Source organism: Enterobacteriaceae bacterium Kacie_13 (genome assembly GCA_013457415.1).
In the GTDB taxonomy this organism is placed as follows: domain Bacteria; phylum Pseudomonadota; class Gammaproteobacteria; order Enterobacterales; family Enterobacteriaceae; genus Rahnella.
Genome location: CP045665.1, coordinates 3574611 through 4035983, shown reverse-complemented (window position 1 = coordinate 4035983; position 461373 = coordinate 3574611). Strand labels below are relative to the sequence as shown.

413 protein-coding genes, 15 tRNA genes, 6 rRNA genes, 10 pseudogenes, 1 riboswitch and 1 other annotated feature (2 of these 446 running past the window's edge) are annotated in these 461373 nt (G+C 52.5%); of the genes and pseudogenes, 286 read left to right on the top strand and 158 right to left on the bottom strand.

Annotated elements, in window-relative coordinates:
* The 6 genes from malM to GE278_18450 all read left to right on the top strand — a co-directional run.
* Window positions 1–60, top strand: the final stretch of a protein-coding gene (gene malM / locus GE278_18475) for a maltose operon protein MalM (GenBank protein QLK62621.1). The gene continues 843 nt to the left of window position 1, outside the view; 60 of the gene's 903 nt are visible here — the last part of the coding sequence; its start codon lies beyond the left edge, outside the window; it ends in the stop codon at window positions 58–60.
* A gap of 118 nt (window positions 61–178) precedes the next feature.
* Complete coding sequence (locus GE278_18470) at window positions 179–1018, top strand: helix-turn-helix domain-containing protein (protein QLK62620.1); 840 nt, start codon at window positions 179–181, stop codon at window positions 1016–1018.
* Between the two features lie 51 nt (window positions 1019–1069).
* Window positions 1070–1510, top strand: a complete 441-nt coding sequence (locus tag GE278_18465; GenBank protein ID QLK62619.1) for a DUF2000 family protein — start codon at window positions 1070–1072, stop codon at window positions 1508–1510.
* A gap of 67 nt (window positions 1511–1577) precedes the next feature.
* Complete coding sequence (locus GE278_18460; GenBank protein ID QLK62618.1) at window positions 1578–2276, top strand: phosphatase PAP2 family protein; 699 nt, start codon at window positions 1578–1580, stop codon at window positions 2274–2276.
* Window positions 2277–2441: 165 nt separating this feature from the next.
* Complete coding sequence (locus tag GE278_18455; GenBank protein QLK62617.1) at window positions 2442–2927, top strand: methylated-DNA--[protein]-cysteine S-methyltransferase; 486 nt, start codon at window positions 2442–2444, stop codon at window positions 2925–2927.
* 136 nt (window positions 2928–3063) lie between these two features.
* A complete protein-coding gene (locus GE278_18450) occupies window positions 3064–4407 on the top strand; it encodes an NADP-specific glutamate dehydrogenase (GenBank protein QLK62616.1) in 1344 nt (447 codons plus the stop codon).
* 284 nt (window positions 4408–4691) lie between these two features.
* Here the strand turns inward: GE278_18450 and GE278_18445 are convergent, their stop codons facing one another.
* Together GE278_18445 and GE278_18440 are read right to left on the bottom strand one after the other, a co-directional pair.
* Window positions 4692–5642: a hypothetical protein gene (locus tag GE278_18445; GenBank protein QLK62615.1), complete on the bottom strand. Its 951-nt coding sequence runs from the start codon at window positions 5640–5642 to the stop codon at window positions 4692–4694.
* 62 nt (window positions 5643–5704) lie between these two features.
* Window positions 5705–6106 (bottom strand): annotated as a pseudogene (locus tag GE278_18440) (tyrosine-type recombinase/integrase).
* A gap of 132 nt (window positions 6107–6238) precedes the next feature.
* On the opposite strand from GE278_18440, the gene hcp (GE278_18435) reads away from it, so the two are divergent.
* The 3 genes from hcp (GE278_18435) to GE278_18425 are packed head-to-tail and all read left to right on the top strand — an operon-like array spanning window position 6239 to window position 7602.
* On the top strand, window positions 6239–6730 hold the full coding sequence (gene hcp, locus GE278_18435) for a type VI secretion system tube protein Hcp (protein QLK62614.1): 492 nt from the start codon (window positions 6239–6241) through the stop codon (window positions 6728–6730).
* 12 nt (window positions 6731–6742) lie between these two features.
* Window positions 6743–7099: a DUF2778 domain-containing protein gene (locus GE278_18430; protein ID QLK62613.1), complete on the top strand. Its 357-nt coding sequence runs from the start codon at window positions 6743–6745 to the stop codon at window positions 7097–7099.
* A complete protein-coding gene (locus GE278_18425) occupies window positions 7096–7602 on the top strand; it encodes a hypothetical protein (protein ID QLK62612.1) in 507 nt (168 codons plus the stop codon). The genes GE278_18430 and GE278_18425 overlap by 4 nt, the downstream gene beginning before the upstream one ends.
* Before the next feature lie 97 nt (window positions 7603–7699).
* Here GE278_18425 and GE278_18420 read toward each other — a convergent pair whose 3' ends face one another.
* Both GE278_18420 and GE278_18415 read right to left on the bottom strand, forming a co-directional pair.
* Window positions 7700–7909 carry a hypothetical protein gene (locus GE278_18420; GenBank protein ID QLK63341.1) on the bottom strand — a complete coding sequence of 70 codons (210 nt, stop codon included), beginning with the start codon at window positions 7907–7909 and terminating at the stop codon, window positions 7700–7702.
* 73 nt (window positions 7910–7982) lie between these two features.
* A tRNA-Ile gene (locus GE278_18415) sits at window positions 7983–8059 on the bottom strand.
* Between the two features lie 142 nt (window positions 8060–8201).
* On the opposite strand from GE278_18415, the gene GE278_18410 reads away from it, so the two are divergent.
* A complete protein-coding gene (locus GE278_18410) occupies window positions 8202–8699 on the top strand; it encodes a G/U mismatch-specific DNA glycosylase (protein QLK62611.1) in 498 nt (165 codons plus the stop codon).
* Window positions 8700–8789: 90 nt separating this feature from the next.
* Here GE278_18410 and rpoD read toward each other — a convergent pair whose 3' ends face one another.
* From rpoD to rpsU, 3 genes are all read right to left on the bottom strand, one after another.
* Window positions 8790–10628: an RNA polymerase sigma factor RpoD gene (gene rpoD, locus GE278_18405; protein ID QLK62610.1), complete on the bottom strand. Its 1839-nt coding sequence runs from the start codon at window positions 10626–10628 to the stop codon at window positions 8790–8792.
* A 193-nt stretch (window positions 10629–10821) separates the two neighbouring features.
* Entirely contained in the window at window positions 10822–12570 is a 1749-nt protein-coding gene (gene dnaG / locus GE278_18400; GenBank protein QLK62609.1) for a DNA primase, read from the bottom strand.
* Window positions 12571–12705: 135 nt separating this feature from the next.
* Window positions 12706–12921 (bottom strand): 30S ribosomal protein S21, encoded by a 216-nt coding sequence (gene rpsU, locus GE278_18395; protein QLK62608.1) that lies wholly within the window; start codon window positions 12919–12921, stop codon window positions 12706–12708.
* 330 nt (window positions 12922–13251) lie between these two features.
* On the opposite strand from rpsU, the gene tsaD reads away from it, so the two are divergent.
* Window positions 13252–14265 carry a tRNA (adenosine(37)-N6)-threonylcarbamoyltransferase complex transferase subunit TsaD gene (tsaD, locus tag GE278_18390; protein ID QLK62607.1) on the top strand — a complete coding sequence of 338 codons (1014 nt, stop codon included), beginning with the start codon at window positions 13252–13254 and terminating at the stop codon, window positions 14263–14265.
* 94 nt (window positions 14266–14359) lie between these two features.
* Here the strand turns inward: tsaD and plsY are convergent, their stop codons facing one another.
* Complete coding sequence (gene plsY, locus GE278_18385) at window positions 14360–14989, bottom strand: glycerol-3-phosphate 1-O-acyltransferase PlsY (GenBank protein ID QLK62606.1); 630 nt, start codon at window positions 14987–14989, stop codon at window positions 14360–14362.
* A 107-nt stretch (window positions 14990–15096) separates the two neighbouring features.
* Here plsY and folB point away from each other — a divergent pair, with 107 nt between their 5' ends.
* Window positions 15097–15453, top strand: a complete 357-nt coding sequence (gene folB / locus GE278_18380) for a bifunctional dihydroneopterin aldolase/7,8-dihydroneopterin epimerase (GenBank protein QLK62605.1) — start codon at window positions 15097–15099, stop codon at window positions 15451–15453.
* Window positions 15454–15640: 187 nt separating this feature from the next.
* Window positions 15641–16465 carry an undecaprenyl-diphosphate phosphatase gene (locus GE278_18375; protein QLK63340.1) on the top strand — a complete coding sequence of 275 codons (825 nt, stop codon included), beginning with the start codon at window positions 15641–15643 and terminating at the stop codon, window positions 16463–16465.
* A 72-nt stretch (window positions 16466–16537) separates the two neighbouring features.
* On the opposite strand, the gene GE278_18370 is transcribed toward GE278_18375, so the two are convergent.
* Window positions 16538–17773 (bottom strand): multifunctional CCA addition/repair protein, encoded by a 1236-nt coding sequence (locus tag GE278_18370; GenBank protein ID QLK62604.1) that lies wholly within the window; start codon window positions 17771–17773, stop codon window positions 16538–16540.
* A gap of 178 nt (window positions 17774–17951) precedes the next feature.
* Window positions 17952–18572, bottom strand: a complete 621-nt coding sequence (locus GE278_18365; protein ID QLK62603.1) for an SH3 domain-containing protein — start codon at window positions 18570–18572, stop codon at window positions 17952–17954.
* A gap of 264 nt (window positions 18573–18836) precedes the next feature.
* Between GE278_18365 and GE278_18360 the strand changes: the two genes are divergently transcribed.
* The 4 genes from GE278_18360 to yjeH all read left to right on the top strand — a co-directional run bounded on the left by GE278_18360 (window position 18837) and on the right by yjeH (window position 25889).
* A complete protein-coding gene (locus tag GE278_18360) occupies window positions 18837–20144 on the top strand; it encodes a CYTH domain-containing protein (GenBank protein ID QLK62602.1) in 1308 nt (435 codons plus the stop codon).
* A 57-nt stretch (window positions 20145–20201) separates the two neighbouring features.
* Window positions 20202–23039 carry a bifunctional [glutamate--ammonia ligase]-adenylyl-L-tyrosine phosphorylase/[glutamate--ammonia-ligase] adenylyltransferase gene (gene glnE / locus GE278_18355; GenBank protein QLK62601.1) on the top strand — a complete coding sequence of 946 codons (2838 nt, stop codon included), beginning with the start codon at window positions 20202–20204 and terminating at the stop codon, window positions 23037–23039.
* A 75-nt stretch (window positions 23040–23114) separates the two neighbouring features.
* Complete coding sequence (gene hldE / locus GE278_18350) at window positions 23115–24542, top strand: bifunctional D-glycero-beta-D-manno-heptose-7-phosphate kinase/D-glycero-beta-D-manno-heptose 1-phosphate adenylyltransferase HldE (protein QLK62600.1); 1428 nt, start codon at window positions 23115–23117, stop codon at window positions 24540–24542.
* A 96-nt stretch (window positions 24543–24638) separates the two neighbouring features.
* Window positions 24639–25889, top strand: coding sequence for an L-methionine/branched-chain amino acid transporter (gene yjeH / locus GE278_18345; protein ID QLK62599.1), 1251 nt, complete (start codon window positions 24639–24641; stop codon window positions 25887–25889).
* Between the two features lie 69 nt (window positions 25890–25958).
* Here the strand turns inward: yjeH and GE278_18340 are convergent, their stop codons facing one another.
* A complete protein-coding gene (locus tag GE278_18340) occupies window positions 25959–26231 on the bottom strand; it encodes an accessory factor UbiK family protein (protein ID QLK62598.1) in 273 nt (90 codons plus the stop codon).
* Window positions 26232–26363: 132 nt separating this feature from the next.
* A riboswitch (FMN riboswitch) is annotated at window positions 26364–26539 on the top strand.
* 133 nt (window positions 26540–26672) lie between these two features.
* Between GE278_18340 and ribB the strand changes: the two genes are divergently transcribed.
* Window positions 26673–27326: a 3,4-dihydroxy-2-butanone-4-phosphate synthase gene (gene ribB, locus GE278_18335; GenBank protein ID QLK62597.1), complete on the top strand. Its 654-nt coding sequence runs from the start codon at window positions 26673–26675 to the stop codon at window positions 27324–27326.
* 14 nt (window positions 27327–27340) lie between these two features.
* Here ribB and GE278_18330 read toward each other — a convergent pair.
* A pseudogene (locus GE278_18330) lies at window positions 27341–27574 on the bottom strand (ABC transporter ATP-binding protein).
* Window position 27575: 1 nt separating this feature from the next.
* Here GE278_18330 and ygiD point away from each other — a divergent pair.
* Window positions 27576–28364, top strand: a complete 789-nt coding sequence (gene ygiD, locus GE278_18325; protein ID QLK63339.1) for a 4,5-DOPA dioxygenase extradiol — start codon at window positions 27576–27578, stop codon at window positions 28362–28364.
* Window positions 28365–28415: 51 nt separating this feature from the next.
* On the opposite strand, the gene GE278_18320 is transcribed toward ygiD, so the two are convergent.
* The 3 genes from GE278_18320 to tolC all read right to left on the bottom strand — a co-directional run bounded on the left by GE278_18320 (window position 28416) and on the right by tolC (window position 31942).
* Window positions 28416–29576, bottom strand: a complete 1161-nt coding sequence (locus GE278_18320) for a hypothetical protein (protein QLK62596.1) — start codon at window positions 29574–29576, stop codon at window positions 28416–28418.
* Window positions 29577–29583: 7 nt separating this feature from the next.
* Window positions 29584–30252, bottom strand: a complete 669-nt coding sequence (locus GE278_18315) for a DUF1190 family protein (GenBank protein ID QLK62595.1) — start codon at window positions 30250–30252, stop codon at window positions 29584–29586.
* 196 nt (window positions 30253–30448) lie between these two features.
* Window positions 30449–31942 (bottom strand): outer membrane channel protein TolC, encoded by a 1494-nt coding sequence (tolC, locus tag GE278_18310; GenBank protein QLK62594.1) that lies wholly within the window; start codon window positions 31940–31942, stop codon window positions 30449–30451.
* A 233-nt stretch (window positions 31943–32175) separates the two neighbouring features.
* On the opposite strand from tolC, the gene GE278_18305 reads away from it, so the two are divergent.
* The 5 genes from GE278_18305 to parE all read left to right on the top strand — a co-directional run bounded on the left by GE278_18305 (window position 32176) and on the right by parE (window position 36682).
* Window positions 32176–32811, top strand: coding sequence for an ADP-ribose diphosphatase (locus GE278_18305; protein QLK62593.1), 636 nt, complete (start codon window positions 32176–32178; stop codon window positions 32809–32811).
* Complete coding sequence (locus GE278_18300) at window positions 32808–33233, top strand: DUF1249 family protein (protein ID QLK62592.1); 426 nt, start codon at window positions 32808–32810, stop codon at window positions 33231–33233. The genes GE278_18305 and GE278_18300 overlap by 4 nt, the downstream gene beginning before the upstream one ends.
* Before the next feature lie 27 nt (window positions 33234–33260).
* Window positions 33261–34091, top strand: coding sequence for a 3',5'-cyclic-AMP phosphodiesterase (gene cpdA, locus GE278_18295; protein ID QLK62591.1), 831 nt, complete (start codon window positions 33261–33263; stop codon window positions 34089–34091).
* Window positions 34088–34669: an esterase YqiA gene (yqiA, locus tag GE278_18290; protein ID QLK62590.1), complete on the top strand. Its 582-nt coding sequence runs from the start codon at window positions 34088–34090 to the stop codon at window positions 34667–34669. The genes cpdA and yqiA overlap by 4 nt, the downstream gene beginning before the upstream one ends.
* Window positions 34670–34786: 117 nt before the next feature.
* Entirely contained in the window at window positions 34787–36682 is a 1896-nt protein-coding gene (parE, locus tag GE278_18285) for a DNA topoisomerase IV subunit B (protein QLK62589.1), read from the top strand.
* 83 nt (window positions 36683–36765) lie between these two features.
* Here parE and GE278_18280 read toward each other — a convergent pair whose 3' ends face one another.
* A complete protein-coding gene (locus GE278_18280) occupies window positions 36766–37071 on the bottom strand; it encodes an antibiotic biosynthesis monooxygenase (GenBank protein QLK62588.1) in 306 nt (101 codons plus the stop codon).
* Between the two features lie 31 nt (window positions 37072–37102).
* On the bottom strand, window positions 37103–37690 hold the full coding sequence (locus GE278_18275; GenBank protein QLK62587.1) for an NADPH quinone reductase MdaB: 588 nt from the start codon (window positions 37688–37690) through the stop codon (window positions 37103–37105).
* 324 nt (window positions 37691–38014) lie between these two features.
* On the opposite strand from GE278_18275, the gene parC reads away from it, so the two are divergent.
* The 3 genes from parC (at window position 38015) to ftsP (ending at window position 42734) form a co-directional block, all read left to right on the top strand.
* Entirely contained in the window at window positions 38015–40288 is a 2274-nt protein-coding gene (gene parC / locus GE278_18270) for a DNA topoisomerase IV subunit A (GenBank protein QLK62586.1), read from the top strand.
* Window positions 40289–40505: 217 nt separating this feature from the next.
* Window positions 40506–41243, top strand: coding sequence for a 1-acylglycerol-3-phosphate O-acyltransferase (locus GE278_18265; protein QLK62585.1), 738 nt, complete (start codon window positions 40506–40508; stop codon window positions 41241–41243).
* 75 nt (window positions 41244–41318) lie between these two features.
* The gene (gene ftsP, locus GE278_18260) at window positions 41319–42734 is read left to right on the top strand and encodes a cell division protein FtsP (protein ID QLK62584.1); all 1416 of its coding nucleotides are present in this window, start codon (window positions 41319–41321) and stop codon (window positions 42732–42734) included.
* Window positions 42735–42799: 65 nt separating this feature from the next.
* Here the strand turns inward: ftsP and dkgA are convergent, their stop codons facing one another.
* Window positions 42800–43624, bottom strand: coding sequence for a 2,5-didehydrogluconate reductase DkgA (dkgA, locus tag GE278_18255; GenBank protein QLK62583.1), 825 nt, complete (start codon window positions 43622–43624; stop codon window positions 42800–42802).
* A gap of 288 nt (window positions 43625–43912) precedes the next feature.
* Between dkgA and GE278_18250 the strand changes: the two genes are divergently transcribed.
* The gene (locus GE278_18250) at window positions 43913–44854 is read left to right on the top strand and encodes a helix-turn-helix domain-containing protein (protein QLK63338.1); all 942 of its coding nucleotides are present in this window, start codon (window positions 43913–43915) and stop codon (window positions 44852–44854) included.
* Window positions 44855–44881: 27 nt separating this feature from the next.
* Here the strand turns inward: GE278_18250 and GE278_18245 are convergent, their stop codons facing one another.
* From GE278_18245 to GE278_18225, 5 genes are all read right to left on the bottom strand, one after another.
* Window positions 44882–45541: a DedA family protein gene (locus GE278_18245; GenBank protein QLK62582.1), complete on the bottom strand. Its 660-nt coding sequence runs from the start codon at window positions 45539–45541 to the stop codon at window positions 44882–44884.
* A 228-nt stretch (window positions 45542–45769) separates the two neighbouring features.
* Window positions 45770–46963, bottom strand: a complete 1194-nt coding sequence (metC, locus tag GE278_18240) for a cystathionine beta-lyase (GenBank protein ID QLK62581.1) — start codon at window positions 46961–46963, stop codon at window positions 45770–45772.
* Between the two features lie 180 nt (window positions 46964–47143).
* Complete coding sequence (locus GE278_18235; protein ID QLK62580.1) at window positions 47144–48436, bottom strand: TRAP transporter large permease subunit; 1293 nt, start codon at window positions 48434–48436, stop codon at window positions 47144–47146.
* Window positions 48437–48449: 13 nt separating this feature from the next.
* Window positions 48450–48962, bottom strand: coding sequence for a TRAP transporter small permease subunit (locus GE278_18230; GenBank protein QLK62579.1), 513 nt, complete (start codon window positions 48960–48962; stop codon window positions 48450–48452).
* A gap of 61 nt (window positions 48963–49023) precedes the next feature.
* Window positions 49024–50001, bottom strand: coding sequence for a DctP family TRAP transporter solute-binding subunit (locus tag GE278_18225; protein QLK62578.1), 978 nt, complete (start codon window positions 49999–50001; stop codon window positions 49024–49026).
* Window positions 50002–50497: 496 nt separating this feature from the next.
* On the opposite strand from GE278_18225, the gene exbB reads away from it, so the two are divergent.
* A complete protein-coding gene (gene exbB / locus GE278_18220; protein QLK62577.1) occupies window positions 50498–51418 on the top strand; it encodes a tol-pal system-associated acyl-CoA thioesterase in 921 nt (306 codons plus the stop codon).
* Window positions 51419–51427: 9 nt separating this feature from the next.
* A complete protein-coding gene (exbD, locus tag GE278_18215; GenBank protein QLK62576.1) occupies window positions 51428–51862 on the top strand; it encodes a TonB system transport protein ExbD in 435 nt (144 codons plus the stop codon).
* A gap of 69 nt (window positions 51863–51931) precedes the next feature.
* On the opposite strand, the gene garD is transcribed toward exbD, so the two are convergent.
* On the bottom strand, window positions 51932–53503 hold the full coding sequence (gene garD, locus GE278_18210; GenBank protein QLK62575.1) for a galactarate dehydratase: 1572 nt from the start codon (window positions 53501–53503) through the stop codon (window positions 51932–51934).
* A gap of 537 nt (window positions 53504–54040) precedes the next feature.
* On the opposite strand from garD, the gene GE278_18205 reads away from it, so the two are divergent.
* The 5 genes from GE278_18205 (at window position 54041) to GE278_18185 (ending at window position 59839) form a co-directional block, all read left to right on the top strand.
* Complete coding sequence (locus GE278_18205) at window positions 54041–55387, top strand: MFS transporter (GenBank protein ID QLK62574.1); 1347 nt, start codon at window positions 54041–54043, stop codon at window positions 55385–55387.
* A 54-nt stretch (window positions 55388–55441) separates the two neighbouring features.
* Window positions 55442–56212 carry a 2-dehydro-3-deoxyglucarate aldolase gene (garL, locus tag GE278_18200; protein ID QLK62573.1) on the top strand — a complete coding sequence of 257 codons (771 nt, stop codon included), beginning with the start codon at window positions 55442–55444 and terminating at the stop codon, window positions 56210–56212.
* 32 nt (window positions 56213–56244) lie between these two features.
* Window positions 56245–57129, top strand: a complete 885-nt coding sequence (locus GE278_18195) for a 2-hydroxy-3-oxopropionate reductase (GenBank protein ID QLK62572.1) — start codon at window positions 56245–56247, stop codon at window positions 57127–57129.
* A gap of 122 nt (window positions 57130–57251) precedes the next feature.
* Window positions 57252–58391, top strand: a complete 1140-nt coding sequence (locus tag GE278_18190) for a glycerate kinase (GenBank protein QLK62571.1) — start codon at window positions 57252–57254, stop codon at window positions 58389–58391.
* Window positions 58392–58531: 140 nt separating this feature from the next.
* Complete coding sequence (locus GE278_18185) at window positions 58532–59839, top strand: amino acid deaminase (protein ID QLK62570.1); 1308 nt, start codon at window positions 58532–58534, stop codon at window positions 59837–59839.
* A 52-nt stretch (window positions 59840–59891) separates the two neighbouring features.
* Here the strand turns inward: GE278_18185 and barA are convergent, their stop codons facing one another.
* The gene (gene barA / locus GE278_18180) at window positions 59892–62642 is read right to left on the bottom strand and encodes a two-component sensor histidine kinase BarA (protein ID QLK62569.1); all 2751 of its coding nucleotides are present in this window, start codon (window positions 62640–62642) and stop codon (window positions 59892–59894) included.
* Window positions 62643–62705: 63 nt separating this feature from the next.
* Here barA and rlmD point away from each other — a divergent pair, with 63 nt between their 5' ends.
* The 5 genes from rlmD (at window position 62706) to GE278_18155 (ending at window position 70584) form a co-directional block, all read left to right on the top strand.
* Complete coding sequence (gene rlmD, locus GE278_18175) at window positions 62706–64070, top strand: 23S rRNA (uracil(1939)-C(5))-methyltransferase RlmD (protein QLK62568.1); 1365 nt, start codon at window positions 62706–62708, stop codon at window positions 64068–64070.
* A 9-nt stretch (window positions 64071–64079) separates the two neighbouring features.
* Entirely contained in the window at window positions 64080–66323 is a 2244-nt protein-coding gene (gene relA, locus GE278_18170; GenBank protein QLK62567.1) for a GTP diphosphokinase, read from the top strand.
* Between the two features lie 81 nt (window positions 66324–66404).
* Window positions 66405–67211, top strand: a complete 807-nt coding sequence (mazG, locus tag GE278_18165; protein QLK62566.1) for a nucleoside triphosphate pyrophosphohydrolase — start codon at window positions 66405–66407, stop codon at window positions 67209–67211.
* A gap of 349 nt (window positions 67212–67560) precedes the next feature.
* On the top strand, window positions 67561–69198 hold the full coding sequence (pyrG, locus tag GE278_18160) for a CTP synthase (glutamine hydrolyzing) (protein QLK62565.1): 1638 nt from the start codon (window positions 67561–67563) through the stop codon (window positions 69196–69198).
* An 81-nt stretch (window positions 69199–69279) separates the two neighbouring features.
* Window positions 69280–70584 (top strand): phosphopyruvate hydratase, encoded by a 1305-nt coding sequence (locus GE278_18155; GenBank protein ID QLK62564.1) that lies wholly within the window; start codon window positions 69280–69282, stop codon window positions 70582–70584.
* 87 nt (window positions 70585–70671) lie between these two features.
* On the opposite strand, the gene GE278_18150 is transcribed toward GE278_18155, so the two are convergent.
* A complete protein-coding gene (locus GE278_18150) occupies window positions 70672–71511 on the bottom strand; it encodes an SIS domain-containing protein (protein QLK62563.1) in 840 nt (279 codons plus the stop codon).
* A 165-nt stretch (window positions 71512–71676) separates the two neighbouring features.
* Between GE278_18150 and GE278_18145 the strand changes: the two genes are divergently transcribed.
* The 3 genes from GE278_18145 to queE all read left to right on the top strand — a co-directional run bounded on the left by GE278_18145 (window position 71677) and on the right by queE (window position 74697).
* On the top strand, window positions 71677–73230 hold the full coding sequence (locus tag GE278_18145; protein QLK62562.1) for a PTS glucose transporter subunit IIB: 1554 nt from the start codon (window positions 71677–71679) through the stop codon (window positions 73228–73230).
* Complete coding sequence (locus tag GE278_18140) at window positions 73227–73925, top strand: putative N-acetylmannosamine-6-phosphate 2-epimerase (protein QLK62561.1); 699 nt, start codon at window positions 73227–73229, stop codon at window positions 73923–73925. Before GE278_18145 ends, GE278_18140 begins: the two co-directional genes overlap by 4 nt.
* Window positions 73926–74025: 100 nt before the next feature.
* Entirely contained in the window at window positions 74026–74697 is a 672-nt protein-coding gene (gene queE / locus GE278_18135; protein ID QLK63337.1) for a 7-carboxy-7-deazaguanine synthase QueE, read from the top strand.
* 30 nt (window positions 74698–74727) lie between these two features.
* On the opposite strand, the gene queD is transcribed toward queE, so the two are convergent.
* The gene (gene queD, locus GE278_18130; protein QLK62560.1) at window positions 74728–75087 is read right to left on the bottom strand and encodes a 6-carboxytetrahydropterin synthase QueD; all 360 of its coding nucleotides are present in this window, start codon (window positions 75085–75087) and stop codon (window positions 74728–74730) included.
* A 168-nt stretch (window positions 75088–75255) separates the two neighbouring features.
* Between queD and GE278_18125 the strand changes: the two genes are divergently transcribed.
* The 4 genes from GE278_18125 to GE278_18110 all read left to right on the top strand — a co-directional run bounded on the left by GE278_18125 (window position 75256) and on the right by GE278_18110 (window position 80910).
* Window positions 75256–76245: a hypothetical protein gene (locus tag GE278_18125; protein QLK62559.1), complete on the top strand. Its 990-nt coding sequence runs from the start codon at window positions 75256–75258 to the stop codon at window positions 76243–76245.
* Window positions 76246–76587: 342 nt separating this feature from the next.
* Window positions 76588–78390 carry an NADPH-dependent assimilatory sulfite reductase flavoprotein subunit gene (gene cysJ / locus GE278_18120; GenBank protein ID QLK62558.1) on the top strand — a complete coding sequence of 601 codons (1803 nt, stop codon included), beginning with the start codon at window positions 76588–76590 and terminating at the stop codon, window positions 78388–78390.
* Window positions 78391–78417: 27 nt separating this feature from the next.
* Entirely contained in the window at window positions 78418–80154 is a 1737-nt protein-coding gene (gene cysI / locus GE278_18115; protein QLK62557.1) for an assimilatory sulfite reductase (NADPH) hemoprotein subunit, read from the top strand.
* 24 nt (window positions 80155–80178) lie between these two features.
* A complete protein-coding gene (locus tag GE278_18110; protein QLK62556.1) occupies window positions 80179–80910 on the top strand; it encodes a phosphoadenylyl-sulfate reductase in 732 nt (243 codons plus the stop codon).
* 69 nt (window positions 80911–80979) lie between these two features.
* On the opposite strand, the gene GE278_18105 is transcribed toward GE278_18110, so the two are convergent.
* The gene (locus GE278_18105) at window positions 80980–82017 is read right to left on the bottom strand and encodes an aminopeptidase (protein ID QLK62555.1); all 1038 of its coding nucleotides are present in this window, start codon (window positions 82015–82017) and stop codon (window positions 80980–80982) included.
* A gap of 327 nt (window positions 82018–82344) precedes the next feature.
* On the opposite strand from GE278_18105, the gene cobA reads away from it, so the two are divergent.
* The 13 genes from cobA (at window position 82345) to rpoS (ending at window position 93662) form a co-directional block, all read left to right on the top strand.
* A complete protein-coding gene (gene cobA / locus GE278_18100) occupies window positions 82345–83769 on the top strand; it encodes a uroporphyrinogen-III C-methyltransferase (GenBank protein QLK62554.1) in 1425 nt (474 codons plus the stop codon).
* 10 nt (window positions 83770–83779) lie between these two features.
* Window positions 83780–84688, top strand: a complete 909-nt coding sequence (gene cysD / locus GE278_18095) for a sulfate adenylyltransferase subunit CysD (GenBank protein QLK62553.1) — start codon at window positions 83780–83782, stop codon at window positions 84686–84688.
* 13 nt (window positions 84689–84701) lie between these two features.
* Window positions 84702–86129, top strand: a complete 1428-nt coding sequence (cysN, locus tag GE278_18090; GenBank protein ID QLK62552.1) for a sulfate adenylyltransferase subunit CysN — start codon at window positions 84702–84704, stop codon at window positions 86127–86129.
* Window position 86130: 1 nt separating this feature from the next.
* Window positions 86131–86772, top strand: a complete 642-nt coding sequence (gene cysC / locus GE278_18085) for an adenylyl-sulfate kinase (protein ID QLK62551.1) — start codon at window positions 86131–86133, stop codon at window positions 86770–86772.
* Between the two features lie 59 nt (window positions 86773–86831).
* A complete protein-coding gene (locus GE278_18080; protein QLK62550.1) occupies window positions 86832–87212 on the top strand; it encodes a DUF3561 family protein in 381 nt (126 codons plus the stop codon).
* A gap of 215 nt (window positions 87213–87427) precedes the next feature.
* On the top strand, window positions 87428–87748 hold the full coding sequence (gene ftsB, locus GE278_18075) for a cell division protein FtsB (GenBank protein QLK62549.1): 321 nt from the start codon (window positions 87428–87430) through the stop codon (window positions 87746–87748).
* 2 nt (window positions 87749–87750) lie between these two features.
* Window positions 87751–88470: a 2-C-methyl-D-erythritol 4-phosphate cytidylyltransferase gene (ispD, locus tag GE278_18070; GenBank protein QLK62548.1), complete on the top strand. Its 720-nt coding sequence runs from the start codon at window positions 87751–87753 to the stop codon at window positions 88468–88470.
* Window positions 88470–88943: a 2-C-methyl-D-erythritol 2,4-cyclodiphosphate synthase gene (gene ispF, locus GE278_18065; protein ID QLK62547.1), complete on the top strand. Its 474-nt coding sequence runs from the start codon at window positions 88470–88472 to the stop codon at window positions 88941–88943. The genes ispD and ispF overlap by 1 nt, the downstream gene beginning before the upstream one ends.
* A gap of 19 nt (window positions 88944–88962) precedes the next feature.
* On the top strand, window positions 88963–90012 hold the full coding sequence (gene truD, locus GE278_18060) for a tRNA pseudouridine(13) synthase TruD (protein QLK63336.1): 1050 nt from the start codon (window positions 88963–88965) through the stop codon (window positions 90010–90012).
* Entirely contained in the window at window positions 89993–90757 is a 765-nt protein-coding gene (gene surE / locus GE278_18055) for a 5'/3'-nucleotidase SurE (GenBank protein QLK62546.1), read from the top strand. The genes truD and surE overlap by 20 nt, the downstream gene beginning before the upstream one ends.
* Window positions 90747–91373, top strand: a complete 627-nt coding sequence (locus GE278_18050; GenBank protein QLK62545.1) for a protein-L-isoaspartate(D-aspartate) O-methyltransferase — start codon at window positions 90747–90749, stop codon at window positions 91371–91373. The genes surE and GE278_18050 overlap by 11 nt, the downstream gene beginning before the upstream one ends.
* A 231-nt stretch (window positions 91374–91604) precedes the next feature.
* A complete protein-coding gene (gene nlpD, locus GE278_18045) occupies window positions 91605–92624 on the top strand; it encodes a murein hydrolase activator NlpD (GenBank protein QLK62544.1) in 1020 nt (339 codons plus the stop codon).
* A gap of 51 nt (window positions 92625–92675) precedes the next feature.
* Entirely contained in the window at window positions 92676–93662 is a 987-nt protein-coding gene (gene rpoS / locus GE278_18040) for an RNA polymerase sigma factor RpoS (GenBank protein ID QLK62543.1), read from the top strand.
* 148 nt (window positions 93663–93810) lie between these two features.
* Here rpoS and mutS read toward each other — a convergent pair whose 3' ends face one another.
* Complete coding sequence (gene mutS, locus GE278_18035) at window positions 93811–96357, bottom strand: DNA mismatch repair protein MutS (protein QLK63335.1); 2547 nt, start codon at window positions 96355–96357, stop codon at window positions 93811–93813.
* Window positions 96358–96638: 281 nt separating this feature from the next.
* On the opposite strand from mutS, the gene mltB reads away from it, so the two are divergent.
* The 4 genes from mltB (at window position 96639) to recX (ending at window position 100375) form a co-directional block, all read left to right on the top strand.
* Window positions 96639–97742 (top strand): lytic murein transglycosylase B, encoded by a 1104-nt coding sequence (mltB, locus tag GE278_18030; GenBank protein QLK62542.1) that lies wholly within the window; start codon window positions 96639–96641, stop codon window positions 97740–97742.
* Between the two features lie 158 nt (window positions 97743–97900).
* Window positions 97901–98395, top strand: coding sequence for a nicotinamide-nucleotide amidase (gene pncC / locus GE278_18025; GenBank protein QLK62541.1), 495 nt, complete (start codon window positions 97901–97903; stop codon window positions 98393–98395).
* A 107-nt stretch (window positions 98396–98502) separates the two neighbouring features.
* On the top strand, window positions 98503–99567 hold the full coding sequence (gene recA, locus GE278_18020) for a recombinase RecA (GenBank protein QLK62540.1): 1065 nt from the start codon (window positions 98503–98505) through the stop codon (window positions 99565–99567).
* 115 nt (window positions 99568–99682) lie between these two features.
* The gene (gene recX / locus GE278_18015; protein ID QLK62539.1) at window positions 99683–100375 is read left to right on the top strand and encodes a recombination regulator RecX; all 693 of its coding nucleotides are present in this window, start codon (window positions 99683–99685) and stop codon (window positions 100373–100375) included.
* Here recX and GE278_18010 read toward each other — a convergent pair.
* A complete protein-coding gene (locus GE278_18010) occupies window positions 100295–100576 on the bottom strand; it encodes a hypothetical protein (GenBank protein ID QLK62538.1) in 282 nt (93 codons plus the stop codon). The genes recX and GE278_18010 overlap by 81 nt on opposite strands.
* On the opposite strand from GE278_18010, the gene alaS reads away from it, so the two are divergent.
* The 10 genes from alaS (at window position 100514) to luxS (ending at window position 108060) form a co-directional block, all read left to right on the top strand.
* Window positions 100514–103141 carry an alanine--tRNA ligase gene (alaS, locus tag GE278_18005; protein ID QLK62537.1) on the top strand — a complete coding sequence of 876 codons (2628 nt, stop codon included), beginning with the start codon at window positions 100514–100516 and terminating at the stop codon, window positions 103139–103141. The genes GE278_18010 and alaS overlap by 63 nt on opposite strands.
* Before the next feature lie 255 nt (window positions 103142–103396).
* Complete coding sequence (gene csrA, locus GE278_18000; GenBank protein ID QLK62536.1) at window positions 103397–103582, top strand: carbon storage regulator CsrA; 186 nt, start codon at window positions 103397–103399, stop codon at window positions 103580–103582.
* Window positions 103583–103908: 326 nt separating this feature from the next.
* A tRNA-Ser gene (locus GE278_17995) sits at window positions 103909–104001 on the top strand.
* 8 nt (window positions 104002–104009) lie between these two features.
* A tRNA-Arg gene (locus GE278_17990) sits at window positions 104010–104086 on the top strand.
* A 110-nt stretch (window positions 104087–104196) separates the two neighbouring features.
* Window positions 104197–104273: transfer RNA gene (locus tag GE278_17985), tRNA-Arg, on the top strand.
* Between the two features lie 46 nt (window positions 104274–104319).
* A tRNA-Arg gene (locus tag GE278_17980) sits at window positions 104320–104396 on the top strand.
* A gap of 342 nt (window positions 104397–104738) precedes the next feature.
* Entirely contained in the window at window positions 104739–105305 is a 567-nt protein-coding gene (gene yqaB, locus GE278_17975; protein ID QLK62535.1) for a fructose-1-phosphate/6-phosphogluconate phosphatase, read from the top strand.
* Window positions 105302–105730, top strand: coding sequence for a DedA family protein (locus tag GE278_17970; GenBank protein ID QLK62534.1), 429 nt, complete (start codon window positions 105302–105304; stop codon window positions 105728–105730). Before yqaB ends, GE278_17970 begins: the two co-directional genes overlap by 4 nt.
* 85 nt (window positions 105731–105815) lie before the next feature.
* Window positions 105816–107387, top strand: a complete 1572-nt coding sequence (gshA, locus tag GE278_17965; GenBank protein ID QLK62533.1) for a glutamate--cysteine ligase — start codon at window positions 105816–105818, stop codon at window positions 107385–107387.
* Between the two features lie 157 nt (window positions 107388–107544).
* Window positions 107545–108060 carry an S-ribosylhomocysteine lyase gene (gene luxS / locus GE278_17960; protein QLK62532.1) on the top strand — a complete coding sequence of 172 codons (516 nt, stop codon included), beginning with the start codon at window positions 107545–107547 and terminating at the stop codon, window positions 108058–108060.
* 65 nt (window positions 108061–108125) lie between these two features.
* Here the strand turns inward: luxS and GE278_17955 are convergent, their stop codons facing one another.
* Window positions 108126–109415, bottom strand: a complete 1290-nt coding sequence (locus GE278_17955; protein ID QLK62531.1) for a DUF21 domain-containing protein — start codon at window positions 109413–109415, stop codon at window positions 108126–108128.
* 13 nt (window positions 109416–109428) lie between these two features.
* Window positions 109429–110223: an inner membrane protein YpjD gene (locus GE278_17950; protein ID QLK62530.1), complete on the bottom strand. Its 795-nt coding sequence runs from the start codon at window positions 110221–110223 to the stop codon at window positions 109429–109431.
* Window positions 110224–110387: 164 nt separating this feature from the next.
* Between GE278_17950 and GE278_17945 the strand changes: the two genes are divergently transcribed.
* The 5 genes from GE278_17945 to rplS all read left to right on the top strand — a co-directional run bounded on the left by GE278_17945 (window position 110388) and on the right by rplS (window position 113990).
* The gene (locus GE278_17945) at window positions 110388–111749 is read left to right on the top strand and encodes a signal recognition particle protein (protein QLK62529.1); all 1362 of its coding nucleotides are present in this window, start codon (window positions 110388–110390) and stop codon (window positions 111747–111749) included.
* A gap of 189 nt (window positions 111750–111938) precedes the next feature.
* Window positions 111939–112187: a 30S ribosomal protein S16 gene (gene rpsP / locus GE278_17940; GenBank protein ID QLK63334.1), complete on the top strand. Its 249-nt coding sequence runs from the start codon at window positions 111939–111941 to the stop codon at window positions 112185–112187.
* Between the two features lie 18 nt (window positions 112188–112205).
* On the top strand, window positions 112206–112754 hold the full coding sequence (rimM, locus tag GE278_17935; protein ID QLK62528.1) for a ribosome maturation factor RimM: 549 nt from the start codon (window positions 112206–112208) through the stop codon (window positions 112752–112754).
* A gap of 67 nt (window positions 112755–112821) precedes the next feature.
* Entirely contained in the window at window positions 112822–113565 is a 744-nt protein-coding gene (gene trmD / locus GE278_17930) for a tRNA (guanosine(37)-N1)-methyltransferase TrmD (protein QLK62527.1), read from the top strand.
* A gap of 77 nt (window positions 113566–113642) precedes the next feature.
* Window positions 113643–113990 (top strand): 50S ribosomal protein L19, encoded by a 348-nt coding sequence (gene rplS / locus GE278_17925; GenBank protein QLK62526.1) that lies wholly within the window; start codon window positions 113643–113645, stop codon window positions 113988–113990.
* A gap of 92 nt (window positions 113991–114082) precedes the next feature.
* Here rplS and GE278_17920 read toward each other — a convergent pair whose 3' ends face one another.
* The 11 genes and pseudogenes from GE278_17920 to GE278_17870 form a co-directional block, all read right to left on the bottom strand.
* Window positions 114083–114262, bottom strand: coding sequence for a late control protein B (locus tag GE278_17920; GenBank protein ID QLK62525.1), 180 nt, complete (start codon window positions 114260–114262; stop codon window positions 114083–114085).
* A gap of 65 nt (window positions 114263–114327) precedes the next feature.
* Window positions 114328–114486: pseudogene (locus tag GE278_17915) on the bottom strand (phage tail protein).
* 114 nt (window positions 114487–114600) lie between these two features.
* Window positions 114601–114801, bottom strand: coding sequence for a hypothetical protein (locus GE278_17910; protein ID QLK62524.1), 201 nt, complete (start codon window positions 114799–114801; stop codon window positions 114601–114603).
* On the bottom strand, window positions 114764–115054 hold the full coding sequence (locus GE278_17905; protein QLK62523.1) for a hypothetical protein: 291 nt from the start codon (window positions 115052–115054) through the stop codon (window positions 114764–114766). The genes GE278_17910 and GE278_17905 overlap by 38 nt, the downstream gene beginning before the upstream one ends.
* Window positions 115055–115182: 128 nt before the next feature.
* Window positions 115183–115269 (bottom strand): annotated as a pseudogene (locus GE278_17900) (lysozyme).
* Window positions 115253–115471, bottom strand: coding sequence for a hypothetical protein (locus tag GE278_17895; protein QLK62522.1), 219 nt, complete (start codon window positions 115469–115471; stop codon window positions 115253–115255). Before GE278_17895 ends, GE278_17900 begins: the two are co-directional and overlap by 17 nt.
* The gene (locus GE278_17890; GenBank protein QLK62521.1) at window positions 115462–115665 is read right to left on the bottom strand and encodes a phage tail protein; all 204 of its coding nucleotides are present in this window, start codon (window positions 115663–115665) and stop codon (window positions 115462–115464) included. The genes GE278_17895 and GE278_17890 overlap by 10 nt, the downstream gene beginning before the upstream one ends.
* Before the next feature lie 207 nt (window positions 115666–115872).
* Window positions 115873–116067, bottom strand: a complete 195-nt coding sequence (locus tag GE278_17885) for a hypothetical protein (GenBank protein QLK62520.1) — start codon at window positions 116065–116067, stop codon at window positions 115873–115875.
* Between the two features lie 252 nt (window positions 116068–116319).
* Window positions 116320–116577, bottom strand: a pseudogene (locus tag GE278_17880) (hypothetical protein).
* 307 nt (window positions 116578–116884) lie between these two features.
* Window positions 116885–117106 carry a conjugal transfer protein TraR gene (locus tag GE278_17875; GenBank protein QLK62519.1) on the bottom strand — a complete coding sequence of 74 codons (222 nt, stop codon included), beginning with the start codon at window positions 117104–117106 and terminating at the stop codon, window positions 116885–116887.
* Window positions 117090–117380 (bottom strand): hypothetical protein, encoded by a 291-nt coding sequence (locus tag GE278_17870; GenBank protein ID QLK62518.1) that lies wholly within the window; start codon window positions 117378–117380, stop codon window positions 117090–117092. Before GE278_17870 ends, GE278_17875 begins: the two co-directional genes overlap by 17 nt.
* A gap of 169 nt (window positions 117381–117549) precedes the next feature.
* Here GE278_17870 and GE278_17865 point away from each other — a divergent pair, with 169 nt between their 5' ends.
* The 3 genes from GE278_17865 to tyrA all read left to right on the top strand — a co-directional run bounded on the left by GE278_17865 (window position 117550) and on the right by tyrA (window position 120642).
* Complete coding sequence (locus tag GE278_17865) at window positions 117550–118140, top strand: CI repressor (GenBank protein ID QLK62517.1); 591 nt, start codon at window positions 117550–117552, stop codon at window positions 118138–118140.
* 297 nt (window positions 118141–118437) lie between these two features.
* Window positions 118438–119514 (top strand): 3-deoxy-7-phosphoheptulonate synthase, encoded by a 1077-nt coding sequence (locus GE278_17860; protein ID QLK62516.1) that lies wholly within the window; start codon window positions 118438–118440, stop codon window positions 119512–119514.
* A gap of 6 nt (window positions 119515–119520) precedes the next feature.
* Entirely contained in the window at window positions 119521–120642 is a 1122-nt protein-coding gene (tyrA, locus tag GE278_17855; protein QLK62515.1) for a bifunctional chorismate mutase/prephenate dehydrogenase, read from the top strand.
* 63 nt (window positions 120643–120705) lie between these two features.
* Here tyrA and pheA read toward each other — a convergent pair whose 3' ends face one another.
* The 3 genes from pheA to bamD all read right to left on the bottom strand — a co-directional run bounded on the left by pheA (window position 120706) and on the right by bamD (window position 123576).
* Window positions 120706–121860 (bottom strand): bifunctional chorismate mutase/prephenate dehydratase, encoded by a 1155-nt coding sequence (pheA, locus tag GE278_17850; GenBank protein ID QLK62514.1) that lies wholly within the window; start codon window positions 121858–121860, stop codon window positions 120706–120708.
* A 54-nt stretch (window positions 121861–121914) separates the two neighbouring features.
* Window positions 121915–122039: a sequence feature (Phe leader region), on the bottom strand.
* 134 nt (window positions 122040–122173) lie between these two features.
* Complete coding sequence (gene raiA / locus GE278_17845) at window positions 122174–122518, bottom strand: ribosome-associated translation inhibitor RaiA (GenBank protein QLK62513.1); 345 nt, start codon at window positions 122516–122518, stop codon at window positions 122174–122176.
* A gap of 323 nt (window positions 122519–122841) precedes the next feature.
* Window positions 122842–123576 carry an outer membrane protein assembly factor BamD gene (bamD, locus tag GE278_17840; protein QLK62512.1) on the bottom strand — a complete coding sequence of 245 codons (735 nt, stop codon included), beginning with the start codon at window positions 123574–123576 and terminating at the stop codon, window positions 122842–122844.
* A gap of 25 nt (window positions 123577–123601) precedes the next feature.
* Here bamD and GE278_17835 point away from each other — a divergent pair.
* From GE278_17835 to rrf (GE278_17795), 9 genes and pseudogenes are all read left to right on the top strand, one after another.
* Window positions 123602–123795 (top strand): annotated as a pseudogene (locus tag GE278_17835) (hypothetical protein).
* Window positions 123707–124684, top strand: coding sequence for a 23S rRNA pseudouridine(1911/1915/1917) synthase RluD (gene rluD / locus GE278_17830; protein ID QLK62511.1), 978 nt, complete (start codon window positions 123707–123709; stop codon window positions 124682–124684). Before GE278_17835 ends, rluD begins: the two are co-directional and overlap by 89 nt.
* Complete coding sequence (gene pgeF / locus GE278_17825; GenBank protein QLK62510.1) at window positions 124684–125421, top strand: polyphenol oxidase; 738 nt, start codon at window positions 124684–124686, stop codon at window positions 125419–125421. The genes rluD and pgeF overlap by 1 nt, the downstream gene beginning before the upstream one ends.
* 130 nt (window positions 125422–125551) lie before the next feature.
* A complete protein-coding gene (gene clpB / locus GE278_17820) occupies window positions 125552–128125 on the top strand; it encodes an ATP-dependent chaperone ClpB (GenBank protein ID QLK62509.1) in 2574 nt (857 codons plus the stop codon).
* A 485-nt stretch (window positions 128126–128610) separates the two neighbouring features.
* Window positions 128611–130162: ribosomal RNA gene (locus tag GE278_17815) — 16S ribosomal RNA — on the top strand.
* A gap of 64 nt (window positions 130163–130226) precedes the next feature.
* Window positions 130227–130303: transfer RNA gene (locus GE278_17810), tRNA-Ile, on the top strand.
* A 138-nt stretch (window positions 130304–130441) separates the two neighbouring features.
* Window positions 130442–130517, top strand: a tRNA-Ala gene (locus tag GE278_17805).
* Between the two features lie 205 nt (window positions 130518–130722).
* Window positions 130723–133658, top strand: a 23S ribosomal RNA gene (locus tag GE278_17800).
* Window positions 133659–133775: 117 nt separating this feature from the next.
* Window positions 133776–133891, top strand: a 5S ribosomal RNA gene (gene rrf / locus GE278_17795).
* Together the 16S, 23S and 5S rRNA genes with 2 tRNA genes alongside form the textbook arrangement of a ribosomal RNA operon.
* A gap of 137 nt (window positions 133892–134028) precedes the next feature.
* Here the strand turns inward: rrf (GE278_17795) and GE278_17790 are convergent.
* The 5 genes from GE278_17790 to trxC all read right to left on the bottom strand — a co-directional run bounded on the left by GE278_17790 (window position 134029) and on the right by trxC (window position 139891).
* Window positions 134029–134376 (bottom strand): YfiM family lipoprotein, encoded by a 348-nt coding sequence (locus GE278_17790; GenBank protein QLK62508.1) that lies wholly within the window; start codon window positions 134374–134376, stop codon window positions 134029–134031.
* Between the two features lie 60 nt (window positions 134377–134436).
* Window positions 134437–135792, bottom strand: a complete 1356-nt coding sequence (gene pssA / locus GE278_17785; protein QLK63333.1) for a CDP-diacylglycerol--serine O-phosphatidyltransferase — start codon at window positions 135790–135792, stop codon at window positions 134437–134439.
* An 84-nt stretch (window positions 135793–135876) separates the two neighbouring features.
* Entirely contained in the window at window positions 135877–138597 is a 2721-nt protein-coding gene (locus tag GE278_17780; protein QLK62507.1) for a GNAT family N-acetyltransferase, read from the bottom strand.
* 31 nt (window positions 138598–138628) lie between these two features.
* Window positions 138629–139333 carry a DTW domain-containing protein gene (locus GE278_17775; GenBank protein QLK62506.1) on the bottom strand — a complete coding sequence of 235 codons (705 nt, stop codon included), beginning with the start codon at window positions 139331–139333 and terminating at the stop codon, window positions 138629–138631.
* A gap of 138 nt (window positions 139334–139471) precedes the next feature.
* A complete protein-coding gene (trxC, locus tag GE278_17770) occupies window positions 139472–139891 on the bottom strand; it encodes a thioredoxin TrxC (protein ID QLK62505.1) in 420 nt (139 codons plus the stop codon).
* Window positions 139892–140120: 229 nt separating this feature from the next.
* Here trxC and GE278_17765 point away from each other — a divergent pair, with 229 nt between their 5' ends.
* Complete coding sequence (locus tag GE278_17765) at window positions 140121–141212, top strand: tRNA/rRNA methyltransferase (GenBank protein QLK62504.1); 1092 nt, start codon at window positions 140121–140123, stop codon at window positions 141210–141212.
* Between the two features lie 80 nt (window positions 141213–141292).
* Here GE278_17765 and emrB read toward each other — a convergent pair whose 3' ends face one another.
* From emrB to GE278_17700, 13 genes are all read right to left on the bottom strand, one after another.
* Window positions 141293–142828, bottom strand: a complete 1536-nt coding sequence (emrB, locus tag GE278_17760) for a multidrug efflux MFS transporter permease subunit EmrB (GenBank protein ID QLK62503.1) — start codon at window positions 142826–142828, stop codon at window positions 141293–141295.
* A gap of 17 nt (window positions 142829–142845) precedes the next feature.
* Entirely contained in the window at window positions 142846–144024 is a 1179-nt protein-coding gene (gene emrA, locus GE278_17755; GenBank protein ID QLK62502.1) for a multidrug efflux MFS transporter periplasmic adaptor subunit EmrA, read from the bottom strand.
* Window positions 144025–144054: 30 nt separating this feature from the next.
* Window positions 144055–145509 carry an efflux transporter outer membrane subunit gene (locus GE278_17750; GenBank protein ID QLK62501.1) on the bottom strand — a complete coding sequence of 485 codons (1455 nt, stop codon included), beginning with the start codon at window positions 145507–145509 and terminating at the stop codon, window positions 144055–144057.
* Between the two features lie 23 nt (window positions 145510–145532).
* The gene (mprA, locus tag GE278_17745; GenBank protein QLK62500.1) at window positions 145533–146054 is read right to left on the bottom strand and encodes a transcriptional repressor MprA; all 522 of its coding nucleotides are present in this window, start codon (window positions 146052–146054) and stop codon (window positions 145533–145535) included.
* Between the two features lie 175 nt (window positions 146055–146229).
* On the bottom strand, window positions 146230–146571 hold the full coding sequence (ygaH, locus tag GE278_17740) for an L-valine transporter subunit YgaH (GenBank protein QLK62499.1): 342 nt from the start codon (window positions 146569–146571) through the stop codon (window positions 146230–146232).
* Window positions 146561–147322 carry a branched-chain amino acid ABC transporter permease gene (locus tag GE278_17735; GenBank protein ID QLK63332.1) on the bottom strand — a complete coding sequence of 254 codons (762 nt, stop codon included), beginning with the start codon at window positions 147320–147322 and terminating at the stop codon, window positions 146561–146563. The genes ygaH and GE278_17735 overlap by 11 nt, the downstream gene beginning before the upstream one ends.
* A 179-nt stretch (window positions 147323–147501) precedes the next feature.
* A complete protein-coding gene (locus tag GE278_17730) occupies window positions 147502–148686 on the bottom strand; it encodes an MFS transporter (GenBank protein QLK62498.1) in 1185 nt (394 codons plus the stop codon).
* A gap of 196 nt (window positions 148687–148882) precedes the next feature.
* Window positions 148883–149878, bottom strand: coding sequence for a glycine betaine/L-proline ABC transporter substrate-binding protein ProX (gene proX / locus GE278_17725; protein QLK62497.1), 996 nt, complete (start codon window positions 149876–149878; stop codon window positions 148883–148885).
* Between the two features lie 24 nt (window positions 149879–149902).
* Entirely contained in the window at window positions 149903–150901 is a 999-nt protein-coding gene (gene proX / locus GE278_17720; protein ID QLK62496.1) for a glycine betaine/L-proline ABC transporter substrate-binding protein ProX, read from the bottom strand.
* A gap of 107 nt (window positions 150902–151008) precedes the next feature.
* The gene (gene proW / locus GE278_17715; GenBank protein QLK62495.1) at window positions 151009–152199 is read right to left on the bottom strand and encodes a glycine betaine/L-proline ABC transporter permease ProW; all 1191 of its coding nucleotides are present in this window, start codon (window positions 152197–152199) and stop codon (window positions 151009–151011) included.
* Complete coding sequence (gene proV / locus GE278_17710) at window positions 152196–153392, bottom strand: glycine betaine/L-proline ABC transporter ATP-binding protein ProV (protein QLK62494.1); 1197 nt, start codon at window positions 153390–153392, stop codon at window positions 152196–152198. The genes proW and proV overlap by 4 nt, the downstream gene beginning before the upstream one ends.
* A gap of 589 nt (window positions 153393–153981) precedes the next feature.
* The gene (locus GE278_17705; protein ID QLK62493.1) at window positions 153982–154695 is read right to left on the bottom strand and encodes a response regulator; all 714 of its coding nucleotides are present in this window, start codon (window positions 154693–154695) and stop codon (window positions 153982–153984) included.
* Window positions 154688–156355 (bottom strand): GHKL domain-containing protein, encoded by a 1668-nt coding sequence (locus GE278_17700; protein QLK62492.1) that lies wholly within the window; start codon window positions 156353–156355, stop codon window positions 154688–154690. Before GE278_17700 ends, GE278_17705 begins: the two co-directional genes overlap by 8 nt.
* A 319-nt stretch (window positions 156356–156674) precedes the next feature.
* On the opposite strand from GE278_17700, the gene GE278_17695 reads away from it, so the two are divergent.
* Window positions 156675–158030, top strand: a complete 1356-nt coding sequence (locus GE278_17695) for a malate permease (protein QLK62491.1) — start codon at window positions 156675–156677, stop codon at window positions 158028–158030.
* A gap of 193 nt (window positions 158031–158223) precedes the next feature.
* Window positions 158224–158784: a glycoside hydrolase gene (locus tag GE278_17690; GenBank protein ID QLK62490.1), complete on the top strand. Its 561-nt coding sequence runs from the start codon at window positions 158224–158226 to the stop codon at window positions 158782–158784.
* A 61-nt stretch (window positions 158785–158845) separates the two neighbouring features.
* Here the strand turns inward: GE278_17690 and mgrA are convergent, their stop codons facing one another.
* The 6 genes from mgrA to GE278_17660 all read right to left on the bottom strand — a co-directional run bounded on the left by mgrA (window position 158846) and on the right by GE278_17660 (window position 164571).
* Window positions 158846–159886 (bottom strand): L-glyceraldehyde 3-phosphate reductase, encoded by a 1041-nt coding sequence (gene mgrA / locus GE278_17685; protein ID QLK62489.1) that lies wholly within the window; start codon window positions 159884–159886, stop codon window positions 158846–158848.
* 193 nt (window positions 159887–160079) lie between these two features.
* On the bottom strand, window positions 160080–161063 hold the full coding sequence (gene nrdF, locus GE278_17680) for a class 1b ribonucleoside-diphosphate reductase subunit beta (GenBank protein QLK62488.1): 984 nt from the start codon (window positions 161061–161063) through the stop codon (window positions 160080–160082).
* 9 nt (window positions 161064–161072) lie between these two features.
* Window positions 161073–163235, bottom strand: a complete 2163-nt coding sequence (nrdE, locus tag GE278_17675) for a class 1b ribonucleoside-diphosphate reductase subunit alpha (GenBank protein ID QLK62487.1) — start codon at window positions 163233–163235, stop codon at window positions 161073–161075.
* On the bottom strand, window positions 163217–163621 hold the full coding sequence (gene nrdI, locus GE278_17670) for a class Ib ribonucleoside-diphosphate reductase assembly flavoprotein NrdI (protein ID QLK62486.1): 405 nt from the start codon (window positions 163619–163621) through the stop codon (window positions 163217–163219). Before nrdI ends, nrdE begins: the two co-directional genes overlap by 19 nt.
* 10 nt (window positions 163622–163631) lie before the next feature.
* Window positions 163632–163871, bottom strand: coding sequence for a glutaredoxin-like protein NrdH (gene nrdH / locus GE278_17665; protein ID QLK62485.1), 240 nt, complete (start codon window positions 163869–163871; stop codon window positions 163632–163634).
* A gap of 268 nt (window positions 163872–164139) precedes the next feature.
* Window positions 164140–164571, bottom strand: a complete 432-nt coding sequence (locus tag GE278_17660; GenBank protein ID QLK62484.1) for a carboxymuconolactone decarboxylase family protein — start codon at window positions 164569–164571, stop codon at window positions 164140–164142.
* A gap of 111 nt (window positions 164572–164682) precedes the next feature.
* Here GE278_17660 and GE278_17655 point away from each other — a divergent pair, with 111 nt between their 5' ends.
* Complete coding sequence (locus GE278_17655; GenBank protein ID QLK63331.1) at window positions 164683–166137, top strand: aminotransferase class I/II-fold pyridoxal phosphate-dependent enzyme; 1455 nt, start codon at window positions 164683–164685, stop codon at window positions 166135–166137.
* Between the two features lie 117 nt (window positions 166138–166254).
* On the opposite strand, the gene GE278_17650 is transcribed toward GE278_17655, so the two are convergent.
* Window positions 166255–166563 carry a DUF883 family protein gene (locus tag GE278_17650; GenBank protein QLK62483.1) on the bottom strand — a complete coding sequence of 103 codons (309 nt, stop codon included), beginning with the start codon at window positions 166561–166563 and terminating at the stop codon, window positions 166255–166257.
* Window positions 166564–166865: 302 nt separating this feature from the next.
* Between GE278_17650 and GE278_17645 the strand changes: the two genes are divergently transcribed.
* Both GE278_17645 and GE278_17640 read left to right on the top strand, forming a co-directional pair.
* Window positions 166866–168062 carry an MFS transporter gene (locus GE278_17645; GenBank protein QLK62482.1) on the top strand — a complete coding sequence of 399 codons (1197 nt, stop codon included), beginning with the start codon at window positions 166866–166868 and terminating at the stop codon, window positions 168060–168062.
* Between the two features lie 114 nt (window positions 168063–168176).
* On the top strand, window positions 168177–168512 hold the full coding sequence (locus GE278_17640) for a DUF2002 family protein (GenBank protein QLK62481.1): 336 nt from the start codon (window positions 168177–168179) through the stop codon (window positions 168510–168512).
* A gap of 84 nt (window positions 168513–168596) precedes the next feature.
* Here GE278_17640 and GE278_17635 read toward each other — a convergent pair.
* The 3 genes from GE278_17635 to pfkB form a co-directional block, all read right to left on the bottom strand.
* Window positions 168597–169954, bottom strand: a protein-coding gene (locus tag GE278_17635) for an IS3 family transposase (protein QLK62480.1) whose coding sequence is annotated in 2 segments (ribosomal slippage) — window positions 168597–169501 and window positions 169501–169954 — 1359 coding nt in all. Because the reading frame shifts where the segments join, the coding sequence is not laid out codon by codon here.
* Between the two features lie 71 nt (window positions 169955–170025).
* Window positions 170026–170466: a DUF1198 family protein gene (locus GE278_17630; GenBank protein ID QLK62479.1), complete on the bottom strand. Its 441-nt coding sequence runs from the start codon at window positions 170464–170466 to the stop codon at window positions 170026–170028.
* 159 nt (window positions 170467–170625) lie between these two features.
* Entirely contained in the window at window positions 170626–171570 is a 945-nt protein-coding gene (pfkB, locus tag GE278_17625) for a 6-phosphofructokinase II (GenBank protein ID QLK62478.1), read from the bottom strand.
* 196 nt (window positions 171571–171766) lie between these two features.
* On the opposite strand from pfkB, the gene GE278_17620 reads away from it, so the two are divergent.
* The gene (locus tag GE278_17620) at window positions 171767–172297 is read left to right on the top strand and encodes a CYTH domain-containing protein (protein QLK62477.1); all 531 of its coding nucleotides are present in this window, start codon (window positions 171767–171769) and stop codon (window positions 172295–172297) included.
* Window positions 172298–172369: 72 nt separating this feature from the next.
* Here the strand turns inward: GE278_17620 and ygfZ are convergent, their stop codons facing one another.
* Window positions 172370–173362: a tRNA-modifying protein YgfZ gene (gene ygfZ / locus GE278_17615; protein QLK62476.1), complete on the bottom strand. Its 993-nt coding sequence runs from the start codon at window positions 173360–173362 to the stop codon at window positions 172370–172372.
* A 266-nt stretch (window positions 173363–173628) separates the two neighbouring features.
* Here ygfZ and sdhE point away from each other — a divergent pair, with 266 nt between their 5' ends.
* Both sdhE and GE278_17605 read left to right on the top strand, forming a co-directional pair.
* Window positions 173629–173895, top strand: a complete 267-nt coding sequence (sdhE, locus tag GE278_17610; GenBank protein QLK63330.1) for an FAD assembly factor SdhE — start codon at window positions 173629–173631, stop codon at window positions 173893–173895.
* The gene (locus GE278_17605) at window positions 173876–174328 is read left to right on the top strand and encodes a hypothetical protein (GenBank protein QLK62475.1); all 453 of its coding nucleotides are present in this window, start codon (window positions 173876–173878) and stop codon (window positions 174326–174328) included. The genes sdhE and GE278_17605 overlap by 20 nt, the downstream gene beginning before the upstream one ends.
* A gap of 24 nt (window positions 174329–174352) precedes the next feature.
* Here GE278_17605 and fldB read toward each other — a convergent pair whose 3' ends face one another.
* Window positions 174353–174871 carry a flavodoxin FldB gene (gene fldB, locus GE278_17600; protein ID QLK62474.1) on the bottom strand — a complete coding sequence of 173 codons (519 nt, stop codon included), beginning with the start codon at window positions 174869–174871 and terminating at the stop codon, window positions 174353–174355.
* Between the two features lie 218 nt (window positions 174872–175089).
* Between fldB and xerD the strand changes: the two genes are divergently transcribed.
* The 20 genes from xerD to GE278_17500 all read left to right on the top strand — a co-directional run bounded on the left by xerD (window position 175090) and on the right by GE278_17500 (window position 198869).
* Complete coding sequence (gene xerD / locus GE278_17595; GenBank protein QLK63329.1) at window positions 175090–175965, top strand: site-specific tyrosine recombinase XerD; 876 nt, start codon at window positions 175090–175092, stop codon at window positions 175963–175965.
* 22 nt (window positions 175966–175987) lie between these two features.
* The gene (gene dsbC, locus GE278_17590) at window positions 175988–176707 is read left to right on the top strand and encodes a bifunctional protein-disulfide isomerase/oxidoreductase DsbC (protein QLK63328.1); all 720 of its coding nucleotides are present in this window, start codon (window positions 175988–175990) and stop codon (window positions 176705–176707) included.
* Between the two features lie 6 nt (window positions 176708–176713).
* Complete coding sequence (recJ, locus tag GE278_17585) at window positions 176714–178447, top strand: single-stranded-DNA-specific exonuclease RecJ (GenBank protein ID QLK62473.1); 1734 nt, start codon at window positions 176714–176716, stop codon at window positions 178445–178447.
* A gap of 131 nt (window positions 178448–178578) precedes the next feature.
* Window positions 178579–179677, top strand: a protein-coding gene (gene prfB / locus GE278_17580) for a peptide chain release factor 2 (protein QLK62472.1) whose coding sequence is annotated in 2 segments (ribosomal slippage) — window positions 178579–178653 and window positions 178655–179677 — 1098 coding nt in all. Because the reading frame shifts where the segments join, the coding sequence is not laid out codon by codon here.
* Between the two features lie 9 nt (window positions 179678–179686).
* Window positions 179687–181222, top strand: a complete 1536-nt coding sequence (gene lysS / locus GE278_17575) for a lysine--tRNA ligase (GenBank protein QLK62471.1) — start codon at window positions 179687–179689, stop codon at window positions 181220–181222.
* Window positions 181223–181387: 165 nt separating this feature from the next.
* Window positions 181388–184495: a chitinase gene (locus tag GE278_17570; GenBank protein QLK62470.1), complete on the top strand. Its 3108-nt coding sequence runs from the start codon at window positions 181388–181390 to the stop codon at window positions 184493–184495.
* Window positions 184496–184598: 103 nt separating this feature from the next.
* Window positions 184599–184672, top strand: a tRNA-Gly gene (locus tag GE278_17565).
* Between the two features lie 109 nt (window positions 184673–184781).
* Complete coding sequence (locus GE278_17560; GenBank protein ID QLK62469.1) at window positions 184782–186341, top strand: tyrosine-type recombinase/integrase; 1560 nt, start codon at window positions 184782–184784, stop codon at window positions 186339–186341.
* A 26-nt stretch (window positions 186342–186367) separates the two neighbouring features.
* Window positions 186368–186688, top strand: coding sequence for a hypothetical protein (locus GE278_17555; protein ID QLK62468.1), 321 nt, complete (start codon window positions 186368–186370; stop codon window positions 186686–186688).
* Window positions 186689–187387: 699 nt separating this feature from the next.
* Window positions 187388–187699, top strand: coding sequence for a hypothetical protein (locus GE278_17550; protein ID QLK62467.1), 312 nt, complete (start codon window positions 187388–187390; stop codon window positions 187697–187699).
* 242 nt (window positions 187700–187941) lie between these two features.
* Window positions 187942–188508: a recombinase family protein gene (locus tag GE278_17545; GenBank protein ID QLK62466.1), complete on the top strand. Its 567-nt coding sequence runs from the start codon at window positions 187942–187944 to the stop codon at window positions 188506–188508.
* Between the two features lie 490 nt (window positions 188509–188998).
* A complete protein-coding gene (locus GE278_17540) occupies window positions 188999–189718 on the top strand; it encodes a hypothetical protein (GenBank protein ID QLK62465.1) in 720 nt (239 codons plus the stop codon).
* A gap of 430 nt (window positions 189719–190148) precedes the next feature.
* Window positions 190149–190772, top strand: coding sequence for a response regulator (locus GE278_17535; GenBank protein QLK62464.1), 624 nt, complete (start codon window positions 190149–190151; stop codon window positions 190770–190772).
* A gap of 1 nt (window position 190773) precedes the next feature.
* Window positions 190774–194370, top strand: a complete 3597-nt coding sequence (locus GE278_17530) for a transporter substrate-binding domain-containing protein (GenBank protein QLK62463.1) — start codon at window positions 190774–190776, stop codon at window positions 194368–194370.
* Between the two features lie 94 nt (window positions 194371–194464).
* Window positions 194465–194824, top strand: coding sequence for a hypothetical protein (locus GE278_17525; GenBank protein ID QLK62462.1), 360 nt, complete (start codon window positions 194465–194467; stop codon window positions 194822–194824).
* A 226-nt stretch (window positions 194825–195050) separates the two neighbouring features.
* Complete coding sequence (locus tag GE278_17520) at window positions 195051–195749, top strand: hypothetical protein (protein ID QLK62461.1); 699 nt, start codon at window positions 195051–195053, stop codon at window positions 195747–195749.
* Between the two features lie 3 nt (window positions 195750–195752).
* Window positions 195753–196715: a glycosylase gene (locus GE278_17515; GenBank protein ID QLK62460.1), complete on the top strand. Its 963-nt coding sequence runs from the start codon at window positions 195753–195755 to the stop codon at window positions 196713–196715.
* On the top strand, window positions 196712–197680 hold the full coding sequence (locus tag GE278_17510) for a hypothetical protein (GenBank protein QLK62459.1): 969 nt from the start codon (window positions 196712–196714) through the stop codon (window positions 197678–197680). Before GE278_17515 ends, GE278_17510 begins: the two co-directional genes overlap by 4 nt.
* A complete protein-coding gene (locus GE278_17505) occupies window positions 197677–198114 on the top strand; it encodes a GNAT family N-acetyltransferase (protein ID QLK62458.1) in 438 nt (145 codons plus the stop codon). Before GE278_17510 ends, GE278_17505 begins: the two co-directional genes overlap by 4 nt.
* Before the next feature lie 11 nt (window positions 198115–198125).
* Entirely contained in the window at window positions 198126–198869 is a 744-nt protein-coding gene (locus tag GE278_17500) for a methyltransferase domain-containing protein (protein QLK62457.1), read from the top strand.
* Window positions 198870–198972: 103 nt separating this feature from the next.
* Here GE278_17500 and GE278_17495 read toward each other — a convergent pair whose 3' ends face one another.
* From GE278_17495 to flgA, 6 genes are all read right to left on the bottom strand, one after another.
* Window positions 198973–201114, bottom strand: a complete 2142-nt coding sequence (locus GE278_17495) for a hypothetical protein (protein QLK62456.1) — start codon at window positions 201112–201114, stop codon at window positions 198973–198975.
* Window positions 201111–204083, bottom strand: coding sequence for a virulence factor SrfB (locus GE278_17490; protein QLK62455.1), 2973 nt, complete (start codon window positions 204081–204083; stop codon window positions 201111–201113). Before GE278_17490 ends, GE278_17495 begins: the two co-directional genes overlap by 4 nt.
* A 3-nt stretch (window positions 204084–204086) precedes the next feature.
* Window positions 204087–205454 (bottom strand): ssrAB-activated protein, encoded by a 1368-nt coding sequence (locus GE278_17485; protein ID QLK62454.1) that lies wholly within the window; start codon window positions 205452–205454, stop codon window positions 204087–204089.
* Window positions 205455–205707: 253 nt separating this feature from the next.
* Window positions 205708–206157, bottom strand: a complete 450-nt coding sequence (locus GE278_17480; protein ID QLK62453.1) for a hypothetical protein — start codon at window positions 206155–206157, stop codon at window positions 205708–205710.
* Between the two features lie 17 nt (window positions 206158–206174).
* Window positions 206175–206474: a flagellar biosynthesis anti-sigma factor FlgM gene (gene flgM / locus GE278_17475; protein ID QLK62452.1), complete on the bottom strand. Its 300-nt coding sequence runs from the start codon at window positions 206472–206474 to the stop codon at window positions 206175–206177.
* A 72-nt stretch (window positions 206475–206546) separates the two neighbouring features.
* Window positions 206547–207236, bottom strand: coding sequence for a flagellar basal body P-ring formation protein FlgA (gene flgA, locus GE278_17470; protein QLK62451.1), 690 nt, complete (start codon window positions 207234–207236; stop codon window positions 206547–206549).
* A 300-nt stretch (window positions 207237–207536) separates the two neighbouring features.
* Between flgA and flgB the strand changes: the two genes are divergently transcribed.
* The 20 genes from flgB (at window position 207537) to GE278_17370 (ending at window position 227897) form a co-directional block, all read left to right on the top strand.
* Window positions 207537–207950, top strand: a complete 414-nt coding sequence (gene flgB, locus GE278_17465; GenBank protein ID QLK62450.1) for a flagellar basal body rod protein FlgB — start codon at window positions 207537–207539, stop codon at window positions 207948–207950.
* An 8-nt stretch (window positions 207951–207958) separates the two neighbouring features.
* Window positions 207959–208363 (top strand): flagellar basal body rod protein FlgC, encoded by a 405-nt coding sequence (gene flgC / locus GE278_17460; GenBank protein ID QLK62449.1) that lies wholly within the window; start codon window positions 207959–207961, stop codon window positions 208361–208363.
* A gap of 12 nt (window positions 208364–208375) precedes the next feature.
* On the top strand, window positions 208376–209047 hold the full coding sequence (locus GE278_17455; GenBank protein ID QLK62448.1) for a flagellar biosynthesis protein FlgD: 672 nt from the start codon (window positions 208376–208378) through the stop codon (window positions 209045–209047).
* Between the two features lie 43 nt (window positions 209048–209090).
* Entirely contained in the window at window positions 209091–210323 is a 1233-nt protein-coding gene (locus tag GE278_17450) for a flagellar hook-basal body complex protein (GenBank protein ID QLK62447.1), read from the top strand.
* A gap of 8 nt (window positions 210324–210331) precedes the next feature.
* Window positions 210332–211087 carry a flagellar hook-basal body complex protein gene (locus tag GE278_17445; GenBank protein ID QLK62446.1) on the top strand — a complete coding sequence of 252 codons (756 nt, stop codon included), beginning with the start codon at window positions 210332–210334 and terminating at the stop codon, window positions 211085–211087.
* A 23-nt stretch (window positions 211088–211110) separates the two neighbouring features.
* Window positions 211111–211893 (top strand): flagellar basal-body rod protein FlgG, encoded by a 783-nt coding sequence (gene flgG / locus GE278_17440; protein ID QLK62445.1) that lies wholly within the window; start codon window positions 211111–211113, stop codon window positions 211891–211893.
* A 109-nt stretch (window positions 211894–212002) separates the two neighbouring features.
* Window positions 212003–212746, top strand: coding sequence for a flagellar basal body L-ring protein FlgH (gene flgH, locus GE278_17435; protein QLK62444.1), 744 nt, complete (start codon window positions 212003–212005; stop codon window positions 212744–212746).
* 24 nt (window positions 212747–212770) lie between these two features.
* Window positions 212771–213889: a flagellar basal body P-ring protein FlgI gene (gene flgI / locus GE278_17430; protein QLK62443.1), complete on the top strand. Its 1119-nt coding sequence runs from the start codon at window positions 212771–212773 to the stop codon at window positions 213887–213889.
* Entirely contained in the window at window positions 213889–214848 is a 960-nt protein-coding gene (gene flgJ / locus GE278_17425) for a flagellar assembly peptidoglycan hydrolase FlgJ (GenBank protein ID QLK62442.1), read from the top strand. The genes flgI and flgJ overlap by 1 nt, the downstream gene beginning before the upstream one ends.
* Before the next feature lie 122 nt (window positions 214849–214970).
* Entirely contained in the window at window positions 214971–216611 is a 1641-nt protein-coding gene (flgK, locus tag GE278_17420; protein ID QLK62441.1) for a flagellar hook-associated protein FlgK, read from the top strand.
* Window positions 216612–216659: 48 nt separating this feature from the next.
* Window positions 216660–217577, top strand: a complete 918-nt coding sequence (flgL, locus tag GE278_17415; protein ID QLK62440.1) for a flagellar hook-associated protein 3 — start codon at window positions 216660–216662, stop codon at window positions 217575–217577.
* Window positions 217578–217660: 83 nt separating this feature from the next.
* Window positions 217661–219325: a methyl-accepting chemotaxis protein gene (locus GE278_17410; GenBank protein QLK62439.1), complete on the top strand. Its 1665-nt coding sequence runs from the start codon at window positions 217661–217663 to the stop codon at window positions 219323–219325.
* A gap of 193 nt (window positions 219326–219518) precedes the next feature.
* On the top strand, window positions 219519–220241 hold the full coding sequence (locus tag GE278_17405) for a FliA/WhiG family RNA polymerase sigma factor (GenBank protein ID QLK62438.1): 723 nt from the start codon (window positions 219519–219521) through the stop codon (window positions 220239–220241).
* Window positions 220242–220719: 478 nt separating this feature from the next.
* Window positions 220720–221067, top strand: a complete 348-nt coding sequence (gene flhD / locus GE278_17400) for a flagellar transcriptional regulator FlhD (GenBank protein QLK62437.1) — start codon at window positions 220720–220722, stop codon at window positions 221065–221067.
* Between the two features lie 22 nt (window positions 221068–221089).
* Window positions 221090–221653 carry a flagellar transcriptional regulator FlhC gene (gene flhC / locus GE278_17395; protein ID QLK62436.1) on the top strand — a complete coding sequence of 188 codons (564 nt, stop codon included), beginning with the start codon at window positions 221090–221092 and terminating at the stop codon, window positions 221651–221653.
* 126 nt (window positions 221654–221779) lie between these two features.
* Window positions 221780–222664, top strand: a complete 885-nt coding sequence (gene motA, locus GE278_17390; GenBank protein ID QLK62435.1) for a flagellar motor stator protein MotA — start codon at window positions 221780–221782, stop codon at window positions 222662–222664.
* Window positions 222661–223635 carry a flagellar motor protein MotB gene (motB, locus tag GE278_17385; GenBank protein ID QLK62434.1) on the top strand — a complete coding sequence of 325 codons (975 nt, stop codon included), beginning with the start codon at window positions 222661–222663 and terminating at the stop codon, window positions 223633–223635. Before motA ends, motB begins: the two co-directional genes overlap by 4 nt.
* A gap of 1 nt (window position 223636) precedes the next feature.
* The gene (gene cheA, locus GE278_17380; protein ID QLK62433.1) at window positions 223637–225643 is read left to right on the top strand and encodes a chemotaxis protein CheA; all 2007 of its coding nucleotides are present in this window, start codon (window positions 223637–223639) and stop codon (window positions 225641–225643) included.
* A 9-nt stretch (window positions 225644–225652) separates the two neighbouring features.
* Entirely contained in the window at window positions 225653–226159 is a 507-nt protein-coding gene (cheW, locus tag GE278_17375) for a chemotaxis protein CheW (protein ID QLK62432.1), read from the top strand.
* 202 nt (window positions 226160–226361) lie between these two features.
* Window positions 226362–227897: a HAMP domain-containing protein gene (locus GE278_17370; protein ID QLK62431.1), complete on the top strand. Its 1536-nt coding sequence runs from the start codon at window positions 226362–226364 to the stop codon at window positions 227895–227897.
* A gap of 60 nt (window positions 227898–227957) precedes the next feature.
* Here the strand turns inward: GE278_17370 and GE278_17365 are convergent, their stop codons facing one another.
* The 3 genes from GE278_17365 to GE278_17355 all read right to left on the bottom strand — a co-directional run bounded on the left by GE278_17365 (window position 227958) and on the right by GE278_17355 (window position 231337).
* On the bottom strand, window positions 227958–228683 hold the full coding sequence (locus tag GE278_17365; GenBank protein ID QLK62430.1) for an acetyltransferase: 726 nt from the start codon (window positions 228681–228683) through the stop codon (window positions 227958–227960).
* Window positions 228684–228800: 117 nt separating this feature from the next.
* Entirely contained in the window at window positions 228801–229913 is a 1113-nt protein-coding gene (locus GE278_17360; protein QLK62429.1) for a FliC/FljB family flagellin, read from the bottom strand.
* 305 nt (window positions 229914–230218) lie between these two features.
* Window positions 230219–231337, bottom strand: coding sequence for a FliC/FljB family flagellin (locus GE278_17355; GenBank protein ID QLK62428.1), 1119 nt, complete (start codon window positions 231335–231337; stop codon window positions 230219–230221).
* Window positions 231338–231784: 447 nt separating this feature from the next.
* On the opposite strand from GE278_17355, the gene fliD reads away from it, so the two are divergent.
* The 3 genes from fliD to GE278_17340 all read left to right on the top strand — a co-directional run bounded on the left by fliD (window position 231785) and on the right by GE278_17340 (window position 234067).
* The gene (gene fliD, locus GE278_17350; protein QLK62427.1) at window positions 231785–233254 is read left to right on the top strand and encodes a flagellar filament capping protein FliD; all 1470 of its coding nucleotides are present in this window, start codon (window positions 231785–231787) and stop codon (window positions 233252–233254) included.
* Window positions 233255–233328: 74 nt separating this feature from the next.
* The gene (fliS, locus tag GE278_17345) at window positions 233329–233736 is read left to right on the top strand and encodes a flagellar export chaperone FliS (protein QLK62426.1); all 408 of its coding nucleotides are present in this window, start codon (window positions 233329–233331) and stop codon (window positions 233734–233736) included.
* A gap of 55 nt (window positions 233737–233791) precedes the next feature.
* Window positions 233792–234067, top strand: coding sequence for a flagellar protein FliT (locus tag GE278_17340; protein QLK63327.1), 276 nt, complete (start codon window positions 233792–233794; stop codon window positions 234065–234067).
* Between the two features lie 132 nt (window positions 234068–234199).
* Here the strand turns inward: GE278_17340 and GE278_17335 are convergent, their stop codons facing one another.
* The 8 genes from GE278_17335 to fliE form a co-directional block, all read right to left on the bottom strand.
* Window positions 234200–234598, bottom strand: coding sequence for a flagellar protein FlhE (locus GE278_17335; protein ID QLK62425.1), 399 nt, complete (start codon window positions 234596–234598; stop codon window positions 234200–234202).
* Window positions 234595–236703 (bottom strand): flagellar biosynthesis protein FlhA, encoded by a 2109-nt coding sequence (gene flhA / locus GE278_17330; protein QLK63326.1) that lies wholly within the window; start codon window positions 236701–236703, stop codon window positions 234595–234597. Before flhA ends, GE278_17335 begins: the two co-directional genes overlap by 4 nt.
* Window positions 236703–237848, bottom strand: coding sequence for a flagellar type III secretion system protein FlhB (gene flhB / locus GE278_17325; protein ID QLK62424.1), 1146 nt, complete (start codon window positions 237846–237848; stop codon window positions 236703–236705). Before flhB ends, flhA begins: the two co-directional genes overlap by 1 nt.
* Before the next feature lie 5 nt (window positions 237849–237853).
* A complete protein-coding gene (cheZ, locus tag GE278_17320; GenBank protein ID QLK62423.1) occupies window positions 237854–238498 on the bottom strand; it encodes a protein phosphatase CheZ in 645 nt (214 codons plus the stop codon).
* 6 nt (window positions 238499–238504) lie between these two features.
* Entirely contained in the window at window positions 238505–238894 is a 390-nt protein-coding gene (cheY, locus tag GE278_17315) for a chemotaxis protein CheY (protein ID QLK62422.1), read from the bottom strand.
* Window positions 238895–239011: 117 nt separating this feature from the next.
* Window positions 239012–240058, bottom strand: coding sequence for a chemotaxis-specific protein-glutamate methyltransferase CheB (gene cheB, locus GE278_17310; GenBank protein ID QLK62421.1), 1047 nt, complete (start codon window positions 240056–240058; stop codon window positions 239012–239014).
* Window positions 240058–240873 (bottom strand): chemotaxis protein-glutamate O-methyltransferase, encoded by an 816-nt coding sequence (locus GE278_17305; protein ID QLK62420.1) that lies wholly within the window; start codon window positions 240871–240873, stop codon window positions 240058–240060. The genes cheB and GE278_17305 overlap by 1 nt, the downstream gene beginning before the upstream one ends.
* A 235-nt stretch (window positions 240874–241108) precedes the next feature.
* Entirely contained in the window at window positions 241109–241444 is a 336-nt protein-coding gene (gene fliE / locus GE278_17300; GenBank protein ID QLK63325.1) for a flagellar hook-basal body complex protein FliE, read from the bottom strand.
* A gap of 279 nt (window positions 241445–241723) precedes the next feature.
* On the opposite strand from fliE, the gene fliF reads away from it, so the two are divergent.
* The 16 genes from fliF to GE278_17220 all read left to right on the top strand — a co-directional run bounded on the left by fliF (window position 241724) and on the right by GE278_17220 (window position 259027).
* Window positions 241724–243442, top strand: a complete 1719-nt coding sequence (gene fliF / locus GE278_17295) for a flagellar basal body M-ring protein FliF (protein ID QLK62419.1) — start codon at window positions 241724–241726, stop codon at window positions 243440–243442.
* Entirely contained in the window at window positions 243442–244428 is a 987-nt protein-coding gene (gene fliG / locus GE278_17290; GenBank protein QLK62418.1) for a flagellar motor switch protein FliG, read from the top strand. Before fliF ends, fliG begins: the two co-directional genes overlap by 1 nt.
* A complete protein-coding gene (fliH, locus tag GE278_17285; GenBank protein QLK62417.1) occupies window positions 244415–245128 on the top strand; it encodes a flagellar assembly protein FliH in 714 nt (237 codons plus the stop codon). Before fliG ends, fliH begins: the two co-directional genes overlap by 14 nt.
* On the top strand, window positions 245125–246501 hold the full coding sequence (fliI, locus tag GE278_17280; GenBank protein QLK62416.1) for a flagellum-specific ATP synthase FliI: 1377 nt from the start codon (window positions 245125–245127) through the stop codon (window positions 246499–246501). The genes fliH and fliI overlap by 4 nt, the downstream gene beginning before the upstream one ends.
* Before the next feature lie 15 nt (window positions 246502–246516).
* Window positions 246517–246966 (top strand): flagella biosynthesis chaperone FliJ, encoded by a 450-nt coding sequence (gene fliJ, locus GE278_17275; GenBank protein ID QLK62415.1) that lies wholly within the window; start codon window positions 246517–246519, stop codon window positions 246964–246966.
* Complete coding sequence (locus GE278_17270; GenBank protein ID QLK62414.1) at window positions 246963–248201, top strand: hypothetical protein; 1239 nt, start codon at window positions 246963–246965, stop codon at window positions 248199–248201. Before fliJ ends, GE278_17270 begins: the two co-directional genes overlap by 4 nt.
* 149 nt (window positions 248202–248350) lie before the next feature.
* A complete protein-coding gene (fliL, locus tag GE278_17265; protein QLK62413.1) occupies window positions 248351–248851 on the top strand; it encodes a flagellar basal body-associated protein FliL in 501 nt (166 codons plus the stop codon).
* Window positions 248852–248856: 5 nt separating this feature from the next.
* The gene (gene fliM / locus GE278_17260; GenBank protein ID QLK62412.1) at window positions 248857–249855 is read left to right on the top strand and encodes a flagellar motor switch protein FliM; all 999 of its coding nucleotides are present in this window, start codon (window positions 248857–248859) and stop codon (window positions 249853–249855) included.
* Window positions 249856–249862: 7 nt separating this feature from the next.
* Window positions 249863–250252, top strand: a complete 390-nt coding sequence (gene fliN / locus GE278_17255; GenBank protein ID QLK62411.1) for a flagellar motor switch protein FliN — start codon at window positions 249863–249865, stop codon at window positions 250250–250252.
* The gene (gene fliO / locus GE278_17250) at window positions 250252–250662 is read left to right on the top strand and encodes a flagellar biosynthetic protein FliO (GenBank protein ID QLK62410.1); all 411 of its coding nucleotides are present in this window, start codon (window positions 250252–250254) and stop codon (window positions 250660–250662) included. The genes fliN and fliO overlap by 1 nt, the downstream gene beginning before the upstream one ends.
* Complete coding sequence (gene fliP, locus GE278_17245) at window positions 250659–251432, top strand: flagellar type III secretion system pore protein FliP (GenBank protein QLK62409.1); 774 nt, start codon at window positions 250659–250661, stop codon at window positions 251430–251432. Before fliO ends, fliP begins: the two co-directional genes overlap by 4 nt.
* Window positions 251433–251460: 28 nt before the next feature.
* The gene (gene fliQ, locus GE278_17240) at window positions 251461–251730 is read left to right on the top strand and encodes a flagellar biosynthesis protein FliQ (protein QLK62408.1); all 270 of its coding nucleotides are present in this window, start codon (window positions 251461–251463) and stop codon (window positions 251728–251730) included.
* A 2-nt stretch (window positions 251731–251732) separates the two neighbouring features.
* Window positions 251733–252512, top strand: coding sequence for a flagellar type III secretion system protein FliR (fliR, locus tag GE278_17235; GenBank protein QLK62407.1), 780 nt, complete (start codon window positions 251733–251735; stop codon window positions 252510–252512).
* A gap of 18 nt (window positions 252513–252530) precedes the next feature.
* The gene (locus GE278_17230; GenBank protein QLK62406.1) at window positions 252531–254225 is read left to right on the top strand and encodes a methyl-accepting chemotaxis protein; all 1695 of its coding nucleotides are present in this window, start codon (window positions 252531–252533) and stop codon (window positions 254223–254225) included.
* Window positions 254226–254467: 242 nt separating this feature from the next.
* Window positions 254468–257815, top strand: a complete 3348-nt coding sequence (locus tag GE278_17225; GenBank protein QLK62405.1) for a methyltransferase domain-containing protein — start codon at window positions 254468–254470, stop codon at window positions 257813–257815.
* Window positions 257816–257884: 69 nt separating this feature from the next.
* Entirely contained in the window at window positions 257885–259027 is a 1143-nt protein-coding gene (locus GE278_17220) for an aminotransferase class I/II-fold pyridoxal phosphate-dependent enzyme (GenBank protein ID QLK62404.1), read from the top strand.
* Window positions 259028–259109: 82 nt separating this feature from the next.
* Here the strand turns inward: GE278_17220 and argG are convergent, their stop codons facing one another.
* Complete coding sequence (gene argG, locus GE278_17215; GenBank protein QLK62403.1) at window positions 259110–260471, bottom strand: argininosuccinate synthase; 1362 nt, start codon at window positions 260469–260471, stop codon at window positions 259110–259112.
* A gap of 119 nt (window positions 260472–260590) precedes the next feature.
* Between argG and GE278_17210 the strand changes: the two genes are divergently transcribed.
* Window positions 260591–260881, top strand: coding sequence for a DUF2000 family protein (locus tag GE278_17210; protein QLK62402.1), 291 nt, complete (start codon window positions 260591–260593; stop codon window positions 260879–260881).
* 50 nt (window positions 260882–260931) lie between these two features.
* On the opposite strand, the gene GE278_17205 is transcribed toward GE278_17210, so the two are convergent.
* The 3 genes from GE278_17205 to GE278_17195 all read right to left on the bottom strand — a co-directional run bounded on the left by GE278_17205 (window position 260932) and on the right by GE278_17195 (window position 263658).
* Window positions 260932–262116 carry a sugar transporter gene (locus tag GE278_17205; protein ID QLK62401.1) on the bottom strand — a complete coding sequence of 395 codons (1185 nt, stop codon included), beginning with the start codon at window positions 262114–262116 and terminating at the stop codon, window positions 260932–260934.
* A 184-nt stretch (window positions 262117–262300) separates the two neighbouring features.
* A complete protein-coding gene (locus GE278_17200; GenBank protein QLK62400.1) occupies window positions 262301–262843 on the bottom strand; it encodes a D-alanyl-D-alanine carboxypeptidase family protein in 543 nt (180 codons plus the stop codon).
* Entirely contained in the window at window positions 262840–263658 is an 819-nt protein-coding gene (locus GE278_17195) for a gamma-glutamyl-gamma-aminobutyrate hydrolase family protein (protein QLK62399.1), read from the bottom strand. Before GE278_17195 ends, GE278_17200 begins: the two co-directional genes overlap by 4 nt.
* 471 nt (window positions 263659–264129) lie before the next feature.
* On the opposite strand from GE278_17195, the gene GE278_17190 reads away from it, so the two are divergent.
* The 4 genes from GE278_17190 to GE278_17175 are packed head-to-tail and all read left to right on the top strand — an operon-like array spanning window position 264130 to window position 273188.
* Window positions 264130–265419, top strand: a complete 1290-nt coding sequence (locus tag GE278_17190) for an MdtA/MuxA family multidrug efflux RND transporter periplasmic adaptor subunit (protein ID QLK62398.1) — start codon at window positions 264130–264132, stop codon at window positions 265417–265419.
* Window positions 265416–268625, top strand: a complete 3210-nt coding sequence (locus GE278_17185; protein QLK62397.1) for an MMPL family transporter — start codon at window positions 265416–265418, stop codon at window positions 268623–268625. The genes GE278_17190 and GE278_17185 overlap by 4 nt, the downstream gene beginning before the upstream one ends.
* Window positions 268622–271747 (top strand): MMPL family transporter, encoded by a 3126-nt coding sequence (locus tag GE278_17180; GenBank protein QLK62396.1) that lies wholly within the window; start codon window positions 268622–268624, stop codon window positions 271745–271747. Before GE278_17185 ends, GE278_17180 begins: the two co-directional genes overlap by 4 nt.
* Window positions 271740–273188: an efflux transporter outer membrane subunit gene (locus GE278_17175; protein ID QLK62395.1), complete on the top strand. Its 1449-nt coding sequence runs from the start codon at window positions 271740–271742 to the stop codon at window positions 273186–273188. The genes GE278_17180 and GE278_17175 overlap by 8 nt, the downstream gene beginning before the upstream one ends.
* Window positions 273189–273227: 39 nt before the next feature.
* Here GE278_17175 and GE278_17170 read toward each other — a convergent pair whose 3' ends face one another.
* Window positions 273228–274394, bottom strand: coding sequence for a c-type cytochrome (locus GE278_17170; GenBank protein ID QLK63324.1), 1167 nt, complete (start codon window positions 274392–274394; stop codon window positions 273228–273230).
* Window positions 274395–274402: 8 nt separating this feature from the next.
* A complete protein-coding gene (locus tag GE278_17165; protein ID QLK62394.1) occupies window positions 274403–276313 on the bottom strand; it encodes an FAD-dependent oxidoreductase in 1911 nt (636 codons plus the stop codon).
* Window positions 276314–276573: 260 nt separating this feature from the next.
* Here GE278_17165 and hcp (GE278_17160) point away from each other — a divergent pair, with 260 nt between their 5' ends.
* The 5 genes from hcp (GE278_17160) (at window position 276574) to GE278_17140 (ending at window position 279043) form a co-directional block, all read left to right on the top strand.
* The gene (gene hcp / locus GE278_17160) at window positions 276574–277059 is read left to right on the top strand and encodes a type VI secretion system tube protein Hcp (protein QLK62393.1); all 486 of its coding nucleotides are present in this window, start codon (window positions 276574–276576) and stop codon (window positions 277057–277059) included.
* 2 nt (window positions 277060–277061) lie between these two features.
* Entirely contained in the window at window positions 277062–277478 is a 417-nt protein-coding gene (locus GE278_17155; protein QLK62392.1) for a hypothetical protein, read from the top strand.
* On the top strand, window positions 277456–277857 hold the full coding sequence (locus GE278_17150; GenBank protein ID QLK62391.1) for a hypothetical protein: 402 nt from the start codon (window positions 277456–277458) through the stop codon (window positions 277855–277857). The genes GE278_17155 and GE278_17150 overlap by 23 nt, the downstream gene beginning before the upstream one ends.
* A 252-nt stretch (window positions 277858–278109) precedes the next feature.
* Complete coding sequence (locus GE278_17145) at window positions 278110–278478, top strand: DUF559 domain-containing protein (protein QLK62390.1); 369 nt, start codon at window positions 278110–278112, stop codon at window positions 278476–278478.
* A 310-nt stretch (window positions 278479–278788) separates the two neighbouring features.
* The gene (locus GE278_17140) at window positions 278789–279043 is read left to right on the top strand and encodes a transcriptional regulator (protein QLK62389.1); all 255 of its coding nucleotides are present in this window, start codon (window positions 278789–278791) and stop codon (window positions 279041–279043) included.
* A gap of 77 nt (window positions 279044–279120) precedes the next feature.
* Here the strand turns inward: GE278_17140 and GE278_17135 are convergent, their stop codons facing one another.
* Genes GE278_17135 through GE278_17125 form a run of 3 tightly spaced genes read right to left on the bottom strand, consistent with a single transcriptional unit; the run spans window position 279121 to window position 284809 of the window.
* The gene (locus tag GE278_17135) at window positions 279121–280524 is read right to left on the bottom strand and encodes an efflux transporter outer membrane subunit (protein QLK62388.1); all 1404 of its coding nucleotides are present in this window, start codon (window positions 280522–280524) and stop codon (window positions 279121–279123) included.
* Window positions 280517–283666: an efflux RND transporter permease subunit gene (locus GE278_17130; protein ID QLK62387.1), complete on the bottom strand. Its 3150-nt coding sequence runs from the start codon at window positions 283664–283666 to the stop codon at window positions 280517–280519. Before GE278_17130 ends, GE278_17135 begins: the two co-directional genes overlap by 8 nt.
* Before the next feature lie 9 nt (window positions 283667–283675).
* Window positions 283676–284809 carry an efflux RND transporter periplasmic adaptor subunit gene (locus tag GE278_17125; protein ID QLK62386.1) on the bottom strand — a complete coding sequence of 378 codons (1134 nt, stop codon included), beginning with the start codon at window positions 284807–284809 and terminating at the stop codon, window positions 283676–283678.
* A 654-nt stretch (window positions 284810–285463) separates the two neighbouring features.
* Here GE278_17125 and GE278_17120 point away from each other — a divergent pair.
* A complete protein-coding gene (locus tag GE278_17120) occupies window positions 285464–286966 on the top strand; it encodes a PTS N-acetylglucosamine transporter subunit IICB (GenBank protein ID QLK62385.1) in 1503 nt (500 codons plus the stop codon).
* A 173-nt stretch (window positions 286967–287139) separates the two neighbouring features.
* Window positions 287140–288156 (top strand): Mal regulon transcriptional regulator MalI, encoded by a 1017-nt coding sequence (gene malI / locus GE278_17115; GenBank protein ID QLK62384.1) that lies wholly within the window; start codon window positions 287140–287142, stop codon window positions 288154–288156.
* A gap of 66 nt (window positions 288157–288222) precedes the next feature.
* Here the strand turns inward: malI and GE278_17110 are convergent, their stop codons facing one another.
* From GE278_17110 to GE278_17100, 3 genes are all read right to left on the bottom strand, one after another.
* Window positions 288223–289107: a hypothetical protein gene (locus GE278_17110; GenBank protein QLK62383.1), complete on the bottom strand. Its 885-nt coding sequence runs from the start codon at window positions 289105–289107 to the stop codon at window positions 288223–288225.
* Between the two features lie 190 nt (window positions 289108–289297).
* The gene (locus tag GE278_17105) at window positions 289298–289684 is read right to left on the bottom strand and encodes a M15 family peptidase (GenBank protein QLK62382.1); all 387 of its coding nucleotides are present in this window, start codon (window positions 289682–289684) and stop codon (window positions 289298–289300) included.
* A 1-nt stretch (window position 289685) separates the two neighbouring features.
* Window positions 289686–289982, bottom strand: coding sequence for a holin (locus GE278_17100; GenBank protein ID QLK62381.1), 297 nt, complete (start codon window positions 289980–289982; stop codon window positions 289686–289688).
* A gap of 580 nt (window positions 289983–290562) precedes the next feature.
* Between GE278_17100 and GE278_17095 the strand changes: the two genes are divergently transcribed.
* Window positions 290563–292164 (top strand): PTS maltose transporter subunit IICB, encoded by a 1602-nt coding sequence (locus tag GE278_17095; protein ID QLK62380.1) that lies wholly within the window; start codon window positions 290563–290565, stop codon window positions 292162–292164.
* On the opposite strand, the gene GE278_17090 is transcribed toward GE278_17095, so the two are convergent.
* Together GE278_17090 and GE278_17085 are read right to left on the bottom strand one after the other, a co-directional pair.
* Window positions 292161–292901 carry a UTRA domain-containing protein gene (locus GE278_17090; GenBank protein ID QLK62379.1) on the bottom strand — a complete coding sequence of 247 codons (741 nt, stop codon included), beginning with the start codon at window positions 292899–292901 and terminating at the stop codon, window positions 292161–292163. The two genes, GE278_17095 and GE278_17090, sit on opposite strands and share 4 nt — an antisense overlap.
* 174 nt (window positions 292902–293075) lie before the next feature.
* On the bottom strand, window positions 293076–294830 hold the full coding sequence (locus GE278_17085) for an ATP-binding cassette domain-containing protein (GenBank protein QLK62378.1): 1755 nt from the start codon (window positions 294828–294830) through the stop codon (window positions 293076–293078).
* A 130-nt stretch (window positions 294831–294960) separates the two neighbouring features.
* On the opposite strand from GE278_17085, the gene GE278_17080 reads away from it, so the two are divergent.
* The gene (locus GE278_17080; GenBank protein QLK62377.1) at window positions 294961–295677 is read left to right on the top strand and encodes a tetratricopeptide repeat protein; all 717 of its coding nucleotides are present in this window, start codon (window positions 294961–294963) and stop codon (window positions 295675–295677) included.
* A 72-nt stretch (window positions 295678–295749) separates the two neighbouring features.
* Here the strand turns inward: GE278_17080 and GE278_17075 are convergent, their stop codons facing one another.
* Complete coding sequence (locus tag GE278_17075) at window positions 295750–296625, bottom strand: MBL fold metallo-hydrolase (GenBank protein ID QLK62376.1); 876 nt, start codon at window positions 296623–296625, stop codon at window positions 295750–295752.
* A 116-nt stretch (window positions 296626–296741) separates the two neighbouring features.
* Here GE278_17075 and GE278_17070 point away from each other — a divergent pair, with 116 nt between their 5' ends.
* Together GE278_17070 and GE278_17065 are read left to right on the top strand one after the other, a co-directional pair.
* Complete coding sequence (locus GE278_17070) at window positions 296742–297668, top strand: LysR family transcriptional regulator (GenBank protein QLK62375.1); 927 nt, start codon at window positions 296742–296744, stop codon at window positions 297666–297668.
* A gap of 326 nt (window positions 297669–297994) precedes the next feature.
* A complete protein-coding gene (locus GE278_17065) occupies window positions 297995–299158 on the top strand; it encodes an MFS transporter (protein ID QLK62374.1) in 1164 nt (387 codons plus the stop codon).
* A gap of 54 nt (window positions 299159–299212) precedes the next feature.
* On the opposite strand, the gene GE278_17060 is transcribed toward GE278_17065, so the two are convergent.
* Entirely contained in the window at window positions 299213–300142 is a 930-nt protein-coding gene (locus GE278_17060; protein ID QLK62373.1) for a LysR family transcriptional regulator, read from the bottom strand.
* A gap of 132 nt (window positions 300143–300274) precedes the next feature.
* On the opposite strand from GE278_17060, the gene lysA reads away from it, so the two are divergent.
* Window positions 300275–301534: a diaminopimelate decarboxylase gene (gene lysA / locus GE278_17055; GenBank protein QLK62372.1), complete on the top strand. Its 1260-nt coding sequence runs from the start codon at window positions 300275–300277 to the stop codon at window positions 301532–301534.
* 137 nt (window positions 301535–301671) lie between these two features.
* Here the strand turns inward: lysA and GE278_17050 are convergent, their stop codons facing one another.
* Window positions 301672–301992, bottom strand: coding sequence for a PTS N,N'-diacetylchitobiose transporter subunit IIA (locus GE278_17050; protein ID QLK62371.1), 321 nt, complete (start codon window positions 301990–301992; stop codon window positions 301672–301674).
* 286 nt (window positions 301993–302278) lie between these two features.
* Between GE278_17050 and GE278_17045 the strand changes: the two genes are divergently transcribed.
* The 5 genes and pseudogenes from GE278_17045 (at window position 302279) to GE278_17025 (ending at window position 306745) form a co-directional block, all read left to right on the top strand.
* Window positions 302279–303616: a PTS sugar transporter subunit IIC gene (locus GE278_17045; protein QLK62370.1), complete on the top strand. Its 1338-nt coding sequence runs from the start codon at window positions 302279–302281 to the stop codon at window positions 303614–303616.
* Between the two features lie 35 nt (window positions 303617–303651).
* Window positions 303652–305088, top strand: a pseudogene (locus GE278_17040) (family 1 glycosylhydrolase).
* Between the two features lie 14 nt (window positions 305089–305102).
* Window positions 305103–305420 (top strand): PTS sugar transporter subunit IIB, encoded by a 318-nt coding sequence (locus tag GE278_17035; protein QLK62369.1) that lies wholly within the window; start codon window positions 305103–305105, stop codon window positions 305418–305420.
* 93 nt (window positions 305421–305513) lie between these two features.
* Window positions 305514–306287, top strand: a complete 774-nt coding sequence (locus GE278_17030; protein ID QLK62368.1) for an FCD domain-containing protein — start codon at window positions 305514–305516, stop codon at window positions 306285–306287.
* Between the two features lie 5 nt (window positions 306288–306292).
* The gene (locus GE278_17025; protein QLK62367.1) at window positions 306293–306745 is read left to right on the top strand and encodes a GNAT family N-acetyltransferase; all 453 of its coding nucleotides are present in this window, start codon (window positions 306293–306295) and stop codon (window positions 306743–306745) included.
* Here GE278_17025 and galR read toward each other — a convergent pair.
* Window positions 306738–307745 (bottom strand): HTH-type transcriptional regulator GalR, encoded by a 1008-nt coding sequence (gene galR, locus GE278_17020; GenBank protein QLK62366.1) that lies wholly within the window; start codon window positions 307743–307745, stop codon window positions 306738–306740. The genes GE278_17025 and galR overlap by 8 nt on opposite strands.
* Window positions 307746–307996: 251 nt before the next feature.
* Between galR and GE278_17015 the strand changes: the two genes are divergently transcribed.
* From GE278_17015 to lplT, 3 genes are all read left to right on the top strand, one after another.
* On the top strand, window positions 307997–310267 hold the full coding sequence (locus tag GE278_17015; GenBank protein QLK62365.1) for a molybdopterin-dependent oxidoreductase: 2271 nt from the start codon (window positions 307997–307999) through the stop codon (window positions 310265–310267).
* A gap of 325 nt (window positions 310268–310592) precedes the next feature.
* Window positions 310593–312758 (top strand): bifunctional acyl-ACP--phospholipid O-acyltransferase/long-chain-fatty-acid--ACP ligase, encoded by a 2166-nt coding sequence (locus tag GE278_17010; protein QLK62364.1) that lies wholly within the window; start codon window positions 310593–310595, stop codon window positions 312756–312758.
* Window positions 312755–313963 carry a lysophospholipid transporter LplT gene (gene lplT, locus GE278_17005; protein QLK62363.1) on the top strand — a complete coding sequence of 403 codons (1209 nt, stop codon included), beginning with the start codon at window positions 312755–312757 and terminating at the stop codon, window positions 313961–313963. Before GE278_17010 ends, lplT begins: the two co-directional genes overlap by 4 nt.
* Before the next feature lie 105 nt (window positions 313964–314068).
* Here lplT and GE278_17000 read toward each other — a convergent pair whose 3' ends face one another.
* From GE278_17000 to mutH, 3 genes are all read right to left on the bottom strand, one after another.
* Window positions 314069–315109, bottom strand: coding sequence for an NADP(H)-dependent aldo-keto reductase (locus tag GE278_17000; GenBank protein QLK62362.1), 1041 nt, complete (start codon window positions 315107–315109; stop codon window positions 314069–314071).
* A 175-nt stretch (window positions 315110–315284) separates the two neighbouring features.
* On the bottom strand, window positions 315285–315503 hold the full coding sequence (locus GE278_16995) for a YgdI/YgdR family lipoprotein (protein ID QLK63323.1): 219 nt from the start codon (window positions 315501–315503) through the stop codon (window positions 315285–315287).
* 136 nt (window positions 315504–315639) lie between these two features.
* Window positions 315640–316326 (bottom strand): DNA mismatch repair endonuclease MutH, encoded by a 687-nt coding sequence (gene mutH, locus GE278_16990; protein ID QLK62361.1) that lies wholly within the window; start codon window positions 316324–316326, stop codon window positions 315640–315642.
* Between the two features lie 488 nt (window positions 316327–316814).
* Here mutH and GE278_16985 point away from each other — a divergent pair.
* The 10 genes and pseudogenes from GE278_16985 (at window position 316815) to GE278_16940 (ending at window position 326978) form a co-directional block, all read left to right on the top strand.
* Window positions 316815–316999, top strand: a pseudogene (locus GE278_16985) (hypothetical protein).
* Between the two features lie 23 nt (window positions 317000–317022).
* On the top strand, window positions 317023–317550 hold the full coding sequence (gene rppH, locus GE278_16980) for an RNA pyrophosphohydrolase (GenBank protein ID QLK62360.1): 528 nt from the start codon (window positions 317023–317025) through the stop codon (window positions 317548–317550).
* An 11-nt stretch (window positions 317551–317561) separates the two neighbouring features.
* Window positions 317562–319808 (top strand): phosphoenolpyruvate--protein phosphotransferase, encoded by a 2247-nt coding sequence (gene ptsP, locus GE278_16975; GenBank protein QLK62359.1) that lies wholly within the window; start codon window positions 317562–317564, stop codon window positions 319806–319808.
* Between the two features lie 181 nt (window positions 319809–319989).
* Window positions 319990–320859, top strand: coding sequence for a prolipoprotein diacylglyceryl transferase (locus GE278_16970; GenBank protein ID QLK62358.1), 870 nt, complete (start codon window positions 319990–319992; stop codon window positions 320857–320859).
* Window positions 320860–320865: 6 nt separating this feature from the next.
* Window positions 320866–321660, top strand: a complete 795-nt coding sequence (gene thyA / locus GE278_16965; GenBank protein ID QLK62357.1) for a thymidylate synthase — start codon at window positions 320866–320868, stop codon at window positions 321658–321660.
* Window positions 321661–321932: 272 nt separating this feature from the next.
* Window positions 321933–322394, top strand: a complete 462-nt coding sequence (locus GE278_16960; GenBank protein QLK62356.1) for a prepilin peptidase-dependent protein — start codon at window positions 321933–321935, stop codon at window positions 322392–322394.
* Entirely contained in the window at window positions 322385–322972 is a 588-nt protein-coding gene (locus GE278_16955) for a prepilin peptidase-dependent protein (protein QLK62355.1), read from the top strand. The genes GE278_16960 and GE278_16955 overlap by 10 nt, the downstream gene beginning before the upstream one ends.
* Window positions 322973–323028: 56 nt before the next feature.
* Window positions 323029–323466, top strand: a complete 438-nt coding sequence (locus tag GE278_16950) for a DUF2509 family protein (GenBank protein QLK62354.1) — start codon at window positions 323029–323031, stop codon at window positions 323464–323466.
* Window positions 323459–323851: a prepilin-type N-terminal cleavage/methylation domain-containing protein gene (locus GE278_16945; GenBank protein QLK62353.1), complete on the top strand. Its 393-nt coding sequence runs from the start codon at window positions 323459–323461 to the stop codon at window positions 323849–323851. Before GE278_16950 ends, GE278_16945 begins: the two co-directional genes overlap by 8 nt.
* A 241-nt stretch (window positions 323852–324092) precedes the next feature.
* Entirely contained in the window at window positions 324093–326978 is a 2886-nt protein-coding gene (locus GE278_16940) for a pitrilysin (GenBank protein QLK62352.1), read from the top strand.
* A 75-nt stretch (window positions 326979–327053) separates the two neighbouring features.
* Here the strand turns inward: GE278_16940 and GE278_16935 are convergent, their stop codons facing one another.
* The gene (locus GE278_16935; GenBank protein ID QLK62351.1) at window positions 327054–328379 is read right to left on the bottom strand and encodes an amino-acid N-acetyltransferase; all 1326 of its coding nucleotides are present in this window, start codon (window positions 328377–328379) and stop codon (window positions 327054–327056) included.
* 229 nt (window positions 328380–328608) lie between these two features.
* On the opposite strand from GE278_16935, the gene GE278_16930 reads away from it, so the two are divergent.
* Complete coding sequence (locus tag GE278_16930; protein ID QLK62350.1) at window positions 328609–329859, top strand: AMIN domain-containing protein; 1251 nt, start codon at window positions 328609–328611, stop codon at window positions 329857–329859.
* 108 nt (window positions 329860–329967) lie between these two features.
* Here the strand turns inward: GE278_16930 and GE278_16925 are convergent.
* The 3 genes from GE278_16925 to GE278_16915 form a co-directional block, all read right to left on the bottom strand.
* Window positions 329968–330044: transfer RNA gene (locus GE278_16925), tRNA-Met, on the bottom strand.
* A gap of 71 nt (window positions 330045–330115) precedes the next feature.
* Window positions 330116–330192 (bottom strand) — tRNA-Met (locus GE278_16920).
* A gap of 71 nt (window positions 330193–330263) precedes the next feature.
* Window positions 330264–330340 (bottom strand) — tRNA-Met (locus GE278_16915).
* Between the two features lie 222 nt (window positions 330341–330562).
* On the opposite strand from GE278_16915, the gene mltA reads away from it, so the two are divergent.
* Window positions 330563–331675 (top strand): murein transglycosylase A, encoded by a 1113-nt coding sequence (gene mltA / locus GE278_16910; protein QLK62349.1) that lies wholly within the window; start codon window positions 330563–330565, stop codon window positions 331673–331675.
* 30 nt (window positions 331676–331705) lie between these two features.
* A complete protein-coding gene (gene tcdA / locus GE278_16905; protein QLK62348.1) occupies window positions 331706–332521 on the top strand; it encodes a tRNA cyclic N6-threonylcarbamoyladenosine(37) synthase TcdA in 816 nt (271 codons plus the stop codon).
* On the opposite strand, the gene csdE is transcribed toward tcdA, so the two are convergent.
* Both csdE and csdA read right to left on the bottom strand, forming a co-directional pair.
* Complete coding sequence (gene csdE / locus GE278_16900; protein QLK62347.1) at window positions 332509–332943, bottom strand: cysteine desulfurase sulfur acceptor subunit CsdE; 435 nt, start codon at window positions 332941–332943, stop codon at window positions 332509–332511. The two genes, tcdA and csdE, sit on opposite strands and share 13 nt — an antisense overlap.
* A gap of 33 nt (window positions 332944–332976) precedes the next feature.
* Window positions 332977–334182, bottom strand: coding sequence for a cysteine desulfurase CsdA (gene csdA, locus GE278_16895; GenBank protein QLK62346.1), 1206 nt, complete (start codon window positions 334180–334182; stop codon window positions 332977–332979).
* Between the two features lie 189 nt (window positions 334183–334371).
* Between csdA and GE278_16890 the strand changes: the two genes are divergently transcribed.
* The 4 genes from GE278_16890 to rlmM all read left to right on the top strand — a co-directional run bounded on the left by GE278_16890 (window position 334372) and on the right by rlmM (window position 337553).
* Complete coding sequence (locus GE278_16890; GenBank protein QLK62345.1) at window positions 334372–334593, top strand: YgdI/YgdR family lipoprotein; 222 nt, start codon at window positions 334372–334374, stop codon at window positions 334591–334593.
* 450 nt (window positions 334594–335043) lie between these two features.
* Window positions 335044–335964, top strand: a complete 921-nt coding sequence (gcvA, locus tag GE278_16885) for a transcriptional regulator GcvA (protein QLK62344.1) — start codon at window positions 335044–335046, stop codon at window positions 335962–335964.
* A gap of 94 nt (window positions 335965–336058) precedes the next feature.
* A complete protein-coding gene (locus tag GE278_16880) occupies window positions 336059–336454 on the top strand; it encodes a DUF423 domain-containing protein (protein QLK62343.1) in 396 nt (131 codons plus the stop codon).
* The gene (gene rlmM / locus GE278_16875) at window positions 336447–337553 is read left to right on the top strand and encodes a 23S rRNA (cytidine(2498)-2'-O)-methyltransferase RlmM (GenBank protein QLK62342.1); all 1107 of its coding nucleotides are present in this window, start codon (window positions 336447–336449) and stop codon (window positions 337551–337553) included. Before GE278_16880 ends, rlmM begins: the two co-directional genes overlap by 8 nt.
* 93 nt (window positions 337554–337646) lie before the next feature.
* Here the strand turns inward: rlmM and xni are convergent, their stop codons facing one another.
* From xni to queF, 3 genes are all read right to left on the bottom strand, one after another.
* Window positions 337647–338399 carry a flap endonuclease Xni gene (xni, locus tag GE278_16870; protein QLK62341.1) on the bottom strand — a complete coding sequence of 251 codons (753 nt, stop codon included), beginning with the start codon at window positions 338397–338399 and terminating at the stop codon, window positions 337647–337649.
* 84 nt (window positions 338400–338483) lie between these two features.
* Window positions 338484–339848: a DUF3412 domain-containing protein gene (locus GE278_16865; protein ID QLK62340.1), complete on the bottom strand. Its 1365-nt coding sequence runs from the start codon at window positions 339846–339848 to the stop codon at window positions 338484–338486.
* Between the two features lie 242 nt (window positions 339849–340090).
* Window positions 340091–340936: an NADPH-dependent 7-cyano-7-deazaguanine reductase QueF gene (gene queF / locus GE278_16860; protein ID QLK62339.1), complete on the bottom strand. Its 846-nt coding sequence runs from the start codon at window positions 340934–340936 to the stop codon at window positions 340091–340093.
* Window positions 340937–341015: 79 nt separating this feature from the next.
* Here queF and GE278_16855 point away from each other — a divergent pair, with 79 nt between their 5' ends.
* On the top strand, window positions 341016–341567 hold the full coding sequence (locus tag GE278_16855; protein QLK62338.1) for a SecY-interacting protein: 552 nt from the start codon (window positions 341016–341018) through the stop codon (window positions 341565–341567).
* A gap of 659 nt (window positions 341568–342226) precedes the next feature.
* Here GE278_16855 and GE278_16850 read toward each other — a convergent pair.
* Window positions 342227–343465 (bottom strand): MFS transporter, encoded by a 1239-nt coding sequence (locus GE278_16850; GenBank protein ID QLK62337.1) that lies wholly within the window; start codon window positions 343463–343465, stop codon window positions 342227–342229.
* Window positions 343466–343655: 190 nt separating this feature from the next.
* Here GE278_16850 and GE278_16845 point away from each other — a divergent pair, with 190 nt between their 5' ends.
* Genes GE278_16845 through GE278_16835 form a run of 3 tightly spaced genes read left to right on the top strand, consistent with a single transcriptional unit; the run spans window position 343656 to window position 345254 of the window.
* Complete coding sequence (locus tag GE278_16845; protein QLK62336.1) at window positions 343656–343970, top strand: hypothetical protein; 315 nt, start codon at window positions 343656–343658, stop codon at window positions 343968–343970.
* A gap of 1 nt (window position 343971) precedes the next feature.
* The gene (truC, locus tag GE278_16840) at window positions 343972–344751 is read left to right on the top strand and encodes a tRNA pseudouridine(65) synthase TruC (GenBank protein QLK62335.1); all 780 of its coding nucleotides are present in this window, start codon (window positions 343972–343974) and stop codon (window positions 344749–344751) included.
* 53 nt (window positions 344752–344804) lie between these two features.
* On the top strand, window positions 344805–345254 hold the full coding sequence (locus tag GE278_16835; protein QLK62334.1) for a flavodoxin: 450 nt from the start codon (window positions 344805–344807) through the stop codon (window positions 345252–345254).
* Between the two features lie 93 nt (window positions 345255–345347).
* Here GE278_16835 and GE278_16830 read toward each other — a convergent pair whose 3' ends face one another.
* The 4 genes from GE278_16830 to map all read right to left on the bottom strand — a co-directional run bounded on the left by GE278_16830 (window position 345348) and on the right by map (window position 350346).
* Window positions 345348–345737: a DUF3461 family protein gene (locus GE278_16830; GenBank protein QLK62333.1), complete on the bottom strand. Its 390-nt coding sequence runs from the start codon at window positions 345735–345737 to the stop codon at window positions 345348–345350.
* Between the two features lie 159 nt (window positions 345738–345896).
* Window positions 345897–346721: a 2,3,4,5-tetrahydropyridine-2,6-dicarboxylate N-succinyltransferase gene (gene dapD / locus GE278_16825; protein QLK62332.1), complete on the bottom strand. Its 825-nt coding sequence runs from the start codon at window positions 346719–346721 to the stop codon at window positions 345897–345899.
* A gap of 47 nt (window positions 346722–346768) precedes the next feature.
* Window positions 346769–349459 (bottom strand): bifunctional uridylyltransferase/uridylyl-removing protein GlnD, encoded by a 2691-nt coding sequence (gene glnD / locus GE278_16820; GenBank protein ID QLK62331.1) that lies wholly within the window; start codon window positions 349457–349459, stop codon window positions 346769–346771.
* Between the two features lie 95 nt (window positions 349460–349554).
* The gene (gene map, locus GE278_16815) at window positions 349555–350346 is read right to left on the bottom strand and encodes a type I methionyl aminopeptidase (GenBank protein QLK62330.1); all 792 of its coding nucleotides are present in this window, start codon (window positions 350344–350346) and stop codon (window positions 349555–349557) included.
* A gap of 366 nt (window positions 350347–350712) precedes the next feature.
* Between map and rpsB the strand changes: the two genes are divergently transcribed.
* The 21 genes from rpsB to GE278_16710 all read left to right on the top strand — a co-directional run bounded on the left by rpsB (window position 350713) and on the right by GE278_16710 (window position 374970).
* Window positions 350713–351438, top strand: coding sequence for a 30S ribosomal protein S2 (gene rpsB / locus GE278_16810; protein QLK62329.1), 726 nt, complete (start codon window positions 350713–350715; stop codon window positions 351436–351438).
* A gap of 147 nt (window positions 351439–351585) precedes the next feature.
* Window positions 351586–352437 carry an elongation factor Ts gene (tsf, locus tag GE278_16805; protein QLK62328.1) on the top strand — a complete coding sequence of 284 codons (852 nt, stop codon included), beginning with the start codon at window positions 351586–351588 and terminating at the stop codon, window positions 352435–352437.
* A 169-nt stretch (window positions 352438–352606) separates the two neighbouring features.
* Window positions 352607–353338, top strand: a complete 732-nt coding sequence (pyrH, locus tag GE278_16800) for a UMP kinase (protein ID QLK62327.1) — start codon at window positions 352607–352609, stop codon at window positions 353336–353338.
* Between the two features lie 108 nt (window positions 353339–353446).
* Window positions 353447–354004, top strand: coding sequence for a ribosome recycling factor (locus GE278_16795; protein QLK62326.1), 558 nt, complete (start codon window positions 353447–353449; stop codon window positions 354002–354004).
* A gap of 161 nt (window positions 354005–354165) precedes the next feature.
* Entirely contained in the window at window positions 354166–355362 is a 1197-nt protein-coding gene (gene ispC, locus GE278_16790) for a 1-deoxy-D-xylulose-5-phosphate reductoisomerase (GenBank protein QLK62325.1), read from the top strand.
* 246 nt (window positions 355363–355608) lie between these two features.
* Entirely contained in the window at window positions 355609–356367 is a 759-nt protein-coding gene (ispU, locus tag GE278_16785; GenBank protein QLK62324.1) for a (2E,6E)-farnesyl-diphosphate-specific ditrans,polycis-undecaprenyl-diphosphate synthase, read from the top strand.
* Window positions 356368–356376: 9 nt separating this feature from the next.
* Window positions 356377–357225: a phosphatidate cytidylyltransferase gene (gene cdsA, locus GE278_16780; GenBank protein ID QLK62323.1), complete on the top strand. Its 849-nt coding sequence runs from the start codon at window positions 356377–356379 to the stop codon at window positions 357223–357225.
* Between the two features lie 42 nt (window positions 357226–357267).
* Window positions 357268–358623 carry a sigma E protease regulator RseP gene (gene rseP, locus GE278_16775; protein QLK62322.1) on the top strand — a complete coding sequence of 452 codons (1356 nt, stop codon included), beginning with the start codon at window positions 357268–357270 and terminating at the stop codon, window positions 358621–358623.
* A 36-nt stretch (window positions 358624–358659) separates the two neighbouring features.
* Window positions 358660–361080 (top strand): outer membrane protein assembly factor BamA, encoded by a 2421-nt coding sequence (gene bamA, locus GE278_16770; protein ID QLK62321.1) that lies wholly within the window; start codon window positions 358660–358662, stop codon window positions 361078–361080.
* Between the two features lie 154 nt (window positions 361081–361234).
* On the top strand, window positions 361235–361732 hold the full coding sequence (gene skp / locus GE278_16765) for a molecular chaperone Skp (GenBank protein ID QLK62320.1): 498 nt from the start codon (window positions 361235–361237) through the stop codon (window positions 361730–361732).
* Between the two features lie 2 nt (window positions 361733–361734).
* A complete protein-coding gene (lpxD, locus tag GE278_16760; protein ID QLK62319.1) occupies window positions 361735–362757 on the top strand; it encodes a UDP-3-O-(3-hydroxymyristoyl)glucosamine N-acyltransferase in 1023 nt (340 codons plus the stop codon).
* 146 nt (window positions 362758–362903) lie between these two features.
* Window positions 362904–363359, top strand: a complete 456-nt coding sequence (fabZ, locus tag GE278_16755; protein ID QLK63322.1) for a 3-hydroxyacyl-ACP dehydratase FabZ — start codon at window positions 362904–362906, stop codon at window positions 363357–363359.
* A 3-nt stretch (window positions 363360–363362) separates the two neighbouring features.
* A complete protein-coding gene (lpxA, locus tag GE278_16750) occupies window positions 363363–364151 on the top strand; it encodes an acyl-ACP--UDP-N-acetylglucosamine O-acyltransferase (protein QLK62318.1) in 789 nt (262 codons plus the stop codon).
* 18 nt (window positions 364152–364169) lie between these two features.
* Window positions 364170–365318 carry a lipid-A-disaccharide synthase gene (lpxB, locus tag GE278_16745; GenBank protein QLK62317.1) on the top strand — a complete coding sequence of 383 codons (1149 nt, stop codon included), beginning with the start codon at window positions 364170–364172 and terminating at the stop codon, window positions 365316–365318.
* Window positions 365315–365911, top strand: a complete 597-nt coding sequence (rnhB, locus tag GE278_16740; protein QLK62316.1) for a ribonuclease HII — start codon at window positions 365315–365317, stop codon at window positions 365909–365911. The genes lpxB and rnhB overlap by 4 nt, the downstream gene beginning before the upstream one ends.
* A 73-nt stretch (window positions 365912–365984) precedes the next feature.
* Window positions 365985–369467, top strand: coding sequence for a DNA polymerase III subunit alpha (gene dnaE, locus GE278_16735; GenBank protein QLK62315.1), 3483 nt, complete (start codon window positions 365985–365987; stop codon window positions 369465–369467).
* A 12-nt stretch (window positions 369468–369479) separates the two neighbouring features.
* Window positions 369480–370439 (top strand): acetyl-CoA carboxylase carboxyl transferase subunit alpha, encoded by a 960-nt coding sequence (gene accA, locus GE278_16730; GenBank protein ID QLK62314.1) that lies wholly within the window; start codon window positions 369480–369482, stop codon window positions 370437–370439.
* Between the two features lie 187 nt (window positions 370440–370626).
* Entirely contained in the window at window positions 370627–372774 is a 2148-nt protein-coding gene (gene ldcC, locus GE278_16725; GenBank protein QLK62313.1) for a lysine decarboxylase LdcC, read from the top strand.
* A gap of 87 nt (window positions 372775–372861) precedes the next feature.
* Entirely contained in the window at window positions 372862–373254 is a 393-nt protein-coding gene (locus GE278_16720; protein QLK62312.1) for a VOC family protein, read from the top strand.
* Between the two features lie 4 nt (window positions 373255–373258).
* Window positions 373259–374605: a tRNA lysidine(34) synthetase TilS gene (gene tilS / locus GE278_16715; GenBank protein ID QLK62311.1), complete on the top strand. Its 1347-nt coding sequence runs from the start codon at window positions 373259–373261 to the stop codon at window positions 374603–374605.
* A gap of 47 nt (window positions 374606–374652) precedes the next feature.
* Window positions 374653–374970: a c-type cytochrome gene (locus tag GE278_16710; GenBank protein ID QLK62310.1), complete on the top strand. Its 318-nt coding sequence runs from the start codon at window positions 374653–374655 to the stop codon at window positions 374968–374970.
* Between the two features lie 65 nt (window positions 374971–375035).
* Here GE278_16710 and rof read toward each other — a convergent pair whose 3' ends face one another.
* Both rof and GE278_16700 read right to left on the bottom strand, forming a co-directional pair.
* Window positions 375036–375296 (bottom strand): Rho-binding antiterminator, encoded by a 261-nt coding sequence (gene rof, locus GE278_16705; protein QLK62309.1) that lies wholly within the window; start codon window positions 375294–375296, stop codon window positions 375036–375038.
* Window positions 375283–375483, bottom strand: a complete 201-nt coding sequence (locus tag GE278_16700) for a hypothetical protein (GenBank protein QLK62308.1) — start codon at window positions 375481–375483, stop codon at window positions 375283–375285. The genes rof and GE278_16700 overlap by 14 nt, the downstream gene beginning before the upstream one ends.
* Before the next feature lie 216 nt (window positions 375484–375699).
* Between GE278_16700 and GE278_16695 the strand changes: the two genes are divergently transcribed.
* From GE278_16695 to nlpE, 3 genes are all read left to right on the top strand, one after another.
* Window positions 375700–376260 (top strand): hypothetical protein, encoded by a 561-nt coding sequence (locus tag GE278_16695; GenBank protein ID QLK62307.1) that lies wholly within the window; start codon window positions 375700–375702, stop codon window positions 376258–376260.
* Between the two features lie 5 nt (window positions 376261–376265).
* On the top strand, window positions 376266–376676 hold the full coding sequence (locus tag GE278_16690; protein QLK62306.1) for an aminoacyl-tRNA hydrolase: 411 nt from the start codon (window positions 376266–376268) through the stop codon (window positions 376674–376676).
* Window positions 376677–376740: 64 nt separating this feature from the next.
* The gene (gene nlpE, locus GE278_16685; GenBank protein QLK62305.1) at window positions 376741–377418 is read left to right on the top strand and encodes an envelope stress response activation lipoprotein NlpE; all 678 of its coding nucleotides are present in this window, start codon (window positions 376741–376743) and stop codon (window positions 377416–377418) included.
* A gap of 80 nt (window positions 377419–377498) precedes the next feature.
* On the opposite strand, the gene proS is transcribed toward nlpE, so the two are convergent.
* The 6 genes from proS to metN all read right to left on the bottom strand — a co-directional run bounded on the left by proS (window position 377499) and on the right by metN (window position 383170).
* Entirely contained in the window at window positions 377499–379217 is a 1719-nt protein-coding gene (proS, locus tag GE278_16680) for a proline--tRNA ligase (protein ID QLK62304.1), read from the bottom strand.
* A gap of 118 nt (window positions 379218–379335) precedes the next feature.
* Window positions 379336–380043 carry a tRNA (N6-threonylcarbamoyladenosine(37)-N6)-methyltransferase TrmO gene (tsaA, locus tag GE278_16675; protein QLK62303.1) on the bottom strand — a complete coding sequence of 236 codons (708 nt, stop codon included), beginning with the start codon at window positions 380041–380043 and terminating at the stop codon, window positions 379336–379338.
* Entirely contained in the window at window positions 380040–380447 is a 408-nt protein-coding gene (gene rcsF, locus GE278_16670; GenBank protein QLK62302.1) for an Rcs stress response system protein RcsF, read from the bottom strand. Before rcsF ends, tsaA begins: the two co-directional genes overlap by 4 nt.
* A gap of 166 nt (window positions 380448–380613) precedes the next feature.
* The gene (locus GE278_16665; GenBank protein ID QLK62301.1) at window positions 380614–381429 is read right to left on the bottom strand and encodes a MetQ/NlpA family lipoprotein; all 816 of its coding nucleotides are present in this window, start codon (window positions 381427–381429) and stop codon (window positions 380614–380616) included.
* 63 nt (window positions 381430–381492) lie between these two features.
* Entirely contained in the window at window positions 381493–382146 is a 654-nt protein-coding gene (metI, locus tag GE278_16660) for a methionine ABC transporter permease MetI (GenBank protein ID QLK62300.1), read from the bottom strand.
* Entirely contained in the window at window positions 382139–383170 is a 1032-nt protein-coding gene (gene metN, locus GE278_16655) for a methionine ABC transporter ATP-binding protein MetN (protein ID QLK62299.1), read from the bottom strand. Before metN ends, metI begins: the two co-directional genes overlap by 8 nt.
* A gap of 179 nt (window positions 383171–383349) precedes the next feature.
* On the opposite strand from metN, the gene gmhB reads away from it, so the two are divergent.
* From gmhB to GE278_16540, 23 genes are all read left to right on the top strand, one after another.
* On the top strand, window positions 383350–383916 hold the full coding sequence (gene gmhB / locus GE278_16650; protein QLK62298.1) for a D-glycero-beta-D-manno-heptose 1,7-bisphosphate 7-phosphatase: 567 nt from the start codon (window positions 383350–383352) through the stop codon (window positions 383914–383916).
* 410 nt (window positions 383917–384326) lie between these two features.
* Window positions 384327–385878, top strand: a 16S ribosomal RNA gene (locus GE278_16645).
* A gap of 135 nt (window positions 385879–386013) precedes the next feature.
* A tRNA-Glu gene (locus tag GE278_16640) sits at window positions 386014–386089 on the top strand.
* Window positions 386090–386304: 215 nt separating this feature from the next.
* Window positions 386305–389240 (top strand): 23S ribosomal RNA (locus tag GE278_16635).
* A gap of 117 nt (window positions 389241–389357) precedes the next feature.
* A 5S ribosomal RNA gene (gene rrf / locus GE278_16630) occupies window positions 389358–389473 on the top strand.
* Between the two features lie 87 nt (window positions 389474–389560).
* Window positions 389561–389637 (top strand) — tRNA-Asp (locus tag GE278_16625).
* Between the two features lie 435 nt (window positions 389638–390072).
* Window positions 390073–390798, top strand: a complete 726-nt coding sequence (locus GE278_16620; GenBank protein ID QLK62297.1) for a beta-ketoacyl synthase — start codon at window positions 390073–390075, stop codon at window positions 390796–390798.
* Between the two features lie 47 nt (window positions 390799–390845).
* Window positions 390846–391610: a 1-acyl-sn-glycerol-3-phosphate acyltransferase gene (locus GE278_16615; protein QLK63321.1), complete on the top strand. Its 765-nt coding sequence runs from the start codon at window positions 390846–390848 to the stop codon at window positions 391608–391610.
* A gap of 3 nt (window positions 391611–391613) precedes the next feature.
* Entirely contained in the window at window positions 391614–391871 is a 258-nt protein-coding gene (locus GE278_16610) for an acyl carrier protein (GenBank protein QLK62296.1), read from the top strand.
* Between the two features lie 10 nt (window positions 391872–391881).
* On the top strand, window positions 391882–392136 hold the full coding sequence (locus tag GE278_16605; protein ID QLK62295.1) for an acyl carrier protein: 255 nt from the start codon (window positions 391882–391884) through the stop codon (window positions 392134–392136).
* Window positions 392137–392171: 35 nt separating this feature from the next.
* A complete protein-coding gene (locus GE278_16600; protein QLK63320.1) occupies window positions 392172–392720 on the top strand; it encodes a DNA gyrase subunit B in 549 nt (182 codons plus the stop codon).
* On the top strand, window positions 392717–394054 hold the full coding sequence (locus GE278_16595) for an AMP-binding protein (protein ID QLK63319.1): 1338 nt from the start codon (window positions 392717–392719) through the stop codon (window positions 394052–394054). Before GE278_16600 ends, GE278_16595 begins: the two co-directional genes overlap by 4 nt.
* Window positions 394051–394395, top strand: a complete 345-nt coding sequence (locus tag GE278_16590; protein QLK62294.1) for a hydroxymyristoyl-ACP dehydratase — start codon at window positions 394051–394053, stop codon at window positions 394393–394395. The genes GE278_16595 and GE278_16590 overlap by 4 nt, the downstream gene beginning before the upstream one ends.
* Window positions 394386–396107 carry a glycosyltransferase gene (locus GE278_16585; GenBank protein QLK62293.1) on the top strand — a complete coding sequence of 574 codons (1722 nt, stop codon included), beginning with the start codon at window positions 394386–394388 and terminating at the stop codon, window positions 396105–396107. The genes GE278_16590 and GE278_16585 overlap by 10 nt, the downstream gene beginning before the upstream one ends.
* Before the next feature lies 1 nt (window position 396108).
* Window positions 396109–396552: an acyl-CoA thioesterase gene (locus GE278_16580; protein QLK62292.1), complete on the top strand. Its 444-nt coding sequence runs from the start codon at window positions 396109–396111 to the stop codon at window positions 396550–396552.
* Window positions 396549–397154 carry an outer membrane lipoprotein carrier protein LolA gene (locus tag GE278_16575; protein ID QLK62291.1) on the top strand — a complete coding sequence of 202 codons (606 nt, stop codon included), beginning with the start codon at window positions 396549–396551 and terminating at the stop codon, window positions 397152–397154. Before GE278_16580 ends, GE278_16575 begins: the two co-directional genes overlap by 4 nt.
* Complete coding sequence (locus GE278_16570; protein QLK62290.1) at window positions 397144–399450, top strand: MMPL family transporter; 2307 nt, start codon at window positions 397144–397146, stop codon at window positions 399448–399450. The genes GE278_16575 and GE278_16570 overlap by 11 nt, the downstream gene beginning before the upstream one ends.
* A complete protein-coding gene (locus GE278_16565) occupies window positions 399447–400022 on the top strand; it encodes a DUF3261 domain-containing protein (GenBank protein QLK62289.1) in 576 nt (191 codons plus the stop codon). The genes GE278_16570 and GE278_16565 overlap by 4 nt, the downstream gene beginning before the upstream one ends.
* 1 nt (window position 400023) lies before the next feature.
* Window positions 400024–401196, top strand: coding sequence for a beta-ketoacyl-ACP synthase (locus GE278_16560; GenBank protein ID QLK62288.1), 1173 nt, complete (start codon window positions 400024–400026; stop codon window positions 401194–401196).
* Window positions 401193–401672 carry a 3-hydroxy-fatty acyl-ACP dehydratase gene (locus tag GE278_16555; protein ID QLK62287.1) on the top strand — a complete coding sequence of 160 codons (480 nt, stop codon included), beginning with the start codon at window positions 401193–401195 and terminating at the stop codon, window positions 401670–401672. Before GE278_16560 ends, GE278_16555 begins: the two co-directional genes overlap by 4 nt.
* Window positions 401669–402400: a 3-oxoacyl-ACP reductase FabG gene (gene fabG / locus GE278_16550; GenBank protein ID QLK62286.1), complete on the top strand. Its 732-nt coding sequence runs from the start codon at window positions 401669–401671 to the stop codon at window positions 402398–402400. The genes GE278_16555 and fabG overlap by 4 nt, the downstream gene beginning before the upstream one ends.
* Window positions 402397–403626, top strand: coding sequence for a beta-ketoacyl-ACP synthase (locus GE278_16545; GenBank protein QLK62285.1), 1230 nt, complete (start codon window positions 402397–402399; stop codon window positions 403624–403626). The genes fabG and GE278_16545 overlap by 4 nt, the downstream gene beginning before the upstream one ends.
* A gap of 3 nt (window positions 403627–403629) precedes the next feature.
* Entirely contained in the window at window positions 403630–404319 is a 690-nt protein-coding gene (locus tag GE278_16540; GenBank protein ID QLK62284.1) for a 4'-phosphopantetheinyl transferase superfamily protein, read from the top strand.
* Window positions 404320–404392: 73 nt separating this feature from the next.
* Here GE278_16540 and GE278_16535 read toward each other — a convergent pair whose 3' ends face one another.
* The gene (locus tag GE278_16535; protein QLK62283.1) at window positions 404393–405289 is read right to left on the bottom strand and encodes a LysR family transcriptional regulator; all 897 of its coding nucleotides are present in this window, start codon (window positions 405287–405289) and stop codon (window positions 404393–404395) included.
* A 107-nt stretch (window positions 405290–405396) separates the two neighbouring features.
* Here GE278_16535 and GE278_16530 point away from each other — a divergent pair, with 107 nt between their 5' ends.
* Window positions 405397–406572 carry an MFS transporter gene (locus GE278_16530; protein QLK62282.1) on the top strand — a complete coding sequence of 392 codons (1176 nt, stop codon included), beginning with the start codon at window positions 405397–405399 and terminating at the stop codon, window positions 406570–406572.
* Between the two features lie 189 nt (window positions 406573–406761).
* On the top strand, window positions 406762–407553 hold the full coding sequence (locus GE278_16525; protein ID QLK62281.1) for an endonuclease/exonuclease/phosphatase family protein: 792 nt from the start codon (window positions 406762–406764) through the stop codon (window positions 407551–407553).
* An 83-nt stretch (window positions 407554–407636) separates the two neighbouring features.
* Here GE278_16525 and mltD read toward each other — a convergent pair whose 3' ends face one another.
* Together mltD and gloB are read right to left on the bottom strand one after the other, a co-directional pair.
* Entirely contained in the window at window positions 407637–409025 is a 1389-nt protein-coding gene (gene mltD, locus GE278_16520) for a murein transglycosylase D (GenBank protein ID QLK62280.1), read from the bottom strand.
* Window positions 409026–409094: 69 nt separating this feature from the next.
* Window positions 409095–409850, bottom strand: coding sequence for a hydroxyacylglutathione hydrolase (gene gloB, locus GE278_16515; GenBank protein ID QLK62279.1), 756 nt, complete (start codon window positions 409848–409850; stop codon window positions 409095–409097).
* A 43-nt stretch (window positions 409851–409893) separates the two neighbouring features.
* Between gloB and GE278_16510 the strand changes: the two genes are divergently transcribed.
* The gene (locus GE278_16510; GenBank protein QLK62278.1) at window positions 409894–410619 is read left to right on the top strand and encodes a methyltransferase domain-containing protein; all 726 of its coding nucleotides are present in this window, start codon (window positions 409894–409896) and stop codon (window positions 410617–410619) included.
* A 71-nt stretch (window positions 410620–410690) separates the two neighbouring features.
* Here the strand turns inward: GE278_16510 and rnhA are convergent, their stop codons facing one another.
* Entirely contained in the window at window positions 410691–411158 is a 468-nt protein-coding gene (gene rnhA, locus GE278_16505) for a ribonuclease HI (protein QLK62277.1), read from the bottom strand.
* A 69-nt stretch (window positions 411159–411227) separates the two neighbouring features.
* On the opposite strand from rnhA, the gene dnaQ reads away from it, so the two are divergent.
* Together dnaQ and GE278_16495 are read left to right on the top strand one after the other, a co-directional pair.
* Window positions 411228–411959: a DNA polymerase III subunit epsilon gene (dnaQ, locus tag GE278_16500; protein ID QLK62276.1), complete on the top strand. Its 732-nt coding sequence runs from the start codon at window positions 411228–411230 to the stop codon at window positions 411957–411959.
* Window positions 411960–412098: 139 nt separating this feature from the next.
* Window positions 412099–412175 (top strand) — tRNA-Asp (locus tag GE278_16495).
* 83 nt (window positions 412176–412258) lie between these two features.
* Here the strand turns inward: GE278_16495 and GE278_16490 are convergent.
* Complete coding sequence (locus GE278_16490; GenBank protein QLK62275.1) at window positions 412259–413761, bottom strand: NCS1 family nucleobase:cation symporter-1; 1503 nt, start codon at window positions 413759–413761, stop codon at window positions 412259–412261.
* 175 nt (window positions 413762–413936) lie between these two features.
* Between GE278_16490 and GE278_16485 the strand changes: the two genes are divergently transcribed.
* Genes GE278_16485 through puuE form a run of 3 tightly spaced genes read left to right on the top strand, consistent with a single transcriptional unit; the run spans window position 413937 to window position 416360 of the window.
* Complete coding sequence (locus GE278_16485) at window positions 413937–414671, top strand: FCD domain-containing protein (protein ID QLK62274.1); 735 nt, start codon at window positions 413937–413939, stop codon at window positions 414669–414671.
* Window positions 414671–415429 (top strand): Asp/Glu racemase, encoded by a 759-nt coding sequence (locus GE278_16480; protein ID QLK62273.1) that lies wholly within the window; start codon window positions 414671–414673, stop codon window positions 415427–415429. Before GE278_16485 ends, GE278_16480 begins: the two co-directional genes overlap by 1 nt.
* On the top strand, window positions 415422–416360 hold the full coding sequence (gene puuE, locus GE278_16475) for an allantoinase PuuE (protein QLK62272.1): 939 nt from the start codon (window positions 415422–415424) through the stop codon (window positions 416358–416360). The genes GE278_16480 and puuE overlap by 8 nt, the downstream gene beginning before the upstream one ends.
* A 609-nt stretch (window positions 416361–416969) precedes the next feature.
* Here puuE and hpxZ read toward each other — a convergent pair.
* The 4 genes from hpxZ to GE278_16455 are packed head-to-tail and all read right to left on the bottom strand — an operon-like array spanning window position 416970 to window position 420579.
* A complete protein-coding gene (hpxZ, locus tag GE278_16470) occupies window positions 416970–417353 on the bottom strand; it encodes an oxalurate catabolism protein HpxZ (protein ID QLK62271.1) in 384 nt (127 codons plus the stop codon).
* 34 nt (window positions 417354–417387) lie between these two features.
* The gene (locus GE278_16465; GenBank protein ID QLK62270.1) at window positions 417388–418785 is read right to left on the bottom strand and encodes an AtzE family amidohydrolase; all 1398 of its coding nucleotides are present in this window, start codon (window positions 418783–418785) and stop codon (window positions 417388–417390) included.
* Window positions 418782–418976 (bottom strand): oxalurate catabolism protein HpxX, encoded by a 195-nt coding sequence (gene hpxX / locus GE278_16460; GenBank protein QLK62269.1) that lies wholly within the window; start codon window positions 418974–418976, stop codon window positions 418782–418784. Before hpxX ends, GE278_16465 begins: the two co-directional genes overlap by 4 nt.
* Before the next feature lie 16 nt (window positions 418977–418992).
* The gene (locus tag GE278_16455; GenBank protein ID QLK62268.1) at window positions 418993–420579 is read right to left on the bottom strand and encodes a gamma-glutamyltransferase; all 1587 of its coding nucleotides are present in this window, start codon (window positions 420577–420579) and stop codon (window positions 418993–418995) included.
* A gap of 208 nt (window positions 420580–420787) precedes the next feature.
* On the opposite strand from GE278_16455, the gene GE278_16450 reads away from it, so the two are divergent.
* The 9 genes from GE278_16450 (at window position 420788) to uraH (ending at window position 428131) form a co-directional block, all read left to right on the top strand.
* A complete protein-coding gene (locus GE278_16450; GenBank protein ID QLK62267.1) occupies window positions 420788–421627 on the top strand; it encodes an SIS domain-containing protein in 840 nt (279 codons plus the stop codon).
* A gap of 258 nt (window positions 421628–421885) precedes the next feature.
* The gene (locus GE278_16445; protein QLK62266.1) at window positions 421886–422677 is read left to right on the top strand and encodes a transporter substrate-binding domain-containing protein; all 792 of its coding nucleotides are present in this window, start codon (window positions 421886–421888) and stop codon (window positions 422675–422677) included.
* A gap of 24 nt (window positions 422678–422701) precedes the next feature.
* Window positions 422702–423367: an ABC transporter permease subunit gene (locus GE278_16440; protein QLK62265.1), complete on the top strand. Its 666-nt coding sequence runs from the start codon at window positions 422702–422704 to the stop codon at window positions 423365–423367.
* Window positions 423368–423369: 2 nt separating this feature from the next.
* Window positions 423370–424020 carry an ABC transporter permease subunit gene (locus GE278_16435; GenBank protein QLK63318.1) on the top strand — a complete coding sequence of 217 codons (651 nt, stop codon included), beginning with the start codon at window positions 423370–423372 and terminating at the stop codon, window positions 424018–424020.
* Window positions 424020–424769: an ATP-binding cassette domain-containing protein gene (locus tag GE278_16430; protein QLK62264.1), complete on the top strand. Its 750-nt coding sequence runs from the start codon at window positions 424020–424022 to the stop codon at window positions 424767–424769. Before GE278_16435 ends, GE278_16430 begins: the two co-directional genes overlap by 1 nt.
* Window positions 424770–424793: 24 nt before the next feature.
* Complete coding sequence (locus GE278_16425; protein QLK62263.1) at window positions 424794–426032, top strand: aminotransferase class V-fold PLP-dependent enzyme; 1239 nt, start codon at window positions 424794–424796, stop codon at window positions 426030–426032.
* Window positions 426032–427306 carry an allantoate amidohydrolase gene (gene hpxK / locus GE278_16420; GenBank protein QLK62262.1) on the top strand — a complete coding sequence of 425 codons (1275 nt, stop codon included), beginning with the start codon at window positions 426032–426034 and terminating at the stop codon, window positions 427304–427306. Before GE278_16425 ends, hpxK begins: the two co-directional genes overlap by 1 nt.
* Window positions 427303–427803: a 2-oxo-4-hydroxy-4-carboxy-5-ureidoimidazoline decarboxylase gene (uraD, locus tag GE278_16415; GenBank protein QLK62261.1), complete on the top strand. Its 501-nt coding sequence runs from the start codon at window positions 427303–427305 to the stop codon at window positions 427801–427803. Before hpxK ends, uraD begins: the two co-directional genes overlap by 4 nt.
* Window positions 427796–428131 (top strand): hydroxyisourate hydrolase, encoded by a 336-nt coding sequence (uraH, locus tag GE278_16410; GenBank protein ID QLK62260.1) that lies wholly within the window; start codon window positions 427796–427798, stop codon window positions 428129–428131. The genes uraD and uraH overlap by 8 nt, the downstream gene beginning before the upstream one ends.
* Window position 428132: 1 nt before the next feature.
* Here uraH and GE278_16405 read toward each other — a convergent pair whose 3' ends face one another.
* Together GE278_16405 and GE278_16400 are read right to left on the bottom strand one after the other, a co-directional pair.
* Complete coding sequence (locus tag GE278_16405) at window positions 428133–429413, bottom strand: hypothetical protein (GenBank protein QLK62259.1); 1281 nt, start codon at window positions 429411–429413, stop codon at window positions 428133–428135.
* A gap of 103 nt (window positions 429414–429516) precedes the next feature.
* Window positions 429517–430785 carry a glutamine amidotransferase gene (locus GE278_16400; GenBank protein ID QLK62258.1) on the bottom strand — a complete coding sequence of 423 codons (1269 nt, stop codon included), beginning with the start codon at window positions 430783–430785 and terminating at the stop codon, window positions 429517–429519.
* A gap of 214 nt (window positions 430786–430999) precedes the next feature.
* Here GE278_16400 and GE278_16395 point away from each other — a divergent pair, with 214 nt between their 5' ends.
* On the top strand, window positions 431000–431506 hold the full coding sequence (locus GE278_16395; GenBank protein QLK62257.1) for a DUF1993 family protein: 507 nt from the start codon (window positions 431000–431002) through the stop codon (window positions 431504–431506).
* A 471-nt stretch (window positions 431507–431977) separates the two neighbouring features.
* On the opposite strand, the pseudogene GE278_16390 reads toward GE278_16395, so the two are convergent.
* The 3 genes and pseudogenes from GE278_16390 to GE278_16380 form a co-directional block, all read right to left on the bottom strand.
* A pseudogene (locus GE278_16390) lies at window positions 431978–432591 on the bottom strand (hypothetical protein).
* A gap of 1 nt (window position 432592) precedes the next feature.
* Window positions 432593–433366, bottom strand: a complete 774-nt coding sequence (locus GE278_16385; GenBank protein ID QLK62256.1) for an amidohydrolase — start codon at window positions 433364–433366, stop codon at window positions 432593–432595.
* Entirely contained in the window at window positions 433354–434514 is a 1161-nt protein-coding gene (locus GE278_16380) for an aminotransferase class I/II-fold pyridoxal phosphate-dependent enzyme (protein ID QLK62255.1), read from the bottom strand. The genes GE278_16385 and GE278_16380 overlap by 13 nt, the downstream gene beginning before the upstream one ends.
* A 187-nt stretch (window positions 434515–434701) precedes the next feature.
* Between GE278_16380 and GE278_16375 the strand changes: the two genes are divergently transcribed.
* The 3 genes from GE278_16375 to GE278_16365 are packed head-to-tail and all read left to right on the top strand — an operon-like array spanning window position 434702 to window position 436556.
* On the top strand, window positions 434702–435316 hold the full coding sequence (locus GE278_16375) for a methylthioribulose 1-phosphate dehydratase (protein ID QLK62254.1): 615 nt from the start codon (window positions 434702–434704) through the stop codon (window positions 435314–435316).
* Complete coding sequence (gene mtnC / locus GE278_16370) at window positions 435313–435999, top strand: acireductone synthase (GenBank protein ID QLK62253.1); 687 nt, start codon at window positions 435313–435315, stop codon at window positions 435997–435999. The genes GE278_16375 and mtnC overlap by 4 nt, the downstream gene beginning before the upstream one ends.
* An 11-nt stretch (window positions 436000–436010) precedes the next feature.
* Window positions 436011–436556 carry an acireductone dioxygenase gene (locus tag GE278_16365; GenBank protein ID QLK62252.1) on the top strand — a complete coding sequence of 182 codons (546 nt, stop codon included), beginning with the start codon at window positions 436011–436013 and terminating at the stop codon, window positions 436554–436556.
* A 75-nt stretch (window positions 436557–436631) separates the two neighbouring features.
* Here GE278_16365 and mtnA read toward each other — a convergent pair whose 3' ends face one another.
* On the bottom strand, window positions 436632–437660 hold the full coding sequence (gene mtnA / locus GE278_16360) for an S-methyl-5-thioribose-1-phosphate isomerase (GenBank protein QLK62251.1): 1029 nt from the start codon (window positions 437658–437660) through the stop codon (window positions 436632–436634).
* A 117-nt stretch (window positions 437661–437777) separates the two neighbouring features.
* On the opposite strand from mtnA, the gene GE278_16355 reads away from it, so the two are divergent.
* From GE278_16355 to GE278_16345, 3 genes are all read left to right on the top strand, one after another.
* The gene (locus tag GE278_16355) at window positions 437778–438977 is read left to right on the top strand and encodes an S-methyl-5-thioribose kinase (protein QLK62250.1); all 1200 of its coding nucleotides are present in this window, start codon (window positions 437778–437780) and stop codon (window positions 438975–438977) included.
* A 95-nt stretch (window positions 438978–439072) separates the two neighbouring features.
* Window positions 439073–439543 (top strand): DUF1456 family protein, encoded by a 471-nt coding sequence (locus GE278_16350; GenBank protein ID QLK62249.1) that lies wholly within the window; start codon window positions 439073–439075, stop codon window positions 439541–439543.
* Between the two features lie 294 nt (window positions 439544–439837).
* The gene (locus GE278_16345) at window positions 439838–441241 is read left to right on the top strand and encodes a porin (GenBank protein QLK62248.1); all 1404 of its coding nucleotides are present in this window, start codon (window positions 439838–439840) and stop codon (window positions 441239–441241) included.
* Between the two features lie 90 nt (window positions 441242–441331).
* Here the strand turns inward: GE278_16345 and GE278_16340 are convergent, their stop codons facing one another.
* Window positions 441332–443800: an acyl-CoA dehydrogenase gene (locus GE278_16340; GenBank protein QLK62247.1), complete on the bottom strand. Its 2469-nt coding sequence runs from the start codon at window positions 443798–443800 to the stop codon at window positions 441332–441334.
* A gap of 269 nt (window positions 443801–444069) precedes the next feature.
* On the opposite strand from GE278_16340, the gene lpcA reads away from it, so the two are divergent.
* Window positions 444070–444651, top strand: coding sequence for a D-sedoheptulose 7-phosphate isomerase (gene lpcA, locus GE278_16335; GenBank protein QLK62246.1), 582 nt, complete (start codon window positions 444070–444072; stop codon window positions 444649–444651).
* Window positions 444652–444677: 26 nt separating this feature from the next.
* Window positions 444678–445445: a class II glutamine amidotransferase gene (locus tag GE278_16330; GenBank protein ID QLK62245.1), complete on the top strand. Its 768-nt coding sequence runs from the start codon at window positions 444678–444680 to the stop codon at window positions 445443–445445.
* Here the strand turns inward: GE278_16330 and GE278_16325 are convergent.
* The gene (locus tag GE278_16325; GenBank protein ID QLK62244.1) at window positions 445416–446141 is read right to left on the bottom strand and encodes a L,D-transpeptidase family protein; all 726 of its coding nucleotides are present in this window, start codon (window positions 446139–446141) and stop codon (window positions 445416–445418) included. The genes GE278_16330 and GE278_16325 overlap by 30 nt on opposite strands.
* 283 nt (window positions 446142–446424) lie before the next feature.
* On the opposite strand from GE278_16325, the gene dinB reads away from it, so the two are divergent.
* On the top strand, window positions 446425–447483 hold the full coding sequence (gene dinB, locus GE278_16320) for a DNA polymerase IV (protein ID QLK62243.1): 1059 nt from the start codon (window positions 446425–446427) through the stop codon (window positions 447481–447483).
* A 129-nt stretch (window positions 447484–447612) separates the two neighbouring features.
* Here dinB and pepD read toward each other — a convergent pair whose 3' ends face one another.
* Complete coding sequence (pepD, locus tag GE278_16315) at window positions 447613–449073, bottom strand: beta-Ala-His dipeptidase (protein ID QLK62242.1); 1461 nt, start codon at window positions 449071–449073, stop codon at window positions 447613–447615.
* A 293-nt stretch (window positions 449074–449366) separates the two neighbouring features.
* On the opposite strand from pepD, the gene GE278_16310 reads away from it, so the two are divergent.
* From GE278_16310 to GE278_16280, 7 genes and pseudogenes are all read left to right on the top strand, one after another.
* The gene (locus tag GE278_16310) at window positions 449367–449825 is read left to right on the top strand and encodes a xanthine phosphoribosyltransferase (GenBank protein ID QLK62241.1); all 459 of its coding nucleotides are present in this window, start codon (window positions 449367–449369) and stop codon (window positions 449823–449825) included.
* A gap of 177 nt (window positions 449826–450002) precedes the next feature.
* On the top strand, window positions 450003–451253 hold the full coding sequence (gene frsA, locus GE278_16305) for an esterase FrsA (GenBank protein QLK62240.1): 1251 nt from the start codon (window positions 450003–450005) through the stop codon (window positions 451251–451253).
* 63 nt (window positions 451254–451316) lie between these two features.
* A complete protein-coding gene (locus GE278_16300) occupies window positions 451317–451718 on the top strand; it encodes a sigma factor-binding protein Crl (GenBank protein QLK62239.1) in 402 nt (133 codons plus the stop codon).
* Between the two features lie 151 nt (window positions 451719–451869).
* A complete protein-coding gene (gene proB / locus GE278_16295; GenBank protein QLK62238.1) occupies window positions 451870–452973 on the top strand; it encodes a glutamate 5-kinase in 1104 nt (367 codons plus the stop codon).
* 9 nt (window positions 452974–452982) lie between these two features.
* Complete coding sequence (gene proA / locus GE278_16290) at window positions 452983–454236, top strand: glutamate-5-semialdehyde dehydrogenase (protein ID QLK62237.1); 1254 nt, start codon at window positions 452983–452985, stop codon at window positions 454234–454236.
* Window positions 454237–454395: 159 nt separating this feature from the next.
* A tRNA-Thr gene (locus GE278_16285) sits at window positions 454396–454471 on the top strand.
* Between the two features lie 122 nt (window positions 454472–454593).
* Window positions 454594–454956 (top strand): annotated as a pseudogene (locus tag GE278_16280) (integrase).
* A 202-nt stretch (window positions 454957–455158) separates the two neighbouring features.
* On the opposite strand, the gene tssG reads toward GE278_16280, so the two are convergent.
* The 4 genes in view from tssG to GE278_16260 are tightly spaced (each overlapping or abutting the next) and all read right to left on the bottom strand, a layout consistent with a single transcriptional unit that may run on beyond the window.
* The gene (gene tssG, locus GE278_16275; GenBank protein QLK62236.1) at window positions 455159–456232 is read right to left on the bottom strand and encodes a type VI secretion system baseplate subunit TssG; all 1074 of its coding nucleotides are present in this window, start codon (window positions 456230–456232) and stop codon (window positions 455159–455161) included.
* Window positions 456196–457971 carry a type VI secretion system baseplate subunit TssF gene (tssF, locus tag GE278_16270; protein ID QLK62235.1) on the bottom strand — a complete coding sequence of 592 codons (1776 nt, stop codon included), beginning with the start codon at window positions 457969–457971 and terminating at the stop codon, window positions 456196–456198. The genes tssG and tssF overlap by 37 nt, the downstream gene beginning before the upstream one ends.
* Window positions 457971–458501: a type VI secretion system lipoprotein TssJ gene (tssJ, locus tag GE278_16265; protein QLK62234.1), complete on the bottom strand. Its 531-nt coding sequence runs from the start codon at window positions 458499–458501 to the stop codon at window positions 457971–457973. Before tssJ ends, tssF begins: the two co-directional genes overlap by 1 nt.
* On the bottom strand, window positions 458488–461373 hold the 3' portion of the coding sequence (locus tag GE278_16260; GenBank protein QLK62233.1) for a type VI secretion protein VasK. 483 nt of this gene lie beyond the right edge of the window; 2886 of the gene's 3369 nt are visible here — the last part of the coding sequence; the start codon falls outside the window, past its right edge — the gene reads right to left on this strand; it ends in the stop codon at window positions 458488–458490. Before GE278_16260 ends, tssJ begins: the two co-directional genes overlap by 14 nt.

Below are 461373 nucleotides of genomic sequence, written 5' to 3'. Positions count from 1 at the left end.
GCAGAGCGTCTGGGTTCAAAAACAGCCCGTAAAACCTTTATCGAAAGCGTTAAGCGGTAAGCGCCTTTTACGCCTTTCCTGTCAGGGGAGGGCGTAAATACGTGCCGTGACAGTCATGCGCTTTCCTTGTTAATCTGGTGTTAATTATTGCGCAGGTTAATAAGGAAAGCCTACGGCGATGGCATCGGCAAACTGGGTGAATTTCTCGAAAGATACAGACAGCGGGATCGAGACGATCCACGCGCATTTCGAAGGTCATGCCTATGATCCTCATTGGCACGATAGCTATCTGGTTGGCGTCACGCAGCAGGGATTACAGCAGTTCAGCTGTCGTCGCCAGAAACACCAAAGCCTGCCGGGCAAAGTGTTTATGCTCGAGCCGGGTGAAATCCACGACGGTGATGCCATTTCACCCGGCGGTTTTACCTATCACATGTTGTACCTCGATCCGCAATGGCTCAGCCGCGAGTTGACCGCGCGGCGCGACTCCCTCTCTTCTGCAGGTGACCCGAGTTTCGAAAATACCCTGGCGCAGGATCCTCAGCTGGCGCTGGCTACCTCGCAGGCGTTTCAGGCGCTGCACGGCAAAGAGTTGCGTATCGTGCGCCAGACCGCGCTCGACGGATTGCTCGGCGCGCTGGGGGGACATCTCACGTGGCAGCCGCCCGTGTTGCGGCCTTCTGCAACCTGGTCGCGTGTTGCGTATCAGGCGCGGGAATATCTGCACGCGCATCTGCATGAAGATATCGGCCTCGACCAGCTGGCCGCCGCCACCGGCGAAAGCCGTTTTGTGGTCAGCCGCGCTTTCAAAGCCGAGTTCGGTTTGCCGCCACACGCCTATCTTATCCAGCTTAAACTGACCCGCGCGCGCGACGGGCTTGCTGCCGGGCGCACGCCAGCCGCTGTTGCGGCAGATTTAGGTTTCGCCGATCAAAGCCATCTCGGGCGCTGGTTCCGCCGGGCCTATCAGCTGACCCCCGCCCATTACCGGCGTCTGTGCACAAATCTTCCAGATTGAGCACACGCGACAGGCTAAGCTCGGGTTTCAACTCAACCGGAGCACATAATAATGAATACGCCTGCCACCCTTCTTTCATCGCCCCCTGAACGCTGCGTGATTGTCATCAACCAGCAACTCTCCACCGGACATGCCGCCAATGCCGCCGCCGTACTCGCGCTGACGCTCGGGCAACGCCATCCGGTGCTGGTCGGCGCACCGTTGATTGACGCCGATAAATGCGAGCATCCGGGGCTTATTCCGATTGGTATCAGTGTGCTGGTTGCCAACAGCGAACAACTCACGCAACTACATCAGCATTTATTGAATGACGATGATATGGACGGCATTATTTTTCCTGTCGAAGGGCAACAGACCACCGATTACGCTGCGTTTCGTGAGGCGGTTTCTGTGGTACCGACGGGAGATTTGCAGCTGCTGGGCATCGCGCTTGCGGGCAATAAAAAAGTTGTCAGAAAACTCACTGGTAAACTCGATCTGCTCGGCGCATAGCTGTCATTGAACCGTCACATTTCCTGTCTATTCTCCTAATATTCAATCTCATATCAGGAATTTCATCGTGCGTAAGTCCGTCATCGCTTTGCTATTTTTCACTTTGGGTTCGACCTTCGCCGTTCAGGCTGCCGACGAAGCTAAACCTTTTATCACCAGCCAGGAACTTGATCTGACCAAATACCTGCCGGCACCTCCGGCAGATGATTCAGCGCAGACAAAAGCCGAGTTGAAAGAGCTGCTGGAGATCCAGGCGACCCGTACGCCGGAGCAGGAAAAAGCTGCCGTGGCTGATGCTGAAGAGAATGTCTGGCGTTTTGCCGACGTCATGGGGCCGGACTTTACCGCAGCAAAGCTGCCGAAAACCGCCGCACTGTTTGACCGTATTATTGCGACCGAAGACGTGGTGGACGATCACGCCAAGAAAGCGTTCAACCGTCCGCGCCCGTATATGCTCGATGAGCAGATCCATCCGCTGCTGAAAAAATCCAAATCCGGTTCGTGGCCTTCCGGACATTCCACCGTCGGTTATCTGATGGCGACCGTGCTGGGCGATTTGGTGCCGGAAAAACGGAACGCCTTGTTCGCCCGAGCGTCCGTGTATGCCGAAAACCGTCTGGTGGCAGGTTTCCATTACCGTTCAGATACCGTGATGAGCCGCACCGGCGCAGCGCTGATCGCCCAGAAAATGGCAGAGCAGCCGGATTTCCAGACTGAATTCGACGCTGCAAAAACCGAACTGCGTGCGCAGCTTGGCCTGAAGTAATCTCCTCTTAAAATCTACTCCTGAAGCGTTACATTCATGAATGTAACGCTTTCATTTACCAAAGGTTTTCTGGAAGACATCCCGCAGTTCCCTGATTTGCCCCTTGGTACGCTTGCGTCATTTCCGGTAAAGTGTCGTTCGCTATATACGCAGAGGGCAGAGCAGATGGAATACAGATTCAAGCGAATAGATTCACCGGTCGGATTACTCACGCTGGCGGCCAAAGGCGACAAGCTGACGGCGATTTTGTGGGAGTGCGAAATCGATGGCCGGGTGAAACTGGGCGAAATGATGGAAGACCCGACGTTTCCCATTTTGCTGAAAACCGAACAACAGCTGAATGAATATTTTGCGGGCAAGCGCACGCGCTTTGAGCTGGATCTTGATTTCACCGGCACCGAGTTTCAGAAAGAAGTCTGGGCTGCTTTGCTCGAAATTCCCTTTGGTGAAACGCGCAGCTACAGCGAAATTGCCCGTCGTATCGGACGCCCCAAAGCGGTCCGCGCCGTCGGTGCTGCCAATGGCCGTAATCCAATTTCTATTGTTGCGCCGTGCCATCGGGTGATCGGTACTTCCGGCAAGCTCACCGGCTTTGCAGGCGGGTTGGCGAATAAAGAGTTATTGCTTCGCCTTGAGGGGCGTAAATTTTAAGCCATTGTGCAGGTTGCAGGGACGAAAAATTCCTTGATGTTCGTTTGTAAGTCGATGCATAGTCAAAAAATAAGCAGTAAATAATTAAGTCGTCAAAAGCAAAAACAACATCACTTAGAAACGGAGTTTTTAGTCAATGGATCAGATTCAATCCCTCGAACAGTTCTTATCCTCAGCTCAGCAGCGTGATCCGCATCAGGTCGAATTCTCTCAGGCCGTACGTGAAGTCATGACAACATTATGGCCGTTCCTCGAACAAAATCCGCAGTACCGTCGTTCTGCTTTACTTGAGCGTCTGGTTGAGCCAGAGCGAGTTATTCAGTTCCGTATCGCGTGGGTAGATGATAAAAATCAGGTGCAGGTGAACCGTGGCTGGCGCGTGCAGTTCAGCTCGGCCATCGGCCCTTACAAAGGTGGCATGCGTTTTCACCCATCGGTCAATCTTTCGATCCTCAAATTCCTCGGTTTCGAGCAGACTTTTAAAAATGCGCTGACCACGTTGCCGATGGGCGGCGGGAAAGGCGGCAGTGACTTCAATCCGAAAGGCAAAAGCGAAGGCGAGATCATGCGCTTCTGCCAGGCGCTGATGCTTGAACTGTATCGTCATCTCGGGCCGGACACTGACGTTCCTGCTGGCGATATCGGTGTCGGCGGGCGTGAAGTCGGTTACATGGCGGGCATGATGAAAAAGCTTTCCAACAACACCGCCAGCGTGTTCACCGGTAAAGGATTGTCGTTTGGCGGCAGCCTGATCCGCCCCGAGGCTACCGGATACGGCCTGATCTATTTCACCGAGTCGATGCTCAAACGTCACGGTTTGGATTTCGAAGGCATGCGCGTCGCAGTTTCCGGCTCAGGTAACGTCGCCCAATACGCGATCGAAAAAGCCATGTCGCTTGGCGCGCGTGTGATTACCGCCTCTGACTCCAACGGTACCGTGGTCGATGAAGCCGGTTTTACCCCTGAAAAATTGGCGCTGCTGACGGAAATCAAAGCCAGCCGCGATGGACGCGTAGCAGATTACGCGCAAAAAATGGGGCTTCAGTATCTGGAAGGCCAGCAGCCATGGGGCGTACCGGTGGATATCGCGCTGCCTTGTGCGACGCAAAATGAGCTGGATGCCGACGCTGCTCGTTTGCTTATCGCGAATGGCGTGAAAGCCGTGGCCGAAGGCGCGAATATGCCGACGACCATTGAAGCAACGGATCTGTTTATCGACGCTGGTGTGCTGTTTGCGCCAGGTAAAGCAGCGAATGCCGGGGGAGTGGCAACATCCGGCCTGGAGATGGCGCAGAACGCAGCACGTCTGAGCTGGAAAGCCGATGAAGTCGATGCACGCTTACGCCACATCATGTTGGACATCCATCAGTCCTGCGTGGAATACGGCGGAGAAAGTCAGCAGACGCAATATGTGCGTGGCGCAAACATCGCTGGCTTCGTAAAAGTTGCCGATGCGATGCTGGCGCAGGGCGTGTTGTAAATCTGGAGCGACACTTTAGCGCCATTATCCTCAACTAATAAAAAAGCCACTTCGCGAGAAGTGGCTTAATTATTTGAATCTAAAGCTAAAATTTGGTGGATCTTGCTGGACTTGAACCAGCGACCAAGCGATTATGAGTATCAACTGAATGCTATATAAAACAGTAATTTACCTTTTAATACAGTGACATGGCAAGACATGAATTGCCATGGAATGCCCGTCTACTCCATTTGGATCGCCACTTTATCGCCATTTTATGAAGTGAATTATGTCCTGCAAAAGTATCATTCCTCGGATAATTTATTTAGCTTGCTAATGTGCAAAATTTCGCCAAGTAACAAGTAACAATTAAGGAAAAGTGACTTTGCTTCTTCAGCCGTAACATCTGAGTGTACACCTGCGGAGACTCTAGAATATAAATTTGCAAGATTTTGCCTAAGTTTATCTTTTCGGCTTTTGCTTTCTATTCTCTGATGTATGAAAACATTCAGTCTATTAAGGTGTTTTGCAGCGTCCAGTGATAAACTATTACCGCCAATTTGATAATTTCCATCGCTAGGGGGGAATATTGAATCGGCAAAGCTGTCTATTATTCTTCTAACAGTTGTTAAAGCTTGGCTGATCGATTCGTCTTCTCCTTCAGATAACCTATTTACCACAGATGGAATTTGTTGAAGAACATCATTGCAGTGATTAGATATTAGATCATCAACTTCTTTTTTATATGAATCAAATATGGATGTTGCTAAATAGTCTAGTTCCTTTTCATAATAGATATGGGAAATGAAACCATGTAATATACCTAGTGCTTTAGATTTTATTCCCGTTCGCGTTGATATAACTGTGGCAATACTCGATGTCTTATTATAATAATCTCTTAAAATAACTCCCCCATGATTGATCCCACTAATATTGGGAATGCTTAAGGATTGCAATTTAAGCTTATGAGCGTCGATAATTGATTCTTGCTGTGCTAGTGGTGCCCAATATCCCTCAAGTTTTTCCTTGTCAGTCCATCGGCCTGTTCGACCCATATATTTTAGTGAAATAGGGTCTTGACTGGTGTAACCGGTCATTTCAAAGCCTATCCATTTTTGAAATTCTTCACTTCCACACAATCTAGCTAACCTAGCTGCCTTGAGAAATAATACTCCAGTATCAATTCTAGAAAGCTCAATGTCATCTAACAATTCTTTGGCCAATTCTAGTTCATGTTCAGATCTTATAAGTGCCATCAGAAATTCCTTTTTATGGATTTATGCTAAGATAATGGGTTTAACCTTAAAGCCTCTTCTAACTACTCAGGCGCGAAATGAGCATAACGCATAGTCATTTTGATATCAGTGTGACCAAGAACTCTTTGCAAAACCAATATATTCCCACCATTCATCATAAAGTGAGATGCGAAAGTGTGGCGCAGGACGTGAGTTAGCTGACCAGCGGGCAATTCAATATCTGTACGTTCCAGAGCGGAACGGAAAGCACCGTAGCAATTTTTGAATAGTCTCCCTTTCTTTACTTCCGGCAAAGAGCCATGAAGGCTTTCACTGATTGGAATGGTTTTATTTTTTCGGCCTTTGGTTTTTGTGTAAGTGACTTTGTATTTCGTGACCTGGCTTTTACTCAATTCCTCGGCCTCTGACCAGCGTGCGCCGGTTGATAGGCATAATTTAACGATGCTAACAGGGTCAGTATTGTTTCTCTACCACACTCTACCACCCGAATGTCTTGCCTGCAAAATAGACAATCCCTGCCTTGCAGTAAAGTCCATATTGTTAAAGTGGTTTTTTGAGTGTATGTTTTCCATACAAAACATAAGGAGGTGTTAACAATGGCGATACCAGCATATTTATGGTTAAAGGATGACGGCGGAGCAGACATTAAAGGTTCTGTTGATGTCCGGGGACGTGAGGGGAGCATTGAGATAGTAGGTTTTACGCATGACGTTTCAATCCCCAATGACAACAATACTGGGAAGCCGACTGGCACCCGGATTCATGCACCGTTTACTTTCGATAAGGAAATTGATTCATCGACCCCCTATATCTACAAAGCTTTATGCACCGGGCAGACGCTCAAATCTGCTGAAATAAAATACTATCGTATCAATGATGCTGGGCAGGAAGTGGAATATTTTAATACCCTTTTAGAAAACGTAAAAATTATTGGGATTATTCCAATGATGCACGATATTAAATCTGCGTATGGCGAAAAAAGAAACCACTTGGAATACGTTGAATTGCGATATGAAAAAATCACGTGGAAATATTTGGATGGAAACATTCAACATTCTGATAGCTGGAACGAACGCGCTACTGCATAAGGATATGTGAAAATGGTTTGGACATATAAACAAAGTACCGGTGAAATGTTCCACGATGGTGTGCTTGTTGGACAAGGTTATTCCGGCGTTTTGACCAACAAAAACAATCCTGACCGCCAACATGTTAGAGGTATGGGACCTCTACCGCGTGGGACTTACCGAATTGGATCCACGACAGCGTCTAAAGGCCCAATGACCATAGAACTTCACCAAACATCTGGCGATTCTTTTGGCAGGAGCCTATTTCGAATTCATGGTGAAAGAACGCACGGGCCATCAGGTTTCGCATCTGAGGGCTGTATTATCCTGCCACCATCAGTGCGTCACCAAATCCGAGGGTCTTCTGAATCTCTTGAGGTCGTCAGATGAAGATTTGTACTGCACTTTTATTGTTTCCTGTGATGGCTTTTGCTGCGGCTACTCCGCAAAAATTACGCAGTGAAATCCAAAAATATGGCGAAGCTGAATTCTCTGAAAAAATATCATCCGATGATTGGAAAACCGCACTTGATAATATTTCCAGCGGTCAAAATGAGTGGATATCTTTAGCACCGGATTTAGCGCCGGTGATCAATCAGCAACAGGCAGAACAGCTCTCCGAAGCACTTTATTATGCTATTGCCCCAAATGCTAAAGAGGCATTGAACACTCTCGCCATACTCGATAAGCACAAATATAAGCATCAGCAAGGAAGCGTTCTATCCTGTGTTTCACCGTTAAATCAGCCTCAGGAAGAAATGATGCGTATTTATAATGAAACACGTCTGGCATTGCTTGATGTTCCTGGAGTTGAATCCGCAACCTGTCTATGGTCACTGGAAGGCTGGATGGAACAGGTTAAACAGGAAGATGCCTCGAAAACCAATAAGTAGTTATGGCAGAAGAACTTGCCTTACATCGTATCCTTTACCGAGGGATGATTAAGATTATGCTTGGATGACCCGGGTTAAGTTTTTTTGCAGCCTAGGGCTATCTGGTTGCGTTCTGCGTATTGGCGGCCATCTCGCCTTCCAGCACGTAACCGTCGATATTCTTTGCGATGTATTTGGCGATGTAGCAAGCCGCGCCGCCACGGTTCAGGTGTTTACCGTCAAAGAGTTTTTTTTGCATTTTCGCTAAAAAGGAAAGGAGGAACCGGTTAAGAGAATCGCCACTCGTGAAAATGCATCGCCATTTCATCGCCACGGAAAATAGAAACAAAAAAGCCACTTCGCGAGAAGTGGCTTAATTATTTGAATCTAAAGCTAAAATTTGGTGGCCCTTGCTGGACTTGAACCAGCGACCAAGCGATTATGAGTCGCGTGCTCTAACCAACTGAGCTAAAGGGCCGAGGTGCGGGATTATACGGTAAACTCTACTGACAGGTCTATATGTGTTCGGTTTGTATGCGCGTTTTGTGCACAGTTGCAGGGTATTGTGATCGCTACACTTTTTAATAATAGCTTCCGTAAATACGTCTCAGGGCAAGATTATGATTACCGATATCATTGATGAGGATCTGACCGTGGTGTTTTGTGGTATCAATCCCGGTTTATCGACGGCGCATCACGGCTATCATTTTGCCAATGCCAATAACCGTTTCTGGAAAGTGATCCATCAGGCGGGCTTTACTGAACGCCTGCAGAAACCCGAAGAAGAGCAGCATTTGCTGGATACGGGCTGTGGCATCACTATGCTGGTGGAACGTCCTACGGTGGAAGCAACTGAACTGGTACGCGATGAATTGCGCGAAGGTGGGGCGGCGCTGACGGAGAAGATCGAGCGCTATCAGCCGCGGGCGCTGGCAGTGCTGGGCAAACAGGCGTTCAGTAAAGCGTTTGGTATCAGCAAAGTGAACTGGGGGCGCCAGGCGCTGACAATCGGCAGGACTGAGGTTTGGGTATTGCCCAATCCGAGTGGATTGAATCGGGCGAAACTCGAAGAGCTGGTAGCAGCTTATCGCGAATTATATGACGCGCTAATTACCTGATTACCTGAAAATACGAATTCGCAGAATAAAAAAAACCCGCCATTTCCAGAGAAAGGCGGGACTTTTTAAGAGCCGGAAACTTCAGGACGACTAGTCGTCGAGGAAGCTGCGCAGCACTTCGGAGCGGCTTGGGTGGCGCAGTTTACGCAACGCTTTGGCTTCGATCTGACGGATACGTTCACGGGTGACGTCGAACTGTTTGCCCACTTCTTCCAGAGTGTGGTCAGTGTTCATGTCGATACCGAAACGCATACGCAGAACTTTCGCTTCACGTGCGGTCAGGCCAGCCAGAACATCATGCGTTGCAGAACGCAGGCTTTCAGAGGTCGCAGAATCCAGTGGCAGCTCGAGGGTTGTATCCTCGATAAAATCACCCAGATGCGAATCTTCATCGTCGCCGATTGGCGTTTCCATGGAGATAGGCTCTTTAGCAATTTTCAACACTTTACGGATTTTGTCTTCCGGCATCAGCATGCGTTCAGCCAGCTCTTCCGGCGTTGGCTCACGGCCCATCTCTTGCAGCATCTGGCGTGAAATACGGTTGAGCTTGTTGATGGTCTCAATCATATGCACCGGAATACGGATGGTACGTGCCTGGTCGGCGATGGAGCGGGTGATAGCCTGACGGATCCACCAGGTCGCATAAGTAGAGAACTTATAACCACGGCGATATTCAAACTTATCAACGGCTTTCATCAGGCCGATGTTACCTTCCTGAATCAGATCAAGGAACTGCAAGCCACGGTTGGTGTATTTCTTAGCGATAGAAATAACCAGACGCAAGTTTGCTTCAACCATCTCTTTCTTCGCGCGACGGGCTTTCGCTTCGCCGATCGACATGCGACGGTTGATGTCTTTTACCTGCTCGATAGTCAGGCCAGTTTCTTCTTCGATCTGACGCAGTTTCATCAGGCCGCGCTGTACGTCTTCAGTGACTTCTTTTAGCTTTTCAGACCATGGTTTACCCATTGCCAGAGCGGCATCAAACCAGGTACTGCTGGTTTCGTTACCGGCGAACAGATTGACGAAGTTTTTCTTCGGCATTTTGCACTGTTCAACGCACACTTTCATGATCAGACGTTCCTGAGTACGGACGCGATCCATCATGGAGCGCATACTGTTAACCAGGAAATCGAACTGTTTTGGTACCAGACGGAATTGCTTAAACACATCGGACAGCTTCAGAATTTCTTCTGCGGCGCTTTTGTGGCTACGGCCATTTTTCTTGATAACGGCACGGGTGGCTTCATGTTGCTCACGCAGATCGGTGAACTTCTGACGCGCCAGTTCCGGGTCGATGCTGTTGTCGTCTTCAGCATCGTCGTCGTCTTCTTCATCGTCGTCGGTATCGTTTTGCTCTTCAGTGGTCAGTTCAGAACCCACGTGAGTCGCAGTCGGTGCGATTTCTTCTTCGGCATTCGGGTCAACAAAACCGGTGATCAGATCAGACAGACGTGCTTCGCCTGCTTCCACACGGTCATATTGCTCTAACAAATAGGTGATAGCTTCAGGGTATTCAGCAACGGAGCACTGGACCTGATTGATACCGTCTTCGATACGTTTGGCGATATCGATTTCGCCTTCACGGGTCAGGAGTTCAACGGTACCCATTTCGCGCATATACATACGCACAGGGTCGGTGGTACGGCCAATTTCAGATTCAACGCTGGAAAGCACCTGAGCCGCTGCTTCTGCAGCATCTTCATCAGTGTCAGGGCGGTTTTCGGCCAGCATCAAATCATCGGCGTCCGGTGCTTCTTCAAGAACCTGGATGCCCATGTCGTTAATCATCTGGATGATGTCTTCGATCTGGTCGGAGTCGACGATATCTTCCGGCAGATGGTCATTGACCTCAGCAAAGGTCAGATAGCCTTGCTCCTTACCACGGGTGACAAGTAGCTTAAGCTGTGACTGCGGGTTTTGCTCCATAAGACGGTATCCACACTTCAGAGTATTTGGGTTCGTGTCGGTCGGGTGATATCGCCAACAATAACGTTAGGGGCGTTTATTGTGCCGCGGCCCACCAGGGCGGCTCTGCGCAGGGCCATGCCCCGCTATATATCGGCACTTAAGCCGTGTTCCTGAGATAACGCTTCAAGCGCTATCTATATGTTCTTATTTTTTAGTTCTTTCTCGCTAACACCTGATTCAGGGAACTGACTTCTGTGCGTTCCTCCGGGCTCAGGCCGTGCGTCCTGGCTTTGGCAATTAAGGTTTCAAGCCGTTGCTCTAAGATTGAGTCATACAGGCTGGCGAGCGTGGCACGAAATTCCTCTTCGACCATGTCCTCTACGATCATGTGGTTCCATGTCGCCAGAGTTTCAAGCTGTTGGTAGAACTTATTGTCGCGATAAAGTTCAAGTAACTGGCCGGTAGTCAGCCCCGGCTGGGCTAAGCAAGTGGTCACTAACTCACTGAACAAATCCAGTCCCGGTTGCTTCGCTTGCTCCAAACCTTGTAGCGAGGGTATAAGTGTAGCCAGTTGTGGGTTTTGTACCAGTAACCCTATAAGTATACGCATGGTTGTGCGTTTTAGCTGGGGTGCCTGGTAGGTATTGCCATTCTCTGCATGTTTGGGCATCAGCTTTTCGAGCTGGCTGTCATCCAAAATACCGAGCTTGTTCCCTAACTGCTGACGCAAATACATCCGCAACGTCTCACCCGGGACCTGACGAATCAGCGGCAATGCCAGCATGCTGAGTTTGGTTCGCCCGTCGGGGCTGCTCAAATCCACCTGCGGCATCAGCGAATCAAACAGGAAAGTGGAAAGCGGCATTGCCTGCTCCATTCTCTGTTCGAAGGCTTCTTTGCCTTCCTGTCGTACCAGCGTGTCCGGATCTTCGCCGTCGGGTAAAAACATAAACCGAAGCTGGCGGCCATCATTGAGATAAGGCAGAGCCGTCTCCAGCGCACGCCATGCCGCCTCACGTCCCGCGCGGTCGCCGTCATAACAACAAACGACGTTATCTGTGCTGCGGAACATCAACTGAATATGGTCGGCCGTCGTGGAGGTTCCCAGTGACGCGACGGCATAATCGATGCCGAACTGCGCCAGTGCCACGACGTCCATATACCCTTCAACCACCAGCAAGCGCGTCGGGTTAGGGTGTTTCAACTGTGCTTCATAAAGGCCATACAGCTGGCGGCCTTTATGGAAAATTTCAGTTTCCGGTGAGTTGAGATATTTCGGGGTGCCGTCACCCAAAACTCTGCCACCAAATGCAATAACGCGGCCACGCTTGTCGCGGATCGGGAACATAACCCGTTCGCGGAAGCGATCATAGCTGCGTCCGTTGTCATTGGTGACCAACATACCGGCGTCAATCAGTGATGCTTTGTCATCAGCATTTTTACCAAAACGCTTCAGGGCGTTGTCCCAACCCGGCGGGGCGAAACCGATGGCAAAATGTTGGATGACGTCGGCACTTAAACCACGCTGGGCAAGATAATCCCGTGCGGGGGCACCTGCGGGTTGTTTAAGTGACTGTTGATAGAACTCGCTGAGCGGGGCCATCAACTGGTAGAGGCTTTGACGCTGATGACGCTCCATCTGGGTCGGACCGGTGCCTGCTTCGTACGGCACTTCCAAACCCTGCATTGTCGCGAGTTCCTCAATGCTTTCGACAAACTCAAGCCTGTCATAGTTCATCAGGAAATCGACGGCATTGCCGTGGGCACCACAGCCAAAACAGTGATAAAACTGCTTATCGCCATTTACGGTAAATGAGGGTGTTTTCTCATGGTGGAAAGGGCAGCACGCGTGATAATTTTTACCTTGTTTCTTGAGCTTTACCCGAGCGTCGATCAAATCGACGATATCGATACGAGCCAGCAAGTCATTGATAAATACGCGCGGAATTCTCCCAGCCATAAGCCCCTTACTCACTAGCCTATAAACGAGAACAAGCCGCGCATCCCTTTCGGAAAGCACGGCCTTCGTATGCTACTACGCAGTCTGCGCGTTCTTAATATTGCAAATCACGCGATTTGGGGTTGCCCCCGAAGATTAATACAGACGAGTGCGACGTGCGTTTTCGCGAGCCAGTTTCTTGGCGTGGCGTTTTACTGCAGATGCTTTAGCGCGTTTACGTTCTGTAGTCGGTTTTTCATAGAACTCACGACGACGAACTTCGGCTAATACACCTGCTTTTTCGCAGGAACGTTTGAAGCGACGCAGAGCTACGTCGAACGGCTCGTTTTCACGTACTTTAATTACAGGCATGTGCCTCTCACCTCGATAAAATCGGTTTGTTTGCTGATGTTGTACCAGCACATTTCAAAATGGTGCGGAATTTTACTCCAATTCGCGTTGCCTTGTAAAGCATAACGGCAAATTGAAACGGGTGCTCTATGCAACCCTTCTGCAACATCGTGCGCTCGCTTTTGCGTCGGGCGGCGATTATATACCAATCAACCTAAATTGCTCGACATTAATTGGTCGTGACGATGATTAGTAAAGTGGCAGGAATTCCATCGCCGGTGCAGCGCCTGCGCGCGCTTGTGTGCTAAACTGCGCGCCGCGAGTGAGCGCCAAACAATGACGGAAAGAGTGATGCGAGTACTGGGTATTGAAACGTCCTGCGATGAAACCGGAATTGCAGTTTATGACAGCGAAGCTGGTCTATTAGCTAACCAACTGTATAGTCAGGTAAAACTGCATGCAGATTATGGCGGTGTGGTGCCAGAACTGGCCTCGCGCGACCACGTACGTAAAACAATACCCCTGATTCAGGCCGCGCTGAAAGAAGCCGGGCTGACCGCGCAGGATATTGACGGGGTGGCTTATACCGCGGGTCCCGGTCTGGTCGGCGCGTTGCTGGTCGGTGCCACTATCGGTCGCTCTCTGGCGTTTGCCTGGGATGTTCCGGCGGTGCCGGTTCACCATATGGAAGGGCATCTGCTGGCACCCATGCTGGAAGATAATCCGCCAGATTTCCCGTTTGTTGCGTTGCTGGTTTCCGGCGGTCATACACAATTAATCAGCGTCACTGGCATCGGTGAATACACTCTGCTCGGCGAATCCATCGATGACGCCGCCGGCGAAGCTTTCGATAAAACCGCCAAATTATTAGGTCTGGATTATCCGGGCGGCCCGTTGCTATCGAAAATGGCATCGCAGGGCACCGCCGGGCGTTTTACGTTCCCGCGTCCGATGACCGATCGTCCTGGGTTGGATTTCAGTTTTTCCGGTCTGAAAACCTTTGCAGCGAACACCATTCGTGGCAATGACAGCGACGCGCAAACTCACGCGGACATCGCGCGTGCGTTTGAAGATGCAGTCGTGGATACGCTGGCCATTAAATGCAAACGTGCGCTGGACCAAACCGGCTTTAAACGGCTGGTGATGGCTGGCGGAGTCAGCGCCAACCGCACATTGCGCGCGAAATTAGCCGAAATGATGACGAAGCGTGGCGGCGAAGTTTTCTACGCCCGCCCTGAATTCTGCACCGATAATGGCGCGATGATTGCGTATGCGGGCATGGTGCGGCTGAAAACGGGTGCGACGGCGGATTTAGGCGTTACCGTGCGACCAAGATGGCCTCTGGCTGAGCTGCCGCCTGTCTGACCTTACGCCTGGCCCCGTTCAGTCAGACTCGTCATGTAAAGCGTATAAAAAAACGACCTTCAATGAGGTCGTTTTTTTTGTCTGAAATCTGGCGCTACCCGGCTTTATCTTCTTTCTCTGCCTTACGTTTTTTTTTCAGCTTATCCCAGATTTTCCCTTCCTGGCCTCGCCACAGACGCTGGATATTGTCATGGTGACGCAACAAGATAAGGCAGGAAAGCATAGCTACCGGGAAGGTGAATTCGGGTTTGAACCACCAGACGTAAAACGGGGCGATGAGCGCGCTGACGATCGCACCCAGCGAAGAGTAGCCGCTTAGAAGTACCGTCAGCAGCCATGTGCCGGTCATCAGACCGGTTAAGTCCCAGCCGATAGGTGCGATAGCACCGAATGCCGTCGCCACGCCCTTGCCGCCTTTAAAGCGGAAGAAGACCGGATAGATATGGCCAAGGCAGGCCGCGATGGCAGTGAGGCCAAGATACATCGGCGGAATGTTGAGACGATAGGCCAGCCAGACCGGCAGCATCCCTTTGAGCACGTCAAAGATCAGAACTGCGGCCGCCGCCAGACGTCCACCCAGGCGCAACACGTTCGTCGCGCCGGGATTGCAGGAACCCGCCGTGCGCGGATCAGGCAAACGGGCTACCCGGCAGACCAGAATCGCACTGGAAATCGAGCCGCAAAGGTAGGCGAAAATAATCATTCCAAGCGCGGTAGCACTCATAAAGCCGTTCCGTCTAATAAGGGTCGTTTTAATCGCAACATACATGGATAATACGCATTTTCTGCTGGAAGTGGTATCCGGCTTGGCCAAAAACAGAGAATCGCGTGATGGATATCGTATTTATTGAGCAACTAAATGTAATCACTACTATTGGTGCCTACGATTGGGAACAGACCATTAAACAGAAACTGGTGTTCGATATCGAACTGGCGTGGGATAACCGCAAGTCGGCTTCCAGCGATGATGTGAATGACTGTTTAAGCTATGCCGATGTCAGTGATGCCGTCATTGAGCACGTCTCCACGCAGAATTTTGCGCTGGTTGAGCGGGTGGCGGAAGAAGTCGCAACGCTGCTTATGACGCGGTTTAACTCGCCATGGGTGCGGATCAAGCTCAGCAAGCCCGGCGCCGTGGCGCAGGCTGCGAACGTTGGGGTGATCATTGAGCGCGGCCAACGTTTTTAATTTCGCTAATGGATAGAATTCAGAATCAGCTTGTCTATTGATTGTCATAAAGAAGCATTACAAGTAGAAGCCGGGTCGCCGGTTTCGCTTGATTGAAGCGGCTCAGCATGATGTCGCTTTTTTATTGTCTGTTTTGCAGCATATTTTGCCCGCATGCGGGCCACTATTAGGATTGGGTAAACTAATGATCGCTGAAAGTCATTCTTTGCTGGTTGCCGTAATTATGGGAGTGGTGGAAGGGCTGACCGAGTTTTTACCGGTTTCCTCTACCGGGCATATGATCATCGTGGGTAACCTTTTAGGGTTCACCGGGGATAAAGCCAAATCGTTCGAAGTGATCATCCAGCTGGGTTCCATTCTGGCGGTTGTTGTGATGTTCTGGCGTCGTTTGTTCGGCATGATTGGCCTGCATTTTGGCAAACCACCGGTTCATGAAGGCACGGGAACCCGCCGTCTGAACTTACTGCATATTATTTTGGGTATGATCCCTGCGACGGTGTTGGGTTTGCTGCTGCATTCGCAAATCAAATCACTATTCGAGCCGAAAAACGTGATGTATGCGCTGGTGGTCGGAGGCTTTTTACTGATCGCCGCCGAGTTGCTAAAACCGAAAAAACCGCGTGCAGAAGGTCTGGATGATATGACCTATACGCAGGCCTTCCTGATTGGTATGTTCCAGTGTCTGGCGTTATGGCCGGGATTCTCCCGTTCCGGGGCGACGATCGGTGGCGGGATGTTGCTGGGTGTCAGCCGTTTTGCTGCGTCTGAATTCTCTTTCCTGCTGGCCGTGCCGATGATGCTGGGTGCCACGGCGCTGGATCTTTATAAAAGCTACAGCTTTCTGAGCATGGCTGATTTGCCGATGTTCGCGACCGGATTTATCACCGCGTTCATCGTCGCATTGTTTGCTATCAAAACCTTCCTGGCCGTGATTAAGCGTATCTCGTTTATTCCGTTCGCGATTTACCGCTTCTTCGTTGCGCTGGCAGTCTATTTCGTCTTTATTGCCTGATTTTCAGCAGTTTAAAACTAAAAAAAGCCCCGACGGGAAACCGTGCGGGGCTTTTTTTAGAATACGTCCTGATCAGAGATCGGGTTCCTGCGTTTTCTTCCATTCGGCCAAAACCTGCGTGCGGCGTTTTTTCAGCTCGTCGCGGATTTCTATCCCCTTAAAACCGTCATCCAGCACTTCTTTGTTGGAAATGCTGCTGGCGATAGTAAAGGCTTCACGCAGGAAATCTCCCTGCGGATAGGGATTATCTTCAAACGTCGTGCGTCCGCGCGCATCGGCTTCGCTGGTCATGATCATTTGCTCAAGGCGCTGAGGTTTGCGCCAGACATCAATGGTATCGAACAGCTTGAGCAGGGTTTCCGGGCGCAATTTATTCACTGTGTGGATAAGGTCATGGAATTCTGCCACCAGTTTCGCCAGGTCACGAATATGCGTCGGGACTTTCAACCGCTGGCAGATATTTTCCACCAGTTTGACGCCGGCCGGGCCGTGACCGTGATGGTGTGGCCAATACTGCGGCGGCGTCAGGCCTTTGCCTAAATCGTGGCACAGTGCCGAGAAACGCACGTCAACGTCCGGAGAGAGCAGGCTGGCGATTTTCAGCGTCATCAGCGTGTGAATGCCGGTATCGATTTCCGGATGCCATTTTTCTGGCGCGGGGACGCCAAACAGCGCATCAACTTCCGGGAACAACACTTTCAGCGCGCCACAGTCGCGCAGCACCTGGAAGTACACCTGCGGATCCTGAGTCAGCAACGCTTTCTCAGTTTCCTTCCACACGCGTTCTGGCGTCAGCGCTTCCAGCTCTCCGCTTTTTGCCATCTGCTGCATGAGTGTCTGCGTTTCTGCTACAACGGTGAATCCGAGATGCGCAAAGCGCGCAGCGAAACGCGCAACGCGCAGGACGCGCAGCGGATCTTCACCAAAGGCATCAGAAACGTGGCGCAGCTGGCGTTGTTCGATATCGCGCTGACCGTGATAAGGATCGATTAACTGGCCATCTGCACTTTTGGCGATCGCGTTGATGGTCAGATCGCGACGCATAAGATCTTGCTCTAAGGTCACATCCGGCGCGGCGTAACAGGTAAAACCGTTGTAGCCGGAGCCTGATTTACGTTCCGTTCTCGCCAGCGCATATTCATCGCGGCTGACCGGATGCAGGAAGACTGGAAAATCTTTACCGACCTGCTGATAGCCGTTTTCCAGCATATATTCAGGCGTTGCGCCTACGACCACCCAATCGTATTCAGACACAGGCAAGTTTAATAAACTGTCTCGGACTGCGCCGCCGACCAGGTAAATCTCCACGCGATAACTCCTGAAGTAAGGCTCGTAAAGCGCACCGTGGCGCCCAAAGCAGGGATGGATTCTGCCTTCATCATAGCAAAGTTGCGCTACGGATTTCCCGATTGATGCAAACACAAAAAGGCACCGGGGTGCCTTAATGTTCAAATCCGAAAAGAGAATGTTTGACGGCGTTAACCGGTCAGCTCATCCAGCGGTCTTTTTTCTTACGACGTGGTATGAGGTGCGGAAGTAACAGACCGAGAACCAGACCCACACCCGCAACACCGCCACCGTACATAAACCACTGTAAAATAATGGTGCGCTGTTTGTCGTCAAGCTGGACGTTTACCGCGTTCACTTTCTTCTCCGCGATAATCTTCTGATTTTTCAGCTCCTGATTTTCTTTCTTCAGGGCGTTGATGATGCTGTCGCTGGAGGCGACTTTGCTTTGCATTTCCGCAGTGCGCTGGTTCCAGCTGGAATCAATGTTTGTCAGCTTATCGGTCAGCGTTTTAACTTGCTTCTCAAGATCGGGAACGCGAGTACGAATGCTCGGTAAATTGCTTAACTGGTCGAGAGGGATCCAGGCGGTTTTCCCTTTCGAGTCAATAATTTCACCGTATTTAGTGCTGTCGTTGACGCTACGCAGGGTAACTTCATCACCGGCATTGAGCGTGCCAACAATGCGATACTGATTACCCGGACCGCTGTGGATGTAGGTGATCAAATCGTCGGAAATGTAGCGCTTCTCATCGGCATGAGCGCCCCAAGTGAAGCTTAAGCCAAGCAAAGCGAAACCAATCAGGCGTAATTTATGCATTATTTCATCGTTTCTTTGTGAATTTAGGGAACGTGAAGTGTGGATCCGTTTTATCAGGAAACGTCTTCCAGCGACCGCGATGTCAGGCGCTCGCGTTAATTTGGTGACCGATAGTAAGGGCAACAGTGTGACGACGCAATGCATAAACCGGAATGAGAACTATCTTACAATCCCGCAACGTGCGGCTTGCGCGCTGTGCTTATGGTAGAATTCCGGCGACGCGTTAATCCCTTTTGGCAGCAAAGAATCGGTGTGAAGACCCTTATGACCGTAGAAATAGAACTAAAATTTATCGCCACCCCGGCCGCGATTGCCGAATTACCGGCACAACTCGCTCGATTTAACAGCGAGCACACCGCGCCTTCGAAACTGACCAACATCTATTTTGAGACTGCGGAAAACTATTTACGTTCGCACGACATCGGTCTGCGTATCCGCGGTTTTGACGATCAGTACGAAATGACCATTAAAACCGGCGGCAAAGTGGTGGGTGGTTTGCACCAGCGTCCGGAATATAACGTTGAGTTGAAAAAGCCAGTGCTTAAGCTCAGCGCGTTCCCGAAAGATATCTGGCCGGAAGGATGCAAAGTTGCGGCACTGCAAAAAGCCTTAGCGCCGTTATTTCGTACCGATTTCACCCGTGAAAAGTGGGTGATCACTTACGGCGAAAGCGAGATCGAACTTGGGCTGGATCAGGGCGAAGTGGTTGCCGGTGAGCTGTCTGAACCGCTGGCTGAAATCGAACTGGAACTGAAAAAAGGCAACACCGCAGATTTGCTGGCGCTGGCCGCTGAAATCGGCGAGCACGGTGGTTTGCGTCAGGGCGGATTCAGCAAAGCTGCCCGTGGTTACCATCTGGCGAAAGGTAACCCGCTGCGTGAAATCAAACCGTTACCTGTCTATAAAGCGCAACCAAAAGCCACGGTTGAACACGCGATGACAGGGATGTTCGAACTGGCGCTCGATCACTGGCAGTATCATGAAGAGCTCTGGGTACGCGGCGACAAACTGGCGCGTCCGGTGGTGTTACAGGCGGTGGAAACCGTACGTCAGATTCTGGTGCTGTTTGGCGGGCTGGTACCGCGCAAAGCCTCCTCAGAGTTGCGTACGCTGCTGACCGATCTGGTGCCGGTGCTGGAACAGAAATCTGCCGATGCACAGGATGTCTGCTTCAGCGCGACCTATTTGAAAAGTAAGTTAGCGCTCACGTCATGGCTGACCACGTCGGGCTGGACACCGTTCATCGATGACAAATCGGCGAAAAAGCTGGAAGGTTCCTTCAAGCGTTTTTCAGACATCATGCTTGGTCGTACCGCTGCCGACCTGAAAGAAGCCTTTGCGCAGCCGCTCACCGAAGAAGGTTACCGCGACCAGTTGGCACGCCTGAAGCGTCAGATCATCACCTTCCATTTACTGTCAGGTGCGTATCCTGAGCGTGACGTCGCCGACTATCTGGCGGGCTGGACGGAGCTGCAACAGGCGATAATCCAGAAGCAACTGGCGCTGGAGGATTCAGCACGTTCCCATGCGGTGATGATGGATGCGTTCTGGTTAAACGGCCAACCACGTTAATTGACTGATAAGCCTGGGCTCATTGCCCGGGCTTTTTTTTGCAAGGAATTTGATTTCATGTTGCCACTTTCTCCTGTTTTGCAAAGCCACGCCCAAAGTTTGCTTGAGCAATGGCGTGAACATCCTGAACCACTGCCACTTCCCGACGAGGCTCAGCTGGCGGTGCTGGCGAGCAGTCAGTTTGTAACAGACAGCCTGCTGGCATTTCCGCAGTGGTGGCATGAAATCGTAGAAAATCCTCCTCAGGCGCAGGAATGGCAATTTTACCGCCAGTGGCTGGATGCTGCGCTGGAAAGCGTGACTGATGAGAACGGGCTAATGAAGGCGCTGCGCCTGTTTCGGCGCCGGGCACTGACCCGCATTGCGTGGTCACAATCGGCGCAAACCAGCGAAGCCAAGGATACGTTACAGCAACTGAGCGAACTGGCGGAATTGCTGATCGTCAGCGCCCGCGACTGGTTGTATGACGCCTGCTGTCGTGAATTCGGCACGCCGGTGAATGAAGCCGGGGAACCGCAACACATGCTGATCCTCGGGATGGGCAAACTCGGCGGCGGCGAACTGAATTTCTCCTCTGATATCGACCTGATTTTTGCGTATCCGGAAAACGGCCAGACCCGTGGTGGCCGCCGTGAACTGGAGAATTCACAGTTTTTCCTGCGTCTCGGGCAGCGGCTGATCAAAGCGCTGGATCAGCCGACGCTGGACGGCTTTGTGTACCGCGTCGATATGCGGCTGCGGCCTTTCGGCGACAGCGGCCCGTTGGTAATGAGTTTCCCGGCGCTGGAAGATTATTATCAGGAGCAGGGGCGCGACTGGGAACGCTACGCGATGGTGAAAGCGCGGCTGATGGGCGGGGCAGAAGACATCAGCAGTCAGGAATTGCGCAAGATGCTGAAGCCTTTTGTATTCCGCCGTTACATCGATTTCAGCGTGATCCAGTCCCTGCGCAATATGAAAGGGATGATCGCCCGTGAGGTCCGCCGCCGGGGACTTAAAGACAACATCAAGCTGGGGGCGGGGGGGATCCGCGAAATTGAATTTATCGTGCAGGTTTTCCAGCTGATCCGCGGCGGGCGCGAGCCTGCGCTGCAACAACGCGCGTTGTTGCCGACCTTGCAGGCGCTGGAAAAACTCGGGCTGCTGCCTGTCGAACAAGTGATGCAACTGCGCGCCAGCTATCTGTTCCTGCGTCGTCTCGAAAATCTGCTGCAGGCCATCGGTGACGAGCAAACACAAACTCTGCCTGCGGACGAACTGAATCAGGCGCGTCTGGCGTGGGGCATGAATTTCAATGACTGGCCGCAGCTGCTCGACGCAGTGAATGCTCACATGCAAGCCGTGCGCGCCGTGTTTAACGATCTGATCGGTGATGACACGCCGGACACCGAGGACGATCAACAGCAGTCATCATTCAGCAGTTTGTGGAGTGATTCACTGGAGCAGTCCGAGTTAGCGCCGTGGGTGCCGCAGCTGGACGAAAATGCGCAGCACCACATCCTGCAGCAGATCGCCGAGTTCCGCCGTGACGTCGATAAACGCACTATCGGTCCGCGTGGTCGCGATCAGCTAGATTTGCTGATGCCCCGCTTACTGGCACAGGTCTGCACTTATAAAAATGCCGATGTGACTTTGCAGCGCCTGATGCAGCTGTTGCTCAACATCGTCACGCGCACAACTTACATTGAGCTGTTGGTTGAATATCCGGGCGCGCTTAAACAGCTTATCCGCCTGTGCGCCGCCTCGCCGATGGTCGCGTCGCAGCTGGCGCGCCATCCGCTATTGCTCGATGAACTGCTCGATTCACGCACGCTTTACCATCCGATTGAACCGGGCGCGTACCGCGATGAACTGCGCCAGTATCTGATGCGCGTCCCGACGGAAGATGAAGAACAGCAGCTGGAAGCCGTTCGTCAGTTCAAACAGGCGCAACACCTGCGCATTGCCGCCGGGGATATTTCCGGTGCACTACCGGTGATGAAAGTCAGCGATCATTTAACCTATCTGGCCGAAGCGATTCTGGACGTAGTGGTTCAGCAGGCCTGGGATCAGATGGTGCTACGCTACGGCCAGCCGACGCATCTGGCGCAGCGCGAAGGGCGCGGATTTGCCGTAGTAGGTTACGGCAAACTGGGCGGCTGGGAACTGGGTTACAGCTCCGATTTGGACTTGGTCTTCCTGCTCGACTGTGCACCGGAGGTGATGACCGACGGCGAGCGCAGCATCGATGGTCGACAATTTTATCTGCGACTGGCGCAGCGCATTATGCATTTATTCAGCACCCGCACGGCATCCGGCATTCTTTATGAGGTCGATCCGCGCCTGCGACCTTCCGGCGCGTCCGGTATGCTGGTCAGTACTATCGAAGCTTTCGCTGACTATCAGGCCAATGAAGCCTGGACCTGGGAGCATCAGGCGCTGGTGCGCGCGCGCGTCGTTTATGGCGATCCGCAACTGGCGCAGCAGTTTAATGCCACGCGCCACGACATTCTCTGCCGCGAACGCGAAGGCGAAGAGCTGCGCAAAGAAGTCCGCGAGATGCGCGAAAAAATGTATGCACACCTCGGTAGCAAAAAGTCTGGTGAGTTTGATCTGAAAGCCGATCCGGGCGGCATCACCGATATTGAATTCATTGCACAATATCTGGTCCTGCGGTTTGCACATGAGAAGCCTAAACTGACGCGTTGGTCGGATAATGTGCGAATTTTCGAACTGATGGCGCAAAACGACATCATGCCCGAGGAAGAAGCGCGGGATCTGACCCACGCTTACGTCACGCTGCGCGATGAGATCCATCATCTTGCATTGCAGGAACACAGCGGCAAAGTCGCCGCAGGCAGTTTTGCCACAGAACGTGAGCAAATCCGCGCCAGCTGGGCGAAATGGCTCGGCTGAGGGTTTTTATTCGGGGTGTGATATTATCCGCCGCACTATTTTTATGTCTGGTTTTACCTGTTTTGGAGTCTTGGGATGAAAGTGACTTTGCCTGATTTTCGCCGTGCCGGTGTGCTGGTGGTCGGTGATGTAATGTTAGACCGCTACTGGTATGGCCCGACCAACCGAATTTCGCCGGAAGCACCGGTACCGGTCGTGAAGGTCAATACCATCGAAGAACGTCCTGGCGGCGCGGCTAACGTGGCGATGAATATTTCGTCCCTCGGTGCTTCTTCCCGTCTGATCGGCCTGACCGGCGTGGACGATGCAGCGCGCGCATTGAGCGAGCGTCTGGCTGAAGTGAAGGTTCACTGCGATTTCGTGGCGTTGCCGACGCATCCGACCATCACTAAATTGCGTATTTTGTCGCGCAACCAGCAGCTGATCCGCCTCGACTTCGAAGAAGGTTTTGAAGGCGTCGATCTGCAACCGATGCTGACCAAAATCGAGCAGGCCCTGCCGGAAAGTGGTGCGCTGGTGCTGTCAGATTACGCCAAGGGCGCGCTGACCGAAGTGCAGAAAATGATCCAGCTGGCCCGTAAAGCGGGCGTTCCCGTTCTTGTCGATCCAAAAGGCTCAGACTTTGAGCGTTATCGCGGTGCGACATTGCTGACGCCTAACTTGTCAGAATTTGAAGCCGTAGTCGGGCGATGTAAGAATGAAGAAGAACTGGTCGCGCGCGGTATGCAGCTTATTGCTGATTTTGAACTGTCGGCGCTGCTGGTGACCCGTTCAGAACACGGTATGACGCTGTTGCAGCCGGGTAAAGAACCGCTGCATCTGCCGACGCAGGCGCAGGAAGTCTATGACGTGACCGGTGCCGGTGACACGGTCATTGGTACACTGGCGGCTGCGCTGGCGGCAGGGAATACGCTGGAAGAATCCTGCTTCCTGGCCAATGCCGCCGCAGGTGTGGTGGTCGGTAAGCTCGGCACCTCCACCGTGTCTCCGGTCGAACTGGAAAACGCCATCGGTGGCCGTTCGGACGTCGGTTTTGGCGTAATGACGGAAGAGCAGTTAAAAGCGGCTGTGGCAATGGCGCGTCAGCGCGGCGAAAAAGTGGTGATGACCAACGGCATCTTCGACATTCTGCACGCCGGACATGTTTCTTATCTGGCGAACGCCCGTAAACTCGGCGATCGTCTGATTGTTGCAGTAAACAGCGATGCGTCCACCAAACGTCTGAAAGGCGAAACTCGCCCGGTCAATGCGCTGCAAAACCGCATGATCGTATTGGGCGCATTAGGCGCTGTAGACTGGGTAGTGTCATTTGAAGAAGATACCCCGCAGCGCCTGATCGCCGGGATCTTGCCGGATCTGCTGGTCAAAGGCGGCGACTACAAACCAGAGCAAATCGCCGGTTGTGATGAAGTATGGGCTAACGGCGGTGAAGTGCGCGTGCTGAACTTTGAAGACGGGTTATCTACCACTAAGATCATCAACCAAATCAAAGCGCAGGACTGATCTGCTCCTCCACGCATTGACCGAAGGGCTTATCTGATAAGCCCTTTTTCTTTATCGCAATATAAATTCAGAACCCAAAACGGAAGTGACTCAGTTGTGAGCGGATTAAAACAGGAATTAAGTCTGGCGCAGGGCGTCGGTTTGCTTTCCACCTCATTACTCGGTACCGGTGTGTTCGCGGTGCCTGCGCTGGCAGCGCAGTTGGCGCAGAACGACAGCCTGTGGGCATGGCCGGTGCTTATCTTGCTGGTGTTTCCGATTGCCATCGGCTTTGCCGCACTCGGGCGACATTTCCCCAGTGCGGGCGGGGCTGCGCATTTTGTGGGCAAAGCCTTCGGACCGCATATGGCGCGCGTTACCGGCTGGTTGTTTTTATCGGTGATCCCGGTCGGTTTGCCTGCCGCGTTGCATATTGCCGCGGGTTTCTGGCAGGCGGCATTTGGCTGGAGCAGCGAAAATTTGCTGCTGGTTCAGCTTGGTACGCTTTTCGTGATCTGGTTCCTTGGCACCCGCAGCGCGGGGTCGAGCGCCAATATTCAGACACTGATTGCGGCGCTGGTGATTGCTCTGGTTATCGCCATCTGGTGGAAAGGTCAAATTACGCTGTCGGAAATTCCGTTGCCCGCCGTTCGAGATATCTCGCCATCAAACCTGTTTGATGCGCTGGCCGTGATGTTCTGGTGCTTTGTCGGACTGGAAGCCTTCGCGCATCTGGCGACAGAATTTCGCAACCCGGAACGAGATTTTCCGCGTGCCTTACTTATCGGTATGCTGGTGGCGGGCGCTGTTTACTGGGGTTGTACCGTGGCGGTGTTGAAATTCCATGCGTGGGGCGATGGGCAGGAAGCGGGGGCGTCATTGCCGGGCATCGTGGTGCAGCTTTTCGGACAAAAAGCGCTATGGGTGGCGTGCATTATTGGCTATCTGGCGTGCTTTGCCAGCGTGAATATTTACACCCAAAGCTTCGCAAGGCTTGTGTGGTCGCAGGCGCAACTTAAGCCGCAGAGCAAACTGGCGCAGCTCTCGGCGCAACACGTTCCGGTAGCCGCATTAAATCTGGTGGTCGGCTGCTGCGTACTGTTCACGCTGCTGATTTACTGGCTGCATCTGCCGCTTGGCGCGCTCATCACTTACGCCAACGGTATCTTCATTCTGATCTATCTGCTGTGCATGCTCGCCGGGGCAAGGATCCTCAAAGGTCGTTCAACGTGGATGGCGAGGTTTGGCGCGGTATTATGCTGCGGATTACTGGCGATGGTGGGCTGGAAAGCGGCGTATGCGCTGATTGTGTTCGCCGGGCTTTGGCTGCTTTTACCGCGTGCTAAAACAGTGCTTCATGCGCGATAAACTGTCTGAGGGCGAGATATAAAAAAGGCCTGCTGAGCAGGCCTTTATGGTTTCTGACCAGGGAGAAAATCAGACCGGCTCTTGTGGTTTTTCGGCTTCGCTCAGTTTACCTTCCAGTGCGGCCAGACGTTGTTCCAGCACGGCCAGCTTTTCGCGGGTGCGCAGTAAAACCTGGGTCTGCACGTCAAACTCTTCGCGATTGACTAAATCCATGCGGCTGAACTGTGCCTGCAATACCTGACGGATTTTCTTCTCGGCATCTTCACCAAATTCGCGGATCCCTTTCGGCATAGACTCGTGAACCTGGCGGGCAATTTGTTCAATTTTTTTCGGGTCAATCATGTTATTTCCTTTTCTCGAAGGAGGTGCTTTTGCTTAGTGTAATCGCTGATGACGTTTCTATAAACCTTCCGGGGCACTAATTGGCCAAACCGCAGGATTGCTCTGGTCATTTATTGGCGTTATAGTTGATTTGCTTATTCTCAGGGCGGGGTGAAAGTCCCCACCGGCGGTAAACCACAGAATATCGGAAGGATCATAATCCCTTCCACGTGGAAGCCCGCGAGCGCTCAGTCCTTCGGGATTAGAGGTCAGCAGATCCGGTGTAATTCCGGGGCCGACGGTTAAAGTCCGGATGGGAGAGAGTAACGATTCAAGCCGGGCAAAATTTGTCCGCTGCGTTATTTTTTATAACTGTAGCACGCCATCAGGCCGCTGCAGCTAGCCTCCTCAAGACGCCCTGATTCTGGTAATCCACATACAGAACATGAGGTTATTTTTACCATGAATCAGACCCTACTTTCCGAATTCGGTACACCTGCTGAACGTGTTGAGCGTGCTATTGACGCCATTCGTAACGGCGTGGGTGTGATGGTGCTGGATGACGAAGATCGTGAAAACGAAGGCGATTTAATCTTTGCCGCCGAAAACATGACAGTTGCACAAATGGCGCTGACCATTCGCCACGGCAGCGGCATCGTGTGTCTCACCATGAACGAAGACAGCCGTAAAAAGCTCGATCTGCCCATGATGGTGGAGAACAACTCCAGCCAGTTCCAGACGCCTTTCACCGTGACCATTGAAGCGGCTGAAGGCGTCACCACCGGCGTGTCTGCCGCTGACCGCATCACCACCATCCGCACCGCTATCAAAGACGGCGCGAAACCTTCTGACCTGAGCCGTCCTGGGCATATCTTCCCGCTGCGCGCACAAGCGGGCGGCGTGCTGACCCGTGGTGGTCATACCGAAGCGTCCATCGATCTGGTGACGCTGGCCGGTCTTAAACCCTTCGGTGTGTTGTGTGAACTGACCAATGACGACGGCAGCATGGCACATGCGCCAGAGGCCATCATCTTTGCGAAACAACACAATATGCCAGTGGTGACCATTGCTGATCTGGTGGAATATCGCCAGGCGCAGACCCGTCAGGCAAGCTGACTGACAGGTTGTACTCAACAGAAAAGGTCGCTTATGCGGCCTTTTTGCTTTTTATTGCTGATTTTTGTCTGAACGTTTCTGATTAAGAAAATCAGTGTTCACCACCTTCGTTTTTTTCCTTCAAATTTATTGAATATCTCCTTCATGGTTATCCGGCTGTAACCGTCGATGAAAAAGAGTACCGTATTTTCATTACGCGGCAGCCTGCATGTAGCGCCGCTCACTTTCATTTGCGGTAAGGAATTCATGATGACCACTCAACGTATGCCCGCACTTTTCCTGGGACACGGCAGCCCGATGAACGTGCTGGAAGACAATATTTACACCCGTGCCTGGCATACGCTGGGCGAAGCATTACCGCGGCCAAAAGCCATTCTGGCAGTGTCAGCCCACTGGTTTACCCGTGGCACGGCGGTGACGGCGATGGAAAACCCGCGCACCATTCATGACTTCGGCGGTTTTCCGCAGGCGTTGTTCGACAAACGCTATCCGGCACCGGGTTCGCCCGCGCTGGCAAAACGCGTACAGGAGTTGCTCAGCCCGGTGAATGTGCTGGCGGATACCAGCGAGTGGGGGTTTGACCACGGAACCTGGGGAGTGCTGATCAAAATGTATCCCGACGCCGATATACCGGTTGTCCAGCTGAGCATTGACGGTACACAGCCGCCGGAGTATCACTTTGAACTCGGCAGAAAACTGGCCGCCCTGCGTGACGAAGGCGTGATGATTGTCGCCAGTGGCAACGTGGTCCATAACCTGCGGATGGTGAAATGGGATGGCAACGGCGAACCTTATCCCTGGGCGATTGCTTTCGAAAAGTATGTGAAAGATAACCTGAGCTGGAAGGGTGACGTGAAGGAGCATCCTCTGGTGAACTTTATGGATCACGAAGGCGGCGCGTTATCGAATCCGTCACCGGATCACTATCTTCCGCTCTTGTACGTGCTGGGTGCGTGGGATGGCGTTGAGCCAGTGACTCAGCCGACCGACGGGCTGGTGATGGGATCGCTATCGATGCTTTCAGTACAGGTGGGTTAAATCGGAAAATAAAAAGGATAATGATTTTTTCATTATCCTTTCTTACGAGCTTTAGCCGACGATCGTGTGCGGATAAAAACGTGAAAGATCCTGCGTGATCAGCGCTTTGTCTTCGCGGATGCCGATGCCGCAAGGTTGATCGTTTACCAGCCAGCTGCCGATCAATACATAGCTGCCGTCAAAGACGGGAAGCGGATGGAACTGCTGCACAATCATGCCTTCTGCGCCGTACGGGCCTTCCACGCTCGCCACTTCCTGACCTTTCTCGATAACCTTTATGTTTGCGCCCTCGCGGGAGAACAAAGGTTTTACCACGTAATGCTCAAGTTCCGGGTGTGCATCATCTGCGAAGTACGCCGGTAACAGATTAGGATGGTTCGGGAACATTTCCCACAGTAAAGGCAATAAAGCTTTATTTGAAAGAATGGCTTTCCACGCCGGTTCCAGCCAGCGTACACCGGCATCTTCCAGCTTGGTGGCGAAGATTTCGCGGAACATAAACTCCCACGGATACAACTTGAACAGGTTAGAAATTACCTGATCCTGAGGATCGGTAAACTGGCCGCGCTCGCCCAGACCGATCTCTTCGATATACAGAAACTCGCTGGCCAGCTCAGCTTCCAGTGCGCAGTCCTGCAAATATTGCACCGTACCGCGATCTTCTTCGGTGTCCTGACAACAGGCGATGTGCAACAGCGAAAAGCCGTGCTGGTTTTTTAGTTCGGCAAAACGCTCGATGAGCTTTTCCTGCAAACTGTTGTACTGATCAGCATCCTGCGGCAGGTTACCGGCCGCAATTTGGTCTTCCAGCCACAGCCATTGGAAGAATGCCGCTTCGTACAATGACGTCGGCGTATCGGCATTATTTTCCAACAGCTTGGGCGGATTTACACCGTCGTAGGCGAGGTCCAGGCGCGAATACAAAGAAGGCTGCTGCGTGCGCCAGGAACTGCGCACGAATTCCCAGACATGTTTAGGGATCTGGAATTTGGCCATCAGTGCATCGTCGCCCACCACGCGTTCAACCACTTTTAAACACATCTGATGGATGTCGGCGGTAGCGTCTTCGATCTCTTCGATTTGTGCCAGCGTGAACTGATAATACGCATCTTCACACCAGTAGGGCTCTCCATACATGGTGTGAAAATTGAAGCCAAACTCCGTGGCTTTTTCGCGCCAGTCCGGGCGCTCGGTAATCGGTAAACGTTTCATGTGTATCTTAGCCACCCATGCTGCGACCAGCGCTGCGCGGAGCGGCAGTGGAACTGCGCTGCATAGACGTCTGTTTCGCTACGCTTTCGCCAAAGCCGCCACGGGTGATGGTTTTGGTAACAGCCGGTTTCGGCGCCATTGCCGTTTTCGGTACGTTCATGGTACGGCCACCCGCAGTTGCTGGACCGTAGTTTTTACCTGTCGCATCGACGAATTTGCCGTTCGCCGGGCTGGCCGGATTTTTAGAGCTGAAAAGTGGCTGCTGCGCGTAACCGCCGCCGCTCATCATACGGCCCATCATGTAACCTGCCATCAGCGGCATCCACATGCTGCCGCTGCTCTGGCCTTCGGCGGAAGCCACACCGGACTGCGCTGGCGTCTGGGTACACTGCCCTTCGCCGAATTCGGCAATACAGTCTTCGCGTGAGGCGTATTTCGGCGCGGTTTTTTCGGCATCTTTCTTCGCTGCATCATAGGCTGCGACGCATTGCGCACTGCCGGACGGATTCGCTTTAGAGCAGTCGTCCGCATTCTGATACAAAGACACCGTTTCATCGGTTTTCTCACAGCCTGACAGCATGAATACAGCGCCGACAGCCAGTGCGACAGGTGTGATGCGAGCGCTACGCCATGTTTTACGGAAGGTAGCGAGGTTGACGTGTTGTGTCCGTTTCATCGTTCTGATCCCATATACAGGGCTTTATCGCCCTTTCCCAGTAGGGCTTAAGGATAGGGGAAACAAGGTGATTGTTAAAGCAGCGCACGCCAATTGTTACCAGACTTTACAGAGGGACGTGACGGAGGCAAAAAAAAGCAGCCTTTTCAGGCTGCCTCAGGGATTTATGCTCAACAAAAAATGCGACTTTTCAGGATCAGTTCTGGAAAGGATTGCCGCTTTTTTTGGTGGTATTGGTGGTAGTCGTTGCGCTTGCTCTTTCAGTGCGTGGCGCAGTTGCCTGCGTGCCGTTACTGTTATAGCCGTCAGCCGCTGCATCCTGGTTTGGTGTTTCAGGCGCAACCTGATCAGGTGCCGTCGGAACCGGTTTGCCCAGTGCACCATTCAGTGCCAACAGATCACTTTCATTCAGTGTACCCAGCGCTGATTTAATGTTCAGCTGGTTAATCAGGTAGGTATAACGCGCGCTGGAAAGTTGTTGTTTGGCGTTGTACAGCGTGGTGGTCGCATCCAGCACATCAACGATAGTACGGGTACCAACCTGGTAACCGGCTTCCATCGCATCCAACGAACTTTGCGCAGAGACAACGGCTTGTTTATACGCGTTGATACTGCTGATGGACGCAGAAATGTTGTTGAAGGAAGAACGTACGGTTTGAACCACGCTACGATGCGCGCTTTCAAGCTGCTCGCTGGCACCTACGAAGTTATACTGAGCCTGTTTGACCTGGGAAGTGACAGAGCCGCCGCTGTACAGTGGCAGGGAGAAACTCAGGCCAATTTTGTTCTGACCTGCATCGGCATCCTGATAGCTGGATGCGCCGCCGGTTTTATCACCGTTGTACTTGGTGTTGCTGATGCCGGTAGAGGCAGTCAGATCCACGGTCGGCATATGGCCGGTTTCAGCATAACGGATTTGTTCACGCGCTAAATCTTGTGACAGACGCGCAGACAGTAAGCTCAGGTTACGGCTTTCTGCTTCTTTCAACAGCGTGGCGACCGGTTGCGGACGCGTGGTGTTGAAGTTGTCGACGTTCAGGGAAGACAGCTGCGGATAATACGTACCGGTCACCTGACGCAGGGATTCCAGTGCGTTATCCAGGTTATTACGCGCAGTTACTTCATTCGCCAGCACGGTATCGTATTGTGAGCGAGCGTTCTGTACGTCAGTGATGGCCACCAGGCCCACGTTAAAACGCTGCGTGGTTTGATCTAACTGACGGTAAATAGCCTGTTTCTGCGCTTCGGTATAGGAGAGTGAATCGATTGCACTCAATACATTAAAATAAGCTGTTGCAGAATTAAGGATCAAAGACTGTTGATCCGTCTGATAAGACACGTCCTGAATACCTGCGGTTTTTTCCTGCAGTGTCAGGGCGCGCCATTTTGACATATCAAAAAGGGTCTGCGTTAATTGCAGGCTGGCGCTGCCAACATTGCTGTTTACGCCATTTGCATCGCGGTAGCCATTGGTATAACCATAATCCGCACCCAATCCAAGTTGCGGTAATAAAGGACTGCGGCTTTCGTTAATTTTTTCGAATGCGGCATCCCGGTCAGCAGCTGATTTGCGCAGGTCCGGGTTACTCGTCCTGGCTTGCTGATAGACCTGCATCAGGTTTTCGGCCTGGCTTATCGTACTAAAGCCGCCCAGGCTGAGTCCGATGAGAAGGGGGAGCAGTTTCTTCATTTGCATTCCTTGTTGTGCAGCAATGTTGTTATGTATGGTGACGCAGTCAAATACTCTAATAGACGCGGATTCTAGCAGAGTCAGGCTAAAGGGGCGGTTGGCTTAACGTGCCTTCCCAACTGAATGAGCCTAAATCTATCACAAACAACCTTGATTATTATTAACGCATTTTCATCAAATTGACCTCAAAAGGCGATAATTTACCTTTATGAGGTATTAAAGGAGAACGCTCCATGTCTTCATTCAACGATTCACCGGTAAGTTTCGGCAAAGATGATGTAGAAATTATTGCACGTGAGTCACGATATAAAGGTTTTTTTTCTATTATTGCATATCGGTTTCGCCATCGTTTGTTTAATGGGGAAATGAGTGGTGAGGTGGTGCGTGAGGTTTTTGAACGCGGGCATGCCGCCGTGTTATTACCTTATGATCCTATGCGCGATGAGGTGGTGTTGATCGAACAGATCCGCATCCCATGTATTGATTCCAGTGATACCCCATGGCTTCTGGAGATGGTCGCCGGTATCATTGAAGAGGGCGAAACGGTAGAAGAAGTCGCCCGCCGCGAAGCGCTGGAAGAGGCGAACATTGTGGTGAAACGTTGCAAACCGGTGCTCAATTATCTCGCCAGCCCCGGCGGAACCAGCGAACGTCTCTCCATTATGGTCGGTGAAGTCGACGCTACCACGGCAGAAGGAATTCACGGTCTGGAAGCAGAGAATGAAGACATCCGGGTACACGTTGTGAGCCGCGAGCAGGCTTACCGCTGGGTGGAAGAAGGAGCGATAGACAATGCGGCGTCAGTGATTGCTCTGCAATGGCTGCAACTGCACTATGAATCCCTGAGAAAAGAGTGGGCCAACGAATGATTAAGCGCTATACCCCTGATTTCCCTGAAATGATGAGATTGTGCGAAACTAATTTCGCGCAATTGCGCCGTTTAATGCCGCGCACAGATGAGCCTGGCGAAACAGTGACATATCAGGTGAGTAGCGCCACGTATCGCCTGACGATCCTCGAATCGACGCGCTATACGTCCCTGGTAGAAATAAAACAGACTGCGCCTGCGGTCAGTTACTGGAGTTTGCCGTCGTTGACGGTCAGGCTCTATCATGATGCGATGGTGGCGGAAGTGTGTGCAAGTCAGCAGATCTTTCGCTTTAAAGCACGCTATGATTATCCTAATAAAAAGTTGCATCAGCGTGATGAAAAGCATCAAATTAACCAGTTCCTTGCGGACTGGCTGCGTTATTGCCTTGCGCACGGAGCGATGGCAATTCCGGTTTGTTAGACAGACTTCAACAACAAAGGAAACGATTTGGAAAGCCTGTTTAAACTGCCTTTGGTAAATGGGGCCAAAGTCAGAGTTCTACAGATTACAGATACCCATCTTTTTGCCGGTGAAGATGAAACGTTGTTGGGCGTGAATACGTTTAACAGCTTTCGCGCCGTGCTGGACGCTATCAAGGCGCAGCAGCGCGAAGTCGACATCATCGCAGCGACAGGGGATTTGGCTCAGGATCAGTCGGTGGCGGCATACCATCAGTTTTGCCGTGGCATCAGCGAACTGCCCTCTCCTTGTGTCTGGCTTCCCGGAAATCATGATTTCCAGCCAGCGATGTTTGAAACCCTGCACGACGCCGGGATCAACCCGTCGAAGCACGTACTGCTTGGCGAGCACTGGCAAATCATTCTTCTCGATACGCAAGTATTTGGCGTGCCGCACGGTGAGCTGAGTGAGTATCAGTTGGAGTGGATGGAGCGCTGCCTGAAGGCCTATCCGGATCGCTACACTTTGCTGATGTTGCATCATCATCCGCTGCCGTCGGGTTGTACCTGGCTCGATCAGCACAGTCTGCGTAATGCGCACATGCTGGCGAACACGCTCGTTAACTACCCCAAAGTGAATACGCTGCTGTGTGGCCACATTCATCAGGAACTGGATCTCGACTGGTATGGCCGTCGCCTTTACGCCACGCCGTCAACCTGTGTTCAGTTCAAACCGCACTGCACCAATTTCACCATTGATACCGTTGCGCCGGGTTGGCGTTATCTGGATTTATATCCTGATGGCCGCGTGGAAACGCAGGTATTCCGTCTCGAATCCACTGAGTTTCACCCGGATACGGAATCGGACGGCTACGAATGAACACCCTATTGTACCTGCACGGATTCAACAGTTCCCCGAACTCGGCCAAAGCAACATTACTGAAAACCTGGCTGGCGGAACATCATCCGCGTATTGATATGGTGATCCCACAGTTACCGCCGTATCCGTCCGAGGCTGCTGAGCTGCTTGAAACGCTGGTTATCCAAAATGCCGGTAAGAAACTGGGCATTGTCGGCTCCTCGTTGGGCGGGTATTACGCGACGTGGTTATCACAGTGTTTTGCCGTACCGGCGGTGGTCGTGAACCCGGCGGTCAAGCCTTATGAGCTGCTTATCGACTTTCTCGGGCAAAACGAGAACCCCTACACCGGCCAGCAATATGTGTTAGAGTCACGCCACGTTTACGATCTGAAAGTGATGCAGATCGAACCGCTGGAGTCACCGGATTTACTCTGGTTATTACAGCAAACGGGCGATGAAATTCTCGATTACCGTCAGGCTGTGGCATATTACACCACCTGTCGTCAGACGGTTGAACCCGAGGGAAATCATGCATTTGTCGGCTTTGAACGCTATTTTTCGCCGATTGTCGATTTCCTCGAACTGGCCGCAGACTAACATCGCAGGGTGACGTTTTTCCCCGGATGTAGAGCGTCTGCGTGCTGCCAGTGCTTTTCCTCCCGCCCACATACTGTATCGTTAGCCCACAAACCTATGAGCCACGAATAATCAACGATGAGCCAATCTACTTATAACGCGGATTCCATAGAGGTCCTCAGCGGACTTGAACCGGTGCGCCGCCGTCCGGGCATGTACACCGATACCACCCGGCCAAACCACCTCGGCCAGGAAGTGATTGATAACAGCGTGGATGAGGCATTAGCCGGCCACGCCAAACGTATCGAAGTCATTCTGCACGAAGACCAGTCTCTCGAAGTCATCGATGATGGCCGTGGTATGCCGGTGGATATCCACGCAGAAGAGGGCGTGCCCGCTGTCGAACTGATTTTCTGCCGTCTGCACGCGGGGGGTAAATTCTCCAACAAAAACTACCAGTTCTCCGGCGGCCTGCACGGCGTGGGGATTTCGGTGGTAAACGCCTTATCCAAACGCGTCGAAGTGGCGGTAAAACGCGGCGGCGAAGTGTATGAGATGGCGTTTGAAAACGGCGATAAAGTTGAAGATCTGCACGTTACCGGCACCTGCGGCAAACGCAACACCGGCACCAGCGTTCATTTCTGGCCAGACGTCAGTTTCTTCGATAGCCCGCGTTTTTCGGTCAGCCGCCTCAGCCATTTGCTGAAAGCCAAAGCCGTACTGTGTCCGGGCGCTGAAATCATTTTTAAAGACAAGGTAAACAACACTGAACAGCGCTGGTGTTATGAAGACGGGCTGACCGACTACCTGATGGAGGCGGTCAACGGCCTCATCACCTTGCCGGAAAAAGCTTTTGTCGGTGCGTTTGCCGGTGATATCGAAGCGGTAGACTGGGCGCTGCTGTGGCTGCCGGAAGGCGGTGAACTGCTGACAGAAAGCTATGTCAACCTGATCCCAACCATGCAGGGCGGTACGCACGTCAACGGTCTGCGTCAGGGATTGCTGGATGCAATGCGCGAGTTCTGCGAATTCCGCAACATTCTGCCGCGCGGCGTGAAACTTTCAGCGGAAGATATCTGGGAGCGCTGCGCTTATGTGCTCTCGGTGAAAATGCAGGATCCGCAATTTGCCGGTCAGACCAAAGAGCGTCTCTCTTCCCGTCAGTGCGCGGCGTTCGTCTCCGGCGTGGTGAAAGATGCTTTCAGCCTGTGGCTGAACCAGAACGTCCATGCGGCAGAACAGCTGGCTGAGCTCTGCATTTCCAGCGCTCAGCGCCGTTTGCGCGCCGCCAAAAAAGTGGTGCGTAAGAAGCTGACCAGCGGCCCTGCGCTGCCGGGGAAACTGGCGGACTGTACGTCGCAAGACTTGAACATGACTGAACTTTTCCTGGTGGAAGGGGATTCCGCAGGCGGCTCTGCCAAACAGGCGCGCGATCGTGAATATCAGGCGATCATGCCACTTAAAGGTAAGATCCTGAACACGTGGGAAGTCTCTTCAGACGAAGTATTGGCGTCGCAGGAAGTGCACGACATTTCCGTGGCGATCGGTATCGATCCAGACAGCGAAGACCTGACGCAGCTGCGTTATGGCAAAGTCTGTATTCTTGCGGATGCGGACTCCGACGGCTTACACATCGCCACGCTGCTGTGCGCGCTGTTTGTCCGCCACTTCCGATCCCTGGTGCGCGGTGGCCACGTTTATGTTGCGATGCCGCCTCTTTACCGTATCGATCTGGGCAAAGAAGTGTTCTATGCGCTGGACGAGCAGGAAAAAGATGGCGTACTGGATCAGCTGAAACGCAAGAAAGGTAAGCCGAACGTTCAGCGCTTTAAAGGGCTGGGTGAGATGAACCCATTGCAGCTGCGCGAAACCACGCTTGATCCGAATACCCGTCGTCTGGTTCAGCTGACCATCGATGAGAACGATATCGACCAGACGCTGAGCATGATGGATATGCTGCTGGCGAAGAAACGGTCTGAAGATCGCCGTAACTGGTTACAGGAAAAGGGCGATACCGCCGAACTGGACGTCTGATCCCCCTCAGGCTGTGCCATAAAAAAATGCCGGACGCGTTACAGCGCCGGCATTTTTGTTTTAAACGAAGTCAGATTTTAGGATCAGGCTTTTTCGATAATATGGATCACCACATCCAGCACGTCGGCTTTGATGTTTTCACGGTGCTTGTCCATGTGCGGTGCCTGCTGATGCGCTTCGAGATGCGCCAGACTTTCCCAATCCTCCAGCATGAAAATGGAATCAGGAACGGTTTTACGCCATGGGATCTGGCCGTTGAAATCAATGTAAGGCTCATAGCGGTGGCAGCCTTTCTCTTCGAGAACGCTTGGCAGCAGCGCGGTAATTTTTTCCATGACCGCATCGCGGCGGCCCGCTTTTACTTTGATTTCGGCGATAACAGTGATCATAACTACCTCATTACACGAATGACTTTTTACCTTAGGCCTGACCGAACACATTTTCAAGGTGCGCGCGGTAACGGGCGAAATCACCTTCGATGTCAGGTTGTTTAATCACGTCGTTACACATGAAGGTCGGCAGCGTATCCAGACCGATGAACTGGTTGGCTTTATGCTGTGCCAGATATACACCGTCAACGCCCACGCCGTGGAAGAATTGTTCTTTATCGTCGAACGCTTCCAGCGGCGCATTCCAGGTCACGGAGAGCATGTAGCATTTGCCTTGCAGAAGGCCGCCAGAACCGTATTTTTTCGCGCCGTCTGAACGGGTGCGGCCATCGCTGGCGTACAGCTTACCGTGGCCTTCGGTGAAGATTTCGTCGATGTATTTTTTCAGCGTCCACGGCATGCCCATCCACCAGCCCGGTTGCTGATAAATGATGGCATCGGCCCACAGATAGCTGTCGATTTCGGTCTGAATGTCGTAACCGTCTTCAAGTACGGTCACGCGTACGTCATGCCCGGCGTCACGCAGGAAGCTGGATGCGACGTCAGTCAGGCTGTTGTTCAGTGCGCCTTTGGAGTGGGCAAAGGTTTTGCCGGCGTTAATAATCAGGATGTTGCTCATGGGGTTTTCCTTAAAATGAATTCTGGCTGTCAGGCTGTTGTCACGTAGTGTACTGAACTCTGCGTTGCGAAAAAATGTGATATTGCGCACAAGACTATTGACTCAGATGCAATAATCGCCCGAGTAGCTCGACGAATTCGCCAGCGTGACCGGCTAAAACTGGTTAAAAACAACGCATAAACACAGCAACTGTGACAGGAATACGGCAGATGATGTACTATCGCGGACATCATTGCCTCGCGGCTGGTGCCTTTGCGCGCCTGCGGGTGCAAGCTTCCTTAATTTCCAAAACGATAACGCCACGGGTCTGAGGATTAAACATCAATGAGCGAAATGACTCATGACGGAACAGAGCGTTTAGCACTGCATACGTTTACTGAGAACGCCTATCTCAACTATTCCATGTACGTCATCATGGACCGCGCGCTGCCGTTTATCGGTGACGGCCTGAAGCCGGTACAACGCCGTATTATTTATGCGATGTCCGAACTCGGCCTGAGTAATAACGCCAAATTCAAGAAATCCGCGCGTACTGTCGGTGACGTGCTGGGTAAATACCATCCGCACGGCGACAGCGCCTGCTACGAAGCCATGGTGTTGATGGCGCAGCCCTTTTCTTACCGTTATCCGCTGGTTGACGGACAGGGGAACTGGGGGGCACCGGATGACCCGAAATCCTTCGCCGCGATGCGTTACACCGAATCGCGTCTGTCGAAATATGCGGAAGTCCTGCTGCGCGAGCTCGGTCAGGGTACTGTGGATTATGTCCCGAACTTTGACGGCACCATGCAGGAGCCGAAAATGCTGCCTGCGCGCCTGCCCAACATCCTGCTGAACGGCACCACCGGCATCGCTGTGGGTATGGCGACGGATATTCCGCCGCACAACATCCGTGAAGTGGCCGCCGCTGCGGTCGCACTGCTGGAAAAACCGGGCAGCTCGCTCGACGATCTGCTGGAGTTCGTGCAGGGTCCTGATTTCCCGACCGAAGCCGAAATCATCACACCGCGCAGCGAAATCCGCAAAATGTACGAGTCGGGCAAAGGCTCGGTGCGCATGCGTGCGGTCTGGCATAAAGAAGATGGCAGTGCGGTGATCACCGCGTTGCCGCATCAGGTTTCCGGTGCGAAAGTGCTCGAGCAAATCGCCAGCCAGATGCGTGCCAAGAAACTGCCGATGGTCGAAGATCTTCGTGACGAATCCGATCACGAAAACCCGACCCGTCTGGTAGTGGTACCGCGATCCAACCGTATCGATCTCGATCAGGTGATGAATCATCTGTTCGTGACCACCGATCTGGAACGCAGCTACCGCATCAATATGAACATGATCGGGCTGGATCACCGCCCGCAGGTCAAAGGGCTGGTGGAAATCCTCACTGAATGGCTGGCCTACCGTCGCGATACCGTGCGCCGCCGCCTGAATTACCGTCTCGATAAAGTCCTGAAGCGTCTGCATATTCTTGAAGGCTTACTGATTGCCTTCCTGAACATTGATGAAGTGATCCACATCATCCGTACTGAAGATGAGCCTAAGCCGGTGCTGATGCAGCGTTTTGAGCTTTCCGATACGCAGGCCGAAGCCATCCTTGAGTTGAAATTACGCCATTTGGCTAAACTCGAAGAAACTAAAATTCGCGGTGAGCAGGATGAACTGGCGAAAGAGCGCGATCAGTTGCAGGCACTGCTGGGCTCTGAACGCAAACTCAGTACGCTTATCCGCAAAGAAATTCAGGCTGATGCCGAATCATTTGGTGACGACCGCCGCTCACCAATCATTGAGCGCGAAGAAGCTAAAGCCATGAGCGAGCACGACTTTGTGCCGTCCGAGCCGGTAACTATCGTGCTTTCTGAATCTGGCTGGGTGCGCAGCGCCAAAGGCCACGACATTGATGCCTCCGGTTTAAGCTATAAAGCCGGTGACAGCTTCCGTGCCGCCGCCAAAGGTAAGAGCAATCAGCCCGTCGTGTTTATCGACTCCACCGGACGCAGCTACGCGCTGGATCCGATGACATTGCCGTCCGCGCGCGGACAGGGAGAGCCGCTGACCGGCAAGCTGACGCCACCGCCGGGCGCGACCATTGAACATGTGATCATGGCACCGGACGATCAAAAACTGCTGATGGCCTCCGATGCCGGTTACGGTTTCGTGTGTACTTTCAACGATTTAGTGGCGCGCAACCGTGCCGGTAAAGCGATGATTACTCTGCCGGAAAATGCCAAAGCGTTTGCGCCAATAGAGCTCAACGGTGCGGACGACATGTTGCTGTCAGTGACCGCCGCTGGCCGCATGCTGCTGTTCCCGGTGGCGGATTTACCGCAACTGTCGAAAGGCAAGGGTAACAAAATTGTATCAATCCCTTCGGCGCAGGCCGCCTCCGGTGAAGATAAACTCGCCTGGTTGCTGGTGCTGCCGCCGCAGACGTCGATAACTCTGCACGTTGGTAAGCGCAAACTGTTGTTGCGTCCTGAAGATTTGCAGAAATTCCGTGCGGAACGCGGGCGCAAGGGAACCCTTCTGCCACGCGGCCTGCAACGGATCGATCGCGTTGAAGTGGATGCGCCTGCCCGCATTAAAGGCGGCGACAGCGAAGAATAACGCGCTGGCTCATCGGCACGGACAGGGCACATTTGTGCCCTGTCTACGTTGTGACGTTCAGCTATTGTTTGAGACTGCTGTGTAGTGCAAAGATTTTACATTTGTATAAACAAAACCGTTGTATAGCGTTGAATCAGGCTTGAGAATAGTTCGGCGCACAGGGATCCAAACTGCACAGGTTTCTTACCGGCTTCGGCTGTAGTTTTAAGAGGATGTTATGCTATTTATTTTACGACTGATAATCGTGGTGATTTACTCGATTCTGGTAAGTTTTTTTGGCTGTATCTATTGTCTGTTCAGCCCGCGTAATCCGAAACATGTGGCGACATTCGGAAAGTTATTTGGAAATCTGGCGCCGGTGTTTGGCCTGACCGTTGAAAAGCGTATTCCCGCAGAGGCGCCGAACAACGGTAAATGCATTTATATCGCCAACCATCAGAACAATTACGATATGGTGACCGCATCATCGGTTGTCATGCCAGGTACCGTTACCGTCGGCAAAAAAAGCCTGGTCTGGATCCCGTTTTTTGGTCAGCTTTACTGGCTCACTGGTAACCTCCTGATTGACCGCAATAACCGCGCGAAAGCCCACGGAACGATTTCGCAGGTTGTAAACCAGATTAAGAAAAAGAACCTGTCGATCTGGATGTTCCCGGAAGGAACGCGCAGCCGCGGCCGCGGTCTGATGCCCTTCAAAACCGGTGCTTTCCATGCGGCAATTTCCGCCGGTGTGCCGATCGTGCCGATTTGCGTGTCGAACACGAATGGCAAAGTGAAGCTCAACCGCTGGTCCAACGGCCACGTCATTGTTGAAATGTTGCCGCCTGTTGATACCACTGGCTACACGAAAGACCGTTTGCGCGAATTATCTGAACACTGTCACAAGCTGATGGCGGATAAAATTGCCGAGCTGGATGCCGAAGTAGCACTGCGCGAAGCTGCCGAAAAAAAATAAAAGTCATCACATACCACATTAAAACCCGCTGCCATTGATGGCGACGGGGCCTACTTTTGTTTTCATGGAGAAGATATGTCACTCAGTCGTCGCTCGTTCCTGCAAGCCTCCGGCGTGGCTCTTGCCGCAGGTGCTCTGCCATTGAAAGCAGAAGCGAGTGGTTCGCAACCGGCCTTGCCTGTTCCGCCGCTGCTAGAATCGCGTCGCGGACAACCCCTGTTCCTTACGTTGCAATCTGCCCACTGGTCGTTCCTGGGCGGTGCTAAAGCGCCTGTCTGGGGCATCAACGGCATGTATCTCGGGCCGACGGTGAAAGTGCACAGCGGGGATGACGTGAAGCTGATTTACAGCAACCGTCTGGCTGAACCTGTGTCGATGACTATCAGCGGTCTGCTGGAGCCGGGCACGCTGACCGGCGGTGGCGCACGCATGATGTCACCGGGCGTTGACTGGTCGCCGGTCTTGCCTATCCGCCAGCCAGCGGCGACGTGCTGGTATCATGCCAATACGCCGAACCGCATGGCACCGCACGTCTATAACGGGCTGGCGGGAATGTGGATTGTCGAGGATGAAATCAGTAAAAACCTGCCGTTGCCGAATCATTACGGTGTCGATGACTTCCCGCTGATCATTCAGGACAAACGTCTGGACGGTTTTGGTGTGCCGCAATATGACACGCCAGCCTCGGGCGGCTTCTTCGGCGATACTATGCTGGTGAATGGCGTGCAAAGTCCTTTCGTCGAAGTCTCACGCGGCTGGGTGCGTTTGCGTTTGCTGAATGCGTCCAATGCCCGTCGTTACGAATTGAGCATGAGTGACGGTCGCCCGTTCCACGTGGTGGCCTCCGATCTCGGCTTCCTGCCTGCGCCGATGACCGTGCAGCGCTTATCCCTCGCACCCGGTGAGCGCCGCGAAGTGCTGGTGGATATGTCGCAGGGTGAAGAAGTGTCGATTACCGCCGGTGAAGCGGCGGGCGTAATGGAGCGTTTGCGCGGATTGTTTGAGCCATCGAGTATCCTGGTATCCACGCTGGTGCTGACACTCAAACCGACCGGCCTGCTGCCGCTGGTGACGGACAATTTGCCGATGCGTTTACTGGCCGATCAAATTCTCTCCGGAAATGTGATCCGTACCCGCGACCTGCGCCTTGGCGACAGCCAGCCGGGCGTGAACGGCGCAATATGGGACATCAACCGCATTGACCTCACCGCCCAGCAGGGAACGTGGGAGCGCTGGACAATACACGCGGACATGCCGCAGTCGTTCCATGCCGAGGGCGTATCCTTCCTGGTGAAAAGCGTCAACGGTGCCGCGCCACTGGTAGAGGATGCCGGATTTAAAGATACGGTCTGGGTTGATGGCGACGTTGAACTACTGGTGTACTTTAACCAGCCGTCGTACGAGCATTTCCCGTTTGTATATCGTAGCGGTGCGCTGGAACTGGCTGATCGCGGTTCAGCAGGCAATATGCTGGTTCAGCCATCGATGTGACGATTTCAATGCCCAAAAAACAAAACCCGCCGTGGCGGGTTTTTTAGTTTTAGAACACAGCAGGATCACAGGCCTTTTTCAGGATCAGGCCCCAGACGGTGCTCTTTATCCAGTTTGGTCACTTCCGCCAGCTCTTCCTTCTCCAGTTTAAAATCAAACACGTCGAAGTTTTCACGGATGCGTTTCGGTGTCACGGATTTAGGGATCACGATCAGCCCGTTATCCAGATGCCAGCGGATGACAATCTGCGCGGGGGTCTTATCGTATTTATCCGCCAGTTTCTGAATCAGCGGCTGATCGAAGACGCCTTCGCCGCCCTGCGCCAGCGGGCTCCAGGACTCAGTGGCGATATTGTGCGTGGCGTTCCAGGAATGCAGCTGGCGCTGTTGCATCAGCGGGTGCAGCTCGATCTGGTTCACCACCGGGAAAATCCCGGTCTCATCTTTCAGTTTTTGCAAATGGGCGAGTGGGAAATTACACACACCGACACTTTTCGCCAGACCCTGTTCTTTCAGCTTCAGCAGCGCTTTCCAGGCTTCAACATAGTTGCCCTGTTGCGGCTGCGGCCAATGGATCAGGTAAAGATCGACGTAATCGGTTTGCAGTTTTTTGAGGCTGGTTTCCAGTGCTTGTGGCGCGTTGAGCTGATCGTCATTCCACAGTTTGGTGGTGATGAACAACTCTTCACGAGGAACGAGGTTAGCGGCAATAGCTTCGCCGACGCCTTCCTCATTCTTGTAAATAGCGGCGGTATCGATATGACGATAACCGGTTTCGATGGCGGTTTTGACCGCCGCAGTAGCATCCTGATTACTGGCCTTCCATACGCCAAGTCCTAACTGAGGCATCAGGTTGCCATCGTGAAGTTTTATGATGGGTTGCGTTGCCATGAGTTTCTCCTTAATGGGCAGAGTGCCCGCTGAAATGCGCGGGCACAGAGAGGGATTGGGCTTTAGCCTGAGACTAAGTCTAGTTAACGAAACGGCATCTTGCTGAGCAAGCTACTGATTTTATTTTCAACTGACTGACCACAGAACGGGTTTTACTGTACGTCCAAACTGCAGCCGGGAAGATGCTCAATCCTGCCTAAGGCTTGCCTGTTTCTGCTTGTCTCTGTAGAAACGATGGCGGATATGGCACTATTGATGTCGGTTTATCGGAAACAGGAAGCAGGTAAAATGGAAAATGTGGACAGCTTATGTGCCCGCATGTCAGCACGCGTCGCACAGCTGAGTGGTGACAAAATACTCAGTAAATCGGCGGTGCCGCAGGTCACGTTGATGTACACCACGCAGTACCATGCGCGCCAGCCGGTGCTCTATAATCCCGGCGTAGTGATCCTGTTTCAGGGGAGTAAAGTCGGCTATCTTGGCAAAAAAACGTTCTCCTACGATCCGCACAACTACCTGATGCTGACAGTGCCGCTGCCGTTCGAATGCGAAACCTTCGGCAGCCCTGAACAGCCGATGGCCGGTATTCAGATCAGTATCGATAACCTGATGTTGCAGGATTTACTGATGGATATGGGCGATGAGGCGATGGCGCATCAGCGCGAGTCTTCCACCGGTATCAATTCCGGCATTTTGGATGACGACATTCTGTGCGCGACCGAACGTCTGCTGGATGTAATGGATAAACCGCTGCATGCCCGCGTTCTGGGGCCGAAGATCATCCGCGAGATCCTGTTCTTTATCCTGACCAGCGAAAACGGCGGAGCGTTGCAGGCGCTGGTCAACCGCCATACGCACTTCAGCCAGATAACCAAATCCTTGCGCCGCATTGAAGCCCAGTACGCCGATAATCTCAGCGTCGAAATTCTGGCGAGTGAAGTGAACATGAGCGTCTCGGCGTTTCATCACAACTTCAAAGCCGTGACCAGCACGTCGCCGTTGCAATACCTGAAAACATATCGGCTGCACAAAGCGCGCATGATGATGATTTACGATGGATTAAAGGCCAGTTCGGCAGCATTGCAGGTGGGTTACGAAAGCGCTTCGCAGTTCAGCCGCGAATTTAAGCGTTACTTTGGCGTGACTCCGAGCGACGAAATTGCTCGCCTGAGGGAAGGGCATTTTGGCGCAGTGGCTGTCGCCGACGCGTCATTTAAAGCGGTATTTTAGCAGGGCATACTAGCGAACAGACTGGCCTCAGGCGTGGGCTTTGCGATTTTTCCACAACACCACGAGACCGCCCGCGAGGCCAATCACCAGCAGCAATACCGGTAAAATCATCAGACCGGCCATGACCTGATCTTCATGACGTTTCACCAGAGGAATGTGGCTCATGGCAAACCCCAACGTAATCACCACACCCACCCACAGGATGGCGCTCAGCCAGTTAAAGAACTGAAAGCGTGCGTTATTCAGACCGGAGATCCCGGCCATGGTCGGCAGCAACGTACGCACGAACGCCAGAAAACGGCCTGCCAGCAGCGCCATCAAACCGTGTTCAGTGAACATCCGGTGGGCACGCTGATGATAATGCGCCGGTAGCTGCAACAGCCAGCCTTTCACCACTCGGGTATGACCGAGCCATCGCCCCTGAATGTAACTCAGCCAGCAGCCAAGACTGGCAGCGATCACCAGAATAATCAGCGTCGGGAAAAAGCTCATTACACCTTTGGCGATAAGCGCACCGGTCAGCAGCAGCAGGCTGTCGCCGGGCAGGAAAGAGGCGGGGAGTAATCCGTTTTCCAGGAACAGCGTGGTGAACAGGACAGCGTAAATAACCCAAAGCAAATTGGGGTCGGCGAGCATAGTAAAATCATGCCGCCAGAGTGCATGAAAAATGTCGCAAATAACTGCCATATTCTGTCCTGTTGCTGTTCGTGTGCTGTGCGTGACAACTTTTGTCTGTTGTAAGTGTACCGTAATTCGCGCTATGAGATGTTGATCTGGGAACGCTCTGTTTAAAATGTAACCTCCGGGATTTATTCCCCAGAGCTATGGATAGAGCTTACAGAGTATTCTCATTATACGAATGAAAATCTGACAGATACCTTAACGATCTGAGCAGTCTGTCGCAATCCCCGTGTCTCAGACCGTAGCAATCCGTTCAAACGCCGCGGTCAGATCGGCTATCAAATCATCACAATGCTCCAGGCCGATGTGCAGACGGACCAGCGTGCCGGTGAAATCGACGGTTTCTGCCGGGCGGATCGCCTGAATTTCTTCCGGCTGATTGGCCAGAACCAGCGATTCAAAACCGCCCCAGGAATACGCCATACTGAAATGCTCGAAGTGATCAAGATAATCAGAAAGCTGTTGCTTGCTCAGGCGCTGTTTCAGCACGAATGAGAACAGGCCGCAACTGCCGGTGAAATCACGTTTCCAGAATTCATGGCCTTTGCTGCCCGGCAAAGCAGGATGATTCACCACCGCCACTTCAGGACGCGTTGCCAGCCACTGCGCGATATGCAGGCTGCTTTCCGCGTGCTGCTTCAGGCGGATGCCCATGGTGCGTAAACCACGGCTGGCGACGTAGGCCGTATCGGCGTCAACCATCTGCCCCATCAGATAGGAGTGCTCGCGCAGCTGCTCCCAGCAACGAGCGTTGGAAACGGCGGTGCCTATCATTGCATCTGAATGCCCGACGATATATTTAGTACCCGCCTGAATCGAAATATCGATATCAAACTCCAGCGCCTTAAACAGAATGCCCGCCGCCCAGGTGTTATCGATCATGACGATGACGTCCGGGGACACCGCACGGACCGCTTTTACCATCGCCGGAATATCCGGGACTTCCATGGTGATTGAACCCGGGGATTCGAGGAACACCACTTGGGTATTGGGTTGCATCAGCGCGCCCAGCCCGGCGCCAATGTCTGATGGGAAATAGGTGGTAGAAACACCCAATTTCTTCAGCACTTTTTCGCAGAAATCCTGCGTCGGCTCGTAAGAAGAACCGGCCACCAGAATGTGGTCACCGGTGCTGACAAACGACAGCACCGCATTGCTGACCGCCGCCGCACCGCACGGGTAAAGTGCACAGCCCGCACCACCTTCCAGTTCAACCATCGCTTCCTGCAACGAAAAATGCGTCAGGGTGCCGCGGCGGCCATAGAACAGTTCGCCGTTGGCGCGGTTAGCGGTGGCGTGTTTTTTATCTGCCACTGTTTCAAATACCAGCGATGATGCGCGCTGGATCACCGCATTTACTGAACCCTGTGTGAATTTCTTGTCCCGTCCGGCGCTGACCAGCGCGGTTTCAATTTTCTTAGACGACATAATCCGTATTTCACCCTGATTGATTTTGGAGATCGGCGCGCTGTCGCGTCCGCTGACATGTCTTTAACTTAACATGAGCAATTTCAGGGATCTGTCTTTTGCAGGGTGAATGAAAAAATTTCAAACAAAAAAAGCCCGTTCGCAGAACGGGCAGAGGAGAAACAAGGCACAAAGGAAAAATTAACCCGTATACACCCCGAACAGTTTGGGCAGGAACAGTGAGATTGACGGGATGTAGGTCACCAGCATCAGCACCATAAACAGCACGCAATAGAACGGCAACATAGCTTTGACGACTTTCTCGATGCTCTGTTTACTCACCGCACTGGCGACAAACAGCACCGAACCGACCGGCGGCGTGATAAGCCCGATCCCCAGATTGACCAGCATGATCATCCCAAAATGCACCGGATCGATACCGAGCGATAGCACCACTGGAAGCAGGACCGGCGTCAGGATCAGGATGATCGGCGCCATATCCATTAGCGTGCCGATCAGCAACAGCATGATGTTGATCCACATGAGGATCACGTACTTGTTGTCGGAGATCGAGGTAAAGAACTCGGTGATCCGCATCGGGAGCTGCATGTAGGTCATCACGGCGCCAAAGCTGGCGGCGAAGCCAATCAGGATCATCACGATGCTGACCGTTTTGACCGTGCGGTACATCAGTTTTGGTAGCTCACTCCACTTGTAATCGCGGTAGATAAACATGGTGACGAAGAATGACCACAGGCAGGCGATGGCGGCGGATTCCGTTGCGGTGAAAATCCCGCTGAGGATCCCACCCATGATGATGACCACCGTCATCAGGCCCCAAAGCGTGTCGATGAAAATTTTCAGCGCCTGACGAAACGGCACGCGCTCGCCTTTCGGATAACCACGTTGATGCGCAAACACGACACACATCACCATCAGTGTCAGGCTAAGCAGTAAACCGGGCAGAATTCCGGCGATGAACAATGCGGCGATCGAGACTGTCCCTCCGGTCGCCAGCGAGTAAATTACCGAGTTATGGCTCGGCGGCGTGAGGATGGCCTGCACCGAGCCGCTGGCGGTGACTGCGGCGGCGAAATCACGCGGATACCCTTTTTTCTCCATTTCGGGGATCATCACCGAACCGATCGACGCAGTATCCGCCACCGACGACCCGGAGATCGCGCCGAAAAACGTCGAGGCGACAATATTCACCAGCGACAGTCCGCCGCGAATAAATCCAACAAAGATGTAGGCAAAGCTGACCAGCCTGCGGGCGATACCCCCTTCGGCCATGATCGCCCCCGCCAGAATAAAGAATGGGATTGCCAGCAGTGAAAACTTGTTTACGCCGTTGGTGAGCTGGATCATCAGCGCCTCAAACGGCAGGTCGATCCACCAGGCACCGGCCAGCGCGCTGAGCCCGACGGCGTACGCCACCGGCACGCCAATCGCCAGCATCACCCCCAGCGTTAATAGTAAAATAAGTGCGTCCATAAACGTCTCCGGGTCAGGCGTCGGAATTGCCCAGCATCACCACCGGGCGCTGATGCTGCGGTCCGGCGATGATCTGCTCAATGATGAATAAGATCGTCAGGGCGGATCCTACAGGCAGCGGCAGATAGGTTTCTCCGGCGGTCAGCAGCGGGAACTCCGCTACCGGCTGTGTCCACAGCTCGCTGCACAGATGCAGGCTGTACCAGAAAATGAAAATGCTGATGGCCAGCATCATCAAATCAGACAGCAGCGCCGAGAACTTTTTTAGCGCCGGAGGCAGACGGTCGGTGACCATCGCCACCACGATGTGAGAACCGGCGCGGTAACTGACGGCAGCACCGATAAAGGTGAACGTCACCATGCACATGATGGCGACCGGTTCAGGCCACGACAGTGCACTGTTCATGACGTAACGGGCGAAGATCCCGACGGGGATCACTGCCACCATCAGCAGTAACGCAATCCCGGCGAACCACATCGCAGCGCGGTAAAGGATGTCCATCAGGGTGTGATATCCGGAAATCATAAGGCTTCCTCCGATGAGTATCGGAAAAGGGCAGCGGGCGCTGCCCGTACAGAGACAGTGTTTACTGAACGTCAGCGATTTGCTGCATCAGTTCTTTATGGTCTTTGCCGAACTCATCGCGCACGGTTTGTGTAGCCTGTACGTAAGTTGCAGGATCGATTTCGTAAAATTTCACGCCACCTGCTTTCATCGTGGCGAGCGCTTTTTCGTTATAGGCTTTCCACAGCTCGCGTTGCTCGTCCTGTGCTTCTTTCGACAGTTTGAGGATCAGCTGCTGGTCTTCGGGTTTCAGCTTGTCCCACTTGGCTTTCGAGTACAGGAAAAGCTCAGGGATAATGAAGTGGCGGCTGTAGGTATAGTTCTTCACTACCGGCAGGTAATTGTGCGCGACGAACGTCGGTGGATTGTTTTCGGTACCGTCAATCACGCCGGTTTGCATTCCACTGAATACTTCACTGACACCCATCGCCACCGGATTCGCGCCCATGGCTTTCAGCGTAGCCAGCGCAATCGGACTGCCCTGAACACGGATTTTCATCCCTTTCAGATCTTCCGGTTTAACTACCGCCTCTTTGGTAATCAGGTTTCGCGTACCGCCGTCCATCCAGCCGAGAAATACCAGACGCGAGTTCGGATTGTTAGTGATCTTGTCGCCGATCTCCTTGCCAATCTGACCGTCGAGTACTTTGTGCATGTGGTCTTCATCACGGAATATATACGGCAGGGTGAAGACATTGATTTCCGGCAGGATTGAGGCGACCGGCGTCATCGATACGCGAATGATGTCCAGCGCGCCGAGCTGTGCCTGTTCAATTTCCTGCTTTTCATCGCCCAGCACGCCGCCGGGGAAGGTTTTGATTTCAAGACGTCCGTCGGTTTGCTTGTGCAGCTTTTCGCCCATGTGCTGGACGGCAACGACGTTCGGATAGCCTTGCGGATGCACATCTGCGGCTTTCAACGTCTGCGCTGACGCGGCGGAGGTAAATAACAGGGTCGCGGAACTCAGGCAAAGGCTGAGAAGTGCTTTTTGCAATTTCATCAGTTTGTCTCCAGGGGTATTCGGTAAGGAAAAAGTGACAGCGAAAATGAACCGGCCGGCGCACGGTGCGCTGTCGGAACTGTATGAAAGTATTAAAAATAATGATGTTAATGAAACGGATACAGGACATGCCGGTGTGTGGTCTTTGCCCGTGCTAAGCACATTACCTTATTTATAACTGCCGGGTATTTGAGCGTTATCACAAACTTGCAACAAATGTAAAATACTGTTACTTAATATTTAAAACGTTGTTTTGTCTTTGGTGATTACTGGCAGGCGATTGATTTAGCGTGGGATTATCGACAAAAGTGTAATGCAGATTAAACTGCCGATGTATTGACCAAAGAGTCAAAACCTTGTCATCCGTCAAGGACACCGATGGCATCAGGCGCGACAATGTAAATAATAATGAGAACGACTATCAATTAGGTCTTTTTGTTTGATATAATTCGGCGTTATTTAACCCATATACACTGATTCTGGCTGGAGGCGACGCGTGAAAACGGCTCGCAATAAGATGAAAAAAACGACCTCTGTATTGATGTCGTTAATGTTGATCGCTGGTTTAAGCGGCAACGCAATGGCAGCCCCTGCGACGCCGGCGGCAAATGCCGTCACTTCTGAAACCACGCAACCTGCACCTGCTGACACCACGCCAGCGCCCGTTATGCAATCTGCGCCGACTGAAACTCCCGTCATTCCAACCGATTTGTCCGTATTAGGTATGTACCATCATGCTGATGTGGTGGTGAAAACTGTCATGATCGGCCTGTTGCTGGCGTCTGTGGTCACCTGGGCATTATTGTTCAGCAAAGGCTCTGAAGTATTCACCGCTAAACGTCGCATGCGCCGCGAATTTGACGCGCTGTCTTCCGTCCGCACGCTGGACGAAGCCGCTGAGCAGGCTGAAAGCTTCGCCACCAGCAGTATCAGCGCGCAGATGATTCGCGATGCGCAGAATGAACTCGAGCTGTCTGCCGGTTCCACCGACAATAACGGCATCAAAGAACGTACCGGCTTCCGCCTTGAGCGCCGGGTCGGTGCTGCCGGGCGTCACATGGGCCGCGGCAATGGTATTCTCGCCACTATCGGTGCGATTTCACCGTTCGTCGGCTTGTTCGGCACTGTCTGGGGCATCATGAACAGTTTCATCGGTATCGCCCAAACCCAGACGACTAACCTGGCCGTCGTGGCACCGGGTATCGCAGAAGCGCTGCTTGCGACCGCTGTCGGTCTGGTGGCGGCAATTCCAGCTGTGGTTATCTACAACATTTTCGCTCGTACCATCACGTCTTACCGCCACCAGGTGGGCGATGTGGCGGCGCAGATTATCCTGTTACAGGGCCGCGATTTGGATCTGGCTGCCAGCGAAGGCGATGCGCCGCGCGGTCAGACAGGTCAGTTACGCGTAGGATAAGAACAGATTATGGCTATTCGGTTAAACGACGATATCGACGAAAGCGGTGAAATGCATGACATCAACGTCACGCCTTTTATCGACGTCATGCTGGTACTGCTGATCATCTTCATGGTCGCTGCGCCGCTGGCCACCGTAGATGTGCGGGTAGATTTACCGGCTTCGACGGCTAAAGCGCAACCGCGTCCGGAGAAACCGATCTTCCTTACGGTGAAATCCGATAAGCAACTGTTTCTTGGCGACAGCCCGGTCAACAGCGACAACCTGACAGCAATGCTCGATCAGCGTACTCAGGGCAACAAACAGAGTACGATTTTCTTCCGTGCAGATAAGACGGTGGATTATGAAACGCTGATGAATGTGATGGATAACCTGCGTAAAGCCGGTTACCTGAAAGTCGGGTTGGTCGGTGCAGAACAGACGGGCGCAGCAGCGGCTCAGTAAGTTATGCTTCAGATCCGAAGCATAAAAAAGGCCAGCATTGCTGGCCTTTTGCATTGGTGATGTGGCAGATCAGGTCACCGGTGCCGGGTTAAACACCGCCAGTGCATTGTGAATGCCCCAGGTGTCTGACCAGGTTTTCTTGCGGCCGCTGGCGATATCCAGGATAAAGTGGAACAGCTCCCAGCCGACGTCTTCAATCGTCGCATCACCCGTTGCGATGGTACCGGCGTTGATGTCCATCAGGTCATGCCAGCGGTTGGCCAGCGTGGTGCGGGTCGCCATTTTGATTACCGGTACGGCCAGCAGGCCGTAAGGCGTACCGCGCCCGGTGGTGAAGACCTGAACGGTGATCCCGGAGGCCAGTTGCTGCGTGCCGCAGATAAAATCACTGGCGGGCGTGGCGGCGAAAATCAGCCCTTTTTTGGTCGGACGCTGGCCCGGTGACAACACTTCTGAAATCGCGCTGGTGCCGGATTTTGCAATCGAGCCAAGCGCTTTTTCCACTACGTTCGCCAGTCCGCCTTTCTTGTTGCCCGGAGACGGGTTGGCGCTGCGGTCGGTTTGCCCGAGCGACAGATAATTATCATACCAGGCCATCTCTTCCAGCAGGCGTTTGCCGACGCTGACGTCCGCTGCGCGCGGGGTGAGCAGGTGGATCGCGTCGCGCACTTCGGTCACTTCGGAGAACATCACTGTGCCACCGCAGCGAACCAGCAGATCCGAGGCGAAGCCGACCGCCGGGTTGGCGGTCACGCCGGAGAAAGCATCGCTGCCGCCACACTGCATACCGACCACCAGATCTGACGCCGGACAAGTTTCACGCTGACGCCGATTCAGGCGCCCGAGATGGAACTGCGCCACGGTGAGGATATCGTCGACCATTGACTGGAAACCGACGTGCTGTTCATCCTGCAAACGGACGATGTGAGTATCGTCGAGCGAAATGGCCTGCACGTCTGGCGTGCCCTCCAGCAGACGCTCTGGCTGTAGTTTCTCGCAGCCCAAACCGACCACCATCACCTCACCGCCAAAGTTCGGGTTGAGCGCCAGATTGTGGATGGTGCGTATTGGCACGACCGCTGCCGGTGCGTTGATAGCCACTCCGCAGCCGTACAAATGGTTCAGCGCCACCACGCCATCGACGTTGGGGAATTGCGGCAGTAAATCTCTTTCGATGATTTTCACCACATAATCGACAACGCCCGCGACACAGTGAACGCTGGTGGTAATGCCGAGCAGGTTTTTGGTGCCCACGCTGCCGTCTTCGTTGCGGTAGCCTTCAAACGTGTAACCTTCAAGCTTTGGTAAGGCCGGGGGAACGCGGGTTGCCAGCGGCAGGCTGGCGAGTTCTGGCGCAACGGGCAGTTCGACCAGAGATTCGTCAATCCAGCTGCCTTGCGGAATTTCCCGCACGGCATAGCCGATCACTTCGCCATAACGAATAATATCACCGCCTTTAGCAATCGGTTCCAAAGCCACTTTATGGCCTTGCGGAATATGCTCAATTAATTCCAGACCATTTGAAAATCGGGTGCCGCCTTTTAAGCCGTTATCATTCACAATAATGGCAACGTTATCGCTTTCATGAACTTTAATGAAAAGTGCGTCTGTTGCATGTTCTTTATCTTTATTACGTGACATAACTGTCTCCGCGTTTATTAAACATCCCGAAAAAAGAACCTTCGGTTAATTCTCTGAAGTTGTTGCGTACAAATGCTAACGTTTTGTCTTTCCGGCATTACAGGGTATTCCCCATTATAAAGCAGCTGTACTGGAACCTCATTGTGCAACTGACCAGCTTTTTACCCGCGGAACGTCATTCTGTGTGGCAGGTGACAGAATAGATGTGACGGATATCACTCTTTATTTCTCAGGCTTTCAGAACCCGCGGGAACTGTGATTATCCTCCCATCACGATGTGTGGATGCAAAAGAATAGTCGTTATCACACGGCTTATTCTTGGGCGAATGCACAGTGTTATTTCCGCCCTCGTTTTTTATACTGTGTTGGCCCTCTGAAGGTCGTGTTGAAAGCAATACAGGTAAATTTCAGGCATGAATAAATTACGATGAAATGCCTGTCTCATATAAAGGAAGCCAGCAGGTGATGCCTAAAAGGTTATTTCGATAACCGTAATATCCCTGCAAATTATTCCATACTAGTAAAATGAGGGTCACCATGAGCGTTCATTCCCAGTCCCGAGTACTGGCGCAAAGTAAGACACGAACCCATATTCGCTATTATATTTTGCTGATTATTTTTCTTATCACGGCGGTGAATTACGCCGACCGTGCAACACTTTCTATCGCCGGTACCGAGGTGGCGCGTGAGCTGGGTCTGGATGCCGCCGATATGGGGCAAATCTTCGCCGCGTTCGGTTGGGCTTATCTCATTATGCAACTGCCCGGCGGCTGGCTGCTGGACCGTTTCGGTTCCAAAAAAGTCTACTCCTACAGCCTGTTTTTCTGGTCACTGTTTACGCTGCTGCAGGGTTTTGTCGGCTGGTTCCCGCTGGCATACGGCGCGCTGACACTGTTCATCCTGCGTTTTATGCTGGGTTTCTCCGAAGCCCCTTCCTTCCCGGCGAACGCCCGCATCGTGGCTGCCTGGTTCCCGACCAAAGAGCGTGGCACCGCCTCGGCGATTTTTAACTCCGCACAATATTTCTCGCTCGCGCTGTTCTCCCCGCTGCTCGGCTGGCTGACCTACGCCTGGGGCTGGGAACATGTCTTCATCGTGATGGGGGTGCTCGGTTTTGTCCTGACGCTGGTGTGGATTAAGTTCATCCACAACCCGCCTGAGCATCCGGGGATTTCTAAAAGCGAGCTGGAATTTCTTAAAGACGGCGGCGCTGTCGTCGATATCGACCATAAGAAAACCGACGGCACGCAAGGTGGCCCGAAATGGAGTTACGTCCGACAAATGCTGAGCAACCGCATGATGCTGGGTATCTTCTTTGGCCAGTACTTCATTAACAGTATTACGTGGTTCTTCCTGACCTGGTTCCCGATTTATCTGGTTCAGGAAAAGGGAATGTCTATTCTTAAAGTCGGGATGATAGCAGCGATCCCCGCGCTGTGTGGCTTTGCCGGTGGGGTGCTGGGCGGCGTCTTCTCTGACTATCTGCTCAAACGCGGTTTCTCGCTGACCGTGGCGCGCAAAATTCCGATTGTCCTGGGCATGCTCTTAGCCACCAGCATCATTTTGTGTAACTACACCGACAATAACGCGCTGGTTGTGACCCTGATGGCGCTGGCGTTCTTTGGCAAAGGTTTCGGGGCGCTGGGCTGGCCGGTGATTGCCGATACTGCACCGAAAGAAGTCATTGGCCTGTGCGGCGGCATCTTTAACGTCTTCGGCAACGTAGCCTCAATCGTTACGCCGCTGGTCATCGGTTATATCGTCAAAGGTCTGCATTCATTCAACATGGCACTGATTTTCGTCGGCTGTTCTGCGCTGATGGCGATGCTGTGTTACCTGCTGGTCGTCGGTGAGATCAAACGTCTCGAACTTAAGAAAAGCTAATTTGCGATGGCGGGCTGAAGTCAATTCCGCGCCCGCCCTATAACGAGGTCATCTATGAGTAATCAAATGATTCCAAACCGGTTCCGTCAGGATTTATTGCAAGGCAAAACGTTGATCGGCTGCTGGGCCGCCTTGTGCAACCCGATTGCCACGGAAGTATTGGGGGTCGCAGGTTTTGACTGGTTGTTGCTCGACGGCGAACACGCACCGAATGACATCAGCACCTTTGTGCCGCAGTTGATGGCGCTGAAAGGCAGCAAAAGCGCGCCGGTGGTGCGCCCGCCTTTCAATGAACCGGTGGTGATCAAACGTCTGCTGGATATTGGTTTTTACAACTTCCTCATTCCGTTTGTGGAAACGCAGGAGCAGGCCGAACGTGCCGTAGCTTCCACACGTTATCCGCCCGCGGGGATCCGCGGCGTGTCCGTTTCCCATCGCAGCAATATGTTTGGCACCGTGCCGGATTACTTCACCAGCATCAACGACAACATCACGGTGATGGTGCAAATCGAGAGCCAGCAAGGCGTCGATAACCTTGATGCGATTGCCGCTACCGACGGCATCGACGGCATTTTTGTCGGCCCAAGCGATCTGGCCGCAGGTATGGGACATCTCGGCAACGCCGGACACCCGCAAGTGCAGGCGGCAATCCGCCACATCTTCGACCGCGCAAAAGCGCACGGCAAATCCAGCGGCATTCTTGCACCGGTAGAAGCCGATGCGCGCCGCTATATGGAATGGGGTGCGACTTTTGTGGCCGTCGGCAGTGATTTAGGCATTTATCGCGCAGGAACGCAGGCGCTGTGTGATCGCTTCACCAGATGATCTCAATACATCAATACTCTGAGGATATTCGAATGAAAATTGGCTTTATTGGTTTAGGCATCATGGGCAAGCCTATGAGCAAAAACCTGCTCAAAGCAGGTTATGAGCTGGTGGTCATGGACCGCAATCTCGACACTGTAAATGAAATCGTTGCGCTGGGTGCCGCTGCTGCCGCCACGCCGAAAGCGGTCGCTGAACTGTCTGACGTGATCATCACCATGCTGCCTAATTCACCGCAGGTGAAAGAAGTTGCGCTGGGCGAAAACGGCCTGATTGAAGGTGCACGTCCGGGCACTATTCTTATCGACATGAGTTCTATCGCACCGTTGGCCAGCCGTGAAATCAGCGAAGCGCTGGCGGCGAAGCAGATAGCGATGCTCGATGCACCGGTCTCCGGCGGCGAACCGAAAGCCATCGATGGCACGATGTCAGTAATGGTCGGCGGCGACAAAGCCGTGTTCGATAAATGCTATGAAATCATGAAGTCGATGGCCGGTTCCGTGGTACATACCGGCGATATCGGTGCGGGCAATGTCACCAAGCTGGCGAATCAGGTGATTGTGGCGCTGAACATTGCGGCGATGTCCGAAGCGCTGGTGCTGGCGACCAAAGCAGGCGTGGATCCTAACCTTGTTTTCCAGGCTATCCGTGGCGGATTAGCAGGAAGTACCGTGCTGGAAGCTAAAGCGCCCATGGTGATGGATCGCAATTTCAAACCGGGATTCCGTATTGATTTGCATATCAAAGATTTAGCCAATGCACTCGACACTTCCCACGGCGTGGGTGCACAACTGCCTCTGACCTCGCTGGTCATGGAAATGATGCAGGCATTGAAAGCGGATGGTCACGGGCAATCTGACCACAGCGCCATTGCACGCTATTATGAAAACTTAGCGAAGGTTGAAGTTACCCGTTAGTCAAAGACGTTTGCGCGGCCCGATGAGCAGTAAATCGCGCCGCGCAGCCCTTTTGGCAGGATGCAAAACTGACAGGACGCTTTTTCACAACGGCGCGTGCAGTTTATGAAGGTAATGACTTTATGAAAATAGTGATCGCACCGGATTCATACAAAGAAAGTTTGTCTGCATTGGATGTGGCAAAGGCCATCGAAAGCGGATTTCGTGAGATTTTCCCTGACGCGGAGTACATCAAACTGCCGGTCGCCGACGGCGGTGAAGGCACGGTGGAAGCTATGGTGGCCGCCACCGGTGGCCGGGTGGTGAAAGTAAAGGTCACCGGGCCACTGGGCACACCGCTTGACGCCTTCTTCGGGCTTTCCGGCGACGAGAAAATCGCGTTCATCGAAATGGCCGCCGCCAGCGGGCTAGAAAGTGTGCCGGCAGCGCAGCGTAATCCTCTAAAAACAACCTCTTACGGTACGGGCGAGCTTATCTACTCCGCGCTCGACCACGGCGTAAAACACTGCATCATCGGTATCGGCGGCAGTGCTACCAATGACGGCGGGGCTGGTATGATGCAGGCGCTGGGCGCGAAGCTGCTGAATCAGGAAGGGCAGTCCATCGGCCAGGGCGGCGGTGAACTGGAGAAGCTGCACCACATTGATATCAGCGGGCTGGATCCGCGAGTCAAAACCTGCCGCTTCGAAGTAGCCTGCGACGTGACTAATCCGCTGACCGGCAAAAACGGCGCTTCCGCCATTTTTGGCCCGCAGAAAGGCGCGACGCCGGAAATGATCGAGCAACTGGACGGCTATTTGCATCATTACGCGACAGTGATTAAGCAGGATCTGGGCATCGACGTTGAGCATGTTCCAGGCGCTGGCGCGGCGGGGGGTATGGGCGCGGCATTGTACGGATTTTGCGGCGCGGAGCTGCGTCAGGGCATTGAGATCGTCACTGATGCGCTCGGGCTGGATGCGCTGGTCAAAGACGCGACGCTGGTGATCACCGGCGAAGGGCGCATCGACAGCCAGAGCATCAACGGCAAAGTACCTATCGGCGTGGCGCGTGTCGCCAAGCGCTACAACAAACCGGTGATCGGCATTGCGGGCAGTCTGACCAAAGATGTTGATGTCGTTTACGCCCACGGGCTGGATGCAGTTTTCAGCGTGCTCTACAGCGTGTGTACGCTGGACGACGCACTGAAAAATGCCGCAGATAATCTGCGTAAATCAGCACGGAATATTGCCGCGACCATTAAGTTATCGCAAAAGCTCTGAGAAAGTATTAACGGAAAGTACCCGCAACAATACGTCATTAAAAAACCGGTGTTCAGGCCCAGCCAGCACCGGTTTTTGTATTTTATTCCCGACGATTTTACGTTAGTTTTTTAGAATCAAATCGCAACGGGAACCTCGCCATGTCAGAGATTGATTTTTCGCAGCAGCCAGTCAATACACAAACCAAAGGATTAGGGCCAATCAGCGCAGATGCGCGCATGGGCGATATTCGCCTGCAGGGCTGGAATATCCTGCGCGAGGATGTCAGCCTGCCAGTGGCGGTGCTGCTTAAAGAACGAATCGAACACAATCTTGCGTGGATGCGCGAATTTATTCAGCGCTATCAGCTGAAACTCGCGCCGCACGGCAAAACCACCATGAGCCCTGAGCTGTACCGGATGCAGCTGGAATTCGGCGCGTGGGGTATCACGCTGGCGACCGCGCCGCAGGTCAACGTGGCGTTTCGGCACGGCGTGCGAAAAGTGATCATGGCGAACCAGTTGATCGGCAAAGGCAGCATGGCGATCATTGCGGAATTATTGCGTGAGGATCCTGAGTTTGAATTTTCCTGCATTGTGGATTCGGCTGATAACGTCGATGCGCTCGGCCATTATTTTGCCAGCCAGCAACTGACTCTTCGCATTATGTTCGAATACGGAATTCAGGGCGGTCGCACCGGTATTCGCACCGGCGAGCAGGAAGCGGAGGTGCTGGCGGCTGTGAAGCGCTGGCCGCAGTCCCTGGCGCTGGTGGGGGTTGAGCTTTATGAGGGTGTCAGTAATGACGAAGCGACGATCCGCGCCTTCCTGCGTCACGTTGTCGCGCGAACCGAAGCGCTGGCGATGGCGGGTGAATTCGCCGAGTCGCGGGTGATGCTGACCGGCGCAGGGTCTGCGTGGTTTGATGTGGTAGCGGAAGAGCTGACGCGTGAGGACCCGCATCTCGACAACGAGAAACGTTACCAACTGGAGGTTATTCTGCGATCCGGTTGTTACGTCACGCATGACGTCGGCGCGTATCAGGCCGCTCTGGAGCGGATGCAAACCAGCAATCCGGTGGCGCGTGAAATGAACAGCAGTTTACAGCCTGCGTTGCAGGTCTGGGCGGCGGTGCAGTCCTTGCCAGAACCGGGCAGGGCGATCATCGCTTTTGGCAAGCGTGATGCCGGTTACGATGCCGGATACCCAAAAGCCGCAGGTCATTTCCGCCCCCGTAACGCTACGCAGGCTGGCTACACCACCGTCGTCCCCGCTCCCGATGACTGGAAAGTTTATGCAATGATGGATCAGCATGCGTTTATGTCGATCCCTGAAAATGCGGATCTGAAAGTCGGCGACATGCTGGTGTTCGATATCTGCCATCCGTGTCTGACATTCGATAAATGGCGTCAGCTGCTGCTGGTCAACGAACAATGGGATGTAACCGGAACCGTGAAGACCTGGTTTTAGCTGGGATGTTTAACGCATAAAAACGCCCGGATTTAGCCGGGCGTTAAATTTTTTACCTCGGCAAGTAGGCCACCGCTGCCCGCTTCACATTCTCTATCTCATCAAGCAGTTCCAACCATTCTGGCTCCAGCGTTTCCACACTCACGCCCTGACGCAACTGCTGTTCGATGTAATAACAAAGCTGTTTCAGGCGCGGGACGCCGCTGTAGCTGCAACTACCGTGCAGTTTATGGATAAGCGCCAGAATGTCGTTATCGGTTTCACCGCGCGCAACGGCATCGACGCGTTCGGCGACTTGTGGCAGGAATTCCACCAGCATTTGCAACAAATCCTGCGCCAGCGCGACTTTGTTGGCGGACTGACTCAGTGCCAGCTGCCAGTCGAGCGTGCTGTTTGGGGCGAGGTCTTCCTGCGTTTGCAGCGGGGAATCTAACTGATTCTGATGAGAGTAATGGCGCGACAGCACATTTTTCAGCATGCCTTCGTCGATAGGTTTTGCCAGATAATCGTCCATGCCCAGTTTGAGCAACTGCTCACGTTCGCCGCTCAGCGAGTGGGCAGTGACCGCCACGACCGGCGTACTGGCGTGGCGCGCCATCTGATGAATGATTTCGCTGGCGCGGATGCCGTCGATATCCGGCATCTGAATATCCATCAAAATGATGTCGAGATCGGTGTGGCGGGCGACATCAATTGCTTCTTCACCGCTGTGGCAAAGCACGGTGGTTTCCACCAGTTCCTCGAGTAGTGCGCCAATCAGTTTGAGGTTCGCCGGATTATCATCCACCGCCATCGCGGTCAGCGGCAGGCGTGAGGTTTTCGTTTCATCTGAACCGAGGATCCGCACCACCGGCTGCTGCTCTTTCAACAGCAGCGGCAGCAGGCGGATACTGGACATCGGTTTGATGAGGCACGCCTGCACGCCGCGCCGTTTTAGATCTTCAGCATCTACCTGGAACTGGCTTGGCAGCGCCAGCAGCAGATGTCGGGTCATGCCCAAAACCCGTTTTAATCTGTCGTCATAATCGGCCAGCGTCTGATCTTGCTTGACCGGAATACTGCACAGCATCATGTCGTAATAGTTTTCCGGCAATGCCGCCAGCGATGTGCGGTGTGTCACTTCCAGCGGCGTTGCCTGCAAAATCTCCATGGTGGCTTTCGCCGCCGCAGGGTTGGCTTCGATGTAGGCGAGACTTTTGCCTTCAAGCGAATTCATGGAGACCGGGGTCACGTGGCGATTTTCATTGAGCTCAAGCGTAACGTGGAACCAGAAAGTTGAACCGCGATTGATCTGGCTGTAGAAGCTGATATCGCCGCCCATTTCTTTCACCAGCCGCTGAGTGATCACCAGTCCCAAACCCGTGCCGCCATGACGGCGAGAAATACTGGCATCGGCCTGGCGGAAAGCCTGGAACAGCTGCGACTGCTGCCGTTCGGAAATACCGATGCCTGTGTCGTGGATCTGCACTTCCAGTTCAACCTGCAAATTGTTCTGCGAACGCAGTTCCACATTGATATCAATGTTGCCGGTTTCGGTGAACTTAATCGCATTTCCCAGCAGGTTGGTGACGACTTGCTGCATACGCATCGGATCGCCGAGGACGTTTTCAGGCACGTTATTATGAACATTGAGCGTCAGCTCCAGCCCTTTGTCGTGCGCGGTGTGTGCCAGCAGAATGACCACTTCATCGAGCATTTCATGCAGCGAAAAAGGAATATGCTCGAGCACCAGTTTGCCCGCTTCCAGCTTCGAGAAATCCAGAACGTCATTAATGATGGTCAGCAGATTATTTGCCGAACGCTCAATGGTTTGCAGGTAATCTGCCTGCGTCGGGGAGAGCGGCGTTTTCAGTGTCTGACGGGTAAAACCAATGACGCCATTGAGCGGCGTACGCAGTTCGTGCGACATATTGGCGAGGAATTCGGATTTGATACGCGCCGCTTCCTGCGCGCGCTTTTTCGCCAGATCCAGCTCGACGTTCTGGATCTCCATCTGTTCCAGCGTCTCGCGCAAATCTGACGTAGCCTGGTCGATATTCTGCTGCACTTCTTCGTGGTACGCCGTCAGGGACATAGCCATCGAATTGATACCGTTTTTCAACATGCTGAGCTCGCCGGGCATATTACCTTCGACGCGGCTGTCGAGTTGCCCGCGACGAATGCGGTCAACGGTGTTCACCATGTTGCGGATAGGCCCTGTGACGTCGCGCATCAGCCGATAGGCAAACAGAGTGGCGATGCCCAGACACAGCAGTAACAACATGGTAGAAACGAACGCTTCCTGATACTGCGCCAGTCGCACCGAGCTGATATCCAGCTCAATAGCGATATAGCCGAGATTATGTTCGGGAGAGGTTCTGAAAGAGGCGTCATCGGCCTCAGTATGATTCTCTGCCTGAACCGGCGTGCGCAAAACCAGAGAGTCGCCGATGCGCACCTGTGTCAGTTCACGGGGAATGTCTTTGACGCTTTTGACCTGCAAAGGCGTGTTTTCGCGCAGGGAGTTTGAACTGGCGAAGAGTTTATTGTCGCCATCAAACACGCTGATGCTGCGGACAATGTCGGAATGATTGCGGTGCAGGCGGCTGATGAGACGTATCACCGGTTCACGTTCCCGGAACGTCATCCCGTATTCGCTCGCGACGGCCAGTGGCTCGATAATGCTGGCTCCGGCGTCGATCAGCTGATTCTGCAACTCGTTATATCGGTGCACCACAAAGAAGGTGCTGAGCAGCAAACCGATCATTAATGTCGGTGCCAGAATCAGGATCATCATCCGTGCGCGAAGGCTATATTTGGTCATGAGGTTCCAATGTGGGAGAATTACCTAAAGTAAGCTTAATAAACCAGCGTGCAATCGACAATAATGGCTCAATTCTACTCTCCGAACCGCCGTGTGACGACCCGGCAAACGATAACTGTGACCGCCACCGACCTGGATGCTTTCGGGCAGGGCGTCGCGCGTCATAACGGCAAAGCCGTGTTTGTCAGTGGCTTACTGCCCGGCGAGCAGGCTGAAGTGATTTTAACAGAAGATAAAAGTAAGTACGCCAAAGGGCGGCTGAAACATTTGCTGACCACCAGCGCCGATCGCGTTCAACCGGCCTGTCCTCATTATTCTACCTGTGGCGGTTGCCAGCAGCAGCACGCCAGTGAGGCATTGCAACAGCGCAGTAAATCGGCCTCCCTGCTGCGACTGATTTCCCGTGAAACCGGCATTCAGGCTGATGAACAGCCGGTGATTGCCGGTCCGCAATACGGTTATCGCCGTCGTGCGCGTCTTGGGTTGCAAATTGCCGGGGCGAAATCGGGGCGTAAACCCGGTAACGGGCCGCTGGTGATGGGGTTTCGTCAGGAAGGTTCGAACGATCTGGTTGCAATTACCCGCTGCCCGGTGCTGCGGCCTGAACTTGAGCAACTGCTGGTGCCGGTGCAGGAATGTCTGGCCTCCCTGACGGCGGAAAAACGCCTCGGGCATCTGGAAATGGTGCTGGCCGACAACGGCGCGCTGCTGGTATTGCGCCATCTGGATCCGCTGAGTGAGGCCGATCGCGCTCGCCTGACGGCGTTTGCGCAGAAGCATCAGTTAACGATTTTTCTGGCACCCGACAGCGACACGCTGGAGCGATTGTGCGGCAATGTCCCTGCGTATCAGATTGATGGCCTGACGCTGAATTTTGGTCCGCGTGATTTTATTCAGGTCAACGACGCCGTTAATCAGCAAATGGTGGCGCAGGCGCTGGAATGGCTGGCGCTGACGCCGGAAGACCGCGTGCTGGATTTATTCTGCGGAATGGGAAATTTCACCCTTCCACTGGCAAAAAGAGCTAAGCAGGTTGTCGGAGTTGAAGGTGTTGCTACACTGGTGGCGAATGGGCAAGATAATGCCCGAATAAATGGACTCGAAAATGCGTCATTCTTCCATGAAAATCTGGAGGAAGACGTCAGTCAGCAACCCTGGGCAGCGCAAGGCTTCAATAAAGTTTTGCTCGATCCTGCGCGGGGTGGTGCGGCGGGCGTGATGACGCACATTGTTAAGCTTGCCCCGCAGCGCGTGGTGTATGTGTCCTGCAATCCCACGACATTGGCTCGGGACAGTAAAATTTTGTTGGAGGCGGGTTATCGGTTGGCTCAGGTTCGTATGCTGGATATGTTTCCGCACACCGGGCACCTTGAATCGATGGCTCTGTTTATCAACCCATCTGACACCAGGGTTGTGTCAGACACGTAGGGAGAGGGTATGGTTGCGGTAAGAAGTGCACATCTGAACACGGCTGGCGAGTTTGCGCTCGACGACTGGATTAACAGTTTAGGGCTGTCCAGCCAACAGTCATGTGACCGTTTAGCCGAAACCTGGCGCTACTGCGAGCAACAAACGCAGGGCCATCAGGACGCGTCGCTTTTACTGTGGCGCGGTCTTGAGATGGTTGAAATCCTCTCGACCCTCAGTATGGATAACGACAGTATGCGCGCCGCGCTGCTGTTCCCGCTGGTCGATGACGGCATCATCGATGAAGACACGCTGACTGAGCAGTTTGGTAAAGGCATTACCGATCTGGTGCACGGCGTGCGCGATATGGATGCCATCCGCCAGCTGAAAGCCACACACAATGATTCCATGGCGCCAGAGCAGGTCGACAACGTCCGCCGGATGTTGCTGGCGATGGTGGAAGATTTCCGCTGCGTGGTGCTCAAACTCGCCGAACGTATCGCGCATCTGCGTGAAGTGAAGGACGCGCCGGAAGAAGAGCGCGTTCTGGCGGCGAAGGAATGTACCAATATTTATGCGCCGCTGGCCAACCGCCTTGGTATCGGTCAGCTCAAATGGGAGCTGGAAGATTTCTGCTTCCGCTATCTGCATCCTGATGAATACAAACGCATTGCCAAACTGTTGCATGAGCGTCGAATCGACCGTGAACAGTATATCGATGATTTTGTTTCTACCGTCAAAAATGCGATGGGCGAAGAGGGCATTAAGGTCGATGTCTATGGCCGCCCGAAACATATCTACAGCATCTGGCGCAAGATGCAGAAAAAATCCCTCTCCTTCGACGAACTTTTTGACGTGCGCGCCGTGCGTATCGTGGTCGAGCGTTTGCAGGATTGCTATGCGGCGTTAGGGATTGTACACACCCATTTCCGCCATCTGCCGGATGAGTTCGACGATTACGTTGCCAACCCGAAACCGAACGGCTATCAGTCAATCCACACCGTGGTGCTTGGACCGCGCGGTAAAACGCTGGAAGTGCAGATCCGTACCCGTCAGATGCACGAAGACGCAGAGCTTGGTGTCGCGGCGCACTGGAAATACAAAGAAGGCACCGCCGTAGTCGGTGGCCGCAGCGGTGGTTACGAAGGTCGCATCGCGTGGCTGCGTAAACTTATTGCGTGGCAGGAAGAAATGGCTGATTCGGGCGAAATGCTCGACGAAGTGCGCAGCCAGGTCTTCGACGATCGCGTTTACGTGTTTACGCCAAAAGGCGACGTTATCGACTTGCCTACCGGTTCGACGCCGCTTGACTTCGCTTACCACATCCATAGCGATGTCGGTCACCGTTGTATCGGCGCGAAAATCGGCGGGCGCATCGTGCCATTTACCTATCAGCTGCAAATGGGCGATCAGATCGAAATCATCACCCAGAAGCATGCGAACCCAAGCCGAGACTGGCTGAATCCGAGCCTCGGCTACGTCACCACCAGCCGCGGGCGCTCGAAAATCCAGAACTGGTTCCGTAAACAGGATCGCGACAAAAATATTATCGCGGGCAAGCAAATTCTCGACGACGAACTCGATCGTATGGATATCAGTATCAAGGATGCCGAGAAACTGCTGCTGCCGCGCTACAACGTCAATTCACTCGACGAAGTGCTGGCCGCGATCGGCAACGGCGACATCCGTATCAACCAGATGGTCAACTTCCTGCAATCACAGCTTAAAAAGCCGAGTGCGGAAGAGCTGGATAAAGAAGCGATGCGTCAGCTGACGCAGAAAACCACGCCGGCCCCGCAACGCAATGGCAGTAAAGACAATGGCCGCGTGGTGGTTGAAGGCGTGGGCAATCTGATGCATCACATCGCGCGCTGCTGCCAGCCGATACCGGGCGATGAAATCGTCGGTTACATCACGCAGGGCAGGGGGATTTCTATCCACCGGGCCGATTGCGATCAGCTGGAAGATTTGCGTCTGAATGCGCCTGAGCGCGTGGTCGATGCCGTCTGGGGCGAAAGCTACTCCAGCGGGTATTCGCTGGTGGTACGCGTGGTGGCGAACGACCGCAGTGGCCTGCTGCGCGATATCACCACCATTCTCGCCAACGAGAAGGTCAACGTACTCGGTGTTGCCAGCCGCAGTGATACCAAGCAACAACTGGCGACTATCGATATGGACATCGAAATCTATAACCCGCAGGTGCTGGGGCGCGTGATCGCCAAGCTGAACCAACTGCCGGATGTCATTGACGCCAAACGCCTGCACGGCAACTGAATCAAAATCATCTAAAGGCCCGCCCGTCGGGCCTTTCTTATTTTTGCTTTGGCATACACATTAATAAAACGGAATGCCCTCATGACCGAATCACCTCTTCAACGTTTGCTCACCATCATGAAAACCCTGCGCGACCCGAACGCCGGTTGTCCGTGGGATAAAGAACAAACCTTCGAGACTATCGCGCCGTACACGCTGGAAGAAACCTATGAAGTGCTGGATGCCATTGCGCGTAAAGATTACGACGACGTGCGCGATGAGCTGGGCGATCTGCTCTTTCAGGTGGTGTTTTACGCGCAAATGGGCAGCGAGCAGGGGCTGTTTGGCTTTGACGATATCTGCAATGCTATCTCCGATAAGCTTGAACGCCGCCATCCGCAGATTTTCGGCGATGAAGTGGCGTGGTCAAAAGACGCCAGCAGCAAAGATGTGCTGGTGAAATGGGAAGCACGTAAGGCGCTGGAACGGGCGGACAAATCGCTGCACTCGGCGCTCGATGACATTCCCTCCGCACTGCCTGCACTCATGAAAGCGCATAAAATTCAGAAGCGTTGCTCAAACGTCGGTTTCGACTGGACAACGCTCGGGCCGGTGCTCGATAAAGTCTATGAAGAGATCGATGAAGTGATGTTTGAAGCGCGTCAGGCGGTGATTGACCAGGAAAAACTCGGTGAGGAAATTGGCGATCTGTTGTTCGCCACAGTTAATCTTTCCCGCCATCTGGGCCACAAAGCCGAAGATGCATTGCAGGCTGCGAACCGTAAGTTCGAGCGCCGTTTTCGTCATGTTGAAAGTATCATTCGTGAGCAGGGGTTGAGTATGGAAGACGCCACCCTGGATCAGATGGAAGCCGCGTGGCAGCAGGTAAAGAAGAGCGAGAAGCCGTAAAACCGGTGCTCTGAATTTGATCGGCGACAAGATCTGCGTTTGCTGAAACGGTTAAGCTCAGTATCACTCAGTCGCTAAAAGGCTGATCTGAGTGTGTTAAAGTCCAAGAAATTGATATCTAAGATGTTTTAGTAGGTCATGCGAACAGTTGCGCCAATTTTATTCGCTAACTGATTGTTTTTGAAAGAATGAGAGAGAATGTCTGGAAAGGTTAACTTTTCTGAACTGACGCTGAGGAAAACGATGATGGGCAGCAAAACGTTTATTTGTGGCGCACACAAGGTTCCGGTATACTGTTTTCCCGTCTTGGTTACTCCATCATCTTTAAACCTAACCTCTCAGGTTCAGCATGACAACTAATTATATTTTTGTGACCGGCGGGGTCGTATCCTCTCTGGGTAAAGGCATTGCCGCAGCCTCTCTGGCGGCTATTCTCGAAGCCCGTGGCCTTAACGTGACCATGATGAAACTGGACCCGTATATCAACGTGGATCCAGGCACCATGAGCCCGACCCAACACGGTGAAGTCTTCGTAACCGAAGATGGTGCTGAAACGGATCTGGACCTCGGTCACTACGAGCGCTTCATTCGCACCAAAATGACCCGTCGTAACAACTTCACTACTGGCCGTATTTACTCCGACGTGCTGCGCAAAGAGCGCCGCGGCGACTATCTCGGCGCGACCATTCAGGTTATCCCGCACATCACCAATAACATCAAAGAACGCATTATCGAAGGCGGCGAAGGCCACGATGTTGTGCTGGTGGAAATTGGCGGTACCGTGGGTGATATCGAATCCCTGCCGTTCCTGGAAGCGATTCGCCAGATGGCCGTAGACGTGGGCCGTGAGCACACGTTGTACATGCATCTGACGCTGGTGCCTTACATGGCGGCTGCCGGTGAAGTGAAAACCAAACCGACTCAGCACTCTGTGAAAGAGTTGCTGTCTATCGGTATTCAGCCAGACGTGCTGATCTGCCGTTCCGATCGCGCAGTGCCTGCCAATGAACGAGCCAAAATCGCGCTGTTCTGTAACGTGCCAGAAAAAGCGGTTATTTCTCTTAAAGATGTTGATTCCATTTATAAAATCCCGGCCCTCTTGAAATCTCAGGGACTGGACGACTATATTTGTAAGCGCTTTAACCTGAATGCCCCGGAAGCGAATCTTTCCGAGTGGGAACAGGTAGTCTACGAAGAAGCCAATCCGGGTGGTGAAGTCACCATCGGTATGGTCGGTAAGTACATTGAGCTGCCAGATGCCTATAAATCTGTGATTGAAGCGCTCAAACACGGCGGCCTGAAAAATCGTCTGACCGTGAACATTAAACTTATCGACTCTCAGGATGTCGAAACCCGTGGTGTAGAAGTGCTCAAAGGTCTGGACGCGATCCTTATCCCTGGTGGCTTCGGTTACCGTGGTGTGGAAGGCAAAGTCGCGACCGCCCGTTATGCACGTGAAAACAACATTCCTTATCTGGGCATTTGTCTGGGTATGCAGGTGGCACTGATGGAGTTCGCCCGCAATGTGGTGGGTATGGAAAATGCCAACTCCACTGAATTTGTGCCAGACTGTAAATTCCCTGTGGTGGCGTTGATCACCGAATGGCGAGATGAAGACGGTAACGTTGAAGTACGTACCGAAGACAGTGATTTAGGCGGTACCATGCGCGTTGGTGGACAGCAATGTCACCTGAGCGACGGTAGCCTGGTTCGCGAGATGTACGGCGAACCGACAATAGTTGAACGCCATCGTCACCGTTACGAAGTGAACAATATGCTGCTGAAACAAATCGAAGCCGCAGGTTTACGCGTAGCCGGTCGCTCTGGCGATAAGCAACTGGTGGAAATCATCGAGCTGCCGAATCATCCATGGTTTGTGGCTTGCCAGTTCCATCCAGAATTTACGTCTACGCCGCGTGATGGTCACCCGTTGTTTGCAGGCTTCGTGAAGGCTGCCGGTGAGTATCAGAAGCGTCAGGCAAAATAAAATACCGGGGAAGTGGTTCGCAGCCGCGTGCTGAGGATCACTTGTCTGAAGCTTTAGTTAACTTGTACTGAGGAAATCTTAATGTCTAAAATCGTTAAAGTTATCGGCCGTGAAATCATCGACTCCCGTGGTAACCCGACTGTAGAAGCTGAAGTTCATCTGGAAGGCGGTTTCGTTGGTTTGGCAGCTGCGCCATCAGGTGCATCTACAGGTTCCCGCGAAGCGCTGGAACTGCGTGACGGTGACAAATCTCGTTTCCTGGGCAAAGGCGTTCTGAAAGCCGTTGCTGCTGTTAACGGTCCTATCGCTCAGGCTGTAACCGGTAAAGACGCGAAAGACCAGGCCAACATCGACAAGATCATGATCGATCTTGATGGTACCGAAAACAAATCTAACTTCGGCGCTAACGCGATTCTGGCTGTTTCCCTGGCTGCTGCTAAAGCGGCTGCTGCTTCTAAAGGTCTGCCACTGTACGCTCACATCGCAGAACTGAACGGCACCCCAGGCAAATACTCTATGCCACTGCCTATGATGAACATCATCAACGGCGGCGAACACGCTGACAACAACGTTGATATTCAAGAGTTCATGATTCAGCCGGTTGGCGCGAAAACTCTGAAAGAAGCCATCCGTATGGGTTCTGAAGTGTTCCACACTCTGGCTAAAGTTCTGAAATCTAAAGGCATGGGTACTGCTGTTGGTGACGAAGGTGGCTACGCGCCAAACCTGGGTTCTAACGCAGAAGCTCTGTCTGTTATCGCTGAAGCGGTAAAAGCAGCAGGTTACGAGCTGGGTAAAGACATTACTCTGGCGATGGACTGTGCAGCATCAGAATTCTACAAAGACGGTAAATACGTTCTGGCCGGCGAAGGCAACAAAGCTTTCACTTCTGAAGAGTTCACTCACTTCCTGGAAGACCTGACCAAACAATACCCAATCGTTTCTATCGAAGACGGTCTGGACGAATCTGACTGGGATGGTTTCGCATACCAGACTAAAGTTCTGGGCGACAAAATCCAGCTGGTTGGTGACGATCTGTTCGTAACCAACACCAAGATCCTGAAAGAAGGTATCGACAAAGGCATCGTTAACTCCATCCTGATCAAATTCAACCAGATCGGTTCACTGACCGAAACTCTGGCTGCGATCAAAATGGCGAAAGACGCTGGCTACACTGCCGTTATCTCTCACCGTTCTGGCGAAACTGAAGATGCTACCATTGCCGATCTGGCAGTTGGTACCGCTGCAGGCCAGATCAAAACGGGTTCTATGAGCCGTTCTGACCGTGTTGCTAAATACAACCAGCTGATTCGTATCGAAGAAGCGCTGGCTGCACAAGGTACACCTGCACCGTTCAACGGTCTGAAAGAAGTTAAAGGTCAGTAATTACTGCCCCGTAACAATTTCGTGAAAACCCGCTCCGGCGGGTTTTTTTATGTCTGAAATTCAGGAGGGGTCAGGGATTGTGCGGGTTTACAGCAACAGTGAAAGCGTGGCGCTCGCACTGTGTTCGCTGGCCTGCAGGTAATCATCGGAGAGCGTTAAGAGCTGATTGATCAGTAATTCCACCAGTAACATGCCGCCAACCTTTGAGGTCAGTAATCCCGCCGTCAGCGGCCCTTCTGGTTTGGCCGCTACCAATAAAATATCAGCCAGCGACGAGAGCGGGCTGCGCAGTGTATTGCTGATGCCGATGACCGTGGTGCCCTGACGTTTTGCCAGGTCTGCGGCATGCAGTACATCTTTGGTGGAACCTGAGCTGGAAATCACTACCACAATATCCCGCCTGTCCAGACTCACTGCATTCATGGCCGCCCGGTGCATATCGGCGAAACATTGCGATGCTTTGCCCAGACGCAATAGCTTATAGCCCAGGTAATCGGCCACAATGGCGCTGGCGGCCACACCATAAACCTGCACAGAACGCGCATGGTGAATGTGTAATGCTGCGTCTGCCAGCACCTGCCGGTCGAGCAGTTTTCCGGTATCACGCAGGGCGGTAATGCTCTCTTCGATCAACGTCTGGACGTCATCATTTCCTTCACTGGACTGCTGGGCCGGGTTCTGACGCGTCTCAAGCGCGAGGCCCATTTTGAACTCGGTAAATCCCTTGCACCCCAGTTGACGGCATAGCCGCGTGACGCTGGCTTCGCTGGTGTCACTTTCACGCGCCAGTTCAGTAATGGTCAGGTAAAGCACGCGCTGCGGTTGTTCCAGCACAAAACTGCCCAGCTTATGCAGCGTCGGGCTGTAATTCTCCAGCCCCTGACGCATTCGCAGTAATAGCGTGCCTGTTTCCTTGGTCTGACTCACTCGGCTCTCCTCAGAATTATTAACCTCCCTAGTTTGGCTGATGTGACGCAGTTAACGCCAGAAGAATTCCGTATGGATAACGTCGCTTATTTGGTGGTAATTATTATTTTATTTATATAGTGTGGTGAAAATAATTATCACAACAACACAACGCGGAGTCATCTTATGTCGATATTCAATGGTTCAGGGGGCGGGGCGTGGTTTGAAAGAGCCCAAAAGTTCGGTAAGTCTTTCATGTTGCCTATCGCGATTTTGCCCGCAGCCGGGTTGCTTTTGGGGATCGGCGGGGCGCTTTCCAACCCAAACACCTTAGCGGCGTATCCATTTCTGAATATCCCGGCCTTGCAGGCGATTTTCACCGTCATGGCCAGTGCCGGCTCGATCGTCTTCGCTAATCTGGCGGTGCTGTTTGCCGTTGGTGTCGCAGTGGGACTGGCACGCAGTGATAAAGGAACCGCAGGATTATCCGCATTGCTGGGTTATCTGGTGATGAATGCGACCATCAACGCCATTTTGATCCTCAAAGGTCAGCTCGCCACGACCAATCTCAGTGCCGCAGGGCAGGGAATGGCACTCGGCATCCAGACGCTGGAAACCGGCGTGTTTGGTGGCGTGGTCATCGGGCTGGTGACGTGGTGGCTGCATAATCGGTATAACAAAATCGAGTTGCCACAATTTCTCGGCTTTTTCGGTGGTTCACGTTTTGTGCCGATTATTTCTTCCGTTGCGGCCATAGTCGTCGGGGCGGTGATGTTCTTCATCTGGCCACATTTCCAAAAAGTGATTTTTGGAATGGGCGGGCTGGTGGATGCGACCGGATACCTCGGCACCTTCATTTACGGCTTTGTGCTGCGCATGCTCGGCCCGTTCGGTCTGCATCATATTTTCTATCTGCCTTTCTGGACTACCGCACTCGGTGGCAGTGAAGTGGTGAATGGACATCTGGTGGAAGGCACGCAGCGGATCTTCTTCGCACAGCTGGCCGACCCGAATACGAAGCAGTTTTATATCGGCACCTCACGGTTTATGTCGGGGCGCTTCATTACCATGATGTTTGGTCTGGTGGGCGCGTGTCTGGCGATGTATCACACGGCGCGGCCTGAGAATAAAAAGCGCGTCGCAGGGCTTCTGCTCTCGGCGGCACTGACCTCCTTCCTGACCGGGATCACCGAACCGATTGAGTTCTCGTTCCTGTTTGTCGCGCCGATGCTATATGTCCTGCACGCCGTTTTCGACGGTCTGGCTTTCATGATCGCCCATATTTTGCAGATCACTATCGGGCAGACTTTCTCCGGCGGTTTTATTGATTTCATCCTGTTCGGCGTTTTACAGGGCGAAAGCAAAACTCACTGGATGTACGTTCCGCTGGTCGGCGTACCGTGGTTCGCACTCTATTACTTTTCTTTCCGCTATCTGATCAGGCGCTTCAACCTGAAAACGCCGGGGCGTGATGAGGGTGAAATTCAGCAGGAAAACGTCGTGACCGATCGCGCAGGAATGATCATCGACGCGCTGGGCGGTGCCGCCAATATCGCGGAGCTGGATTGCTGCGCCACGCGTCTGAGGATCAGCGTCCGTCAGGCGGCTAATGTGGATGAAAGCAAGCTGAAGTCCAGCGGAGCAAGGGCCGTCCTTATCCGCGGGAACGGAATTCAGGTCATTTACGGGCCGCACGTCACGATCATTAAAAATGAAATTGAGGAGATGTTGGGAGTATGAATCAGTCAATGTTAATGACAATCAAGGGGAAACTGGTGGTGTCCTGTCAGGCGCTGGATGACGAGCCACTGCACAGCGATTTTATTATGAGTCGCATGGCTCTCGCCGCGATGCAGGGTGGGGCGGCAGGCATCCGTGCCAACAGCGTCGCGGATGTGAAAGCCATTCGCGCCACCGTGCCTTTACCGGTTATCGGGATCATCAAGCGTGATTATCCCGCAAGCGACGTGTACATCACGGCAACTCTGAAGGAAGTGCGCGAACTGATGGCCGTGGCGCCGGATATGATTGCGCTCGATGCCACTGCCCATCAGCGCCCCGGCGAGTTACAGCTCACCGAGCTGGTACAACGCATTCGTGAAGAGTTCCCGGCTTTGTTGCTAATGGCAGACATCGCGACCTTAGAGGAAGCGCAGAACGCGCAGACGTTAGGGTTTGATTGTATCGGCACGACGCTGCACGGCTATACTGAGGAAACGCAGGGCTGCAAACTCTGGCATGACGACTTCGCCTTCCTGCGACAGGTGCTGGCGCACTGCGATACGCCAGTCATTGCCGAGGGAAACGTGGACACACCTGAAATGGCGGCGCGATGTTTAACGCTTGGGGCGCATTCTGTCGTGGTCGGTGGTGCCATCACCCGACCGCAGCAGATCACGCAACGTTTTACCGATGCCATTCACTCTGCGGGCTGACAGACATTTTTGCAGACATTTCCGCTGCGCCCCGTGTTTGGCGCAGCGCCTGTGATCTGCGATAATGCGCGCTGACTTTTTAGAGATGACTGAGAAAACGATGCAGTACCCGATTAATGAGATGTTCGAAACCCTGCAAGGGGAAGGTTATTTTACCGGCGTGCCGGCGATTTTTGTGCGCCTGCAAGGCTGTCCGGTGGGTTGCAGCTGGTGCGACACCAAACACACCTGGGATAAAATTGCCGATCGGGAAGTCGATATGCAGCGCATTCTGGTCAAAACCGAAGAAAGTGATGCCTGGGGTAACGCGACCTCCGAGCAGTTACTGGAAATCATCGTGCAGCATGGGTACACCGCGCGTCATATCGTCATCACCGGTGGTGAACCGTGTATTTACGATCTGATGCCGCTGACCATGCTGCTGGAAAAAAACGGGTTCAGTTGCCAGATAGAAACCAGCGGAACACACGAAGTGCGCTGCTCGGTAAATACCTGGGTGACCGTGTCGCCAAAAGTGAATATGCGCGGTGGCTATGACATTCTGCCGCAGGCGCTGAAACGTGCTGATGAAGTGAAACATCCGGTGGCGCGTCAGCGTGATATCGACGCACTGGATGTTTTGCTGGAAACACTGACTGACAGTAAAGCGCGTATTATCGCCCTGCAACCTATCAGTCAAAAAGAAGAAGCCACCAAACTTTGCATTGCGACCTGCATTGCAAGGAACTGGCGGCTATCAATGCAGACACACAAATACCTGAACATCGCTTAAAACAGCGCGAATGATTTTGGGTATCCTGAACTAGCCTTTATATACGCAACCCGCTGTGCAGGTTTCTTTCACACGCACGGCGGAAAGCAAAGGTAACTTCGGCTTCATCTCATTCCAAATCCACTCGGCCAGAACTTCGCTGGTCGGGTTTTCTAACCCGGGAATATCGTTCAAATTATAATGATCGAGACGATCCAGTGTCGGATTGAACGCTGCTTTCAGATCGGCGAAATCCATCACCCAGCCGGTATGCGGATCCACTTCACCGGTAATTTCGATACGCACGGTGAAAGAGTGGCCGTGCAACCGTCCGCATTTATGGCCAGCGGGCACATGCGGTAAATGATGGGCGGCTTCGAACTGAAAATCTTTAAATAATGTGGTGGTCATGGGGCGCTCTCGTTGCTCGAAAAAACGCGGCATAGTACCGGAATACCGGCCTGCGTGCCATGACTTCACTGCGCTTTTCTTCACCAAATCCTGACTTTTACTGCCTTTACACTGCCTGCATTGCTGGCATACAGTGGGCAGGAAGAAACTAACCTGTTGAGATAGTGAATGATTACTGTGCTGCGTTGCGCCGTATTGACGCTGATTTTCTCAGCTGGCGCGTATGCTGAAACCGCACCGACGGTTCAGACTCCCGCGCCCGCCGTAGCGAAAACGGCGCATTCTGAGGCGAAAGTGCCGGTGGCCGCAAAGTTGCCCGTGACCTTCCCGCCGGGTGCCGGTGTGATACATATTCCGATCGCGCAGAGCAAGAAGACGCTGGACGTTTTCACCTATCAGCCTGCCGATGCTGATGACACTACGCCAGTGGTAATGGTCATGACTGGCGTCGACCGCAATGCCTCGACGTACCGTAACGACTGGATGACCGTCGCCGATCAGTATCATTTACGTGTTCTGGTGCCACATTTCAGCGAACAAGATTTTCCCGGCGCCGCGGGTTATAACCTCGGCAATCTGATGGATACTAAAACTCACCATCGCCAGCCGAAATCCCAGTGGGCGTTCACCCTTGTCGACAGCATTTTTACCACGCTGCAAAAGCAGGGCGTGACCACTCAGAAGCAATATTATTTGTTTGGGAACAGTGCTGGCTGCCAGTTCGTCCACCGTATGCTGACGCTGTTGCCGCAACCGAATGTCAAAGCAGCGGTATGCGCAGCGGCAGGATGGTGGACTTTGCCTGATACCGATCAACGCTGGCCCTACGGCCTGCGGGAAGCGCCGGTGGCGGTCAGCCAGCAGCAGCTGAATGATTACTTTGCCAAGCCGGTGCTGATTGCAGTCGGTGCCGAAGACGATGACCCCGAAAACCATTTACTGCGAAAATCCAAACAGGCGATGGCGCAGGGAACTAACCGGCTGGATCGTGCCGAAAACTATTTCGCCACGTCGCAGCAGCGCGCCGAGCAGAACAACACACCGTTCAACTGGCACTTTATCGATCTTTCGGACGTCGGCCATAGTGGCAGCAAGATGTCGGTGTTTGCCGCCGGACAATTTGCCTGGTTTGAGCAACACAACGCGTTCCATCTCTGACGCTTGATAATGAGAAAATTTCATCACCCCGCTGCGGCGGGGTTTTTCTTTATCTATCCGGCACTTTGCGTTCTACCCGAAAACGGCAGGGCAAATTTTTTAGCGATTTCAGTGCGATAAAAAACTTTGCTTACCAGTATTTCCGGTAAATGTTACCTCTAAATCCTCTTAGTTCTTTTGGTTATTTATTATTTCCATCACTTCTTTAATTGTTATCATCGGCCTCGTTAACCTTACAAACCATAAAGGTCTTTCCTGCGCGCTCGTTTAACCGCAAAGGGCGCAAAATGCGTAAAAGGCCGGATTGATGACTGGCTTCTGCATAAGGGAATTCGTACCGCGATGACGACTCAGGCTCCTCCAATTTCACTGCTCCCGCTAACCCCCGAGCAAATGGCCCGCCTTCAATCGGCGATTGGTGATTATTCACCGACTCAGATGGCCTGGCTTTCAGGGTATTTCTGGGGGATGGTTAATCAGCAACCCGGCGCTGTTGCTGCTCCGGTAGCCGCACCGGCTGCGGCGTCCATTACGCTGATTTCCGCCTCCCAAACCGGCAACGCCCGCCGCGTAGCTGAGCAGCTGCGTGATGATCTCATCGCCGCGAAACTGAACGTCAATCTGGTTAACGCCGGAGACTACAAATTCAAACAAATTGGTCAGGAAAAGCTGCTGCTGATCGTGGCTTCGACGCAGGGCGAGGGTGAGCAGGCGGAAGAAGCTGTCGCGCTGCACAAATTCCTGCAATCCAAGAAGGCCCCACAGATGAAAGACACCGCGTTTGCGGTGTTTGCGCTCGGCGATACCTCTTACGAATTCTTCTGTCAGGCCGGTAAGGACTTTGATACCCGCCTTGGCGAGTTGGGTGCACAACGCCTGTCAGACCGTGTGGATGCGGACGTTGAATACAAAGACGTGGCGCAAGAGTGGCGCAAACGTATTGTCGAGGTGCTGAAACAGCGCGTGCCGGCCGATACCTCCGGGCAAGCAGTACCGACGCTGGCGGGCAGTGTGAATCAGGTCGACAGCAGCCCGTATACCAAAGAGTTGCCGCTGACTGCAACGCTTGCGGTAAACCAGAAAATTACTGGCCGCGATTCTGATAAAGACGTGCGTCATCTGGAAATTGATCTTGGCGACTCCGGCCTGCGTTATCAGCCGGGCGATGCGCTGGGCGTCTGGTTTGAAAACGACCCGCAGCTGGTGCAGGAAGTGGTCGAACTGTTGTGGCTCAAAGGTGATGAAACCGTTGAGGTGAATGGCAAGTCGCTGTCGCTTTCCGAGGCATTGCAGCATCACATCGAACTGACACAAAATACCACGCCAATTATTGAAAAATACGCCGGGCTATGCCGGGACGAACATCTCACCGGGCTGCTGGCGGATAAAACCGCGCTCCAGCAGTACGCGCAGACCGTACCGTTCGTTGACATGGTGCGCCGTGCGCCGACCGAACTGGATGCTCAGCAACTGGTGGATTTACTGCGTCCGCTGACGCCGCGCCTCTACTCCATTGCCTCTTCGCAGGCCGAAACAGAATCTGAAGTTCACATCACCGTTGGCGTGGTGCGTTACGACATTGATGGCCGCCCGCGCACTGGCGGAGCATCCGGATATCTGGCGGATCGTCTGGAAGAAGACGGCGAAGTGAAAGTCTTCATTGAGCACAACGATAACTTCCGCCTGCCAGCTAACCCGGAAGCGCCGGTCATTATGATTGGTCCCGGCACCGGCATTGCGCCGTTCCGCGCCTTTATTCAGCAGCGTGATAACGACGGCGCAACCGGTAAAAACTGGCTGTTCTTTGGTAATCCGCACTTTACCGACGATTTCCTCTATCAGGTGGAATGGCAGCGCTACGTGAAAGACGGCCTGCTGACGAATATCGATCTGGCGTGGTCACGCGATCAGGCTGAAAAAGTTTACGTGCAGGACAAACTGCGTGAGAAAGGCGCGGAAGTCTGGCAATGGTTGCAGGAAGGTGCGCATGTGTATGTTTGCGGCGACGCCAACCGTATGGCGAAAGACGTAGAGCAGGCGTTACTGGAAATCATCGCCGAAAATGGTGTGATGGATCTGGAAACGGCCGACGAATATTTAAGTGAATTACGTCTGGATCGCCGCTATCAGCGTGACGTTTATTAACGAATTTGAGCAATGAGCGAAAACCTTATGAGCAATAAATTGTGGAGCGAACAGAATCCCGGCCCTGGCCCTTTGATCGTCGATGCCCCGCTGGCCGACGCTGAGCGTCTGAAAAAGGAGAGCAATTTCCTGCGCGGGACGATTGCCGAAGATTTAAAAGATGGCCTGACCGGCGGGTTCAACGGTGACAACTTCCTGTTGATCCGTTTCCACGGTATGTATCAGCAGGATGACCGTGACATTCGCGCCGAACGCGCCGAGCAAAAGCTCGAACCGCGCCACGCCATGATGCTGCGCTGCCGCTTGCCGGGCGGTGTGATGACGCCCGCCCAATGGCTGGGTATCGACAAATTTGCTGATGACAGCACGATCTACGGCAGTATCCGAATTACCAACCGTCAGACATTCCAGTTCCACGGCATTCTGAAACCGAACGTTAAACCGGTGCATCAGTTGCTCAATAAACTGGGGCTGGACGCGCTGGCAACCGCCAATGACGTGAACCGTAATGTCTTGTGTACGTCGAATCCCGTAGAGTCTGAGCTGCATCGTGAGGCCTACGAATGGGCGAAAAAACTCTCCGAGCATCTGCTGCCGCGCACCCGTGCCTACGCCGAGGTGTGGCTGGATCAGGAAAAAGTCGAAACTACCGACGAAGAACCGATTCTGGGCGCCACCTATCTGCCGCGTAAATTCAAAACTACTGTAGTTATCCCACCGCAAAACGACGTGGATCTTCACGCTAACGATCTGAACTTTGTCGCTATCGCTGATAACGGCAAGTTGATCGGCTTCAATGTGCTGGTCGGCGGTGGTTTGTCTATCGCGCACGGTGACAAAGCCACTTATGCCCGCACCGCGAGCGAACTGGGTTTTATTCCGCTGGAAAATACCCTGGCTGTGGCCGAAGCCGTAGTTACCACGCAGCGCGACTGGGGCAACCGTACCAACCGTAAAAATGCCAAAACCAAATATACGCTTGAGCGCGTCGGTGTGCCGGTCTTTAAAGCCGAAGTCGAAAAGCGTGCGGGCATCCAGTTTGCGGAAGTTCGCCCTTATGAATTCACCGGCCGCGGCGACCGCATCGGCTGGGTTAAAGGCATCGACAATCAATGGCACCTGACACTGTTTATCGAAAATGGCCGTATTTTGGATTATCCGGGTAAGCCGCTGAAAACCGGTCTGGCAGAAATTGCTAAGATCCATAAAGGGGATTTCAGGCTTACTGCGAATCAGAATTTGATTGTCGCAGGCGTCGCGGAGAAAGATAAAGACGCGATCGAAACGCTGGCGCGTAATCACGGTTTGATCGACGACGGGATCACCGAGCAGCGTAAAAACTCGATGGCCTGTGTGTCCTATCCGACCTGTCCGCTGGCGATGGCCGAAGCTGAACGTTTCCTGCCGGAGTTTGTGACCAAAGTTGAAGGTATTATGCACAGCCATGGCGTAGGCGATGAGCATATCGTTCTGCGCGTGACCGGTTGCCCGAACGGTTGCGGACGGGCGCTGCTGGCGGAAATCGGTTTAGTCGGCAAAGCGATGAATCGCTATAACCTGCATCTTGGCGGCAACCGTGCCGGAACGCGTATTCCTCGCATGTACCGAGAGAATATTTCAGATACAGAAATCCTCGGCATTATCGACGAACTGGTCGGCCGCTGGGCAAAAGAGCGCGAAACGAATGAAGGCTTCGGCGACTTCGTGATCCGCGCAGGCATCATCAGGCCGGTGCTTGATCCGGCACGTGATTTTTACGATTAAGAGCGACGAGTTATCGGAGACGCTATGAGTTTACTCAGTCTGGCTGAATTGAATGAGTTACCGAAATCCGGGCAGTCTATGGCGCTGGCGGAAATTAACGCCAGCCTCGAAAAGCTGTCGGCACAGGAGCGGGTGCAGTGGGCGCTGGAAAATATGCCTGGCGAATTCGCACTGTCCTCCAGTTTCGGCATTCAGGCGGCGGTCTGTCTGCACCTGGTCACTCAGCAGAAATCCGATATTCCGGTGATCCTCACCGACACCGGTTATCTCTTTCCAGAAACCTATCAGTTTATTGATACGTTAACCGAACAGCTGAATCTCAACCTGCAGGTGTTTCGCGCCCGGCAGTCGCCCGCATGGCAGGAAGCGCGTTACGGCAAACTGTGGGAGCAGGGCGTTGAAGGGATCGAACAGTACAATCAGATCAACAAAGTTGAGCCGATGAACCGTGCTCTCCAACAACTCGGCGTGCAGACCTGGTTCGCCGGTCTGCGCCGTGAGCAATCCGGCAGCCGCGCACATTTACCGGTGCTGGCGGTACAACGCGGCGTGTTTAAGATCCTGCCGATCATCGACTGGGATAACCGTCAGATCTTCCAGTATCTCAAAGACAACGGCCTGAGCTACCACCCGCTCTGGGATCAGGGCTATCTTTCCGTCGGCGATACGCACACCACTAAAAAGTGGGAAGAAGGAATGAAAGAAGAGGACACGCGCTTCTTTGGGTTGAAGCGCGAATGCGGCTTACATGAGTGATGGTTCGCACAATCTTCGATAAGACAACGGACGCTTAAAAGCGTCCGTTGTCTTTTGTGCCTGCTTACTTCAGACGTGTTTGGCAGGTTTCGCCAGCCCTTTCAGCAGCGGGAACAGCACTTTCACACTGTCCCTGGCGCGTTTATCAATTCGCCCCGGCAGTACGCTGTCGAGATATTGCAGATTATCGAACTGGCTCTGATAACGCGCGGTGCCCAGCGGGAAGTGGCTGCTGATCGCTCGTTGTTGCATACCGTCCTTCTTGCCCAGCGCATAATTGGTGGCTGTGACATTTAGCAACGGCAGATGTGCGCCGTCCAGTGCCTGCAAACCGTCGCAGCAATGTGCGCCAGCATGGCTTTCCGCCGGAATACCAAGACTGTGTGCAATATTAATGGCGCGCACGCGGGTCAGTTTGGCGACCGCCGCTGAAGTATTCACGCCGCTGTTGAAATACAGTTTATCCCCGGTGATGAGAGAATCGAGATTGATCACCAGTAGCGTATTTTTCTTCTCTTCGGCACTCATACGCTTAATGAAATCTTCAGCTCCTTTCGCGCCGGTTTCTTCCGCACTTAGTGCGACAAAACGCAGGCTGTAATGCGTCGGGATCGCCTGCATTCGCTCGGCAAGTTCCATCATTACGCCAATGCCGGAGGCATTATCGTCCACGCCCTGTAACGTCAGACCACCGAGATTATGGTTAGTGTCGGCATCGCTTTGCGGAACGTACGTATCAAAATGTGCCATCACAATGATTTGCTGCGGCACTTCACCGGCGCGGGCGGCGATGACTGAGGTGGCGTGAATATTGTGCCAGTCTTTTTTGCCGTCGTTGCTGGTATACAGGTAACGGGTATCGAAACCGCGCAGATTGCTCTGATAGCCGAATTTATTGAATTGCTGATTAAGGTACTCGGCGGCGATCAATTCCGCCGGACTGCCTGCCATCCGCCCCGGAAAATAGGTGGCGATATGGCGAATTTGTTGACTGGCGATTTCGCCCATCGGAGGAAGCGGCGAAGTGGCCGCCAGCGCATGAGTTATCCCGGCGCAGCCCAGGCTAAAAGCCAGCAGCGTCCGCTTCATGCGTAAAAAAGAAAACATAGCCAAAAATCCTTGTCAGTAGGTCAGGGTGACCGGAAGGCAATCAAAGCAGCAGGCCGCGCAGGGCGGTCTTACAGGGCTGATAGTATGCGATTGTGTGAGCCAATAGACAATTTCCCAAATCTGAAATCGCTCTTTTTGTCGCGGGCTGATAAACGCGGCAAGGTCATGAAAAATATTCAGGCAGTTAACATTCCCCTGAGGCTGAGTCCCGACTGGCGCTCTATATTCCATTTAGTAACTATTCATTCCTTTTCGTCATTTCAGATCAATTATTGCCTGCACGTATAGTCGGGATATTCATTCTGGTTATCAGTTAAGGCTTTTGTGGACTATCTACCAATATTTGCCGACCTCAAACAACGCCCGGTGCTGGTTGTCGGTGGTGGCGAAGTCGCTGCTCGCAAAATAGATCTTCTCCTGCGAGCGGGCGCGCAAGTTCGGATAGTCGCGCAGGCACTTTCCCCCGAGCTGGAGCAACGCAAACAGGCCGCTGAAGTCAGCTGGCTGGCGCAGGCTTTTCTGCCGGAACAGCTCGATGATGTGTTTCTGGTGATTGCGGCCACCGACGACGCGGCGCTGAATGCGGAAGTGTTCGAGCAGGCCAATCAGCGCTTCATTATGGCTAACGTGGTCGACGATCAGCCGAAATGTTCCTTTATTTTCCCTTCGATAGTCGATCGTTCGCCGATTGTGGTGGCGATCTCCTCCAGCGGCAAAGCCCCGGTGCTGGCGCGTATGCTGCGTGAGAAGCTGGAAACCTTGCTGCCTACAAGTCTCGGACAGATGGCCGATATCGCCGGACGCTGGCGTGAGAGTGTTAAAACGCAGTTCACCTCGATGCGTGCCCGCCGCCGTTTCTGGGAACAGGCTTTTGCCGGACGCTTCGCCAGCCTCGCTTCTGCGGGAAAGCTCGCAGAAGCAGAAAAGGCACTGCAACAGCAGTTAGAAAACGCGGAAGACATCTCGCATAGCGGCAATGTCACGCTGGTCGGCGCAGGGCCGGGTGATGCAGGATTACTCACCTTACGTGGACTGCAGGTTATGCAGCAGGCCGACGTGGTGCTTTATGACTATCTGGTCAGCGACGAGGTTTTAGATCTGGTGCGTCGTGACGCCGATAAGATTTGCGTCGGCAAACGTGCGGGCAGTCATTCCGTCGCGCAGGAAGAAACCAACCGCCTGCTGGTCGAACTGGCCTTGCAGGGGAAAAAGGTCGTGCGGCTGAAAGGCGGCGATCCGTTTATTTTCGGTCGTGGCGGCGAAGAGTTACAGGCCGTGCAGGCGGCGGGCATTCCTTTTCAGGTTGTCCCCGGCGTCACTGCGGCGGCAGGTGCTACCGCTTATGCCGGTATTCCCCTGACTCACCGCGATCACGCGCAGAGCGTAGTGTTCGTGACCGGCCATTGTAAGCCGGAAGATAACGGCATCCAGTGGGAAACGCTGGCGAAAGGCAAGCAGACACTAGCGATTTACATGGGCACTCTTAAAGCAGCTGAAATCAGCCAGCAACTGATTGCTCATGGTCGTGCAGCGCACACACCCGTTGCCGTGATTGGCCGGGGAACGCGTGCGGATCAGCAGGTGCTGACCGGTACGCTCGATAATCTTGAACATCTGGCTCAACAGGCGCCGACGCCGGCGTTGCTGGTGATTGGTGAGGTGGTAACACTTCACCAGCAACTGGCGTGGTTTGGGCATCATCCTGAGACTGACGGTACACAACGCCCGTCGGTTGTGAATTTGGCTTAAAGGATCTGTTATGGACGAAAAACGACTGACTCATTTGCGGCAACTGGAGGCGGAGAGTATCCATATCATCCGTGAAGTGGCTGCTGAATTCGCCAACCCGGTGATGATGTACTCCATCGGGAAAGATTCCTCTGTCATGCTGCATCTGGCACGCAAAGCTTTCTTCCCAGGCACGCTGCCTTTCCCGCTGCTGCACGTGGATACCGGCTGGAAATTCCGTGAAATGTATGAGTTCCGCGACCGTACGGCGAAGAACTATGGTTTCGAACTGATTGTGCATAAAAACCCGGAAGGCGTGGCGATGGGTATTAATCCGTTCGTCCACGGCAGCGCCAAACACACCGATATCATGAAAACCGAAGGTCTGAAACAGGCGCTGAGTAAACACGGTTTTGATGCAGCCTTTGGCGGCGCACGCCGTGACGAAGAGAAATCCCGCGCTAAAGAACGTATTTATTCGTTCCGCGACCGTTTCCACCGCTGGGATCCGAAAAACCAGCGCCCGGAACTGTGGCACAACTACAACGGCCAGATAAACAAAGGTGAAAGTATCCGCGTATTCCCGCTCTCCAACTGGACTGAGCTGGATATCTGGCAGTACATCTATCTGGAAAATATCGAAATCGTTCCGCTGTATCTGGCTGCGCCGCGTCCGGTGCTGGAACGCGACGGCATGCTGCTGATGGTCGATGACGACCGCATTGATTTGCAGCCTGGTGAAGTTATTGAGAAGAAAATGGTGCGTTTCCGCACCTTGGGCTGCTGGCCGCTGACCGGTGCCGTTGAATCCGAAGCGCAGTCGCTACCGGAGATCATCGAAGAGATGCTGGTCTCGACCACCAGTGAACGACAAGGGCGCGCGATCGATCGTGATCAGGCCGGTTCGATGGAAATGAAAAAGCGTCAAGGGTACTTCTGAGGAGCCGCAGCTAATGAATAACGCAATTGCACAACAAATCGCGGAGCAGGGCGGCGTCGAAGCTTACCTGCACGCCCAGCAACACAAAAGCTTGCTGCGCTTCCTGACCTGCGGCAGCGTCGATGACGGTAAAAGTACGCTGATTGGCCGCCTGTTGCACGATACGCGTCAGATCTACGAAGATCAGCTGTCTTCACTGCATAACGACAGCAAGCGTCATGGCACGCAGGGCGAGAAAATTGATCTGGCGTTGCTGGTGGATGGCTTACAGGCTGAGCGCGAGCAGGGCATCACTATCGACGTGGCTTACCGCTATTTCTCTACCGAGAAGCGTAAGTTCATCATCGCCGATACGCCGGGGCACGAGCAGTATACCCGCAATATGGCGACCGGCGCCTCGACCTGCGATCTGGCGATCCTGCTGATCGACGCACGTAAAGGCGTGCTGGATCAGACCCGCCGTCACAGCTTCATCGCCACGCTGCTCGGGATCCGCCATCTGGTGGTTGCCGTGAATAAAATGGACCTGGTGGAATACAGCGAAACCGTGTTCGAACAGTTCAAACAAGATTATCTGGATTTCGCGCAGCAGCTGCCGACCGATCTGGACATTAAGTTTGTGCCGCTTTCCGCACTGGAAGGTGACAACGTTGCCACACCAAGCGAGAAAATGAACTGGTACACCGGTCCGACCTTGCTCGACGTGCTGGAAACCGTCAACATCATCAATATTCGCGAACAGCAGCCGATGCGTTTCCCGGTGCAGTACGTGAACCGTCCTAACCTCGATTTCCGCGGCTATGCCGGTACGCTGGCGTCAGGTTCAATACGCGTCGGCCAGAAAGTGAAAGTGCTGCCTTCAGGCGTCGAATCCACTGTCGCACGCATTGTGACCTTCGATGGTGATTTGCAGGAAGCCTGGGCGGGCGAAGCTATTACACTGGTTCTGACAGATGAGCGCGATATCAGCCGGGGCGATACGCTGGTGGATGCGAATGAAACTGTGAAACCGGTGCAGAATGCCAAAGTCGACGTGGTGTGGATGGCGGAGCAACCGCTGAGTGTGGGCCAGAGCTACGACATTAAAGTTGGAGGCAAGAAAGCCCGTGCCCGCGTAGAGAACATCGAGTATCAGGTGGAGATCAATTCCCTGACACAGCGCGTGGTTGAGAACTTGCCTCTTAACGGCATCGGTCTGGTCGAACTGACCTTTGACGAACCGCTGGTGCTGGATAACTACCAGAGCAACGCGGTTACCGGTGGCATGATCTTTATTGATCGTCTTACTAACGTTACTGTCGGTGCCGGTCTGGTGCGCGAAGCACTGGAGCAGGTTTATGAAGAATCTGACCAATACAGCGCCTTTGAGCTGGAGCTGAACAGCCTGGTTCGCCGTCACTTCCCGCATTGGGGCGCACGCGATCTGCTCGGTGGTAAATAAGATGACGTCTCAGGATCCGCAGTTGTTGAAAAATGACTTTTTATTGAAAGATGAGAACGTCGTCTGGCATCCGCATGCCATCACGCGTGCGGACCGTGAGAAAAAGCACGGTCATCGCGGTGCGGTGCTGTGGTTTACCGGGCTTTCCGGCTCGGGAAAATCCACCGTCGCCGGTGCGCTGGAGCAGGCGCTTTACGCTCTGGGGGTCAGCACGTATTTGCTCGACGGTGATAACGTCCGCCACGGGCTTTGCCGCGATCTGGGTTTTACCGATGATGATCGTCGTGAAAACATACGCCGCGTCGGCGAAGTCGCCAAACTGATGGTGGATGCCGGGCAGGTGGTGCTGACCGCCTTTATCTCACCGCACCGGGCCGAGCGTGACATGGTGCGAGAGTTGCTGGAAGACGGGCAGTTTATTGAAGTGTTCGTGGACACGCCGCTGGCGGTTTGCGAAGCGCGCGATCCGAAAGGTTTGTACAAAAAAGCGCGCGCCGGTGAACTGAAAAACTTTACCGGTATCGACTCTGAATATCAGCCGCCAGAGACGCCGGATGTGCATCTTGAGGGGGAACAATTGGTAACACATTTGGTTCCCCAATTATTAGATGAGATGCGCCGGCGCGGTATTATCAATCCCTGAATGTTGCCGGCCAAACGCCTTCAGAGCGTGCCGGTTTACACTGAACACAGGGATCATCTATGCAGGCTTTACTCAGCAGACTGGTCAGCCGGATCCGTCTTGATCGCATAAGGGCGGAACCCGCCCCGATGCAACGGTTAACGCACAACACAGACAGCGTAGAAAACGACGATCCGTCCTACTCCATGCTGGGTGGATCTATAGGTTTCGCCTGTTACTGGCTGGCGCTGGCGATCCCTTTTTGGGTGTACGGCTCTAATACCCTGTTTTTTCTCCTCTATACCTGGCCCTTCTTCCTGGCACTGATGCCGGTGTCGGTGCTTATCGGTATTGCCTTTAGCATGCTTTTTCGTGGGGGATGGTTCAAAACCCCGGTCGCCACAGGCGTTTGCGTCATCGGCATGTTTTGGACCGTTTTCTCATTTCTCTCCGGCTGGTGAGGGAAGCAAAGGGCTGTATCGGATCCTGCACGGATCCTTTTTTATCTCTTTTGACTGGCGATTTTTCCGGCAATTCTTTTCCACGATGTAACCCATTGTGTCATTCTCACCCATAATTGCGTGCGTAAGTCTGAATCTCAACGGCAATTATCCTGCCACAGTGGAGTCAGAAGGAAAGTTGTGGGATGATTGCCCGGCTTTTTTAGGGGGCGGGGATGGGCAAACTAACACTGCTGTTACTGATTTTACTTGGCTGGTTACAGTATTCGCTGTGGCTGGGCAAGAATGGTATTCATGATTACGTACGTGTGAACGATGACGTTGAAGTGCAGCAGGTCAACAACGGCAAACTGAAATCACGTAACGACCAATTATTCGCTGAAATCGACGATTTAAACGGCGGTCAGGAAGCGATCGAAGAACGCGCACGCAACGAGCTGGGTATGATCAAACCCGGTGAGACTTTCTATCGTCTGGTGCCAGACAATAAACGTGCTCCGGGCAGTAATCTTTCGCAAAATAATCCGAACCCATAGCCATGAGCCACACCGCAGTTTCCCTTCCAAAGGTCATTGCCGTTTTACCCGCTGCCGGAATTGGCAGCCGTATGCAGGCAGAATGTCCTAAGCAGTATCTTTCTATCGGCGGTAAAACGTTGATAGAACATTCGATCCGCGCTTTATTGCACAACGACCAGGTCACTAAGGTGATCGTGGCTCTGAGCCCGCATGACACGCAGTTCGCGTCATTACCAATAGCTCAGGATCCCCGCATTCAGGTGGTGACCGGCGGCGGCGAGCGCGCAGAGTCTGTGATGGCGGGTCTTGAAGCTGCCGGAGAACGCGGCTGGGTACTGGTACATGATGCCGCGCGCCCTTGTCTGCATCCTGATGATCTGAAAAATTTACTGGCAATTTCAACGAGCAGTAAGACCGGCGGGATCCTCGCCGCACCGGTTCGCGACACGATGAAACGCGGTGAAACCGGTGTGCAGGCTATCGCGCACACGGTCGACCGACAGGATCTCTGGCACGCGCTGACGCCCCAATTTTTCCCTCTCGAATTACTGAAAATCTGCCTGCGCCGTGCGCTTAGTGATGGCACTGTGGTCACTGATGAAGCTTCTGCAATGGAATATTGTGGCTATCATCCGGTGCTGGTCCCTGCGCGGGCCGATAATATTAAAGTCACCAGGCCAGAAGATCTGGCACTGGCTGAATTCTATTTAACCCGCATATCCCACGAGGAGAACGCATAATGCGTATCGGTCACGGTTTTGACGTACATAAGTTTGGCGGCGAAGGCCCGCTGGTGATCGGCGGTGTGCGTATTCCTTATTCGCAAGGTTTGCTGGCACACTCAGACGGTGATGTCGCGCTGCATGCGGCAACGGATGCCCTGCTTGGTGCTGCGGCGCTGGGTGATATCGGTAAACTCTTCCCAGACACCGACCCGGCTTACAAAGGTGCTGACAGCCGTGAATTGCTGCGCGAAGCGTACCGCCGCATCCGTGCGAAAGGCTATAAGCTGGGCAATCTGGATATCACTATCATCGCGCAGGCTCCGAAAATGGCGCCGCACATTCCGCAGATGCGCGTGTTTCTGGCCGAAGATTTGCAGTGCCATATGGACGACGTCAACGTCAAAGCCACCACCACTGAACAGCTGGGTTTCACCGGCCGTGGCGAAGGTATTGCCTGCGAAGCCGTAGCCCTGCTGATTAAGGAATGATGTTGTGGAAGATTACCGCATGATAGACATGTCCCGTCTCACCTGGTTGCTGGGCGAGCCTGTGGCGACCGGCCAGTTGAAAGCCAATCCGGAAGACTTTATCGTCGAAGAAGACTTGGGCTTTGAGCCGGACGGCGAGGGTGAACATCTGTTAGTGCGGATCCGCAAAAACGGCTGCAACACGCAATTTGTCGCTGAGCAGCTGGCGCGTTTCGCCAAAGTGCATCCGCGCGATGTCAGCTACGCCGGTCTGAAAGACAGACATGCGGTTACCGAACAATGGTTTTGCCTGCACTTGCCGGGCAAAGCCGATCCGGATTTAAGTCAGTTTGATCTCGAAGGCTGCGAAGTGATTCGTGCCTCACGCCATCGCAAAAAAATGCGCATCGGCACACTGAAAGGCAATGCGTTTACACTGGTGCTTCGCCAGATTAGCGATCTTGATAACGTTGAATCGCGTCTGACGAAAATCGCAGAACAGGGGGTGCCGAATTATTTCGGTACCCAGCGCTTTGGCCGCGGCGGCAATAATCTGGTGCAGGCCAAACGCTGGGCAACCAACGAAGCTCGTCCGAAAGAGCGAGCCAAGCGCAGCTTCTATTTGTCAGCCAGCCGCAGCGCGATGTTCAACATCGTCGCCAGCCAGCGTCTGGCTGATAATACAGAGCGTCAGGCGATGCTCGGTGATGCGTTACAGCTCAGCGGGCGCGGCAGCTGGTTTGTCGCGAAAGCGGAAGAGTTTGACTCCCTGCTGCCGCGTGTAGAAAGCGGCGAGTTACTGGTGACGGCGCCCTTGCCGGGGGATGGCCCGTTAGGGACACTGGAAGACGCCGAAGCATTCGAGCTGGCTTGTCTGAGCTCTCAGGCTGATCTACTGTCATTACTGAAACGCGAAAGAGTCGAACCCGCGCGTCGCGCCATCATGTTGCAACCTTTGCAGATGCATTGGCAGCGCTGGGATGATGTGACACTGGAACTCAAATTCTGGCTACCGGCAGGCAGCTATGCCACGAGTGTTGTGCGCGAGCTGATGCATCTGGATGAAATCAATGCGGATATTACTGAGTAACGACGACGGCGTACTGGCTCCCGGCATTCAGGCGCTGGCGTCCGCGCTACGTGAGTTCGCCGAGGTGACGCTGGTTGCCCCGGACCGCAACCGCAGCGGCGCATCCAATGCGCTAACGCTGGATGGCCCGTTACGTATTCAGTCCTATCCCAATGGTGATACCGCTGTCATTAACGGCACGCCCACCGATTGTGTCTATCTCGGCGTCAATATCCTGATGCGCCCGCGTCCGGACATCGTGGTTTCCGGCATTAACGCCGGACCAAATCTGGGTGATGATGTGATTTACTCCGGTACGGTCGCCGCCGCAATGGAAGGCCGCCATCTCGGTTTTCCTGCGCTGGCGGTTTCGCTAGATGGACATCAGCATTACGACACCGCTGCTATCATTACCTGCCGCCTTCTCAGGGCGCTGGCGCGCGAACCATTGCGTACTGGCAAAATCCTGAATGTTAATGTCCCGGATCTGCCTTTGTCTGAAATTAAAGGCATCCGCGTCACGCGTTGTGGTAGCCGTCATCCGGCTGAACAGGTATTTTGTCAGCAGGATCCCCGTGGGCAGGATTTGTACTGGATCGGCCCGCCGGGCGATAAGTTTGATGTCGCACCTGATACCGACTTTGCCGCCGTCGCGCAAGGTTATGTATCAGTGACGCCTCTTCAGGTGGATTTAACTGCCTATGCGGCTCAGGATGTCGTGGTCTCATGGTTAGAAAAGGCCGGGGTGAGCGCGAATGGTGAATAAGCCGATGTATAACCTGCTGGAACAGCTCCGCCAGCAGGGCATTCATGATGAAAACCTGCTGCATGCCATTGAGGCCGTGCCGCGTGAGCGTTTCGTCGATGAAGCATTTCAGCATAAAGCTTACGAAAACACGGCGCTGCCAATTGGCTCCGGGCAGACCATTTCCCAGCCTTATACTGTGGCGAGAATGACCGAACTACTGCGGCTTAAGCCTTCATCACGCGTACTGGAGATCGGCACCGGTTCCGGCTATCAGACGGCGATTCTGGCGCATCTGGTAGAGCACGTGTTTTCGGTCGAACGGATCAAAGGGTTGCAGTGGCAGGCAAAAAGACGCCTCAAGCAACTCGATTTGCACAATGTTTCCACGCGTCATGGCGACGGCTGGCTGGGCTGGCCTTCGCGCGGGCCGTTTGACGCTATTATCGTCACCGCTGCCCCCCCCGAAATTCCCCAAGACTTGCTGCAACAGCTCGATGACGGCGGTGTCATGATCCTGCCCGTCGGTGAAGAGAATCAGATCCTGCAACGCATCACCCGGCGTGGGGATGAGTTCGCTGCTGAGACGATTGAAGCCGTCCGCTTTGTTCCGCTGGTGAAAGGCGAACTGGCCTGATCCTGACATCCTGCAGGACTAACCCCTTAAAATTTAAATACAACTGTTATATGGTGCTGTACTGGCTATGTTGATAGCATCCACTACAGTTTTTTATGGCACAGTGCATTCGGGGATTGGCCTGAGTGGACATGTTGTCTGCCCGCACGGTATGACATGATATGAAAAGCGCCAGCTGGCGCGGTGTGCGTGGTAAAAGCGTTATTCTGAGATTGCCGTAACGGGGGAAATATGAGCACGGGAAGCCCAATAAAAACACTAAGCCGCATTGCGGTCTGTACGTTTATCAGTGCCTGGATGGCGGGATGTACGAACAATTCAACCACATCGGCACCCATTAGCAGCGTAAATGGCGGCGGTAGCGGTAGTCAGGCACGTCAGAATACTCCGAATTCCTCGCAGCTAAATGCGCCTGCGATCGGCTCCGGTGGGCACATTGTGTACAACCGTAGCTACAATTCTATCCCTAAAGGTAGCTATAGCGGCAGCACCTATCAGGTTAAGCGTGGCGACACCCTGTTTTACATCGCCTGGATCACCGGAAACGACTTCCGAGACCTTGCTGCGCGTAACAATATCGCCGCACCATACAATCTGGAAGTCGGTCAAAATATCCAGATTAATAACGTCTCTTCGGCGGCCAGCACCGGCGGATCTTTAGCCGTTACGGACGCGACGAATGGCGGTGTTCCTAAAGTTCCGACGGGGGGAATGCTCACAGGTTCTGTGGTTGCATCTCAACCAACTACCACGTATTCTGATTCTTCTGGTAAACAGAATGTAGGTAAGATGTTGCCTTCATCAGGTGCAGTGACTACCACCACACCTGTTGCCGTAGCCAGTACTCCCGTTACTACTCCGACAAATAATGGCGGTCCGGTTTCCACATGGAAATGGCCGACTGACGGGAAAATTATCGATAATTTCTCAGCTTCTGAAGGGGGAAATAAGGGGATCGATATCGCTGGTTCGCGCGGACAGTCTGTCGTCGCCACCGCCTCAGGGCGTGTAGTGTACGCAGGCAATGCTCTTCGCGGTTACGGTAATCTAATCATCATCAAACACAATGATGATTACCTGAGCGCCTATGCACATAACGATACAATGCTGGTCCGGGAACAACAAGAAGTGCAGGCGGGACAAAAAATAGCGACTATGGGTAGCACCGGAACCAGTTCAGTAAGATTGCATTTTGAAATTCGTTACAAGGGGAAATCCGTAAATCCGCTGCGTTATCTTCCGCAGCGATAACACGGGCAGAGTCTTGAATTCTGCCCTCGGGACCACGGGTAGGAGCAGCTTATGAGTCAGAATACGCTGAAAGTTAACGAGTTACATGATGATGTAGATTTCGATGAGAACAGCGCTGAAGCCTTTGACGAGAAAGCCACAGTCGAAGAGACTGCTGATAACGACGCTGAAGAAGAGTTGTTGTCGCAGACTGTAAGCCAACGAGTGCTGGACGCAACTCAACTGTACCTCGGTGAGATCGGTTATTCCCCTCTGCTTACAGCAGAAGAGGAAGTTTATTTTGCAAGACGTGCGTTGCGTGGGGATGTTCCTTCACGGCGCCGTATGATTGAAAGTAACCTGCGTTTGGTGGTTAAAATTGCCCGCCGCTACAGTAATCGCGGACTGGCACTGCTGGATTTGATCGAGGAAGGTAACCTGGGTCTGATTCGTGCGGTTGAAAAATTTGACCCTGAGCGTGGATTCCGTTTTTCTACCTATGCCACATGGTGGATACGTCAGACCATCGAACGGGCGATCATGAATCAAACCCGTACCATTCGTCTGCCGATTCACATCGTGAAAGAGCTTAACGTTTACCTGCGTACTGCACGTGAACTTGCGCATAAACTGGACCATGAGCCGAGCGCTGAAGAGATTGCTGAGCAACTCGACAAGCCGGTCCACGATGTCAGCCGTATGTTGCGCCTGAATGAGCGTATTACCTCTGTTGATACCCCGTTGGGCGGTGACTCAGAGAAAGCGCTGTTAGACATTTTGGCGGATGAAAAAGACAACGGTCCTGAAGACACCACGCAAGACGACGATATGAAACAGAGTATCGTGAAGTGGTTATTCGAGTTGAATGCAAAACAACGTGAAGTATTGGCGCGCCGTTTCGGCCTGTTGGGTTACGAAGCTGCAACGCTGGAAGATGTGGGCCGTGAGATTGGCCTGACACGTGAACGTGTTCGTCAGATTCAGGTAGAAGGTTTGCGTCGCCTGCGTGAGATCTTGCAGGGACAGGGACTGAGCATCGAAGCTCTGTTCCGTGAGTAATGTGCTCTGCGAGTCATTCGCTTTTTAGGCAATAAATACAGCATCTAATTTGGCATCAAAAAAAACGGTGGGCTAATCCCCACCGTTTTTTATTTCTGTCATTTCAATGTCTGTTATTTCAATAAGCAACATTCACGGTATGCGGCTTTTACACCAACTCTTTCAAACGATAAATCCATTCCAGCGCCTGTCGTGGCGATAACGAATCGACGTCAAGAGCTTCCAACGCTTCAACCGCCGGTGAGACATCTTCTGTCAGCAGCGTCAGCTGCGGGCCATCAACCTTGCTGGCTGCGGCGTTGTTCGACAGCGTTTCCAGTTCTTTCAGTTTCTGGCGCGCGCGTTTAATCACATCACGCGGTACACCAGCAAGTGCGGCCACGGCCAGACCGTAGCTCTTGCTGGCGGCTCCGTCTTGCACGCTGTGCATGAAGGCAATGGTGTCACCGTGCTCGATCGCATCCAGATGAACGTTAACCGTGCCTTCCATTTTTTCCGGCAGCGTGGTCAGCTCAAAGTAATGGGTGGCGAACAGGGTCATCGCTTTGATACGGCTGGCCAGATTCTCGGCGCAGGCCCACGCCAGCGACAAGCCGTCATAGGTCGAGGTGCCGCGGCCGATTTCATCCATCAGCACCAGACTGTTTTCGGTAGCGTTATGCAGAATGTTAGCGGTTTCGGTCATTTCCACCATGAAGGTCGAGCGGCCTGAAGCCAGATCGTCAGCCGCACCGACGCGGGTAAAGATGCGATCAACCGGCCCAATGGTTGCCGCTTCCGCAGGCACATAGCTGCCGATGTGCGCCATTAGAACGATCAGAGCCGCCTGGCGCATGTAAGTACTCTTACCGCCCATATTCGGGCCGGTAATGATCAGCATACGTCGCGCCGGAGACATGTTCAGCGGGTTAGAGATAAACGGCTCGCTAAGCACCTGTTCGACAACAGGATGGCGGCCACCGGTAATGTTGATCCCCGGTTTTTCACTCATGTTCGGGCAGGCATAATTGAGCGTATAAGCACGTTCCGCAAGATTGCTCAGTACGTCGAGCTCAGCCAGCGCACTGGCGCTTTGTTGCAAAGCGGAAAGATGTGGCATCAGCAAGTCGAACAGTGCTTCGTAAAGCGCTTTTTCCAGCGACAGCGCTTTACCCTTAGAGGTGAGGACTTTGTCTTCGTACTCTTTCAGTTCAGGAATGATGTAACGCTCGGCGTTTTTCAGCGTCTGGCGGCGGACATAGTGAATAGGTACCAGATGGCTCTGACCCCGACTGACCTGAATGTAATAACCATGAACGCCGTTGAACCCTACTTTCAGCGTATCAAGCCCCAGCTTTTCACGTTCGCGGATTTCTAAGCGATCGAGATAGTCGGTCGCGCCATCGGCCAGCGCACGCCATTCATCGAGCTCTGCATTATAGCCCGGCGCAATCACGCCGCCGTCGCGAACCAGCACTGGCGGACTTTCAATTACTGCGCGTTCCAATAGTTCCACCAGCTCGGTGAAGTCGCCAGTCTGTTCAACGAGTGTCTGAACATGCTCAGCGCCGGTATCATTTAAAATCTCACGGATTTCCGGCAACTGCTGGAGCGCATGGCGCATACGGGCCAGATCGCGCGGACGTGCACTGCGCAGTGCCAGACGCGCCAGAATACGTTCGAGGTCGCCGACCTGACGCAGTACCGGCTGTAAATCCGCGGTGATATCCTGCAATGCGCCAATGGTCTGCTGGCGATTTGACAGCATCTTGATATCGCGACTTGGCATGTGGATCCAGCGTTTGAGCATACGGCTGCCCATCGGCGTGACCGCCTGATCGAGCACCGCTGCCAGCGTATTCTCGACACCGCCGGCCAGATTTTGCGTCAGCTCCAGATTACGGCGCGTGGCTGCATCCATAATGATGCCGTCCTGCTGGCGTTCCATGGTGACGCCACGGATATGGGGCAGAGCGGTGCGCTGAGTGTCTTTTACGTATTGCAGCAGGCATCCGGCCGCACGCAGCGCCTGAGCGGCCTGTTCGACGCCGAAACCGCTTAAATCTCGGGTGCCGAATTGCAGATTCAGCTGCTGCTTCGCCGTTTCCAGCTCAAACTCCCACATCGGGCGACGACGCAGACCACGACGTGAAGCAATCAGCGTCATCGCCTCAAAGCTTTCCGGATACAGCAACTCTGCCGGATTGGTGCGCTGCAATTCTGCGGCCATCGTTTCCAGATCGTCAGGCTGGGCGACACGGAAACGGCCAGAGCTGATGTCCAGCGTCGCATAACCGAAACCGCGTCCGTCCTGCCAGATGGCAGCCAGCAGATTATCATGGCGTTCGCTCAGCAGGGCTTCATCACTGACCGTGCCTGGGGTGACGATGCGCACCACCTTGCGATCGACCGGTCCTTTGCTGAGTGCTGGATCGCCAATCTGCTCTGCAATGGCAACGGATTCGCCCATCTGTACCAGCTTCGCCAGATAGCCTTCTACAGCGTGATAAGGCACGCCCGCCATCGGGATCGGCTCACCGGCAGAGGAACCGCGTTTGGTCAGCGAGATATCCATCAGCTGCGACGCGCGTTTCGCATCGTCATAAAACAGTTCGTAGAAGTCGCCCATACGGTAAAACAGCAGAACTTCCGGGTTCTCTGCTTTAAGACGCAGGTATTGCTGCATCATGGGCGTGTGGGCTTCCAGTCCGCTCATATTGTTTTTCTTTTGATTGATTTCATTCAATTTTTATTCATCCTGTTGGCTCATAGCGCCTGATGCAACGACTTTACAACGGATCCTAACGTGAGTAGAGGTAAAAAACCACGTTGCTTGCAGAAGATGCGTAATGTCACGCAAATCGCTGAGAACAGGCACCGCAGCCACGTTGTCAGGCACCGCAGCCACGTTGTAAAGACGATGATTTTCAGTTTTTTCGGCTCTGATAATGCACTAACATACCGTCACCTCTTTTATTGCATGGTTACGGATATCCGATGCGCCTCCTGGCTGTCATTCTTCCCCTGGTTTTAACACTTTCTGCTTGTAGCAGTAATAAGCCTCCGGCTCAGCCTGATGGCCCACGCAACCCTTTCTCTGATGGAAGAAATGCCAGCACCAATGCGGCACCCAGCGGCGGTTTTTTGTTGCAGGCTGAACATACCGGTGCAGTCCAGAACGGCGACTTTGCCTACGATCCGGCGATGAATCAGTTTGTCGATAAAATGGTTCGCGAACATGGATTTGACCGTCAGCAACTGCACGATGTGTTGGCGCAAACAAAACGTTTAGGTTTTGTGCTCAGGTTGATGGACCAACAGGCGCCGTCAGGTGGGCCGTCGACTGTACCTAACGGGGCATGGAACCGTTATCGCAGTAAATTCATTACGCCGGACAATGTCCAGAATGGTGTGGTGTTTTGGAACCAATATCAGGATGCGCTGCAACGTGCTGAGCAGGTTTACGGTGTGCCGCCAGAAATTATTGTCGGTATTATCGGCGTGGAAACTCGCTGGGGCCGCGTAATGGGTAAAACCCGCATTATCGATGCGCTGGCGACCCTATCCTTTGCGTATCCGCGCCGGGCTGAATATTTCTCCGGCGAGCTGGAAACGTTCCTGTTGATGTCGCGTCGTGAAGGTGACGATCCGCTGAGTCTGCGCGGTTCCTTTGCCGGTGCGATGGGTTACGGCCAGTTCATGCCGTCGTCTTACCGTGATTATGCTGTGGACTTTAACGGTGACGGACACGCTAACCTTTGGGATCCGATTGATGCTATCGGCAGTGTGGCCAATTACTTCAAAGCACATGGCTGGACCAAAGGCGCGCCAATAGCTATACCGGCAACCGGTCAAGCGCCGTTGCTTGAGAATGGCTTCAAAACCAAGTACCCGCTCTTTACGCTGAAAGCGGCAGGGCTTAGCCCGCTGGGTTCACTGGGGAATTATCAGGAAGCCAGCCTGCTGCGCCTCGATATGGGCACGAATTACCAGTATTGGTACGGACTGCCGAACTTCTACACTATCACCCGTTACAACCATAGCGTGCATTACGCGATGGCGGTATGGCAACTGGGGCAGGCAGTGAAAGCTGCACGATGAACCGGTCGTGATTTTTTTGAGGGTCGCCTGGTGCGGCCCTTATTTTTGATTTTTACCTTAATTCTGAAGGCATCGCGCAAATAACTGCGTTGGGACTCACAGATTGTAAGAGAAATGCTAACATCGGGAGAGTTTCAGCTGAACCGTCAGGAGGGAAGATGACCGAACAACGTTTACATGAATTGAGTGTGGAAATCGGTTCAGAGCTAAAAGCGCAAGGGCTGTGGATCACTTGTGCGGAATCCTGTACTGGTGGATTAATTGCTAAAGCCATCACTGATATCGCTGGTAGTTCAGCGTGGTTTGACCGTGGATTTGTAACGTACAGTAATGCCGCCAAGCACGAACTGCTTGGGGTTTCCGATGCGACACTTGAGCAATACGGCGCGGTAAGCGAACAGGTTGTTCGCGAAATGGCGCAGGGCGTGTTGCATGCTGCCGGAGCTGATATCGGCTTGTCTGTCAGTGGCATTGCCGGTCCTGACGGCGGTTCGACAGAAAAACCGGTCGGCACCGTATGGTTTGGTTTCGCCGGGGGAGACGGGCGGATCGTGACCGCGAAACAGCAGTTTTCCGGCGATCGCGAAGCCGTGCGTTTGCAAGCTGCTGTTTTTGCGCTACAAACTGCATTGTTTGAGTTTCTGCAAAATTAGGCTTGATACTGTATGAGCATACAGTATAATTACTGCCAATTACCTGTACATAAATTATATTCAGTGATGCAGGCGGGATGTTCCCCTGTATCAGACGAGGAGTAAAAATGGCTATTGATGAGAACAAGCAAAAAGCGTTAGCTGCAGCACTGGGCCAGATTGAAAAGCAATTCGGTAAAGGCTCCATCATGCGTCTGGGTGAAGATCGCTCTATGGACGTGGAAACGATCTCTACCGGCTCTTTGTCTCTGGATATCGCGTTAGGCGCCGGTGGTTTACCGATGGGCCGTATCGTTGAGATTTATGGCCCGGAATCTTCCGGTAAAACTACGCTGACCCTTCAGGTTATTGCTGCCGCACAGCGTGAAGGCAAAACCTGTGCGTTCATCGATGCGGAACATGCACTTGATCCTATCTACGCGAAGAAATTGGGCGTAGATATCGACAACCTGCTGTGTTCTCAGCCGGATACCGGTGAACAGGCTCTGGAAATCTGTGACGCGCTGACCCGTTCAGGCGCGGTCGATGTTATCATCGTCGACTCCGTTGCTGCACTGACGCCAAAAGCAGAAATCGAAGGCGAAATCGGTGACTCTCACATGGGCCTTGCGGCACGTATGATGAGCCAGGCTATGCGTAAGCTTGCCGGTAACCTGAAAAATGCTAATACCTTGCTGATCTTCATCAACCAGATCCGTATGAAAATCGGTGTGATGTTCGGTAACCCGGAAACCACCACTGGTGGTAACGCTCTGAAATTCTACGCCTCTGTGCGTCTGGATATCCGCCGCATCGGCGCTATCAAAGAAGGCGACGTGGTGATCGGTAGCGAAACGCGCGTGAAAGTTGTGAAGAACAAAATCGCCGCGCCTTTCAAACAGGCTGAATTCCAGATCTTATACGGTGAAGGCATCAACATTAACGGTGAGCTGATCGATTTGGGCGTTAAGCACAAACTGGTCGAAAAAGCTGGTGCATGGTACAGCTACAACGGCGAGAAGATTGGTCAGGGTAAATCTAACTCCTGCAACTATCTGAAAGAAAATCCTAAAATCGCTGCTGAACTGGATAAAAAACTGCGTGATATGTTGTTGAGTGGCACGGGTGAACTGGCCGCTGCGACCACAGCAGAACTTGCAGACGACGATATGGAAACCAGCGAAGAGTTTTAATTTCGCCGGTATCTGAAAGCAAGGGTTCTTGCCCTTCACTTTCAAAACACAATGTTGTCGAAAAAATGCCAGCCTGGTTTCCAGGCTGGCATTTTTCGCATAAGGGGAGTCATTCATGTCCAATGAAAAAACGCCCAATGGAAACACCATTGACCTGCAAAAGTTGCTCGAACAGGTAGAGCAGGAAAGCAAAGCATCCTCGCTGTTTGCACCTCAGGAAAAAGACGCGGATGCGGCGAAGATTAACTCTCTGATGAACCGGGCGATGCGTTTACTTTCACAGCGCGATCACGGGGAAATGGAACTGCGGAAGAAGTTGCGCACACCACCAGTGCCTTTCGTTAAGCCCGCGAACAAAAAAAGTAGCTGGTCATCTCGCAAGCGACCGGCGCAGAATGAGTTCGCGGATGAAGATATTGTCAGAGCCAAACCCGAGCCGCGTCCGGTGCCGGAAGAGATCCCCGAAGAACATGTTCAGGCGGTGATCGACTATTGCTATCAGCATCACTGGCTGGACGATGCTAAATTTGCCGACCGCTATATTTCAGGGCGCAGCAACAAGGGCTATGGCGCGCAGCGCATCCGTTCAGAATTAATGCAAAAAGGTGTCGATAAAGAAATCATTACGACGGCACTGGAAAATACCGAGGTCGACTGGTGTATTCTGGCGCGCGAACTGGCAGTCAGAAAATTTGGTGAGGATTTGCCTACTGACTGGAAAGAAAAATCAAAAGTTCTGCGTTATTTGCTCTATCGCGGCTTCTTTCAGGAAGAAATACAGTCTATTTATCGCGATTTTGACGATTGACCGCATACGGTATTTTACTTCCCCGCGCAGAAATTTTATCTTATCCGCACTTTTTCGTTCGTGAGCTGTACAGATCGCTGCTCTATGCAGCGTTATCCGGCTCAAGAGCCGTTCTTCCAGCATGATTCCGGGATATTTATGAGCAAGAGCACCGCTGAGATCCGTCAAGCGTTTCTCGATTTCTTCCAGAGCAAGGGACACAACGTTGTTTCAAGCAGTTCGCTTGTTCCGACAAACGATCCGACACTGTTGTTTACCAATGCCGGGATGAACCAATTCAAAGACGTTTTCCTTGGTTTGGATAAACGCGATTACAGCCGTGCCACTACGTCTCAGCGTTGCGTACGCGCGGGTGGCAAGCACAACGATCTCGAAAACGTCGGTTACACCGCACGTCACCACACCTTCTTCGAAATGCTGGGTAACTTCAGCTTCGGCGATTACTTCAAGCATGATGCAATCAACTACGCCTGGGAATTACTGACCGGGGAAAACTGGTTCAATTTGCCGAAAGAAAAGCTGTGGGTCACTGTCTATGAGACTGATGACGAAGCGTTTGAAATCTGGGAAAAAGAAGTCGGCGTTCCAAAAGAACGCATTATCCGCATCGGCGATAATAAAGGCGGCGCGTTCGCTTCTGACAACTTCTGGCAGATGGGTGACACAGGTCCTTGCGGCCCTTGCACCGAAATTTTCTTTGATCATGGCGACCACATCTGGGGCGGCCCTCCGGGTTCTGCAGAAGAAGATGGTGACCGCTATATCGAGATTTGGAACATCGTGTTCATGCAGTTCAACCGTCAGTCTGACGGCACCATGCTGCCACTGCCGAAACCTTCCGTAGATACCGGGATGGGGCTTGAGCGCATCACCGCTGTTATGCAGCATGTAAACTCAAACTACGACATTGACCTGTTCCAGAAATTGATTACCGCTGTGGCTGAAGTCACCGGCGCGACCGATCTGACCAGCAAATCTCTGCGCGTTATTGCCGACCATATCCGTTCTTGCGCATTCCTGATTGCTGACGGCGTGATCCCATCGAATGAAAACCGTGGCTATGTGCTGCGTCGTATCATTCGTCGCGCGATCCGTCACGGCAACATGCTGGGCGCGAAAGACACCTTCTTCTACAAACTGGTTGCTCCGTTGATTGACGTGATGGGCCCGGCGGCAGAAGAACTGAAGCAGCAGCAGGCGATGGTTGAGCAACTGCTGAGAACCGAAGAAGAGCAGTTTGCCCGTACTCTGGAACGTGGTCTGGCCTTGCTGGATGACGAACTGTCTTCGCTGAAAGGCGACACGCTGGATGGCGAAATTGCTTTCCGCTTGTATGACACCTTTGGTTTCCCGCTGGACCTGACTGCTGACGTTTGCCGTGAGCGCAATCTGAAAGTTGACGAAGTCGGTTTCGAAAAAGCGATGGAAGTTCAGCGTCGCCGTGCCCGTGAGTCCAGCGGTTTCAGCGCAGACTACAACAGCATGGTTCGCGTGGACGGCGTCACTCAGTTCTCCGGCTATGAACATACGCAACGCCATTCCAAAGTGATCGCGCTTTTCATCGACGGCCAGTCAGTCAAGGAAATTCAGGCGGGCGATAACGCTATCGTGATCCTGGATGACACGCCATTCTATGGAGAATCCGGTGGACAGGTGGGCGATAAAGGCATCCTGAAAACAGCAGCTGGCATCTTTAATGTGTCCGATACCCAGAAGTACGGTAAAGCTATTGGTCATCAGGGTTCTCTGAACGCGGGTAAACTTAGCGTTGGCGACAGTGTGGAAGCCGAAGTGGATGTTGCACGCCGTGACCGTATTCGTCTTAACCACTCTGCGACTCACTTGCTGCACGCGGCCTTACGCCAGGTGCTAGGCAAACACGTTGCGCAGAAAGGTTCTCTGGTTAATGACAATTACCTGCGTTTCGACTTCTCACATTTTGAGGCGATGAAACCTGAAGAGATTCGTCAGGTCGAAGATCTGGTGAATGCGCAAATTCGTCGTAATCTGCCGATTCAGACCACCATCATGGATCTGGATGAAGCAAAAGAAAAAGGTGCAATGGCGCTGTTCGGTGAAAAATACGAAGACAGCGTACGTGTGCTTAGCATGGGCGATTTCTCCACCGAACTCTGTGGTGGTACGCACGCCAGCCGTACCGGTGATATCGGTCTGTTCCGCATTCAGAGCGAATCAGGCACCGCCGCAGGTATCCGTCGTATTGAAGGGATCACCGGTGAAAACGCGATTAATGCGCTGCATCAGCAAAGCGATTTACTGCAAGATGTTGCGCATATGGTGAAAGGCGATGTGAACAGCATCACTGATAAAATCCGTTCCCTGATTGAACGTTCACGCGTGTTGGAAAAAGAGCTTCAGCAAGTGAAAGGCCAGCAAGCTGCGCAGGAAAGTGCGTCCTTGTCGGGTCAGACTAAAGAAGTGAAAGGCGTTAAGTTGTTAGTTCGTCAGCTGGATAACGTAGAGCCTAAAATTTTGCGTACGATGGTTGATGATCTGAAAAACCAGTTAGGGTCAGTGATCATTGTACTGGCGACCATCGCGGACGATAAAGTCAGCCTGATTGCTGGTGTGACAAAAGATCTGACCGACCGTGTCAAAGCAGGGGAGCTAATTGCTTCTGTTGCCCAGCAGGTGGGCGGCAAAGGCGGTGGTCGTCCTGACATGGCACAGGCCGGGGGAAGCGATGTTCAGGCTTTACCGGCGGCTCTGGCTACCGTAGAGGCCTGGGTTGAATCCAAGCTGTAAGAAGAAATAAATCGCAAACCTGGAAAGCGCTATAATGTATTGTGCAATATGGCGTTTTCAGTCTTAATGGTGGGGTAGGCTTCGCGGCAGGGTCGCGACAACGATGATTTCAGCTAAACTAAAAGTACTCATGGCTGAAGTTGCAGGCCGCTTACATTTAATGTAGGGGTCATGGCTTACGTTTTACCCGCTTATGATCGATAATGGCCGGGAAACTGAGAGACCCGACTCTTTTAATTATTCAAGGAGCAAAGAATGCTGATTCTAACTCGCCGAGTTGGTGAAACCCTCATGATTGGCGATGAGGTTACTGTTACCGTATTAGGTGTTAAAGGTAATCAGGTACGTATTGGTGTAAACGCGCCAAAAGAGGTTTCCGTCCACCGTGAAGAGATCTATCAGCGTATTCAGGCTGAAAAATCTCAACAGACGAGTTACTGATTTACGAGGCGTCTCGCTGACGGCGAGGCGCTGAACCTCTTTTCTGCGCGTTACCGATTTTCCTGTCTGTAATTCTCTGTCTTTTTTCTGCTTTCTTCTGTTTTAAGCCCCTCGTTGTGATCCCCCTTTGCTCAAAAAAGAACGTGAGTTTTCTACGTTTTTCCCGCTTTATTGCCTTCAAACTGCGCAGGTTGCGCGTGAAATGTCCAATCGAGTGATTGTTAGGAAAAAAGGGTTTGACTTATAAGGGCCAGAAAGTAATATGTGCGCCACGCAGTGCCGATGAGCTTGAACAAAGTTAATCAGCACACTCGCAAGAGGCGTATGGTGAGGTGGCCGAGAGGCTGAAGGCGCTCCCCTGCTAAGGGAGTATGCGGTCAAAAGCTGCATCCGGGGTTCGAATCCCCGCCTCACCGCCATTTAAAATGCACCCATAGCTCAGCTGGATAGAGTACTCGGCTACGAACCGAGCGGTCGGAAGTTCGAATCTTCCTGGGTGCACCATACTTTCCAAAGCGTATGTTGATTTGCAATCAAATGAGCGTGATGGGCAAAGGTTAACGCCGATGTAGTACGGTAAAATGGTCAGGTAAATCTGCAGCAAGAATCAAAATGCACCCATAGCTCAGCTGGATAGAGTACTCGGCTACGAACCGAGCGGTCGGAAGTTCGAATCTTCCTGGGTGCACCATTCTTCCTCTTAGTATTTTCCGAAATAAAATCAGCAAGACCCCAATGCACCCATAGCTCAGCTGGATAGAGTACTCGGCTACGAACCGAGCGGTCGGAAGTTCGAATCTTCCTGGGTGCACCATTTTTCGCATATGTTGCAGCAACTACAGTCATATAAAAGTTTTGCGGCATGCAGGTACAACTAAGGAAGATAACGTTGCTTTAGCAACGGCCCGAAGGGCAAGGCTATGCCGAGTAATCTTCCTTGGTGCTCCATATTTTTAAGTATCGAAGTTATTCGGTATTAGAGAAACCCGCTTCGGCGGGTTTTTTGCTTTCTGCATTTCATCTGTGCGTTTCCCACTTCATTTTCCTGATTTTTCTAACGTGTTCGGATGTGCTCTGCGAACGGACAAAATGCGACTTTCGCCAGACTTTGCGATAAAGTAGTTTTCCAGTTTTTTTCGTGAGCATGGAGCATTCGATGTACGATCAATACGAAGGGCTAATATTTGATATGGATGGCACCATATTGGATACCGAGCCGACTCACCGTAAGGCATGGCATCAGGTATTAACCAAATACAGCATGCATTTTGATGTCGAATCCATGGTTGCTCTGAATGGTTCTCCGACCTGGCGCATTGCCAAGTTCGTGATTGACAGTAATAACATCGAAATGGATCCGCATATTCTTGCCGCTGAGAAAACCGCAGCGGTGCAGGAGATGTTATTGGACACGGTGCGACCGCTGCCGTTGATTGATGTCGTCAAGGCATATCACGGTCGCCGTCCGATGGCGGTAGGCACGGGCAGTGAACACTGGATGGCGGATGCTTTGCTGCGTCATTTAGGCTTGCGCGATTGTTTTGATGCGATCGTAGGCGCTAATGATGTGCAGAACCATAAACCCGCACCCGATACCTTTTTGCGTTGCGCTGAGCTCATCGGTGTACCTCCTGAAAAATGCGTCGTCTTTGAAGATGCAGATTTTGGTATTGAGGCGGCGAGACGCGCCAATATGGCTTTTGTGGACGTGCGTACGCTGTGAGTAGCGCCGTGGCGCTGGCTTCCTTATTTAGCAGCAGCTTTTTAAGTGCCACGTTGTTACCCGGCAACTCAGAAGTTTTATTAGTGGCTTTATTGTCAGCTGGCAGTGTAATGCCAGCGGCACTGGTTTTGTCCGCTTCTGTTGGCAATACCTTAGGTGGCATAACCAACGTCATCATCGGACGCTTCCTGCCGCAGCTAAAGCCTCAGCGTGGGTTACACGTTGCAGAAGGCTGGCTGAAGCGCTTCGGACCGGCCGCTTTATTGTTGAGCTGGCTACCGGTGATTGGCGATGTGTTATGCGTTTTAGCAGGTTGGCTGCGAATGCCTTGGGGTCCTGTAATCTTTTTCATGTTTATTGGAAAAGCAGTGCGTTACGTTCTTCTGACTGTGGTAACGCTACAGGGGCTTTCATGGTTCGGTTAGATTGGCATCAGTCATCAATTATGGTCACATCTATGCAGACTCACTATGCTTGCAAATCAATGATTTCACAGAGCGGGAGGTCAATTTGATCCCGGATGTATCACAGGCGCTTTCCTGGCTGGAAGCCCATCCTCAGGCACTTAAAGGTATTCGTCGCGGTATCGAGCGTGAAACGCTGCGTGTTAATCCCGATGGTTCATTGGCGACAACGGGACATCCGGAATCCCTGGGTGCAGCGTTGACGCATCGCTGGATTACCACCGATTTTGCTGAGGCTTTATTAGAATTTATTACGCCTGTCGATGACAATATCGAACACCTGATGGCGTTTTTGCGTGACATCCATCGTCACGTGGCGCGCGAGCTTGGTGAAGAGCGTATGTGGCCGTTCAGCATGCCGTGCTTTATCGAATCCGGACAGGATATCGAGTTGGCGCAGTACGGTTCGTCGAACGTCGGGCGTATGAAAACGCTGTATCGCGAAGGCCTGAAGAACCGTTACGGCGCGCTGATGCAGGTTATTTCCGGCATCCATTACAATTTCTCACTGCCATTGTCATTCTGGCAGGAGCGTCTGGGCGTTACAGATGCGGAAAGCGGCAAAGAAGCGATTTCAGCGGGGTACTTCAAACTTATCCGCAACTATTACCGTTTCGGCTGGGTAATCCCTTATCTGTTTGGTGCGTCGCCTGCGATCTGTTCGTCATTCCTGAAAGGACGTAAAACGGATCTGCCTTTCGAATATACTGAAGGCGGGATGTGCTATCTCCCGTATGCAACGTCGCTGCGTCTGAGTGATTTAGGCTACACCAATAAATCGCAGAGCAATCTGGACATTACCTTTAACGATCTTGAAACTTACGTGAAAGGCGTTAAAAGGGCCATTCGTACGCCATCGGCAGAATATGCAGAGATGGGAGTGAAGAAAGATGGCAAATATCTGCAACTGAACACAAATGTGTTACAGATAGAGAACGAGCTTTATGCGCCCATCCGACCTAAGCGCGTGACGAAATCAGGTGAAACGCCTTCTGAGGCGCTGCTGCGTGGTGGCATTGAATACATTGAGGTGCGATCGCTGGACGTCAATCCATTCTCCCCTGTGGGAGTTGATGCGACGCAGGCGCGTTTCCTCGATCTGTTTTTGGTATGGTGTGCCTTAGCTGACGCGCCGGAGATGAACAGCGATGAGCTACGTTGTACCCGTCAGAACTGGAACCGCGTGATCCTCGAAGGGCGTAAGCCGGGTCAGACGATCGGCATCGGTTGTTATGACGAACGCAAACCGTTGGATCAGGTAGGCAAAGATTTGTTCGCTGATTTGAACCGTGTTGCGCAGGTGATGGACAGTCAGAATGGTGATCACCTGTATCAGGACGTGTGCAAGGAACTTGTCGCGGCGTTTGATGATCCGGAACTGACTTACTCCGCGCGCATCCTGAAAGCACTGAAACAGCAGGGCGTGGGTAATTTAGGACTGGAACTGGCCGAGAAATATCGTCAGCTGCTGGCCAGCGAACCGCTGGAAGTATTGGATGAAAGTGCATTGCTGGCAGAACAAGATGGTTCATGGCAGCGTCAGCGCGACATGGAAGCCGGTGACACGCTAAGCTTAGAAGACTATCTGGCTGCTCACGCAGGCGGTACCGAAGAGTAGAAAAGAAAAAGGCCACAATTAATGTGGCCAAATAAACATCTCTGTTTACAGGGATGATGATAACAAATGCGCGTCTTTCACTAATTAAGACCCGCATGCTGGGAAAAGGTTTCCTGAGTTCGTAAAAAAATTTAATTTATTTAGGAGAGGTGACGATATGCCACTGTTGGATAGCTTTACCGTAGACCATACCCGTATGGCAGCACCTGCTGTTCGCGTCGCAAAAACCATGAAAACCCCACATGGGGACACCATCACTGTGTTCGATCTGCGCTTCTGCCGCCCGAATATTGAAGTGATGCCAGAGCGTGGGATTCATACGCTGGAGCACCTGTTCGCAGGCTTTATGCGTAATCACCTGAACGGAAACGGCGTCGAGATCATCGATATTTCTCCGATGGGTTGCCGTACCGGGTTCTATATGAGCCTGATCGGCGTGCCGGAAGAGCAGTTGGTTGCGGATTCCTGGAAAGCGGCGATGGCCGATGTTCTGAAAGTGAAAGAACAGCGTCAGATCCCTGAGCTTAATGAATATCAGTGCGGTACATTCGAGATGCATTCTCTGAAAGAAGCGCAGGAAATCGCGCAGCACATTCTCGATCACGATGTTGTCGTGAACCGTAACGACGATCTGGCTCTGCCAAAAGAAAAACTGTCTGAACTGCACATCTAGTTCATCGGGCAGAACCAAAAAAAGACGCGAATTTCGCGTCTTTTTTATGTCTGTAACTCAGGCCGTTAGCGCTGATTTACGGTGCTTTGTAAGGGTTGCAGAGGGCGTACCTGAACCTGTTTGATCATGTTCTCCTGCACATCCAGAATTTCGACTTCATAATTCTTAACCCGCAAGTTTGTGCCGATGGTGGGGATCTCTTCCAACACTTCCAGTAGCATGCCATTCATGGTCCTGGGCCCGTCAGCAGGCAGATTCCAGTTAAAGGCTTTATTCAACTCACGAACGTTTGCACTGCCTTCAATTACGACGGAACCATCGCTTTGCGGCGTCACCTCTTCAGCCAGCGTCGGTGACATCGACGTGGTAAAATCACCCACAATCTCCTCGAGAATATCCTCGACGGTCACCAGCCCCTGAATATCACCGTATTCGTCGACCACAATCCCAACTTTTTTCTTATTGCGCTGGAACTTCACCAGCTGAATATTTAGCGGCGTACCTTCCGGAATGTAGTAAATCTCATCGGCAGCGCGCAGCAGGTTTTCTTTGGTAAACTCTTTCTTCTCGGTCATCAGACGATACGCTTCACGCAGGCGGAGCATGCCGATGGCGTCATCGAGTGAGTCACGGTAAAGCACAATACGACCATGCGGTGAATGCGTTAGCTGGCGGATTATCGATTTCCAGTCGTCGTTGATATCGATACCGACGATTTCATTGCGTGGCACCATGATGTCATCGACCGTCACTTTCTCCAGATCAAGCACTGAAAGCAGCATGTCCTGGTTCCGGCGTGAAATTTGCGAGCGCGATTCGTTCACGATGGTCCGCAACTCTTCCTTGCTCATTGCATCGCTGAGGCTGGTGGTAGTTTTGATACCGCACATTCTCATCAGCAGACGCGAGAGACTGTTAAGGATCCATACTAAGGGCATCATGATGGTTTGCAGCGGACGCAACAAAATACTGCTCGGGAAAGCGATACGTTCTGGATTCAATGCCGCGAAAGTTTTCGGCAGCACTTCGGCAAACAGAAGAACTACGAAAGTCAGCACGCCGGTGGCAATCGCCACACCTGCATCGCCGTACAGGCGAATACCCACAATTGTTGCCAGAGCGGAAGCAAGGATGTTGACCAAATTGTTGCCGATAAGTACCAGGCTAATCAGCTGGTCAGGGCGTTTTAACAGCTTTTCGACGCGACGTGCGCCGCGGTTACCCTGTTTGGCCAGGTGACGTAACCGGTAACGGTTGAGTGTCATCATACCGGTTTCGGAGGCTGAGAAATAAGCCGAAACCACCACCATGATGATCAATATGATGATCAGGGTTGTTGTCGAGACGTGCTCCAACGGGAATTCCTTATTATTGATGAACCATGATTTGCTGGATCAGGCGACTGCCAAAATAGGCGAGAGTCAGGAGAATGGCGCCAGCCATGCTGAACCATACCACGCGGCGGCCACGCCAGCCTTCGTGATAATGGCCCCACAGCAGGACGATATATACGAACCATGCGAGTATCGATAAGACGGCTTTGTCGATATTCTCCGGGCTGAACAGATTATTCAGATACAGCAAACCGGTGCACAGCGTCAGCGTCAATAAGATGACACCAATCTGGGTGATATGAAAAAGTTTGCGCTCAATGCTCATCAGTGGCGGCATATCGGCGGTAAACGTGAGGCGTTTGTTTTTGAGCTGATAATCGAGCCACGCGAGCTGCAGTGCGTAGAGTGCGGCGATCATCAGTGTCGCATAAGAGAACAGCGCCAGGCCGATGTGAACCAGCAAGCCTTTACTTTCCTCGAGATGCGTAATGAACTCGCCTGGCAGAAAGGTCACAAAGGCCAAATTGATCAGCGAAAAACTATAGACGATCGGCAGAACAAACCAGCCACGATTACGCGAGGCCACAATGGTCATTACCGTGCCAATGATTAAACTCACGACTGAGCCGATATTTACCAGACTCAGGTTCTGGCCGGTGCTGACGTCGAAGATGCGCTGCTGCAATGCAACGGCGTGACACACCAGCGCCACGACCACGGAAATCAATGCCAGTCGCCGATATGCGCTGTTCTTCCGAATGATGCTCGGAATGATCAGTGCAAGGCTGAACAAATAGGCCAACATGGCGACGAGAGCAAAAACTGACATAGCGTTTCAGTAGCATCGGAAAGTGAATGAGAACCGCAGTATAACGTTACCCGCGTCACGCTCCAACCTATCTGAGACGTCAAAGCAGAGATCGTCAACGCTTCGTGTTATAATCCCGCAATTACGTCGCAAAAGCGGCCTGTCATTACGTTGAGCAAGAGACGATGTTTGAGAATTTAAGCGATCGATTGTCGCGCACACTGCGCAATATCAGCGGCCGCGGGCGGCTGACCGAAGAAAATATCAAAGAGACGTTACGTGAAGTTCGTATGGCGTTACTGGAAGCGGACGTTGCGCTGCCGGTCGTCCGTGACTTCATTAACCGGGTGAAAGAGAGCGCCGTTGGCGTTGAGGTCAATAAGAGCCTTACACCGGGTCAGGAATTCGTCAAAATTGTCCAGAAAGAACTGGAAAACGCGATGGGCGAGGCGAACACCGAGCTCAATTTAGCGGCACAGCCACCGGCCGTCGTGCTGATGGCGGGTTTACAAGGTGCGGGTAAAACCACCAGCGTCGGTAAACTGGCTAAATTCCTGAAAGAAAAGAAAAAGAAAAAAGTTCTGGTGGTGTCTGCCGACGTTTATCGCCCTGCGGCGATCAAACAGCTGGAGACGCTGGCGCAGCAAGTTGAAGTAGATTTCTTCCCGTCTGATGCACAGGAAAAACCGGTCGATATCGTTCGCCGCGCCCTTCAGCAAGCCAAACTGAAATTTTATGACGTTCTGATCGTCGATACCGCCGGTCGTTTACACGTCGACGAAGCGATGATGGACGAGATCAAACAGGTTCACGCCGCGATTAACCCGGTAGAAACACTGTTTGTTGTCGATGCCATGACCGGCCAGGATGCCGCCAATACGGCGAAAGCGTTTAACGAAGCGCTGCCGCTGACGGGGGTTATCCTGACGAAAGTCGATGGTGACGCCCGTGGTGGTGCCGCACTCTCGATTCGCCATATCACTGGCAAACCGATCAAATTCCTCGGGATGGGTGAAAAAACCGATGCGCTGGAGCCGTTCCACCCGGATCGTATCGCTTCGCGTATTTTGGGCATGGGCGACGTTCTCTCTCTCATCGAAGATATTGAGAGTAAAGTCGACCGCGCGCAGGCCGAGAAACTGGCCAGCAAGCTCAAAAAAGGCGACGGCTTTGACCTGACCGACTTCCTCGATCAGCTCAAGCAAATGCGCAACATGGGCGGTATGGCAAACATGATGAGCAAATTGCCGGGCGTCGGGCAACTGCCGGACAACGTCAAATCTCAGATGGACGATAAAGTGCTGGTGCGTATGGAAGCGATCATCAATTCGATGACGACGAAAGAGCGCGCGAAACCAGAAATTATTAAAGGGTCCCGTAAGCGTCGTATCGCTATGGGTTCCGGCATGCAGGTGCAGGATGTTAACCGCTTACTTAAGCAGTTCGACGATATGCAGCGCATGATGAAGAAAATGAAGAATGGCGGCATGGCGAAAATGATGCGTGGCATGAAAGGTATGATGCCACCGGGTTTCCCAGGCCGCTAATCGACAATACTGGCTGATTATCAGCCACATAAATGGCCCCAAGCGTACTCAGGCAAATAGCGACGGAGGCAATCTACGCTTTCGATTGCTTTTTGCGCCAAAATGAGTAAAATTTTGGGGCTTTTTATATTGCAACCAGACCCCGTTCCCCGATGGGGTCTGGTTGTTTTATTAACTAAAGAGGATGTTATGGTAACAATTCGTTTAGCACGTGGCGGCGCAAAAAAGCGTCCGTTTTATCAAGTAGTAGTGACCGACAGCCGCAACGCTCGTGATGGTCGTTTCATCGAACGCGTAGGTTTCTTCAACCCATTGGCTTCTGGCCAGGCTGAAGCACTGCGTCTGGACCTGGATCGTATTACCCATTGGGTAGATCTGGGTGCAACCGTTTCTGATCGCGTTTCTTCGCTGATCAAAGACGCTAAGAAAGCAGCTTAATCTGTCGCGGTGGTGGCAATGAGCAAGCAATCCAATCCAGTGGTACCCGCTGAGCCGTTAGTACTCGGCAAAATGGGTTCAACATACGGCATTCGCGGTTGGCTCAGAGTGTTTTCATCCACCGAAGACGCTGAAAGCATCTTCGAATACCAGCCCTGGTTTATCCAGCGTGCCGGTAAGTGGCAGGTTATCGAGCTGGAAGGCTGGAAACGCCACACTCAGGATCTGATTATCAAAGTCAAAGGCGTTGATGATCGGGATGCAGCGAATCTGCTGACCAATTGTGAAATTGTCGTCGATTCAAAGCAGCTACCAACACTGGAAGACGGTGACTATTACTGGAAAGACCTTTTTGGTTGCCAGGTAGTGACAACTTCCGGTTACGAGCTGGGCAAAATCATCGATATGATGGAAACCGGTTCTAACGATGTGATGGTAGTCAAAGCCAACCTGAAAGATGCCTTCGGACTCAAGGAGCGGTTGATTCCGTTCCTCGATGGGCAGGTTATCAAGAAAGTCGATCTCGCTACTCGCACTGTCGAAGTAGATTGGGATCCTGGTTTTTGACCTCCGTAACGTTTACTGATGTAAACAACGGCGGGTTGAGCGGCAAAGCATTGGTAAGGGGTAGGCTATGTGGATCGGTATAATTAGCCTGTTTCCTGAGATGTTCCGCGCAATCACCGATTACGGGGTAACTGGCCGGGCAGTTAAGAATGGCCTGTTGAGCGTAAATTGCTGGAGTCCTCGCGACTTCGCATACGATCGACATCGTACCGTGGACGAGCGCCCTTACGGCGGTGGTCCCGGCATGCTGATGATGGTGCAACCTTTACGGGAAGCGATTCATGCAGCAAAAGCAGCGGCAGGCGAAGGTGTGAAAGTGATTTATCTTTCACCTCAGGGGCGCAAACTGGATCAAACCGGTGTTTGCGAACTGGCTGCCCATCAGAAAATTATTCTGGTGTGTGGCCGTTATGAAGGGATTGATGAGCGCGTAATCAAAACCGAAATTGATGAAGAATGGTCAATTGGTGATTATGTTCTCAGCGGTGGTGAGTTGCCGGCAATGACCTTGATTGATTCAGTTTCCCGCTTTATACCGGGGGTTCTGGGTCGTCAGGCTTCAGCAGAAGAAGATTCTTTCGCTGACGGATTGCTCGATTGCCCCCACTATACCCGTCCTGAAGTGTTGGAAGGCATGGAAGTACCGCCAGTTTTACTGTCGGGAAACCATGCTGATATACGTCGCTGGCGTCTGAAACAGTCGCTGGGTCGAACCTGGCTTAGAAGACCTGAACTTCTGGAAAACCTAGCTCTGACTGACGAGCAAGAGGTGTTACTGAGAGAGTTCCAAAAGGAACATCGACTCAGTTAACAAAACTATGAGGGACCGCTTGAGCACTTTGCTAAGCCTTCCCGATATATCAGTTTACCTAGGGTAAGAGACATATTATGAGCAATATCATTAAACAGATCGAACAAGAGCAGATGAAGCAAGACGTACCTGCATTCCGTCCGGGTGATTCCGTGGAAGTTAAGGTATGGGTCGTTGAAGGTTCTAAAAAGCGTCTGCAGGCATTCGAGGGCGTGGTTATCGCTATTCGTAACCGCGGTCTGCACTCTGCATTCACTGTTCGCAAAATTTCTAACGGCGAAGGTGTTGAGCGTGTATTCCAGACTCACTCCCCAGTAATCGACAGCATTGCTGTTAAACGTCGTGGTGCCGTTCGTAAAGCTAAACTGTACTACCTGCGTGAGCGTACTGGTAAGTCTGCTCGTATCAAAGAGCGTCTTAACTAAGGTATCGCTAACGCGACATCGACTAGTTAATAGAGAACAAGGGGTTAGCCAATGGCTAACCCCTTTTTTGTTTTTGAATGACCACAAAATGACTATGCGGCTGATTTTTCGCTACCGGGTTTTGAAATCACACGGGCGACGGATTCATGCGTGGCGAAGGTACAGCTGCACTCGATGTTCTGGCACTGATGATACCGTTCCTTTGTTGACTCACTCAGATAACGGCTTGAACGTGTATGGGCGACCTTTCCACAAAGCGGGCAATGCATCATAAAAACCTCCGGCATGACAGATAAGCGGTGAGGTCATTATGAAACCTATAACTCGCAAAAGCAAGTTATAGTTGTGATATTGATGAATGATACGTGATATCAACAATATAAATCTTCAAATTCAACTTTGTCGTAAATCCCTTTTCATTTAGGTTATGTTCAACCGAGACGATGAACCATCGCTGATCGTTGATCACATCTTTGAAACCCTGCACAATTACGGGTGGTATAAATTTTTAAAGGCAGTGCGTTCTCAGAAGACTCAGCACCTGCCGACCTCGTTGCTGCTGGATATTGCTTTTGCGAGGTGGAGTTTGCCGACGGTATTCTTTTCAGGGCTACACTGTTCGTGGCCGCCGAGTTGCATCATCGTCCGTGACGGTCAGCGTCAGCGGATAGCGATATTCGAGGGACAAAGAAGCCACCGCAGTGGCCACCACGTATCCCTGCCCGGTGATAAGTGCCAGTTTTTCAGGGGCAGATTGAAACAGAGGGATCTGCTCAGTCAGCCGTTGTTGCAGTTGAGTCGGTTTTTGCATGTTGTGCCTCCTGACACGTTTTGATGGCTTCTACCTGCAGTTCGCAGTTAAGCAGTGCAGATTCGAGTTGGAGAATATCGGCGCTCAGATCTCCGTTAGTTGCCGGTTGCGCGGACGGTACCGGGCACGGGCTGACTGCCGGACAGCCAAAGTAAATAATCGAGAGTGGTGTTGAAGGCGGGACGCTGGCGCAGCCGGCTAACGTCAGCAGGCAGAGCAGTGTCAGCCCACTGACGTGATTGTGGATCGTCATGAAGTTCTCCCTGCCGTTGATGTTCGCGGGCTTGCATCGCCCGTTGAGCGGTGCTCAGATTTTCACGTAACACCAGCTCTGCCCGTTCCCGCTGGCGCATCTGCTGGTTGAGTGTGGCGATCAGCGTTTGAAACCTGTAATGACAAATAACCTGGCAGCGCGGCCATCAGCCCCAGGACCACGGCGGCACTGCACCGCTTAAGAGTTGAGGTTTTCGGTGTCTTTGTTCAGGCCGTTACGCGCCAGCAGCTGGTAGCTTTTACGCCGGTAGTACCAGTTAATTAAAAAAGTGCCGATGCCGACGGCCGAGCCGACCAGAAAGGAAATGTCCTGCGACGTCATACCCGCCAGCCAGGTCAGTGACGTGGCGATGAAGTACGCGCAGGCTGAGCTGATGCGTTCTGTATTTAGTCCCATAATTTTAAGGTTTCCTGAACCGGATGTTCGGCGATATCGGGCATTTCAACCGCAGTGCCGTGGGGAAGCAGTGGGCCAAAATCCGCAATGCCTTTGTTGGCCGCGAAGACTTTTTCGACCACGACTGCGGTTCGGCCGTAATAGCGCCAGCAAAGGGAATCGAGGGTGTCGCCTTGTTGTGCATAAAATTTCATTGGGGTTCTCCGCAAATGAATGAAATCGTCACGAGGTGATTTCAGTCTGCGCAAGAGGGAGGAAAGCGGCAATCAGGGAGGGTTGTGAAACTATTGGCACAACAGGAAAGGGGAAAACAGGGGAAATGGCGGGGCGCTTAGTCCGGCCTTAGCTGGGAAGAGTAAGCGCCGGGTACGTTGACTAACACCGCCGGTCATATCTGGCGATCAGTGGGCGTCGTCAGGGCTGCCGTTGTAATAGAGCGCATCATGATGTTCCTCGGTCAGCGCCTGGCTGGCCAGCTCTGAAATCAGAGACATTACGACAAGAAATTCTTGTGGATTACATTGCGCCGTCTGCGAAATGTCCGCGATCAGCTGTATCCTGGACAACGTTAGCTGTTGTTTAGTCAGGTTTTCCATTTTCTCCCCTCGCCAGATACTGTGTTTATATACAGTATTCTTTAATTGATCTAATACGTCAACACTCCGGGCATTTTAAAATTCATAATTCATTGAATTGATAGATTAATTTTTATTAGTCTGGTTTTTGAATGATTCCCATGTCCCGACGACGGATTGGGTTTCGACAGTTATTGCCAGAACTCCAAGGCGGGTAAAAGGCAGCGTTTTTCAGCGATTTTTCCTGAGGCGGCAGCCGGTGACGGACGATGCACCGAGATGCGGAGCATATATCCCGACGTCCTTTTGCCGGGGCTCATTGTAGGCATTGACCTCTTCACTCAACTGACGTGCGACCCGAACCGTTTGCTCTTTGCGCCTGACATGAATGCAGCCCTGCGCCTGTATGTATCCGGCTGCACCTCTGCGGTTGAGTGGCTTGCAATTGAAGCGTGACTCAGCGGCGCCGGGTTCGTTCGCATCTTCTTCCAGCGCGTATTTGCGCATAATGTCGATGACTTTCTCTTGTTGCGGCGGCGCGCGCAGGCAGCGCGGACGGCGGGCGATTATGGAAAGCGCAGACTTCTGGCGCTGACAGAAATCGCGGGTCAGTGGCTTTTCACGACGATTTTCTATCACCGGTAGCGGAGCATTCCACCACCAGCCTCTGCAAAAGGTTTGCCGGTTGTGCGTTGAAAAGCTGGCGGTGGAGAAGGGGCTATCCTTCCTCTGATATTATCTGGCATGGGTATGATCCATAATTTAAACAATAGAATGCCGTTCCCGGAATAAATGAATTCAGGAGGTGACGCTATTCTATAAAGGGGAAGTGAGTGAATTAAATTGACCGATAATTCCTGCTTTTTATTTCATTAATTTCCTGACATTCAATACATCGCTTAACACCTGGAATAATCTTCCGCCTTGGTTCAGGAATTGCCATTTCGCAGTCTTCACAAAAGTATGCTGATGCACTGCGCGGGGCGTGGGTCGCCCTGGTAATCTGTTCTTCCAGCATCCTTAGCTGGTATTCTTGTGACTCATCAATCCAGTCTGCCATCGGTAAAGTTTCCTTGTAGTGATGATGAAAAATGGCGCAGCGATAATAACGCCTGAATGATTTTTAATTGTTCATCAGACGTCAGCTTAGAATAAGTCAGATAAATATGACGGCGTTTCAGACCGGCGTGAAAACATAATGTGGTTTTCCATTTATCCGGAGCATGATTATAAATGTCCTCAACCTTATTTCTCTTTTCAGAGAAGTAGATTTCTTTCAGATGTGCGATATGGCGTAAACCCACCTGACGCTGCTGCTTTGTTCCTAAAAACATCGCATCTCCTCATTTCCTGACCTCAGGTTCTTCATGAGATTTTTTACTGATCCTCCCCCTGCGCCGTAAATTTGGTATCATGACGAGGTACGGTACATTACATAAACAATCCAAACTTGCATTTGCGAGTTGTCGAATTGGTATTTACAAGCTCAGGGGTTTTCGCCAGATGCAATTAGATGAACTAGAAGGAGGAAAGGCCGTTCTGACGCGCATGCTTCAGGCGTACGGCTTCAGCATGCAGAAGGAACTGGGTGATCTGTATGGTTTGTCTTCTGGAACGATAAGTACTTGGGTAAGAAGGGATTACTTTCCCGGTGATGTGGTCGTCGCCTGTGCGCTGGATACGGGTGTTTCACTGCGATGGCTGGCAACCGGCAAAGGTTCGATGCAGGATACGGCCTCTTCGGTTGCTCCGGCGTCTGATGGGATCCGTCAGCTTAAAAAGTTGAGATTACGTGGCGGAACGTTAGAAGATGAGGGCGCCTGGGTGGTGGATCCTTCCCTGTTAGACGGATCGCTAGCTGAACCGGCCTATGTAGTGAAAGGTAACCATTCATGGATTATCGATTTGGGCAGTACCTATCCGGGAAATGGCCGCTGGTTGCTGGATATCGACGGCGATGTCGACGTTTATGATGTGGCGCGCATTCCCGGTAACCGTCTGAAAGTGACGCGACGGGACAGTCATTTCGAATGCAGTGTGGATGACGTCTCTGCGCTCGGTCAGGTCTTTATGACACTGGATCGCAACCTGTAATTTTTTCCCTCAGCAGCTTCACGTCGCTGAGGGATGTCTCTTCATTCTCTTTAATATCCTTCTTTCTCTCTTCATTTTCATTTCCTCCCGCGAAGACACCTGCTCTGTAACCCTGGCGGTACACTCTGCTCATCCTCAGGGAACTTAATGTAAACTTAAATTTCCACTTACCCGTGAGTTAAGGTGAATTGGTAATGTTAAGTTTACAAGTAAGGCTTGATAACTTTACGCGCTGTGGTAATGTTGTCCGCAGATGCCCCCGTGGCTGCCCATTTTCCTGAAAAGCGAATCACTATCATGCAAAAAGACGCCCTCAATAATGTCCACATCAGTGCCGAACAAATTCTTATCACGCCGGAAGAGCTTAAAAATCGTTTTCCGCTGAGCGTGAGTGATGAAACCAGCATTGCCGAAGCACGTAAAACCATCGCCGATATCGTGCATGGCCGTGATCCGCGTCTGCTGGTGGTGTGCGGTCCTTGTTCAATCCACGATCTGGATGCGGCGCTGGAATACGCGCGTCATCTGAAAACGCTGGCTGCTGAACTGAGCGATCGTTTGTACATTGTGATGCGCGTTTACTTCGAAAAACCACGTACCACCGTGGGCTGGAAAGGGCTGATTAACGATCCACACATGGACGGCACATTTGATGTGGAAGCCGGTTTGCACATTGCACGTAACCTGCTGCTGCAACTGGTCGGCATGGGTCTGCCGCTGGCTACTGAAGCACTGGATCCGAATAGCCCGCAATACTTAGGCGATCTGTTCAGCTGGTCAGCCATTGGTGCGCGCACTACTGAATCACAGACTCACCGCGAAATGGCGTCCGGCTTATCCATGCCGGTCGGTTTCAAAAATGGCACCGATGGCAGTCTGGGTACAGCGATCAACGCCATGCGTGCTGCGGAGATGGCGCACCGGTTTGTTGGGATCAACCAGGCTGGGCAGGTTTGTCTGTTGCAGACTCAGGGCAACCCGGATGGTCACGTGATTCTGCGCGGCGGCAAGACGCCAAACTACAGCGCACAAGACGTTCAGCTGTGCGAAAAACAGATGAGCGATGCGGGACTCCATCCTTCCTTGATGATAGATTGCAGTCACGGCAACTCAAACAAAGACTACCGTCGCCAGACCATTGTGGCCCAGTCGGTGATTGACCAGATTAAAGCCGGGAACCGCTCCATCACGGGCCTGATGCTGGAAAGTCATCTGCACGAAGGTAGCCAGTCTTCTGAGCAACCGCGTTCAGAAATGAAATACGGTGTGTCGGTAACCGACGCCTGCATTAACTGGGAAACCACGGAAACCCTGCTGCGTACCATGCATCAGGAGCTGGGCGACGCGCTGTCGGCAAGAATCGCAGGAGAGTAAGTTTTTATGGTGGCAGAACTTAACGCGTTGCGCGATCAGATCGACGACGTAGATAAAGCGTTGTTGGATCTCTTATCACGGCGTCTGGCGCTGGTGGCAGAAGTCGGGGAAGTCAAAAGCCGTTATGGTTTGCCGATTTATGTGCCTGAACGTGAAGCGGCGATGCTGGCTTCACGTCGTCAGGAAGCGCAGAACCTCGGTGTCCCGCCGGATTTGATAGAAGACGTATTGCGCCGAGTGATGCGTGAGTCCTACTCAAGCGAAAATGACAAAGGCTTTAAAACATTGCATCCTGCGTTGCGTCCGGTGGTGATCATCGGCGGTCGCGGCCAGATGGGGCGCTTGTTTACCCGTTTGCTGGAACTCTCAGGCTATCAGGTCAACGTCCTGGAACAGGAAGACTGGCCGCAGGCTGAAACTTTACTGGCCAACGCCGGTATGGTGATTGTCAGTGTACCTATCCACCTGACAGAAGAAGTGATTGCAAGACTGCCGAAATTGCCAGACGACTGTATTCTGGTGGATCTGGCGTCAGTGAAGAATCGTCCACTTCAGGCGATGCTCGCGGTGCATGAAGGGCCAGTTCTGGGTCTGCATCCGATGTTCGGCCCTGATGTCAGCAGCCTGGCAAAACAGGTCGTGGTGTATTGCGACGGTCGCGAACCGCAGGCATACCAGTGGTTACTGGAACAGCTGCAGGTCTGGGGGGCGCGGTTGCATAAAATCAGCGCCGTTGAGCACGATCAAAATATGGCGTTTATTCAGGCACTGCGCCACTTTGCAACTTTTGCTTACGGCCTGCATCTGTGTGAAGAAAACGTTCAGATTGAGCAGCTTCTGGCACTGTCGTCACCGATTTATCGTCTGGAGCTGGCGATGGTCGGACGGTTGTTTGCACAAGACCCGCAACTTTACGCAGACATTATTATGTCTTCGGAAAGCAATCTGGCGCTGATCAAACGTTATTACCAGCGTTTTGGTGATGCTCTGACGCTGCTGGAGAAGGGCGACAAACAGGCATTTATCGATAAATTCAGGAAAGTGGAAAACTGGTTTGGCGATTATGCGCCACGCTTCCTGAAGGAAAGTGGTGCGTTGCTCAGACAGGCGAACGACAATCGTAAGTAAGTCGTTCATACATTAAAGAATAGAAGGGCGTTGCACCGTGCAGCGCCCTTTTTGTTTGGAAAATTACAAATCGACGGAAACGACGTTTTCGCTTGGATAACAGCCCAGAACTTTTAGCGAGCGGGTGATCGGAGCCAGATCCTTCAGCGCCTTTTTCATCTCTTCCGAACGCAGGTTGGCCTGCACATCGATATAAAACATTTCTTCCCACGGATTGCCGTTGATCGGGCGAGATTCCAGCTTGGTCATGATGATGCCTTGTTCACGCAATACCAGCAGCGCATTCACCAGCGCACCGGCCTGTTGTCCGGTCGCCATGATTAAGGTGGTTTTGGCCGGTACCTGATCCGTAACGTCAATCGCCTTACGTGCCAGTACGATGAATCGGGTGATGTTTTCCTGCTGATTGGCCAGATTGTGTTCCAGCACCTGCAAGTGATAGAGCGCACCGCCGGCCTCACTGCCGAGGGCGGCAACGTGCGGGGAATTGGCGGCTGCTACTTTTTCCATCGCGGCAGCGGTACTTTCGCAGTATTCAATTTTCCAGTGCGGGAAACGATTGATGAACTGACTGCATTGCTGGAACGGTTGCGGATGGCTGTACACTGTCTGGATTTGCGAGAGGTCGGTGTCAGTTCCCACCAGCACGCAGTGATTGATTGGGTTCGTCAGCTCGCCGACGATAGACAGGCTGGTGTGTTGCAGCAAATCGTATACGTCATTGATCGAACCGGAACTGGTATTTTCAATCGGCAGAACGGCGTAATCAGCTTGTCCTGTTTCTACCTGAGAGAAAATGTCCTGAAATTTCTGGCAACCACATTCGATGAATTGTTCGAAATGGCGCGCGGCGAACTGGCGTGCGGCAAGATGGGAGTAGGAGCCTTTAGGACCGAGGAAGGCAATGCGGGCAGAGTCAGAATTGGTTTTGTTGAGATGTTGCTGCAGCAGTGCCTGCTGCGTTAAGACGGAATCTTCAATGATCAGCTGATAAACGCGGGTAATGTAATGTCCGTCCAGCCCCTGCTTTTTCCCTTCGACTATCAGCGAGTTAATCAGTTCTTTTTCACGTTCTTTATCGCGGATTGGCCGGTGAGTGTGCATCTTGGATTGCGCGACTTCTGTTGCCAGCGTGCGGCGCTCTGCCAGTAATGCCAGCAGTTTCAGATCCAGCGCACTGATTCGTTCGCGCAGCGCCAGCAATGAGTTCTCGGTCATGTTAGTACCCTTTTTGATGTTCTTTCTTTCAGTAAAATCGTGTGAAACACAGGCATAAAAAAAGCCCCCTTTTCAGGAGGCTTTGTTGTTCGTCTTCGCATTCATTCTTTCGCGACGAAACGCCTCCCAATCAGGGGAAGGTAAAAAAGAATGCGAAGAAAAACAGACGGGTAATCATAGAGTCGTGATGTCCTTAAACGTGAACGGAGTCTTAAAGTAACCGCAGGGTTTTCCCTGTGTCAATAAGATTTGCTTTGGGCACAAAAAACGCGCTCACTGGAGCGCGTTATTAACGGTCATTTCGACAACCCGGTTATTCCTCTTCTTCCTCCACCGGTTCCAGGTTCAGTTCCTTAACGCCGGACTCTGCACGGCGGGCTTCACCTTTGTGTTGCGCTTTATTGAGCTGACGTTCAAGTTTCGCGGTCATCTCGTTAATAGCGGCATACATATCATCATGGGTGGCACTGGCAATCAGCTGTCCGTTTGGCGTGCTGATCGTCGCATCGGCGACAAATCCCTGTGGTTCTTTCGACAGAACAATGTGCGGGTTAATTAACTGAGTTTGCCATTTTTCCAGTTTTTTCAGACGGCCTTCGATGTGGTCACGAATGGCGGCAGTGATGTCCATTTGCTTGCTGGTAATGTTGACTGTCATATAATTTACCTCTCTTCTTTCCGTCTCCGATGAATCCAACATACCAGCCTTTTTTATGAATTGCGTCCCCTGAATCGCGGTTTTTTGTCACTTTTTGTCAACTCAGACGATTCTGTGACATAGGGTAATTTATGGTGGTAAATGCCTTGAGACTTGCTACGGGATGACGCATGATTGCAAAGATCAATGTATGACTTCCTTCCTTGCATTAGTCATTTTTTGCTTATTTTTTAATCCCTTCTGTAACTCACTTCATCAATCCCAAAAAAAGAACAAAAAAAACGGCAGCCTGAGCTACCGTTTTTGTGTTCGGACATTTGAAATTATGCAGCGCTATTGGCGGCAATAATTTTCGCGACTTTATCAGCCTGGTTGTTTAGCTGCAGTTCGCGATAGGCACTTTCCATCAACGGCAGCGCCTCGTGTGTTGCGTGCGCATCCGGATAATCTTTCAGCATTTGCTCTACACGGTTAACGACAGCGACGTAAGCACCACGTTTAGTGTAGTATTGCACCACGGATAGCTCGTATTTCGCCAGACGCTCTTTCAGGAATACCAAACGCTTAGTCGCATCAGTCGCGTACTGGCTGTTTGGATATGCGTGGATCAGCTGGCTGAAATCACGGAAGGCTGCACGTGCATGCTGCGGATCGCGGTCAGAACGATCAACACCGAAGAATCCTTGCAATGCACTGTCATCCAGCGCCATATCCGTTAAACCACGCATATACATGACGTAGTCGATATTTGGATGGGTAGGATTGAGACGCATAAAGCGATCAATTGAGGCCTGAGCCATTGGCAAGTCAGCAGACTTGTAATAGGCATAAATCAGATCTAACTGAACTTGCTGCGAGTAAGGCCCAAATGGATAGCGGTTATCCAACGCTTCTAATTGCGCAATCGCGCCTTTAAAGTTACCGTCCTGCAACTTTTGCTGGGCAGTGGCATAAAGGACGTTAGGCGGGTTATCGGGAACCGTTTCTTTGGAACTGGAGCAACCGACCAGCGCCAGGCTCAACGTGGCTGCTGCCACCAGATATTTCACACGCGTCATGACGTTTTGATTATCCTCAGGTGTTATTCTGGGAGACTGTCCGTTAAGCTCCCGACAAAGACCAGCTACAATAGCACATTATTTTAAACGGCATCGCCGTGAAAACCCAACGTTAACCAAGAAGCTGCATATGGCACAACAAGTACAACTCACCGCAACGGTGGCCGAATCTCAACTCGGTCAACGGTTAGATCAGGCTTTGGCCGAATTGTTCCCTGATTATTCCAGATCTCGCATAAAAGATTGGATCCTTGAAGACCGGGTCACGGTCAACGGCAAAAAAGTGACCAAACCAAAAGAAAAAGTGTTGGGTGGCGAGGCTATCGCAATCGACGCGCAAATTGAAGAAGAAGCGCGTTGGCTGCCACAAGATATCCCTCTAGATATCGTCTATGAAGATAGCGATATTTTAGTCATCAATAAACCCCGCGATCTGGTTGTTCACCCAGGCGCAGGAAATCCGGACGGTACGGTACTGAATGCGTTACTGCATTATTACCCTGAAATCATGGACGTCCCGCGCTGTGGCATCGTTCACCGTCTCGATAAAGATACTACCGGTCTCATGGTTGTCGCGAAATCAGTTCCTGCGCAAACGCATTTGGTTATGGCACTTCAGGCTCGCGAAATTACCCGAGAATACGAAGCTGTAGCGATTGGTACAATGACGGCAGGCGGCACGGTGAATGAGCCGATTGCGCGTCATTCCACCAAACGTACGCATATGGCGGTTCACCCGATGGGTAAACCGGCGACTACGCATTACCGCATCATGGAGCATTTCCGTGCTCATACGCGTCTGCGTCTGCGTCTTGAGTCGGGGCGTACCCACCAGATCCGTGTGCATATGGCTCACGTTAACCATCCGTTGTTAGGCGATCAACTTTATGGAGGTCGTCCACGTTTGCCGAAAGGGGCTTCCGAAGCGTTTATCAATACGCTGCGCAGCTTTGATCGTCAGGCGCTGCACGCGACGATGCTCCGTCTTTATCACCCGGTGACCGGGATTCAGATGGAATGGCATGCACCGCTTCCTCAGGATATGGTTGACCTGATTACAGCGCTGAAAGCAGATACCGAAGAATTCAAGGATCAGATGAACTGGTAATGAGTGCGCTTATTAGGCCTCAGTGGCCGCAACCGGCTTCGGTACGGTCATGTGCAACTACTCGTGAAGGAGGCATCAGTTTGCCTCCTTTCGATTCTTTTAATCTCGGCAGCCATGTCGGTGATAATCCGCAACACGTTATTGCAAACCGCCTGCGACTGATCGCGCTCGGCGATTTACCCGCTGCGCCGCACTGGCTTGAACAGGTTCACGGCACAAATGTTGTTCGCCTCACGTTAAACGCTCCTCTTATATCTACGCTTATTGCTGATGCCGCTTATACCTGCGAGCCAGGGGTCGTTTGCGCAGCGATGACGGCTGATTGCCTTCCGGTTCTGTTTTGCAGCCTGGCAGGGGATGAAGTGGCCGCCGCGCATGCGGGCTGGCGCGGATTGTGTGCGGGCGTACTGGAAAATACCGTGGCGTGCTTTAGTGCAGATCCCAAAAATGTGATCGCGTGGCTTGGACCTGCGATTGGACCTGCGCATTTTGAAGTGGGGGCTGAGGTTCGTGAAGCCTTTATGGCCGTGGATCCTGAATCCTCTCGTGCTTTTGTTCCGGCTGGCGCGAAATTCATGGCCGATATCTATCAACTTGCACGGTTGCGATTGCAATCTGTGGGCGTCAGCGCCATCTATGGCGGTGAATATTGCACCGTGTCTGACAAGAGCAAATTTTACTCTTATCGACGCGACGGGATCACGGGACGCCTGGCAAGTTTAATTTGGCTGGGATAACCTGTCTAATCAAGACGATCCATCGCGCAACGCTGTAGTCCTCTTAATATACTGACAAGATAACCTTGAAAACGTGAGGGTTGACCTCATCTAATCTCCAGTAGCAATTTTGTTCAGTATTGGAGGTGTTATGCGTCTGGATCGTCTTACAAGTAAATTCCAGCTTGCCCTCGCGGATGCTCAGTCTCTCGCGCTTGGGCGCGACAATCAATTTATCGAACCTGTCCACCTGATGAGCGCTTTGCTCACTCAGGAAGGCGGAACCGTGCGTCCTTTATTAACAGCAGCCGGGGTTGATACCCAGAAGCTGCGCACGGACATTGATCAGGCTTTGGGGCGTTTGCCGCAAGTTGAAGGAACCGGCGGAGATGTTCAACCATCCCATGAGCTGGTTCGTGTTTTAAATCTATGTGACAAACTGGCACAGCAACGTGCCGATACCTTTATTTCGTCGGAACTCTTTGTTCTGGCAGTGATGAAAGACCGCGGTTCATTAACGGATGTGTTAAAGGCCAGCGGCGCAACGGCCGAGAAGATTACTGCGGCTATCGATCAAATGCGTGGAGGTGAGAAAGTGGATGACCAGAATGCCGAAGACCAACGTCAGGCATTGAAAAAATTCACTATCGATCTGACCGAACGTGCCGAGCAGGGCAAACTGGATCCGGTCATCGGTCGTGATGAAGAAATTCGCCGGACAATTCAGGTGCTGCAACGCCGTACCAAAAATAACCCGGTGCTGATTGGTGAACCGGGTGTCGGTAAAACGGCGATCGCCGAAGGTCTGGCGCAGCGCATCATTAATGGTGAAGTGCCTGAAGGGCTGAAAAATAAACGCGTACTCTCATTAGACATGGGCGCGCTGGTTGCCGGTGCGAAATATCGCGGTGAATTCGAAGAACGTCTGAAAGGCCTGTTGAGCGATCTGGCAAAACAGGAAGGTAACGTCATTCTGTTCATCGACGAATTGCACACGATGGTAGGCGCAGGTAAGGCCGACGGTGCGATGGATGCCGGTAACATGCTCAAACCTGCGCTGGCTCGCGGTGAACTTCACTGCGTCGGTGCGACAACCTTAAATGAATATCGTCAGTATATAGAGAAAGACGCAGCGTTAGAGCGTCGTTTCCAGAAAGTGTTTGTCGCAGAGCCGTCAGTCGAAGACACCATCGCTATTCTGCGTGGGCTGAAAGAGCGTTACGAACTGCATCACCATGTACAGATTACTGACCCGGCAATTGTCGCGGCGGCGACCTTATCGCACCGTTATATTTCCGATCGTCAGTTACCGGATAAAGCGATCGACCTTATCGATGAGGCCGCGTCTAGTATCCGTATGCAGATGGACTCTAAGCCTGAATCGCTCGATCGCCTTGAGCGCCGCATCATTCAGCTCAAGCTGGAACAACAGGCACTAAAAAAAGAGTCTGATGACGCCAGCGTGAAACGTCTGGAAATGCTGGAAACGGAGCTCAACCAGAAAGAGCGTGAATACTCTGAACTGGAAGAAGAGTGGAAAGCAGAGAAAGCGTCACTGACTGGCACGCAGAATATTAAAGCGGAACTGGAGCAGGCGAAGATTACGCTCGAGCAGGCCCGTCGCGTAGGTGACCTGGGACGAATGTCGGAATTGCAGTACGGGAAAATTCCTGAACTGGAAAAACAACTGGCCGCGGCGACTCAGGCTGAAGGCAAGACCATGAAACTGCTGCGCAATCGCGTAACAGATGTGGAAATTGCCGATGTGCTGGCGCGCTGGACGGGGATCCCGGTATCGCGCATGCTGGAAAGCGAACGCGAAAAACTGCTGCGTATGGAAGAGGAACTGCATAGCCGGGTCATCGGCCAGAACGAAGCGGTAGAAGCGGTATCGAATGCGATTCGTCGTAGTCGTGCAGGATTATCAGATCCGAACCGCCCGATCGGCTCATTCCTGTTCCTCGGCCCGACAGGTGTGGGGAAAACGGAGCTGTGTAAAGCGCTGGCGACATTCCTGTTCAACAGTGACGACGCGATGGTGCGTATCGATATGTCAGAGTTTATGGAGAAGCATTCCGTTTCTCGTCTGGTCGGTGCGCCTCCGGGTTATGTTGGATATGAAGAAGGTGGTTACCTGACTGAAGCAGTGCGTCGCCGTCCTTATTCAGTCATCTTATTAGATGAAGTGGAAAAGGCGCATCCGGATGTCTTCAACATCTTATTACAGGTGCTGGACGACGGGCGCTTAACGGATGGTCAGGGGAGAACGGTCGACTTCCGTAACACGGTGGTAATTATGACCTCTAACCTGGGCTCTGACATTATCCAGCAGCACTTTGGTGAAGCGACCTATGCGCAGATGAAAGAGTCGGTAATGGAAGTAGTGACTCATAGCTTCCGTCCGGAATTCATCAACCGTATAGATGAAGTAGTCGTGTTCCATCCGCTGGCTCACGCGCATATCAAGCATATCGCGCAGATCCAGTTGCAGCGTTTATACAAACGTTTGGAAGAACATGGCTATACTGCAACGCTGACCGATGCGGCGCTGGAGCTGCTGGGCAATACAGGATTCGACCCGGTATATGGTGCGCGTCCATTGAAACGTGCCATCCAGCAGCAAATTGAGAACCCGCTGGCCCAGCAAATTTTGTCGGGTAAGTTGATTCCAGGTAAGCCAATTACGGTTGATGTGGAACATGATCACATTGTCGCAAGGCAGTAATCGTATGGTTTAGAAGTGCGAAACGGGCTCCAAAGCAGTTTGGAGCCCGTTTTTTATGCGCTTTTTGAATGCAAATAAAGCACTTGATGTATTTATGAACGGTCGGTAAATTATTTGCAATAAACCCTTGCGGCCTGCTCAGAACTCCCTATAATGCCGCTCCATCGACAGGGAACAACGTGAACAACATCACGAAGTAACCGGGTCGGAAAGATTAAAAACAGCGGCATCCGGCGAAATAAACGGTTGACACTGAATGAGGAAAGCGTAATATACGCCACCTCGAGTTGCCAAGCGAAAGCGCGTAACTCACTGCTCTTTAACAATTTATCAGACAATCTGTGTGGGCACTCACAAGACGATATCAGCCACCTCGGTGGCAAAAAAATATCAAGTCTTAGAGTGACCAAGCAGTAATTCATTTAGTTGAATTATTACGAAGTAATCTTTGAGCACCGCTTAACGTGTTTAAGCAAATCGAACTTTTAATTGAAGAGTTTGATCATGGCTCAGATTGAACGCTGGCGGCAGGCCTAACACATGCAAGTCGAGCGGTAGCACGGGAGAGCTTGCTCTCTGGGTGACGAGCGGCGGACGGGTGAGTAATGTCTGGGAAACTGCCTGATGGAGGGGGATAACTACTGGAAACGGTAGCTAATACCGCATGACCTCGCAAGAGCAAAGTGGGGGACCTTCGGGCCTCACGCCATCGGATGTGCCCAGATGGGATTAGCTAGTAGGTGGGGTAATGGCTCACCTAGGCGACGATCCCTAGCTGGTCTGAGAGGATGACCAGCCACACTGGAACTGAGACACGGTCCAGACTCCTACGGGAGGCAGCAGTGGGGAATATTGCACAATGGGCGCAAGCCTGATGCAGCCATGCCGCGTGTGTGAAGAAGGCCTTAGGGTTGTAAAGCACTTTCAGCGAGGAGGAAGGCGCTGTAGTTAATAGCTGCAGCGATTGACGTTACTCGCAGAAGAAGCACCGGCTAACTCCGTGCCAGCAGCCGCGGTAATACGGAGGGTGCAAGCGTTAATCGGAATTACTGGGCGTAAAGCGCACGCAGGCGGTTTGTTAAGTCAGATGTGAAATCCCCGAGCTTAACTTGGGAACTGCATTTGAAACTGGCAAGCTAGAGTCTTGTAGAGGGGGGTAGAATTCCAGGTGTAGCGGTGAAATGCGTAGAGATCTGGAGGAATACCGGTGGCGAAGGCGGCCCCCTGGACAAAGACTGACGCTCAGGTGCGAAAGCGTGGGGAGCAAACAGGATTAGATACCCTGGTAGTCCACGCTGTAAACGATGTCGACTTGGAGGTTGTGCCCTTGAGGCGTGGCTTCCGGAGCTAACGCGTTAAGTCGACCGCCTGGGGAGTACGGCCGCAAGGTTAAAACTCAAATGAATTGACGGGGGCCCGCACAAGCGGTGGAGCATGTGGTTTAATTCGATGCAACGCGAAGAACCTTACCTACTCTTGACATCCACGGAATTCGCTAGAGATAGCTTAGTGCCTTCGGGAACCGTGAGACAGGTGCTGCATGGCTGTCGTCAGCTCGTGTTGTGAAATGTTGGGTTAAGTCCCGCAACGAGCGCAACCCTTATCCTTTGTTGCCAGCGAGTCATGTCGGGAACTCAAAGGAGACTGCCGGTGATAAACCGGAGGAAGGTGGGGATGACGTCAAGTCATCATGGCCCTTACGAGTAGGGCTACACACGTGCTACAATGGCATATACAAAGAGAAGCAAACTCGCGAGAGCAAGCGGACCTCATAAAGTATGTCGTAGTCCGGATTGGAGTCTGCAACTCGACTCCATGAAGTCGGAATCGCTAGTAATCGTAGATCAGAATGCTACGGTGAATACGTTCCCGGGCCTTGTACACACCGCCCGTCACACCATGGGAGTGGGTTGCAAAAGAAGTAGGTAGCTTAACCTTCGGGAGGGCGCTTACCACTTTGTGATTCATGACTGGGGTGAAGTCGTAACAAGGTAACCGTAGGGGAACCTGCGGTTGGATCACCTCCTTACCTAAAGATACGCATTGTGCAGTGTCCACACAGATTGTCTGATGAAAAAGTAACGAGCAGAAATACCTTTATAGGCTTGTAGCTCAGGTGGTTAGAGCGCACCCCTGATAAGGGTGAGGTCGGTGGTTCAAGTCCACTCAGGCCTACCAATTCGTCCTCATGCTGCGTTGTCGCCACGACTCGTTTGCACGCGCAAACGTCGTATGACTCCGCCTTGCCTGAGAACAAATTGGCTAACTCATCCTCTTGATGTGTTAGTAGATAAGGGTATCTGTAAGTGACTGTATGGGGCTATAGCTCAGCTGGGAGAGCGCCTGCCTTGCACGCAGGAGGTCAGCGGTTCGATCCCGCTTAGCTCCACCATTACCGTACAGCCTTTAAATAATACTTCAGAGTATATTGGTAACAGTATGCTGCGAAGTATTTTGCTCTTTAACAATCTGGAACAAGCTGAAAATTGAAAGATTACAGCTGAACATCACTCTCCGTAGAAGTACTGAGTGGTGCTTTTGTCTGTAATAGAGTCTCTCAAATAATCGCAGCGCGATGATGTCTTTAAGACACCTTCGGGTTGTGAGGTTAAGCGACTAAGCGTACACGGTGGATGCCTAGGCAGTCAGAGGCGATGAAGGGCGTGCTAATCTGCGAAAAGCGTCGGTAAGGTGATATGAACCGTTATAACCGACGATACCCGAATGGGGAAACCCAGTGTGTTTCGACACACTATTGCATGGTGAATACATAGCCATGCAAGGCGAACCGGGGGAACTGAAACATCTAAGTACCCCGAGGAAAAGAAATCAACCGAGATTCCCCCAGTAGCGGCGAGCGAACGGGGAAGAGCCCAGAACCTGAATCAGTTTGTGCATTAGTGGAAGCGTCTGGAAAGTCGCACAGTATAGGGTGATAGTCCCGTACACAAAAATGCACTTGTTGTGAGTTCGATGAGTAGGGCGGGACACGTGACATCCTGTCTGAATATGGGGGGACCATCCTCCAAGGCTAAATACTCCTGACTGACCGATAGTGAACCAGTACCGTGAGGGAAAGGCGAAAAGAACCCCGGCGAGGGGAGTGAAATAGAACCTGAAACCGTGTACGTACAAGCAGTGGGAGCCTACTTTGTTGGGTGACTGCGTACCTTTTGTATAATGGGTCAGCGACTTATATTTTGTAGCAAGGTTAACCGAATAGGGGAGCCGTAGGGAAACCGAGTCTTAACTGGGCGTCAAGTTGCAAGGTATAGACCCGAAACCCGGTGATCTAGCCATGGGCAGGTTGAAGGTTGGGTAACACTAACTGGAGGACCGAACCGACTAATGTTGAAAAATTAGCGGATGACTTGTGGCTGGGGGTGAAAGGCCAATCAAACCGGGAGATAGCTGGTTCTCCCCGAAAGCTATTTAGGTAGCGCCTCGTGAACTCATCTTCGGGGGTAGAGCACTGTTTCGACTAGGGGGCCATCCCGGCTTACCAACTCGATGCAAACTCCGAATACCGAAGAATGTTATCACGGGAGACACACGGCGGGTGCTAACGTCCGTCGTGAAGAGGGAAACAACCCAGACCGCCAGCTAAGGTCCCAAAGTCATGGTTAAGTGGGAAACGATGTGGGAAGGCATAGACAGCCAGGATGTTGGCTTAGAAGCAGCCATCATTTAAAGAAAGCGTAATAGCTCACTGGTCGAGTCGGCCTGCGCGGAAGATGTAACGGGGCTAAACCATGCACCGAAGCTGCGGCAGCGACGCTTAGGCGTTGTTGGGTAGGGGAGCGTTCTGTAAGCCGTCGAAGGTGACCTGTGAGGGTTGCTGGAGGTATCAGAAGTGCGAATGCTGACATAAGTAACGATAATGCGGGTGAAAAACCCGCACGCCGGAAGACCAAGGGTTCCTGTCCAACGTTAATCGGGGCAGGGTGAGTCGACCCCTAAGGCGAGGCTGAAAAGCGTAGTCGATGGGAAGCTGGTTAATATTCCAGCACTTGGTGTTACTGCGAAGGGGGGACGGAGAAGGCTAGGCTAGCCGGGCGACGGTTGTCCCGGTTCAAGCGTGTAGGGGGTGTGACTTGGTAAATCCGGTTGCATATTAACCCTGAGGCGTGATAACGAGCCACTACGGTGGTGAAGTAGTTGATGCCATGCTTCCAGGAAAAGCCTCTAAGCTCCAGGTAACACGAAATCGTACCCCAAACCGACACAGGTGGTCAGGTAGAGAATACTCAGGCGCTTGAGAGAACTCGGGTGAAGGAACTAGGCAAAATGGTGCCGTAACTTCGGGAGAAGGCACGCTGGCACGTAGGTGAAGAGACTTGCTCTCGGAGCCGAAGCCAGTCGCAGATACCAGCTGGCTGCAACTGTTTAATAAAAACACAGCACTGTGCAAACACGAAAGTGGACGTATACGGTGTGACGCCTGCCCGGTGCCGGAAGGTTAATTGATGGGGTTAGCAGCAATGCGAAGCTCTTGATCGAAGCCCCGGTAAACGGCGGCCGTAACTATAACGGTCCTAAGGTAGCGAAATTCCTTGTCGGGTAAGTTCCGACCTGCACGAATGGCGTAATGATGGCCAGGCTGTCTCCACCCGAGACTCAGTGAAATTGAACTCGCTGTGAAGATGCAGTGTACCCGCGGCAAGACGGAAAGACCCCGTGAACCTTTACTATAGCTTGACACTGAACATTGAGCCTTGATGTGTAGGATAGGTGGGAGGCTTTGAAGCGTGGACGCCAGTCTGCGTGGAGCCAACCTTGAAATACCACCCTTTAATGTTTGATGTTCTAACTCGGCCCCGTAATCCGGGGTGAGGACAGTGTCTGGTGGGTAGTTTGACTGGGGCGGTCTCCTCCTAAAGAGTAACGGAGGAGCACGAAGGTTAGCTAATCACGGTCGGACATCGTGAGGTTAGTGCAATGGCATAAGCTAGCTTGACTGCGAGAGTGACGGCTCGAGCAGGTACGAAAGTAGGTCATAGTGATCCGGTGGTTCTGAATGGAAGGGCCATCGCTCAACGGATAAAAGGTACTCCGGGGATAACAGGCTGATACCGCCCAAGAGTTCATATCGACGGCGGTGTTTGGCACCTCGATGTCGGCTCATCACATCCTGGGGCTGAAGTAGGTCCCAAGGGTACGGCTGTTCGCCGTTTAAAGTGGTACGCGAGCTGGGTTTAGAACGTCGTGAGACAGTTCGGTCCCTATCTGCCGTGGGCGTTGGAAGATTGAGAGGGGCTGCTCCTAGTACGAGAGGACCGGAGTGGACGCATCACTGGTGTTCGGGTTGTCATGCCAATGGCATTGCCCGGTAGCTAAATGCGGAAAAGATAAGCGCTGAAAGCATCTAAGCGCGAAACTTGCCTCGAGATGAGTCTTCCCTGTGGCTTTAAGCCACCTGAAGGGACGTTTAAGACTAAGACGTTGATAGGCTGGGTGTGTAAGTGCAGCGATGCATTGAGCTAACCAGTACTAATGACCCGAGAGGCTTAACCTTACAACACCAAAGGTGTTTTTAGAGAGACTCAGCTGCGCGCGAGCGTGGAGAAGTAGATTTTCAGCGAATGTTCCGAGATTGGTTCGTACGGCGGGGTGTGTATAGCACAATGCGGTATGGATGAAACAGAATTTGCCTGGCGGCAGTAGCGCGGTGGTCCCACCTGACCCCATGCCGAACTCAGAAGTGAAACGCCGTAGCGCCGATGGTAGTGTGGGGTCTCCCCATGCGAGAGTAGGGAACTGCCAGGCATCAAATAAAGACAAAAGCCCCGTACGAAAGTACGGGGCTTTTGTCTGTCTGGGATTTGGTGAAAAATGACAGGAGAGAAATAGCTATATACTTTTGCTTTTGTCACTATCCAACGAAGATATTGCAGTAAAAATCATCAATAATGCGTCAAATGATAAGCACTGTACCCCACTGCCGCGCCTGTGATATCCCAGCTGAAATCTTTCCAGCTCCAGCCACTGCCGCCTTCCCTGCTATCATAAAGTTCTTTTGCCGCACCCAGACTCACCGAAAACAGCAAGCCGAAAGAACGACTGCGCGCCTCACTCCATCCCTGATTATTCCCATAGGCGGTAGCTGCAGCAGCTAAAACTGCTGATCCCACAAAGTGCTCGGCTTTGTCTTTACCGGTCCATTGATCGTTGGCGAAGTGAGTGCAGCCACTACTTAATAATATGAGGGCTATTAATGAGAGTTTATAAGGAGGGAAAGATGAGTGGGCCATTCGTGTTATTCCAGATATAAAAAAGCCTGATCAACATGATCAGGCTTTCAGTATAGCCAATTACAGAATTCGGCTGATTAATCTGTCTATACGTATCCGTCGTAGCCGGCGAATAAGTTTACGTACTTTAACTGGATAATTAGGAATGCTTTCCAGTTCCATATAATGGGAAACAACTTGCGTGTGCTGGCGAATTTCATCCAGCTCTTTCTGACGCTGATCCGCCATCTCTTTATGGGGATCGTGGATCAAAATCGCATTCTCCAGATCCAACCGCCATGCGCGTGGATTGAGGTTATTCCCGGTGATCAACTGCCAGCGGTCATCGACCCACATACCTTTTAGATGGTAACTGTTATCTCCATCCTTCCATAGACGCACAATTAACTGACCGCTGTCGACAAAACGCTGTAATCGACTGAGGAAGCGGCGCAGGTTAATTTCGTAGAGATAGGGCAGTGCTCCGATGATCTTAAAAGGCTGATCCTGCGGAATATAGAAATCGTTGGCCGTCTTATCGCCAACAATAATCTCTACCTGCTTCCCGCGTCGCAACAAATGAATAATATTGCGTGCCAGCATCGCCGGCATATTGAAATAAGGAGTACACAGCGTCAGTTTTTGATCCGTACTGGCCATCAGATGATGAATAGTTCGGTTCAGCTCGTTCTGTTTACCCAGGCCGACGATAGGCGTTACCGCCAGTTCATCATTTCCGGCGCTGTCTTTGAAATGATATCCGCATGAACGCAGGCTCTGACGAAACTGGCGCGTTTCGTTTTTGATTTCAATACTTTTCGGGCGATCTTCACGATCGAGGCGCTGCACGGCGGCGGCAGTAATGATCGACTTCTTCATAAAATCGATCATGGTGTTTGCCAGCGCCGCATTGGTCAGCAACTGATAGCGGTCGTAGCGATATTTCTCATGACGGTGTAGATAGACATCATTGAGGCTCGCGCCGCTGTAGATCACCTGATCGTCAATCACAAAACCTTTAAGATGCAGGACACCCAGTGCTTCACGCGTATTGACCGGAACACCGTACACCGGCACAGAACATTCAGGATGCTCCTTCGCCATGCGACAGTACCAGTCGGCATTGGTATTAGCTGCAGCGGCGCCGATACGCCCACGCTGAGCACGGTGCCAGTCGACCAGCACGCAAATCTCAAGCTCAGGTCTTTGCTGTTTAGCGGCATAAAGTGCCGACAATACGTCCCGACCGCCGTCATCATTCTCTAAATAGAGAGCGACCAGATATATCCGTTGGGTAGCGTTGGCAATTGCGCTGAGCAGCGTCTTACGGAAATCTGTTGGGCAGTAGAGCGTTTTTACAGCATCAACCGTTTGGGGGAGTTTGGGTAGCTGAGCAAGGTGTTGTTGATGTTTATTACGTTTGAATTTAGACAACATCACAGTGCGCTTCTTCTCTCTTCATGTAATGGCTTTCGCGGCACAAGCAGACAGTGGTAACCGCACAATCGGTCGATAATACCATTAGTCCTCCCCGATGTGCGCATCTTTTGCCTGTTCAGGGCCGAGGCTCACGATTTTCTGCGAGGTTATGCGGCTCTTTTTCAGCAGGAGCGACAGGTTCACAATGCCGTCCTGAATCTGGATATCGACGACAAATCCGAGCTTTCTGGCCAGCGAGATCATGCCCTGATTGTTCGGCATGGTGATCCCCGTCAGGCGTTGCAGCCCATGCTCTGCAGCGTAGTTGATCATCTTATCGAGAAGCCTGCGCCCAAGCCCCAGTCCTTTCAGATCCGAGCGAACCAGCACAGAGAATTCAGCGTCGATATTATCTGGATCTGAGACAGCGCGCGTCACTCCAATAATTTCATTTTTATCATTCACCGTATGTATGGCTACGAAGGCCATTTCACGGTCGTAATCGATCTGCGTCATGTTGGCTAAATCTTCATGAGTGAATTCATTGATCTCATTGAAGTAGCGGTAATAGAGGTCTTCTTTTGTGACTTTAAGAATAAATGCTTTTAGAAGCGGTTCATCCTCGGGAAGGATAGGGCGGAACAAGGCCTGCGAGCCATTTTTAAGAACAACGCGCTCTTCCAGTTCGCGCGGATAAGGCCGGATTGCCAGACGCGATGGCGCATCAGCCGTTTGGGTAGAAAGCTGCATCGACACATCCAGCAGGCTAAGCTCGTTTCCTGAGACCAGCAGCGGATGGATATCCAGCCGTTCGATTTCAGGGCAATCAATGATCAGGTTCGATACATTCACCAGCAGTTGGCTGAGCGCGGAAATATCGAGGGGATGTAATGCATTGCGGCCCCGGATCTTGCCACTTTTCAGCGCCTGAACCACCTGGTAGCGTGCCAGCGCCATGTTCAGTGGCGGCAGAGCCACTACCGCCTGACGCTCCGGCTGCCAGTCTGAGCCGGCTTCCGCCAGCATGATCAGCGGTCCAAAGACCCGATCCTGTTCTACCACTACGCGCAGTTCCTGAGATCCCGGCCGGTTAGCCATCGTTTGCACCATCAGGCCCTGAATTATTGCCTGCGGAAATGTCTGCCGGGCGCGATCGAAAATCGCATTCGCAGCCTGTTGTACTTCACTGGCGGTGCGCAGATACAGCATCACACCCTGAACTTCGGAATTATGCGGAATGTCCGGCGAGCGTAATTTCAATGCCACAGGATACCCAACCTGGCTGGCGATATTAACTGCTTCGACGCTGTCGCTGGCAATCCATGTTGGCAAAACGTTCATTCCGTAGGCCTGCAAAATCGCGCGGACTTCATGCGTATCCAGCTGCGTGGTGCCCTCCGCCAGCGTTTGTGCGATAAGTCTGTGAGCCTGATCGGTATTCTGTTCAAGATCTGCAGGCAGCGCCGGGGTTTCTTTCAGCTGTTTCTGGTTACGACGATATTCCACCATATGCATAAACGCTGTGACTGTTCCCTCCGGCGTGCGGTAAGTCGGGATCCCCGCCTCGGTAAACAGTTTACGTGCTTCCTGCGAAGAAAATTCGCCGCACCAGTTGGTCAGCAGCGTAACGTATTTACCGCGCGGATGTTTGCGGACGGCCTCTATAAGATGGCTGGCGGTGACTGTGCCATGTGCCGCGGCACTTGGCGCATGGATCACCAGCAAGGCGTCAAAATCGGTGCTGTCGAGCAGTGCTGTCACGACTGCCTGATAGAGCTGCGGCGTGGCGTCATCATGCAAATCTAAAGGATTTGATGCCGTTATCGTGTCCGGCAGAACGGCGATCAGCGCCCGGTATGTATCTTCACCGAGCTTCGCCAGTTTTCCGTTACGGGAAAGCAGTTGATCCAGTGCCATCGCGGCGGGTGCTGCGCCGTTGCTAATAATAAGTAAGCGCTCACCTTTCAATGGGCGCATATGGCTGAGGGTTTCAACGGCGGAGAACAGTTCGTGCGTATCCTGTACCCGCAGTAAGCCGGCGCGCTGAATGGCGGCATCATAAGCCGCGTCCAGGCTCAGGGGGCTATTGAGCAGCTTCTGCGCCTGTCCGCTCCGCCCGCTTTTGATCACCAGAATAGGTTTATTGCGTGAAGCGCTCCGCGATGCAGAAAGAAAACGCCGGGCATCGCTGATGTGTTCAAGATAAAGAAGTATTGCGCTGGTTTTACTGTCACGGGCGAGGAAATCGAGGAGATCGTCCACGTCGATATCCAGACTGTCCCCGAGCGAAATGAAATAAGAGAAGCCGACGGCGCGCTGCTGTGCCCAGTCGAGAATGGTATTGGCGACGGCGGCGGATTGCGAAATAAATGCCAGTTTGCCGGGAAGGATGGGTACTGGCGAAAAGCTGGCGTTAAGACGCTGCCACGGTGCAAGTATGCCCAAACTGTTGGGTCCAAGCAGGCGCATCGTAAAGCGCTGGGCGCAGGCTTTCAGTTCGGCGAATTGCTGTGGCTGCGATGAAAGGATGATAACAGTCTTGCAGCCACGCTCGCCGAGTTGCTCAAGCAGTGCAAGATTACGATCGGCGTGCGTGCAGAGGATAGCTAAATCTGGTGACATCGGCAGGCTGGCGACATCCCGCCAGGTAAGAACGCCGCACACGGCGCGATAAGCGGGGGTGACCGGCAGCACAGGGCCATTAAATCCGCTGTCTAGCAGATTGCGCATCATCAGGTATCCGGCGCGCCCCGGTTTATTGCTGGCGCCGATTACCGCGATAGATTCAGGTCGTAACAGGGCTTCTAGTCCGCGCTGGCTCATCAGAACTCCAATCAATCATCCTGAACTGATTCTAGAGGCTTTCTTCGTTCTTTGCTGTGAGCTGATGCACCGGATGATGGGGTTTTCCCGCCAAATACTGAGTACGGAAATGATTGAAGTGCCGCGACAACCCCGCCGACGCATCCAGATCCCCGGCTTTTTCCAGCAGGGCGGCGGCCACTTCGACGGTGCAGTGCAGTTCGGGGCGTGAAGCTTCGCGCAGGATATAACCGGAGCTGGCGCTCACATCCAATGAGAAGACCGGCAGATTATCCAGATACGGACTTTTGCGAAACATCTTGCGTGCTTCGTTCCAGGTACCGTCGAGCATAATAAACAGCGGCGGTTTGCTACCTGCTGGCACTTCAGTAAAGACCTGACGCGGCGGTTTAGCAAATGAGGCCGGGAAAACGACGTATGCCTGACGGGCAGTATCTGAAATCGCTTCAATAAGTGCGGGATCGGTTTCGGTGCGCGACCACATAAACGCCTGCGTATCCGGCAGAACGTCGGCAATCAGGCGGCCGGTATTACTCGGTTTCATTGGCTCAGTGTCAAACATCACCAGACAAAAGCGGCTGGTGGCCTGATGGATTTCGCGCGTGGCGCAGATGCAGTTACGTTCGGGTAACAGGCATGACTGACAGCGGATTGCCCGTGAACCGCGCGCCAGAAAAGGGCGGGTAGATTTGGCGAGGCGTTCTGCACGAAGGCGAAGGACGGCGTTGTCTGACATAAGCATTCCGGTATTCAAAAACGGCTATTCTAGTCACCCTCCCGTGGCTGGCAAGTGAATCTGTTGCTGGCAGGGAGTAAATAGAAAAAGGCCCGCAGAGAAGCGGGCCATCGGCAGGGCTTTATACCGGCTTATGCGTTACAATGATTCATTAAGCCAGTCATTGAACGGGGCTTTAGGCATCGCGCCGCTCAGCATATCGACCATTTTGCCTTCATTAAAGACCATAATGGTGGGAATGCTGCGGATTCGGAACCGCGCACTTAGTTCAGGTTCTGCTTCGGTATTAACCTTGATGAACCGTATTTTACCGGCGCGTTCTTGAGCCACATCTTCAAAGATTGGTGCGAAGTTAACACACGGGCCACACCATGGAGCCCAGAAATCGATGACAACCGGCAGATCATCTTGCAGGTATTTATCCAGCGTAGCGGTAGTAGCATGAACCACATCGCCTTCAAAAAGTGAATGACCGCAGCGGCCGCATTTCGCGCCGTCGTCGATACGATCCTCAGGCAGGCGGTTGGTGGCCTGACATGATGAACAAATCGTATTCATAAAATAGCCTCTACATTGCTTAACGTGAGAACGGTATCAACCTTACCGGATCCGGCGCTAAAAATGGCTGATATGTTAATTGTATGTTGTAAGTATGGGGGCGCTGCTTTCTGTTAACAATGCGGTTTATTCAATGAATACGATAGTTTTAAGCTTTTGGTCCAAAGCATGTGGCTTAGGTCACAGACATCAGGTAATCTTCGCGCCCTGCGCGTAGGTGGAGAGAAAAATGAACGATTCATTCAGTGGCAAGAACGGCAAAGTCAAAGTGATGTTCGTCCGTAGTGACGACGACGGCGATAACCGCAATAACGATAAACGTCCTTCCAATAACAGAGGACGTCCGGGCGATAAACCTCGCCAGGGTTCCCGTCCAGACGATGCCCGCCGCAATGAGCGTCGCAGCAGCGATTCCCGCGGTGCAGATACCCGACGTGGTGACGATCGTCCGCGCCGCCCTGCCCGTGATGACGACGGCCCGTATTCTTCGCCGTGGAAAACCGTTTCACGTGCACCTGCGGATGAATCCGTGCCCGATCACGGCGGCATCAGCGGTAAAAGCTTTATCGATCCTGAACAGCTGCGTCGCCAGCGTCAGGAAGAGACCCGCGTGTACGGCGAAAATGCCTGTCAGGCACTGTTTGCCAGCCGTCCGGACGCTATTGTCCGTGCGTGGTTCGTGCAATCTGTGACTCCACGCTTTCGCGAAGCGTTGCGCTGGATGGCGGCAAACCGCAAGGCTTACCATGTAGTTGAAGACGAAGAGCTGGTGAAAGCCTCCGGCACTGAACACCACGGTGGCGTGTGTTTCCTGATCAAAAAACGTCAGGGTCTGGATGCTGAAACCTATCTGCAAACGGCTCGCGCGAAAGACTGTGTGCTGGCGCTGGAAAACGTCGGTAACCCGCACAACCTCGGTGGTATCATGCGTTCTTGTGCGCATTTCGGTATCAACGGGATGCTGGTTCAGGATCCTGCTCAGCTGGAATCCGGTGCCGCAGTGCGTACCGCTGAAGGCGGCGCGGAACATGTTAAAGCCATCAACGCGGATAACTTCCTCGATGTGCTGGCGACCTTCCGTAAAGCGGGTTACACCATCGTCACCACTTCCAGCCATAAAGGTACCGCGCTCGGTAAGGCTGAGCTGCCTGCCAAAATGGTGCTGGTGCTGGGTGAAGAGAGTGACGGTTTGTCCGACAGCGCATGGCAGCAGGGTGACCTGAGCGTGTCTATCGGCGGAACCGGTAAAGTAGAAAGCCTGAACGTTTCCGTCGCGACCGGTATTTTACTGGCCGAATGGTGGCGTCAGAATCAGGCATAATCCCCTGATTGTTAGCAAAAAAAACGGACGCCTATTGCGTCCGTCTTGCTTTCTGGCGTACACCGATTTTCTAAAATTAATCAGTGAGCACCGCCGCCGCCCCCACCGCTGCTAAACGGTGGCCGCGCGAACCAGATCAAGATAAGCAAGAACAGGAATGCCCCTCCCGACAGCCAGAAGATCTCGTTCGCAGAGATGATCAGTCCTTGATTGGTGATCTCCCGAGCCATCCAGCCGGAAGCCTGCTGGTGACTCATGCCCATACTTTCGAGCTGCTGATAGGTCTGCGTTGCCGCCGGATTAAACGGCGTAATATTTTCCGACAACTGCGCGTGATGCAGCGACTCCCGGTTTGACCACATCGTGGTGGTGATCGACGTACCGATCGAACCCGCCAGCGTTCGGATAAAGTTCGATAAACTCGACGCCGCCGCCATGCGTTCCGGCGGTAATCCCGACAGAATGATGGTGGTCAGTGGCATAAAGAAGCAACCAACCGCGAAGCCCTGAATAAACTGCGGCCACGCCGACGCGCCAAAATCCATCCCCGGTTCAAACGTATACGCACGCCAGTAGAAGCAGACCGCATACATAATGAAGCTGAACGTCACCAGTTTGCGCATGTCCAGCCGGTGCGCAAAGCGACCAATGATCGGCGACATGATGACAGGCAAAATCCCCACAGGTGCCGACGCCAGTCCTGCCCAGGTTGCTGTGTAGCCGTATACCTCCTGCAACAGCTGCGGCAGCAGAACGATTGCGCCGAAGTAAAGCATATAGGCCAGGCTGATACACAACACACCGATGGTAAAGTTTCGCGATTTAAACAGCGACAGATCGACAATCGGATGGTCGTCGGTCAGCTCCCATACGACAAGGAAGCAGAGCGCGACCACCGCCACGACCGCCAGCACGATAATTTCCGTCGAGTTAAACCAGTCCAGTTCCTTACCGCGGTCAAGCATCACCTGCAAGGCGCCAATCCCCAGCACCAGCAATACCAGACCGACGCTGTCTATCGGGCGGATCTGCGTCGCCGTTTCGCGTCCCTTCAGCGTTTTGAGCGTCAGGAAAACCACGGCAGCACCAATCGGCACGTTGATGAAGAAGATCCAGCCCCAGTGGTAGTTATCACTGATATACCCGCCGAGGATCGGCCCGCAAATCGGGGCGACGATCACCGTCATCGACCAGAGCGCTAAGGCGGTACTTCGCTTGGCCGGCGGATAGTTATTCAGTAACAGACTTTGTGACAGGGGGATCAGTGGACCTGCCACCACGCCCTGCACCACACGGAAGAAGATCAGCATTTCCAGACTGTTGGACATGCCGCAAAGCCACGATGCTATCGCAAACAGCACTGTAGACCACAGGAACAGTTTTACTTCACCGATGCGTTTTGCCAGCCAGCCGGTGATCGGGATCGAGATGGCGTTTGCCACCCCGAAAGAGGTGATCACCCAGGTACCCTGTGAGTTCGAGGCACCCAAATTCCCGGCAATGGTCGGGATCGCCACGTTGGCGATCGTCGAGTCCAGCACCTGCATAAACGTGGCCATCGACAAAGCCACCGTCATCCAGGCCAGCGGTGCGCCTACTAGCGGTTTATTTGCCACAGAGGCCTCCGGAGGCTTTAGCCTGCATTTGCGTGAATGACGTCAGCAATGATGGCGTTCACCGGCGCCAGATCCAGCGTCAGTGCGGTGGTCTGGTACAGCGGTTCGGTACGGACTTTCTCGGCCAGTACTAAACCATCGCGGTTCTGAGTATCAACCGTGACCAGCGCGGATAAACCGATACGCAGCGGATGTTCCTTCACTTCCTGATCGTTCAGTTCGATACGTACCGGTAAGCGCTGAACCACTTTGATCCAGTTGCCGGTGGCATTCTGCGCCGGTAACAGCGAGAACGCGCCACCGGTGCCCATGTCCATCCCCACAACTTTGCCGTGATATTTCACGTCGTCACCGTACATATCGCTGACCACGGTCGCGGCCTGGCCGATACGCATATTGGCAAGCTGCGTTTCTTTAAAGTTGGCATCCACCCAGATGTGATTCGCAGGAACGACGGCCATCAGCGCGGTGGAAGAGGTGATCTGCTGACCAATCTGCACCGCACGGCGGGAAACAAACCCGTCGATCGGGCTGCGTACTTTGGTACGTTGCAAGGCCAGCCAGGCATCACGTACCTGAGCGGCGGCCTGCAGAACCTGAGGCTGCTGATCCACCGGCGTATTAAGCACCATCGCCTGATTGGCATTGTATTGCTGAAGCGCAACGTCGTATTGCGCTTTGGCAGTGTCAACGGCATCACGGGCGTGTTGCAGTTCTTCACGGCCAATCGCATCGACATTGCCCAGCACGACGCGGCGTTTCAGGTCAGTCTGCGCCTGTTGCAACTGCGTCTGACGCAGAGCGATATTCGCCTGATATTGTTTCCCGTTGATGATCAACTGATGCGTCTGACGCACGCTGTTGGCCAGTGCGGTTTTAGAACGTTCGAACGCCTGTTCGGCATCCGTCGGATCGATAGTGACCAGCACGTCGCCTTTTTTCACAAAGTCGGTGCTGTCGAAATTGACGTCGGTCACACTGCCCGAGACCTGCGCCATAATTTGTACCTGATTACCTGCCACATACGAGTCATCCGTTGACTCGAAATGACGTAATACCAGCAGCCAGTAAAACAGATAGGCAATCGCGATAATAATGAAAATCCCGGTTAATAAGAGCATCGCGGTTTTGCGCGTTTTTTTCTTATTTCTCGGAGCTTGCGGCGTTGCTGCCTGAGTTTCGGCATTTGCGCTCATGGTCTTCTCCACGCTGAGTCTGTGTAATTATTATGATTTTTGGTCCGCCGCCGGGGCCTGATAACCCCCCCCGAGCGCACGAATGAGACTGATTTTTGCCTGCATCACCTGACTGCTGGCATTTAGCTGCGCCTGTTGTTGTTGCAGCAGCGCTGACTGGCTGGTTAACAGCTCATCCCGTCCGATGATGCCAGCGTTGTATCTTGCATCCGAAACGCGATACACCTCGGAGAGCGATGTCGCGGCAGAAGAAGCCTGCTGCAATTGTTCGACGCTGCTTTTCGCGATGGTGATGGCATCCGCAGTTTGCTGGATGGCGTTCAGGATTGTCTGGTTATAGGACTCAACGGACTGGTCATATAACGCGGACTCTTCGCCCAGTTTGGCGCGCAGTGCCCCGGCGTGGAAAATCGGCAGCGAAATCGCGGGCGTGATGTTCCAGGCTTTACTGGCGGCTTCCAGAAGATTCGGACTGGTGCCACCGTAGTTGGTGGTCGTCAGACCGCCAAAGGCACTGATGGAAAGGCTGGGGTAAAACTCTTTTTTCGCAGCGCTCACGCGCTGGGAATAGGATTCCACCAGATCGCGCTGTGCGGCGATATCCGGGCGTTTGCCCAGTAAATCGAGGGTCAGCTCACCTTTCGGTGCCAGCGCCTCAGGCGGCGGCAGTGCAACTGCGTGCAGCCCGTTCATTGCGTCCGGGCCACGCCCGGCCAGCGCAGATAACTGATGGCGCAACTGTTCGGTCTGTGATTTCAGCGTAATGATTTGCTGTTTGGCGCTGTCGGCCTGAGCCTGCGTCTGTTGCGGGATCTCGATACCGTACACACCGGCGTTGTACTGCGCTTTACGCAGATCCGCCAGGCGCTGGTTGTTATCCACCTGATGTTGCAGAACGTCCTGTAACGCCAGATTCGCCTGCAACTGATAATAGGCTGACGCGACCGAACTGGTCAGCGTCAGAGCGGCTTCAGCCTGTTCAGCGCGGGCAGAATCCACCTGCGCTTTCGCGGCATTCACCTGATTGCGGTATTTTCCCCACCAGTCAAACTCATAGCTCAGATTCAGCCCGAGGCTGTTGCTGCTATCATAAATCGGCGCTTCGGGATAACTGGTCAGGAACGGCGGGATGGTATTTTTCGCCACACGTTCACGTCGCGTGGAACCGTTCAGATCCAGATAAGGGCCATTAGCAGCATCTGCTTCGCCCATCACGCTCTGTGCTTCGCGCACGCGCGCTGCGGCCTGACGCAACGACGGCGAGTTTTGCAACGTCGCGGCCATCAGGGCATCAAGCTGCGGGTCATTAAGACTGCGCCACCACTGTGGGCCGATAGTCAGAGAGCTGACTTTTACCTGCTGCAGGTGAAGCTGTTGCGTATCCAGCAGCGACGACTGAGGAGCGATATTATTACTGGAGGCGCAGCCAGCCAGGATCAAAACGGCAAACAGCGGCGTAAGCCTCCAGCGAGCTTGGAGTGACATGTGTGGTTTACCTGAACAGAAATTTAGATTTGTTGTAAGGCTGTTGCATCCATCTGATCAAGGCGAGTTAACAGTTTGCGGGTCAGGGTTTCTAACTGCTTCTGTTCATCTGCGTCTAAGGTCGACCAGAGAAAATGCAGGCTCTTATGCTGAGGTGGCAGTAACTTTTGAATAAAGGCTTCACCGTCGGCAGTCAGATGTAAATGCAGGCACCGACGGTCGTTGTCACTTTCACGGCGTTCAATCCATCCACGCTTTTCCAGCTCATCCGCAATCCGGGTGGCATTCGTGCGTGACGAACCCAGCGCAGAGCTTAGTTCAGAAGGCTGGATACTGTGGCTTTCCTGAGCATCAAGTGTGAGCAACGCCATAAACAGCGTTTCGTTGATCCCTTGTGCTTTCAGCATTTTGTTGCGGTTTTCCAGCAATTTACTCTGCATATGCATACAAAGGCGGGTCAGCAGAATTTCCTGATAAGGGAAATCTTTTTGCTTTTTAGCCCGGAAATTTAACATGTTTTCAATTGGCGCGAACGAACTGTCCATATGAGAAGCCTCATTAGTTACAGATGACATAGTAACGATGGTAATTAATAATATCAATGTTATGAATCACCAATTCTTTAGCAATTAGTGTGATTCATAACTCCAGTGAATTATTCGATGTTTAAAGTATTCAGCAAACTTTGTGTATCTGTTGCCTTCGCGTTACAAACGCACTTCAGCCAGCCAGCAGCATTACCTTGAACACCAGGCCGTATACCACGGCACCGGTCAGTGTGGCGATAATGATGCTTTTGGTCCGCCAGAACATCAGTGCGATCAGCACGAAACCGGCCAGCGACGGTAGCAGTTTCTGTGAGTCCCGCAGAATTTCCGGCACGCCGGATACCACCAACAGCACACAAATCGAGGCGATACCAATGCTGTCGAGAACGCGCGATAACGGCCCGCTTTTCAGCCGCCCTGACGTTTGCCGCGCACCCAGGCGCAGTGGCAAATATCGAAACAAATAATTGACTGTGCCTACCAGCAGGCAAACCAGAATGACGTTAGTGCTCATCGGGCGTGACCTCGGCAGAGGCAGGCGGGCACGGGCGTTGCAGCAGGGCGGCGAGACAGCCCGCGCCCAGACCGCAGCCGATAGCGGCGGGAATTGACCCGAACAGCAGCCCGCCAAGCGCACCGGCCAGCGAAGCCACAAAGACCCCACCTTGCTGGCGCTTAAAAGCGGCGAGCAGGAAACTCAGGAACAATGCAGGCAACATAAAGCCGAGTGCAGCTTCCACGGCAGGGTAATTTTCCAGTGGCCCGTTGCCAAACAGTGCACCGACAGCTGTACCGAAAACCCAGGAAAGCCACGAAGACAGTGCAATGCCGCACATCCAGTTCTCGCTCCAACTGCGTTTATCGCGGATAAGTTTGGTCGTGGCGGCGGCGAACACCTCATCGGTCAGGCCGAACGCCCACAGTGCCGTTTTCCTGCCATTGAGTTTCCCAACCAGACGGTTACGCAAAGAGGGGCCGTATAAAACGTGCCTGACATCCATTGCCATCACCGTCAGCGCAGAAACCCACAAAGACATTCCCGCGCTGAGCAGCGCAGTGATCACAAACTGGCTGGCGCCAGCGTAAATAAGCACTGAAAATAGCAGACTTTCAGGGGGCGTGAAGCCAAGTTTGACGGCGCTGAGGCCGAAAGCAAAAGCGATAGGGAGATAACCAATGACGATAGGCAGGCTATCGGTAATACCTTGTTTGAAGGTTGAAACACGGATGGGGTCAGGTGTTTCGGGACCAAGATTGCTTTGCATGGATGTATAAAACATTGTGAAACCGGAGGCTGACCGGCGAATAATTTATGACGCAAACATTACCAGACTGTAAGTATTGTTAACACCCTTTGGTACAAATAAATTTCACCAATGATTATTCGCAAGCTAATCAGGAGGGGTGATGATTCCCTCCTGATTCTATTTTAATCAGCCGATTTTCAGGCCAGTTTGTACTTATGTCCTTGCCACCAGACCAGCAGATTCAGTACGCACATCACGGTCCCGGCAACCGAGACGCCGTACCAACCTGCGGTCTGATACGCCGACGCAGACACCAGTGATCCAACCGCACCGCCGATAAAGTAGGTGGTCATGTAGCCCGCCGTCAGCCGGTTACGCGCTTCCGGCATCGATTTATAAATCACACTTTGGTTGGTGATGTGCACGCCCTGAACCGAAAGGTCCAGAATAATGATCCCGACGATCAGCGAAATCACCGAATGCTGTCCATAAGCAATCGCCGCCCATGACAGCAACAGCAGGATCAGTCCAACCGTCGTGGTCAGATGGGCTTTGCCCTTATCCGCCAGATGCCCTGCACGGGTAGCCGCGAGCGCACCGGCCGCACCGACCAGACCGAACAGGCCGATAACACCCTCAGAATACTGATAGGCCGGGCCCGCCAGCAGGAATGCCATCGAGGTCCACAGAATGCTGAAGTTAGCGAAGCAGAACATGCCGACCAGCGCGCGGGTACGCAGCACCGGCGTGTGGATGAACAGCGAGAAAATGGACTTCAGCAATTGCCCGTAATTCAAATCGGTTTTCTGCTCGTGCTTCGGCAGCTTGCGCCACAGCACCAGCGCCATGACGATCATCAGCGCGCTCGCCACCCAGTACACCGTTCTCCAGCCGCCCAGCGAGGCGAGAGCGCCCGCGACGGTTCGCGCCAGCAGGATCCCAAGCAGCAGGCCGGACATAATCAATCCGACGACCTTACCGCGACGTTCCGGTTCAGCCAGTGTCGCCGCCAGCGGCACCAGAATCTGCGCGACCACCGAGAATAAGCCGGTCAGCGCGGTCCCGATCAGCATGATGGTCAGCGTCGGTGCCATGGCAGTGATCAGCAATCCTGCGGCGGAGAGCAATGTCATCAGCACAATCAGATTGCGACGTTCAAACATATCGCCCAGTGGCACGATAAACATCAGGCCGCACGCATAGCCCAGTTGCGCAACGGTGACGATAAAACCAGCCTGATTCACGGAAAGGCTGAACGCGCGTGCGATGGTTTCCAGCAGCGGTTGCGGATAATAGTTACTGGCGACGGCCAGCCCGGTGGCAATCGCCATCAGAATGATCAGCCCGGAGCTGAGCGGGGAATGTGTGGTCGTTTTTTTCATAATGGGGATAAGGGATCTTATTGAATAAGCAGGGGAATGCGAAAAACGATTATCGTTTGAGTTAAAATATTAAACCAATGAATAGTTTTCATGGCAACTATTTGGTTTTGCAATAGCGCTTTTTAAATACGCTCCCATAAAAAAACGGGCGGAGATTTCTCCCCGCCCGCTGGTCTGACTGTGTTCTGCTACCGGCTTACTTCGCCGCGGCAGCCGCTTCTTTTACCCAGCCATCAAATTCTTCCTGATGGGCTTTGATCCAGCCGTCGGTCTGTGCAGAGATATCAGCATCTGAGTTTTTACCCGCGTGCATTGCGGCGTTCTGCGCATTGATGTCTTTCAGTGGCAGTTTCATGATGGCAAACAGTTTTGCCGCCGCTGGATTTTTCTCAGCCCAGGCCTTGTTAGCGACGATATGCATCGTGCTCACCGGGAAACCGTAGTTTTTGCCGTTCGGTAGTTTAGTGTCAGCGTTTTTATCACCCGGCACCACGGAGAAGGGTACCTGCATCCACAACACGTCTTTGCCTGGGATCAGCACGTTGCTCACCCAATACGGTGTCCAGGTGTAATAGAAGATAGGTTTACCTTCTTTATAGCGCGTGATGGTGTCAGCGATCATCGCAGAGTAGTTACCCTGATTGTGCGTCACGGTCGGTTCCAGACCATAGGCTTTCAGCTGTTCATTCAGCGCCGCTTCGCAGCCCCAGCCCGGCGTACAACCGGTTAAATCGGCTTTGCCGTCGCCGTTGGTATCAAACAGTTTGGCCAGCTTCGGGTCTTTCAGCTGTTCGATATTGGTGATGTGATATTTCTCAGCGGTTTTCTTATCGATAAGCCAGCCTTGCGCTGCGCCGGTCACATAAGTGCCTTCGCGATAAAAGACTTTGTCGCCACCGGCGGCTTTGTACATTTCATCATGCAGCGGCGACCAGTTGACGGCAGTAAACTGCGCATCCCCTGCGGCAAGGGTGGTGTAGCCGACGTTGTAATCGACTTCGCGCGTAGGCTGAACGTCGTAGCCCAGTTTTTCCAGCGCCTTACTCACCAGTTCAGTCTGAAAAGACTCTTCACTGATCGTGCTCTGAACCGGTGTGACGCTGACGCCTTTGCCCGGTAAATCGGCGGCGAAGGTTGCAGTTGTTGCAAATGTTGTGAGAGCGGCGACCGCCCAGATTCCTGTCTTCTTCATAAAATCCTCGAATTTCGTTATTGATTATTTTGCGGCGGCGGCGGCTTCTTTAATCCAGCCGTCGAAGGTGGCCTGATGCGCTTTGATCCAGCCATCAACATGCTGCTGAATGTCTGCTGAAGAGGATTCCCCTTCGTGCATCCGCAGGTTTTGCGCGTTCACATCGGCCAGTGGCAGTTGCATGATGGCGAACAGTTTCGCGGCCGCCGGGTTTTTCTCAGCCCAGGCCTTGTTGGCGACGATATGTTCATTGTTTACCGGGAAACCGTAGTTTTTGCCGTTCGGCAGGGTGGTATCCATGTCCTTCTGCGAGCCCGGATTGGCCGAGAACGGCACAGTCAGCCAGACCACATCTTTGCCCGGCTTCATTTCGTTGCTGACCCAGTATGGCGTCCAGGTGAAATACAGCACGGGTTTACCGGATTTATAGCGGGTCAGTGTATCGGCGATGATAGCCGAGTAGTTGCCTTCGTTCTGGGTGACGGTATCGGTCAGTCCGTAGGCTTTGATTTGGGTATTCACTACCGCGCCGCAGACCCAGCCAGGATTACACCCGGCCATATCGGCTTTGCCGTCACCGTCTGCATCGAATAATTTGGCCAGTTTCGGATCTTTGAGCTGCGATAAATCGTGAATGTTGTATTTGTCGGCGGTTTTCTTGTCGATCAGATAACCCTGCGCTGCGCCTTTGATGTAGGTGCCCTGACGGTAGAACTTCTGGTCGCCACCGGCGGCGTTGTACATGTCTGTTTGCAGAGGTTCCCAGTTCACGGCCATGTAAGTGGAATCACCGCTGGCAATCGCGGTATACGCGACGTTGTAATCCACTTCGCCGGTTTGCTGGACGTCATAACCGAGTTTTTCCAGCGCGCGGTTAACCAGTTCGGTCTGGAAGGTTTCTTCCGCAATGGTGCTTTGGAGCGGTTTGACGACCACGCCTTTGCCAGGTAAATCGGCGGCGAAACCAGCCGGAGCGGCAATCGATAATGCGAGGATGAGTGTTTTGAGCTGTGTTGTGCGCATGGTGAACCCTTATTCTTGCTGGTGAATACGTAAGAGTGGACTGCGTTGTTTTATGTAGATATTTGATAACCCGGCGGCGAACCGCCGGGAGACGTGCAGAGTGTGAATCAGGCTTTCTTCGCGAAAGGTTTCATCACCAGACCGACAGGACCACGAGTGAACCAGCGGTGACCACCTTTACTGCGGCTGTCGCGACCCATGGACTGCGTCAGGCGGTCGAGGATAATGGCGAGGATAACGATACCTGCACCACCGACCGAGGCCAGACCCATATCGAGACGGCCAATACCGCGCAGCACCATCTGACCCAGACCACCGACGGCAATCATCGAGGCGATAACCACCATCGACAATGCCAGCATCAGCGTCTGGTTAATACCGGCCATGATGGTCGGCATCGCCAGCGGCAACTGTACTTTGAACAGCAACTGGCGCGGGCTGGAACCGAAGGACTTCGCTGCCTCTATCAGATCTTCCGGCACCTGATTGATACCCAGAATGGTCAGACGCACGACCGGCGGCAGGGCGAAGATTATCGTCACCACGACGCCGGGCACGTTACCGATACCAAACAGCATAACGATTGGCACCAGATAGACGAACGCAGGCGTGGTCTGCATGGCATCAAGCAGCGGTCTGATAATTTTCGCCGCTCTCTGACTGCGCGCCAGCCAGATACCCAGCGGCAAACCTATCAGAATACAGAAGAACAGTGACGTCAGAACCAGCGCCAGCGTGACCATTGCCTGCGACCATGCGCCTATAGCGCCGATCAGTACCAAAGAAACCAGCGTGGCGGCCCCCATGCCTAACCCAGCCATCTGCCAGGCGATCAATGCGAACACTAAGATCGCAATAGGCGCGGGCAGCGTTTCGAGACCGTGCTGAAAACCGCTCAGGACGAAATCGACGGGCACACGGATCCCCTGGAATACCGGACGGAAGTTGCCGACCAGCCAGTCGATCCCCTCAGTCACCCAACGATCGAGCGGAATAAGCGTGCTGTGGAACGGATCGAGAATATTAAAATGCTGATGCTGCTCAGGCGCGACGCTCAGCCAGTCGTTGGTCTGTGCGGCGGCATGATGTGAGACATCGGGCGCGCTGGAAGCAGCATCACTGCTGCCACCCCAGGGATCGCTGCTGCCATCGGCAGGCGCAGAAGCGGCGGCATCAGCCTGCGGTGCGACACCGCCGCTGGCGTTATCAGCACTCCACGGATCGATTGACGGATCCAACGCCTCAGCCTGAGCGGCCTGAGCGTGCTGAACGATAGTGCTATTTATTGAGTTGCTCATTCGTTACCCCCTTCTTTGTCCAGAGCCTGAAGCAGCATGGCTTTGGAAATAATGCCGATATAGTTATTGTCCTCATTGACGACCGGCACGGCGCAAGGCGCTGCGGCGACATGAGAAATCAGTTCGCTGAGTGGCATATCTGCCAGCACCGGCGCCGGGGATTCCAGCAGGGCACTTTCCAGCGGCTGATTGGCTTTCAGCGCGGTTTTCAGCGATTCGATCGACACGACGCCGATGAATTTCTGTCCACGTTCCAGCACATAACCATATTCGCGGTCCTCATCTTCCAGCAGCTTGAGCGCTGCACGGGGACCAAAACCGGGGGTTTTACGAATGAGTGCACCACGACGGCGGGCGATATCTTTGGCGCTGAAGACCTGACTGATGTCCACGCCACGAAAGAAGGTGCGCACATAGTCGTTGGCCGGATTATTCAGAATGTCTTCCGGCGTGCCGACCTGTACCACTTCGCCGCCCTGCATAATGGCGATGCGATCGCCAATGCGCATGGCTTCATCTAAGTCATGGGAAATAAATACGATGGTGCGCTGATGCTGCGCCTGTAGCTTAACCAGCTCATCCTGCATTTCGGTACGGATTAACGGGTCAAGCGCCGAGAAAGCTTCATCCATCAGCAGAATATCAGGGTTATTGGCCATCGCACGGGCTAAGCCCACACGCTGACGCATACCGCCTGATAATTCATCGGGATAAGAGTTGGCATAGTTTTCCAGCCCGACCTGACGCAGCGCATCAAGGGCTTTGGCATTGCGCTCTTCTAGTGGCACACCGGCCAGCTCCATACCAAACGCGGTGTTATTCAACACGGTCAGGTGTGGCATCAGCGCAAAGGACTGAAATACCATACTGATTTTGCTTCGGCGCACCTGGCGCAGTTTTGCTTCTGAGATTTTGGCGATGTCTTCGCCGTCAATCAGCACTTCGCCGCGGGTGGGCTCTATCAGACGATTGAGAAGGCGTACCATGGTGGACTTACCGGAACCGGATAACCCCATGATGACGAAGATCTCGCCTTCTTCAATGGCCAGACTGGCATCTTTAACGCCAAGTGACAGACCGGTTTTCTCAAAAATTTCTTCTTTACCCTTTCCTGCGTCGATCATCTTGAAAGCGCGATCCGGGTTCTCGCCAAATACCTTATAAAGATTCTTTACTTCGATTTTAATTGCCATGCAATGTGCATTCCTTGGATATAAATAGCCGTATCGGCTCGATGTCTAGTTTTTCTGTTGGACCGTATAGGATCTTACCTGTAGCGAAATAGTGAACGCGTTATACCCTACCACATCGAAATTCTGAGACAAGTCTCAATGTTTCTGAAGAATATTCATGGTTAGGATTCTGGTGGTGTATTTGTCTGAGTTACGCCTTGCTAATTATCAGGCTTTTGTGTTGACATTTAATGACAAATTTATGCGGGTTAAGATTTTTGTGTTTATACTAATTATTCCGCTCTTTATTGCCAAGGAAAATATAAGTAATTTACTGATATATAAGAATTTAATGGCTTTTGTTTTTGTGGGGATTTAGGCGTGAATAATTCACTGATGACGGCGATTTAAATGCGGATTTACAGCGTAGATTTCGTCACTGTAAATAGTGATTTCAGCCAGAGACGAAAGGTGTGAATTTGCCGGTTGTCTGAAAGGTGTCTGCTGAAGTAAATATTTTGGTCTGACGGCCTGAAATGCGGTGAACTGGCCGGTGATGACACCGGCGGAGCGCGGAGAATTCAAATGGGTAAATGGCCGAAATTGAGCATCAGGAGGTGGTTTTTTTTGTGTCGGATATTTTGCGATAAAGACGCCTCGGATGGCCGATATTTCCGTACTGCATTTCGACGCCGATAAAGCCCATTTCCACGCAATATTCCAGATAGCGACGCCCGGTCGTTTTACTGATCCCGACTTCTTCCACCACCTGTTCAACCGACCAGCTGACGTCCGGTTTAGCGTTGAACACGCGCTGCACCAGTTCCAGAGTATTCGGCTCAATCCCTTTAGCGGAAGGGGCGGGCGACGTGTCGCTGGCGGGCAAATTATATAACCTGTCCAGCGCACGCTGATCGACCACTTTCACATGGCGCAGCGTTTCCACCAGTTGCATAAAACGCTCGAGTGAGCTGCGCAGGCGATGGAACGACACCGGTTTGATGATGTAATCGAATGCGCCGCTGCGCATCGCCTGACTACAGGTTTGCATATCGCTGGCGGCGGTAATAAAAATCACCGAGCAGTCGAAGCCTTTCAGCAGCGGACTGTCTATCAGATCCACGCCCTGACCGTCCGGCAAATAGTTGTCCAGCAGGATGAGCCGGGGCTGATGCAAACGGAGTAACGAACGTGCCTGTTCCAGCGTGGCGGCCAGACCGACTACGCGCAGATTGAAATTTTGTTCGATAAAATCGCGGTGCAGACCGGCAAGGTGCGGCTCATCTTCCACGATCACCACATCGAGTGCGCTGAGGTTATTCATTTTTCTTTCCTGTTAAAGCATCCGCCGGATACGGGATAAACACCGAAAATATTGTACCTTGCGGCGTGTTGTCTGAGATTTCAATGCTGCCACCTGCCTGACGGACATAACTCGCCACCAGATACAGGCCGATACCGTGCTCAGCGCCCGTCATATCATCGCCGCTCTGCGGCTTGCTGGTGACGCCCTGCTCAAACAGGTGCGGCTTCAGCGCATCATCCACGCCGCCGCCGCGATCGGCCACCTCAATCAGCAGCTCGTGATTTCTGTCAGAAATATACAGCTCCACCGGTGCCGGTGCGGTCTCCGCTTTGAGTGTGGCGTCCACGGCGTTATCCAGCAAATTGCCAATAACGGACATCAGCTCGGTTTCGCTGATAGCGGATGGGATGCGCAATAACTGACAGGCTGGATCGAATGCCAGTTCGACGCCTTTCTCGCGCGCGCTGACGAATTTCCCCAACAGCAGCCCGCACAGCGCCGGTGAAGTAAAGCGCGCTGACACGAAATCCAGCACTGCCTGTGCGCCTTCAGACTGTGCCTGAATGTAGCGCATCGCATCGTCATAGCGCTGCATTTGCAGCAAACCGGCCAGCGTTGCGGTCCAGTTCAGCTGTTCATGACGCATAATGCGCAGACTGTCGGCATAGCGTTTCACCTGACTCAGCTGGCTGCTGAGCGTATTAATGTCGTTTTTATCGCGAAAGCTGAATACCCAGCCGCTTTCCTTGCCAGGCTCCAGCTCGATAGGCACGCGGTTGACGATCACCTGCCGCTGATTGAGGACGGTTATCTGATCGTGGCGGCTGTTGTTGTTGGCAGGGGACGCGTTTTGAACGCCGCTTTCGGTAAAGAACGTTGGCGGTGTCTCCAGCACGTCAGACAGCGGTTTGCCGAGCAGTTCATTTTCAGGCTGGCGAATATCCAGCAATTCACGCGCCGCGCGGTTAATCAAAATGAGCTGCTTCTGGCCGTTGATGGCAAATACACCTTCATACATCGCTTCCAGCAGCGCTTTTTGTTGGCGCACCAGCAGCGCAATATCTTTCGGCTCCAGCCAGAACATCTGTTTTTTTACATTGCGGCTAAAGATCCACGAGAAAATAAACAGCAGGATTAAAAGCAGCATACCGTATAAGCCTGCCTGTGCCAGACGGCGACCATTAATATTGTCGATGTAAGAAGTGAGATAACCGACCGAAACAATACCGATCACCTGATGGCTGGCATTAAAAATCGGTGCTTTACTGCGTAATGAAACGCCGATACCGCCCTGACGCACCGAAATAATGGTTTTCCCTGCAAGGACTTCTGCGTTATCGCCGCCTATCATCGGCAGATCAATTCTTTCCGGCGATTCGGAATGATAAAGATGCCGCTCTCGGACGTCGCCAATCACAATATAACTGGCATCGCTTTGATCGCGCAGCGGCTGGATCAGGCGCGCAATTCCCGCAACGTCACGGTCAGCGACTTTTTGCGCCAGCCCCGGCATCAGCGCTATTTCACTGGCCTGAACCCGCGCTCTCTGGCCGAGATCGTGATGGAGTTGCCGGTCGATAATGTGAAACAAAATGGCGCCCAGCAGCGCTAACAGCAGGCAGGAAAATAACACCAGAGATAAAAAGAGTTTTACCTGAAAAGGCAATCTGCGTTTCATACGACCTGCCATGGAACCATCAAAAGACACATATCGAATAAGCGTATCACGGCGTAATCGGCATCGTAATCCGGCAGAGGCAGAGTTGTGAACAGGAAATTAAAAACTCGTTTATTTCACGTAGTGATTACAGGGTTAATAAGGTTTTTTACTACTAATCTGGTAATCCTTATAAAGGAAGTCGCATTAACACCATAAAAACCATAACAACCTTAATCCCTGCGACTTTAATTTGAACAAACTCACATCCGCCGGATAGCTCTGTTTCTTATGCTGACTCTCTCAATAAGAAAAGTATCGATAAGAAAAGGGCGATGTCATGAGCACAACCGACGATTCCTACATTGTTGTTGAAGACAGCAAAAAAACCGGACTCTCCGCCAGACAAAAATGGTGGCACATCCTGGATAACTACAAGATAGGGATAATTCCGCTGCCTTTCTTTTTACTGGCGGGCGTGCTGATCCTGCTCGATTGCCTGAACGGTAAACTGCCCAGCGACATCGTGGTGATGGTCGCGACGCTGGCCTTCTTTGGTTTTGCCTGCGGTGAATTCGGCAAGCGGCTGCCGGTGGTGGGTAAACTGGGTGCGGCGGCGATTTGCGCCACCTTCATCCCTTCGGCGATGGTGCATTACGGCCTCCTTCCTGACGTGGTGGTGGATTCCACGGTGAAATTCTACAAATCCACCAACATTCTTTATCTCTACATCTGCTGCATTATTGTCGGCAGCATCATGAGTATGAACCGTCAGGTGCTGATCCAGGGCTTTATGCGTATCTTCGTGCCGATGCTGTGCGGTGAAATTGTGGGAATGATCGCCGGGATGGCGGTCGGTACGGCGCTGGGTTTACCGCCGGTGCAAACCTTCTTCTTCCTGATCCTGCCGATCATGGCCGGTGGCGTGGGCGAAGGCGCGATCCCTTTATCGATGGGATACGCGACTATCTTACACATGGAGCAGGGCGTGGCGTTAGGTCGTATTCTGCCGATCGTGATGCTCGGCAGTCTGACCGCGATCGTACTGGCGGGTGTACTTAATCAGATCGGTAAACGTTATCCGCATCTGACCGGCGAAGGCCAGCTGATGCCGGCCAAAAAGGGTCATCTGGGCAGCGGCACCGACGAATTCAAAGGAAATCCCGGCGTTAATGCGCTGGCCTGCGGGGCGCTGCTGGCGATCCTGTTGTATATGGTGGGGATGCTCGGCCAGAAATGGGTAGGCCTGCCTGCGCCCGTCGGCATGTTATTTGCGGCAGTGGTGGTGAAACTGGCGAACGGCATTTCCCCGACTATTCAGCACGGCTCGATGGCGGTGTATAAATTCTTCCGCACGGCGGTCACTTATCCGGTTCTGTTCGCGGTGGGCGTGGCGATTACGCCGTGGCAGGAGCTGATCGACGCCTTTACTGTGCAAAACCTGCTGGTGATTGTCACCACAGTGCTGGCGCTGGTTGCCACCGGTTTTTACGTCGGCAAGAAAATTGGTATGCACCCGATTGATGTGGCGATCGTCTCCTGCTGCCAGAGCGGGCAGGGCGGCACCGGCGATGTGGCGATCCTCACCTCCGGAAACCGTATGACCCTGATGCCGTTCGCGCAAATTGCTACCCGCATCGGCGGTGCGATCAACGTTTCCGTCGGGCTTTTCGTGCTGGCGAAGTTCTTCTCCTGATGCCTTCCTCAATCCCTTCTTCGGAAGGGATTGGTTTGCCAATAAAAAATAGGGATTGTCCATTATTGGACCCGTTTGGATGTGGCGATTTTTTATACTGAGGTTATTATTTGCGCACTCAACGACGAGTCACCCGCCCCGTTTGCTGGTTCCCAGGTAAGGAAGAGTTATATTTCAAGAAAAGAAATTCCGCATGTTTCAATTTAAAACTTTCACATCTGCATTATTAACATCGTCTTTTTTATTATTCAGTACGCATTCCTTTGCGTTTGATTTACCAAAGGAGTTCTCGGAAATTGGCAAATATCATTTTACTCAAACAGAATTGCCTGATGTAAAAGCTTCCCCGGTCTACGAAGGCAATACGGGTAAGTCAAAAACCATCAAAGCAGCCTTACTTTCTCAGTATTCCAACTGGAAAGGCACCCAATATCACTGGGGCGGCACGACACACAGCGGTGTGGATTGTTCAGCGTTGATGCAACATATTTTCAATGATTCCCTGCACAAAGAATTGCCACGCACTACATTTGAACAAATTAAAAATGGCAGAATAGTCAGTAAAAACAATCTCAAACCCGGTGATTTAGTTTTCTTTAAAACCACGCCGGGCGAACGCCACGTCGGGGTGTATATCGGTGATGACCAGTTTATTCACGCGTCCAAAATACAAGGCGTTACAATTTCATCACTGAATAATCAATATTGGGTAGATCACTACGAAACGGCACGACGTTTAGAACTGACGGCCTAGTAGAATTTATTTGCAGAAGAGGCGGATAAAATGTTTATCCGCCTGCTGTTTGATTAACGCTTTATTTATCCGAAGATGCCTGCCACAGATTCAGTTCCCCGTCCGCCACGTGTTTATCGATCGCCGCCAGTTCCTCTGCGCTGAAACGCAGATTGCCCAGCGCCTGCACGTTTTCATCCAGTTGCTCCGGGCGGCTGGCGCCAATCAGCACCGACGTCACGCGGTCGTCTTTCAGCAGCCAGCTCAGCGCCATTTGCGCCATCGACTGGCCGCGTTGTTGCGCCATCTCATTGAGCAACCGCAGGCTGTTCAGGTTAGCTTCAGTGAGCATGTTGGCATTCAGCCCGCGCACTTTATTCCCTTCAACCTGCATCCTTGAACCGTCCGGAATACCGTTGAGGTATTTACCGGTCAGCAGCCCCTGTGCCAGCGGCGTGAAGGCAATACAGCCCGCACCGTTTTGCTCTAACGTATCCAACAGGCCGCTTTTATCTACCCAGCGGTTCAGCAAATTGTAAGACGGTTGGTGGATCAGCAGAGGTACTTTCAGCTCGCGGAGCAGTTCAGCCATTTTCTGCGTGCGCTCCGGCGAGTAAGACGATATCCCGACATACAGCGCCTTGCCACTTTGCACCGCAAAGGCCAGCGCGGCGGCGGTTTCTTCCATCGGCGTATCTTCATCTACGCGGTGCGAATAGAAGATATCGACATAATCGAGCCCCATGCGTTGCAGACTTTGATCAAGGCTCGCCAGAAGATATTTGCGTGAACCCCCTGAGCCGTAAGGACCGGGCCACATGTCATAGCCGGCTTTAGTGGAGATGATCAGCTCATCGCGATACGACGAAAAATCCTGACGCAGCAGCTTGCCGAAATTCTCTTCTGCCGAACCTGGAGGCGGCCCGTAGTTATTCGCCAGATCAAAATGGGTGATGCCTAAATCAAAGGCTTTTTGCAACAGCGCGCGTTGCGATTCCAGCGGGCTGACGTGGCCGAAGCTGTGCCACAGGCCAAGAGAAAGGGCAGGGAGTTTGAGGCCGCTTTGACCGCAGCGGCGAAATTGCATGGTTTCATAGCGGGAGGGTGATGCAGTGTAGGGCATGATGTCTCCTTTTCCTCGTCATACTTCAAGTTGCAGATGCGTTGGCTGCGCTTATTCATCCCGGTCACATAGTCATCTATGCTCCCGGGATTCATTCACTTGCCGCCTGCCTGCAACTCGAATTATTTAAAGGAGGTTGGGTTATTTTTGAAACGCTGTTTTGAGTGTAACCCTTGAAGGAATAACAGCAAAATCAAAAATCCCAGTCCTCATCTTCCGTATTCACCGCTGTGCCAATTACATACGATGACCCCGATCCCGAGAAGAAGTCGTGGTTTTCGTCGGCGTTTGGTGACAAAGCGGAGAGAATAGCCGGATTGACGTCCGCCATGCTGGCCGGGAAGAGGGCTTCGTAGCCGAGATTCATCAACGCTTTGTTGGCGTTGTAGTGCAGGAACTTCTTCACGTCTTCGCTCCAGCCAACGCCGTCGTAGAGCTCCTCGGTGTAGCGGATCTCGTTGTCGTACAGATCCTGCATCAGATCAAATGCCTGCTCTTTAATTTGCCGCTGACGTTCTTCGCTTTCCTGTGCCAGCGCTTTCTGGAATTTATAGCCGATGTAGTATCCATGAACGGCTTCATCACGGATGATCAGACGGATCAGATCGGCGGTGTTGGTCAGTTTCGCGCGGCTCGACCAGTACATCGGCAGATAAAAACCGGAGTAGAACAGGAAGGATTCGAGGAACACGCTGGCGACTTTCTTCATCAGCGGATCTTCGCCGTCGTAGTAAGAAAGAATGATCGCCGCTTTGTTTTGCAGCGCGACGTTTTCCTCACTCCAGCGGTAGGCTTCGTCTACGTCCACGGTGGCGCACAGTGTCGAGAAGATTGAGCTATAAGAGCGCGCATGTACCGCTTCCATAAAGCAGATATTTGAATACACCGCTTCTTCGTGTTGCGTCACCGCATCTTTCATCAGCGTCGGTGCGCCGACGACATTTTGCACGGTGTCGAGCAGCGTCAGGCCGGTAAACACGCGGATGGTCAGCTGTTTTTCCTGTGCATTCAGCGTCGCCCACGACGGAATGTCATTGGAAAGCGGTACCTTTTCCGGCAGCCAGAAGTTGGAGGTCAGACGGTTCCACACTTCCAGATCTTTATCGTCCTGAAGTTTGTTCCAGTTAATGGCTTTGCTGACCGGCTGTGGCACCAGCAGTTGTTTAATTCCACTCATATTTCTTCCTTATAGCGTGCAGGACACGCAGCCCTGCACTTCGGTGCCTGCCAGCGCCATCTGACGCAGACGGATGTAATAAATGGTTTTGATGCCTTTACGCCATGCGTAAATCTGCGCTTTGTTTATGTCGCGCGTGGTGGCGGTATCGCGGAAGAACAGCGTCAGGGACAGCCCCTGATCGACGTGTTGCGTAGCTTCAGCGTAGGTATCAATAATTTTTTCCGGGCCGATTTCGTAGGCATCCTGGTAGTAATCCAGATTGTCGTTGGTCATAAACGCGGCCGGATAATACACGCGGCCAATTTTGCCCTCTTTACGGATTTCCACGCGGGACACAATAGGGTGAATACTCGACGTCGAATTATTGATATACGAAATTGAACCGGTCGGCGGCACCGCCTGCAAGTTCTGGTTATATAACCCGTGCAGCATGACCGAGGCTTTCAGCTCTGCCCAGTCTGTGGTGGTCGGGATTCGGATCCCTGCATCCGCGAACAGCTCACGTACGCGGTCGGTTTTTGGCTGCCATTTCCCGGCCTGAGCGTCATCGACATATTTGTCAAAATAGGTGCCGCTGGCGTATGTCGAATCCGCAAAACCTTTGAAGGATTGCTGGCGCTCGATAGCAATCAGGTTTGAGGCGCGTATCGCGTGGAACGCCACGGCGCAGAAGTAGATATTGGTGAAATCCAGGCCTTCTTCGGAACCGTAATAAATCCGCTCGCGGCAAAGATAGCCGTGCAGGTTCATCTGACCCAGGCCGATGGCGTGCGAATCCTGATTCCCCTGATCGATAGACGGCACCGAGCGAATGTGGCTCATATCAGAGACCGCCGTCAGTGCCCGTACTGCCATTTCCACCGTGTTACCGAAGTCCGGAGAATCCATCGCCGAGGCGATATTCAGTGAACCAAGATTACAGGAAATGTCTTTGCCGACCTGCTGATACGACAAATCTTCACCGTAAATCGTTGGCGAATTCACCTGCAAAATCTCCGAACACAGGTTGCTCATGTTGATGCGACCTTTGATCGGATTGGCGCGGTTAACCGTGTCTTCAAACATCATGTACGGATAACCGGATTCAAACTGAATCTCCGCCAGGATCTGGAAGAACTCGCGGGCATTGATTTTGGTTTTGTGAATGCGCTTGTCATTCACCATCTCGCGGTATTTCTCGGTGATGCTGATTTCAGACATCGGCACGCCGTAGACTTTCTCGACGTGGTACGGCGAGAACAGGTACATGTCTTCGTTATTTTTCGCGAGTTCGAAGGTGATATCCGGGATAACCACGCCGAGAGACAAGGTTTTGATGCGGATCTTCTCGTCGGCGTTTTCACGCTTGGTATCGAGAAAACGCAAAATGTCCGGGTGGTGGGCGTTCAGATAGACCGCGCCCGCGCCCTGACGCGCACCCAGTTGGTTGGCGTAGGAGAACGCATCTTCCAACATCTTCATGATTGGGATCACGCCGGAAGACTGGTTTTCAATGCGCTTAATCGGTGCGCCCACTTCGCGGATGTTGGTCAGCATAAACGCCACGCCGCCGCCGCGTTTGGACAATTGCAGTGCCGAGTTTACCGAACGCCCGATGGATTCCATGTTGTCTTCGATACGCAGCAGGAAGCAGGAGACCAGTTCGCCACGCTGTTTTTTACCGCAGTTGAGGAACGTCGGTGTCGCAGGCTGGAAACGCCCGGAAATGATTTCATCCACGAAATGCCCGGCGAGCTGGATATCGCCGCGCGCCAGCGTCAGCGCCACCATGCACACGCGGTCCTCATAACGCTCAAGGTAGCGTTTGCCGTCGAAAGTTTTCAGCGTGTAGCTGGTGTAATACTTAAATGCGCCCAGAAAGGTCTGGAAGCGGAATTTTTTGGTGTAAGCCTGTTTGAATAACGCCTTAATATCGTCGAAAGCGTACTGGTCTAACACGGCGGCTTCGTAATAACCCTCTTCCACCAGATAGCGTAATTTCTCTGCCAGATTATGGAAAAATACCGTGTTTTGATTCACGTGTTGCAGAAAATACTGACGTGCGGCCAGCCGGTCTTTATCGAACTGGATGCGGCCTTCGGCATCGAACAGATTCAACATGGCGTTGAGCGCGTGATAATCGGGGCTGGAAGTGTCCGTCTCGGTGAGATTCATTTCTGTCGTTGCCAAAATTCAGTAACTCCCTGTGTAACCTTTGCAACGTCTTCCGGCGTACCCAGTAATTCGAAGCGGTACAGGTAAGGTACCTGACACTTCTGGGCGATGATGTCACCGGCAATGCAATACGCTGCGCCGAAGTTGGTATTACCGGCGGCGATAACGCCGCGGATGAGTGAACGGTTATGTTCATCGTTCAGAAAACGGATCACCTGCGTTGGCACCGCGCCCTTGGCTGACCCGCCACCGTAGCTCGGTACCACCAGAATGTACGGTGAAGTGACACGCAATTTTTCAGGCTGACGATCAACCGGGATGCGGATCGCCGGCAATCCGGTTCTGCCGACGAAGCGATGGGTGTTTTCTGAACTGCTGGAGAAATAGACCAACGGATTCATCCGTTAATCCTCAGAACGCGTTCTGGAGCTGGCGCAGTTCGCTGATTTTGTCCGGACGGAAGCCGGACCAGTGATCGTCGCCGGCGACAATCACCGGAACCTGCTGATAACCCATTGCACGAACCTGACCGAGCGCCTGCGCATCCTGAGTTAAATCGATCACTTCATAGGCGATGCCATGTTTATCTAATGCACGGTAAGTCGCATTGCACTGGACACAGTCTGGTTTGCTGTAAATAATAATGCTCATGATTCGTATTTCCATTTGGTAAGAAATCAGAGACAATTTTTGCCTGACCGCTGCGGCGCTGCTTCAGCCGGGGGTCAGGCGCGAGAGTCGGTGCCTTCATGGCGTCCCGATGGTTTGAATACTAGATGTGGTGATAAAATTATTCAACCACACAATATGTAGATATTTCAAAAATGCTTATTGCAAAAACGACAAAGCCCGCAGGATGCGGGCTGGAAGATGAAAACTTTTTTAGATTTAAATAAAGTTCAAAAAGTGAGCGATGCGATTACTGGCGCATACCGACGGCCAGACGGTTGAACGCGTTCATGACCGCAATCGCGAAGGTCAGTTCTGAGATTTCCACATCGCTGAACAGTGATTTCAGCGGTTCAAAGGCGCTGTCCGGTGCGCCAGTCGCCGCGACCAGCGTTATTGATTCCGCCCATGCCAGCGCCGCACGTTCGCGCTCAGAATACGCATGGCTGACTTGCCAGCCCGCCAGCTGATCGAGTTTGGTCTGGGCCACGTCCATTTTGCGCAATGCCTTGGAGTGCATATCCAGACAGTAGGCGCAGCCGTTGATCTGCGAAACGCGCAGGAATACCAGCTCGATAATCACATTATCCAGCGGACCTTTTTCCAGCGCACCGAGTGCTCCGACCATCGGTTCCATCACGGAAGAAGACAGGGTGAAGTAAGGCAGGCGAAGCGTATTCATAGTGATTTCCCGGTTGAAAGTAAGACGCACCACGCGTCTCAATGCCCGCTACTTTACGCGCTACATGGTCTATACTACAGGGCCATAAAATGTCTCTTTAAGCAGGTCATGATGAGCCGCTTCAGCCTTGCCTTTCACCTCGATCAGAAGCTAAACGCACCGCTGTACCGGCAGATTTATCAGCGGGTGAAAGCGGCTATTATGGAGGGCCAGCTCCGGCGCGGTAGCCGTGTTCCCTCCGTGCGAGCGCTGGCCAGCGAACTGGGCGTGGCGCGTGCGACGGTAGAAAATGCCTACGGCCTGCTGATCGCAGAAGGTTTTCTGCAAAGCCGCGGGCAGGCGGGAACGGTAGTCAGCGCACCGGAGAGCTTATCCTCACCGGCACCTTCACCGGTTCGCGTAACCAATGCGCGCAGGCCGATCAACCCGATGTTACCTTCCGTTTCCTCGTTGCCTTTTCAGCTCGGATTACCCGCGCTTGACGCTTTTCCCCGCGCCATCTGGTCGCGCATTGTTTCGCGGCAAATTCGTCAGACCGCCATTAACGATCTTGGTCACCCACCGCTGACCGGCGTTGAGTCGCTGCGCCATTCCATTGCGCGCTACCTGCAACTTTCCCGTGGTTTCACCTGTCGTGCGGAACAGATTTTTATCTGCGCCGGTTACGCGCCAGTACTGGATCTGATCATTGGCAGTCTTTTACAGCCGGGCGACGGTGTATGGCTTGAAGATCCTGGTTATCCGGTGACGCAGGCATTTTTCCGTGCGGCGGGTGCCGTGGCGATGGCGGTGAATGTCGATGACGAAGGAATGAACGTGCCGCAGGCGGTGAAGGAGCATCCGCAGGCGCGTTTTGCGGTAGTCACGCCAGCGCATCAAAGCCCGACTGGCGTAACCATGAGCCTCGCGCGGCGCATGGCATTACTTGACTGGGCGGCCAGACAGCAGGCGTGGATCATCGAAGACGATTACGACAGCGAATTTCGCTATCACGGTCAGCCGCTGCCTTCACTGAAAAGTCTGGACACGCAGGGGCGCGTAATTTACGCCGGAACGTTCAGCAAAGTGATGTTTCCGGCGCTGCGCTGTGGCTACGTCGTGGTGCCGGAAAGTCTGGTGGAAAAAATCGAGGCTTACTGCCCGCTGCGCATCTGCGGCACGCCGCCTTTATTGCAAAGCAGCATCGCAGAATTCATCGAGCAGGGGCATTTTTACCGACACCTGAAACGAATGCGTCAGTTGTACGCTGAACGTCGGGGCTATCTGGAACAGGTATTGACGGCAGTATTTGGGGCAGAGGTCTTGCAGGTGACGGAGCAGGTCGGCGGCATTCAGCTCTGTGCCAGACTCAATGCAAATCTTGATGATGCGACCATCGCCAAAATCGCGCGTGAACAGGGGCTGGCGGTACAGGCATTGTCCGACTGGCAGGTTTTACGCCGCGATCGGGGCGATGCCCTGCGGCCAAATGGTTTGCTGATGGGCTTTCCGAACATCGGCTCACAGGAACAGGCGCATGAGCTGGCGGCACGGCTGGCAGAGGTGGTTTATGCTTCCCAGAAATAGAAAACGGAGCCCGTGGGCTCCGTCGTCTTTTTAGCAATCGCGCTGCAATGAGGGAGCAGCACTGGTGTCTGATGAATCCCGACACAGGAACAGGCACCTTGAATTGCTCTTTCGTGACTAGCGACGCCCCAGCAGGACACCGATCACAATACCGATTGCAGCACCGGCACCAACGCCATACCACGGATTATCTTTCACATAATCATTGGCCTGAGCGGCGGCATCACGAGCGTGCTGACTGATTTTATCGCCGTTAAAACGGGCACGTGTATCACGTAATACGCCCTGAGCTTTGCTGCGAAGTTTGTCCAATTCATCCTTGGATTTACTGCCCGCAGACTGAAGCACTTCATCCAGCGTGTCAGCCAGTAAGGTCACGTCCTGATCAATGCTTTTTTCTACTTTATCTGTTTTCTTGTTAAACATTCGGTCTCTCCTTGTTGAACGATATTTCTCAGCTTTTTACTGATGTTTAAAACTGATACTTAAAGCATAGACCAAAATCCTGTACCGGATGGTTCTGCGAGAACATATGCCTACATATTAAGGGATAAACAGACCATGAAACGGGTGAGAAAAGTCAGGCGTGACACGGCTTTACGTGACGCGGATCAGATTTTTCTGCAAGTGAGTTTGATGTTACAGCCGATAACATTTTTACCCCGTTTAACCGGCAAAACCCGTTTATACTGTTGATTCCACTCTCAGTGTTCACATCCGGTTTACCCATGTCTTTAAGCTCGCTTCGCTCGAACCTTCAGCTCAATAAACGTATTTTGTCGTTTATGCTTTTCACCTTTGTCGTCTATCTGACGATTGGCCTGCCGCTGGCCGTTTTACCAGGATTTGTACATAACACTCTGGGTTATAACTCGGTTCTGGGTGGCCTGATTATCAGCGTCCAGTATTTCTCGACATTGGTCAGCCGTCCCCACGCCGGACGTTATGCCGACCAGCTGGGTCCGAAACGGGTGGTGATTTTCGGACTGATCTGCTGCGGCATGAGCGGCGTGTTCTACGCGCTGGCCTTTGTTTTTGCGCACTCCCCGCTGGCGAGTTTACTGCTGCTGTGCGTCGCGCGAATCTTCCTTGGCGTCGGAGAAAGTTTCGGCAGCACCGGTACCACGCTGTGGGGGATCGGCGCGGTCGGTGCGAAACACACGGCGCGGGTGATTTCATGGAATGGGGTCGCGACTTATGGCGCGATGGCCGTCGGCGCCCCGCTGGGGGTGATGCTCAATCACGGTTTCGGGCTGGCGGGCGTGGCGGGACTTATCGTCATCGCCGTAGTCATTGCCGCCCTGGTCGCCTGTGGCAAAGCGGCGATTTCAGTCACCGCAGGCAAGCGGATCGCCTTCAAATCGGTGGTCGGGCGAATTTGGCTATACGGTCTCGGACTGGGTTTTGGCACGATCGGTTTCGGGGTAATCGCCACCTTTATTACGCTTTATTACGCCGATAAAGGCTGGAGCGGCGCGGCATTTACGCTCACTTTATTTAGCCTCGGTTTTGTCGGCACACGTCTGGTATTTGGCAATGCGATTAACCGTTTTGGCGGTTTGCGCGTGTCGCTGGTGTCGTTTGTCTTTGAAATTGCGGGCTTACTGATGATCTGGATGGGAACCGATCCCATCACTGTGCAGCTCGGCGCATTCCTCACCGGCTCCGGGTTCTCGCTGGTATTTCCTGCGCTCGGCGTGGAGGCGGTCAAACAGGTACCGCCGCAGAATCAGGGAACGGCGCTGGGGCTGTATTCGGCATTCCTCGATTTAGGGCTGGGTATCACCGGGCCAGTAGCAGGCTTACTGATCGCGCATCTGGGGACGCCGTCGATTTATCTGGCCGCTGCGTTTATGGTAGTGATTGCGTGGCTGTTGACCCTCAGACTCTGGTTACGAACTTCACGTAAACCCTCGGCCAGTTAGCCCTTTTGGCGTGTTTAGATAAATCCTAAATGCGCCAAAATTGGGGATAAAGGCATTGTCTGGCAGAGTTATTGCGGTAAGGTCGCCTTGCGGTTAAAGAAGCGAGGAGCAACCATGTATTTACGGCCAGATGAAGTGGCACGCGTTTTAGAAACATCAGGGTTTGAGCGCGATTATATTGATGATAAAGCTTACGGTTATCGCCGTGGCGAGTACTACGTGTATGTGAACCGGGAAGCGCGGTTTGGCCGGACTGCCCTGGTAATACACCCGGCGATGAAAGAACGCAGTGAGCGTTTTGCCGAGCCTACCGCGTCGTTTCGCAGCAGCGATGCCTACAAGAATTTCCCGCTGGATGTCTCCAGCGAAAACGAAACCTACTACGGCATTTGCCACGGTTTCAGCTCACGTCAGATCCTGGCGAGTTATCTGGATAACGTGTTCAGATAATCAGTTTCAGGTAACCAGTCAGTGAACGATGACGAGAAAAAGCCGCTGATTTTGAACTGACCCCATAAAGTTGGACGGTTTATATCAGGCAGCTATCTGAGCCTGAGTTCGGTACTCTACCGGACTCAGGCCTTTTAGTTTCTGTTTTATTCTTTCATGGTTGTAATAGTGGATATATTCAGCGATCGCGATACGTAACTCTTTGATGTCAATGTACTCTCTAAGATACAGGCATTCCGACTTTAATGTGCCGAAGAAGCTTTCTATTACAGCATTGTCATAACAGTTTCCCTTTCGCGACATACTCTGTTTTAGCCCTGCTTCCTTAAGTCGCTTCTGATAGTGCGCCATCTGATACTGCCAGCCCTGATCCGAATGGAGCAGCGGATATTCGCCTTCACCCAGTACTGACAAGGCCTTAGACAACATATCGTCCACCATCGATAAGTGGGGGCGCTGCTCCATTTGATACGCGACGATTTCACCGTTATACAAATCGAGTACGGGTGATAAATACAGTTTTTCTCCACCAAGATTAAATTCTGTAACATCCGTTACCCATTTCTGGTTTGGCTTGTCCGCGCTGAACTGGCGGTTCAGGACATTACCGGCGGCTTTACCATATCGGCCTTTGTAGGAGTTGTACTTTTTCACTCTGATACAGGATGACAGCCGTAACTGCTGCATCAGCCTCTGAACCGTTTTGTGATTCAGTGAATACCCCATTCTGCGACAGGCAAGCGTGATCCTGCGATATCCATATCGCCCCTTATGATTATGGAATAGTGTTAAAATCCGGCGCTTATCATCAGCATACTTGTCTATTTTTTTGCCAGAAGACAACTGCCAGTAGAACGTACTTCTGGCCAACCCGGCTGCTTTTAACAGGTGGGACAGCTGATGCTGTTGCCTCAACTCATTCACGACCTGCGCTTTGTCCCGCGTACTGCCGTGCTTTTCTCCCTGAGTAAGGCCTGCAACTTTTTTAAATAAGCGACTTCAGCACGTAACAGTTCAAGCTCTTCACGCTCGCTCTTGTTGAGTGAAGGCGGGGGGCTTTTTACAGAGGGCTCTTCGGTGGGTTCTGACATCCTCTTTCTCCTTCGATTATTATTTTTGAGGGCTTCCAGACCACCTGCATCGTACAAGCGCTCCCACTGACATACTGAGGTGAATGCGGGAATATTGAACTTTGCACTGGCCTGACGCGCAGACAGAAGGTGTTCACGCATATGCAGAATAACGGATTCTTTGAAGGCCGGAGAATAGGTGGAATAGCGGGTAGTCAGCCCAGACTCGCCGTGGAGTTCCCAGACGCTGACCCACTTCCGGACCGCACTGTGATCGATACCAAAGCGCTTTGCTGTTGCCTTCTGTCCTTCTAGTCCGGACAGATAGTGCTGCACGACCTTAAGCATGAAGCTGAGAGAATACTTACTCATAAAAAACTGCACCTTACTCAGTTGGGTGTCCAACTTTTGGGGTGCAGTTCAATTCAGCGGCTTTTTTGCATCTATACCAGATGGATCTGATTATAGGTTTCGTTGTAGTCGCGGCGAAACTGCGCCAGCTCGAAAGGTTCGATATCCAGCTCTGCGAAGTAAAACAGCGCCAGCTCGGCGTGTTCGCTGCTCAGCTGCGGCGGCAAATGCGCGCGCACCAGAATGTTGCGCCAGCGGACAATATTTTCAGCCGAGGCATCTTTGATAAACGTGTGATAGATAAAAACGACGTAAGCCGCCTTGCGGATCTCTTCCGCATACCCGCCGCTTATCGAGCGGATAAACATCTGGCTCTGTCTTTTGCCCATTTCCAGCAGCATGGAATCAATATAAACCGGTTTGATTTTCAACAGACTGGCGAGTGACTCATTCGCTTTGCGGGTGTCTGCCGTCATGAACCAATAACCCACAATAAAAACCACAACAATTGCAGCAAGCATAATCCATATCATTCTGGACCCTGGCCTCCGGCCTTTTCTGGCGTGATGTGAAAGGTGCATGCAACACCCGATGCTGCGAGTTTATCTGCTAATGGAAAGAAATACGTGAAGGTGTGACAAAGAATTTGCGCTCCGTGCGCAGTAAAGCCTTCCCGGAGCGCATTCCGGCTATCAGCGGTCCGGTGTCTGAGCGCAAAGATACTGATAAATCTGCTGCGTATCTTTATCAGAACACAGGCGTGTGCCCATGTTCAGCGTGGCCGCGCTGCCAGCCGCCACGCCAAAGCGCACGATATCGAGCAGCCCAGCGCCTTCGGCCAGTTTCAGCGTCATCGCACCGACCATGCTGTCACCCGCGCCAACGGTGCTCATCTTTTTCACCGGCGGCGGCACCACCTGAAATGACCCTTGTGCATCCACGGCCAGTGCGCCCTGCGGCCCGAGCGATACCACGACGCGTTCTGCACCGCCTTCACGGATGATTTGCTGCGCCGCAGCCAGCACGTCGCCAGGATTTTCCAACGGATGGCCGACCAGTGCCGACAGTTCATTCTGGTTCGGTTTCACCAGCGCCAGCCCGCCGATTTTCAGGCCAGCTGCCAGTGCTTCGCCGGAGCTGTCGAGAATACAGCGCAAACCGGCCTGCTGTGCCTTACGGATAAGCCCGGTCAGCGCGCTGATGTGCGTACCCGGCGGCAAGCTGCCGCTGATGACCAGAATCGAACCGGCAGGAATACTTTCGATTTTGGTGCTCAGGCTGGCGAACTCTGTTTCGGTCAGGCGTGCGCCTGGCATCACGAAGCGGTATTGCTCGCCGGTAGTTTCGGTGTGAACGTGCAGGTTCTGGCGCGTCCAGTCCTGCGTTTCCAGCGTGTCGGTGGTGATCCCTTCATCGCGCAACAGTTGCGCCAGATGCGCGCCGGTCGGACCGCCCACCGGAAACAGCGCCGTTGCCTGCCCGCCGAGATGCACAATAGCGCGCGCGACGTTAATCCCGCCACCGCCAGGCTCAAACACCGGTGCGGTACAGCGCAGTTTACCTTCCGGATAAATCTTGGGGGTAAGCGTGGCGCTGTCCAGGGACGGTGCCAGAGTGAGCGTTACAATTTTGGTCATTTTCGTTCCCTCATTTTTCCAAAAACTCATCCGAGAGTACCACCCTGAGAGGTTTTAGCAGCCTTTGATTGAGGGTTTAACGCGCCAGATCAAACCTCCTTGCGACAAGACTGCCTGTCACTGTAAGGTCACTTTGTGTTCTTTCAATCCGTGTAAAAATACGTGTGTAAATGCATAAACGTTAAGGGAGTCAACGATGGCAAGAAACATTGAAATCAAAGCAAAGGTTGATGATTTTTCGGCGCTGTATGAAAAACTGGCGCTGATAAGCGATGGCCTGCCGGATATTATCGATCAGGACGATACCTTTTTTATCTGCCCGCACGGGCGTCTGAAATTACGCACTCTGGCGGCGGATCGCGGTGAGCTTATTTTTTATCAACGCCCTGACAAGGCTGGTCCGAAAACCAGTTTTTACCAACTTTCTCAAACGCATGACCCCGACAGCCTGCGCGAAACCCTGACGCTGGCCTATGGCGTGGCCGGTCGGGTGATCAAGCAACGCACGCTGTTTATGACCGGGCAAACCCGTTTGCACCTGGATCGGGTGAAAGGGCTGGGGGATTATCTGGAGTTTGAAGTGGTACTGGCCGAGGACGAAACGCCGGAGCAGGGCATTGCGATTGCAGAAGATTTACTCGAGCAGCTGGGTATCGATCGCCAGGAACTTGTGGATCAGGCGTACGTCGATTTGCTGAGACAAAAGGGTAAACATCACGAAGGCTAACCGCGCCGGAACCGAAATATTTGCCGCCTTCTCATTGCTAAGATGAAGGCGGCAACGGAGAACTTTAAGCGGTTACTTAGTTTCTTCCAGCGAGTACGGTAGCGGCTGAATGCTCAGCTGGCTGGCCGCATCTTCACGAACGCGAAGAGAGGTATCAGCCTCCAGATCGTTATTCAACACGGCCTGAACCCAGACGGTACCGTCGTTAAGCTGCACCGCCGCTAATACCGTGCCCGTGCGGCGCCAGTTATCACCAAGCTGCATTTCGAGATCGTCCGCCGGAGCAGGTACTTTGCTGGCTTTACCGGATAACCAGAACAGCGCCCGTTTGTTCGCGCCACGGTATTTCGCGCGTGCCACCATCTCCTGACCGGCGTAGCAGCCTTTGGTAAAACTGATGCCGTCGAGTGCCTGAATGTTAGTCGCCTGCGGAATAAACTGCACCGCGTTGGCGCTGTCAATAACAGGGAAACCGGCCTCGATATCCAGCGCCAGCCACTGCTGGCTGTCATTACGCTGTGCCTGTTCACCCAGTTCTTCCACCACCTGACGGGCTTTTTCCGGGCTGGTGATGATAAGGAAACGTTCGGCAGGCAGGGAGAAATGAAGCAGGGTCGTTTCATCCTGCTGCACCACCGGCTGCTCAGCGCTCGGCAGCGTCGAGAACAATTCTGTCAGCGCGGCGCTGGCCTGAAAACCGGCTACGCCCAGCAAGACTACATCGTCATCGGCAGTAAAGGTGATTTTGGAAAACACCGCATACTTTTTAATTTCCGCTAACTGAGTATCGCGCAGGTTACGGCGTTCAAGATACGCCATGCCGTCGCCGCGTTTGAACAGGCGCAGGTTGCTCCACATTTTGCCTTTGGCATCACAGTGCGCGCACAAGACATGATGATCGGCAGCCAGCGCATCAACGTCAGCAGTGACCTGGCCTTGCAGATATTTCATCGTATCCGCGCCGGTTATCGTAACCATTGCCCAGTCTTCGAGTGAAATCAGGGTCAATGGCAGATGGGAAGACGCTGAAGGTTTTTGCGGTGGAAACGGAAATTCGTGAGCCATTTTCTTATCCCGGTCTTTGAAATGTGACTGATGCCTCATGGTAAAAGAGGCCACCGCCTTTGAAAACAGTTATTGGTGCCTTTTACGGGATGTCTTCCGGAGAATGTAAACAGAGTGACAGGTTTGCATCAGGTTTTACGGCACATCGCGTAGATTGACAAAACAACGCATCGAAAAGTTACTTTACAGGCCAAGCGGCTGTTAGAATCGAAAAAATTCCTGTTCCGTCCCTACAAAAGAGTCTCGTTATGGAAAGCAAAAACCAACTGGATATCAATAACAGATCACGAATTCACTGGGCCTGTCGTCGCGGAATGCGCGAGCTGGATATTTCAATCATGCCATTTTTCGAGCATGAATATGATTCGCTCAACGATACAGATAAAGCGCTGTTTGCCCGCCTTCTGACCAGTGATGATCCCGATTTATTTAACTGGCTGATGAATCACGGCGCACCACAAGACGATGAACTACAACGCATGGTCGCGCTCATTCAGACACGAAATAAAGACCGTGGCCCTGTGGCGATGTGATTTACGGGTGTCATGGCGCAGTCAGTTAATTTCACTCGGCAGCTACGGCGGTGTGATGTTACTGATTTTGCTGGCACCCTGGCCCGCAGGCTATTGGCCCGCCTGGATGACATTGCTAATGCTGGTGCTGTTTGAATGCATCCGCAGCCAGCGGCGCATCACAGCCCGCACCGGTGAAGTGATTTTGCTCGATGAGAATCGTCTTTTATGGCGCGGTCATGAATGGCAGCTGCGCCATCCGGTGTGGATGGTCAGCCAGGGGGCGCTGCTTTCTTTGCGGCGTGAAAAACGCAAAGGCGGTCTGGCGCAGGCGATGCGCAGTTCACGGCAGCGTTTATGGTTAGCATCGGACAGCATGAGTGTGGAGGAGTGGCGGCGTTTGCGCCAGATACTGCTCAACAGCCGCCCTCCGGGACCGGCAAAATCGGGCTAAGGGCGGTGCCGAAACGCCTGGAAGTTACATCAGAGCGTCCATCTCCAGCAGGATCTGCTCACACCACTGTTGCAGGCGTTCGTCGGTGAGATCGAACTGATTCACATCGTCGAGCGCCAGCCCGACAAAATGTTTGCCGTCCGTACTCAGCGGTTTCGGGCTGGTGAATTCAAAACCTTCCGTCGGCCAGAAACCAATAAACTTAACGCCCATTGGCACCAACTGGTGGTACAACATGCCGAGCGCATCAAGGAACCATTCGCTGTAACCGAGCTGGTCGCCCATTCCGTACATTGCCACGATTTTGCCACGCAATTTAAGCGTAGGAAGTTGGTTCCAGACGGCTTCCCAGTCTTCCTGGATCTCGCCGAAATCCCATGTCGGGATACCGAGGATCAGGACGCTGTAGTCTTGCATTTTGTCCGGATCAACGTCTTTCAGGTTGTGCAAATCCACCAGTTCTTCGCCCAAAATATCGCGAATTTTCTCCGCGGCCATTTCGGTGTAACAGGTGCTGGAGCCGTAGAAAAGTCCAATCTTCATACTTGTTGCCATTACGTCAAAAGAATACGAATGGCATGGAGTGTAGCAGATTTGGGCGGCGTTCCATCGTAATGAAAGGCATAATGGCATCGTATGCCCATCGCGTGGTGTGCACTTGTGTAAAAGGAATCAGGATGCCAAAACAAGACAATGTGACCCGTCAGGGAGATAACCCTTCACCGGCTGGTGAAGCGGTCAATCAGGTCGATCAGAGCCTGATGGAACAGTTTCTTGATACGTTGTGGATCGAGCGCAATCTCGCAGAAAATACGCTGGCCTCTTATCGTCAGGATCTGAAATCCCTGAGCGGCTGGCTGCATCACAACAACACGGATTTGCTGAACGTGAGCGCCGAAGATCTACAATCCTTCCTCTCCGAGCGGGTGGAAGGGGGATACAAAGCCACCAGTTCGGCGCGTTTACTCAGCGCGATGCGTCGTCTTTTCCAGTATATGAACCGTGAGTCCGTTCGTCAGGATGATCCGACGGCGCTGCTCTCTTCGCCAAAATTGCCGCAGCGCCTGCCGAAAGATCTCAGCGAAGCGCAGGTCAGTTCACTGCTTTCTTCCCCAAGCGTCGATGTGCCACTCGAACTGCGCGACAAAGCCATGCTCGAACTGCTATATGCCACCGGTTTACGTGTTTCCGAACTCGTCGGGCTGACGCTCAGCGATATCAGTTTGCGGCAGGGCGTGGTGCGTGTCATTGGTAAAGGAAACAAAGAGCGGCTGGTTCCGATGGGTGAAGAAGCCGTGTACTGGCTGGAGAGTTATTTCGAGCATGGAAGGCCGTGGCTGCTGAACGGACAATCACTCGATATTGTTTTCCCGAGCAACCGCGCCCAGAAAATGACCCGTCAGACGTTCTGGCATCGCATCAAACACTATGCGATCCTTGCGGGTATTGATGCAGAGCGATTATCTCCCCACGTTTTACGCCACGCTTTTGCCACTCATTTGCTTAACCATGGCGCGGATTTGCGCGTGGTACAAATGTTGTTAGGTCACAGTGACTTATCGACCACTCAAATTTATACGCATGTAGCCACTGAACGACTCAAACAGCTACATCAACAACATCATCCCCGTGCGTGATGCCGGGAAAAAGGACGAAATGATGAAAAAAGGTTTACTGCTGCTCACCCTGATTGCCGCGTGTATGAGCTCCGTGGTGCATGCTGATGATGCAGCCATCAAGGCCACGCTGAATAAACTGGGCATGAAAAATGCCGATATTCAGCAGACACCGGTCACCGGCTTGCGCGCAATTTCTACCGACAGCGGCGTTATCTACATTACCGAAGATGGCAAACATGTTTTGCAGGGCCCTATGTATGACGTCAGCGGCAATCAGCCGGTCAACGTGACCAATCAGGCTTTAATGACAAAGCTGGAAGCGCTGAAAAAAGAAATGATCGTCTATAAAGCCAAAAACGAGAAACACGTGATTACCGTATTTACCGACATCACCTGTGGCTATTGCCACAAACTGCATCAGCAAATGCAGGACTATAACGATCTGGGGATCACCGTACGTTATCTGGCATTTCCGCGTCAGGGACTGAACTCCAAAACCGAGAAAGACATGCAGTCGATCTGGTGCACCGGCGATCGCAATACTACCTTTGATGCGGCCATGCGCGGCGATGATATCGTCGCGGCAAGCTGCAAAACCAGTGATATTGCGAAACACTTTGAGCTGGGCGTCCAGTTCGGTGTGACCGGCACTCCGGCTGTTGTGCTGCAAGACGGTACTTTGATCCCGGGCTATCAGCCGCCAAAAGAAATGGCTGCGATGCTGGACCAGCGCGATCCTTCACATAAAACCGGTGGTTGATTTTTCGTGACCTTGCAGACTCAACTTCGCCGCCGTGAGGCCGCGACCGGCGTGGAACTTCCCGCCGAACTCTCTCCGTTGTTACGCCGGTTGTATCTCTCGCGTGGGGTGAAAGACAGTCAGGAGCTGGAGCGCAGCGTGCGCGGCATGCTGCCTTATCAGCAACTCGATGGCATCGATGACGCCGTGAAGCTGTTGCAAAAAGCACTGACCGAGCGGCTGCGTATTATCATCGTCGGAGATTTTGACGCCGATGGTGCGACCAGCACCGCGCTTGCGTTGCTCTCCTTGCGCAGCATGGGTTGCGGGAATATCGATTTTCTGGTGCCTAACCGTTTTGAAGACGGTTATGGTCTGAGCCCGGAAGTGGTGGAGCAGGCTGCTTCGCGCGGTGCCGAGCTGATTTTGACCGTCGATAACGGCATTTCTTCGCACGCTGGCGTCACGTTGGCGCACGAGAAAGGCATTCAGGTGCTGGTTACAGACCACCATCTGCCGGGCGATACGCTGCCCGATGCCGAAGCGATCATTAACCCTAACCTGCATGGTTGCGCTTTTCCGTCCAAATCGCTGGCGGGCGTCGGCGTAGCATTTTACCTGATGCTGGCGCTGCGCAGTGCGTTGCGCGACAGCGGCTGGTTCGAGCAAAACGCCATCACGCCGCCGAATCTGGCGGAACATCTGGATCTGGTGGCGCTCGGTACCGTGGCGGATGTCGTGCCGCTCGATGCCAATAACCGCATCATGGTGTATCAGGGGCTGAACCGCATTCGTGCGGGCAAATGTCGCCCAGGCATCCGTGCGTTGCTGGAAGTTGCCGGGCGTGAAGCGCGCACACTGGGCGCGAGCGATTTAGGGTTCGCACTTGGGCCACGGCTCAACGCTGCCGGGCGTCTTGACGATATGTCGGTCGGCGTGGCGCTGTTGCTCACTGAGGACATCGGACAGGCGCGCGCGCTTGCCAGCGATTTAGATGCGCTGAATCAGACCCGCCGCGAGATTGAGCAGGGTATGCAGGTCGAGGCGCTGGCGCTGTGCGACAAACTGGAGCGCGGCACCGACGCGCTGCCGTTCGGGCTGGCGATGTATCATCCGGAATGGCATCAGGGCGTGGTCGGCATTCTGGCTTCGCGTCTGAAAGAACGTTTTAACCGCCCGGTGATTGCATTCGCACCGGCGGGCGAGGGGATTCTTAAAGGTTCTGGTCGTTCGATTGCCGGTTTGCATATGCGCGATGCGCTGGAGCGTCTCGACACGCTCAATCCCGGCCTGATGATGAAGTTCGGCGGACACGCAATGGCCGCCGGTTTATCGCTGGAGGAGTCAAAGTTTGATGAATTCCGCGACCGTTTTGCTGAACTGGTGGGCGAATGGCTGGATCCGTCGTATCTGGAAGGCGTGGTGTGGTCGGACGGCGAACTGGCCGCACAGGAACTGACGATTGATACCGCTGAAATGCTGCGTGACGGCGGCCCGTGGGGGCAGTCGTTCCCCGAACCGACGTTTGACGGTACTTTTCGGATCCTGCAACAAAAATTGCTGAAAGAGCGTCATCTGAAACTGATGATCGAACCGATCGGAGGCGGTCCGCTGCTTGACGGTATCGCGTTTAATATCGATCCGACGTTCTGGCCTGACAGCAGCATCCGCGAAGTACAACTGGCTTACCGGCTCGATATCAATGAATTCCGTGGAAATCGCAGCGTTCAACTGATCATTCAACATTTGTGGCCGAAATAAGCCCGTTCCGGTCAGAATAAACCCGGCAAAAATACGGCTCGTTGCTATAAAAAGACCGCTAATTCCGTTAGAATCGTCGGTTCGAATGGCATTGGGCCAACTCCGAATCTAACGTAAGACGCGAAAAAATCATGTTTGAAATTAATCCGGTAAAAAACCGCATTCAGGACCTGTCCGAACGGACAGTCGTTCTTCGGGGGTATCTTTGACTATGATGCCAAGAAAGAACGCCTCGAAGAAGTAAACGCCGAGCTGGAACAGCCGGACGTATGGAACGAACCTGAACGCGCACAGGCGCTGGGTAAAGAACGTTCCGCGCTGGAAGCCATCGTTGAAACTATCGACCAGCTGTTGCAGGGCGTCGAAGACGTGACTGGCTTACTTGAGCTGGCAGTAGAAGCCGAAGATGAAGACACGTTTAATGAAACCGTGGAAGAAGTGGATCAACTGACGGCCAAGCTGGAACAGTTAGAATTCCGCCGCATGTTCTCCGGTGAATATGACAGCGCAAGCTGCTATCTCGACATTCAGGCCGGTTCCGGTGGTACGGAAGCGCAGGACTGGGCGAGCATGTTGCTACGTATGTATTTGCGCTGGGCAGAAGCTAAGGGTTTCAAAACGGAAGTGATCGAAGAGTCTGACGGCGAAGTCGCAGGCCTGAAATCCGCCACCATCAAGATCATCGGTGACTATGCGTTTGGCTGGTTGCGTACCGAAACGGGCGTTCATCGCCTGGTGCGTAAAAGCCCGTTTGACTCCGGTGGCCGTCGTCATACGTCTTTCAGTTCCGCGTTTGTGTACCCGGAAGTGGACGATGACATCGCTATCGAAATCAACCCTGCCGACTTGCGTATCGACGTTTACCGCGCGTCCGGTGCGGGTGGTCAGCACGTCAACAAAACAGAATCTGCGGTACGTATTACCCACCTTCCGACCAACATTGTGACCCAGTGTCAGAACGACCGCTCCCAGCATAAAAACAAAGATCAGGCCATGAAGCAGATGAAAGCCAAGCTTTATGAGTATGAGATGCAAAAGAAAAATGCGGATAAACAGCAGCTGGAAGACAATAAGTCTGACATCGGCTGGGGCAGCCAGATTCGTTCTTACGTGCTGGATGATGCACGTATCAAAGATTTGCGCACAGGCGTTGAAACACGAAATACGCAGGCCGTGTTGGATGGCGACCTGGATAAATTCATCGAAGCCAGTTTGAAAGCCGGGTTATAAGGAACCAACATGTCTGAACAACAATCGCCTGCTGAGCAGCAGCCAACCGAGAACGTCCCCGATCTTAACAACGAGCTGAAAGCCCGTCGTGAGAAGCTGGCATTGCTGCGCGAAGCCGGTAACGCGTTCCCGAACGATTTCCGTCGTGACAGTATTTCTGACGATCTGCACGCTAAATATGGCGAGAAGACCAATGAAGAGCTGGAAGCGTTAGACATTACCGTCACCGTCGGTGGCCGTATGATGACTCGCCGTATCATGGGCAAGGCGTCCTTCGTGACCCTACAGGACGTCGGCGGCCGTATTCAGCTGTACGTCGCGCGTGACGATCTGGCCGAAGGCGTATATAACGAACAGTTCAAGAAATGGGATCTGGGCGATATCCTGGGTGCGACCGGCAAGTTGTTCAAAACCAAGACCGGCGAACTGTCGATCCACTGTTCTGAACTGCGTCTGCTGACCAAAGCACTGCGTCCGTTGCCGGACAAATTCCATGGTCTGCAGGATCAGGAAGCGCGTTACCGTCAGCGTTACCTTGATCTCATCGCTAACGATGATTCGCGCAAGACCTTCAAGATCCGTTCTCAGATCATGTCTGGTATCCGTAACTTCATGGTGGAAAATGGCTTCATGGAAGTCGAAACTCCAATGATGCAGGTGATCCCTGGCGGTGCTGCTGCACGTCCGTTTATCACCCACCACAACGCGCTCGACATCGACATGTACCTGCGTATCGCGCCGGAACTGTATCTGAAACGTCTGGTGGTCGGTGGCTTCGATCGCGTGTTCGAAATCAACCGTAACTTCCGTAACGAAGGCGTTTCTCCGCGTCACAATCCAGAGTTCACCATGATGGAACTCTACATGGCGTACGCGGATTACAAAGACCTGATCGTTCTGACCGAAACCCTGTTCCGTACGCTGACCGAATCCGTTCTGGGCAGCAGCGTTGTGCAGTACGGCGAACAGACGTTTGATTTTGGCAAACCTTTTGCCAAGCTGACCATGCGTGAAGCGATTTGCAAATACCGTCCTGAAACTAACGTTGCCGATCTCGATGATCTGGCCAAAGCGACGGCTATCGCAGAATCTATCGGTATCAAAATCGAGAAGAGCTGGGGTCTGGGCCGTATCGTGACTGAGATCTTCGAAGAAACCGCTGAAGCCCAGCTGATTCAACCGACTTTCATCACCGAGTACCCGGCAGAAGTTTCTCCGCTGGCGCGTCGTAACGATGAAAACCCGGAAATTACTGACCGCTTTGAATTCTTCATCGGCGGCCGCGAAATCGGTAACGGCTTCTCTGAGCTCAACGATGCAGAAGATCAGGCACAGCGTTTCGCCGATCAGGTTTCTGCCAAAGATGCAGGCGATGATGAAGCGATGTTCTATGACGAAGACTACGTGACTGCGCTGGAACACGGCCTGCCACCGACGGCGGGTCTGGGCATCGGTATCGACCGTATGGTTATGCTGTTCACCAACAGCCACACCATTCGCGACGTTATCCTGTTCCCGGCAATGCGTCCGCAGACTCAGAAGTAAGTTTATTAAGAAATACAGAAGGGCGCTCCGGCGCCCTTTTTTACATTTATCATTCCTCATCAAAGAAAATGATTGAGTCATTGTGATATAAATGTGCTCGTTATTTATCGTTAAATCATTAGCTTGGTGCAACTCTGGGTGAAATTCACTCAGGAGATACACCCCATGTCTGACCCGCAATTTTCCTCTTTACACGTCACTGCGTCTGCCATTGATCCTGACAGCTGGTATCAGCCTGTTACGTTGACTTTTACCAACTCAGCCAGCAGCGCCGTCGATCTTAATCAGGCTGTACTCACTTTTTCCGCGACCGGCGCGCCGGACAGCTACGGCGTGATCAGCGGAACCCTGGCCGAAAAAAAAACGCCGGTTATCACGGTTGTTGACGGCTGGCCGTTGAAAAAGACCCGCATAGATTTTGCTTACGGCGCCCCTGAGTTGCTGGCTGCTGGAAAAATCGCCACGCTGACGTTTAATATTTCTGCGAGTCAGGTCCCCTTTCAGGCCACTGAATGGTTGCTGGTGCTGGCATCCGGTGAGCAGGCCAATACCGGTGATGACAGCGATCCGGTGATACCCGACCCAACGCCGGAATCCGACCCAACGCCGGAACCCGACCCAACGCCGGAACCTGACCCAACGCCGGAACCCGACCCAACGCCGGAACCCGACCCAACGCCGGAACCTGACCCAACGCCAGAGCCAGACCCAACGCCGGAGCCAGAACCGACACCCGCTGTGGCCAGCGTCCATGCGGCCGTCAGTAAACTGGATACCGGCAGCTGGTATCAAAGCGTAACGCTGAGCCTGACCAATACGACGGCGCAGACGATCGATTTTACACAGGCGGTGATTGAGTTTTCCGCCACCGGTCATCCGGATGAATACAGCCCGTTCAGCGGTTCGCTTATCGGCGGTACGCCAACGCTCAAGCGTGACGGCGGCTGGCCTCTGGAGGTCAATACCCTGACGCTGCTGGCGGGCGGCGATATGCTGGTCGCTGCAGGCAAAACGGGCACCATCACCTTCTCGTTCAGTGCCACGCAGACACCGGTCACGTTTGGCAAAGTCACGGTTAAACTGCTTGCCGATCCGTCACGGCAGGGCGAGTTGATCGTCGTGCTTCCAGCCGCACCAGCGCAGGGGATTGGTATTCCTATATTGACCCTCACCAGCGCAGCAGGCGAAGAGACTTTGCATAATCTGGAATGGAGTGCTCGCAATAGTTTGAAAAATTTGAGTTATTCCACTTATACCTTGCACCTTGATCCGCTTGAGGACGCCAGTGTGCGGGTTACGCCGACCCAAACTCAGCAAAAGGTGTCGCTGACTGCTGCAAATTCACCGTGCATCGTGAATATCAATTATGAAGCACCGGTGTATTTCGCCAGTGCCCAGCTTTCTCTGACGCCGAACGCCAGTATTAAGCAAGGCGTGATCGACATTACTCTGACCCAGTCCGGTGCGACCCAGACCGTTTCCCAAAGCATTGAGCCGGGGAAAAGTACGCTGGTGACCCGGCTGACGCATCAGGTCGCGTGCCAGGCAAAAATCAACACCACGCGCATCAATAATATTGAATTCAGCGCCGCCATGGCGGCAAAAACCTTCACGCCCGATAAGGCGTCAACGGTTGCGGTCGCGGTGGATTACCAGACGAAACAAGTCAGTAACGCAGGGTTTATCACCACCACACTTCAGGCGACCGGCCTGCCAGCGGGCAGCCAGAAAATTAATGTCTCAATGGTGAGCAAGGACAGCGCGACGCAGTACTATTTCACCCTCTACGGTTCGGGCGAACTCACTATCCCTTACGCCGTCGCACCGGGTGAATATCGCATCAATGCAGACAAACTGAGCATCGGTGGGCGGCAGTATGTTGCTTTGTCTGGCACCGTTGTCACAGTATCTGCCAGTGCCAAACGGCTGATCCTTATCTTTGAAAAAGGCGTCGATTTGCAGGTTCGCGGCTGGCCGGATTATCTGGCTCACGGCGGCGTGACGGTCAATTCAGCTTCGAGCGTCACCGCGTACAAAGGTGTTCCGGTCGATGCATTGTTCAAATACGACGGCTTTGACGGCGGCGGTGACCCGATCCCTGCTGCTGAAGTTGACCGTAACGGTGACGGTTATCTGGATCTGGAGGCGTTGCCGGTGCATCAGACCTGCCCGGTTGCGCGTCAGATTGAGCAGGCGAATGGCCTTGCGGTAATGCCGGTGATGGTGGTTTACACGGCCAACGCCAGCGGGGGGAGTGCTGTCTCCGATCTCGCCGACAGTCAGCGTTTGCGCAACCATTTCGGCAGTTTCATCACGCAGTGCGTGGCGGCGCAAAGCTACAAGGATAAAGATCATCCGGTGCCTGCGACCTTTGTTCTCAATCCGGATTTCCTCGGTGCGATGGAACAAGAGCCGTCTGGCTATGCGGCGCTGCGCCGGGCCAACAGTGTTCAGGTGAATACGCTGCTGCAAAAAGCGGTCAGCGACCTCCAGCCAATTCTCAAATATACTTCGCCGGTCTTGCCGCATTTTGACGACAGCCTTTACGGGTATCTGCAGGCGATAAACTACATCGTTCATACTTTTGCGCCCGACGTCGCGTTTGGCTGGCAGATTAACGTCTGGGCGACCGGCGGGGCAGACTGGCTGTTGCAGGATGATGTTGATCCGGGCGAATACGCCGATCAGATAGTGACATATCTGGATGAACTGGGGGTTTACGGGGGCGCGTATGCACCGGATTTCATCGTATTCGATAAATTTGAACGCGACTGTTTCAGCCCGGATGCTATCGCGCACTACAGCTGGAATGCCTCAAGCTGGTTCAACTACCTCAATCTGGTGAAATACACTGCCAGCGGGCTGAACAAACCGGCGATGATCTGGCAGATACCCGGCGGACATATGCCGACGGAATCCGAAGGTACCAGCATGCTTTCCAGCGCCCACTTTGCCTCCGGCGGCACCTTCCTAATGGGGGATCCACGCATTGGCACCGAAGTCAGCAATGTTCTGAAGGCATTGCGTGATACTGCACTGAATCCGGTGAACTACGGTGTGAAAACCGTCGGCGAATTTTTGCAGAAAGACAAGGGCTATGACTGGGGGCAGGCGCAGGTCAATAATCTGACCAACTACAATATCTTCTCGATTTTGTGGGGCGGCGGCTCGACGGTTAGCATCACCAGTATCCAGTCCAACGGCACCGACGGCGGCTGGCTGGCGCAGAAAATCGTCGAGTATTACCGGGCACCAAGTTACTTTGGCGACTGAGATCACATCTCGCCAATCTGACTGCTCAAAACACCGCCATCAGGCGGTGTTTTACTGCTTGTCAGTCAGAGAGTTAAGGTTATAATGCCCCTCGCAAACCGATGCGGGTGTAGTTCAATGGTAGAACGGCAGCTTCCCAAGCTGCATACGAGGGTTCGATTCCCTTCACCCGCTCCATGAACCTTCTTTCAGTACCTATCTTATTGAATCCCTTGGCGATACGGCGTAAAGCCTTCCAACAGTAGCTGACTGTAACCTACTGTGTAACCCTTATGGGCTTACAAGCATGATTCAAAACAATACTATTCACACGACAAATGCTTATCTTTACCGGCGAAACGGTATCTATTATTTCCGTTTGAAGAACCGCCATAAGATAACCTCACTATCCCTGCGTACACGAGACAGAAGAACAGCTATGTCACACTCACGGCAAATCAAAGCGGCGCTGAAGGCAATCCATGCGGATAACCCTGATATGAGTTACGACGATATGAAAGGACATCTCAGGGATATAGCTGAATGGGAGCTGTCAGCAGGGCGTTCTGACCTTTTTCAGCCTGAGATGAGGGATATTTATCGAGACCAGTACAACGAGCTTGGACAACAATTAGTTGATGCTGTAGCAAGTGAACCACTTACAATTGACCAGCATCGTTATATCGATGAGGTATTTACGGTTCTGAAAGCCTGTATGGCAAGAATTGAGGGTAACAACAAGCCGCTACTGGATTACCTTGATGAGCATGACAAAGTTGATATTGAGGTCAGCCAATCTGTATTACCAGCGAGCAGCAAAGTCGTACTCCTTCAGGATCTCATTGAGCAGTTTGAGAAGGAGAACATTCAGAACTGGAAGCCAGCAACGCTAAGTGAGAATAGGGCGTCTCATTCGACCCTTATGGAGATCTTTAATCACCTTGGCCTGAATGACCTCACAAAGACCACTCGAGCAGACATGATTGCTGTCCGTGATGTCCTTCAGCAAATCCCAAAGAACCGTAAGCAACGCTTCAAGGATGCCCCATTGGGTGACTTACTGGCTCGTCCTGAGAAGTCTGATTGTATGGATGTCGTGACCATTAATAATAAATATCTGGTCAAAATGTCTGCTTTGTTTAAATGGGCTGTCCGTAATGATTTGCTCGAAAAGAATCTAACCGAAGGACTGGAACTAAAGGCGCCTCCTCGTAAAGCGTCAGATGCCCGTAAAGCGTTCTCAGTGAATCAGGTAGGTCAGCTTATTGATGCCGCTAAGAAGTACGCTGAGAAACCGTCTGGTAAGCCTTATCACTACTATGTGCCACTGCTGGCGGCTATCACTGGTGCTCGACTCAATGAGGTCGCTCAGTTGCAGGTGAGTGATATTAAGATCACCGAGAACGGAACGGTCTATATCCATATCAATGAATCTGGTCTGGATGGCAAGTCTATCAAGAACCCACACAGCGAGCGTTCTGTACCGCTTGTCGATGGTGTCTATGGATTCGTATTAACTGACTTTATGAACCTTGTTGATGCCCGTAGGAACGCTTCTGGAGGGGATTCAGCGATGGTCTTTGATGGCCTTCGCCTTATGAATAATGGCTATGGTGAACAGGTCAGTAAGTGGTTCAACAGAACACTACTGCCTAAGGTAATTGCTGACCGTGACGGCTTGGCGTTCCACTCATTGAGGCACACAGTTGCCACTCGGTTAAAACAAAATGGAGTTGAGCTTGCCTATGCTCAGGCGATATTGGGTCATAGCTCTGGTTCAATCACATACGACCGATATGCTAAAGATGTTGAGGTGAATACGCTGGCTAATATTCTGGCAGATTCGCTGAGTGATAGATCGAAGTAATTTTAAATAAAATGATGATGGGATTTATGAAATATAAAATAATGTTTTTAACCGTAGGGATTATTTCTCTTTGTGGCTGTAATATGAGTCCTTCGCTTTATACCGCCGATGCTAATAAATCTTCGGGTACTGTAGTTATGGCTTATCATTATTCTCAGTCAACTCCTATGTGGTGGAGTCCTGAGTTTGGCGAAGAAGCGCAGAGGCGCGCGGAAATCATATGTCAGGGATGGGAATATGACAGTGCCAGACCATTGGATGATAGCTCATATATGGAAAGCGGCAGTATGATCGAAGGTGTGGACTCAGTCACTTATCAATGTACTAAGCCGCCATCAGGTAAGTAGTTGTTATCACTTCAGGATTAGGTTACCGAACAATTCCTACCACTATAGGGAGAAAAATTGCAGAGTTATCGGTTAAAAATGATTGTACTCACTATAGGGAACAATACATTTCTCCCATAGGACATCCGAGTCCGGCCTTATGGATACTTAGGCTTGTAGCGTACATCTTTGCCAGTGCCTGAAGAGGCGATCAATTTGTTTGGTCTAACTGGTGACAGCATGGGGTGGTTCCCATGTTAATCAATAGAACGGTTAGTGCCAGACCAAAAGGCACTCAGTAATTTCCCGTCTGAGCTTAGTCAGCCAGATATGAGGAATGGCAGCGATGCTCAGGACAGCCATGTCACTATTGAATTGTCGATGTACGCTCAGGTATCGGATACGACTATAATTACACAAGTAATTAATTCATAAAGATATTCTCTATATGAGTCTTATTGGTGTCTCTACTTCGTAAGAATCAATAAGAAGTCTGTAAGTTCCTCCCAACTGCCGTTGGTGGCTCATGGTTTTAATTGACCATGATTAATTGTCAATATCAGTCTTCAATGAGATGCCCGAAAGCATCACTTCTAATCAATGACAGTCTTTATTAACGTGTCTATTTTGTCTGTTGGCAAGGTCATCACTCCGCTGACTGGCTGGCCTTTGCCCTTTCGGAGCAGATGAAAAGATACCTTCATAGAAGGAGAATCAATTATGTCTATTCAAGCAATAACCTTTAAACAAGTAGGTAATGTAGTACATATGAAGTATAAGCAATTGTGCGATTTTATGATTAAGCATAAATTGATGGTTTTTGTAGAATACAGACAAGTACATCAAATGCGTGGAGGTGTTAAGCAGTATTACCCAAGTTCGCGTTATGATGGTAAATATATTATCAATGGTGCTTGTGGAAAGCGTGACGACAATAATAATGTTGTTCCTGACCAATTGCTGGATAGTCGAATCGTTGATGTTATGAAGGAGTTGCTCAATGAAAACTTACCAGAAATTTCTGTGGGCTGACCATGAAAGAAAACCTCAGCCTACATTCCCCGTACACCCTCAAGGTGGCCTCAGTGGTCGCCTTTGTATATTGATAATAAGTTTCATTAAGATTCATTGCCCATTCCTTCTGGTGCCAACAAACATCCGTTAGATGTCACTAAGACTAAAGGTCATTGTCTGGTGTCATAAAGTAGAGGTTGATATTAGTTGTCACCACACTTATGATGTCCCCACCTTAAATGTCACCCTAAGAAATCATCATGACCAGACAGTTTATTTATTGCCGTGTATCCACCAGCGAACAGACTACAGAGAACCAACTCAGTGCTATCCGTCAGCGTGGCTTCAATGTCCCAACCAGTCGAGTTGTCAGTGAGACAGTATCAGGTGGTATTCCTACAGCCAGCCGTAAGGAATTTAGTAAGCTGGTGGACAAGCTGGAAGAAGGGGACGAACTTATTGTTCTCAAGATTGACCGTTTAGGCCGTGACGCTATTGATGTGTTGTCTACAGTGGAGCGCTTAGGAGTTATGGGGGTGAAGGTTATCAGTCTTGATTTACCAGTCCCTGACCTGAGTAAGCCAGAAGGTAAAATGATGCTGGGGATGTTCTCTGTCTTTGCTGAGTTTGAGAAGAACAGAATTAGGGAGCGTACTCAAGAATCTCTTGATCGTCTGAAAGTTGAGGGCGTTAAGCTGGGACGACCAGAAGCCACAGAGACCACAGAGAGCGTTCAGCAGTGTAAGACTATGGGGTTATCCCAAGCTCAGGCCGCTGACCATCTGGGGATCTCTGTGCGTACTGTGAAGCGTCATTGGCACAAATGAGGAATAGAACACGTAGACAGCCCATCAAGTAGACTGTAACCTACTGTGTAACCCAAGGGATTGCTTGGTACTTTAGAATCAAATGGTTAGGATGAATTGTCTTCGACACTTCGATTCCCTTCACCCGCTCCAAAATGTCCTTTAGTACCCTCTCCTAACGTCTACTGAACCCAGTAAAAATCTCTGACATTTATAAATGTGAAAATTCTATTTTTTACAAACGGTGTCGATCGTGAAAATAAAATAATCGTAGACCCGTAGAAATCATAGTCATTTATCATTTTCACTGAATTAATTTCGTAATTCCGTATTTAGTTGCTTGCAGGTGATATGTATAATTAAATCCCTTTATTTAGTCTATGGTTAATTTATATTATAAAAATAAAACATATTCGTCGTGTTAATGAGTTTTTCTGTTTGATAATTAATTGAAGAATTAATGATTGATAAATTTATACCAGCAGATATTAAAAAGTAAAAGGACTTAATTATGATTGATAAAAGGTTTGAACAGGCGATGACGCCGTTATTGTTAAGTGCTGTTAAGTACGCACGCTCGCGTTTACCCCTGAAGGCAACCAATAAAATTTACAGGGATAAAGGCCAGGTTAGCCATATGATGCCCAAAGATCCTAAGCGTTGGGGGTTGCATACAGCAGAAGCAGATGTTATTCGGCTCAAAGCGCTGCACAGTTTTCGTGACCAGAATTTTTCTCCTCGGGAAAGAGCCAATGCCCTTGAAAGGGATTACATTAACCGAATCCCTCGCGCAGGAAACTGTGGTGAAAACTCAGTCCTTGCCTTTTATTATCTTCTGGACAGAGTCAGTCGTTTGGATGCCGCAGCTGGAAGACAAGTTCAAATTTTTCGCGTTTATATGCCAGCGCCCGTTGACCATGCTTTTGTTTTGATTGGCACCCAGCCTGCCGGGCATACCAGGCTAATACTTGAGAATACGATGATTTGTGATCCGTGGACTAAGATTGTTTGTCCTTTGGATCATTTTGACCAGCTTTGGCGATTAAAAATGAGGAAGTGGTCTGAGCGTGGATTATGGGGGCAATGTTCTGAAGGATGGTATGATCACTATCGCGACAACTGTTCTCTTAATACCGTCATACAAGGTAAAATACAAATAGATGGGCAACGTATTGAGGCCAGATATCCTTCAGGACCCTATTCTCTGGTCGGGGGGATTTCCTTCCGCTAATGACATGATTTTCTAATGTGATGCTCAGATAATAGCCAGAGTTTATTAATTCACCTGATGTTTGTCAGGTGAATATTAAAATGAAATAGTGAATGAGTAAGGCCGTGTGTTGGCTTGCCCCCGGGCTATTTACCCCACACCGGCAACACATCCAGCAGTTTTACCTCCCTCAGAACAAACGATACTTCACGTCCATGTGCTTTCCAGTTAAGTAAATGTTACGTCCTTGCTTGTTCGTTAACTTAAAGGCAGGCATATTTGAGACCGCTGGCCGGTTCTCACGGTGTGAAGGAATAACTGCCATTTTTTGTTATCTCTAAGAGGGCATCCTCCCTAATGTGGCCAGCCCTGCTAAGATTTGATCATTGATCTCCTGAATTAAGGAGGTTTGTTCTTCCTTAACCTCCAGACTCAGCGTTGAGGCTATATAGTGCGCAAGGCAATTATTGTTGACGATCATCCTTTCATTTTGGCAACGGTCAGAATGCTGGTGATAAACGCCGGGTTTGAGGTGGTCGCCGAGTGTGACAACGGTGTTGATGCTGTTCATCAGTGTGAACAGTTCAAACCTGATTTACTGGTACTGGATTTAGCGATTCCAGGCCTCGCTGGGCTTGAGGTTATTCGCCAATTAAAAGAGCGCAAAAATCACTGCAAAATCGTTGTTCTGACGTCGCAAAACAGTGAACAGTTCACGCTCCGCTGTATGCAAGCAGGGGCTGCCGGGTATGTATCGAAGAAGGATAATCTCTCGATGTTAAGCGAGACTATCAATGCCGTTATGTCGGGTTATTCATTGTTCCCGCAATTGTCACAAGACAGCCGTGAAAATGGCGCCACGACAGAAATCGAACAAAGGCTTGCTCGATTATCTAATCGTGAAAGGGCAGTTATGAAGTATCTGATAAATGGCATGAGCAACAAACACATTGCCGAGGAGCTGTCGCTGAGTGAAAAAACCATCAGTACTTATAAAACCCGCATATATGAAAAACTGAATGTCAGCAGCGTGATGGCGTTGGCTCAGATTGCTGAATATTTTGAGATAGAATGATATGTGCCGTCTCTGGTGCCTAATTTTCGGCTTGTTACTGAGCATGAATGCCATGGCTTCTCTGGCCTATTCCGCCATACTCGAAGGGCAATACACCGGCTCTCTCCCTACGGTAACATTCAGTAAAGCACAACAAGACTGGTTGCACCAAAAGGAGCAACTTACGCTTGGTGTGTCTGAACCCAGTTATCCCCCTTTCGATATGATCAACTTTAACAATGAATATGTAGGGATCACTGCGGACTATGCACAACTGATCGCGGCAGTACTTCACGTTCCGGTGAGTGTCAAAGTCTTTGACTCTCGTCAGGAGGCGATAGCCGCGCTGAGGCGTAAGGAGATCGACTTTTTAGGAACCGCCAATGGTTTTGACGCCAATGATAAGAGTCTGGTTTTATCGTCAGCTTATGCTGAAGATAACCCCGTGTTTGCCGGGCGCGCGGGCAATTTGGATAAATATCCGGAGAATCTGGAAGGTGTATCAGTGGCGATGGCTTATCACTATCTGCCCCCGCAATGGATTTATGAGGCTTATCCCGGCATTAAGCTGAAAATGTATCCTTCCAACCTGGGTGCGATGGGCTCAGTCTCATTCGGGCAGAATGATCTCTTTCTGGGGGATAATACCAGTGCCGAATTTCTTTCCAGCCGGCGCGTTTTCAATAGCATCGTTATTGCGCGCAAAGCTAATCTGCCAAAAACAGAATTCTCTTTTGCGCTAAATCGCGATGACACAATGCTTTTAACCCTCATGAATTCGGTTATCCATGCATTCACCCCCGAGCAACAGCAGCAAATCCTGACGCGCTGGGGAGCCAAACCCCGGATGACTGAGAAAGATAAAGATATTGTTCTGGATAACAATGAGAAGCAGTGGCGCGATATTCATCGGATTTTACGCGTGGCATTGGAAGATGATAATGAGCCCTTCTCATTTTTCGTTGCGGGTGGAGAACCCTACGGTATCAACGCCGATGTGTTAAAGGAAGTCGCTACCATTGCCGGTTTTCAGCTGGTGTGGCAAAAAGTGGACAATGGCGTTCAGGCGAGAAATTTGCTGAAAAAAGGGGCTGTGGATATCACGGTCTCAATGACAGATAACCTGCAACGGCCGCCGCCGGGTATCAGTTACTCTCCGACTTTTTATCGTGGCAGTTATGTTATCTCAAGCCGTACCGGCAACACTTTTGATGCTGATCAGCTACGGGAAATCCCCCTGCGCGTTGCCGTGGTGGATAGGGATCCCATCCTTCAGGTGCTACATAATGACTATCCGCTGATGCGGCCCCTGAGCAGTGAGAATGCCGCCGGGGCTTTCAGAATGCTTGATGAAGGCAAAGTGGATGTGGCGCTGGTTTCTCTTACCGAGTCGGTGTTCTACATTGATAATTACTACAAAGACAGGATCAAGATAGACGCCGTATTTACCAATAAATCCCTTCAAATGAGCATCGCCATCGCTGACAACCAGCCGCAATTATTGAGCATTTTGAGTAAGGCATTAACCGCTATTTCACCCGCACGCATGAATGAGCTCAGCAATCACTGGCGCGGCAAGGCAGTCGTCGAACGTAATTTCTGGAATAAAGAGCGTCAAACTTTTTTGCGTGGGTTCCTGCTGCTCTCTGCGTTTGTCATCCTCCTGCTGTTTTGGGTTTACTGGCTGCGCAACCTGATAAAACGCCGCGATAAGGCCGAGTTAAAACTCAACGACCAGTTAACCTTTATGCGGGATCTGATCGACGGCACACCACTGCCCATCTATGTCCGTGACCGAGAGTGCAAGCTGTTACTGTGCAATAACAGCTATCGCCAGCAATTGAAAATCCCGATGGATGAGGCGCTGGGCAAAACCGTCTATGAAATGCTGGATGATGACGGTGAACGTGCTGATGAGCTGGAGCAGAGCTACCGGCGAGTGATTGAGCGTGGGGAGAGCATCGTCAACGACCGTATATTGCGCCTTGGCGAAAATGACTATCGCATAATTCATCACTGGATCCTTCCTTACCGCAACGGAGCGGGTGAAACGCTGGGCGTTATTGGCGGCTGGTACGATATTAGTGAACGTCAGCAACTTCTCGAGCGTTTGCAAACCGACAAGGATCAAGCGGTACAAGCCAGTGAAGCGAAATCCACCTTTTTGACCACCATGAGCCACGAAATCCGCACGCCGATGAACGTCATTATCGGCATGCTTGAACTGGCGGTAAAGCAGGCCGATGTTGGCATGGTAGATAAGCGCTCACTCAATATTGCGGCTACTGAAGCGCAGGGCTTGCTGGAGCTTATCGGGGATATTCTCGATGTAGAGCGTGCAGAAAGCGGTCATCTTTCCCTTAGCGAACAACCGGCTAATCTCCGGCAGTTGGTTCACTCTGTATGCCGGTTGTTTGAGGCACTGTCGCGGCGCAAAGGGCTAAATTTCAAGCTGCACGAGACTAGAATGCTCGACCAGAATGTGCTGATTGATCCGTTGAGATTCAAACAAATCATTTCAAATTTGCTGAGCAATGCACTGAAATTTACCGATAAGGGAGACATCAGCGTCAACGCCGCTGTTGAAGAACTCAATGATTCTCGTCTGCAACTGACAATACTCATTTCTGACAGCGGCATCGGCATCTCGGCAGATGAAAGTCAGAAACTGTTCTCCCGTTTCTCGCGGGCGAGTAACAATACGCTTTCCTCGCAGCAAAGTTCCGGACTGGGGCTGCTGATTTGTAAGACATTGAGTGAAATGATGGGCGGCACGTTGACGCTGGAGAGCCAGCTGGGGAAGGGTACCCGCACTAAAATTGTGTTGCCGCTGCGCCAGAGTGACTCGCAACGCCCTGCTGCCAACCCGAAAGTTTCGCCGGGGGTGCAGGCAAAGCAGCGTGTATTGATAGTGGATGACTATGCCGCCAATCGCGAAATTCTTACCTTACAACTGGCCTCTTTTGGCCATGAAGTCACTGCCGCCAGTGACGGGCGCGAAGCGCTGGCTGTCTGGCAAACGGGTGCTTTTGATTTGGTCCTTACTGACTGCAATATGCCACTGATGGATGGTTACGAACTCACGCACAGCATTCGTCAACATGAAGAAATTCAGGGCTTGCCACGAACAAAAATAATCGGTTTTACGGCCAATGCTGTCAACGACGAGCGCCAAATATGTCTTGATGCAGGTATGGATGACTGCTTGTTCAAACCAGTGACCTTAGCCATGCTGGCGCCGCTTTTTGAGGTGAAAAACGAATTATCTGCTGCGCCCTCTGCCGGTGAGAAACAGTATGATTTAGCGGAGTTGATGATTCTGACAAATAACGACGCGGCGAAACTCGCACAACTTCTGCGGACGTTTATTTCAGGTATTACTGCAGATATACAGCAGCTTGAGTCGTCTGTAGCCATTGATGATCGTGCTCGCCTCTTCGCGCTGGCTCACCGGATTAAAGGCGGTGCAGAGCTGATAAAAGCGCAGCAGGTCGTGGAGACTTGCATCCAGTTGGAAACGCACTGCGAAAAGGGCGAGCGCGTGGAAGGGCTCGTGCGTCAATTACAGGCGGCCCTCGAGAGTCTTTCAGCCAGCCTGACTCAGGAGATCCAGGAGTAAGAGTTGTGATCGCGGCAAAAAATTCCGGTAAAAGCTGCTCTTACGCTATTAGCTTTCTGCGTATTCTTCCGATTAATTCTCTGTGGAAGCGGCAATGAAGCCGCTTTCTCGCACAGGGAGTATCGTTATGGGGCAGAACGAAACAAAAAGACTGAATTTAGAGCAGGTAAGAGAAATAAATGCCTATATCGTTAAATTCAAAGATGATTTCAATGAGTCTATTCAACTTACTTATAATGACAATACATTCAGGCTAAAGTTATTGAAAATAAAGACGCAAAGTCATGGTGTTGTCACCTTTGAATTTGATTACGATGGCGAGTGTGTCATTTTTCATAAGATCAAAACCGGCACCGTCGACCTGGCTGAAATCCATGGGCTGGAGGGATTTTTCACGGCTGTGGATAACTTTATCAGCGCTAAAGTGCATCAGGATTATATGATGGTCCGGTGAACACTCATTTATTGTGCTCTTCTCCTGAACTGACCCATCGTTCTGGAGAGTATCCTGGGCTGCTATTTAAAACTCCATTAACTACTTTTTAGTATTGACGAAGTGCGTTTTACAGTTGTGACAATTGGCGTTAAAAAAGCGCTGTGTTTGCCGCATTAGTTTTTACTTAATTACGTTATTATACAGAGAAGAATTGGCGCCACAGACAGACCTCTAAGGGAAAAGAATGAAACTCGCTATTATGCAGCCCTATTTTCTTCCCTATATTGGCTATTTCCAACTTATGGCATCCGTTGACGTTTTCGTTGTCTACGACAATATTAAGTATACGAAAAAAGGATGGATTAATCGAAATCGTATGCTCATTAACGGCCAGGATGCCATCTTTAGCTTACCTTTAAAAAAAGGTGCTGACTCCCAGAGTATTATTGATAGGGAAATTACATCAGACTTTAATAAAAAAAAGCTGCTTAATCAGTTTCGCGGGGCTTATGCTAAAGCGCCTTTTTTTAAAGACATTTTTCCTTTTGTTGAGGATGTTGTTAGTTATCAGAATGACAACCTTTTTGGTTATCTACATTATTCATTATGTAAGATGTCCGAACTGCTCGATATAAAAACGCGGATCATTACCTCTTCTTCACTCCCTGTCGATGACAACTTAAAGGGGCAAGATAAAGTTTTATCGATCTGCAAGGCTTTGGACGCGAAAAATTATATTAATGCTATCGGTGGCCAGGCATTGTACGACAGCGCTGACTTTGAAGGTGAAGGTGTGGTGCTCAACTTCATTCAGTCCGAGGCAATCGAATACACGCAATTCTCCGCTCCTTTTGTACCCTGGCTTTCCATTGTGGATCTCCTGATGTTCAACTCTCTTGATAGGGTACGTCACTGGGTTAAATATAACTATTCTCTGGTATGAATAATGTTCCATTGGAAGAAACTCGGTAAAGTTTTTACCCCGCAGCACGTTACTGACCGCCCCTGGCTCAATGCTTTTGCTCAGGCACCCGCCACCCTCGTGTTTAATGATTTCGTGCGTGTCTATTTTTCCTGTCGTCCTCCCGCTGATGAAAATAGCCAGTTTGTGAGTTACTCCGCCTGGGTAGATTTAGACAGAACAAATCTCTTCAACGTCTTACGGGTTGCTGAGCAACCTATTTTACCGCTGGGAGAACTGGGGGAATTTGATGAATTTGGAACCTATCCGGTCTCCGTGGTTCGCGACGGTGAGCAAGTCAAAGCCTGGTATGCCGGCTGGACACGTTGCGAGTCTGTTCCTTTCAACGTTGCCATTGGTACCGCAATAAGCGATGACCAGGGACAAACTTTTCGAAGAATAGGATGTGGGCCGGTTGTCAGTTATTCACCTGATGAGCCTTTCGTCATCAGCGGGCCAAAAATCCGGCGCTTCAACAACTATTGGCAGCTTTTTTACATTGCTGGTCGAAAGTGGAAGTGGGTTGATGGCAGGGCCGAACCTGTATACAAAATCAGAATGGCAACCTCTGCGGATGGAATTCATTGGCAGAAACTCAATCGTGATTTGATTGACAGCCGCATTGAGGAAGATGAGGCTCAGGCAAGTCCGGATGTCTTTTTTGCCAACGGCAAATACCACATGTTTTTCAGCTATCGCTACAGTAGCCATTATCGCAGTAAGCAGCATGGTTACCGTATTGGCTACGCCTCCAGCGATAATTTGGTGGACTGGGTACGCGATGACAGTAAAGCGGGCATTGATGTTTCGAAAGAAGGATGGGATGCGGAAATGATCAGCTATCCGCACGTATTTGAGCTGGATGGCAAAATCTATATGGCGTATCTGGGAAATGGCGTAGGGCGTGAAGGTTTCGGCCTGGCTGAATTACAGGGAATGTTAAAATGACTTTCAAGTGGATTAAACACGGTCAGATTTACAATCCTGCAGAACACATTCTTAACGGGAAACCTGGATTATTTGCACAATCGCCCCAGACATTAGTTTTTGACGATTTCATTCGTATCTATTTCTCTACACGTTCTCTGGATCCGCAAAACGGCAAATACATCAGCCATGTTGCCTACATTGATATGGATAAATCACTGCAACACATTCTGCGAGGTCATCAGCAGCCAGTGATTTCTCCGGCAGAACTGGGATGCTTTGATGAGCATGGTATTTTCCCTTTCAATGTAGTGTGTCATAACGATGAAATATTGGCCTTTACGACTGGATGGAACCGACGTGTTTCAGTCTCGGTAGATACAGCAATTGGTCTGGCTGTAAGTAAAGATGAGGGGAAAACGTTCCGGCGCTATGGGGATGGCCCGGTTATGGCTGCCTCCCAGTATGAGCCATGTCTGGTTGCCGATGCTTTTGTGAAGGTCTTCAACGATAAATTCCATATGTGGTACATCTTTGGAACGGGCTGGACTCAGTACGAGCCGGGCGCGGCCCCTGACCGCACTTACAAAATCGGTTATGCCGCCTCTGCCGACGGTATTCACTGGCATCGCCAGGAAGCGAAGCAAATCGTACCTGACCAGCTCGGCGCTCAGGAAAGCCAGGCGCTCCCTACTGTGGCCTATTTTAATGGTCGCTATCATATGTTCTTCTGTTACCGGGAATCCTACGATTTCCGTAAAGCGACAGGACGTGGCTATCGTCTGGGGTATGCCTGGTCTGACGATATGCTGACCTGGACTCGTGATGATTCACAGGTCCCGCCCGTTGGTTGCGAGGGTGAATGGGACAGTGAAATGCAGTGCTATCCACATGTTTTCACCTGCGATGGCCGCATTTATTTGCTCTATAACGGTAATGAATTTGGTCGTAATGGATTTGGTATTGCCGAGCTAACGTTGTCATGACGGGCATCGTTATCCTTGCAGGACAAGCCAGTTCAGCTCAGGTCACTGAGCATCTCGTCAAGTGTGACTCATCATTCATCCCTCCTCTAAGCAGCCGGGTAAATATTGCTGAATATGCGAAAAAAGTGACTCAATTCGCGCTCTGTATTGAGGGCTGGCACGACGCCACCTTGGTGGGCTTGCTGTGCATCTATTGCAATGATGATGGCGGGGCGTTTGTAACAAATGTCAGCGTACTTCCTCTTTTTAGGGGGAAAAGAGTGGCGGACATGTTGATGAAAAATGCGATTGAAAAAGTGCGTGAGAAGGGAATTGGCAGAATACGTCTGGAAGTGGATAACGCGAATGTGCCCGCAACGTGTCTTTACCGGCGCTATGGTTTTTCCCCTGACCTCATCACCGGTCAAACGACCATGATGTTATTGAATTTGTAGAGAGAAATCTGATGATTGAAAAACGCGATTACAATAATGAAATAAATGATGCTGCAGACCATCAGTATGCCTACGGGTTTGATTTTGATGTTATCCATCCTTTTATGATCCGCTCGTTTCAGCCTTTTTTCAGAAAGGGGTCTTTGCTGGAATTGGGGAGTTTTAAAGGCGATTTTACCCGCCGGTTTCTGGAGCATTTTGATGATGTCACTTGCGTAGAAGCGTCTGATGTCGCAATGCAAGAAGCGCGTTCAAAACTGGGAGAAAGGGTAAAGTTTGTGAACGCTCTGTTCGAGCAGGCCGAACTCCCTAAGCGTTACGATAATATTGTTCTGACTCATGTTCTTGAACATATTGATGAGCCGGTAAAATTATTACGACGCATTAATGATGAATGGCTGAATGAAGGAGGAAGGCTATTTCTTGTTTGTCCCAATGCTAATGCGCCTTCACGCCAGATTGCGGTCAAAATGGGTCTGATTTCACACAACTCAGCAGTAACGGAAGCGGAAGCGGCTCACGGCCACCGCTGCACTTACAGCCTGGATACGTTGGAACGAGATGCGACTGCCGCAGGCCTTAACGTCGTACACCGTTCCGGTATATTCTTCAAAGCGTTGGCTAATTTTCAGTGGGACTCCTTACTGCAAACGGACATTATTTCTCCGGCCTATCTGGAGGGGTGTTATCAGTTGGGTCAGCAGTATCCGGATCTCTGCTCCAGTATATTTCTGATGTGTGAGAAGGGTAAATAATTCCTGCTGCTAACGTTTGGATACTGTAGTAAATCTTCCCTCTATATTTACCCCTTTTGCCGAATGAACATCCGGTAAAAGGGGTAAACATTTCTTCTCAGACTTATTGTTTCTCACTCAACTGCACAAGTAATGCCTCACGCTGCTGAACATTAATATCCTCAGGACAAGGATGTTCTCTATTCTCTGTCGCGCGGCTCAGCAGCGCCACCAGCCAGTCATAAATATATTTCGCATTACCCTGTATCACTTCCTCGCCGAGTCTGTCCAGACGTGCACTGGCATTAGCCTGCGTGGCGGGTGCGAAAATTACGTTGCCTTGATTTATGCGACTGGCCGGGCGGTTTTCTATCGCAACGCTGTTGTAGCCCAGCCAGGTCACAAAATCGCTGAAAATATTCCCTGCATGGGTGACAGCCATCGCGGCAACATCATCCTGATTCGCCAGCGTTTTTTCCAGCGTCCGGTTCAGGCCAAGGCGGAAAGCCGTCGTAATCAGCTCCTCACACAAGCGTCGGAGCATCGCTGCCGTCAGCCCGGTGGCATCAGCAGCCGCGCGGTTATGACTGAGCTGCGTCAAATGGTTTACCCACAGCGTAAATACCTGCGTCGCAAAACTGTCTGGCTGCTGAACAGCTCCCATCGCAGGCGCGGTGTCTGCAAATAAATCAACGCTCAGCAGTAACCCGGCAGGTTGTTTGACCTCTTTCTGGCTCTGTTGCAACCAGCACTGCGCAAGGGTATCGCGTGGCAACATCAACTGGTTAATCAGATAGCCGTGCTTTGCTGCCTGAGCTTGCAGCGCACGGATCAGCTGCTCGGGTGGCGTGTGATCCCCTGCGCTATGTGGCGTGCTGAAGCGGCTGAACTGTGCGGTGATCTGTTGTTGCAGATCCTCACGCAGAGCCGTCAGACGGTCTTCCCTGCAAGGCGTACTGACGGCCGCCGACAGCCAGTCGTTGAGACAGGACATATCGCGGTGATCCAGCGCCTGTAATGTTCCCCAACATTGGCCCGACCGGGTGATAAAACGTTGCACGGCGTCGTCAGTGTGATTCCCGTGAGTGAAGCGCAGATCAAACGGGGTGATCGCCCATACCAGCCCTGGCAGCGTATTTTGCCCCTGTGGTTGTGTCTCTTCAATCCAGCGGGAAAGCGTTTTGGCGACAGGACTCAGCGCCTCGTGAGCGGCCACGGAATTACACACCAGCACCGTATCAGGCTGTAAACGATCCTGATATCGCGGCAAATGATCTGGCGGAATATCCACGATATCCACTGCCGTGAGTACCGGTTTATGGCTCAGCGTAAAGGTGATTTCGGCGCAAATGCTGGCCAGATCCTGCTGTGCGATACTCAGGCGCAGCGATGAAGTGTCGTCGCGCAGCGGGCAGACGATCACGTCGTTATTCAGCTCGCGTTCATCTTCTGTGGCGGGGAGCAAAAATCCAGGGTTAGGCAACAGAAGTGCGTCAACGACCAGGCTTACCGGCGCCAGCACCTGAGAAACGCCGCCCAGATGCTGCAATCTCTGCGCCTGTTGCTGCCACTGTGAGGTCAGTGTGGCATGTTCTCCCCAAAGTGTGGAAAGCAAGGTCGCGCGGTCGGCCAGATCCAGCCAGGGTGCCAGTTCCGCCATTTGATAGACAAGCGCGTCATCGAGCTGGTGAGGAGCACGGACTGACTGATGATAACTCTCAATCACCGTTAAAAATTCTCCGCAGTTCATTCCCGGGATTTCCCGTGGCTGACGACGCGGTCTCAACGCCGCCAGCGTTGCGCTGATGGCGCTGCGCTGCGTTATGCAGGGCTGACGCGAAGCGTGATACTGGCGGATCAAACGTTGCGCCAGCTCACTTTGGTTAAATAACGTCAGCAGCAAAGGGAAGTTTTCCACGGCCGGCGGCGGCGTCCCGGTGAAGCGAACGGCCATTAACGGCGCGACATTATCGGGATTGATATGGCGCAGATAATTGAGTGTGTTTCCCCCCAGTTGCACCTCAATATCCTCGCCATCCCCGGCTACGATCATTTTCAGCAAATGGTGCTTACCTGCCACTGAGCTGCCATAAAAACCCAGTGTCAGCGGCGCCTCCCTGAGCGAAGCTATCTGCTGCTGGCGCTGCTGTAACCGTATTAACCGAGCGAGAAGACCATCGGCTTCGACGTTAAGGCGCATCGATTGCGCGCGGTTGTCATGTACCCAGCGGATAAGCTGATGAAGTCTGGTGTCTGACTGGCTCATTTTAGGTAGACGCTCCCGCTGTCGATCCAATATTGATTACCGCCACTGTAACTGTTGGCGAGGGTGTTAAGTTTCAGGTGTACGGCGTTCGCCGGTAGCGGGGTGCCGTCCTGCAGGCAGGCTTCTGCCAGAGTAAAGCCACCGTTTTGCCGGTCGTATTGCAGGCGTACATGCAGTACGCCATCACCGGCGATCTGTCTGGCCAATGCCGGAGTATTAATTTTCAGCTGATAAAGGGGTGTTGCCGGCCAGCGGGTGTCTGCCAGCTGACGGAATCCCAGGCAGGCATCGCCTCGCAGCGGGAAACGCATTTTTTCATCCAGCAGAGAAGTTGGATCATCAAGATCAACCTGCGCATACCAGACATTGTCTTCTGTCAGCGTCTGATTGCCATCCAGTACGCCAAGGTAGCGGACGGTGGAATAGGCCTGAATATCGGCGGTTTTAAAGTTGAAGCCGGGCAGACGCAGATCCATCGCCAGACAACACAGCATCGCCCCCAGCGCAGCGGTGGATTTCGGATTCACCACGCGACCTTGTTGCCCGAACGGGAAGCGCTCATGGATTTGATAGCTGTCCAGCCAGACGATGCGATTCACTGGCACGGGTTGCAGGTAACGCAACAGTGCCTGAACGCCCGGGAAACAGGAGGGGCGGCCAGTGACAAGCAGCACGTCGCAGCAGTAGTGGCTGATGACTTCGCACAGCGACTGAAGCGGAGTGGTGAGGCTGAAACGCCCGGCCAGCAACGCCTCCTGCAGTGTCGCCAGCTCAACCAGCAACGGTACGTCCAGCACATCGAAAGGCGGTGCACCGGCGGGCAACAATGGCTGCACCGTCTGGCAGATAGAATTGATCACGTTCTGTGTCGGAGTCTGGGGCAGCAGTTCGCCAAAACGGCCTTCAAACAGGGTTCCGGCGTCTTGCGGATCGCTGCTCTCCCAACTGGCGAGAATGGCGTGGCCGAGGGGGATAAACAGCTGTAACGTCGTTTGCTGACGTAACGTTGCACGGCTGTCATCGAGGCTGGTATCACCAAACAGTTTGCTCATCACCCGCCCGGCATCCGTGACCCCGGCTTTGTGCAGGGCATTTTGCAACGCAGGAAGAACACATAATCGGATCACATCGAGCAGAATATCGTCACCGGCGACTTTAAAACCTTCCCGAAACAACAGGTGCGGGGTGATTTTGACATTGCTGCCGGCGCCATCGTCGAGCTGATAATGGGTAATGGCCATGTCTGTCGTACCACCGCCGATATCCAGCGACGCCACGCGGAGAGTTCGACCCGGTTGTTCGCCTTCGGCCAACTGGCGGTCAGGGCGGGCGATGCTGTTGAAAAACACCTGCGAACGTCCGGCATAATTATTAACCGCTTCGTTATACAGCCACACCAGTTGCCCGCAGGTTGCTTCATCCCACTCCATCTGGACGTCAGGCAGCGGCACAAGGCTGATGCGTCCGCCAAAACGGATCATGGCATCGTCATCTTTTGGCTGCCATTCGAGCGCTTTCCACACCAATGTCACGGCTTCCTGCACCCGCAGGCGGAAAATCTCACGCTCCTGTTTCGGCATCGCCGACGGCAGCGTCAGGATCAGATGGCGCAACTGACGCGGTGCATTCACCAACCCCAGACTCTGACGGTGGCCGACGCTGTTGATCTGCGCCAGCGCCTGTGCCAACAGCTCGCACAGCATCATTGTCATCAGTGAACTGCGGCTGTAGTTCGGGGAGAAGACCGGCATACGCTCTTCCGGCGGCAGGCTGTAGAGTGGCTGTCCATCATCGTTCATTAAATTCATCAGCGGTAAGGCGACGGCGCGCGGCTCACGCGAATTTTTACCGGTCGGTTGGCTGAAGCGCCATGCCTGATCGGACGGCGCATCATCCCACAGATATCGGCGCGGGCTGGAAATGCCGCTGGCGCCTTCCGTGCCCAGGCGGCGTGTCGCCAGCTCGCGGGCTTCGTCACCCACGCGGGCACACGAAGGCCAGACGAACGCATCATCACGGCCGCTTTCCACCGAGAAATGGTGTTTGCCAAATTTCGCTTCACTGAATTCCAGACGGCTGGTGAATAGCGGTTCGCTGATCAATTGCGGTTCGGTCAGTGAACGGATGTGCAGCTCGGCGCTTTGCTGCAGCCCTGCGTTTTTCGCCCCATGATCTTCGAGGATCACGCCGCACGTGTGGGTATTGCCGACGTCGAGGATCAGATCTACGGGAACCGGTGCGGTGCTGAGGGTTTCCGTGATGATTTGTACTTCGGGTACCATTAACTGAGTACTGAGCATTTCGAGAAGATTGAGGAAGTGCGCCTGATACTCGAACGCCTTTATGGCGTTGTTGATCTCGTGCGTACTGCGCGTTTCCTGCTGACGGGCGTAATGAACAAAGACTTCCCGCAGCCAGCCATCGACCCAGGTTTGATCGAGGAACTCGGCAATCTCATGATTACGCCACGCCAGCGCAAACCGTGTGCCGTCACGCACGTCGCGGGCAGTGAGCGCCAGCGGGGCTGCATCGCCGTCGTCGGCATGCACTTTGGTGTCAAACGCGATACACAGGCGCAGCCGGTTTCCGGCCTGGTCGGGTGTGGAGAGGCTTTTTATCTGCACGCGAGCCCAGTTCGCCGGGCTGTGGGTAAACTGGCGCGGCGGGGTGAAACGCATGAAAGGCAGGGGTAACCAGACGTTGTCCAGCACCTGCAACGAGTGCTCCAATGGAATGGTCATTTCCGGGCGCACAATTTCCGGTTCATCGCCGTTTTCACCCGGTAAGGTAAAGCGCCCTGACAGGGAGTCATAGCCGAGTCGCAGCAACGGACCGTTGACGCTGTGGCGCACAAAACGACCGCTGTGCGGGCTGTTGCCAACAGGATTCAGGCCGAAATCCAGGAACTGCACGCTGCTGTTTTGGATAAGCGTGACGTTCGATTGATAGTCGATAAGATTTGCCAGCATGAATTATTTACCCACTTTTAAAAGCGTCATCGGAACCACGGTATCGTCGGCATATCGGCCGGTGCATTGCGCCGCGCCGCTCAGCGGCTGTCTGCAGGTGATTTCCGGCACCTGATAGCGGCTGTCATCACTGCATTTGGCTTTGTTGCGGCTCTTGATCAGCAGATTACCCGACTGCATCAGCCCCAGGTAAATATCCGCCTTGCAGGTGATGTTGTTGTCACGGGCAATAGTGATGGTGCCTTCGCTGTTTTTAATCTGATAACGCAGGCCGGGTGGTTTGCGGGTCAGCGGGTTGTTCACGTCGATACTCGCCTTCCAGTGACCATTCATAAAAGCAGTTGTCCCGGCTTTGACATCCTCCGCGGGCAACACCAGTGCATTTTTATCGATCTCTGGTTCCACCGTCGTACTTCCGGCAGCTTCTGCAGATTCTTCTTCTCTGTGAGTTGCAGGCAACGGGACAACCTGAGCGGGTTGTACGGGAAGCGTATTAGAGAGAACGATTTTTGGCGCGGGTATTACAGGCGGCGGCGTAGCCGGGGCATCAGCGTGATAAGGCGCTTCAAACAGGGCTGGCAGCATCGGTGCGATACGCGGATAGGCCAGCGGCAGGACAATAAACACCATGCCCACGGCCATGATTTTCAACAGCAGGCTGCGCCAGACCGGTGTGTTTTTCGCCTCCCGCGTCGGCGTACCCTGGGGGGCGGGCGGCTCCGCTGGCGCGCTGGCGACAGGGGCAAGCAGTGGGGCATCCGGCTGGCTGAGCGTCACGATAACGGGTTCAGGGTCTTTCAGAGCCTCCTCATGTAGCGGCTCTTCGGGCGCAGGAGGCAACGGTTTGGCTTCTTCCTCTTCTTCCATACCCACTTCCACTTCAGGTACGGCAGGCTGGCGCAGGCAATCGAAGGCATCGTCGCGGGGAGCCTGATTCAGGCTGACAAAACCCCAGAAGGTGATGACCGGTTTGTCATCCACCAGATAAACATGCTGGCGGGCGGGAAATTGCAACACATTGGTCAGCAGGGAACCAAATAGCCGGACGGCAGTTTTTTCCGCCTGCAGGCAGCGCTGGCTGAGGGTCGCGGCGGTGGCGAAGCAGTTTTCCAGATAGCGCAGGGCGTGCTCGCGTTGCTGGTCACTGGCGCTGGCCCACTGAGTGACGACGCCTTCCTGTGGCGGGTACCAGTCGACTTTACCCTCTGCATCGTTACGTTGAGGGATAGCCAGACAATCGAGGATCATCTGTTGTTTTCGCAGACGTAATGTTTCGCGAATTTGTATCGCGCTATCGAAAAGGGTTTGTCCGTTCTCGCCCAGCGGGATGTAATCATCCAGATATCCGCTGCGCAGTATTATTTTTGCCACTTAATCAACCTTGCCTGTTAGACCCGTTATTTCGCATATTTTTGCGTTGTCTATTTTAACGGCTTTCGGGGTAAAAAAATGGCAAAGAGATGGTCCGAAGAACAAACGAAAGTGTCGGCTAATTAAGCGATAGTGGAATAAAAAAAAGCTTCCAATAAGGAAGCCTAAAATGGAACAACGAGTATAAGCGCTTTTTGATTATTTATTTTTGGAGATCAACGGGGCTCACCGATGACAAAACGGAAAACAGCAATCAGACGCTAATGTTATAAACTTTGCCTGAATGAGGTGCGGTTGACTGCCCTTCCTGACCGTAAGTAGAAGAGGCGATACCGGCATTGCTGACCAGCTTTTTCAAATTATCCGTTTTTTGCTTGTGCATTTCGAGCAAATCATAAATCTTTAAATTCAGCTCTTTAGCCGCTTTAACTTTCCTGGTGATGTTATTCCAGTGCGCAGAAAATCTCGCATTATGTTGATAAGGCGCAGAGAGGTGTAACTGTATTTCCAGTTGCTTACGCATGTCATCATAATAACTGATGGTAGCGAGCAACTGACTTTTACTGTCAGACACAATTTGCAGGGAAACAGGGTTAATCTGTGTCCGTCTTAATTGATTCACTTCTTCTACAAGAATAGCCTCCAGTTCGGTCATAGAGTCTTGTATTTTCAGCAGAACCGAACGTAAGTTTTCCATATTCATTATTGTCTTATCAGAACTTATGAAAGTTGAAAGATGTCTTCAACCAGTGCATTCGCAATGTAGTCAGGATCGAGTTGTAATTCACCCGCATCCATTGACGCACGAATTTTAGCAATACGATCGTAATCGATATCATGTGACGTATCTGTCTGAATTTCCTGCGTCAGTTTACTCAGTTTAATCTGCGTGCTGGCGTTTTCGCTGCCCGTGGCGTGTGTCAGCGCGACGTCTTCGGCTCTTGGACGCAGTTTTAAATCCTGTTGTTGCACATTCACAGGAGGCACTGACAGAGGTTGTAGTGGACGGTCTAAGCTCATAATGTTCCTCGGCAATTCGTTAGTGGCCTCGCGGTATATTTAAAATATCGGTGGTTATCAAAAAAACTAAAATTATTCTTTCAGATTTATATTCACTTTTCCGTCGGGTGCTACTGTGCCGGTGATAATCTGGCCTGATTTTGTCGAGATCCTGACTGGCTGACCGGCTGCTGCGCTGTCCAGCGCTTTACCTTTGACGCGGATCTGAAAACCTTCACCGGACGCCAGAATATCAACCTCCTGACCGGAAACCACCGTCCAGCCTTTGCGTAACTGGCTTTCCACGACCGGTTGTCCTTTGTTTATCGATCGGGTGGCCGTCTGGCCCACAATGCTGTCCTGGCTGAAAATCAGTCCGGCAGGTAAACGTTCCAGTGAACCGGTACGGGGCGCAATATCTTCTGGCTGGATGACGGTGCCCGGTTTGATGGCGCGGACTGCCGTCCACCATGTGCCCTGCGCCTGCACGCTGATTTGGATAAACTTACGTTTGTTACCGCATTGGGCAATCACGCTTTTGTTGCCGGTCAGGCGCAGATTGTTTCCGGCAATCGACAGTTCGGGATCCGCGCACAGCGTATTGAGCTGCTCAGCAGGCGTAAGAAGGGTTATTGTGCGGGCTATTGCCGCATCAGACGGCCTTTCATGGTGATCATTTATCAGTGCGGTAATTTGGTTTTTCAGCTGCTCGTCTGTGAGTTGCGCTGCAACGGCATTAAATACCGTAAAGCAGAATAAAACATTTAACGATATTATTATCATTATTAACAAGCGGCGTGAAAAAAACATGATAAACACTAACCTTATATTATATATCGCAGGGGTAAGCCCTTTACCATCCCGTTGTGATGGTTAAAAAGTATATGCCAGAACTTCAGTTTATTAACGTGCTAAATGCGTGAGTTTCTGCTGCCAATTCGCGGCGTAGAATTTCCTGAATAATCATGAAAATTCCATCCCGCTAATTACCGTTATTTTTGTCTTATCCTTACAGTATAAAATTGAATCATTCGCCAATAGAATGCATGCGTTAATTTTCATAAGTCAGAGGGCGGGATTTTCATGCTTGATAAACTCGATAATGCGCTACGTTTCCAGCAGGACGCGCTGGGTTTACTGACTCAACGTCAGAACATATTGGCTTCAAATATTGCCAATGTGGATACGCCGGGATATTTGGCCCGGGACATTGATTTTTCAGAACAGTTAAAGAGTGCGGTGGAGCGTAATACGCCTGCGCAGGGTCCTCTGACCTTATCATTAACCTCAGGAACCCATATTCCCGCTGTGGCACCGGCCATAGATAACGGTCAGTTGCTATATCGTATCCCTGATCAGCCAAGTGCGGATGGTAATACGGTGGATATGGATCGTGAACGTGTAAATTTTGCTGATAACAACATGAAATATCAGACCAGTTTAACGGTTTTGGGTTCGCAAATTAAAGGCATGATGAGTGTCATCAGTCAGGGATAATAATTGTCATGTCTACTATGAGTATTTTTGATATTTCGGGTTCAGCCATGGCCGCCCAGTCGAAACGTCTGAACGTCAGCGCCAGCAATATGGCCAATGCCGACAGTGCCGTGGGGCCGGATGGTCAGCCTTACCGTGCCCGTCAGGTGGTTTTTCAGGTGGACAGTGCGCCCGGTCAGGAAATTGGCGGCGTGCGCGTCAGTGACGTGGTGGAAAGTAATGACCCCGAGCGTCTGGTGTATGAACCCTCTAATCCACTGGCCGATGCGAAAGGTTATGTGCGGATGCCAAACGTCAACGTGGTGAATGAAATGGTGAACACCATTTCAGCTTCCCGCAGTTATCAGGCCAATGTCGAAGTGATGAATACGGCCAAATCAATGATGTTAAAAACCTTAACACTGGGCCAATAAAGGGACTGAGAAATGGCTGTTTCACCCGTCATGAATGGCAGTAATGACAATACCTCAACGGGAACCGGCAACAGCGCCGCCGACCTTTCCCAGAGTTTTATGGAGTTGCTGGTGGCGCAAATGCAAAACCAGGATCCGACCAACCCGATGGATAACAACCAGCTGACCTCACAACTGGCGCAGTTCAACACGGCGGCGGGCGTTGAAAAGCTAAACTCCACCCTTGAAGGCGTTGGCATGTTGGTTAATAGCATGCAGCAGATGAACGCCTCGCAGTGGGTGGGACGTTCCGTGTACATCGAGGGTGATTCGGTGATTTCCAATGCCGAGGGTGGCAATCAGGACTTCTCTTTCAATCTCGACAGCGACGCCGACAAGGTCACCGTGACGTTAACGGATGACGCAGGCAACGCCTACACCGCCGATCTGAAAAATGCGAAAGCCGGGGTGAATAAATTCTCGATGGACGATCTGGATAACTTCCAGCCCGGAGCGCCACCGTCTGATGATAAGAGCACCTTTAAGGTGACCTTCGCAGCCTCCAATGAGAACGGCGATGTGCCGAAAATCACCTCTCTCAAGAAGTGCAAAGTGGACGGTGTCTCCTTTGGTGGCGGTACCGCTAATCTGCAGCTTGGGTTAGAGGGCAGCACAACGTTAGGCAACGTTTATTTAATTGAGTGATCAGGTCTCCATATTTCATTTTTAATGTTCAGGAAGAATAACCATGAGTTTTTCACAAGGCCTCAGCGGCTTAAAAGCTGCCTCGCAAGCCCTCGACGTAGTCGGTAACAACATTGCAAACTCCCAAACTGTCGGTTTTAAATCCGGTTCGATTGCCTTTGCTGACGTCTTTGCCGGTTCACAAATCGGCATGGGCGTTCAGGTCTCCTCGGTAAACCAGAACTTCAGCGACGGCGTACTGGGTATGGGTAACAGTCAGCTGGATATGGGGATTCAGGGCAACGGTTTCTTCCGTATGACCAACGAAGGCGGCGGCGTGTTCTACAGCCGCAACGGTCAGTTCAAGCAGGATGAAAACGGCTTCATCATAAACAATCAGAAAATGTTCCTGACCGGCTATCAGGCGACCGGTAATCCGCCGACTATCCAGCCGGGCGCCGCCGTCGGCCCGATCCAGATCCCGAACGGTCAGATGCCAGCGCGTGCGTCTGATGCCGGTACCCTCAAAGGGAACCTCAGCTCTGAAGAGGTGGCAATTGACCAGACTGATCCTGCGAATAAATTCGATCCTACCAACAGCAAAACCTACAACTCAGTGTCTCAGGTGGATGCGTACGACAGCCTCGGGAATAAGCACACCATCAACGTCTATTACGTCAAAACGGGCGATAACACCTGGAAAGCCTATTCCAATAACACCACGTCACCGACTCTGGATGCCGATGGCGATCCGGTGTATGGCGAAATGAATTTAGTCTTTGATACTTCCGGTCAGCTGACCACTAACCCGGCGAGGCTCCCTATTGAGGGCGCGCCCTACAACGGCGGCGCTGCACTGAAATTTGATCTGGATATGGACGGTATGACCCAGCAAGCGTCCAGCACCGAAATGGGTAGCCCGACGACGACCGGTTACGCGCCGGGCCTGATGAACGGTTATATGGTGGGTGACAACGGTCAGATTATCGCGTCATACAGCAACGGTCAGTCACAGCTGATCGGTCAGGTGGTCTTGTCCAACTTCACCAATCCGGGCGGCTTACAGTCAAAAGGTGATAACAGCTGGGCTGAAACACCGGAATCCGGACAACCTTCCATCGGCGTGGCCGGTACCGGTAATTTGGGTAACTTACTGGGCAACCGCCTTGAAGCCTCAAACGTGGAGCTGAGTAACGAGATGGTCAACATGATCGTCTATCAGCGCAACTACCAGTCCAACTCACAGACCATCAAAACCCAGTCTGAACTGCTTCAGATTCTGGCTAACCTGGGTTAACGGCTGATATGGATCGCGCAATATATACCGCCATGGGCGCGGCAAATGCCGCCCTTAACCGTCAGGCAGTGACGTCAAATAACCTGGCCAATGCTTCTACATCCGGTTTTCGTGCGCAGCTTGCGGCTTTCCGTGCGGTGCCGGTAGAAGGTCCGTCCGTCGCGACCCGCACGATGGTGACGGAATCCACGCCATACCACGATGATTCAATGGGTGCCATCAACCAGACGGGGCGAAACCTCGACGTTGCGCTGCCGCAAAATGGCTGGCTGGCGGTGGCATTGCCTGACGGAACTGAGGCTTACACCCGTGCGGGCAATATTGACGTCGACAGCGAAGGTTTGCTGAGCATCCGCGGAATGCCTGTTATTGGTGACGGCGGCCAGATCAATGTGCCGCCGCAGTCCGAATTGACTATTGCGCCTGACGGGACGATTACCGCGCTCGGCGCAGGGGATGAGCCTACCGCGCTGGCGCAGGTCGGCAGGCTGAAGATGGTGAATGCCCCGCTTCAGGATCTGATCCACGGCGATGACGGCCTGTTTCATATTTCTCCCGCGTCGGCGAATGCCGGTCAGGGACAGCTGCCTGCGGATCCGAATCTACAACTGATCCCCGGCGCGCTGGAAAGCAGCAACGTCAATCCTGCCAGATCGATGGTGGAGATGATTGCGACCGCGCGCGGTTTCGATATGAACATGAAGGTCATCAGCACAGTGGATGACAACGAAAAGAAAGCTAACCAGCTACTGAGCATGGGCTAAGCCCGGCAAAGAGGAATTTCAGCATGATCCGTTCTTTATGGATAGCCAAAACAGGTCTTGAAGCACAGCAAACCAATATGGATGTCATTGCCAATAACCTGGCAAACGTGAGCACCACCGGGTTCAAACGCCAGCGTGCGGTGTTTGAAGACTTGTTGTATCAGACGTTGCGTCAGCCTGGCGCGCAGTCTTCCGAACAGACCACGATCCCTTCTGGTCTGCAACTGGGTACCGGTGTGCGTCCGGTGGCGACTGAGCGCGTCCACAGTCAGGGCAACCTGACCGCCACGAACAACAGCAAAGATCTGGCCATTGATGGCCACGGTTTCTTCCAGGTGTTAATGCCGGATGGCACCACCGGTTATACGCGCGATGGTTCGTTCCAGATTGACCAAAATGGCCAGCTGGTAACCGCCAGCGGCTATCAGGTTCAGCCTGCTATAACCCTTCCGCAGGACGCCGATACGCTGACCGTCGGTAAAGATGGTCTTGTCAGTGTCACCGTGCCCGGTCAGACCGCGCCGCAGCAGGTAGGCCAGCTGACGTTGAGCACCTTTATTAACGACTCCGGTCTGGAAAGTATTGGTGAAAACCTCTACCGCGAAACCCAGGCATCGGGTGCGCCCAACGAAACGACGCCCGGCCTGAACGGCGGCGGCAGTCTGAGACAAGGGTATGTCGAAGCCTCCAACGTTAACGTGGCAGAAGAGCTGGTCAGCATGATTCAGACCCAGCGCGCCTACGAAATTAACAGTAAAGCAGTCTCAACCTCTGACCAGATGTTGCAACGCCTGACCCAACTGTAATGGGCTCAACAGCCCAACCGAACTTATAAGCCCAATAGCACCCATAAGCCCGGCCTCTGTTGCGCAAGCGGGGGCCGCTTTATGGCTGTTTAACGCCGTAGTGGATGAAATGAAAAACCAGCCTTGTTCCCTGATTTCAGGGGTATCCGTTCCCGGAGCTTTCCCTGTCTCTAAACGTTTTGCCGCCGTGATTGCGCTGACACTCTTTCTGACGGGATGTGCCTACATTCCTCACAAACCTCTGGTCGATGGCGTGACAACGGCGACGCCGGCGCAGGCAGTAACGACGACAGCGAATGGCTCGGTATTCCAGACGGGACAGGCGATGAGCTATGGCTATCAGCCGATGTTTGAAGACCGCAGACCGCGAAATGTGGGCGATACCCTGACGATTGTGTTGCAGGAGAACGTCAGCGCCAGCAAAAGCTCTTCGGCCAACGCCAACCGCGGCGGTTCGACCGATCTCTCTGTTGATGCCGTACCGAGTATGTTGGCAGGGCTTTTGGGGGGCGATCGGGCGGCGACCTCCATCAGCGGTAAAAATGATTTCTCTGGTAAAGGGGGCGCGGCGGCGAAAAACACCTTCAGCGGCACCATTACCGTGACCGTCCAGCAACTGCTGGAAAACGGCAACCTGAAGGTGGTCGGGGAGAAGCAGATCGCCATCAATCAGGGCACCGAATTTATCCGTTTCTCCGGCGTGGTGAATCCGCGCACCATCAGCAGTAGCAATACCGTGATTTCCACGCAGGTGGCGGATGCCCGTATCGAATACGTCGGTAACGGCTATATCAATGAAGCGCAACAGATGGGCTGGTTGCAGCGTTTGTTCCTCAATCTCTCTCCTTATTAATCAATGGTTAACAGAATACGGCTCATGAAAAATTCATTACTCTCTTTCTGTCTGAGCCTGTTCTTTGGTCTGATTTTTATCATGCCGCAGAACGCTCAGGCAGAGCGCATTCGCGATTTAACATCGATTCAGGGTATTCGCAGCAATTCCCTGATGGGTTACGGGCTGGTGGTCGGGCTGGATGGTACCGGTGACCAGACGATGCAAACACCTTTCACGACCCAAAGCCTCAGCAACATGCTGTCTCAGCTGGGGATTACCGTACCTGCGGGAACCAACATGCAGCTGAAAAACGTGGCTGCGGTGATGGTCACTACTGATTTACCTGCGTTTGCCCGCCCGGGCGAGAAAATTGACGTGGTGGTGTCCTCACTGGGGAATGCCAAAAGTCTGCGTGGCGGAACGCTGCTGATGACGCCGCTCAAAGGGGTGGATAACCAGATTTATGCGCTGGCGCAGGGGAACCTGCTGGTCTCGGGTGCTGGTGCGCAAAGCGGCGGAAGCCGCGTGCAGACTAACCAGCTCAACGGTGCGCGCATCAGCGGCGGTGCGACGGTAGAACGTGAAGTTCCGGCGAGTTTTTCGCAGGATAACATCCTTCGTCTCCAGCTTAATGATGATGACTTTACCGTCGCCCAGCAAATCAGCGATGAGATCAACCGTCGCTTCGGTGGCTCGACGGCAGTGGCGGAAGATTCCCGCACCGTGAAACTGTTCGCCCCGCGTGACAGCGCAGGCAAAGTGCGTTTTCTGGCGGATGTGCAAAACATCCCCATCCGCATTGGCATTATGGACGCCAAAGTGATCGTCAATTCCCGTACCGGCTCGGTGGTTATGAACCGCCATGTCGTGCTGGATGCGTGTGCGGTGGCGCAGGGTGACCTGACCGTTGAGGTTTCCCGTACCAATCAGGTCAGCCAGCCGGATACGCCATTTGGTGGCGGTCAGACAGTGGTCACGCCGAATACCCAAATTTCAGTGCGTGAACAAAATGGCTCGCTGCAGCGGGTGAATACCAGTGCGGATCTGAATAATGTCGTCCGTGCGCTGAACAGCCTCGGGGCAACGCCGAACGACCTGATGTCGATTCTTCAGTCGATGAAAAGTGCCGGGTGTCTGCGTGCGAAACTGGAGACCAACTGATGGGTAACTCACCGTTGAATTCAGGCGCAGCCTTTGATGTCCGTGGCCTCGACGCGCTTAAGCGCGAGGTCAAAAGTAATTCGCAGGAAGGGATAAAAGCTGCGGCAAAGCAAATGGAAGGCATGTTCATCCAGATGATGCTTAAGAGCATGCGTGATGCCTCTTTTAAGGATGGCCTGCTGAACAGTCAGCAGGCGGACATGTTTACCTCCATGTACGACCAGCAGATTTCGCAAGATATTGCTGCGCAAAGCAAGATGGGATTCGCCGATGTGATGGTCAGGCAAATGGGAGGAGAAGTCGATGCGAAGCCAAATACGCCTGGCGTTGCCCCGGCACCTTATTCCCTGAACGGCAACCAGAATATCGGACCATTTTCTTCGCGCACCGCGCTGTTACAGGCCACGCAAAAGATGCCCGCCGGACAGGGGGACGTACAATATTCCCGTGGTACAGAAAAAAATACGCACTTTATTTCGCGCATGCTGGAACCTGCCATTGCCGCAGCGAAGAAAAGTGGTATTCCGCATCAGCTGATTATTGCCCAGGCAGCGCTGGAATCCGGCTGGGGAAATAAAGAAATCACCACCACAAATGGTAAACCAAGTCATAACTTATTTGGCATAAAAGCGACATCTGACTGGAAAGGCGAGTCGACAGAAATAACCACCACTGAGTTTATCAATGGCGCGCCACAAAAGGTGAAAGCCGCATTCAGAGTCTATCCGTCATATTCCGAAGCACTGGCTGATTATACCGCTCTGCTGGTTAACAATCCGCGTTACCAGAATGTTGCGCGCTCAGGAACCCCTGAGAAAGCCGCACATGCCTTGCAGTCCGGTGGATACGCCACCGATCCCGCCTACGCGAAGAAATTAATCAGCATCATTAATCAGGTAAAAGGAAATATCAGTCAGGGGCTGAATGCCTATAAAACCGATCTTTCTTCAATTTTTTAGCGTCTGGCATTTTAGTTAATTTTAGAAGTACCGATAGATTATATAGGCTGCGAAATTTCCTAAAGAACTCTTCTGGGCAAAATCGCTAACGAATTTTGCAAAGAACACAATGTTGGTGATTTATGAATCTTTTTTATCTGGCTCAGAGTGGACTGAATTCGGCGCAATCAGCGCTGAGTGTCGTGGGTAATAACTTAACCAATGTCATGACGCCTGGGTACAGTCGCCAGAGTATTATGCTGGGCGAAGCAGGCGGGAAAACGACCAGTTCTGGCTTCTTTGGTTATGGTGCTCAGGTCAATGGTGTTCAGCGTGCTTATGACGGCTTTGTGAACAACCAGCTGCGCGGTGCCTACACAGAATATACTGGCCAGAGCAGTCGTTATCAGCAGCTTTCTCAGATTGATAATATGCTGGGTGACGATACCAGCAACATCTCTGTGTCACTGAATAATATTTTTAAGTCACTGGAAGAAATCAGTGCTGACGTACCCGGCCAGGCCGCACGGCAGGGGGCATTAGCCAAATTCAAAGCCATTTCTTACCAGTTCAACAGCAACAGCAATACGCTGAACGGGTTGGAGAAAAGCACCAATACGCTGATTTCCCAAAGCGTTTCTGACATCAATGCCGATGCCACACAGCTGGCAAAAATTAATGCAGAAATCGCCAAGATCCATGCCCGTTCCGGCGATCTTCCTGCCGACCTGCTCGATCAGCGCGACTCGTTGCTCGAAAATCTCAGCCTGCAGACCGGTATCAAAGTCAATGAGGATCCCACGACGGGCCGCGTTGACGTTACGCTGGCGAACGGACTTCCTCTGGTTAATGGCGATCGTTCCTATCAGCTGGAAGCTACAGTTTCTTCTGAAGATCCAACCAAAACCGTCGTCTCTTACATCGATGCATCCGGCAATAGAATGCCGCTCGACGAAGAGAAAATGTCCGGCGGAAAACTGGGCGGGTTGTTCAAATTCCGCAATGAAGATCTGGTCGATGCCCGTAATCAGCTGAATCAGCTGGCGCTGCAAATGGCGAATAAATTCAACGAAGTCAACGCCGCAGGTTTCGATCTCGATGGTATAGCTGGCGGTGACATTTTCAGTATTGCTGATCCCACCGCCACCGCCAACCGGGGTAACGCGGGTGATGGTTCGCTGGACATTAAGTTCACAGATATCAGCAACGTCAAGTCAGAGGATTACACCTTAACGTTTAAAGGCCCGAACGATACCGACTGGGAAGTGCAGACCAAAGACGGCAGAACCATTACGCCGACTATCGGCGCCAGCGGTGAGCTGGAGTTTGAAGGCATATCGATCACACCAGGTGGCACACCCCAACCCGGTGACAGTTTTGTCTTAAATCCGACGGCAGGTGCGGCCGGAAAACTGGGTGTGGCTATCACCAGCGGCGATCAGATTGCGGCGTCGAGTAAAGCTGACGCAGGCAGCAGCAATAACGAAAACATCAAAGACATGATTGCCATTAAAGAAGCCACGCTGATTGGCAACGGCACGTTGACAGAAGCCTATTCCAGCCTGGTCAGCTCAGTCGGTTCTTCTATGACAGCGCTGAAGGCGGACATAGAAACGACGGGCAAAGCGGCAAAGGCTATTGAATTTGAAAAGCAGTCAGTTTCCGGCGTGAGCGTGGAAGAAGAAACGGTGAAGTTCCAGATGTACATGCAGTATTACCAGGCTAATGCGCAGGTACTTCAGGCTGCCACGACGCTTTTTGACTCTCTGCTGAGTATTCGATAACCCCATTTTTGTGACACATCGCGTGATGACACAGTAAGGATATTTGTGATGCGCCTTAGCACCCAGTACATGTACCAAAGCAATATCGACAGCCTGTCTAAGGCGATGAACACCGGCAATGATATCGGTATGCGTCTCTCGGCCGGACAGAAATTACTGAACCCTTCTGATGATCCTTCAGGCGCGGCGCAGGCGATCCTTTATCAAAACTCGCTCGCCAGTATGCAGCAATACGACACTGCGCGAATCCATGCCAAGAATGCGCTGGAGCTGGAAGACAATACGCTGACTTCACTGGGTAATATCTTAACCAAGAATTTGAGTGAGAAAATTGTCGCGGCGGGCAACGGTGCCTTGTCTGATGCCGACCGTCAGGCGCTGGCCACCGAATTACAAGGTATTCGCGACAATATGCTGGATCTGGCGAATACCAAAAACAGCAACGGTCGCTATATTTTCGCCGGCTACGATACCGGCACTGCACCTTACAAAACCGATGGCAGCTATATCGGTGGCGACACGCCTATCACCCAAAAAGTGGCCGACAGCACGGAAATGCAGGTTGGGCATACCGGAGATTCAGTCTTTATGAGCGGCTCAGGGGATGACCTGTTTGCCCAGCTGGATAAAGCCATTGTCGCACTGAATACGCCGATCACCGATGATGCTGGCCGCGAGGCTCTGAAAGTGACGCTGGATTCCGTCAACGTCTCCATCAAAAAAGGCATCGACAATCTGGGTAAAGTGCAAGCCGAGGTAGGTACGAACCTGCAGCAGATTGATGCCCTGGATTTGAGTTCGGCCACTCAGCAGATCAACGTGGAGTCGCGCCTGCAGGAAACCGTCGGATCCGATTACAACACCTTTATTACGCTGCTGAGCCAGTCAAAAATGTCTGAATTTGCCCTGAGCTCCTCAATGATGGTGTTCCAGAGTATGCAGAAGATGAGCATTTTCAATATGTAATCCGGGTGTCTGAGATTTTTGCATCAACGGAACTGTATACGCAAACCTGCAACCAAAACAGCTGGCTCCGCAAGAGGGTTATTATGTTTAAACGAGTAAGAATAGCGACGGGCATCACCGTGGTTGTTATGACCATGACGCTTTTACTGATGGTGGTCATGGCATTTAGCCTGTTCAATGCTATGTCGGCAAAAAACAATTTTACTCAGATGGCTACCTCTACGGAGAACATCCGTGACATGCAGGATGGCGTTTTTAATCTCAATGCAGGCATCGCGCATGTGAATGGTTTGATGCTGCAAACCAGCCTTAACCGTCCGTTTAGTCCTGAGGCGGTCGAGCGTGTGCGCGGGATTTTCACCGCAGCACAGAAAAGCATGAAAACGTTCATTGATTCACCTTTTAATTCTGACAGTGAATATCAGGCCGCTCAGGCGCTGAACGTGCAGTTCGACAAGGTACTTAAATTGTCTCAGGACAAAATTCAGTACATCGCGAATCCGGCTGTCTATCCCGATAATCTGGAAAGTGAATCCAATGAGCGCGCGTTGCTGCGACAGAAAATCGAAAATTACGACGAAATTGCCGCCGCGAACATTCAGGATTATAACCGCCAGGCCGCCGATGATTATTACGAGATGATCGCAATGGTGGTGGTCGCACTGGGAACTGCGATTGTCATGACGTTTCTGATCCGTTTCTGGCTGCGCCGTGCATTGATGTTGCGCATGGAACAAACGTCGCATTCGCTTAAAGTTATTGCCAGCGGGGATCTCAGCCGTGAAATCGACGTCGGTGTACCCAATGAGCTTGGCCTGATGTTAATCGAGCTGGAAAAAATGCGTTTGTCTCTGACAGAAACTGTCTCAGGCGTGCAACACGGTGTGAAACGTATCTACAGTAATGCGAAAGAAATTGCGCAAGGTAATAACGATCTCTCTGCGCGCACCGAAGAGCAGGCGTCAGCGCTGCAACAAACCGCTGCCAGTATGGAAGAGCTCAAAACCACCGTCCGTCAGAATGCAGACAATGCGCATACGGCACGCCAGCTGGCGGAAAGTGCCAGCGTTAACGCCCGTAACGGCGGCAAGGTGATGTCTAATCTCGATGGCATCATGCAGCAGATCACCAAAAGCTCACGTCAGATTGCCGATATAAACGGTGTTATCGACAGCATCGCGAATCAGACCAATATCCTGGCACTTAATGCGGCGGTTGAAGCCGCCAGAGCCGGTGAGCAGGGCAGAGGTTTTGCGGTCGTCGCCGGAGAAGTGCGCAACCTGGCTAAGCGCAGTGCCGATGCGGCAAAAGAGATAAGTCAGCTCATCACCACCTGCGTCGATAACATGAGCATCGGTTCCCAGCAGGTTGATCATGCGGGCACGGTAATGACGGACATCGTGAGTTCAGTTACTCAGGTGACCGATATTATGGGTGAAATCACGTCCGCATCCGATGAGCAAAGTGCAGGGATTAATCAGATTGCGCAGGCTGTGAATGAAATGGATCAGGTGACTCAGCAAAATGCAGTCATGGTCGAAGAAGCGGCGATGGCGGCAAATAACCTTGAAATGCATGCGGAAGCATTAGAAAAAATCACGGCTAAATTTATTTTTAACGAAAATGCCGTCCAAATTGAGCATGATCAAAAAAAGAGTCTTAAAACGCCTCGTTTATCTTCTCCGGGAATTATCCGAAACGCAGTAAATGGTAAACATTCCCAGGAAGATAATTGGGAAACGTTCTAAATGAGATATAAATAGTATAGCAGCATAAGATTAATAAATAATATCAGTGATAATACCTGTGGTGATTATCTCATGTTTGTAGAAGAAATTTTAACTGCCGGATTGCGTAATATAATTCGTTCTTATCAGGCTATTTGATTTCGGATTATTCCTGAATAATTGTCACCTGTTTTAAACGCTGGAAATTGTAATCGTGAATGGTATTTACACCCATGATGGAGTAGTGCAAAAGGACGAGTTGTGGCTGAAATACCGTTTTTTAGTTCGTCACGAAGCACTGCGTTTACAGGTCAGATTACCCCCTTGCGTGGAGCTTGATGATCTCATTCAGGCGGGCGCAATCGGGATGCTTACTGCCATTGATCAGTTTGACCCTAAGAAGGGAATTGGCATGAGCACCTATATCACCCAGCGTGTTCGCTGGGCGATGATAGATGAATTACGCGAGCGTGACTGGGTACCGCGCCGCGTGCGCAGCAACGCCCGCGAGATATCCGCCATGATTCGAAAGGTGGAGCAGGAGACGGGCGGCGTGGCTTCTGAGTCTGACATTGCTGCCGGTATGGGGATTACGCTGGAAGAGTATCAGCAGATGTTGGTGGACTCTAATAGCAGCCAGTTCTACTCGCTGGAAGAGTTGCAGGAGGAGTTCGGTGGTGACATTGAACAGCCTGAAACACAACATGATTTGCTGAACCCGCTTCATGAATTAATGAAGGGAAAATTAACCAGGCAAATTAGTCAAGAAATAAGGGAGCTGCCTGAGCGTGAACAGCTCTTACTCAATTTGTATTATCAGCAAGAGCTGAATATGAAGGAAGTTGGTGTTCTTTTGGGGATTACTGAGACGCGCGTCAGTCAGCTGCACAGTCAGGCAATCAAAAGATTGCGCGCCAGAATGGATGCGCTCAAATAATAGTCTGTAGGAATTTTCCTATGCGCATTTATTAATGTGTAGGAGGGGTTTGAAATTTTCCTACATATATTTATGAAATGGATGTTTAAATCAAGAATAAAGTAATTCTTAGCGGTCTTTCGTGTTTAAACGTTGAGCTTTTAGGTCATTGTCGTTATTATATTGAAATCAAGTTTCCACCCATCCTGCTTACTTTGAAATACAAGGTGCGATAGGGCGTCTTCATTAGTCACTGATTGTTGCATATCAGGTGACGGATTTCTGACGCGGAAACATTGTTATTTTCTCGTGAGTAACAAAGACAATTTATTTGTTTTTCATTAGTTTATGACTATTACGATGATGAGGTTAATCCCATAGGATGCGATTTCTTTACTGATCTTTACCCGCAACCTTATGAGCTTAGTTTATTTATCAAATTCCAATAAATTGATTTACGTTTTTTTTACATAGAAAAGCGTAAAAGCGGAGTAACGAAATGAATGCAGACAACGTTGATGACCAGCTTCAAAGAATTCACGACATTAATCTCTCCTACTTGTTATTGGCTCAACAACTTATCAGAGAGGATAAGTTTGCTGCAGGTTTCCGCCTGGGATTGACCGAAGCAACCATTGATACGCTAAAGGAACTGACCCTCCCACAATTGATTAAGCTGGCGTCGACTAATCAGCTGATTTGCCGCCTTCGCGTGGATAACGAAATCGTTATCGATAACCTGACCAAAGATTCTCGTATCGAAGCATTACAACAAATTCATACCGGGATCATCTTATCCACACATCTGCTTAACTCGCTCTCAGAGCAAAGTCCTACCCCAACTTAATGGAATAATGGAGTCTGTGATTATGAGTGAAAAAAGTATTTTACAGGAAATTAAAGAAGTACAGATTGCGATGGAACTCATCTCATTTGGTGCCCGTATGCAGATGCTGGAAAGTGAAACCAGCCTGAGTCGCAGAAGATTATTGCGACTTTATAAAGAACTCCGAGGATGCCCACCTCCCAAAGGAATGTTGCCATTCTCAGAGGACTGGTTCATGTCCTGGGAGCAAAATATTCATTCATCTATGTTCTATAACATCCATCTTTATCTGCAAAAAACGGAACCCTGCCGGCCGATTGAAGCCACGGTTAAAGCCTATCGCTTATATCTGGAACAGTGTCCGACGCCGCCGGGTGAAAAACAGGTACTGGGACTCACGCGTGCATGGACATTATTGCGGTTCATCGATTGCGGAATTATAGAACATACAGAATGTTGTATTTGTGGTGGCGGTTTTATCGTCACATCTGAGCACTCAAAGAACCCATTTACCTGTAGCTTATGCAGTCCTCCTTCACGTGCAATTAAGAAATGCAAAGTTCCTCTTTCCCCTGTGGAGCATTTTGCCTGCGCGACGACAAGATAAGCCGTTAATAAAAATCACGTTTAAACCAGGTGTCGCCAATAAGTGATACGGCCTCCCCGTATGCCAATTTTATGGCCAGTGAACACATGGGTCAGATCTGGATATTGAATTACTTAAGGAGCACATGTGCTAGTCATTCTTGGATACGTCGTCGTCACTCTTTGTGTCTTCGGTGGTTTTATGATCACCGGTGGTCAGTTGGGGGCCCTTTATCAACCTGCAGAGCTATTAATTATCGGAGGCGCCGGGGTAGGCGCTTTTATTGTCGGTAATAATGGCAAATCAATTAAAGCCACGCTGCACTCTTTTCCGCATCTCTTAAAGGGCTCGCGCTATAGCAAAGCGCTCTATATGGATCTGATGGCCATGATGTTCCTGCTGCTGACCAAAGCGCGGCAGACCGGCATGATGAATCTGGAAAGAGACATTGAAGACCCGCAGAACAGCCCCATTTTTTCCGCTTATCCCCGCTTACTGGCCGATGCCTCGCTGATGAATTTCGTCGTCGATTATCTGCGCCTGATGATCAGCGGCAGTATGAATTCCTTTGAAATTGAAGCGCTGATGGATGAGGAGATTGAAACCTGTGAGCACGAACATGAAGTGCCTGCCAGCAGCCTGAATGTGATAGGGGATGCTTTCCCGGCGTTCGGTATCGTGGCGGCGGTCATGGGCGTGGTTAATGCTCTGGCGGCAGCCGATCGTCCGGCAGCTGAGCTTGGCGAACTGATTGCTCATGCCATGGTCGGAACCTTCCTCGGGATTTTACTGGCTTACGGCTTTGTCCTGCCGCTGGCATCTTTGCTGCGTCAAAAGAGCGCCGAACAGATCAAGATGCTGCAATGCATCAAAGTGACATTGCTTTCCAGCATGAACGGTTATGCGCCGCAAATCGCCGTGGAATTTGGCCGTAAAACGCTCTTCTCCAGCGAACGTCCGACCTTTGTTGAACTGGAAGACCACGTGCGCGAGGCGAAATCCTCGGCCAATTCGGAAAGCAATGCATCATGAATAAATCCCCTGGCCCGGTGATCGTGATCCGCAAACGCAAAAAGCATAAGCACGCGCACCACGGCGGCTCATGGAAAATTGCTTACGCCGATTTTATGACCGCGATGATGGCCTTCTTTCTGGTTATGTGGCTGCTGTCTTCTTCGACTCCCTTACAGCGTGAGCAAATCGCAGAATATTTTCAGATGCCGCTAAAGATGGCGTTAACCGGTGGTAATAAAACCAGCGTCAGTGACAGCGTGATCCCCGGCGGTGGGGATGACTTTATGAAGCAGGATGGCGAAGTGCTCAAACAAACCCTGAGCCAGCTGGACAAGAAAAAGAATGCCCAGAATTTACAGCGGGCGCATGAAAAACTCGAAAGTTTGATCCACAACGATCCGCGTCTGAGCGACTTCCAGTCCAATTTGCGGCTCTCTCTGACCGATGACGGATTGCTAATTCAGATCATCGATACTCAGGAGCGCCCGATGTTCAAAGTGGGCAGCAAAACGCCGGAACCTTATATGCGCGGGATCCTGCAGGCGCTGGTACCGGTGCTTAACGATCTGCCCAACCGGATCACGCTGACAGGACACACGGATTCCCTGCCTTACGCCAACGGCGAAGCGGGTTATGGCAACTGGGAGCTGTCGTCAGATCGCGCCAATGCCTCACGCCGGACCCTGGTCTCCTCCGGACTGGCGGATAACAAATTCCTGCGCGTGATCGGCACCGCCGACAAAATGAGCCTGGAAAATCTCCGACCTGATGATCCGGTTAACCGGCGTATCAGCATCCTGGTGCTCAGCATGAAAAAAGAAAAATCCATTCTGGATGAGGATACGGTTGTACAACATGCCTCCGACAATCAGGGCAGCGAGAAAATAAAAGCTGAGCTGAAAAAGATGTCGGGTAGCAATGATGTGCCGCCAGCGTCTGTAATTCCGGTGAACCCTCTACAAACGTCGTCGCAAGGGCAGGGTGACTAAGATGGACATCAGTGATTTTTACCAAACATTTTTTGATGAAGCTGATGAACTGCTGGCGGATATGGAAAGGCACCTGCTGGAGCTTGATTTTGCCTCACCTGATACGGAAATGCTGAATGCTATTTTCCGCGCTGCCCACTCCATTAAAGGCGGAGCCGGCACCTTTGGTTTTACGGTGTTGCAGGAAACAACGCACATCATGGAAAACCTGTTAGATGACGCACGGCGTGGGGAATTGCGCTTAAGTACCGACATCATAAATTTGTTTCTGGAGAGCAAAGATATTATGCAAGATCAGCTTGATGCGTATAAATCATCGCAGGAGCCTGACCAGGAGACTTTCCGCTATATCTGTGAAGCCCTGCGCCAGATTGCTCTGGAAGATAAGCCACAAGCGACGCCGGTATCAGCCCCCGTTGAGCCACCCAAAGCGCCTGAACCCGCTTCCGGTCTGCTGACCGTCACTCTTCGTGCGTTGTCCGAATCCGATAAAACCGTCCTGCTTGAAGAGCTGGCAAATCTGGGCGATGTGCTCGGTCATCAGCAGCAGGCGGATACGTTACAGGTTGAGTTACAAACCGGCGTCTCTGCCGATGATATTCAGGCCGTCTTATGTTTTGTGCTGGAACCGGAGCAAATCACCATTACCTCCGGCAGCGCACAACCGATGACTGCGACAGCGCCTGTCCCGCCGCCGCGCGAAGAGACACCGCAAGTACCTGTTTCGACACCTGTCTCCCCACCCACATCTAAACCTGAAGCGACAGCCAGACCAAAACCGGCCGCCCGCCCGACGTCAGCGGAATCCAGCAGTCTGCGCGTGGCGGTGGAGAAGGTCGATCAAATCATCAATCAGGTCGGCGAATTGATCATTACGCAGGCCATGCTGTCACAGCTTTCCGGTGTGTTGGATCCGCAGTTGCACGATCAGCTCATCAGCAGCATCGGGCAGATGGAGCGCAATGCGCGCGATCTGCAAGAATCGGTGATGTCGATTCGCATGATGCCGATGGAGTACGTTTTCAGCCGTTTCCCCCGTCTGGTGCATGACCTCGGTAGTAAGCTGAATAAAGATATCGAACTGACGCTGAAAGGCGGTTCTGCAGAGCTTGATAAGAGCCTGATTGAACGGATTATCGATCCCCTGACGCATCTGGTGCGTAACAGTCTGGATCACGGTATTGAACCGACTGACGTCCGCCTTGCGAAAGGCAAACCGGTCAGAGGTAATCTGACGCTTTCAGCTGAACATCATGGTGGCAGCATCGTGATTGAGGTGATCGACGACGGTGCTGGTCTTAATCGTCTGAAGATCCTTGCCCGCGCTCAGGCGCAGGGGCTTGCCGTCAGTGATAACTGGAGTGACAAAGAGATCTGGATGCTTATTTTCGCCGCCGGATTCTCGACGGCTGAAAAAGTCACCGATGTGTCCGGGCGCGGCGTCGGTATGGACGTCGTGCGCAGGAATATCCTGGCCATGGGCGGCCACGTTGAAATTCATTCCGAGCAGGATAAAGGCACCACTATCCGCATCATCCTGCCCCTGACGCTGGCGATCCTCGACGGCATGTCCGTTCGGGTTGGCGACGAAATATATGTCCTGCCACTCGGTACGGTCATGGAATCCCTGAAACCTTCTGAAAGCGCCCTTTACCGCATGGCGGGTGACGAACAGATGCTGCTGGTTCGCGGGGAATATCTGCCACTGGTGGAACTGCATCAGGTCTTCAATATTAAAAGTGATGTTCAGCAGGCCAGCGACGGCATTGCGGTGATTCTGGAAAGTGCCGGTTGTCGCTATGCCTTACTGGTCGATCAACTTATCGGTCAGCATCAGGTGGTGGTGAAAAACCTCGAGCTGAATTATCGCAAAGTCCCGGGTATTTCAGCGGCCACTATTCTGGGTGACGGCAGCGTGGCACTGATTCTGGACGTAGTGGCACTGATCACGTTGAGCAAAAATAAAAAGCTCGCGGCAAAACAACATCAACTTGTAACGACCCCTTGAGGTGATCCAATGCATATGTCCCGAACAGAGAAACAGTTTGGCGAAAATAATGTCGATCAGGAATATCTGGTCTTTACGCTGGGCAATGAAGAATACGGCATCGAAATTCTTAAAGTGCAGGAAATTCGCGGTTACGACCGGGTAACGCGTATTGCTAATTCACCGGATTTTATTGCCGGGATCACTAATCTGCGCGGCGTGATCGTGCCTATCATTGATCTGCGTATTAAATTTCAGCTCGATTCCGCTGAGATCAATGATCAGACGGTGACCATCGTATTAAATCTGCTCGACCGCGTGGTGGGCATCGTGGTTGATGGTGTGTCTGATGTGCTGTCACTGAGTGCCGAACAGATCAAACCGGCACCGGATTTTACCGCGACCCTCTCCACCCAATATTTACTGGGGCTGGGCTCACTGGACGACCGTATGTTAATCCTGGTGGATATTGAGAAACTGCTCAACAGTGAAGAAATGGAAATTGTCGAGAAAGTGGCCGAAGCGGCTTATGAATAATATTTTGTTCTCATCGTAACGCTAAAACATTTTTGCAAAAAATATAACATCATAATTATATAACTCGCATTTTATTAGATAACGCCACGAAAGCCCTCCTTTACCGGATGGCTTTTGTTGTTTCAGGTTTATGTGAAATTTAAAAACATCCTATTAACTTCAGTCTTTATTTATTAAAGGGAAAATCATTTTGTTATCATTCATGAGCATTAAAAAGATGGTGCAGTGCCATCTCTATATTATTGCGTTTTCATTTATTGTTCTTGCCGGTCTTAGTTTGCGTATTTCCGATATTTCCAGAAGTAATTTTGAAGATACCGCCCAATTACATACCCGGGTCGCTTTAGTGGATCAGGCCATGTATAAACTGATGGTGATGCGTGGTGATGTGTTATTTCTAAAAACGGCGGCATTGTCGCATTCACAGGCGTCTAAAGAGTGGAATGACGCAGTCAATACCCACAATCAGGAAATACGCCGCCTTGTCGGCGAATGGGCGAAATCGCCAAAGTACACCGCCAGGGCTGAAGAGTTGTCCAAAAAGTCCGCCGCGTTGTTTACTCAGGTTTTGAATAACTACATGGGGTTTATGGCGGATTTAAAGAGCGATGCGGCCATTATTAATGAGACGGATAACCTCATCACCGAGCTTGAATCACTGACCGGAGAATATTTGCAAGTAAGCGAGGAAGTCATGAACGGTTTTCAGCAGCGGGCCGATTTTCTGCACGATGCGCTGTGGATAACGCTGGCGTTCGTCATCGTGCTCTTTATTTTGATGTATATTTCCCTTTCCCGTTACATCACCCGCATGATCCTGAATCGTTTAGCCGAAGCATCAGAAGTCTTCTCAGAAATAAGCCAGGGTGAACTCGCCAAAGAAGTGCCGGACTATGGTCGCAATGAGATGGGTAAATTATTCGCCAATATAGAAGGGATGCGCCTCGCACTGGTGAATATGATCGGTGGGGTGAAAAGTGTGGCGGTCAATATCCGCCATAACGCAGTCGAGATTTCACACGGTAATAATGATTTATCCTCCCGCACCGAAGAGCAGGCCAGTGCCTTGCAACAAACGGCCGCCAGTATGGAGCAAATCAAAACCACGGTACAAAATAATACCGCGCACGCCCGTGAAGCCAACAAACTGGCGACGGATGCGAAAACACTGGCAGACAGCGGGTCAGCGATTATGGTGGATGTGGTGCATTCTATGGGGCAGATCGCCAGCAATGCCAGCCAGATTTCCAACATCATCAAAGTGATCGACGGCATTGCCGGGCAGACCAATATTCTGGCGTTGAATGCGGCGGTTGAAGCTGCGCGTGCCGGTGAACAGGGGCGTGGTTTTGCGGTGGTGGCGAGTGAAGTCCGTCATCTGGCACAGCGCAGTGCGGATGCTTCAAAAGAGATCCGCGGCCTTATCGAAAATTCCGTACAAGATACCGAAGCGGGCAGTAAGCGTGTTGATAACGCTAAAAATACTATCACCGACATCGTCGAGATGGTCAGTAAAGTCAGCAATATCATGCAGGATATTACCCAGGCTTCCGAAGAGCAGAATATGGGGATCCAGCAGGTGGCGGTGGCGATTAATCAGATGGATGTGGTGACGCAACAGAACGCGGCCTTAGTCGAGGAGTCTTCTGCGATTACAGCCATTATGGATGAACAAACCACCGGGTTGGAAAGCATGGTGGCGGTGTTCCACATTGAAGCTGAGTCTGAAACGGCGTAATACCTTAGCGCAGTAAACAGTAATGATTGCGCTGAAGCGGCAGATTGTCTGCCGCTTTTTTTATTGCTGATGATCTCTGATCCATAGCTGTTTTTTCTCTTTGACCAGCCTGAGGATATCCAGCGTTTTCTCTTCATCCAGGGTCAGATCAAAAGTAAAGCAGCCGTTCATCTCTTTCACCCAGGAAAACAAGTTCGGCATATCCCACCAGGCAATATCCACTAACGCTTCCCGAATTTTCTCCGAAAATCTGAAGCGCACCAGCCTGGCCGGACTTCCGGCATAAATACCGTAAGGCTCAGAGCGAAAATTAGGCGGCAAAAGGGAACGCGCGCCAATCACTACCCCATTCTCAATAATTCCACCGCCCAGCATCATCATCTCATCGCCAATCCAGACATCATTTTTGATGATGGAGTCTGCATACTGAGGGGGAGGAGTGTTGGTCAGGCCGTGTCCGAATACAGAAAACATCGCGGTTGATATGGTTTTCATCTCATGCTGGCCGTTGAGCAAGAATTTCAGCCGCAAACCTCCGGCCACAAAACGGCCTACACGCAGGCTTTGGATCCCCGCATCATATTTGACTACTGACCCGACACCCAGCCCGGAACCCTTACCAATGTAAAACGTCCCGGTGGTGGATTCCTCATCCAGCCAGTCCCTGAAAAAACCTGTTGGGATCGTGCTATGAAAACCATCGCGATATTTCAATATCTGAAACTGTTTAGCATAGGGATGATATTTATCGTAACCGATGAAATCGGCATCCGTTTTAATATTCATGGTTTTCTTATTCATATTTATCCAATGTTAACGGGGAAAGATAAAATCAGTCTTTGTCATAAAAAATCCCCTCCATCTGCAAAGATGGAGGGGATTGAAGATAATTGACTGACTAACTTAGCGCAGCAGAGACAATACGTTCTGCGGAACCTGGTTAGCCTGTGCCAGTACGGTCACGCCTGCGGACTGCAGGATGTTCGCGCGGCTCATGTTAGACACTTCAGACGCGAAGTCAGCATCCAGAATACGCGAGCGGGATTCTGACAGGTTATTCACGGTGCTGTTGAGGTTGCTGATAACAGAATCGAAACGGTTCTGTACCGCACCCAGACCGGAGCGCAGTTCATCTACCTGAGACAGTGCATCATCGATGGCTTTCAGCTGGCCAACGCCTGCCAGTTGATCATCTGTTGCAGCAGCACCCTTGGTGAACGATACGCTGTCCGCTGCACCACCGGTGCCTTTAACGAAGGTAGCATCCATCTGCACGCTGACCGCGCTGCCCGCAGCGTCGACACCGACTGCCACGTATACGGTGTTGCCGGTGGAGTCTTTGGTTGCGTAAATTTCACCGCTGCCGCCCGTGCTGAATGCTGCATCTTTCATGGCCTGCATATCACCGGAAGACAGGTTGACATTGACTGCATCTGCACCTGACATGCCGCTCACTTTAGAACCTGTGCTCAGCTGAGTGGCAACTTTCGTCGCATCGAAGCCGTCCATGCCCAGAGTCGTGGCATTCATTTTGTTCAGGTTGATTTCGATAGACTGGCCATCGTTGGCGCCAACCTGAATGTTCAGGGTCTGGTCTTTGCTCAGCACTTTCACGCCGTTGAACTCAGTCTGTTCAGAGATACGGTTGATCTCAGCCAGACGCGCGGTGATCTCATCCTGAATGGATTTACGGTCAGATTCTGAGTTAGTGCCGTTCTGCGCCTGCACAGCCAGACGACGGATGTTTTGCAGGTTGTCGTTTACTTCGTTCAGTGCGCCTTCGGTGGTCTGCGCAATGGAGATACCGTCGTTGGCGTTACGGGAAGCCTGAGTCAGGCCGTTGATGTTAGAGGTGAAACGGTTGCTGATAGCCTGACCCGCTGCATCGTCTTTTGCGCTGTTAATACGCACGCCGGAAGAGAGGCGCTGAATTGCCGTGCCCAGTGAAGACTGGGATTTGTTCAGGTTGTTCTGTGCTACCAGGCTCAGGGCGTTGGTATTAATAACTTGTGCCATATCTATTTCCTCAGATATTAAAATTTAACACTGCAACGGAGTGAGATTGAGTGATGCGTAATTCATTGCGCATATTTAAAATATCGGTGGAAATATATTTCCCTAAAATGATTTTTTAATTATTTTTATTAAAGAGGGTTAATCAATAAAATAGCGTCATTTATGTCTTCAATTCAACTTATTGCTTTTCACCGTCTGGCAGACGCGGTTATTTCCGAAACGATGAACGTTTACGTCCCTAACGAAAAATACCCCCTGCCCGCGAAGGCAGAGGGTATTAAAGAGAGTATTAAGAACTAACTTACTTAGCGCAGCAGAGACAATACGTTCTGCGGAACCTGGTTAGCCTGTGCCAGTACGGTCACACCTGCGGACTGCAGGATGTTCGCGCGGCTCATGTTAGACACTTCAGACGCGAAGTCAGCATCCAGAATACGCGAGCGGGATTCTGACAGGTTATTCACGGTGCTGTTGAGGTTGCTGATAACAGAATCGAAACGGTTCTGTACCGCACCCAGACCGGAGCGCAGTTCGTCTACCTGAGACAGTGCATCATCGATGGCTTTCATCTGGCCAACGCCTTTCAGCATATCAGCATCCGCAGCAGCGGTGCTCACCGTGAAGGCAACTGAATCCGCTGCCCCACCAGAACCTTTGCTGAAGGCGGCATCAACGGTAACGGCCACCGCGCTGCCCGTGCTGTCTTTACCCACCGCCATATACACGGTGTTACCGCTTGCATCTTTAGCTGAATAGATTTCACCGCTACCGCCGGCACCGAATGCAGCCGTTTTCATAGCATTGATATCACCGCTGCTAATGTTGACGCTGACGGCATCGCCGGCGGCATCAGTACCACTTACTTTGGAACCTGCGCTCAGCTGAGTGGCAACTTTCGTCGCATCGAAGCCGTCCATGCCCAGAGTCGTGGCATTCATTTGGTTCAGGTTGATTTCGATAGACTGGCCATCGTTGGCGCCAACCTGAATGTTCAGGGTCTGGTCTTTGCTCAGCACTTTCACGCCGTTGAACTCAGTCTGTTCAGAGATACGGTTGATCTCAGCCAGACGCGCGGTGATCTCATCCTGAATGGATTTACGGTCAGATTCTGAGTTAGTGCCGTTCTGCGCCTGCACAGCCAGACGACGGATGTTTTGCAGGTTGTCGTTTACTTCGTTCAGTGCGCCTTCGGTGGTCTGCGCAATGGAGATACCGTCGTTGGCGTTACGGGAAGCCTGAGTCAGGCCGTTGATGTTAGAGGTGAAACGGTTGCTGATAGCCTGACCCGCTGCATCGTCTTTTGCGCTGTTAATACGCACGCCGGAAGAGAGGCGCTGAATTGCCGTGCCCAGTGAAGACTGGGATTTGTTCAGGTTGTTCTGTGCTACCAGGCTCAGGGCGTTGGTATTAATAACTTGTGCCATTGAGATATTCCTCAGAGTTGTAAATGAAACACTGCAACTTCATTGCAAATGTGTAATGCGTTATTTTGTTCGCATATTTAAAATATCGGAGCGCCCAAAAAACTCTAAAGTGTTTTTTTGCATTTAATTTCTGAGCTGGTGGGTAAATGCACGGCTATTAAGAGGGTCGCCCGGTTAGGTAGGAATATTCTGATGAATAATTTTTTCTATTATTCTTGCAATCAGATGAATTGCATTCATTTGTGTGCGCAATTGAAGGATTAGCTAAAGATATTTATAAGAATATTCCATGGAAATCTAAATCTATTCATTGAAAAGAGGAAGGGAGTGTTTTTAACGCGTCTTAAGGTTGATGGTTGAAAGACAAAAAATTAAACTTTAAAACGCGGCAACCGATATTTATTAGTGAAGTTTCATCAAAAAATACATTCTAAACAGGAGAATTTAATGGCTTCCTTTTCATCGATAGGTATCGGCGCAGGTATGGATACCGCCACAATGCTCGAGCAAATCAAAGCTGCTGAGCAGATGCGTCTGAAACCTTACACCCTGATGCAGAATAGCTATAAATCCAAAATCTCTGCGTGGGGAACGCTTTCAGGGTCGATGTCGGCGCTGCAGGGCAGTGTTAAAAAGCTGACGAATGATGCGTTTAACACGCTAACTGTCAGTACGAATAAAGCCTTTACGGCGACCGCCGGGACTGACGCCAACGCCGATACCCATGCGGTTCACGTAACACAACTGGCTGTGGCACATAAGCTCGCCACGCAGCAACTGCCTGCGGGTGAAGATGCCGATACGCAGCAGGGTGATGGAACGTCAGAGGAACGTACCATCAAGATCACCACTGGCGACGGTAAGGTGACGGAAGTAAAACTGAAGAAAGATGAAACGTCGCTGAACCAAATCGCCGCTGCGATTAAAAAGCAGGACGGTAATATTAGTGCCTCTGTGCAGAAAACCAATGACGGTTATCAGCTGGTCATCAGTGCAAAAGAGACCGGTACCGACGGTCAAATGAGCATCAGCGTTGAAGGCGACACCGCTCTGGGCGATATGCTTAATACCAGCAACGGTGGCGAAACGAACCCTCCAGCTAATGGCGACAAAATGAAGCTGGTGACTGCCGCGCAGGATGCCAAACTGACCGTCGATGGCAGCGAATATACGCGCTCAAGTAATAACATCAGCGACATTATTTCCGGGGTAACGCTGACGCTGAAAGCGCCCTCAGAAACCGCTGATTCAGAACAGCTGACGCTGACCCGCGATTCATCTGCCATCAAAACCAGCGTCAAAGATTTTGTCGAAAAGTACAACGCGTTACTGAAACTGACCACCGCTGCCAGTAAATATGTGCCTAACGAAACGGCTGGCCTGAAAGACGAGGATATCGCTACCCAGAATGGCCAGAACGGCGCTCTGATGGGGGATTCTACCCTGCGCGGTATGGTCAGCGAGCTGCGTACCACTGTTAACGGTGTGTATGGTGAAAACGATGCGGATGTCAGCGCACTGGCCGATCTGGGCATCAAAATTGATGCCGCTACCGGTCAGATGACGCTCAACGAATCCAAACTCGATACCGCCATTGCTGATAACCCGGATGCCATTGGCGATATGTTCATGGGCCGTGGCGAAAAAGAGGGGCTGGCGACGAAGCTCAGCACTATCGTCGAAAAATACGTCGGTAATCCGGACACCAAGACTGAGGGGATTATCAAAACCTCCACCGAGGGGCTGGACGCGCAAGTCAAAATCATGCAAACCCAGCTGGATAAAACTCAGAAGCTGATTGATGCGCAGGTTGAGCGTTACAAAATTCAGTTCCAGAACCTGGACAGCACCATGTCGAAAATGAACAGCCTGAGTAACTCCATGGCCAGCATGTTGTCTTCACTGAATACCAAGTAATGAGCCCGCAGTAATTTTCATTATTTAACCGGCAGGAGAGGGTGACTCTCCTGCTTATTAATCACGGAGTCACCATGTATTCGAAATCAGGAAGTAAAGCCTACGCTCAGGTTGATCTGGAGAGCCAGCTGGCGGGGGCGTCACCGCATGAGCTGATTACGATGCTGCTCGATGGCGCGGTCAACGCGGTACTGCGCGCTAAAATATATTTTGAAATGGGTAATATTGCTAAACGCGGAGAGATGATTTCTCGTGCCATCAATATTATCGATAACGGATTGCGAACGTCGCTGGATCACGAGAAAGGGCAACATATCGCTGCGGATCTGGAAAGGCTATATGACTATATGTCACGAACGTTGCTGGAAGCGAACCGGCGCAATTCACCTGAAGAACTCACCGCCGTGAGTGAAATACTGACGAACCTTGCCACCACATGGAAGGAAATTGAACCTAAGAAAAGGCTGGAAAATTATGGGTAATAGCGTATCGGAAGATTATGAAGGCATTTATCAATTGAATCTGCATCTGCTTGAAATGGTGAAACAGGGGCAATGGGACGAATTTATCCCGCTGGCCGAAGTGTATATTACGAAGTTACACAATGTTATTAATAATCAGCCAGCAGAACTTATGCCAGATGAGAAGGCGAATCTGAGCTTTATTCTGACTAATCTGATTGAGAATGAAGGTGAAATTGAAAAAACATTGAGAAGCAGACTTGATGTGTTGAAAAAAGAAATGTCATCTTTACATCGCGGGAAGAAGTGCAGCGAGGCTTATTCATCACAATTCACCTCCGCGTTCCATTAAACCCCGGAGAGGCTATTTTGGATGATCCAAATATAGCCTTAGCATAACTCTGAGCACCCCTCTCGTTATGCACTCTCCCTGTTTACACTCTGATTATTCTTAACAGGTAATTTAGTCAGCAACAGTGACTTGTTAATAATAATTAATCGTTAATTGATTTCTCACCACATTCAGGGGCGGCAATAGCTGACCCTGACTCGCCACGGAATACACAAAATAAAATGGCCCGCGTGCCGTCAGTGTCGATCCGACCTTTTTACTCCCCGACAGCGAATCCAGCACAATACATCTGTCCTGACTGCACAGTTTAATCTGTAAACCCGGCGGTGCCGGAGAGAGCAGGCTAATGCGCCATGAAATGCGGTTAAGGCTGGCTCCCGCAGGAATAGTGGGCGTTAACGGACGACTTGATAACGTCTGGTTGCCCACGCTGACACTCCCGCCGACAGAGTCACCGCTCCATGAACCACTGGCCGCCGAAGTAGCCAGAGGAAAAAACAAGACCGTAAAGACCAGACCACGCAGCGTCATTCTTTGCCGCCGATGATGTAGGACATCCGCACGGTGCGGTTGTTGCTGATTTCCTGATTCGATAACACGGTCAGCTGGGGATACACGCGGCGCAGGAAACGTGAGAGCATGAAACGCAACGGCTGATTAACCAGAAGAACCAGCGGTGCGCCGATGGCTTCCTGCTGCGAAATCGCTTTCTCCGTCTGCACCATAATATTTTCTGCAATCCCAGGTTCGATCGCGCTGCCGCTCTGTGTGGCCTGGATCAGCAATCTTTCGAGATTAAGATCCAGCCCGATCACCTGCATTTCGTCATTACCCGGGAACCATTTTTGGGTGATTGCACGACCCAGCCGGATGCGTACATGCGCGGTCAGATCGTCGGGATCGGTGATCGCGCCTGAGAATTCCGCCAGTGTATCGATGATAGTTCTCACGTCACGGATTGAAATGCGCTCTGCGAGCAGGTTTTGCAGAACCTTATGGAACGTCGTCAGCGAGATAACGCCGGGGATCAGATCTTCCACCAGCTTCGGCATGTCTTTGGTCAGACGATCCAGCAGTTGCTGCGTTTCCTGACGGCCAAACAGTTCATCGGTGTGCAATGAGATCAGGTGATTGAGGTGCGTTGCGATCACTGAGCTTGGATCCACCACGGTATAACCCAGCGCCTGCGCGCGTTCGCGCATGACCTCGTCAATCCAGACCGCAGGCAAACCAAAGGCAGGATCCTGACAGGGTACGCCCGGTAACTCACCTTCTGCACAGCCCGGATCGATTGCCATCCAGCGCTCTGGCTGGGTTTCGCCACGGCCAATTTCCACACCTTTAAGCAAAATACGGTAATCGGTGGGCGCAAGATCCAGGTTATCGCGGATATGCACCGGCGGCGGCAGGAAGCCCATCTCCTGAGCAAACTTTTTACGGATACCGCGAATTCGGGTAAGCAGCTGACCTTTTTGTTCGCTGTCCACCATCGGGATCAGACGGTAACCCACTTCCAGACCCAGCACGTCTTCATGCTGAACGTCGGACCATGAGGCTTCACTAGCCTGTGCCGCCTCAGCTTCGGCTTTGGCCGACGCCTGACTTTCCTTGCTCATGGCGCGTTTTGTCCCGGCAGGATTATCCATCTGACGTCCGCGCATCCACCAGGCTAATGCCAGTAATCCGCCGGTAAACAGCAGGAAGACAAAGTTCGGCATGCCGGGAACCAGCCCCAGCAGGCCGATAACCCCGGCAGCCAGAACCATTACGCGCGGATTGTTAAACAGCTGGCTGACCATTTGCTCGCCGACGTCTTCCTCGGTAGCCACGCGGGTCACGATCACACCGGCAGCGGTAGAGATCACAAGACCCGGGATCTGTGCCACCAGACCATCACCGATGGTCAGCAGCGTGTAAGTCGTGCCTGCTTCGCCAAAGGTCATCCCGTGTTGCAGGGTACCAATCATCAGGCCGCCGATGACGTTAATCGCCATGATAAGCAACCCGGCGATAGCATCGCCGCGCACGAATTTACTGGCACCGTCCATCGAACCGTAGAAATCGGCTTCCTGCGTCACTTCGCTGCGGCGTTTTTTGGCTTCCTGCTCACCGATGATCCCGGCATTCAGGTCAGCATCGATTGCCATCTGTTTGCCCGGCATCCCGTCGAGGACAAAACGCGCGCCGACTTCAGCAATACGCCCGGCACCTTTGGTAATAACCATAAAGTTGATGATGATCAGAATGACGAAGACCACAATGCCGATGGCAAAATTACCGCCAACCAAAAAGTTGCCGAAGGCATCGATCACCTGACCTGCGGCGCCTTCTCCGGTATGGCCGTACATCAGGATAATACGGGTGGAGGCGATGTTTAAAGCCAGACGCAACAGGGTCGAAAACAGCAGAACCGTTGGGAAGGCGGAGAATTCCAGCGTGTTCTGCGTAAACATGGCGACCAGCAAAATCATCAGTGACAGCACGATATTGAAGGTAAACAGTAAATCCAGAATGAACGGAGGCAGAGGCAAAATCATCATCGACAGAATTGTCATGATCAATACCGGGCCTGCCAGTATTTGCCACTGCGTCTGCTTAAAATCGGGTAAACGTAATTTGGTGGCTAAATTGGCCATCACTCGTGACTCTCTTGTGCAAAGTCCAGTGCCGCAGGCACCGGAAGGTTCTCAGGTTTTTTAGGGAGGATCCCGCTGCCTTTTTTCCAGCGCCTTACGCCGTAAACCCAGGCGAGGACTTCGGCGACGGCACCGTACAGTTCGGTCGGGATCTGTTCACCGATTTCGCAATGGCGGTACAGGGCACGCGCCAGCGGCGGCGCTTCCAGCATGGGGATTTTGTATTTGGCTGCTTCTTCACGAATACGTAATGCAATATCCCCGGCGCCTTTGGCTAACATTAATGGCGCACCCGTTCCGCCTTCTTTGTAGCAAAGGGCGATCGAATAGTGTGTCGGGTTATTGACGATGACGTCAGCCCGCGGAATGTCTTCCATCATTCGCTGACGCGCCGCGTTACGTTGCAGTTGTTTGATTCGCCCTTTGACGTGCGGATCGCCTTCCTGCTGTTTATATTCATCGCGGATTTCCTGACGACTCATACGTAGCTTCTTCAGATTGCTCATGATCTGATAAAAAACGTCGTAACCCACCAGCGGAATGAGCGCCAGGATCACCACCAGCAGGCAGCCTGAAATAATGGCGCGCATATCTTTCAGGCCCATGGCGACCGGCTCGTAAATCAGTTGGATCATGTGTGACTTATTGGCGAGGATATAAATCGCCGCTGCACAGCCGACCAGTATGACTTTCAACAGACTTTTTAATAATTCGGAGACAACCTGCGTCGAAAACATGCGTTTGAATCCTGATAAAGGATTCAAACGCTTGAGATCCACTTTTATCGATTTACCGCTGATGTTCAGCCCGCCCAGCAACATGGGGGAGGTCATTCCGGTGATGAATAACCCGACCAAAATGGGCAGCACGGAAAATACAGCCATGCTGAACAACTCCCCGGCACGCAGCAGCATCAGTGCTGAATCGAGCATCACCAGCCGGTCAAAGGTCAGCCCGTTATGCAACAGTAAACTGAGCTTTCCGGCCAGATGCGAACCGCCGAGCATGATGAGCATCCACCCGACCAGCAGCATCAGCAGCGAGGTCAGCTCTTTGGAGCGCGGAACCTGACCCTCCTCACGGGCTTTTGACAGCTTGGTGGGGGTGGGTTCTTCTGTTTTTTCTACATCACTTTCCTGTGACATGTTGCTCAGAACCCGAGGGTTTCGAGCAGGTCGTCAACCTGGTCCTGCGAAGCAACAATGCCTGCACCTGACTGATTAATCTGCGGGCCATTTTTCAGGTTATCGTTGGATTCACTGACGGAAGGCTGCATCATGCCCGGCATATTCTCGACCAGAACCTGAATCAGTTCGTGCTCAACGTTTTCAATCAGCTTCATCATGTTCTGAATAACCTGACCGGTGAGATCCTGGAAATCCTGCGCCATCATGATTTCCATCAGTTGCTCGTTGGTCTGGCTGGCTACTTTCGGGGTGTTGTCCAGAAAAGCCCGGGTATCGCTGACCAGCTCGCGCGCCTGTGCTAACTCAACCGGTGATTCAAACCAGGCATCCCAACGGGCTTTTAACGCGGTGGATTCTTCACTCAGGGCGTCCTGTAGCGGACGGGCGATTTCCACGCAGGTAAGGGCGCGGTCCGCCGCCTGCGACGTTTTTCCGACCACATAATTGAGGCGGTCGCGCGTGTCAGGAATCGCTTCTGCCACGTCCATGATGGCGCGATCCAGCCCCAGATTCGCCACACTGTCCCGTAACAGACGGGTCAGCTGGCCGATGCGGGAAAAGATTTCTTTGAAGTTGTTGGCGGACTCCTGGTTTTGTGTCGTCTTCATCAGTCGTTACCACCCGAGTTTTTCGAAGATTTTATTGAGCTTCTCTTCCAGTGTGGCTGCGGTGAAAGGCTTCACCACATAACCATTGGCACCGGCCTGCGCGGCAGCAATAATATTTTCTTTTTTGGCTTCAGCGGTCACCATCAGTACGGGCAGGGCTTTCAGGTTGTCGTCCTTGCGCATTTCAGTGAGCAATTGCAGGCCATCGAGATTCGGCATGTTCCAGTCGCTTATCACGAAATCGAAGCTGGAAGCACGCAGCTTGGTCAGCGCGTCCTGACCGTCTTCGGCCTCTTCAACATTTTTAAAGCCCAGATCCTGTAGCAGGTTTCGAACAATCCGGCGCATGGTGGCGAAATCATCAATAACCAAAAAGCGCAAATTTTTATCAGCCATTTACTCGTCCTTTAATAGTAAAAAATTATCCAAAACAATGTATTGGAAATACGGTGACGCAAAATAAAACAGTAACATCACCCGCTAAAACCGGTGGCTTTGGCGGATAAAACGGTGTCAGATTCTGCGGGCCTGACCGACCACGCCATTGAGGATGCGCTGGGTCATCTCATGGAGATCGACCACCTCGCACACCGCCTCCAGCGCAATGGCTTCCCGCGGCATGCCGAAGACCACGCAGCTTTTTTCGCTCTGCGCCAGGGTGTGAGCCCCTGACTTACGCATTTCCAGTAATCCCTGTGCACCATCGCTGCCCATGCCGGTCAAAATGGCGCCGACCGCATTTTTTCCAGCCGATTTCGCGACGGATTTGAACAACACATCCACTGCCGGACGGTGACGGTTAACCGGCGGCGACTGGTTGAGTTTGATGTGGTAATTGGCTCCGCTACGCACCAGCTCCATGTGCAGATCGCCGGGCGCGATATAGGCGTGGCCGGGTAATACGCGGTCACCGTCCTCACCCTCTTTCACCGAAATCTGGCACAGGTTATCGAGCCGCTCGGCGAAGGAGCGGGTGAAGCCGGGCGGCATATGTTGGGCAATGACAATGCCTGGACTGGTCAGCGGCATGGGCAGCAGCACCTGACGCAGCGCCTCGGTGCCGCCGGTAGAGGAGCCGATAGCAATAATTTTTTCGCTGCCGACCAGCGGGCTGTTAATCACTTTTAGCGCCTCGGGATGACGCTCGCGGCGACTGACCTGGACTTTGGACGCCATGCGGATCTTCTCGGCAATAATTTCGGCGTATTGCATCATTCCGTCTTTCAGCCCCATTTCAGGCTTAGTCACGAAATCGACAGCACCCAATTCCAGTGCACTCAGTGTTATCTCTGATCCCCTGCTGGTCAGCGAGGAAACCATAATGACCGGCATAGGGCGCAGACGCATCAGGCGCTCCAGGAAGTCCAGACCGTCCATGCGTGGCATTTCCACGTCCAGCGTCAGTACATCCGGATTAAATTGCTTGATCAAATCCCGGGCAATGATCGGATCTGGCGCGGTGGCGACCATTTCCATATCAGACTGATGATTCACAATCTCGCTCATGATGTTGCGAATGAGGGCGGAATCATCAACACAGAGTACGCGTATCTTTTTCATCACTTCTCCCGTGCAAGCTCGTAGACCGACTGACCGCGCAGACGGAAAGGTCCATTCATGCCGCCAAAATGTTCAGAATGACCGGCAAACAGAATGCCGCCGGGTTTGAGCATTTTGGCGAAGCGGTTCATCAGCTGTTCCTGTGTCTTCTGGTCGAAATAGATCATGACGTTGCGGCAAAATATGGCGTCAAACGGTGCCGGAACATCCCAGTTAGCATCGAGCAAATTGAGGTGCTGATAACGGATGCTGGCCAGCAGCTCCTTTCTGACTTTCACCAGATTTTCCTGCTCGCCGGTACCGCGCAGAAAGTAGTTACGCTTCTGCTCAACGCTCAGACTGTCGAGGTCGGATAGCCGGTAGACCGCCTCTGTGGCCTTTTGCAAAACTTCAGTATCAATATCTGAGGCCCACACGCGTGGCCCGGCAATACTGCGACCCAGAGTTTCGTCCAGTGTCATCGCGATAGAACAAGGTTCTTCCCCCGTAGACGCCGCCGTACACCACACGGTGTAATTGGGACGGGCGCGCGCATGCGCGGCCAAAATAGGGAAGTGATACGACTCCCGGAAAAATGAGGTCAGATTGGTGGTCAGGGCGTTAATAAACCCCTGCCATTCCTGACTTTGCTGATTGGCCTCGAGACGCTTCACGTAGTCGGTGAAACTGGTTAATTTTAATTCACGTAACCGGCGGGACAGGCGGTTATACACCATGTCACGCTTCTGGCTATTTAATACAATTCCAGCGCGTTGATAAATTAACTCGCTAATCTTCTGTAAGTCTTTATCTGAGAGTTCTTCCTGAATGTACATATTTCTATTATTCAACTGTCACTGATAGAGCATGGTTCCCAAAGGGATAATACCGGTCATTTCTTCCCGCTTATTCACGGATTGACGAGATTGGTGACGGTTTCCTGAAAATGTGAGCGCGAAAGATATTCACAGATAAAAAGGAAAAATGGCCAGCAGGCCATATTATTACGTTGTGTTCTTATAAATGCTCTGATTCAATATCGGATAGATTATCAGAGGGGATAAGAGTGAACTACACACCCATACTCATGATTTCCTGATACGCGCTCACCATTTTATTACGCACCTGGATGCCCAGATTCAATGCCACGGAGGATTTTTGCATGGAGACCATGACATCGTTCAGCCCAATGTCTGTCGCGCCGGTCATATAGTCCTGAGCCTGTGTCTTTGCCGTGTTCTGTACCTGGCTGATGCTGTTAATGCTTTCGAATAAAATGTCAGAAAACTGTAATTTTTTATCGACATTTTTATTGTCAGCAATGAAAGGCGTTTTTTGAGTGGCCGAAGTTTGCTGCGCCTGAAAGCTAATTTGTTCCAGAACACCTTTCATCGATTGAATAGACATCATTAATTCCTTTATATCGGCCTGATGACTCTGCCGGCATACTTTCTATTGGTTTTTAATAACTGCAGCGTAACATAAGGTTCGGTAAATAAAATAATGCGAATAGCTGACAGAAATTTCAGCTTATTGATGCTTAAAAAAAACGCAATTAGAACATAATACGCGACTGGAAATTTGTCTGTGTATTTACTGCTTCGCTTTCACTTATCCGTAACCGGGGTGCTGATTCGCAATAATACGCCTGCTTTGCGTCATTTATTTTATTTACAGGACTACGGCATGAATGCCACAACAAACGGTATCAAAAACAAGAATACAGCGAGTCTGATGGCAGCATTAGAACGGCTTCGTTCGAGCCCTAAAATTATTTTGCTTATCAGCGCCTCCGTGGCGATCACAATCATTATTGCCCTTATATTTTGGGCAAAATCTCCGTCTTATCGGGTTCTGTACAGCAATATCAGCGATCAGGACGGCGGCGCTATCGTGGCGCAATTAACACAAATGAATGTGCCTTATCGCTTTGCGGAGAGAGGCGGCGCCATCATGGTGCCTGAAAATAAGGTGCACGAGGCCCGTCTGACCCTCGCTCAGCTTGGACTGCCAAAAGGCGGCGCTGTCGGTTTTGAATTACTCGATCAGGAAAAGTTCGGCATCAGCCAGTTCAGTGAGCAGGTGAACTTTCAGCGTGCGCTGGAAGGGGAACTTTCCCGCACCATTGAAACTCTGGGCAGTGTGCAGAACGCTCGCGTACATCTGGCGATGCCAAAACCGTCAATGTTTGTACGGGAACAAAAACTGGCCTCTGCGTCCGTGACCGTGACGCTGAGCCAGGGCCGTTCGCTGGACTCCGGGCAGGTCAGTGCGATCACCTATCTTATCTCGAGCGCAGTGCCTGGGTTGAATGCGGATAACGTCACGATTGTCGATCAAAGCGGGCACTTACTGACGCAAAGCGGCGGTCAGGCAATGCAGACCACACAGCTGAAATACACCAGCGAAGTGGAAGCCGATTATCAGCAGCGTATCCAGACCATTCTGGCCACCATTGTCGGGCGCAATAACGTCAAGGCGCAGGTTACCGCGCAGCTCGATTTCACCCAACATGAACAGACCGCCGAGCAGTTCCAGCCAAATACTGCACCGGACAAAATGGCCATCCGCAGCCGTCAGACCAGTGATGCCGAGCAGGGCAGCAAAAACGGCGTTGGCGGGGTTCCGGGCGCGTTGAGCAATCAGCCGCCAACCCCGGCTACTGCGCCGATCACTCAGGTACCGGCACCGAATCAACCTGCACAGGGCGCAGCGGCCGGCGGGAATGCTGCCAACAACACCGCACGTAATGGCGCAGGAACGGCAGAAACCACTGTCGCTACGCCGATGCCGTTTAACAATCGTAAAGACAACACCACCAACTATGAGCTAGACCGCACCCTGACACATATCAAGCGCAGTACGGGCAGTATCGAACGCCTGTCGGTCGCTGTAGTGGTCAACTATCTGCCAGGTAAAGACGGTGTGCCGGTGGCGTTAACGCCGGAGCAGCTTGAGCAGATCAATGCGCTGGTGAAAGAGACCATGGGCTATTCCGCTGCGCGTGGCGACACCATCAACATCGTCAACTCGCCGTTTACTGCAGTGGAAGAGGACGCCGCACCGCCGTTCTGGAAGCAGGAAGGCTTTATTAATCTGCTGCTTTCCGCCGCTCGTTACCTGTTGATCGCCATCGTCGCGTGGTTCCTGTGGCGTAAAGCTGTACAGCCCGCCTGGTTGCGTAATCAGGAACTGGTATTGCAACGTCTGGAGCTGGAAAAGCAGGCGCGTCAGGCTGAAATTGATGCCAATACCCGCCGTGCCGAAAGCAGCGTCAGGGCCAAAGCCGAGCAGCGCGTTGAAACGGAAATTAACACCCAAAGCCTGCGCGAACTGGCTGAGCAGGAGCCGCGGGTTATTGCGCTGGTGATTCGCCAGTGGATGAATAAGGAGCTGAAATCATAATGAATGCCTCTGAGAAAAGTGCGATTGTCATGCTGACACTCGGTGATGTACTGGCGGCGGAAGTGTTCAAGCACCTCAACACCCACGAAGTCAAACTGATCAGCAGCTCGATGGTCAACATGGGGGGATTCACCCATGAACAACTGGCTGATGTGTTGCGCGAATTCCAGCAAGACTCCAGTGAATACGCCGCACTGAGCGTCAATACCAATGACTATCTGCGCAGTGTGCTGGTGAAAGCGCTCGGCGAAGAGCGGGCGTCGAGCCTGCTCGAAGACTTGCTGGATACTCAGCAGGGCACTAACGGTATTGAAACGCTCAATTTCATGGAACCGCAGACGGTGTTCGATCTTATCCGCGACGAGCATCCGCAGATCATTGCTACCATTCTGGTGCACCTCAAACGTGGTCAGGCAGCGGATGTCCTGAGCAAATTCGACGACCGGGAACGCAACGACATCATGCTGCGTATTGCGACTTTCGGCGGCGTTCAGCCAGCCGCATTGCAGGAACTGACCGAAGTACTCAACAACCTGTTGCATGGTCAGAACCTCAAGCGCAGCAAAATGGGCGGTGTACGTCCTGCGGCGGAAATTCTCAACCTGATGAAAACCCAGCAGGAAGAGTCTGCCATCGAAGCGGTACGCGACTTCGATCAGGAGCTGGCGCAGAAAATTATCGACGAGATGTTCCTGTTCGAAAATCTGGTCGAAATCGAAGATCGCAGTATCCAGCGCATTCTGCAGGAAATCGAAAACGAATCCCTTATCGTCGCACTCAAAGGGGCCGATGCGCCGCTGCGCGAGAAGTTCTTCCGCAATATGTCCCGTCGTCAGGCGGATATCATGATGGAAGATCTGGGATCGCGTGGGCCGATACGTATGTCGCAGGTCGAAGCCGAGCAGAAAAGTATTCTGCTGATTGTGCGTCGTCTGGCTGAGACGGGTGAAGTTGTGATCGGAGGAAGTGAAGATGCCTACGTCTGATCGTGATCAGCCATTGAACTGGCAGGCCTGGCAGCCACAAAATTTGCTCGATGATTTCAGCCAGCCGGAACATGAAATAGTCGAAACGCCGGGTGCGTATCAGTCCGACGAACTTTTGCAGGCTGAGTTATCACGCCTCCGTCAGCAGGCCGAGCAGAAAGGGTTTGCTCAGGGGCAGGCTCGCGGCGTGGAAGAAGGGAAAAAGCAGGGTTATGAGGCCGGTTTTGCTCAGGGCAAACAAGACGGTTTTGAGCAGGGGCTGTCTGAATCCAGTGCGCAACAACGCGAAACCGGTGAGCGTTTTTCCCGACTGTTGCATGAATTCAAAATCTCGCTCGATAACCTCGACAGTGTGATCCCATCACGTCTGGTGCAGCTCTCACTGACCGCCGCCCGTTCGATTTTGGGCAAAAATATCACCTGCGACAACGATGTGCTGCTGGAGAAAATTCAGCAGTTGTTACAGCAGGAATCTCTGTTCAAGGGAGCCGCAGTGCTGTGGGTAAACCCTGATGATGTTGCGCTGGTGCAGGATAACGTCGGGAAATCGCTGCTGTCGATGGGCTGGGAATTACGCGCTGACGTGAATATTTTGCCGGGCGGTTGCCGCATCACGTCAGAAGAAGGCGAGTTCGATGCCACAATGAATACCCGCTGGCAGGAGCTGTGCGAGCTGGCGCGAGAGGACTACTGCGCATGACCCAGCGCCTGAAAAACTGGCTGGAAGTGATTGACCGTAAAGAGAAGCGCATCACTTCACTGCCGCCGTTTCGCCAGTACGGCAAGCTGACGCGTGCGACCGGTCTGGTGATGGAAGCCGTTGGCCTGAAGTTACCTATCGGCACGTTGTGTATCGTCGAACGTCATTCCCGCGCCGGTATCGATAAAGTCGAAAGCGAAGTTGTCGGCTTTAACGGGCAGATTCTGTATCTGATGCCGCTGGAAAATGTTGATGGCGTATTACCCGGCGCAAGGGTGTATTCGCTGGAAAGCGGTGAAGGGGCGGCGAAAGGTAAGCAACTGCCGCTCGGACCTGAGCTGCTGGGGCGTGTACTGGACGCCAGCGCACGCCCGCTCGACGGATTACCCGCGCCTGTCACCTTGCAGCACGGCCCGTTGTTTACTCCGCCAGTGAATCCTCTACTGCGTGACCCGATTAAAAACGTGCTGGATGTCGGTGTGCGGGCTATCAACGGTTTGCTCACCGTCGGACGCGGCCAGCGTATGGGGCTGTTTGCCGGATCCGGCGTCGGTAAAAGTGTCCTGCTTGGCATGATGGCGCGTTATACCAAGGCTGATGTGATTGTGGTTGGGCTTATCGGCGAGCGCGGGCGCGAAGTTAAAGATTTCATCGAGAATATTCTCGGTCAAGAAGGTCGTAAGCGGTCAGTGGTGATCGCTGCTCCTGCCGATGTTTCGCCGATCCTGCGTATGCAGGGCGCGGTGTACGCCACCCGTATCGCCGAAGATTTTCGCGATCGCGGGCTGGACGTGTTGTTAATCATGGATTCTCTGACCCGTTATGCCATGGCACAGCGTGAAATCGCGCTGGCTATTGGCGAACCCCCGGCCACCAAAGGCTATCCGCCTTCCGTTTTCGCAAAATTGCCTGCGCTGGTGGAGCGTGCCGGTAACGGCGTGAAAGAGGGGGGGTCGATCACCGCGTTTTATACCGTTCTGACCGAAGGTGATGATCAGCAGGATCCGATCGCCGACTCCGCACGGGCGATCCTCGACGGTCACATTGTGCTGTCACGTCGTCTGGCGGAATCGGGCCACTATCCGGCGATCGATATTGAAGCCTCGATCAGCCGTGTGATGACTGAACTTATCGAGCCGGTTCATTATAAAAAAGTACAAAACTTCAAGCAGTTACTTTCCTCTTACCAGCGCAATCGCGATTTGGTGAGCGTCGGCGCCTATGCCGCAGGCAGCGATCCGCTGCTGGACAACGCGATCCGTCTTTATCCGCAAATGGAAGCCTATTTACAGCAGGCGATTTATGAAAGCAGCGGGTATCAGGAAGCCAGTGACAAACTTGACGCCATTTTTTCAGTTAAACCCAAAGCCTGAGGGGAGTAATTAATCATGGCAACCACTAACCCGATGGATTTTCTGCGTGAACTGGCCGAGCAAACGCTGACGGACACCACCGCCGAATTAGGGAAAGTTCAGCAGGCCTATAGCCTGGCCACGACCCAGCTCAGTCAACTGGAAAGTTTTGAACTGGAATATCAGCAACAGCTGCGAGCAACGGTGTCAGGTAAAGGTATTCCTGTGGCCGATTTGCTCAACCGCCAGTCTTTTATTGATTCACTCGGGAATGTCGTGAAGCAGCAGGCCAGCCACGTGGCGAAATGCCAGAACACAGTCAATGAAACCCTGCTGAACTGGCGTCATGACAAGCAGCGTCTCAACGCGTTCGAAACACTGAAAAGCCGGGCTGACGACGTGCGGATGCTGAAAGAAAACCGTCAGGAACAAAAGTTAATGGACGAATTTGCGCAGCGTGCCTGCATGGGAAGAGAACTTTTATGATTGTTACCGCCAACCCTGTGGTCAGTGGCGTTACCCCGGGTAAATCTGCAAACACGACAACGTCTGATGTCAGTTTTTCTGCCACATTAGAACAGGCCTATCCGACTCAAAAAAACCGACCGGCTTTAGCGGGCCAGCAAGCGAAGACGCCAGGCGAGGCTTCGGAAAAGCCGGAAGATGGCCAGCCTGAGGCTCCGCCCGTGCAGACACTGCCCGCTGAGTTGCCGCCGGTGGAAATCATCACTCAGATGCCCCTTCCTGATCCGCAAACCGACGGCGAAGCGTTAATTGATCCACAGCTTCTCGCTTTACAACAGATGGTGGCGCAAAACGTGCAGGTCGCGCCGGTAATGCAACCTCCTGCTACGGGGCAGACAGCCGCTCCACAGCCAGCGGAAGCGGTGGAAGAGCAGGGCGCCGATATCATGGCGAAACCGTTGGCGGATGCCGCGCCTGCGCAGGTGCAGGAGCGTCAGAATACGGCCTTTGTGTTGCCGGAAAGCATGAAGCCGAAAGCCGTCGCTGAGGCGGCGCAGAGTGCGACGCAAGGTAAACAGGGAACCGATAAGGTGGCTTCTGAACAGCACGATGCGTTTCTTTCTATGATGAATAAAGCCGAGACCCAGAAAGAGTCTGCCACTGCGCAACTACAATTCAGACCTGAAATGAACCGGACAGTACCATTACAACAGGAACCGGTCTCGATGCTGATTCCGGAAGCTGGCGCGCGCGCGCCTTTTTCAACAGTGAGCGAACTGGCTTCGGTGGCAGCACCTGCGACGGCTTCTCCCGCCGCGCTGAACCAGGCGTTGGGAACACCTGCGTGGCAGCAGGCGCTGAGTCAGCAACTGGCCTATTTTACCCGTAACGGTATCCATGATGCGCAATTACGCCTGCATCCCGAGGATTTAGGCTCGCTGCAAATTAATCTGCGCCTGAAAAATGACCAGGCGCAACTGCACTTTGTGACGGAGAATCATCAGGTTCGCGCAGCACTGGAAGCCGCGATGCCACACCTGCGCACGTCGCTGGCGGAATCAGGTATTCATTTGGGGCAAAGCAGCGTGGGCGCAGATTCCTCTTCTTCCTGGAGTACCTCTGCTCAGAACGATAACAAGTCAAACCAGGGGCATGTAGAGGATGACGGGCAGGAAGCCGCGCACCTAAAGGATGAGAATACCGAAACCAGTACAAAAACACTCCATTACTCCAACGGTATTAATACATTTGTTTGACAATGTTAATCATTGAGCGAAATGGCAGCACTAATTTCATTTCTTTCGTGAATTGTTATGGCGTCCGGCTGTAATAGAATGCACCGCTAATTGGAGCGTCTATTACTGCCTGTTCTCCGGGCAGTTTATATAACAGGGTTTTCCACACAATGAGTAAAAAGAACCAGAAATCTAGCGGAGGCGGAAAAAAAAGTTCCCTGGCTATGATCTTTATGATGTTAATTGCCGTCGGAGCCTGTGCGCTGGCGGGGTATACATTATATGAAATGAAAAATATGAAATCGGGCGCTGTTGGCGAAACATCCCATGTCGCGAAAGAATCGGCCCCGGTAATGCCGGTTTATGTGCCAATGGATACCTTTACGGTGAGCCTTCTGCCCAGCGCAAAAGATACCGATCGCGTGTTGTATATTGGTCTGACGTTGCGGGTAAAAGACGATAATTCAAAACTGATTGTTGAGCAATATTTGCCGGAAGTACGCAGTCGCTTATTTATTCTTTTAGCGAATCAGACGGCAGAAGATATTTCTACAGATGAAGGTAAATCTCAGTTAATTGAAAAAATCAAAAATTCTGTCAGTAACCCTCTCGCACCGAATCACAGTGCGGTAGTGACTGATGTTTTGTTTAACGCATTCATCTTACGGTAATTTCTATGTCTGACAGTATATTATCTCAGGCTGAAATTGACCGCCTTTTAAACGGCGGCAGCAACACAGAAAATGAAAGTGTTGCCAACAGCGCAGTAACGGATGGCGGGGTAAAACCTTATGATCCTAATACGCAGCGCCGTGTTGTTCGTGAGCGCTTACATTCACTTGAGATCATCAACGAACGTTTTGCTCGTCAATTTCGTATGGGGTTGTTTAACCTTCTGCGCCGTAGCCCTGATATTACTGCCGGCAACATTAAAATACAGCCTTATCATGAATTTGCGCGAAACTTGCCAGTGCCGACTAACCTGAATCTGGTGCATATGAACCCGCTGCGCGGCACGGCGCTGTTTGTGTTCTCGCCAAATCTGGTCTTCATGGCCGTCGATAACTTGTTCGGTGGGGATGGGCGTTTCCCGACGAAAGCTGACGGACGTGAGTTTACTCCCACCGAGCAGCGCGTGATAAACCGCATGCTGTCGATGGCGCTTGAAGCTTATGATTTTGCGTGGAGTTCTATTTTTAAGCTGCATACGGAATATGTCCGTGCCGAAATACAAGTGAAGTTCACAAATATCACCTCGTCTCCAAACGATATTGTGGTGACAACACCGTTTTATGTCGAAATTGGCCCGCACCGGGGTGAATTTGATATCTGTATTCCGTTTAGCATCATCGAGCCGTTACGTGAACTACTGACTAATCCGCCAATGGAAAATTCTAAGCAGGAAGACCGTCAGTGGCGTAATACCCTGGCCACTCAGGTAAAAGATACCGAGCTTGAGCTGGTGGCAAATTTCTCTGACATTTCTACCCGTTTGTCGCAGGTGATGAAAATGCAGAAGGGGGACATTATTCCCATTGATAAGAAAGAGAGTATTGAAGCTCGCGTCGATGGTGTTCCGGTATTCTCGGGGAAATATGGGTGTGTGAATAACCAGTATGCTCTGAAAGTCGAACAAATGATGAATCCCGCTCTATTATCTTTAAAAAAGGAGTAGTACCCCAATGACTGACAATACACCTTCGTCAGGTGCCGATAAAGATTCTATTGACGATCTTTGGGGTGACGCGATGAATGAACAACAATCTGCTGAAAATACGTCAGCTAAAGAACATCTGGTGACGAATTTTTCTGAAGACCTGAACCTGATCCTCGATATTCCGGTCAAAATGACCGTTGAATTGGGGCGTACCAAAATGACCATCAAAGAATTACTCCGCCTGAGTCAGGGGTCCGTCGTTTCGCTGGAAGGGCTGGCGGGCGAACCGCTGGATATCCTGATTAATGGCTATCTGATAGCTCAGGGCGAAGTCGTCGTCGTCTCCGATAAATTTGGTGTGCGTATTACCGACATCATTACACCTTCAGAGCGGATGTACCGCCTGAGCCGGTAATGACCATGCATACTCAATCACAGACGCAGGCCACTCCTGCGGGCGTCGATTCCGCGGTGCCAGGCTCGGTACTCATGAACGTTGGCGGTGCGCTGGCGCTGATCCTGATGATCATCGCCGTTTGCGCGTGGGTAGCCCGCCGTACCGGTTTCGCACAGCGTTTACCCAAGGGGAATCAGATCCTGTCTGTGGTTGCCAGCCACTCAATGGGTCAGCGTGAGCGTGTGGTGGTGATCGATATGGAGGGCAAGCGGCTCTTACTTGGCGTAACGCCCACACAAATCAACTGCCTTGCGACCTTTGATAAACCCTCTGAGGAGGATGCCGTACGAGTGGCACCTGCGGCAGGTGATTTCCAGTCCACCTTGCTGAACTTGCTAAAAAAACGCAAAACGGAGTCAATGGAATGAGTTTCCGTTCTACACCCTCGCAGCCTGTCTGGCTAGTTTCCGGTCTGTTTCTCCTGCTGGTCATCGGGTTGTTTTTGCCGGTTCAGCACGCTTTGGCCGCCAACGGTGATGTCACGCTCACCCGTTCAGCCGATGGCGAAAACTGGTCGTTGCCGGTACAAACTCTGGTGCTGCTCACGTCGCTGACGTTCCTGCCCGCCATCTTGCTGATGATGACCGGCTTTACCCGCGTGATCATCGTACTGGGTTTGCTGCGTAACGCGTTGGGTACGCCATCCACACCGCCGAATCAGGTATTGCTGGGGCTGGCGCTGTTTCTGACGTTTTACGTCATGTCACCGGTCTTTAACCAAATCTATAAAGATGCCTGGCAACCGCTGTCTGAGGACAAAATCAGTATGGAAACCGCGCTGGAGCGGGGCGTTCAGCCGCTGCGCACTTTTATGCTGGAACAAACCCGGGAAACCGATCTGGCTCTGTATACGCGGATGGCAAAAGAAGAGAATTTCCAAAGTAAGGAAGAGGTACCGCTGCGAATTCTGTTACCCGCGTTTGTGACCAGCGAATTAAAAACCGGCTTCCAGATTGGTTTCACCGTGTTTATTCCTTTTCTGATTATCGACCTGGTGGTCGCCAGCGTATTAATGGCGCTGGGGATGATGATGGTGCCACCAGCGACAATCTCATTGCCTTTCAAACTGATGCTGTTTGTGCTGGTTGATGGCTGGCAATTGTTAATGGGTTCTTTGGCGCAAAGTTTCTTTAGTTAAACAGTTAAACAGTTAAACAGGACGAAAAATGACACCGGAAAGTGTAATGGCAATGGGGTTTCAGGCCATTAAAGTCGGATTGATGATTGCTGCCCCCATGCTGTTCGCAGCGCTATTTACCGGGCTTATTGTCAGCATTTTGCAGGCATCGACCCAAATAAATGAAATGACCCTCTCGTTTATTCCCAAGATTCTGACCATTGTCGCTGTCGGCATATTATTGGGGCCGTGGATGCTAAATCTTTTTCTGGATTACACCCGGACGCTGCTCACTAATTTGCCCTACGTCATCGGATAGACATGCTTACCCTGTCGATAGTCAGCTTATATCCTATCCTGAATCAGTTTTTCTGGCCGATGCTGCGGATACTGGCTTTATTTACCACCGCCCCCATATTTAATGAAAAAGGCATTGGTAAAAAAACCAAAGTTGGTCTGGCAGTGATTATTTCTTTGCTTATTGGTCAAAATCTGCCGAACAGCCATATCGAGATATTTTCTGTCGCTGGTTTATGGGTTGGCGCGCAGCAATTCATTATTGGTGCGGCGATGGGCTTAACGGTGCAACTTATTTTTGTCGCCGTGCGTACAGCAGGAGAAATTATCGGTCTGCAAATGGGGCTCTCTTTTGCCACCTTCTTTGATCCGGCGGCAGGGGGAAACATGCCGGTTATTGCGAGGATCCTTAATCTTTTGGTGACGTTGCTGTTCTTAACCTTTAACGGCCACTTATGGTTACTCAACATATTGTCTGAGAGCTTTGTTTTGTTGCCTGTCAGCGCTAATCCCCTGAATGCGGATGGCTTTCTGGCGATAACGCATGCCGCCGGGATGATTTTTAAATGTGGACTGATGCTCGGTTTACCGATCATTACCCTATTGCTGACGCTGAACCTTACGCTGGGTTTGCTAAACCGCCTGACTCCCCAGCTTTCAATTTTTGTCGTCGGTTTCCCACTGACATTGAGCATTGGCATGATTGCCATGTCGATGATCATGTACACACTTGCGCCGTTTTTTGAAAACATGATGGCAGATATTTTCGACCACCTGTCGAACATAATCATCCTGTTGGCCTGATCCTTTTTAGATAACGTTATGACTGCAGAGGCTCCAATGAAATCCTTCAAAATATCGACACTGATCAAGACAATATTAATTCTTCTCTGCTTTATCATCGTGATTACATCGCTTTTTTCATTTAAATCAATGTATCAGGCTAATACGTCATTTAGCGAAATAAAATCACTGACGCAGAATATCCGTGAACTCCGTCGGATGAGTGCCTTTCTTTCAACCGTTCGTGGTGATCTTAATTATGTGCATAATGATGAAAATGTGACGCACGCGATACTGGATGAAAAGGTCATTGTCATTGATGAAGCGCTAAAAAAAGCACGTTATCATGGTAATAATATCAGTAGTTCTGCGGGTAACAGCGAGTTAGGTAAGAAACTAGCCGCAGATATGCATAATAAATTTACTGCACTGACTGAAAATTATATTGCAAATATGAATTCCCTTAAGGTCTATAACAATCATGGCTTTGATAATGGCTCGCTTGAAAATGCGCTGGAGAATTCAATTACTGATTATGCGAATTATACCGTAGAAGTAGAAAAGCAGATTACCGATAAGTTTGAATCTGACCGTCGCTCTTTCCTGCTGATTGCGACACTGTTGCTGGTGTTATCGATTATTATTTCCTGCCTGTCATTTATCATCATCAAAAGAAATGTGTTTAACCGCCTGCAAACAGCTTCTTCGATGCTGGAAAAAATTGGCTCCGGGGAACTGTTCCATGAGTTCGGGACGGGAGCTCGTAATGAAATTGGCCTGATGCTGGAATCGCTCAAGAACATGAAAATGTCGCTCAGCGGGATCATCACCTCTGTGAGAAATACGTCGGAAGAAATCCGCACTGACGCCTCGGAGATTGATAACAGCAACCATAATCTGGCGTCGCGCACCGAAGAGCAGGCCAGTGCTCTGCAACAGACTGCTGCGAGCATGGAAGAGATTAAAACCACGGTCTCCAATAACGCTGAAAATGCCCGGCAGGCCAATGCTCTTTCTCATCAGGCGCGATCTGCAGCGGATAACGGCTCAGCGGTAATGGTCAATGTCGTTGCCACCATGGATAAAATTTCGCAGAGTGCCCGCAAAATTTCTGAAATTAATGGCGTAATTGATGGCATCGCCAATCAGACCAATATTTTGGCCCTGAACGCGGCCGTTGAAGCGGCAAGAGCCGGTGAGCAGGGGCGCGGTTTCTCGGTCGTGGCAAGTGAGGTCCGTAATCTGGCGGCCCGCAGTGCCGATGCGGCAAAAGAAATAAATCTGCTGATTAACGAATCGGTGAAGAACGTTGATGACGGCGCGCGGTTGATTGAAGATGCGGGTAAAACGATGGAGGAAATCGTCAACTCGGTGACGCACGTCAGCAATATTATGCAGGAAATTACTCAGGCCTCCGAAGAGCAAAGCACCGGTGTGGCTCAGATAGCGATGGCGGTGAATGAAATGGATCTGGCCACTCAGCAAAATGCTGCCATGGTAGAAGAGTCTTCAGTGATTACCCAGAACATGAATCAGAACGCCCGTGAGCTTTACGAGATTGTCTCGGTATTCCGTGTCCAGGAGGAGGGTGTGTCTCAGGAAATGAGAGCACAGGAGGGTCCACGTAGTCGATCCACGAGTCATCTGAGTCGCAACAACAAGAGTCATGCCCTGAAAGAGCCGGTTTTCAAAAAGAACACCAGCACGGCAGAAGAGGCCTGGACTGAATTCTGATTCTGTTCAGCCCTGCTGATTATTTCCGGAAGAGGAAAAATTTCTTTTCCGGTTTTTTTTGCTATCGATATTTATATTTGCTTCCTAACTTGACGTCTTTTCGAACAATAGAGTCACAGGATTAGATGGTAAAATAGAACCCTGCATTTTTGGCTATATAAAATAAGGCTGCATTGCGCGAGTCGTGCGCCAGCTTTGCTTATTGATTACAAAAACACGTTTGCGACAACAAGGCCTATATTGTGAAATCCTTATATTCCCCACATCAATTTTCTCCTGCCGGGATCCATGCTGCTGCTGCGATGTATGGCCTGAAGTGTGCTGATCCGCAAAGTGCGCAAGTTCTCGAACTCGGCTGTGGAGCAGGGTCACATCTTATCCGTTATGCTGTCGCGAATCCTCTTAGTACCTCCGTCGGAATAGATATCGACCCGGATAATATTACGCAGGGTGAAAGTGCTATTTTCGCCCTTGGAATTGAAAACGTCCATTTATATTGTATCGGAATGCAGGATTTACTCGCTGTTGACCCGGGTAAATTCGATTATATTATTATTTATGATGTATTCAGCCTGTTAGACAGTGAAACGCGTGATGCATTACTGCGTTTTTGCGAACAGCATTTAACCCCGCAGGGGATCCTCGCGATAAAATGGAATACCTTACCGGGTGCTCAGGTGACGGATACGTTGCGTGATGCTATTGCATTACATAGCCAAAATGCGCGCAGCGATGAAGAAAGGCTTTCATCGGCCAAAGCAATGCTGGCGTTTATGGATATGGCTCAGACTGACGGTATACTCAAAAATCGGATTACTGAAGCCTTATTACTCTCAGATGCCGAACTGGCTGTTCGCTATATTTATAATAAAAATGATGCCAGTTATTTATTTGATTTTACGAATGAAGTGGCGAAATCACAGCTACGTTTTATCGGCGATGTAGCCCCTCAGCATGAGATGGCTCAGCACTATGGTAAGGATATCGCGCTGGTGCATTCTGCGGCTACGGGCTTATTCGACAAAATCACCGCACAGCAATATCTGGATTTTGCCGTTGACCGCCAGTTTCGTTTTAGTCTGATGATCTCAAACAGTCATCAGGCATCTATTCACGATATCCCGCAGATGAGCGTTATTGAAAGCCTGCACTGGGCGGGAAATTATCAACGCCGGATCGAAGAACAGACTTTTTATAATCGTCAGGGTGAGTCGTTGACTTCTGACAGCTGTCTGTTAGGGCGAGTTCTGGATGTTATTGGTGACAGCTGGCCTCTGAATATCAGTACTCAGCAAATTATAAAAAACACATATTTGCCAGAAGAGCCGGAAGGGCATGCGGAGAAGGTGATTAAGACGCTGACTGCTCTTTATATTGAGAATGTCCCTGGTATTTATACCTCTCTGCATGCGTCGCCTTACAACCAGTCCTCCTTTGGTACTCTGAAGCTGATTTATAAACTATCCGATATCAACTGGCCTGCTTCGGATGAAATTGAGCTGGGGAATCTGTGGGGTGAAAAAGCGCTGCTGACGAAAACTGAGTGGTTATTTATTGATTCTGGTCTGCATATTGCTGATGCGCAGGATTACACGCTGGCGATGGATCTGGCCAGCAAAGGTTTATTAACCGGCTCAGATATTGCCTGGCTGCGTTTGTATCAGCAAACCATGGCCTTACAAGATGTTGATATTGTCCGGCGCCGGATTTCGAGTCTGATGCTGTTCTCTGAGAGTATTAAAAATGGCGGCTTCCGCAAGGATCACGCCAGCCATAAAAATATTAAGAAAGCGGGAAGCAACGTCGACCTGAAAACACTGGAAAAAGTGAAAGGTTTATATATGTCTGGCCGTATTCAGGAATCTGTTGAAGTCATAAATGATCTGAAAAACAGGTATCCGGAAAGTGTCGAGCTGTTACGCGACGCGGCCTCTATCTATCACCAGTCCAACGATATTGATGAAGCGCTGAAGTGCCTGACTACAGGGTTATCACTGAATTCTGTTTTGTTTGAGTTTTACAGTGGCGTGGCTCTGTGTTTGTCGAAGAAGCATGACCGCTACTATCCTAAGAAAGTCGCGCAGCACTTGTTACGAGCTTACCCGACTAAAGGAGAAGCCTGGGATCTGCTGGGCAAGATTTATAGCGATCTGCGTAATAGTCTTAAATATGAATACTGTGCCCGCAAGGCTGTTGACGCGAATGGTAATAATGCCGGGTATTTGGTAAAACTGGGTAACGTGTTGAGTGAACGCAATCAGTTACGTGAAGCCAGAGGATATCTTGAAAAAGGCGTCAGGCTTTCTGAATCGACCAACAATTATTTTTCCAACTACAGCAATATGCTGTTTATCGTGCTGCATGACCATGAGTGTTCACAGGAAGAAATTTTTTCTGAACACCAAAAGTTTGGCCAAAAACTCCGCCAGTGGGCGAAGAATAAAGTCGTCAAATCCTATGCTCCGAAGAAAGAGCATTCCCGTTTGCGTATTGGCTTCGTGTCAGGTGACTTCCGGGATCACCCGGTCAGTAACTTCCTTTATCCTGTAATAAGCTCAATCGATAAGACGAAGTTTGATGTTATTGGCTACAACGTTTCACCCTCGAATGATAACCATACCCAACTTTATACTGCGCTATCAACTGAATGGTATGAAGTTAAAACATTAAGTCATATCGAGCTGGCTGCTAAAATCGCGAGTGATGAAATTGATATCCTGATCGATTTGTCCGGACACACAGCGTACAACCGGTTACCGGTATTCGGGCTAAAACCTGCACCGGTACAGATGTCCTGGCTGGGATATCCGGGAACCACCGGTATAAAAGAGATGGATTACTATTTAATTGACAGTAATTTCGCCGCTCCCGGGGTATTGGATAATCAATTTATTGAGAAACTGGCCTATCTACCATCGGCTAAACCGTTTGAACAATCAGGTTACTGTGGCGAGATTAATCGTCTGCCTGCATTGGATAACGGTTATATCACTTTCGGTAGCTTTAACCGGCCTCAAAAAATAACGTCAGTCGTATTGGACTGCTGGGCGAAAATATTAACTCAATTGCCAAAAGCGAAATTCCTGCTGGCTTCTATGAGCGATCAGGAAATGATCACTCATTTCACTCAGGAGCTGGAAAAGCGCGGTGTGTCAAATCATCAGATTGTATCGCGACTGAAAGTCGGCTTCGTGGAATATCTGCGCATGCATGGTGAAGTCGATGTTCTTCTCGATACTTTCCCTTATACAGGCGGCACGACGGTCAGCCATGCTTATGGAATGGGGGTGCCGACGCTGACCTGTGCTGGCACTACTCTCGTTTCCCGCCAGGCAGCTGCGGTTATGGGCCATCTTGGGCTTCATGATTTCATCGCCCAGAGTGAGGATGAGTATGTGACGAAAGCGGTAGCTCTGGACCAACAATATGAGTATCTCAATACTTTGCGTCTGACGATGCGTGACCGTTTGAAAGATATTGAACAGCGGGTTGATAGCCTGGCATGGTATTTCGAAGAAATTATGACAAAGGCATGGCAGCAGCACGAGAAAGGACGGGCTCCGGAACCTATTATTTTGCCGACATTATGATGCTAACCGCCGTGTATTAAGCGGCGGTATTTCATTCCATTATCATCATTGCCTCTGGATAACCCTGTTATGGAAAAAAATATCTTTGTCACCCGTCCTCTATTACCGCCGCTGGAGGAGTTTATCCCTTATCTGGAAAATATATGGGAAAGCCAGCATCTGACCAACGGGGGACCTTATCATCAGCAACTGGAACAGGCGCTGGCAGAGTATCTGGGTGTAGAACATTTATGCTTATTCTCCAATGGCACCATCGGTTTGCTGACGGCTTTTCAGGCGCTGGGTATAACCGGCGAAGTGATTACTACCCCGTATTCCTTCGTTGCGACAGCTCACTCGTTATTATGGAATGGTCTGAAACCCGTATTTGTCGATACGGATCCTGAGACGTTTAACCTGGATGCAGCAAAGATAGAGCAGGCCATTACTCCGGCGACGACGGCTATTTTGCCGGTACATTGCTATGGTATTCCTTGTGATACTGTGCGAATTCAGGAGATTGCTGATGCCTACGGATTGAAGGTTATCTATGATGCCGCTCACGCCTTTGGGGTAAAACAGAAGGGTGTGAGTGTGTTACGTGAAGGCGATCTCTCCGTGCTGAGTTTCCATGCGACGAAAGTATTTAACACTATCGAAGGCGGTGCGATCATTTGCCCGGACGCGAAAATGAAGCAGCGCATTGATTATCTTAAGAACTTCGGTTTCGTCAATGAGACGACTGTGGTAGCCGCAGGTATTAATGGCAAGATGAATGAGCTTCAGGCCGCCTATGGCCTTCTGCAATTGCAACATATCGATAAAGCATTGTCAGAGCGTGGCAGGCTCCACAGCCGATATCAAACGTTGCTTTCAGGGGTTCCTGGAATTTCTTTAATATCTGTTCCTGATGATGTGACGTGGAATCACGCCTATTATCCGATCATGGTGAATGAAGAGTTTGGTTTAAGTCGTGATGCTCTTTACGAGTTGTTGAAAGATCATGGCATTATGGCACGGCGTTATTTTTATCCTTTAATCAGCACTTTTTATATGTATAAGCACGCAGAAAGTGCGAAGAAAGAAAATCTGCCGGTTGCACATGTGCTGGCTGATAAAGTGATTTGTTTGCCTTTATATCCAGGACTTGAAGAAGAAATACAAAATAAAATTGCCCGGTTGATCATTAATGCCAGCACTGCCTCAACGATTCCTTTAGCAGTAAATGGCTGAATTATTATGCGGACATGGTATCAGTTATTATGACAATCCTGTCCGCATAAATTGTTTGCGTATTTTAGTCTGTGTTAAACAATTATTTGTTCTTCACCTGTAATCCGCGCGGGAGATTATTATTATCCACCTGCGGTAAACCGGTAGAGGCAGAAGATGTCAGCAGGCCTGTCTCAACATAGTTTTGCAACTTCTCGCGGGTATCGGTGATATCCAGATTACGCATGGTCAGCTGGCCAATACGGTCATCAGGTGAGAACACAGAATCGCCTTTTTCCATGGTCAGACGCTCTGGTTTGTAAGTCAGATTCTCAGAGACCGTATTCATGATGGTGTAGTCATTGCCACGGCGCAGTTCCAGCGTCACTTCACCGGTGATTTCGCTCGCGACCCAACGCTGCGCGGAGTCACGCAGCATCAACGCCTGCGGATCGAACCAACGACCCTGATACAGCAGACGACCCAGCACACGGCCATTCGCATGGTATTGCTCGATAGTATCTTCGTTATGAATACCGGTCAGCAGACGTTCATAGGCGATGTGCAGGAGTGCCATTCCCGGGGCTTCATAAATGCCACGACTTTTGGCTTCGATAATGCGGTTTTCAATCTGATCACTCATACCCAAACCGTGACGGCCACCGATGCGGTTGGCTTCCATCATCAGCTCAACGCTGTCGTCAAAGGTCACGCCATTAAGCGCAACAGGGTAACCACGTTCAAAACGGATGGAGACTTCTTCCGCTTTCACGACCACATTCTCGTCCCAGAATTTCACGCCCATAATCGGGTTAACGATTTTCACGCCGGAATCGAGGAACTCCAGATCTTTGGCTTCATGCGTCGCGCCAAGCATGTTGGAGTCAGTGGAGTAGGCTTTCTCGGTCGACATTTTGTAGTCGAAACCGGACTGAATCATAAATTCAGACATCTCATGGCGGCCACCGAGCTCATCGATAAAGTCGGTATCCAGCCACGGTTTATAAATTTTCAGCTCAGCATTGGTCAGCAAACCGTAACGATAGAAACGCTCGATATCGTTACCTTTGTAAGTACTGCCGTCACCCCAGATATTGACGCCATCTTCTTTCATCGCAGCCACCAGCATGGTTCCCGTCACGGCACGGCCCAGCGGGGTGGTGTTGAAGTAAGTGACGCCGGCAGTGGTGTTATGGAATGCGCCACACTGAATAGCGGCAATCCCTTCGGCAACCAGTTGTTTTCGGCAATCAATCAGGCGGGCTTTCTCAGCACCGTACTCCATCGCTTTACGCGGAATAGCATCGTAATCTTCTTCATCAGGCTGGCCCAGATTGGCTGTGTAAGCATAAGGGATCGCGCCTTTTTTCTGCATCCACAGCAGCGCTGCACTGGTGTCCAAACCGCCGGAGAAAGCGATGCCCACACGCTGATTGATAGGAAGGTGCTTGAGAATAGTTGTCATCGATAAAATCCTGTATGAATTAGGTCTGTCTGCTAAAGGTTTCAATGCCTCTATTGATATCGCAAAACCGGGTTAAGGTAAAATACATTTTGCATATTTATGTGAATTTTATTGCATAAATATCTAATTGTCATGATGGCGGATCGGTGGTTCATTCAAAATATCCCGTCCCCATTTTGCAGGGCACACCCGATCACATTAAGGCGCTGATGTTTAAAGCCCTCAATGCGAGCGGCGAGCGCGTTGTGGTGGCGTTTCCGGCGTTTGCCCGCTCGCTCCATGCGTTTGACGAATATGAAAAGACTTTCCCGACGTGCGATCTGCATGATGAAGTGATAGATGGCATAGGGTTGGTCGGGCCGGAAAAGTGGATTAAATCACTGACGGGAAATTTGAAATTATTGCGCTGAAGACGTAAAAATGCCGGATACAGGAATCGTATCCGGCCTGAGAAATGCGGTCAGTTCGTTACTTTTAACTGCGGGTAGCGTTTGAAAATCGTCAGACACCAGACGAACGCCACGCAGCCAATCAGGCCGCCTGCGTAACCCACGTTGCTCATCTCCAGATGCAGGCTGACCTGATTACCAATCAGCGCTCCCGCGCCGATACCGATGTTGTAGATGCCGGATAGGAGCGCCATCGAGACATCCGTGGCATCCGTCGCCAGCGCCAGCACGCGCACCTGCATCGCCAGTCCGATAATCATCATCGCCAGTCCCCAGACCACACAAAGTACTGAAATTGCGACTGGATTCATCACCGCGACAAATAACAGCAACATGCTGAGCGTCACCAGCAGGATCGGGCCGCTGAGCATCGCTGCCGGGAAGCGGTTGCCGAACACGCTGAACGCAATACTGCCGAGAATACCTGCACCGCCAAAAATCAGCAGCAGGAAGGTGGTGAAGTTTTCACCCATATTCGCGACGGTCTGAATAAACGGCTCGATATAGCTGTATGCAGTGTAGTGAGCGGTCACTATCAGCGCAGTCAGTATATACATGCCGACCAGCGCCGGGCGGCGGAACAGCATTGGGACGCTTTTCAGGGAACCGGTATGTTCGCTTGGCAGCGGTGGCAGCAGTTTGATCAGGCAAATCAGCGTCAGCAGCGCAATGCCGCCGATGCACATAAAGGTGGTCCTCCAGCCGAGATACTGGCCGATGAGGCGGCCAAGCGGCAGGCCAAGCACCATCGCCAGCGCGGTACCGGTGGCTAACATACTGAGCGCCTGCGTTTTTTTACCGGCAGGTGCTACGCGGATCGCCAGCGAGGCGGTAATCGACCAGAAAATGGCGTGGGAGAGGGCGATACCGATGCGTGACGCCACCAGACTCCAGAAATCCCAGGCGACGACGGATAACCCGTGGCTGACGATAAACAGGCAGAAGATGATGATCAGCAGGCGCTTTCGCTCGACCTGCCGCGTCAGCAGCATCAGCGGCAGCGACATCAGCGCGACCACCCAGGCGTAGATGGTGAGCATCAGGCCAACCTGCGCCGTCTTCATATTGAAACTGGCGGCGATGTCGGAGAGTAATCCGACCGGCACAAATTCGGTGGTATTGAAGATAAAGGCGGCGATTGCCAGCATCACAACGCGAAGCCAGGCTGTCCTGCGCGAAACGGTATCTGATTGCATTGAAATTTATGACTTATTAGAAGGTGTAAAGATCAGGCTCGCTTCTCAGAAAGCCTTTTGAGGGCATAGTGTGTTTTATTTGTTCTAAAAATGAAACAGAAAATTGACCTAACAGATAAATGTTTTAGGGACAATTTTACTTACGGAAAGTGAGAGCCAGATCAACAGTTTAAGGGAAATGGCGCTATTGCGGATGCCAGCACCAGTGCCATGGCTCGTAGATGAATCCCCACTGATTGTCCGGCGGGAAAGACATCACGAAGCCAAAGCGCGCGGCGTTGCCTTTCAGCCATGCGAAAGCGTCGGTTTCGCCGAATACGCCGGTGACTTCATCACAGCCGGGAGTATTGATATCCACGGCGCAGCCGGTGTGATGCTCGCTGCATCCGGGCGGTGCCAGTGAGGTAAAAAAGGTTTCGGGCCCGATACCGGTGGCCTGCTTCGCGCGGATAAGACCCGCCTGATACTCCAGACTTCGCCACGCGGAAACCAGATAAATGGCGATGCCTTCGGCGGCGGCCTGCTGTTTCATCGTCCGCCATGCCTGGGCGGCGGGTAAGGTCAGGCGGTAGATTTTACCGGTGTCCGCATCGGTTTCAGCGTCCACCAGTAAGTGCTCACTGACTTCTTTGAAGTAAGGCAGCGTGCGGTGCGCGATAGCCAACGGGTCGATGTTCAGACCGCGCAACATCTGGTCAGTTTTGGCTTTCAGCACCGCCTGATTCATACCTCTTCTTTCCCTTTGCGCGTCATTGCGTCGGTCATCGCCCGTGCCGAACTGCGCATAGAATGCTTATAGCGCGAAGCCGCAGACACCAGCGCGTTCAGCAGTTGCGTATCCTGCTGATGTTGCTGATATTCAGGGTGCCACTGTACGCCAAGGCAGAAGTCATAACCTTCGCACTCGATGCCTTCGATCACGCCGTCTGGCGCATACGCATTGACGCGGCAACCCTCGCCGACAGATTTCACCGCCTGATGATGAGAACTGTTGACCTCATAGTGCAGGCTGCCGACGCAGCGGCTAAGCAACGACCCTTCGACGATTTCAACCGGATGGCGTGCCCGCTTTTTGCCTCCGGCATTTTCGGTATCGACGGTGGTGCTGTGCTCGAGCGCGTCAGGCAGCGCATCGGGAATATGCTGATGCAGCGTGCCGCCGGTAAGTACAGCCAGCAGTTGCTGACCACCACAGATGCCGAGCAGCGGCATGTTGCGCTGCATCGCGCCTTTCACAATGGCTTTTTCGAATTCAGTGCGGCCAGGTTTCAGGCGAACCTGATTGCTGGTCTGCTGCTCATTGAACAATTCGGGTGGGACGTCAAACGCGCCGCCGGTGACGACAATCCCGTCGCACAGCGCGAGAAATTCATCCGCCAGATCGGCATGATGCGGCAATGCCAGCGGGACGGCACCCAGTTCTGCCAGGCTTTCCATGTAGTTCTGACGCAAGGCGTACCATGGAAAGTCGGCGTAACCCCCGGCTTCCTCACTGTCGAGCGTAACCCCGATAACCGGTCTGGATTGAAATTTTGTATGCATTCTCCCGATTCCCTGCCATGAAGATGAAAAACAACCAGAAAATTAACCATATCAAGGGGCGGTCAGCGCAAACAATATAAATTATCAATGAATGCAATTTTCAGGATTTACCTCTACTTTTTTAAACCATTTGGGTGATGTGGTTGTCTGTTTTTCATGCTAAATCAGCGCATTCCTGACAAAATTCTGTACGGCGCTGACAGTTCCTGAAAATTTCCTGCCTCCTTCTTCAACATTCATTCTCATTTAGTCCTTAACATTAGGCGCGTCAAAAGGCTAAATTAGCGGGTATAATTCATCCTGCTGATTGAAATATATATTCTTAATTACTAACGAAATCTTTACGTTGTCCTAAAAACAGCCACCCGCGGTTTTAGGGATAATGGTTTTTTTGCCGAACACTTAAAATCTCTGGTTGAAGGTCATTTTCAGCTGTTTTCTCCTCATCAATACTGCGAAATCAAGAAATTTATGCTGCCGACTGCCTCATCTCGCTCTAAAAAACGCACTTTTGTGTGGGTTATCATCGCCATCATCGTTGCGGCGATCCTGGTCTGGTTCTTTGCTTTCCATCAAAGTTCGTCCGAATCCGCGGGTAAAAAAGGACCGGGGCGCGGCGGTATGCGCGCGATGCGCGGCCAGATGATGATGGGGATGGATACGCCGGTGCAGGCCGGAAAAGCCACGCAGGCGGATGTGCCGGTATATCTGCGTGCGCTGGGTACCGTGGTGGCCAACGCCACCGTGACGGTTACCAGCCGGGTTGATGGTCAGCTGATGAAGGTCTATTTCACCGAAGGGCAGAAAGTCGAGCAGGGGCAGTTGCTGGCGCAGATTGACCCGCGCAGCTATCAGGCAACGCTTGAGCAGTATCAGGGCTCACTGGCGCAGAATCAGGCGTTGTCGAGAAGCGCCGAACTGACGCTGGCGCGTTACCGCAAACTGTACGCGCAGGACTCTTTAGCGCGTCAGGATCTGGAAAGCCAGATTGCGACCGCCGGGCAGTACGCCGGGGCGATGAAAGCCGATCAGGCGCAGATCGATGCCGCTAAACTGAATCTTGAGTTCGCGAAAATCACCGCGCCGGTCAGCGGCCACGTCGGGTTACGTCTGGTCGATCCGGGCAATATGGTCACCAGCAGCTCAACGACTGGCATCGTCACCATTACCCAGACGCAGCCGATTGCCGTCACCTTCAGCGTGCCGCAAAGCAATCTGCAAACCCTGCTCAAAGCGTTGCGCGGCGGCAATAAACTGCCGACCACCGCCTTTAATCAGGACGGCAGCGAAGTGTTCGATCAGGGGCAGCTGCAATTTATCAGCAATGAAATTGACAGCAGTACCGGCAGCATCAAGCTGAAAGCGCTGTTTAATAATGTGGATGAAAAACTCTACCCCAACCAGTTTGTGAACGCCCGCTTACAGGTTTCTACGCTGAAAGATGCCACGGTTATTCCGGCAGCGGCGTTGCAGCTGAGCAGTAACGGCGATTTTGTGTACGTGATCAAAGCTGATAACACTATCGAGCGCCGCGCTGTGAAATCCGGCCCGGACTTTGGTGACAGTCAGGTAGCGATTTTGTCCGGCGTGAAGCCGGGCGAACAAGTGGTGACTACCGGGATTGATCGTCTGACCAACGGTGCGAAAGTGCAGGTAGTGACCGCCAATACCGAAGATGCCGCCGCCGGTTCTTCGAAGGTACGTGAGCAAAGCGCTGGCGTCGATAAAGCCACGACCGGTAAAGACAGCGGGCCGAAATGAATCCTTCACGCCTCTTTATTCAAAGGCCGGTTGCGACCATTCTGCTGATGGTCGCCGTGCTGCTGTCGGGCATTTTTGCCTACAACATGCTCTCGACCTCGGCGCTGCCGCAGGTCGATTATCCGACCATTCAGGTAACTACGCTCTATCCCGGTGCCAGCCCGGACGTGATGGCGTCAGGCATTACCGCACCGCTTGAACGCCAGCTTGGGCAGATGGCGGGCTTAAGCCAGATGTATTCCACCAGCGCCAGTGGCTCGTCGATCATCACGCTGAAATTCTCGCTGGATCTCTCTCTCGACGTCGCCGAACAGGAAGTTCAGGCCGCAATCAACGCCGCCGACAGCCTGCTGCCGAAAGATTTACCGAATCCGCCGACCTATAAAAAAGTGAACCCGGCGGATGCCGCGGTGCTGACGCTGGCCGTCACCTCCGAATCGCTGCCGCTGACCAAAGTGCAGGATCTGGTGAACACCCGCGTGGCGTTGAAACTGTCACAGATTTCCGGCGTCGGCATGGTGACGCTGGCGGGCGGGCATCAGCCTGCTATTCGCGTGCAGGTCGATCCACGCAAACTGGCGGCGCATAACCTCACGCTGGAAACCATTAACACGTTGATCGGTAACAGCAACGTCAACGGTTCCAAAGGCGGCTTCGACGGCCCGCATCATTCCATCACCATTGATGCTAACGATCAGCTGCGCACCGCGTCCGAATACGCCAACCTGATTGTGACTTACGAAAACGGCGCGGCGCTGCGTTTGCGCGATATCGCCACTTTGTCGGAAGCGCCCGAAAACCAGTATCTGTCCGCGTGGGCGAATAAAGAACCGGCGATCATTATCAGCGTTCAGCGCCAGCCCGGTGCCAACGTGATTCAGGTGGTGGATGCGATTAAAGCCCAGTTGCCGAAATTGCAGGAAGCGCTGCCGGATTCGGTCAAAGTCAGCATTTTGTCGGATCGTACTCAGACCATCCGTGCCTCAATCAGCGACGTTCAGTTTGAACTGTTGCTGTCGATTGCGCTGGTAGTGATGGTGACCTTCCTGTTCCTGCGCAACGTGGCGGCGACGCTAATCCCAAGCGTGGCGGTACCGTTGTCGCTTATCGGCACCTTCGGTGTGATGTACCTGTGCGGATTTAGCCTGAACAACCTGTCACTGATGGCGCTGACCATCGCTACCGGCTTCGTTATCGATGATGCCATCGTGGTAGTGGAAAATATTTCACGACGCCTGGAAGAGGGCGAAACCCCAATGCAGGCGGCGCTGAAAGGCTCGAAGCAGATCGGTTTCACTATCATTTCACTGACCTTCTCGCTTATCGCCGTGCTGATCCCGCTGCTGTTTATGGGGGATGTTGTGGGGCGTCTGTTCCGCGAATTTGCCATCACGCTGGCGGTGTCGATACTGGTGTCGATGGTCGTCTCACTGACGCTTACTCCGATGCTGTGCGCCTATTTACTGCGGCACACCCCGGAAGACAAACAAAGCAAGTTCTACCGTAAGGGCGGAGAGTTCTTCGACAAACTGATCGCCGGTTATGACCGGATGCTAATCGTGGTGCTTAATCACCAGAAGGTCACCCTGCTGGTCGCCGCTGCCACGCTGGTCTTCACTGCGTTACTGTATGTGATTGTGCCGAAGGGCTTCTTCCCGTCGCAGGATACCGGGATGATTCAGGGCATTACACAGGCATCGCAGGACGTCTCCTTTAGTGAAATGGGGCGTCGTCAGCAACTGCTGGCCGCCGCTATCCTGAAAGATCCTGACGTGGAAAGCGTCGCGTCTACCATCGGTGTGGACGGAAATAACACGAGTCTGAACAGTGGCCGGTTGCAGATCAGCCTGAAATCCTTTGATGAACGCAGCGAACGTGCGCCTGCGATCATCGAGCGTCTGAAACAGGAAACTGCCGGAGTGCCCGGCATTGAACTTTATTTGCAAGCATCGCAGGATCTGACCGTTGACGATCAGGTCACGCCGAGCCAGTACCAGTTCACGCTGGATGATTCTGACAGTGAAAATCTGGTGGAATGGACGCCGAAACTGTTGGCAAAACTCAGCGAACAGCCGGAGTTCAGCGACGCGGTCAGCAACCTGCAAAATCAGGGGCAGATAGCCTATGTGGAATTAGATCGCGATGCCGCCGCGCGTTACGGCATTACCGCGTCGGACGTCGATACCGCGCTCTATAATGCCTTCGGCCAGCGTCTGGTCTCCACTATCTTTACCCAGGCCAACCAGTACCGCGTGGTGCTGGAAGTCGCGCCGCAGTTCCAGCAGTCACCTGCCTCGTTCGATGATATCTATCTGGCGAGCAACGTGACTACGTCGGCGACCAGCAGCACTACCTCGAACAGCAACGCAGCGTCCTCAACGACCACGGCGTCCGGCAGTTCGACGTCGTCCACCAGCACCAGCAGCTCCACCAATGGCATGGTGAAACTGACGTCGATTGCCAAAATCCACATGCGTACCGGCGCGCTGTTACAGGCGCGACTGAACCAGTTCCCGGCGGTGACGGTGTCCTTCAACCTTAACGACGGTTACTCGCTGGAGCAGGCGCAGCAGGCGATTAAAACCACCGTCGCGGATATCGCGATGCCGGACAGCATCACATTACGCTATCAGGGGGCGGCGGCCTCGTTTGAAAGCGCCACCGGTAATACGCTTTGGTTGATCCTCGCTGCACTACTGACTATGTATGTTGTGCTCGGCATTTTGTACGAAAGTTTCATCCATCCGGTAACCATTCTTTCCACGCTGCCGTCGGCTGCGGTCGGCGCGCTGTTGTCGCTGATCTTTGCCGGTACAGAATTCAGCCTGATCGCGTTGATCGGGGTGATCCTGCTGATCGGGATCGTGAAAAAGAACGCCATTATGATGATCGACTTCGCGCTGGAAGCGGAAAACAAGCAAGGATTATCGCCGCGTGAGGCGATCCATCAGGCTTGTTTACTGCGTTTTCGCCCGATCATGATGACTACCATGGCCGCGCTGCTCGGGGCATTGCCGCTGATGCTGGCGAGCGGATCCGGTGCGGAACTGCGCCAGCCGCTCGGGCTGGTGATCGTCGGCGGACTGATCTTCAGCCAGATCCTGACGCTGTTCTCCACGCCGGTGATCTACCTGATGTTCGACAATCTTTCGCACCGCTTTAATCCGCGCCACCGTCGTGCTGCCCAGCGGGCGGATAACCGATGAACATCTCGCGCTTCTTTATCCTGCGGCCGGTCGCCACCATGCTGCTGACGCTGGCAGTTCTGCTGCTCGGCCTGCTGGGTTACCGTTTATTGCCGGTTGCGCCGCTGCCGCAGGTGGATTTTCCGACTATTCTGGTCAGCGCCAGTTTGCCGGGCGCCAGCCCTGAAACCATGGCGGCTACCGTCGCCACGCCGCTGGAAAGGGCGCTCGGGCAGATCGCGGGCGTCACCGAAATGACCTCGCGCAGTTCGCAGAGCTCTACCAGTGTCATTTTGCAGTTCGATTTAGATCGCGACATTAACGGCGCAGCGCGTGACGTGCAGGCGGCGATCAACGCTTCCCGCGCCTTATTGCCAAGCAGCATGCCGTCACTGCCGACCTACCGTAAGGCCAACCCGTCGGATGCGCCAATCATCATGCTGGCGCTGACCTCGGCCACGCGCAGTAAAGGTGAGCTGTACGATATCGCGTCCAGTCAGTTGCAACAGAAAATCGCACAGGTGAACGGCGTCGGGCAGGTCTCGCTGGTCGGCTCCGCGCTGCCGGGCGTACGCATTGATTTGCGTCCGGAAGCGGTCACCTCTTACGGTATTTCCCTCGACACCATTCGTTCAGCCATTGCCAACAGCACCAGCAATCTGCCGAAGGGGCTGCTGCAAGGCTCGAATCAGTCGTGGATGATCGAAGGCAACGGCCAGCAAAGTACCGCAGCACAGTACAAAACGCTGATCATTACCTACATCAACGGCTCGGCAATCCGCCTCAGTGATGTCGCCAATGTCTACGATTCGGTCGAAGACAAATACAACGTCGGCTATTACAACAGCACGCCGTCGGTGATGATCGGCGTAACGCGTCAGGCTGGCGCGAACATGCTGGAGACCATAGACGCGATAAAAGCCGCGCTACCGCTGATGAAAGAGAGCCTGCCCGGCGACGTGCAGCTTAATCTGGCACTCGACCGCTCACCGAACGTTTCTGCTTCCCTGCGCGATACCGAAATGACCTTGCTGGAAGCCACACTGCTGGTGATCGCGGTCGTCTTTGTCTTCCTGCGCAACTGGCGTGCCGTGCTGATCCCCGCGCTGGCGCTGCCGGTCTCGTTGATAGGCACCTGCGCGGTGATGTATCTGCTCGGCTACAGCCTCGATAATCTCTCGCTGATGGCGCTGATTATCGCCACCGGCTTTGTGGTTGATGATGCCATTGTGGTACTCGAAAACATCACGCGTCATATAGAAGAAGGAATGGGACCCGTGCGTGCGGCGATCAAAGGCGCGCAGGAAGTCAGCTTTACCGTGCTTTCCATGACGCTATCGCTTATCGCCGTATTCATCCCGATCCTGCTGATGGGCAGCATTGTCGGGCGTCTGTTCCGCGAATTCGCGGTGACGCTCAGCGTCTCGCTGATTATCTCCATGCTGGTCTCGCTCAGCCTGACGCCGATGCTCTGCGCGCGTTTCCTCAAGCGAAAACCGCCGGTGGAAAAACGTCAGCCGCGCATTTATCGCATGATCGAACGCGGTCTCAACAAACTGCTGGCCGCCTATTCTGTGGCGCTCGGCTGGGTGATGCGTCATCAACTGATCACGCTGGTCGGACTATTCCTGACCGTGTTGCTTAACTTCTATCTGTATACCGTGGTGGAAAAGGGCTTCTTCCCGGATCAGGACACCGGCATGCTGATGGGTATGCTGCGCGCGGATCAAAACACCTCGTTTCAGTCGATCCAGCCGCAGGTGCTGAAATACAGCAAGATCATTCAGGACGATCCCGCCGTGGAAGCGGTGATGAGTTCAGCGGGCAGTGGTGGATTTGGATCACGCAATACCGCGACGTTCTTCGTGCGCCTGAAAGATTTCGATAAACGCACCGCCAATGCCAACCAGGTGGCGAACCGTCTGATGATGGCAACCGCCAAAGTGCCGGGCTCGCAGCTGTTCCTGATGGCCGCGCAGGACTTGCACATCGGCGGGCGCAGCGCAAATGCCCAGTATCAGTACAGCTTACAGGCTGACGATCTTTCCCTGCTGCGCGAATGGGCACCAAAAGTGAAAGCCGCGCTGGCCGCGCTTCCGGAACTGACCGGCGTCGATTCCGATTCGCAGACTGGCGGGCAGGAAGTGATGCTCAATATCGATCGCGACCGCGCCACGCAGCTTGGCGTTAACGTGAAGATGATCGATACCTTGCTCAACAACGCTTTCAGCCAGCGGCAGATCGCGACGATCTACAAAACGCTGAACCAGTATCATGTTGTTATGAATCTGACCTCGGATTACACCAGTAATCCTGATGTGCTGAACCAGCTCTACGTGGTGACCGACGCAGGCAAGCAGATCCCGTTGTCAGCCTTTACCTCGTTCAGCGGCGCGAATGCGCCGCTCTCGGTGGCGCATCAGGGGCAGACTGCCACCACGACCATCGCCTTCAATCTGGCCGATGGTTACGCGCTGGAACAGGCGCAGGCCGCGCTGAAAACTGCCATGGCGAAAATTGGTTTGCCGGATACCATTCAGGGGAGCTATGCCGGTACGGCGCAGGCGTTCCAGGCGCTGGCCAGCTCCATGCCGTGGCTGATTCTGGCGGCGCTGGCGGCGGTATATATCGTCCTCGGTGTGCTGTATGAAAGCTATATTCATCCGCTGACCATTCTCTCAACGCTGCCCTCCGCCGGGCTGGGCGCGCTGCTGCTGATGCTGATGACCGGCACGCAGCTGACGGTGATCGCGCTGATTGGGATCCTGCTGTTGATCGGTATTGTGAAAAAGAATGCGATCATGATGATCGACTTCGCGCTGGACGCCGAACGCCGTCTTGGCCTTTCTCCGCAGCAGGCGATCACTCAGGCCTGCCTGATGCGTTTTCGCCCGATCCTGATGACCACGCTGGCCGCGTTCTTCGGCGCGTTGCCGCTGGCACTCGGCAGCGGTGGCGATGCGGATCTGCGCAGCCCGCTGGGGCTTGCGATCGCCGGAGGGCTTGCGCTGAGCCAGATCCTGACGTTATTCACCACGCCGGTGGTGTACTTGTATATGGATCGCACGAGCCGCGCGACGCACCGTGTGTGGCATCGCCTGCGGCCGCATACGACATCGCCGGAGGTCAGTTCACATGACTGATAAAACAATGAATTCTTACCCTGAAGCGAATCTGATGACTGTGCAAAAATCCCATTCTATGGTGTTACGTTTTGTTCCGCTGGTGCTGGCAATACTGGTCAGCGCCTGTACCGTCGGGCCGGATTACCAACGGCCTGACGTCGCCATGCCCACGGCATTTAAAGAAGCCAAAGGCTGGACGGCGGCGATACCTAAAGATAACCAGAGCAAAGGCGACTGGTGGGCGGTGTATCAGGATCCGGAGCTGTCCTCGCTGCTGAGTCAGGTGCAGATTTCCAACCAAAACGTCGCACAGTACGCCGCGCAATACCGTCAGGCGCAGGCGTTAGTCACTCAGGCGCGTTCGGATCTTTATCCTTCCGTCGATGCTTCTGTTGGCAGCACGCGCAGCGGCACGTCATCGACCGTCACCAAAAAACAGTCGGCTGAACTCAGTGCCAGTTGGGAGCTGGATCTGTGGGGGAAACTGCGCCGTACGGCCGAAGAGCAGGACGCCAGCGCACAGGCCAGCAAGGCCGATCTTGCCGATGCCACGCTCAGCGCGCAGTCAGAACTGGCGCAGGATTACTTCCAGCTGCGGGTGATGGACCAGCAGATCGCGCTGTATCAGCGCAGCATCGAGGCATATCAGCGTTATCTGACTGTGATTCAGAATCAGTATGAAGGCGGTAATGCCTCGCGCGCCACGCTGGCGCAGGCCCAGACGCAGCTGGAAAGCGCCAAAGCTTCGGCGCTCGATCTGCAATGGCAGCGCGCTCAGCTGGAACACGCTATCGCGGTGCTTGTCGGCAAACCCCCGGCGCAGTTCAGCCTCGCCGCGCGCGACGTCAAACTGACCCTGCCGCAGATCCCGGATGCCTTACCTTCGCAGTTGTTGCAACGCCGACCGGATATCGCCGCCGCAGAACGCACCATGGCGTCCTCCAACGCCGCCGTCGGTGTCGCCACCGCTGCGTATTACCCGGATCTGACCTTGAGCGCCAGCGGCGGATTCGCCAGTTCAGCTTTCCACAACCTGTTTTCGCTGCCAAACCGCGTCTGGTCCTTAGGCCCGGAACTCAGCCAGACGGTACTGGATTTTGGTTCGACCCGTGGCAAAGTGGCGCAGGCCGAAGCCGCCTATGACGCCGACGTCGCCGGTTATCGCCAGAGCGTGTTAACCGCGATGCAGGAAGTGGAAGATTATTTGGTCGAACTCAATACGCTGGACAACGAGCTCATCGCCCGTCAGAACGCGGCCGATTCCGCCAAAGAATCTGCGCGTGTGACTAACAATCAGTATCAGGCCGGGATGATCGACTATCTCGACGTTGCGACTACCGAGAACACCAGCCTGAGCCAGCAACAAAGCGTCCTGTCGCTGGTCAGCACCCAGATGGTCACCAGCGTCAAGCTTATTGCCGCGCTGGGCGGCGGTTGGAACGGAGATGTGGGGAAATAGTTCAGGAATAAAGCGAATGGGCATCCTTGCCCTTGAATGTTACTTCCCGGCCTTGCGCGCATTCGCCACATCTTCCGCCGTGACCGGTGCCGCGTGATTTCCCCAGCTGGCGCGCAGGGTGTTGGTTAATTCTGCCGCCTGCTCGTCGTTCAGCGTCCAGCCATAGGCGGGCATGGTGTCAGACATATGCTCTGCCGTCACCGGCGTCTGGCCACCGTTGAGGATAACCCGCAGCAAGGTTTGTGGATTTTCAGCGTTGACCGTCAGGTTGCCCGCCAGTGCGGGGATCGTATAGTCCTTACCGTCGCCGTTCACACCGTGGCAGGTCGAGCAGTAGCGCATAAACGTTTGCTGCCCGGCCTGTGTCGCGACGGCAACTTTCGCCGGTTTATCCCGCGGCTGCGCTTTAAGACTCAGCAGATATACCGCCATGCTGTTGAGATCCGCATCAGTCATAAACTGCGTGCTGTTGGTGATCACTTCGCCCATCGGACCGCTTACGGCATCGTGCGCATTACGACCGGTTTTCAGCAACGTGACCAGCTCCGGCTGGCTGACGTTGAGGCCGCGCAGAGAAGGCGCGGACCAGCCGTCGAGTTCACCGCCGCTCAGAAACGCTGTGCTTTGCCCGTCGACCGCTTTCTCCTGCTGCGCCCAGCCGCGCGGTGTATGGCAGGCACCGCAGTGTCCGGCTCCCTGCACCAGATACGCGCCACGGTTCCATTCGCCACTCTGATCGGCCTGTGGTTTGTATTCGCCTTCCTCGAGGAAAATACTGTTCCACACGTGCAACGGCCAGCGGACAGACATCGGCCAGCTGATGTCATTGTCGCGGTTGGCGACCGGCTGCGGTTTCACCTCTTTCATCAGATAGTCGTAAAGCGCGCGCATATCCTTGCTGCTCATTTTCACGTATGAGGTATACGGCATGGCCGGATAGAGCGGGTGCCCGTCTTTAGCAATCCCCTGGCGCATCACTTTGTCGAATTCTTCAAAGTTGTACCCGCCGATGCCGGATTTCACGTCGGGCGTGATGTTGGTCGAGTAGATTTCACCGAGCGGTGTCGCAAAACGCACACCACCCGCCAGGTCCGCCCCCGTCGATGACGTATGGCAGGCCGCGCAGTCTGCGGACTTAGCGACATATTCTCCTGCGGACATCGCCATCGCAGAGCCTGCCGTCGCCATCAGCGTGGCGAAAATCATCAGCTGTTTCATGCGTTCACCTTCTTCATGGCGGTCAGTTCGTTCACTGCGCGCCACGCCTGATCTACCGCCGAGTTAGCGTACGGGCTCCAGTCGGAATCTGAGTTGGCAATAGTGATGCGCCCGACCGGCTGGCGTGCGAGCTGTATGGTTTTCTGCGATTGTTCCTCGTCGTCGAACATCCCGCTGAGGAAGTAGGAATAGCCATGCGACCAGCGGTTGACGGTGATCGCCATGATGTCGCGCTGATGATCAAAACCGGCCTCGCCGAACATTCCCTGCAGCTGATCGCGGATCATTTTTTCGTGAGCATCAAACGAGGTTCCGAGCAGGAGCGCGCGGCCTTTGCGGGACTGCTCGCGCGGGCTGAGGCCGCTGCCAGGCAGCGTTGGCACATAGACCATGTGCAGGCCAATCGGCTGATTTGGATCGCGCGGATGCTGATAACCGCCCATATCCACCGGATAATCCAGCTTCACGCGGCTGTAAGGCGCACCGGGAGAGTAGATTTCGTGAACGCCAAGTTTGATAAATGGCTGCCAGTTGCGGATAACCACTTTGGTATACACCAGTGGCGCTTTGACGTTTTCCTTCAGCGCTGCTTTCTGCGCTTCGGCAATTTCCGGCACCAGATACGGGATCATCATATTGTAACCGGCCATCACCGCCTGTCCGGCACGGACACGGTGCAGCTGTGAGCCGGTCATGTAAGTCACCTCAACCGCCGGTTTCCCTTCATGCTCTACGTTGGCAACGTGCATTCCGGTGCTGTTCAGGCGCAGGCGCACCGGCTGGCCGTTCTTATCGAGCTGGCCGTAATCGAATTTCGCCAGCACGATATCTTCCATCGTACTGCCCGGCGCGACCTGCGGGATGAGATGACGCACCATCAGACGCGCCAGACCGGCGTTGCCGTCCGGGAAGTGGAAGATGTATGGCTGGTCGAGATCTTCCAGCGATTCGGCATCCAGCGGCGGTAATCCCATGCTTTCCAGCCCCGGCAGGGCGCAGATGCGGGCATCGCTGCACGAGGTGGCATCAATCCCGACTGCCTGAAAATCATTGGTGCGCTGCTGGAAATAGCGGATTGCCATCTCACTCAGCCCGACTTTTTCGCGCAGGAATTGCGTGTAGCTGTGCCCGTCCACCCAGGCGACTTTCTCTTCCTGACTCATCCCGTGCAGATAATCTTTTTCTTCGGTGTGCAGGGCGATAAGCGCCTTACGGTCAGATTCCGGCAGCGGGAAATCATTGATGAAATCGCGAATATCGCGCCCGTTGAGTCTGTCTGGCGGGATATCATCGGCCACCGCACGGCCCGGATCGCCGCTGACAATTTTATCAACGCCAAAGTTTTTGCGGTCAAAATACACGCCACGGCTCAGATGCAGATCCGGGTAGAACGTCTGATCGAAGTCTTTTGCCATCGTTTCGATATCGACATTCAGGGTCTTCAGCAGCCCCATCGCCACCGGGCTGAAGTTGGTACGCGGCGACTGGAAAGATTCACTGCCGCCGTAGCCGAGCAGGGTTTTATCTTCAACATGAAATTCATTGCGCTTGGCGTGTCCGCCGAAATCATCATGGTTATCCAGCAGTAAAATCCGTTGCTGCTTGCCATGCTGTTCCTGCCAGAAACACGCCGCCGCCAGCCCGCTGATCCCGGCACCCACGATCACCAGATCAAACTCATCTTCCACCGGTAAACTGGACGGATCGACCTTTTTGCCTTCACGCCCGAGAATGTGCGCCGCCTCGTAAGAGCCCTGATGATTCCCGCGCAGCCCGGTCAGGGATGGCGGGTAATACAGCGTCTGTGCCGCCGTTTGCGGCGACGCCTTCAGCGCCTCAAACGGCGTCATACCAGCGGTCACGGTAATTGCCACACCATTTAAAAAATCACGACGAGTGATACCCATATTGTTTCCTTAAAATTACACCATCAACCCGCGCGGAAGCCGCACGGCAAAAGCTTTTCGCTCAAAAATTGTCTAAATATTTTAACAAATTTAACATAAAGAAACACTTAGCGAGCGTGACGGCAGGCGCAAATGAGGAAACAAGGGGAGTTCACCAGTAACAAACTTCTGAAAATTCCATTTTTAAAGGTTCCCGAATGGTTTGTGAAAACATACGGGCATAACGTATTGCCTCACTTTTTAAAAAGGAATTTATCAGAATGGCAATCCCGGCATATTTATGGCTTAAAGACGACGGTGGCGCACCAATCAAAGGCTCCGTTGATGTGAAAGACCGTGAAGGTAGTATCGAGGTTAATGGCTTCTCTCATAACCTGAGCCTTCCAACTGATGGGATGACAGGGGTAATTACAGGCACCCGTAAACATTCCGCAGTCCTGCTCCAGAAAGATTTCGATTCTTCATCACCTTATCTGTACAAGGCCGTGGCTACTGGACAAACACTAAAATCAGCAGAGTTTAAGTGGTACAACATCAATGATGCAGGGCAAGAAGTTGAGTATTTCAACATTCTGCTTGAGGACGTAAAAATCGTAGGTGTGTCGCCAATTATGCATGACACTAAAGATCCAACTAAAGAAAAGCATAACCATTTTGAATGCATTGAACTGCGCTATGAAAAAATCACATGGAAGCACTGCGACGGGAATTTGATGTTCTCAGACAGTTGGAAAGATAGAGCGTAAGCATGAGATACCCTACATTAGCGGCCTCACCTCATCCGCCCTATGATGTATCCTCATTTTCGCCACCAGGCGTAAACATCATTAATAATATGATGCTCTCGAGATTTCATCACGGTCCATCAGCACTCACGTACCAGTGGTTTTATCAACAAGTCAGACTACATGGGCCTTGGGATTATAAAACGCGCGCAGGGAGGCAGTATGAGAACTTTGGAAATTTCCACTACGGCGCGGTGGGTACCGCAGCTGGAATAACTGAGCCTGTATTGTTACGGGCGGCGGGTTGGGCGCAATCTCGTTCTGGAAATGCAAAGGTAGAAGATGGCAACTGGCACGGCACATCGCCCTACGGTGACGACCCAAAGGATCAATTCTGGATAAAGTGTGGTATCGATTATGCAAAAAGAACGGGGTTTTAAAAAACGCTATGTTTTGGTGCCTGTACTTTTTGCGTTTATGTTAATCGCATGGGGCATTCACTTTCTCAAATTTCCGGTAGAGCAGGAGGTGTATAAGACGGTTAAAGTGAATAACCTGGTCACCTTATATATAACCCAGGCCAGCGCCGGAGCAATGACGTCATTTTCGTACCACTATTATTTGTATGATGCGACGAAAAGTGAGGCTGATTTTATGGCTAATATTGATGACCAAAGAGCGTTCATGGTCACCTCTGACAGCAAGGCAACGGCCACAGCCAACAATGATCATCTATATCTTCGCGTTCGGGGCGATATATTCTCATTCAATAATGGAAGCTATAAAGTTATTGTGCATCTGGACGCTGCGCCTTATTAAAATAAAACTCAGTGGGGCTTTGCCCTACTTCACTTTTTCTCTAAAACATCTGAACTTTTAACTAATTTAATATAAATAATTAGCAAATGTGGCGGTGGGCGAAAATGAGGGAATATTAAAAAGATTGGAATAAGGGCCGCAGCAATGGTGTGAGAAAAATATTATCGCCGCATTTGCAGATACTCTCAGTACGGCTCCTCCCCCAGCGAAGGGGGAGGTTGGGTGGGAGTGTTAAAGACAACTCGGTGTGACATGTTCAACGATTCAAAACAGAAAAAATTACGCAAGGATCTGCGGGGAAATCTTACTTATCCAGAGTTTGTTTTATGGCAGGCGATCCGGTGTAAAGCGCTGGGTGTTAAATTTCGCCGTCAGCATGGGATCGGGCGCTATATCGTCGATTTTTACGCCGGAGAGGTGAGGCTGGTGGTTGAGCTGGATGGTGAAAGTCATTTCAGTGAGAAAGGGATGGCGGCGGATAAAATCAGAACGGACTTTCTGTGTAATTCAGGAATGAAAGTTATCCGGTTTACGAATCTTCAGGTTATGCAGGAATTACCTGAAGTTCTTGAGCATTTGAGAAATGAAATTATACGTCGGAAGACAACGTTAACCTTCTGATTTTATTTGTAATACCCCCTCCCAGCCTCCCCCTTCGCAGGGGGAGGAGTTAAAAGCCCGATCGGCTCCCTCCCCTGCGAAGGGGAGGGCTGGGGTGGGGTATTAATGGCTACGCGGAGTAAAAATTCCCACCAAAATAATTTTTTATCAGTATTTAGTCAGCTATCTCATCAATATTACATTTCATCTTATCTATCAATGACCTGATCACTATTCCTCCGGTTTTATCCCGTTTTGGGATAATTTTTCTCCCGGTTTACTCTTCCTGTGTAGACGTTTTATTTACTCATAACTCAGGAAAGGATCCTCCATGAACAAAACACAGAATCATACCGACTGGCATCAGGCAGACATCATTGCGGCATTGCGTAAACGGGGCACAACGCTGGCGGCGGTATCGCGCAGTGTGGGATTGAGTTCTTCGACGCTATCGAATGCGCTGTCACGATCATGGCCGAAAGGGGAGAAGGTGATTGCACAGGCGCTGGAGGTTCATCCGAGCGTGATCTGGCCGAGCCGTTATTTTGATGCGCGGGGTGAGTTAGTGAAGAAGATTCTGCGATGAATATGTGGCGGGATAAGGTGTCTCCGGCTTGAAAACCAAAACGCCGACTTCCGTCGGCGTTTCCATTTACTCAAAAATCACTCCTTCCATCCCCCGCCCAGCGCTTTATACAAACTGATGTCCTGATTCAGTTGGGCAAGTTGTGTGGTGATCAGCGTTTGCCGGGCTGAGTACAGCGAGCGTTGCGCGACCAGTACGCTCAGATAATTATCTATACCGCCTTTAAAGCGCATCTGCGAAAGATCGTAGTTGCGCTGGTTGGCGTCGGCGTCCTGCTGGCGCGCCAGAAGTTCGTCTTTATAAGTCGCCTGACCGGCTAAACCATCAGACACTTCTTTGAACGCCGTCTGAATCGCTTTTTCATAGTTGGCGATATCAATTTTCTTCGTGTCTTTGGCAATGTCGAGATTGGCCTGATTCACGCCGCCGTCGAAGATTGGAATGTTGATCGAGGGCATAAATGACCACGCGCCGGTGCCTCCGTCGAACAGTTTACTCAGACTGCCGCTTTCAGAACCGGCGGTGCCGGTCAGTGTAATGCTCGGGAAGAACGCAGCACGCGCTGCGCCGATGTTGGCGTTGGCCGCTTTCAGCGTATGTTCCGCTGCAATAATATCGGGGCGGCGGGTCAGCAGATCAGACGGTAAGCCAGCCGGTGTCTGCGGGAATTTCCAGTCCTGTTGCAGGGTGGCGTCCGCCAGCAGACGCGGTGGAATGGTGGTGCCAACCAGCAGCGTCAGCGCGTTCACGTCTTGCCGTACCTGGCGCGTGTACTGCGCGATATCGGCCTGCGCCGCGCGTACCGTGGTTTCGGCCTGTACCAGATCCTGAGAGGTGCTGATGCCGGAGTCGTAACTGCGTTTGGTCAGCTCGTAGGATTTGTTCTGGCTGTTGGCGGTATTGATCGCCAGTTTCAGCAGGTCGTTATCCGCCGCCAGACTCAGGTAACCGGAAGCCACTTCAGACACCAGCGAGATTTGCGTTGCGCGCTGCGTCGCTTCGGTGGCGAGATAGGTTTCCAGCCCCTGATCACGCAGGCTGCGCACGCGGCCAAACAGGTCAACTTCATAAGACGTCACGCCCAGATTGGCGCTGTATTGCTGATATGTTACCGGCCCGGTGCTTTGCGTCGAATACAATCCGCCCGGCAGATGCTGGTTGGTTTCACCGGCGCTGGCGTCGAGGGTCGGCAGCAGCGCGGCGCGGTCAATCTGGAAGGCAGCGCGGGCGGTATCGACGTTTAACGCCGCGACCCGAAGGTCGCGGTTATTCTTCAGGGACATACCAATCAGCTGGTTCATCGCCGGCTGACTGAAGAACGCTTTCCAGCCGATATCCTGCGCTGCACCGGTTTTGGCACCGTCCCAGCTGCTGGCGACCGGCAGCGCAGGGCGCTGATAATGCGGCTCCATCGTACAGCCCGCCAGCAGGGTGAGAGTAAACGCGCCGATAAGTGACAGCGCGAAATGCGATTTATTCATGGTGTGTTGCCTCAGACGCAGGAAGCGCCTTGTCTTGTTTTTTCGATTTGCGGGTGAACAGATTTACAATCGTCACGTAGAACATCGGGACGAAGAAAATTGCCAGGAAGGTCGCCGTAATCATCCCGCCAACCACGGCGGTACCGATGGAATGCTGGCTGCCTGCGCCCGCACCGCTGGAAATGGTCAGCGGGAATACACCCAGAATAAAGGCCATCGAGGTCATGATGATTGGCCGGATACGCAGTTTGGCCGCTTCAATCGCCGCTTCCGTAACCGACATGCCTTCGTTCTCATGCAGCTCTTTGGCGAACTCGACAATCAATATGGCGTTCTTTGCCGCCAGTCCGACGGTGGTTAACAGGCCGACCTGGAAGAAGACGTCGTTGGATAATCCGCGCAGCAGCACCGCGCCGATGGTGCCTAAGATCCCAAGCGGAACCACCAGCATGACCGAGAACGGAATCGACCAGCTCTCGTAAAGTGCCGCCAGACACAGGAACACGACGATCATCGACAGAGTATAAAGTGCCGGTGTTTGTGAGCCGGAAAGCTTTTCTTCATAGCTCAGGCCGTGCCATGCCACTTTGTAACCCGGTGGCAATTTGGCCGCGATTTCCATTACCGCGTCGTTGGCGTCGCCCGAGCTGTAGCCCGGTGCCGGTGCGCCCATCAGTTCGACGGAGGACACACCGTTAAAACGCTCGTAACGCGGTGAACCGTAAACCCATTTACCGCTGCCAAAGGCGCTCCACGGCACCATATCGCCGCTGGAATTCCGGAAATACCAGTTGTTTAAATCTTCCGGCGTGACACGCGAAGCCGCCTTGCCCTGGATGTAAACGCGCTTCACGCGGTTGTTGTACATGAACTGGTTCACGTACGCCGAACCCCAGGCCGCCGACAACGTATTGTTGATGTCGTCGAGGCTCAGACCCAACGCCTGTGCGCGTTCATCGTCAATTTCCAGCTGATATTGCGGCTCATCTTCCATGCCGTTCGGACGCACAGCGGTCAGGCGTTTGTCCTGTGACGCCAGTTGCAGGAACTGGTTACGTGCGGCCATCAGCGCGGCGTGACCCTTGCCGTTGGTGTCTTGCAGGAAGAAGTCGAAGCCGGTGGCGTTACCCAGTTCCATGACCGCAGGAGGAACGAAAGCAAACACGCGGGCGTCTTTGATGGTGGCGAAATGCGCCATTGCACGACCCGCCAGCGCCTGAACTTTCTGCGCCGCGTCCGGACGTTTCGCCCAGGTTTTCAGCTGCACAAAGGCGATACCGACGTTCTGCCCGCGACCGGCGAAGCTGAAGCCGTTGGCGGTGAACACCGACGACACAATCCCGCCTTCTTTATCCATCAGGTATTCACGGACGTTATCGAGCACTTCCTGCGTACGTTGTGATGAGGCGTTGGCCGGCAACGTGGCCTGAACCAGCATCACGCCCTGGTCTTCATCCGGCAGGAAAGTGGTGGGCACGCGGGTAAACATAAAGCCGGTGGCAATCACAATCAGCAGGTAAATCAGCATAAACAGACGACGGCGGAAGATGACCGTACCGACGGCGCGGGTGTAATGCATCGCGCCTTTGTCGAAATTACGGTTAAACCAGCCGGCGAAGCCTTTCTGAGATTTCTCTTCGTCGTTGTGTCTGATGATGGTGGCACACAGCGCCGGGGTGAAAATCAGTGCCATCAGAACCGAAAGCGCCATCGCCGAAACAATGGTAATCGAGAACTGACGGTAGATGATGCCGGTTGAACCGCCGAAGAACGCCATCGGCACTAATACCGCCGACAGCACCAGTGCGATCCCGAACAGGGCGCCCTGAATCTGTTTCATCGACTTAATCGTGGCTTCTTTGGGCGATAACTTTTCTTCCGTCATCACACGTTCGACGTTTTCCACCACCACGATGGCATCATCCACCAGCAAGCCTATCGCCAGTACCATCCCGAACATGGTCAGGGTGTTAATGGAATACCCCGCGGCCGCCAGAATCCCGAACGTCCCGAGCAGAACGACCGGCACCACCAGCGTGGTGACCAGCGTGGCGCGCAGGTTTTGCAGGAACAACAGCATGACGCAGAACACCAGCACGATGGCTTCGATAAGCGTTTTCACCACTTCTTCAATGGAAGCGCTGACCACCGGCGCAGTCTGATACGGGAACTCGACTTTAACGCCCGCAGGCAGGGAATCCTCCAGGCTGGCGACGGTGGCTTTCACCGCTTTGTCGGTATCCAGCACATTCGCGCCGCTCGCCAGACGCAGGGCGATAGCGGTAGAAGGACTGCCGTTAAAGGTAGATGAGATGGAATAACTTTCCGGCCCCAGATCCACATTCCCGACATCACTCAGACGTACCTGCGAGCCGTCAGCGTTCACTTTCAGCAGCACGTTTTTGAACTGGTTAATGCTGTCGAAACGGGTTTTACCGATGATGGTGGCGCTGAGTTTGCTGTCTTTCACCGTCGGTAATCCGCCGAGAGAACCGGAAGACACCTGCACGTTTTGCGCTTCGATGGCGGCGCTGACATCACTGGGGATCAGCTGATATTTATAGAGTTTCGCCGGGTCTAACCAGATACGCATCGCGTACTCTGAACCGAGCACCAGGAAGTCGCCGACGCCTTTGGTACGGACAATCGGGTCTTCAAGTTTGGTGACCAGCAGGTTGCTCAGATCCGAGTTACTCATTTTGCCATCAGTTGAAATCAGGCTGACCAGCAGCATGAAGTTGGCCTGATATTTGGCAATACGGATCCCCTGATTGACCACTTCGGTCGGCAACTGCGATTCGGCCAGAGACACTTTGTTCTGCACCTGAACCTGCGCGATATCCGGGTTGGTCCCCTGATCGAAGGTGGCGATGATTGTGGCGCTGCCGTCGCTGTTACTTTGCGATTCGATGTAACGCAGGTTATCCAGCCCGTTAAGTTGCTGTTCGATAACCTGAACGACGGTGTTCTGCGCGGTTTCCGCCGAAGCACCCGGATAGGTGACGCTGACGGAAATCGCCGGAGGCGCGATATTCGGATACTGGTTAATCGGCAGTTTCATGATCGACAGCGCACCGGCGATCATGATGACGATGGCGACCACCCAGGCGAATATGGGGCGGTTGATAAAGAAAGTAGACATTCAGCTCACCTATTGCGCGGAAGGATCGGTCATCGCGAGATTAGCCTGTTCGGCAGGGGCGCTGGCTTTGCGCTCGGTGGCATTCACTTTGGCGCCAGGCCTGACGTTTTGTAATCCGTCGGTGATCACTTTATCGCCGTCGTTCAGCCCCTGATTTGCCAGCCAGTAGCCATTCATCATCTGGCCGGTGGTGACGGAACGCTGTTCGACGGTGTTATCGGCTTTCACCACGTAAACGTACGGTGCACCTTTCACGTCGTGCATGATCGCTTCCTGCGGCACGAGGATCCCTTTGTCATCCACGCCCTGTTGCAGCTCGGCGTGAACAAACATGCCTGGCAGTAATTCGTCGTGCGGATTCGGGAATGAGGCGCGCAGCGTCACGGAACCGGTGCTTTGCGAAACCGTCACTTCTGAGAATTCCAGCTTGCCCGGCAGCGCATATTTACTGCCATCTTCCAGCGTCAGCGTGGCCTGTGCGGCGTTTTCACCGGCCGACTGTAATTTGCCGGAAGCCAGCGCGCGACGCAGTTTGAGTAAATCCTGTGAGGATTCACTGACGTCCACGTAGATAGGATTCAGCTGGTCAATCGTGGTCAGATACGCCGTCTGGCCACTGGTCACCAGCGCCCCTTCGGTATACAGCGAGCGTCCGATGTGACCGGAAATTGGCGCGTAAACTTTGGTGTATTGCAGATTCACGCGGGCGGTTTCGACATCGGCGGCGGCTTCGCGCTCGGCGGCTACGGCGTCGTCATACTGCTGACGGCTGACGGCCTGCGCTTCGACCAGCGGTTTGTAACGGCGCGCGGTGGCATCGGCGCTTTTCCATGTCGCCATCGCGCGGTCATAGGCCGCCTGATAGGTTGACGGATCAATCTGATAAAGCTGCTCACCAGCTTTGACTTCGCTACCTTCCACAAACAGACGTTTCTGGATTACGCCGCTGACCTGTGGACGAACTTCGGCGCTGCGCACCGCGGTTGTGCGGCCGGGCAGACGGGTAGTTAACGTGACTGGCTGGCTGTGCAGAGTGACGACATTGACCGCAGGCACTTGTGCCGCCGGAGAGGCAGAACCGGCGGAACCATCACATGCGGAAAGCAGTACAACCGTACTGACAGAAAGAAACTTCAGGCGCATAGAATTCACTCTTTTTGGGGAATTGAGAATAACCGTTCTCAACAAGTCCCCCACTATACGAGAGCACCACAATTCGCTGTGTAAGGTTATTGTCATGACGCATGTTGCGATGTTTCAAAATGGAAGGTAAATGTTGCGGCATAACCCCTTGTATCATTGAGGTTTTAATCTTTTCGTGCAGTCGCAAAGGGCAGGTTATTTGTTACTTAGCAAACTAACCAATAGGCCTTAAGCGGGATTTATAGCAGATTCATCTGAACGTAAATGAATTGTTGTAGCGCGGCGAAGTGTGATCTGGATCAAACAAATTTATACATTTTAACCTGCCGTTTACCAGAAAAGGCTGAAGGTTCTTCCCGTCTGCCGTTACCTTAAGACCCGAGAGCGAGCAGTTCTCACATTTGCTTGTTGCCAGCCGCTCTGAACGACGGCCAGTTGCAACCCCCGTGCCCACAGTCCGATGTGGGCTTTTTTTTGTCTGAATATCTCGTCTTTTACCGCTTTCTCGCTGTGCTGCTTCACACTATCAAAAAAATCCATTCCCAAATGACTGGCCACAGTATCAATATTTCTGCCATTTCGACATGATAGGTATAACGTTATAGTAGAACGTTACACTTGAGTTAACGAACTAATTAATAGGGATATTTACTAATGAAGATATTTTCAGGTTTTGTAAAATCGTTGTCGAAACTGTCCATGATAGGCAGGGCGCTTATGCTGCCCATTTCATTGCTTCCTGCGGCGGGACTTCTGCTGGCTTTTGGTGACCGCTTTCATTTACCTCTGATGATGAATGCAGGCGGTGTCATTTTTGACAATCTGCCACTGCTATTTGCGATTGGTTCCGCCGTCGGATTAGCCGCAGAATCAGGTATTGCTGCCTTATCGGCCGCTGTCTCTGTGTTAACCATCAACGTCACGATGGGTACGCTCCTGCATATCACGCCGGAAATGGCGGCTGCCGGGGGGAAATATGCGATGGTGCTTGGGATACCGACCCTGCAAATGGGGGTCTTCGGTGGACTGATTTCCGGCATTCTTGCGGCATGGTGTTACAACAAATTCAATACATTGCAATTGCCTGAATTCCTGGGCTTTTTCTCCGGAAAACGTTTTGTGGCTATCGCGACGGCATTTCTGTCTTTCTTGTTGGGGATGGGGCTGCCCTGGGTCTGGTCATACATTCAGTCAGGGATTGACGGGCTTTCTGTAGTGGTCAATGGCGATAATCAGGTGTTATCGACCTTTATTTTCGGCACAGTCGAACGTGCACTTATCCCGTTGGGCCTGCATCACATTTGGTATCCTTCCTTCTGGTATTCATTTGGTGAATACACCACACAAACGGGGCAGGTCATTCACGGTGATCAGACAATTTGGTTCAAAATGCTGGAGGAAGGGGTTAAATCTTTTAGCAGCGATAGCTACCAGAATGCTGGCAAATTTATGCAGGGTGAGTTTCCGCTGATGTTGTTTGCATTGCCGGCGGCTTGCCTGGCGATGTATCACGAAGCCAATACAAAAAATAAGAAAATTGCTTTCGGTATTCTGTTTTCTGCTGCCCTGACGTGTTTCCTGACGGGGATCACCGAGCCTGTTGAATTTACATTTATTTTTGTTGCGCCTGTGTTGTATGTCTTCAACGCATTGATGGCGGGTGTCTCTTATATGTGCATGTATCTGCTGCATGCGCATATTGCTAAATCCTTCTCCGCGGGCTTAATCGACTACATTTCTTTTGGCATTTTACCGTCTCTGAATGACTACCAGACCCACTTCCTCAGCGCCGTGTTCGTGGGGATCCCGATGGCGATCATTTACTATTTCACTTTTCGTTTTGTTATCCGACGTTTTGATATTAAAACACCGGGCCGTACAGAGGTGATGGTGAATTGTGATGACAAAACAGATACGGAAATTTCTCATGAAATTATAACGTTACTGGGCGGTCAGGAAAATATTCTGTCCATCAGTGCCTGCATAACACGCTTACGTCTGGAGATAGCAAAGAGTGAGTTAGTCAATAAAGATGGCCTGAATCAGGTCGGTGCCAGAGGCGTAGTCTTTGTCGGAGACAAAGGCATACAGGTAATTTTTGGTGCAAGGGCGCAATTTATTGCCCAGACAATGTCTGAAATCACGCTTAAGCCCTAGGATGAGACGGGCCACCTCTGCTGGCCCGGTTATTCCTTTCGATACGTCATGCCGGCAACCCCGGAACCCTGAAATACCTGGACATTCTGTGAGACAATTGGACAATAACGTTCTGGATCCTCAGGGAGGCCGCATGCCATCGATTGAGAAGAACAAAAGCAGCAAGAGGCCTGATGAAAAAAGTAAACATTACTGATGTCGCGAAACGGGCGGGCGTCTCTGTTTCAACCGTTTCTCTGGTATTGCGCCAGAAAGGAAAAATCTCTGAAGCGACTATCGGGAAAATCCGTTCGGCTATCGACGAACTCGGTTATGTCCACAACGTAGCTGCGGCGAACCTGCGCTCGAATACTTCTAATCTTATCGGTCTGATTATCGATGATTTTAGCGATACGTTTTCTCTGAAGGTTATGGCCAGCATTGTGCGTAATCTTGAGCTTCAGGGGTATATGGTATTTCTGGGTCAACCACAAAATGATGAATTAACGCTACGCCATTGCCTGAGATCCTTCCTACAGCAGGGTGTTGCCGGCGTTATTTATCTGACTTATGATCATTTGTCGAAAAAGATCCCGGATCCGGTTATTGAAAGTCATTTACCCGTTGTGATTGTTTCAAAATCAGGTGTAGAAGGTGCTCAGGATAGTGTCGAATGCAATAATCGTGAAGCGGGGATCAATATTACCCGTTATCTTATTGAGCGTGGTCATCGTGGTATTGCTTATCTTGGCGGAAATAAACGCTGCCTGATCCGTGAAGAACGATTGCAGGGATATCGCTATTCATTAGCGCAATATGGTTTGCCGTTTCGCGAAGATTGGCTTCCCGAATGCGAAGAGAGTACTTTTGCCGCCTCCGCAGCCGTGGGCGACTTATTGAAAAAATACAATAATATTACTGCGATTTTATGCCATTCACCTTCTGCAATCATTGGATGTATAAACGGAGCGCATCGTATCGGGCGCACCATCGGGAAAGATATTTTTCTCTCGCAACAAATTTCGGTAGCAGGGTTTGAAGATATGATGCATATCAACCTGACTTCTCCTTCCCTTACGTATGTTTCATCTCCCGGCGAAGAAGCAGGATACGAAGCGGCATCGCTTATCATTAAAAAAATCAAAGAACCGGCCCAGGATTTTCAGAGAATTGTTATTTCCAGTCAGCTGGTTTTACGCGAATCGGCTTAAGCTGGAATATCTCAAAAAAATACCAGCTCATGGTGAGCTGGTATTCATTATTGACAGCATTGTAAATTATGCTAATACGCAATAATCTGCGGTGCAACTGGTGTCTTTGGTTATTGATTTATACTTTGCCTTATCCAGAGTATAAATAATAAAGTCATTATTTTTATTCAAGTCAAGCTCATAATCATCCGTGTACTGAGTGCGATAATGGGCATCGAAAATTTCATGCATATGGGTATTTTTATACTGGCCAGGCTGGCATGCCATGCCCAGAGACGTCAGGCCATTACCGGTACGGGCATTGAGTTTGTCGAATTCAACGAAGCGTTGATCAGTATTATCGGAAGTGTAGGGTTCATCTTCAACAAATACAATTTGAGCTTTGGCATTATCACCCACCAGGAATGCCGCGTGCAGCATAGCTTCGCGAACGTTGAAATGGTCTACGTGGCTTCCGTTGGCGATTAAGCACAGGATGGTGGTATTTTCCTCCTGAAGCATCCACATGTATTGCGTAATCAGACGATTATACATGTCGATTTCTTCAGGACGGAATGTAGAGAAATCTCCCCACGAACCCCCACCTGCGGTCATAGCACCTGAATAGCCGCGAATTGGTGCATCCCACTCGCCGATGATCCCCTGTCGCCAGTTATAACTCCCCCCAAAGAGATCATTACAGCCCAGCGTATCTTCTTCGATGCGTGCCTGAGTGACGCGTTGAATTTGCTCCTCAGACAGCAGGCCTTCCTGATAATTTGCAAAGAAGTTTGTGCGACTGCAAGAGACAAAGACGCGCGTTACGGTTGTTAAAACCCCACGGGCGAGGGCTTCGATAACAAAGTTGCCGCAGCCCAAAATGGTATCGTCGTGATGAGGGACAACCATAATCAGGTTATCGCCAGCTTTCAGCGGGAATTCATCAGCAGTTACAGTTTTTACGGTGTTCATAGTTAGTCCTTTAATTTTATATTGACAACCATTTCAAAAATGGTTGGTTATTATTGTCCGTAATAAAGGCAGTACTAAGGCGTATCAGTTCATGAGATATTTAATATCTTAGAATTAATAAGTTTTCGCCGTATAATGCTCATTACGAACGTTAGGTTGCAATTCCTCTTTGAGGGATTACATCACTTCATTATGGATAGTCTTTTCTTGATAGTTCAAAATGTGTGCCATCGTTTAAATCATCCCATTTACCTCCCCATTCAATTTCAATTGACAGTGTTTTTGATAATTCAAAAACTATGTTGGCTATCGCCTGATAATATTTGAACTCCCAGGATATTGCATTGTTTGGCAGAGCAAAGATATCAACGGCATGACCCGTAATATGCCGACTGTTATTGGTCAATGATCTTCCTTTCGCGACCAGCTCAAGTTGTCTCTTTTTATTTCTGAGGCCTTCAGAAATTCCAAAATCGACAGGGGATAATGCTAAGGCTTTTCTCATGATTATGCATAAATCAGGGTGTACACCTTTCAGATTATCTTCTGAGCTCTTACTGAATTTAAAATGTTCCATGTTAGCCTTTTGTTAACCTCCTCCAGTAATAATCCAAAGCGGCAACACCCATAGCACCAGATATACCGCATATTGCCAGAGTGGTATGAAATCCCGATCCCATACTTTCTGATAGGAGTCCGGCAACGACGCCTGTAAATGCAGATATAATAACCTGTGCGATTACCGCCACAAAACTCCGGCATATTTTCCCAGAACGTACATCTATAATGTATCTGACCACGCCACCCCAGGCAGCGAATATAAAAATGTATAGCCAGCTTACAATGTTATTATTGGATGGATCTCTCCACGGCAAGGTATGACTCCCTTTTATATCAGTTGGTGGTGGTGGAAATATATTATTCGGTTTTGGTTAAATCAGTATTTATTTCGTTCTTAACAATGAGACAAGAATAACTATTGCACTATAATGATTCGTGATCATTGTCACAATTTTCTACACCAATAGATTTTAACGATCGATTAACGCGTTACGGTAAGTTTTTTATTGTTGATGATTATTTAATTATTCATATCAATGATGTTTTTAAGTTATTTACTATTGGAAAGTAAATACTCTTAATCCCTTCGTTGATTTTCATTTGTTGGATATATTTATTTTTAAGGTTTCTACGTCATAAAGTTAATGATGATCTTTACTTATTCCACTATTTAAACCTGAAGGGCGCTTGTGGGCTGAACACCCTCCCCTATGTTCATCTGCATCTTTTACCGCTGCACTCAAAGTCCTCTGAACATCCCATTCCCACTCTTCTTTTACCGCGCAAAACTGTGATCTCTTTCATACTCCTGACTTCCATGTCTATACAACTATACATTCTGTGACTTAACTCAATTAACGGCTTATTTTTAGCCACCCAATTGAGGGATTTCAGATGATTAAACTTGGCAGCAAAATTCACGACCTGGGCAAAGCCCTGATGACGCCTATCTCGGTGATCGCCGCCGCCGGGATTTTCTTAGGGCTGGCCGCCGCGTTGCAGAACCCGTCGGTGACCGGGGAAGCGTTCACGCAGATGAAAACGCTACAGCTGGTGATCGGGTTTATCCGGCAGGTGTCCGGTGCGTTGTTCGCTAATCTGCCGCTGTTCTTTGCCGTCGCAACCGCGATGGGACTGGCCAATGCAGAGAAGGCCACGGCGGCCTTTTCCGCAGTGATCGGCTTTGTCGGGTTGCACGTCGGGGTTAATTATAGCCTGCTGGCACAGGGCATTACGCCGGAAACCATTACTGTCGCGAAGCTCACCGCCAAAGGCATGACCGAAAGCGATGCGATGATTTACGCGGCGGAGTTCACCAACACGCTGGGGATTTTCACCTACAACATGAGCGTGCTCGGCGGGGTGCTGGTGGGGCTTATCACCATGTGGCTGCACAACCGGTTCTATACCATCGTGCTGCCTACGGCGATTGCTTTCTTCGGCGGACGGCGCTTTGTGCCGATCGTGACTATTCTGGTATTGCCGATTGTCGGTGTGCTGATGTCGCTTATCTGGCCGACCGTCGCGCAGGGCATCCAGTGGGTCGGCGAGCTTATCGGGCGAACCGGTGAAGTCGGCACGTTTATTTATGCGACTTCTGAGCGGTTGCTCATCCCCACCGGTCTGCATCACATCATCAACGAAACCGTGCGTTTCACGCCGATTGGCGGGGTGACGACGGTGGATAATCAAAGCATCGTCGGTGCGCTGAATATCTTCAACGCCGCGCTGGCCAATCCGGGTATGATCCCCGATGCCGTAACCCAGCAGGCGACGCGGTTCCTGGCGCAGGGGAAGATCCCGGTAATGATGTTTGGCTTACCGGCGGCGGCGCTGGCGATGTATCACTGCGCGCGCCCTGAGCATAAAGGACGAGTGAAAGCGCTGATGCTGGCGGGCGGACTGGCATCGTTTACCACCGGCATTACTGAGCCGCTGGAGTTCTGCTTTATCTTCGTTTCACCTGTGCTGTATATCCTGCATGCGGTGCTGACCGGGATTTCATTCGTGCTAATGCAAATGTTCCACGTGATGATAGGTAACGTGCAGGGCGGGGCGATCGATTTCCTGATCTTCGGCGTACTCGGAGGCAGCAAAACGCACTGGTGGTATCCGCTGATCCTCGGGATACTTTACGCGCCGCTGTACTACTTCAGCTTCCGCTGGGTGATCCTGCGCATGCAGGTGAAAACACCGGGGCGTGAGGATGAGAATGACGCTGAGGAACGCGCTAAACCTGCGCAGGGCACCGGGGAGAAAACCAAAAATATTATTATCGGGCTGGGCGGTGAGGGAAATATTACGGCGGTCGATTGCTGCTTCACCCGTCTGCGCGTGAAGGTGAAAGATATGTCACAGGTGCAGGATGGCACTTTGATGAAAACCGGGGCGGCAGGCGTGAAACGGATTACTGAAACTGACGTGCATGTGATTTACGGCCCGCAGGTCGAACAGGTCGCAAATCTGGTGAAAGCGGAGCTTTCAGGTATAGCCTAACTTTTGACTTTGGCATGGACGCTGAAGCCGTAGTTTTTCTGGTTGTAGTACACATCGGAAACTTCAAACAACGAACCGTCGGTAAAAGTGACGATGGCGTGAGAATGGAGCACCGGCTGGTCGCGCGACAAATTCAGCGCGAGGCGGATCTCGTTAGAAGGCAATTCTGCTGAAATCAGTTTGGTGCTTCCCGATGGCTGAAAACCTTTCGAGCGGATATAGGCATATTTCGAAGAAGTCATCGCTGCGCGGGTGATATCCGGGAATCGATCGCACAGCATCCAGCACTGTTCGTACACAAAAGGTTCATCGCCCAGCAGTCGCAGGCGGATCATGAAATAGACTTCTGTACCTGCGGGGACGTTCAGTTCAGCAGCAATACTTTCACTCGCAGGGATGCGGCGAAACTCGAGCACCTGATTTTCAATTCGCTGATTATTTTCCTGCGCCACTTCGCTGGCGGTAAGATGCCGGTCCAGTGGCAAAATGATTTTCTGCTGTTTTGGCGGCTCGACCACAAAGGTACCTCGCCCGCGAAAACGCGCTACTCTGCCCTGACGCACCAGATAATCCACCGCTTTTCGCGCGGTCATGCGCGATACGCCGTAAATCTCACACAGCGCCGCTTCCGTAGGGATCGGTTCACCGGGTTTGATGGCACCTGCGCTGATTTTTTCGGTCAGCTGCTGCTCAATTTGCAGGTAGAGCGGCGTGAACGAATTCTTATCAATTTTCATCAAACCCCCGGTCACTAAAGAATAGCTGTTAAGTATAATTGTATAGCCGGGTATACATTTGAACAAATTGTGTTGCGGGTTTTGTGCGCTGAAATGGGTTATGAAATTAAAAAAAGGTTGCTGTTATCAGCAACCTTTATACGCTTCGATAGTTTGTTACGCGGGCCTCAGACGCTATTCAGGCAGAACGGCGCTCGATGTAAACCCGCACGGGCCGTTTTCCTGGTTTTTGAAACGCCAGCAGTTCTGATGGTACTTCGCCACCGTATTACGGTGCGCAACGCTGATGACCGACGTTTCCGGTAATTCACTCAGCAGCAACGCATAAACCCGATGCTCAGTTTCTTCATCCATTGCGCTGGTCGCTTCGTCAAGGAACAGCGTATCCGGCTTGATAAGCAGGGCGCGGGCAAACGACAGACGCTGCTGCTCGCCCGGCGACAGGCGCTGGCTCCAGTTGGCATATTCATCAAGCATGGCGACTGACGCCAGATGCGGCAGGCGGCATTGCTCCAGCACGCGCTGCAGCTGCTCGTCGGTGTATTCGCGGCTGGCGTCCGGATAACTCAGCGCATCGCGCAAAGTGCCGATCGGAATATAACTGCGCTGCGGTAAGAACAGGTAACGCTTGCCCTGCGCCAGCGCGATACTGCCTGCACCGTAAGGCCAGATACCCGCAATGGCGCGCAACAGCGTAGATTTACCGCAGCCGGAAGGACCGGCAATCAGTACACGTTCGCCCGGTTTCATGTCGGCAGAAACGTTGCAGAACAGCGGGCTGCCGTCCGGCAAGTTCAGCGTGAGGTTATCGAGTTTCAGCGCATGTTCCGCGCTTTCACCGACTTTAATGCCGCGTGGCTGGGCATTAACCTGATCAATTGCGGCGTTGAAACCTGCCAGACGGTTAACGGTCGCTTTCCAGTTAGCCAGATCGGTAAAGGCATCGATGAACCATGACAGCGCGCCCTGCACCTGACCGAACGCGGAAGCGATTTGCATTAGTGCACCCATCTGGATCGCACCGGCGAAATAGCGTGGCGAGGCCACCAGAATCGGGAAGATATTGGCAAACTGGCCGTAAAAGTTGGAGGCGATATTCAGACGACGGGTGACGCGCATGATCGACCACCAGTTGGTTTTGATCGAATCAAACTTGCCGGAAAGCTGGTCGCGTTCGTTTTTCTCGCCGTGGTACAGCGCAATCGCGTCGCTGTTTTCACGGATACGGATCAGCCCGAAACGGAAGTTAGCCTCGAACCATTCCTGATTAAATCCGAGTTTGACTAACGGCTTACCGATCCACCAGATAATGAATGAGCCCAGCGCCGCGTACAGCAGGGCAAACCACACCATGTAGCCGGGGATATCGAAATGATGGCCGGCGAACACAAAGTTAAGCGGGCCACTGATCGACCACAGAATAAAGACGAAAGAGAACAACGTGACAACGCTCGACAGCAACCCGAGAACCAGTGAAAGCGTGCCGCTGGTCAGGGCGTTCAGGTCATCGGAAATACGCTGATCGGGGTTATCCACCTGATGCTGGTACTCCGTGTAATAATAGGCGTGATTGGTCAGCCACTTCTCCATATACTCTTCAGTCATCCAGCGCCGCCAGCTCATTTGCAGGCCCTGCGTCAGGTAAACCCTGTACACCGCGATGACGATGAAAAGCAGCGCCAGCCAGGTAAATTTCCACAGCTGGGCTTTGAAAACCGGGTAGTTTCTGTTTTGCAGCGCATCGTAAAACACGCGGTTCCATTCGTTAAGCAGGACGCTGATGTAGACGGTCGCCAGTGAGAGGATAACGATAGTGGCCAACATGCTCCAGGCACGCCACTTTTCTTCTGAGCGCCAATAAGGCTTAATCAACTGCCAGACGGCGCCCCATTGCGCCGATTTCCCAGGTTTTTTAGTCATAATTGCCATGTTTAATCGATATGTTGTGAAGCCTAATCATCCCAGAATGAGTGCCTTAGCGCGATAGGGCAATAAAGCACTTGTAAGGATGTTTTTCCAGCACGAAGCTCTGTAGACCACAAAAGTAGAAGGATGTTTGATGAAAGTCGCAGTGAATTTTCTGCTGGTGGCAGGATGTTTTACCAGCGCCCAGGCGTTTGCCCAGATTGATGAACCGGACATTAACGCCGATTGCGTGAAAGCAGGTATTTACGCCTCTGCCGGAAAAGTGGCGTACCAGCAGGGTGAATTCGCCAAAGCGCGCGAAGTTTTCCGTAATCAGGTGGCCTGGAGCGAGTTCTGTCACAAGCCGCAGGATCAGATTGCGACGGCATACAACAACATCGCGCTGACCTACATCCGTCAGGGTAATTATCGCAAAGCCAAAGCCTGGCTGATGCTGGCGCCTGCTGACAAAAAATCACAATACAACCTCAGCCAGATCCAGCCGAAACTCGATGCACTTCCGCAACCGGAGAGTGCAGCCGGAGAATACTGGCAATATGCCGGTTACGGCAGCTGGAACCTGGTGGACGTCAAAGCCGAAGAGGCGCAATTCAAAATCGATTTCTCCGGCCAGTACATGGGGCAGATGTCGCTGTACTACGGCCCGAACATTGGGGAATTCTCGGTGGTTACGGCGATTAAAGACAATCACGCCGTTTACCATGAAGCCGATGACGCCTCAGCAGGTGAAGGGCAATGTACGGTAGACATGAATTTCGGCGCTGAAAACGTCAAACTGCACACCACCGGCGACTGCGGATTTGGACATAATGTCCAGGCCGAAGGGGAATTTATAAGGGTAACGCCGTAAGTTCTGTCCACGCCTGCCAATAAAAAACCGCGCTATGCAGGTTTTTTATTTAAACAGTTGATTGAAAGAACTTTAAGGCCACTGCATTTCCCCCTTCAATACTTTCGCGCTCAGCTGTAATGAAGAGTCATCTTTCAGCTGCGGATAATGCTTTTTCATCGCGGCAACCAGCGCGGTGGAATCTTTGGCTTTCGGCAGCTCTTTTTCCAGCGTCAGCAGATAATTACGGGTGAATTTCACCGCTTCAGGCGTATGCGGTGCGCCCGGCAGGAAATGCCCCGGCACGACGACATCGGGTTTCAGACCGGCGATTTCATCCAGCGCTTCCACCCATTGCTTACGGGATTTCGCGGTCTGGGTGTCCGCTGTCCAGACGTGCATGTTGTCGCCATTCACCAGCACACCACCGACGACGGCTTTCAGCGAAGGAATGTAGACGAACGTACGCGCGGCATCGACGCCCTTCACTTCAAATTTGTGTCCTTCCAGCTCGAATGTATTGCCTTTCAGTGGCTGCGGGACGATCACGGATTTCGGCGCGTTCTCTTTCAGTTGCGGGCCCCAGAAAGCGACTTTGCCGTCTTTGCTGGCGTTGATCAGATCGATGGTCGCCTGCGTTGCGATGATTTTGGCCTCCGGGAACGCGGCATGGATCACGTCCAGCCCGAAGTAGAAATCAGGGTCTGACTGGCTGATGTAAACAGTAGTCAGCTTTTTGCCGGTGGCTTTAATTTTTTCGACCAGTTTTTCGGCATCGTTACGCTGAAACTGGGCGTCGATCAGAACGGCTTCTTTCTCGCCGGTAATGATTTCTGAAGACACCGGGAAGATGGCACTTTCGCCCGGATTATAGACGTCCATCTTCAGCGCGGTGGCGGCGTGAGCAGTCAGACTGCTGCCGAGCAGGGCGGCCATTAAGGCCAGGGGTTTTAAGAGATCAAGACGCATAACGTTTCCTCAGGGTGCAAAAATAATCACGTTCAGTAAGCATCTACTGTACGTTGCATAATCCGCCAGAAAAACAGGATAATACGCAACTGTTTGTTGCATAAACCGGACGAATCATGGACAGAATTACCGCTGCACAAGTATTTGTTGCCATCGTTGAACGTGGAAGTATGGTCAGTGCCGCCGAATCGCTGAATATGTCGCGGGCGATGGTGACACGTTATCTTTCGGAGATGGAAAAGTGGTCGGGCGCGCGCCTGCTGCACCGTTCCACCCGTAAACTGAGCCTGACTGATGCCGGTGAAAATACGCTGGCGCGCTGTCGCAAGATGCTCGCGGTGGCAGCGGATATGGGCAGCGTGGCGGATACCTCTAATGAAGCGTTGCGCGGTTTGCTGCGCCTGAGCTGCTCCCAGTCTTTCGGGCAGGGGGCAGTGGTGATTGCCGTCAGTGAGTTTTTAAGACGGCATCCGCAAGTCAGTATTGATCTTCAGCTGGAGAGCAGGGCGATCAATCTGGTGGAGGATCGCATCGATCTGGCGCTGCGCATCACGAACGATCTCGATCCGAACCTGATCGCGCGCCCGCTGGCACTTTGTCCTTCGGTGGTGTGTGCATCTCCGGCCTATCTCGCGGCCCAGGGCACACCGCAGCATCCTCAGGATCTGAGCGTGCACAACTGCCTGACGTACTCTTACTTTGGCAAAAGCCTGTGGCAATTTGAGCGGCAGGGCGAGAAAGTTGCGGTGCCGGTGAGTGGCAATCTTAGCGCCAATGAATCGCTGGTGTTGCTGACCGGCGCGGTGGAAGGCGCCGGCATCGTCATGCAGCCCTATTATTCGGCAGCCCCGTTGATCGCCAGCGGGCAGCTGGTTTCGCTGCTCGAAAACTGGCAGCCGCAGGAGATGGGGATTTATGCGATTTATGCCTCACGGCGGCAAATGCCTGCCGCGTTGCGCGCACTGCTCGATTTTCTGGTGGAATGGTTTAAAGGCCATCCGCGCTGGCTGTCTTTGAGCGGGGAAAAGAGTGAGCCGCGCTAAAACGTCAGTTTGCCGGGAACGGTTCCTTTTTGACATCTTTTCTCACATTTATATAACGCATTGATGTTGATGATGTTAATGGTAATGCATGCCCTTTTTAGAGCACAGGGCACAGACTGCGTATGGTCAAAAGTGTGATCTGCATGGTATTTCTGTAAAGGGAAAACAGCATAAAAACCATAAAACACACAAGGTTATCGATTTCTGTCGCTGCTGATTTTCTGTCTGATTTTCTTATTTCTTTTGTTTCGCCAGACTGACTTGTTAAAGCCCGTCCGGCTGAGCGTCGTTCAAAAATGGGTTAAATAATATAACGGGGAGTTTTTATGCCTGTCGCACTTCTGGCACTGGCGCTAAGCGCATTTGCCATCGGGACTACAGAATTTGTCATTATGGGGCTGCTGCCTAACGTGGCTGGTGACCTGAATGTCAGTATTCCTTCTGCCGGATGGTTGATCAGCGGATACGCATTGGGCGTGGCCATCGGTGCGCCGATTATGGCGGTACTGACCGCGAAACTGCCGCGCAAAAACACTCTGCTGTTGTTAATGGGCATCTTTATTTTCGGCAACGTAATGTGTGCGCTGTCGTACAGTTACGGTTTCCTGATGCTGGCGCGTGTAATCACCGCTCTGTGTCACGGCGCATTCTTCGGGATTGGCGCGGTAGTGGCGGCGAGCCTGGTGGCACCGAACCGTCGTGCATCTGCGGTGGCGCTGATGTTTACCGGCCTGACTCTGGCTAACGTGCTGGGGGTGCCGCTGGGCACCGCACTCGGCCAGGCGTTTGGCTGGCGTTCAACGTTTTGGGTCGTAGCCGTTATCGGGGTAGCGTCGCTTTTCGCGCTGTATAAGAAGCTGCCGGATAAGAAAGAAGAAGAGCCTACGGACCTGCGCAAAGAAATCCGCGCGCTGGGAAGCCTCGGCCTGTGGCTGTCTTTGTCGATCACTATTTTCTTCGCGGCGGCAATGTTTGCGCTGTTTACCTACATCGCGCCGATCCTGACCGAAATCACCGGCGTTTCCGAGCACGGTGTCAGCTGGACGCTGCTGCTGATTGGCCTTGGCCTGACTATCGGTAATGTGGTCGGTGGGCGTCTGGCGGACTGGCGTCTGGGTGTTTCTCTGACCACCACGTTCCTGCTGATCGCCGTGTTCTCGGTGCTGTTCAGCTACACCAGCGTTCATCTGGTAGCAGCTGAAATTACCCTGTTTATCTGGGCGATGGTCAACTTTGCGGCGGTTCCGGCATTGCAGGTGAATGTGGTGACCTACGGCAAAAACGCGCCGAATCTGGTCTCGACGCTGAACATTGCGGCATTCAACGTCGGCAATGCGCTGGGTGCCTGGGTGGGCGGTGCGGTGATCGAACGCGGTATGGGGCTGAGCAGCGTCCCTCTGGCTGCGGGTGGCCTTGGTGCCATCGGCTTCGTGCTGTGTGTAATTACCTTCCGTCGCGCGGCGAAAAAGGCTGAAAAAGTCGTCGCGTAATGTCTGCTTAAAGCAGTAAAAAGGCCACACAGAATCTCTTCTGTGTGGCCTTTTTTATGGGATCGCCGAAACCGCAATTTCAAGCCGTTCAGCAAACCGCAGCGCCTGCTGATGACAATGTTCGGTGAAGGTGGTGACCAGCGCGGAAGCGGGGCGGTGCAGCGGTTTGATCAGGCTGACGGTAAAGGGCACGGCAACGCTGAATTGGCGGATAACAACGCCGTTATCGGCATAGTCTAAAGCGGTCAGCGGGTTGACTACTGACACACCCGCGCCCGCGCGTACCATGCTGCACACCGATGCGGCGCTGTGCGTTTCCATTACCAGCCGCCGCGCTACGTGCTGCTCGGTGAACAGCGTATCGAGCAGATGACGATAGCTATCTGTCGCCGATAAGCTGATGAAATTAAGGCCGTTGAAATCCTGTGGTGTCAGGCACGGCTTCGCCGCAAGCGGGTGCCCGGCGGGCAATACGCACACTTCGTTGAGCGTTAGCAGCGTCTGGCGTTCGGTGCCGGCAGGCGTCTGGGTATTTTCGGTCAGCCCTAAATCGTGGCGCTGCGCCGAAAGCCATTCTTCCAGCAACGGCGACTCCTGCGGCACAATATTGAAACTGACGTCAGGGTATTTATCCAGAAAGGGTTTGCAGACCGCCGGCAACAGCGACTGGCTGAACACCGGCAGACAGGCGATGGACAGCTGCGCCTGCTCGAACTGGCGGATCCCCTCCGCCGCGCTGACGATCCTGTCCAGCCCGTAATACGACCGCTGCACCTCTTCGAATAATCGTAACCCTTGCACTGTCGGGTACAAACGTCCGCGCAAACGCTCGAACAGCTGCAAATTCAGCAGCTTTTCGCAGCGCGCCAACTCGCGGCTGACGGTCGGCTGCGAAGTGCTAAGCAGCGCGGCGGCTTCTGTCAGGTTACCGGTGGTCATCACCGCATGAAAAATTTCGATATGACGCAGGGAGATGGCGGGCATGATTTTCATCCGGTTCACAAACATGAATCCATATCATAAATGAATAGACTGGCCTGAAATAGATATTTTATCGCCAGGTGTTCTCACGGCATACTGAGGAAAATGTGACTGACTTCACCTGACGGAAACCTTATGCCACGCGCCCTGAACGACACCACGACAGCGCTTACCGCTGACAATTTACTGGCTCTGACCCAACAATTTGGCTGCCCGGTCTGGGCTTATGATGCAGAAATCATCAAAGCACGAATTTCGCAGCTGCGTCAGTTCGACGTTATCCGTTTTGCGCAGAAAGCTTGTTCGAATATTCACATTTTGCGCCTGATGCGTGAGCAGGGTGTGAAGGTGGATTCTGTTTCTTTGGGTGAAATTGAACGTGCGCTGGTGGCCGGTTTTATTCCGGGCCGCGAGAAGAGTGAAATTGTCTTTACCGCCGACGTGCTGGATCAGCCGACGCTCGAACGCGTTACTGCGCTGGATATCCCGGTGAATGCCGGTTCCATAGACATGCTGAGTCAGATTGGGCAGCATAAAGCCGGACATCCGGTGTGGCTGCGAGTAAATCCTGGCTTTGGCCACGGCCACAGCCAGAAAACCAATACCGGCGGTGAAAACAGCAAACACGGGATCTGGTATGCCGATTTACCGCAGGCGCTGGCAGAAATCACCCGTTACGGTCTGAAACTGGTGGGCATCCATATGCACATTGGCTCCGGCGTAGATTACGGCCATCTCGAGCAGGTTTGCGATGCGATGGTGCGTCAGGTGATCGACACCGGACACGATATTAAAGCGATTTCCGCCGGTGGCGGCTTGTCGATTCCGTATCATTTTGAGGAAGAATCCATTGATACCGGACATTATTTTGGCTTGTGGAACCGCGCCCGCGAGCAAATCGCCGCGCATCTGGGGCATGAAGTAAAACTGGAAATTGAACCGGGGCGTTTCCTGGTGGCGGAATCCGGCGTTCTGGTGGCACAAATCCGTGCGGTGAAAAATATGGGGAGCCGTCACTTTGTGCTGTGCGATGCAGGTTTTAACGATCTGATGCGCCCGGCGATGTACGGCAGCTATCACCACATTTCGCTGTTACCTGCCGATGGCCGCGAGCTGGAAGGGCAACCGCTGACGGATTCGGTAATCGCTGGCCCGCTGTGCGAATCCGGTGATGTCTTTACCCAGCAGGCAGGCGGAAGCGTTGAAACCTTCCCGCTGCCACCGGTGAACATCGACGATTATCTGGTATTCCACGATACTGGCGCGTATGGCGCATCAATGTCGTCTAACTACAATAGTCGTCCGCTGCTGCCGGAAGTGCTGTTCGAGAATGGCGTACCGCGTGTGATTCGTCGTCGTCAGACGATAGAAGAGCTGCTGGCTTTAGAACTGTAATCCCCGTCATCCTTCGCGCTGACTCTGCGTTGGCTGCCTTCACGAACCCCGGTCACATACGTGTGTATGCTCCCGGGGATTCACTCCGTTGCCGACTTGATTCAACCCGAATGATTTAGGGGATGCTTAGGATTAATTTACTGTTTATCAAACATTTCCTTTCTCAGTAACACGATCTCTTCGGCCAGTTCGCGGCACAACATGGCGGTCATCAGGTGATCCTGCGAGTGCACCATGATCAAGTTCACCGGTATTTTGCCCACGCCTTCATCCAGGCCGATCAGCTGCGTCTGCACTTTGTGCGCGACGCGCGCCGCGTCGTCGGATGCTTTAAGCATCGCGTCGGCTTCGGCCCACTCTCTTTTACGCGCGTGCTGAATCGCCATCATTGCATTAGATCGTGCTTCTCCGGCGTTGATCAATAACTCCATCACCGTTTGTTCCAGATCGAATTCCATCGAAAACTCCAAATTGGTATACCAGAAAAGTGTGAATTCATCATATTGGAATTCCAATATTCACATGTGAGAACACTGTCACAGAAATTAATTCTCATTCCGCTATTTTTTGGCATGCCACATTGCGCTTTATGGATGAAATAAAGCGGAAAGCAGGCCGACAGGATCACTTTCAGAAACGGAATCTGGCTCTACTTCGCGCGACACCTTTTCTTTCAGCAGTATGAAAGGTCAATGCGAAACAAACACCTGTACAGTTTTACACAAAATTAAAAGAGGTGGTGTCATGTCATTTAAAGACCGTTTCATCGATTCTCTCGGGGGATTCGCCAATACCTTCAATAGCTACCGATACATTATGGCTATCAAGGCGGCTTTTATCACATTAATGCCCGTCATTATTGTGGGGGCATTCTCAGTTTTAATTTCTAACATGGTGATGGATCCGAAAAACGGATTAGCTCACTTTGAAATGTTGTCGTGGCTGGCCACGCTCAAACCGATCATGAGCAGTATTAACTACGCCACGCTGAGTTTCCTGACAATTGGTGCCGTCTTCTTAATCGGTATTGAGTTAGGCAGAATTAACGGCTCGCGCTCGTTATTTCCCGGCCTGCTGGCGGTCATCTGTTTTATTGCCGTGACGCCCACCACCGTCGATATGATGGTGAATGGTCAGATGCAGGAAGTAAAAGACGTACTGGCGAAGCAATTCTCCGATACCAAAAGTCTGTTCCTCGGGATGTTTATTGCCATTCTGTCGGTGGAGATTTATTCCAAACTGGAAAGCTACAGCGGTCTGCGAATTAAGATGCCGGAAAGCGTGCCGCCAAATGTTTCAGCGTCGTTCTCGGCGTTAATTCCCGCCATCATTACGGTGGTGATTATTGCCACCTTCGGATTTGTGTTCCATCAGGTCACCGGCATGTATCTGTACGATGCGGTGTATCAGGTGATCCAGCGTCCGCTGGAATCTGTGATGCAAAGCCTGCCGGGAATTCTTCTGCTGATGTTTGTCGCGCAACTGTTCTGGGTGATTGGGATCCACGGTAATCAGATGATCAAACCTATTCGCGAACCGCTGCTGCTGGGCGCGATCATGGTCAACATGACGGCATTCGAGCAGGGTCATGAAGTGCCGAACATCATCACCATGCCGTTCTGGGATGTGTATATGAGCATCGGCGGCTCCGGCTGCACCATCGGCTTATTACTGGCGGTGATGCTCGCCACCCGCCGTAAAGAAATGCGTGAAATCTCCAAATTGTCGCTCGGGCCAAGTGTGTTCAACATTAACGAACCTGTGATTTTCGGTATGCCGATTATGCTTAACCCGATCCTGGCTATCCCGTTCATCATCACGCCGCTTATTACAGGCACCATCGGTTATTTCGCCACCAGCCTCGGCTTTGCCGGACGCGCTGTAGTGATGGTGCCGTGGACTACACCGCCTATCATCAACGCCTGGTTATCCACCGCCGGTTCGATGGGGGCGGTGATCACTCAGGCTGGTTGTATCGTGGTGTCAGTATTGATTTATCTGCCGTTTGTGAAAGTGGCCTCGCGCCGCGCCGAGCAGGCACAGCTTGAGGCGATGCAGAAGAAACAGGCTGTGACCGCCTGACGCTCACAAAATTATTCGGATAAAAGAGGACTGTTATGAGCAAGGTTTCCATCGCCATTCCTGAGGGATTTATCCTCGGTGCTGCGGCTTCCGCGTGGCAGACCGAGGGCTGGAGCGGCAAGAAAGACGGGCAGGATTCGTATCTGGATCTCTGGTACAAAAACAGCCGTCACGTCTGGCACAACGGCTACGGCCCGGCCAAAGCTACGGATTTCATTCACCGTTACAAAGAAGACGTGGCGCTGATGAAGGCCATCGGGCTAAGCCATTACCGCACGTCGATCAACTGGTCGCGTTTTCTTACCGACTATGAATTGGGCACCGTCGATGAGGAATATGCTGCCTACATCGATTCACTGCTCGACGAGATGAAACGGCAGGGCATCGTGCCGATGCTGTGCCTTGAGCACTACGAACTTCCGGCGTATCTGATTGAAAAATATGATGGCTGGAGCTCAAAGAAAGTCGTCGAACTGTTCGTGCTGTACGCTGAGAAAGTGTTTGAGCGTTTCGCCCATAAAGTCGACCGGTGGTTTACGTTCAACGAACCTGTGGTGGTGCAAACCCGCGTGTATCTGGATGCCATCCGCTGGCCGTTCGAGCAGAACACGGCGAAATGGATGCAGTGGAATCACCACAAAGTGCTGGCGACAGCCAAAGTCGTCGAGCTGTTTTACCGCAAAGGCTATAACGCAGCGGCTACCATCGGGGTGATCTTAAATCCTGAAGTGACGTACGCACGTTCAGGTGCGCCGCACGATCAGAAGGCGGCGCACTTATACGATTTGTTCTACAACCGCGTGTTTTTAGATCCGATGATAAAAGGCGAGTATCCGCAGGAGTTGCTGGCGTTACTCGAAAAGCATTGCGTTGATTTTGATTATTCCGAACAGGAACTGGCGATCATCCGAAATAATACCGTGGATGAGGTGGGGATTAATCTGTATTACCCGCATCGCGTAAAAGCGCCGTCCCGTGAATGGAATAAAGAGACGCCATTCCACCCGGCTTACTATTACGAACATTTTGAATTACCGGGGCGGCGGATGAATAAATCCCGCGGCTGGGAAATTTATCCGCGCGTGGTGTATGACATGGCGATGCGTATTAAATCGGAATACGACAATATTCCGTGGTTTGTGGCCGAGAACGGTATGGGCATCTAAAACGAAGACCAGTTCCGTGATGCTGCAACCGGTGAAATTCAGGATGATTACCGCATTGAATTTATTGCCGAACATCTTTACTGGACATTAAAAGCGCGGGAGGACGGCGCGAATTGTCAGGGATATATGCTGTGGGCGTTTACCGATAACGTCTCACCGATGAATGCCTTCAAAAATCGCTATGGGCTGATTGAAATTGACCTCGATGACAACCGGAATCGTCATCAGAAGAAATCATCCCGCTGGTTTAAATCGTTAAGTGAAAATGGCGTGTTGTCTTTGACGCTGGATGACGAAGATAAATAACCCGAGGAAACACTATGAAACGTATCGTTTTAGCCTGTTCGGCAGGGATGTCCACTTCCCTTGTGGTCACCAAAATGGAAAAAGAAGCCGCCGCCCGGGGTCTGGAATTTCAGATCTACGCCATCCCGGAAAATAATCTGCGTGATGAACTGGAAGCCTATGGTCGCGATATTCAGGTGGTGCTGCTAGGGCCACAGGTGAGATTCAAACTGGCGGAAAATAAAAAGCTGACCGATGAACACAATATTCCGATCGATGTCATTGATATGATGGCTTATGGAACGCTCAATGGTGCGAAAGTGCTTGATCAGGCATTAAGTCTGATAAAGTAATCCGTCATTCTTCAGGTTGCAGGTGCGTTGTGCATTAGCCTGCAGCCCGAGTTATTTTGGATTTTCATTTTTGTTTTGCAGCAAGGTGAGCGTGTGGAAAAAGGTGTGGTTTCGCAGGACAGAAAACAGTATCAGGAAATCGGGCATGACCTGCGCGAGCAAATCAAGCAAGGGCAGTTCGCCGTGGGATCCCGTCTGCCGCCGGAGCGCAATATGGCGGAAACCTATGGTGTCAGTCGGACCATCGTGCGCGAAGCGTTGCTGATGCTGGAGCTCGAAGGCACGGTGGACATACGTCAGGGCTCGGGCGTATATGTGATCCGCATTCCTTCGCAGGAAGAGGGCGAAGATGAACTGATGTATCAGGGGCAGATTGGCCCGTTTGAGATTTTACAGGCGCGGCAACTGCTCGAAAGTAATATCGCCGCGTTTGCCGCCAAAATGGCCACCAAGTCTGATATCGAAAATCTGCGCCGCACACTGGAGCAGGAACAAACCGCCATCGTAGCCAACGATGAAAGTGGCGACAACGACCGCCTGTTTCACCTGCTGATTGCCGGTGCGACACAAAACCAGATGCTGCTCGATTCGGTCAAAAATATCTGGATGCACCGCGATTCCAGTCCGCTGTGGAAACAGTTACACAGCCATATCGCCACGCGCGGTTATCGCCTGAAATGGCTGGCTGATCATCAGAATATTTTGGCCGCGCTGCGCCGCCGCGATGTGATGGGATCTTATCAGGCGATGTGGCAGCACATGGAAAACGTGAAAAATACCCTGATGGAACTTTCGGACGTTGATGCGCCGGAGTTCGATGGCTATCTGTTTGAATCTGTGCCTATTTTTCAGGGAAAGATGGTCTGAACGCGATGCAGATCATTAACCTCAGCGCGCGGCCAGAATTTAAAGAACAGGTGACCGACTGGCTGTGGCAGGCGTTTGGCAGCGAAAACAGCCGCGATTTTTTTGCAAGCGTGCTGCAAAGCTGCCTGTCGGGGGCGGATCTGCCGCAAACTTTTATCGCGCTGGAAGGCGAACGGCTGGCGGGGACGGTGGGTTTATGGCGCTGCGATTTGGTAAGCCGTCAGGATCTCACGCCGTGGCTGGCCGCGCTGTACGTCGATAAGGATTACCGCTCTCGCGGGCTGGGGCAGCAGTTGCAGGCGTTTCTTCTCGAGCACAGCCGCCGCAGCGGCTTTTCCGAACTCTATCTTTACGCCGAATTCACCGGCTATTACGAACGTTTTGGCTGGCGCTATATTGGCGATGCGCTGGATTATCCTGACAAGCCCGTCCGCGTTTACAAACAGTCTCTTAGCTGACCACAGGCCCGCTCACCGAATGACGCCGAACCAGCGTCGGGCTAAACATATGAGTGGTTTCGGGCAACGGCTGACCGTTCGCCAGCGCTAACGCCAGCTGCGCCGCCTGATTCGCCATCGCCACGACCGGATAACGCACCGTGGTCAGACGCGGGCGCAGATAGCGGGAGATCAGCACATCATCAAAGCCGATCAACGAGATTTCGCCCGGCACATCAATGCTGTTATCGCTTAATACCGATAAAGCGCCGGCGGCCATCGAATCGTTGTAGCAGGTGACTGCCGTGAACCCTTTCCCCAGCCCCAGCAAATCTGCCATAGCTTTTTCACCCCCGACTTCATCGGGTTCGGCGTAGGCGATGAGTTTGTCATCCACGGCGATATTATTCTCTGTCAGCGCGTCGATATAGCCTTGCAGACGGTCGCTGGCGTCGGAAATACCGTGGTTAGAACACAGGATGGCTATGCGTTTATGCCCGGCCTGAATCAGATGACGGGTTGCCAGCCAGGAGCCGTAACGGTCGTCGAGCGCGATACAGCGATGTTCGAAACCGGGCAGCGTGCGGTTAATCAACACCATGCCGGGAATTTGCTGCATCAGGCTGGTCAGTTCATCTTCCGGAAGCATTTTGGCGTGAACCACCAGCGCTGCACAGCGGTGGCGGATCAACTGCTCAATCGCCTGGCGCTCTTTTTCAACGTTATGGTAACCGTTGCCAATCAGCAGGAAATTGCCGGTGGCATAAGCCACCTGTTCCACCGCTTTGACCATCGCGCCAAAGAATGGATCGGAGACGTCAGCGACGATCAGCCCCAGCGTTTCGGTCGCCTGCTGGGCAAGCGCGCGGGCGTTGGCATTCGGGTGATATTGCAGATGTTGCATGGCGCTCTGAACCGCTTCCCGCGAGCTTTCACTGGCCTTCGGAGAATGGTTTATTACGCGTGAAACGGTCGCAACCGATACGCCTGCCAGTTTTGCTACATCCTTAATCGTTGCCATAACACTTCCGCTATTCCGTGAGGGTAATCGTTTACACCGCCAGTCTTGCGGAAAAGACAGGTGGCTGCAAGGATGACGATCGCAACTTTTTGATGCAAGCCTGATGTAACGACAAAAGAACGTCGGGTTTAACGGAAATCGCAGTCAGAAAGGGCAGAAATGATATTGATTAAGATTATTTGTTCTTTGAACTGGATACAGCGTGAATGGTATTTTTAAGGTCAAACGCCTGCGCTGAGAAAATAAAAAACATGTCCATAAAACGCTATCCGCAACTGGCTCACTGGGGCGCGTACACCGCCGTAGTGGAAGACGGGCGGTTAATCCGCTGCGAACCCTATTCTGCGGATGCTGATCCTTCGCCTTTACTCGATTCCATCGTGCCGCTGGTTTATTCCGATAAAAGGATCCGTAAACCAGCGGTGCGTCGTTCGTGGCTGCAAAAACGCGAAAACAGCGATCGCTCGCTGCGGGGCCGGGAAGATTTTGTTGAAGTGGACTGGGATGTGGCGCTGGATCTGGTGGCTGAAGAGAACCGCCGCGTGCGCGACCGTTATGGCGCATCCGGCATTTTCAACGGCTCTTACGGCTGGTCTTCCGCCGGACGCCTGCATCATGCGCGTTCGCTGGTGCGCCGTTTCTATTTTACCGGCGGCGGCGGCGTGGATCAGCTGGGAAACTACAGCTGGGGCTCAGCGCAGTTTTTCCTTCCTTATGTTATCGGCACTTTCACGCCGCTGACAGGGCGCGTGACCTCATGGCCGAGCGTAGTGGAACACGCTGAAATCCTGCTGGCTTTCGGTGGTCTGGCGCTGAAAAATGCGCAGGTGGCCTCCGGCGGTGCAGTGGAACATACGCTGAAACCGGCGCTGGAACAGCTGGCGAAGAAAGGCACCCGGGTCATCAATATCAGCCCGATGCGCGATGACTGCCCGGAATTCCTCAATGCTGAGTGGATCCCTATTCGCCCGAACACCGATGCGGCGCTGATGATGGCGATCGCCTATGAAATTCAGCGCAAAGAAGCGCAGGACGATACATTCCTCGCCAGCCACTGCGTGGGGTATCCGCAACTCGCCGCTTATCTGCGCGGCGAGAAAGATGGTGTGGCGAAAACGCCTGACTGGGCAAGCCACATTACCGGCATACCGGCGGAGCGTATCGCGCGTCTGGCCGATGATTTGATCGGCGTACGTAGTTTCATCACCTGTTCGTATTCCGTGCAGCGCGCCCACCGTGGCGAGCAGCCTTACTGGATGATGATCGCGATTTCCGCGATGCTTGGACAGGTCGGCCTGCCGGGTGGTGGATTCTCATTCGGCCATGGTTCGATGAACAGTGTCGGTAACCCGCGTTATGACACGCCGGGTCCTGCTGTCAGTGCCGGGCCGAATCCTTCTGGCCTGGCAATCCCCGTTGCGCGCATCAGCGACATGCTGCTCAATCCGGGACAGCCGTACGAGTTTCAGGGCGAAACACAGCATTATCCCGATATCCATCTGGTGCACTGGGCGGGCGGCAATCCCTTCCATCATCATCAGCAGCTGAACCGTCTGGTGGAAGGGTGGCAGAAGCCGGATACCATCATTGTGCAGGATAACGTCTGGACGCCGGCCGCGCAGATGGCGGATATCGTGCTGCCTGCCACCACTTCGCTCGAACGTAACGACATCGGTGGATCCTCACGTGACCGCTTCGTGCTGGCGATGCATCAGGCGATTGCACCCCAGCATCAGGCGCGTAACGATTTTGATATCTTTGCCGATATCGCCGACCGTCTGGGTTATCGCGAGCAGTTCACGCAGGGGCGCAACGAAGATCAGTGGCTGCGCCATATTTACCGCCAGTGCGGTGAAGCGCAGAAAGGCACGGGCGTGGATTGGCCGGACTTTGAATCCTTCTGGGAACGCGGTTTTGTGGAACTGCCGATGCCGGAAAAAGATTTTGTGTTCTTCGAGGAATTCCGCAAAAGTCCGCGTGCGAACCCGCTTGGCACGCACAGCGGTAAGATCGAACTGTTCTCGGAAACCATCGCCGGATACGGTTATGCCGATTTCGCACCGCATCCGGAATGGCAACCGCCGGTCGAATGGCTGGGCGCGGAGACGGCAAAAGAGTGGCCGCTGCACCTGATTTCCATCCAGCCGAAAGACCGTCTGCACAGCCAGCTCGATCAGTCGCCGCTGGCACAATCGAACAAGACTGCCGGAAAAGAAACGCTGTTTATGCACCCAGAGGATGCGGCCAGCCGCCAGCTGAACGACGGCGATCGTGTCAAAGTGCATAATGCGCGCGGCAGCTGTCTGGCCGGTGTGTCGTTCAACGACGGGATCACGCGCGGAGTGGTGCTGATGTCCACCGGTGCGTGGTTTAATCCGGGCTTCGGCGCTAAATGGCAGGAGACGGAACAGGCCGGGAATCCGAATGTGCTTACGCTCGATATTGGCACCTCGCGATTAACGCAGGGGCCAAATGCCATGAGTTGCCTGGTTGAAGTGACGCAATCAGCATTAAATGATTAAAACCGGGAGCATTTTCACCACTCGTTACACTTTGCGGAATTATGTTTCGATTGCCTGCTGGCTGTGATTACCACAAACCAGATAGATTGAACGTCCCAGAGGTATTGATTGGTGAATCATCAACGTGCTCTGCATGTTGATACCGATTAAATTTGCACCAACCTACGCGGATGCGTAGGTTTTTTTTTGCCTCAATGCTGACAACTGGCTCAGCGTCTTCCTAAACTCACTCCTGACTGTCGTCATTATTCTGCGGCTTATAGTATGCTGTTTCCCCAACCTTTTTCTTTCAGGATCAGGGATGACACATAAGGAGATGGCAAACATGTATAACTTTCTTTTCGCCGCGTTCAGGTGGCTGTTTCGCGTTGCGTTCCGGGTTACGGTGACGCCGGCGAAATCTTCATTTGATTACCCGCGTTTACTGCTGACACCCAACCATGTTTCTTTTATTGACGGCATGCTGCTGGTGCTTTTCCTGCCGGTCAAACCTGTATTTGCGGTCTATTCCAACATTACCGATACCTGGTTCATGCGCTGGCTGAAGCCGTACGTGGACTTTATGCCGCTCGACCCGACCAAGCCAATGGCGATTAAGCACCTAATCCGCGAAGTGGAGAAGGGGCGTCCGGTCGTGGTCTTTCCGGAAGGGCGGATCACGGTCACCGGTTCATTAATGAAGATTTACGACGGTGCGGCTTTTGTGGCGGCTAAGTCTCAGGCGACGGTCATTCCTGTGCGTATCGACGGCGCGGAATACACGCCGTTTGGCCGCCTGTTCGGTAGCTTTAAAATCCGTTGGTTCCCGAAAATCACCATCAACCTTCTTCCACCGGTGACGATCCCAATGCCGGATGCACCCCGCTCGCGTGACCGCCGGATACTGGCCGGTGAGCAATTGCATAAAGTGATGATGCAGGCGCGCATGGCGACTCGCGAGCCACAAACGTTGTATGAAGCGCTGCTGTCCGCGCAAACGCGTTATGGCCGCCGCAAAAAATGCATCGCTGATATCGCGTTTAAAGAAGATACCTATCAGGGGCTGCTGAAAAAGTCCCTCGGCGTGAGTCGCATCCTGCAACGTTTTACCCGCGAAGGGGAACACGTCGGGATGCTGCTGCCGAATGCCACCATCATGGCGGCGGCGTTGTTTGGTGCCTCAATGCGTAACCGGATTCCGGCGCTGCTCAACTACACCGCCGGGGCGAAGGGGCTGCAAAGTGCGATGAAAGCGGCGCAAATCAAAACCATCATCACCTCCCGCCAGTTCCTTGAGAAAGGCAAGTTGACCCATCTGCCTGAGAATGTGCCGCAAGCCAACTGGGTGTATCTGGAAGATTTGAAAGACACGGTCACCACGCAAGATAAGCTGTGGATCTTGTTCCACCTTATCTTCCCGCGCCGCGCGATGCTGCCGCAAAAGGCTGACGACGCCGCGCTGGTGCTGTTCACCTCAGGCTCAGAAGGTAATCCGAAAGGTGTGGTGCATTCACACGCCAGCCTGCTGGCAAACGTCGAGCAGATCCGCACCGTCGCGGACTTCACGCCGCGTGACCGTTTCATGTCGTCGCTGCCGTTGTTCCACGCCTTCGGGCTGACCGTCGGCCTGTTAACGCCACTGCTGACCGGTGCGCGCGTGTTCCTTTACCCGAGCCCGCTCCATTACCGCATTGTCCCAGAGCTGGTTTACGACCAGAACTGTACCGTGCTGTTTGGCACCTCCACCTTCCTCGGTAACTACGCCCGCTTTGCCCATCCTTATGATTTTGCCCGGTTGCGCTACGTGGTAGCCGGTGCGGAGAAACTGGCGGAAAGCACCAAGGAAGTCTGGCAGAACAAATTTGGTATCCGCATTCTTGAAGGCTACGGCGTGACTGAATGTGCGCCGGTGGTGGCGATCAACGTGCCGATGGCGACTAAAGTAAACACCGTCGGGAAGATTTTACCGGGCATGGAAGCGCGTCTGATTAAGGTGCCGGGTATCGAAGAGGGCGGACGCCTGCAACTGCGCGGTCCGAACATCATGAAAGGCTATCTGCGCGTCGAAAATCCTGGCGTACTGGAAACACCACAGGCTGAAAATACCGAAGGCGAAATGCAGGCTGGCTGGTACGACACCGGCGATATCGTCACGCTCGATGAAAAAGGGTTTTGCGCCATTCGTGGCCGCGTGAAGCGTTTTGCCAAACTGGCCGGTGAGATGGTGTCGCTGGAAAGTGTGGAGCAGCTGGCGATTAAAGCTTCGCCGGACGGCCAGCATGCGGCGACGTCACGCAGCGACAGCAGCAAAGGTGAAGCGCTGGTGCTGTTTACGACTGACGCAGAGCTTCGTCGCGATGCGCTGAGCAAAGCGGCGCGCGATCTGGGGCTGCCCGAACTCGCCGTACCGCGTGATATTCGCGTGGTCAAAGCCCTGCCGTTGCTCGGCAGCGGAAAACCAGATTTTGTCACCCTGCGCGAGATGGCAGAAAAACCGGAGACTGAGGCATGAGTAATCCTTTAGCGGCGGCCTCGCCGCTGATGTCAAAAAGCATGACGGCGGTGATCGTGGCGCAGTTTTTATCTGCGTTCGGCGATAACGCGCTGCTGTTCGCTGCGCTGGCGCTGATCAAACAACAGCTCTATCCGGACTGGAGTCAGCCCATTTTGCAGATGGCGTTTGTTGCGACTTACATTATTCTCGCGCCGTTTGTCGGGCAGTTTGCTGACAGCTTCTCCAAAGGCCGCGTGATGATGGTTGCCAACCTGCTAAAACTCGGTGGTGCGGCGGTGATTTGTGCTGGTCTGAATCCGTTTCTCGGCTATACGCTGGTGGGGATAGGTGCTGCTGCCTATTCACCGGCCAAGTACGGCATTCTGGGAGAAATCACCAGCGGTGAGCAGCTGGTGAAAGCCAACGGCCTGATGGAAGCCTCGACGATTGCTGCGATCCTGCTTGGGTCTGTGGCGGGTGGGGCGCTGGCTGACTGGAATATTCTGGCGGCGCTGGGCATCTGCGTGCTCGCCTACGGCGCAGCCGTGGCGGCTAACTGGTTTATTCCAAAACTAACCCCTGCGCGCGCCGGTCAGTCCTGGCATCCGGGCAAAATGACGCGAACGTTTTTCTCGGCGTGTAAAACGCTGTGGAATGATGGTGAAACCCGCTTCTCGCTGGTTGGGACCAGTTTGTTCTGGGGCGCGGGCGTAACGCTGCGTTTCCTGCTGGTACTTTGGGTGCCGGTTGCGTTAGGGATCACCGATAACAAAACGCCGACGCTGCTGAACGCAATGGTGGCTATCGGGATTGTCTTTGGTGCCGGTGCGGCTGCGAAGTTAATCCGTCTGGAGACCGTTAAACGCTGTCTGCCTGCGGGCGTAGCGATTGGTATCGCGGTGGTGGTCTTCGCGCTACAAACCAGCATGTTAAGTTCATACATTGTACTGGTCGTGGTGGGGGTGCTCGGCGGCTTCTTCGTTGTGCCACTGAACGCACTTTTACAACATCGTGGTAAAGCCTCTGTCGGTGCCGGTAACGCTATCGCTGTACAAAATCTTGGCGAGAATACCGCGATGCTGCTGATGCTCGGCCTGTATTCGCTGGTGGTGATGGCCGGGGCACCGGTTGTGGCGATAGGCATCGGCTTCGGCGTGGTCTTCGCGCTGGCCATTATCGCACTGTGGTTCTGGCAGGTTATGCAGAAGCGCCGTCAGGCCTGAGGCATTTCTGTGTGCTTTGAAAATCTGTGTGCTCTGAAAAAATGCAGGGCATCTGAAAAAACGAAAGGGCGCTGAGCGCCCTTTTTTAATGTCTGAAATCTGTGGTCAGGGTGCAGGAATGGTGAATCTTTTGTGTATGTTTTCCAGCTCGCCCATGATTTCGGCATCGAGCGTCAGATCCTGACTGTCGATGTTGATCTTCAGTTGCTCCAGCGTGGTCGCACCCAGTAAGGTGCTGGCAACGAACGGCTGCTGACGAACGAAAGCCAGCGCCATCTGCGAAGGATCCAGATTGTGTTTCTTCGCCAGGGCCACGTATTCCGCCACGGCGCCTTCGGCCTGCGGTGAAGAATAACGGGTGAAGCGGCTGAACAGCGTATTACGCGCGTTAGCCGGTTTCGCGCCGTTCAGATATTTCCCGCTCAACGTACCGAACGCCAGGCTGGAATAGGCCAGCAGCTCAACGCCTTCGTATTGGCTGATTTCCGCCAGACCGATTTCGAAGCTGCGGTTCAGCAGGCTGTAGGGGTTTTGAATGGATACGATACGCGGCAGATCGTGTTTCTCGGCCAGTTGCAGATAACGCATCACGCCCCACGGCGTTTCGTTGGAAACACCGATATAGCGGATTTTACCGGCGCGAACCTGTTCGTTCAGCGCTTCCAGCGTTTCTAGCAGCGTCACCGGAGATTGCTCGTCGGTGTACTGATAGCCCAGTTTGCCGAAGAAATTGGCCTGACGCTGTGGCCAGTGCAGCTGATAAAGATCCAGATAATCGGTGTTCAGACGCGTCAGGCTGGCATCCAGCGCCGCGCGGATATTTTTACGATCCAGCATCTGCGCGGGACGAATCGCGTTATCGCTGCCACGGGAAGGGCCGGAAACTTTGCTCGCCAGCACGATTTTTTCGCGGTTACCACGGGCTTTCAGCCAGCTGCCGATATAGCTTTCCGTCAGACCCTGGGTTTCCGGGCGTGGCGGAACAGGATACATCTCTGCGGTATCAATCAGATTGATGCCCGCCGCAACGGCGTAATCAAGTTGCTGATGGGCGTCGGCTTCGCTGTTTTGTTCACCAAAAGTCATGGTGCCAAGACCCAGTAAGCTCACTTCTAAAGAACTGTGGGGTATACGGTGATATTGCATTGCCGGTCTTCCTTTCTTCTGAGAATGTCAGGCTGATAGAAAAAGTGCCTTATCTGACTATATACAAGGCGGCATAAAGGGGGAAGTGGCAGAGAGTGCCGGTAATCAGAGAGGGCGAGGGAGGCAGCAAAAGAGCCAGTCGAAACCAGCTCTTATCGATTGACGCAAATCCGACTTAGCGTTCCATTACCTGGCTGACATTGTCGTTGTTGATCTGCCGCTCGTTGCCCTGTTCATCGGTATAGCTCAACAGGCCGGTAGATTTATCCAGCTTCGGTTTGCCGTCGGTCAGAATCATATTGCCGTCTTTGGTTGAAATCACATAATCACTGGCGCAGCCTGCAAGCCCGAATACCAGCAGAGCGGCGCTGGTCATCATCAACGTTTTCTTCATCATTGTTATCAGTCCTTGTGTGTACACGACGTTTTAGAAAGCCCGAGATCATTAAGTCCGGACATAATCACATTCTAGCGTAGCAAAGGGTTTCAAAAGTGGCAGAAAAGGTGCCTAAAATTTTTAAATGATGACATCAGAGCAGAAAATGTCGGGCCAGCAGAGCACCGGTAAAGCGTTTTTTCAGATAGAAACCTCGTGGCAGCGTCAGGATCGGCTGACCGAATTCGCCGATGGCTTCGGTTAACGCTTTGCTGTTTGCTGCTTTCGGGCGCAGTTGCAGGAATTCCCCGTGGCGCGCAGTGATACTTTCAACTTTGCCCAGCACGATCAAATCCATCAACTCTTCCCAGTCCTGACGCAACTGCTCATCTTCTTCCTTTGAAGGCTGCCACAATAAATGTGCGCCGATGTGCCGCTCGGAAAGTGGGATCTGTCGCTCGCCTTCAACCGGGATCCACAACACCCGCGCCAGTTTATGGCGCACATGGCTACTCTCCCAGGTCACCCCGCTGTTACCCGTTAACGGTGCAACACAGACAAACGTGGTTTCCAGCGGCTTGCCGTGCGAATCAATGGGGATAGTTTTTAACTCAATGCCAATATCGGCGAAATCCTGCTCCGGTTTACTGCCTGCAATCGCGCCAAGATAGACTTCCAATAACATTCCCACCCAGCCCTTTTCTCGTTTGAGATTGGCCGGGATCGGCAATCCTGCACGGGCAGCGAGCTCGCCTAAGGTATGACCGGCTAGCGACTGCGCGCGGTGCAGCAGTTCATCTTCGTGACGGGGCGGTTCAGTTGCAGGTAACGGAATAGACATAAAAAACAACACTCATGAATTTAGGTTAAATTTTAACCTCACCCTGCGCAATGCAGTGCATAAAAAGTTATACCCGTGAGATGGATGAATAATAGCATGATTTAATTTGGTTTTTTTTATGGTTATGGCCGGTTTATCACAAGCAGTTTTTAGGTTGACCACCTGTTGAAGGCGACAATGAACAGGATCTTCCCCCTACTTATCCACAGATTTCTTGGATAACCCTGGATAAATCCGATCACTGGTTCGATTTACAGGCTTGACGGACCGTGTTATATCCAATTTCTGCCCCGGCGACGTCAACTTTTAGACGATCGCTGTGGATAAAAACGTCATTGATGGATCTTTCGCCAGATCATGTCTGCGTGTGACGTGCCTCATCTTTTTAGAGGGTTGATAACGCGGTTTATTGGTCATAACTGAATGCTTTATATGTGTTTTATAAATATTAGTTTTCGAGCTGGGGATAAGTTCACGAGAGTTTTACCCTGCTTACTCTTAAGTTCTGCACACATCTATCCACAGAAAAAGTGAATAAAATCGCGGGTGCTGGCCTCAGCCTGTTTATAACTTTGCCAATTAGTGAAAGTTATCCCATTTTTATTCGTGCGGATCAGCGCTAACCAGTGGTTTACCGCCTGTTGGTAGTGTGAAACAATCAGAACATCTATGATTTTAAGCTATTGAGGTAGTCCGGTGATCGATGATGATGGCTACCGCCCGAATGTTGGTATCGTAATCTGTGACAAGCAGGGCCAGGTGTTATGGGCCAGACGATACGGTCAGCACTCCTGGCAGTTTCCTCAGGGAGGCATTAATCCGGGAGAAACCGCTGAGCAGGCAATGTACCGCGAGCTGTTTGAAGAGGTGGGTCTGGGCCGCAAGGATGTACGTATTCTGGCGTCGACCCGCAACTGGTTACGTTATAAATTGCCAAAACGTTTGGTGCGTTGGGACACAAAGCCGGTTTGTATCGGCCAAAAGCAAAAATGGTTCTTGCTGCAACTGATGTGTAACGATGCTGATATCAATATGCAGCGCAGCAGTACGCCTGAATTTGATGGCTGGCGTTGGGTGAGTTTCTGGTATCCGGTTCGTCAGGTGGTGTCATTTAAGCGCGATGTGTATCGTCGCGTGATGAAAGAGTTTTCGACCACTATTATGCCGATGCAGGAAATTTCCCTTCCTAAGACATCGCCCGCTTATCGTCGTAAAAGAGGCTAAGTCGCGAAGAGATGCTCACGCGTTTGCGAGAAATTGTTGAAAAGGTAGCAATGGCGGCCAGCCTGAATGATGCGCTGGACGTACTGGTCAATGAAACCTGCCTGGCGATGGACACCGAAGTGTGTTCCGTTTATCTCGCTGACAATGACCGTCGTTGTTATTACCTGATGGCGACGCGAGGTTTGAAAAAACCTCGCGGGCGTACTATTACGCTCGCGTTTGATCAGGGGATTGTCGGTCTGGTCGGGCGGCTTGCAGAACCTATCAACCTCGCCGACGCGCAGAGCCATCCCAGCTTTAAATACATTCCCGCCGTAAAAGAAGATCTTTTCCGATCCTTCTTAGGCGTGCCGATCATTCACCGTCGTCAGCTACTCGGCGTGCTGGTTATTCAGCAGCGCGAACACCGACAGTTCGACGAAAGTGAAGAATCCTTTTTAGTTACGTTAGCGACGCAGCTGGCGGCGATCCTTTCGCAAGCCCAGCTGAACGTGCTGTACGGCCGATTTCGCCAGACCCGCGTCCGCGCGCTGGCGGCTTCGCCAGGTGTTGCTATCGGTATCGGCTGGCAGGACAGTTCGCAGCCTTCGCTTGAACACGTTTATATGGCGTCTACGCTCGATACGGTGCGTGAGCGCGAGCGGCTGACCCGCGCACTGGAAGATGCCGGTGCAGAGTTCCGCCGTTTCAGTAAACGCTTTACTGCCAGCGCACAAAAAGAAAGTGCCGCAATTTTCGACCTCTATTCGCACCTGCTCAACGACGCCCGTCTCAAGCGCGAACTGTTTGCGCAGATCGATCAGGGTGCCGTTGCTGAATGGGCAGTGAAAAAGGTCGTTGAAGAATTTGCTGCGCAGTTTGCCAGCCTGCAGGACACCTACCTGCGTGAGCGCGGTAGCGATTTGCGCGCACTCGGCCAGCGGTTGGTTTTCCATCTCGATGATACTATTCAGGGCAATACTCAGTGGCCAGAGCGTTTCATTCTGGTTGCAGATGAACTGACCGCAACGCTTCTGGCTGAAGTCCCGCAGGACCGGCTGGCGGGTGTCGTGGTGCGCGATGGTGCGGCAAACTCCCACGCGGCCATTCTGGTGCGTGCAATGGGCGTGCCGACCATTATGGGCGCGGATATTCAGCCTGCGCTGCTCAACCAGCGACAACTTATTGTCGATGGTTATCGGGGCGAACTGCTGATCGACCCGGAACCGGTGTTGGTTGCAGAATATAAGCGTCTCATCAGCGAAGAAATGGAGCTGAGCCAGCGCGCAGAAGATGATGTTGACCAGCCTGCGGCGCTGAAAAGCGGCGAAAGAGTGAAGGTGATGCTCAATGCCGGCCTGAGTGCCGATCACGAAAAACTCTTCGGCAGCCGTGTGGACGGTGTCGGGCTGTACCGCACCGAAATTCCTTTCATGCTGCAAAGTGGTTTCCCTTCTGAAGAAGAGCAGGTCGCGCAGTATCAGGGCATGTTGCAACTGTTCCCGCAAAAGCCGGTGACCCTGCGAACGCTGGATATCGGTTCTGACAAACAGCTGCCATACATGCCGATCAGCGAGGAAAACCCTTGTCTAGGCTGGCGTGGGATTCGTATTACGCTTGATCAGCCAGAAATTTTTCTGATTCAGGTACGCGCCATGCTGCGTGCTAATGCGGCAACCGGTAATCTCGGTATTTTGTTACCAATGGTCACCAGCCTCGAAGAGATTGATGAGGCACGCCGTCTGATAGATCGCGCCGGACGTGAAGTGCAGGAGCAGCTCGGTTACGAATTGCCGCGCACGCGTATCGGCGTGATGATTGAAGTGCCGTCGATGATCTTTATGCTGCCAGCACTCGCCGGAAGAGTAGAGTTTATCTCGGTCGGTACCAACGATTTAACGCAATATCTGCTGGCGGTTGACCGTAATAATACCCGCGTAGCTGGCTTATACGACAGCCTGCACCCGGCGATGTTGCGTGTACTTAAACAGATTATTACCAGCGCTGAAGCGATCGGGCTGGATGTCAGTCTGTGCGGTGAAATGGCGGGCGACCCGATGGGCGCATTGCTGCTGACCGGTATGGGTTACCGTAACCTGAGTATGAACGGGCGCAGCGTGGCGCGCGTGAAATATCTGCTGCGCCGCATCGACTTAGTGGATGCCGAAGAGCTGGCTGGTCGGGTTTTACAGGCACATTTCACTACGGACGTTCGTCATATGACGGCAGCATTTATGGAAAGGCGCGGTCTGGGCGGGCTGATTCGCGGCGGCAAATAAGAGTCAGACGCGGCGTTAACCGTCGCGTCAATGTTGCCTGACCCAAATATGGCGCAGAATGAGACGATTTTTTACAGAACTTTTCCCCGGTCATAGCCCCGGAAATCCTCCCGGCTATGCTACTATTCGCACCCTGCTGACCCCTAACCGGGCTAAAACAATAAACAATTTGTGGTGATAGATGAGCAACAGCTATCTGGCGTTTCCCCAGTTTGATCCGGTGATTTTTTCTATCGGACCAGTATCCCTCCACTGGTACGGACTGATGTATCTGGTCGGTTTTGTCTTTGCTATGTGGCTGGCCGTGCGCCGTGCTAATAAGCCGGGCAGCGGCTGGACCAAAGACGAAGTTGAGAATCTGCTGTACGCAGGTTTCCTTGGTGTCTTCCTCGGTGGCCGTATCGGTTACGTATTCTTCTATAATCTGCCTCTGTTCCTTGATAATCCGCTTTACCTGTTCAAAGTGTGGGACGGCGGTATGTCCTTCCACGGCGGCCTGATCGGTGTGATCGTCGTGATGCTGGTCTTCGCCCGCCGTACCAAGCGTAATTTCTTCCAGGTCGCGGATTTCATCGCACCGCTGATCCCGTTTGGTCTGGGTGCCGGACGTCTTGGTAACTTCATCAACGGCGAACTTTGGGGCCGTGTAACCACTGATGTGCCATGGGCGATGTTGTTCCCCGGCTCTCGTCAGGAAGATATTGCCATCGCTGCTGCTGACCCGAAATGGCAGCCGCTGCTAAACCAGTACGGTGTGCTTCCGCGCCATCCTTCCCAACTGTATGAACTGCTGCTCGAAGGCGTCGTTCTGTTTATCATTTTGAACGTCTTTATTCGTAAATCACGCCCGATGGGCGCGGTGTCAGGCTTGTTCCTGATCGGTTACGGTTTATTCCGCATCATCGTTGAGCATTTCCGCCAGCCGGATGCGCAGCTCGGTTTGTTCGACGGAGTGATCAGCATGGGGCAGGTTCTGTCCATCCCGATGGTGGTCGTCGGTCTGATTATGATGGTCTGGGCATACCGCCGTCCGCAGAAACAATTGTCGTGAGGTAACATGAAACAGTATCTGGATTTAATGCAGAAAGTGCTCGATGAAGGCACACCTAAAGCCGACCGTACGGGTACCGGCACATTGTCGATTTTTGGTCATCAGATGCGTTTCAATTTGCAGGAAGGTTTTCCGCTGGTTACAACCAAACGCTGCCATTTGCGCTCCATTATTCATGAACTCCTGTGGTTCCTGAAAGGTGAAACCAATATCGCTTATTTGCGTGAAAACAACGTCAGTATCTGGGACGAGTGGGCCGATGAAAACGGCGATCTCGGCCCGGTGTACGGCAAACAATGGCGTGCCTGGGGCGCTGCTGATGGAAAGCAAATTGACCAGTTGTCCAACGTCCTGAACCAGCTGAAAAGCGATCCGGATTCACGCCGTATTATTGTTTCTGCATGGAACGTCGGCGAGCTGGATCAGATGGCGCTGGCACCTTGCCACGCTTTCTTCCAGTTCTACGTGGCGGACGGTAAGTTGTCCTGCCAGCTATATCAGCGTTCATGTGATGTCTTCCTTGGCTTGCCGTTTAACATTGCCAGTTATGCGTTGCTGGTGCACATGATGGCGCAGCAGTGCTCTCTTGAAGTCGGCGATTTTGTCTGGACCGGGGGTGACACCCATTTGTACAGCAACCATATGGAACAGACGCACCTCCAGCTGAGCCGTGAACCGCGCGCGTTGCCTAAACTGATTATCAAACGCAAACCTGCCTCCTTATTTGATTACAACTTCGAAGATTTCGAAATTGAGGGATACGATCCACATCCTGCAATAAAAGCGCCCGTCGCTATCTGATTCTTCGTTATTTGCTGCCTGACGCCTGTCAGGCAGTCATTCCCCTGACTTTCTTCTGCGACACTTTTTACGCGTTTCCCCGACAATTCCTATCGTTATTTCAGCCCGCATTTTCTTTTTGAGAGATGCTACGCAACATTTTTGTCGCGCGTATTCTTTTGCACTTTTTGTTCTCGTGACGTCCTGGAGAAAATCACTTTGCCACTGGCGATGAAAATTCAAATGCATACCCTGACCGTATGAAAACAACCGCACGTCCAGGAGAGCAAGGAATGTCGCTGATAGAAATGATGGTGGTCATAGCGCTGGTGGCGATGTGCACGCTGTGGGGATTGCACAGCTGGCGCGGGTATCAGCAGGCGCTGAAACTGGAACAACAGGCGCAGCATCTGCGTCTGTATCTTTACGGCTTGCAGGCCGAAGCCAATAACTACAACCGTTCCGCCATACTCTGGGCGATAAGCGGCGTGGGCGGCTGCGTCGGTACTGGCGTGCGTCCAGCAGATTGTAATGCAGCTGGCGGCAGAGTATTTGTGGTCAGTGAGCCGGATGTTGAGTTATTTGACTTCACCGATAAAGCGATGGGATTTTACGGGCTGCGAAATGCTGCGCTGGCTGGTCATCTGACCCTTAGGAATGCGGCGGGGAGCCTGCGTGTGGTGCTCTCAGCCAGAGGGCGTTTGCGTCTGTGCAGTGAAAAGAAGCCGATATTGGGCATCGGGGTCTGCCAGTGACTTCTCGTCGGGCGCAAGGCTTCACGCTGCCGGAAGTGATGATGGCGATGGGCGTCGGCAGCATGCTGATGCTCAGTGCAGCGCAAATTTATCCGCTGATGCGCCAGCGAAGCCAAAGTCTCGGGCGATATTATCAGCTGGATCAATTGCTGCGCCAGACCAGTTTTACTATCGAAAAGGATTTACGACGCGCTGGATTCTGCAATGGTGTGTGTGACGGTAAAACGATCATTCTCGGCAATGCGTCAGGAGAAATCGCAGGTTCTTGTGTTATCGCGATTTATGATCTGAACCGAAATGGGCACTGGGAAAAAACGGGTAGCGCAGAATCTGAATATTTTGGTTATCGCTTGCGTCAGGGCGGTATTGAAATCCAGCGTGGTGCAAGTGAATGCAACAGTGCTGGCTGGGAGAAGTTGCTCGATCCGGCAGAGGTATACGTCACGAGGTTTGTGGTATCTGAGCATTCTGGTCTGAATGCCGGACATCTTTTTTCACTGGAGCTTGAGGCCCACTGGAGCAAAGATCCCTTGGTCCACCGGCAAATTATTGTCCAGGTTGCGGGGCATTCCATATGAGATTTCGGTCGAAAATCAGGAAGAATCCCTCTCTATATCACCAGCAGGGCAGTGCCATGATATTGAGTATTATGGTGATGATGGGGCTGGGTATGATTGCCCTGAATTCGCTACAACAGCAGCTTTCCGCCGGGCTGGCGTTGACCTCTCATCAGCACCGGTATGCGATTGCCTGGGAGAATGCCGCATCTTCGCTGAATTGGGGAGTCAGCGAGCCATGGACATTAACGGCACAGACAAAGTGGCAATGCCAAATGTTGACCGCCGGGATCATGACCGTGGGGTCAGGGCGGACCTGTGTGCGTCCATCACTACGTGAAGATGTTTTTGTAGTGCGCGGGGAAGGAAGATTGTCGGAAGGGGGAGAGCCAGTGACTGTTTACCAGCAGGTCAGCGCGCAAAAACAAGCTGATGGCTCTCTGATTTTTTCCCCACTCCGGCAAGGCTGGCTGGACTTCTGTCCGGAAGCTGATGAGCAGTTCTGTGATGATTGAGAAAGAAATCAATCAACAAGGATTTAGCCTGCCGGAAGTGATGATTGCCGCTCTGCTGCTATCAGTGTCGGTTCTGGGATTGCTCAACTATTTTCAGTCGCTGAGTCATGGTTTTGTGCGTCAGTGGCAGGTGCAGCAGGCGTGGTCAGAGGCGCACTCACAGTTAGAAGCCTATTCGGTTAGCGGAAACGGGAGTCAACCGATCATTAAAGATTGGCAGTATCAGATATCTAGTTTTTCTGCCGGCCAGCGATGCACGCTTATCAGTGCAATTATCCGAACACCGGCACAATATCAGGCACGCTTGCAGCGTTTACTTTGCGTGCCTGATAGAAGTAAACCTTCCGTTCAGGCAGGAGAAATACCGTTAAGCCGCTTGCAATGACGGCCTAACTGCTTAGAGTGGTTTAAACAGGTGATTTATCCAGGGTGGTAATATCGCGTCTGGTTGCTAAAAGTGACATAACGCCAGACTACACACCCCGATACGGATTTTTTGACAACTATACTGCATCTGCGGGGTCTGAAAAGACTCAACGGCATAAAACAGCAGGTTGAGGTTCATCAGTGGATGAACCGTTATTTTTGCCCGTGTGGCACGCTTATTGGATTGAGGGAGAGTGGCAATGTTTAAACAGGTTACCCGAATTACAGGGTTACTGTTGTTATTGACCTTTTGGGCCCCTGTTGTTTCAAGTGCCGCCGGTTGGCAGCCTTATGCACAAGCTATCAATAAAAGTCAGAACGACCCGCGCCAGTACCAGGCGATAACACTGGCGAATGACATGACGGTGTTGCTGGTTTCTGATCCTGATGCGCCTAAATCCCTCGCCGCTCTGGCGATCCCGGTCGGTTCGCTGGAAGACCCTGATTCACAGCTAGGTCTGGCTCACTACACTGAACATATGCTGCTGATGGGATCCAAAAAATATCCTCAGCCTGAAAGCCTTTCCGAATTTCTCAAAAAACATGGCGGTAGCCATAATGGTAGCACCGCGTCCTATCGCACTGCATTCTATCTGGAAGTTGAAAATGATGCCCTTCCTGAAGCGGTAGATCGCCTTTCCGATGCAATCGCTGAGCCCTTATTAGACCCAGACAACGGCGACCGCGAGCGCAACGCAGTGAATGCTGAATTGACCATGGCCCGCTCCCGCGACGGAATGCGTATGGCGCAGGTACGCGCTGAAACGCTGAATCCGGAGCATCCGGGTTCGCGCTTTTCAGGCGGCAATCTCGATACCCTAAAAGATAAGCCGGGCAGCAAGTTGCACGATCAACTGACGGATTTTTATCATCGTTACTACTCCGCCAATCTGATGGTCGGGGTGATTTACAGCAATAAGGCTTTGCCGGAGCTAACCCAACTTGCCGCTGACACTTTCGGGCAAATTGCCAATCATCATGCTGCCGTGCCACCGATTACCGTGCCGACCTTAACGGATAAGCAGAAAGGGGAATATATCCATTTTGTTCCCGCACAGCCGCGTAAAGAGTTACGTGTTGAGTTCGCAATTGATAACAACAGTGCTGCTTTTCGCAGCAAGACGGATACTTATATCAGCTACCTGATCGGTAACCGCAGCCTGAACACGTTATCTGACTGGTTACAAAAACAAGGCTATGCCGACGGCATCAGTGCAGGCGCGGATCCGATGGTCAACCGGAATCAGGGCGTATTTAATATTTCGGTTTCATTGACGGATAAAGGTCTCGCCGAGCGTGATACGGTCATTGCCGCCATCTTCAGTTATCTGCAAGAAATGCGTGAGCAGGGGATAAAGAAAACCTATTTCGACGAAATCGCCCATGTGATGGCGCTCGATTTCCGCTATCCGGCACTGACGCGTGATATGGATTACGTTGAATGGCTGGTGGATACCATGCTGCGTGTGCCGGTCGAACACGTTCTGGATTCGCCTTATCTTACTGACCAATACGATCCGAAAGCGATCGAGTCCCGTCTGGATGAAATGACGCCGCAGAATGCGCGTTATTGGATCATCAGCCCGAATGAGCCACACAATAAAGTCGCTTACTTTGTGAATGCGCCTTATCAGGTCGATAAAGTCCCTCCTCAAACCTTCGAGCAATGGAAATCCCTGGAGCAGGGAATCAAACTTACTCTGCCTGAGCTGAACCCGTACATTCCAGACTCTCTGGCGCTGGTGACAAAAGATTCTAAAGCGACAAAACCTGAACTGCTGGTTGAAGATAAAGGCTTGCGGGTGTTCTACATGCCAAGTCGCTTCTTCGCCGATGAACCGAAGGCCAGCGTGACGGTATCCTTTCGCAATGAACAGGCGTTAAGCACGGCGAAAAATCAGGTGCTTTACGGTCTGACGGATTATCTTACCGGAGTTGCGTTTGATCAGCTTAGTTATCAGGCTTCTATTGGCGGGTTGAGCTTTGGGACATCCCCAGACAACGGGTTGCAGTTTACTGCCAGTGGTTTCACCGAATGCCTGCCGGACTTACTGGCCGCGCTGGTGGATAGCTATCCGGATTTCAAACCGACGCAGGAACAGCTGGATCAGGCGAAGTCATGGTATCGGGAGCGCCTGGCCTCGGCGGATAAAGGTAAAGCCTTCGAGTTAGCACTCCAGCCGGTTCAGTTACTTTCACGTGTGCCGTACACCGAACGTTCAGAACGCGAGAAGTTGGTTGCGGGCATCACATTAGATGACGTGAATAGTTACCGTGAGCAGCTGATCCATCACGCCGCAGTGGAAATCATGGTGGTGGGTAACATGACGGGCGATCAGGTGAAAGCCATGTCGCAGCAGATTATGCAGAAGCTGGGTTTGCACGGAACCGATTGGTGGCGCGGAACGCAGGCCGTCGTGAGTGAGGCGCTGAAAGCCAATATTCAGCGGGTGGGTAGCAGCTCTGACTCAGCGCTAGCCGCCGTATATGTGCCGACTGGTTATGATGAAGTCCAGAGCATGGGTTACAGCGCATTACTCGGGCAAATTATCCAGCCGTGGTTCTACAGCCAGCTGCGCACACAAGAGCAGCTTGGTTATGCGGTGTTTGCATTCCCTATTCCTGTCGGCAAACAGTGGGGGATTGGTTTCTTACTGCAAAGTAACAACAAGCAGCCGGATTATCTGTATCAGCGCTACCTGGCCTTTTACCCACAAGCTGAGAAGCGCCTGCGTGAAATGAAAGACGCAGAGTTTATCCAGTACAAACAAGGGCTGGTGAATGAAATGCAGCAACGCCCGCAAACGCTGGATGAAGAATCTGACAGATTAGGTAATGATTTCAGCCGCGGGAATGCGCAGTTTGATACACGCACTAATGTTATCCGTGTAATTGCCGGGCTGACGCAGACGCAGCTGGCGGATTACTTCCATCAGGCTGTGATTCAACAGGACGGGCTGGCGATGCTGTCTCAGGTCTCCGGCAGTGATAGCAAGACGCCTCAATATGCTGCGCCTGAAGGTTTCAAAACCTACGCGGATACTTCGACCTTGCAGAAAACACTGAAATCACAGACGGATAAATAATGTGATTTGAAAAATCAGAAAGCAAAAAGGACGCATTCGCGTCCTTTTTTATAGATGAAAATCAGAGTTCAGAGTTCAGAGTTCGGATATCAGGATTTTAGAACGGCGCTGATAGTTATACATTTCCTGCTTCTGAATCGGCAGAACATCCACTTCGGCCGGTTTGAAACCGCGCTCCTGAAACCAGTGGATGCTTCGGGTGGTGAGGACGAACAGACGGTTTAGCCCCATTTGCTTCGCCTGACTGGCCACTCGCTGCAATAGCATTTCGCCGCGTGATGAACTGCGGTAATCAGGATGCACGGCCACGCACGCCATTTCACCGATGCCTTCATCGTGGAACGGATACAGCGCCGCACAGGCTATGGTCAGGTTATCCCGTTCGATAATGGTGAATTTATCTATTTCCATTTCCAGCTGTTCACGGGAGCGGCGCACCAAAATTCCCTGTTGTTCCAGCGGACGGATCAATTCGAGTATCCCGCCGATGTCATTGATGGTCGCGCGGCGAACCTGCTCGGCACTCTCCATCACGATTTGCGTACCGATACCATCGCGTGAGAACAGCTCCTGAATCAACGCGCCGTCTTCCTGGTAGCTGATTAAATGGCTGCGACGTACGCCGCTGCGGCAAGCTTTCACTGCACCACGCAGGAAACGCACGGTACCAGACAGGTAATCGCCGCTAGCTTCCATCGTATCAATACGATGCTGCGCATCATTCGGAAACAGCTCAGAAATGATATTGCCTTCTTCGTTTATCACGCCCTGAGAAGAACAGAAGCCGATCATCTTTTCAGCTTTCAGTTTGATAGCCAGTTGCGTCGCGACTTCTTCAGAGGTCAGGTTAAAACTTTCCCCGGTCACCGACACTGCAACCGGCCCCATCAGTACGATGGCGTTGCTGTCGAGCTGACGGTGAATAGCTTCTTCGTCGATGCGGCGAATACGGCCGCTGTGGCAGTAATCGATGCCGTCATCAACGCCCAGCGGCTGAGCAATGATAAAGTTACCGGAGACGACGTTAATGTGTGCGCCTTGTAGCGGAGTATTATTCAGACTCATCGACAGGCGGGCAGTGATATCCAGTTGTAAAAGCCCTGCGGCCTGCTTCACCAGTTCGAGGGCGCGGGCGTCGGTGACACGGATATTTTTATGATAAATCGGCTCACAATTGTGATCAGCGAGATTCTCGTCAATTTGCGGGCGCGCGCCATACACCACAACCAGGCGGATCCCTAAGCTGTGTAACAGCCCGATATCATTGACAATATTACTGAAGTTCTCATGCTCAATGGCTTCTCCACCGAGCATGACAACGAATGTTTTGCCACGGTGCGCATTGATATAGGGAACTGAGTGGCGAAATCCCTGAACCAGTTCAGTACTACGTTCCTTCACGGCAAAACCTCATTTGAATTTTTATTCGCAATTTCTGTATTTTTATTCTTTTGTGTCTGTGTGGCAAGTAAGAAATCTCTGTTTTTCTATTAACAACGATTACAAATACACAACAAATTGATATATCGAAATAATGTTTAGGAATGACATGCAGGGAAGGATTGGTTAAAATTCTCAAACTGAGTTTTTTATCAACACTTTAAGACTTTTAAAACCTGTTTGAGATTGCATGACTGACGATAACCACAATCCCGGAAGACGACGACTTCTTCAAACCGTAGCGGCTTCCTGGATGCTCAGCGTGAGTAGAGTGGGGTTCGCAGCCAGTTCACAAGTTATTGCCGTGCGCATCTGGCCCTCTTCGACTTATACCCGCATCACGCTGGAATCCAGTACTCCACTGAAGTATAAGCAGTTTCTTCTGAGCTCACCCGCACGTGTTGTGGTGGATATCGAAGGCGTCCACCTCAATAGCGTGCTAAAAGGCCTGGGGGATAAGGTTCAGCAAAGCGATCCCTATATTCAGCAGGCGCGGGTAGGGCAGTTTGATGCCAACACAGTGCGTCTGGTGCTTGAGCTCAAACGCTCAATCAATCCTCACGTATTTACCCTCAAACCGGTGGCAGAATTCCACAACCGGTTGGTCGTCGATCTGTATCCGGAAGACGGTGCGGTCAGCGCTGAGGATGATCCACTGCTGGCATTACTGGAAGATTACAATCGCGGGGATGTGGAAAGGACGTTGCCGCCTGAAGCGGCGAAGGACGGGCAGGCAGGGCGTAGCCGGCCTCTGGTCATCATGTTAGATCCCGGTCACGGCGGTGAGGACCCCGGCGCTATAGGCAAGTATAAAACACGCGAAAAAGACGTCGTTTTGCAGATTGCCCGCCGGTTACAAAAGCTTATTGCCCGCGAAAAGAACATGAAAGCGCACATGACCCGCAATGAAGATGTCTTTATTCCCCTTAAGGTCCGCGTCGCTAAGGCGCGAAAGCTGCGGGCAGATCTTTTCATCTCGATTCATGCCGATGCGTTCACCAGCCGTGCTGCCAAAGGCTCGTCCGTTTTCGCCTTATCGACTAAAGGAGCGACCAGCTCAGCAGCACGTTTTCTCGCGCACACTCAGAACGAATCCGACCAGATTGGCGGTGTGAGTAAAAGTGGTGACAAGTATCTCGATCACACGATATTTGATTTGGTGCAGACTGCGACTATCAACGACAGTCTTAAATTCGGCAAGGAAGTGCTGACGCGGATGGGCAAGATTAACCCTCTGCATAAAAACAAAGTGGATCAGGCCGGATTTGCTGTGCTCAAAGCACCGGACATCCCCTCCATTCTGGTGGAAACTGCGTTTATCAGCAATATCAATGAAGAGAAGAAACTACGGACCGCACATTTTCAGCAGCAAGTCGCGGAATCTATACTGGCAGGGATTAAGGCCTATTTCGCTCAGGGAGGCATGTCTGCAAGAGGTTGAATATGAACAGGGATATCATGAAGTAAGGGGGACAGGATTCTGTAGCCAAAATTCAGAAACAAAAAAACACCCACTAGGGTGCCTGATGTTTACTGATTTTTTAGTAGTTGGTTGCGGGGGCCGGATTTGAACCGACGACCTTCGGGTTATGAGCCCGACGAGCTACCAGGCTGCTCCACCCCGCGTCCGTCACTACTTTGTACTCTTTACTTCTTTACATTATTCTAACTCAGCGCATAAAGCATAAGTCCAGAATTGGTTGCGGGGGCCGGATTTGAACCGACGACCTTCGGGTTATGAGCCCGACGAGCTACCAGGCTGCTCCACCCCGCGTCCGTAGCACTTCTTATTTCTTTACTTCATCGTTCAACTGAATCGGGCATTTTATTGCCTGCGAATCGAATTGGTTGCGGGGGCCGGATTTGAACCGACGACCTTCGGGTTATGAGCCCGACGAGCTACCAGGCTGCTCCACCCCGCGTCCGATGGAGGCGAACTATACTCCCCATGAGATTTCGCGCAACCCTTTATTTGAATTTATTCAAATAAAGCACTTAGTTGCTGGCTTTTTACACACATCGTTGCTGTTTTAATCCCAATTTGGCTGAGGGCACTTTTTTCGACCAGGGCAATTCCTTTCTGATAGGCCGTTTGTTATCGTTTCGCCTGTCATTTCCCCTGAAAGTAAGAGAGCGCGGTAATAATGAAAGGACGTTGGAGTAAATATCTGCTAGGTGGTTTGGTGATTGCGGTGCTTGCAGGTTGTTCCTCGCGCCCGACCGACCGCGGTCAGCAGTATAAGGATGGGCGGCTGGAAAATGCGCTTGAATACGTCAATGAGCCGAATGCGACAGGCAAACCTGTCAATGCCCTGGATTACTCCAATCAGGTCGCCGCCGTACAAATTGCCTCTTCTTCCTTATATGGCAGAAACAATCCGACGTTTCAGGCCGTTCAGCAATGGCTCCGTTCAGGTGCAGATACCCGCAATCTTAGCCAGTACGGTATCAGCGCCTATCAGATGGAAGGTGCCGATAACTTTGGTAACGTCCAGCTGACCGGCTATTACACACCGGTGGTGCAGGCGCGTTATACCCGTCAGGGCGAATTTCAGTATCCGCTGTATCGCATGCCGCCAAAACGCGGCCGTCTGCCGGATCGCGCTTCCATTTATTCCGGCGCATTGAGCGAAAATTACGTCGTGGCCTGGACCAACTCCCTGATGGATAACTTCATGATGGAAGTGCAGGGCAGCGGTTATGTGGATTACGGTGATGGACGTCCTTATATGTTCTTTGGCTATGCGGGCAAAAATGGCCACGCTTACCGCAGCATTGGTAAAGTGCTTATCGACCGTGGAGAGGTAGCGCGCGAGAATATGTCTATGCAGGCGATCCGTCAGTGGGCTGATACGCACAGCGCCGCAGAAGTGCGCGAGCTGCTGGAGCAAAACCCATCGTTCGTTTTCTTTAAGCCCGAACCTTTCGCACCTGTACGCGGTGCCAGCGGCGTTCCGTTGATTGCCAAAGCGTCCGTAGCATCTGATCGGTCGCTCATCCCGGCAGGAACCACTTTGCTGGCCGAAGTACCGGAGTTGAACGATAAAGGGAAGTTCACTGGTAAATATCACATGCGTCTGATGGTGGCGCTGGACGTCGGTGGCGCAATTAAAGGACAACATTTCGATATGTATCAGGGAATTGGTACGGATGCCGGACATGCTGCTGGATTTTATAACCACTATGGCCGCGTCTGGGTGTTAAAATCAGCGCCAAATGGCAAACCGCTGTTCACCGCGTATGCCCAGCCAAATTAAGTTTTCGACACGTACTGAGGTTAGAAGGTCATGACAGCAACATATTCCGACGCATACCAGCAACGCTTTGGCGGCACTGCACGTCTTTATGGTCAGCAGGCACTGGCGTTGTTTTCGCAGGCACATGTTTGCGTGATTGGTATCGGTGGAGTCGGTTCCTGGGCGGCTGAGGCGCTGGCCCGCACTGGCATTGGTGCGATCACGCTGATTGATATGGATGACGTATGCGTCACCAATACCAACCGGCAGATCCATGCGCTGCGCGAAAACGTCGGACAGGCGAAAACCGAAGTGATGGCTCAGCGAATTCTGGCGATTAACCCGGAATGCCAGGTGACCTGCATCGACGATTTTATTACGCCGGACAACGTCGTTGAGATGCTCAACCAGGGGTTCAGCTACGTCATTGATGCCATCGACAGCGTACGACCGAAAGCCGCGCTACTGGCCTATTGCCGCCGCTTTAAGATCCCCGTTGTCACCACCGGTGGTGCGGGCGGGCAAATCGATCCGACTCAGATCGCGGTTGTCGATCTGGCGAAAACGATTCAGGATCCGCTGGCGGCGAAGTTGCGTGAGCGTCTGAAAAACGATTTCAACGTGGTGAAAAACAGTAAAGGTAAACTGGGGATCGACTGCGTATTTTCCAGCGAACCGCTGATGTATCCGCAGGCTGACGGTTCTGTCTGTGCGTCACGCGCTACGGCGGAAGGGCCAAAGCGTATGGACTGTGCGTCAGGATTTGGTGCGGCGACGATGGTCACCGCCACTTTTGGTTTTGTCGCAGTATCCCACGTGCTTAAAAAGATGATGGCGAAACAGCAGCGTCAGGCTCAGGCAGCCTGACGGGCAAGATGTAATACGCCTTCTGCCAGCGCATGCAGTCCGCTGGCACGGCTTGTGCTTAGCTGTTCCCGCAGACCTAAAATATCAAACAACGCCAGCGGATCCCGGTTCAGGATCTCGTGTGACGTTTTGCCTTCTACCGCCGTCAGCAGCACGGCTAACAAACCTTTGACGATCCGCCCCTCGCTGTCGCCGTAGAAATGCAGGGTTCCGTTTTCCGATTTCTCTGCCCCCAGCCAGACCCGGTTTTCGCATCCCGACAGCTCGTTTTCTGGCACTTTCAATGACGCATCCAGCGGCGGCAGAGATTTTGCCAGCAGGATTAACTGACGATAGCGATCCTCCCACTGGCGAAATGCGGCAAATTTTTCCGTCAACGAGGCTTCGGTGATCTCATGTCCAAAAGGGTGTGGCGTGTGCATCGTATTCCTCAAAAAACGTGTTTCTCAGATAAATTAATCGGCTAACAGGCTAAGGGCATAATTTACCGCGTCGGTCAGGCGGGCGACGTCCTGCTCATTATTATAAGGCGCGAACGACGCACGTAATGTTCCGCTGATGCCCAATGCAGCCATCAGCGGCTGCGCACAATGTTGTCCGGCGCGCAGTGCGATACCTTGTTCCGCCAGTAATGTCACCAGATCGTTGTGATGCACATCGGCAATATCGAATGCCAGCAGCGATGCATTCTGAGCGCGAAAACTGCGAAACCCCTTAAGTTGCGAAAGCTGCTCTTCCGCCAACGATGCCAGATTTTGGGCATAGTGCTCAGCGGCGTTCAGATCTACTGTTTTAAGCCATTTCAGCGCAGCCGCCATGCCGATTACACCGGCGATATTCGGTGTGCCGGCTTCGAAACGGTGCGGCACCTCCTGAGGTGTAAAGTCAGACATCGATGCCTTGGTCAGCATTTTTCCGCCGCCGTGCCACGGATCCATGCTGTCGAGTAATGCGGATTTTCCGTATAGCACGCCGATACCGGTTGGGCCATACAGTTTGTGGCCGGAGAACGCATAGAAATCGACGTCAAGCTGCCGGACATCCGGCGGCGAATGTACGACGCCTTGTGCGCCATCCACCAGAACCGGCGTGCCGTTGGCGTGTGCAAGTTCAATCGCACGCGCAAGATCGGGCATTGCACCAGTGACGTTAGACATTTGCGTGATAGCCAGTAGCCGCGTGTGGGCATTCAGCAAGGCGGGGAGTGCGTTGATATCGGGTACACCGAACTTGTTCACCGGCAGTGTGATGACCTGCGCCTGACACTGTTCCGCCAGTATCAGCCACGGGATCAGGTTTGCGTGGTGCTCAGCCTGGCTGACAATAATTTCATCACCGGCCTGCAACCTCGGTCGCAAATAGCTTTGTGCCACCAGATTGATGGATTCCGTGGTGCCGCGTGTCCAGACGATATCGGCAGACCGTGGCGCATGGATCCATTCCGCCACCAGGGCGCGAGCTTGTTCGTACTCCTGCGTCAATGTTTGTGCGGCATGGTGCTGGCTGCGGTGAACCGTCGCGCCTTCCTGTGAATAGAAATTCACGGTTGCGTCGATAACCGCCTGTGGTTTCAGGGCGGTGGCGGCGCTGTCGAGATAGCACTGACCCTGCGAAAGCGCGGGGAAATGTTGACGAAAATCAGCGGCGTTAAAGTCAGTCATGCAAGATTAAATCCTTCGGCTTCTGGATAAAGAGTAGAAACTTTTCGTTTCTGCAAACCATCTATTCATTTTAGGAATGGTTACCTGGAAATATATCAGAGGTTTGTTATGCTGAATTACGAAGACTAGACGCATTACCCTGGGGGCTTCCCGGGAATTGAAAGCATTTTAATCTGCAAGGAGTCTACAATGAAAAAGATCGTCGCCGTAATTTCAGCCGCACTGCTGACCACTACACTTGCCGCCTGTTCGAGCAACTATGTTATGCACACCAACGATGGCCGTACTATCGTTGCTGAAGGCAAACCAAGCACCGACAGTGATACCGGTATGATCAGTTATACCGATGCGTATGGCAACAAGCAGCAGATCAATAAGTCTGAAGTGAAAGAGATGGCTGAAGGGAAATAATCCCCTGAGTGACACCACCTTCGGGTAACCTCACTGCGCCCCACGACAAAACCGGATACGTATGCGACGTAGCCGGTTTTGTCACATATGCAGGGAGTGATTTTGCCGGGATGACCGAAATCCGGACAAAAAAAAGCACCGCAAAATGCGGTGCTAAAAAATCACTTTGGACAGACAGGGTAATGTACAGGAAGTGAAAAGTTTGTAGCATTTAAGCTACGAGTCCGGATTGCCGGACAATTGCAAACACAACATCACAACCACAAGCCAAAAGTATTTCAGCATCCTCATACTAATCTACTTTTCGTTCCGGCTCAGGAAGTGGCGCCACTATAGGTTTTTGCCTGTACATCCTCAACGGACAAATTATAATGTCTCGGATTAAAAAAACTAATATCCAGAGCCACGGACAGGCGTCCCGCCGACCGGCACACGAGAAGTATTCTATCTATGTCAAAACGTTTACCCCCTCTTAATTCACTGCGGGTGTTTGACGCCGCAGCGCGCCACCTTAGTTTTACTAAAGCGGCAGATGAATTGTTCGTTACTCAGGCTGCCGTTAGCCACCAGATTAAGTCACTTGAGGACTTTTTGGGGCTAAAACTGTTTCGTCGCCGTAATCGCTCTTTGTTACTGACCGAAGAAGGGCAGAGCTATTATCTGGATATAAAAGAGATATTTTCCTCGCTCAATGAAGCGACGCGCAAACTTCAGGCACGGAGTGCAAAAGGTGCGCTGACGGTCAGTTTGCCGCCGAGCTTTGCGATTCAATGGCTGGTGCCAAGATTGTCTGGCTTTAACTCAGCTTATCCGGGCATCGATGTGCGGATTCAGGCCGTGGACCGTGAGGAGGACAAATTGTCTGACGACGTGGACGTGGCGATTTTCCACGGGCGTGGCAACTGGCCGGGCCTGCGCGCCGAACGTTTATATGCAGAGTATTTAATTCCCGTTTGTTCCCCGTCTTTGCTGATGGGCGATAATTTGCTGAAAGAACCTGCCGATCTCGGGCATCACACTTTGCTGCACGATGCGTCCCGCCGAGACTGGCTGGCATACACCAAACAGCTGGGGTTGCAACAGGTGAATGTTCAGCAGGGGCCGATTTTCAGCCACAGCGCGATGGTGGTGCAGGCCGCCGTTCACGGGCAGGGGGTTGCACTGGTGAATAACGTGATGGCACAGACCGAAATCGAAGCGGGTCGTCTGGTATGTCCGTTCAACGAGGTTTTAGTCAGTAAAAACGCTTTTTATCTGGTTTGTCATGACAGTCAGGCAGAACTGGGTAAAATAGCGGCCTTTCGCCAGTGGATCCTCGCACGTGCAGCCAGTGAGCAGGAAAAACTGCGCTTTCGGTTTGATCAGGCCTGAGGTCTGAATACCGGAAATCGATGTACATGAACGTACTGATGAAACTGATTATTAAAGGTTTTCATCATTAAACAACGATAACAGGTAACGTATAATGACCAGTCGTTCAATGCTGATTTTCGCCGCGATCAGCGGTTTTATCTACGTGGCGTTTGGTGCTTTCGGCGCGCATGTATTGAGTCAGTCGCTGGGAGAAGCCGAACTGGCCTGGATCCACACCGGCCTGACTTACCAAAGTATTCACACGCTGGCGGTGATGATTTTAGGCGTTGCGATGCAGCGTCAGCGTAATGTGTGGTTCTACTGGAGCAGCGCGTTTCTGGCGCTGGGAACCGTGTTATTCAGCGGCAGCCTTTATTGTCTGGCGCTGTCGCACCTCCGTTTATTTGCTTTTGTGACTCCGATTGGCGGTACCTTGTTTCTGGTCGGTTGGATTTTGATGTTGATCGGCGCACTGCGCCTGAAGAAAAAGGCCGAACGCCATGAATAAAGTTGCTCTCTACTGCCGTCAGGGTTTTGAGAAAGAATGCGCCGCAGAAATTACGGACAAAGCCGCGAAGATGGAAATCTTTGGTTTTGCCCGCGTAAAAGATAACAGCGGGTATGTGTTGTTTGAATGTTATCAGCCGGACGATGCTGACCGTATTGCCAAAGAACTGCCATTCCGCAGTCTGATCTTTGCCCGTCAGCTGATTGTGGTGGGCGAGTTGTTGAAAGACTTACCGCCGGAGGATCGCGTTTCACCGATCGTCGGCATGGTACAGAACGTCATCACAAACGGTGGTGAACTGCGCGTTGAAGTGCCTGATACCAATGAAAGCAAAGAACTGACCAAGTTCTGCCGCAAGTTGACGGTGCCGCTGCGCACCGCGATGCGTGAACGCCGTGTGCTGGGCAAACGTGAAAATCCGCTGCGCCCGGTCGTGCATGTCTTCTTTATTGCGTCAGGTTGCTGTTACGTCGGCTACTCCTACAGCAATAATAACTCTCCATATTATATGGGGATCCATCGTCTTAAATTCCCTTCTGAAGCGCCAAGCCGTTCTACGCTTAAGCTGGAAGAAGCGTTCCACGTTTTCATTCCTGCTGATGAGTGGGAAGAGCGTCTGGCGAGCGGGATGTATGCGACGGATCTGGGGGCATGCCCCGGTGGATGGACTTACCAACTGGTGCAGCGCAGCATGATGGTCACCGCGATTGATAACGGCCCGATGGCGCCAAGCCTGATGGATACCGGACAAGTTATTCACCTGCGTGAAGATGGCTTCCGCTACAAATCGACCAGCACTAAGAACTACTGGCTGGTGTGCGATATGGTAGAAAAACCGGCGAAAGTGGCCGCACTGATGTGCGACTGGCTGGTCAACGGCTGGTGTCGCGAAGCGATCTTCAACCTGAAATTACCCATGAAGAAGCGCTACGAAGAAGTGTCTAACATTCTTGCGCGTATTGATGAGCGCCTCAAAGAAAACGGCGTTAATGCTGAGATCTTTGCCAAGCAGCTTTATCATGACCGTGAGGAAGTGACAGTGCATATTCGTCGCTTTTGGTCAGCCATCGGCGGCCGTCGTGATGAACGCGATCATTGATGTTCATTGAGTGGATATTGATGTGACGTGAAATATGAAAAGGCGCTTTCTTCGGTAAGCGCCTTTTTCTTTGGCTGTTGGCATGTGTCGGGATTACGGCAGACGCAGTTGCTGCAAATTTCCGTCAAGGATAATATCGGTTTGCAGTGTGGAAACCCGTTTACAGACATAAGCCAGTTCACGATGCTCCTGCAATTTAGACTGCCACTTTTCCGGCACGCCGCTGAGATTGTCATACAACGCATCCATTGAACCGGCCTGCGTCAGCAAGGTCACAGCGGTTTTGGGGCCAATCCCCGGCACACCTGGGATTTTGCTGCTGCTGATCCCGGCTAGTCCCCAGTAATCGGTGAGCTGATGCGGCAGAACGCCAAAGGTTTCACGCACAAAAGGCATGTCCAGCCAGCGCTTCTGGAAGTAATCACGAATTTGTACGTTAGGGGCCAGCAGTTGGCAATAACCTTTGTCCGTCGAAACGATGGTCACCTGATGGCCGCCGGATGACACTTTGTCCGCCAGCGTGGCTGCTAAATCATCTGCTTCGTTGCCAGGGGAATGCCAGCAGGCGATCCCCTGAGCTTCAAACCCGGCTTTCAGGCTGGGCATTTCGGCGAAAAGGTTATCTGGCATCGGCGAGCGTCCGGCTTTGTAATCTGGCAGACACTGATGACGCCAGCTGTCGGCGCGATCGTCTTCATCGAACACCGCCACGGCATGCGTTGGCCGGGTATGTTGGATGAGTTGGCCAATCGCATTCTGACAGGTAGTCAGACAGGGCGAACCCTGCACCGCGTGAATACGGCGGATCAGGTTAAGGGCATCAATAATCAGCAGATGTATTGCCATCGGCAAACTCCATAATCTATTTTCCATAAAAATCAGGGCGACATCTCGTCGCCCTGAAGTCTGCATAAATGCGCACCTTCAACATCAGGCACAAATTTCATAGCAAGGAATGTACGCGCTGCCCGGCAATTTCATGCGGTGCTGTGCGACGAAGCCCTGCAACAGACTGTCCATTTTCTTCATTAACGCCGGATCGCCGTGCAACTTAAAGCGCCCGTGCTGTTCAATAGCGTGAATACCAAACTCTTTAACGTTACCGGCCACAATACCGGAGAAGGCGCGGCGCAGAGCGGCGGCCAGTTCCTGCGGCGGCTGGTTCGGATAAAGATTCAGGTTGGCCATGTTTTCATGGCTTGGCTCGAACGGATGTTGTAAGTCAGGCGCAATGCGAATCGACCAGTTAAAGCTGTATGCATCACCGCTATTGCGGCGGTTTTCTTTCACCAGCGGCATTGCGCGTTTCATCTGACGTGCAACTTCCGTCGGGTCATCAACAATGATGGTGTAGAACTTAGCGGCATCTTCGCCAAGCGTGGATTTAATGAAAGCATCGAGCACGTGGAAGTAATCTGCGCTCTCCTTCGGGCCGGTCAGGATCAGCGGTAATACCTGATCGCTGTTTTCCGGATCCATCAGAATGCCCAGCAGATACAGCAGTTCCTCCGCCGTACCGACACCGCCTGGGAAGATGATAATTCCGTGAGCAATACGAACAAACGCTTCCAGGCGCTTTTCGATATCCGGCATGATGATCAGTTCATTGACCAGCGGGTTTGGCGGTTCAGCAGCAATAATGGAAGGTTCAGTCATGCCGATGAAACGGCCTGCTTTGTAACGTTGCTGCGCGTGGCCTACGGCGGCACCTTTCATCGGTGCTTCCATCGCGCCAGGGCCGCAGCCGGTGCAGATGTTCAGTTCACGCAGGCCCAGCTGACTGCCGACGTTGCGGGCATATTGGTATTCCACCTCATTGATGGAGTGTCCGCCCCAGCAGACGACCATGTTCGGATCTTCATCCAGATGCAGTGCGCGGGCGTTGCGTAAAATGGAGAACACCATATTGGTGAGGTGCGCCGCATTGTCACTATTGAAGTTTTCAAAGCGGGGATTACTGGCGATTTGCGCATTAACGAACAGGATGTCTCGCAACACAGCGAAAAGATTTGCTTGTAATGAACGGATGATCCGTCCATCGACAAAGGCATCTTCAGGCGGATTGACCAGTTCGAGTTTCACGCCACGCTCGCGGCGCAGCACGTTAATATCAAAGCTTTCATAACGTTCGAGGAGTTCTTTACTGCTGTCGGTCTGACTGCCGCTGTTGAGGACGGCCAGTGAGCAATTTCGGAAAAGACGGTACAAGTCGCTGCTCGCGGTGCGCTTGAGCATGTCGACTTCCAACTGCGACAACAAATCCATGGAGCCCAACGGGCTGATATGTGTAATCAAAGTTGCTCCTTGACACCAATCGGTGCTGTGATTATTTCTGCTGCCTGGCGCTGTGCATGATTTTTTGGATCATGTTTTTTGCATCGCAAAGCGGAGGGCAAACAAAAATAATTATCTGTTAACAGAGAGGATGTACGGTGCAGGTTTGCCCGTCATCTCTCTCTGATTTAACAGTAACCTTGTCGTCAGGCTTTTACCAATACTCCCAGAGCGTTAGCGCAAAACTTGAGCAATGCCTCGCATTATTGCCTGACGAGTCTGGCGGTTGCAGGTCCAAACGGGAAGTTAGAGCGCCACGGATTGATATCCAGACCGCCGCGACGGGTGTAGCGGGCGTAAACGGCGAGTTTCTCAGGCTGGCAAAAACGCATGATATCGTTGAAAATTCGTTCGACGCACTGTTCGTGAAATTCGTTGTGATGACGGAATGACACCAGATAGCGCAGCAGGGCTTCGCGATCGATTTTTGGGCCACGGTACTGGATCTGCACCGAGCCCCAGTCTGGCTGGTGAGTGATCAGACAGTTGGATTTGAGCAGATGGCTGACCAGCGATTCTTCAACGATTTCATCGCCAGCGGCCTTTGCCAGATAGCGGGTATCGAATTCGTAGCTGTCGATTTCGATGTCCTGATCGTCAATACACTCCCCCGCGAAATGCCCGACCGGTGAGCCCTCTATTTCAGACAGGCGGCTCACAGTGACCTTCACATCGCCCTGCGCGCATGCGCTCAAATCGCGCGTCAGGGTTTCCTGTACGGCCTGCCAGTCAGGGAATACGGTCTGGTTAAAACTATTGAGGTAGAGCTTGAAGCTTTTGGATTCGATCAGATTTTGGCTATCCGCGTTCAGGCTGATTTCGCCGACGGCGACCTGCGGTAATCCTTTGGCATTGAGCCATGACAGTTCGTACAGCGTCCAGATGTCGGCGCCATGAAAAGGCAGGGTATCCGGGAACAGGCCCAGTGGTTCACGGTTCATACTGCGCGGAACGGCTTGTAATAAGGAAGCATCGTAGTGATCGACGTAAGCCGTGCTTTTGCCCAGCGTGAGTTGCGCCAGTGCGGGGTTATCCTGATAAGAGGACATGCTGTCACCTTGCTAAGAGATCGGTACAATAGAGAATAGTGACTAGTTTAACCCAGCCTTACCTGAAGATGAGAGAATTATGGAGTCTGAAGTTTCTGTAGCATTGCGTGAATTTACTCAGCGTTATGTCGATCTTTGGCAGCAAGAAACCGGCATGCCACCGTCGAGCGAGGCGTTGCTTGGCGTGGAATCCCCTTGTGTGGTGAAAACCGATGAAGACAAAGTGTTCTGGCTGACGCAGATTTTCAACCCTCAAGCCACGCTGGAAAATGTCGAGCGCGCGATGGAACTGCAGTTGCGCCCGGAAGCGCATCAGTTTTACACCACGCAATTTGCCGGCGATATGACGGCCGAATGGCAGGGCAACACAATGACGCTGCTGCAGGTCTGGAGTCCGGAAGATTTCACCCGCTTGCAGGAAAACCTGATTGGTCATCTGGTGACGCAGAAGCGCCTGAAGCTGACGCCGACGGTGTTTCTGGCGACGACCGATTCAGAGCTGGATTTGGTTTCGTTGTGTAATGTGACCGGTAAGGTGTTTCTGGAGCAGTTCGGCAGCAAAAAAAGAACGATACTCTCGCCATCGCTGTCAGAATTCCTTACAATGCTGACCGCTGTTCGCCCCGCCTGATCGTCGTTTCTGAAAGCATACTCCCCCAGAGCTCAAATGGCTCACACGCGTGTGAGAGATCTCTCACAAAGGTTGTAAGAGATCTCGCTAATTTGGCTTAGTTTTTCCCAGTTTGAAATGGTAAAATCATTTTAATTCAAACTGTTAACTATTATCTTCTTTCTCATCAGGCTTACATCCCTCTATTATGGCTTACAGCCTGTCTTGCCTGAGAGGCCGAAATCAACGATTCTAGTCGTGCAGAAAGGAAGCATGAAACAGAACATCAGGATGATGGCTGTTTCATAAAGCAGGGGACGACTCAGGGTGAGTCAGGACGGCATCGGATTATGCCAGGATGTTTCAGGACGAAACCAGGGACACCTCCAGGAAGGAGAAGAGAGCTCACAAAGGAAGCTGAGCGGGTCACAGATGACCAGGATGCGAGTCGGGATGACTTAGGATAAACCGTCAGGATGAAAGTTGGACGATGCAAAGGATAGCCGGTTAGGATAACCGCAGGAAAAGTTTTCAGGGATTGAGCAGGGAGCACTTAGGTAGCTGGATTGCTATAAAACGAACCGGGGGCACTGTGTAAACAGTGCCCCCAATTTTTTGTCTGAATCTAAGGTCTGATGCAATACACAAGAGCGCTCCGGCGTTCACCGAAGCGCACCTAATCAGCCGATAGCACCCAGCACGTCATCCTGACCCTGCTTTTTCGGCAACAGGAATAACGTCGCGAAGATATCCAGCAGGTAAATCGCGGCCAGTAGTGTAATGGCGGCAGTAAAGGAAACCTGAGCGACCAGCATTCCGATCACCAGTGGTCCAAAACCGCCCACGCCACGTCCCATGTTGAATAACAGATTTTGTGCCGTCGCTCTGATGCGTACCGGATAGAGATCGGAAATCAGCCCGCCGTAACCACCAATCATGCCGTTAACAAACATACCCATCACTGCGCCTGCGAACAGCATCAGCGTTGGATCGGAAAGCTGCGCGTAACACACCACCATTACTACCGCCCCGATCTGGTATATCAGGAATATTTTCCAGCGCGGGAAACGGTCAGACAAGACGCCAAACAACCAAATGCCGAAAGTCATGCCAATGACGGTAACTGCCGTCCATAAACCCGATTTAGTCAGTGAGAAGCCAAAGTTCTTCGACAGGTAGCTCGGCATCCAAATCATCAGGCCGTAATAACCAAAATTCTGCACAGAGCATAAAATGAAAATACCGAGGCTGGCTTTGCTGGTGGCTTTATCGCGGAATAGCAATTTGATGCGGCTGAACAGAGAATCGTCATTGTCGGTGGAAGCACTTTTCACGAACGCTTCTGGTTCGCCCATGGTGCGGCGGATCAGGAAGGACGCCAGTGCCGGTAACAGACCGACCAGGAACATACCGCGCCAGCCTATTATGTCGAGCAATAATGGTGTGAGGAAGGCGGCAAGTAACACACCGAGCTGCCAGCCCATGCCGACATAGGCAGACGCGCGGTTACGCTTTTCAGCTGGCCAGGCCTCAGCGATCAATGCCATGCCAATACCAAATTCACCGCCGAGCCCGATACCGGCCAGCGTGCGGTAAATCAATAAATCCCAGTAGCCCTGGGCGAAGGCGCATAAACCGGTAAACACGGAGAACATCAGTATGGTGAACGTGAGTACGCGGATACGGCCAAAACGATCGCTGATCGGGCCGAAAATTACGCCGCCGAGCACTGCCCCAATCAGCGTCCAGGTGACCAGTGAACCGCTTTGCGAGGAGCTCAGGCCGAATTCGCTGGAAATAGCCGGAAGCATGAAACCGAGAATGAGTAAGTCGAAGCCATCCATGGCATAGCCGGTCACGGAGGCCAGCATCGCTTTGGCGGGTGTTGCGTGTGCTTTTTGAGTGTGTTGAGCGGACATAGGTGCACATCTGTAAAGAAAAAAGTGGCGGTAGTTTGCCCGTATCAGGCACTTTTCGCCACTATGAAAAACGTATGGATTGAGTGATAAACCGTACTGAATGCAGAAAGTTGGGGCAACAGGTCTTCAATGATATGCTTTGCGCCCCCTGGCGGACGCTGCCAGGGGCCCTGAACGAAGAGAGCGACTTATGAATACAGAAAAACAGGTTCGTCAGATTTTAGAAGATATTGAACAGGCGATGCGTAACGCTAAACTCTGGCATGCCACGCCACCTGATACAGACGCTTTTGAAAGTCAGGAACCGTTTTCAGTCGATACGATGTCTGCGGAACAATGGCTGCAATGGGTGCTGGTTCCTCGTATGTACGCCCTGCTGGAAGCCGGTGCAGCGATGCCAACTCGTTTTGCCATCACACCCTATTTTGAAGTGGCGATGCCTGAAGCAACGATGTTGTTGAGTCAGTTGCAACGTCTCGATGATTTACTGAACATAGAAGACTGACATGCTGGAAATTTTGTATCAGGACGAACATCTGGTCGCAGTGAATAAGCCTGCGGGCATGCTGGTTCATCGCAGTTGGCTGGATCAACATGAAACGGTGTTTGTGATGCAAACATTGCGGGATCAGATTGGTCAGCACGTGTTTACCGTTCACCGCCTGGATAAACCGACATCTGGCGTATTGCTAATGGCGTTGTCGAGCGACGTAGCGCGGTTATTGTCCCTGCAGCTCGAAAATCACCAGATGAATAAGGTGTATCACGCGATAGTCCGCGGCTATGTCAGCGAAGATGGCACGGTCGATTACGCCCTGACGGAAGAGCTGGACAAAATCGCCGATAAGTTTGCGAACCCCGATAAAGCGCCGCAATCCGCAGTCAGCCATTATCGCGTGGTGGCGCAGGTGGAAATGCCGGTCGCCATTGGCCGTTATGACAGTGCCCGTTATAGTCTGGTCGAACTGAAACCGGAAACCGGACGTAAGCATCAGTTGCGTCGCCATATGTCGCATCTGCGTCACCCGATTATCGGCGACAGCGCGCATGGCGACCTTAAACAAAATCGCGGAATGACTGAGCATTTCGGCTGCTCCGGCCTGATGCTGCACGCCAGCCATATGGAACTGCCGCATCCGGTCACCGGTGAATTAATCTCTTTGCAGGCTCGCTGGGATAATCGCTGGCAGAGCGTGGTCGAACAGTTTGGCTGGCAAGGGAAAATCCCTGAGCTTGAAAGGGTTGAAGTTGCCCCCGCTTGCGGTCAGGATAGTGAACAAATTTAAAGCCTTCGGACGCATTTGCGAAAGAGCGAGTCGAACGACACAGGAGTGAAGCCATGGCAGAAGTCGGAATTTTTATCGGTACAGTATACGGCAATGCGTTACTGGTAGCGGAAGAAGCGGAAACCGTGCTGAAAAGCCAGGGGCACGAGGTGAAGCTGTTCGAAGAGGGGACGCTGGAAGCCTGGCAGTACTACCGTCATCATTTCGTTCTGATCGTGACCTCCACGACCGGGCAGGGTGATTTGCCGGACAGTATCGCGCCGCTTTACGTGGCTATCCGCGATACCGTTGGCTATCAACCCGAACTGCGATACGGTGTGATTGCGCTCGGTGACAGCAGTTACGATCATTTCTGCGGCGGCGGTCATAAGCTGGATGATTTATTGCAGGAGCAGGGCGCGGCGCGCATCGGCGATTTACTGGAAATAGATGCTATGGAAAATCCAGAGCCGGAAACGGTGGCCATTCCGTGGGTCGAGAAGTGGGCGTTATTGCTGAAATAAAGTACTGCACCGTTAATAATAAAAAAGGTCAGGGGATAAACCTGACCTTTTTGCATTTCTGCATGGCGTAAATGAGACCATGCATTAATGAAATTAGCGACCGCTGGTGAGTTTTTCCAGATCAGATTCGATCTCGGTAATTTTATTGGCCACCACGGATTCCAGATGACGTAAATCATCCAGAATTTTACGTTTCAGATCGACTTCAACCTGATCGCGCTGGCAAATTTGATCTAACTCATCAATCACATAACGCAGATTTGGGCTGATTTCGTGAATTTCTTTGTAACCCTGTCCTGCATTATCGGCCACGATGGTTTTACGCTGGCGCGGATATTTAAACTTCACGCTTTTGGCGAAAAATTCACCTTTATCTCTGCGGAAATAAATTTTCAGGATGTCGTTATTCGCCTCCTGACGCAGGCTGTAACGATCAATATCGTCGGGATTATTAATGCCCAGGCTTTTCAGATTGTCATACATAGCGCTACCTTCGTTTAGGAGAATATTTGATCATCATGATGAACCGAACGGCGGTTCGAATCGTTGATAAATGACACAATTTGCCATCAACAAGATAAAAAAATAGCGGGTATTGTTGTAAATACAAAATTGACCCGCTATTTCTCATTACTGCTCAGTTTAGTCGATGTTACGCAACAACTCATTCAGGCCGGTTTTGCCTAATGTTTTCGCATCCACTTTCTTCACGATCACCGCGCAGTACAGGCTGTAGCTGCCATCTTTAGACGGCAGGTTACCGGAAACTACCACGGAGCCAGCAGGAACGCGGCCATAATGCACTTCACCAGTTTCGCGGTCGTAAATCTTGGTGCTCTGGCCAATGTAAACGCCCATGGAAATTACGGAGCCTTCTTCCACGATCACGCCTTCAACGATTTCTGAGCGCGCACCGATGAAGCAGTTATCTTCGATGATGGTTGGGTTAGCCTGCAGCGGTTCCAGTACGCCACCGATGCCGACACCGCCGGACAGGTGAACGTTTTTACCGATCTGCGCGCAAGAACCGACGGTGGCCCAGGTGTCGACCATGGTGCCTTCATCAACGTAAGCGCCGATGTTAACGTAAGACGGCATCAGCACGGTGTTGCGGGCGATGAATGCGCCTTTACGTACAGCAGCAGGGGGCACCACGCGGAAACCCTCACGCTGAAAACGCGCTTCATCATAGTCAGCGAATTTCATTGGCACTTTGTCGAAGTAACGGCTTTCACCGCCTTCCATGACCTGGTTATCGTTGATTCTGAAAGAGAGCAGTACCGCCTTCTTCAGCCACTGATGCGTTACCCATTCACCATTAATCTTTTCAGCTACGCGCAGTTCGCCGCTGTCGATTTTGTTAATGACCTGAGTTACCGCGTCGCGCGTTACGCTGTCTACGTTTGCCGGAGTAATGTCTGCACGGCGCTCGAAGGCTTGTTCAATAACGGTTTGTAGTTGCTGCATCCTGTTCTCTTTCCTGAAGTGATGTTAAATAGACAACCGTACTTGTATCACATTTTATCGCCGGGGTTGAGTGCCTCGGTTAATCGGCGTGTGATTTCCTTGCGCGTCGGCTTATCGAGCGCACGACGTTCGGAGTTCGCCAGAATAAATAAGTCTTCTACCCGTTCGCCAATGGTCGAAATGCGTGCGCCATGCAGCGATAACCCCAAATCGGAGAAGACCTCCCCGACGCGGGCCAGCAGGCCAGGCTGATCCAATGCGACCAGTTCCATGTAGGTGCGGCGATCGGTATGCGTTGGCAGGAAACTGACGTCGGTCTGCACGCTGAAATGACGCAGTTTCGGCGAAGGGCGACGCGCGCGCGGTGGCTGATACGCTTGCGTCATCGACTGTTCCAGGGCGTGGCGGATCGCCTCATGGCGATCCTGCGCCAGCGGGCTGCCGTCCGGTTCGAGCACAATAAAGGTGTCCATCGCCATGCCATCACGGTTAGTGAAAATCTGCGCGTCGTGGATGCTCAGGTTGCGCCGGTCCAGTTCGCCAGCGACCGTGGCAAACAGGTAAGGGCGATCCGGGCTCCAGATGAAGATTTCCGTGCCGCCGCGCGTGGCCTGACGGCTCACCAGCACCAGCGGCTTGGTGGAGTCATGTTCCAGCAGATGTCGCGCATGCCATGCCAGCTGATTGGGCGAATGCCGCAGGAAGTAATCCGCCCGGCAGCGGCTCCAGATGCGGTGCAGCGCTTCTTCATCAATATTATCCATACGCAGCAATGCCAGCGCCTGCAGGCGGTGATGGCGCACTCGTTCGCGCAAATCAGGTGTGTTCTGCATCCCGCGACGCAGCTGTTTTTCAGTTGCGAAATACAGTTCGCGTATCAGGCTTTGCTTCCAGCTGTTCCACAGGGTTTCATTGGTGGCGCAGATATCGGCCACCGTCAGGCTGACCAGATACCGCAAGCGAACTTCGGTTTGCATTTCCGCAGCGAACTGTTGGATCTCGTTCGGATCCTGAATATCGCGGCGCTGCGCCGTAACTGACATCAGTAAATGAACGCGCACCAGCCATGACACCAGCTGAGTTTCCCGCGAGTTCAACCCGTGCAGTTCGGCGAACTCGTGTACGTCCTGCGCCCCGAGAATTGAGTGATCGCCGCCACGGCCTTTGGCGATATCGTGGAACAGCGCGGCCATCAGCAAGAGTTCAGGCTGGGGCAGGCGCGGGTAAAGCTCTACGCACAACGGATGTTTCGGGCGCGTTTCTTCATGAGCGAAGCTTTCGAGCTTTTGCAAAACACGGATAGTGTGTTCGTCCACCGTGTAAGCGTGGAATAAGTCGAACTGCATCTGGCCGACGATTTGTCCCCACTGCGGCATATATGCCCACAACACGCTGTGACGATGCATCGGTACCAGTGCGCGCGACACCGCGCCTGGGTGGCGAAGAATTGACATAAACATCTCGCGCGCCTGCGGGATCTTACACAGCGGCTCTTTGAGATGACGTCGCGCGTGACGCAGCAGACGCACGGTGGTGGAGTAAATGCCTTTGATTTCACGGTGACGTACCATCAGGTGGAACATGCCGATAATCGTTTCCGGCTGGCGTTCGAACAGTGATTCGTCACGCAGGTCGATCAGATCGCCGCGCAGCTGGAAATGCTCATCCAGCGGACGTGGCTTTTCATTCGGGCCAATCGCCAGAATCGCTTCATCAAACAGCTGTAACAGCATCTGATTCAGCTCGCCGACCCGACGGGTCATGCGATAAAAATCTTTCATCATGCGTTCGACTGGCTGATTGCCTTCGCCCTGATATTGCAGAAGCTGGGCGACGTTAAGCTGTCTGTCGAACAGCAGGCGGTTGTCGTAACGCGGCAGGACTAAGTGCAAGGCGAAACGTATGCGCCACAGGAAGCTCTGACACTCCAGCAGTTCGTTGCGCTCGGCTTTGGTCAGAAAACCAAACGCGACCATTTCATCGAGCGACGTTGCGCCGAAGTGACGGCGCGCCACCCAGAGAATAGTGTGGATATCACGCAGGCCGCCCGGGCTGCTTTTAATATCAGGTTCCAGATTGTAGCTGGTGCCGTGATAGCGCAGATGACGCTCGTTTTGCTCTTCAATTTTCGCGCGGAAGAAATTGGGCGAAGGCCAGAAACCGTCGCTGAAAATGTGTTTTTGCATGCTGAGGAACAGCGCGACGTCACCGCAAATCAGGCGCGATTCTATAAGGTTAGTGGCTACGGTGAGATCCGCCAGCCCTTCCAGCAGGCACTCTTCCAGCGTGCGGACACTGTGCCCGACTTCCAGCTTCACATCCCACAGCAGGGTGATAAGTTCACCGATGCGCTGGGCCTGTTCGTCGTTAAGGCGTTTCTGGCTCAATACCAGTACATCAATGTCGGAAAGCGGGTGCAATTCGCCGCGTCCGTAGCCACCCACCGCAACCATCGCAGTTTCAGGAATATTATCGAAACCGTAGAAGGTCCACAGGCGTTGGAGTAGTTGGTCTATGAAATGCGCCCGCGCATCAACCAGTTCTTCTGCACGCAGCCCGGCATTGAACGCGTCCGCCAGCCAGCCCTGAAACTGTTCCATATGTTGCTTGAGGCTTTGACGGTTTAAGTCATCATCCGGATAAACGGCAGGGGAGACAGGCTGCGGCGGGCAAGCGCACGGCGTTTCCCGGCTGAGTTCAGGTTGCAGGCGCTTTTCAGCAGAGAAGTTTTCAGTCATAGATGCGCAGCCCATTCCTACACGTTAAAGATAAAAAAACCGGCTTTCGCCGGTTTGATTGACAGATTTACTCGCTCTTCGCGAAGCGGCAACTGTTAGTCGTGCGTCAGAATGGCCGGGATGGTGTCATCCTTACGCAGCGTCATAATTTCACAACCGTTATCAGTCACCACAATAGTATGCTCGTACTGAGCCGACAAGCTGCGATCTTTAGTTTTTACTGTCCAGCCATCTTTCATGGTGCGGATGCGGAAATCACCGGCGTTGACCATAGGTTCAACGGTGAAAGCCATGCCGGCCTGTAAAACCACGCCGCCGTCATCTGCATCGTAATGCAGAACCTGTGGCTCTTCGTGGAAACCTTCCCCAATCCCGTGACCGCAGTATTCGCGTACGACGGAAAATTTCTCTGCTTCAACAAACTTCTGGATCTCTTTACCCAGAGTACGCAGACGGATGCCTGGTTTGATCAGACGCAGCGCCAAATACAGGCTTTCCTGCGTTACGCGGCACAGACGCTCACCCAGAATAGTCGGTTTACCCGCGATGAACATCTTGGAGGTATCGCCGTGGAAACCGTCTTTAATAACCGTCACGTCGATGTTAACGATATCGCCGTCTTTGAGGATTTTGTCGTCGCTTGGAATGCCGTGGCACACCACTTCGTTAATGGAGATGCAGACGGATTTCGGGAATCCGTGATAGTCCAGGCAGGCAGAAATGGCTTTTTGGTTGTTCACGATGTGATCAGAGCAAATGCGATCCAGTTCACCAGTGCTGACGCCAGGTTTGACGTAAGGCTCGATGATTTCCAGCACTTCCGCAGCCAGACGGCCAGCGATGCGCATTTTTTCGATATCTTCAGGGGTTTTGATTGAAATGGCCATGAGTCTTCCTGCAGGTTTGTACATCCGGTGTGCTGTATTTCTACACCGTTGTCGTCAATAATTAGCTGTGGCTTATGGTATCAGCCCTGATATTAGCTGCCAAACTATCATTTCCCGGCTGGCAAACTGGCGAACAAAATTTGCTGCCCGGCCGTTATTTGTGGTATAAAACGCGCCGGCAATCCGCTCTGGGTCCCAGACTCCGGGGGATTAAAGCCGAATTCACTCATATGTGTACTTATTAACGTAAGTAATAACACACACGTATCGACACATACGCCGGGGTGCCTTGGGAATTCGTTCCGCAGGGTCGGTTGTATGGGATACGTGGAGGCATAACCCCAACTACTTAATAGAGGTTTTATCATGGCAACTGTTTCCATGCGCGACATGCTCAAGGCCGGTGTTCACTTCGGTCACCAAACCCGTTACTGGAACCCGAAAATGAAGCCATTCATCTTCGGCGCTCGTAACAAGGTTCACATCATCAACCTTGAGAAAACTGTTCCAATGTTCAACGAAGCCCTGGCTGAGTTGCAGAAGATCTCCGCCCGTAAAGGCAAGATCCTGTTCGTTGGTACTAAACGCGCAGCAAGCGAAGCGGTAAAAGACGCTGCACACAACTGCGACCAGTTCTTCGTGAACCATCGCTGGTTGGGCGGCATGCTGACTAACTGGAAAACCGTTCGTCAGTCCATCAAACGTTTGAAAGACCTGGAAATTCAGTCTCAGGACGGCACTTTCGAGAAGCTGACCAAGAAAGAGGCGCTGATGCGTACTCGCGAACTGGCTAAGCTGGAAAACAGCCTGGGTGGTATCAAGGATATGGGTGGTCTTCCTGACGCACTGTTCGTTGTCGACGCTGATCACGAACACATCGCAATCAAAGAAGCTAACAACCTGGGTATCCCGGTATTCTCCATTGTTGATACCAACTCCGATCCGGATGGCGTTGACTTTGTTATCCCTGGTAACGATGACGCAATCCGTGCAGTAAATCTGTACCTGAGCGCTGTTGCTGCCACTGTCCGTGAAGGCCGTTCGCAAGATCTGGCTGTTCAGGCAGAAGAAAGCTTCGTAGAAGCTGAATAATAAGGCAAGCTCAGCAGAGCCCTTATTAACCAGGTATTGAAATATGTTGGTTAGGGGGCCTTTATTGGCCCCCTTTGCTTATCTTAAATGCGAGAAATATCTCACCGCAAAAAGCCTTTTTGCACTGAGATAATCGAGGAAAATACAATGGCTGATATTACCGCTGCCCTGGTAAAAGAACTGCGCGAACGTACTGGCGCTGGCATGATGGATTGTAAGAAAGCTCTGGTTGAAACTAACGGCGACATCGAGCTATCCATTGAAAATATGCGTAAATCTGGCGCGATCAAAGCGGCGAAAAAAGCAGGCAACGTAGCTGCTGACGGCGTGATCAAAACCAAGATCGAAGGCAACTACGGCGTTATTCTGGAAGTTAACTGCCAGACTGACTTCGTTGCTAAAGATGCCGGTTTCCAGGCATTCGCTGACAAAGTTCTGAATGCTGCTGTTGCAGGCAAAATCACCGACGTTGAAGTTCTGAAAACACAGTTCGAAGAAGAACGTGTGCAACTGGTTGCTAAAATCGGTGAGAACATCAACATCCGTCGCGTTTCTTCCCTGGAAGGCGAAGTGTTAGGTAGCTACCTGCACGGTGCTCGCATCGGTGTTCTGATCGCTGCTAAAGGCGCTGACGAAGAGCTGGTTAAGCAGATTGCTATGCACGTTGCTGCAAGCAAGCCTGAGTTCGTTAAACCAGAAGATGTGTCTGCTGAAGTGGTAGAAAAAGAGTACCAGGTTCAGCTCGACATCGCGATGCAATCTGGCAAGCCTAAAGAAATCGCAGAGAAAATGGTTGAAGGCCGCATGAAGAAATTCACCGGCGAAGTTTCTCTGACTGGCCAGCCTTTCGTTATCGACCCAAGCAAAACTGTTGGTCAGATTCTGAAAGAGCATAACGCCGACGTTATCAACTTCATCCGCTTCGAAGTGGGTGAAGGCATCGTTAAAGTTGAGACTGACTTTGCTGCAGAAGTTGCAGCGATGTCCAAACAGTCTTAATCAGTAACTGATGCATCATAAAATGGAACCGCTGCACGTTGGCGGTTCCGTTTTATCCAGCCCCAAATTCCAATGACATTGTGCGATGTGCTGTAGCAACACCCGGTAACAACGCTATGATGTAAAGATTGAATTCTCATTAAGACACATTGCTTCTAGGACAGACACCATGGCTACCAATGCGAAACCCGTTTATCAGCGTATCCTGCTCAAACTCAGTGGCGAAGCCCTGCAGGGCAGTGAAGGTTTTGGTATCGACGCGAGTGTATTAGATCGTATGGCTCAGGAAGTTAAAGAGCTGGTCGAACTCGGCATTCAGGTAGGCGTTGTGATCGGCGGCGGTAACTTATTCCGCGGCGCGGGTCTGGCGCAGGCGGGCATGAATCGTGTTGTAGGCGACCATATGGGTATGCTGGCGACTGTCATGAACGGCCTGGCAATGCGTGATGCATTACACCGTGCCTATGTTAACGCGCGTCTGATGTCTGCAATTCCTTTGAACGGTGTTTGTGATAATTACAGCTGGGCGGAAGCTATCAGCCTGCTGCGTCATAACCGCGTGGTCATTTTCTCCGCCGGTACCGGTAATCCTTTCTTTACTACAGATTCTGCAGCCTGTCTGCGTGGTATCGAAATTGAAGCCGATGTGGTATTAAAAGCCACCAAAGTCGATGGCGTATATTCCGCTGACCCGGTCAAAAATCCGGAAGCAACGCTTTACGAAACATTGACCTATCAGGAAGTGCTGGAACAGGAATTGAAAGTAATGGATCTGGCGGCGTTTACGTTAGCCCGCGATCATAATCTTCCGATTCGTGTTTTCAACATGAACAAACCCGGTGCACTGCGCCGCGTGGTGATGGGGGAAAACGAAGGGACGCTGATTTCTAACGCTGAGTGATCCTTCGCTATTGAACATTACGTTCAGCCAGCCTGTGCTGGCATAAGTATTCACGGACTATACTGATGTTATGGTCTGCCAGGTAACCAGCTTTCAAGGGTTCACAACGTGATTAACGAAATCAAAAAAGACGCTGAAATTCGTATGGAAAAATGCGTTGAAGCATTTAAAACCCATATCAGCAAAATCCGTACCGGCCGCGCTTCTCCCGGCATTCTCGACGGCATCATGGTGGAATACTATGGTTCTGCGACGCCATTGCGTCAGTTGGCTCAGGTGACGGTGGAAGACTCCCGTACTCTGGCTATTTCTGTGTTTGACCGCTCTATCAGCGCAGCCGTTGAAAAAGCGATCATGACTTCTGATTTGGGTCTGAATCCTTCTTCAGCGGGCGCGACCATTCGTGTTCCATTGCCTGCATTGACCGAAGAGCGTCGTAAAGACCTGATCAAAGTTGTGCGTGGCGAAGCAGAGCAGGGTCGTGTTTCTGTGCGAAACGTCCGCCGTGACGCTAACGACAAAACCAAAGCACTGCTGAAAGATAAAGAAATCAGTGAAGATGAAGATCGCCGTTCTCAGGACGATATCCAAAAACTGACAGATATCTTCATCAAGAAAATCGATGTCGCACTGACAGAGAAAGAAGCTGAGTTGATGGAGTTCTAATCAGACTCGTTTGTTCTAATATAAAGCGTCGCAAATGCGGCGCTTTATTTTTTTACGGATCTCAAATCTTTTCTCTGCAGCCACAATCTCATGGACAAGCCAGAGAAGAGGTTTCAGACTGTGCACTATTCTGAATTTATGGCGTTATCCCGGGCATTTTCATGAAACAAATGACTATTCTTGGTTCGACAGGGTCTGTCGGCACCAGTACGCTTTCCGTTGTCCGGTCCAATCCCGACGCTTTCGCAGTCAAAGCCCTGATTGCAGGACACAATGTTGATGTGATGGCGCAGCAATGTATCGAATTTCGTCCGGCTTATGCGTCCATGGCCGATGAGGCTTCCGCTCGCGCTCTGCGAACCATTCTGGCTGAACAGGGTGTGAAGACTGAGGTGCTCTCGGGCGAAAGCGCTGCCATCGAACTGGCTGCATTGGATGATGTCGATCAAGTGATGTCAGCCATTGTGGGCGCTGCCGGCCTTTTACCGACGCTCGCTGCCGTGCGCGCAGGTAAACAGATCCTTCTGGCGAATAAAGAGTCTCTGGTCACCTGTGGTCGTATCTTCATGGATGCTGTCCGCGAAAGCCAGTCTCAACTCCTTCCTATCGACAGTGAACATAACGCGATTTTCCAGAGTTTGCCTGAGCCCGTTCAGCAGCAACTGGGCTATGCTTCACTTGAAGAAAACGGGATTTCCCGCATCGTCCTAACCGGCTCTGGCGGGCCATTTCGCGAGTTACCGTTAAACTACTTTAACGATGTGACACCCGATCAGGCGTGCGCGCATCCCAACTGGTCGATGGGGCGTAAAATTTCTGTCGACTCCGCCACGATGATGAACAAAGGTCTGGAGTACATCGAAGCACGCTGGTTGTTTAATGCGTCTGCGGCCGAAATGGAAGTGATCATCCATCCGCAGTCGGTGATCCATTCGATGGTTCGTTACCGTGACGGCAGCGTACTGGCGCAGCTGGGGTCACCTGATATGCGTACGCCTATTGCACATGCGATGGCGTATCCGCGCCGTGTCGCCGCTGGCGTTGAGGCATTAGACTTCTGTAAAATGGGCGCGCTCTCTTTCTCTGAGCCGGATTATGCGCGTTATCCTTGCCTGCAACTGGCTATCGAAGCAAGCAACACCGGGCAGGCCGCGACGACGGCGCTGAATGCAGCGAACGAAATTTCCGTAGCGGCATTCCTTAATGGTGAAATTCGTTTCACCGATATTGCCGCGATTAACCGTCAGGTGATGGAAGAGTTGGTGAGCGCTGAACCTGACTCTGTGGATGCGGTGCTGGAAATTGACAGACAATCGCGGGCATCGGCTCAACAAAAACTTCGCACATTTGCGGCCTGACGCTAAGTTTACTGCTTATGCAGCAGTTTGTTAGCTTCACATTGAAATGGTATAGTCTGCGCCACGCTGACAGTAGATTCAGGTTTTAGTCTCTGGATCTAACATGTGGAATCGGTAAGCTGCCAGAGTAGCCGTGCCCGCAAGGGAGACACGGCTTTTTTGCGCGTGTTATTGCGCCTGCGTTTGAACTGCAACGCCAGCTAAAAAAAGCCGTCGTGTTCTGATAAAAGGAAATGAGTACGCGTTATGTCCCTCGAAAATCAACAGATGTCTGATTCGTTCTGCGCTCAGCCGCGCCATGTCGCCATTATTATGGACGGCAACGGACGTTGGGCAAAACGTCAGGGTAAAATGAGGGTCTTTGGTCATAAAGCGGGTGTAAAATCAGTGCGAAAAGCCGTGAGTTTTGCAGCCAACCATCAACTTGATGCCCTAACGCTTTATGCCTTTAGTAGTGAAAACTGGAATCGCCCGGCTCAGGAAGTCGCCGCATTGATGGAACTGTTCGTTCGTGCACTCGACAGTGAAGTCAAAAGCCTGCATAAACATAACGTCAGGCTGCGGATCATTGGCGATGTCAGTCGCTTTAGTGCTCGTCTGCAGGAACGCATTCGTCGTTCAGAAACACTTACAGAAAATAACGACGGTCTTACGCTGAACATCGCTGCGAATTATGGTGGCCGATGGGATATTATTCAGGGCGTTAAGACGCTGGCGGGTCAGGTTGAAGCCGGTACGCTGCGGGCTGAGCAGATAACAGAAGACATGCTGGACTCAGCTGTCTGTATGAGCGAACTGGCACCCGTTGATTTGGTGATCAGAACCGGTGGGGAACATCGAATCAGTAACTTCCTGCTCTGGCAAATTGCCTATGCTGAGTTTTACTTTACCGATGTCCTCTGGCCTGATTTTGATGAAAATACCTTTGAAGATGCGCTGGAGGCTTTTGCACAACGCGAGCGCCGCTTCGGGGGGACTACACCTATCGGCGCTAATGCGTCCTAGGGAGAACATTTGCTGAAGTATCGCATTATCACAGCTCTGATTTTAATACCGATTGTTATAGCTGCACTCTTTTTATTACCGCCAGTCGGTTTTGCCATTGTCACGTTAATCGTGTGCATGCTGGCGGCGTGGGAGTGGGGGCAATTAGCGGGTCTCGGAAGCCGTAATCAGAGGATTTGGCTCGCCATCCTTTGTGGTTTCCTGCTGGCAGCCATGATGCTGAGTATTCCAGCCTATCATCACAGCGCGCAGTTGCCGCTGGTAAGTGGATCCCTATGGGCCGCACTCGCCTGGTGGTGTGTGGCGTTGGTGCTGGTGGTTGGGTATCCTGCGTCAGCCGCATTTTGGCGGCATTCGTGCGTGCTTCGGATCTTGTTTGGCGTACTGACAATTGTGCCGTTTTTCTGGGGCATGGTCGCGTTGCGTCAATATGGTTATGCCGAGAATCCTCACACTGGCGCATGGTGGCTGTTATATGTGATGCTACTCGTCTGGGGTGCTGATTCTGGTGCATACCTCTTTGGTAAGCTTTTCGGAAAGCACAAGCTGGCACCTAAAGTTTCGCCGGGAAAAACCTGGGAAGGGTTTGTCGGTGGGTTACTGACATGTGCGCTGATTGCCTGGCTGTTTGGCCGCTACGCACCGCTTACCGTGCAGCCGTCTGTATTACTGATTTGTTCCGTGGTTGCAGCGCTGGCTTCAGTTTTAGGCGACCTCACCGAGAGTATGTTTAAACGCGAAGCCGGAATCAAAGACAGTGGTCATATGATCCCGGGGCACGGCGGAATATTGGACCGTATCGACAGCCTGACTGCTGCGGTTCCTGTATTTGCCTGCCTGATGCTGTTAGTGTATTAATCCGTCGCTGACGGTGAAGTTTTCTAAGGAATAGTTGGACATATGATGAACATACTCTGGAGCCTGGCCGCCTTTATCGTTGCATTGGGGGTGCTTATCACCGTGCACGAGTTCGGCCATTTCTGGGTTGCTCGTCGCTGTGGCGTGCGCGTTCAGCGGTTTTCCGTAGGTTTCGGTCGCGCGCTTTGGCGTCGAACCGATCTTCACGGCACTGAATATGTCCTTGCTATCATCCCCCTCGGCGGTTACGTCAAAATGCTCGATGAGCGGTTAGAAACCGTACCGCCTGAGTTAAAGAATCTTACTTTCAACAGTAAGACTGTCTGGCAGCGTGCGGCAATTATCAGCGCGGGCCCGATAGCCAACTTCATATTTGCGGTTTTTGCCTACTGGGTCATTTTTATTGTTGGTGTACCAACAGTAAGACCTGTAGTGGCCGAAATCATGCCCCACTCCATTGCCGCGCAAGCCAAAGTTTTGCCAGGGATGGAACTTAAGTCTATTGGCGGTATCGAAACGCCTGATTGGGATTCAATTCGAATGTCGTTGATGGGGGAAATTGGCAACAGCCAAATGACGCTCGGGGTAGCCGAGTTAGGCTCATCAACAATAATTGAAAAAGTTGTCGATTTGCGTGAATGGACGTTTGATCCTGAAACGCAAGATCCGGTGGTCGCGTTGGGGATTATTCCGCGTGGTCCGCAGGCAGAACCCGTATTATCTGAGGTGCAATCAGTCTCCGCCGCTCAAAAGGCAGGTTTGCAAGCGGGCGATCGGATCGTTAAAGTTGACGGTCAGGTTTTGGCGAGCTGGCGTGATTTTACGTTGCAGGTTCGCGATAATCCGGGCAAGCCCATTGCGTTAGACATTGAGCGTAATGGCGAGGCTCTGGCATTAACCCTGACACCGGAAAGTCGGACGTTGGGTAAAGGTATTGTACAAGGTTTTGCCGGGGTGGTTCCCAAAGTCATACCGTTGCCTGAAGAGTACAAGACAGTTCGTCAGTATGGTCCGTTTGTCGCTTTATATGAGGCGGGTGATAAAACCTGGCAACTGATGAAGCTTACGGTCAACATGCTGGGCAAATTGTTTACCGGTGATGTGAAGCTGAACAATCTGAGTGGCCCAATTTCCATCGCACAGGGCGCAGGAGTGTCAGCAGAGTATGGTTTAGTGTCGTACCTGACGTTTTTGGCGCTTATCAGCGTCAATCTCGGTATCGTAAACCTGTTCCCATTACCGATATTAGATGGTGGACACTTAGTTTTTCTGGCAATAGAGAAACTAAAAGGTGGTCCAGTTTCCGAGCGAGTTCAAAACTTCAGTTATCAGGTCGGTGCTGTATTGCTGTTCCTGGTAATGGGGCTTGCACTTTTCAATGATTTCTCCCGTCTTTAAGGCTGGGGATTAGGTTAGGAAGAACGCATAACAACGATGGCGATCAAAAAGTTGCTCATAGCGTCGCTGCTGTTTGGCAGCGCCACCGTATACGGTGCAGACGGTTTCGTAGTGAAAGATATTCATTTCGAAGGCCTGCAGCGAGTTGCCGTCGGTGCGGCGTTACTCAATATGCCGGTTCGCGTCGGTGATACGGTTACTGACGATGATATCAGTAATACCATTCGTGCATTGTTTGCCACTGGCAACTTTGAGGACGTTCGCGTCTTGCGCGATGGCGATTCTCTGATTGTTCAGGTTAAAGAACGTCCAACGATTGCCAGCATCACTTTCTCCGGTAATAAATCGGTGAAAGATGACATGCTGAAACAAAACCTGGAAGCCTCTGGCGTCCGTGTTGGCGAAGCGCTTGACCGTACAACAATCGGCAGTATCGAGAAAGGTCTGGAAGACTTCTATTACAGCGTCGGAAAATACAGTGCGTCGGTAAAAGCGGTTGTTACCCCTTTACCACGTAACCGTGTCGACCTGAAGTTAGTCTTTACCGAAGGTGTTTCTGCGAAAATTCAGCAGATCAACATCGTAGGTAACCACGCCTTCAGTACTGATGAACTGATTTCACACTTCCAGCTTCGTGATGAAGTGCCATGGTGGAACGTGGTTGGCGATCGCAAATACCAGAAACAGAAATTGGCGGGTGACCTTGAAACCCTGCGCAGCTTCTATCTGGATCGTGGTTACGCCCGTTTCAATATTGATTCGACGCAGGTCAGTCTGACGCCGGACAAAAAAGGTATCTACATCACGCTGAACATCACAGAAGGTGAGCAATATAAACTTTCTGGCGTTGAAGTTACTGGCAGCATGGCCGGTCACTCAGCAGAAGTTCAAAGCCTGACTAAAATTGATAAAGGCGAGCTGTATAACGGCGCCAAAGTCACCAAGATGGAAAACGACATCAAGCAGATGCTGGGTCGTTATGGCTATGCCTATCCACGGGTGAACACGCAGCCTGAAATTAATGATGCAGATAAGACCGTTAAACTGCATATCAACGTGGATGCGGGTAACCGTTTCTACGTACGTCACATCCGCTTTGAAGGGAATGACACCAGCAAAGACAGCGTACTGCGCCGTGAAATGCGTCAGATGGAAGGTGCCTGGTTAGGTAACGATCTGGTCGACAAAGGTAAAGAACGTCTGAACCGACTTGGCTACTTTGAAACGGTAGATGTGGATACACAACGCGTTCCGGGTACACCGGATCAGGTTGATGTGGTCTATAAAGTTAAAGAGCGTAACACCGGGACATTCAACTTTGGTGTGGGCTACGGTACAGAAAGTGGTGTCAGCTTCCAGGTCGGTGTTCAGCAGGATAACTGGCTGGGAACGGGTAACTCCGTCGGCATCAGCGGTACCAAAAACGATTATCAGACGTATGCAGAATTCACGATCACTGACCCGTACTTCACCGTTGATGGTGTGAGTCTGGGTGGCCGTATCTTCTACAACGACTTTAAAGCGGATAACGCGGATCTGTCTGACTATACCAACAGAAGTTATGGTATTGGTGGCAACCTTGGTTTCCCAATCAATGAGAACAACTCATTGCGGCTGGGTCTGGATTACGTACACAACGATCTGTCCAATATGGAACCTCAGATCGCCATGTTCCGTTATCTGAACTCAGTGGGCCTTAAGCCTGCGGTCACCACGAGCGACAACGCTGATGCAGATTTCAGTGCAGATGACTTCTTCGTTAACCTTGGCTGGGGTTATAACAACCTCGACCGTGGCTACTTCCCTACGTCAGGGACCAAAGCCAGCCTGAATGGTAAAGTCACCGTTCCAGGCTCTGATAACGAATATTACAAAATCACCTTCGATTCAACCAGCTACATGCCGCTGAATCAGGATCGTGATTGGGTGCTGATGGGCCGTGCACGCGCAGGTTATGCAGATGGTCTGGGCGGGAAAGAAGTACCGTTCTACGATAACTTCTATGCCGGTGGTTCAAGCAGTGTTCGTGGTTTCCAGTCGAACACCATTGGTCCAAAAGCAGCGTATTACAAATGTACTACGGCTAATACCTCGTACAGCGGCTGTCCGATCGATAATTCGGATGATGCGGTGGGCGGTAATGCAATGGCAGTACTGAGTGCGGAACTGATTGTTCCAACTCCGTTCGTTAGCGAAAAATACGCTAACTCGTTGCGTACTTCTCTGTTCGTGGATAGCGGTACTGTCTGGGATACAGGTTGGGAAAACACCCCGCAGACTATGGCTGCCGGTGTGCCTGATTACAGCAAACCAGGCAACATTCGTGTTTCTTCCGGTCTTGCGTTGCAGTGGATGTCTCCGCTGGGGCCATTGGTCTTCTCGTACGCACAGCCAGTTAAGAAATACGAAGGCGATAAAGCAGAGCAGTTCCAGTTTAACATTGGTAAAACCTGGTAACGCCCTGCCTGAACAAGAGTTATTCAGCAGAATCGCAATCACCTGATTGCGGAACTGGGTACACGGGTTTCGGCCCGTGTATCGTTTTAATGTCAGGTGTTTTGTGTAATTTACTGTGCCAGATGGCACAAACGGGTGATGGAAGGAGTTTATAGTGAAAAAGTGGTTATATGCCGCAGGCCTCGGTTTAGTTATGGCTTCTTCAGCTAGCGTTCAGGCTGCTGACAAAATTGCTATCGTTAATGTCGCTAGCATTTTCCAACAGATGCCAGCGCGTGAAGCTGTGGCCAAACAACTCGAAAATGAGTTCAAAAGCCGTGCAACTGATTTGCAATCTCAGGAACGTGATCTGCAAACCAAAATGCAACGTCTGCAACGCGATGGCTCAACCATGAAAGCCAGTGATCGTTCTAAACTTGAAAAAGACGTGATGGCTCAGCGTGAAGCGTTCTCCGCTAAAGCGCAGCAGTTTGAGCAAGACAACCGTCGTCGTCAGGGCGAAGAACGTAACAAAATCCTGAGCCGTATTCAGGACGCTGTGAAATCTGTTGCAAGCAAAGAAGGTTATGATGTTGTTATTGATGCAAATGCAATCGCGTATGCAAGCAATGACAAAGATATTACTGCTGATGTGCTGAAACAGGTTAAATAAACATGTCTTCAATTCGACTGGCTGATCTCGCACAGCAGTTGGATGCACAATTGCACGGTGATGGCGAAATTGCCATCACCGGCGTTGCTTCAATGCATTCCGCACACTCTGAGCAAATCACGTTTTTATCAAACAGCCGTTACCGTGAACAGTTGGCCTCCTGCAGCGCAGGCGCCGTAGTGTTGACGGAAGCGGATCTGCCATTTTGCCCTACTGCGGCATTAGTGGTTAAAAACCCTTACCTGACCTATGCGCGTATGGCGCAACTGCTGGATACCACTCCGGCACCGGCACAAGATATTGCTGCGAGCGCGGTAATTTCTGAAAGTGCTTCTTTAGGTAAGAATGTCTCGGTTGGCGCTAATGCAGTCATCGAATCAGGCGTTGTGTTAGGCGATAACGTTATCGTTGGCGCAGGCTGTTTTATCGGCAAAGAAGCTAAAATAGGAGCGGGTACCCGTCTCTGGGCCAATGTTTCTATCTATCATCGCGTTGAGATTGGTGAGCAGTGCCTGATTCAGTCAGGTACGGTGATCGGTGCTGACGGTTTTGGTTACGCGAACGAACGCGGTAACTGGATTAAGATCCCACAACTGGGGACCGTGATTATTGGCGATCGCGTTGAGATTGGTGCTTGTACCACTATCGACCGCGGTGCGCTGGATGACACTATTATCAGCAGCGGTGTCATCATTGACAATCAATGTCAGATTGCACACAACGTCGTGATTGGAGACAATACGGCGGTTGCTGGCGGCGTAATTATGGCCGGTAGTCTGAAAATTGGACGCTACTGCCAAATTGGCGGAGCCAGTGTTATCAATGGTCACATGGAGATTTGTGACCAGGCCGTGGTGACAGGAATGGGAATGGTAATGCGACCAATCACCGAACCTGGGGTATACTCCTCCGGTATTCCGTTACAACCGAATAAAGTTTGGCGTAAAACGGCTGCATTGGTAATGAATATTGACGAGATGAATAAGCGCTTGAAAGCTGTCGAGCGTAAAATCGAAAAAGACTAATTACCACTTACGGTGCTGCAATGCGTTCCCTTAACGGGTGAACCTGCGGCATTCGTTCCTATTTGCGGCCTGCCTGATGACCTTTTTTTGGGGTCTGGCAGGCCGTGTTTTTGATGCCATCAGTTTTTATAGACAGGAAGAGTATTTTGACTACTGACACTCATACTCTGCGTATTGAAGAGATACTGGATTTACTGCCACACCGTTACCCGTTCTTGCTGGTTGATCGCGTGTTGGATTTTGAGAAAGGGAAATTTTTGCGCGCAGTGAAAAACGTTTCCTTTAACGAACCGTTTTTCCAGGGACATTTCCCAGGCAAGCCGATTTTTCCAGGTGTTTTGATTCTGGAAGCCATGGCACAGGCCACTGGTATTCTGGCGTTTAAAAGCGTTGGAAAACTGGAACCGGGCGAACTGTATTATTTTGCAGCAATTGATGATGCACGCTTCAAACGTCCGGTGTTGCCGGGTGACCAAATGATTCTGGAAGTTGAATTCATTAAAGAGCGTCGTGGTGTTGCTCGTTTTAAAGGTGTCGCGAAAGTAGATGGTGAGATTGCTTGCGAGGCATCAATGATGTGCGCCCGTCGCCGGGAGTCTTAATACATGATAGACAAAACCGCCTATATACATCCAAGCGCTATTGTTGAAGAAGGTGCCGTTATCGGTGCTGGTGTTCATATCGGTCCCTTCTGTTATGTCGGTTCCCAGGTGGAAATCGGCGAAGGTACTGAGCTTAAATCACACGTAGTTCTTAATGGCGTGACCAAAATTGGTCGCGATAACCGCATCTTCCAGTTCGTGTCCATTGGTGAAATTAACCAGGACCTGAAGTATGCCGGTGAACCAACACGCGTTGAGGTCGGCGATCGCAACAATATTCGTGAGAGCGTGACCATTCATCGTGGGACCGTTCAGGGCGGTAGTCTGACAAAAGTGGGCAGCGATAACCTGTTGATGGTTAACGCGCATATCGCCCATGATTGCGTCATTGGAAATCGCTGCATTCTGGCGAACAACGCGACCCTTGGCGGCCATGTTGAGATCGACGATTTCGCTATCATTGGTGGTATGACCGCAGTGCATCAGTTCTGCATCATCGGCGCACACGTCATGGTCGGTGGGTGTTCTGGCGTTGCTCAGGACGTGCCTCCGTTTGTGATTGCGCAGGGTAACCACGCGACACCTTTTGGTATTAACATCGAAGGGCTTAAACGTCGCGGTTTTGAGAAAGCAGACCTGCACGCTATTCGTAATGCTTATAAGTTACTGTATCGCAGTGGCAAAACGCTGGAAGAAGCACAACCGGAAATCGCTGCGATTGCCGCTGAATTCCCGAAAGTCAAACCTTTCAGTGATTTCTTCAGTCGCTCAACCCGCGGTATTATTCGCTGATCTGCGCTACGGAAAATAATGCAAAAGCCTGTTCTGACAATTGGCCTTGTGGCCGGTGAAACGTCCGGTGACATTCTTGGCGCCGGGCTGATTCGAGCCCTAAAGAAACACCACCCTGACGCACGTTTTGTTGGCGTCGCGGGTCCGCTGATGCAGGCGGAAGGGTGTGAAACCTGGTACGAAATGGAAGAGCTGGCGGTAATGGGTGTGGTAGAAGTGTTAGAGCGTCTGCCACGCTTGTTGAAAATCCGCAAAGATTTGACCCGACGTTTCAGCGAACTTAAGCCTGATGTGTTTGTGGGCATCGACGCCCCTGATTTTAACATCACGCTCGAAGGTCGTCTGAAACAGCGCGGTATCCGCACTATTCACTATGTCAGCCCATCAGTCTGGGCATGGCGACAAAAACGCGTTTTCAAAATTGGAAAAGCCACCGATCTGGTACTGGCGTTTCTGCCTTTCGAAAAAGCGTTTTACGACAAATTCAACGTTCCCTGCCGTTTTATTGGCCACACGATGGCTGACGCGATGCCGCTGCATCCAGACAAAGAAGCTGCGCGCCTGTTTTTGGGCATTCCTGAAGATGTGCATTGCCTGGCGTTGTTGCCGGGTAGCCGTCATGCTGAAGTGGAAATGCTCAGTGCTGATTTCCTGAGAACGGCGCTTCAGCTGCGACAGACGTATCCGGATTTACACATCGTTGTGCCGCTGGTGAATGCCAAACGTCGCGAGCAGTTCGAACGTATCAAAGCCGAAATTGCACCCGACCTTCCTGCGCATTTGCTCGATGGCAAAGGGCGCGAAGCGATGATCGCAAGCGATGCTGCGCTACTGGCGTCCGGTACGGCTGCGCTCGAGTGTATGCTGGCGAAATGCCCGATGGTGGTAGGTTACCGCATGAAGCCATTTACCTTCTGGCTGGCAGAACGTCTGGTGAAAACTCCCTACGTTTCATTGCCTAACCTGCTCGCCCGACGCGAAATCGTCACCGAGTTACTGCAAACCGACTGTGTGCCGGATAAGCTTTCCGCTGCGCTGCTGCCTTTGCTGGCCGGCGGTGAGAAGAGCCTGGAACTGCGTAATACTTTCCTGGAGTTGCATGAAAGCATCCGCCGTGATGCAGATGAGCAGGCCGCTCAGGCCGTAATGGAGCTGGCAAGCCGATGAATAACGTTTTTATCTATCCACAGGCCGTGTGCATTGCCGGTGTGGATGAAGTGGGGCGTGGCCCGCTGGTAGGCGCTGTAGTGACCGCTGCAGTGATCCTCGATCCAGCCAATCCGATTAAAGGTCTGGCGGATTCCAAAAAACTCAGCGAGAAACGCCGCGAAGCGTTGTATATCGAAATTAAAGAGAAAGCGCTCGCCTGGAGTCTGGGCCGGGCGGAACCGCATGAAATCGATGAACTGAATATTTTGCATGCCACCATGCTGGCAATGCAAAGAGCCGTCGCCGGTCTTGGCATCACGCCAGATATGGTGCTGATTGACGGCAACCGTTGTCCAAAGCTTCCGATGGCTTCTCAGGCCGTGGTGAAAGGGGACAGCAAAGTGGCCGAAATCAGTGCGGCATCCATTCTGGCGAAAGTCACCCGCGATCGCGAAATGGTTGAACTGGATTTGCAGTTCCCGGAATATGGCTTTGCGAAACACAAAGGCTATCCGACGCCGGTGCATCTTGAAAGTCTCGCCCGGTTTGGCGCGACAGCGCATCATCGCCGCAGTTTCGCACCAGTGAAACGCGCACTCGGGCTGGCGTAACGCGTCACCTTGTTCCTTTCCTGGCTTAGCGGGAAATACAAACCCTTAATTCACTCATTTCTGGACTCTGGACATGGCCGAACCTCGTTTTATTCATCTGCGTGTACATAGCGACTATTCCATGGTGGATGGGCTCGCGAAAGTGGGTCCGCTGGTGAAATGCGCAGCGGCACTCGGCATGCCCGCTCTGGGGATCACCGACTTCACTAACCTGTGCGGTCTGGTCAAATTTTACGGTGCCGCACACGGCGCTGGCATCAAGCCGATCATCGGTGCCGATCTGAACATCCAAAGCGAGATCCTTGGCGATGAACTGGCGCAGCTGACGGTGTTGGCAATGAACAATCAGGGATATCAGAACCTGACGTTGCTCATCTCTCGTGCTTATCAGCGCGGTTATGGTGCGGCGGGGCCGATTGTCGACCGCGAATGGCTGGCAGAATTGAATGAAGGATTGATCCTGATTTCTGGCGCCAAAATGGGCGATGTCGGCAAGTTTCTGATGCGCGGTAACGATTTACAGGTTGAGCTTTGCCTGGACTTTTACCAGCAATATTTCCCGGATCGCTATTATCTTGAGCTGATCCGTACCGGCCGCGCCGAAGAAGAAAACTATCTGCACGCTGCCGTTGCGCTGGCCACTGAGCGTGGCCTGCCGGTCGTTGCGACCAACGATGTGCGTTTCATGCTGCCGACAGACTTTGACGCCCATGAGATCCGCGTAGCGATCCACGACGGATTTACGCTCGACGATCCAAAGCGTCCGCGCAATTACACTGCTCAGCAATATATGCGCAGTGAAGATGAAATGTGCGAGCTGTTTGAAGACATTCCAGAAGCGCTGCAAAACAGTGTGGAAATTGCCAAACGCTGTAACGTCACCATTCGTCTGGGCGAGTATTTCCTGCCGCAATTCCCGACCGGTGACATGACCACAGAAGATTTCCTGGTCGATAAATCGAAAATCGGCCTCGAAGAGCGCCTCGAGTTCTTGTTCCCCGATCCTGAAGTTCGCGCCCAGCGACGCCCTGAATATGACGAGCGTCTGGATATTGAACTTAAAGTGATCAACCAGATGGGCTTCCCCGGCTACTTCCTGATCGTGATGGAGTTCATTCAGTGGTCGAAAGATAACGACGTGCCGGTCGGGCCGGGACGTGGTTCCGGTGCGGGTTCTCTGGTGGCATATGCGCTAAAAATTACCGATCTCGATCCGCTTGAATTCGACCTGCTGTTCGAACGTTTTCTTAACCCTGAACGTGTCTCCATGCCCGACTTTGACGTTGACTTCTGTATGGAGAAACGCGATCAGGTTATCGATCACGTGGCAGAAATGTACGGTCGCGAAGCGGTTTCGCAGATCATAACTTTCGGTACGATGGCGGCCAAAGCGGTTATCCGCGACGTGGGCCGCGTGCTGGGACATCCGTACGGATTTGTCGATCGTATTTCCAAACTGGTGCCGCCCGATCCGGGCATGACACTGGAAAAAGCCTTTGCGGCTGAACCGCAGTTGCCGGAAATTTACGAAGCGGATGAAGAAGTTAAGTCGTTGATCGACATGGCGCGTCAGCTGGAAGGGGTCACCCGTAACGCCGGTAAACACGCCGGTGGTGTGGTGATCGCACCGACCAAAATTACCGATTTTGCGCCGCTGTATTGTGATGCTGAGGGTAATCACCCGGTCACGCAGTTCGATAAAAACGACGTGGAATATGCCGGGCTGGTGAAGTTCGACTTCCTCGGCCTGCGTACGCTGACCATCATCGACTGGGCGCTCGGGATGATCAACGCCCGCCGTGCCAAAGCGGGCGAGCCGCCGCTGGATATCGCAGCTATTCCGCTCGATGACAAGAAAAGTTTTGACATGCTGCAACGCTCGGAGACCACCGCGGTCTTCCAGCTTGAATCTCGCGGCATGAAAGATTTGATTAAACGCCTTAAGCCCGACAGCTTTGAAGATATGATTGCCCTCGTGGCGCTGTTCCGTCCAGGGCCTTTACAGTCCGGCATGGTTGATAACTTCATCGACCGTAAACACGGTCGCGAAGAGCTCTCCTATCCGGATATCCAGTGGCAGCACGAATCCCTGAAGCCGGTACTGGAGCCGACCTACGGCATTATCCTGTATCAGGAACAGGTTATGCAGATTGCGCAGGTTCTGGCGGGCTATTCACTGGGCGGCGCGGATATGCTGCGTCGTGCAATGGGTAAGAAAAACCCGGTTGAGATGGCCAAGCAGCGTGGCGGATTTGAAGATGGCGCGAAAGCGCGCGGCATCGACGGTGAGCTGGCGATTAAAATCTTCGATCTGGTGGAGAAATTCGCCGGGTATGGCTTTAACAAATCCCACTCCGCTGCTTACGCGCTGGTGTCTTACCAGACGCTGTGGCTGAAAGCGCATTACCCCGCTGAGTTCATGGCGGCCGTAATGACCGCAGATATGGATAACACCGAGAAAGTGGTCGGTCTGGTGGATGAGTGCTGGCGTATGGGGCTTAAAATCCTGCCGCCGGACATTAACAGCGGTCAGTATCATTTCCACGTTAACGACGAAGGTGAAATCGTTTACGGTATCGGTGCAATCAAAGGCGTGGGTGAAGGCCCGATTGAAGCGATCATTGAGGCGCGTAACGAAGGGGGATATTTCAGGGAGCTGTTTGATCTCTGCGCCCGCGCGGATGTGAAAAAACTCAACAAGCGTATCCTCGAAAAACTGATTATGTCCGGTGCGTTTGACCGTTTGGGCCCACATCGCGCCGCATTGATGAGTTCTTTGCCGGATGCCCTGAAAGCCGCTGATCAGCACGCGAAAGCCGAGGCTATCGGTCAGGTCGATATGTTTGGCGTTCTGGCTGAAGCCCCGGAGCAGGTGGAGAAGTCTTACGCCAACGTCATGCGCTGGCCTGAACAGACAGTGCTGGACGGTGAACGTGAGACGCTGGGCCTGTATCTCACCGGCCATCCGATCACTCAATACCTTAAAGAAATCGAGCGTTATGGCGGCGGCCAGCGTTTAAAAGACATGCACCCGACCGAACGGGGTAAAATGACTGTTGCAGTGGGGCTGGTTCTCGCTGCACGGGTTATGGTCACCAAGCGCGGTAACCGCATTGGGATCTGTACGTTAGACGACCGCTCAGGTCGTCTGGAAGTGATGTTGTTCACCGAAGCATTGGAAAAATTCCAGCATTTGTTGGAAAAAGACCGTATCCTTATCGCCACAGGACAGGTCAGCTTTGATGACTTCAGCGGCGGGCTTAAAATGATGGCCCGCGATATAATGGACATCAGTGAAGCACGGGAAAAATATGCTCGCGGTCTTGCTATCTCGCTGACTGACAGGCAAATTGATGACCAGCTTTTGAACCGTCTCCGCCAATCGTTGGAACCTCATCGATCGGGGACGATACCAGTACATCTGTATTACCAACGAGAAAATGCAAGAGCCCGGCTTCGATTCGGGGCGTCATGGCGTGTTACGCCAACGGACAAACTGTTGCTGGATTTGCGAGGCCTGGTCGGTAGTGAGCAGGTGGAACTGGAATTTGACTAAAATAGGAATGCTATGAGTCTGAATTTTCTTGATTTTGAACAGCCGATTGCGGAACTCGAAGCGAAAATTGACTCGCTGACTGCAGTCAGCCGTCAAGACGAAAAATTGGATATTAATCTGGATGAAGAAGTTGCACGCTTGCGCGAGAAAAGCGTTGAACTGACTCGTAAGATTTTCTCTGATCTGGGCGCCTGGCAGATTGCCCAACTGGCGCGCCATCCTCGTCGCCCTTATACCCTGGATTACATCAAACATATCTTTACTGATTTTGATGAACTGGCCGGTGATCGTGCATTCGCTGACGATAAAGCTATCGTTGGCGGGATTGCTCGTTTGGGTGAACGTGCCGTGATGATCATTGGTCATCAGAAAGGCCGTGAAACAAAAGAGAAAGTCCGTCGCAACTTTGGTATGCCAGCCCCGGAAGGATATCGCAAAGCATTACGTCTGATGGAAATGGCTGAACGCTTCAAATTGCCAATCATCACTTTCATCGATACTCCGGGTGCATACCCAGGTGTCGGTGCAGAAGAACGTGGCCAGTCTGAAGCGATCGCGCGTAACCTGCGTGAGATGTCACGTCTGAACGTGCCGGTCATCTGTACCGTCATCGGTGAAGGTGGTTCAGGTGGTGCACTGGCTATCGGCGTGGGTGATAAAGTGAACATGCTGCAATACAGCACCTATTCGGTGATTTCGCCGGAAGGCTGTGCGTCAATTCTGTGGAAGAGCGCTGATAAAGCACCTCTGGCAGCAGAAGCGATGGGCATTGTTGCTCCACGTTTGAAAGAACTTAAGCTGATCGACTCGGTGATCCCTGAGCCTCTGGGCGGCGCTCACCGTAACGTTGAAGCGATGGCGGCTTCATTGCGTGCGCAGCTGGAAGCTGATCTGAGCGATCTGGATGTGCTGAGCACTGAAGAATTACGTAACCGTCGTTATCAGCGCCTGATGACTTACGGCTACTGCTGATTCAGCCCAGTATCGGAAAGGCCATGCAAATGCATGGCCTTTTTTATTGTCTAATTTTCTTCGTCACCCTTTCCTGCATTCTTAATTTCCCTCTGCCAGCCAGAAAATCAGTGCGAAAGGGTACACACCCGGCGCTAACCGTGTTTCTATAATTATATTAGATACCAATAACAGAAGGATTTGTCAGATGAATATTATCGCTATCATGCGCCCGGAAGGGGCTTACTATAAAGAAGAGCCAATCCGCGAACTGGATAGCGCCCTGACGCTTCTCGGGTTCCAGGTGATTTATCCGCGAGACCGCGCTGATTTACTGAAACTCATCGAAAATAACGCCCGCATTTGCGGAGCAATTTTTGACTGGGACGAGCACAGCGAAGAGCTGTGTACAGAAATTAATGAGCTCAACGAATACTTGCCACTGTACGCATTTATTAATACGCATTCGACGCTTGACGTCGATGTGAATGAAATGCGTATGGTGCTGTATTTCTTTGAGTATGCGCTGACCGCCGCTGATGACATCGCCAAACGTATCCGCCAGTACACCGACGAATACATTGATACGATCACGCCGCCGCTGACCAAAGCGCTGTTTAAATACGTCGAGGAAGGGAAATATACGTTTTGTACGCCAGGTCATATGGCGGGCACGGCGTTTCTTAAAAGCCCGGTCGGCACGCTGTTCTATGATTTCTTTGGAGCCAAAACGCTGAAGGCTGATGTGTCAATTTCAGTCACCGAACTCGGTTCTTTGCTCGATCACACCGGTCCGCATCTGGAAGCCGAAGAATACATCGCGCGTACTTTTGGGTCCGAGCAAAGCTATATCGTGACTAATGGCACCTCGACCGCTAACAAAATTGTCGGAATGTACGCTGCGCCTGCGGGTAGCACAGTGCTGATTGACCGCAACTGTCATAAGTCGCTGGCGCATCTGATGATGATGACCAATATCGTACCGATTTATCTGCGTCCGCACCGTAACGCTTACGGCATTCTCGGCGGGATCCCCAAACACGAATTCACCCGTGAAAGTATTAAAGAGAAAATCACGCAAACGGAAAATGCCACGTGGCCGGTGCACGCTGTCATCACCAATTCCACGTACGATGGTCTGTTATACAACACTGATTACATTAAAAGCACCCTGGACGTCCCGTCGATTCATTTCGATTCGGCCTGGGTGCCTTATACCAATTTCCACCCGATATATGATGGAAAAAGCGGGATGAGTGGCGAACGCGTTCCTGGAAAAGTCATTTATGAAACCCAGTCTACGCACAAGTTATTGGCAGCATTCTCGCAGGCGTCGATGATCCACATTAAAGGTGATTACAACGAAAGCACTTTTAATGAAGCCTATATGATGCATACCACGACATCGCCGAACTACGGCATTGTGGCTTCAGCGGAAACGGCGGCGGCGATGCTGCGCGGGAATCCCGGACGGCGGCTGATCAATCGTTCCGTTGAACGCGCACTGCATTTTCGCAAAGAGATCCAGAGGTTGCGCGAGGAAACTGACGGCTGGTTCTTTGATATCTGGCAGCCGGAACACATTGATGAAGCTCAGTGCTGGCCGCTCAATCCGGATGACAATTGGCACGGATTTGCCAATGCGGATACCGATCATATGTATCTGGATCCGATCAAAGTGACGATCCTCACGCCCGGTATGAACGAAATGGGTAAGCTGGAAGAAGAGGGGATCCCGGCGGCGCTGGTGGCGAAATTCCTCGATGAGCGCGGGGTGGTGGTGGAAAAAACCGGCCCGTACAATCTTCTTTTCCTTTTCAGCATAGGTATTGATAAAACCAAGTCCATGAGCGTGATGCGCGGACTGACCGATTTCAAACGCAGTTACGATCTCAATCTCCGCGTAAAAAATATGCTTCCCGACCTATACGCGGAAGACCCTGATTTCTATCGTAATATGCGTATTCAGGATCTGGCGCAGGGGATTCACAAGCTGATCGTCCGTCATGATTTGCCGCGCTTAATGCTGGAAGCCTTTGATGTCCTGCCAGAAATGAAAATGACGCCTTACGAAATGTTCCAGCATCAGGTGCGCGGACATATCGACGAATGTGACATTGATGAACTGATCGGTAAAGTCTCGGCCAATATGATCCTGCCTTATCCGCCGGGCGTACCGGTTGTGATGCCGGGCGAGATGATCACCGAAGAAAGCCGTGCCGTGCTCGATTTCCTGATCATGCTGTGCTCGATTGGCGAACGTTATCCAGGCTTTGAAACGGATATTCACGGTGCGCGTATGACCGAAGACGGACGCTATCTGGTGAAAGTCCTTAAACTTCCGGACGCTGAATAACCCAAAGCCCTCATGATGAGGGCTTTTTATTGACGTCTGCGGGTGTGCTGAGTAACGTGCACCACAAGAATCTACAGGACAAACGCCATGATCAACCTACGCCAAATTCATCACATCGCCGTCATCGGGTCTGATTATCAGGCCAGTAAACGTTTCTACTGCGATATCCTCGGTTTCACTCTTGTGGAGGAGTTTTATCGTGAAGAGCGTGATTCCTGGAAAGCGGATTTAGCGCTCAATGGCCAGTACACCATCGAACTCTTCAGCTTCCCGACTCCCCCGGCACGCCCAAGTCATCCGGAAGCCTGCGGGCTACGTCATCTGGCGTTCAGCGTTGATAATATTGCACAGTGTGTTGCCGCGCTCGAGCAGGCGGGCGTGAACTGTGAACCCGTTCGCGTTGATCCTTATACCGGCAAGCAATTTACCTTTTTCAGCGATCCTGACGGCTTGCCGTTAGAACTGTACGAATCCCGGTAATACTATGAATTCACATTCAGCGGCCAGTTTTCTGCCTGAGCATCTGCGCAAGAAAATTGGCGATGCGCGAAAACTTTGCGTGGCATTCAGCGGTGGGTTGGATTCCACCGTGCTACTGGCAGGGTTGGTGGAGCTGCGTGATACTTTACGGCCTGAAATCCAACTGCGTGCGTTACATGTCCATCACGGCCTAAGCCAGTTTGCCGATAGTTGGGTAGCGCATTGCCATAAATTCTGCCTGTGTCATGACATCGCGTTTTCTGTCGCGTATGTGCAGCTTAATGCGCAAGACGGTGGCGTTGAAGCAGCGGCGAGAACGGCTCGCTATCAGGTATTCTCAGACAGTCTTGCAAACGATGAAGTATTACTGACGGCACAGCATCTGAACGATCAGTGCGAAACGTTTATGCTGGCGCTAAAACGCGGCAGCGGGCCTGCGGGATTGTCGGCTATGAGCGCAGACAGCCTGACGCCGCGTTATCGTCTGTTACGCCCTCTGCTGGAACTTAGCCGTGCGCAGCTGGAAGACTACGCCGGCCAGCATCATCTCAGTTGGATCGAAGACGACAGTAACCAGGATGTCCGATTTGACCGTAACTTCCTGCGTCTAGATATTCTTCCGGCGTTGTATCAGCGATGGCCACATTTCGCAGAGGCTACCGCCCGCAGCGCGGCGCTGTGTGCGGAACAGGAATCTCTTCTGGATGAACTGCTGAGTGAATGTCTGAGCGGATTAACGGATTCGCAGGGCAGTTTAGCGTTAGAAGGGCTGCTCTATGTTTCTGCTGCGAAACGTTCTGCCTTACTGCGCCGCTGGCTGGCCGCATGCGGCGCGAAGATGCCTTCGCGCGAACAGTTACAAATGATCTGGAATGAAGTGGCGCTGAGCCGTGAAGATGCTCAGGCGCAGTTAAGGCTGGGCGCGTTGACTGTACGTCGTTTTCGTCAGCGCTTGTATCTGTTACCAGAATTTCAGCCTTTGAAAGATCTCGTGTTGGCCTGGGATCCTGCAAAAATCCTCACGCTGCCGGACGGGCTGGGGTTTTTAGCTGTCGATACTGCTGTTGGCGAGACAAGTGAACACTCACGCTTTCGCCAGCCGCGTCCCGGTGAAATCGTCACGATACGTTTTCAGGCGCAGGGGAATATCGAAAAAGTAGGGCGCGATCGTGCGCGTCAGGCTAAGAAGTTATGGTCTGAACTCGGTGTGCCGCCCTGGCAGCGTGACCGTATTCCGCTGATTTACTACAATGAAACGCTTATCGCCGCGCCCGGCTGGTTTATCACCCGTCAGGCCGTGGCCGAAAATAATGAAGCGCAATGGCAGGTTATCTGGTCTGTTGTCCAATAAAAAATGATTCATTCTTAGGTGGATATTATCTGCCAGCGGGAGAAGTGATGCGTATCGTTGCAGGTATTTTGGCGCTGATGCTGGTGAGTTCGCCGGTTTTCGCTCAGGGAAGCAGTGCGGCCGGGCAGTCCAAGTCGGCCAGTTGTGCCGCTTGCCATGGTGTAAACGGGAAAGCGGCGAATTTGATTTACCCAAACCTTGCCGGGCAAAATGCAGATTATCTGGCTCTGTCGTTACATGCGTATAAGAAAGGTGAGCGCAGCGGCGGGCAGGCTGGGGTGATGCAGGCGTTTACGGCGTCGCTTTCGGATCAGGACATCAGCGATTTGGCGGCCTATTACGCCAGCCTCGAGCCGCTGAAATAGCCGGGTTCAGAAATGCAAACGGGCAATCCTGAGATTGCCCGTGAGTTTGACGTGCGCAGGGCGCGCTATTCGGCGCTGACCACCACGGTGCCAATTTCCGGATGACTAAAGCTTTCGATGTAATCCAGACGCAGATCGCGTTGTTCGCCGTTCACCTCGGCCACCAGATATTCTACTTTCTTACGCATCAGCAGATCGTTAGCCTTCGCCTCAACGATTTCTCCGCTACGCAGCTTCAGTGTCAACACCAGGTGACTCTGGCAGGCGAGCTCGAGATTGTCGTAGTCATCACAATTGATGGGTTGGTACTCATCATTCATCGACATAATCGCTCACCAATAAGTTAGCGGCGGCGTAGGCCGCCTGGTCCCTAACGGAGGACGGAAGGTCAGCGTTTGCTGCCACTTCGTCCAATGCTTTCAATACACAGCCCAATGCATCGGGCACATATCCCAGATCGCCGCTGGCAATCTCTGAATATTTACGGCGTACCAACTCACAGTATTGTTGCATAGGTTCTCCCTTAAAAGCGTATCCCTCTGAGGAAAGCGCAGAAAGATAAGCTCTCAGTATTTATCGACTATAGCACAGGAGAGTCTCAGTTATTAGACAACCCACAAAGGTTTATCGTTTGCGTTGAAACGGTTATTCAGAAGGACCTGCGGGGTTAAACTGGTCGCGACGTGACGCTTTCAAGTACACTGTGCGTCTATCATCAAGAGGTTTCCCATGGCGTTAAAAGCAACTATTTATAAAGCAGTGATCAATATCGCTGATATGGACCGCAATTTCTTTCATGACGCCAATCTGACACTGGCTCAGCATCCCTCTGAAACAGAACAACGCATGATGCTGCGCCTGCTCGCCTGGATTTACCACGCCGATGAGCGGCTGACATTTACTCGTGGATTGAGCGCGGAAGATGAGCCGGAAATCTGGCGTAAAAACGATCATAACGGTATTGAGCTGTGGGTCGAACTGGGTCTGCCCGATGAGAAGCGTCTGAAAAGAGCCTGTAACCAGTCGCGCGAAGTGGTGCTTTACGCATACGGTGAGCGGGCTGCCAGAGTCTGGTGGTCGCAAATTGAAGGCAAGGTCAGAGGTTTTGAAAATCTGCGCATCCGTTATATCGATGATGAAATGCTGACTCAGCTCACCGCATTTGGCAGCAGAACCATGGATTTACAGGCGACTTTGCAAGATGGAACTATTTGGCTTTCCGATGCTCAGAGTAATTTAGAAATTCATTTTTCTGAATGGAAACAGTCAATAGTAAAAGAAGCAAGGTAATCGGTGTGCTTATCCTTTCCGGAAAAATGGAAATACCAGACAGCGAAATTGAATTAACGGCGATCCGCGCTCAGGGCAATGGTGGCCAGAACGTCAATAAAACGTCAACGGCAATACATTTACGTTTTGATATTAAAGCCTCAAGTTTGCCAGACTATTACAAAGAGCGGCTGATGGCGTTCAATCACCACTCCATCACGGCTGACGGTTGGGTGGTTATTAAGGCTCAGGAGTCCCGGAGTCAGGAACAGAATCGCGAAGCGGCGCTGGCTCGTTTAAGTAATCTGATTACGCAGGCGATGGTAGTGGAAAAGCCACGTCGGGCGACGAAGCCGACCCGGGGTTCTAAAATTCGTCGGGTAGAAAGTAAAGTGCGCAAGGGTGCGACAAAAGCATTGCGGGGCAAAGTTCGATAGCCTTATATCGTGTTGCAGGACAATATTTATCGCAACACTCAGAAAAAGCAGTAGGGGAGAAACTGTGAAAAAAATCATCATAACCGCAGTGCTGGCGCTCGGGGCGCTGTCACTGTTCGGCTGCCATACCGCTGCCTTCAATCAGGAAAAACCGTTGCAGGCGATGCAGCAAAGTTACAGTGGTGTCCTGCCGTGCGCCGATTGCGGCGGGCTGGAGACATCATTATTCCTCCAACAGGACGGCACTTATGTTCTGCAGGAAACTTATCAGGATACCAGGGACGGCGATCAGACTTTCGCCAGCTATGGCAGTTGGGCGAGAACCGCTGACAAACTGGTCCTGACCGATGCGAAAGGTGAAAAGCGTTACTTCCATCCGAAAGATGAAAATCTTGAAATGCTTGATACCAGTGGTGCGCCGATTATTTCGTCGCTCAATTACACGCTAAAACCTACACAGCAGAGTTTACCGAAGACGCCGATGCCGCTGACCGGCATGATGCAATACAGCGCCGATGCGGCTTCTTTCAAGGATTGTGCGACAGGTAAAGTTTTCCCGATGTCAGCCAGCAAGTCGCTGGAGCAGGGGTATCTCGCTTCGCGTAAGGCACCAAATCAGCTGGTTTTTGTGTCTATGGACGGGCATTTCATGACGGAACCGTCGATGGAAGAAGGGCAGATACAGAAAGCCGTGGTGGCGGATGCAAACGTAAAGTTTGATGCAACCAAAGCTTGCCCGTAGCACTTCTGTTAAACTAAAAGCACAAACAAAAATGCCCGCTCATGCGGGCATTTTTATCTACAACGATCTATTGCCGATCCTTAACGCGGGATCTGGCTCAGCAGATAAGAAACGATATCACTTTGTTTGATCATTTGTTTTTCACCGCTGCGACGGTTCTTGTATTCCAGCTCTTCAGCGTCCAGATTACGATCGCCAATCACGACGTGATGCGGAACACCGATCAGTTCCATATCAGCAAACATCACGCCCGGACGTTCTTTACGATCGTCGAGGATCACGTCAATGCCGTGTGAGCGCAGTTCTGCATATAACGCTTCTGCCGCATCTTTCACGCGGAAAGATTTGTGCATGTTCATTGGCAGAATAGCGACCTGGAACGGAGCAATAGCATCTGGCCAGATGATACCGCGGTCGTCGTGGTTTTGTTCGATAGCGGCGGCAACCACACGGCTTACCCCAATACCGTAACAACCCATGGTCATTACCTGATTACGGCCATCTTCACCCTGAACAGTTGCATTCATCGCTTCTGAATACTTGGTGCCCAGCTGGAAGATATGACCGACTTCGATACCGCGCTTGATTACCAGAGAACCCTGACCATCCGGGCTCGGATCGCCAGCCACTACGTTACGCAGATCCGCCACTTCTGGCAGCGCAGCGTCGCGATCCCAGTTAATGCCGAAATAATGTTTGCCGTCGATGTTGGCTCCCGCGCTGAAATCGCTCATGGCAGCAACCGTACGGTCAACAACAACTGGCATTGGCAGTTTGATCGGGCCGAGTGAACCCGGGCCAGCCGCAACGATTTCACGGATTTCAGCTTCGGTGGCGAAAGTCAGTGGCGCTGCGACGTGTGCTACTTTTTCTGCTTTAATTTCGTTCAGTTCGTGATCACCGCGAATCAGCAGAGCAATCAGTTTATGGCCGCTTTCGGCAGTTGCATGAACCATCAGGGTTTTCACGGTTTTCTCAACCGGGACCTGGAACTGTTCTGTCAGCTCGGCGATAGTTTTTGCATTTGGCGTTTCAACGATGCGCATCTCTTCAGTCGCCGCACCGCGAGGTGTAGTCGGGGCCAAAGCTTCTGCGAACTCGATGTTGGCAGCAAAATCTGAAGAGTCAGAGAATACCACGTCATCTTCGCCGCTCTGTGCCAGAACCTGGAATTCGTGAGACGCGCTGCCGCCGATAGAACCGGTATCTGCCAGTACTGCACGGAAATCCAGACCCATACGGTTGAAAATCTGGCTGTAGGCTGCGTACATCGCATCATAAGTTTCCTGCAAAGATTCCTGCGTCGTGTGGAACGAGTAGGCATCCTTCATCAGGAATTCACGGGAACGCATCACACCAAAGCGTGGACGAACTTCGTCGCGGAATTTGGTCTGGATCTGGAAGAAGTTCAGCGGCAACTGTTTGTATGAGCTGACTTCATTACGGATCAGGTCGGTAATAACTTCTTCATGGGTCGGACCCAGTACGAACGGACGATCGCCGCGGTCAACAAAACGCAACAATTCTGGGCCGTACTGCTCCCATCGTCCACTCTCCTGCCACAGGTCGGCGGGCTGAACCACGGGCATCGAGACTTCGATGGCGTTCGCGTTGTTCATTTCTTCGCGCACGATGTTTTCAACTTTTCTGAGAACACGCAAGCCAGTCGGCAGCCAGGTGTACAGGCCGGAAGCCAGTTTGCGGATCATCCCCGCACGCAACATCAGCTGATGGCTGATAACTTCTGCGTCGGCTGGCGTCTCTTTCAGAGTAGAGAGCAGATATTGAGTAGTACGCATGATGTGTTGATTCCGTTAGTACTGCAAATTGCAATCAGGCGGCTAAAAGCCGCCAAAACGTAAAAAGTGGTTTAGTTTACCAGCGAGTTGATGTTGTCAAAAGAGACGCAGAGGAAAATTAGTCTTTGTCGAGCGACAATACCTGATTCACAGAGCCAGCAACCCGCCAGCGGACATTAAACTCAAGCAGGCGAACGGCGTAATCACGCTCGGTGGCTTCGCCCTTGCGATAGGCCGGACGAGGATCTTGCCCCAGCACTTGCGTGATGAAGCGGCGCAGGTGAGGGTACTGATGGACGTGGTCGGCCAGTTGCTTTTCAGCCTGCGGCAAGAATTCTACCGCCATATCGGCCTCTGGCGCGTGCTGAGCAAAGCCTGCACGCGCATCCGGGTAGCTTTCCGCAAAGGGCAGATACGGTTTGATATCTATCACCGGTGTGCCATCGACCAGATCCAGACTGCCGAGCTGCAGAATGACGTTTTGCCCCTGACAGTGGATCCCTTTCAGCTCAACCAAAGACATCCCTAGCGGATTGGGCCTGAAGGTTGAGCGTGTGGCAAATACACCGGTTCGCGCGTTACCGCCGAGGCGGGGAGGGCGCACTGTCGGACGCCAGCCACCGTCCATCGTCTGGTGAAAAATAAACATCACCCAGAGATGGCTGAATTCTTCCAGCCCGCGAATGGCTTCGGGCTGGTTATAAGGCGCGTGCAAATGTAATTCACCGCCGCCATCCTGAATAAGACCAGGCTGGCGGGGGACAGCAAATTTCTCTTTATAGGGCGAATGGATGGTCCCTATTTGCTCAAAAGAAAATGAGGTCATTTAAAGGTGACGTTCAGGGCAGAGCCCTGACAAATTGCCTGCTGGAAGCAGCCCGGTACACCGCCAAGGATCTGGCACTGATGTAAAAGCACTGCGTTGGCTTTCATATAGGACGCCCGGGTCAGCATTCTTTTACGTGCTGTGGGCAGGCTCGGCGGAGCGTCATTCTGATCGGACTGACATGATTCCCCAGAGACTTCGCCTAAGTCACGGAATGGTGTGCCGACCAGTGCCTCTGCATCTTTATACAGTTTTACTGGCGCAGGGCGAACTGGAGCCGGTTTTGGTTTAACGGGTTTTGGCTCTTCTTTAACAACAGGTGCAGTGGTTGTTGGCTGTGTGTGTTGAGTCAGGGAACAACCCGCCAGCAAAAGTGCCGACAAACAGAGAGGTAAAGCACGCATGGTAAATCCTCTGCTTTTTAATATGTTTACAGGAATGAATGTGGCGTTATTGAACCAAGGTATTGAGAAAATAACAAGGCGGGCATATGCCCGCCTTGTACTTATTTATGAAATCTAGATTTCATTGGAATTTTCAGGCGTTACACTGAGTTCCTGAAGAGCAGAATTACCAGCCTTTCACTGCGCCGCCGTTGAAGATTTTATTCGCCGCAGCGTTCACTTCATCAGACTGGTAAGCCTGAACGAATTTCTTCACGTTTTCAGCGTCTTTGTTATCTTCGCGAGCAACAATCAGGTTCACATACGGTGAGTTTTTATCTTCAACGAAGATACCGTCTTTCTCTGGTGTCAAGCCAATCTGGCTGGCATAAGTGGTGTTGATCACCGCCAGTGCAATTTTGGCATCATCGAGTGAACGTGGCAGTTGGGGGGCTTCCAGCTCAACCAGTTTCAGGTTTTTAGGGTTCTCAGTCACATCAAGAACGGTTGGCAGCAGGCCAACGCCGTCTTTCAGTTTGATCAAACCTTGTTTTTGCAGCAGCAGTAAAGAACGGCCGAGGTTAGTAGGATCGTTTGGCAATGCAACCTGATCGCCTTCTTTCAGTTCATCAATAGATTTGATTTTCTTGGAATAGCCCGCGATTGGGTATACGAAGCTGTTACCGACCGGCACCAGTTTGTAACCACGGTCTTTGATCTGCTGATCCAGATAAGGTTTGTGCTGGAAGGCGTTAACGTCGATATCACCTTTGCTCAGCGCTTCGTTCGGCAGAACGTAATCGTTGAAGGTCACCAGTTCAACGTCCAGGCCGTATTTTTCTTTCGCTACTTTTTGTGCAACTTCAGCTACCTGCTGCTCAGAACCGACAATCACGCCCACTTTAATATGGTTTGGATCTTGTTCTTTGGGTCCGCAGCCCACTAAAGCCAGCGATCCCAGAAGCGCGCCGACGACAGCAATGGATTTAAATTTGTTTGACATGTCCTTTCCTCAATAAGCGGATAAAAATCATTCGCAGGGTTACGTTTTACAGTTGTTATTTCGTTATTTATGCGTGACCGCTTTTACGATGCGGTCACCACAAAACTGAATTAAATACACTAAAACTACTAACAGGACCAATACCGTGTTCATGACAGTCGCGTCATAACCGATATAACCATACTGATAACCAATCTGTCCCAGACCGCCGGCACCTACTGCACCGCCCATCGCGGAATAGCCGACCAAAGTGATCAGAGTAATAGTGGCCGCGTTAACCAGACCCGGCAAGGCTTCCGGTAACAGAATTTTGCGGATGATTTGCATTGGTGTAGCACCCATTGCACGGGAAGCCTCAACCAGACCGCTTGGAATTTCCAGCAGCGCATTCTCCACCATACGTGCGATAAATGGCGCAGCGCCCACGGTCAGCGGAACAATTGCTGCCTGCAAACCGATGGAGGTGCCTACAATCACGCGGGTGAATGGAATCATCCAGACCAGCAGGATAATAAAAGGAATCGACCGGAAAATGTTCACCAGCGCCGACATCACGCGATAGACATTTTTGTTCTCAGCAATTTGCCCCGGACGGGTGACGTACAACAGCACACCAAATGGCAGCCCGAGCGCAAACCCAAAGAAGCCAGAGGTGAGTGTCATAATGACAGTTTCCCAGATACCCCGGCCCATTAACCACATCATTGCCTCAGACATAACCGAGTACCTCAACTTTCACCTGATTCTCATGCAGGAACTCAATCGCTGCCTGAGTGTTTTCTTCTGAACCGTGCATTTCTGTCAGCATAATCCCGAACTTCACGCCACCGGCATAATCCATCTGAGCACTGATAATATTATTGTTTACATCAAAGCGTCGTACGGCTTCAGAAAGCAGCGGGGCATCCACTGACTGACCGGTAAACTCCAGACGTAATAAAGGCACACGGCCTTGTTCTGGCGCAGGCACCAGACGTACTGCGTAATCTTCCGGAATATCCAGATGCAGCGTTGATTGAATAAACTGCTGAGCTAGCGGTGTTTTAGGATGTGAGAACATCTCACTCACTTTATCCTGCTCGATGAGTTTGCCGTCGCTTATCACCGCAACCTGATCACAAATGCGTTTTACGACATCCATCTCATGGGTGATCAACAGGATGGTTAATCCCAGACGGCGGTTGATGTCTTTCAGTAATTCCAGGATGGATCGGGTGGTTGCCGGGTCCAATGCGCTGGTCGCTTCATCACACAGTAAAACTTTTGGATTACTCGCCAGTGCGCGTGCAATCGCCACACGCTGTTTCTGCCCACCGGAAAGGTTGGCAGGGTAGGCATCATGCTTATCTTCCAGTCCAACCAGTTTCAACAGCTCCGAAACGCGTTTTTTAATTTCAGCACCGGAGAGATTATCCAGCTCCAGCGGCAGTGCGACATTGCCAAAGACCGTGCGTGATGACAGCAAATTAAAGTGCTGAAAAATCATGCCAATCTGACGGCGTGCACGGGTCAATGCTTTTTCTGAAAAGGACATCAGGTCCTGACCATCGACCAATACCTGGCCCTCAGTCGGGCGTTCCAGCAAATTGACGCAGCGGATTAACGTACTTTTACCTGCGCCAGATGAGCCAATCACGCCATATATTTGTCCTGCAGGGACGTGAAGACTCACGTCAGAAAGCGCGATGATCTGGCGCGATCCCTGCTGGAAAACCTTGGTGATATTTGAAAGTTTAATCATATTATTTTTTATTGTGTCTTTTTGCCGTGACATGGTGAATTTAACTCTGCGAGGGCAACCCTCGAAGCATGTCGTGGATGCTAAGGCGTCTAGACGTCTAAGTCAACCAGGTTAACATTCTCACTGACCTTGAAAACATGCGATACTGATGGCGTTAATCAGCCATCAGGAGCAAATACGTGGCACAACCTGTTTCAGCAATCTTCCTAGACCGTGATGGCACTTTGAATGTCGATCACGGCTATGTACATGAAATCGATGAATTCCAGTTTATCGATGGTGTTATCGATGCCTGCCTAAAGTTAAAGGAAATGGGCTTCTTACTCGTGTTAGTGACGAATCAATCGGGAATTGCACGCGGCAAGTTTACCGAAGATCAGTTTATGACACTGACGGAGTGGATGGATTGGTCTCTCGCCGACCGTGGTGTCGATCTTGATGGCATCTATTTCTGTCCGCATCATCCTGACGGCTCTGTGAAAGAGTTTACTCAGATTTGCGACTGCCGTAAGCCTATGCCAGGGATGTTCTTAACGGCGAAAGAAGAGCTGAATATCGATATGGCTTCTTCTTATATGGTGGGCGACAAGCTTGAAGATATGCAGGCAGCTACCGCTGCTGGCGTGGGGACTAAGATTTTAGTGCGTACAGGTAAGCCTGTCACAGCGGAAAGTGAAAGTGCAGCAGACGCAGTACTTGAAAGTCTTGCTGCTTTACCTTCCTTTATAGCAAAAGCACTAAAATAACGGTCTTTGGGTAAAAAAACGGCAAACGAAATAAAACTGTGTTTATTCGCTTGCCATTAAAATCGAACTCCCTATAATGCCGCTCCATCGACAGGGAACAACGTGAACAACATCACGAAGTAACCGGGTCGGGAAAGATTAAAAAACAGCGGCATCCGGCGAAATAAACGGTTGACACTGAATGAGGAAAGCGTAATATACGCCACCTCGAGTTGCCAAGCGAAAGCGCGTAACTCACTGCTCTTTAACAATTTATCAGACAATCTGTGTGGGCACTCACAAGACGATATCAGCCACCTCGGTGGCAAAAAAATATCAAGTCTTAGAGTGACCAAGCAGTAATTCATTTAGTTGAATTATTACGAAGTAATCTTTGAGCACCGCTTAACGTGTTTAAGCAAATCGAACTTTTAATTGAAGAGTTTGATCATGGCTCAGATTGAACGCTGGCGGCAGGCCTAACACATGCAAGTCGAGCGGTAGCACGGGAGAGCTTGCTCTCTGGGTGACGAGCGGCGGACGGGTGAGTAATGTCTGGGAAACTGCCTGATGGAGGGGGATAACTACTGGAAACGGTAGCTAATACCGCATGACCTCGCAAGAGCAAAGTGGGGGACCTTCGGGCCTCACGCCATCGGATGTGCCCAGATGGGATTAGCTAGTAGGTGGGGTAATGGCTCACCTAGGCGACGATCCCTAGCTGGTCTGAGAGGATGACCAGCCACACTGGAACTGAGACACGGTCCAGACTCCTACGGGAGGCAGCAGTGGGGAATATTGCACAATGGGCGCAAGCCTGATGCAGCCATGCCGCGTGTGTGAAGAAGGCCTTAGGGTTGTAAAGCACTTTCAGCGAGGAGGAAGGCGCTGTAGTTAATAGCTGCAGCGATTGACGTTACTCGCAGAAGAAGCACCGGCTAACTCCGTGCCAGCAGCCGCGGTAATACGGAGGGTGCAAGCGTTAATCGGAATTACTGGGCGTAAAGCGCACGCAGGCGGTTTGTTAAGTCAGATGTGAAATCCCCGAGCTTAACTTGGGAACTGCATTTGAAACTGGCAAGCTAGAGTCTTGTAGAGGGGGGTAGAATTCCAGGTGTAGCGGTGAAATGCGTAGAGATCTGGAGGAATACCGGTGGCGAAGGCGGCCCCCTGGACAAAGACTGACGCTCAGGTGCGAAAGCGTGGGGAGCAAACAGGATTAGATACCCTGGTAGTCCACGCTGTAAACGATGTCGACTTGGAGGTTGTGCCCTTGAGGCGTGGCTTCCGGAGCTAACGCGTTAAGTCGACCGCCTGGGGAGTACGGCCGCAAGGTTAAAACTCAAATGAATTGACGGGGGCCCGCACAAGCGGTGGAGCATGTGGTTTAATTCGATGCAACGCGAAGAACCTTACCTACTCTTGACATCCACGGAATTCGCTAGAGATAGCTTAGTGCCTTCGGGAACCGTGAGACAGGTGCTGCATGGCTGTCGTCAGCTCGTGTTGTGAAATGTTGGGTTAAGTCCCGCAACGAGCGCAACCCTTATCCTTTGTTGCCAGCGAGTCATGTCGGGAACTCAAAGGAGACTGCCGGTGATAAACCGGAGGAAGGTGGGGATGACGTCAAGTCATCATGGCCCTTACGAGTAGGGCTACACACGTGCTACAATGGCATATACAAAGAGAAGCAAACTCGCGAGAGCAAGCGGACCTCATAAAGTATGTCGTAGTCCGGATTGGAGTCTGCAACTCGACTCCATGAAGTCGGAATCGCTAGTAATCGTAGATCAGAATGCTACGGTGAATACGTTCCCGGGCCTTGTACACACCGCCCGTCACACCATGGGAGTGGGTTGCAAAAGAAGTAGGTAGCTTAACCTTCGGGAGGGCGCTTACCACTTTGTGATTCATGACTGGGGTGAAGTCGTAACAAGGTAACCGTAGGGGAACCTGCGGTTGGATCACCTCCTTACCTAAAGATACGCATTGTGCAGTGTCCACACAGATTGTCTGATGAAATTAATGAGCAAGAGCACCTGTTGATGCGGTAAGGGAGACCTTACGCTGATGCGAAAAGTGCCAAGCCCTTTACGGGGTCTGGTGCGGATTTTTCGTGTCCCCATCGTCTAGAGGCCTAGGACACTGCCCTTTCACGGCTGTAACAGGGGTTCGAATCCCCTTGGGGACGCCACTCCGATAATGTGTGAAAGACATTATCACCTGAATATCTTAAAGATGACTTTAACGAGTCGTGTTTAAGATATTGCTCTTTAACAATCTGGAACAAGCTGAAAATTGAAAGATTACAGCTGAACATCACTCTCCGTAGAAGTACTGAGTGGTGCTTTTGTCTGTAATAGAGTCTCTCAAATAATCGCAGCGCGATGATGTCTTTAAGACACCTTCGGGTTGTGAGGTTAAGCGACTAAGCGTACACGGTGGATGCCTAGGCAGTCAGAGGCGATGAAGGGCGTGCTAATCTGCGAAAAGCGTCGGTAAGGTGATATGAACCGTTATAACCGACGATACCCGAATGGGGAAACCCAGTGTGTTTCGACACACTATTGCATGGTGAATACATAGCCATGCAAGGCGAACCGGGGGAACTGAAACATCTAAGTACCCCGAGGAAAAGAAATCAACCGAGATTCCCCCAGTAGCGGCGAGCGAACGGGGAAGAGCCCAGAACCTGAATCAGTTTGTGCATTAGTGGAAGCGTCTGGAAAGTCGCACAGTATAGGGTGATAGTCCCGTACACAAAAATGCACTTGTTGTGAGTTCGATGAGTAGGGCGGGACACGTGACATCCTGTCTGAATATGGGGGGACCATCCTCCAAGGCTAAATACTCCTGACTGACCGATAGTGAACCAGTACCGTGAGGGAAAGGCGAAAAGAACCCCGGCGAGGGGAGTGAAATAGAACCTGAAACCGTGTACGTACAAGCAGTGGGAGCCTACTTTGTTGGGTGACTGCGTACCTTTTGTATAATGGGTCAGCGACTTATATTTTGTAGCAAGGTTAACCGAATAGGGGAGCCGTAGGGAAACCGAGTCTTAACTGGGCGTCAAGTTGCAAGGTATAGACCCGAAACCCGGTGATCTAGCCATGGGCAGGTTGAAGGTTGGGTAACACTAACTGGAGGACCGAACCGACTAATGTTGAAAAATTAGCGGATGACTTGTGGCTGGGGGTGAAAGGCCAATCAAACCGGGAGATAGCTGGTTCTCCCCGAAAGCTATTTAGGTAGCGCCTCGTGAACTCATCTTCGGGGGTAGAGCACTGTTTCGACTAGGGGGCCATCCCGGCTTACCAACTCGATGCAAACTCCGAATACCGAAGAATGTTATCACGGGAGACACACGGCGGGTGCTAACGTCCGTCGTGAAGAGGGAAACAACCCAGACCGCCAGCTAAGGTCCCAAAGTCATGGTTAAGTGGGAAACGATGTGGGAAGGCATAGACAGCCAGGATGTTGGCTTAGAAGCAGCCATCATTTAAAGAAAGCGTAATAGCTCACTGGTCGAGTCGGCCTGCGCGGAAGATGTAACGGGGCTAAACCATGCACCGAAGCTGCGGCAGCGACGCTTAGGCGTTGTTGGGTAGGGGAGCGTTCTGTAAGCCGTCGAAGGTGACCTGTGAGGGTTGCTGGAGGTATCAGAAGTGCGAATGCTGACATAAGTAACGATAATGCGGGTGAAAAACCCGCACGCCGGAAGACCAAGGGTTCCTGTCCAACGTTAATCGGGGCAGGGTGAGTCGACCCCTAAGGCGAGGCTGAAAAGCGTAGTCGATGGGAAGCTGGTTAATATTCCAGCACTTGGTGTTACTGCGAAGGGGGGACGGAGAAGGCTAGGCTAGCCGGGCGACGGTTGTCCCGGTTCAAGCGTGTAGGGGGTGTGACTTGGTAAATCCGGTTGCATATTAACCCTGAGGCGTGATAACGAGCCACTACGGTGGTGAAGTAGTTGATGCCATGCTTCCAGGAAAAGCCTCTAAGCTCCAGGTAACACGAAATCGTACCCCAAACCGACACAGGTGGTCAGGTAGAGAATACTCAGGCGCTTGAGAGAACTCGGGTGAAGGAACTAGGCAAAATGGTGCCGTAACTTCGGGAGAAGGCACGCTGGCACGTAGGTGAAGAGACTTGCTCTCGGAGCCGAAGCCAGTCGCAGATACCAGCTGGCTGCAACTGTTTAATAAAAACACAGCACTGTGCAAACACGAAAGTGGACGTATACGGTGTGACGCCTGCCCGGTGCCGGAAGGTTAATTGATGGGGTTAGCAGCAATGCGAAGCTCTTGATCGAAGCCCCGGTAAACGGCGGCCGTAACTATAACGGTCCTAAGGTAGCGAAATTCCTTGTCGGGTAAGTTCCGACCTGCACGAATGGCGTAATGATGGCCAGGCTGTCTCCACCCGAGACTCAGTGAAATTGAACTCGCTGTGAAGATGCAGTGTACCCGCGGCAAGACGGAAAGACCCCGTGAACCTTTACTATAGCTTGACACTGAACATTGAGCCTTGATGTGTAGGATAGGTGGGAGGCTTTGAAGCGTGGACGCCAGTCTGCGTGGAGCCAACCTTGAAATACCACCCTTTAATGTTTGATGTTCTAACTCGGCCCCGTAATCCGGGGTGAGGACAGTGTCTGGTGGGTAGTTTGACTGGGGCGGTCTCCTCCTAAAGAGTAACGGAGGAGCACGAAGGTTAGCTAATCACGGTCGGACATCGTGAGGTTAGTGCAATGGCATAAGCTAGCTTGACTGCGAGAGTGACGGCTCGAGCAGGTACGAAAGTAGGTCATAGTGATCCGGTGGTTCTGAATGGAAGGGCCATCGCTCAACGGATAAAAGGTACTCCGGGGATAACAGGCTGATACCGCCCAAGAGTTCATATCGACGGCGGTGTTTGGCACCTCGATGTCGGCTCATCACATCCTGGGGCTGAAGTAGGTCCCAAGGGTACGGCTGTTCGCCGTTTAAAGTGGTACGCGAGCTGGGTTTAGAACGTCGTGAGACAGTTCGGTCCCTATCTGCCGTGGGCGTTGGAAGATTGAGAGGGGCTGCTCCTAGTACGAGAGGACCGGAGTGGACGCATCACTGGTGTTCGGGTTGTCATGCCAATGGCATTGCCCGGTAGCTAAATGCGGAAAAGATAAGCGCTGAAAGCATCTAAGCGCGAAACTTGCCTCGAGATGAGTCTTCCCTGTGGCTTTAAGCCACCTGAAGGGACGTTTAAGACTAAGACGTTGATAGGCTGGGTGTGTAAGTGCAGCGATGCATTGAGCTAACCAGTACTAATGACCCGAGAGGCTTAACCTTACAACACCAAAGGTGTTTTTAGAGAGACTCAGCTGCGCGCGAGCGTGGAGAAGTAGATTTTCAGCGAATGTTCCGAGATTGGTTCGTACGGCGGGGTGTGTATAGCACAATGCGGTATGGATGAAACAGAATTTGCCTGGCGGCAGTAGCGCGGTGGTCCCACCTGACCCCATGCCGAACTCAGAAGTGAAACGCCGTAGCGCCGATGGTAGTGTGGGGTCTCCCCATGCGAGAGTAGGGAACTGCCAGGCATCAAATTAGTTCCTTTTCCCCTGACAAGGAAAATAACAGGAACAAACTTGTATCAGACGTTTTCTGACGCGAGTGAAAGAACCGGTGGAGCGGTAGTTCAGTTGGTTAGAATACCTGCCTGTCACGCAGGGGGTCGCGGGTTCGAGCCCCGTCCGTTCCGCCACTAATTGCATAGACCCTGAATCGTAAGATTCAGGGTTTTTTGCATTTTTTGTGACTTTAGGTTTAAAGTACCTCTCTATTTCAATTCTCATGCACTTTTTCTGAGCAATATGCAGTAAAAAAAATTCATTAATGACTACCACTCATCTGATCACAAACAAAATAAACCAAATGAAATATTAAAATGATTATTTCTCTATTTCATGATTATTATTCTCTCTTGTTTATGATTAGTTTGATTAATTGTTAAAAATAACTCGTGCTATTTACCGGTATAATAGAGTTTTTTAAATTCTAATACTCAGTGATAATATATAAAGAGTACAACCACTTAAAAAATTTTCAATACGCCGTACCTTTCCGATAGATTGCAGATGCAACGCTCAATCAAATATCATAAAGTCTTAACTCGGCAAATTTATAAAGATAACTCATCATGAAATTCTCACTGGATATACTTGACTGGCGAGCTCTCGCTCCTGGAATCGACAAGTGCGAAAACTGGATCCAGTGGGCTAATCAGCCTGATATCAATGCGTTTTCCGGAGAAACCCCAAAAATATCCCAGATCCCGATGATGTCTGCTCGGCGTATGAGTATCGGTAGCCGACTGGCTGTGAATACAGGACTTTCATTACTCGCCTCGCATACCATTAATGCTGCCATTTTTACCAGTCGCCACGGTGAGCTCGAGCGCACAGGACGAATACTGCACGCGCTGGCTGATGAGCAATCGATTTCTCCGACAGATTTCTCGATGTCAGTACATAATACCGCTGCCGGCTGGCTGACGATTATTAGCAAGGATCCGCTGCCGGTCACATCATTGGCGGCAGGAAAAGACAGCTTTCAGCAGGGATTACTCGAGGCACAATCGATGCTGGCTGGCGGCGCTAACCGGGTAATGTTGATTGACTTCGAAGGTGAAATACCGCCGATGTATGACAAATCGGTGAATTCTGAGTTTTTACCTTATGCTGTAGGAATAATATTAGCCGCAGGTGATACATTGCAATGTAGCAACGTATCATCACCGATTGATAATGATGCGGTTACCATTCCCCAGAGTTTGCAATTCCTGCGGGGTTACCTTTCATCGTCTCCTTCCTTTAACGTCGATGCGGATACTCGTCACCGCTGGCACTGGGTGCGCACTTTGTGAGAAATATCTCTGTATTACCCCATGAAGTTTCTTCCCTTGCGAACAGGATGTGGCGATGGACAATAACGGGTCTCTTTTTCGCGCTTTTCGGAATTGGTGGGCTGTTGCTTTCTATCATATGGTTTAACCTGTTGCGGCTGATCGTCCATCAGCCGGAAAAGTTGCACCGTATGACATTGAACAGCATTCGTAACAGTTTCCGTTTCTTCCTTGGCGGATTGCGTATGTTCGGGGTAATGGACTTTCGGTTTATCGGAGAAGAGAAGTTTGAGCAGGACGCCGGTTGTCTGGTCGTGGCAAACCACCCAAGCCTTCTCGACTATGTGATCCTCGCATCGCGTATGCCACGCTGTGATTGCATTGTGAAGCAGGCTTTATTGCAGAACCCTTTTTTGCGTGGCGTTATTAAAGCAGCGGGGTATCTGGTGAATGCAGGTTCGGATGCTTTGTTACTGGCGTGCGAGGCACGTTTGCAGGCGGGTGGAACGTTATTAATATTCCCAGAGGGAACGCGCTCTTTGCCCGGCCAGCCGATGACTCTGCAACGTGGGGCCGCGAACATTGCGGTACGGGCGGGGAGCGATGTGCGAATTGTGCATATCTCCTGCCACCCGCCGATGCTGACTAAGCATGGGAAGTGGTACGAAATACCGCCTGTAAAACCTCAATTTGTCATTACGATTGCCGATAAAGTGAAAGCAATGGATTTTTTGGATGACCATGACCTTTCACCGGCCTTAGCAGCCAGGCGTCTGACACAGTATTTACGCACTGAACTGATGCGCAGTAATATTCAGGATAACGAGAAATAAGTCATGGATTCATTAAGTCACGAGATAAAAGAACTGATCATTACAACCCTCAATCTGGAGGGAATGACGCCGGATGAGATAGAAACAGAGGCGCCGCTTTTCGGTGATGGGTTGGGACTCGATTCTATTGATGCCCTTGAATTAGGGTTGGCTTTTAAAAAGCAATACGGCGTAACGCTTTCGGCAGAAAGTCAGGAAATGCGTCAGCATTTTTATTCTGTAGAAAGCCTCGCCCAGTTTATATCAGTACAGCGTGGTTAAAGAGATTCCTATGCAAAAGCAAGAAATTTACAATCAAATTAGCGAGTTATTAATCAAGCTGTTTGAAGTTGACGAAAGTGATATCAAACCGGATGCCAGATTATATGAAGATCTGGAATTAGACAGCATTGATGCTGTGGACCTGGTTGTTCATTTGCAAAAAACCACCGGCAGAAAGATTAAGCCTGAAATGTTCAAATCAGTACGCACTGTTCAGGACGTGGTTGATGCTATCGATGACTTACTTAACACACATGCTCAGTAACTGACGTGTCTACAACCCGGGATTCTGTCGCCTCGATTATCCGATGGGTAACCATTGTGGCGATGGTTGTCTACCCGATGGCCGTCTGGTGTGGATTAAAAACCTGGGGGATCGGCATTCTTGCACCGCTACTTGGAAGCGTTTTTATTCTGCGTTTACTGACCTTTCGCGGAAAGCTCAGCCAGCTGACTTTTTTGGGTAAAGCGATTGCGGTGGCGGGTATTGTACTGGTTGCTATCAGCGTCCTTTTACGCGAAACCTCCCTGTTGTTGTATTACCCGGTCGCGGTAAATGTACTGTTGTTTATTCTGTTTTTCAGTTCATTGTATGCCAGGCAATCGATCGTCGAACGTCTTGCCCGGCTCAGTGAACCTGATTTACCGCGCGCCGGAATAATTTATACCCGGCGCGTGACGCAAGTCTGGTGCATCTTCTTTGTGTGTAATGGTTCTCTGGCTTTATATACCTGCCTCAAAGGCGATGTAGCTCTGTGGGCGCTTTATAATGGCGGGATAAGTTATCTGCTAATTGGCTTATTGATGGGTATTGAATGGACAGTCAGAAAGCGCCTGCAACGATCATGACGCTCCCAATGAACCAATGGCTAAACCCGCATAGAAGTGACGATCGCCTGATCGCCTGGAGCGAAAGTCGGGAATGGCGTCAGAGCGAGTTTCGCCGTGATGTTTTGTCGCTTATCGATAAGCTGCGCGCCGAACCGCAACTTCGCTGGGCCGTTTGTCTGGAGGATAACTATGCGTTTGCCGTGGCGCTGCTGGCCCTACTCTACAGTGGTAAAACGCCGGTATTGCCCGGTCATTTTCGTCAAGCCGTTCTGGCTGAACAGCGGGATGAATTTGATGCGCTGATCACCGATCTCCCGCTTGAGCTGGGTTGTCCGATACTCATCTATCCCTGTGAGGCAGCAACTTTTCTTTCTCCTTTGCCCGAATGGCCATGCAACGCCTCGCTGATTTTATTTACGTCAGGATCGACCGGAAAACCACAAAAAATTATAAAACCGGTGGCCAGTCTGGAACGCGAAAGTCTGTGGCTCGCCGCTCTCTGGGGCGAAGATCTCGAAGGTGCGTATTTTACCGCTACCGTTGCCCCGCATCACATGTATGGTCTGACATTCGCCTTTATGCTGCCGCTTTCTCTCGGTATGCCGTTCTATGCGAGAAGTATTGAATACCACGAACAATTGCAGACTCTTGCGCTTGTCCGTTCATTAGTGCTTATCAGCAGCCCGGCATTTCTCAAGCGGCTTGATCCTGCATTGAAAATCGCCAGGCTCCGACTCGTCTTTTCTGCCGGTGGCCCTCTTCACCACGAAGCCTCTGCATTGACTGCAGCTACCTGCGGTTGTGCTCCCATAGAAATCTATGGCACTTCCGAGACTGGGGTAATCGCACACCGTCTGCCGAATGCTCCCTGGACGCTTTTCGACGACATTCATTTTAGACGCTGCGCTGACGGCCATCTCGCCCTGACGTCTCCGCTGATCCCGCAGGCAGACGGTATAATCCTCAGTGATGATGTCGAAATCCTGCCAGATCAGCGACAATTCAACCTGCTTGGCCGCAAAGACCGGATAGTGAAGATCGCTGAGCAGCGGATTTCGTTAAATGAGATTGAACAGCGGCTGTACGGACTGGTTTTTGTATCTGAAGCTTGCGCATTGACGCTCGAAAAGCAGGGCCGGGTCTGCGTTGCGGTCGTGCTTGTCCTGAGCGAGGCCGGTGAAGAGCAACGGCGCAAATTCGGGCACAATCCTTTTATCGGCCAACTGAGGCAGGCGCTGCGGGCATGGCTTTGCCCAGTTTCAATCCCGCGTTACTGGCGCATTGTTCCGGCAATCCCTCTTAACCAGCAAGGCAAACGCGCTGCGGCTGAATTACAGGAACTCTTTTTATGATGATGCCTGAGGTGCTGAGCCAGCAAAAAATCAGCAATACCAGCCTGAGTCTTGAACTGCAACTCTCAGCGGAATTATTCTGGTTCCGTGGCCATTTTCCATCTTCGCCAATTTTGCCCGGCGTCACGCAGGTCAACTGGGTGATGGAATATGCCAGTACGTTGCTCGGGCTGGATAAATCCTTTTCCGGTATGGAGGTGGTGAAGTTTCAGCGACCTCTGTTACCCGGTGAAATTGTCAATGTGCAGATCGACTGGCTGAAAGGAAAGCACCGACTGGTTTTTCGTTATAGTCTTGGTGAGGCTATCGCCAGCAGCGGAAAAATCACGCTATGCCCATGAATCCGCACGATGAATTTTCTCCCTGCCTGATTATTCCCTGTTACAACCACGGGGCGATGATGGCAAACGTGCTGGAACGTCTCCGGCCTTTTGGATTGCCGTGCTTAGTGGTGGATGATGGCAGTGATGCGGCGACTGCCGATGAACTGCAACGTCTGGCCGCAATGACACCCTGGATGCGCCTGACGCGTTTGCCGTCGAATCAGGGCAAGGGCGGGGCGGTGATGGCAGCGCTACAGCTTGCGGCAGAAAAAGGGTTTACGCATGCCATTCAGGTCGATGCGGACGGCCAGCATCAGCTGTCAGACGTGCCCGCGATGTTGCAGGAAGCCCGTCACCACCCGGACTGCCTGATCTCCGGCCAGCCGGTATATGACGACAGCGTGCCGAAATCACGGCTGTATGGCCGTTACGTCACTCATTTCTGGGTCTGGGTCGAAACCCTGTCTTTCTCGATCCGAGACAGTATGTGCGGCTTTCGCGTATACCCTCTGAAACCGTGTCTGGCGCTGATGGCGAAACACCGCCTGGGTCTGCGGATGGATTTTGATACGGAAATTATGGTGCGTCTTTACTGGCAGGGTACGCGCAGCTGCTTCCTGCCGACGCGGGTTACCTATCCTGCGGATGGCCTCTCACATTTCGATGCGGTAAAAGACAACATCAAGATCTCGTGGATGCACACCCGGCTATTCTTTGGCATGTTGCCGCGCATTCCGTTTTTGCTGCGGCAACACTCGCAAAGTAACGAACACTGGTCAGACACGCCAGAACGGCAGGGACTATGGGGCATCCGCCTGATGCTCAACGTCTATCGCCTGCTCGGACACCGCGCCTTTCGCGCGCTGCTTTATCCGGTAATCGGTTACTTCTGGCTGACCGGACGTACTCAGCGCGAGGCTTCCGCCCGCTATCTTGACCGCATTCGTGAAACTGCCGCACAGCGGCATATCTCGCTGCCTTATCCTCTCAGTACCTTCAGGCATTTCATGCGATTCGGCGAGTCGATGCTCAGTAAACTGGCAAGCTGGCAGGGTGATAACACCCTGACCGACGCCGTGCTGGTGAACCCTGAGATTTGCGAGGCGCAGATTGCAACCGGTCGCGGCACGCTGATCCTGGCCTCTCATCTGGGGGATATTGAATCCTGCCGTGCAATCGGCGCACTGAACCATAAAATCACCGTTAATGCGCTGGTTTTCACCGACAATGCCGAACGTTTTAATCAGGTGATGAAAGAGATCAACCCGCAGGCTGTAGTGAATCTGATACAGGTGAGCAGAATGGGGCCGGATACCGCCATCCTTTTGCAGCAAAAGCTCGATGCCGGAGAATGGGTGGCGATTGTCGGCGATCGTACCTCTGCCAGTTCGCACCAGCGCGGTGAACATTCCCGTGTCATCTGGAGTGATTTTCTTGGTAAGCCAGCCGCCTTTGCGCAAGGACCATTTATTCTGGCCGCCGCGTTGCATGCGCCCGTCATGCTGATGTTTGGCATCATGCAGCACCAGCGTCTGCATATTTATTGTGAGTCTTTTGCTGACCCGCTTTCCCTTCCGCGAGCTAATCGTCTGCCGGCATTGCAGGAGGCGGTTGACCGCTACGCCGCACGTCTTGAGCATTACAGCCTGCTTGCACCTCATGACTGGTTCAATTTTTATGATTTCTGGCAGCATCCTGTGGATGATGCCTCTGACAGGAAACCTGACTGATATGACGTCCAAACTTGATCCCCGGTTTAACGAGCCGCGTTTTTCCACTCGCGTTGAAATCACCGTGCCGTTTCACGACGCGGATGCAATGGGCGTCGTCTGGCACGGTAATTATTTCCGTTATCTTGAAATTGCCCGCGAACAGTTGCTGAAACAGTTCGATTACGGCTACCGGCAGATGCAGGCCTCTGGCTATGTCTGGCCGATTGTCGACACGCGCCTGAAATACATCGCGCCAGTGTTATTCGAACAACGTATTGAAGTCCACGCGCAGCTCGAGGAGATCGAAAACCGTTTGCGGATCGGTTATCAGATCTTTGATATCGAAACGGGCAAACGCACGACAACCGGTTACACCCTGCAAGTGGCGGTGGATGCCCGAACTAAAGAGATGTGTTTCGTCTCGCCGCAAGTGTTGTTCGAGAAAACGGGAGTCAGTCAGTGAAATCGTTTTTGCTCATTCTGCTGACTATTTTCAGCATCACGGCTCAGGCGGTCACGCTGGAGGATTTGCAGCAGCGTTTCAGCCAGGTGCCGGTTTTGCGCGCCGAATTTGCCCAGCAGCGAACGATAAGCGGAATGGCGCAGCCACTGAACTCCAGTGGGAATCTGGTGATTGCCCAGCAGCAGGGGCTGTGGTGGCAGCAGGATAAACCCTTCCGCCTGACCTTATTACTGACTGAGAGTCGCATGGTGCAAGTTATGGCGGGGCAGGCTCCGCAGGTCGTCACGGCGGACAATAATCCGCAGATGTTCCAGTTCAACTCGCTGCTCGGTGCACTTTTTCATGCCGACCGCCGCGTGCTGGAGGAGAATTTTACGCTGGGGTTTACTGACCTTGGAAAGGGAGCCTGGACGTTGGTACTGACGCCGAAAGTCCCGCCGCTGAACCGCCTGTTTCGCAGTATCCGGCTTCATGGCGAAACTTTCCTGAACAATATTGATATTGATGATATGCAGGGCGACGCGACCCACATCCGCTTCTTCAATCAGAAAACCTCACCTGCCGCGCTGACCGATGAAGAGAAACGCCATTTTGCGTCCTGATCTTCATCGCCGGGCGGCACTAGGCTGGCTGTCGATTATTGCGCTACTGGTGGCGGCGTTGTTCTGGCTATTGCCGCGCAGCCAGATCAACAGCAGCGTGCTGGCGCTTCTACCGCAGCAGCAGGGCGAAGATATTCCGCAGGCCATATCTGATGGCTTTACGCAGCGCCTCGACCGCCAGCTGATGTGGCTGGTCAGCCCGCCGCCGGATACGGGTGTTGCGCCGCTCAACGACTGGCTGAAACAGCTGCGGGCGCTGCCTGAACTGAGTCAGGTGGAAGGGCCGATGGATACGCAGCAACAGCAGGAATGGGGCAAATTTTTCTATCAGCATCGCAACGCTTTGCTCGACGATGCCACCCGGCAGCGCTTCACGACGGGTGCACAAGCGCAAAGCCAGTGGATCCTCGGTCAGGTGTACTCCGCGTTTGCCGGTGTCAGCGGGAAAGAGCTTGCCAACGATCCGCTGCTGCTTGTCCGTGCCTCGCAGATGGCACAGCAGCAAAACAGCGGTGGGATGACGCTCGATCGCGGCTGGCTGATGGCCCGTGACAAACAGGGGCGCAGCTGGTATTTGTTGCATGGCGAACTGAAAGCCTCGTCGTACGACATCACCACCGGCAAGAAAACTGTCGCCAGCCTGAATGCGGTGAAGCAGGCTTTTGAAGCCCGCTGGCCGGGGGCGGAAGTGCTGGCGCGCGGCACGATTTTTTACAGTAACTACGCCAGCCAGCAGGCTGAACACGATCTTTCCACCATTGGCGCCGCGTCGGTAATTGGCGTCTTCCTTCTGATCTTGATAATGTTCAGGTCGGTCCTGCCGATGCTGTTAAGCCTGCTTTCCATCGCGACTGGCGCGCTCGCAGGTACGGTCTTTACGCTGTGGGTGTTTGGTGAAATCCACGTGATGACGCTGGTGCTGAGTACCAGCATCGTCGGGATTTCTGCCGACTACACGCTTTACTTCCTCACTGAGCGGCGCGTCCACGGTGAAAATACCACGCCGCTGGAAAGCCTGAGAAAGCTGTTCCCGGCGTTATCTATGGCACTGCTGACCACGGTGGCTGCGTATCTGATGCTCCTGATTGCACCATTCCCTGGCCTGCAACAGTTGGCGGTGTTTGCCGCCACCGGGCTGAGCGCCGCATGCATTACTGTGATGTGCTGGTATCCCTATTTATCGACACGTCTGCCGCTAGGCCCGACGCCGGGACTGGCGCTGATCTTCCGCTGGCTTCTTGCGTGGCGCAGCCAAAACGCGGTGCGCCTCGGTCTGCCGGTAGCAATTTCCCTGCTGGCGGCAGGGGGCATTGCGCAGCTCAACATCAATGATGATATTGCGGATTTGCAATCCCTGCCTGCTCCATTACAGCAGCAGGAACAGCAGATTGCCGCGCTGACCGGTCAAACCAACGATCAAAAATGGCTGGTGGTGTATGGCGATAATGCGGAGCAAACGCTGCAACGTCTCGAAGCCTTAAAGCCGAAAATGGCGAAGGCCAAAGCCGATGGCGTGATCGACGGCTACCGGGCGATCGGGTTGCCGTCGCAGGCGCAGCAGCAGCGCGATTTAATACTGCTCAGACAACGTGCGCCACAGGTGGTGACACAGTTACAACAGTCAGGCGTCAGTGTACCGACGCCTGATCTGAGCCCGCAAACCGTGGATCCCCGGATCTGGCTTAACAGCGTCGTCAGTCAGGGTTGGCGCCTGTTATGGCTTTCCCTGCCGGATGGCCGCAGCGCCACATTAATCCCGGTGAACGGCGTACACGACAGCGCTGCAATGGGCACACTGGCGCAGTCATTACCTGGCACTGGCTGGATTGACCGCAAAACCGAATTCAGCAGTCTCTTTTCCCAGTATCGCGTTTACCTGACCTGGCTGCTCAGTCTGGCGGTAGCGGTGATCGCCGCAATTTATCTCTGGCGTTTCCGCCTGCCACACGGGCTGATTTGTCTGGTGCCAACCGTTCTTTCGCTGGCCATGGGTGTCGCGGCACTGGGCTACAGCGGCCATAATCTCAACCTGTTTTCATTGCTGGCGCTGATTCTGGTGCTGGGGATTGGCATCAACTACACGCTGTTTTTCACCAACCCGCGCGGTACGCCGACCACCTCAATGTTTGCGATTTTTATGGCCGTCGTGACCACATTGCTGACCTTCGGGATGCTGGTCTTCAGCGCCACGCAGGCGATCAGCAGTTTCGGCATTGTGCTGAGTTTTGGCATTCTGACCGCCTTCCTGCTCTCGCCGTTGACCCTGCCGGTTAAAAAAAGAGGACGTAAAAAATGACCCGATTTACTTTCCCGGTACTGGCTTTCCTGATGCTTACCCTTAGCGGCTGCGCGGCACGTCCTCCTGCCGGGACGCTGCCGCAGGCCTGGCTGAAACCTGGCGTGCAGGTAAAATTACCATCACCGCAGCTGGCAACGCCGGTGAATCAGCAGCAGCTGTTGACCGCGACCGCGAAGGGCAAACAGCAGTCGTTGCTGGTGTTGCTTAACGCTGATGGAAAATCATTGCAGCTGGCGGGTCTCTCCCCGCTTGGGATCCGCCTTTTCAAAGTGGTCTACGATCAACAAGGGATCCACACCGAACAGGCGATAAAGATTGACGGTTTACCTCCAGCAAATCAGGTTCTGGCCGATATTATGTTCAGCTACTGGCCGGTAGAAAGCTGGCAGCCGTTGTTGCCATCAGGCTGGCAACTGAAAGATGAACCACTGCGCCGCACGTTACTGGATAACCACGGCAATACGATCACACGCATAGATTATCTGCCGAAAGGTAGCACGCGTCAGCCTGTGTCGATCGCCCAGCACGCTTTCCACTACCAGATAATTATCCAGAATGTCGGTGACTAACATGATTTACTTTTCGGCCGTGGGCATGGTAAATGCGCTGGGCAATGACATAGCGCAGATTGCCCAAAGCCTCACGACGGGGGATGCGCCGGGTATGACTTTGCAGGAAGGCTGGTTGACGGAAAAACGTCCGGTCTGGCTTGGCGCGGTCACTGCCGGGCTGCCAGCAATCCCGGCCCTTCTCATGTCTCACCGCAGCCGTAATAATCAGCTTTTACTGGCCGCGCTGGCGCAGATCGAAACACAGATTCACGCTGCCATCGCGCAATACGGCAAAGATCGCGTTGCGGTGATCATGGGCACCAGTACGTCAGGGATTGCCGAAGGCGAAGAGGCCGCCCGCCATTTTCACCAGCACGGTGAATTCCCGCAGGGTTACGATTATTTCCAACAGGAACTCGGCGATCCTTCGCAGTTTTTGGCCGAATTTTTGGATTTGAGCGGACCTGCTTACACGCTTTCCACTGCCTGCTCGTCCAGCGCGCGGGCCATCATCAGTGGGAAACGACTGATCGAATCCGGGCTGGTAGATGCGGCAATCGTCGGTGGTGCAGACAGCCTGTGCCGGATGCCGATCAATGGCTTTAACAGTCTTGAATCCTTGTCGCACGGGCGATGTGCGCCGTTTGGACAAAACCGCGATGGGATTAATATTGGCGAAGCCGCTGCGCTTATCCTGCTGAGCCGGGAACCGGCGGAGGTGGCACTGCTGGGCGTTGGAGAATCCTCCGATGCGTGGCACATGTCTGCGCCGCACCCTCAAGGGCTGGGAGCTGAACGTGCGATTAATATGGCGCTGGACATGGCCGGGCTGAATGCGGGCGACGTGGGTTATATCAATGCCCACGGCACCGCGACGCTACTTAACGATCAGGTGGAGGCCGCCGTTATCCACCGTCTGTTCGGCAACCGGACACCGTGCAGTTCGACCAAACATCTTACCGGCCACACACTCGGTGCAGCGGGTGCGACTGAAGCGGCGCTGAGCTGGCTTATCATCACGCAGAATCTGACCCTGCCGCATCAGGATTTCGTGCTGACGCCACGGGACGCCAGCCTGCCAGACATCTGGCTGGCAGAGGCCGGAGAACCGCTTGTCAAACCGGTGATCCTGTCCAATTCCTTCGCCTTTGGCGGTAACAATGCCAGTATTTTGATCGGGAAGCCGTCATGAGTACTCAACATGCTGCGCAATTCTTACCTCATGCCGCGCCGATGGTGCTGCTGGAAACCGTGATTGAAGTGACCGCTGAAACCGCGCGGTGCAGCGCGAAAGTTTCGAAAGACAGTGTACTGGCGCCGTTTCTGAATGCGCAGGGTGCGCTGCCTGCCTGGTACGCCCTTGAACTGATTGCACAGACCATTGGCGTGTGGAGCGGCTGGCATGGCGCGCATTCCGGCGAGCCACCGCAGTTAGGCATGTTGCTCGGCGGGCGAGGGTTGAAATGCACTGTCCCCGAATTTGCGGCAGGCAGTGAATTAATTATCGATGTATCCATGGTATTGCGCGATGAAAAAATTGCGAGCTTTGAAGGTGTTATCAGTATTAATGGCGAACAAGACAACCTGCAGGTTGCCAAAGGACGGCTGAATACGTATCAGCCAGACAAGGATGAAATAATAAAATTAACTCAGGGGATGCAGGAATGACGCGTTCAGTATTAGTCACCGGTGCCAGCAAAGGGATCGGCAAAGCGATTGCCATTCAGCTGGCGAAAGACGGTTTTTTGGTAGCGATTCACTACCACAGCGATAAAACAGGCGCCGACAGTACCTTACAACAGATCGTCGAATCCGGCGGGCAGGGGCGCATTGTGCAGTTTGACATCAGTCAACGCACGCAGTGCCGCGAGGTGATTGAGGCGGACATTGAGGCCCACGGCGCGTATTACGGCGTGGTAAATAATGCGGGCATCACCCGTGATGCGGCGTTTCCGGCGCTGACGGACGAAGACTGGGACGGCGTGATCCACACCAATCTTGACAGCTTCTACAACGTTTTACATCCCTGTGTGATGCCGATGATCGGCCTGCGCCAGGGCGGTCGTATTATCGCACTTTCCTCGGTTTCAGGTATCACCGGCAACCGCGGGCAGGTCAATTACAGCGCGGCCAAAGCGGGTATTATCGGTGCCTGCAAGGCGTTGTCGCTGGAGCTGGCAAAACGCAAAATCACCGTCAACTGCATCGCTCCGGGGCTGATTGATACCGGCATGATCGACATGGAAAAACCGGCGCTCGATGCCGCCATGGGTATGATCCCGCTTAAGCGTATGGGCAACGCCGAGGAAGTTGCGGGGCTGGCGAGCTATCTGATGTCTGACATCGCCGGTTATGTTACCCGTCAGGTGATTTCCATCAACGGAGGCATGGTATGACGCATCGCGTGGTGGTCACCGGTATGAAGGGAATTACGGCATTCGGTAACCACTGGGCCGACGTCAGCGCACGCCTGCAGCAGGGCCGCAACGCTGTGCGCCATATGGACGAATGGCTGATTTATCAGGGGTTAAATACGCATCTCGGCGCACCGGTGGATGATTTTGAGCTGCCTGCCCACTACACGCGAAAACGCATTCGCTCGATGGGGCGCGTTTCGTTGCTTTCCACCCGCGCGGTCGAGCTGGCGCTGGAACAGGCCGGTTTGCTCGATGACCCGATCCTGACCGACGGCGAAACCGGCATTGCGTTTGGCTCGTCTACTGGCAGCACCGGGCCGGTGAGTGAATTCGCGACCATGCTGACTGAAAAGCATACTAACAACATCACCGGCACGACCTATGTGCAGATGATGCCGCACACCACGGCGGTGAACGCCGGTTTGTTCTTTGGCCTGAAAGGGCGGGTAATTCCGACATCCAGCGCCTGTACTTCGGGCAGTCAGGCCATCGGCTACGCCTATGAAGCCATCAGGCACGGTTACCAGACCGTGATGGTAGCAGGCGGTGCAGAAGAGCTGTGTCCGTCGGAGGCTGCCGTCTTCGACACTTTATTCGCCACCAGCCAGCAGAACGATCATCCTGAACGCTCGCCGCGTCCGTTTGATGCACAGCGTGATGGTCTGGTGATTGGTGAAGGTGCAGGCGCGCTGATCCTCGAGTCTCTCGAACATGCGCAGGCCCGTGGCGCGACGATTTATGCCGAAATTGTCGGATTCGCCACTAACTGCGATGCGGCGCACATTACACAGCCGCAGCAATCGACGATGCAAATATGCATCGAAAAATCGCTGAAAAATGCCGGTATTCCGGCGGCTGAGATTGGTTATATCAGCGCGCATGGCACGGCAACCGATCGTGGTGATATCGCCGAAAGTCAGGCGACGGCCGCAGTGTTTGGCGACAGAACGCCGATTTCGTCGCTGAAAAGTTACTTTGGGCATACCCTCGGTGCCTGTGGCGCACTGGAAGCCTGGATGTCGCTGGAAATGATGCGTGAAGACCGTTTTGTGCCGACTATCAACCTGACGCATCCGGATCCCCTGTGTGGCGAACTGGATTACATCATGAGCGAATCGCGGCATATTCAGACTGAGTTTATTCAGTCGAATAACTTTGCCTTCGGCGGGATCAACACGTCGCTGGTTTTCCGTCGCTGGCCGTAACGGATGAACACTGCGCGTCTGGTTACTGCCTCGCTGGATGACCGTTTTCCTCTGTCACGATTGCCCGCTTGTCTTCTCGTTCAAAGTGAAAGTATGAATCCCGCCCGCCGCCAGCAATGGCGGGCGGGCAGGGCGCTGCTGGCCGAAGCTTTATTTGTATTTGCAGGTTGCGAAATGCTGCCCGCGATGCAGATTTCGCCGCAGGGCAAACCGTCTTTTGTCGATCCTTCTCTTCCTTATTTCTCCCTTAGCCACAGTAAAAATTGTTTGCAGCTGGTGCTCTGCGCCGCAGGAGAAACCGGCTGTGATGTCGAGCAAATGCGCCCGCGTTTGCGCTATCTGGATATTGCACGGGCCGCTTTCAGTGACACTGAATTTCAATGGCTGCTCGGGCATTTGGATCCGCAAAGGGCATTCTGGCAGTTGTGGTGTCTGCGTGAGGCGTGGCTGAAACAGCGGGGCGGAAGCGTCTGGCAGATGGATCGGATCCGGCTCGATCCGGCCGCCGGGCTCTTTACCTCGCAGCCGGATTCCGACAGCCGCCTATGGAGCGGGGCAAGTGGGGCGGTGATGACCGCCGTGGCCGTTCCGGGAGGGACGGAGGCACCTGAGGAATATTGGTTTGATGTGGGGTCGGGGTTGCTTATTTCTCAGGCTCGACGCGTCTGGACACCGTTTGATATTGCACTTTGAGCGCTTACAGGGCATTGAGAAACCGAAATATTCCCGGTTAGCCTGAAAGCCCGTAACGCCCAATCAAGTACGATTACCTATCAGCTTCAGCGAGTTTCTCGCTTAAAAAATCAATAAAACACCGGATCCGGGTACTCACCGCCTGGTCACTGTAATACACCGCATGCAGCGGCATCGCGATCCGCATAACCTCCGGCATCAGCAATTTCACTAAATCCCCGCGCTGCACATCATCTTCGGTCATAAAATCCGATAAGCAGGCGATGCCGTTACCCTCCAGACATAACCTGCGCAGTGTCTCGCCGCTGCCTGAGCTGATAAACGGCGTGATGGTCAGCTGCTGCCCGTCGGCGCACAGCAGCGGCCATTTGTTTAACGCCAAGACTTCGTTAAACCCCAGACAACGATGCTTTAGTAACTCATCAACACTCTGTGGCGTTCCCCACTTTTTCAGGTAGGCGGGCGAGGCCAGTACGCTGCGGTAGCTCAGCATAAGTTTGCGTGCCCGCAGGCTCGAGTCCTCGAGTTCACCGACGCGGATCGCGACATCCACTTTGTGGTCAATCAGATTGATATTGCTCTCGGAAGAAAACAGCGCCAGCGACATCTTCGGGAAACGCTCAATAAATTCAGCCACCAGCGGCGTGATGACGTGCAGGATAACCGGCGTCGCCGCGTCGACGCGCAACAGTCCCTGCGGATCGTCGCGGTTCTCCAGCAAATCATCTTCGGCGGCGGCCATGTCATGCAGGATTTTTTGCACGCGGACGAAATACCGCTCGCCTTCGTGCGTCAGGCTTATCTGACGCGTGGTGCGGTTGAGCAAGGTAATGCCAAGCTTTTGCTCCAGACGTTTCAGCGTCCTGCTGACAACGGAATTATCCTGTCCCAGTTGTTCTGCTGCGCGGCTGAAACTGCCGCTTTCAACCACAGTAACAAAGGTCATCAACTCTTCAGAACTGGCTCGCATTGTTGTTACTCCAGCATAAATGATTTGATACTTTGGTTATTTCTGTCATTTAAGCACAAGCCCATAATCGCCGCCATCGAATTGAAATTCATTGTGGAGTAAAGGTTATGCCGCTTGCACTATTAGCACTGACCATCAGTGCCTATGCTATAGGAACGACTGAGTTTGTTATCGTCGGGCTGATCCCGACTATCGCTGCGCAACTGGGCGTCTCTGTGCCATCCGCCGGTCTGCTGGTGTCTATTTACGCCATCGGCGTGGCGATTGGCGCACCGGTTCTGACCGCTCTCACCGGTCGCGTTCCGCGCAAAGCTTTGCTAATCGGCCTGATGGTGCTGTTCACCCTCGGCAACCTGATGGCGTGGCAGTCTCCAAATTACAACACGCTGGTGATAGCGCGTTTGCTGACCGGTCTGGCGCACGGCGTATTCTTCTCGATTGGCGCAACCATCGCCACCAGTCTGGTGCCGAAAGAAAAAGCCGCGTCGGCGATTGCACTGATGTTTGGTGGCCTGACCGTCGCACTGGTCACGGGCGTGCCACTCGGGACATTCATCGGCCAGCATTTTGGCTGGCGCGAAACTTTTCTCGCGGTATCGATGATTGGCGTGATTGCGATTATTGCCAGCGCAATTCTGGTGCCCAATAACATCAAGAATAAACCGGCGGCGCGCATTGCCGATCAGGTAAAAGTTTTGATGAATCCGCGTTTGTTGCTGATATATGCAGTCACTGCGCTCGGTTACGGCGGTGTGTTCACCACCTTCACCTATTTAGCGCCGATGATGCAGGAACACGCAGGTTTCTCTGCGGGCATGGTGAGCTGGATCTTGCTGGCCTACGGTATTTCTGTAGCCATCGGCAATATCTGGGGAGGCAAACTGGCGGATCGCCACGGCGCAGTAAAAGCCCTGACGATCATCTTTGCTGCGCTGGCCCTGATACTACTGGTTTTCCAGTTCACCTCCGGTTTCGGCATTCCGGCATTGATTACAGTGATGGTGATGGGGATCTTCGCCTTTGCTAACGTACCGGGATTGCAGGTTTACGTGGTGCAGAAAGCGGAAGAGGTCACACCGAACGCCGTAGACGTGGCCTCGGGGCTGAATATCGCTGCGTTTAACATTGGCATCGCATTAGGATCGGTGATCGGCGGCCAGGTGGTGTCAACGCTTGGGCTGGTGCAAACGCCGTGGATTGGCGCGGTCATTGTGATCGGCGCATTGCTGCTCATCCGCCTGAGCGGGCATTTAGATAAAAAGGGAAAACCGGCATTTGCCTGATCTCTCCATGTTAAGTGTTATCACGGCTCGCCTCTGGCGGGCCTTTTTTTTATGCTAGCCTGTAGATATGGACAAGTTGTATACCAGTGTAAACAGATTTGGCCTGAGCTTTTGCGGGCGTATACTGAACTTTCGTTGAGAGAACGTCTCTCACATAGCATCAACAAAATGGGTGAACAGGCGATTAGCGTGCGAAAAAAAACATATGCAATGAGGTATGTCGCAGGTCAGCCCGCTGAGCAAATCTTTCCGGGAGCCCTCGCACACTTGGGGCCGGATTTGCCGCCGGGCGCGGCGCTGCCCAACTCGAATATTTTACGCGTCATGGTGTGGAATATCTTCAAACAACAGCGTGCTGACTGGCTGTCAGTACTGCGGGATTTCGGCAAAGACGCCCAGCTGGTGTTACTTCAGGAGGCACAAACCACGCCGGAACTGATTCGCTACGCCACGTCCAACTATCTGGCCGCCGATCAGGTGCCGGCTTTCATGCTGCCTCAGCACCCCTCTGGCGTGATGACGTTGTCTGCTGCACATCCGGTCTACTGCTGCCCGCTGCGTGAGCGTGAGCCGCTGCTGAGGCTTGCTAAATCGGCACTCGTCACCGTGTATCCGATGTTAGACGGTCGTTTGCTGATGGTTGTGAACATTCATGCGGTAAATTTCAGCCTGGGTATCGACGTTTATAGCAAGCAGCTCGAGCCGATTGGCGAACAAATCGCTAACCATAAAGGGCCGGTGATTATGGCGGGGGATTTCAACGCATGGAGTAAGCAGCGTATTAACGCGCTGTTCGGCTTTGCGGGGAATATTCATCTGGAGGAAGTGCGTTTCCCTGCCGATTACCGTAAACGCGCCTTCGGAAGGCCGCTGGACTTCATCTTCTATCGCGATTTGAGCGTCACTAACGCCTCAGTGATGGAAACCCGCGCCTCAGATCATAACCCGCTGCGGGTAGAGTTTCTGGCCGGCACTGCGTAGATTCAGTAACGGTATTCTTCAAAAAAAAGCATAAAAAAAAAGCACCCGGAATGTTCAGGGTGCTTTTTTATGGTCGGAACCTGTCAGGTCTCCGGGCTCATTTTGTTGCTAACAAACAATGTTAACTTTTTGCCCGGCTGTAGGTTGTCCGCTGTCGCGTTCCAGCGCATCACATCTTTGATGTTGACGCCGTGACGTTTGGCAATACTCGACAACGAATCGCCTTTACGTACCTGATACGTGATGCTGCCACCGTTCACACTGGTATTACTGACGCTGTTATCCGCCACCTGCAGTGTTTGCCCAACTTTTAACGCGCCTGCTGAGCGCAAATTGTTCCAACGCTGTAGATCACGGGTCTTCACATTCAGCCGGGCTGCAATACTGGACAATCTGTCGCCGGAGCGAACCTTGTACTGTTTTGCACCTGACGGAGTGTTGCTGGCCAGTTGAGTTTTCTGCACTGCGGCAATATCGCCATCAGCCAGAGAATCTTTTAACTGGTCGGCATGCGCCTTCGGCAGAACAATGTAATGCGGGCCATTCGGCGCGGTCACATTCTGCTTGTAGCCAGTGTTAAACGACTTCAGCTTGGTCAGGGACATACCTGCCATTTCCGCCGCTTGTGTCAATTGCATCTGCTGTCCGATTTCAACGCGCGCCAGTGCGCGGTCTTCACTCGGTTTCGGCAAACGAATTCCATACTTCTTGTTGTTTTTTAACAAATCGCTAAGCGCCAGCATCTTAGGGATGTAAATCGTCGTTTCACGAGGAAGCGACAGTGACCAGAAATCAGTCGGTAATCCCTTTGCTTTATTCGCTTTAACCGCTTGCATTACGCGACCTTCACCACTGTTATACGCAGCAACGGTCAGTAACCAGTCACCGCCAAACATTTTGTTCAGGCTTTGCAACATATCAAGCGCAGCGGTTGTTGAAGCCACAACATCGCGGCGTCCGTCATACCACTGGTTTTGTTTCAAACCATAGTTTCGACCCGTCTGCGGCACAATCTGCCACAACCCGGCAGCGTTAGCTGACGACGTTGCTTTTGGGTCAAAAGCGCTCTCCACTATGGGTAGCAGTACCAGTTCCATCGGCATATTACGTTTCTTAATCTGCTCGGTGATCCAGTACATGTACGGCTCTGCCCGTAATGTTACATCGTGGAGATAGCTCTTCTGCTTTAAATATTTAACTCTTTGCTCGCGGATCCGGGGGTTATCCGGAACCTTCATCTTCAGCTCGTCGCCAATGAAGTTCCACAAATTTTGCTGAGAGGCGGCGTCGTTTCCATTCAACCATCCCCCAGAGGCCGCTCGGCCATCATCTGTGAACTGTCCTGCTTCTTCACTTTGACTTGCTGAAGACAAACTCTGCGCATATTGCTCGGGTTCTTGCGCGCCCTGCCTGGACGCCTGGCAACCCGTGAGCAACATGGAGGCGATTATTAGGATCGCATATGCCTTCATGTGTGTGTCATAGTTGCTTAAAAGACGAGCGATAATACTTTGCTTGCGAGAAAAACACAACCTTTGGGTTCAGAAGCTGTCTTTGAGAGCCCTTAAATGGGCAAAAACAGCCCAGGCAGGTTTTAACGGATCGTTAAGGTTTAATTTGTTTTGTAAATCAATATCATCGCATCGTAAAAACAGGTTAATTTTTCGCTCCAGACCGAGGGTTGAAGGCAAGGAAGATTGTCCCTTTTCGCGCATCTGTTGCACTTTGTGCTCATGAGAATGAATATCATCATCGCCCGGTAAAACAGACCGCGCAAACTTAAGGTTTGAGAGAGTATATTCATGTGCAGCGCAGACTAATGTTTCATCAGGCAGTGCGGCTAACCGTTGAAACGATTGGTACATTTGCTCCGGTGTCCCTTCGAACAAACGGCCACATCCGGCGGAAAACATCGTGTCTCCGCAGAACAGATAAGGTGCGCTATAGTATGAAATGTGACCTAACGTGTGCCCTGGCGTAGCAAATATCTGCCATTCAAGACCGCCGATTTCCAATTTTTCGCCATTTTTAAGACTAATCTGACAAAATTTATCCTCAGTTTCGTGAGGTCCGTACACTTTTACAGCAGGAAAGTGGCTGCAAATCTCGTTTACGCCATCAACATGGTCATGATGATGATGGGTCAGCAGGATGGCAGTGGGGGTTAAATTCATCGATTTTAGCGCGGATAACACCGGCGCGGCTTCGCCCGGATCGACGATCAGACAATGTCCTTCCTGGTCATCGAGCAACCAAATGTAATTGTCCTGTAACGCAGGAATACTGATAAGATTCATGGCAACCTCTCTTTGGCAACTGCTTGAAAGAAGATAATAAAATATGCGACCAGCCCGCGCCCGTAAGAACATTGTTGCTCCGGCTTCATGGGATGAAATCCCGTGCGGCGACTACTACCGTGCCGCGCTTGAGCAACAACTGCAACCCTGGTGGGGGAAACTCTACGGTTTTCACCTGCTGAAAATCGGCGCATTAAGTGCCGAACTCAACGCTGAAGCCTGTCCTATCTCGCATCAGGTGAATTTTGCTTCGCAGGGCGAAGGGTTGCATGTCCGGGGGGACCCCTACTATTTACCGTTCGCCGCGAAATCCGTTGATGCCTGCCTGCTCAGCCATACGCTGGCCTATGCCGAAGACCCCCACCGCATTCTTCGTGAAGTGGACAGGGTACTTATCGATGACGGCTGGATAGTGTTAAGCAACTTCAATCCGCTGAGTCTGCTGGGGCTTGGCAAGCTGATGCCGTTCTTTCGCAAACGTCAGCCCTACACCAGCCGCCTGTTTACGCAGATGCGTCTGCTCGACTGGCTTTCATTATTGAATTACGAAGTGATGGTTCACCGGCGTTTTCATGTGCTGCCGTGGAAAAAGAACGGTGGGAAACTGCTGAGCACGCATTTGCCTGCGCTGGGCTGCATGACGCTGATCATCGCCCGCAAGCGCACTTTCCCGCTGACACCAACCGCCAAAAAGGTGCCTGCGCACAAGCAGAAAATCCCTCAGGCTGTTGGCGCGACCCGGAATTACCGCAAAGATCATCGGGACTAAGTAAGACAGGAATTCACGAGCGAGCTCAGATAACATCAAACAAAAACACAAAATGAGCGGCGCGCAGCCGCTTAATTCTCTGCCTGATATCCGACATCTTCCAGCGTCGGATTGCCCGCCGCTTCTTTTGCCAGTACGTCACAGCGTTCGTTCTCCGGGTGACCGGCATGGCCCTTTACCCACATCCAGTTCAGCTGATGCGTCTGAATGGCGGCGTCGAGACGCTTCCACAAATCGACATTTTTCACCGGCTTCTTATCTGCTGTTTTCCAGCCGCGCTTTTTCCAGTTGTGGATCCAGGTAGTAATCCCCTGGCGCACATACTGGCTGTCGGTGCTCAGTGTCACTTCACACGGCGTGGAAAGCGCTTCCAGCGCCACAATGGCCGCCATCATTTCCATGCGGTTATTGGTGGTCAGCCGGAAACCGGCGCTGAACTCTTTTTCGTGCTGCTTATAGCGTAAAATCGCACCGAAACCACCGGGGCCGGGATTACCCAGGCAGGAGCCGTCGGTGAAAATTTCTACCTGTTTGGTCATCTCTGGTAGACTCTTCCATCAAATATAAAAGCCAAGTCTGACATAAACGAGCGCTGCGAGCACTGCAATATGATTTCTTCTCCTACCAGACAGATTGTTCTCGATACCGAAACCACCGGTATGAACAAACTCGGCGTCCATTACGAAGGACACCGGATTATTGAAATCGGTGCCGTTGAGGTGGTAAACCGCCGCCTGACCGGCCGCAATTTCCACGTTTATCTCAAACCCGATCGCCTGATCGACCCCGAAGCCTTCGGGGTTCACGGTATCAGTGACGAATTCCTCGCTGACAAACCGACGTTTGCCGAAGTCGCTGACGACTTTATCGAGTACATTCGCGGCGGCGAACTCGTCATCCATAATGCGACGTTCGATATCGGCTTTATGGATTACGAATTCGACATGCTCGGGCGTAATCTGCCGAAAACAGAGACGTTCTGTAAGATCACCGACAGTCTGGCGATGGCGCGTAAGCTGTTTCCTGGCAAGCGTAACAACCTCGATGCGTTAAGCGATCGTTACCTGATCGATAACAGCAAACGAACGCTGCACGGCGCACTGCTTGACTCCGAAATTCTGGCTGAAGTTTACCTGATGATGACCGGCGGCCAGACCAGCATCAAATTCACCCATGAGGGCGAGCAAAATACGGGAGCTGACGGGCAGGGGATCCAGCGGATCAAACGCCCGGCGTCGGGACTGAAAGTGATCAATGCCAGCGAGCAAGAGCTCACATGGCATGAAGAGCGTCTGGATTTGGTGGTGAAAAAGGGCGGCAGTTGCCTCTGGCGTTCCTGAGCCATCATTTCAGACCGTTGCACTTAAAATACGCAGGATGCAGAAAAACTGTGCAGTTGGTTGAAAACCACAGGAAAAGGATTGACGCGATGGCGGTGATTCCTTAATATCCGCTCCGTTCTTAACCAGAACAAAACGCGGAGCGGTAGTTCAGTTGGTTAGAATACCTGCCTGTCACGCAGGGGGTCGCGGGTTCGAGCCCCGTCCGTTCCGCCACTATTCAGAAGCCCTGAGTGAGAAATCACTCAGGGCTTCGTCGTTTCTGCCGTCCCGGCAATGTTCCTTCCTTAAGAGCCTTATTATTCCGCTTCGGTTTTCAGGTAGCCCATCTCGCCGCTGGTCACGCGATCGTGCCGGGCAATAAAGCGGTAACAGCCGCCGGAAAGCAACGCGCCAATAAACCAGCTGAAGTTTGCCACCTGATGCAGGCCCGGCGTAAAGCTGATGAGCAGGCCAATCACTACCGCAGGTACCAGAGCGGCGATGGCTTTCGGGTTAAATCCGTTGCGGTACCAGTAACGGCCTGACGGCGTGGCGTTGAACAGCGCATCGACGTCCATCTGGCCGCGTTTAATCAGATAATAATCCACCAGCAAAATCCCGAACAACGGCCCGATGAACGCGCCCAACACGTCCAGCGTGTAGTGGATAAGCTCTGGCGACTGGAACAGGTTCCACGGTGTCAGCAACACGGAACCGACTGCGGCGATCATCCCGCCAGTGCGGAAGCTGATTTTTTGCGGTGAACAGTTAGAGAAGTCGAAGGCTGGCGACACAAAGTTCGCCACGATGTTGATGCCGATGGTGGCGATGATCATGGTCAGCAAACCGAGAGCCACGGCTACGCTGTTTCCTACGCGGCTGACGGTTTCGATAGGGTCGGTGATCATCTGGCCGAACAGGGATTGTGTACCAGACACGATTACCACCGTCACAATCGAGAACAGCAGAAAGTTAAACGGCAGGCCCCAGCGATTACCGCGACGGATTTCGCTCATGCTTTTGCCGTAGCGCGAGAAGTCGCCGAAGTTCAGCAACGGGCCGGAGAAGTAGGAGACGACCAGCGCGGTGGCCGTCAGCATTTCCCAGCCCTGCTGGCCAACGGTCAGCGTTTTGGTGGAAAGCGTGAACGAGATATTGTTCAGGCCGGTTTTATATAGGATCCAGCCTGCGAGCATCAGCATCACCACATACACTGCCGGGCCCGCCACATCGATAAAGCGTTTGATAGCGCTCATCCCGTGCCAGAACACCATCGCCTGCAATACCCACATAATGCCGAAACAGATCCAACCCAGTGCCGAGAGACCCAGCCAGTGGGGCACGGTCAACGGCGTGATCGACGGAAAGAATTTGAGTAATACCAGCATCAGTGCGCTGGCCGCCAGATAGGTCTGAATGCCGTACCAGGCGAACGCAATCAGTCCGCGAATGACCGCCGGAATATTTGCGCCAAACACGCCGAATGCCTGACGGCAAATCACCGCGTAGGGTACACCGGCCTGCTGGCTCGGCTTCGCCACCAGGTTCGCGCAAATCTGCACGATACAAATCCCGCACAACAGACACAACAACACCTGCCAGCTGGTCAGGCCGAGCGTGAAGAAACTCGCCGCGACGACATATCCGCCCATGCTGTGCACATCCGACATCCAGAAGGAAAAGATGTTGTACCAGCTCCAGTTTTGATGACGCGTTGGCGCTAAATCATCGTTACACAGGCGCGGGCTGTAATAAGGCTTGATGATCCCGGCGCTCTGTTCAGAGGACGCCGTAGCGGAGGTGATCTCCTGATTTGGCATAAATCGTGCTCCTGTCATAAACAACATGTGAAAGTCGGAAGCCGGATCCCGGCTGCCAAAAGATGAAAGCAGTCACAGGAGCACTGCACGAATCAGGCCAAATTTCACTTTTTGTATACAAAAAATCTATTTTATGTATACGATTAATACACGAACGGTATACGGAGTAACGGCAATGACCAGTTGGAGCGGGCTGAATACGGCCTATTTTACCGAGGATAAGGACGACCACATTTATAACGCGCTGGTGAAATCGATCGTCGAGCACCAGCTGTTACCGGGCAGCAAATTGCCGGAAGAAGCGCTGGCAGAGGTGTTTTCCGTGAGCCGCACCGGCATCCGCCGCGTGTTGCAGCGCCTTGCCGCAGTGCAACTGGTGACGATATTGCCCAAGCGTGGTGCGCACGTCACCACGCCGGACGCAGAAGAATCCCGCGACGTGTTCGCTACCCGCAAGATTCTTGAATGCGCCAATCTGCCGCTGGTGATCGCCCGCTGTCAGTCCACGCATCTGGTGGCAATGAAAAAACTGGTGCAGGAAGAAAAGCGCGCCCACGAAACGCGTGACGGCGCAGCGGCGATCCGCCTTTCTGCCGCTTTCCATGTTCAGCTTCAGGCCATATCCGGCAATAAAGTCCTGACCGAATCCGTTTCTCAGCTGACGCTGCGATCTTCACTGGCGATCGCCGCCTGGGGCGCACCGTGGCAGCAGGGTTGCCGTTGTCACGATCATGACGATCTTCTCGATCTGTTGAAAAAGCGCGATATCGCCGCGCTGACGGAAAGCATGGCGCATCACTTCGACAGCATCGTCGCCAGCCTGCGCTTCGAGCAGAACAACGGGCAGACGCCGGATTTTGCGCAGATCTTTGCCTCCCAACGGGCGGTTAAGGCTGAGGAGAAATGCTGATGTCACGTCCGCTTTGTATACAACTGATCAACCCGAACACCAGCCGTGCAATGACTGAAGTGATGGCACAGACCGCGCGCTCGGTTGCGGCGCGGGATACACAAATTCTGGCGGTGTGCCCGGAAGAGGGCGCACCGTCGATAGAAGGGCATTTTGATGAAGCTATCGCCACGCTTGGCGTTTTACAGCAGGTGAAAGCGGGGCGTGACGCGGGCGTGGACGGCCACATTATTGCCTGCTTTGGTGACCCCGGTTTACTGGCCGCGCGTGAGCTGGCGCGCGGTCCGGTGATTGGCATAGCCGAAGCGGCGATGCATCTGGCAACGATGCTGGCGACGCGTTTTTCCATTGTGACGACATTACCGCGCACGCTGACCATCGCCCGTCATCTTTTGCATCAGTACGGTTTCGAACGCCACTGTGCGGCGCTGCATGCCATCGATCTGCCGGTGTTATCGCTGGAGGATGGCAGCGGGCTGGCGCAGCAGAAAGTGCGCGAGCAATGCATCGCGGCGAAAAAATCCGACGGTAGCGGGGCGATCGTGCTCGGTTGCGGCGGTATGGCCGATCTGGCGCAGGAACTGACGCTGGAGCTGGATCTGCCAGTAATCGACGGCGTCAGTGCGGCGATCAAAATGGTGGAGTCGTTGGCCGCGTTACGCCTGACGACCAGTAAACACGGCGATCTGAATTACCCGCTGGAAAAACCTTTGTCTGGCCGTTTTGCCGGACTGAATGAGAGGGATCATTATGTCTGAGTCTGATTATGGTTTTACCGAAGCCTATCCGCGTGATCTGATCGGCTACGCCGGTCGCCCGCCGCACGCTAACTGGCCGGGCAACGCCCGTATCGCGGTGCAGTTTGTCCTTAATTACGAAGAGGGCGCAGAGAATAACGTCCTGCACGGCGACGCCGGTTCCGAGCAATTTCTTTCGGATATCATCGGCGCGGCCAGTTTTCCCGATCGTCATATGTCGATGGATTCGCTGTACGAATACGGTTCCCGCGCCGGATTCTGGCGCATCCACAATGAATTTCAGAAACGCGGCCTGCCACTGACCGTGTTTGGCGTCGCGATGGCGCTGGCGCGTAACCCTGAAATCGTCAAAGCCATCAAAGCGGCGGATTACGACGTTGTCAGCCACGGCTGGCGCTGGATCCACTATCAGGACATGAGCAAGGCTGAAGAAGCTGAGCACATGGAAAAAGCTATCACCGTCTTGCGCGATCTGTTCGGCAAAGCGCCGCTCGGCTGGTATACCGGCCGCGACAGCCCGAATACCCGACAGTTGGTTGCACAGTCAGGCGGTTTCCAGTATGACAGCGACTACTACGGCGACGATCTGCCTTTCTGGACGCCGGTTAAACTCGATTGCGGCGAAATCAAACAGCATCTGGTGATCCCGTACACGCTGGAAACCAACGATATGCGGTTTGCTTCTCCCCAAGGGTTTAACACCGGTGAGCAGTTTTATACCTATCTGAAAGATACGTTCGATGTGTTGTATGAAGAGGGGGAAACGTCACCAAAGATGATGTCGATTGGGATGCACTGCCGGATACTTGGCCGTCCGGGACGGTTTCGGGCCTTACAGCGGTTTCTCGATTATGTCGAATCACATGAGCGTGTTTGGGTATGTAAGCGGCAGGACATTGCGGACCACTGGGTTAAACATTTCGGTGTTTAATCTCGAAATTCAAATTCAACACCTTGGGCTCGCCGCCCAAACTGGCCCAGAGGACGCGTAAGCGCGCGCCCTCTGGACTCCCGCGCTCTTTCACTGCGCGCTGTCGCTCGCTGGCTATGTTTCAGCAGCCGCAGCGACAGGCTGGAAATCTTGCCGCTGCGCGGTGCCCTCTCTCGGTCCTGAAGCCTTAGGTCTTCAGGCCGCTCCGTTCGGCAAAATTTCTGAATCGCCCGCACGATCTTAAATTCAAATTCAAGTTGGAGTTGGAGTTTAAATCGCTCTGTTTTTAGAGAGTGAATTGGCGCGATTAAAAATTTTGCTGAACGGAGCGGCTTCGAGACCAGAGGCTCGAAGACCGAGAGAAGGCACCGCGAAGCGGCAATATTTTGCGCCACTCACTGATCTACCGGAACATGTCCGTCGTACCCGCGGAGCGCGCAGTAAAAAGACGCGGGAGATCCAAGAGGGGCCCGTCCTGGCCCCTTTTGGGCGGTTTCGGCGCAGTGCGACAAGTGATCGCTATTATTGAGAAACCGAAACTTTCCCCGTCCATTCCTGGAAAAGAACAGTTTCCTCAGCTTTCCAAAGCTGAACCGCCCATTGGTTCGGTTAAACCATCAAACTCACATGCGCTGCCACAATCTTCCACCCACTCAACATCTTCACCCATGTCTGCTGCTGTCGCCCGACCTTATCCGTGCCTTCGCGCCGAAACTCGGTACTGGCGATCGCCATGTCATCGCCAAATGTGGTGATCGTCGTGTTGACTAATTCACGATCCAGCCCCTGAGAAGGGCGCGCAGCGCGGAATTCGCGGATAGCTTCTATACCGTAAAGATTTTCCCCCGCGCCGTAGCGCACGGTTCGCGGATCATGCCAGAACAGCTCGTCGAGCACGGCGGTGTCATTGGTGATCAGCGCCTGCTCGTAACGATAAAATGCCGCATTCATTTCGGCGAGGATCGCCGGGCGGTCAATATTGTCAGATTTCATGATTTACTCTCTTCACCCTGGGAAACGGTAATTTTTAGATCACCAAAGAACTGCTGACTTTCACGATGCCCTGTTGCTCCAGCGCCCACGCGGCGCGCAGACACAGGTCTTCCCGCCACGGCGGAGCGATCAGTTGTAGCCCTATCGGCAGACCCGTGGCGGTTGTTACCGGCACAGTCACCACCGGCAGGCCAAGGAACGAAATCGGCTGCGTCAACATTCCCATACTGGCGCGCGTGGGCAGATCCAGACCGTTGATGTGGATCGTTTCCTGACCGATTAATGTCGCCGTACACGGCGTGGCTGGCGCAATCAAGATGTCCCAATGATCGAACAATGGCAACACTTGTTGCTGAAACTGATGGCGGAAACGCTGCGCCTGTACGTACCACGCCGCTGGGATCATCGCGCCAGCCAGCAATCGCTCGCGAGAAAGCGGTTCGAACTGCTCCGGTATCGCGCGTAATTTTGGCAAATATTGATTGCCGCCTTCCGAGGCGCTGATGATGAACGCCGCAGATCGCGCCAGTTCAGCTTGTGCTATCTCGATCTCTTCCTGAGCTTCCAGCGCCTGAGCGACCTTTTGCACGGCGGATTTGGCGTGCTCATCGCACCAGGTCGAAAAATATCCGCCGAGGACTGCAGTGCGTAAACCCTGCTGGCCGCGTTTTAGCTGGGAAAATGTCTCGGTGTTGGGTTTGTCAGCCTGAAAATGATCCTGCGGATCGGTACCCTGAATTGCGTCGTAGACCTGAGAAAGATCCTCGCTGCAACGCGTCATCGGGCCGAGATGATCGAGACTGGCGACAAACGGCTGGCTGCCGCTGCGGGAGATCCGCCCGAAGGTGGGTTTCAGGCCGAGAATGCCGGAGAGCGAGGCGGGCACGCGGATCGAACCGTTGGTGTCGCTGCCAAGCGTAAAATGCACCAGGCCGGCAGCGACCGCAGCCGCCGAACCTCCGGAGGAACCGCCCGCGACGCGGGTCAAATCGCGTGGGTTACGCGTCGCGCCGTAGTGGCTGTTCTCCGTGGTGAAGCCGTAGGCGTAAGCGTCCATGTTCAGCATACCCGACAGCATCGCGCCCTGTGCGGTCAGTCGCGAAATAGTCCACGCATCGTGCCGTGCGGCGGCGTTGCTGCTGTTGAGGCTGGCACCGGCCAGCGTGACTTGGCCAGCGACGTCCAGCAAGTTTTTCACTGCATAAGGAATACCGGCCAGCGGCGGTAACGTCGCACCGCTGGCACGGGTTTTATCGACTTTGGCTGCTTCGCTCAGCATCCTTTCGCGGGTGATGTGGGTATACGCGTTGATGACCGGATTGGCCTGTTCGACGGCGTCGAGTGTGGTGGTGGCAACTTCGCTGGCGGAAATATCGCCCTGTGCAATTGCCTGATGCAGCTGGCTGATGGTGAAGTGATCAAACGATTTCATGCTCTGTACACCCCGGCGATTTCCAGACGAGGGTCGAGTGGCAAATCCATCAGCGGCTGCGCCATTTGCGCGATGCGGCTAAACTGCACCAGCAATTCCTGACGACGTGCGTCGTCGAGCTCCAGCGCCAGAACGGATTCCATCTGGCGGACGTAAGCGGCCCAGTCGGTCGCGGAAGGTGTATTTTTCATATTGTCTTTTTCCTTATTAAAAACCGGCAGCGCTGCCGTTGCTGCGCGGGTCCGACGCGCCTTCAAACATGCCGTTGGTGTGGCGCACAATCGCGCCCGCATGGCCGACGGCTTCGCTGAAATCCGGCAGCAGCTCGACGTCGTGACCGCGCTGACGCAGCCCGGCGAGGGTCGGATATTCGAAGCGGCCTTCCAGTTTCAGGGAGTCGGAACTTTCGCCCCAGGTGCGACCGAGCAGCCAGCGCGGACCGCTGATCGCCTGTTGTAACGATTGTCCCTGCACCACATGGCGGATGAACACGGCCGCCTGCGTTTGTGGCTGGCCGTCGCCTCCCATTGAGCCGTACACCATCGTGCGACCGTCGTATAGACGGGCGGCGGCCGGGTTCAGGGTGTGGAACGGTTGTTTGCCCGGCGCCAGCGCCAGCAGATGTTCCGGGTCTAGGCTGAACGAGGCGCCACGGTTTTGCCACAAGATACCGCTCTCCGGCAGCACCACGCCGCTGCCAAATTCGTGATAAATACTCTGGATGAAAGAAACCGCCAGCCCGCTGCTGTCCATCACGCCCATCCAGACCGTATCGCCCGGTCCTTTTCCCTTGCCCCATTCGGCAGCGCTGTGTGGTTTGATGCGTGTGGCGAGGGCGTCGAGGTACTGCGGATCAAGCAGGCTTTGGGCGTCCTGCGTCATCATGCGCGGATCGGTGATGAAACGATCGCGCAGCCCGAACGCCAGTTTGGTGGCTTCGACGATGCTGTGAATAGTAGCGCTTTCGTCCATGCCTTCCAGTGGCAGGCGGTCGGTCAGGCCGAGGATCGCCAGCGAGACCAGTCCCTGCGTCGGTGGCGTCAGGTTGTAGATTTCGCCCTTACTGTGTTTGAGGCGCAAAGGCACGCGGCGCTGCGGTTTATACGCCGCGAGATCGGCGCGGGTGACCGGCATACCGAGCTTTTCCATGTCGGCGGCTATGCTGTCGGCGAGTTCACCCCGGTAAAAACTGCCCAGCCCGTCTTCACACAGCATCGATAATGTCTGCGCCAGCTGCGGCTGAGTGAATCGGTTTCCGGCGCGTGGCACTTCGCCGTTCGGCAAAAACACGTCGGTGAAGGAGCGGATATCTTTGAGTTCGTGTTGTTTGGCGCGCGTGGCGGCTTCCTGAGAGGCGGTGAGCGGAATACCGTCCGAAGCGTAACGGATAGCGTCACGCAGCAGGCGAGACAGTGGTTTTTGCTCGCCGCCAAATTCAGCGGAAACGTTCAGCGCCTCCTGCCAGCCGCCGACGGTACCTGCGACGGTCAGGGCAGATTTCGGTCCCCGGTGCGGAATGTGCGTTTCACCGGCATAGAAATCGAGAGAAGCCAGCGATCCTGCCGCGCCGCTGGCGTCGATGGCGACAGGATTGCCCTGTGGCGGCACAATCAGCCAGAAGCCGTCGCCGCCGAGCCCGTTCATGTGCGGATACACCACGGCGATGGTGGCTGCCGCAGCCACCATGGCTTCGATGGCATTACCGCCTTCGCGTAATACCGCAAGCGCACTCTGGCTCGCCAGATGATGGGGCGTGACCGCCATGCCTAAAGGCGCGCTGTTACTGTTAATCATGCGATGTCCTTTGTTGCGTGTCTTTTCTTATGTGCTGATATCCGCCGCGCGTGCAGGGAAGAGGGCGCGATGTCATTGAGTTAAGCAAGAGGTGTTCCACATCCGCAGGATCGCAGCAGGTTCACGGATAAATTCACTTGCATTGGCAAGCATAGTGCATGGTATGTTCCGGTGATTCGCTGAAACTTCCGTTACAAAAGGGTCGGACATGAAACAAATCGATGAGCGTCTGCGCGACCATTACCCGGCGCTGACGCCGCAGGAACAGCGCGTGGCCGACTTTATTTTCGCCAGTATTGATGACCTGATGAGTTACAACAGCGCAGAGCTGGCACGGCTTAGCGGGGTATCGAAGGCCACGGTGAGCCGCCTGTTCAAGCGCCTTGGGTACCCGAGCTATCGCGATATGCGTGATGAAATGCGCACGCTGCGCCAGAGCGGAATGCCGCTGACTGACAGCCGCGATGCAGTGCAGGGTAACACCCTGTTGTCCCGGCACTATAAGCAGGAAATGGCCAACCTGACACAGTGGATTAATCAGATCGACGGCACGGAGTTTAGCGCGCTGACCGCCGCGCTGAGCCAGGCGCGACAGGTGCGTCTGTTAGGTTTTCGCAACAGCTATCCGGTGGCGCTGCACCTGCGCCAGCAGCTGATTCAGGTACGGCCGGGCGTGGTGATGATGCCACAGCCGGGGCAGACGCTGGCGGAAGAGCTGGTGGATCTGACCGCGCAGGACGTGGTGATTTTCGTCGCGTTTCGCCGCAGACCGCGTATGGCGAAGGCAATCCTCACGCAGTTACAAACGCTGGGCGTGCCGGTGCTGCTTTTATGCGAACCACAGGCACAGACGCTGACTTCGCTGGCGACATGGCATCTGGCGACGCCACTCGACAGCGTGTCGGCATTCGACAGTTATTCCTCGGCGATGAGTATGGCGAATTTACTCAGCAACGCGCTGCTGCACGAGATGCTGGCCTCTGGCCGTCAGCGAATTCATCAGATAAACGATTTGTACGGCGATCTCGACGAACTCGAGCAGCGCTGATTCCCGATCCCGGTTCAAACAGGGCGCTTTTTTGGTGCTTTCGCACAGTTAAGGTGCGCTGCGATTGATTCTCTTCGCGTCTTTTTGCCCTGCCGGAGGGCAAAAAACGCGGCCGCCAAATGTTCCTTTTCCCCATATTTCCTTGCCATACCGTGACTTCTCCCACATTTTCCCGATTGAATCTTTTTTGGCACATTCGTTGCAGAGTCATGTTTATAAGAATCTATCGTTCCAAAAACCTTTCACCGGAGATAATCTATGAACATGAACAAACGGCTGTTGGCGTGGGCTGGTGCTGCAATGCTGGTTCTTCAGGCATCCAGCGTGATGGCCGATCAGTTGCAGGATATTCAGAAGCGCGGCGTACTGCGCGTGGCGGTACCGCAGGATTTCCCACCGTTTGGGTCGGTGGGCAAGGATTTGCAACCTGAAGGGTATGACATCGACATGGCGCAGTATCTGGCCGACAAGATGAAACTTAAGTTGCAACTGGTGCCGGTCACCAGCGCCAACCGCGTACCTTATCTGCAAACCGATAAAGTGGATCTGGTGATCTCCAGCCTCGGGAAAAACGCCGAGCGTGAGAAAGTCATCGATTTCAGCAACGCTTATGCCCCGTTCTTTCTCGGCGTTTTTGGCGCGAAGGGCGACAAGCTGGCTGATCTGAGCGCGCTTTCTGGCAAAACTATCGGCGTAACCCGTGGTGCGGTGGAAGATCTGGCGCTGACCGATGTGGCACCCAAAGACGCCAAAATTCAGCGTTACGAAGATAACAACACTACGCTGTCTGCATATCTGTCCGGTCAGGTGGAATACATTGCTACCGGCAACCTGGTGGTAGCGGCAATTGCCCGTATGAATCCAGCCAAAGCTCCTGAATCGAAAGTGATGCTGAAAGATTCACCGTGTTTCGTCGGCCTGCGTAAAGACGAACCGGCACTGAAAGCGAAAGTGAACGAACTGATCGCCGAAGGCGTGAAAGATAAGACGCTGAACACGTTGTCCGAAAAATGGATGAAGGCTCCGCTGCCGGCTTCCATCGGCGCGTAACCAGTAGTTTGATGAGGATCTTTTATGACCTATCAGCTTAACTTTAGCGCGCTGTGGCCGTATATGCCGGAGTTGTTGGCTGGTTTGTGGACCACCATTGAGCTGACGGTGATGGCAACGATTGGCGGCGTCGCGATCGGGATTTGCGGCGCGGCCATTCGCTGCGGCAACCATAAAACCCTGCGCGCAGCGTGGGGCGTGTACGTCGAAGCCATCCGTAATACGCCGTTTGTCGTACAGCTGTTTTTCATCGTATTTGGCCTGCCTGCCATTGGCCTGAAAATGACCGCAGGCGAGGCGGCGCTGCTGGCGATGCTGATTAACCTCGGCGCGTATAGCACCGAAATTATCCGCGCCGGAATTCAGGTGACGCCGAAAGGCCAGTGGGAAGCGGGACGCGTGCTGGGGCTGAGCCGCAGCCAGACATTTCTGCGCATCGTCCTGCCACCGTCGCTCAAGCGTATTTACCCGTCGCTGGTCAGCCAGTGCATTATCGTGATGCTCGGTTCTTCCGTGGTATCGCAGGTGTCCTATGAAGAACTGACGTTCGCCGCCAACCTCATTCAGTCGCGCACGTTCCTCAGTTTTGAAGTGTATCTGGTCACCACGCTGTTCTATTTACTGCTGTCGGTTGCGATGCGTCAGTTATTGCTGCTGGCCGGACGCCGCTTCTTTGGGAGTGAAAACTGATGATGACGTTCTCCGACTGGGACATTGTGCGCAATCTGCTGCTGGCGGCGCGCTGGACGATTCTGCTTTCGCTGACCGCCTTCATCGGCGGCACGCTGGTCACCCTGCCGTTGCTGCTGATGCGCCTGACCAAACGTCGCTGGCCGTCGTTGTTTGTGCGTTTGTATTCCGAACTCTTTCAGGGCACGCCGCTGCTGATGCAGCTGTTTCTGGCGTTCTTCGGCCTCGGTTTGTTTGGTATCAACGTCAGTCCCTGGACGGCGGCAGCCCTGGCGCTGACGTTGTATACCAGCGCCTATCTGGTGGACATCTGGAGCGGCAGCATTGCTGCACTGCCGAAGGGCCAGTGGGAAGCCTCACGCTGCCTTGGCCTGAACTTTGGTCAGACGCTATGGCGCGTGGTCGCCCCGCAGGCGCTGCGCATCGCGATTGCGCCGACCGTTGGGTTTTCCGTTCAGGTGGTGAAAGGTACCGCGCTGGCGTCGATTATCGGTTTTGTCGAGCTGACCAAAGCGGGCACGATGCTCAATAACGTGACGTTTGAGCCGTTCAAAGTGTTCGGATTAGTGGCGCTGGGCTACTTCCTGATGTGTTATCCGCTGTCGCGTTATAGCCAGCATTTAGAAAAATCGTTGCGTGGAGATAAACAATAATGCCGCTGATCACAATTAATCAGGTTCAAAAATTTTACGGCCAGAATCACGTCCTGAAAGGCGTGGATCTGGACATCGACAGCGGCGAAGTGATCTCCATCATTGGCCGCAGCGGCTCCGGGAAAAGCACGCTGTTACGCTGCATGAACGGGCTGGAAGGCTATCAGGACGGCAGCATCAAACTTGGCGGAATGACAATCACCGACCGCGACTCGCAGGCGCGTGACATTAGCCGTTCGGTCGGCATGGTGTTCCAGAGCTTTAATCTTTTCCCGCACATGACCGCGCTGGAAAATGTCATGCTCGCACCGCGCCGGGTGCTGAAAAAATCCGCCGCCGAATGCCGTGAACTGGCCGCGCAGATGCTGGCGAAAGTCGGTCTGGCGGATCGCATGGATTATTACCCGTCCAACCTCTCCGGCGGTCAGCAGCAACGCGTGGCGATCGCCCGTGCGCTGGCGATGAATCCGAAAGTGCTGTTGTGTGACGAAATCACCTCGGCGCTCGATCCGGAACTGGTCGGCGAAGTATTGAAAGTGCTCGAGCAGCTGGCGAAAGAGGGTATGACGCTGGTGCTGGTGACGCACGAAATGAATTTTGCCCGCGAAGTGGGCGACCGCGTGGTGTTTATGCATCAGGGCACCGTGTGGGAACAGGGCGAAAGCCGGGCGCTGTTTGCCAACCCGCAAACTCCGGAGTTAAAACAATTTATCGCATCGGTACGCGGCCTGAATGAGGCTGCGGTCTGACGAACTTCCTATTAAGGATCAATCATGCTGGACATCAAAACACTCGGACAAATCAACCCGCCAACCCGTCTGCTGATGGGGCCGGGGCCGATCAACGCTGACCCTCGCGTGCTGCGGGCGATGGCGAGCCAGCTGGTCGGGCAATATGACCCGGTTATGACCGGCTACATGAACGAAGTCATGGCGCTGTACCGCGCGCTGTATAAAACCGAAAACCAGTGGACGTTCCTGATCGACGGCACCTCGCGCGCCGGTATCGAAGCGGTGCTGCTGTCCGGTATCCGTCCGGGCGACAAAGTACTGGTGCCTGTGTTTGGCCGTTTCGGTCATCTGCTGTGTGAAATCGCCCGTCGCTGCCGCGCCGAAGTTCACACCCTTGAAGCGCCGTGGGGCGAAGTGTTTGATCCGCAGCAAATCGAAGATGCCATTAAATCCGTGAAACCGCGCTGGCTGTTGACCGTGCAGGGCGACACCTCGACCACCATGTTACAGCCGCTGGAACAGCTGGGCGACATCTGCCGCCGCCATGGTGTGCTGTTCTATTCAGACGCCACGGCCTCGTTCGGCGGTAACCCGATGGAAACCGATGCGTGGGGGTTAGACGCCGTATCCGCCGGTTTACAAAAATGCCTCGGTGGCCCGTCCGGCAGTTCGCCGGTTACCATCAGCCCGCGCTTTGAAGAACAGATCCGCCGCCGTAAATGTGTCGAAGAAGGGATCCGCACCGCCGATCACGCGGACGGCGATGAGGAGATGATCTACTCCAACTATTTCGATCTGGGCATGATCATGGATTATTGGGGCCCGGAGCGTCTGAACCACCACACCGAAGCCACCAGCATGCTGTTCGCCTCCCGCGAATGTGCGCGCATCATCCTTGAAGAAGGTCTGGATAACAGCATCGCACGCCACAAACTGCACGGCGGCGCGTTGCTGGCGGGGATTCAGGGGATGGGGCTGGAAGTATTCGGCGACCTGAATCACCGTATGAATAACGTGCTCGGCGTGGTCATTCCGCAAGGAATTCACGGCGAACAAGTGCGTCAGATGATGCTCAACGATTTCAGCATTGAGATCGGCACCTCCTTTGGTCCGCTGGCTGGGAAAATCTGGCGTATCGGCACCATGGGCTACAACGCCCGCAAAGACTGCGTGTTGCAGACGCTGGTGGCGCTGGAAGCCGTGCTCAACCGTCTGGGCTTTGCGTCGAAATACGGCGCAGGCGCACAGGCCGCGTGGGAACATTACGCAGGAGGTCAGTAATGGCAGAAGCCTTAACGCTGGCCGCGGTATCCGAAAGTGCCGCACGGGCGGCCGAACGGGTGATGGCGCGCTGCGACACACTGGCTGCTATCAGCGAAACGCCGGAGCAGCTAACCCGCGTTTATCTGTCGCCTGAACATTTACGGGCCAACCATCTGGTGGGCGAATGGATGGTGGCCGCCGGAATGCGCGTCTGGCAGGACAGCGTTGGCAACATCTGCGGGCGCTATGAGGGACGGGATCCTTCTGCGCCTGCGCTGCTGCTCGGCTCCCATCTCGACAGCGTGCGTAACGCGGGGCGCTACGACGGCCCGCTCGGCGTACTGACGGCGCTGGAAGTGGTGTCGTATTTGCATCAGAACGCCATCCGCCTGCCGATGGCGGTAGAAGTCGTCGGATTCTGCGATGAAGAGGGCACGCGTTTTGGTATCACGCTGCTCGGCAGTCGCGGGCTGACCGGCACCTGGCCCGCCGACTGGCTGGAACGTCGGGACGCACAGGGGATTTCTGTTGCCGAAGCGATGATTAACGTCGGGCTGGAGCCACTGCACATTGGCGCATCCCGTCGCGCCGTCGGCGATTTCTGCGCGTATCTGGAATTGCATATCGAGCAGGGGCCGTGCCTGCAAACGGCGGATGTGCCGCTTGGTGTGGTGACGGCGATAAACGGTGCCCGACGCCTGAACTGCCAGTTCACCGGCCATGCAGGTCACGCGGGTACCGTGCCGATGGGGCAGCGTCAGGATGCGCTGACCGCCGCCGCCGAATGGACGCTGGCGATCGAAAGTATCACTACCTCCGCCGGTCACAATCTGGTTGCGACCGTCGGCACGCTGGAATGTCAGCCCGGCGCGGTGAACGTGATTGCGGGGCAGGTGAAATTGTCTCTCGACGCCCGTGGGCCGAGCGATGAAGATTTATGTGCGTTGCTGAAAGTTTTGCTGGCGAAAGGCCATGAGATTGCCGAACGTCGCGGGCTGACGTTCGGGGCCGAACAGTTTTACGGCATCAGCGCGACGGAATGCGACGAAGGGTTGCAGCACCGTCTGAATCAAAGCATTTTGCCGTTGCAGGGGCAGGCGATGTCCTTGCCGAGCGGGGCGGGGCACGACGCCATTGCTATCGCCGAATGCTGGCCGGTGGGTATGTTGTTCGTGCGTTGCAAAGACGGCATCAGCCATCATCCGGACGAATCGGTCACGACCGGTGACGTAGCGTTTGCAGTGCAGGCCTACATCAATACGGTGCTGAGTTTCGGGGATGGGCATTTATGACGCTCGAAGAGTTTAATGCGCTGTCCGAATTCGAGGCCGTCGCACTGCTGCGTCCGCTGGTGAATATTCCCGCCTGGGCGAAACAGGTCAGCGACGCGCGACCTTATTCCTCAACCGACCGGCTTATGCAGTGCGCCGACGCCGCCTGTCAGCACTGGCAGGCGGCAGATATCACACAGGCGCTGTCCGCACATCCGCGCATCGGCGAGCGGGCTGGTGGCAGCAGTAAAGAAGCACAACTGTCGCGCGGCGAACAGGCGACGTTGAACATCAGCCATCAGGACATTATTGATGCGTTGCACGAGGGTAATCAGCGCTACGAGCAGCGCTTTGGCCGGGTGTTTTTGATCCGTGCCAAAGGCCGTCGTTCAGAAGAGATCCTTGAGAATCTGCAACGGCGGTTACAGAATTCGCCGGAAACCGAAAGTCAGGAAACTGCACAGCAACTCAAAGAGATTACCCTGCTGCGCTTAAAGGAGATTTTCAGCCATGACTAAAATTACCACGCATATTCTCGATACATCCCTCGGTCAGCCCGCCGCCAGTGTACGTATCTGGCTGGAAAAAATTGACGGGCAGAACATCACCCGAATCAGTGAAACGCAGACCGACGCCGATGGCCGCGCGGCAAAATTAACGCCGGACGCAGTGCCGTCAGGCCACTACCGCTTGTGTGCGGATATCGGCGCGTACTTCGCCGCAACCGGCCGTGAGACGCTGTACTGCTCGGCGATCATCGACGTGCTGATTGCCGGCGATCAGGATCACTATCATCTTCCGCTGCTGATCAGCCCCTATTCTTATTCGACGTATCGAGGAAGCTGAATCAGCGAAAAGCAAAGTATTCGCTGTGAAATTGGTCTGCGGGCAGGTGCAGCCATGCCAGTTGGCTGTTCAGGGCGTTGGCAAACCCTTGCGGACCACAAAAATAAACGTCTGTCGCGGGGAGAAGATGATTCTCGCTAATCTCTTCTCCTTGTAATTTCTCACCCTGATCGCTGTAGATGACCTTTAAAGAAACATCCGGACGCCCGGCAGTAAGATGCTGCAGACGTGGCAGAAATGGCGCTTCTGCGGGGTTTCTTACGCAATAATATAGCGACACTTTCTTTTGCAAGACGCTCTGACTACGGGATAATTCTTCCAGCCACGCAATAAACGGTGTAATCCCAATACCTGCCCCCACCCAAACCTGACTCTCCCGCTGACTGTAGGTGAAATGGCCGTAAGGGCCTTCAATCTGCACGGGGTGACCTTTTTCAAGTCGCGACGGCAAATCGCTGGTGTAGTCGCCGAGAGATTTAATGGCCAGTTCGATGCGGTATTCACCGTCATAACTCACGACGGTAAAAGGATGCTGACCTTCACCATCATTGAAATCGATATAAACAAACTGCCCGGCTTTGTAAGTCAGACGACGGGGAAGCTGGACGCTGAAGATAATCAGATCGGCATTTTTCAGAATAATTTCGCCGATAACCGCATCTATTTTGCGTCGTTTCCCGATATATCCGAGCAGTGAGATGAAAGCCGCATAGCTGCCAGCCAGACACAGCAACAAAGTGCTGGCGATAAAGATCATTCCCGGTTCGGTATGAGTCAGCAGGCCGACAACGTGCAATGTTGCCATAAGAAACATGACGCCCATCAGTTTGTGGGACAGCTTAAATTTGGTGTAGGTGAAACGCTGAATCAGGCTGATAGCAATGAGGGCAACCATCAGGTACAACGCCCATTCGCCCAGTTGTTCAAAGCGGTCTTTCCACGAGACTGCTTCGTTAGCCGCATGCTGCGGGCCTTCCAGATAGCCCAGTTCAACCAGCCATTTCCCGCCTTGCGAAAATAGCCAGTGCAGAACAATGAAAATACCCGCCGCAATGCCCAAATGCTTATGGTGGCGGTACATTTTGTCCAGTCCTCGCACCCTTTTCTCAAGCCAGCGCGGGCGCAAAGACATCACCATCGTCAGTGTCATTAACCCAAAACCAACCAGACCGGTGAGGTTAATCATCTGGTCACGCCAGTAGGCAACGCTTTGATCAACCTGAGAGAAAACAGTCCAATCGAGAAACCAGATTGCGATAAAAAAGATAACAGCCTTTAGCATAATGCCCTCCTGTATGTGAGGGCATAATATAATCGTTGTTAATTTTATGAATAACTGCTCATTTCAAGATGCATCGTTGCATATTTGAAACGATATTTTTTCCTCATCCCAGTGAAAAATGCGGATGCCGCAGGCGCACGCTTTTGGTCAGTGCCGCATGGCTGACGTCGCATTCGCGGTTGCTCTGACGGACCTGTTGCAGAAAGGCCATCAGCAGCGGATTCGGGCGCTCGCGGCGTGACATCAGCTCCGGTTGCCCCTGAACGCCGACAAAGTACGGATGATTCATCAGTTCCACCGCCTGCGCCTGTTCCCCGCTTTCATCCCTTCCAGACACTCTCAGACCGGCGTTTTCCAGCTCGCTGAGGATGTGCGGATTCAGATAACGGCGCTGGTTATAGCGCAGCGTGAATTCCTCGCCCATTTTATTTGCCAGCAGGCTACCCGCAGAGGTTTTCACCGGATGATTACCCAGACGCGGTTGTGAGTGCTCACTCAGCGGCAGTGCAGTTTGCAGGCTGCCTAGCGTAGACGGACCCTGCATCACCACGCACTCCTGCCCCAGCACCCGCTGACCCAGCGCCGTCACCATCTGATGCATCCCTTGATTAATGCCCAGCAGCGGCGTCAGGTTTTCCAGCGCCCACGTGGCAGTCGCCAGCGCCCCGGCCTGATAGTCACTATGGGTCAGCGTCGTGCCTGGCAAAACGATACCGTCGACGTCAAACAGGGTGGAATCGAGCTGGCTGCCGAGCAGTGCAGGCGTCACCCAGACCACCTCGATGTTCATTGCCAGTGCATCGGCGGCGTCTCCCAGTGCAGCGAGCATCGCCGGATAGCTGTCGCGCTGTTCAGCAAAATCCCCGACTAAGGCCACGCGTAGGGTTTTCCCGGCGCGCATCACCGGTTGTGATACCGATCCTAATGCCCAGCGCCCGAAGGCATCGCGCCCCCAGCCGTTACTGCGAACTTTGCCGGTGATGCAGTCTTCCAGCTGGAATTTATCCTGATGGCGCATCACGATTAATGATTCTGTTTCGATGCCGTGTGCGGTGATTTGGGCGCTCAATTCGGCTGAGAAAGGTTCACGCAGCGGCACCACGATATCTTCTTTAAGTGCCCGATAAATAAGTGATTCCAGGCTGGATTCAGCACCCGCACCGCGCCCGGTCAGGCGCTCCAGCCACACAAGCCCGCTGGTCAATGCATGACCTTGCGCCGTGACGTGCTGACGGGCATTAGGGAAGCGACGCGTATCATGACTGACGGGAAAGTGACACAGCGGCAACGCGCGCAATTCAGCAAGTATCGCTGCCATCGCGCCGTACAATGCAGGTTCGGGCGTGGAGTGTGCAATAAAGGTGATGGTCATCAGGTGTCCTCTGTCAGATGTTTTTGCGGGGGTATTGAATGCAAGAACTGATCCATACAGCGGTCTGCTTACATGTCCTGACAAAAAGAGCGCGGTGGCTCGCAAAAGTGATCTTCGGTAACACTTCACTACTACGAAACGTCACGCTGTTAAGACCATAACGCGCTAGTCTATCGCCGGTTGTTCTAAACCCTACACTCATTAAGGAAGCATCATGTCAGCATCAATTTATGCGAGTACGGCGGCGCAGTTTGTTCGTGGTTTACAGAATCTCTCCGCGCTGCTGGAAAAAGGCGCGGCCTGGGCGCAGGAGAACGGAAAATCTGAGGAAGAGATCCTCAACACCCGTCTGGCCGAAGATATGTATCCCCTGGCGCGTCAGGTGCAGATCACCAGTGATATGTCGAAAGGTGCAATCGCCCGTCTGGCCGGTATCGCCGCTCCGGCGATGGAAGACACCGAAACCACGTTCGCGCAGTTACAGGAACGTATTGCGAAAACCCTGCACTTCATCGAAAGCGTGAAACCGGAACAGCTGGAAGGGGATGAAGCCCGGCCGATCGTCGTGAAAGGTAAAAACTTCGAACTTAATTTCACCGCACACAGTTACGTCACTACCTTCGCCGTCCCGAACTTCTATTTCCACGTCACTACTGCGTACAATATTTTACGTCACGTTGGCGTGAAAATTGGGAAGTCTGATTTTATTGGTCAGGTTTAATGATTATCTAGCCTGTATAATAAGAAGAGAGGCGTAATTTATATTACGCCTCTCTTTAATAAAATTATAGTCGATAAGGTTTAATTTGTTTTTATCAAACTCTGTGAGTTTAACAGGATAACCTTTCTCATCTACCACCTTAATATCGACGATGATCTCAATCTGCATATTACCATTGGCATATAAAGAGACTGTATTTTGACCCGGTGGGGTTCTTACGGAGAATTTTTCGACTTTGCTCCATGTAGATCTTGATATAGTAATTCCTCTTTTTAAATGAATTGGAAGGGCGTGGTGTATATACGCGATCCCATTGAATTTAGTTCTGAGGAATTTATTTTCTTAATAATTTCACATCAAAAATTTTTTATTTGCAGTGGGTTATACATGATAATTATTATTGAGCCATTATTGTTGTAACTGAGATTTTTTATTGTATATTCAGCATGTTTTTTGGCAACTAACACATTTTCACAATAGTTCCGTGTCTCCCTCTTGCGCAATTTTATAATCAAACAGGTCCGGCGCAAACTGACGTGGATCGACATCCTGGAACGTCGTGCTGACATCCCCCTGATAACGCGTTGACATCGCCCACAGCACGTCGCTGCTGTCGAACAAATCCACATCCTCATCCACCAGAATCACATTTTTCAACTCTGAATAAGCTGCCAGTGCAATCAGCGCGGGCGATGGATTTTTGCGGCACGGAAACGGCGCCTGCCAGTTCCACCGGGCGGTTACGCAGGGCGCCCGCCACGGAAAGCTCGTCAAAGCCAAACGGCGTGGTCGGCGCTTCGAAACACGCACCGATATAAATCGCCGGATCAAGGCCCATATTGATGGTGACCGGCAGCGGTTTACCGGCCGGCTCCGCTTTCTGGCGGAACACTTCGATATGACGTCCGGCGGCTAAGAACATCGACAGTTCGTCTTTACCCTGCACGCACAAACGGTGGATAGTGACATCCGCTGACGCCCGGCTCGGGATCACTTGCCAGTACCAGCCCGAGGCAGAAGAACGGGCCAGCATCGAGCGGCGTATTGGTCGGTGCGGGCAGCAGTTTTCGCAGATCAAAACCCGGCTTAATCGTGCAGTAAAAACGTATCTGCATCACGCCAGGCGGGGAAGGACTCCCGGTAATCCTGCAATGCTTCCAGCGACAGTTCGGCCTCAATGATCATCGCTGAACCTGGCTCGGCGCGCGCCAGCTCTTCGCCCAGCGGATTGATGATCAGGCTATCGCCGCTATAATGATGGCCGTTGTCGTCATCGCCGACGCGGTTACATCCGGCCACGTAGGCCTGATTTTCAATGGCACGGGCGGTAAGCAGCGTCTGCCAGTGATGACTGCGGCGCGCTGGCCAGTTGGCGACATACAGCGCCAGATCGTAATCCTGATTATTGCGCGAAGCGACCGGGAAACGCAGGTCGTAACAGACCTGTGGCAGGATACGCCAGCCGCGCCATTCAACGATTTCACGACGTTTGCCGGGAATATAATAGTTGTGCTCACCCGCCATGCGGAACAGATGGCGCTTATCGTAAAAATGTACGTGTCCCTGCGGTTCTACCAGCAAAAAGCGGTTCACGGCGCCTTCGGGGGTGCTCAGCGCCACGCTGCCACCCACCATCGCATTGAGTTTTTGTGCCCACTGTTGCAGCCACTGCACCACACGAGATTGTGGCAATGCACTGGCCGGTGCCTGCATGGCAAAGCCGGTGGTGAACATTTCCGGCAGGACAATCAAATCCCTGCCGGTCAGCGCGCCAAGCAGGCCGTCGAAATGAGCGAGGTTAGCCTCGCCATCAAGCCAGACCAGCGGCTGTTGCAGTACGGACAGTTTTAAAGTTGACACAGGCGCTCCGAGGCCGCGTCCAGCGTGGCTTCCTGTTTGGCGAAGCACAGCCGGATCAGTTTATGTGGGAATGGCGCGGCGCAGAATACCGACATCGGAATGGCCGCCACCCCCACATGTTCAGTCAGCCAGTGGCAGAATGCAACATCGTCCAGATCCGATACATCGCTGTAATCGACCAGCAGGAAATAGGTTCCCTGACTCGGCAATACTTTCAGGCGGCTGTTGGCCAGTCCCTGCGCCAGGCGGTCGCGCTTAGCCTGATAAAATGTCGGTAATTCCTGCCAGTGTTCTGGTGCTTCACGCAGCATATCCGCCAGCGCCAGCTGAACCGGTGTGGTGATTGAAAACGTCAGATACTGATGCACTTTACGCAGTTCGGCGCTGATGACAGCAGGCGCGATGCAATACCCGACGCGCCAGCCAGTCATGTGATAAGTCTTACCAAACGACGAAACCGCGATGGCGCGCTGACGCAGCAGCGGATGGCGCAACACGCTGGCGTGGCCTTGCGGTGAGAAGCAGATATGTTCGTAGACTTCGTCGCTCAGTACAAAAATGTGGCGGTCGGCGATTGTCTGCCAGAGCTGCTCGACGTCGCTGTCTTGCCAGACAGTCGCCGACGGATTGTGCGGGGTGTTGATGATCACCAGTTTGGTGCGGTCGGTAATCTGGTCGGCAAATTCCGCCCAGTTGACTTTGAATTCCGGCGGCTGGAGCTGGATGCGTTTCATCACGCCGCCCGCCAGTTCTACCGCAGGCGCATAGCAGTCGTAGCTGGGATCAAAGGCAATCACTTCATCACCTTTCGACACCAGCGCGGTAATGGCAATGTAGAGGGATTCAGTCGCCCCGGCAGTGATGGTGATATCGCTATTCGCGTCGGGCGCGAACCCGTAAATTTGTTCCGTTTTCGCGGCAATGGCTTCGCGCAGCGGCGCAGTTCCGGTCATCGGCGCGTACTGATTAGAACCCTGGCTGACGTGATACGCCAGACGCTCACGCAGATACTCGGGGCCGTCGAAATCAGGAAATCCTTGCGAGAGATTAATTGCGTTATGTTTCTGCGCCAGGGCACTCATTTGAGTAAAAATCGTGGTGCCTAACGCGGGAAGTTTGCTTTCGGGGATCAGTGCGGCTGTGCTCATGGCGGGTCAATACTCCTGGACCGGTGCAGATAGCGATGTTGCTCACAATATAACACGATGTTAATATTTGGCAATCAAGACGCTTAGATGGCTAAATGCCAATTCAGTCTAGAACATATCAAATATTTATATATCGCGATTTTTACCTCACTTTCAGCCCATCAACGTACGGTTTTTCAGGAATACGATGACAGAAAATTTGCAACTGGGCGCGCTGCTGGCGGCCTGTCACTGGATTGGTCAGAAGGGCTGGAGCCCGGCGACCGGCGGCAATATGTCGGTGCGTTCGGGCGCGGAACATTGCCTTATCACCGAATCGGGCAAAGACAAAGGCTCGCTGACCGCAGAGGATTTTCTGCTGGTCGAACTGGCAAGCGGTCTGGCGCCGGGCGGGCGTCGTCCTTCTGCAGAAACCGGTCTGCATACCATGCTTTATTCGCACGACCCGCAAATTGGCGCGGTGCTGCATACTCATTCAGTGAATTCGACGGTGCTGTCCCGTGTGGAACGCAGCGGCACGCTGGTACTGGAAGGCTACGAGATGCAGAAATCCCTCAGCGGACAGACGACGCATTTGGATCGGGTGCTTATTCCTATTTTTGACAACAGTCAGGAAATTTCCACGCTGGCTGATAAAATTATGGCTTCAACAGAGCACGCGCCACTGCAGTATGGTTTTCTGCTGCGGGGCCACGGGTTAACCTGCTGGGGCAAAGATGTGGCCGAGGCGCGTCGCCATCTGGAAGGTCTGGAATTTCTGTTCCAGTGTGAACTGCAACGTCGTCTGCTGGAGGCAAAATGATCCGCGCCATTGTCACTGATATTGAAGGCACCACCACTGACATCCGTTTTGTGCATCAGGTGTTATTCCCTTATGCACGTCAGCGTCTGGCCGAATTCCTGCGTCAGGAGCACGAACAGGCGGACGTCGCGGCCGCACTGGACGGCCTGCGGGCCGAAATTGACCGGCCACAGGCCAGCATCGAAGCGCTGATCGAACAACTTTTCACTTATATGGATAACGATGTGAAATCGACATCGCTGAAAGTGTTGCAGGGCATCATCTGGCGTACCGGCTATGAAAACGGGGATTTCCGCGGGCATTTGTATGACGACGTCGCGCCGCAGTTGCGGGCGTGGCATAAAGATGGCCTGAAGCTCTGCGTCTATTCTTCCGGTTCGGTAGATGCGCAAAAACTGTTGTTCGGTCACAGCGACGCAGGAGATTTAACGCCGCTGTTCAGTGGTTATTTTGATACCCGTGTGGGTGCCAAGCGCGAGACGGAGTCGTATCAAAACATCGCCGAACAACTGATTTTACCGCCACAGGATGTACTGTTTTTATCCGACATCCGTCAGGAACTCGACGCCGCACGCTCAGCGGGCTGGCACACCTGTCAGCTGATCCGCGACGACGCCGATGATGTCAGCGATCACCTGCAAGTTAATCGTTTTGATCAGATAGCCTTAGAAACATTCTTATAAGAGGGTTGACCATGAGTGCATTGACGATTTTTAGTGACCAGGATCCTTCGGCTCCCCTCTGGGAAAGCCGTGACGGCGACGCCATTGCCGCCGAACTGAACAAAATTGACGTGCGTTTCGAGCGCTGGCAGGCCGATCGTGATTTAGGCGATAACCCGCAGCCGCAGGACGTGATCGCCGCCTATCAGCACGAAATCGATAAGCTGGTAGCCGAAAAGGGCTATCAGAGCTGGGATGTCATCAGCATGCGCCCTGACAATGAACAGCGCGAAGTGCTGCGCACTAAATTTCTCTCCGAGCATACCCACGGCGAAGATGAGGTGCGTTTCTTTGTCGAAGGCGCCGGGCTATTTTGTCTGCATCTTAACGATAAAATTTTCCAGATCCTGTGTGAGAAAAATGATCTGATTTCCGTTCCTGCCAATACCCGCCACTGGTTTGATATGGGCGGATCTCCGTCATTTACGGCGATACGCGTGTTTGATAATCAGGAAGGATGGGTAGCGCACTTTACGGGCGATAAGATAGCGGATGCGTATCCGAGGCTGGGAGAGTGATGTTTTACTCCTCCCCCTTCGCAGGGGAGGAGTAAAAACGAGTCCTTCTCCCCAGTTTGCTGGGACGGGAAAAGGTTACTTCAACGCCTTCGCAAACACCCCATCCCGAACCTGCTCTGGTGTAATCACGCCGCCATCCCAGACCCATCCGCTGATCAATTCTGCCGGTGTCACATCAAACGCCGGGTTATACACCTGCGCATCCGTGGGTGCCCACTGAACGGCACCAAAGCTGCCAGAAACGCCGGTAACTTCACGGGCATCGCGTTGTTCGATTGGGATGGCGGCGCCATTCGGACAGTGCGGATCGTGCGTGGTGTGCGGCGCGGCGACGTAAAACGGAATACCGTGATATTTCGCCAGAACGGCCAGGCTGTAAGTGCCGATTTTGTTCGCTACATCACCGTTGGCGGCGATACGGTCAGCGCCGACCCAAATGGCATCGACCTGTTTTTGCGCCATCAGGCTGGCGGCCATCGAATCACAAATCAGCTGATAGGGAATGCCCAGCTCGCCAAGCTCCCAGGCAGTAAGACGTCCGCCTTGTAACAACGGTCGGGTTTCATCTACCCAAACCTGCTGCACATGGCCCTGTTCGTGCGCGCGGCGGATAACGCCAATCGCGGTACCGACGCCTGCGGTTGCCAGTCCGCCTGTGTTGCAGTGAGTCAGTAAGCGGCTGCTGGGGGTGACCAGAGGGGCACCATAGGTCGCGATGCTGTCGCACAATGCGCGATCCTCATCTACTAAGCGCAACGCTTCATCCACCATCGCTGAGACGAAATCAGGCTGCTGCAAAGCGATTTTCATCCGGTCGAGATTGTTCATCAGGTTCACTGCCGTCGGGCGCGAAGCGCGAAGCCGATCAAGTGAATGATGCAGTTCTGCCTGAGGCATACCGTGCTCGGCCAGCAACGCCAGAAGCAGGCTGGCGGATAAGCCAATCAGCGGTGCGCCGCGCACGCGCAGGGTGCGGATGTGATCCACCAGTTCACTGACGTCGCGGCATTCACGCCAGTCGGAACGCTGTGGCAGAGCCTGCTGATCGAGGATCCACAGCTGATTTTCACGAATACGTAAACTGGTGGTTGTGAGGCTTTGCATGATTAGTTAAATCCTTGTTGCCCGGTTGCATCTGATTACTTATTCTGCCAACATGTTTTATAGATGTATAGACGTCTAAACGCTTTTAAGGCTGAAAAAAGAATTCGAGAGGTCAGGATGTCGCGCTATCACACGTTTACCGCCGCAGATGCCGTTGAATATGCCCGCCAGTTTGGTGGCGTGGCGGATCCGCAATCCCTGGTGACCGCCGATGAGATCGGTGACGGAAACCTGAATCTGGTATTTAAGATCCGCGATACGGCGGGGAAAAGCCGGGTGATTGTCAAACAGGCGCTGCCTTACGTGCGTTGCGTGGGGGAATCCTGGCCACTGACGTTAGACCGTGCGCGGATCGAAGCCGAAACCCTGATTATTCACGGAAAATATTGTCCGCAGCATACCGTCACCGTTTTACATCACGATGCGGAACTGGCGGTGATGGTGCAGGAAGATTTGTCGGATCATCAGATCTGGCGCAGCGAGCTGGTGCAGGGGAAGTATTTTCCGCAGGCCGCCAGCCAGCTGGGGGAATATCTGGCACAGACGCTGTTCCACACTTCCGATTTTTACCAGAATGCGCAGACTAAGAAAGCCGAAGTTTCGCGGTTTACCAATCCGGAACTGTGCCAGATAACCGAAGATCTGTTCTTCACCGATCCGTATGTCGATCACGAGCGCAATAATTTTGACCCGCTGTTGCTGCCGGAAGTGAATGCGCTGCGTGAAGATAAACCACTGCGTCTGGCGGTGGCTTCGCTGAAACACCGTTTCCTGAGTAAAGCCGAAGCACTGCTGCACGGCGATATTCACAGCGGCTCAATTTTTGTCGCCGAAGGTAAACTGAAAGCGATTGATGCCGAGTTTGGCTATTACGGACCGATCGGATTTGATCCGGGTTCGGCTATGGGTAACCTTCTGTTGAACTATTGCGGTCTGCCGGGGCTGGTGGGCGTGCGCGAGGCGGCGGAGGGCCGTGAGCAACGCCTGAAAGATGTGCGAGAGTTGTGGCTGAGTTTTAACGAACGCTTCCTGCAACTGGCACGTGAAAAATCTCAGGATCCGGCACTGGCGGAAGCCGGCTATGCAGAACTTTTCCTGCAGGACGTCTGGCGCGATGCGGTCGGCTACTGCGGCGCGGAACTGATCCGCCGCACTATCGGGCTGGCACACGTAGCCGATCTCGATGCTATCAAAGATGACGCGATGCGCGCCGATTGCCAGCGTCATGCGCTGAGCCTGGGGCAAAAGTTAATTATTACGGCATCACAAATTGACGACGTGGAGTCTCTCATCGCACGCATCCGTCAGTTCAGCTAATCCTGTGAGTTTCTTGTATAATGCCCGCCTTCGAGGTGCGTAGGGGTAAACCCGGTGGCATTTCCTCGGTTTACTTTTAACAGGAATACAGAATTATGATGCACAACCATGTCTTACGCAGCGTCCGCTACATGCTGGATATGAGCGAAGGTCAACTGATTGAGATCCTTAAGACAACGGGCACGCCGGTCAGCCCTGACGTGATGTCCCGTTATCTGAAAAAAGAAGACGAAGAAGGTTATATGGAAGTGCCTGACGAAGTGATGGCTAACTTCCTCAACGGCCTGATTACTTTCAAACGTGGTAAAGATGACCGTTTCCCTGCGCCGGAAGTTGAAAAACGTCTGACCAATAACATCATGCTGAAAAAACTGCGTGTGGCGTTTGAGCTGAAAACCGAAGATTTGATCGCCGTGCTCAATGCAGCCGACTTCAAAGTCTCCGAAGGTGAACTGAGTGCGTTCTTCCGCAAAGAAGGCCACAAGAACTACCGCCCGTGCGGCGATCAGGTTTTGCGTTATTTCCTGAAAGGTCTGACTGCTAAAGTCCGTCCTAAAAAAAGCTGAGTAATGAACATTCAGCCGATAAATAATCAAAATATATTTATCTGAATAACATAGTAAACGGGGCGCTTTGAATAAAAGCGTCCCGTTTTACGTTTATTGGTTTCCTAACAACGAAATTTCGTTATATCAGTTTTACTTCACGTTTCACCGGTTTGTTTTTTGACAGCTCATTCCTGTGCCTATTATCTTCTCATCTCGCCAAAACGCCTCTGGCTCTTATTTTATTAAAATAATACAGCTGAATTTAATTCAATGCTGATCGTTAATCTGGGTATAAGAAAAGGACATCACCATATGAGAAGAATTAAACCGATTGCTTTATTGATTGGTCTTGCTGTGTCTGGCTCCGCACTGGCTTCGGGTTCATCCTCCAGTCTGGAAGCCCGGATGGCATTGCTTGAACAGCGTCTTCAGCAGGCTGAAGCGCGGGCAGATACGGCAGAGAAACAGATCCAACAGTTGAAAAAACAAGATGTACAACGCGAGCAGGAAATTGCCAGCGTGAAAGAAGCTACACCGGTGGAAGTGAAATCTGACGGTATTTCGACCAGCAAACCATTAACGCTAAATGGCTTCGATAATTTGAAACTGTATGGTGACGTGGAATTTAACGTAGACGGCGCAAGCCGTACCGGCCAATTAATATCGGCTAAAAGCGGTGACGGAAATAAATGGGCGGGCAGCAATGAACGCTGGGATGTTAATGGCCGTTTGTTGATCGGCCTTGATGGTTACCGCCGTAATGACAACGGGCAATTCTCCGGTTTCTCCGTGCAACCGACTGCAGATTTAAACGGTTCGACCAATGTCGATGATGCGGCCTTCTTCTTCGGTGAAGAGAAAAACTGGATGGCTAAAATCGGCCGCTTCGAAGCGTACGATATGTTCCCGCTGAATCAGGATACTTTTATCGAATACTCCGGTAACACCGCCAACGATCTGTACGCAGACGGCTATGGCTACGTGTACATGATGAAAGAAGGGCGCGGACGTAGTGACAGCGGCGGTAATATTCTGCTGAACAAAAATATCGGCAACTGGTATTTCGAGCTGAATACGCTGATGGAAAACGGCACATCGTTGTTTGCCGATCAGAACTATCACGGCAACAAACTCGAGCAGGATAAAAACGTCGCGTATCTGCGTCCGATCATTGCCTGGAAAGGGGAGGCGTTCTCCATCGCGGCGGCAATGGAAACCAACGTCGTCAATAATGCTTACGGCTATAAGAACGATCAGGGCGAAACCATCGATCAGTCTAAGCGTAATGGTTACGGTATGACGATGACGTGGAACGGCCAGAAGGCCGATCCGCAGGACGGTATCGTGGCGAACCTGAGTACCGCGTACATGGATGCTTCTGACGAGAAAGATTTCACTATCGGCACCAATGCGCTGTGGAAGAACTTCGAGCTGGGTTACATCTTCGCACATAACCGCATAGAGGAATTTAATGCCAACGGCCTGCGCCCGATGGATAACGATAACGCCGGTGATGACTGGTTCAGCGAACCAGGCAGCTATGATATTCATACAATTCACGCGAGTTACCTGATCCCGAACGTAATGAATATGCAGAACTTCAATGTTTATCTGGGCGCGTATGTGTCGATGCTGGAAGCGGATAAACATTACAGCAATGATAACGACAGCGATCAGCGCTATGGCGGGCGTGTCCGCTTCAAATACTTCTTCTGATTACCTGAATTATTTAGGGTAATTTTAGAGAGACTAAAAAAGCCTGGGTGCGTAAACACTCAGGCTTTTGGGATCCGTTAATCTTAGGGATTATGCGGCTTCGGTATGACGCGGTTTCGCTTCATCCTTTTTTACGCTGGTTTTCTCTTCCTTCGGCTGGTGCGCGGCCAGTTCGTGCGGCTCGAATTCATCAACGTTGATAGAACGCAGACGGCTTTCTTCCGCGCGGCTGAGAATACGCGCATCGTCGGCACTCAGATGACCAGCGTCGAGACCTTTCTGCGCCAGAATATCCAGACGGGTGAACGGCAGCTTTTTACCCATCGCATCGCACAAGCGTTTATGAACCGGTTCGGCGGCCAGAATATCTTCCAGCGCCTGCTCCAGCAGACCGACCGGATTGTGCTCGCTTGGCGTCAGATACTGACCACGACCAATACGGCTGCGGGTCGCGGACGGCACCTGCAGAATGCGCGCCAGTTCATGATCCAGACGGTCAGACGGTGCCGCATGAGAGCCGCCCAACGGGAACACCACCAGACGCATGACACCCGCGATGAAGCGGTTCGGGAAGTTACGCAGTAAATCGTCAATCGCCACTTCTGCCTGATGCAGACAATCCTGCACGCCCCAGTGAACCAGAGGTAAATCGGCTTCGTGACAGCCTTCTTCATCAAAACGTTTCAGCGTGGCGGTTGCCAGATACATCTGGCTGAGGATATCGCCGAGGCGCGCCGAAATACGTTCGCGACGTTTCAGGCTGCCGCCGAGCACGCCCATTGACACATCCGCCAGCAGCGCCAGATTGGCACTCAGACGGTTGATGTGCTGATAGTAGCGGGCGGTGGCATCATTCACCGGTGTATCGCTGGTGCGACCCCCGGTCAGGCCGAGCCAGAAACTGCGCATAGTGTTGCCGCCGACGTGACCGAGATGACCGAACAGGGCGCGGTCGAAATCGATCAGATCGTTTTTCTCTGCCGCCGCCATTTCACGCAGAACGTAAGGATGGCAACGGATCGCGCCCTGACCAAAGATAATCATACTTCGGGTGAGAATATTGGCGCCTTCAACGGTAATCGCAATTGGCGCGCCCTGATAGGTACGGGCCACAAAGTTGCTTTTCCCGAGCATAATGCCTTTCCCGCCGGTGATATCCATCGCATCCATCACGGCGCGCTGGCCACGGTGGGTACAGTGATATTTCACAATTGCCGAGAGCACAGCCGGTTTTTCGCCGAGCATGATGCCGTTGGTGATAAGCGTTGCCGCGGCATCCATCACATAAGCGTTGCCCGCAATGCGTGCCAGCGGTTCTTCAATCCCTTCCATTTTACCAATAGGCAGTTTGAACTGACGGCGGATATAAGCGTAAGCGCCGGTCGCCAGCGCCAGTGATTTCAGGCTGCCGGTGGAGTTAGACGGCAGTGTAATGCCACGGCCAACGGACAAGCACTCGACCAGCATACGCCAGCCCTGACCGGCCATTTTCGGGCCGCCGATGATGTAATCAATTGGCACGAAGATGTCATTACCGCGCGTAGGTCCGTTCTGGAACGGGACGTTAAGCGGGAAGTGACGGTGACCAATTTCCACGCCTTTGGTATCCGTTGGGATCAGTGCGCAGGTAATACCCAGTTCAGTGTCATTGCCGAGCAGGTGATCGGGATCTTTCAGTTTGAACGCCAGACCGAGCACGGTGGCAATCGGCGCGAGCGTGATGTAACGCTTGTTCCACGTCAGGCGCATGCCGAGCACTTCTTTGCCCTGCCATTGGCCTTTACAGACGATACCGAAATCTGGGATCGCACCGGCATCAGAACCGGCTTCCGGGCTGGTCAGCGCGAAGCACGGGATTTCCAGACCTTCAGCCAGACGCGGCAGATAGTGATCTTTCTGTTCCTCGGTGCCGTAATGTTGCAGCAGCTCGCCAGGGCCGAGGGAGTTTGGTACGCCCACGGTGATTGCCAGAATGCCGGACACTCCGGCTAGTTTCTGTAAAACGCGTGCCTGAGCGTAAGCGGAGAATTCCAGACCGCCGTACTCTTTCTTAATGATCATCGCGAAGAAGCGATGTTCTTTCAGATACGCCCACAGCTCCGGTGGCAAATCCGCCAGTTCATGAGTTATTTCAAAATCATTTGCCATACGACAGGCTTCTTCCACCGGGCCGTCGATAAAGCGCTGCTCTTCCTCGGTCAGGCGTTGTTCCGGGTAATCCTGCAATTTTTTCCAGTCTGGCTTACCGCCAAACAGATCGCCTTCCCACCATGTTGTACCGGCTTCAATGGCTTCTTTTTCCGTGCGGGACATGGCGGGCATGACCTTACGGAATGTGCGAAGCGCCGGTCCGGAGAATAATGCGCGGCGTACAGCCGGGATGTTCAGTGGCAGCAAAATGATCGCCAGCGGCAGCAAAAGCCACAGTGTCCACAGATTAATCGCGCCCATTATGGCGGTAAATGCCAGTAAAATCAGGCTGCTAAGGGTAAGGTTGACGCGGTGATAGAACAGCGCGCCCAGGATAACGACAAATGCAACAATGCTGAGAACCATCATAGTAAAGCTCCTGAGTAGTAGGAGGTCTGACCTGTTGTAGGGATATAATGGTTTTAGTCCATGCTCATTTCTTTATCAATGTGTTTACATACTAATTACAACACAGCTCACAAACCGGCCGCACGAAGCGTCAAAAAATGAAACTATCGGAATCATTACCGCTTCATTGCTTCTCGCCGATCAGTCGATCCGTTACACTGCACAGCGGAAAGTTTTATTGCTATCGGCCGCGTTTAACACGGCTGCAAATGGACATAAAAGAGGTTGCTATGTACCAGGATATTATCCGTACTGAACTGAACGAAGCTGCTGAAACGCTGAATAAATTCATCAGCGATCCGGCAAATATTGAGTCTATTCAACGTGCAGCAGTACTGCTGGCGGATTCATTCAAAGCAGGCGGGAAAGTGATTTCCTGCGGCAACGGCGGGTCACACTGCGACGCCATGCACTTCGCGGAAGAACTGACAGGCCGCTACCGTGAAAACCGTCCGGGCTATCCGGCGATTGCAATTTCCGACGTCAGCCACATCTCCTGCGTAGGCAACGATTTCGGCTACGAATACATCTTCTCCCGCTATCTGGAAGCCGTTGGCCAGAAAGGCGACGTGCTGCTTGGCATCTCAACTTCAGGCAATTCCGGTAACGTGATTAAAGCCATTGAAGCTGCCCGTGCCAAAGGCATGAAAGTCATTACCCTGACCGGTAAAGACGGCGGTAAAATGGATGGTTCCGCAGATGTGGAAATCCGCGTTCCGCATTTTGGTTTTGCAGACCGGGTGCAGGAAATCCATATTAAAGTCATTCATATTTTAATTCTTTTGATCGAAAAAGAGATGGCGAAGGCGTAAGACCTTTGTTGTAAAGGAGGCGGGAGATGTGCGAATTGCTCGGGATGAGCGCTAACGTTCCTACTGATATTTGCTTTAGCTTCAGTGGATTAGTGCAGCGCGGTGGCGGGACAGGCCCGCATAAAGACGGCTGGGGCATTACCTTCTACGAGGGGAATGGTTGTCGTACTTTTAAAGATCCGCTGCCGAGCTTTAATTCGCCCATCGCCCGCCTTGTTCAGGAATACCCGATCAAATCCTGCGCGGTGATTTCCCATATTCGTCAGGCAAACCGTGGCGAAGTGGCGCTGGAAAATACTCATCCTTTTACCCGCGAACTTTGGGGCCGCAACTGGACCTATGCGCACAACGGTCAGTTGCGCGGTTATCGCCAGCTCGATACCGGCACGCTGCGCCCGATCGGCCAGACTGACAGCGAATACGCTTTTTGCTGGCTGCTGCACAAATTGACGGAACGTTATCCGCGCCGGCCTGCGAGCTGGCCTGCCGTGTTTCGCTACATTGCGTCGCTGGCGGATGAGTTACGGCAGAAAGGGGTGTTTAACATGCTGTTGTCGGACGGGCATTTTGTGATGGCCTATTGTTCGACAAATCTGTACTGGATCACCCGCCGTGCGCCGTTCGGTAAGGCCACGTTGTTGGATCAGGATGTGGAGATTGATTTTCAGCAGCAGACGACACCCAATGATGTCGTCACCGTGATTGCCACGCAACCGCTGACCGCAAACGAAACCTGGAACAAGATTGCTCCAGGCGAGTTCGCGTTATTTCACCTGGGTGAACGCCAGCTGTGAGGACAGCGGGGTATTGGACAGCGGCTGAAGCACTTCATATTGACCGTTCGTCACCACCACATTCGGTGCCTGATGGTGTTTCTCAAAGTACGCGTACCCCGGCTGTAGCTGACGCCAGAAGTTGATGTAGCTTGAGTTCTTGTGCGCCTGCATGTTGGCATCGGTCATCCGGAACGGATAAATGCTGATTTGCAGATTACGCTGACCGTACTGGAAAGCGGCCTGAACATAGGTGAAGATTTCATCCATGTAGCCGTCGGTCATCGCGTAGCAACCAATGGATTTACAGTTGCCGTGGATCATCAGATACTTGCCTGAGTAACCCTGAGAAATGTCGTAGGCGTTCGGGAAACCGATATTGATCGCGCGATAAAAGCGGCTGTCTGGTTTCAGGTGGTGGATATCCACGTTGTAGAAACCTTCCGGGCTTTTGAAATCACCTTCGCGACGTTTATTCCCTAAACCACCAGAGAAGTCGCAGATGCCGTAGCTACCGATCAGACGAAATTCGCCGTCGAGCTGGGCATACAATTCGAGTTTACGTTCTTGCTTGAAAATCTGGATATATACCGGAGCGCCTAACAACTGCTTTTTAAGCGCAGCGTTAACCGGGACAGGTTCGCTGGCCACGGCGTAATTTGCTGTAAATAAAGGCAAACTGAGGAGCATCGCAAGGAACAGCGCGATTCTGATCATTCTAAATCCTGCTTGATAATAATTCTGATGTTTTGTCTCTCAGATGAGATCATCTTTAAGACCGCCACTGATTGATTTCTTATGTACTGCCTGTCTGAAACGTTGCCATATTAATACTGATTAATATTTTAGCAATCACCAAATAATGAATAATGAGTGTCGTATTGTTAATTATCTGCGCTTGCCAGAATCGGTGATTAATTAAGCCAAATTGACCGCCATTTTCCATGTTTGAAAATGCACATCTTCACTGTATACTTATACAGTTATCAAGGGGAGGGCTATGCGTAAAATCATTCATGTGGATATGGACTGCTTTTTCGCGGCCGTCGAGATGCGCGATGATCCTTCCCTGCGCGATATTCCTATCGCCATCGGCGGCAGTCGCGATCGCCGCGGTGTGATCAGCACCGCCAACTATCCTGCCCGAAAATTCGGGGTCCACAGCGCGATGCCTACCGGGATGGCGCTAAAACTTTGCCCGCACCTGAAAGTTATCCCCGGCAGAATGGATGCTTATAAAGAAGCTTCAAACCACATCCGCGAAATCTTTGCGCGTTATACACCGCTTATCGAACCTTTGTCTCTCGACGAAGCGTATCTGGACGTGTCCGATGCCACCCAGTGCAACGGCTCGGCAACCCTTATCGCCGCAGAAATCCGTCAGGCGATATCTGATGAAATCAATCTGACCGCCTCGGCAGGTATCGCGCCGATCAAGTTTCTGGCAAAAATCGCCTCTGACCTGAATAAACCCAATGGCCAGTTCGTGATCACGCCGGATAAAGTCGAGGCTTTTTTGCAAAATTTGCCGCTGAGCAAAATTCCTGGGGTTGGCAAAGTCACCGCGCAGCGCTTGCACGAACATGGGCTTACCACCTGCGGCGACGTGCAGCGCTACGATCTCGCTACGTTACTCAAGGGTTTCGGCAAGTTTGGTCGTGTCCTGTGGGAGCGCTGTCAGGGAATTGACGAGCGGGAAATTTCCGCTGAACGACTGCGTAAATCGGTTGGCGTCGAGCGGACGCTGGCGGAAGACATTCACAGTTGGGAAGAGTGTGTGGCGCTGATCGACCGTTTATACCCCGAATTACATACGCGACTGAGCAAAGTCAGCCCTACTCTTCGCATTGCGCGACAGGGTGTAAAACTCAAATTTCATGATTTCCAACAGACCACGCAGGAGCACGTCTGGCCGGTGCTTAATAAGGAAGATTTACTGAAAGTGGCGCGGGAAGCATGGGAACAACGGCGGGGCGGGCGCGGCGTCAGGCTGGTGGGGCTGCACGTGACGTTGCAGGATCCGCAAATAGAGCGGCAGTTGCTGTTGCCCTGGGAATAATCCCCGTCATCCTTCAAGCTGTCTCTGCGTTGCCTGCCCTCGCAAACCCCGGTCACATACTGATGTATGCTCCCGGGTTTTACTCAGTTGTCGCCTTGATACAGCCCGAATGATTTAGGGGATCGAGTATTAATTGCGTTCAGGAATCGCCTTCAGCAACGCCGTCAGCAGTTTCCAGTACAGCTCAACGCTTTCGATTTCAACCTGCTCATCCGGCGAGTGCGGGCCAGTGATGGTTGGCCCGATGGAGACCATGTCCATGTCCGGATACGGTTTTTTGAACAGGCCGCATTCCAGACCGGCGTGGATCACCATGATGTTCGGGGTTTTGTTGAACAACGTTTCGTAAGTTTCACGCACCAGCGTCATCACCGGTGAACTTGGCTCTGGCTTCCAGCCCGGATAGCTGCCTTTTGCCAGACTTTTCGCACCAGACAGCGCGCTCAGTGAGTTCAGCATGCTGACCACATACTCTTTTCCGCTGTCGATAAGGGAACGGATCAGGCTGTTGATCGCCACTTCGTCATCTTTCATGGTGACGACGCCGACGTTCAGGGAAGTTTCAACCACGCCTTTCACGTCATCACTCATGCGGATAACACCGTTTGGTGTGGCGTTCAGCAGTGCGAGGAATTTACCCTGCGTTTCCACTGTCAGCGCTTTCGCGTTGGTTTGTGCCGCTTCAACCACCAGCGCAATTTTCTTCTCTACCGCAGACAGTTCAAACTGAATCGTCGCCAGGAATTCCTGCGCAGCCGCTTTCAATGCGTCAGATTTATCAGAGGCAATCGCCAGCGTAGCAATGGCTTCGCGCGGAATCGCGTTACGCAGCGTACCGCCGGTGAAGTCCAGCAGGCGCAGGCCGAGAGAGTCGGCGTGATCGGCCAGGAAACGCGCCAGCAATTTGCTTGCGTTGCCCAGACCCAGATGAATGTCAGCGCCGGAGTGACCGCCTTTCAGGCCTTTCAGGGTCAGTTTCAGCGTGGTGAAACCGGCCGGAACGGCTTCACGGCTCAGCGGTAGCGTAGCAGTGAAGTCGATGCCGCCTGCGCAACCCATGTAGATTTCGCCTTCGGTTTCGGAATCGGTGTTGATCAGGATTTCAGACTGTAACCAGTTTGGTTGCAGGCCAAATGCGCCCGCCATGCCGGTTTCTTCAGTCATGGTCAGCAGGACTTCCAGCGGACCGTGTTCAACGCTTTCATCAGCCAGCACTGCCAGCGCAGATGCCAGACCAATACCGTTATCAGCACCCAGCGTGGTGCCGCGTGCTTTTACCCAACCGTCTTCAATGAACGGCTGGATCGGATCTTTAGTGAAATCATGAACGGTATCGTTGTTCTTCTGCGGCACCATGTCGAGGTGAGCCTGCAGGGCGACCGCTTTACGGTTTTCCATGCCTTTGGTGGCCGGTTTACGCAGCAAAATGTTGCCGACTTCATCACGCTCAGCGTGGATACCTTTTTCCTGTGCCCATTCAACAATGTGTTTTGCCAGCGCTTCTTCATGATAAGAAGGATGCGGAATTGAACATACTTTGGCAAAAATATCCCACAACGGTTGTGGCGAAAGCTGAGACAGTTCAGACACTATAAGTCTCCTGTAACAGTCAGCTCATTCAGGCTCCATGTGCAGGCGAACTGATTGAGATGCTGTAGGTTTAAGGTTAAGTAATCCCCGCCAGACGTTGTGGCGAGTGGCCTGACAGAATATCACTTAATCTTTCGCTGTGCGCGTATGCGGGGAGAAAATCCGGTCTTTTTAGGCTCAGCCAGCCAGATAATCGCTGGTTTTTGTGAGCCAGAATCTCTATAATCCCGCGCAACCTTTTTTCCCCCGAATACATTCTTAGAAGCCGTCTTTTCACTGGCTGGGACACCTTTATGAGCGAAAAATACGTTGTAACCTGGGACATGCTGCAAATCCACGCCCGTACGATGGCTAAACGCCTGCTGCCGGCAGAACAATGGAAAGGCATTATTGCAGTCAGCCGTGGCGGCCTGGTTCCTGCGGCGTTACTGGCGCGTGAACTGTGTATCCGTCACGTAGACACCGTCTGCATCTCCAGCTACGACCATGATAATCAGCGCGAAATGCAAGTGCTGAAACGCGCAGAAGGCGACGGTGAAGGCTTCATCGTAATCGATGATCTGGTAGACACTGGCGGCACCGCGAAAGCCATCCGTGAGATGTACCCGAAAGCTCACTTCATCACTATCTTTGCGAAACCGGCTGGCGCACCGCTGGTCGATGACTACGTGATAGATATCCCGCAGAACACCTGGATCGAACAGCCGTGGGATATGGGCGTCGTGTTTGTTCCGCCTTTAGTGGGAAAATAATCTCCTCCGCCTTATAAAAGACGCCTGGCTCATTGCCGGGCGTTTTGCTTTCATTGGCTTGAAATCCCTTTCGCTTGACCACACTCCTGTCTTGTCGCACCGTTAACACGTTATAATCCCCTCATGAAAGGGTGGCCTGCGGGCGACCATCTGCTTGCTAACGGAGGATCATGCATTATGGCGCCAGTCAATCTCACGGAAAAATTGTTCAAACCTTCCTTCAAATACCCGGAAACCTCGACGCTGGTTCGCCGCGTTCATCATCACAATATACATCCGCCGATGCACTCAGCGCTGGAAGGCGATACGGTGAATTGCTGGTACCGGACCATTAACCGTCTGATGTGGATGTGGCGCGGCGTGGATCCGCTCGAAGTAGAAGAAGTGCTGTCGCGCATTGCTGTTTGCAAAGCCGAGCACAGCGATCCGCTGCTGCTGGATACGGTTATCGGCTATCGCAACGGCAACTGGATTTATGAATGGTCGAATCAGGCCATGCTCTGGCAGAAAAAAGCCGCAGAAGAGCAGGATGCGGATCTGGCCAGCGAATACTGGCTGAAAGCCGCCAACCTTTACAGCATCGCCGGTTATCCGCATCTGAAAGGGGATACGCTGGCGGAACAGGCCGAAGCCCTGGCGAATAAAGCGTTCGAGAAATCCTCTGAACATTCGCCTTACGAACTCAAAGAACTGGATTTTGCGATCCCCGGCGGCGCGCCAATCACCGGTTTCCTGCACCTGCCGAATGAAGGCAAAGCGCCTTTTCCGACAGTGATGGTTTGCGGCGGCCTGGATACGTTACAAAGTGATCATCAGCGACTATTCCGTTCTTATCTTGCGCCGATGGGCATTGCGATGCTGACCATCGACATGCCGTCGATCGGGTTTTCCGCGAAGTGGAAACTGACGCAGGACACCAGTTTCCTGCATCAGCAGGTGTTGCAGCAGTTGCCGAATGTGCCGTGGGTGGATGCCGGTCGCGTCAGCCTGCTTGGTTACCGTTTTGGTGCCAATGTTGCCGTGCGTCTGGCGTATCTCGAACCGCGCCGCGTGCGCGCTGTCGCCACGCTGGGTGCACTGGTGCATACGTTGCTCAGTGATCCAAAATGTCAGGAACAGGTGCCGGATATGTACATGGACGTGCTCGCCAGCCGCATCGGCATGTCCAGCGCGTCGGACTCTGCGCTGAAAACCGAACTTAATCGTTATTCTCTCAAAATGCAGGGGCTGCTGGGGCGCAGAACGCCGACGCCGATGCTGGCCGCATACTGGGAGAACGACGTGTTCAGTCCGAAGAGTGAAGCGAAGCTGATAGCGGATTCCTCCTCTGACGGCAAGCTGATGGCAATCCAGAGTGAGCCGCTTTATCAGCATTTTGATCGTGCATTACATGAGATTTGCGAATGGCTGCAAAAGAGAATGCAATAACTTAATGGTTGCTTATTCTTAACGTTTTGCTAAAAAGGATCGTCTTTATATGGAGGTTGTACTATGACGTTACCAAGTGGTCATCCTAAAAGCAGACTAATGAAACGTTTCGGTACGTTGGGGCCGTACATTAGAGAAGGGAAATGCGAGAACGACCGCTTTTTCTTTGACTGCTTAGCTGTCTGTGTCAACGTGAAGCCCGCGCCAGAGAAGCGTGAGTTCTGGGGCTGGTGGATTGAGTTACAGGCCGAAGCCGAACGTTTTACCTATGTGTATCACTTCGGTTTGTTCGACAAAGAAGGCGACTGGAAGGCTCAAAACATTAAGGATGCTGAAGTTCGCGAGAAGCTTGAGACGACATTGGTAGGGTTTCACAAAAAACTCAATGCCATGATCGTAGAAATGTCTTTCAAACTGGAACCTGCTGATGATTTCAGCGAAGAACCGGTGAAGCTTTCTGCCTGACCTTTTGCACCATTGTGTACTACCCATTCCCATCATGAATGCTGCTATTATAGCGTTATGCCGGTTGGCATAACGCTTCTCTCCTGATACAAACACATCAAAGCAAAGCGTTTCAACTCAATCAAACACACTAATTAAACGGCAGATGACTATGAGTGGCAGCCAAACACTGGTTGTAAAACTGGGCACCAGCGTGCTCACTGGCGGTTCCCGCCGCCTCAACCGGGCTCACATTGTTGAGCTTGTCCGCCAGTGCGCGCAGCAACATGCGGCAGGGCATCGGATTGTGATTGTGACCTCGGGCGCGATTGCCGCCGGGCGCGAACACCTTGGCTACCCCGAACTCCCCGCCACCATTGCTTCCAAACAGCTGCTGGCTGCCGTCGGGCAAAGCCGTTTAATTCAGCTCTGGGAGCAATTGTTCTCGATTTATGGCATTCATATTGGCCAGATGCTGCTTACCCGCGCCGATCTGGAAGACCGTGAGCGTTTTTTGAACGCCCGCGACACTATGAATGCGCTGCTCGATAACCATATCGTCCCGGTGATTAATGAGAACGATGCGGTGGCGACGGCCGAGATCAAAGTCGGTGACAACGATAATTTATCTGCGCTGGCGGCGATCCTGGCCGGTGCCGATAAACTGCTGCTGCTGACCGACCAGCGCGGCCTGTTCACCGCCGATCCGCGCACCAATCCCGAAGCGGAGCTGATCCGTGAGATCACCACCATCGACGACGCCCTGCGCGGCATCGCCGGTGACAGTGTCTCTGGCCTTGGTACCGGCGGCATGGCCACCAAATTGCAGGCGGCGGACGTCGCGTGCCGTGCGGGTGTCGATACCATTATTGCCGCCGGGAATCTTCCGGGTGTTATCGCAGATGTGATCAATGGTGTGTCCGTCGGTACACGTTTCCATGCGATGGAGACACCGCTGGAGAACCGCAAACGCTGGATCTTCGGCGCACCGCCTGCCGGTGAAATCACCATTGATGATGGTGCAGTCGCGGCGATGCTCGAACGCGGCAGTTCGCTGTTGCCAAAAGGCATTCGCGAAGTGAAAGGCGATTTTTCGCGTGGCGAAGTGATCCGTATTCGTAATCTGAACGGGCGCGATCTGGCGCATGGCGTCAGCCGCTACAACAGCGATGCGATGCGCATGATTGCCGGTCATCATTCCCAGCAGATCAGCGATATTCTCGGTTATGAGTACGGCCCGGTGGCCGTACATCGTGACGACATGATTGTCAGTTAAGGAGTTACCATGCTTAACGAGATGGGCAAGGCCGCCAAAGCGGCGTCCTGGCAGCTTGCCACCCTCAGCACAGCGCAGAAAAACCGCGCGCTGATGCTGATGGCCGATATGCTTGAGGCCGACAGCCAGAGCATTATTCTTGCCAACGAGCTAGACATGTCCACTGCACGCGAAAGTGGCATGAGCGAAGCCTTACTCGACCGCCTGTTGCTGACGCCCGCCCGTTTGTCTGCAATCGCCAGCGACGTGCGCGATGTCTGCCGCCTGAGCGATCCGGTCGGGCAGGTGATTGATGGTTCATTACAGGATAGCGGTCTGCGCCTCGAGCGCCGCCGTGTGCCGCTTGGCGTGATTGGCGTGATTTATGAAGCGCGCCCGAACGTCACCATCGACGTCGCCAGTCTGTGCCTGAAAACCGGCAACGCGGTGATCCTGCGCGGCGGTAAAGAGACGCATCATACCAATCAGGCAGCGGTCAAAGTCATTCAGCAGGCGCTTGAAGAGTGCGGGTTGCCGAAAGCCGCGGTTCAGGCGATCGAAAGCCCGGATCGCGCACTGGTGGCCGAGCTGCTGCGCCTGGATAAATACGTAGACATGCTGATCCCACGCGGTGGCGCTGCACTGCACAAGCTTTGCCGCGAGCAATCTACCATTCCGGTGATCACCGGCGGTATCGGTGTGTGTCATACCTTTGTGGATGAGAGCGTCGATTTCGACAAAGCGCTGACCGTGATTGAAAGCGCGAAAGTGCAGCGCCCGAGCGCCTGTAACAGCCTGGAAACCGTGCTGGTTCATCAGGCAATTGCCGCGCGTTTCCTGCCAGAGCTGAGCGCCAGAATGCATCGTGCAGGTGTGACACTGCACGCCAGTGAATCCGCCATGCCGCATCTGCAAAATGGCCCGGCGAAAGTGCTGGCTGTATCTGAGGAGGATTATCAGGACGAATGGTTGTCGCTGGACTTGAACGTCACTGTGGTCGCCAGTCTGGACGCCGCCGTGGCGCATATCCGCACCTACGGCACCGAGCATTCCGATGCAATCCTCACCCGTTCTATCAGCAGTGCTGACCGCTTCGTGCGTGAGGTTGATTCCTCTGCGGTGTACGTCAACGCCAGCACTCGTTTCACCGACGGCGGTCAGTTTGGTTTAGGCGCAGAAGTCGCGGTCAGTACGCAAAAACTGCACGCCCGCGGTCCGATGGGATTAGAAGCCCTGACGACCTACAAATGGATTGGTTACGGCGACGATTTAGTGCGTCCGTAACGGCGTTGCACCGGTGGATTTTTGTTTATGAAACCGGTGCGAATTCATTAATTTGCGCGGAACGACGAGAAAAGCAGCAAACGCATCGTCAGGGGCTTGACGGCAGCGTCAAATTTCAATAATTTATGACCCCGTAGTTCCCCGGTAACATCTCAAAATGCCGACTTAGCTCAGTAGGTAGAGCAACTGACTTGTAATCAGTAGGTCACCAGTTCGATTCCGGTAGTCGGCACCAAATTCACATCAACGGAACTCCATATAGGTCCGCTTTTGCTTTGTATGACCATCTAAATCAACCATTCTCACCAATTTCACCTCAACCCAATTCAATCAAATTCTACCTGCAACAGCGTATTTATGCGATATGCGGCGCAATCTGGCATTATCAGCTATAACCCTGCTAATGATATGGCGGGGGCCCTGACAACTGTAAAGCGTCAGCACCGACCGGCTCTCGTTCTCGATCGTATTAATGAACTTACCAATCGAATCGAATCCTACAAGGGGCAGCCACTGACGGTACTGGCGACAAAGTTGACACTGCTGATTTTCATTCGTTCCAGTGAACTACGCTTTGCTCGCTGGTCGGAGATAGATTTTGATAAATCGATGTGGACTATCCCCTCTGAACGCAAACCACTTCCAGGCGTTAAGTATTCGCACAGAGGTTCTAAAATGCGAACACCGCACTTGGTGCCGCTTTCGCTACAGGCACTGGAGTGTAGTGGCCTGAAAGCAGAATCGAGCGGTGCTTAAATCATGTGTATTAACTACATGAATTTTATGTGTAGTTAACATGGGGATAAAGGCTCACTCTGTTCCGGAGAAGGGGGGGGTCTCTATAACTGTTGATGCGAAATTTTTTTTCGTTTTTTATCACCTTGGTAATTAGTTTTGTATCCTTCAGATTTCTGAACAATTCTTACCTTTTATCCCTAATCAGCCCCAAGGTCATCGTCACTTTCTCCGGCATCTCATCCAGATTATCTTCCCGCAGTCCCATCACCACGTTATAGCCCATCAGCAGCGAACGATCGCCCAGGCGCGGCAGGGGAGCCAATTCAATTGGGATTGTCAGTTTCAGGCTGGCGTCGTAGTCACAGCCGAGATACACACGCAACAGGGTGAAGACGTCTTCACGCAATTGGCCTCCGGGCAGCCAGCCTTTGGCCTCGCTCGGATCCTCGGTGAACATCTCGACGCCAATGCAGTAGTTTGCATCGTCGGTATGACTGCCGAGAACCAGAGGGTCGCCCAGCGTTTGCAGCGCAGAAAGCGAGAATCTCGCCTGCTGACCGGCGGGCATTCGGGTGACCTTGTGAGGCTTGATGGTGACCTGCGTATTCGGTGCCTGGGTGTTGATCACGCTGGCGATCCCCTCGGCAGTCCGAGTGGTGCGGACTAACGGTTGCAGCATCGCCAGCAGTCGTGACGCGGGTACATCGCCGCTGTCAGTCATGCCGGTCAACGCCATCAGGCTGCGCGAGGTTTTATCGATGCCGCCCGCTTCGAAGGTGGCGGGATAGCTGTATTTACGCCAGATGCGGTAGAACTGGGTCATCATCCGGTGGTTGAAAATGTCTAAAAAGGCTTCCAGACCTTCATGACCTTCGCGCCGTTGGGTGATGTCATCGACGTAGCTGCTCGGCATCGGGGAATCGATGCCGTACAGCCCCATAAAGGTGGTGCGCACGGTGGGCGGTTTATCAGGACGTTCCGGGTCAGTCTCCACCGCTTTGAGTTCGCTGACCGGAAAACCCATGCCCGGATGCGGGCGAAAACGCACCGGGTCATCTTTGGGCGAAAAGGTGCTGCCGAGCGGCGGTTTGCCTGACATCTGTTGTTCGAGCAGCTGGCAGAACCGGTAGAAGTTGAAGGCGTGCGCGCGGTCATCGCCGTCGTTGTCCCGCCAGAACGCTGGGACGTGGTTGTCCGGGTTATCGCGGTTACCCTGGTCCATCAGAACAGCACCCGCGTTAAGCGTCGCTCTGGCCATGACCACAGTGTACCGGACGGGCTGAGCTGGACCGTCAGTTGAATGAACCGGCGAATATCGGCGTACTGGGTGTAAAACTGCTCCAGGATTTCGCTAAACAGCAGGGCGTCGCCCTGGCCGAAGAACTGCGTTTCATCCAGCGTCACGCGGATAGCCACCCCGTGCCAGCCTTCGGCGGGGTAGTGGGACGGCTTGTAGTCAACGTGCGTAATACCGGCAATGCGGCGGGCGTTGTTCGGGTCACTCGTCCAGTCCAGCAGTCCAAGGGCGTGGCGAAGGGTGTCGATTTCCATCAGACTGGCGATGGCCTGCGGGTGCAGCAGTGACATCACCTGCCACTGGTAAAGCTCGGCGGTGGGTGGGTAGTACGGCATGGCCGGTTTGGTGCGGGTGGCCCATTTTAGCGCGAGATTACCCAGCGCCATCTCGCCGTCAAACACCGTGTCCCGTAGCGCCATGCGCGGGTAAGCGCCGTTGGTACAGGTCATGTTCAGGCGCATTTTCAGGCCGTTTTGTGCGTCGTGGGTACGGCCACCGAGCATTAAAATCGTCTCGTTCAGCCCTGACGGACCGCGAACCATCCGCGTGTGGTAATAGCGGTCGGGCCACGACTTTTCGTATTTCAGCATCCCGCCTTTCTGGCGAAACTGGCTGTAGGGCACATAGCTGAATTCGGCATTGTCTTCGGTCACCTGCGCCGCGTCGTTGACGGCGTAAATCTCGGTGTGTCCGTCGCTGAGGCGGTGCGGGCGCAGGCGATAATCGCTGACCGCCGTGGTCACCGTCAGCGGCTGGGCCAGCAGACGGAACAGGTTGATCACCGGCACGCAGTGCATGCGCAGGGCGTCAGGCGGTACGGTTAAATCAACCGGCCAGCGCTCACTCAGGGTGACCTCGATATCAAAAGCGGTAGTGTCCGGCGGGAAGGCCATCGTTTCCAGCCCGCGCAGCTGCATAAAGAAATAGCGTTCGGGACTGGTAAAATATTCCAGCCACGGGCGCATTTCCCCGCACAGCGCCGGGCTGTCGCTTTCCGGCCACAGGCTGGCGTCCTGCTCGGTCTGCCAGCGCGGGACAAACTGCGCGTTGACTGGCGTAAGTTCTGGCGAACTCTGCCCGAAGCGTACCTGCACCCGTTTCACCTGACGGCTCAACGCCAGATACAGCGCCGATTGCAATGGCCGGTCGCCGTTGATATACAGGCTGATGTTCTGCCAGTCGGTGGGGCGAATTTCAGTCAGCACGGGCAGGGTAAAGCGCAGGCGCAGCGCCTGCTGGCCTTCGTGCAGGGTAAATAAGCTGACGCTCTCGAGCGCAAACGGATGCACGGTGAGCGCACGGGTGGTGCGGTAGGCGCAGCGCTGGCGGTCATTGCCCAGCGGCTGGGTAAACAGTTCACTCTCGGCGGGCAGCACCTCTTCGCGCACGTGCAGCTCCGGCGCGGCAGGCGTCAGTTCAACGATGGCCGTGGAGGGCAACGTGCGGTTCACCACCGGCAGCAGGTGGCCGAGCAGCGGCTCGGTCAGCTCAGGAATGTCGTCATCAATCTTCTGCCGAAGTTTGGCCATCATCAGGGAAAAACCCTGAAACAGTCGTTCGACCGATTCATCGCGAGGCACCGGACTGCCGTCAAGACCTAACGCTCTGCCTAATTCAGGAAACGCTTCGGCAAACTCAATGCCGGCTTCCTTCAGGTAGCGCATTTCGCCGTCGAAGTATTTTAAGAAATCATCGTCCATTATTGCGGTTTCCTGAGCAGCAGCCGGTTGTCATTAAGCTCAACCACCCGGCCTTTATCCGGGTCGAGGTCATTGCGTTCAATGACCCTACGCCAGGTATTGTTCTTCACGTCAGGCGCCATAAACAGCGCGACCACGGCCACAAACCGGGCATCGGCATGCATCGGCACGGCAAGCGTGGCGTCACTGGCGGGCATCACCTGTACCACCTGTTTGTCGAGCAGGTCGGCGTCCAGCAGGGTTTTATCTTGTTTTAGCAGTGCGCTGTAGCTGGTGGTGTCGAAGGTTTTGCGGTCTTTGAGCTGGTAAACCCAGACTACCGTCGGCAACGCCTCCCCCCCTTCGTTGTTGTTCAGGGCGCTGCGTGAAGAAAGCGTCAGGTGCAGAGTGTCAATCTTGCGATAAAACACCACGTCGGCCACGGACGATGCGCCCTGACCGACGCGCTGCGAGAGGCCGCAGCCGCTTAACAGCAGGGGTAACAAAAGCGCCACGGCATATTTCATTCGGGTCATTTTACGGTGCGTCATGGTGGGTTGCCTCCTCAGGCGGTGAGGTCACCACGTCCGGCGAGGTAAATATCTGCGTGGGCAGCTTAAAGCGGCGCAGGGCGAGCAGCTCCAGCGGGCCGCCGCCGCTCTGGGTACGTAGCACCATAGAAAGCGTCTCTTTGGTCGGTGTTTGCCAGCTCAGCAGGTAGCGGCCATTGTCGAGTTGTTCCACGCGGGCTTTATCGAGCAGGCGCAACCAAGCCCAGCTTCCGTCGGCCTGAAAATAGGTCTGAAACGCATCGGCATTTTTCCCGGAGGCCGCGACCGGTGACCAGGCCAGCGCGACTTGAGGGTGGTCGCTGGCAGCATTCGGCCAGCGGAATGTCTGCCAGCCCGGCATCTGGTTAAAGTACTTCATGGTGGCATCGTCAATCTGCAGGTCGGTTTCCACCACGTTGCGGGCAGAGCGGGTTTGCAGCTCAAAGGTGACGCCGGCCTCTCCCTGTGGGAATAAGCGCCGCCCCAGTTGGCTTAGCTGGTTAACGGCATTCAGAAAGTCGGGATTGATATCCAGCCCCTGCGTATTGAGCGGGTTCGCTACCCAGCTGTCGCCCTGTTTTTCCAGTACGCCAGCCAGTTGCTGGGTAATAAACTGGTCAATCAGGCCGCTGTCCGGCGTCAGGTAGTGCGCCAGCTGCGCGAAGGCCGCGTCGTTTTTGGTGTTATCAAACGGATAGCGACCGGTAAATTCGGCCTGCCACGGGTGTTGTATCTGCATCTGCCACGCGTTGTTCAGCCCCTCTTGTGCCGGTAGCAGCACGCCGTTCCACGCCTGCTCGAGTGGTTGCACAAACACCGCGTCACCAAAGCTGCTCCACTCGCCGCCGAGGCTGGCCGTCAGCAGCTGTGCATAGTGGCGGGCCTGCGCCAGCGTGGTATTGCCGTTGCCGAAGGCCGATTTGACCATGCTTTGCGCCATCGCCTGCGGGTCCGAGGCGTTAGCCACCTGCAGCAACTGAAGGCGAGTTTGAGATACCTGCAGCAGGTAGTTAGCCAGCGTCACGCCCGTGGCGCTCTGCGCATTTTGCACCTCACCGGCAACCTGCGTTTCCGGCGGCAGGATAGCCAGCAGCGGGGTAAAAGTGTCGCGCAGTACGCGGGTCGGGTCGTTATTGCTTCCTGCCGCACTGTCTTGCGCTGCGCCGTTCGACACTAGTTTTTGCGCGGACTGGAGCAGCGAGTCACCGAGTGCGGCGCGGTTCTGTCCGGCGGCGGCCTGATAACGCACGCTTCTGGTCAGGGCGAGCAGGGGAGACTGGCGCGCATCGGCCAGTTGGGTCAACTGGTCAAGCGAAGTGCTCAGCGAGTCGCTGTTATTCCACTGAATGCCGTTGAGGAAGTTCAGCCACGCGCTGGCGTAGTCGGCAAAATAGCGTTCGGTCATGCGCTGTAAAAGCTGTTCTTTGCTCAGCAGCTGCTGTTCGCCGGTGTCATCAAGCACCCAGTCGGAGGTCACGCGGCGGGCCGAAGCCGCCTTCTCAATGGCGTCACTGACTTCACCCTCCCAGGCCTGACGGGTAAACAGGCCCGACAGGGTTTCACCGGTGGTGAACAGCTGGCTGCCGGCAGTATCGCCGAGCAGGCTGTCGAGCGTGACGTCGGCGTAGTGCGGCAAGACCGACAGCAGAACCTGCTGGTACAGGGTGTTTTCGCTGTTACTCATCCCTTTCTGACTGCGCAAGATAGTGCGCACGTTAGCCACCAGGTTGTCATCGGCAGGCAGTTGCCACTGAGGGTGCAGCGGCAACTGTTGCAGGTAAAACCCCAGCAGTTTATCCGAGCGGGCTATCCATTCGCCCGGCGTAACGCCCGCTGGTGCGGGCCACAGCGGTGCCAGCACCGGTTGCATAAAGGCCGGTTCGGCGCGTTCAGGATGAAGCAGCATCAGGTAGGTTTTCAGTCGCTGATAGGCAAGCTTACCAGCCTGCCGACGTTCGGCCGTACCCGGCGGCAGGGAAACAAACGCCTGCAACTGCTGCTTTAGCGCGCTGACCATCGGGGTGATGAGTGACGTCTGATTTTGCTGCGTATAGGTCGGCCACAGCGCGTTGAGCAACGCATCACGCTGGTCCAGACCAAAGCGGTGTGACCACGGCGTACCGTTCAGCTGCCACCATAACAAGCGGTCGATGCCGTCTTGCAGGGCGACGCTGCGAGTGAGCGAGTCTGACGGCGATGCCGGTGAGGCCGCCGCCTGACGCAGCGCCTGGCTTTCCTGAATCAGCGTGCTGTTATTGTACGCCGAGACGGCCATGCCGAGTACCCATAACCCGAGCAATGCCACCGCGCCGAGCGTCAGCCTGTCACCGGTGGAAAAGTGGTCACGCTGCCCGCGCTGTTGCTGGCTTTGGGCCATCACCCCATGCCATGCGGGTGACAGATAACAGGCGTTGCGGCTTTGCAACGGGGAGGCGGACTCCGCGGCGGCGGGCATAAAGAATAACCCGGCCAGTAAGACGCGCTGATGCTCCTCGAGCCACGGCTGAAAGCGCTGCGTTAGCCGCGAACCGGTGCTGTGAGCCACATCGTTGGCCAGTTTGAGCAGATAAGCCCAGCGCATATTGTCGGCCAGCTGGGCCATGCCCTGGGGTATCAGCGTGCTGGTCAGCTCATTGAGTTTCTCATTAAGCGAGACCGGCTGGCCTGCGGGCCAGTAACAGCCGACGCTTTGCAGCGGTCGGTCATCCTGCTCCCACTGCGGGTCACTCAGGCAGACGCCGAACACCGGCGGTCGCCAGCTCAGGGTCTGGCCGAGCGCGATAAGCTGGCGATAAACCGCGTCAGTGCCGTCCTGCTGCTCAGGCTTCACCGGTGCGCTGTTCGTGGTCCACAGATGGGCAGCGTCAGAGGG

Bases quoted from the DNA above. Each gene is read 5' to 3' on its own strand.
- GE278_17550 (QLK62467.1), top strand. From the start codon at position 187,388: ATGTCTATTCAAGCAATAACCTTTAAACAAGTAGGTAATGTAGTACAT.
- GE278_17410 (QLK62439.1), top strand. From the start codon at position 217,661: ATGTTTAAACGAGTAAGAATAGCGACGGGCATCACCGTGGTTGTTATG.
- clpB (QLK62509.1), top strand. From the start codon at position 125,552: ATGCGTCTGGATCGTCTTACAAGTAAATTCCAGCTTGCCCTCGCGGAT.
- GE278_18425 (QLK62612.1), top strand. From the start codon at position 7,096: ATGAAGATTTGTACTGCACTTTTATTGTTTCCTGTGATGGCTTTTGCT.
- fliG (QLK62418.1), top strand. From the start codon at position 243,442: ATGAATGCCTCTGAGAAAAGTGCGATTGTCATGCTGACACTCGGTGAT.
- GE278_16835 (QLK62334.1), top strand. From the start codon at position 344,805: ATGGCAGAAGTCGGAATTTTTATCGGTACAGTATACGGCAATGCGTTA.
- GE278_17175 (QLK62395.1), top strand. From the start codon at position 271,740: ATGACTGATAAAACAATGAATTCTTACCCTGAAGCGAATCTGATGACT.
- metI (QLK62300.1), bottom strand. From the start codon at position 382,146: ATGTCTGAGGCAATGATGTGGTTAATGGGCCGGGGTATCTGGGAAACT.
- GE278_17000 (QLK62362.1), bottom strand. From the start codon at position 315,109: ATGCAATATCACCGTATACCCCACAGTTCTTTAGAAGTGAGCTTACTG.
- GE278_16945 (QLK62353.1), top strand. From the start codon at position 323,459: ATGATTGAGAAAGAAATCAATCAACAAGGATTTAGCCTGCCGGAAGTG.
- GE278_18245 (QLK62582.1), bottom strand. From the start codon at position 45,541: ATGGCAGTTATTTGCGACATTTTTCATGCACTCTGGCGGCATGATTTT.
- GE278_16605 (QLK62295.1), top strand. From the start codon at position 391,882: ATGCAAAAGCAAGAAATTTACAATCAAATTAGCGAGTTATTAATCAAG.
- GE278_16565 (QLK62289.1), top strand. From the start codon at position 399,447: ATGACCCGATTTACTTTCCCGGTACTGGCTTTCCTGATGCTTACCCTT.
- truC (QLK62335.1), top strand. From the start codon at position 343,972: ATGCTGGAAATTTTGTATCAGGACGAACATCTGGTCGCAGTGAATAAG.
- ispD (QLK62548.1), top strand. From the start codon at position 87,751: ATGAGCCACACCGCAGTTTCCCTTCCAAAGGTCATTGCCGTTTTACCC.
- GE278_16615 (QLK63321.1), top strand. From the start codon at position 390,846: ATGTGGCGATGGACAATAACGGGTCTCTTTTTCGCGCTTTTCGGAATT.
- GE278_17765 (QLK62504.1), top strand. From the start codon at position 140,121: ATGAACGATTCATTCAGTGGCAAGAACGGCAAAGTCAAAGTGATGTTC.
- GE278_16355 (QLK62250.1), top strand. From the start codon at position 437,778: ATGTCGCGCTATCACACGTTTACCGCCGCAGATGCCGTTGAATATGCC.
- GE278_17155 (QLK62392.1), top strand. From the start codon at position 277,062: ATGAGATACCCTACATTAGCGGCCTCACCTCATCCGCCCTATGATGTA.
- GE278_17270 (QLK62414.1), top strand. From the start codon at position 246,963: ATGATTGTTACCGCCAACCCTGTGGTCAGTGGCGTTACCCCGGGTAAA.
- folB (QLK62605.1), top strand. From the start codon at position 15,097: ATGGATATCGTATTTATTGAGCAACTAAATGTAATCACTACTATTGGT.
- GE278_18050 (QLK62545.1), top strand. From the start codon at position 90,747: ATGGTGAATAAGCCGATGTATAACCTGCTGGAACAGCTCCGCCAGCAG.
- proV (QLK62494.1), bottom strand. From the start codon at position 153,392: ATGGCAATTAAAATCGAAGTAAAGAATCTTTATAAGGTATTTGGCGAG.
- GE278_17525 (QLK62462.1), top strand. From the start codon at position 194,465: ATGAAGCCGCTTTCTCGCACAGGGAGTATCGTTATGGGGCAGAACGAA.
- dkgA (QLK62583.1), bottom strand. From the start codon at position 43,624: ATGGCAACGCAACCCATCATAAAACTTCACGATGGCAACCTGATGCCT.
- hcp (QLK62393.1), top strand. From the start codon at position 276,574: ATGGCAATCCCGGCATATTTATGGCTTAAAGACGACGGTGGCGCACCA.
- GE278_17735 (QLK63332.1), bottom strand. From the start codon at position 147,322: ATGCAAAGCAATCTTGGTCCCGAAACACCTGACCCCATCCGTGTTTCA.
- GE278_18230 (QLK62579.1), bottom strand. From the start codon at position 48,962: ATGATTTCCGGATATCACACCCTGATGGACATCCTTTACCGCGCTGCG.
- GE278_17085 (QLK62378.1), bottom strand. From the start codon at position 294,830: ATGGCAATTATGACTAAAAAACCTGGGAAATCGGCGCAATGGGGCGCC.
- cheW (QLK62432.1), top strand. From the start codon at position 225,653: ATGCATATGTCCCGAACAGAGAAACAGTTTGGCGAAAATAATGTCGAT.
- rcsF (QLK62302.1), bottom strand. From the start codon at position 380,447: ATGCGTGCTTTACCTCTCTGTTTGTCGGCACTTTTGCTGGCGGGTTGT.
- hpxZ (QLK62271.1), bottom strand. From the start codon at position 417,353: ATGAAATCTGACAATATTGACCGCCCGGCGATCCTCGCCGAAATGAAT.
- GE278_18105 (QLK62555.1), bottom strand. From the start codon at position 82,017: ATGTTTTCTTTTTTACGCATGAAGCGGACGCTGCTGGCTTTTAGCCTG.
- ispC (QLK62325.1), top strand. From the start codon at position 354,166: ATGAAACAAATGACTATTCTTGGTTCGACAGGGTCTGTCGGCACCAGT.
- GE278_17540 (QLK62465.1), top strand. From the start codon at position 188,999: ATGATTGATAAAAGGTTTGAACAGGCGATGACGCCGTTATTGTTAAGT.
- GE278_16430 (QLK62264.1), top strand. From the start codon at position 424,020: ATGCCGCTGATCACAATTAATCAGGTTCAAAAATTTTACGGCCAGAAT.
- tilS (QLK62311.1), top strand. From the start codon at position 373,259: ATGAATTCACATTCAGCGGCCAGTTTTCTGCCTGAGCATCTGCGCAAG.
- fliI (QLK62416.1), top strand. From the start codon at position 245,125: ATGACCCAGCGCCTGAAAAACTGGCTGGAAGTGATTGACCGTAAAGAG.
- frsA (QLK62240.1), top strand. From the start codon at position 450,003: ATGGCGCCAGTCAATCTCACGGAAAAATTGTTCAAACCTTCCTTCAAA.
- fabG (QLK62286.1), top strand. From the start codon at position 401,669: ATGACGCGTTCAGTATTAGTCACCGGTGCCAGCAAAGGGATCGGCAAA.
- cysI (QLK62557.1), top strand. From the start codon at position 78,418: ATGAGCAATAAATTGTGGAGCGAACAGAATCCCGGCCCTGGCCCTTTG.
- GE278_17910 (QLK62524.1), bottom strand. From the start codon at position 114,801: ATGCAAAAACCGACTCAACTGCAACAACGGCTGACTGAGCAGATCCCT.
- pyrG (QLK62565.1), top strand. From the start codon at position 67,561: ATGACAACTAATTATATTTTTGTGACCGGCGGGGTCGTATCCTCTCTG.
- GE278_18125 (QLK62559.1), top strand. From the start codon at position 75,256: ATGATTACTGTGCTGCGTTGCGCCGTATTGACGCTGATTTTCTCAGCT.
- cheZ (QLK62423.1), bottom strand. From the start codon at position 238,498: ATGAAGACGACACAAAACCAGGAGTCCGCCAACAACTTCAAAGAAATC.
- mazG (QLK62566.1), top strand. From the start codon at position 66,405: ATGACCGAATCACCTCTTCAACGTTTGCTCACCATCATGAAAACCCTG.
- GE278_16405 (QLK62259.1), bottom strand. From the start codon at position 429,413: ATGCTAAAGGCTGTTATCTTTTTTATCGCAATCTGGTTTCTCGATTGG.
- lpxB (QLK62317.1), top strand. From the start codon at position 364,170: ATGCAAAAGCCTGTTCTGACAATTGGCCTTGTGGCCGGTGAAACGTCC.
- GE278_17645 (QLK62482.1), top strand. From the start codon at position 166,866: ATGTCTTTAAGCTCGCTTCGCTCGAACCTTCAGCTCAATAAACGTATT.
- GE278_16325 (QLK62244.1), bottom strand. From the start codon at position 446,141: ATGATCAGAATCGCGCTGTTCCTTGCGATGCTCCTCAGTTTGCCTTTA.
- GE278_17035 (QLK62369.1), top strand. From the start codon at position 305,103: ATGAAACGTATCGTTTTAGCCTGTTCGGCAGGGATGTCCACTTCCCTT.
- GE278_17080 (QLK62377.1), top strand. From the start codon at position 294,961: ATGAAAGTCGCAGTGAATTTTCTGCTGGTGGCAGGATGTTTTACCAGC.
- ptsP (QLK62359.1), top strand. From the start codon at position 317,562: ATGCTCACGCGTTTGCGAGAAATTGTTGAAAAGGTAGCAATGGCGGCC.
- GE278_16395 (QLK62257.1), top strand. From the start codon at position 431,000: ATGTCAGCATCAATTTATGCGAGTACGGCGGCGCAGTTTGTTCGTGGT.
- GE278_17445 (QLK62446.1), top strand. From the start codon at position 210,332: ATGGATCGCGCAATATATACCGCCATGGGCGCGGCAAATGCCGCCCTT.
- fliQ (QLK62408.1), top strand. From the start codon at position 251,461: ATGACACCGGAAAGTGTAATGGCAATGGGGTTTCAGGCCATTAAAGTC.
- GE278_16880 (QLK62343.1), top strand. From the start codon at position 336,059: ATGACCAGTCGTTCAATGCTGATTTTCGCCGCGATCAGCGGTTTTATC.
- flhD (QLK62437.1), top strand. From the start codon at position 220,720: ATGAATGCAGACAACGTTGATGACCAGCTTCAAAGAATTCACGACATT.
- pheA (QLK62514.1), bottom strand. From the start codon at position 121,860: ATGACCGAGAACTCATTGCTGGCGCTGCGCGAACGAATCAGTGCGCTG.
- GE278_17640 (QLK62481.1), top strand. From the start codon at position 168,177: ATGTATTTACGGCCAGATGAAGTGGCACGCGTTTTAGAAACATCAGGG.
- flgB (QLK62450.1), top strand. From the start codon at position 207,537: ATGCTTGATAAACTCGATAATGCGCTACGTTTCCAGCAGGACGCGCTG.
- dapD (QLK62332.1), bottom strand. From the start codon at position 346,721: ATGCAGCAACTACAAACCGTTATTGAACAAGCCTTCGAGCGCCGTGCA.
- proX (QLK62497.1), bottom strand. From the start codon at position 149,878: ATGAAGAAGACAGGAATCTGGGCGGTCGCCGCTCTCACAACATTTGCA.
- bamD (QLK62512.1), bottom strand. From the start codon at position 123,576: ATGACGCGTGTGAAATATCTGGTGGCAGCAGCCACGTTGAGCCTGGCG.
- GE278_18410 (QLK62611.1), top strand. From the start codon at position 8,202: ATGATTACCGATATCATTGATGAGGATCTGACCGTGGTGTTTTGTGGT.
- xerD (QLK63329.1), top strand. From the start codon at position 175,090: ATGGAACAGTTTCTTGATACGTTGTGGATCGAGCGCAATCTCGCAGAA.
- rpsU (QLK62608.1), bottom strand. From the start codon at position 12,921: ATGCCTGTAATTAAAGTACGTGAAAACGAGCCGTTCGACGTAGCTCTG.
- GE278_18145 (QLK62562.1), top strand. From the start codon at position 71,677: ATGTCGATATTCAATGGTTCAGGGGGCGGGGCGTGGTTTGAAAGAGCC.
- dinB (QLK62243.1), top strand. From the start codon at position 446,425: ATGCGTAAAATCATTCATGTGGATATGGACTGCTTTTTCGCGGCCGTC.
- parC (QLK62586.1), top strand. From the start codon at position 38,015: ATGAGCGAAATGACTCATGACGGAACAGAGCGTTTAGCACTGCATACG.
- GE278_18360 (QLK62602.1), top strand. From the start codon at position 18,837: ATGACCGTAGAAATAGAACTAAAATTTATCGCCACCCCGGCCGCGATT.
- GE278_18250 (QLK63338.1), top strand. From the start codon at position 43,913: ATGGAAAATGTGGACAGCTTATGTGCCCGCATGTCAGCACGCGTCGCA.
- GE278_18080 (QLK62550.1), top strand. From the start codon at position 86,832: ATGCAGGCTTTACTCAGCAGACTGGTCAGCCGGATCCGTCTTGATCGC.
- GE278_18195 (QLK62572.1), top strand. From the start codon at position 56,245: ATGAAAATTGGCTTTATTGGTTTAGGCATCATGGGCAAGCCTATGAGC.
- GE278_17945 (QLK62529.1), top strand. From the start codon at position 110,388: ATGTTTGAGAATTTAAGCGATCGATTGTCGCGCACACTGCGCAATATC.
- GE278_16440 (QLK62265.1), top strand. From the start codon at position 422,702: ATGACCTATCAGCTTAACTTTAGCGCGCTGTGGCCGTATATGCCGGAG.
- GE278_17145 (QLK62390.1), top strand. From the start codon at position 278,110: ATGTTCAACGATTCAAAACAGAAAAAATTACGCAAGGATCTGCGGGGA.
- GE278_17870 (QLK62518.1), bottom strand. From the start codon at position 117,380: ATGTTTTTAGGAACAAAGCAGCAGCGTCAGGTGGGTTTACGCCATATC.
- GE278_16995 (QLK63323.1), bottom strand. From the start codon at position 315,503: ATGAAGAAAACGTTGATGATGACCAGCGCCGCTCTGCTGGTATTCGGG.
- ygaH (QLK62499.1), bottom strand. From the start codon at position 146,571: ATGAGCACTAACGTCATTCTGGTTTGCCTGCTGGTAGGCACAGTCAAT.
- dnaQ (QLK62276.1), top strand. From the start codon at position 411,228: ATGATTTCTTCTCCTACCAGACAGATTGTTCTCGATACCGAAACCACC.
- ftsB (QLK62549.1), top strand. From the start codon at position 87,428: ATGGGCAAACTAACACTGCTGTTACTGATTTTACTTGGCTGGTTACAG.
- GE278_16695 (QLK62307.1), top strand. From the start codon at position 375,700: ATGGCGTTAAAAGCAACTATTTATAAAGCAGTGATCAATATCGCTGAT.
- GE278_17070 (QLK62375.1), top strand. From the start codon at position 296,742: ATGGACAGAATTACCGCTGCACAAGTATTTGTTGCCATCGTTGAACGT.
- GE278_17185 (QLK62397.1), top strand. From the start codon at position 265,416: ATGAATCCTTCACGCCTCTTTATTCAAAGGCCGGTTGCGACCATTCTG.
- GE278_17520 (QLK62461.1), top strand. From the start codon at position 195,051: ATGAAACTCGCTATTATGCAGCCCTATTTTCTTCCCTATATTGGCTAT.
- GE278_16485 (QLK62274.1), top strand. From the start codon at position 413,937: ATGACCAGTTGGAGCGGGCTGAATACGGCCTATTTTACCGAGGATAAG.
- GE278_17135 (QLK62388.1), bottom strand. From the start codon at position 280,524: ATGAATAAATCGCATTTCGCGCTGTCACTTATCGGCGCGTTTACTCTC.
- yqaB (QLK62535.1), top strand. From the start codon at position 104,739: ATGTACGATCAATACGAAGGGCTAATATTTGATATGGATGGCACCATA.
- tsaA (QLK62303.1), bottom strand. From the start codon at position 380,043: ATGACCTCATTTTCTTTTGAGCAAATAGGGACCATCCATTCGCCCTAT.
- glnE (QLK62601.1), top strand. From the start codon at position 20,202: ATGTTGCCACTTTCTCCTGTTTTGCAAAGCCACGCCCAAAGTTTGCTT.
- GE278_16480 (QLK62273.1), top strand. From the start codon at position 414,671: ATGTCACGTCCGCTTTGTATACAACTGATCAACCCGAACACCAGCCGT.
- flhA (QLK63326.1), bottom strand. From the start codon at position 236,703: ATGGCCAATTTAGCCACCAAATTACGTTTACCCGATTTTAAGCAGACG.
- GE278_17050 (QLK62371.1), bottom strand. From the start codon at position 301,992: ATGGAATTCGATCTGGAACAAACGGTGATGGAGTTATTGATCAACGCC.
- GE278_17695 (QLK62491.1), top strand. From the start codon at position 156,675: ATGAGCACAACCGACGATTCCTACATTGTTGTTGAAGACAGCAAAAAA.
- nrdI (QLK62486.1), bottom strand. From the start codon at position 163,621: ATGAATCCGTTGGTCTATTTCTCCAGCAGTTCAGAAAACACCCATCGC.
- GE278_17905 (QLK62523.1), bottom strand. From the start codon at position 115,054: ATGACGATCCACAATCACGTCAGTGGGCTGACACTGCTCTGCCTGCTG.
- GE278_16540 (QLK62284.1), top strand. From the start codon at position 403,630: ATGAACACTGCGCGTCTGGTTACTGCCTCGCTGGATGACCGTTTTCCT.
- GE278_17650 (QLK62483.1), bottom strand. From the start codon at position 166,563: ATGTTTAACAAGAAAACAGATAAAGTAGAAAAAAGCATTGATCAGGAC.
- cheA (QLK62433.1), top strand. From the start codon at position 223,637: ATGGACATCAGTGATTTTTACCAAACATTTTTTGATGAAGCTGATGAA.
- flgM (QLK62452.1), bottom strand. From the start codon at position 206,474: ATGAGCTTAGACCGTCCACTACAACCTCTGTCAGTGCCTCCTGTGAAT.
- flgG (QLK62445.1), top strand. From the start codon at position 211,111: ATGATCCGTTCTTTATGGATAGCCAAAACAGGTCTTGAAGCACAGCAA.
- GE278_18300 (QLK62592.1), top strand. From the start codon at position 32,808: ATGATTAAGCGCTATACCCCTGATTTCCCTGAAATGATGAGATTGTGC.
- GE278_16445 (QLK62266.1), top strand. From the start codon at position 421,886: ATGAACATGAACAAACGGCTGTTGGCGTGGGCTGGTGCTGCAATGCTG.
- puuE (QLK62272.1), top strand. From the start codon at position 415,422: ATGTCTGAGTCTGATTATGGTTTTACCGAAGCCTATCCGCGTGATCTG.
- GE278_16830 (QLK62333.1), bottom strand. From the start codon at position 345,737: ATGTATGACAATCTGAAAAGCCTGGGCATTAATAATCCCGACGATATT.
- GE278_16310 (QLK62241.1), top strand. From the start codon at position 449,367: ATGAGCGAAAAATACGTTGTAACCTGGGACATGCTGCAAATCCACGCC.
- mgrA (QLK62489.1), bottom strand. From the start codon at position 159,886: ATGCCCTACACTGCATCACCCTCCCGCTATGAAACCATGCAATTTCGC.
- GE278_16665 (QLK62301.1), bottom strand. From the start codon at position 381,429: ATGTCAAACAAATTTAAATCCATTGCTGTCGTCGGCGCGCTTCTGGGA.
- rlmM (QLK62342.1), top strand. From the start codon at position 336,447: ATGAATAAAGTTGCTCTCTACTGCCGTCAGGGTTTTGAGAAAGAATGC.
- ygiD (QLK63339.1), top strand. From the start codon at position 27,576: ATGACCACTCAACGTATGCCCGCACTTTTCCTGGGACACGGCAGCCCG.
- garL (QLK62573.1), top strand. From the start codon at position 55,442: ATGAGTAATCAAATGATTCCAAACCGGTTCCGTCAGGATTTATTGCAA.
- GE278_16890 (QLK62345.1), top strand. From the start codon at position 334,372: ATGAAAAAGATCGTCGCCGTAATTTCAGCCGCACTGCTGACCACTACA.
- rluD (QLK62511.1), top strand. From the start codon at position 123,707: ATGGCACAACAAGTACAACTCACCGCAACGGTGGCCGAATCTCAACTC.
- GE278_16435 (QLK63318.1), top strand. From the start codon at position 423,370: ATGACGTTCTCCGACTGGGACATTGTGCGCAATCTGCTGCTGGCGGCG.
- pfkB (QLK62478.1), bottom strand. From the start codon at position 171,570: ATGACCAAAATTGTAACGCTCACTCTGGCACCGTCCCTGGACAGCGCC.
- GE278_17365 (QLK62430.1), bottom strand. From the start codon at position 228,683: ATGAATATTAAAACGGATGCCGATTTCATCGGTTACGATAAATATCAT.
- tssJ (QLK62234.1), bottom strand. From the start codon at position 458,501: ATGACGCACCGTAAAATGACCCGAATGAAATATGCCGTGGCGCTTTTG.
- GE278_16720 (QLK62312.1), top strand. From the start codon at position 372,862: ATGATCAACCTACGCCAAATTCATCACATCGCCGTCATCGGGTCTGAT.
- pssA (QLK63333.1), bottom strand. From the start codon at position 135,792: ATGTTGTCTAAATTCAAACGTAATAAACATCAACAACACCTTGCTCAG.
- raiA (QLK62513.1), bottom strand. From the start codon at position 122,518: ATGACAGTCAACATTACCAGCAAGCAAATGGACATCACTGCCGCCATT.
- fliJ (QLK62415.1), top strand. From the start codon at position 246,517: ATGGCAACCACTAACCCGATGGATTTTCTGCGTGAACTGGCCGAGCAA.
- lysS (QLK62471.1), top strand. From the start codon at position 179,687: ATGTCTGAACAACAATCGCCTGCTGAGCAGCAGCCAACCGAGAACGTC.
- GE278_17360 (QLK62429.1), bottom strand. From the start codon at position 229,913: ATGGCACAAGTTATTAATACCAACGCCCTGAGCCTGGTAGCACAGAAC.
- parE (QLK62589.1), top strand. From the start codon at position 34,787: ATGAGCCAATCTACTTATAACGCGGATTCCATAGAGGTCCTCAGCGGA.
- tsf (QLK62328.1), top strand. From the start codon at position 351,586: ATGGCTGATATTACCGCTGCCCTGGTAAAAGAACTGCGCGAACGTACT.
- yqiA (QLK62590.1), top strand. From the start codon at position 34,088: ATGAACACCCTATTGTACCTGCACGGATTCAACAGTTCCCCGAACTCG.
- mltB (QLK62542.1), top strand. From the start codon at position 96,639: ATGCGCCTCCTGGCTGTCATTCTTCCCCTGGTTTTAACACTTTCTGCT.
- map (QLK62330.1), bottom strand. From the start codon at position 350,346: ATGGCCATTTCAATCAAAACCCCTGAAGATATCGAAAAAATGCGCATC.
- rnhA (QLK62277.1), bottom strand. From the start codon at position 411,158: ATGACCAAACAGGTAGAAATTTTCACCGACGGCTCCTGCCTGGGTAAT.
- GE278_17705 (QLK62493.1), bottom strand. From the start codon at position 154,695: ATGAATAACCTCAGCGCACTCGATGTGGTGATCGTGGAAGATGAGCCG.
- GE278_16330 (QLK62245.1), top strand. From the start codon at position 444,678: ATGTGCGAATTGCTCGGGATGAGCGCTAACGTTCCTACTGATATTTGC.
- accA (QLK62314.1), top strand. From the start codon at position 369,480: ATGAGTCTGAATTTTCTTGATTTTGAACAGCCGATTGCGGAACTCGAA.
- proW (QLK62495.1), bottom strand. From the start codon at position 152,199: ATGAGCAACTCAATAAATAGCACTATCGTTCAGCACGCTCAGGCCGCT.
- barA (QLK62569.1), bottom strand. From the start codon at position 62,642: ATGACCAAATATAGCCTTCGCGCACGGATGATGATCCTGATTCTGGCA.
- lpxD (QLK62319.1), top strand. From the start codon at position 361,735: ATGTCTTCAATTCGACTGGCTGATCTCGCACAGCAGTTGGATGCACAA.
- hpxK (QLK62262.1), top strand. From the start codon at position 426,032: ATGGCAGAAGCCTTAACGCTGGCCGCGGTATCCGAAAGTGCCGCACGG.
- GE278_18140 (QLK62561.1), top strand. From the start codon at position 73,227: ATGAATCAGTCAATGTTAATGACAATCAAGGGGAAACTGGTGGTGTCC.
- GE278_17495 (QLK62456.1), bottom strand. From the start codon at position 201,114: ATGAGCCAGTCAGACACCAGACTTCATCAGCTTATCCGCTGGGTACAT.
- GE278_16350 (QLK62249.1), top strand. From the start codon at position 439,073: ATGATGCACAACCATGTCTTACGCAGCGTCCGCTACATGCTGGATATG.
- cysC (QLK62551.1), top strand. From the start codon at position 86,131: ATGACGTCTCAGGATCCGCAGTTGTTGAAAAATGACTTTTTATTGAAA.
- lpcA (QLK62246.1), top strand. From the start codon at position 444,070: ATGTACCAGGATATTATCCGTACTGAACTGAACGAAGCTGCTGAAACG.
- lysA (QLK62372.1), top strand. From the start codon at position 300,275: ATGCCACGCGCCCTGAACGACACCACGACAGCGCTTACCGCTGACAAT.
- dnaG (QLK62609.1), bottom strand. From the start codon at position 12,570: ATGGCTGGGAGAATTCCGCGCGTATTTATCAATGACTTGCTGGCTCGT.
- GE278_18205 (QLK62574.1), top strand. From the start codon at position 54,041: ATGAGCGTTCATTCCCAGTCCCGAGTACTGGCGCAAAGTAAGACACGA.
- GE278_16595 (QLK63319.1), top strand. From the start codon at position 392,717: ATGACGCTCCCAATGAACCAATGGCTAAACCCGCATAGAAGTGACGAT.
- fliE (QLK63325.1), bottom strand. From the start codon at position 241,444: ATGTCTATTCAATCGATGAAAGGTGTTCTGGAACAAATTAGCTTTCAG.
- GE278_18450 (QLK62616.1), top strand. From the start codon at position 3,064: ATGGATCAGATTCAATCCCTCGAACAGTTCTTATCCTCAGCTCAGCAG.
- uraD (QLK62261.1), top strand. From the start codon at position 427,303: ATGACGCTCGAAGAGTTTAATGCGCTGTCCGAATTCGAGGCCGTCGCA.
- GE278_17335 (QLK62425.1), bottom strand. From the start codon at position 234,598: ATGACGCTGCGTGGTCTGGTCTTTACGGTCTTGTTTTTTCCTCTGGCT.
- fldB (QLK62474.1), bottom strand. From the start codon at position 174,871: ATGAAGATTGGACTTTTCTACGGCTCCAGCACCTGTTACACCGAAATG.
- GE278_17515 (QLK62460.1), top strand. From the start codon at position 195,753: ATGTTCCATTGGAAGAAACTCGGTAAAGTTTTTACCCCGCAGCACGTT.
- GE278_16930 (QLK62350.1), top strand. From the start codon at position 328,609: ATGACTGACGATAACCACAATCCCGGAAGACGACGACTTCTTCAAACC.
- GE278_16940 (QLK62352.1), top strand. From the start codon at position 324,093: ATGTTTAAACAGGTTACCCGAATTACAGGGTTACTGTTGTTATTGACC.
- rof (QLK62309.1), bottom strand. From the start codon at position 375,296: ATGTCGATGAATGATGAGTACCAACCCATCAATTGTGATGACTACGAC.
- GE278_16850 (QLK62337.1), bottom strand. From the start codon at position 343,465: ATGTCCGCTCAACACACTCAAAAAGCACACGCAACACCCGCCAAAGCG.
- fliO (QLK62410.1), top strand. From the start codon at position 250,252: ATGACCATGCATACTCAATCACAGACGCAGGCCACTCCTGCGGGCGTC.
- fliR (QLK62407.1), top strand. From the start codon at position 251,733: ATGCTTACCCTGTCGATAGTCAGCTTATATCCTATCCTGAATCAGTTT.
- GE278_17110 (QLK62383.1), bottom strand. From the start codon at position 289,107: ATGAACACCGTAAAAACTGTAACTGCTGATGAATTCCCGCTGAAAGCT.
- GE278_17450 (QLK62447.1), top strand. From the start codon at position 209,091: ATGAGTTTTTCACAAGGCCTCAGCGGCTTAAAAGCTGCCTCGCAAGCC.
- GE278_18340 (QLK62598.1), bottom strand. From the start codon at position 26,231: ATGATTGACCCGAAAAAAATTGAACAAATTGCCCGCCAGGTTCACGAG.
- rimM (QLK62528.1), top strand. From the start codon at position 112,206: ATGAGCAAGCAATCCAATCCAGTGGTACCCGCTGAGCCGTTAGTACTC.
- motB (QLK62434.1), top strand. From the start codon at position 222,661: ATGAATAAATCCCCTGGCCCGGTGATCGTGATCCGCAAACGCAAAAAG.
- GE278_16560 (QLK62288.1), top strand. From the start codon at position 400,024: ATGATTTACTTTTCGGCCGTGGGCATGGTAAATGCGCTGGGCAATGAC.
- dnaE (QLK62315.1), top strand. From the start codon at position 365,985: ATGGCCGAACCTCGTTTTATTCATCTGCGTGTACATAGCGACTATTCC.
- GE278_16585 (QLK62293.1), top strand. From the start codon at position 394,386: ATGCCCATGAATCCGCACGATGAATTTTCTCCCTGCCTGATTATTCCC.
- ispU (QLK62324.1), top strand. From the start codon at position 355,609: ATGTCCCTCGAAAATCAACAGATGTCTGATTCGTTCTGCGCTCAGCCG.
- flgK (QLK62441.1), top strand. From the start codon at position 214,971: ATGAATCTTTTTTATCTGGCTCAGAGTGGACTGAATTCGGCGCAATCA.
- argG (QLK62403.1), bottom strand. From the start codon at position 260,471: ATGACAACTATTCTCAAGCACCTTCCTATCAATCAGCGTGTGGGCATC.
- GE278_17895 (QLK62522.1), bottom strand. From the start codon at position 115,471: ATGGGACTAAATACAGAACGCATCAGCTCAGCCTGCGCGTACTTCATC.
- GE278_18455 (QLK62617.1), top strand. From the start codon at position 2,442: ATGGAATACAGATTCAAGCGAATAGATTCACCGGTCGGATTACTCACG.
- GE278_16375 (QLK62254.1), top strand. From the start codon at position 434,702: ATGACAGAAAATTTGCAACTGGGCGCGCTGCTGGCGGCCTGTCACTGG.
- fliF (QLK62419.1), top strand. From the start codon at position 241,724: ATGAATGCCACAACAAACGGTATCAAAAACAAGAATACAGCGAGTCTG.
- plsY (QLK62606.1), bottom strand. From the start codon at position 14,989: ATGAGTGCTACCGCGCTTGGAATGATTATTTTCGCCTACCTTTGCGGC.
- GE278_17505 (QLK62458.1), top strand. From the start codon at position 197,677: ATGACGGGCATCGTTATCCTTGCAGGACAAGCCAGTTCAGCTCAGGTC.
- GE278_16490 (QLK62275.1), bottom strand. From the start codon at position 413,761: ATGCCAAATCAGGAGATCACCTCCGCTACGGCGTCCTCTGAACAGAGC.
- GE278_16450 (QLK62267.1), top strand. From the start codon at position 420,788: ATGAAACAAATCGATGAGCGTCTGCGCGACCATTACCCGGCGCTGACG.
- tssF (QLK62235.1), bottom strand. From the start codon at position 457,971: ATGGACGATGATTTCTTAAAATACTTCGACGGCGAAATGCGCTACCTG.
- GE278_16610 (QLK62296.1), top strand. From the start codon at position 391,614: ATGGATTCATTAAGTCACGAGATAAAAGAACTGATCATTACAACCCTC.
- galR (QLK62366.1), bottom strand. From the start codon at position 307,745: ATGGCAACGATTAAGGATGTAGCAAAACTGGCAGGCGTATCGGTTGCG.
- GE278_17865 (QLK62517.1), top strand. From the start codon at position 117,550: ATGCAATTAGATGAACTAGAAGGAGGAAAGGCCGTTCTGACGCGCATG.
- fliN (QLK62411.1), top strand. From the start codon at position 249,863: ATGACTGACAATACACCTTCGTCAGGTGCCGATAAAGATTCTATTGAC.
- GE278_17200 (QLK62400.1), bottom strand. From the start codon at position 262,843: ATGAATCAGGCGGTGCTGAAAGCCAAAACTGACCAGATGTTGCGCGGT.
- tyrA (QLK62515.1), top strand. From the start codon at position 119,521: ATGGTGGCAGAACTTAACGCGTTGCGCGATCAGATCGACGACGTAGAT.
- GE278_17165 (QLK62394.1), bottom strand. From the start codon at position 276,313: ATGGGTATCACTCGTCGTGATTTTTTAAATGGTGTGGCAATTACCGTG.
- queF (QLK62339.1), bottom strand. From the start codon at position 340,936: ATGTCCTCTTATCAGGATAACCCCGCACTGGCGCAACTCACGCTGGGC.
- malI (QLK62384.1), top strand. From the start codon at position 287,140: ATGAAAAAAGTAAACATTACTGATGTCGCGAAACGGGCGGGCGTCTCT.
- fliP (QLK62409.1), top strand. From the start codon at position 250,659: ATGAGTTTCCGTTCTACACCCTCGCAGCCTGTCTGGCTAGTTTCCGGT.
- fliS (QLK62426.1), top strand. From the start codon at position 233,329: ATGTATTCGAAATCAGGAAGTAAAGCCTACGCTCAGGTTGATCTGGAG.
- GE278_16535 (QLK62283.1), bottom strand. From the start codon at position 405,289: ATGCGAGCCAGTTCTGAAGAGTTGATGACCTTTGTTACTGTGGTTGAA.
- rpoD (QLK62610.1), bottom strand. From the start codon at position 10,628: ATGGAGCAAAACCCGCAGTCACAGCTTAAGCTACTTGTCACCCGTGGT.
- fliH (QLK62417.1), top strand. From the start codon at position 244,415: ATGCCTACGTCTGATCGTGATCAGCCATTGAACTGGCAGGCCTGGCAG.
- GE278_17530 (QLK62463.1), top strand. From the start codon at position 190,774: ATGTGCCGTCTCTGGTGCCTAATTTTCGGCTTGTTACTGAGCATGAAT.
- lpxA (QLK62318.1), top strand. From the start codon at position 363,363: ATGATAGACAAAACCGCCTATATACATCCAAGCGCTATTGTTGAAGAA.
- GE278_17090 (QLK62379.1), bottom strand. From the start codon at position 292,901: ATGAAAATTGATAAGAATTCGTTCACGCCGCTCTACCTGCAAATTGAG.
- GE278_17230 (QLK62406.1), top strand. From the start codon at position 252,531: ATGACTGCAGAGGCTCCAATGAAATCCTTCAAAATATCGACACTGATC.
- surE (QLK62546.1), top strand. From the start codon at position 89,993: ATGCGGATATTACTGAGTAACGACGACGGCGTACTGGCTCCCGGCATT.
- luxS (QLK62532.1), top strand. From the start codon at position 107,545: ATGCCACTGTTGGATAGCTTTACCGTAGACCATACCCGTATGGCAGCA.
- GE278_17015 (QLK62365.1), top strand. From the start codon at position 307,997: ATGTCCATAAAACGCTATCCGCAACTGGCTCACTGGGGCGCGTACACC.
- proA (QLK62237.1), top strand. From the start codon at position 452,983: ATGCTTAACGAGATGGGCAAGGCCGCCAAAGCGGCGTCCTGGCAGCTT.
- GE278_17305 (QLK62420.1), bottom strand. From the start codon at position 240,873: ATGTACATTCAGGAAGAACTCTCAGATAAAGACTTACAGAAGATTAGC.
- rlmD (QLK62568.1), top strand. From the start codon at position 62,706: ATGGCTCAATTCTACTCTCCGAACCGCCGTGTGACGACCCGGCAAACG.
- GE278_18275 (QLK62587.1), bottom strand. From the start codon at position 37,690: ATGAGCAACATCCTGATTATTAACGCCGGCAAAACCTTTGCCCACTCC.
- GE278_17065 (QLK62374.1), top strand. From the start codon at position 297,995: ATGCCTGTCGCACTTCTGGCACTGGCGCTAAGCGCATTTGCCATCGGG.
- GE278_18430 (QLK62613.1), top strand. From the start codon at position 6,743: ATGGTTTGGACATATAAACAAAGTACCGGTGAAATGTTCCACGATGGT.
- tcdA (QLK62348.1), top strand. From the start codon at position 331,706: ATGACAGCAACATATTCCGACGCATACCAGCAACGCTTTGGCGGCACT.
- truD (QLK63336.1), top strand. From the start codon at position 88,963: ATGATAGACATGTCCCGTCTCACCTGGTTGCTGGGCGAGCCTGTGGCG.
- pyrH (QLK62327.1), top strand. From the start codon at position 352,607: ATGGCTACCAATGCGAAACCCGTTTATCAGCGTATCCTGCTCAAACTC.
- rnhB (QLK62316.1), top strand. From the start codon at position 365,315: ATGAATAACGTTTTTATCTATCCACAGGCCGTGTGCATTGCCGGTGTG.
- rpoS (QLK62543.1), top strand. From the start codon at position 92,676: ATGAGTCAGAATACGCTGAAAGTTAACGAGTTACATGATGATGTAGAT.
- flhC (QLK62436.1), top strand. From the start codon at position 221,090: ATGAGTGAAAAAAGTATTTTACAGGAAATTAAAGAAGTACAGATTGCG.
- rpsB (QLK62329.1), top strand. From the start codon at position 350,713: ATGGCAACTGTTTCCATGCGCGACATGCTCAAGGCCGGTGTTCACTTC.
- csdE (QLK62347.1), bottom strand. From the start codon at position 332,943: ATGCACACGCCACACCCTTTTGGACATGAGATCACCGAAGCCTCGTTG.
- hcp (QLK62614.1), top strand. From the start codon at position 6,239: ATGGCGATACCAGCATATTTATGGTTAAAGGATGACGGCGGAGCAGAC.
- GE278_17010 (QLK62364.1), top strand. From the start codon at position 310,593: ATGTATAACTTTCTTTTCGCCGCGTTCAGGTGGCTGTTTCGCGTTGCG.
- trxC (QLK62505.1), bottom strand. From the start codon at position 139,891: ATGAATACGATTTGTTCATCATGTCAGGCCACCAACCGCCTGCCTGAG.
- GE278_17700 (QLK62492.1), bottom strand. From the start codon at position 156,355: ATGAAACGCAGATTGCCTTTTCAGGTAAAACTCTTTTTATCTCTGGTG.
- alaS (QLK62537.1), top strand. From the start codon at position 100,514: ATGAGCAAGAGCACCGCTGAGATCCGTCAAGCGTTTCTCGATTTCTTC.
- relA (QLK62567.1), top strand. From the start codon at position 64,080: ATGGTTGCGGTAAGAAGTGCACATCTGAACACGGCTGGCGAGTTTGCG.
- GE278_16455 (QLK62268.1), bottom strand. From the start codon at position 420,579: ATGATTAACAGTAACAGCGCGCCTTTAGGCATGGCGGTCACGCCCCAT.
- glnD (QLK62331.1), bottom strand. From the start codon at position 349,459: ATGACTGAAAACTTCTCTGCTGAAAAGCGCCTGCAACCTGAACTCAGC.
- exbD (QLK62576.1), top strand. From the start codon at position 51,428: ATGGCTATTCGGTTAAACGACGATATCGACGAAAGCGGTGAAATGCAT.
- GE278_17875 (QLK62519.1), bottom strand. From the start codon at position 117,106: ATGGCAGACTGGATTGATGAGTCACAAGAATACCAGCTAAGGATGCTG.
- GE278_18190 (QLK62571.1), top strand. From the start codon at position 57,252: ATGAAAATAGTGATCGCACCGGATTCATACAAAGAAAGTTTGTCTGCA.
- cysD (QLK62553.1), top strand. From the start codon at position 83,780: ATGGACGAAAAACGACTGACTCATTTGCGGCAACTGGAGGCGGAGAGT.
- GE278_17555 (QLK62468.1), top strand. From the start codon at position 186,368: ATGAAATATAAAATAATGTTTTTAACCGTAGGGATTATTTCTCTTTGT.
- GE278_16700 (QLK62308.1), bottom strand. From the start codon at position 375,483: ATGCAACAATACTGTGAGTTGGTACGCCGTAAATATTCAGAGATTGCC.
- GE278_18225 (QLK62578.1), bottom strand. From the start codon at position 50,001: ATGAAATTGCAAAAAGCACTTCTCAGCCTTTGCCTGAGTTCCGCGACC.
- GE278_16590 (QLK62294.1), top strand. From the start codon at position 394,051: ATGATGATGCCTGAGGTGCTGAGCCAGCAAAAAATCAGCAATACCAGC.
- proB (QLK62238.1), top strand. From the start codon at position 451,870: ATGAGTGGCAGCCAAACACTGGTTGTAAAACTGGGCACCAGCGTGCTC.
- garD (QLK62575.1), bottom strand. From the start codon at position 53,503: ATGTCACGTAATAAAGATAAAGAACATGCAACAGACGCACTTTTCATT.
- GE278_17150 (QLK62391.1), top strand. From the start codon at position 277,456: ATGCAAAAAGAACGGGGTTTTAAAAAACGCTATGTTTTGGTGCCTGTA.
- ispF (QLK62547.1), top strand. From the start codon at position 88,470: ATGCGTATCGGTCACGGTTTTGACGTACATAAGTTTGGCGGCGAAGGC.
- cheB (QLK62421.1), bottom strand. From the start codon at position 240,058: ATGAAAAAGATACGCGTACTCTGTGTTGATGATTCCGCCCTCATTCGC.
- metC (QLK62581.1), bottom strand. From the start codon at position 46,963: ATGTCGTCTAAGAAAATTGAAACCGCGCTGGTCAGCGCCGGACGGGAC.
- mprA (QLK62500.1), bottom strand. From the start codon at position 146,054: ATGGACAGTTCGTTCGCGCCAATTGAAAACATGTTAAATTTCCGGGCT.
- GE278_16530 (QLK62282.1), top strand. From the start codon at position 405,397: ATGCCGCTTGCACTATTAGCACTGACCATCAGTGCCTATGCTATAGGA.
- GE278_18235 (QLK62580.1), bottom strand. From the start codon at position 48,436: ATGGACGCACTTATTTTACTATTAACGCTGGGGGTGATGCTGGCGATT.
- thyA (QLK62357.1), top strand. From the start codon at position 320,866: ATGAAACAGTATCTGGATTTAATGCAGAAAGTGCTCGATGAAGGCACA.
- GE278_16960 (QLK62356.1), top strand. From the start codon at position 321,933: ATGTCGCTGATAGAAATGATGGTGGTCATAGCGCTGGTGGCGATGTGC.
- GE278_16580 (QLK62292.1), top strand. From the start codon at position 396,109: ATGACGTCCAAACTTGATCCCCGGTTTAACGAGCCGCGTTTTTCCACT.
- ftsP (QLK62584.1), top strand. From the start codon at position 41,319: ATGTCACTCAGTCGTCGCTCGTTCCTGCAAGCCTCCGGCGTGGCTCTT.
- gcvA (QLK62344.1), top strand. From the start codon at position 335,044: ATGTCAAAACGTTTACCCCCTCTTAATTCACTGCGGGTGTTTGACGCC.
- GE278_16710 (QLK62310.1), top strand. From the start codon at position 374,653: ATGCGTATCGTTGCAGGTATTTTGGCGCTGATGCTGGTGAGTTCGCCG.
- mutH (QLK62361.1), bottom strand. From the start codon at position 316,326: ATGTCTATTCCGTTACCTGCAACTGAACCGCCCCGTCACGAAGATGAA.
- GE278_17125 (QLK62386.1), bottom strand. From the start codon at position 284,809: ATGCGCCTGAAGTTTCTTTCTGTCAGTACGGTTGTACTGCTTTCCGCA.
- ygfZ (QLK62476.1), bottom strand. From the start codon at position 173,362: ATGGCTCACGAATTTCCGTTTCCACCGCAAAAACCTTCAGCGTCTTCC.
- GE278_16855 (QLK62338.1), top strand. From the start codon at position 341,016: ATGGAGTCTGAAGTTTCTGTAGCATTGCGTGAATTTACTCAGCGTTAT.
- fliM (QLK62412.1), top strand. From the start codon at position 248,857: ATGTCTGACAGTATATTATCTCAGGCTGAAATTGACCGCCTTTTAAAC.
- GE278_17060 (QLK62373.1), bottom strand. From the start codon at position 300,142: ATGCCCGCCATCTCCCTGCGTCATATCGAAATTTTTCATGCGGTGATG.
- GE278_18470 (QLK62620.1), top strand. From the start codon at position 179: ATGGCATCGGCAAACTGGGTGAATTTCTCGAAAGATACAGACAGCGGG.
- csdA (QLK62346.1), bottom strand. From the start codon at position 334,182: ATGACTGACTTTAACGCCGCTGATTTTCGTCAACATTTCCCCGCGCTT.
- GE278_17025 (QLK62367.1), top strand. From the start codon at position 306,293: ATGCAGATCATTAACCTCAGCGCGCGGCCAGAATTTAAAGAACAGGTG.
- GE278_17480 (QLK62453.1), bottom strand. From the start codon at position 206,157: ATGAATATGGAAAACTTACGTTCGGTTCTGCTGAAAATACAAGACTCT.
- GE278_17105 (QLK62382.1), bottom strand. From the start codon at position 289,684: ATGGAACATTTTAAATTCAGTAAGAGCTCAGAAGATAATCTGAAAGGT.
- uraH (QLK62260.1), top strand. From the start codon at position 427,796: ATGACTAAAATTACCACGCATATTCTCGATACATCCCTCGGTCAGCCC.
- GE278_17545 (QLK62466.1), top strand. From the start codon at position 187,942: ATGACCAGACAGTTTATTTATTGCCGTGTATCCACCAGCGAACAGACT.
- GE278_17630 (QLK62479.1), bottom strand. From the start codon at position 170,466: ATGATATGGATTATGCTTGCTGCAATTGTTGTGGTTTTTATTGTGGGT.
- GE278_16365 (QLK62252.1), top strand. From the start codon at position 436,011: ATGAGTGCATTGACGATTTTTAGTGACCAGGATCCTTCGGCTCCCCTC.
- GE278_16425 (QLK62263.1), top strand. From the start codon at position 424,794: ATGCTGGACATCAAAACACTCGGACAAATCAACCCGCCAACCCGTCTG.
- nrdH (QLK62485.1), bottom strand. From the start codon at position 163,871: ATGAGCATTATTATTTACAGCAAACCAGACTGTGTCCAGTGCAATGCG.
- metN (QLK62299.1), bottom strand. From the start codon at position 383,170: ATGATTAAACTTTCAAATATCACCAAGGTTTTCCAGCAGGGATCGCGC.
- mltA (QLK62349.1), top strand. From the start codon at position 330,563: ATGAAAGGACGTTGGAGTAAATATCTGCTAGGTGGTTTGGTGATTGCG.
- tolC (QLK62594.1), bottom strand. From the start codon at position 31,942: ATGAAGAAACTGCTCCCCCTTCTCATCGGACTCAGCCTGGGCGGCTTT.
- GE278_18465 (QLK62619.1), top strand. From the start codon at position 1,070: ATGAATACGCCTGCCACCCTTCTTTCATCGCCCCCTGAACGCTGCGTG.
- GE278_17920 (QLK62525.1), bottom strand. From the start codon at position 114,262: ATGATGCATTGCCCGCTTTGTGGAAAGGTCGCCCATACACGTTCAAGC.
- hpxX (QLK62269.1), bottom strand. From the start codon at position 418,976: ATGAAAAATACACCTTCCGCGACCGACTGGGCCGCTTACGTCCGCCAG.
- flgI (QLK62443.1), top strand. From the start codon at position 212,771: ATGAAAAATTCATTACTCTCTTTCTGTCTGAGCCTGTTCTTTGGTCTG.
- GE278_17205 (QLK62401.1), bottom strand. From the start codon at position 262,116: ATGCAATCAGATACCGTTTCGCGCAGGACAGCCTGGCTTCGCGTTGTG.
- fliL (QLK62413.1), top strand. From the start codon at position 248,351: ATGAGTAAAAAGAACCAGAAATCTAGCGGAGGCGGAAAAAAAAGTTCC.
- ldcC (QLK62313.1), top strand. From the start codon at position 370,627: ATGAATATTATCGCTATCATGCGCCCGGAAGGGGCTTACTATAAAGAA.
- GE278_17220 (QLK62404.1), top strand. From the start codon at position 257,885: ATGGAAAAAAATATCTTTGTCACCCGTCCTCTATTACCGCCGCTGGAG.
- emrA (QLK62502.1), bottom strand. From the start codon at position 144,024: ATGAGCGCAAATGCCGAAACTCAGGCAGCAACGCCGCAAGCTCCGAGA.
- GE278_16545 (QLK62285.1), top strand. From the start codon at position 402,397: ATGACGCATCGCGTGGTGGTCACCGGTATGAAGGGAATTACGGCATTC.
- GE278_17510 (QLK62459.1), top strand. From the start codon at position 196,712: ATGACTTTCAAGTGGATTAAACACGGTCAGATTTACAATCCTGCAGAA.
- lplT (QLK62363.1), top strand. From the start codon at position 312,755: ATGAGTAATCCTTTAGCGGCGGCCTCGCCGCTGATGTCAAAAAGCATG.
- GE278_17560 (QLK62469.1), top strand. From the start codon at position 184,782: ATGATTCAAAACAATACTATTCACACGACAAATGCTTATCTTTACCGG.
- GE278_18110 (QLK62556.1), top strand. From the start codon at position 80,179: ATGAGTTTACTCAGTCTGGCTGAATTGAATGAGTTACCGAAATCCGGG.
- GE278_16510 (QLK62278.1), top strand. From the start codon at position 409,894: ATGCGACCAGCCCGCGCCCGTAAGAACATTGTTGCTCCGGCTTCATGG.
- flgJ (QLK62442.1), top strand. From the start codon at position 213,889: ATGGGTAACTCACCGTTGAATTCAGGCGCAGCCTTTGATGTCCGTGGC.
- proX (QLK62496.1), bottom strand. From the start codon at position 150,901: ATGCGCACAACACAGCTCAAAACACTCATCCTCGCATTATCGATTGCC.
- dsbC (QLK63328.1), top strand. From the start codon at position 175,988: ATGAAAAAAGGTTTACTGCTGCTCACCCTGATTGCCGCGTGTATGAGC.
- GE278_17340 (QLK63327.1), top strand. From the start codon at position 233,792: ATGGTGAAACAGGGGCAATGGGACGAATTTATCCCGCTGGCCGAAGTG.
- cysJ (QLK62558.1), top strand. From the start codon at position 76,588: ATGACGACTCAGGCTCCTCCAATTTCACTGCTCCCGCTAACCCCCGAG.
- GE278_17490 (QLK62455.1), bottom strand. From the start codon at position 204,083: ATGCTGGCAAATCTTATCGACTATCAATCGAACGTCACGCTTATCCAA.
- GE278_17570 (QLK62470.1), top strand. From the start codon at position 181,388: ATGTCTGACCCGCAATTTTCCTCTTTACACGTCACTGCGTCTGCCATT.
- rseP (QLK62322.1), top strand. From the start codon at position 357,268: ATGATGAACATACTCTGGAGCCTGGCCGCCTTTATCGTTGCATTGGGG.
- GE278_17730 (QLK62498.1), bottom strand. From the start codon at position 148,686: ATGAAAAAAACGACCACACATTCCCCGCTCAGCTCCGGGCTGATCATT.
- GE278_18315 (QLK62595.1), bottom strand. From the start codon at position 30,252: ATGAAACGGACACAACACGTCAACCTCGCTACCTTCCGTAAAACATGG.
- mtnC (QLK62253.1), top strand. From the start codon at position 435,313: ATGATCCGCGCCATTGTCACTGATATTGAAGGCACCACCACTGACATC.
- GE278_16555 (QLK62287.1), top strand. From the start codon at position 401,193: ATGAGTACTCAACATGCTGCGCAATTCTTACCTCATGCCGCGCCGATG.
- GE278_18305 (QLK62593.1), top strand. From the start codon at position 32,176: ATGTCTTCATTCAACGATTCACCGGTAAGTTTCGGCAAAGATGATGTA.
- xni (QLK62341.1), bottom strand. From the start codon at position 338,399: ATGGCAATACATCTGCTGATTATTGATGCCCTTAACCTGATCCGCCGT.
- GE278_17190 (QLK62398.1), top strand. From the start codon at position 264,130: ATGCTGCCGACTGCCTCATCTCGCTCTAAAAAACGCACTTTTGTGTGG.
- flgC (QLK62449.1), top strand. From the start codon at position 207,959: ATGTCTACTATGAGTATTTTTGATATTTCGGGTTCAGCCATGGCCGCC.
- mltD (QLK62280.1), bottom strand. From the start codon at position 409,025: ATGAAGGCATATGCGATCCTAATAATCGCCTCCATGTTGCTCACGGGT.
- GE278_16845 (QLK62336.1), top strand. From the start codon at position 343,656: ATGAATACAGAAAAACAGGTTCGTCAGATTTTAGAAGATATTGAACAG.
- GE278_17500 (QLK62457.1), top strand. From the start codon at position 198,126: ATGATTGAAAAACGCGATTACAATAATGAAATAAATGATGCTGCAGAC.
- cysN (QLK62552.1), top strand. From the start codon at position 84,702: ATGAATAACGCAATTGCACAACAAATCGCGGAGCAGGGCGGCGTCGAA.
- GE278_17195 (QLK62399.1), bottom strand. From the start codon at position 263,658: ATGCATACAAAATTTCAATCCAGACCGGTTATCGGGGTTACGCTCGAC.
- GE278_16465 (QLK62270.1), bottom strand. From the start codon at position 418,785: ATGAAATCGTTTGATCACTTCACCATCAGCCAGCTGCATCAGGCAATT.
- GE278_17140 (QLK62389.1), top strand. From the start codon at position 278,789: ATGAACAAAACACAGAATCATACCGACTGGCATCAGGCAGACATCATT.
- GE278_17790 (QLK62508.1), bottom strand. From the start codon at position 134,376: ATGGCCCACTCATCTTTCCCTCCTTATAAACTCTCATTAATAGCCCTC.
- tssG (QLK62236.1), bottom strand. From the start codon at position 456,232: ATGGCCAGAGCGACGCTTAACGCGGGTGCTGTTCTGATGGACCAGGGT.
- GE278_17660 (QLK62484.1), bottom strand. From the start codon at position 164,571: ATGAATACGCTTCGCCTGCCTTACTTCACCCTGTCTTCTTCCGTGATG.
- rplS (QLK62526.1), top strand. From the start codon at position 113,643: ATGAGCAATATCATTAAACAGATCGAACAAGAGCAGATGAAGCAAGAC.
- GE278_18445 (QLK62615.1), bottom strand. From the start codon at position 5,642: ATGGCACTTATAAGATCTGAACATGAACTAGAATTGGCCAAAGAATTG.
- GE278_16340 (QLK62247.1), bottom strand. From the start codon at position 443,800: ATGATGGTTCTCAGCATTGTTGCATTTGTCGTTATCCTGGGCGCGCTG.
- GE278_18365 (QLK62603.1), bottom strand. From the start codon at position 18,572: ATGCATAAATTACGCCTGATTGGTTTCGCTTTGCTTGGCTTAAGCTTC.
- recA (QLK62540.1), top strand. From the start codon at position 98,503: ATGGCTATTGATGAGAACAAGCAAAAAGCGTTAGCTGCAGCACTGGGC.
- GE278_17690 (QLK62490.1), top strand. From the start codon at position 158,224: ATGTTTCAATTTAAAACTTTCACATCTGCATTATTAACATCGTCTTTT.
- flgA (QLK62451.1), bottom strand. From the start codon at position 207,236: ATGATAATAATATCGTTAAATGTTTTATTCTGCTTTACGGTATTTAAT.
- pgeF (QLK62510.1), top strand. From the start codon at position 124,684: ATGAGTGCGCTTATTAGGCCTCAGTGGCCGCAACCGGCTTCGGTACGG.
- GE278_17370 (QLK62431.1), top strand. From the start codon at position 226,362: ATGAGCATTAAAAAGATGGTGCAGTGCCATCTCTATATTATTGCGTTT.
- GE278_16400 (QLK62258.1), bottom strand. From the start codon at position 430,785: ATGACCATCACCTTTATTGCACACTCCACGCCCGAACCTGCATTGTAC.
- proS (QLK62304.1), bottom strand. From the start codon at position 379,217: ATGCGTACTACTCAATATCTGCTCTCTACTCTGAAAGAGACGCCAGCC.
- gloB (QLK62279.1), bottom strand. From the start codon at position 409,850: ATGAATCTTATCAGTATTCCTGCGTTACAGGACAATTACATTTGGTTG.
- GE278_18155 (QLK62564.1), top strand. From the start codon at position 69,280: ATGTCTAAAATCGTTAAAGTTATCGGCCGTGAAATCATCGACTCCCGT.
- GE278_17750 (QLK62501.1), bottom strand. From the start codon at position 145,509: ATGTCACTCCAAGCTCGCTGGAGGCTTACGCCGCTGTTTGCCGTTTTG.
- queD (QLK62560.1), bottom strand. From the start codon at position 75,087: ATGACCACCACATTATTTAAAGATTTTCAGTTCGAAGCCGCCCATCAT.
- fliD (QLK62427.1), top strand. From the start codon at position 231,785: ATGGCTTCCTTTTCATCGATAGGTATCGGCGCAGGTATGGATACCGCC.
- tsaD (QLK62607.1), top strand. From the start codon at position 13,252: ATGCGAGTACTGGGTATTGAAACGTCCTGCGATGAAACCGGAATTGCA.
- GE278_18185 (QLK62570.1), top strand. From the start codon at position 58,532: ATGTCAGAGATTGATTTTTCGCAGCAGCCAGTCAATACACAAACCAAA.
- GE278_17860 (QLK62516.1), top strand. From the start codon at position 118,438: ATGCAAAAAGACGCCCTCAATAATGTCCACATCAGTGCCGAACAAATT.
- GE278_17885 (QLK62520.1), bottom strand. From the start codon at position 116,067: ATGGAAAACCTGACTAAACAACAGCTAACGTTGTCCAGGATACAGCTG.
- rpsP (QLK63334.1), top strand. From the start codon at position 111,939: ATGGTAACAATTCGTTTAGCACGTGGCGGCGCAAAAAAGCGTCCGTTT.
- GE278_18420 (QLK63341.1), bottom strand. From the start codon at position 7,909: ATGAAATGGCGATGCATTTTCACGAGTGGCGATTCTCTTAACCGGTTC.
- bamA (QLK62321.1), top strand. From the start codon at position 358,660: ATGGCGATCAAAAAGTTGCTCATAGCGTCGCTGCTGTTTGGCAGCGCC.
- trmD (QLK62527.1), top strand. From the start codon at position 112,822: ATGTGGATCGGTATAATTAGCCTGTTTCCTGAGATGTTCCGCGCAATC.
- GE278_17620 (QLK62477.1), top strand. From the start codon at position 171,767: ATGGCAAGAAACATTGAAATCAAAGCAAAGGTTGATGATTTTTCGGCG.
- GE278_16300 (QLK62239.1), top strand. From the start codon at position 451,317: ATGACGTTACCAAGTGGTCATCCTAAAAGCAGACTAATGAAACGTTTC.
- GE278_16620 (QLK62297.1), top strand. From the start codon at position 390,073: ATGAAATTCTCACTGGATATACTTGACTGGCGAGCTCTCGCTCCTGGA.
- nlpD (QLK62544.1), top strand. From the start codon at position 91,605: ATGAGCACGGGAAGCCCAATAAAAACACTAAGCCGCATTGCGGTCTGT.
- GE278_17355 (QLK62428.1), bottom strand. From the start codon at position 231,337: ATGGCACAAGTTATTAATACCAACGCCCTGAGCCTGGTAGCACAGAAC.
- GE278_17890 (QLK62521.1), bottom strand. From the start codon at position 115,665: ATGAAATTTTATGCACAACAAGGCGACACCCTCGATTCCCTTTGCTGG.
- hldE (QLK62600.1), top strand. From the start codon at position 23,115: ATGAAAGTGACTTTGCCTGATTTTCGCCGTGCCGGTGTGCTGGTGGTC.
- cheY (QLK62422.1), bottom strand. From the start codon at position 238,894: ATGGCTGATAAAAATTTGCGCTTTTTGGTTATTGATGATTTCGCCACC.
- GE278_17950 (QLK62530.1), bottom strand. From the start codon at position 110,223: ATGTCAGTTTTTGCTCTCGTCGCCATGTTGGCCTATTTGTTCAGCCTT.
- GE278_17095 (QLK62380.1), top strand. From the start codon at position 290,563: ATGATTAAACTTGGCAGCAAAATTCACGACCTGGGCAAAGCCCTGATG.
- GE278_17130 (QLK62387.1), bottom strand. From the start codon at position 283,666: ATGTCTACTTTCTTTATCAACCGCCCCATATTCGCCTGGGTGGTCGCC.
- flhB (QLK62424.1), bottom strand. From the start codon at position 237,848: ATGTCACAGGAAAGTGATGTAGAAAAAACAGAAGAACCCACCCCCACC.
- GE278_16950 (QLK62354.1), top strand. From the start codon at position 323,029: ATGATATTGAGTATTATGGTGATGATGGGGCTGGGTATGATTGCCCTG.
- GE278_18280 (QLK62588.1), bottom strand. From the start codon at position 37,071: ATGATCACTGTTATCGCCGAAATCAAAGTAAAAGCGGGCCGCCGCGAT.
- GE278_17180 (QLK62396.1), top strand. From the start codon at position 268,622: ATGAACATCTCGCGCTTCTTTATCCTGCGGCCGGTCGCCACCATGCTG.
- GE278_17170 (QLK63324.1), bottom strand. From the start codon at position 274,394: ATGATTTTCGCCACGCTGATGGCGACGGCAGGCTCTGCGATGGCGATG.
- queE (QLK63337.1), top strand. From the start codon at position 74,026: ATGCAGTACCCGATTAATGAGATGTTCGAAACCCTGCAAGGGGAAGGT.
- GE278_17655 (QLK63331.1), top strand. From the start codon at position 164,683: ATGAGCCGCTTCAGCCTTGCCTTTCACCTCGATCAGAAGCTAAACGCA.
- GE278_17075 (QLK62376.1), bottom strand. From the start codon at position 296,625: ATGCGTCTTGATCTCTTAAAACCCCTGGCCTTAATGGCCGCCCTGCTC.
- GE278_16345 (QLK62248.1), top strand. From the start codon at position 439,838: ATGAGAAGAATTAAACCGATTGCTTTATTGATTGGTCTTGCTGTGTCT.
- GE278_17775 (QLK62506.1), bottom strand. From the start codon at position 139,333: ATGTCAGACAACGCCGTCCTTCGCCTTCGTGCAGAACGCCTCGCCAAA.
- GE278_16970 (QLK62358.1), top strand. From the start codon at position 319,990: ATGAGCAACAGCTATCTGGCGTTTCCCCAGTTTGATCCGGTGATTTTT.
- GE278_16380 (QLK62255.1), bottom strand. From the start codon at position 434,514: ATGAGCACAGCCGCACTGATCCCCGAAAGCAAACTTCCCGCGTTAGGC.
- flgH (QLK62444.1), top strand. From the start codon at position 212,003: ATGAAAAACCAGCCTTGTTCCCTGATTTCAGGGGTATCCGTTCCCGGA.
- mutS (QLK63335.1), bottom strand. From the start codon at position 96,357: ATGAGCGGACTGGAAGCCCACACGCCCATGATGCAGCAATACCTGCGT.
- flgL (QLK62440.1), top strand. From the start codon at position 216,660: ATGCGCCTTAGCACCCAGTACATGTACCAAAGCAATATCGACAGCCTG.
- GE278_18265 (QLK62585.1), top strand. From the start codon at position 40,506: ATGCTATTTATTTTACGACTGATAATCGTGGTGATTTACTCGATTCTG.
- csrA (QLK62536.1), top strand. From the start codon at position 103,397: ATGCTGATTCTAACTCGCCGAGTTGGTGAAACCCTCATGATTGGCGAT.
- GE278_18320 (QLK62596.1), bottom strand. From the start codon at position 29,576: ATGAAACGTTTACCGATTACCGAGCGCCCGGACTGGCGCGAAAAAGCC.
- GE278_17455 (QLK62448.1), top strand. From the start codon at position 208,376: ATGGCTGTTTCACCCGTCATGAATGGCAGTAATGACAATACCTCAACG.
- nrdF (QLK62488.1), bottom strand. From the start codon at position 161,063: ATGAGTGGAATTAAACAACTGCTGGTGCCACAGCCGGTCAGCAAAGCC.
- GE278_17045 (QLK62370.1), top strand. From the start codon at position 302,279: ATGTCATTTAAAGACCGTTTCATCGATTCTCTCGGGGGATTCGCCAAT.
- GE278_17780 (QLK62507.1), bottom strand. From the start codon at position 138,597: ATGAGCCAGCGCGGACTAGAAGCCCTGTTACGACCTGAATCTATCGCG.
- mtnA (QLK62251.1), bottom strand. From the start codon at position 437,660: ATGCAAAGCCTCACAACCACCAGTTTACGTATTCGTGAAAATCAGCTG.
- ribB (QLK62597.1), top strand. From the start codon at position 26,673: ATGAATCAGACCCTACTTTCCGAATTCGGTACACCTGCTGAACGTGTT.
- GE278_17120 (QLK62385.1), top strand. From the start codon at position 285,464: ATGAAGATATTTTCAGGTTTTGTAAAATCGTTGTCGAAACTGTCCATG.
- pncC (QLK62541.1), top strand. From the start codon at position 97,901: ATGACCGAACAACGTTTACATGAATTGAGTGTGGAAATCGGTTCAGAG.
- recX (QLK62539.1), top strand. From the start codon at position 99,683: ATGTCCAATGAAAAAACGCCCAATGGAAACACCATTGACCTGCAAAAG.